433 protein-coding genes, 1 tRNA gene and 2 pseudogenes (2 of these 436 cut by a window edge) are annotated in these 448236 nt (G+C 71.7%); 263 read left to right on the top strand and 173 right to left on the bottom strand.

Features of this window, described 5'->3' with window-relative positions:
• Positions 1–745, bottom strand: the 5' portion of a protein-coding gene (locus ACJ5H2_RS12265; RefSeq protein WP_408895675.1) for an ArdC-like ssDNA-binding domain-containing protein. The gene continues 338 nt to the left of window position 1, outside the view; only the first 745 of its 1083 coding nucleotides appear in the window; it begins with the start codon at positions 743–745; the stop codon falls past the left edge of the window.
• 176 nt (positions 746–921) lie between these two features.
• On the opposite strand from ACJ5H2_RS12265, the gene ACJ5H2_RS12260 reads away from it, so the two are divergent.
• The 3 genes from ACJ5H2_RS12260 to ACJ5H2_RS12250 all read left to right on the top strand — a co-directional run bounded on the left by ACJ5H2_RS12260 (position 922) and on the right by ACJ5H2_RS12250 (position 4182).
• A complete protein-coding gene (locus ACJ5H2_RS12260; RefSeq protein WP_408895674.1) occupies positions 922–2019 on the top strand; it encodes a tyrosine-type recombinase/integrase in 1098 nt (365 codons plus the stop codon).
• Between the two features lie 4 nt (positions 2020–2023).
• Entirely contained in the window at positions 2024–2389 is a 366-nt protein-coding gene (locus tag ACJ5H2_RS12255) for a helix-turn-helix domain-containing protein (RefSeq protein ID WP_408895673.1), read from the top strand.
• A 458-nt stretch (positions 2390–2847) separates the two neighbouring features.
• Entirely contained in the window at positions 2848–4182 is a 1335-nt protein-coding gene (locus ACJ5H2_RS12250) for a hypothetical protein (protein ID WP_408895672.1), read from the top strand.
• Positions 4183–4570: 388 nt separating this feature from the next.
• Here ACJ5H2_RS12250 and ACJ5H2_RS12245 read toward each other — a convergent pair whose 3' ends face one another.
• Positions 4571–4939 (bottom strand): MerR family transcriptional regulator, encoded by a 369-nt coding sequence (locus ACJ5H2_RS12245; RefSeq protein ID WP_408895671.1) that lies wholly within the window; start codon positions 4937–4939, stop codon positions 4571–4573.
• Positions 4940–5196: 257 nt separating this feature from the next.
• Here ACJ5H2_RS12245 and ACJ5H2_RS12240 point away from each other — a divergent pair, with 257 nt between their 5' ends.
• Complete coding sequence (locus ACJ5H2_RS12240; RefSeq protein ID WP_408899633.1) at positions 5197–6726, top strand: SulP family inorganic anion transporter; 1530 nt, start codon at positions 5197–5199, stop codon at positions 6724–6726.
• A 150-nt stretch (positions 6727–6876) separates the two neighbouring features.
• On the opposite strand, the gene ACJ5H2_RS12235 is transcribed toward ACJ5H2_RS12240, so the two are convergent.
• Together ACJ5H2_RS12235 and ACJ5H2_RS12230 are read right to left on the bottom strand one after the other, a co-directional pair.
• Positions 6877–8196, bottom strand: coding sequence for an ATP-binding protein (locus ACJ5H2_RS12235; protein WP_408899632.1), 1320 nt, complete (start codon positions 8194–8196; stop codon positions 6877–6879).
• Positions 8197–8363: 167 nt separating this feature from the next.
• The gene (locus tag ACJ5H2_RS12230) at positions 8364–8771 is read right to left on the bottom strand and encodes a hypothetical protein (RefSeq protein WP_408895670.1); all 408 of its coding nucleotides are present in this window, start codon (positions 8769–8771) and stop codon (positions 8364–8366) included.
• 374 nt (positions 8772–9145) lie between these two features.
• Here ACJ5H2_RS12230 and ACJ5H2_RS12225 point away from each other — a divergent pair, with 374 nt between their 5' ends.
• The 5 genes from ACJ5H2_RS12225 (at position 9146) to ACJ5H2_RS12205 (ending at position 11131) form a co-directional block, all read left to right on the top strand.
• Positions 9146–9616, top strand: coding sequence for a DUF5994 family protein (locus tag ACJ5H2_RS12225; protein WP_408895669.1), 471 nt, complete (start codon positions 9146–9148; stop codon positions 9614–9616).
• Positions 9613–9867, top strand: a complete 255-nt coding sequence (locus tag ACJ5H2_RS12220; RefSeq protein ID WP_408895668.1) for a hypothetical protein — start codon at positions 9613–9615, stop codon at positions 9865–9867. Before ACJ5H2_RS12225 ends, ACJ5H2_RS12220 begins: the two co-directional genes overlap by 4 nt.
• 36 nt (positions 9868–9903) lie before the next feature.
• Positions 9904–10224 (top strand): hypothetical protein, encoded by a 321-nt coding sequence (locus ACJ5H2_RS12215; RefSeq protein ID WP_408895667.1) that lies wholly within the window; start codon positions 9904–9906, stop codon positions 10222–10224.
• Positions 10221–10451, top strand: coding sequence for a hypothetical protein (locus ACJ5H2_RS12210; RefSeq protein ID WP_408895666.1), 231 nt, complete (start codon positions 10221–10223; stop codon positions 10449–10451). Before ACJ5H2_RS12215 ends, ACJ5H2_RS12210 begins: the two co-directional genes overlap by 4 nt.
• 164 nt (positions 10452–10615) lie before the next feature.
• Positions 10616–11131, top strand: coding sequence for a DUF5994 family protein (locus tag ACJ5H2_RS12205; protein ID WP_408895665.1), 516 nt, complete (start codon positions 10616–10618; stop codon positions 11129–11131).
• A 66-nt stretch (positions 11132–11197) separates the two neighbouring features.
• On the opposite strand, the gene ACJ5H2_RS12200 is transcribed toward ACJ5H2_RS12205, so the two are convergent.
• Together ACJ5H2_RS12200 and ACJ5H2_RS12195 are read right to left on the bottom strand one after the other, a co-directional pair.
• The gene (locus ACJ5H2_RS12200) at positions 11198–11920 is read right to left on the bottom strand and encodes a GAF and ANTAR domain-containing protein (protein ID WP_305026434.1); all 723 of its coding nucleotides are present in this window, start codon (positions 11918–11920) and stop codon (positions 11198–11200) included.
• Positions 11921–11965: 45 nt separating this feature from the next.
• Complete coding sequence (locus tag ACJ5H2_RS12195; protein WP_408895664.1) at positions 11966–12685, bottom strand: GAF domain-containing protein; 720 nt, start codon at positions 12683–12685, stop codon at positions 11966–11968.
• Positions 12686–12775: 90 nt separating this feature from the next.
• Here ACJ5H2_RS12195 and ACJ5H2_RS12190 point away from each other — a divergent pair, with 90 nt between their 5' ends.
• Positions 12776–13816, top strand: a complete 1041-nt coding sequence (locus ACJ5H2_RS12190; RefSeq protein WP_408895663.1) for a fatty acid desaturase family protein — start codon at positions 12776–12778, stop codon at positions 13814–13816.
• A gap of 95 nt (positions 13817–13911) precedes the next feature.
• On the opposite strand, the gene ACJ5H2_RS12185 is transcribed toward ACJ5H2_RS12190, so the two are convergent.
• From ACJ5H2_RS12185 to ACJ5H2_RS12170, 4 genes are read right to left on the bottom strand one after another with little or no spacing between them, the layout of a single operon-like run.
• Positions 13912–15360, bottom strand: coding sequence for an SCO6880 family protein (locus ACJ5H2_RS12185; protein WP_408895662.1), 1449 nt, complete (start codon positions 15358–15360; stop codon positions 13912–13914).
• Positions 15361–15366: 6 nt separating this feature from the next.
• Entirely contained in the window at positions 15367–16659 is a 1293-nt protein-coding gene (locus tag ACJ5H2_RS12180; protein ID WP_408895661.1) for a conjugal transfer protein TrbL, read from the bottom strand.
• A 10-nt stretch (positions 16660–16669) separates the two neighbouring features.
• Positions 16670–16975, bottom strand: a complete 306-nt coding sequence (locus ACJ5H2_RS12175) for a DUF6112 family protein (protein ID WP_139624216.1) — start codon at positions 16973–16975, stop codon at positions 16670–16672.
• A 34-nt stretch (positions 16976–17009) separates the two neighbouring features.
• Positions 17010–17303 (bottom strand): DUF6112 family protein, encoded by a 294-nt coding sequence (locus tag ACJ5H2_RS12170; protein WP_408895660.1) that lies wholly within the window; start codon positions 17301–17303, stop codon positions 17010–17012.
• A gap of 109 nt (positions 17304–17412) precedes the next feature.
• Between ACJ5H2_RS12170 and ACJ5H2_RS12165 the strand changes: the two genes are divergently transcribed.
• On the top strand, positions 17413–17664 hold the full coding sequence (locus ACJ5H2_RS12165; protein ID WP_408895659.1) for a hypothetical protein: 252 nt from the start codon (positions 17413–17415) through the stop codon (positions 17662–17664).
• Between the two features lie 37 nt (positions 17665–17701).
• Here the strand turns inward: ACJ5H2_RS12165 and ACJ5H2_RS12160 are convergent, their stop codons facing one another.
• From ACJ5H2_RS12160 to ACJ5H2_RS12065, 20 genes are all read right to left on the bottom strand, one after another.
• Positions 17702–18820 carry a C40 family peptidase gene (locus ACJ5H2_RS12160; protein ID WP_408895658.1) on the bottom strand — a complete coding sequence of 373 codons (1119 nt, stop codon included), beginning with the start codon at positions 18818–18820 and terminating at the stop codon, positions 17702–17704.
• 7 nt (positions 18821–18827) lie between these two features.
• Entirely contained in the window at positions 18828–19493 is a 666-nt protein-coding gene (locus ACJ5H2_RS12155) for a hypothetical protein (RefSeq protein ID WP_408895657.1), read from the bottom strand.
• A gap of 45 nt (positions 19494–19538) precedes the next feature.
• Positions 19539–20513 carry a ParB N-terminal domain-containing protein gene (locus tag ACJ5H2_RS12150; RefSeq protein ID WP_408895656.1) on the bottom strand — a complete coding sequence of 325 codons (975 nt, stop codon included), beginning with the start codon at positions 20511–20513 and terminating at the stop codon, positions 19539–19541.
• Positions 20506–21354, bottom strand: coding sequence for a serine/arginine repetitive matrix protein 2 (locus tag ACJ5H2_RS12145; protein WP_408895655.1), 849 nt, complete (start codon positions 21352–21354; stop codon positions 20506–20508). Before ACJ5H2_RS12145 ends, ACJ5H2_RS12150 begins: the two co-directional genes overlap by 8 nt.
• A gap of 334 nt (positions 21355–21688) precedes the next feature.
• Entirely contained in the window at positions 21689–22510 is an 822-nt protein-coding gene (locus tag ACJ5H2_RS12140) for a bifunctional DNA primase/polymerase (RefSeq protein WP_408895654.1), read from the bottom strand.
• Between the two features lie 222 nt (positions 22511–22732).
• Positions 22733–22921 (bottom strand): hypothetical protein, encoded by a 189-nt coding sequence (locus ACJ5H2_RS12135; protein ID WP_408895653.1) that lies wholly within the window; start codon positions 22919–22921, stop codon positions 22733–22735.
• Positions 22922–23418: 497 nt separating this feature from the next.
• The gene (locus ACJ5H2_RS12130) at positions 23419–23925 is read right to left on the bottom strand and encodes a hypothetical protein (protein WP_408895652.1); all 507 of its coding nucleotides are present in this window, start codon (positions 23923–23925) and stop codon (positions 23419–23421) included.
• Between the two features lie 82 nt (positions 23926–24007).
• Positions 24008–24868, bottom strand: coding sequence for an abortive infection family protein (locus ACJ5H2_RS12125; protein WP_408895651.1), 861 nt, complete (start codon positions 24866–24868; stop codon positions 24008–24010).
• Positions 24869–24921: 53 nt separating this feature from the next.
• Positions 24922–27930, bottom strand: coding sequence for a LysM peptidoglycan-binding domain-containing protein (locus ACJ5H2_RS12120; protein WP_408895650.1), 3009 nt, complete (start codon positions 27928–27930; stop codon positions 24922–24924).
• Positions 27927–28346: a TadE/TadG family type IV pilus assembly protein gene (locus ACJ5H2_RS12115; RefSeq protein WP_408895649.1), complete on the bottom strand. Its 420-nt coding sequence runs from the start codon at positions 28344–28346 to the stop codon at positions 27927–27929. The genes ACJ5H2_RS12120 and ACJ5H2_RS12115 overlap by 4 nt, the downstream gene beginning before the upstream one ends.
• Positions 28343–28765, bottom strand: a complete 423-nt coding sequence (locus tag ACJ5H2_RS12110; protein WP_408895648.1) for a TadE/TadG family type IV pilus assembly protein — start codon at positions 28763–28765, stop codon at positions 28343–28345. Before ACJ5H2_RS12110 ends, ACJ5H2_RS12115 begins: the two co-directional genes overlap by 4 nt.
• On the bottom strand, positions 28762–29178 hold the full coding sequence (locus tag ACJ5H2_RS12105) for a TadE/TadG family type IV pilus assembly protein (protein WP_408895647.1): 417 nt from the start codon (positions 29176–29178) through the stop codon (positions 28762–28764). Before ACJ5H2_RS12105 ends, ACJ5H2_RS12110 begins: the two co-directional genes overlap by 4 nt.
• On the bottom strand, positions 29147–29341 hold the full coding sequence (locus ACJ5H2_RS12100) for a hypothetical protein (protein ID WP_408895646.1): 195 nt from the start codon (positions 29339–29341) through the stop codon (positions 29147–29149). Before ACJ5H2_RS12100 ends, ACJ5H2_RS12105 begins: the two co-directional genes overlap by 32 nt.
• Positions 29342–29373: 32 nt before the next feature.
• Positions 29374–30273, bottom strand: coding sequence for a type II secretion system F family protein (locus ACJ5H2_RS12095; RefSeq protein ID WP_408895645.1), 900 nt, complete (start codon positions 30271–30273; stop codon positions 29374–29376).
• Complete coding sequence (locus ACJ5H2_RS12090) at positions 30270–31070, bottom strand: type II secretion system F family protein (protein WP_408895644.1); 801 nt, start codon at positions 31068–31070, stop codon at positions 30270–30272. Before ACJ5H2_RS12090 ends, ACJ5H2_RS12095 begins: the two co-directional genes overlap by 4 nt.
• A 53-nt stretch (positions 31071–31123) precedes the next feature.
• A complete protein-coding gene (locus ACJ5H2_RS12085; RefSeq protein ID WP_408895643.1) occupies positions 31124–32599 on the bottom strand; it encodes a CpaF family protein in 1476 nt (491 codons plus the stop codon).
• Positions 32596–33297 carry a hypothetical protein gene (locus ACJ5H2_RS12080; protein WP_408895642.1) on the bottom strand — a complete coding sequence of 234 codons (702 nt, stop codon included), beginning with the start codon at positions 33295–33297 and terminating at the stop codon, positions 32596–32598. The genes ACJ5H2_RS12085 and ACJ5H2_RS12080 overlap by 4 nt, the downstream gene beginning before the upstream one ends.
• Before the next feature lie 62 nt (positions 33298–33359).
• Entirely contained in the window at positions 33360–33794 is a 435-nt protein-coding gene (locus ACJ5H2_RS12075; RefSeq protein ID WP_408899631.1) for a hypothetical protein, read from the bottom strand.
• Between the two features lie 268 nt (positions 33795–34062).
• Entirely contained in the window at positions 34063–35025 is a 963-nt protein-coding gene (locus ACJ5H2_RS12070) for a hypothetical protein (RefSeq protein WP_408895641.1), read from the bottom strand.
• Positions 35010–35438 (bottom strand): hypothetical protein, encoded by a 429-nt coding sequence (locus ACJ5H2_RS12065; RefSeq protein ID WP_408895640.1) that lies wholly within the window; start codon positions 35436–35438, stop codon positions 35010–35012. Before ACJ5H2_RS12065 ends, ACJ5H2_RS12070 begins: the two co-directional genes overlap by 16 nt.
• Before the next feature lie 576 nt (positions 35439–36014).
• Here ACJ5H2_RS12065 and mobF point away from each other — a divergent pair.
• The 5 genes from mobF (at position 36015) to ACJ5H2_RS12040 (ending at position 44070) form a co-directional block, all read left to right on the top strand.
• Positions 36015–39521: a MobF family relaxase gene (gene mobF / locus ACJ5H2_RS12060; RefSeq protein WP_408895639.1), complete on the top strand. Its 3507-nt coding sequence runs from the start codon at positions 36015–36017 to the stop codon at positions 39519–39521.
• Positions 39522–39619: 98 nt separating this feature from the next.
• Positions 39620–40009 (top strand): hypothetical protein, encoded by a 390-nt coding sequence (locus ACJ5H2_RS12055; protein WP_408895638.1) that lies wholly within the window; start codon positions 39620–39622, stop codon positions 40007–40009.
• Positions 40010–40159: 150 nt separating this feature from the next.
• Positions 40160–40543 carry a hypothetical protein gene (locus tag ACJ5H2_RS12050; protein WP_408895637.1) on the top strand — a complete coding sequence of 128 codons (384 nt, stop codon included), beginning with the start codon at positions 40160–40162 and terminating at the stop codon, positions 40541–40543.
• 141 nt (positions 40544–40684) lie between these two features.
• A complete protein-coding gene (locus ACJ5H2_RS12045) occupies positions 40685–42100 on the top strand; it encodes an ATP-binding protein (protein ID WP_408895636.1) in 1416 nt (471 codons plus the stop codon).
• The gene (locus ACJ5H2_RS12040) at positions 42097–44070 is read left to right on the top strand and encodes a Druantia anti-phage system protein DruA (protein ID WP_408895635.1); all 1974 of its coding nucleotides are present in this window, start codon (positions 42097–42099) and stop codon (positions 44068–44070) included. Before ACJ5H2_RS12045 ends, ACJ5H2_RS12040 begins: the two co-directional genes overlap by 4 nt.
• On the opposite strand, the gene ACJ5H2_RS12035 is transcribed toward ACJ5H2_RS12040, so the two are convergent.
• From ACJ5H2_RS12035 to glnA, 5 genes are all read right to left on the bottom strand, one after another.
• On the bottom strand, positions 44071–45309 hold the full coding sequence (locus ACJ5H2_RS12035; RefSeq protein ID WP_408895634.1) for a RecB family exonuclease: 1239 nt from the start codon (positions 45307–45309) through the stop codon (positions 44071–44073).
• On the bottom strand, positions 45306–50918 hold the full coding sequence (locus ACJ5H2_RS12030; RefSeq protein WP_408895633.1) for a DEAD/DEAH box helicase: 5613 nt from the start codon (positions 50916–50918) through the stop codon (positions 45306–45308). Before ACJ5H2_RS12030 ends, ACJ5H2_RS12035 begins: the two co-directional genes overlap by 4 nt.
• Positions 50915–52003, bottom strand: a complete 1089-nt coding sequence (locus ACJ5H2_RS12025; protein WP_408895632.1) for a hypothetical protein — start codon at positions 52001–52003, stop codon at positions 50915–50917. The genes ACJ5H2_RS12030 and ACJ5H2_RS12025 overlap by 4 nt, the downstream gene beginning before the upstream one ends.
• Positions 52000–54852: a hypothetical protein gene (locus ACJ5H2_RS12020; protein WP_408895631.1), complete on the bottom strand. Its 2853-nt coding sequence runs from the start codon at positions 54850–54852 to the stop codon at positions 52000–52002. Before ACJ5H2_RS12020 ends, ACJ5H2_RS12025 begins: the two co-directional genes overlap by 4 nt.
• Positions 54853–55202: 350 nt before the next feature.
• Positions 55203–56624, bottom strand: a complete 1422-nt coding sequence (gene glnA / locus ACJ5H2_RS12015; RefSeq protein WP_408895630.1) for a type I glutamate--ammonia ligase — start codon at positions 56622–56624, stop codon at positions 55203–55205.
• Between the two features lie 206 nt (positions 56625–56830).
• Between glnA and ACJ5H2_RS12010 the strand changes: the two genes are divergently transcribed.
• Both ACJ5H2_RS12010 and ACJ5H2_RS12005 read left to right on the top strand, forming a co-directional pair.
• A complete protein-coding gene (locus ACJ5H2_RS12010) occupies positions 56831–57220 on the top strand; it encodes a hypothetical protein (RefSeq protein ID WP_408895629.1) in 390 nt (129 codons plus the stop codon).
• The gene (locus tag ACJ5H2_RS12005) at positions 57217–57642 is read left to right on the top strand and encodes a DUF3592 domain-containing protein (protein WP_408895627.1); all 426 of its coding nucleotides are present in this window, start codon (positions 57217–57219) and stop codon (positions 57640–57642) included. Before ACJ5H2_RS12010 ends, ACJ5H2_RS12005 begins: the two co-directional genes overlap by 4 nt.
• A 2-nt stretch (positions 57643–57644) precedes the next feature.
• Here ACJ5H2_RS12005 and ACJ5H2_RS12000 read toward each other — a convergent pair whose 3' ends face one another.
• Positions 57645–59822 carry a glutamine synthetase III gene (locus ACJ5H2_RS12000; protein ID WP_408895626.1) on the bottom strand — a complete coding sequence of 726 codons (2178 nt, stop codon included), beginning with the start codon at positions 59820–59822 and terminating at the stop codon, positions 57645–57647.
• A 145-nt stretch (positions 59823–59967) separates the two neighbouring features.
• Here ACJ5H2_RS12000 and ACJ5H2_RS11995 point away from each other — a divergent pair, with 145 nt between their 5' ends.
• The 3 genes from ACJ5H2_RS11995 to ACJ5H2_RS11985 are packed head-to-tail and all read left to right on the top strand — an operon-like array spanning position 59968 to position 61944.
• Positions 59968–60360: an RDD family protein gene (locus ACJ5H2_RS11995; protein ID WP_408899630.1), complete on the top strand. Its 393-nt coding sequence runs from the start codon at positions 59968–59970 to the stop codon at positions 60358–60360.
• Between the two features lie 58 nt (positions 60361–60418).
• On the top strand, positions 60419–60565 hold the full coding sequence (locus ACJ5H2_RS11990; protein WP_408895625.1) for a hypothetical protein: 147 nt from the start codon (positions 60419–60421) through the stop codon (positions 60563–60565).
• Between the two features lie 47 nt (positions 60566–60612).
• Positions 60613–61944, top strand: a complete 1332-nt coding sequence (locus ACJ5H2_RS11985) for a DUF222 domain-containing protein (RefSeq protein WP_408895624.1) — start codon at positions 60613–60615, stop codon at positions 61942–61944.
• 13 nt (positions 61945–61957) lie between these two features.
• Here ACJ5H2_RS11985 and ACJ5H2_RS11980 read toward each other — a convergent pair whose 3' ends face one another.
• On the bottom strand, positions 61958–62659 hold the full coding sequence (locus ACJ5H2_RS11980) for a PKD domain-containing protein (RefSeq protein WP_408895623.1): 702 nt from the start codon (positions 62657–62659) through the stop codon (positions 61958–61960).
• Entirely contained in the window at positions 62656–63237 is a 582-nt protein-coding gene (locus ACJ5H2_RS11975) for a DUF6318 family protein (RefSeq protein WP_408895622.1), read from the bottom strand. The genes ACJ5H2_RS11980 and ACJ5H2_RS11975 overlap by 4 nt, the downstream gene beginning before the upstream one ends.
• Positions 63238–63475: 238 nt before the next feature.
• Between ACJ5H2_RS11975 and ACJ5H2_RS11970 the strand changes: the two genes are divergently transcribed.
• Positions 63476–65914, top strand: a complete 2439-nt coding sequence (locus ACJ5H2_RS11970) for a collagen binding domain-containing protein (RefSeq protein WP_408895621.1) — start codon at positions 63476–63478, stop codon at positions 65912–65914.
• Between the two features lie 57 nt (positions 65915–65971).
• Here ACJ5H2_RS11970 and serA read toward each other — a convergent pair whose 3' ends face one another.
• Together serA and ACJ5H2_RS11960 are read right to left on the bottom strand one after the other, a co-directional pair.
• Complete coding sequence (serA, locus tag ACJ5H2_RS11965; RefSeq protein ID WP_408895619.1) at positions 65972–67165, bottom strand: phosphoglycerate dehydrogenase; 1194 nt, start codon at positions 67163–67165, stop codon at positions 65972–65974.
• Between the two features lie 26 nt (positions 67166–67191).
• Positions 67192–67677, bottom strand: coding sequence for a DUF6326 family protein (locus ACJ5H2_RS11960; protein WP_408895618.1), 486 nt, complete (start codon positions 67675–67677; stop codon positions 67192–67194).
• Positions 67678–67839: 162 nt separating this feature from the next.
• Between ACJ5H2_RS11960 and ACJ5H2_RS11955 the strand changes: the two genes are divergently transcribed.
• Positions 67840–68976 (top strand): sensor histidine kinase, encoded by a 1137-nt coding sequence (locus ACJ5H2_RS11955; RefSeq protein WP_408895617.1) that lies wholly within the window; start codon positions 67840–67842, stop codon positions 68974–68976.
• Entirely contained in the window at positions 68973–69629 is a 657-nt protein-coding gene (locus ACJ5H2_RS11950; RefSeq protein ID WP_408895616.1) for a response regulator, read from the top strand. The genes ACJ5H2_RS11955 and ACJ5H2_RS11950 overlap by 4 nt, the downstream gene beginning before the upstream one ends.
• Before the next feature lie 5 nt (positions 69630–69634).
• Here the strand turns inward: ACJ5H2_RS11950 and ACJ5H2_RS11945 are convergent, their stop codons facing one another.
• The 4 genes from ACJ5H2_RS11945 to gabT all read right to left on the bottom strand — a co-directional run bounded on the left by ACJ5H2_RS11945 (position 69635) and on the right by gabT (position 74265).
• Positions 69635–70084 carry an SRPBCC family protein gene (locus tag ACJ5H2_RS11945; RefSeq protein WP_408895615.1) on the bottom strand — a complete coding sequence of 150 codons (450 nt, stop codon included), beginning with the start codon at positions 70082–70084 and terminating at the stop codon, positions 69635–69637.
• 139 nt (positions 70085–70223) lie between these two features.
• On the bottom strand, positions 70224–71609 hold the full coding sequence (locus ACJ5H2_RS11940) for an NAD-dependent succinate-semialdehyde dehydrogenase (protein WP_408895614.1): 1386 nt from the start codon (positions 71607–71609) through the stop codon (positions 70224–70226).
• Positions 71610–71635: 26 nt separating this feature from the next.
• On the bottom strand, positions 71636–72910 hold the full coding sequence (locus ACJ5H2_RS11935; RefSeq protein ID WP_408895613.1) for a Glu/Leu/Phe/Val family dehydrogenase: 1275 nt from the start codon (positions 72908–72910) through the stop codon (positions 71636–71638).
• Entirely contained in the window at positions 72910–74265 is a 1356-nt protein-coding gene (gabT, locus tag ACJ5H2_RS11930) for a 4-aminobutyrate--2-oxoglutarate transaminase (protein WP_408895612.1), read from the bottom strand. Before gabT ends, ACJ5H2_RS11935 begins: the two co-directional genes overlap by 1 nt.
• A gap of 126 nt (positions 74266–74391) precedes the next feature.
• Between gabT and ACJ5H2_RS11925 the strand changes: the two genes are divergently transcribed.
• Positions 74392–75876, top strand: a complete 1485-nt coding sequence (locus ACJ5H2_RS11925) for a PucR family transcriptional regulator (RefSeq protein WP_408895610.1) — start codon at positions 74392–74394, stop codon at positions 75874–75876.
• Positions 75877–75880: 4 nt separating this feature from the next.
• Here ACJ5H2_RS11925 and ACJ5H2_RS11920 read toward each other — a convergent pair whose 3' ends face one another.
• Positions 75881–77125 carry a class I adenylate-forming enzyme family protein gene (locus tag ACJ5H2_RS11920; RefSeq protein WP_408895609.1) on the bottom strand — a complete coding sequence of 415 codons (1245 nt, stop codon included), beginning with the start codon at positions 77123–77125 and terminating at the stop codon, positions 75881–75883.
• 22 nt (positions 77126–77147) lie between these two features.
• On the opposite strand from ACJ5H2_RS11920, the gene coaE reads away from it, so the two are divergent.
• A complete protein-coding gene (gene coaE / locus ACJ5H2_RS11915) occupies positions 77148–77735 on the top strand; it encodes a dephospho-CoA kinase (protein WP_408895608.1) in 588 nt (195 codons plus the stop codon).
• A 1-nt stretch (position 77736) separates the two neighbouring features.
• Here coaE and ACJ5H2_RS11910 read toward each other — a convergent pair whose 3' ends face one another.
• From ACJ5H2_RS11910 to ACJ5H2_RS11900, 3 genes are all read right to left on the bottom strand, one after another.
• The gene (locus ACJ5H2_RS11910) at positions 77737–78699 is read right to left on the bottom strand and encodes an RNA polymerase sigma factor RpoD/SigA (protein WP_408895607.1); all 963 of its coding nucleotides are present in this window, start codon (positions 78697–78699) and stop codon (positions 77737–77739) included.
• A gap of 163 nt (positions 78700–78862) precedes the next feature.
• Positions 78863–81049, bottom strand: a complete 2187-nt coding sequence (locus ACJ5H2_RS11905; RefSeq protein ID WP_408895606.1) for a S9 family peptidase — start codon at positions 81047–81049, stop codon at positions 78863–78865.
• Between the two features lie 10 nt (positions 81050–81059).
• Positions 81060–82403: a DNA polymerase IV gene (locus ACJ5H2_RS11900; RefSeq protein WP_408899629.1), complete on the bottom strand. Its 1344-nt coding sequence runs from the start codon at positions 82401–82403 to the stop codon at positions 81060–81062.
• A gap of 133 nt (positions 82404–82536) precedes the next feature.
• On the opposite strand from ACJ5H2_RS11900, the gene ACJ5H2_RS11895 reads away from it, so the two are divergent.
• A complete protein-coding gene (locus ACJ5H2_RS11895; protein WP_408895605.1) occupies positions 82537–83568 on the top strand; it encodes a DUF4192 domain-containing protein in 1032 nt (343 codons plus the stop codon).
• A gap of 9 nt (positions 83569–83577) precedes the next feature.
• Positions 83578–85041 carry a glutamate-cysteine ligase family protein gene (locus ACJ5H2_RS11890; protein WP_408895604.1) on the top strand — a complete coding sequence of 488 codons (1464 nt, stop codon included), beginning with the start codon at positions 83578–83580 and terminating at the stop codon, positions 85039–85041.
• Positions 85042–85062: 21 nt separating this feature from the next.
• On the opposite strand, the gene ACJ5H2_RS11885 is transcribed toward ACJ5H2_RS11890, so the two are convergent.
• Positions 85063–85476, bottom strand: coding sequence for a hypothetical protein (locus ACJ5H2_RS11885; protein WP_408895603.1), 414 nt, complete (start codon positions 85474–85476; stop codon positions 85063–85065).
• A 71-nt stretch (positions 85477–85547) separates the two neighbouring features.
• Between ACJ5H2_RS11885 and ACJ5H2_RS11880 the strand changes: the two genes are divergently transcribed.
• Complete coding sequence (locus ACJ5H2_RS11880; protein ID WP_408895602.1) at positions 85548–86360, top strand: sulfurtransferase; 813 nt, start codon at positions 85548–85550, stop codon at positions 86358–86360.
• A 3-nt stretch (positions 86361–86363) separates the two neighbouring features.
• On the opposite strand, the gene ACJ5H2_RS11875 is transcribed toward ACJ5H2_RS11880, so the two are convergent.
• The 5 genes from ACJ5H2_RS11875 to ACJ5H2_RS11855 form a co-directional block, all read right to left on the bottom strand.
• On the bottom strand, positions 86364–88409 hold the full coding sequence (locus ACJ5H2_RS11875; RefSeq protein WP_408895601.1) for an SDR family oxidoreductase: 2046 nt from the start codon (positions 88407–88409) through the stop codon (positions 86364–86366).
• Positions 88410–88435: 26 nt separating this feature from the next.
• Positions 88436–89428 carry a septation protein SepH gene (gene sepH, locus ACJ5H2_RS11870; RefSeq protein ID WP_408895599.1) on the bottom strand — a complete coding sequence of 331 codons (993 nt, stop codon included), beginning with the start codon at positions 89426–89428 and terminating at the stop codon, positions 88436–88438.
• 83 nt (positions 89429–89511) lie between these two features.
• On the bottom strand, positions 89512–89907 hold the full coding sequence (locus ACJ5H2_RS11865) for a YchJ family protein (protein WP_408895598.1): 396 nt from the start codon (positions 89905–89907) through the stop codon (positions 89512–89514).
• Entirely contained in the window at positions 89900–91219 is a 1320-nt protein-coding gene (locus tag ACJ5H2_RS11860) for a D-arabinono-1,4-lactone oxidase (RefSeq protein WP_408895597.1), read from the bottom strand. Before ACJ5H2_RS11860 ends, ACJ5H2_RS11865 begins: the two co-directional genes overlap by 8 nt.
• Positions 91188–92423: an MFS transporter gene (locus tag ACJ5H2_RS11855; RefSeq protein WP_408895595.1), complete on the bottom strand. Its 1236-nt coding sequence runs from the start codon at positions 92421–92423 to the stop codon at positions 91188–91190. Before ACJ5H2_RS11855 ends, ACJ5H2_RS11860 begins: the two co-directional genes overlap by 32 nt.
• A gap of 32 nt (positions 92424–92455) precedes the next feature.
• Between ACJ5H2_RS11855 and ACJ5H2_RS11850 the strand changes: the two genes are divergently transcribed.
• The 3 genes from ACJ5H2_RS11850 (at position 92456) to ACJ5H2_RS11840 (ending at position 94795) form a co-directional block, all read left to right on the top strand.
• Positions 92456–93568, top strand: coding sequence for a ferrochelatase (locus ACJ5H2_RS11850; RefSeq protein ID WP_408895594.1), 1113 nt, complete (start codon positions 92456–92458; stop codon positions 93566–93568).
• Positions 93565–94365, top strand: a complete 801-nt coding sequence (locus ACJ5H2_RS11845; RefSeq protein ID WP_408895593.1) for an inositol monophosphatase family protein — start codon at positions 93565–93567, stop codon at positions 94363–94365. Before ACJ5H2_RS11850 ends, ACJ5H2_RS11845 begins: the two co-directional genes overlap by 4 nt.
• A 139-nt stretch (positions 94366–94504) precedes the next feature.
• Positions 94505–94795, top strand: coding sequence for a DUF4193 domain-containing protein (locus tag ACJ5H2_RS11840; protein WP_408895592.1), 291 nt, complete (start codon positions 94505–94507; stop codon positions 94793–94795).
• 80 nt (positions 94796–94875) lie between these two features.
• Here the strand turns inward: ACJ5H2_RS11840 and ACJ5H2_RS11835 are convergent, their stop codons facing one another.
• Both ACJ5H2_RS11835 and ACJ5H2_RS11830 read right to left on the bottom strand, forming a co-directional pair.
• Positions 94876–95166, bottom strand: coding sequence for a DUF4235 domain-containing protein (locus ACJ5H2_RS11835; RefSeq protein ID WP_408895591.1), 291 nt, complete (start codon positions 95164–95166; stop codon positions 94876–94878).
• A gap of 20 nt (positions 95167–95186) precedes the next feature.
• A complete protein-coding gene (locus ACJ5H2_RS11830; protein ID WP_408895590.1) occupies positions 95187–95669 on the bottom strand; it encodes a DUF3093 domain-containing protein in 483 nt (160 codons plus the stop codon).
• A gap of 51 nt (positions 95670–95720) precedes the next feature.
• Between ACJ5H2_RS11830 and dut the strand changes: the two genes are divergently transcribed.
• From dut to ACJ5H2_RS11810, 4 genes are read left to right on the top strand one after another with little or no spacing between them, the layout of a single operon-like run.
• Positions 95721–96197, top strand: coding sequence for a dUTP diphosphatase (gene dut, locus ACJ5H2_RS11825; RefSeq protein ID WP_408895589.1), 477 nt, complete (start codon positions 95721–95723; stop codon positions 96195–96197).
• A gap of 22 nt (positions 96198–96219) precedes the next feature.
• Positions 96220–96876 (top strand): DUF3710 domain-containing protein, encoded by a 657-nt coding sequence (locus ACJ5H2_RS11820; RefSeq protein WP_408895588.1) that lies wholly within the window; start codon positions 96220–96222, stop codon positions 96874–96876.
• Between the two features lie 8 nt (positions 96877–96884).
• On the top strand, positions 96885–97244 hold the full coding sequence (locus ACJ5H2_RS11815; RefSeq protein ID WP_408895587.1) for an OB-fold nucleic acid binding domain-containing protein: 360 nt from the start codon (positions 96885–96887) through the stop codon (positions 97242–97244).
• Complete coding sequence (locus tag ACJ5H2_RS11810; RefSeq protein ID WP_408895586.1) at positions 97241–97987, top strand: DUF3159 domain-containing protein; 747 nt, start codon at positions 97241–97243, stop codon at positions 97985–97987. The genes ACJ5H2_RS11815 and ACJ5H2_RS11810 overlap by 4 nt, the downstream gene beginning before the upstream one ends.
• Before the next feature lie 21 nt (positions 97988–98008).
• On the opposite strand, the gene ACJ5H2_RS11805 is transcribed toward ACJ5H2_RS11810, so the two are convergent.
• A complete protein-coding gene (locus tag ACJ5H2_RS11805; RefSeq protein ID WP_408895585.1) occupies positions 98009–98677 on the bottom strand; it encodes a potassium channel family protein in 669 nt (222 codons plus the stop codon).
• A 13-nt stretch (positions 98678–98690) separates the two neighbouring features.
• A complete protein-coding gene (locus tag ACJ5H2_RS11800) occupies positions 98691–99356 on the bottom strand; it encodes a potassium channel family protein (protein WP_408895584.1) in 666 nt (221 codons plus the stop codon).
• Positions 99357–99400: 44 nt separating this feature from the next.
• Between ACJ5H2_RS11800 and ACJ5H2_RS11795 the strand changes: the two genes are divergently transcribed.
• Together ACJ5H2_RS11795 and ACJ5H2_RS11790 are read left to right on the top strand one after the other, a co-directional pair.
• A complete protein-coding gene (locus ACJ5H2_RS11795; RefSeq protein ID WP_408895583.1) occupies positions 99401–101440 on the top strand; it encodes an APC family permease in 2040 nt (679 codons plus the stop codon).
• Complete coding sequence (locus tag ACJ5H2_RS11790; RefSeq protein ID WP_408895582.1) at positions 101437–102576, top strand: class I SAM-dependent RNA methyltransferase; 1140 nt, start codon at positions 101437–101439, stop codon at positions 102574–102576. The genes ACJ5H2_RS11795 and ACJ5H2_RS11790 overlap by 4 nt, the downstream gene beginning before the upstream one ends.
• A gap of 163 nt (positions 102577–102739) precedes the next feature.
• Here ACJ5H2_RS11790 and ACJ5H2_RS11785 read toward each other — a convergent pair whose 3' ends face one another.
• From ACJ5H2_RS11785 to ACJ5H2_RS11770, 4 genes are all read right to left on the bottom strand, one after another.
• The gene (locus tag ACJ5H2_RS11785; protein ID WP_408895581.1) at positions 102740–104257 is read right to left on the bottom strand and encodes a potassium/proton antiporter; all 1518 of its coding nucleotides are present in this window, start codon (positions 104255–104257) and stop codon (positions 102740–102742) included.
• A complete protein-coding gene (locus ACJ5H2_RS11780; RefSeq protein ID WP_408895580.1) occupies positions 104244–104657 on the bottom strand; it encodes a hypothetical protein in 414 nt (137 codons plus the stop codon). Before ACJ5H2_RS11780 ends, ACJ5H2_RS11785 begins: the two co-directional genes overlap by 14 nt.
• Positions 104658–104741: 84 nt before the next feature.
• Positions 104742–105389 carry a response regulator gene (locus tag ACJ5H2_RS11775; protein WP_408895579.1) on the bottom strand — a complete coding sequence of 216 codons (648 nt, stop codon included), beginning with the start codon at positions 105387–105389 and terminating at the stop codon, positions 104742–104744.
• Positions 105386–106357: a sensor histidine kinase gene (locus ACJ5H2_RS11770; RefSeq protein ID WP_408895578.1), complete on the bottom strand. Its 972-nt coding sequence runs from the start codon at positions 106355–106357 to the stop codon at positions 105386–105388. Before ACJ5H2_RS11770 ends, ACJ5H2_RS11775 begins: the two co-directional genes overlap by 4 nt.
• Before the next feature lie 104 nt (positions 106358–106461).
• Here ACJ5H2_RS11770 and ACJ5H2_RS11765 point away from each other — a divergent pair, with 104 nt between their 5' ends.
• The 3 genes from ACJ5H2_RS11765 (at position 106462) to ACJ5H2_RS11755 (ending at position 108949) form a co-directional block, all read left to right on the top strand.
• The gene (locus tag ACJ5H2_RS11765) at positions 106462–107181 is read left to right on the top strand and encodes a helix-turn-helix domain-containing protein (protein WP_408895577.1); all 720 of its coding nucleotides are present in this window, start codon (positions 106462–106464) and stop codon (positions 107179–107181) included.
• A complete protein-coding gene (locus tag ACJ5H2_RS11760; protein ID WP_408895576.1) occupies positions 107178–107906 on the top strand; it encodes a hypothetical protein in 729 nt (242 codons plus the stop codon). The genes ACJ5H2_RS11765 and ACJ5H2_RS11760 overlap by 4 nt, the downstream gene beginning before the upstream one ends.
• 329 nt (positions 107907–108235) lie before the next feature.
• Positions 108236–108949, top strand: coding sequence for a helix-turn-helix domain-containing protein (locus ACJ5H2_RS11755; RefSeq protein WP_408895575.1), 714 nt, complete (start codon positions 108236–108238; stop codon positions 108947–108949).
• A 225-nt stretch (positions 108950–109174) separates the two neighbouring features.
• Here ACJ5H2_RS11755 and ACJ5H2_RS11750 read toward each other — a convergent pair whose 3' ends face one another.
• Positions 109175–110359 carry a hypothetical protein gene (locus ACJ5H2_RS11750; RefSeq protein WP_408895574.1) on the bottom strand — a complete coding sequence of 395 codons (1185 nt, stop codon included), beginning with the start codon at positions 110357–110359 and terminating at the stop codon, positions 109175–109177.
• Positions 110360–110381: 22 nt separating this feature from the next.
• Positions 110382–110957 (bottom strand): dihydrofolate reductase family protein, encoded by a 576-nt coding sequence (locus tag ACJ5H2_RS11745; RefSeq protein WP_408895573.1) that lies wholly within the window; start codon positions 110955–110957, stop codon positions 110382–110384.
• Positions 110958–111127: 170 nt separating this feature from the next.
• Between ACJ5H2_RS11745 and ACJ5H2_RS11740 the strand changes: the two genes are divergently transcribed.
• The 14 genes from ACJ5H2_RS11740 (at position 111128) to ACJ5H2_RS11675 (ending at position 131076) form a co-directional block, all read left to right on the top strand.
• Complete coding sequence (locus ACJ5H2_RS11740) at positions 111128–113053, top strand: ABC transporter ATP-binding protein (RefSeq protein ID WP_408895572.1); 1926 nt, start codon at positions 111128–111130, stop codon at positions 113051–113053.
• Between the two features lie 132 nt (positions 113054–113185).
• The gene (locus tag ACJ5H2_RS11735) at positions 113186–116014 is read left to right on the top strand and encodes an aconitate hydratase (protein ID WP_408895571.1); all 2829 of its coding nucleotides are present in this window, start codon (positions 113186–113188) and stop codon (positions 116012–116014) included.
• Positions 116015–116106: 92 nt separating this feature from the next.
• Positions 116107–116406 (top strand): MTH1187 family thiamine-binding protein, encoded by a 300-nt coding sequence (locus ACJ5H2_RS11730; protein ID WP_408895570.1) that lies wholly within the window; start codon positions 116107–116109, stop codon positions 116404–116406.
• Between the two features lie 155 nt (positions 116407–116561).
• Positions 116562–117143: a DUF3105 domain-containing protein gene (locus ACJ5H2_RS11725; RefSeq protein ID WP_408895569.1), complete on the top strand. Its 582-nt coding sequence runs from the start codon at positions 116562–116564 to the stop codon at positions 117141–117143.
• A 143-nt stretch (positions 117144–117286) separates the two neighbouring features.
• Positions 117287–118741, top strand: a complete 1455-nt coding sequence (locus ACJ5H2_RS11720) for a dicarboxylate/amino acid:cation symporter (protein ID WP_408895568.1) — start codon at positions 117287–117289, stop codon at positions 118739–118741.
• The gene (locus ACJ5H2_RS11715; protein ID WP_408895567.1) at positions 118738–119934 is read left to right on the top strand and encodes a fibronectin type III domain-containing protein; all 1197 of its coding nucleotides are present in this window, start codon (positions 118738–118740) and stop codon (positions 119932–119934) included. Before ACJ5H2_RS11720 ends, ACJ5H2_RS11715 begins: the two co-directional genes overlap by 4 nt.
• A 68-nt stretch (positions 119935–120002) precedes the next feature.
• Positions 120003–122324 carry an Ig-like domain-containing protein gene (locus ACJ5H2_RS11710; RefSeq protein ID WP_408895566.1) on the top strand — a complete coding sequence of 774 codons (2322 nt, stop codon included), beginning with the start codon at positions 120003–120005 and terminating at the stop codon, positions 122322–122324.
• 7 nt (positions 122325–122331) lie between these two features.
• A complete protein-coding gene (locus ACJ5H2_RS11705; RefSeq protein WP_408895565.1) occupies positions 122332–123627 on the top strand; it encodes an aminotransferase class V-fold PLP-dependent enzyme in 1296 nt (431 codons plus the stop codon).
• Positions 123624–124562, top strand: coding sequence for an SMP-30/gluconolactonase/LRE family protein (locus tag ACJ5H2_RS11700; RefSeq protein ID WP_408895564.1), 939 nt, complete (start codon positions 123624–123626; stop codon positions 124560–124562). Before ACJ5H2_RS11705 ends, ACJ5H2_RS11700 begins: the two co-directional genes overlap by 4 nt.
• A gap of 18 nt (positions 124563–124580) precedes the next feature.
• Positions 124581–126518, top strand: coding sequence for a 1-deoxy-D-xylulose-5-phosphate synthase (gene dxs, locus ACJ5H2_RS11695; protein WP_408895563.1), 1938 nt, complete (start codon positions 124581–124583; stop codon positions 126516–126518).
• A complete protein-coding gene (locus ACJ5H2_RS11690) occupies positions 126499–127770 on the top strand; it encodes a hypothetical protein (protein WP_408895562.1) in 1272 nt (423 codons plus the stop codon). Before dxs ends, ACJ5H2_RS11690 begins: the two co-directional genes overlap by 20 nt.
• On the top strand, positions 127767–129266 hold the full coding sequence (locus tag ACJ5H2_RS11685; RefSeq protein WP_408895561.1) for an amino acid permease: 1500 nt from the start codon (positions 127767–127769) through the stop codon (positions 129264–129266). The genes ACJ5H2_RS11690 and ACJ5H2_RS11685 overlap by 4 nt, the downstream gene beginning before the upstream one ends.
• On the top strand, positions 129263–130213 hold the full coding sequence (locus ACJ5H2_RS11680; RefSeq protein ID WP_408895560.1) for a PAC2 family protein: 951 nt from the start codon (positions 129263–129265) through the stop codon (positions 130211–130213). Before ACJ5H2_RS11685 ends, ACJ5H2_RS11680 begins: the two co-directional genes overlap by 4 nt.
• The gene (locus ACJ5H2_RS11675; protein WP_408895559.1) at positions 130210–131076 is read left to right on the top strand and encodes an acyl-CoA thioesterase; all 867 of its coding nucleotides are present in this window, start codon (positions 130210–130212) and stop codon (positions 131074–131076) included. Before ACJ5H2_RS11680 ends, ACJ5H2_RS11675 begins: the two co-directional genes overlap by 4 nt.
• A gap of 9 nt (positions 131077–131085) precedes the next feature.
• Here the strand turns inward: ACJ5H2_RS11675 and ACJ5H2_RS11670 are convergent, their stop codons facing one another.
• A complete protein-coding gene (locus ACJ5H2_RS11670; protein WP_408895558.1) occupies positions 131086–131931 on the bottom strand; it encodes a MaoC family dehydratase in 846 nt (281 codons plus the stop codon).
• An 11-nt stretch (positions 131932–131942) separates the two neighbouring features.
• A complete protein-coding gene (locus tag ACJ5H2_RS11665; protein WP_408895557.1) occupies positions 131943–133277 on the bottom strand; it encodes a 3-oxoacyl-ACP reductase in 1335 nt (444 codons plus the stop codon).
• Positions 133278–133373: 96 nt separating this feature from the next.
• On the opposite strand from ACJ5H2_RS11665, the gene ACJ5H2_RS11660 reads away from it, so the two are divergent.
• The gene (locus ACJ5H2_RS11660; RefSeq protein ID WP_408895556.1) at positions 133374–134654 is read left to right on the top strand and encodes an acetyl-CoA C-acetyltransferase; all 1281 of its coding nucleotides are present in this window, start codon (positions 133374–133376) and stop codon (positions 134652–134654) included.
• A 67-nt stretch (positions 134655–134721) separates the two neighbouring features.
• Here ACJ5H2_RS11660 and ACJ5H2_RS11655 read toward each other — a convergent pair whose 3' ends face one another.
• The 3 genes from ACJ5H2_RS11655 to ACJ5H2_RS11645 form a co-directional block, all read right to left on the bottom strand.
• The gene (locus ACJ5H2_RS11655) at positions 134722–135408 is read right to left on the bottom strand and encodes a TetR/AcrR family transcriptional regulator (protein WP_408895555.1); all 687 of its coding nucleotides are present in this window, start codon (positions 135406–135408) and stop codon (positions 134722–134724) included.
• Positions 135409–135475: 67 nt separating this feature from the next.
• Entirely contained in the window at positions 135476–137002 is a 1527-nt protein-coding gene (locus tag ACJ5H2_RS11650) for an ATP-dependent DNA ligase (protein WP_408895554.1), read from the bottom strand.
• A 4-nt stretch (positions 137003–137006) separates the two neighbouring features.
• Positions 137007–137615, bottom strand: a complete 609-nt coding sequence (locus tag ACJ5H2_RS11645; RefSeq protein WP_408895553.1) for a TetR/AcrR family transcriptional regulator — start codon at positions 137613–137615, stop codon at positions 137007–137009.
• A gap of 119 nt (positions 137616–137734) precedes the next feature.
• Between ACJ5H2_RS11645 and ACJ5H2_RS11640 the strand changes: the two genes are divergently transcribed.
• The 14 genes from ACJ5H2_RS11640 (at position 137735) to uvrB (ending at position 152392) form a co-directional block, all read left to right on the top strand.
• Entirely contained in the window at positions 137735–138688 is a 954-nt protein-coding gene (locus tag ACJ5H2_RS11640; RefSeq protein WP_408895552.1) for a DNA-3-methyladenine glycosylase family protein, read from the top strand.
• A gap of 124 nt (positions 138689–138812) precedes the next feature.
• Positions 138813–139637 carry an MlaE family ABC transporter permease gene (locus ACJ5H2_RS11635; RefSeq protein ID WP_408895551.1) on the top strand — a complete coding sequence of 275 codons (825 nt, stop codon included), beginning with the start codon at positions 138813–138815 and terminating at the stop codon, positions 139635–139637.
• Positions 139637–140506: an MlaE family ABC transporter permease gene (locus tag ACJ5H2_RS11630; RefSeq protein WP_408895550.1), complete on the top strand. Its 870-nt coding sequence runs from the start codon at positions 139637–139639 to the stop codon at positions 140504–140506. Before ACJ5H2_RS11635 ends, ACJ5H2_RS11630 begins: the two co-directional genes overlap by 1 nt.
• A gap of 9 nt (positions 140507–140515) precedes the next feature.
• Positions 140516–141574, top strand: a complete 1059-nt coding sequence (locus tag ACJ5H2_RS11625; protein ID WP_408895549.1) for an MCE family protein — start codon at positions 140516–140518, stop codon at positions 141572–141574.
• Positions 141571–142587, top strand: a complete 1017-nt coding sequence (locus ACJ5H2_RS11620; RefSeq protein WP_408895548.1) for an MCE family protein — start codon at positions 141571–141573, stop codon at positions 142585–142587. Before ACJ5H2_RS11625 ends, ACJ5H2_RS11620 begins: the two co-directional genes overlap by 4 nt.
• Positions 142584–143567, top strand: coding sequence for an MCE family protein (locus ACJ5H2_RS11615; RefSeq protein ID WP_408895547.1), 984 nt, complete (start codon positions 142584–142586; stop codon positions 143565–143567). The genes ACJ5H2_RS11620 and ACJ5H2_RS11615 overlap by 4 nt, the downstream gene beginning before the upstream one ends.
• Complete coding sequence (locus ACJ5H2_RS11610) at positions 143564–144601, top strand: MCE family protein (protein WP_408895546.1); 1038 nt, start codon at positions 143564–143566, stop codon at positions 144599–144601. Before ACJ5H2_RS11615 ends, ACJ5H2_RS11610 begins: the two co-directional genes overlap by 4 nt.
• Positions 144602–144608: 7 nt before the next feature.
• On the top strand, positions 144609–145820 hold the full coding sequence (locus ACJ5H2_RS11605) for an MCE family protein (RefSeq protein ID WP_408895545.1): 1212 nt from the start codon (positions 144609–144611) through the stop codon (positions 145818–145820).
• Between the two features lies 1 nt (position 145821).
• Positions 145822–146907, top strand: coding sequence for an MCE family protein (locus ACJ5H2_RS11600; RefSeq protein WP_408895544.1), 1086 nt, complete (start codon positions 145822–145824; stop codon positions 146905–146907).
• Positions 146904–147497 carry a hypothetical protein gene (locus tag ACJ5H2_RS11595; protein ID WP_408895543.1) on the top strand — a complete coding sequence of 198 codons (594 nt, stop codon included), beginning with the start codon at positions 146904–146906 and terminating at the stop codon, positions 147495–147497. Before ACJ5H2_RS11600 ends, ACJ5H2_RS11595 begins: the two co-directional genes overlap by 4 nt.
• 30 nt (positions 147498–147527) lie before the next feature.
• The gene (locus ACJ5H2_RS11590) at positions 147528–148790 is read left to right on the top strand and encodes a phospholipase D-like domain-containing protein (RefSeq protein WP_408895542.1); all 1263 of its coding nucleotides are present in this window, start codon (positions 147528–147530) and stop codon (positions 148788–148790) included.
• A 13-nt stretch (positions 148791–148803) separates the two neighbouring features.
• The gene (locus tag ACJ5H2_RS11585) at positions 148804–149685 is read left to right on the top strand and encodes an SDR family oxidoreductase (RefSeq protein ID WP_408895541.1); all 882 of its coding nucleotides are present in this window, start codon (positions 148804–148806) and stop codon (positions 149683–149685) included.
• Entirely contained in the window at positions 149682–150233 is a 552-nt protein-coding gene (locus ACJ5H2_RS11580) for a carboxymuconolactone decarboxylase family protein (protein ID WP_408895540.1), read from the top strand. The genes ACJ5H2_RS11585 and ACJ5H2_RS11580 overlap by 4 nt, the downstream gene beginning before the upstream one ends.
• A gap of 29 nt (positions 150234–150262) precedes the next feature.
• Complete coding sequence (gene uvrB, locus ACJ5H2_RS11575) at positions 150263–152392, top strand: excinuclease ABC subunit UvrB (RefSeq protein WP_408895539.1); 2130 nt, start codon at positions 150263–150265, stop codon at positions 152390–152392.
• Positions 152393–152428: 36 nt separating this feature from the next.
• Here uvrB and ACJ5H2_RS11570 read toward each other — a convergent pair whose 3' ends face one another.
• Positions 152429–153115, bottom strand: coding sequence for an ion channel (locus ACJ5H2_RS11570; protein ID WP_408895538.1), 687 nt, complete (start codon positions 153113–153115; stop codon positions 152429–152431).
• Positions 153116–153310: 195 nt separating this feature from the next.
• Between ACJ5H2_RS11570 and ACJ5H2_RS11565 the strand changes: the two genes are divergently transcribed.
• Genes ACJ5H2_RS11565 through ACJ5H2_RS11495 form a run of 15 tightly spaced genes read left to right on the top strand, consistent with a single transcriptional unit; the run spans position 153311 to position 167022 of the window.
• Positions 153311–154069: an MlaE family ABC transporter permease gene (locus ACJ5H2_RS11565; protein ID WP_408899628.1), complete on the top strand. Its 759-nt coding sequence runs from the start codon at positions 153311–153313 to the stop codon at positions 154067–154069.
• Positions 154069–154908 (top strand): MlaE family ABC transporter permease, encoded by an 840-nt coding sequence (locus tag ACJ5H2_RS11560; RefSeq protein WP_408895537.1) that lies wholly within the window; start codon positions 154069–154071, stop codon positions 154906–154908. Before ACJ5H2_RS11565 ends, ACJ5H2_RS11560 begins: the two co-directional genes overlap by 1 nt.
• Positions 154909–154915: 7 nt before the next feature.
• Complete coding sequence (locus tag ACJ5H2_RS11555) at positions 154916–156232, top strand: MCE family protein (protein ID WP_408895535.1); 1317 nt, start codon at positions 154916–154918, stop codon at positions 156230–156232.
• Positions 156229–157317 (top strand): MCE family protein, encoded by a 1089-nt coding sequence (locus tag ACJ5H2_RS11550; RefSeq protein ID WP_408895534.1) that lies wholly within the window; start codon positions 156229–156231, stop codon positions 157315–157317. The genes ACJ5H2_RS11555 and ACJ5H2_RS11550 overlap by 4 nt, the downstream gene beginning before the upstream one ends.
• The gene (locus tag ACJ5H2_RS11545) at positions 157314–158306 is read left to right on the top strand and encodes an MCE family protein (RefSeq protein WP_408895533.1); all 993 of its coding nucleotides are present in this window, start codon (positions 157314–157316) and stop codon (positions 158304–158306) included. Before ACJ5H2_RS11550 ends, ACJ5H2_RS11545 begins: the two co-directional genes overlap by 4 nt.
• A 5-nt stretch (positions 158307–158311) precedes the next feature.
• Positions 158312–159541 (top strand): MCE family protein, encoded by a 1230-nt coding sequence (locus ACJ5H2_RS11540; RefSeq protein WP_408895532.1) that lies wholly within the window; start codon positions 158312–158314, stop codon positions 159539–159541.
• The gene (locus tag ACJ5H2_RS11535) at positions 159538–160905 is read left to right on the top strand and encodes an MCE family protein (RefSeq protein WP_408895531.1); all 1368 of its coding nucleotides are present in this window, start codon (positions 159538–159540) and stop codon (positions 160903–160905) included. The genes ACJ5H2_RS11540 and ACJ5H2_RS11535 overlap by 4 nt, the downstream gene beginning before the upstream one ends.
• Positions 160902–162173, top strand: a complete 1272-nt coding sequence (locus ACJ5H2_RS11530) for an MCE family protein (RefSeq protein WP_408895530.1) — start codon at positions 160902–160904, stop codon at positions 162171–162173. Before ACJ5H2_RS11535 ends, ACJ5H2_RS11530 begins: the two co-directional genes overlap by 4 nt.
• Positions 162170–162778 (top strand): hypothetical protein, encoded by a 609-nt coding sequence (locus ACJ5H2_RS11525; RefSeq protein ID WP_408895529.1) that lies wholly within the window; start codon positions 162170–162172, stop codon positions 162776–162778. The genes ACJ5H2_RS11530 and ACJ5H2_RS11525 overlap by 4 nt, the downstream gene beginning before the upstream one ends.
• A gap of 22 nt (positions 162779–162800) precedes the next feature.
• Entirely contained in the window at positions 162801–163613 is an 813-nt protein-coding gene (locus ACJ5H2_RS11520) for a hypothetical protein (RefSeq protein ID WP_408895528.1), read from the top strand.
• A gap of 19 nt (positions 163614–163632) precedes the next feature.
• Positions 163633–164634: an NAD(P)/FAD-dependent oxidoreductase gene (locus ACJ5H2_RS11515; RefSeq protein WP_408895527.1), complete on the top strand. Its 1002-nt coding sequence runs from the start codon at positions 163633–163635 to the stop codon at positions 164632–164634.
• Between the two features lie 6 nt (positions 164635–164640).
• Entirely contained in the window at positions 164641–165108 is a 468-nt protein-coding gene (locus ACJ5H2_RS11510) for a pyridoxamine 5'-phosphate oxidase family protein (protein ID WP_408895526.1), read from the top strand.
• Positions 165109–165134: 26 nt separating this feature from the next.
• Entirely contained in the window at positions 165135–165335 is a 201-nt protein-coding gene (locus tag ACJ5H2_RS11505; protein ID WP_408895525.1) for a ferredoxin, read from the top strand.
• Positions 165332–166237: a 3-oxoacyl-ACP reductase gene (locus tag ACJ5H2_RS11500; RefSeq protein ID WP_408895524.1), complete on the top strand. Its 906-nt coding sequence runs from the start codon at positions 165332–165334 to the stop codon at positions 166235–166237. The genes ACJ5H2_RS11505 and ACJ5H2_RS11500 overlap by 4 nt, the downstream gene beginning before the upstream one ends.
• Before the next feature lie 2 nt (positions 166238–166239).
• On the top strand, positions 166240–167022 hold the full coding sequence (locus ACJ5H2_RS11495) for an SDR family NAD(P)-dependent oxidoreductase (protein ID WP_408895523.1): 783 nt from the start codon (positions 166240–166242) through the stop codon (positions 167020–167022).
• A gap of 1 nt (position 167023) precedes the next feature.
• Here ACJ5H2_RS11495 and ACJ5H2_RS11490 read toward each other — a convergent pair whose 3' ends face one another.
• On the bottom strand, positions 167024–167635 hold the full coding sequence (locus ACJ5H2_RS11490; protein WP_408895522.1) for a TetR family transcriptional regulator: 612 nt from the start codon (positions 167633–167635) through the stop codon (positions 167024–167026).
• Between the two features lie 150 nt (positions 167636–167785).
• Here ACJ5H2_RS11490 and ACJ5H2_RS11485 point away from each other — a divergent pair, with 150 nt between their 5' ends.
• From ACJ5H2_RS11485 to ACJ5H2_RS11475, 3 genes are read left to right on the top strand one after another with little or no spacing between them, the layout of a single operon-like run.
• Positions 167786–169069 carry a glycosyltransferase family 4 protein gene (locus tag ACJ5H2_RS11485; protein ID WP_408895521.1) on the top strand — a complete coding sequence of 428 codons (1284 nt, stop codon included), beginning with the start codon at positions 167786–167788 and terminating at the stop codon, positions 169067–169069.
• Position 169070: 1 nt separating this feature from the next.
• Complete coding sequence (locus tag ACJ5H2_RS11480; protein ID WP_408895520.1) at positions 169071–169820, top strand: class I SAM-dependent methyltransferase; 750 nt, start codon at positions 169071–169073, stop codon at positions 169818–169820.
• The gene (locus tag ACJ5H2_RS11475; RefSeq protein WP_408895518.1) at positions 169817–170956 is read left to right on the top strand and encodes a prenyltransferase; all 1140 of its coding nucleotides are present in this window, start codon (positions 169817–169819) and stop codon (positions 170954–170956) included. The genes ACJ5H2_RS11480 and ACJ5H2_RS11475 overlap by 4 nt, the downstream gene beginning before the upstream one ends.
• On the opposite strand, the gene ACJ5H2_RS11470 is transcribed toward ACJ5H2_RS11475, so the two are convergent.
• On the bottom strand, positions 170927–171604 hold the full coding sequence (locus ACJ5H2_RS11470) for a class I SAM-dependent methyltransferase (RefSeq protein WP_408895517.1): 678 nt from the start codon (positions 171602–171604) through the stop codon (positions 170927–170929). The genes ACJ5H2_RS11475 and ACJ5H2_RS11470 overlap by 30 nt on opposite strands.
• Positions 171605–171651: 47 nt before the next feature.
• Here ACJ5H2_RS11470 and ACJ5H2_RS11465 point away from each other — a divergent pair, with 47 nt between their 5' ends.
• Positions 171652–173682, top strand: a complete 2031-nt coding sequence (locus ACJ5H2_RS11465) for an acyl-CoA dehydrogenase family protein (protein ID WP_408895516.1) — start codon at positions 171652–171654, stop codon at positions 173680–173682.
• Between the two features lie 14 nt (positions 173683–173696).
• Here ACJ5H2_RS11465 and ACJ5H2_RS11460 read toward each other — a convergent pair whose 3' ends face one another.
• The gene (locus ACJ5H2_RS11460; RefSeq protein ID WP_408895515.1) at positions 173697–174935 is read right to left on the bottom strand and encodes a DUF349 domain-containing protein; all 1239 of its coding nucleotides are present in this window, start codon (positions 174933–174935) and stop codon (positions 173697–173699) included.
• A 46-nt stretch (positions 174936–174981) separates the two neighbouring features.
• Here ACJ5H2_RS11460 and ACJ5H2_RS11455 point away from each other — a divergent pair, with 46 nt between their 5' ends.
• The 23 genes from ACJ5H2_RS11455 (at position 174982) to ACJ5H2_RS11345 (ending at position 199407) form a co-directional block, all read left to right on the top strand.
• Entirely contained in the window at positions 174982–175713 is a 732-nt protein-coding gene (locus ACJ5H2_RS11455; RefSeq protein WP_408895514.1) for an MBL fold metallo-hydrolase, read from the top strand.
• An 8-nt stretch (positions 175714–175721) separates the two neighbouring features.
• Positions 175722–177098, top strand: coding sequence for a histidine--tRNA ligase (gene hisS / locus ACJ5H2_RS11450; protein ID WP_408895513.1), 1377 nt, complete (start codon positions 175722–175724; stop codon positions 177096–177098).
• Between the two features lie 14 nt (positions 177099–177112).
• Positions 177113–178876: an aspartate--tRNA ligase gene (aspS, locus tag ACJ5H2_RS11445; RefSeq protein ID WP_408899627.1), complete on the top strand. Its 1764-nt coding sequence runs from the start codon at positions 177113–177115 to the stop codon at positions 178874–178876.
• Between the two features lie 126 nt (positions 178877–179002).
• A complete protein-coding gene (locus ACJ5H2_RS11440; RefSeq protein ID WP_408895512.1) occupies positions 179003–180052 on the top strand; it encodes an ABC transporter permease in 1050 nt (349 codons plus the stop codon).
• 95 nt (positions 180053–180147) lie between these two features.
• Positions 180148–181884, top strand: a complete 1737-nt coding sequence (locus tag ACJ5H2_RS11435; protein WP_408895511.1) for an ABC transporter substrate-binding protein — start codon at positions 180148–180150, stop codon at positions 181882–181884.
• Positions 181885–181979: 95 nt separating this feature from the next.
• Complete coding sequence (locus tag ACJ5H2_RS11430) at positions 181980–182996, top strand: ABC transporter permease (protein ID WP_408895510.1); 1017 nt, start codon at positions 181980–181982, stop codon at positions 182994–182996.
• Between the two features lie 25 nt (positions 182997–183021).
• The gene (locus tag ACJ5H2_RS11425; protein WP_408895509.1) at positions 183022–184137 is read left to right on the top strand and encodes an ABC transporter ATP-binding protein; all 1116 of its coding nucleotides are present in this window, start codon (positions 183022–183024) and stop codon (positions 184135–184137) included.
• Positions 184138–184196: 59 nt separating this feature from the next.
• A complete protein-coding gene (locus ACJ5H2_RS11420; protein ID WP_408899626.1) occupies positions 184197–185390 on the top strand; it encodes an ABC transporter ATP-binding protein in 1194 nt (397 codons plus the stop codon).
• A gap of 24 nt (positions 185391–185414) precedes the next feature.
• Positions 185415–186809, top strand: coding sequence for a replication-associated recombination protein A (locus ACJ5H2_RS11415; RefSeq protein WP_408895508.1), 1395 nt, complete (start codon positions 185415–185417; stop codon positions 186807–186809).
• Between the two features lie 11 nt (positions 186810–186820).
• The gene (locus tag ACJ5H2_RS11410) at positions 186821–187369 is read left to right on the top strand and encodes a hypothetical protein (RefSeq protein WP_408895507.1); all 549 of its coding nucleotides are present in this window, start codon (positions 186821–186823) and stop codon (positions 187367–187369) included.
• Entirely contained in the window at positions 187366–187623 is a 258-nt protein-coding gene (locus ACJ5H2_RS11405) for a DUF6167 family protein (protein ID WP_408895506.1), read from the top strand. Before ACJ5H2_RS11410 ends, ACJ5H2_RS11405 begins: the two co-directional genes overlap by 4 nt.
• The gene (alaS, locus tag ACJ5H2_RS11400; protein ID WP_408895505.1) at positions 187620–190316 is read left to right on the top strand and encodes an alanine--tRNA ligase; all 2697 of its coding nucleotides are present in this window, start codon (positions 187620–187622) and stop codon (positions 190314–190316) included. Before ACJ5H2_RS11405 ends, alaS begins: the two co-directional genes overlap by 4 nt.
• A gap of 19 nt (positions 190317–190335) precedes the next feature.
• Positions 190336–190809: a Holliday junction resolvase RuvX gene (gene ruvX, locus ACJ5H2_RS11395; RefSeq protein WP_408895504.1), complete on the top strand. Its 474-nt coding sequence runs from the start codon at positions 190336–190338 to the stop codon at positions 190807–190809.
• A complete protein-coding gene (gene mltG, locus ACJ5H2_RS11390; protein ID WP_408895503.1) occupies positions 190802–191992 on the top strand; it encodes an endolytic transglycosylase MltG in 1191 nt (396 codons plus the stop codon). The genes ruvX and mltG overlap by 8 nt, the downstream gene beginning before the upstream one ends.
• The gene (locus tag ACJ5H2_RS11385) at positions 191992–192816 is read left to right on the top strand and encodes a shikimate dehydrogenase (protein ID WP_408895502.1); all 825 of its coding nucleotides are present in this window, start codon (positions 191992–191994) and stop codon (positions 192814–192816) included. The genes mltG and ACJ5H2_RS11385 overlap by 1 nt, the downstream gene beginning before the upstream one ends.
• Positions 192817–192825: 9 nt before the next feature.
• On the top strand, positions 192826–193524 hold the full coding sequence (locus ACJ5H2_RS11380) for a hypothetical protein (protein WP_408895501.1): 699 nt from the start codon (positions 192826–192828) through the stop codon (positions 193522–193524).
• A 24-nt stretch (positions 193525–193548) separates the two neighbouring features.
• Positions 193549–194727 carry a chorismate synthase gene (gene aroC, locus ACJ5H2_RS11375; RefSeq protein WP_408895500.1) on the top strand — a complete coding sequence of 393 codons (1179 nt, stop codon included), beginning with the start codon at positions 193549–193551 and terminating at the stop codon, positions 194725–194727.
• Positions 194724–195245, top strand: coding sequence for a shikimate kinase (locus ACJ5H2_RS11370; protein ID WP_408895499.1), 522 nt, complete (start codon positions 194724–194726; stop codon positions 195243–195245). Before aroC ends, ACJ5H2_RS11370 begins: the two co-directional genes overlap by 4 nt.
• Positions 195242–196351 carry a 3-dehydroquinate synthase gene (aroB, locus tag ACJ5H2_RS11365; protein WP_408895497.1) on the top strand — a complete coding sequence of 370 codons (1110 nt, stop codon included), beginning with the start codon at positions 195242–195244 and terminating at the stop codon, positions 196349–196351. Before ACJ5H2_RS11370 ends, aroB begins: the two co-directional genes overlap by 4 nt.
• Positions 196348–196797: a type II 3-dehydroquinate dehydratase gene (locus ACJ5H2_RS11360; RefSeq protein ID WP_408895496.1), complete on the top strand. Its 450-nt coding sequence runs from the start codon at positions 196348–196350 to the stop codon at positions 196795–196797. The genes aroB and ACJ5H2_RS11360 overlap by 4 nt, the downstream gene beginning before the upstream one ends.
• 82 nt (positions 196798–196879) lie before the next feature.
• Entirely contained in the window at positions 196880–197446 is a 567-nt protein-coding gene (gene efp / locus ACJ5H2_RS11355; protein WP_408895495.1) for an elongation factor P, read from the top strand.
• Positions 197447–197454: 8 nt separating this feature from the next.
• Positions 197455–197892 carry a transcription antitermination factor NusB gene (gene nusB / locus ACJ5H2_RS11350; protein WP_408895494.1) on the top strand — a complete coding sequence of 146 codons (438 nt, stop codon included), beginning with the start codon at positions 197455–197457 and terminating at the stop codon, positions 197890–197892.
• 135 nt (positions 197893–198027) lie between these two features.
• The gene (locus tag ACJ5H2_RS11345; RefSeq protein ID WP_408895493.1) at positions 198028–199407 is read left to right on the top strand and encodes a dihydrolipoyl dehydrogenase family protein; all 1380 of its coding nucleotides are present in this window, start codon (positions 198028–198030) and stop codon (positions 199405–199407) included.
• Between the two features lie 17 nt (positions 199408–199424).
• Here ACJ5H2_RS11345 and ACJ5H2_RS11340 read toward each other — a convergent pair whose 3' ends face one another.
• Positions 199425–200270, bottom strand: coding sequence for an ERCC4 domain-containing protein (locus ACJ5H2_RS11340; protein WP_408895492.1), 846 nt, complete (start codon positions 200268–200270; stop codon positions 199425–199427).
• Positions 200271–200391: 121 nt separating this feature from the next.
• On the opposite strand from ACJ5H2_RS11340, the gene ACJ5H2_RS11335 reads away from it, so the two are divergent.
• The 20 genes from ACJ5H2_RS11335 (at position 200392) to ACJ5H2_RS11240 (ending at position 221651) form a co-directional block, all read left to right on the top strand.
• Positions 200392–200562, top strand: coding sequence for a CsbD family protein (locus tag ACJ5H2_RS11335; protein ID WP_408895491.1), 171 nt, complete (start codon positions 200392–200394; stop codon positions 200560–200562).
• A gap of 166 nt (positions 200563–200728) precedes the next feature.
• Positions 200729–201292 (top strand): bifunctional pyr operon transcriptional regulator/uracil phosphoribosyltransferase PyrR, encoded by a 564-nt coding sequence (pyrR, locus tag ACJ5H2_RS11330; RefSeq protein ID WP_408895490.1) that lies wholly within the window; start codon positions 200729–200731, stop codon positions 201290–201292.
• The gene (locus tag ACJ5H2_RS11325) at positions 201289–202224 is read left to right on the top strand and encodes an aspartate carbamoyltransferase catalytic subunit (RefSeq protein WP_408895489.1); all 936 of its coding nucleotides are present in this window, start codon (positions 201289–201291) and stop codon (positions 202222–202224) included. Before pyrR ends, ACJ5H2_RS11325 begins: the two co-directional genes overlap by 4 nt.
• A complete protein-coding gene (locus ACJ5H2_RS11320) occupies positions 202221–203504 on the top strand; it encodes a dihydroorotase (protein WP_408895488.1) in 1284 nt (427 codons plus the stop codon). Before ACJ5H2_RS11325 ends, ACJ5H2_RS11320 begins: the two co-directional genes overlap by 4 nt.
• Positions 203501–204664, top strand: a complete 1164-nt coding sequence (gene carA, locus ACJ5H2_RS11315) for a glutamine-hydrolyzing carbamoyl-phosphate synthase small subunit (RefSeq protein WP_408895487.1) — start codon at positions 203501–203503, stop codon at positions 204662–204664. The genes ACJ5H2_RS11320 and carA overlap by 4 nt, the downstream gene beginning before the upstream one ends.
• On the top strand, positions 204664–207963 hold the full coding sequence (carB, locus tag ACJ5H2_RS11310) for a carbamoyl-phosphate synthase large subunit (RefSeq protein WP_408895486.1): 3300 nt from the start codon (positions 204664–204666) through the stop codon (positions 207961–207963). The genes carA and carB overlap by 1 nt, the downstream gene beginning before the upstream one ends.
• Entirely contained in the window at positions 207951–208985 is a 1035-nt protein-coding gene (locus ACJ5H2_RS11305; protein WP_408895485.1) for a quinone-dependent dihydroorotate dehydrogenase, read from the top strand. The genes carB and ACJ5H2_RS11305 overlap by 13 nt, the downstream gene beginning before the upstream one ends.
• 13 nt (positions 208986–208998) lie before the next feature.
• Positions 208999–210159 (top strand): alpha-hydroxy-acid oxidizing protein, encoded by a 1161-nt coding sequence (locus ACJ5H2_RS11300; protein WP_408895483.1) that lies wholly within the window; start codon positions 208999–209001, stop codon positions 210157–210159.
• A complete protein-coding gene (pyrF, locus tag ACJ5H2_RS11295) occupies positions 210156–210980 on the top strand; it encodes an orotidine-5'-phosphate decarboxylase (protein WP_408895482.1) in 825 nt (274 codons plus the stop codon). Before ACJ5H2_RS11300 ends, pyrF begins: the two co-directional genes overlap by 4 nt.
• 2 nt (positions 210981–210982) lie before the next feature.
• Complete coding sequence (locus tag ACJ5H2_RS11290; protein ID WP_408895481.1) at positions 210983–211450, top strand: hypothetical protein; 468 nt, start codon at positions 210983–210985, stop codon at positions 211448–211450.
• A 92-nt stretch (positions 211451–211542) separates the two neighbouring features.
• On the top strand, positions 211543–211863 hold the full coding sequence (gene mihF / locus ACJ5H2_RS11285; RefSeq protein ID WP_139623021.1) for an integration host factor, actinobacterial type: 321 nt from the start codon (positions 211543–211545) through the stop codon (positions 211861–211863).
• Positions 211864–211870: 7 nt separating this feature from the next.
• Positions 211871–212428, top strand: coding sequence for a guanylate kinase (gene gmk / locus ACJ5H2_RS11280; RefSeq protein ID WP_408895480.1), 558 nt, complete (start codon positions 211871–211873; stop codon positions 212426–212428).
• A gap of 54 nt (positions 212429–212482) precedes the next feature.
• Positions 212483–212812, top strand: a complete 330-nt coding sequence (gene rpoZ / locus ACJ5H2_RS11275; RefSeq protein WP_408895479.1) for a DNA-directed RNA polymerase subunit omega — start codon at positions 212483–212485, stop codon at positions 212810–212812.
• A 13-nt stretch (positions 212813–212825) separates the two neighbouring features.
• Positions 212826–214076, top strand: a complete 1251-nt coding sequence (gene coaBC / locus ACJ5H2_RS11270) for a bifunctional phosphopantothenoylcysteine decarboxylase/phosphopantothenate--cysteine ligase CoaBC (protein WP_408895478.1) — start codon at positions 212826–212828, stop codon at positions 214074–214076.
• 160 nt (positions 214077–214236) lie between these two features.
• Positions 214237–215436 carry a methionine adenosyltransferase gene (gene metK / locus ACJ5H2_RS11265; RefSeq protein ID WP_408895476.1) on the top strand — a complete coding sequence of 400 codons (1200 nt, stop codon included), beginning with the start codon at positions 214237–214239 and terminating at the stop codon, positions 215434–215436.
• 266 nt (positions 215437–215702) lie between these two features.
• Positions 215703–217748, top strand: coding sequence for a primosomal protein N' (locus ACJ5H2_RS11260; RefSeq protein WP_408895474.1), 2046 nt, complete (start codon positions 215703–215705; stop codon positions 217746–217748).
• 31 nt (positions 217749–217779) lie between these two features.
• Positions 217780–218325 (top strand): peptide deformylase, encoded by a 546-nt coding sequence (def, locus tag ACJ5H2_RS11255; protein WP_408895473.1) that lies wholly within the window; start codon positions 217780–217782, stop codon positions 218323–218325.
• A 5-nt stretch (positions 218326–218330) separates the two neighbouring features.
• Entirely contained in the window at positions 218331–219257 is a 927-nt protein-coding gene (fmt, locus tag ACJ5H2_RS11250; protein WP_408899625.1) for a methionyl-tRNA formyltransferase, read from the top strand.
• Positions 219254–220606, top strand: a complete 1353-nt coding sequence (locus ACJ5H2_RS11245) for an RsmB/NOP family class I SAM-dependent RNA methyltransferase (protein WP_408895472.1) — start codon at positions 219254–219256, stop codon at positions 220604–220606. The genes fmt and ACJ5H2_RS11245 overlap by 4 nt, the downstream gene beginning before the upstream one ends.
• 28 nt (positions 220607–220634) lie before the next feature.
• Complete coding sequence (locus ACJ5H2_RS11240) at positions 220635–221651, top strand: LLM class flavin-dependent oxidoreductase (protein WP_408895471.1); 1017 nt, start codon at positions 220635–220637, stop codon at positions 221649–221651.
• Here the strand turns inward: ACJ5H2_RS11240 and ACJ5H2_RS11235 are convergent.
• The gene (locus tag ACJ5H2_RS11235; RefSeq protein ID WP_408895470.1) at positions 221617–222003 is read right to left on the bottom strand and encodes a MerR family transcriptional regulator; all 387 of its coding nucleotides are present in this window, start codon (positions 222001–222003) and stop codon (positions 221617–221619) included. The genes ACJ5H2_RS11240 and ACJ5H2_RS11235 overlap by 35 nt on opposite strands.
• 95 nt (positions 222004–222098) lie before the next feature.
• On the opposite strand from ACJ5H2_RS11235, the gene ACJ5H2_RS11230 reads away from it, so the two are divergent.
• From ACJ5H2_RS11230 to rpe, 4 genes are read left to right on the top strand one after another with little or no spacing between them, the layout of a single operon-like run.
• Positions 222099–223268, top strand: a complete 1170-nt coding sequence (locus tag ACJ5H2_RS11230) for an MFS transporter (RefSeq protein ID WP_408895469.1) — start codon at positions 222099–222101, stop codon at positions 223266–223268.
• Between the two features lie 18 nt (positions 223269–223286).
• Entirely contained in the window at positions 223287–223832 is a 546-nt protein-coding gene (locus ACJ5H2_RS11225) for an NUDIX domain-containing protein (protein WP_408895468.1), read from the top strand.
• A 35-nt stretch (positions 223833–223867) separates the two neighbouring features.
• Positions 223868–224821 (top strand): non-homologous end-joining DNA ligase, encoded by a 954-nt coding sequence (ligD, locus tag ACJ5H2_RS11220; protein ID WP_408895467.1) that lies wholly within the window; start codon positions 223868–223870, stop codon positions 224819–224821.
• Between the two features lie 25 nt (positions 224822–224846).
• Positions 224847–225512, top strand: coding sequence for a ribulose-phosphate 3-epimerase (gene rpe / locus ACJ5H2_RS11215; protein ID WP_408895466.1), 666 nt, complete (start codon positions 224847–224849; stop codon positions 225510–225512).
• A 25-nt stretch (positions 225513–225537) separates the two neighbouring features.
• Here rpe and ACJ5H2_RS11210 read toward each other — a convergent pair whose 3' ends face one another.
• Genes ACJ5H2_RS11210 through kstD form a run of 3 tightly spaced genes read right to left on the bottom strand, consistent with a single transcriptional unit; the run spans position 225538 to position 228575 of the window.
• A complete protein-coding gene (locus ACJ5H2_RS11210; protein WP_408895465.1) occupies positions 225538–225978 on the bottom strand; it encodes an OsmC family peroxiredoxin in 441 nt (146 codons plus the stop codon).
• A gap of 45 nt (positions 225979–226023) precedes the next feature.
• Positions 226024–226911 carry a MaoC/PaaZ C-terminal domain-containing protein gene (locus ACJ5H2_RS11205; RefSeq protein ID WP_408895464.1) on the bottom strand — a complete coding sequence of 296 codons (888 nt, stop codon included), beginning with the start codon at positions 226909–226911 and terminating at the stop codon, positions 226024–226026.
• Positions 226911–228575, bottom strand: coding sequence for a 3-oxosteroid 1-dehydrogenase (gene kstD, locus ACJ5H2_RS11200; RefSeq protein WP_408895463.1), 1665 nt, complete (start codon positions 228573–228575; stop codon positions 226911–226913). The genes ACJ5H2_RS11205 and kstD overlap by 1 nt, the downstream gene beginning before the upstream one ends.
• Positions 228576–228733: 158 nt before the next feature.
• Between kstD and ACJ5H2_RS11195 the strand changes: the two genes are divergently transcribed.
• The 6 genes from ACJ5H2_RS11195 (at position 228734) to ACJ5H2_RS11170 (ending at position 234994) form a co-directional block, all read left to right on the top strand.
• Positions 228734–229723, top strand: a complete 990-nt coding sequence (locus tag ACJ5H2_RS11195) for a calcium-binding protein (RefSeq protein ID WP_408895462.1) — start codon at positions 228734–228736, stop codon at positions 229721–229723.
• 149 nt (positions 229724–229872) lie between these two features.
• On the top strand, positions 229873–231060 hold the full coding sequence (gene hsaA, locus ACJ5H2_RS11190; RefSeq protein WP_408895461.1) for a 3-hydroxy-9,10-secoandrosta-1,3,5(10)-triene-9,17-dione monooxygenase oxygenase subunit: 1188 nt from the start codon (positions 229873–229875) through the stop codon (positions 231058–231060).
• Positions 231060–231956: a 4,5:9,10-diseco-3-hydroxy-5,9,17-trioxoandrosta-1(10),2-diene-4-oate hydrolase gene (gene hsaD / locus ACJ5H2_RS11185; RefSeq protein WP_408895460.1), complete on the top strand. Its 897-nt coding sequence runs from the start codon at positions 231060–231062 to the stop codon at positions 231954–231956. The genes hsaA and hsaD overlap by 1 nt, the downstream gene beginning before the upstream one ends.
• Positions 231953–232852: an iron-dependent extradiol dioxygenase HsaC gene (hsaC, locus tag ACJ5H2_RS11180; RefSeq protein ID WP_408895459.1), complete on the top strand. Its 900-nt coding sequence runs from the start codon at positions 231953–231955 to the stop codon at positions 232850–232852. Before hsaD ends, hsaC begins: the two co-directional genes overlap by 4 nt.
• A 52-nt stretch (positions 232853–232904) precedes the next feature.
• The gene (locus tag ACJ5H2_RS11175) at positions 232905–233567 is read left to right on the top strand and encodes a flavin reductase family protein (protein ID WP_408895458.1); all 663 of its coding nucleotides are present in this window, start codon (positions 232905–232907) and stop codon (positions 233565–233567) included.
• A 59-nt stretch (positions 233568–233626) separates the two neighbouring features.
• Positions 233627–234994, top strand: a complete 1368-nt coding sequence (locus tag ACJ5H2_RS11170; RefSeq protein WP_408895457.1) for a trypsin-like serine peptidase — start codon at positions 233627–233629, stop codon at positions 234992–234994.
• Between the two features lie 22 nt (positions 234995–235016).
• Here the strand turns inward: ACJ5H2_RS11170 and ACJ5H2_RS11165 are convergent, their stop codons facing one another.
• From ACJ5H2_RS11165 to ACJ5H2_RS11155, 3 genes are read right to left on the bottom strand one after another with little or no spacing between them, the layout of a single operon-like run.
• The gene (locus ACJ5H2_RS11165) at positions 235017–236009 is read right to left on the bottom strand and encodes an acyl-CoA dehydrogenase family protein (protein ID WP_408895456.1); all 993 of its coding nucleotides are present in this window, start codon (positions 236007–236009) and stop codon (positions 235017–235019) included.
• On the bottom strand, positions 236009–236908 hold the full coding sequence (locus ACJ5H2_RS11160; protein ID WP_408895455.1) for an acyl-CoA dehydrogenase family protein: 900 nt from the start codon (positions 236906–236908) through the stop codon (positions 236009–236011). The genes ACJ5H2_RS11165 and ACJ5H2_RS11160 overlap by 1 nt, the downstream gene beginning before the upstream one ends.
• Positions 236905–238053 (bottom strand): acyl-CoA dehydrogenase family protein, encoded by a 1149-nt coding sequence (locus tag ACJ5H2_RS11155; protein WP_408895454.1) that lies wholly within the window; start codon positions 238051–238053, stop codon positions 236905–236907. Before ACJ5H2_RS11155 ends, ACJ5H2_RS11160 begins: the two co-directional genes overlap by 4 nt.
• Positions 238054–238150: 97 nt before the next feature.
• On the opposite strand from ACJ5H2_RS11155, the gene ACJ5H2_RS11150 reads away from it, so the two are divergent.
• Genes ACJ5H2_RS11150 through ACJ5H2_RS11140 form a run of 3 tightly spaced genes read left to right on the top strand, consistent with a single transcriptional unit; the run spans position 238151 to position 241384 of the window.
• A complete protein-coding gene (locus ACJ5H2_RS11150) occupies positions 238151–239368 on the top strand; it encodes an acyl-CoA dehydrogenase family protein (protein WP_408895453.1) in 1218 nt (405 codons plus the stop codon).
• A gap of 5 nt (positions 239369–239373) precedes the next feature.
• Positions 239374–240177, top strand: coding sequence for an SDR family oxidoreductase (locus tag ACJ5H2_RS11145; RefSeq protein ID WP_408895452.1), 804 nt, complete (start codon positions 239374–239376; stop codon positions 240175–240177).
• Positions 240178–240217: 40 nt separating this feature from the next.
• On the top strand, positions 240218–241384 hold the full coding sequence (locus ACJ5H2_RS11140; RefSeq protein ID WP_408895451.1) for an acetyl-CoA C-acetyltransferase: 1167 nt from the start codon (positions 240218–240220) through the stop codon (positions 241382–241384).
• A gap of 25 nt (positions 241385–241409) precedes the next feature.
• Here ACJ5H2_RS11140 and ACJ5H2_RS11135 read toward each other — a convergent pair whose 3' ends face one another.
• The 8 genes from ACJ5H2_RS11135 to ACJ5H2_RS11100 form a co-directional block, all read right to left on the bottom strand.
• The gene (locus ACJ5H2_RS11135) at positions 241410–241784 is read right to left on the bottom strand and encodes a hypothetical protein (RefSeq protein ID WP_408895450.1); all 375 of its coding nucleotides are present in this window, start codon (positions 241782–241784) and stop codon (positions 241410–241412) included.
• A 78-nt stretch (positions 241785–241862) separates the two neighbouring features.
• Positions 241863–242240 (bottom strand): GntR family transcriptional regulator, encoded by a 378-nt coding sequence (locus tag ACJ5H2_RS11130; protein WP_408895449.1) that lies wholly within the window; start codon positions 242238–242240, stop codon positions 241863–241865.
• Positions 242237–243139, bottom strand: coding sequence for a hypothetical protein (locus tag ACJ5H2_RS11125; protein WP_408895448.1), 903 nt, complete (start codon positions 243137–243139; stop codon positions 242237–242239). Before ACJ5H2_RS11125 ends, ACJ5H2_RS11130 begins: the two co-directional genes overlap by 4 nt.
• 56 nt (positions 243140–243195) lie before the next feature.
• Positions 243196–243414: a hypothetical protein gene (locus tag ACJ5H2_RS11120; protein ID WP_408895447.1), complete on the bottom strand. Its 219-nt coding sequence runs from the start codon at positions 243412–243414 to the stop codon at positions 243196–243198.
• An 86-nt stretch (positions 243415–243500) separates the two neighbouring features.
• Positions 243501–244568: an NAD(P)H-dependent flavin oxidoreductase gene (locus tag ACJ5H2_RS11115; protein ID WP_408895446.1), complete on the bottom strand. Its 1068-nt coding sequence runs from the start codon at positions 244566–244568 to the stop codon at positions 243501–243503.
• Positions 244561–245343: a CoA-transferase subunit beta gene (locus ACJ5H2_RS11110; RefSeq protein WP_408895445.1), complete on the bottom strand. Its 783-nt coding sequence runs from the start codon at positions 245341–245343 to the stop codon at positions 244561–244563. Before ACJ5H2_RS11110 ends, ACJ5H2_RS11115 begins: the two co-directional genes overlap by 8 nt.
• Entirely contained in the window at positions 245340–246239 is a 900-nt protein-coding gene (locus ACJ5H2_RS11105) for a CoA transferase subunit A (protein WP_408895444.1), read from the bottom strand. The genes ACJ5H2_RS11110 and ACJ5H2_RS11105 overlap by 4 nt, the downstream gene beginning before the upstream one ends.
• Positions 246236–247009 carry an enoyl-CoA hydratase family protein gene (locus tag ACJ5H2_RS11100; protein WP_408895443.1) on the bottom strand — a complete coding sequence of 258 codons (774 nt, stop codon included), beginning with the start codon at positions 247007–247009 and terminating at the stop codon, positions 246236–246238. The genes ACJ5H2_RS11105 and ACJ5H2_RS11100 overlap by 4 nt, the downstream gene beginning before the upstream one ends.
• Positions 247010–247096: 87 nt before the next feature.
• Between ACJ5H2_RS11100 and ACJ5H2_RS11095 the strand changes: the two genes are divergently transcribed.
• Entirely contained in the window at positions 247097–247978 is an 882-nt protein-coding gene (locus ACJ5H2_RS11095; protein ID WP_408895442.1) for an SDR family oxidoreductase, read from the top strand.
• A gap of 112 nt (positions 247979–248090) precedes the next feature.
• On the opposite strand, the gene ACJ5H2_RS11090 is transcribed toward ACJ5H2_RS11095, so the two are convergent.
• Positions 248091–249026, bottom strand: coding sequence for a type IV toxin-antitoxin system AbiEi family antitoxin domain-containing protein (locus ACJ5H2_RS11090; protein ID WP_408895441.1), 936 nt, complete (start codon positions 249024–249026; stop codon positions 248091–248093).
• Between the two features lie 190 nt (positions 249027–249216).
• A complete protein-coding gene (locus ACJ5H2_RS11085) occupies positions 249217–250380 on the bottom strand; it encodes a steroid 3-ketoacyl-CoA thiolase (RefSeq protein WP_408895440.1) in 1164 nt (387 codons plus the stop codon).
• Between the two features lie 169 nt (positions 250381–250549).
• Here ACJ5H2_RS11085 and ACJ5H2_RS11080 point away from each other — a divergent pair, with 169 nt between their 5' ends.
• From ACJ5H2_RS11080 to ACJ5H2_RS11060, 5 genes are all read left to right on the top strand, one after another.
• Entirely contained in the window at positions 250550–251785 is a 1236-nt protein-coding gene (locus ACJ5H2_RS11080) for a cytochrome P450 (RefSeq protein WP_408895439.1), read from the top strand.
• 82 nt (positions 251786–251867) lie between these two features.
• On the top strand, positions 251868–252545 hold the full coding sequence (locus ACJ5H2_RS11075; protein WP_408895438.1) for a response regulator transcription factor: 678 nt from the start codon (positions 251868–251870) through the stop codon (positions 252543–252545).
• Between the two features lies 1 nt (position 252546).
• Positions 252547–253878, top strand: a complete 1332-nt coding sequence (locus ACJ5H2_RS11070) for a sensor histidine kinase (protein WP_408895437.1) — start codon at positions 252547–252549, stop codon at positions 253876–253878.
• Between the two features lie 93 nt (positions 253879–253971).
• On the top strand, positions 253972–254538 hold the full coding sequence (locus tag ACJ5H2_RS11065) for a PepSY domain-containing protein (RefSeq protein WP_408895436.1): 567 nt from the start codon (positions 253972–253974) through the stop codon (positions 254536–254538).
• Positions 254539–254603: 65 nt separating this feature from the next.
• Positions 254604–254756, top strand: a complete 153-nt coding sequence (locus ACJ5H2_RS11060) for a hypothetical protein (RefSeq protein ID WP_408895435.1) — start codon at positions 254604–254606, stop codon at positions 254754–254756.
• Positions 254757–254765: 9 nt separating this feature from the next.
• Here the strand turns inward: ACJ5H2_RS11060 and ACJ5H2_RS11055 are convergent, their stop codons facing one another.
• From ACJ5H2_RS11055 to ACJ5H2_RS11030, 6 genes are read right to left on the bottom strand one after another with little or no spacing between them, the layout of a single operon-like run.
• Positions 254766–255863, bottom strand: coding sequence for a glutamate--cysteine ligase (locus ACJ5H2_RS11055; protein ID WP_408895433.1), 1098 nt, complete (start codon positions 255861–255863; stop codon positions 254766–254768).
• Positions 255864–255916: 53 nt separating this feature from the next.
• Positions 255917–256684 (bottom strand): type I methionyl aminopeptidase, encoded by a 768-nt coding sequence (map, locus tag ACJ5H2_RS11050; protein WP_408895432.1) that lies wholly within the window; start codon positions 256682–256684, stop codon positions 255917–255919.
• 19 nt (positions 256685–256703) lie between these two features.
• The gene (locus ACJ5H2_RS11045) at positions 256704–257453 is read right to left on the bottom strand and encodes a DUF4190 domain-containing protein (RefSeq protein ID WP_408895431.1); all 750 of its coding nucleotides are present in this window, start codon (positions 257451–257453) and stop codon (positions 256704–256706) included.
• Positions 257454–257502: 49 nt separating this feature from the next.
• On the bottom strand, positions 257503–258666 hold the full coding sequence (locus tag ACJ5H2_RS11040; protein ID WP_408895430.1) for a thiolase domain-containing protein: 1164 nt from the start codon (positions 258664–258666) through the stop codon (positions 257503–257505).
• A complete protein-coding gene (locus ACJ5H2_RS11035) occupies positions 258666–259733 on the bottom strand; it encodes a thiolase domain-containing protein (RefSeq protein WP_408895429.1) in 1068 nt (355 codons plus the stop codon). Before ACJ5H2_RS11035 ends, ACJ5H2_RS11040 begins: the two co-directional genes overlap by 1 nt.
• Positions 259734–259769: 36 nt before the next feature.
• Positions 259770–260729 (bottom strand): Zn-ribbon domain-containing OB-fold protein, encoded by a 960-nt coding sequence (locus tag ACJ5H2_RS11030; RefSeq protein ID WP_408895428.1) that lies wholly within the window; start codon positions 260727–260729, stop codon positions 259770–259772.
• A gap of 55 nt (positions 260730–260784) precedes the next feature.
• Here ACJ5H2_RS11030 and ACJ5H2_RS11025 point away from each other — a divergent pair, with 55 nt between their 5' ends.
• The 4 genes from ACJ5H2_RS11025 to ACJ5H2_RS11010 all read left to right on the top strand — a co-directional run bounded on the left by ACJ5H2_RS11025 (position 260785) and on the right by ACJ5H2_RS11010 (position 264576).
• A complete protein-coding gene (locus ACJ5H2_RS11025) occupies positions 260785–261828 on the top strand; it encodes an LLM class F420-dependent oxidoreductase (protein ID WP_408895427.1) in 1044 nt (347 codons plus the stop codon).
• 65 nt (positions 261829–261893) lie between these two features.
• Positions 261894–262280, top strand: a complete 387-nt coding sequence (locus ACJ5H2_RS11020) for a hypothetical protein (RefSeq protein ID WP_408895426.1) — start codon at positions 261894–261896, stop codon at positions 262278–262280.
• Between the two features lie 50 nt (positions 262281–262330).
• Positions 262331–263929: a fatty-acid--CoA ligase FadD8 gene (gene fadD8, locus ACJ5H2_RS11015; protein ID WP_408895425.1), complete on the top strand. Its 1599-nt coding sequence runs from the start codon at positions 262331–262333 to the stop codon at positions 263927–263929.
• 38 nt (positions 263930–263967) lie between these two features.
• On the top strand, positions 263968–264576 hold the full coding sequence (locus ACJ5H2_RS11010; RefSeq protein WP_408895424.1) for a cytochrome b/b6 domain-containing protein: 609 nt from the start codon (positions 263968–263970) through the stop codon (positions 264574–264576).
• Here ACJ5H2_RS11010 and ACJ5H2_RS11005 read toward each other — a convergent pair.
• The 4 genes from ACJ5H2_RS11005 to ACJ5H2_RS10990 form a co-directional block, all read right to left on the bottom strand.
• The gene (locus ACJ5H2_RS11005) at positions 264542–265000 is read right to left on the bottom strand and encodes a hypothetical protein (protein WP_408895423.1); all 459 of its coding nucleotides are present in this window, start codon (positions 264998–265000) and stop codon (positions 264542–264544) included. The two genes, ACJ5H2_RS11010 and ACJ5H2_RS11005, sit on opposite strands and share 35 nt — an antisense overlap.
• Positions 264997–268761 (bottom strand): hypothetical protein, encoded by a 3765-nt coding sequence (locus ACJ5H2_RS11000; protein ID WP_408895422.1) that lies wholly within the window; start codon positions 268759–268761, stop codon positions 264997–264999. The genes ACJ5H2_RS11005 and ACJ5H2_RS11000 overlap by 4 nt, the downstream gene beginning before the upstream one ends.
• A 115-nt stretch (positions 268762–268876) precedes the next feature.
• Positions 268877–269575, bottom strand: a complete 699-nt coding sequence (locus tag ACJ5H2_RS10995) for a hypothetical protein (protein ID WP_408895421.1) — start codon at positions 269573–269575, stop codon at positions 268877–268879.
• A 19-nt stretch (positions 269576–269594) separates the two neighbouring features.
• Positions 269595–270377 carry a crotonase/enoyl-CoA hydratase family protein gene (locus ACJ5H2_RS10990; RefSeq protein WP_408895420.1) on the bottom strand — a complete coding sequence of 261 codons (783 nt, stop codon included), beginning with the start codon at positions 270375–270377 and terminating at the stop codon, positions 269595–269597.
• 46 nt (positions 270378–270423) lie between these two features.
• Between ACJ5H2_RS10990 and ACJ5H2_RS10985 the strand changes: the two genes are divergently transcribed.
• The 4 genes from ACJ5H2_RS10985 (at position 270424) to ACJ5H2_RS10970 (ending at position 275451) form a co-directional block, all read left to right on the top strand.
• Positions 270424–272049 carry an acyl-CoA synthetase gene (locus tag ACJ5H2_RS10985; RefSeq protein ID WP_408895419.1) on the top strand — a complete coding sequence of 542 codons (1626 nt, stop codon included), beginning with the start codon at positions 270424–270426 and terminating at the stop codon, positions 272047–272049.
• 18 nt (positions 272050–272067) lie between these two features.
• Entirely contained in the window at positions 272068–273174 is a 1107-nt protein-coding gene (locus tag ACJ5H2_RS10980; protein WP_408895418.1) for an NAD(P)H-dependent flavin oxidoreductase, read from the top strand.
• Between the two features lie 25 nt (positions 273175–273199).
• Positions 273200–273853 carry an SDR family oxidoreductase gene (locus ACJ5H2_RS10975; protein ID WP_408895417.1) on the top strand — a complete coding sequence of 218 codons (654 nt, stop codon included), beginning with the start codon at positions 273200–273202 and terminating at the stop codon, positions 273851–273853.
• Positions 273854–273951: 98 nt separating this feature from the next.
• A complete protein-coding gene (locus ACJ5H2_RS10970; RefSeq protein WP_408895416.1) occupies positions 273952–275451 on the top strand; it encodes an LVIVD repeat-containing protein in 1500 nt (499 codons plus the stop codon).
• A 6-nt stretch (positions 275452–275457) separates the two neighbouring features.
• On the opposite strand, the gene ACJ5H2_RS10965 is transcribed toward ACJ5H2_RS10970, so the two are convergent.
• The 3 genes from ACJ5H2_RS10965 to ACJ5H2_RS10955 are packed head-to-tail and all read right to left on the bottom strand — an operon-like array spanning position 275458 to position 279241.
• Positions 275458–276963: an AMP-binding protein gene (locus ACJ5H2_RS10965; RefSeq protein WP_408895415.1), complete on the bottom strand. Its 1506-nt coding sequence runs from the start codon at positions 276961–276963 to the stop codon at positions 275458–275460.
• Positions 276960–277997: an acyl-CoA dehydrogenase family protein gene (locus ACJ5H2_RS10960; protein WP_408895414.1), complete on the bottom strand. Its 1038-nt coding sequence runs from the start codon at positions 277995–277997 to the stop codon at positions 276960–276962. Before ACJ5H2_RS10960 ends, ACJ5H2_RS10965 begins: the two co-directional genes overlap by 4 nt.
• 56 nt (positions 277998–278053) lie before the next feature.
• The gene (locus ACJ5H2_RS10955; protein WP_408895413.1) at positions 278054–279241 is read right to left on the bottom strand and encodes an acyl-CoA dehydrogenase family protein; all 1188 of its coding nucleotides are present in this window, start codon (positions 279239–279241) and stop codon (positions 278054–278056) included.
• Positions 279242–279302: 61 nt separating this feature from the next.
• On the opposite strand from ACJ5H2_RS10955, the gene ACJ5H2_RS10950 reads away from it, so the two are divergent.
• From ACJ5H2_RS10950 to ACJ5H2_RS10940, 3 genes are read left to right on the top strand one after another with little or no spacing between them, the layout of a single operon-like run.
• On the top strand, positions 279303–280460 hold the full coding sequence (locus tag ACJ5H2_RS10950; protein ID WP_408895412.1) for a Rieske 2Fe-2S domain-containing protein: 1158 nt from the start codon (positions 279303–279305) through the stop codon (positions 280458–280460).
• Between the two features lie 16 nt (positions 280461–280476).
• Positions 280477–280779 carry a hypothetical protein gene (locus tag ACJ5H2_RS10945; RefSeq protein ID WP_408895411.1) on the top strand — a complete coding sequence of 101 codons (303 nt, stop codon included), beginning with the start codon at positions 280477–280479 and terminating at the stop codon, positions 280777–280779.
• 26 nt (positions 280780–280805) lie between these two features.
• On the top strand, positions 280806–281903 hold the full coding sequence (locus ACJ5H2_RS10940) for a 2Fe-2S iron-sulfur cluster-binding protein (protein WP_408895410.1): 1098 nt from the start codon (positions 280806–280808) through the stop codon (positions 281901–281903).
• An 84-nt stretch (positions 281904–281987) separates the two neighbouring features.
• Here ACJ5H2_RS10940 and ACJ5H2_RS10935 read toward each other — a convergent pair whose 3' ends face one another.
• Positions 281988–282386 carry a hypothetical protein gene (locus ACJ5H2_RS10935; RefSeq protein ID WP_408895409.1) on the bottom strand — a complete coding sequence of 133 codons (399 nt, stop codon included), beginning with the start codon at positions 282384–282386 and terminating at the stop codon, positions 281988–281990.
• An 88-nt stretch (positions 282387–282474) separates the two neighbouring features.
• Positions 282475–284415, bottom strand: a complete 1941-nt coding sequence (locus ACJ5H2_RS10930) for a GMC family oxidoreductase N-terminal domain-containing protein (protein ID WP_408895408.1) — start codon at positions 284413–284415, stop codon at positions 282475–282477.
• 45 nt (positions 284416–284460) lie between these two features.
• On the opposite strand from ACJ5H2_RS10930, the gene ACJ5H2_RS10925 reads away from it, so the two are divergent.
• Positions 284461–285069, top strand: coding sequence for a DNA-3-methyladenine glycosylase I (locus ACJ5H2_RS10925; protein ID WP_408895407.1), 609 nt, complete (start codon positions 284461–284463; stop codon positions 285067–285069).
• Here the strand turns inward: ACJ5H2_RS10925 and ACJ5H2_RS10920 are convergent.
• Positions 285053–285592 carry an NUDIX hydrolase gene (locus ACJ5H2_RS10920; protein WP_408895406.1) on the bottom strand — a complete coding sequence of 180 codons (540 nt, stop codon included), beginning with the start codon at positions 285590–285592 and terminating at the stop codon, positions 285053–285055. The genes ACJ5H2_RS10925 and ACJ5H2_RS10920 overlap by 17 nt on opposite strands.
• Positions 285593–286008: 416 nt before the next feature.
• On the opposite strand from ACJ5H2_RS10920, the gene ACJ5H2_RS10915 reads away from it, so the two are divergent.
• Entirely contained in the window at positions 286009–287334 is a 1326-nt protein-coding gene (locus ACJ5H2_RS10915; RefSeq protein ID WP_408895405.1) for a hypothetical protein, read from the top strand.
• Here the strand turns inward: ACJ5H2_RS10915 and ACJ5H2_RS10910 are convergent, their stop codons facing one another.
• Together ACJ5H2_RS10910 and ACJ5H2_RS10905 are read right to left on the bottom strand one after the other, a co-directional pair.
• Entirely contained in the window at positions 287335–288006 is a 672-nt protein-coding gene (locus ACJ5H2_RS10910) for an MBL fold metallo-hydrolase (protein ID WP_408895404.1), read from the bottom strand. It abuts the gene before it with no gap.
• Positions 288003–288698 carry a maleylpyruvate isomerase family mycothiol-dependent enzyme gene (locus ACJ5H2_RS10905; RefSeq protein ID WP_408895403.1) on the bottom strand — a complete coding sequence of 232 codons (696 nt, stop codon included), beginning with the start codon at positions 288696–288698 and terminating at the stop codon, positions 288003–288005. The genes ACJ5H2_RS10910 and ACJ5H2_RS10905 overlap by 4 nt, the downstream gene beginning before the upstream one ends.
• A gap of 190 nt (positions 288699–288888) precedes the next feature.
• Here ACJ5H2_RS10905 and uvrA point away from each other — a divergent pair, with 190 nt between their 5' ends.
• Genes uvrA through ACJ5H2_RS10890 form a run of 3 tightly spaced genes read left to right on the top strand, consistent with a single transcriptional unit; the run spans position 288889 to position 292806 of the window.
• Complete coding sequence (uvrA, locus tag ACJ5H2_RS10900) at positions 288889–291876, top strand: excinuclease ABC subunit UvrA (protein ID WP_408895402.1); 2988 nt, start codon at positions 288889–288891, stop codon at positions 291874–291876.
• A 34-nt stretch (positions 291877–291910) separates the two neighbouring features.
• Complete coding sequence (locus ACJ5H2_RS10895; RefSeq protein ID WP_408895401.1) at positions 291911–292387, top strand: Rieske (2Fe-2S) protein; 477 nt, start codon at positions 291911–291913, stop codon at positions 292385–292387.
• The gene (locus ACJ5H2_RS10890; protein WP_408895400.1) at positions 292384–292806 is read left to right on the top strand and encodes a Rieske (2Fe-2S) protein; all 423 of its coding nucleotides are present in this window, start codon (positions 292384–292386) and stop codon (positions 292804–292806) included. Before ACJ5H2_RS10895 ends, ACJ5H2_RS10890 begins: the two co-directional genes overlap by 4 nt.
• Here the strand turns inward: ACJ5H2_RS10890 and ACJ5H2_RS10885 are convergent.
• On the bottom strand, positions 292707–294068 hold the full coding sequence (locus ACJ5H2_RS10885) for a pyridine nucleotide-disulfide oxidoreductase (RefSeq protein ID WP_408899576.1): 1362 nt from the start codon (positions 294066–294068) through the stop codon (positions 292707–292709). The two genes, ACJ5H2_RS10890 and ACJ5H2_RS10885, sit on opposite strands and share 100 nt — an antisense overlap.
• Positions 294069–294105: 37 nt before the next feature.
• Between ACJ5H2_RS10885 and uvrC the strand changes: the two genes are divergently transcribed.
• From uvrC to ACJ5H2_RS10840, 9 genes are all read left to right on the top strand, one after another.
• Positions 294106–296079: an excinuclease ABC subunit UvrC gene (gene uvrC, locus ACJ5H2_RS10880; protein WP_408899575.1), complete on the top strand. Its 1974-nt coding sequence runs from the start codon at positions 294106–294108 to the stop codon at positions 296077–296079.
• Entirely contained in the window at positions 296072–296941 is an 870-nt protein-coding gene (gene rapZ, locus ACJ5H2_RS10875; RefSeq protein WP_408899574.1) for an RNase adapter RapZ, read from the top strand. The genes uvrC and rapZ overlap by 8 nt, the downstream gene beginning before the upstream one ends.
• A complete protein-coding gene (gene yvcK, locus ACJ5H2_RS10870) occupies positions 296938–297948 on the top strand; it encodes a uridine diphosphate-N-acetylglucosamine-binding protein YvcK (protein WP_408899573.1) in 1011 nt (336 codons plus the stop codon). The genes rapZ and yvcK overlap by 4 nt, the downstream gene beginning before the upstream one ends.
• 22 nt (positions 297949–297970) lie before the next feature.
• On the top strand, positions 297971–298957 hold the full coding sequence (whiA, locus tag ACJ5H2_RS10865; RefSeq protein ID WP_408899572.1) for a DNA-binding protein WhiA: 987 nt from the start codon (positions 297971–297973) through the stop codon (positions 298955–298957).
• 186 nt (positions 298958–299143) lie between these two features.
• Positions 299144–300142 (top strand): type I glyceraldehyde-3-phosphate dehydrogenase, encoded by a 999-nt coding sequence (gene gap / locus ACJ5H2_RS10860; RefSeq protein ID WP_408899571.1) that lies wholly within the window; start codon positions 299144–299146, stop codon positions 300140–300142.
• Positions 300143–300176: 34 nt separating this feature from the next.
• Positions 300177–301373 carry a phosphoglycerate kinase gene (locus ACJ5H2_RS10855; protein ID WP_408899624.1) on the top strand — a complete coding sequence of 399 codons (1197 nt, stop codon included), beginning with the start codon at positions 300177–300179 and terminating at the stop codon, positions 301371–301373.
• Positions 301373–302188, top strand: a complete 816-nt coding sequence (gene tpiA / locus ACJ5H2_RS10850; protein ID WP_408899570.1) for a triose-phosphate isomerase — start codon at positions 301373–301375, stop codon at positions 302186–302188. The genes ACJ5H2_RS10855 and tpiA overlap by 1 nt, the downstream gene beginning before the upstream one ends.
• Before the next feature lie 27 nt (positions 302189–302215).
• Positions 302216–302452, top strand: a complete 237-nt coding sequence (secG, locus tag ACJ5H2_RS10845; RefSeq protein ID WP_408899569.1) for a preprotein translocase subunit SecG — start codon at positions 302216–302218, stop codon at positions 302450–302452.
• An 82-nt stretch (positions 302453–302534) separates the two neighbouring features.
• Positions 302535–302894, top strand: a complete 360-nt coding sequence (locus ACJ5H2_RS10840) for an RNA polymerase-binding protein RbpA (RefSeq protein WP_141007576.1) — start codon at positions 302535–302537, stop codon at positions 302892–302894.
• 35 nt (positions 302895–302929) lie between these two features.
• On the opposite strand, the gene pgl is transcribed toward ACJ5H2_RS10840, so the two are convergent.
• From pgl to tkt, 4 genes are read right to left on the bottom strand one after another with little or no spacing between them, the layout of a single operon-like run.
• Positions 302930–303688: a 6-phosphogluconolactonase gene (pgl, locus tag ACJ5H2_RS10835; RefSeq protein ID WP_408899568.1), complete on the bottom strand. Its 759-nt coding sequence runs from the start codon at positions 303686–303688 to the stop codon at positions 302930–302932.
• Complete coding sequence (pgi, locus tag ACJ5H2_RS10830; protein ID WP_408899567.1) at positions 303685–305331, bottom strand: glucose-6-phosphate isomerase; 1647 nt, start codon at positions 305329–305331, stop codon at positions 303685–303687. Before pgi ends, pgl begins: the two co-directional genes overlap by 4 nt.
• A gap of 6 nt (positions 305332–305337) precedes the next feature.
• Positions 305338–306444, bottom strand: coding sequence for a transaldolase (gene tal, locus ACJ5H2_RS10825; protein WP_408899566.1), 1107 nt, complete (start codon positions 306442–306444; stop codon positions 305338–305340).
• A gap of 34 nt (positions 306445–306478) precedes the next feature.
• A complete protein-coding gene (tkt, locus tag ACJ5H2_RS10820; protein ID WP_408899565.1) occupies positions 306479–308590 on the bottom strand; it encodes a transketolase in 2112 nt (703 codons plus the stop codon).
• A 158-nt stretch (positions 308591–308748) separates the two neighbouring features.
• Here tkt and ACJ5H2_RS10815 point away from each other — a divergent pair, with 158 nt between their 5' ends.
• Complete coding sequence (locus tag ACJ5H2_RS10815) at positions 308749–309666, top strand: heme o synthase (protein ID WP_408899623.1); 918 nt, start codon at positions 308749–308751, stop codon at positions 309664–309666.
• A 13-nt stretch (positions 309667–309679) separates the two neighbouring features.
• Here ACJ5H2_RS10815 and ACJ5H2_RS10810 read toward each other — a convergent pair whose 3' ends face one another.
• From ACJ5H2_RS10810 to ACJ5H2_RS10780, 7 genes are all read right to left on the bottom strand, one after another.
• Positions 309680–310561, bottom strand: a complete 882-nt coding sequence (locus ACJ5H2_RS10810; RefSeq protein ID WP_408899564.1) for a COX15/CtaA family protein — start codon at positions 310559–310561, stop codon at positions 309680–309682.
• A 2-nt stretch (positions 310562–310563) separates the two neighbouring features.
• Positions 310564–311337, bottom strand: coding sequence for an ABC transporter permease (locus ACJ5H2_RS10805; RefSeq protein WP_408899563.1), 774 nt, complete (start codon positions 311335–311337; stop codon positions 310564–310566).
• Positions 311334–312230 (bottom strand): ABC transporter ATP-binding protein, encoded by an 897-nt coding sequence (locus tag ACJ5H2_RS10800; RefSeq protein WP_408899622.1) that lies wholly within the window; start codon positions 312228–312230, stop codon positions 311334–311336. The genes ACJ5H2_RS10805 and ACJ5H2_RS10800 overlap by 4 nt, the downstream gene beginning before the upstream one ends.
• Positions 312231–312298: 68 nt before the next feature.
• Positions 312299–313987 (bottom strand): flavin monoamine oxidase family protein, encoded by a 1689-nt coding sequence (locus tag ACJ5H2_RS10795; RefSeq protein WP_408899562.1) that lies wholly within the window; start codon positions 313985–313987, stop codon positions 312299–312301.
• The gene (locus ACJ5H2_RS10790; RefSeq protein WP_408899561.1) at positions 313984–314811 is read right to left on the bottom strand and encodes a carbon-nitrogen hydrolase family protein; all 828 of its coding nucleotides are present in this window, start codon (positions 314809–314811) and stop codon (positions 313984–313986) included. The genes ACJ5H2_RS10795 and ACJ5H2_RS10790 overlap by 4 nt, the downstream gene beginning before the upstream one ends.
• Before the next feature lie 116 nt (positions 314812–314927).
• Positions 314928–315395: an Lrp/AsnC family transcriptional regulator gene (locus ACJ5H2_RS10785; protein WP_408899560.1), complete on the bottom strand. Its 468-nt coding sequence runs from the start codon at positions 315393–315395 to the stop codon at positions 314928–314930.
• 4 nt (positions 315396–315399) lie between these two features.
• Complete coding sequence (locus ACJ5H2_RS10780) at positions 315400–316872, bottom strand: amino acid permease (protein WP_408899559.1); 1473 nt, start codon at positions 316870–316872, stop codon at positions 315400–315402.
• Between the two features lie 134 nt (positions 316873–317006).
• On the opposite strand from ACJ5H2_RS10780, the gene ACJ5H2_RS10775 reads away from it, so the two are divergent.
• From ACJ5H2_RS10775 to ACJ5H2_RS10725, 11 genes are all read left to right on the top strand, one after another.
• A complete protein-coding gene (locus tag ACJ5H2_RS10775; protein WP_408899558.1) occupies positions 317007–317372 on the top strand; it encodes a hypothetical protein in 366 nt (121 codons plus the stop codon).
• A complete protein-coding gene (locus ACJ5H2_RS10770; RefSeq protein ID WP_408899557.1) occupies positions 317365–317799 on the top strand; it encodes a hypothetical protein in 435 nt (144 codons plus the stop codon). The genes ACJ5H2_RS10775 and ACJ5H2_RS10770 overlap by 8 nt, the downstream gene beginning before the upstream one ends.
• A gap of 92 nt (positions 317800–317891) precedes the next feature.
• Complete coding sequence (locus tag ACJ5H2_RS10765; RefSeq protein ID WP_408899556.1) at positions 317892–318572, top strand: helix-turn-helix transcriptional regulator; 681 nt, start codon at positions 317892–317894, stop codon at positions 318570–318572.
• A complete protein-coding gene (gene sufB, locus ACJ5H2_RS10760) occupies positions 318569–319987 on the top strand; it encodes a Fe-S cluster assembly protein SufB (protein ID WP_408899555.1) in 1419 nt (472 codons plus the stop codon). The genes ACJ5H2_RS10765 and sufB overlap by 4 nt, the downstream gene beginning before the upstream one ends.
• Positions 319984–321168, top strand: coding sequence for a Fe-S cluster assembly protein SufD (gene sufD, locus ACJ5H2_RS10755; RefSeq protein ID WP_408899554.1), 1185 nt, complete (start codon positions 319984–319986; stop codon positions 321166–321168). The genes sufB and sufD overlap by 4 nt, the downstream gene beginning before the upstream one ends.
• On the top strand, positions 321165–321515 hold the full coding sequence (locus ACJ5H2_RS10750; RefSeq protein WP_408899553.1) for a non-heme iron oxygenase ferredoxin subunit: 351 nt from the start codon (positions 321165–321167) through the stop codon (positions 321513–321515). The genes sufD and ACJ5H2_RS10750 overlap by 4 nt, the downstream gene beginning before the upstream one ends.
• Positions 321512–322279 carry a Fe-S cluster assembly ATPase SufC gene (gene sufC, locus ACJ5H2_RS10745; RefSeq protein ID WP_408899552.1) on the top strand — a complete coding sequence of 256 codons (768 nt, stop codon included), beginning with the start codon at positions 321512–321514 and terminating at the stop codon, positions 322277–322279. Before ACJ5H2_RS10750 ends, sufC begins: the two co-directional genes overlap by 4 nt.
• Before the next feature lie 2 nt (positions 322280–322281).
• A complete protein-coding gene (locus tag ACJ5H2_RS10740; protein ID WP_408899551.1) occupies positions 322282–323553 on the top strand; it encodes a cysteine desulfurase in 1272 nt (423 codons plus the stop codon).
• A gap of 3 nt (positions 323554–323556) precedes the next feature.
• A complete protein-coding gene (sufU, locus tag ACJ5H2_RS10735) occupies positions 323557–324036 on the top strand; it encodes a Fe-S cluster assembly sulfur transfer protein SufU (RefSeq protein WP_408899550.1) in 480 nt (159 codons plus the stop codon).
• Between the two features lie 56 nt (positions 324037–324092).
• Positions 324093–324425 (top strand): metal-sulfur cluster assembly factor, encoded by a 333-nt coding sequence (locus ACJ5H2_RS10730; protein WP_408899621.1) that lies wholly within the window; start codon positions 324093–324095, stop codon positions 324423–324425.
• Between the two features lie 137 nt (positions 324426–324562).
• On the top strand, positions 324563–326575 hold the full coding sequence (locus ACJ5H2_RS10725; protein ID WP_408899549.1) for an Ig-like domain repeat protein: 2013 nt from the start codon (positions 324563–324565) through the stop codon (positions 326573–326575).
• A 55-nt stretch (positions 326576–326630) separates the two neighbouring features.
• Here the strand turns inward: ACJ5H2_RS10725 and ACJ5H2_RS10720 are convergent, their stop codons facing one another.
• Both ACJ5H2_RS10720 and ACJ5H2_RS10715 read right to left on the bottom strand, forming a co-directional pair.
• Positions 326631–327749, bottom strand: coding sequence for a helix-turn-helix domain-containing protein (locus ACJ5H2_RS10720; RefSeq protein ID WP_408899548.1), 1119 nt, complete (start codon positions 327747–327749; stop codon positions 326631–326633).
• A gap of 219 nt (positions 327750–327968) precedes the next feature.
• Positions 327969–328334: an SRPBCC family protein gene (locus ACJ5H2_RS10715; RefSeq protein WP_408899547.1), complete on the bottom strand. Its 366-nt coding sequence runs from the start codon at positions 328332–328334 to the stop codon at positions 327969–327971.
• On the opposite strand from ACJ5H2_RS10715, the gene ACJ5H2_RS10710 reads away from it, so the two are divergent.
• Entirely contained in the window at positions 328269–328901 is a 633-nt protein-coding gene (locus tag ACJ5H2_RS10710) for an acVLRF1 family peptidyl-tRNA hydrolase (RefSeq protein WP_408899546.1), read from the top strand. The genes ACJ5H2_RS10715 and ACJ5H2_RS10710 overlap by 66 nt on opposite strands.
• Here the strand turns inward: ACJ5H2_RS10710 and ACJ5H2_RS10705 are convergent.
• Entirely contained in the window at positions 328891–329346 is a 456-nt protein-coding gene (locus ACJ5H2_RS10705; protein ID WP_408899545.1) for a GNAT family N-acetyltransferase, read from the bottom strand. The genes ACJ5H2_RS10710 and ACJ5H2_RS10705 overlap by 11 nt on opposite strands.
• Before the next feature lie 19 nt (positions 329347–329365).
• On the opposite strand from ACJ5H2_RS10705, the gene ACJ5H2_RS10700 reads away from it, so the two are divergent.
• A complete protein-coding gene (locus ACJ5H2_RS10700) occupies positions 329366–330271 on the top strand; it encodes a phosphotransferase (RefSeq protein WP_408899544.1) in 906 nt (301 codons plus the stop codon).
• A 13-nt stretch (positions 330272–330284) separates the two neighbouring features.
• Here the strand turns inward: ACJ5H2_RS10700 and ACJ5H2_RS10695 are convergent, their stop codons facing one another.
• The gene (locus ACJ5H2_RS10695; RefSeq protein ID WP_408899543.1) at positions 330285–331253 is read right to left on the bottom strand and encodes a neutral zinc metallopeptidase; all 969 of its coding nucleotides are present in this window, start codon (positions 331251–331253) and stop codon (positions 330285–330287) included.
• A 72-nt stretch (positions 331254–331325) separates the two neighbouring features.
• On the opposite strand from ACJ5H2_RS10695, the gene abc-f reads away from it, so the two are divergent.
• Complete coding sequence (abc-f, locus tag ACJ5H2_RS10690; RefSeq protein ID WP_408899542.1) at positions 331326–332924, top strand: ribosomal protection-like ABC-F family protein; 1599 nt, start codon at positions 331326–331328, stop codon at positions 332922–332924.
• Between the two features lie 10 nt (positions 332925–332934).
• Here abc-f and ACJ5H2_RS10685 read toward each other — a convergent pair whose 3' ends face one another.
• Together ACJ5H2_RS10685 and ACJ5H2_RS10680 are read right to left on the bottom strand one after the other, a co-directional pair.
• Positions 332935–335493: an ABC transporter permease gene (locus tag ACJ5H2_RS10685; RefSeq protein WP_408899541.1), complete on the bottom strand. Its 2559-nt coding sequence runs from the start codon at positions 335491–335493 to the stop codon at positions 332935–332937.
• Between the two features lies 1 nt (position 335494).
• Positions 335495–336253 (bottom strand): ABC transporter ATP-binding protein, encoded by a 759-nt coding sequence (locus ACJ5H2_RS10680; protein ID WP_408899540.1) that lies wholly within the window; start codon positions 336251–336253, stop codon positions 335495–335497.
• A gap of 23 nt (positions 336254–336276) precedes the next feature.
• Here ACJ5H2_RS10680 and glpK point away from each other — a divergent pair, with 23 nt between their 5' ends.
• Genes glpK through ACJ5H2_RS10665 form a run of 3 tightly spaced genes read left to right on the top strand, consistent with a single transcriptional unit; the run spans position 336277 to position 340351 of the window.
• The gene (gene glpK, locus ACJ5H2_RS10675) at positions 336277–337806 is read left to right on the top strand and encodes a glycerol kinase GlpK (protein WP_408899539.1); all 1530 of its coding nucleotides are present in this window, start codon (positions 336277–336279) and stop codon (positions 337804–337806) included.
• Positions 337803–339584 carry a glycerol-3-phosphate dehydrogenase/oxidase gene (locus ACJ5H2_RS10670; protein ID WP_408899538.1) on the top strand — a complete coding sequence of 594 codons (1782 nt, stop codon included), beginning with the start codon at positions 337803–337805 and terminating at the stop codon, positions 339582–339584. Before glpK ends, ACJ5H2_RS10670 begins: the two co-directional genes overlap by 4 nt.
• Entirely contained in the window at positions 339584–340351 is a 768-nt protein-coding gene (locus ACJ5H2_RS10665) for an SDR family oxidoreductase (RefSeq protein WP_408899537.1), read from the top strand. The genes ACJ5H2_RS10670 and ACJ5H2_RS10665 overlap by 1 nt, the downstream gene beginning before the upstream one ends.
• Here ACJ5H2_RS10665 and ACJ5H2_RS10660 read toward each other — a convergent pair.
• Positions 340237–341163 (bottom strand): SURF1 family protein, encoded by a 927-nt coding sequence (locus ACJ5H2_RS10660; protein ID WP_408899536.1) that lies wholly within the window; start codon positions 341161–341163, stop codon positions 340237–340239. The two genes, ACJ5H2_RS10665 and ACJ5H2_RS10660, sit on opposite strands and share 115 nt — an antisense overlap.
• A gap of 40 nt (positions 341164–341203) precedes the next feature.
• On the opposite strand from ACJ5H2_RS10660, the gene moaA reads away from it, so the two are divergent.
• Positions 341204–342196: a GTP 3',8-cyclase MoaA gene (gene moaA, locus ACJ5H2_RS10655; protein ID WP_408899535.1), complete on the top strand. Its 993-nt coding sequence runs from the start codon at positions 341204–341206 to the stop codon at positions 342194–342196.
• A gap of 67 nt (positions 342197–342263) precedes the next feature.
• On the opposite strand, the gene ACJ5H2_RS10650 is transcribed toward moaA, so the two are convergent.
• The 3 genes from ACJ5H2_RS10650 to ACJ5H2_RS10640 all read right to left on the bottom strand — a co-directional run bounded on the left by ACJ5H2_RS10650 (position 342264) and on the right by ACJ5H2_RS10640 (position 343859).
• Complete coding sequence (locus tag ACJ5H2_RS10650) at positions 342264–343193, bottom strand: DUF559 domain-containing protein (protein WP_408899534.1); 930 nt, start codon at positions 343191–343193, stop codon at positions 342264–342266.
• Between the two features lie 164 nt (positions 343194–343357).
• Entirely contained in the window at positions 343358–343558 is a 201-nt protein-coding gene (locus ACJ5H2_RS10645; protein WP_408899533.1) for an acetone carboxylase, read from the bottom strand.
• A complete protein-coding gene (locus ACJ5H2_RS10640) occupies positions 343548–343859 on the bottom strand; it encodes a DUF3099 domain-containing protein (RefSeq protein WP_408899532.1) in 312 nt (103 codons plus the stop codon). Before ACJ5H2_RS10640 ends, ACJ5H2_RS10645 begins: the two co-directional genes overlap by 11 nt.
• A 42-nt stretch (positions 343860–343901) precedes the next feature.
• Here ACJ5H2_RS10640 and ACJ5H2_RS10635 point away from each other — a divergent pair, with 42 nt between their 5' ends.
• From ACJ5H2_RS10635 to fabI, 3 genes are all read left to right on the top strand, one after another.
• Positions 343902–344117: a dodecin gene (locus ACJ5H2_RS10635; RefSeq protein ID WP_408899531.1), complete on the top strand. Its 216-nt coding sequence runs from the start codon at positions 343902–343904 to the stop codon at positions 344115–344117.
• A gap of 93 nt (positions 344118–344210) precedes the next feature.
• Positions 344211–344921: a beta-ketoacyl-ACP reductase gene (locus tag ACJ5H2_RS10630; RefSeq protein ID WP_408899530.1), complete on the top strand. Its 711-nt coding sequence runs from the start codon at positions 344211–344213 to the stop codon at positions 344919–344921.
• A gap of 1 nt (position 344922) precedes the next feature.
• Complete coding sequence (fabI, locus tag ACJ5H2_RS10625) at positions 344923–345705, top strand: enoyl-ACP reductase FabI (protein ID WP_408899529.1); 783 nt, start codon at positions 344923–344925, stop codon at positions 345703–345705.
• Positions 345706–345725: 20 nt separating this feature from the next.
• Here fabI and ACJ5H2_RS10620 read toward each other — a convergent pair whose 3' ends face one another.
• A complete protein-coding gene (locus ACJ5H2_RS10620) occupies positions 345726–346400 on the bottom strand; it encodes a TIGR02206 family membrane protein (protein WP_408899528.1) in 675 nt (224 codons plus the stop codon).
• A gap of 28 nt (positions 346401–346428) precedes the next feature.
• Here ACJ5H2_RS10620 and ACJ5H2_RS10615 point away from each other — a divergent pair, with 28 nt between their 5' ends.
• Positions 346429–346938 carry a SixA phosphatase family protein gene (locus ACJ5H2_RS10615; protein WP_408899527.1) on the top strand — a complete coding sequence of 170 codons (510 nt, stop codon included), beginning with the start codon at positions 346429–346431 and terminating at the stop codon, positions 346936–346938.
• On the opposite strand, the gene serB is transcribed toward ACJ5H2_RS10615, so the two are convergent.
• Together serB and ACJ5H2_RS10605 are read right to left on the bottom strand one after the other, a co-directional pair.
• Positions 346939–348162, bottom strand: coding sequence for a phosphoserine phosphatase SerB (gene serB / locus ACJ5H2_RS10610; protein ID WP_408899526.1), 1224 nt, complete (start codon positions 348160–348162; stop codon positions 346939–346941). It lies immediately after the preceding gene.
• A 13-nt stretch (positions 348163–348175) separates the two neighbouring features.
• Positions 348176–348913 carry a hypothetical protein gene (locus ACJ5H2_RS10605; RefSeq protein WP_408899525.1) on the bottom strand — a complete coding sequence of 246 codons (738 nt, stop codon included), beginning with the start codon at positions 348911–348913 and terminating at the stop codon, positions 348176–348178.
• A 31-nt stretch (positions 348914–348944) separates the two neighbouring features.
• On the opposite strand from ACJ5H2_RS10605, the gene ACJ5H2_RS10600 reads away from it, so the two are divergent.
• From ACJ5H2_RS10600 to ACJ5H2_RS10585, 4 genes are read left to right on the top strand one after another with little or no spacing between them, the layout of a single operon-like run.
• A complete protein-coding gene (locus ACJ5H2_RS10600) occupies positions 348945–349742 on the top strand; it encodes an ABC transporter ATP-binding protein (RefSeq protein WP_408899524.1) in 798 nt (265 codons plus the stop codon).
• Positions 349743–349771: 29 nt separating this feature from the next.
• The gene (locus tag ACJ5H2_RS10595; protein ID WP_408899523.1) at positions 349772–350245 is read left to right on the top strand and encodes an NfeD family protein; all 474 of its coding nucleotides are present in this window, start codon (positions 349772–349774) and stop codon (positions 350243–350245) included.
• Positions 350242–351312 carry an SPFH domain-containing protein gene (locus ACJ5H2_RS10590; RefSeq protein ID WP_408899522.1) on the top strand — a complete coding sequence of 357 codons (1071 nt, stop codon included), beginning with the start codon at positions 350242–350244 and terminating at the stop codon, positions 351310–351312. The genes ACJ5H2_RS10595 and ACJ5H2_RS10590 overlap by 4 nt, the downstream gene beginning before the upstream one ends.
• Complete coding sequence (locus ACJ5H2_RS10585) at positions 351309–352118, top strand: sulfite exporter TauE/SafE family protein (protein WP_408899521.1); 810 nt, start codon at positions 351309–351311, stop codon at positions 352116–352118. The genes ACJ5H2_RS10590 and ACJ5H2_RS10585 overlap by 4 nt, the downstream gene beginning before the upstream one ends.
• 16 nt (positions 352119–352134) lie before the next feature.
• Here the strand turns inward: ACJ5H2_RS10585 and ACJ5H2_RS10580 are convergent, their stop codons facing one another.
• Together ACJ5H2_RS10580 and ACJ5H2_RS10575 are read right to left on the bottom strand one after the other, a co-directional pair.
• Positions 352135–352506 carry a DUF4267 domain-containing protein gene (locus ACJ5H2_RS10580; protein WP_408899520.1) on the bottom strand — a complete coding sequence of 124 codons (372 nt, stop codon included), beginning with the start codon at positions 352504–352506 and terminating at the stop codon, positions 352135–352137.
• Between the two features lie 10 nt (positions 352507–352516).
• Entirely contained in the window at positions 352517–353476 is a 960-nt protein-coding gene (locus ACJ5H2_RS10575; protein ID WP_408899519.1) for an alpha/beta hydrolase, read from the bottom strand.
• Positions 353477–353584: 108 nt separating this feature from the next.
• On the opposite strand from ACJ5H2_RS10575, the gene ACJ5H2_RS10570 reads away from it, so the two are divergent.
• Genes ACJ5H2_RS10570 through ACJ5H2_RS10560 form a run of 3 tightly spaced genes read left to right on the top strand, consistent with a single transcriptional unit; the run spans position 353585 to position 356578 of the window.
• The gene (locus ACJ5H2_RS10570; RefSeq protein WP_408899518.1) at positions 353585–354742 is read left to right on the top strand and encodes an LLM class flavin-dependent oxidoreductase; all 1158 of its coding nucleotides are present in this window, start codon (positions 353585–353587) and stop codon (positions 354740–354742) included.
• The gene (locus tag ACJ5H2_RS10565) at positions 354739–355392 is read left to right on the top strand and encodes an FMN reductase (protein ID WP_408899517.1); all 654 of its coding nucleotides are present in this window, start codon (positions 354739–354741) and stop codon (positions 355390–355392) included. The genes ACJ5H2_RS10570 and ACJ5H2_RS10565 overlap by 4 nt, the downstream gene beginning before the upstream one ends.
• 34 nt (positions 355393–355426) lie before the next feature.
• Positions 355427–356578 carry an acyl-CoA dehydrogenase family protein gene (locus ACJ5H2_RS10560; RefSeq protein ID WP_408899516.1) on the top strand — a complete coding sequence of 384 codons (1152 nt, stop codon included), beginning with the start codon at positions 355427–355429 and terminating at the stop codon, positions 356576–356578.
• Positions 356579–356590: 12 nt separating this feature from the next.
• Here ACJ5H2_RS10560 and ACJ5H2_RS10555 read toward each other — a convergent pair whose 3' ends face one another.
• Positions 356591–357118 (bottom strand): YbhB/YbcL family Raf kinase inhibitor-like protein, encoded by a 528-nt coding sequence (locus ACJ5H2_RS10555; protein WP_408899515.1) that lies wholly within the window; start codon positions 357116–357118, stop codon positions 356591–356593.
• Between the two features lie 70 nt (positions 357119–357188).
• Here ACJ5H2_RS10555 and cobA point away from each other — a divergent pair, with 70 nt between their 5' ends.
• From cobA to ACJ5H2_RS10535, 4 genes are all read left to right on the top strand, one after another.
• Positions 357189–358427, top strand: a complete 1239-nt coding sequence (cobA, locus tag ACJ5H2_RS10550; protein WP_408899514.1) for a uroporphyrinogen-III C-methyltransferase — start codon at positions 357189–357191, stop codon at positions 358425–358427.
• Between the two features lie 7 nt (positions 358428–358434).
• On the top strand, positions 358435–359250 hold the full coding sequence (locus ACJ5H2_RS10545) for a TrmH family RNA methyltransferase (RefSeq protein ID WP_408899513.1): 816 nt from the start codon (positions 358435–358437) through the stop codon (positions 359248–359250).
• Between the two features lie 65 nt (positions 359251–359315).
• A complete protein-coding gene (locus ACJ5H2_RS10540) occupies positions 359316–360425 on the top strand; it encodes a dihydrodipicolinate reductase (protein WP_408899512.1) in 1110 nt (369 codons plus the stop codon).
• Entirely contained in the window at positions 360425–360916 is a 492-nt protein-coding gene (locus ACJ5H2_RS10535; RefSeq protein ID WP_408899511.1) for a carboxymuconolactone decarboxylase family protein, read from the top strand. Before ACJ5H2_RS10540 ends, ACJ5H2_RS10535 begins: the two co-directional genes overlap by 1 nt.
• Here the strand turns inward: ACJ5H2_RS10535 and ACJ5H2_RS10530 are convergent.
• Together ACJ5H2_RS10530 and def (ACJ5H2_RS10525) are read right to left on the bottom strand one after the other, a co-directional pair.
• A complete protein-coding gene (locus tag ACJ5H2_RS10530; RefSeq protein WP_408899510.1) occupies positions 360894–361820 on the bottom strand; it encodes an alpha/beta hydrolase in 927 nt (308 codons plus the stop codon). The genes ACJ5H2_RS10535 and ACJ5H2_RS10530 overlap by 23 nt on opposite strands.
• Positions 361821–361854: 34 nt before the next feature.
• A complete protein-coding gene (gene def, locus ACJ5H2_RS10525; RefSeq protein WP_408899509.1) occupies positions 361855–362478 on the bottom strand; it encodes a peptide deformylase in 624 nt (207 codons plus the stop codon).
• 100 nt (positions 362479–362578) lie between these two features.
• Between def (ACJ5H2_RS10525) and ACJ5H2_RS10520 the strand changes: the two genes are divergently transcribed.
• A complete protein-coding gene (locus ACJ5H2_RS10520; protein ID WP_408899508.1) occupies positions 362579–363949 on the top strand; it encodes an acyl-CoA dehydrogenase family protein in 1371 nt (456 codons plus the stop codon).
• Positions 363949–365166, top strand: a complete 1218-nt coding sequence (locus ACJ5H2_RS10515; protein ID WP_408899507.1) for an acyl-CoA dehydrogenase family protein — start codon at positions 363949–363951, stop codon at positions 365164–365166. Before ACJ5H2_RS10520 ends, ACJ5H2_RS10515 begins: the two co-directional genes overlap by 1 nt.
• Positions 365167–365331: 165 nt before the next feature.
• Here ACJ5H2_RS10515 and ACJ5H2_RS10510 read toward each other — a convergent pair whose 3' ends face one another.
• Complete coding sequence (locus tag ACJ5H2_RS10510) at positions 365332–366375, bottom strand: galactokinase (RefSeq protein WP_408899506.1); 1044 nt, start codon at positions 366373–366375, stop codon at positions 365332–365334.
• A 43-nt stretch (positions 366376–366418) separates the two neighbouring features.
• Here ACJ5H2_RS10510 and ACJ5H2_RS10505 point away from each other — a divergent pair, with 43 nt between their 5' ends.
• Positions 366419–366976, top strand: coding sequence for a nucleosidase (locus ACJ5H2_RS10505; RefSeq protein WP_408899505.1), 558 nt, complete (start codon positions 366419–366421; stop codon positions 366974–366976).
• Positions 366977–367103: 127 nt separating this feature from the next.
• On the opposite strand, the gene ACJ5H2_RS10500 is transcribed toward ACJ5H2_RS10505, so the two are convergent.
• From ACJ5H2_RS10500 to ACJ5H2_RS10485, 4 genes are read right to left on the bottom strand one after another with little or no spacing between them, the layout of a single operon-like run.
• On the bottom strand, positions 367104–367697 hold the full coding sequence (locus ACJ5H2_RS10500) for a LysR family transcriptional regulator substrate-binding protein (protein ID WP_408899504.1): 594 nt from the start codon (positions 367695–367697) through the stop codon (positions 367104–367106).
• 43 nt (positions 367698–367740) lie between these two features.
• Entirely contained in the window at positions 367741–368016 is a 276-nt protein-coding gene (locus ACJ5H2_RS10495; RefSeq protein ID WP_408899503.1) for a Fe-S cluster assembly protein HesB, read from the bottom strand.
• A gap of 22 nt (positions 368017–368038) precedes the next feature.
• A complete protein-coding gene (locus ACJ5H2_RS10490; protein ID WP_408899502.1) occupies positions 368039–368299 on the bottom strand; it encodes a hypothetical protein in 261 nt (86 codons plus the stop codon).
• A 27-nt stretch (positions 368300–368326) separates the two neighbouring features.
• Positions 368327–368449: a hypothetical protein gene (locus ACJ5H2_RS10485; RefSeq protein ID WP_408899501.1), complete on the bottom strand. Its 123-nt coding sequence runs from the start codon at positions 368447–368449 to the stop codon at positions 368327–368329.
• A gap of 120 nt (positions 368450–368569) precedes the next feature.
• On the opposite strand from ACJ5H2_RS10485, the gene ACJ5H2_RS10480 reads away from it, so the two are divergent.
• A tRNA-Leu gene (locus tag ACJ5H2_RS10480) sits at positions 368570–368655 on the top strand.
• A gap of 43 nt (positions 368656–368698) precedes the next feature.
• On the opposite strand, the gene ACJ5H2_RS10475 is transcribed toward ACJ5H2_RS10480, so the two are convergent.
• On the bottom strand, positions 368699–370003 hold the full coding sequence (locus tag ACJ5H2_RS10475) for a hemolysin family protein (RefSeq protein WP_408899500.1): 1305 nt from the start codon (positions 370001–370003) through the stop codon (positions 368699–368701).
• Between the two features lie 116 nt (positions 370004–370119).
• Here ACJ5H2_RS10475 and ACJ5H2_RS10470 point away from each other — a divergent pair, with 116 nt between their 5' ends.
• The 6 genes and pseudogenes from ACJ5H2_RS10470 (at position 370120) to ACJ5H2_RS10445 (ending at position 375327) form a co-directional block, all read left to right on the top strand.
• Positions 370120–371184, top strand: coding sequence for a FecCD family ABC transporter permease (locus ACJ5H2_RS10470; protein ID WP_408899499.1), 1065 nt, complete (start codon positions 370120–370122; stop codon positions 371182–371184).
• The gene (locus tag ACJ5H2_RS10465; RefSeq protein ID WP_408899498.1) at positions 371181–371975 is read left to right on the top strand and encodes an ABC transporter ATP-binding protein; all 795 of its coding nucleotides are present in this window, start codon (positions 371181–371183) and stop codon (positions 371973–371975) included. The genes ACJ5H2_RS10470 and ACJ5H2_RS10465 overlap by 4 nt, the downstream gene beginning before the upstream one ends.
• 53 nt (positions 371976–372028) lie before the next feature.
• A complete protein-coding gene (locus ACJ5H2_RS10460; protein ID WP_408899497.1) occupies positions 372029–373045 on the top strand; it encodes an ABC transporter substrate-binding protein in 1017 nt (338 codons plus the stop codon).
• Positions 373042–374286 carry an MFS transporter gene (locus ACJ5H2_RS10455; protein ID WP_408899496.1) on the top strand — a complete coding sequence of 415 codons (1245 nt, stop codon included), beginning with the start codon at positions 373042–373044 and terminating at the stop codon, positions 374284–374286. The genes ACJ5H2_RS10460 and ACJ5H2_RS10455 overlap by 4 nt, the downstream gene beginning before the upstream one ends.
• Before the next feature lie 269 nt (positions 374287–374555).
• A pseudogene (locus ACJ5H2_RS10450) lies at positions 374556–374759 on the top strand (ATP-binding cassette domain-containing protein); the annotation flags it as partial.
• A 43-nt stretch (positions 374760–374802) separates the two neighbouring features.
• On the top strand, positions 374803–375327 hold the full coding sequence (locus tag ACJ5H2_RS10445; protein WP_408899620.1) for an ABC transporter ATP-binding protein: 525 nt from the start codon (positions 374803–374805) through the stop codon (positions 375325–375327).
• Between the two features lie 65 nt (positions 375328–375392).
• Here the strand turns inward: ACJ5H2_RS10445 and ACJ5H2_RS10440 are convergent, their stop codons facing one another.
• Positions 375393–376376, bottom strand: a complete 984-nt coding sequence (locus ACJ5H2_RS10440; RefSeq protein WP_408899495.1) for an AraC family transcriptional regulator ligand-binding domain-containing protein — start codon at positions 376374–376376, stop codon at positions 375393–375395.
• Between the two features lie 82 nt (positions 376377–376458).
• Here ACJ5H2_RS10440 and ACJ5H2_RS10435 point away from each other — a divergent pair, with 82 nt between their 5' ends.
• Both ACJ5H2_RS10435 and ACJ5H2_RS10430 read left to right on the top strand, forming a co-directional pair.
• Entirely contained in the window at positions 376459–377931 is a 1473-nt protein-coding gene (locus ACJ5H2_RS10435; RefSeq protein ID WP_408899494.1) for a flavin-containing monooxygenase, read from the top strand.
• Positions 377928–379622: a GMC oxidoreductase gene (locus ACJ5H2_RS10430; protein WP_408899493.1), complete on the top strand. Its 1695-nt coding sequence runs from the start codon at positions 377928–377930 to the stop codon at positions 379620–379622. The genes ACJ5H2_RS10435 and ACJ5H2_RS10430 overlap by 4 nt, the downstream gene beginning before the upstream one ends.
• 3 nt (positions 379623–379625) lie before the next feature.
• Here the strand turns inward: ACJ5H2_RS10430 and ACJ5H2_RS10425 are convergent, their stop codons facing one another.
• Positions 379626–380315 (bottom strand): hypothetical protein, encoded by a 690-nt coding sequence (locus ACJ5H2_RS10425; RefSeq protein ID WP_408899492.1) that lies wholly within the window; start codon positions 380313–380315, stop codon positions 379626–379628.
• Positions 380316–380356: 41 nt separating this feature from the next.
• On the opposite strand from ACJ5H2_RS10425, the gene ACJ5H2_RS10420 reads away from it, so the two are divergent.
• A complete protein-coding gene (locus ACJ5H2_RS10420; protein ID WP_408899491.1) occupies positions 380357–381694 on the top strand; it encodes a M20/M25/M40 family metallo-hydrolase in 1338 nt (445 codons plus the stop codon).
• Between the two features lie 82 nt (positions 381695–381776).
• On the opposite strand, the gene ACJ5H2_RS10415 is transcribed toward ACJ5H2_RS10420, so the two are convergent.
• Positions 381777–382022 (bottom strand): DUF5703 family protein, encoded by a 246-nt coding sequence (locus tag ACJ5H2_RS10415; protein WP_408899490.1) that lies wholly within the window; start codon positions 382020–382022, stop codon positions 381777–381779.
• The gene (locus tag ACJ5H2_RS10410; protein WP_408899489.1) at positions 382019–382972 is read right to left on the bottom strand and encodes an aldo/keto reductase; all 954 of its coding nucleotides are present in this window, start codon (positions 382970–382972) and stop codon (positions 382019–382021) included. Before ACJ5H2_RS10410 ends, ACJ5H2_RS10415 begins: the two co-directional genes overlap by 4 nt.
• Positions 382973–383069: 97 nt before the next feature.
• Here ACJ5H2_RS10410 and ACJ5H2_RS10405 point away from each other — a divergent pair, with 97 nt between their 5' ends.
• Positions 383070–383912 carry an undecaprenyl-diphosphate phosphatase gene (locus ACJ5H2_RS10405; protein ID WP_408899488.1) on the top strand — a complete coding sequence of 281 codons (843 nt, stop codon included), beginning with the start codon at positions 383070–383072 and terminating at the stop codon, positions 383910–383912.
• 93 nt (positions 383913–384005) lie between these two features.
• Here the strand turns inward: ACJ5H2_RS10405 and corA are convergent, their stop codons facing one another.
• On the bottom strand, positions 384006–384986 hold the full coding sequence (gene corA, locus ACJ5H2_RS10400) for a magnesium/cobalt transporter CorA (protein WP_408899487.1): 981 nt from the start codon (positions 384984–384986) through the stop codon (positions 384006–384008).
• A 50-nt stretch (positions 384987–385036) separates the two neighbouring features.
• On the opposite strand from corA, the gene ACJ5H2_RS10395 reads away from it, so the two are divergent.
• The 4 genes from ACJ5H2_RS10395 (at position 385037) to mshC (ending at position 388411) form a co-directional block, all read left to right on the top strand.
• Positions 385037–385765 carry a histidine phosphatase family protein gene (locus ACJ5H2_RS10395; RefSeq protein WP_408899486.1) on the top strand — a complete coding sequence of 243 codons (729 nt, stop codon included), beginning with the start codon at positions 385037–385039 and terminating at the stop codon, positions 385763–385765.
• A 9-nt stretch (positions 385766–385774) separates the two neighbouring features.
• The gene (locus tag ACJ5H2_RS10390) at positions 385775–386338 is read left to right on the top strand and encodes a DUF3090 domain-containing protein (RefSeq protein ID WP_408899485.1); all 564 of its coding nucleotides are present in this window, start codon (positions 385775–385777) and stop codon (positions 386336–386338) included.
• 74 nt (positions 386339–386412) lie between these two features.
• Positions 386413–387153: an SCO1664 family protein gene (locus ACJ5H2_RS10385; RefSeq protein ID WP_408899484.1), complete on the top strand. Its 741-nt coding sequence runs from the start codon at positions 386413–386415 to the stop codon at positions 387151–387153.
• A gap of 22 nt (positions 387154–387175) precedes the next feature.
• Entirely contained in the window at positions 387176–388411 is a 1236-nt protein-coding gene (gene mshC / locus ACJ5H2_RS10380; protein ID WP_408899483.1) for a cysteine--1-D-myo-inosityl 2-amino-2-deoxy-alpha-D-glucopyranoside ligase, read from the top strand.
• Positions 388412–388493: 82 nt separating this feature from the next.
• Here the strand turns inward: mshC and ACJ5H2_RS10375 are convergent, their stop codons facing one another.
• Positions 388494–389339, bottom strand: a complete 846-nt coding sequence (locus ACJ5H2_RS10375; RefSeq protein WP_408899482.1) for a PAC2 family protein — start codon at positions 389337–389339, stop codon at positions 388494–388496.
• 138 nt (positions 389340–389477) lie between these two features.
• Between ACJ5H2_RS10375 and metH the strand changes: the two genes are divergently transcribed.
• Positions 389478–393257: a methionine synthase gene (gene metH / locus ACJ5H2_RS10370; RefSeq protein ID WP_408899481.1), complete on the top strand. Its 3780-nt coding sequence runs from the start codon at positions 389478–389480 to the stop codon at positions 393255–393257.
• 61 nt (positions 393258–393318) lie between these two features.
• Here the strand turns inward: metH and ACJ5H2_RS10365 are convergent, their stop codons facing one another.
• On the bottom strand, positions 393319–393984 hold the full coding sequence (locus ACJ5H2_RS10365; RefSeq protein WP_408899480.1) for a LysE family translocator: 666 nt from the start codon (positions 393982–393984) through the stop codon (positions 393319–393321).
• An 85-nt stretch (positions 393985–394069) separates the two neighbouring features.
• Here ACJ5H2_RS10365 and ACJ5H2_RS10360 point away from each other — a divergent pair, with 85 nt between their 5' ends.
• Both ACJ5H2_RS10360 and ACJ5H2_RS10355 read left to right on the top strand, forming a co-directional pair.
• Positions 394070–395551: a PLP-dependent aminotransferase family protein gene (locus ACJ5H2_RS10360; RefSeq protein ID WP_408899479.1), complete on the top strand. Its 1482-nt coding sequence runs from the start codon at positions 394070–394072 to the stop codon at positions 395549–395551.
• 9 nt (positions 395552–395560) lie between these two features.
• Complete coding sequence (locus tag ACJ5H2_RS10355; protein ID WP_408899478.1) at positions 395561–396208, top strand: HAD family hydrolase; 648 nt, start codon at positions 395561–395563, stop codon at positions 396206–396208.
• On the opposite strand, the gene ACJ5H2_RS10350 is transcribed toward ACJ5H2_RS10355, so the two are convergent.
• A complete protein-coding gene (locus tag ACJ5H2_RS10350; protein WP_408899477.1) occupies positions 396177–397076 on the bottom strand; it encodes a RecB family exonuclease in 900 nt (299 codons plus the stop codon). The genes ACJ5H2_RS10355 and ACJ5H2_RS10350 overlap by 32 nt on opposite strands.
• 62 nt (positions 397077–397138) lie before the next feature.
• On the opposite strand from ACJ5H2_RS10350, the gene ACJ5H2_RS10345 reads away from it, so the two are divergent.
• The 3 genes from ACJ5H2_RS10345 (at position 397139) to arc (ending at position 401136) form a co-directional block, all read left to right on the top strand.
• A complete protein-coding gene (locus tag ACJ5H2_RS10345) occupies positions 397139–398251 on the top strand; it encodes a site-2 protease family protein (RefSeq protein ID WP_408899476.1) in 1113 nt (370 codons plus the stop codon).
• A gap of 27 nt (positions 398252–398278) precedes the next feature.
• Positions 398279–399244 carry a tRNA (adenine-N1)-methyltransferase gene (locus tag ACJ5H2_RS10340; protein WP_408899475.1) on the top strand — a complete coding sequence of 322 codons (966 nt, stop codon included), beginning with the start codon at positions 398279–398281 and terminating at the stop codon, positions 399242–399244.
• A gap of 128 nt (positions 399245–399372) precedes the next feature.
• Positions 399373–401136 (top strand): proteasome ATPase, encoded by a 1764-nt coding sequence (gene arc / locus ACJ5H2_RS10335; protein WP_408899474.1) that lies wholly within the window; start codon positions 399373–399375, stop codon positions 401134–401136.
• Positions 401137–401332: 196 nt separating this feature from the next.
• Here the strand turns inward: arc and ACJ5H2_RS10330 are convergent, their stop codons facing one another.
• Positions 401333–402151: a DUF1206 domain-containing protein gene (locus ACJ5H2_RS10330; protein WP_408899473.1), complete on the bottom strand. Its 819-nt coding sequence runs from the start codon at positions 402149–402151 to the stop codon at positions 401333–401335.
• An 83-nt stretch (positions 402152–402234) separates the two neighbouring features.
• On the opposite strand from ACJ5H2_RS10330, the gene dop reads away from it, so the two are divergent.
• From dop to ACJ5H2_RS10305, 5 genes are read left to right on the top strand one after another with little or no spacing between them, the layout of a single operon-like run.
• Positions 402235–403743: a depupylase/deamidase Dop gene (gene dop / locus ACJ5H2_RS10325; RefSeq protein ID WP_408899472.1), complete on the top strand. Its 1509-nt coding sequence runs from the start codon at positions 402235–402237 to the stop codon at positions 403741–403743.
• A 17-nt stretch (positions 403744–403760) separates the two neighbouring features.
• Positions 403761–403958, top strand: a complete 198-nt coding sequence (locus ACJ5H2_RS10320) for a ubiquitin-like protein Pup (protein ID WP_408899471.1) — start codon at positions 403761–403763, stop codon at positions 403956–403958.
• Between the two features lie 6 nt (positions 403959–403964).
• Positions 403965–404813 (top strand): proteasome subunit beta, encoded by an 849-nt coding sequence (prcB, locus tag ACJ5H2_RS10315; RefSeq protein WP_408899470.1) that lies wholly within the window; start codon positions 403965–403967, stop codon positions 404811–404813.
• A gap of 1 nt (position 404814) precedes the next feature.
• Complete coding sequence (prcA, locus tag ACJ5H2_RS10310; RefSeq protein WP_408899469.1) at positions 404815–405693, top strand: proteasome subunit alpha; 879 nt, start codon at positions 404815–404817, stop codon at positions 405691–405693.
• A 48-nt stretch (positions 405694–405741) separates the two neighbouring features.
• The gene (locus ACJ5H2_RS10305) at positions 405742–406827 is read left to right on the top strand and encodes a hypothetical protein (protein ID WP_408899468.1); all 1086 of its coding nucleotides are present in this window, start codon (positions 405742–405744) and stop codon (positions 406825–406827) included.
• A 45-nt stretch (positions 406828–406872) separates the two neighbouring features.
• Here ACJ5H2_RS10305 and ACJ5H2_RS10300 read toward each other — a convergent pair whose 3' ends face one another.
• A complete protein-coding gene (locus ACJ5H2_RS10300) occupies positions 406873–408303 on the bottom strand; it encodes an FAD-dependent oxidoreductase (protein ID WP_408899467.1) in 1431 nt (476 codons plus the stop codon).
• 44 nt (positions 408304–408347) lie between these two features.
• Here ACJ5H2_RS10300 and pafA point away from each other — a divergent pair, with 44 nt between their 5' ends.
• The 8 genes from pafA (at position 408348) to ACJ5H2_RS10260 (ending at position 417704) form a co-directional block, all read left to right on the top strand.
• A complete protein-coding gene (gene pafA / locus ACJ5H2_RS10295) occupies positions 408348–409709 on the top strand; it encodes a Pup--protein ligase (protein ID WP_408899466.1) in 1362 nt (453 codons plus the stop codon).
• Positions 409710–409742: 33 nt separating this feature from the next.
• Positions 409743–410828 carry an FKBP-type peptidyl-prolyl cis-trans isomerase gene (locus tag ACJ5H2_RS10290; RefSeq protein ID WP_408899465.1) on the top strand — a complete coding sequence of 362 codons (1086 nt, stop codon included), beginning with the start codon at positions 409743–409745 and terminating at the stop codon, positions 410826–410828.
• On the top strand, positions 410809–411771 hold the full coding sequence (locus ACJ5H2_RS10285) for a helix-turn-helix transcriptional regulator (RefSeq protein WP_408899464.1): 963 nt from the start codon (positions 410809–410811) through the stop codon (positions 411769–411771). Before ACJ5H2_RS10290 ends, ACJ5H2_RS10285 begins: the two co-directional genes overlap by 20 nt.
• A 94-nt stretch (positions 411772–411865) precedes the next feature.
• Complete coding sequence (locus ACJ5H2_RS10280; RefSeq protein WP_408899463.1) at positions 411866–412876, top strand: helix-turn-helix transcriptional regulator; 1011 nt, start codon at positions 411866–411868, stop codon at positions 412874–412876.
• 58 nt (positions 412877–412934) lie between these two features.
• Positions 412935–413213: a Sec-independent protein translocase subunit TatA gene (locus ACJ5H2_RS10275; protein WP_408899462.1), complete on the top strand. Its 279-nt coding sequence runs from the start codon at positions 412935–412937 to the stop codon at positions 413211–413213.
• Between the two features lie 2 nt (positions 413214–413215).
• A complete protein-coding gene (tatC, locus tag ACJ5H2_RS10270) occupies positions 413216–414052 on the top strand; it encodes a twin-arginine translocase subunit TatC (RefSeq protein ID WP_408899461.1) in 837 nt (278 codons plus the stop codon).
• Complete coding sequence (locus ACJ5H2_RS10265; RefSeq protein WP_408899460.1) at positions 414052–414921, top strand: diacylglycerol kinase; 870 nt, start codon at positions 414052–414054, stop codon at positions 414919–414921. The genes tatC and ACJ5H2_RS10265 overlap by 1 nt, the downstream gene beginning before the upstream one ends.
• Positions 414918–417704 carry a DEAD/DEAH box helicase gene (locus ACJ5H2_RS10260; protein ID WP_408899459.1) on the top strand — a complete coding sequence of 929 codons (2787 nt, stop codon included), beginning with the start codon at positions 414918–414920 and terminating at the stop codon, positions 417702–417704. The genes ACJ5H2_RS10265 and ACJ5H2_RS10260 overlap by 4 nt, the downstream gene beginning before the upstream one ends.
• 93 nt (positions 417705–417797) lie before the next feature.
• Here the strand turns inward: ACJ5H2_RS10260 and ACJ5H2_RS10255 are convergent, their stop codons facing one another.
• Complete coding sequence (locus tag ACJ5H2_RS10255; protein WP_408899458.1) at positions 417798–418727, bottom strand: 5'-3' exonuclease H3TH domain-containing protein; 930 nt, start codon at positions 418725–418727, stop codon at positions 417798–417800.
• A gap of 27 nt (positions 418728–418754) precedes the next feature.
• Here ACJ5H2_RS10255 and ACJ5H2_RS10250 point away from each other — a divergent pair, with 27 nt between their 5' ends.
• From ACJ5H2_RS10250 to ACJ5H2_RS10235, 4 genes are all read left to right on the top strand, one after another.
• Positions 418755–419219: an Lrp/AsnC family transcriptional regulator gene (locus tag ACJ5H2_RS10250; RefSeq protein WP_408899457.1), complete on the top strand. Its 465-nt coding sequence runs from the start codon at positions 418755–418757 to the stop codon at positions 419217–419219.
• Positions 419220–419637: 418 nt separating this feature from the next.
• Complete coding sequence (gene lnt / locus ACJ5H2_RS10245) at positions 419638–421221, top strand: apolipoprotein N-acyltransferase (protein ID WP_408899456.1); 1584 nt, start codon at positions 419638–419640, stop codon at positions 421219–421221.
• Between the two features lie 28 nt (positions 421222–421249).
• On the top strand, positions 421250–421996 hold the full coding sequence (locus tag ACJ5H2_RS10240; protein WP_408899619.1) for a polyprenol monophosphomannose synthase: 747 nt from the start codon (positions 421250–421252) through the stop codon (positions 421994–421996).
• Between the two features lie 13 nt (positions 421997–422009).
• Positions 422010–422477, top strand: a complete 468-nt coding sequence (locus tag ACJ5H2_RS10235) for an FxsA family protein (RefSeq protein WP_408899455.1) — start codon at positions 422010–422012, stop codon at positions 422475–422477.
• Here the strand turns inward: ACJ5H2_RS10235 and ACJ5H2_RS10230 are convergent, their stop codons facing one another.
• The 4 genes from ACJ5H2_RS10230 to ACJ5H2_RS10215 form a co-directional block, all read right to left on the bottom strand.
• Positions 422478–422867: an RNA polymerase-binding protein RbpA gene (locus ACJ5H2_RS10230; protein WP_141007454.1), complete on the bottom strand. Its 390-nt coding sequence runs from the start codon at positions 422865–422867 to the stop codon at positions 422478–422480.
• An 85-nt stretch (positions 422868–422952) separates the two neighbouring features.
• The gene (locus ACJ5H2_RS10225) at positions 422953–424308 is read right to left on the bottom strand and encodes an MFS transporter (RefSeq protein ID WP_408899454.1); all 1356 of its coding nucleotides are present in this window, start codon (positions 424306–424308) and stop codon (positions 422953–422955) included.
• Positions 424305–425096, bottom strand: coding sequence for a glycerophosphodiester phosphodiesterase (locus ACJ5H2_RS10220; protein WP_408899453.1), 792 nt, complete (start codon positions 425094–425096; stop codon positions 424305–424307). Before ACJ5H2_RS10220 ends, ACJ5H2_RS10225 begins: the two co-directional genes overlap by 4 nt.
• A 12-nt stretch (positions 425097–425108) precedes the next feature.
• Complete coding sequence (locus ACJ5H2_RS10215) at positions 425109–426650, bottom strand: UDP-N-acetylglucosamine 1-carboxyvinyltransferase (RefSeq protein ID WP_408899452.1); 1542 nt, start codon at positions 426648–426650, stop codon at positions 425109–425111.
• 83 nt (positions 426651–426733) lie between these two features.
• Here ACJ5H2_RS10215 and ACJ5H2_RS10210 point away from each other — a divergent pair, with 83 nt between their 5' ends.
• The 5 genes and pseudogenes from ACJ5H2_RS10210 to ACJ5H2_RS10190 all read left to right on the top strand — a co-directional run bounded on the left by ACJ5H2_RS10210 (position 426734) and on the right by ACJ5H2_RS10190 (position 430147).
• Positions 426734–427750, top strand: a complete 1017-nt coding sequence (locus tag ACJ5H2_RS10210; protein ID WP_408899451.1) for a zinc-dependent alcohol dehydrogenase family protein — start codon at positions 426734–426736, stop codon at positions 427748–427750.
• Positions 427747–428547 carry a maleylpyruvate isomerase N-terminal domain-containing protein gene (locus ACJ5H2_RS10205; protein ID WP_408899450.1) on the top strand — a complete coding sequence of 267 codons (801 nt, stop codon included), beginning with the start codon at positions 427747–427749 and terminating at the stop codon, positions 428545–428547. Before ACJ5H2_RS10210 ends, ACJ5H2_RS10205 begins: the two co-directional genes overlap by 4 nt.
• 30 nt (positions 428548–428577) lie before the next feature.
• A pseudogene (locus ACJ5H2_RS10200) lies at positions 428578–429048 on the top strand (helix-turn-helix transcriptional regulator); the annotation flags it as partial.
• Between the two features lie 95 nt (positions 429049–429143).
• Complete coding sequence (locus ACJ5H2_RS10195) at positions 429144–429554, top strand: VOC family protein (RefSeq protein ID WP_408899449.1); 411 nt, start codon at positions 429144–429146, stop codon at positions 429552–429554.
• 116 nt (positions 429555–429670) lie between these two features.
• Positions 429671–430147 (top strand): nuclear transport factor 2 family protein, encoded by a 477-nt coding sequence (locus ACJ5H2_RS10190; RefSeq protein WP_408899448.1) that lies wholly within the window; start codon positions 429671–429673, stop codon positions 430145–430147.
• On the opposite strand, the gene ACJ5H2_RS10185 is transcribed toward ACJ5H2_RS10190, so the two are convergent.
• The 4 genes from ACJ5H2_RS10185 to helR are packed head-to-tail and all read right to left on the bottom strand — an operon-like array spanning position 430140 to position 435492.
• Positions 430140–431303, bottom strand: a complete 1164-nt coding sequence (locus ACJ5H2_RS10185) for a sulfotransferase family protein (RefSeq protein ID WP_408899447.1) — start codon at positions 431301–431303, stop codon at positions 430140–430142. The two genes, ACJ5H2_RS10190 and ACJ5H2_RS10185, sit on opposite strands and share 8 nt — an antisense overlap.
• Positions 431303–432094, bottom strand: a complete 792-nt coding sequence (locus tag ACJ5H2_RS10180) for an SDR family oxidoreductase (protein ID WP_408899446.1) — start codon at positions 432092–432094, stop codon at positions 431303–431305. Before ACJ5H2_RS10180 ends, ACJ5H2_RS10185 begins: the two co-directional genes overlap by 1 nt.
• Entirely contained in the window at positions 432091–433290 is a 1200-nt protein-coding gene (locus tag ACJ5H2_RS10175; RefSeq protein ID WP_408899445.1) for a hypothetical protein, read from the bottom strand. Before ACJ5H2_RS10175 ends, ACJ5H2_RS10180 begins: the two co-directional genes overlap by 4 nt.
• A gap of 48 nt (positions 433291–433338) precedes the next feature.
• Positions 433339–435492 (bottom strand): RNA polymerase recycling motor ATPase HelR, encoded by a 2154-nt coding sequence (helR, locus tag ACJ5H2_RS10170; RefSeq protein ID WP_408899444.1) that lies wholly within the window; start codon positions 435490–435492, stop codon positions 433339–433341.
• A 161-nt stretch (positions 435493–435653) separates the two neighbouring features.
• On the opposite strand from helR, the gene ACJ5H2_RS10165 reads away from it, so the two are divergent.
• Positions 435654–436115 (top strand): VOC family protein, encoded by a 462-nt coding sequence (locus ACJ5H2_RS10165; RefSeq protein ID WP_408899443.1) that lies wholly within the window; start codon positions 435654–435656, stop codon positions 436113–436115.
• A gap of 58 nt (positions 436116–436173) precedes the next feature.
• Here the strand turns inward: ACJ5H2_RS10165 and ACJ5H2_RS10160 are convergent, their stop codons facing one another.
• The gene (locus tag ACJ5H2_RS10160; protein WP_408899442.1) at positions 436174–436929 is read right to left on the bottom strand and encodes a hypothetical protein; all 756 of its coding nucleotides are present in this window, start codon (positions 436927–436929) and stop codon (positions 436174–436176) included.
• Positions 436926–437480, bottom strand: a complete 555-nt coding sequence (locus ACJ5H2_RS10155) for an RNA polymerase sigma factor (RefSeq protein WP_408899441.1) — start codon at positions 437478–437480, stop codon at positions 436926–436928. The genes ACJ5H2_RS10160 and ACJ5H2_RS10155 overlap by 4 nt, the downstream gene beginning before the upstream one ends.
• A 50-nt stretch (positions 437481–437530) precedes the next feature.
• On the opposite strand from ACJ5H2_RS10155, the gene ACJ5H2_RS10150 reads away from it, so the two are divergent.
• A complete protein-coding gene (locus ACJ5H2_RS10150; RefSeq protein ID WP_408899440.1) occupies positions 437531–438010 on the top strand; it encodes a hypothetical protein in 480 nt (159 codons plus the stop codon).
• A 9-nt stretch (positions 438011–438019) separates the two neighbouring features.
• Complete coding sequence (locus ACJ5H2_RS10145) at positions 438020–438601, top strand: 1-acyl-sn-glycerol-3-phosphate acyltransferase (RefSeq protein WP_408899439.1); 582 nt, start codon at positions 438020–438022, stop codon at positions 438599–438601.
• Here ACJ5H2_RS10145 and ACJ5H2_RS10140 read toward each other — a convergent pair.
• The 3 genes from ACJ5H2_RS10140 to ACJ5H2_RS10130 are packed head-to-tail and all read right to left on the bottom strand — an operon-like array spanning position 438598 to position 440851.
• Positions 438598–439101 carry an N-acetyltransferase family protein gene (locus ACJ5H2_RS10140; protein ID WP_408899438.1) on the bottom strand — a complete coding sequence of 168 codons (504 nt, stop codon included), beginning with the start codon at positions 439099–439101 and terminating at the stop codon, positions 438598–438600. The genes ACJ5H2_RS10145 and ACJ5H2_RS10140 overlap by 4 nt on opposite strands.
• Before the next feature lie 26 nt (positions 439102–439127).
• Positions 439128–440336, bottom strand: coding sequence for an MFS transporter (locus ACJ5H2_RS10135; RefSeq protein ID WP_408899437.1), 1209 nt, complete (start codon positions 440334–440336; stop codon positions 439128–439130).
• Positions 440333–440851 carry a MarR family winged helix-turn-helix transcriptional regulator gene (locus tag ACJ5H2_RS10130; RefSeq protein ID WP_408899436.1) on the bottom strand — a complete coding sequence of 173 codons (519 nt, stop codon included), beginning with the start codon at positions 440849–440851 and terminating at the stop codon, positions 440333–440335. Before ACJ5H2_RS10130 ends, ACJ5H2_RS10135 begins: the two co-directional genes overlap by 4 nt.
• 73 nt (positions 440852–440924) lie before the next feature.
• Between ACJ5H2_RS10130 and ACJ5H2_RS10125 the strand changes: the two genes are divergently transcribed.
• Together ACJ5H2_RS10125 and ACJ5H2_RS10120 are read left to right on the top strand one after the other, a co-directional pair.
• The gene (locus ACJ5H2_RS10125) at positions 440925–441338 is read left to right on the top strand and encodes a VOC family protein (RefSeq protein ID WP_408899435.1); all 414 of its coding nucleotides are present in this window, start codon (positions 440925–440927) and stop codon (positions 441336–441338) included.
• 65 nt (positions 441339–441403) lie between these two features.
• The gene (locus tag ACJ5H2_RS10120; protein WP_408899434.1) at positions 441404–442159 is read left to right on the top strand and encodes an alpha/beta fold hydrolase; all 756 of its coding nucleotides are present in this window, start codon (positions 441404–441406) and stop codon (positions 442157–442159) included.
• An 80-nt stretch (positions 442160–442239) separates the two neighbouring features.
• Here the strand turns inward: ACJ5H2_RS10120 and ACJ5H2_RS10115 are convergent, their stop codons facing one another.
• From ACJ5H2_RS10115 to ACJ5H2_RS10100, 4 genes are all read right to left on the bottom strand, one after another.
• On the bottom strand, positions 442240–442938 hold the full coding sequence (locus ACJ5H2_RS10115) for a metallophosphoesterase family protein (protein ID WP_408899433.1): 699 nt from the start codon (positions 442936–442938) through the stop codon (positions 442240–442242).
• A 750-nt stretch (positions 442939–443688) separates the two neighbouring features.
• Positions 443689–444324: an HD domain-containing protein gene (locus ACJ5H2_RS10110; RefSeq protein ID WP_408899432.1), complete on the bottom strand. Its 636-nt coding sequence runs from the start codon at positions 444322–444324 to the stop codon at positions 443689–443691.
• A gap of 24 nt (positions 444325–444348) precedes the next feature.
• Positions 444349–445776: a carboxyl transferase domain-containing protein gene (locus ACJ5H2_RS10105; RefSeq protein WP_408899431.1), complete on the bottom strand. Its 1428-nt coding sequence runs from the start codon at positions 445774–445776 to the stop codon at positions 444349–444351.
• Positions 445773–446960 (bottom strand): CaiB/BaiF CoA transferase family protein, encoded by a 1188-nt coding sequence (locus tag ACJ5H2_RS10100; protein ID WP_408899430.1) that lies wholly within the window; start codon positions 446958–446960, stop codon positions 445773–445775. The genes ACJ5H2_RS10105 and ACJ5H2_RS10100 overlap by 4 nt, the downstream gene beginning before the upstream one ends.
• A 223-nt stretch (positions 446961–447183) precedes the next feature.
• Between ACJ5H2_RS10100 and ACJ5H2_RS10095 the strand changes: the two genes are divergently transcribed.
• Both ACJ5H2_RS10095 and ACJ5H2_RS10090 read left to right on the top strand, forming a co-directional pair.
• Positions 447184–447891 carry a FadR/GntR family transcriptional regulator gene (locus ACJ5H2_RS10095; protein ID WP_408899429.1) on the top strand — a complete coding sequence of 236 codons (708 nt, stop codon included), beginning with the start codon at positions 447184–447186 and terminating at the stop codon, positions 447889–447891.
• Positions 447888–448236: the 5' end (the start) of a sulfite exporter TauE/SafE family protein gene (locus tag ACJ5H2_RS10090; RefSeq protein WP_408899428.1), read on the top strand. Its footprint extends 413 nt past the window's final position; 349 of the gene's 762 nt are visible here — the first part of the coding sequence; its start codon is at positions 447888–447890; its stop codon lies off the right edge, out of view. The genes ACJ5H2_RS10095 and ACJ5H2_RS10090 overlap by 4 nt, the downstream gene beginning before the upstream one ends.

Raw genomic sequence — 448236 nt, 5'->3', positions numbered from 1 at the left:
CGGCGACCTCGGTCGACAGGGCGCTCTCCGGTGGCGCGTGGAGGAGAACATGGCCGAGCTCGTGGGCGAGCGTCTTCACCTGGGCCGCCTCGTCCATGTCCATGCGGACCGAGACCTCGCGGGAGAGGAAGTCGGTCAGCCCATTGGCGCCACCAATCGCCGCAGCCGAGGAGACCAGACGCAGCTCGAAGCCGGCGGCCGTGATCTGGTCGGCGAGCCCGTCCCACAGCCCGGCCGGTGCTTGGCCTTGGAGCAGGTTTGGTCGTGGGAGTTCGGGCACAGGGTCACCTGTGGTCTGGGAGATGTCCCACACGTACGTGGGCTTGACGCCGATCATGCGGGTGCGCGCGTACTCGCCAGCCATCGGCCTCTCGTTGCGCGCCAAGCGTCGCCAGGAGTTCGGGTCCTCGGGCGTGGACGAGGCGAACCGGCCGGTGACGGGGGCGAGGATGCCGTAGCCGTGCTGGCCTTTCGCGACGCTGCGTCCGAGCGCGAGCCACTGGTGGAAGCCGGCGACGTACGTCGGCGTCGGCTCGGGCACCCTGCCCTCCTTGTACGCGGCGAAGTGCTGCGCCGCGATCAGCATCGAGTTCCCGAAGCTGCGCCCGCGGAACTGGGCGGCGAAGGTCAGGGCGCGCTTCCAGTCCTCACCGGTCACCAGCGCAGCGACGGACTCGGACAACTGCTCCTGGAGCGCTTCGAGCTTCGCTTCGCGGGCCGCTCGTCCTCGTACCTGATTGGTCATGACGACGCAATCTCCATCCGCTCAGGTTCGTTGACCTGATTCGCGGACAGAGAGGCCGTTTGGGCAGGTGACGACAGGTCGACTCGCGCCATTGTCGGATCTGACCAACTATCGCTCCTAATGACGGTTTTGCCGTACTGTCGATGCATGGCCACTCCCAATGAAGGTCGTAGGTAATGGGTCTCGTTGCGCTGCCAGGTAGCAGCGAGCCGGATCTGGTACTGACAGGTGCGCACGCTGGCCCAGATTTCGAGCAGGAGATCGTCGACCAATACGCGCTCGCGATGGCTGCGGCGGGGTTGAGCGATGGCCATATCCGGCGGACCCGGGCGATCGTGATCGAATTCGCTCGAAGCTTGCCGGGACCGCTCTGGGCCGTGACGTGCGTCGACGCGGATGCGTTTCTCGCCGAGCAACGCCGTCTTGGACACAGTGTTTCGACCCGCGCCGGCAAGGCAGGGACGCTGGCGGGGTTCTACGACTTCGTCATCGCCCGCTACGAGGGCGCTATCCGTCGAGCGACGGGCGTCCTGGTCGAGCAACCGATCGACGAGTTCAACCGTCAGTCCGGAGCCTCGCTGGGCAAGGTTCGCGTGCCGCCCGCCGACGAAGAGGTCGACGCACTCTTCGCGGCTTGGCGTGAGTCGGTCACCCAGGCGCGCAAGTACCTGCCCGCTGCCCGGGACTACTTCGCTGCCTCGCTGTGGCGCCGCGTTGGCCTGCGGATCAACGAGTCCGTGAAGCTCGACCTCCGCGACTGGCGTCCCGACCTGGGCAGCTTCGGCAAGATCCACGTCCGGTTCGGCAAGGGATCGCAGGGCCGCGGTCCGAAGCCGCGACTGGTACCTGCGATCAACGGCGTCGACCAGTTGATGGACTGGTGGCTGGCCGAGGTACGCCCACAGTACGGGCCCGATTGGGCGGACCCTGATGCGCCGCTGCTGCCCTCCGAGAGGTTCGACCGCGACGTCAGCAGGTGTGGTCGAGTGGGCGACAACGCCTTGCGTCGTGGCCTCGCGATCCAGGTCGACCAGTCGCTGCCCACGTGGTCGGGACGGATGACGCCGCACGTCCTGCGGCACTATTGCGCGTCCTCGCTGTACGCCGCCGGCATGGACATCAAGGCGCTCCAAGAGCTCCTCGGCCATCAGTGGTTGGCAACCACATCGGGCTACATCCACGTGCGGACCGAACACATCGAGCAGGCATGGAACCAGGCGAGCGAGCGACTCGAAGTTCGGTTCGCCCCAAGATTCGACGGAAGAAGGGGATGAGCTGATGCAGTGGAACCTGCGACTGCGCGCCGCCGAGCGAGGAATCTGGAAGTCGGCAGAGCTGCGACGGATGCTGGCAGATGCCGGGCTCGAGATCTCTGCCGGAAAGATGTCGTCCTGGTGGGCCGGGAACCCGCCCACGATGCGGCTCGAGGAACTCGACGTGCTGTGCACCGTTCTCGACTGCACTCCGAACGACCTGATGACGCCCGAACCGGACAAAGTGGCCGCTCGCCGAGCCCGCACATCTGAAGCGGCCAACGGCAACGGCAACGGCAACGATCCTGCCGGCGACGGCAATGGTGGTGGGGCCGCCGGCCCCGCGGTCACACCCCGGCTCGGGAAGCCTCGGTCCCGTCCGCCGCTGTAGAAGCCCCACCCTGCAAGGACGTTGGTCAGATCGTGCCCGCGCCCGGACCCAAGGCAGCCCTTCGGCTGCCGCCCAAGTGCAACCGCTGCCAACACAACCGAGTCGCCTGGACCAGTCCACGCGTCGACCTCTGCTACACGTGCCTGCCCGGCGGACCCTTCGACCCGCCTCCGTGCCACACCTGCGGAACCCAGAGTGACTACTTCAGCCAGGGATTCTGCAGCCGTTGCCACCCCCGCAGCCCGGAGCACATTGACTCCTGCAAGGGCTGCCTGAGCTGGGGCGTCTACCCACGACACAACTGGACCTGCTGGTCGTGTCGGTGGTGGCACAGCCACAACCCCAAGGGCACCTGCGCCTTCTGCGGCCGGGAGGGCCACGTCAGCGAGCAACGAGCATGCCGACTGTGCCTGGAGAACGCGCGACTCGAACAAGAGCCCGGCCGGGCACCCGACCTGATGGCCGCCAACCAGCACAGCCAGCAGCTGTTCTTGGCCAACATGGCTTTCAAGCGGCGTGTGACACCGCTGCCCACGTATGTCACCTGGACGGGCAGATGGTCGCAGAAGAACAAGAACCAGCTGCCGCCCTCGCCTGCGACCCGGTTCGACGAGAACGCATGGGAACAGCTGACACTGTTCGACCTGGACCCCGACCCCGAGATCCTGCGACAACGCATTCTGATGGAGGACAGCGAGCTCACCCGCTACTGCGCGACGATCGTCGCTGACCACGCGCGGCGGTACGGCTGGAGCGTGCGGCAACGCAACGCCGTGATCCAGTCGCTCCGGATGCTGCAGACCCTTCGGCCCACGCCCACGGCCAAGATCCGAGCCAGTGACGTCGTCACGATCCGCCGCTACGACGGCACGATCACCTCGACCATTGACGTTCTGGCCGAAGCAGGCCTGCTGATCGAAGACATCCCGACCAGGGTCGAGAAGTACTTCGCGACCAAGTTCATCGACTCCGGGGCGCTCTCGCCCAAGATGCGCCAGCACCTCGAACTGTGGTTGCAGATCATGCTGGGCGGCTCGCGCCAGGCACCTCGCCAGTTCCCTCGCGACCCCGCAACCGTCGAACTCCAGATCCGTGGTCTGGCGCCCGTGATCCAGACGTGGGCCGAAGCAGGCCGCCAATCCTTCGCTGAGATCACCCAATCTGACATCGTCGAGGCGCTGGAGCCGCTCCCCGCCACAGGGCGGCACTTCGCCGAGAACGGCCTGAAGTCGCTGTTCAAGATCCTCAAGGGCCGGCGGCTCGTCTTCACCAACCCGATGAGTGGACTCCCTGTGCGGCCGGTCGCCACCACGATCCCGCTGCCACTGGACACCGCCGTGATCCGCGAAGGCCTGGACTCGCCAAACCCCGCGGTCGCACTCGCCGTGGCACTGGTCGCTTTCCACGCGCTGAGCCGCAAACAGGTCCGAGAACTGCAACTGACCGACATCATCGACGGCCGTCTGCTCCTCGGCGCACGCGAGATCCCACTCGCAGCACCGGTCCGGACCCGCCTCGCCGTCTGGCTCGACTACCGATCGAGCACGTGGCCGAACACTGCAAACCCGCACCTGCTCATCAACCGGCGCACCGCACCGCGCCTCGTCGCCGCCGGGCACTCCTACCCCTGGACGAACACCGCGTTCCGGCCCCAAGCATTGCGCGAAGACCGCATCCTCCACGAGATCCGAGCCACCGGCGGCGACGTACGCCGCCTCTACGACCTCTTCGGACTCAGCGTTGACAGCGCCAGCCGCTATCTCAGGACCATCGAGCATCGCGACCTCACGTAGGAGGGCGGGCCGTGCTCCGCGAGAACGTCGCACACTCATCACGTCACGGATAAGCAACCTGGGCGCGCGCATTTCGGTCGCACTGGAGGTCTCGGTTTTGATCACTGGCGAAGCATTGGGGGTCAGCGTCCCCGCATCCGTCCCCCCTTCGTCCTCAAACCGAGGGGGACGCGGTTCTACGTGGAGCGTTTGCGCAGGTCAAACGGCGTCCCCCCGAAAGTTCGCGACGAGTTCCTAGGCCAGTTGGCCCGGGGGCCAACTGGCGGGATCCAGCGACCCGTGACACTCGCCGTCAATCGGGTGCCATGGCCCAGCCGCGGGAAGGGCACGAGGTGGTCCGCTCCGAGCCGTTGCGGGATGCTGGCCCGCGTGGGCGGGCCTGAGCCTGTCAGGAGATTTGGCGGCTGAGCTGGAGAATGAACTCGTCCGCCATGGCGAGCTGCTGCTCGAGCTTCTCGCGTCGTCCGACGGCGTCAGCGAGGAGACTGTCCAGACGCTCCCGCGCCACCGCATGTTGGTCGACGGCGATCGGGTCTCGGAGGGTCTCGATGTCCCGCATCGCAGCGCTCATCTGCTCGAGGGTGAAGCCCAACGGCTTCATCCGCCGGATCACGAGGATCTTCTCGACATCGGCCTCGGCGTAGAGCCGAAAGCCGCCCTCGGTCCGCCCAGACGGACGAAGCAGGCCGACGTCCTCCCAGTGCCGCAGGCTGCGCAGTGATAGCTCGGTGCGGGCGGCGACCTCCCCGATCTGCATCACTGTCGCTTCGGCACCGGGGTCGGTGCGGGGGGTCGGCTCGTCGGTCACTGATTCGGGCTCCCTGGACTCGGTCGGATTTCAACTCTCACGTTACGTGAGGTTAGAGTGGCGTCAGACTTCCGCCGGCCACGCCGGCACGCGTACCCCGCGGTGCGCATCATTCAACCCCAGCGCCAAGTCGATCGTCCTGTCTCCCGCAGTGAGGCCGCACGTCGGCCTGCCACGAACGGAGAACTCCCTTGGCCAACACCGCCATGCCGCAACAAGCCCACATCGATGACGCAAGCGTCCGCGCCGTGCTGCAATCCCCCCGGCTGCTCCGACGCGAGGTCCTCGCCGGCCTCGTGGTCGCCCTGGCGCTGATCCCGGAGGCGATCTCGTTCTCGATCCTCGCCGGCGTCGACCCGCGAGTGGGCCTCTTCGCCTCATTCACGATGGCAGTCTCGATCGCTTTCCTCGGCGGCCGCCCCGCGATGATCTCCGCCGCCACCGGAGCGATCGCGCTGGTGATCGCTCCGGTCGCCGCGAAGCACGGCCTGGACTACCTGCTAGCCACTGTCATCCTCGGCGGCCTGATGCAGGTCGCCTTCGGCCTGGCCGGCACCGCTCAGCTGATGCGACTGCTGCCGCGTTCGGTGATGGTCGGGTTCGTCAACGCGCTAGCAATCCTGATCTTCCTCGCCCAATTGCCGCACCTGGGAGTGGACCTGCATGACGGCATCCACCTCGGTGGCGTTCCGTGGATCGTCTACCCGATGGTCGCTGCCGGGATCGCGATCATGGTGCTGCTGCCGAAGATCACCACAGCCGTACCCGCGCCGCTGGTCGCGATCGTCTTGCTCACCGTGCTGGTCCTAGCCGGCGGTATGTCGGTCCCGAACGTGTCCGACGAAGGTGAGCTACCCAGCAGCCTGCCGTCGCTGCTGATCCCCGATGTGCCGTTCACCTTCGAGACCCTGCAGATCATCGCGCCGTACGCCTTCGCCATGGCGATGGTCGGACTGCTCGAGTCGCTGATGACCGCCAAGCTCGTCGACGACGTCACCGACTCCCACTCCAACAAGCACCGCGAGTCGTGGGGCCAGGGCGCCTCCAACGTGATCACCGGTTTCTTCGGCGGCATGGGCGGTTGCGCGATGATCGGCCAGACCATGATCAACGTGAAGGCCTCCGGTGCCCGGAGCCGCGTCTCCACGTTCCTTGCCGGCGTCTTCCTGCTGGTTCTCGTGGTCGGTGTCGGCGACATCGTCGGAAAGATCCCGATGGCCGCCCTGGTCGCTGTGATGATCATCGTGGCGGTCGGCACCTTCGACTGGCACAGCCTCGCCCCCGCCACCCTCCGTCGACTGCCCAAGAGCGAGAACCTGGTCATGCTCACCACCGTCATCTTCGTCGTGGCCACGCACAACCTGGCCATCGGCGTCTCGGCCGGTGTCGTGCTCGCGTTCATGCTGTTCGCGCGCCGCGTCTACCACCTGGTCGGCGTCGAACGGGAACTGATCGAGGAGGCCGACGGCTCGGCCTACGTGCGCTACACCGTCACCGGCGAGCTGTTCTTCGCGTCCAGCAACGACCTCGTCTACCAGTTCGAGTACCTTGACGACCCCGAGCGCGTCGTCATCGACCTGACCGAAGCCCACCTCTGGGACGCCTCCACGATCGCTGCCCTCGACGGAATCGAGACCAAGTACGAGCGCAAGGGCAAGAAGGTCGAGATCGTCGGACTCAACGAGGCCAGCAGCCACATGCACGAGCGGCTCACTGGACAGCTCGCCACCCACTGAGCAAACCGCACCAGTCGCGATCTCGGGGAGACTGCTCGCGAGCGATTGCGCGACGTTCCACGCTTCATCGAACGTGAGCATTCGTAGCGGCCAGAATCCACCGACGCATGCTCAAGTTCAGCGCCGAACCGTCAATATTCACGGGAACTTCTAAAGAGCCCCTGTCATGCGTCCGGTGGTGTCGAAGAGTTCGAGCTCGGCGGGGTGCATCTGGTGCTGGACGACGAAGGAGCGGTTCTTGATCCGCCACAGTCCCTGGCCGGTGCCGAGCGTGGGGATCAGTGACTGCTCGGTGCCAGTGAGCCCCAGCGCCGCCGAAGTTGCGCCGAGCTGGTCGGCTTCCTGGCGGTAGACGATGCGAGTCTCGGCGTTCGCGAGGAGCGACGAGGCGAGCGCGCGCATGGCGGAGCCGGAGTCGCCGACGTTGTCGAGGTCGGTCAGCTTGTGGAAGATCAGCATGTTCGCGATGCCGTAGTGCCGCGCGAGGCGCCAGTGGGCGTCCATCCGGCGCAGTAGTGCGGGGTGGGACATGAGGCGCCAGGCCTCGTCGTAAATGACCCAGCGCTGGCCGCCGTTCGGGTCGAGCAGTGCCGATTCCATCCAGGCCGAGGCGCAGGTCATCAGGACGGAGATGAGGGTGGCGTTCTCGGTGACGCGGGATAGGTCGAGGGAGATCATCGGGAGGCTCGGGTCGAAGGCCACCGTGGAGGGGCCGTCGAAGAGCCCGGCGAGGTCGCCCGCGACGAGGCGCCGGAGTGCGTGACCGACCAGTCGTCCGTCCTCCGTGAGTCGTCCGTCGGGATCGTCGACCGGATCCGGGGCGAGGAGCCGGTCGACGACCGTCGGGAGGACGGGTATGTCGGCGCCGCGCACGGTGCGGTCGATGGCGAGGTCGACGGCCGTGTGCTCGAGCGGGCTGAGCCGGCGTTCGAGAACGGTCTCCGCCAGGGCGCCGACGAGGTCGCGGCGACGGGCTGCGACCTGGCTGGCCCACTGGGTGTCGTCGTACCCGGACGGACGGTGGCCCTCGTCGAGCGGGTTCAGGCGGTTGGCCATGCCATGTCCCAGCGCGATGGCGCGCCCGCCGACGGCCTTTGCCACCGCCGTGTGCTCGCCCTTGGGGTCGCCGGGGACGTAGACGCGGCGACCGAAGGGGATCGACCTTGTGTAGAGGCTCTTGGTGAGACAGGACTTGCCCGAGCCCACGATCCCGGCGAGCACGAGGTTCGGTGCGGTGATGAGCCCGCGTGCGTAGAGGATCCAGGGGTCGTAGACGAAAGAGCTTCCGGAGTAGAGGTCCTGGCCGACGAACACGCCCTCGCTGCCGAGGCCGCCCTCGGCGAGGAAGGGATACGCGCCCGCCAGGGTCGCCGAGGTGTCCTGGTGGCGTGGCACGCGGAATCGTCCGGGGGTCCGCAGTGTGGCGGGACCGTGTTCGCCGGCGCGGGGGAGCGTCACGGTCGCCCGCATCTCGGCCGACAGTTCGTCGGCCTTGCGCTTGGCTTCGGCGCGCCGGGCTTCGCGGTCGGCGGACAGCAGCTCTCGCGCCGCGGCCTTGCGGAGCTTGCGATCATGCCGCCGTTCTCGTCCCGGCGAGACGAGCACGGCGGAGTGGAGGCGCCCGTCCTGCCACCCGGTCACAGCGACATCCCTGGCTGGTGGGTGGAGCCCCGAACTGGCGCGAATGACGGGTTGTCACGGATGTCGTAGGCGATCGTCGCCTCGATCTCGTGCGCCCGGTCGACACATTCGGCGACCTGGTGGATCATCTCGGCGGCGCGATGAAGCTCCCAGGACTCCCGGTACGACGCGGCGCGTCCGGCACTGGCATCGCCGTTCATCCAGGCCTGCTTGCGAGTCGGCCCGTCGTGGAACTCGCCCAGCTGGTGCAGTGTCTGGCTCAGCGATGCGAGAGCGGACCTGATGGAACCCAGGACCGCGTAGATCGCGGTCGGGTCCCCGATCGTGCGCGTCGCGTGAGCAAGGCCGCGGACTGCTTCCCGGAGTTCGTCGGCGTCGGCGGCCGGGTCGTTGAAGGTAGGCATCGGTGGCTCCTCGGTCGATGGCTTCTCATCGAAGAGGTGCGCGGGGGAGTCCGCCGTGTCGCCGTGGTGTCGGTCGGTGGCCGATCTACCCGTCTGCGCATGGCGGATGTGACAGAGCCATACCCGAACTCCCACAGCCCTATGGGCTGAGAGACCCGTGAAGTCGCGTTCGTTGTCGCCACTTGATCGGAGATCCCACCGTTGGCGGAACTCGCCTTGGTGACCCGGCGTAGGCTTGGGTTGACTGACCGGAGATGAGGCCTCCATACGGACACCGCTGTGCCGGTCGAGAGGCGGACGTCATGTCGACGTCGAACGGTCCTATTCTCGTTTCATGGGTTCCTACGCCGAGCCGTCTTCCGCTACGGCTTCGCATGGCCGAGCACCCGGGTAAAGACCATCTGGACGGGGGTTGGTGGCCCCAGACCCGTGAGCTGGCCGTGGAACTGGCGGATCTGGTCGACCACTTCCCGGCGCAGTCCGGACGGGTTGTCCGCGCATTGGTTTCGCCGCCCGACTGGGATTCCACGCCGCGCATCGTTCCGGTCACGGGTCGCTACGTGAAGGTCGGGGCATTCCCTCGCGACGATACCCACCTCGTCCTGCTCAAGACGTCGGACCGGCGCACGCTCTACGTCCTGGTTGTTCCGCCCGGGTTCACTCCTGCCCAGGGCGACGAAGCGCTCCGGGCGTCGGCCGAGACGGGGAATGACCACACGGCCACCGAAGTCCTCCACGAGGTGGCCGGCCACCCGGACCTCGACCCCGGCGGACACTGGAGCGACGACGGCGGTTCATGGTGGGGACCAGAGCCGGGTACGCCCTCGTCGCGAACGGGTGCGTGACCGTGGCCTACCTGATGCTCTATGGGAATGGTTGGACCCAACGCTGGGCGATCGCCCCCGGGACAGAGGATCACATCCGAACCCAGATAGCCCAGATCGGTACCCCCGCCACAGGGCAACTGACCGTTGTCGACCCCGGTTCTGATTCCGAAGTCGCCCTGTGGGTGGCCTGGGCGCTGGTCGCCGCCGCCGTCGTGCTCGACGGAGCGCCTCGATCGGTCGACGACGGCTCCTCGGGGCAATACGCCTGACGAGACTCCGCCACCGTGAACCCGAAGGGGGCAACAATGAAGTTCGTCATCGAGACGAATCTGGCAAGCAAGCCCGCCTGGTGGCTGCTCGATGACGACAATCGAGTCGTTGCCTGGGCCGGGCAGACCTACCCCAGCCTCGCCTATGCCGATCAGGCGGCCCATGACTTCCGGGTGAGCGCGGACGACCCGGACTACCGGGTCCGGTCCAAGACCGGTGCTCGTTGGCAGTGGACCGCCTGGCGACCGGAGGGGGTCCGAGTCGCGGTTTCGGGAGACTGGTTCACCAGCGAAGCGGCTGCCCGCGCCGCGGCCCGGCGGGTGCAGCAGCAGGCCTGCACCGCCATAGGCCCATGACCATGGGCGGCATTGTGCTTCGTGTACGGCTCGTCGGCGGTGACAGCATGGACGTCACCTATGAACACCCGGATGCGGCAAGCGGCGCCGAGGTGATCGACCACGTCCTCACCACGCTGTCGAACGACTCGGGCGTCCTGCGCTGCAGGCACGGCGATCGGCTACTGGTGCTGTACGCGCGAGGCGTTTCTGCCGTGGAGGTAGCGCCACGGGGCGCCGTCCTGTGAACCACTCATCCTCCGGCGAGCTGACGACGCTGCTCTCGCGTAACCCCATTCGGACAGGTTCCAAGGGAACCGGGAGCACATTAGGACAGCAGGGTAGACTGGAGTTAATCACCTGCCAGGCCGGACTCGCCGAGTCCGCGAGGGCAGATCGGAAGGTGGACGTCATGACGACGTCACCGACAGTTTCCCTCTCATCGCAGGCGCCGACCGAGCGCGTTGCGCTGCGGCTCCGCCTCGACGCCAGCTTCCAGTCCGGTCCGCTTGACGGGGCCTGGTGGCCCCAGTCCCGTGATCTTCAAGTCGAGGCCGCAGACCTCGTGGATCACTTCCCCGATTTGATCGGCCGGATCGCGCGTCTGCTGTTCTCCCGACCCGACTGGGACGCGGTCAGCGGCGCCCCGAGCCTTCGCCGGATCCAGGCTGCCCGCGGCGCGGTCAAGGTGGGCTCCTTCCCGAGCGACGACACTCACGTGATGATCGTGAAGATGATTTCAGGGCAACGGATACGGCTGTTGGTGGTCCCCAGCGACACCGAGACCGGCCTCGCATCGAGGGTCATGCAGCAGGCAGCTGACGATCGCAACACCGAGTCGCCCAGCACGCTCCTCGGGTTGTCCGGACCGGACCAGAGCCACATCGCGGACACCGTCTGGGACGACCACGCGGGCAGCCACGCATAAGGGCCGCATTCGTCAGCGACTGGCGAGATCCCCTCTCTGCCGGCCCCTCCCGCCTAATGCGGGGAGTCAAGGGCGGCGGAGTTGGTCGACGGTCAGGACCCGATTGATCACGCTCTGGGCAACGGTCTTGACCGGCTGGTTGTTGCGGCGGCTGTAGTCACGCATCAACTGGAAGGCCCGGTCCACGTCGATGCCGGCGCTTGCCAACAGGACGCCCTTGGCCTGCTCGACCAGGATGCGACTGTTGAGTGCGGTCTGAAGCTGCTCGGCGATCAGCCCTGACTGGCGAACGGCACGCTCCTGCAGCAGGCCGATCGTGGCGATGTCGGCCAACGCCTGGCCGAGCGCGACATCCTCCTCGCTGAGGCGAGAAGCGCTCACGCAGAACAGGTTCATGGCTCCGACCACGGAGTCCCGCAGGCGCAGGGGGATCGCGTGCGCGGACGAGTAGCCCACCTCAGTCGCAGCGGCGGTGAACCGTGGCCACCGGGAGCGGGCTTCGGCAATCGCCACGTTGACGACCGCGCGACCGCTGTTGAAGCAGTCAAGGCACGGCCCTTCGTCGTTCTGGAGCTCGAAGAGTTCGAGAATCTGAGCCTGGTCGCTCGTCGAGGCGACCACGTGCAGGCTGCCACGCAGATCACTGAGGATCACACCCGCCGCGTCCGCATGGAGAAGCTCGACACTTCGTTCGGTGAGCGTGGACAAGAAGTCCAGTGCGTCGAACTCGTCGACGAGCGTGTCGGCGAGCTCGACGAACACCTCGGTCAACCGTTGTTCAGCGCTCATGAGAGTGGCCTCTTATTGGTCTGACGAATGTCGCGGGCGGGTATGTCAGTCATCTTCGTCTTCTTCCAGAGGAATGCGAAGACGCCCCGCCAGCACGTCACGCGCGACTTCCAGGAGGGAACGCTCGCCGGCGAACGCATGGGCCCGAAGTAGCAGCAGGGCGTCCGCGAGACCGACCGACGCCTGAACCGAGAGAAACCCCGTCGCCTGGTGGACCTCGGCGCGGTATTCCAACGGCTCGCCCAGGTCGGGATGGAGCACTGATCCCGGCTGCATCTCGGCCTGCAGACGCAGAAGCACCACCAGCGCGGCATCGGCGTAGGCGAGGGCGCTCGCCATCTCCTCGCGATCAAATTGAGCAGCGGTCGAGCGATACAGGCAGAGCGTGCCCAGACGCACGCCGCCCACCTGGAGTGGAAACGCGAACACCGCCCGCACTCCAGCGCCCACCGCCTCGGGTCCGAACCCCGGCCATGCCGACATCTCGCCGGCCGTCACCAGGTCGGAATGGAAGACGGGGCGCGCGAAGTGAGACGCGTTGACGCTCGGCCCCTCGCCCAACTCGAACTGGAGGTCCTCCAACTGGGCGGCGACCCCGCCCGAGGCTCCGACCACCCCCTGATGACCGGCATCGTTCATGAGCGCCATCACGCAACCGCTCAGGCCGAGTGCCGTGGTGCAGTCGACGCACAGCAACTCCGGGAGCGACCGCCCCGACCCGGCCGCGGCGTCGATCGCCGCGAGGATCTGGGCCGTGGTCTTCACGCTTCCACCTACCTCAGGGTCGGGGGAGTAGCCTCGAATCGAGGCCACCTCGGACCCCGGCGGCGCCATCTGCGAACAGTCGGGATCCTCATGTCCACCACCACTGGGTCAGCGCTTCCGCCCCTCCAGAGCGACTACAGCGAGCTGGTTCGCGATATCCGGAGTCGAGGACTCCTCCAGCCTAGACCTGCGTTCTACGCCGTCCTGGGAACCCTCAACCTCGCCGGACTGGCTCTGGTCGTGGCGGGTCTCTTCCTTCTGCGCGACTCGTGGTGGGCGCTCCTGCTGGCCCCGGGGTTCGCGATCGTGTCCACCCAGATCGCGTTCTTCTCCCACGACGCCGCCCATCGCCAGATCGCTCATCGTGGCCGGACCATCGCCCTGCTCTGCCTGGTACACGGCAACCTGCTGAACGGGCTCAGCTACGGCTGGTGGATCGCCAAGCACAACGCCCACCACGCCCACCCGAACGACCTGGAGGCCGACCCCGATGTCGCTGTCGGTGCGTTCGTGTTCGACTCTGACCAGGCCAGCGCGCGCAGAGGAGCGGCCGCCTGGCTGACGCGGCATCAGGCCGGTCTGTTCTTCCCGATGCTGACGCTTGAGGCGTTCAATCTTCGGGTCTGGAGCATGCGTTCGGTTCTCAGGCCCGGACTCCGCTACCGGAAAGTCGAGAGCCTCTTGCTGCTCGGTCACCTCACCCTGTACCTCACGTTGCTCTTGAGCACCCTCACTTGGATCCAGGCGCTGGTGTTCCTCGTGATCCACCAGGCCTTGTTCGGTGTCTACCTCGGCTGCTCGTTCGCCCCGTCGCACAAGGGGATGCCAGCGCTGACGCCGCAGCAAGCCGCGGACCCGCTGCTCCGTCAGGTACTGTCCGCCCGCAACATCCGAGGAGGACGATTCGTCGACTTGGCCCTTGGCGGCCTCAACCTTCAGATCGAGCACCACCTCTTCCCGAGCATGCCCCGTCCCAACCTCAGACGAGCCCAACCCATCATCGAGCGCCACTGCCGGGCCCGCGGGATCTCGTACTCGGAAACGACGCTGCATGAGTCGTACGGGCTGGCACTCCGACACCTGCACCAGGTGGGCGCCCCGCTACGCGGTGGGGTGTCGAGTTCAAGGTGACGCGGACGTCTCCCGCTCCCGCGCTCGGGGTCGGCCTGCCGCAGGAAGCTGATCCATTCCGGAGCCGACCGTCCCGGATCAGGCCTTGCAGTGCCTCAGAGCCGACGGCACAGCGGCAGCGCGGCCACCGCAAAGCCCTGAGCCTGTTGTCCCCAGACCCGCCGGGTCTCGCAGGATGCTTGAATCGCCGCCTGCTCGATCGCCGCGACAGCGCGCTCGAGTTCGTCGGCGTCACTGGCGCTGACGGCGACGACCCCGGTCGCCCGCAGCACCCCGTGCCCGGCGGTCAGGTCGGCCTCTTGCTGGAGGACGTCCTGGTACTCGGCGGCCTGCTGGGCGTCCTCGATCTGACCGAGCTTCTGGCGCTGGGCGGCGTCGGAGATGTACTCGGTCTTCTTCTTGCGGATGTCGCGGGCAGCGCGGTCGGTGCGCATCGGCGTGTAGAGCAGCGTGAAGGTGCGCCGGATCCCCGAGGACAGCAGCAGCGGCGCGAGGAAGCCGGGGTACACGAGCGACCGCGGCCACTCACTGATCCAGAGCACGCAGTGGTGCGCGGAGTCGCTGCGCAACGAGCCCCACGATTCGGTGACTGCGACGGGTCCCGCGGTGGCGAGGTCCCGGCCGATGTCGCCCTGGCGCTCAAGTGCGCCCGCAACGGCGGGGTCGTACGCAGACCGCAGGATCAGCGCAAGGTCGCCGGCCGTGAGCCATTCGCCGGGGGAGAGGTCCGCCGACCGGAGAGCGGCCAGCATCGTCGCCATCTCCTGCCGGAGTACGGCGGTCGCCCCTCGCATGCCTCCGCCGGCAGCCCGGATCGCTCGCCCGGCCACCTTCATGTCGAGTGAGATCGAGACGGTCGAGGCATGGCGCTCGCCCGCAGGGCCTGCGCGGTCGACCAGCTCGCCGTACGTCGTCGACGCCCACGAGCCTGATTGGTTGCCGTGCTGCTCCCACCAGTCCGCCAGGCCCTTGCCGGAGTCGGGCAGCGTCCGCTCCATCACCTGGACGGAGGCGATTCGCCCGGACCGGCATGCCGTCGCGAGGACGCGGCCCCACGAGACGACGCGGCGCTCCTGCTCAGCTGGGTCGAGGAGCACGAACGCGGGGTGGGAGACACCGATGATCGCGGTCAGTGTCGCCGCGTGCGGGTCGTGAACCATGACGGCGTCGGTCTCGGGGTCGATCCACTGACGCAGCCGAGCCGCGTCGCCGGGCAGCGCCAGCGTTCCGGCCGGCCGGGGCTTCAGGACTCGACGGCGGTACAGCAGTTGCCCGCCCGCTGATCGCCAGAGCCATCGCGCGCCGATCGGCGCCCACTCGATGAGCTTGCGCCCGCCGACGCCGACGAATGCCAGCGTGACGAAGAACAGGATGATCGGGAAGGTCATGACCACGGCGCCGACGTACAGACCGATGATCAGCGTGCCCGACGCGAGGCTGGCCATCACGAGTTGGGGGCCGGAGAGCCCGAGCAGGACGCCGCGTCGGGTCAGTCGCGAGAACTTGATCGGGGTCAGCTCCGGTTCCCGGGTCGTCGTGGCCACGGCCGATCACTTCTTCCCGGCGCTGTCGACCAGCGTCGAGTCCGCGACTGAGGGTGGGACGGTCGAAGGAGCGGCGGACTCATGTGCCTGTGCCTGGCCGGTCGCCTGGGCGGCGACGAAGTTGCCGAGCCGAGGACCGGCTGCTGCCGCCTCTTTCGCGACCACGACTCCGGCGGCAACCGCACCGCCCGCCGCGGCAGCACCTCCGGAGGCGCCACCTGCTGCAGCGCCTCCGCCGCCGGCTCCACCAGACGGTCCGCCCGTGGATGGTCCCGTGGCCGCAGGCGAGGCCCCGGACGTCGTACCGCCGCCACTGTCTGCGCCGCCCCCGCCCAGGACCTTCGCCGGCTCGCTGCCGGTGCGGCGAGACATCGGGATCGGCATCGGCCGGTTGAGCGACGACTTGGCCTCCTGCTCGGCCGACATCGCGTGGTACATGTCGAAGCCCATGAAGGCGATGGCCTTGTAGGTCAGGTACGGCGCGAACCCGGCCATGAGCATAAGAACGACGCCCGCCATCGGCTGGCTGACGGACTCCAGGTCGCCATCGATCGGCGCCGAGACCTGGGCGGTGGCGAGCAGGAAGGTCACCACGAGGACGACCTTCGACAGGATCATCGCGATCACGAACGTCGCCCAACGACTCAGCCACGTCCTGGTGTGGTCCCAGCTGGCACCCGCGAGCGCAATCGGTGCGAAGACGATCGCGATCAGCAGCAGGGCCTTGCGGATCAGCAGGCTGATCCACACCACCATCGCTCCGATGATCGCGAGGCTGGCGAGGAAGATCGTGAGGATCGCTCCGGCGCCGGGGGCACTGAGGTTGATGGCGCCGAGTCCTGCGGCGAGTACGGCGACCTTGTCGCCCATCTCGTTCATGTTGGTGCCGGCGGCGTTGACGATGCCGATGCAGAGCTGGTCGGTGATCTCGAGCGCGGTTGCGAGCAGGGCGAGGGCAATGAAGGATCCGAGAATCGACTTGGCGAGCCCGAGTGCGGCTCTGGAGAGCGCCGCTGGTTCGCGGCGGATCATGCCGCCGATGACCTGGAGCATGAAGAAGCCGAGCATCACGAAGACGCCGACGCCGAACATGATGTTGTAGACCTTCGTGTACTCGCCGCTGGTCACGTCGACATACGTCGTGGTGTCGATGACCTTCCAGACGGAGGTGAACATCCACTCGGCGGCACCGCCCATGCCCTGAGCGAGCCAGTCGAACGGGGCGGTGATGACCGCGCCGGCCGCGTCGCCCGCGGCGTTGCAGACCTCGTGGATCACCGGTACGTCGCAGACACCCATGATCGATTCCTCAGACCTGCTGGCCGACGTTCCAGAAGAAGTTCACGAGAGTCACCGACGCGCCGCAGACGATGGCGGCTCCGAGGGCGACAAGTACGCCGAGCTTGCCGCGCCCGGCCAGGTGCGGGTTCGATGAGTTGGCTCCCAGCGCCCACACGATCGCCGAGATGATCAACGCGAGGACGGCGAGCACGAGCCCAACCGTCATCGAGGCGCCGACGATCTTCTTGAGCTGGCCGATCCCGGGCAGGCCGTTGGAGTTGGGATCGATCGAGATGTCGAGAGGGAGCAGGAGTGCTGCTGTGAGTAGGTCCATCGGAGGGACTCCTGACGTCGTACGGGCGGACGTCTTAGAGGTGCGGGCCGATGTCCAGCAGCCAGTTGGCCCACGTGAGCGCGGCCCCCGTCAGGGCCGCTCCGCCAATCGCGACGAAGCAGCCGAGCTTCGCCTTCTGAGCGGTGTGCCAACTTCCTGAACTGGAAGCGATCGCCCAGGTCGTTGCCGAGATGACGAGCATGAGTACGGCGATGATCAGGCCGTATGTCAGGAGGGCTCCGACGATGGACCTGAGGTCGCCGGAGCCACCGACGGCCCCAAAGTCTGGGCTGACGTCACTCGCCGCGAGACGGAGTGGAGATGCCATGCCCCAAGGTGCGAATCCAACTCCGCCCATCGCGGCATGAGTTGCCTCGCTACGGTTGTGGCGTGACTGGGCGTCCTGAAATCGTCTGCATCTGTGGGTCCGCGAGTTTATGGCCGAGATGCGCGTAGCGAACTGTGAGCTCACTTTTTCAGGAGCGATCGTCGTCGCCCCGAGTGAGGCGGACGTGTCGCCCACCCCGGAGCAGAAGGCCGTCCTGGACGCACTTCACCTATCCAAGATCGACCTGGCAGACCGGGTCCTGGTCGTCAACCCAGGCGGGTACATCGGAGAGTCGACGCGTAAGGAGATCGCCTACGCCCAGGCCGCCGGCAAGCCGATCACCTTCACCGATCCCGTCTGACAACACGTCGAGCACAGATCGGCCATGTTCGTGCGTCCTACCCGAGTCGGCGGACCGTCATGACCTCGCCCGAGAACTCGCCGATCGTCCCGTAGCGAACGACGTCACCGGTCCGCGGCGCATGGAGGATTCGGTCTCCGCCAACGTAGATCGCGACGTGGTGCGGGCCGCCGGCGCCGGGGTAGCTGAAGAAGATGAGGTCGCCGGGCTGCTTGTCGGACCAGGCGATGCCGTGGCCGGCGTGGATCTGGTCGCCCGAGTAGTGCGGCAGGCGGATGCGCCCGCCAGATGCCTGGTAGGCGGCGTAGAGGACGAGGCCGGAGCAGTCGAAGCCGCCGCCCGTCGGCCCCTCGAAGTTGCCGCCACCCCAGACGTAGGGCTTGCCGAGCTGGGATGCGGCGGTCTTGATGAAGTCCCCAGCGAACCCCGGCGGAAGGTTCAGCGGCACATCGCCCGCTGGCTGAGCACACGCGAGCTCGCTCGAGAGCGATACGCCGCTCAGCGTCGCCAGGATCTTCTCCGCGATCGGCTGGTTGACGGCGTACCGGTCGGGATAGGCCGAGACCTGCACGGCCTGGGCTGCTGCACCGGGGTCCATCGATGCCCATCCGTCGATGTCGAGAAGGCCCCGTGGCGAGCCGTGGTTCGGGCCGCTGGGTCCGCCGTAGAAGGCACGGGATGACCAGACGGGGTCCATCAGGTTCTCGACGCTGCCCCAGCCGGCGGCGGGGCGTTGCTGGAAGAGGCCCACGGAGTCGTGGTCGCTGCCGTCACCGTCGTTCGGGATGTTGCCGTAGTTCGGGTAGGCACCGATGTTCGACAGGACCCGCAGCGACGACTCGGTCAGCGCGGTCATGATCGCGATCATCTGGCCGCGGGCCGGGATCTTCTCGCTCTGGCCGGTGGCGATGATCGCCGCGGCCCGGGTGAGCTGCTGTTTGTTGAGAGTGACGGTCTCACCGTTGGTGTTCGTCGCGCTGAGGCTGTCCGGCACCGGGCCGCTGACGCCGAGGCTCTCGGTCGCCTGACCCTCCCACATGCAGCTGCCCGATCCGGCCACGGCGGGGCTGATCAGCGTCGCGACGCCCAGGGCGGCTGCTCCGGGGGCGAGCAGTACGGCGGCCGCCGCGCCAACCACGAGCAGCTTGATGCCCATGGCGTCGTCACTTGAGCGGGTTGTCGAGCTGCGATAGCCGCAGGACGTGACAGCGATCGAACGAGGGCTCGCAAGCTAGGAAGACGGTGAACGCGACGGGGTGCGACGACTCGGCGGCCTCGCCGTTCCACACGCCGCTTCGGTACCGCGTGCCGGTGATAGTGACGGCCGTCGTGCCTGGTCGGAGGTGGCCATGGGCTTGCTGGACCGCCGAGGTCCAGGACTCGGGGATGTACGCGTCGGCGATCTCAATCGTCTGCCGTACCTCCATGGCGCCGAGGTCGAGCCATTGGTCGACGGTCGGGAGGTAGGTGGCCACGTCGGCGATCAGGCCGGGCGTCTCCTCGCCGGAGGGATCGGCGTCGGCCAGGACGGCGGCGGTGTAGTCGGTCGGTAGGAAGCCGAGGCTGGTGTCCCAGTCGAACAGTGACGACGCGACGGCGCGTGAGTACGCGATCGGATCGCTCGTGTGGGGGAGCGCGCGATCCTTGAGTGTGACCACCGGGGTCGCCTCCTCTGGGATCGCTCCGAACTCTCCGGGCGGTGGATGGGCCGGGGTGGACTCGGAGGACTGGGGTCCACGCACGAGTCCGTAGACGCCGACGGCGAGGGTCGCGAGGGTGAGGACGCAGCCGAGGATGACGGCGATCTGGCGCCAGGTGAGGTTGCGCATCGAGGCTCCGAGGTCGAGGTGGCGGGCACTCGGGAGGTACGTCGATCAGGCCGACGCGGCCGCCGTACGTGCCTCACGGAGCTGGTCGCGCAGTTCGATCGTCTCGGCGACGACGCGCTCGAAGCGCGCCCAGTCGTCATCCTTGAGGGCTGCCGCGAGCTCCGCGACGTCGTACAGCCCGGTCCATCCTTCGAGCTCGGACCACATCAGTACGAACGAGCGCGGGCTGTGGTGCTTCGGCGCGCGCTTGGCCTTACTTCGCAGAGCGCGAAGACGCTTGGCGTTCTCCTCATCCTGGACCCGCTTCAGCGCTTCGGCGGCGAGTCGCTCGACCTCGTCCTGCTCGTCCTGGGATGGGGGAGCAGGCTTGCTGGCGAGCTCGACGGCAGCCTTCACCCGGTTGTACGCCGGAGCGACGGGCGCTCCGTCCTCGATCTCACTGAGCATGTTGGAGGCGAACTCGCGCACTGAATCGCTGAAGGTCTCGTCCTTGGAGATCGACTCGATCCAGCTGATCCGCTCCAGACGCTGCCAGCCGTTCTTGCCGGTCAGCTTCTGCGCCGCACGAGTTCGGGAGTTCCACGGCTCTGTTGATTCAACAAAGCCGGAGGCTTCGCCATCGCTCCCGGCCCCACCGAACTGCGTGGCGGCCATCCGGCGCTGCCCCTCCTCCTGCTCGAGCATCTTGATCTCGGCGTACAGCCGCGCGGTCTCCACCGGGGAGAGAGGCTTGCGCTGCTCGTTCTCGTCCTGCTGGGCGAGCAGGTGCGAGAGCTGATCGGAGATCCCGGAGCGGACCCACACGTTCAAGGTGCGCCGGCCGAGCCGGCGCAGCGCTTCGAGCCGGCGCCAACCGCAGATCAGGACGCCGTCCGGGGTGATGGTGACTGGCTGGAGCAGGCCGACCTCCTCGATCGACTTCATCAGCGCGTTCAGGTCTCCCGGGTCCTTGCGGTGGCGTACGCCGACGGTGATCGAATCGATCCGCCGCTCGAGCTCGATGTGGCCCTTGTCAGGCATCGATCCTCCTGGCGACCTTCGGGGCGGAGTCGCGGATCTCCACGACGAGCCCGTCGTCGGTGAGCAGGTCGACGAGTTTCCAGTCGCAGACCAGCATGGCGAGTACGCCGACGCCGGCCCGAGTCGCCGCGGCGGCCTTGTCCGGGTTACCGAGCACGATCCGCAGCACCGTGGCCCAGGAGTCGCGGTCCAGGTCGAGGGCCACGCGGCCGGCCAGGTCACGCCGAAGGTAGGCGTGGGCGACGTGGCGGTCGCCGGCCTCCATCAGCCGTGTGGCGATGTAGTCGAGCGTGCAGGTCGCGCTGCTGCTCGGCCAGCCGAGGGCGACGAACATGCTGATCACGAGGTTGAGCGCCTCGAACGCTGTCGTCGGCGCTGCCTCCCCGGGCTTCAAGCGCGGCGCCGACGGCGCCGGGTCCGCCGGCGACGGACCCCTGCTCTCAGCCAGGAGTTCCAGGAACCCCGTCTCGTCTTCGCCGAAGCGGCGCGCGTCGTGGTGACGCATAACCTCCCGCCTGCGCGCCTGGGCCGTCGAGCAGAGCAACCCGGCCGCGCGCTCCTCGGCGATCAGGCTGACTTGGACCGCACGGGTGATGACGGCCCACGGGTCGTCCGCGCACCTGACCGAGCGCGTGCGCATTGCCTCGAAGGCGGCGTAGGCCGAGTCTTCCGGCTCGCAATTGTGTGCGCGCGCGAGCGATCGGTACTTGCGGATCGTGAACTGCATCAGGCGCTCCGCCTCGGGGTCCTGCCGCCAGGCCCAGTAGCCGACGCTCTCCCGGTCGTGAAGCCGCTGTAGGAGCGCGCGGAGTCCTTCAGGGGTGGCGAACGAGGCGCTCACAGTCCCAGTCCTTCCTGGCTCACGGCGGGCGCTGATCGGTCTGGGCCGGGGTGGCGGAGCGTTCGGGTCGTCGTGGCCGGCGTACGGCGCGCTCGTCGTACGAGCTCGGCCTGGAGATCGATCCCGCGGCCGACCATCGGGCCGAGGTAGGAACCCAACTCGGTGGGGCGCACCCACGCGATCCGCTTCTGCGACTGATCGCGTGTCGGTTGTTCGGGCCCGAGTGACGGATCACGGTGCCGTGCGAGCTCGCTGGCGTTGGGCTCGGCGCCCTCAGCAGGGCTCGGCTGCTCCGGCGGGCGATAGCTGTGGCGGCGGTACTCGGCGTGCGTGTTCACAGGTGGATCCCTTCACTCGCTGGGGTAGGGCCCGGGCGGCTCCCCGGGCCGAGCCGGGTGACAATGCGGAACGCGGAGTCGACCGTGGTCTCGATCTCGCGGTCCAGGAGCCCGGCGTACTGTGCTGCTGGCCCGAGCCAGCCCATGACGTCCGCGTGGCTCAGCCCGTTCTCGACCATCCGGCACGACGCCCAGAAGAGGGCGCGGTTGCGACCACCTTCCGGGGTGAGCGCGACGGTTCGCGCCAGGGCGTCGGGGCGGCATCCCTTGGCGGTCATGCCGGGCGGCGGGGGAGTCCGCCCCGGTCGCGGTGGCTCCAGGAACCGGCGGAGCGCGACCGCATCGACGGGCCTCGGAGGGTGCGTGGCGACGGCGATGACATCGTACGACCGCTGGGCGCCGTCGATCGTGACTCGCGAAGGGGGAGCGATGACGTAGCCGCCGTCGCCGCGGAAGTCGATGTGTGCCGCGGGGACCTGCCAACTGCGCTGCTCGTTGCCGTGGACGTTCGGGTAGTAGGCGTGGAGCCCGCCGGAGGGAGTGCGAACCAGCCACGCCCAGTCGCTTCCGAACCCCTGACTGCGCGCTCGTTCGAAGGCGTCGAATCCGCTCGCGCCAGGGTGGACGTCAATATCGACGACGAGGACGCCGGTCGATGCACCCGTGGGCAGTCCGATGTTCGCGTCAGGGGTGCGCTGCCACCAGGCGTGAACTACGCGGGCGACGGAGGTCGCGTCGTGGAAGCCGTTAGGCGTGAGCGGCTGCTTGCCGCCGGGGACGCACGGGAAGACGGGGATGCCGAGGTTCGCGTAACGCATTGCCGCGGCCTCGAGCGTGGGCTCAGCGGCGACTCGCTGCATCGTCAAGACCGACCAAGTCGGGACCGGGTTGCTGGGGTCGTACATGCCTCTGACGATGCGCCGCCAGGTATCCACGATTTCGGGATACCTGCCCGAATTCGAGAGGGGGATACCTGCGTTTGCGCAGGTCAGGAGGTATCCCTAAGTCGTTGCATCAACCCGTTGACACGGTCCTCACGGTCACCCCATCGCCGTGTTGGAACTCCATTCGTGGCCCAATCCGTTGGCATCTTCGTAGTCCCAAAGTGCCCACTCAAACCCGGCGACGTACGCGCTGTCGGCTCCGGGGTGCTTTGCCAGCCAGTGTCGGCCGGCGTCGACCGAGCCGGTCGTCAGTGCGATTGTCCGGCCGGCGTTGTAGCCCGCCATGTACTGCTGTTCCCCAGTGGTCGCCACACCGTTTAGTCGAACATATGTACGAACATGGGTCAAGAGTGAGCCGTGTCCGCGAATCCGCCGAAGAACGATGCCTGGCCGCAGCCCAGGCGTTGGCGGCACTGCTGGGTTCGCTTCGATCGTCGGAACTACCCGCCGCCCGCCCCTGGGGTGATCCTCGACTGGCGCTGCGAGCGCGGCCAATGGTTCGCCTGGGTGATCTGGATCGACAACGGGAGTCTGCGGGAGGCGTTCGGCAGGCGTGGCTGCCGCGGTCCGTGTTGCGGCCCGCACGGAGCGACATCAACATCTGGAACGACGGGCCGTGGCGCTGAACCGGACACGTGGCCTGCGCCCCAGTCATTCGATCTCAACGACGTACGCGTCGTGATCCGACAGCTCCACCCCGTCGACGATCGCGCTCACACGCTCGACCGATGCGACAGCCCAGAAGGCGGGAACGGCGACGTGGTTGATGCTGTGGGCGTCGGCTACGCGGTGGGGCGAGGCGTCTGTCGGAGCGCTGAGGCCCAGCCGGTCGAGTGCCCCGAGGATCGACGTCCGAAGTCCCGGCTTCCCGCGTACAGGCGACCGGTCAGCTCGTGATTCCAGTCGCCACCCCAGACGATGGGCGCCGCCGTCTCGATGGCCGCGACGGCGGCAGCCGTTCGCGAGCCTTGGTCCTCGCCGGTCCACGGCGGAGCGCCACCGCTGTTTCGCCAGGGCAGGATCGATGAGGCAATCCGAAGGCCGTCAACCTCCGCGAGAGCCGTGACGCCGTGCGGATCAGGCAGTGGCCGAAGCCGCGCGTTCGCGGCGACGGCAGCCCAGCGACGCCCTGGCTGCATTTCGGCTTCGGTGAAGTGAATACTGAGCCCAGAGACGTTGACCGACTCGACAACCTCCGTCAGCAGGAGCAGGTCCGCTTGCAACGACCTGACCAGCCAGTGGTGCCGTGGCGTCCACTTGCCTTCGAGGTTCCACGTTGCGATCCGCACGTGCGAAGTCTCGCGTAGCAGGGCACATCGGAAGGCCGGATCAGTCCGTTCAGACGCCGAACAACTGTGGCTGGCGCGTCAACTACTCGGTCGCGATCGAGTCGTCGATCGAGCGCCAAGGTGCGGTTGGATCGGCGAGTGTCTCGAGCATGAGTTGGCACCAGACCTGAGCCGCCCCGACCACGAGCCGGGCATGCCGGGGTCGGACCCATGTCGGCACGCTCTCGGCTCCGTGATCGACGCCGACTTGATTGCGAATCTCAGTGACGCCCTGGGCGAGGGTCACCAGCGATTGAAGAACCTGGCGAAGTGATGAGTTTTCGTCGCTGACTGCCTTCGCCGCGAGCCCGAGCGACTCCTGGGCTGCCGTCACGAGCGCAGGTACCTTCGCGGCCTTCGAGTACGTCCTCCCGCGCTTGGTGAGAACCAACTTGGCCGTCGACTCGATGAGCGCCTTGGCGGTGCTCACGGCAAGCCGTGGATCGGTATCGACAGCATCACCGAGCCGGGCGAGGTGGTCGTGGATCACTCCAGCGTCCGTGAGCGCTGCGAGCGCTTCGTCGGTGAAGGCAACTGTCGGCCCGTTCGGGTCGGTGACGGCGAACGTGGTCTCGTCCACTTCGAAGCCTTCCGCACGGAGCGTGCGCACCCACCTGTCGAGGTACGCGGGCTCGAAGTCGGGGTCGCTCCGTCTCGTGGCGATGCGTTGCAACGTGTCGCTGTAGACGCCGGTCAACCTCGCCGTGTGCGACGGGTTCCCGAGGTCGAGCGATGCGAGGTAGCGGCGTGTGCGCTCTCGACGCTCGCTCGAGTCGTTGTCGAGCGGCTGTGGTGGGCCAAGGGGAATGCCGTTGTCCTCGAAGAGTGCGTCAATGTCGCGGAGGATCGTATTAGTCAGTTCCTCCGGCAAGAGCCGGAGCACCTTCTTGCTGAACGTGGCCACGTGAGCACGCTAGTTGGCGACTGCGACAGGGCCTCCCGTGCCACGAGTCGTTCCTAGCCAGTACGACGGCTCGCAGACGACTGCTTCTGCTTCATGATCCCGGACGTGCGGGGCGGAATCTCGATCGGCCCGTAGTCGTCGTCACTTCGGTTGGAGATGCCGCTCCGCAGCCGTGCTTCGGCTCCATCAAGGTCACCCAGGGCTCGGTCGACTGCAACGCGGTCCAGCGTGGCGACCTCGTCGTAGGGCGATGCTGCGAGTGTGACGCTGGACGCGAAGTCGGCCAGATCGAGATCGCCGACGGTCAGCGCGTGGGTGATCACGATGTGCCCGACGTCGACGATCGCGGCGGTCATGATGTGGTCGAGTCGGTCGCCCTCAAGAAGCCATCCCCAACCGTCTTTGCGGAGGTCGGTGAACGGCTCGCCGCTGACGAGGTGCAGCGCGGCGATGAGGTCTGCCATCCTCTCGGCGCCGCGGCTCTGACCTCGGGCACGGAGGCGCCTGAACAGGTCGAGATCGCAGAGAACCCCGTCGAGGGCGTAGGTCGCCGGGACGCCGTCCCGGTGGGTCTGCTGCGCGCGGGGGAGGAACGGCTTGCCGGCCCGGCTCTGCCCGAGCCACTTCCGGATGATGCTCAGGTCGGACCTCGCCTTCTGAGGACGGATGCAGAGATCTTCGGCGAGCTTCTCGGCGGTGACCCCGCTCGGGTGGAGCGCGAGGTAGGCAAGGAACTCGACGTAGTACGGCCGGCGGTGGGCCGTGGCTGTCGCGTCGCCAAGAGTCCTGACCGTGACCGGACCCAGCAAGGTCACCTTCGGGGCGACGGGAACCGGGGAATCCCATCGGGCGATGTCCTCGTCCAGGTCCGGATCGGAGGCATGAACGGCCGCTGCTGCTTCCGGAGAAGCGTTAGGGGCGAGAGTCTCGACGTCATCGACGGTCGTCGCTGCCCGGTCGGCGTACACGTGGGCGTCGAGCGGCAGGAGTGACGAGGCGCCGGCCGGTTGCTCCTCTGGGCGCGGCTCGGTCAGTTCGTCGACGAGCGCACCAGCGCAATCCGTCACGGTCCGTCCGTCGGTGGCACGGGGGACCGGCACCACCTCGGCTTCCGTGGTGAGATCGATCAGCGCGGCACACGCCTCGGCTTCGGTGACCGTCAGCCCCGCGGATGCGAGATCCAGGTCAAGGGAAGAAAGTCGCACGCGGCCGTCGGTACTCAGGTGGAGGTCGGCGTACGGCTGGGACGCTTCGCATCCGACGGTCACCATCGCGATGCCGGAGCGTCCGGGGAAGCCGACGACTGCTCCGGCCAGCCGCGTCAGATCCGGACTCACGTCGCCGCTCGCGATGATCACTGCGTGGAACTCGTCCGGCTCCCCGGTCGGGCTGGCGGTCGCGAGGTCGTCGACAAGCGCGTCAAGGAACGCGTCGTCTCCGGGCTCGTGGACGTGGAAGAAGTCGCGGTTGATCGCCGCCAGCTCCGCGCCAATTCCGAGTGCTTCGACGTGTACCGGCGAGGCCCAAGGGTTGACGACCAACTCCGCCGCGAGATGGCGAGCCAGGGCGGCGCTACGGTCGGCGTCCCCTGACAAGGCCAGCGCGCGAAGCTCCTCGAGGTTGAGCAGTACGAGCGCGCCATCGTCTGCCTGGCCGATGCTGACCAGCATCGGGTACGGCGGCAGGGCGTCGGGGGGCGGAGTCGGGACCGCCTCGACAGGAAGGTGCCACGCAGGGCCTTCTCCGGTCCATGGCTCAGGGAGTTCGGCCGGCTCCGCGAGCGTCAGCGCGATCCGGCTGGAGGAGAGCCGGACGGAGAGCAGGCGAGGTGCAGGAGCCAGGCCCCGGAGCGCCGCATCAAGCTCCTCGATCGGATGGGCGGTGACGGATCCCGACACCTGCACGGACTTCTCGACAGCGAGCAGCTCGTCAGGCGGTGGGGCGATGATCCTTCCGGGCCGGCGATAGCGGAGCTGGGTTCGCCGGTGCTGTCGCAGCACCAGCCAGAGCGACCCGGCCAGGAGTGCTCCACCGCCGGCGAGTCCCGGAAGCAGCCAGGTCGGGGTGGTCTCATCCTCGTCGGAGTCGGCGAAAGCATGCTCGGGTTCGGCGTTGGATGCTTCGGGGGCGGGCGGAGTAGCTCCGTCGGTAGGTGGAGTCGCGTCCTGCCGAGGCGGCTCCTGGACGTGCTTCGGCTCCTTAGGCTCGACCGGTTCCGACTGTCCCGGGAGCGTGAGCTTCCAGCCGGGGAGGATGAGATCCGGGTCGGAGAGGTGGGCGCCGTTCGGCTGAACTGTGTCGCGGGATGCTCGGAAGATCGACGGGTAGGCGTCGGCGTCGCCCAGTTGGTCCTCGGCGATCTCGGAGAGGGTGTCACCCGGCTGGACGACGTACGAGCCGTCCGAAGAGTCGTCAGCGATGGGGACCTTGAGCACGGTCCCGGGCAGGAGGAAGTCGGGACGCCCGTCGAGGACGGCCTGATTGAGGGCAACGAGCTCGACGTACCGCGTGCCGTCGCCGAGTCGCTCTTCGGCGATCTTCCAGAGGCTGTCGCCGCGCTTCACCGTGTAGTGCTCGGTCTCCGTCTGCACTGCCTGCACGTGGTCTTCCGCTCGGGGCGCTGCCGACACTTCTGCGACGGCTGCAACGTCGGGCTCGTCCGGCAACGGTGCCGCGACTGCAGCATGCGCGCGAGGCTGGGGCAACACGGCGCTGACGGTTGGGACTGCGACGAACAACAGGGCCGCGGCCGCGACCAGTCGGTCCGCAGCGAGCTGAGAAACCGCGAGACCGGGGAGTCGCGGTGTATGGATGCCGCGAGCCTGCGACACGATCGACGCGAGGAGCTGGCACGTGAAGACGGCCCACGCGATCCAGCAGACCGCGGTGATGACCTGCAGGGCGAGCGTGCCGTCGTCCTGAGCCGTCAGCCTCGACAACGTGAACGCGCTCGGGTCGGGGAGCGCGTCGATGGAGATGAGTACGACGGGCACCCCGACCACGAAGGCGACGAGCGTGAGGGTGGCCAGGAGGCCACGCAGCCTGGAGTCGGTCTTGTTCATTGCTCGCTACCTCCGAGGGTGCGGACGAGTCGGGCGGTCGCGGTGCCGGTGACGTCGAGGCGGTTGATGCCGATGAGACCGAGGAACTGGGGGTCGTAGGAGTCCGCGACGGTCACGGTGATGGTGGTGCCGTCGTTGATCGCGACTGTTCCGGTGACTCCGGCTGCGTCGAGATAGCGCTGGGCAGCGGCACGTGCCGCGGCGGGGGAGATCGCGAGGTCGTGCCCCTGGATGGCGGAGCTTCCCTCGACCTCCTCGCCACCTGCCCGTGCGGCCTGCGCCGCGACGTCGTGGGCTCGCTCGTGGGCGTGAACCTGGCCTCCGAGGTCGACCGCCAGACCGACGAGGAAGATCATCACGAAGCTGGACAGGGCCAGCCACACGGTGATGGAGCCGCGCTCGTTCCGGCGGCTCATCGTTCCCGCCAGGTGTCGATCGGGCTCGACATCGTCGCCCGCAAGACCCGAGACCCGGGGACGCCCGGAACAGCGAGATCGGACAGGTCGAGTCGGCAGGTAACAGTCACGTTCACCGAGCCGGGAACTCCCGGCTGCTTGTCGAAGTCGCTTGTGTCGACCGCGACGTCGATGTCCGAGCAGCCGATCTTCTGATTGGTGACGCTCGAGGTCGCCGCCTCGCGTGCATCGGCTCGGGCGGCGTCCGGGTTGCGCGCGAGTGACGCTGACCGGGCGGCATCAGCCGCAGCGGACTGGAGCGCCTGATGAGTGGTCGCCGTACGGCCCCCGAAGATGACCAGGCCGACGAAGAGCGCGAAGGCGGGTACGCCGATCGCCGCCTCGATCGCTGCTGAACCGCGTTCGTCCCGGCGGATCACGGCGCCGTCACCTGCTCGACCGGCACGCTCGCGCTCTGGGTGATGCGGACCTTCCACCCGGGAATGACGCTCAGGGAGAAGCCGCTGACCGTCACCGTGGCGGTGGTGGCGGTCCGGTTCGCACTCGTCGAGGTCGCGGTGATGACGTCATCGCCACCGGCCTCGGCGAGGAAGGCGTTGGCGGCGCCGACACCATCGGACTCCCTGCCCTGCTCGGCTCCAGCGGCTCTGGCGCCCTGCTGCGCAGCCGCGATGGCGACGGTCTTCGCGTGGTAGTAGAGCGCTGCCTGCATCCCGAGGAACATGACCGCGAAGAGTGCGGGCAGCAGGACGACGAGCTCGATCGAGACCGAGCCCCGTTCGCCGCGTCGCCGGCGGCGGCTACTTGATCTTGCCCGCTTCTGAGGTGACATAGTTCGTGACCGCGAGGACCACGATCCCGACGATGCCGATGACTGCGACGGCCCAGAGGACGTGCTCCATCGTCACCGACCCGCGTTCACTGCGGCGGGAATCTCGCAGGTCGTCGTACTTGCTGAGTGCTGCGATCTGCAGCAGGACCAGAACCTTCAACATGGGTTTCCTCCTGTGGATGTGTCCTTCCGTGGTCACGAGTTCGTGAACATGCGAAGCAATGAGGGCGCGACGAGCAGTGCCATGAAGATCACGCCCAGCAGTGAGCCGGGCATCGACATGCGCTCTCCGATGGCGTTGGCCTGGGCGAGTTCGTCGTTGAGCATGGCCGTGCGCATGGCGGCGGATCGGGCGCGCAGGGTGGCGTACACGCCGGCTCCTTCCTCGCCGGAGAGGCGCATGATGTCGGCGAAGTCGTCGAGCTCGGGCAGTCCGAGCTCCTCTGCCAAGGTGTGCAGCGCGTCCCAGGGCGGCAGTCCCGACCAGCGCGACCTGGTGAGCTCCTCGGAAAGCCGCGTGAACACCCACGAGTCGCCGACCTCAGCCGCAGCCTCCATCGCCTGCCGGTGGCCGATGCCGTTGTTCCGCTCCAAAGCCACGAGGTCGATGTAGGCGCCGAGCGCGCGGGCGAACTCGGTCCGTGCCTTCTTGGCGTCGTCGACGGCGTTGTAGTTCGGGATGAAGAACATGACCGCGGCCAGCGCGAGCGATGCGACGGCTGGGAGCTGGAATGGGATGCTCAACCCAAATGCGTTGAAGAGCGTGACGAGGGCCGGCGGGATGACGAGGCCGAGCCCGGCGAACATGAGCTTCTCGCCGTAGAACTGCGCGACGGGGATCCGCAGCAGGGCGAGTTCGCGTGTCGGTGTGCGAACCCAGAGGCCGGGCGGCAGGACGCGCAGGCCCCACAGTCCGAGCCGTTCCTTGCTCGACCGCGCGGCGTCGGTGGCGGTCGAACGCGGGCGCGACGAGGAGACTCTCTCGAGTGCGTCGGCGAGGTCGGGCTCCGCCGGCAGGAGGCGAGCGACGAGAAGCACGAGGCCGAGACCGACGAGGCCCCCGGCAAGGATCGCCAGTTGCAGCCCGGCGATCATCGCGGCGCCTCCGCGATTACCCGGGTCGACAGGAACCGGGGGAGCGGCTTGCCTGCGGCCATGCGTCGCATCCAGATCAGGGTGGCGACGTACGCGGACAGGAGGAGCACAAGGAGCACCTGGCCGACCGGGGTGCGGTACGGCTCGACGTACGTCCCCGACAGTGCCAGTACGACGAGCACGCTGGCGCTGATCAACGTGACCCAGCGGGCTGTGGCTCGCGGCTTGGCCCGGTCTGCCTCGACCTGGCGGCGCGCGCGTACGTCAGCACCGACCGACTCGGCGAGTCCTTCGAGGACACTCGCCAGCCCGGCTCCGCGTCGGCGGGCGCCCAGGATCAGGTTCGCTGCGATCAGGTCGCCGGTCGCATCGTCGAGTTCGTCGGCGAACGCTCGCAGAGCCTTCTCAGTGTCCCACCGTGCCCGCAGCCGGGTTACCAGTCGGTGAACCTCATCGGCGATCGGAGCAGGTGTCGACCGCAGAGTCGCGACCAGCGCCTGCTCCAGGCCGATGCCGACGGTGAGGACTCCGGAGAGCGATCGCGTCCATTCCTCCATCGCTTCGAGGCGGGCGATCTGCGTTGCGGCCGGCGGCGCGCTGAGCAGGATGGGCAGCCCGATGACAGCGACCGGTGCGATGACGAGCGACAGGATCCAGCCGGTGATGAGCCATCCGACGAGGCCGAGCGCGCCACCGGCAAGAAGCAGGACTCGGGTCCGCCGGTTGAGGGCGCGGCGTCGACTCGCTGCCGTGGGCTCCCGCGCCGGAATCGCGGTCGGGCGCAGGCCGATGACCACCCCGAGGAGCCCCAAGGCGACGAGGCCACCGGCGATCGCGGGAAGGATCGCGGTCACGTCCGGGCTCCGAACTGCTGACTGCCGAGGTAGGCCGCCAGGTCGAATCCGTGCTGGGCGAGTCGGCGATACTCGTCGGGCAGGACATCGGGGACTGCGACGCCGGTGGCATCCGCGCGGAACACGTGCGTCGTCGCGTAGCCGGGCTCCTTCTCACCTGGCGCGAGCGCAATGACCTCCGCGACCCGCCTGGTCCGCTGAGCCCCGCCCGGCACGACCTTGGTCTCCAGACTCAACTGGACGATCAGGTCGACGGTCGCTGCGAGCTTGCTGGTGGCGAGACCCTGCGTGACGTGCGGACCCGCCTCCATCGCACAGGTCACGAGCTTGCGTACGGCGGCCACGGCGTCCGCCGCGTGCGTGGTGGAGATAGATCCGGTGCCGGACTCCATCGCCTTGATCATCGCCCAGATCTCCTTGCCACGGACCTCGCCGACGATCTGACGTGAGAGGTTGAAGCGGAAGGAGTCAACGAGTGCCTCGTCGAGCGTGAACTCACCCGACTGGCGCCCGTCAGGACCCCGTTCACCCGAACCGGGCCGGGCCTCCCAAGGGATGACCACCTTGTGCCGGCCGAGCTCGTGGAGGTGCAGTTCGTATTCGGTCTCGAAGGTGCCGATCGCCTCGAGCTCGTCGATCTCGGCGCAGAGCGCTCGAACCAGCGTGGTCTTGCCGGCACCCTGCGCCCCGGCGACCACGATGGAGCACCGGGCGCGCACTGCAGCCCTCAGGAACGAGGCGACGACGGGCGTCATCATGTCGCGCTTGACGAGGTCGTCCAGCGTCACCCGCATCAGCCGGTGCCGACGGATCACGACTGACGGTCGGGTAGTCACCCACGCCACGGCCGCCAGCCGCGAGCCGCCGTCCAGCCTCAGGTGGAGGCTCGGCTGTGCCTCGGAGAACGAGCGCGCATTCACCTCGCTGCGCGAGGCAAGGAAGACGAGAAAGTCGATCAACTCCTGATCGGAGTCGGCCACCGACGGTCCGGGAACGAGCGTCCCGTCGATCAGTTCGAGCTGCACGTTGTCGTGGCCGACGATGACGATGTTCTCGATCCGATCGTCATCCACCAATGGCTGGAGGCGGCCGAGGCGGAAGAGGGAGTCGAACACGGCCTGAGCGGTCGCCTGCTGCTTCGAGGGACTCCACGACCCGTGACCGGCGTCGACAGCCTCTGCCATCGCAGACTCGATGAGGTCGAGCACGATCGATCGGCCGAGCTCCTGCTGTGCCTCCTTGTCGAGTCGGGCGCGGCCGGACTGCACAGCCTGGCTGAGTTGCTCGGAGGCCTGGGCACGCAGTGTCGAAACGAGCGCCCAGTCGACATCGGTGGTGGCCGGGGGCGGCGACCCGACCGTCGTGTCGAGACCGCTCGGCACCTCGTGGGGGACGCCGTTGGTCGTCTGGCTGAAGAGCGGCAGGCGCGTCAGGTCGCCGTACTCGTTCGCGAATCGGTAGGTCTCGGTCATGGCCGCGCCTCCTCGACGAGCGCGAACCGACCACGGGCGATGTGCGCCTGGACGGACTGGGCCGCGGCCTGGAGCGCGCGGATGTAGGGGCCGGTCTCGAAGTGTTTCGGCGGGGCCGCGCCACGGTGGTACACGGCCGCGGCTGCCGGATCGTCGGGCAGATCGGCGACGACCGGGATGCCGAGAACCTTGGCGACCTCGGAGGCCCGGTAGGGCTGGCCCTCGGCGACTAGAAGCAAGCCGGGGTGACGCCATCCGGTAGCGGGTTGCCGGACGCTCTCCGCCCACGAACGAGCCGCCGAGATCGCCGGCAGAGTGGCTCTGGTGACCAGGAGAGCCGCGTCGGCGGCGTCCAGCAACGGGGTCGGCGAGCCCGTGAGGCCGAGCCTCCCGGCGTCGACGATGACGTCCTGGCCGTTGTCATCCAGATCGCGGAGTGCGGCAGCCAACGGCTCCCAGACGTCGCGCAAGGCCATTGCCTGCGCGTGCGACCGGATGCCGGCGACCAGCGAGACGTTCGGGCTCAACGGTCGTACGACGTCCCGCAGCGCGTCCGCCGTGCCGAGGGGCGAGAGGGCGAGCTCGATCAACCCGGCGTCGTACGGCGTCGTGCCGCGGAGGAACCCGGCGAGGACGCCGGATCCGCCGGTCGGGTCGGCCTCGACCAGGAGCACGGGGCGCGGCCAACTGAACGCCATGCCCACAGCGGTGGTGGTGACGCCGGGCGAACCGGAGGCCGATGTCAGGCACACGATCGCCATCACTGGGCTCCCGAGTCGAGGATCAGCGCGACGTTGCCGGTCGCAGCGCGCGCCGCGAGGACGCTCGCGTCGGCGTACGGCACCAGGACGTTGACGACGGTGTTGCTGGTGGTCTCGTCGATCGCCGTGTCGACGACCTCGGCAGCAGTGAACTGCGGCGCGCCGGTCGGGGCGTCGCCGTTGGCGGCCGGGGTGACGATGATGCGGACCTTGTCGCCGCCGTGCATGGGGAGGGCTGGGACCTGGGCCGGGGTCAGCGAGATGCCGACGATCGACTGGCCCTCCGGCGGCATCGGCGCATCGGTCGTCGACTCGGTCGTGATCAGGCCGCCGGCAGAGATGTCGAGCGCCGCGCGCTGGCCGACGATCTCGTCGTACGCCGACGCAGGGAGTGGCTCCAAAGCCGGGTCGCCGCTGATCCGGATGCGCCGGATGTCGTCGGCGGTGATGACCTCGCCTCGATGGATCGTCTTCGTCGCAGCGAGGACCTCCTCGGTGCTGGTCGTCGCGTTCCATGCCCAGGCACCGAGCAGCAGCCGAGGGCGGTGACGACGACGGCGGCGACCACGAGTCCGGGCCGCCTCCGGAGCTTGGGTGGGGGAGTGACAGGCGGACCGGCGTCGGGCGCGGTGCGGTGGGGGCCGGGCTTCCGGTCCTCTCGGGCAGTCGTGGTCACTTCGTCCCTCCCCGCGCAGATGCTCGTCAGTTCACGAGCACCTGCGCTTCGCCGATCCGGATCTGGGTCGAGCGGTTGAGGCCGTCGAGGCGGATCGTCCCGGTCTGGCCCGCGCCCGACCAGGTGATGACCCAACTCGAGGTCGCGGTGACGGTGTACGCATCTTCTGCCTGACCCACGCTCGACTTCTTGTAGGTGTGGCCGCAGTCCGGGGAGTCCTTCCTCCCGAACTCCGGCTTGTACGGCGTGCCCGCCGTGTCGCAGACGACCTCGGTTCCGTCGCCCATCTCCCAAGTGATGTGCAGGACCTTCGCCGTCGCGGTGATCGTGATGCCGCCTGCCGACGCACTCTCGGTGATCGGGCCGAAGGTCTGGCTGCTCGGCGCCTTCGCCCACATCCACACGGGCATGCCTACGAGGCCGATGCTGTCGGGACCGGGCTCGGGAGCGATGCCGATGTCGATCGCTCTGAGGTGCATGTTCTCGATGGCGATCTGGGCGACCTCTCTCGGTGTCGGTCCCGTGCCGGAGTTCGGCGGCGGATCCTGCGTCCAGATCGTGATGAGCAGCCCGGTCTGCGGCTGGTCGCAGTAGTAGACGGCACCGTCCCCGGGCTCGTGGCCCTGCCACGACGGGTCGCCCGCGGGCGGCTGGGGTTGCACGAGCGAGATGTAGCAGTGGTAGGCGTTCGACCAGTAGGCGCCGTTCTTCGTGCAGGGGACCGGCCCAGGCGGTGGCTTCGTGATGCCCTGGCTCGTGCCGTCCCAGTAGCAGGCTGCGCCGCTGCCCGTGTCCTCTGGCCCGTCGTCGCCCGGCGTCCCCGGTGTGCCGGGATTGCCCGGGACATGGATCCAGATCAGGCACTCGCCCGTCGCCGGGTCGGTCTGACCGCAGACCGTGCCGTCGGCGTACGACGGTGCGGACGCGAGGGCAGTGAGGCTGGCGGTGGCGAGGGCAGTCAGCAGGAGGCGAATCAGGAGGCCGCGCATGGCGTCTGCTTGAGGTCCTGGCCAGTCGCTACGCGCCAGCCGCCGGTGGGGTCGGCGGCGTACTCGTAGTTCGCGACGGTGTAACGCGTCCACCCGGTGTCCGGGCGGTCGGGGGAGACGATCGACTTGCCGCTCTTGTCGAGCACGTCGACCTTGGTGACGTCCCAGCAGACGTCGATGACGACCGTGGGCACCTTGCCGGCGTCCGGGTCGGAGTTGTCGAGGGTGACCGACTGGACCTTCAGTTCGCTGATGGCCGTGGTGCCGGTCTGGCGCTGGCCCTGATCGCGCTGCCGTTGCACGAGGGTCTGCACCGCGTTGAGCTGCGCGCCGATCGCGACGGTCTCGAGCTCCTTGAGATCGCTGGAGGGATCGGCCCGGAGCCCGTCGAGGACGGCGTAGTAGTCGGTCATCGCAGCCGATGCATTAGCGGTCGCGGCGTCGTTCGGAGACGTCGGCGACGGGCTGGTCGTCGGTTCCGTCGACCCTGTCGAGGACGACGTGGCTGGCGTCGTCGGCGGAGGATCCGCATCGGTGTCGGCGCACGCCGACATCGCGGCCAACAGAAGTGTGCCGGTCGCCAGGAAGGTCAACCCGAGTCGATTCTTCATGGGGGTTCTTGCTTCCTCTCGCCTACGGCGATGAGGCGCGACGACGTCCCGCGGGCGGTGCGTGCATCGTCTGTGCCTCATCGTAAGCCTGATTCGCGGATCCGGACCCGACGTCTTTACCCGGGTCGCTTCAGGGGTCAGGTGCACGTCTCTGCCCAAGCCCCTCGTCCCGCTTCCGCTCTCTGTCTTCTCCCTTTCCCGTCACCCCTTCAGCCCTCTCGCTCACCTCGTCCCCACACCTGCCACTCACCTCTCCGCGCCTCATCCCGTCCTGCTTCCGTCCCTCCTCGACTACCGCTCCTCGCCTTCACACGGTGTGCAGATCGAGGGGGCTGTGGAGAACGACGCGCACCTGAGCGCTGTGGGATGGAAACGGCCGTGACGGTCTCGATGCGCCGGATGTCCGCGGGCAGCGGTTACCACTACCTGCTGCGCAGCGTCGCGGCCGGCGATGGCAACCGCGTCGTGTCGACGCCGCTGACCCGCTACTACTCCGAGATCGGTACGCCGCCCGGCCGCTGGCTCGGAGTCGGTGTCGGTGCCTTCGGCGCCGGCCAGCTCCGCCCAGGCATGCAGGTGAGCGAGGAGCAGCTCGCGCTGCTTGTCGGCATGGGCCGAGACCCGATCACGGGAGAGCAACTCGGGCGCGCGTATCCGTCGTACAAGAAGCTCGCGGAACGCATCGACGAGCGCGTCGCCGCTCTCGATCCGGAAATGACCCAGGAGGACTGCGCCGCCGAGACGACTCGGATCGAGGCCGAGGAGACTGCGGCCGGCATGCGGGGCGCGGTGGCAGGGTTCGACCTCACCTTCAGCGTCCCGAAGTCCGTCTCCGTGCTCTGGGGAGTCGCCGACGCCGCCACGCAGGAGCGGATCGTGGCGGCGCATCATGCAGCGGTCGCAGACGTGATCGCGCTGTTCGAGCGAGAGGTCGCCGCTACCCGTGCGGGTATCTCCGACGCTGACGGCGCCGTCGCCCAGGTAGACGTGGCGGGCGTCGCGGCCGTCGCCTACGACCACTTCGACTCGCGGGCTGGGGACCCGCAGCTCCACACGCATGTCGTCGTCGCCAACAAGGTCCTCACTGTCATGGACGGCCGCTGGCGCAGCCTCGACGGTCGCCCGGTCTTCGCCTCGCGCACCGGTTTGTCTGCGCACTACGACGCACTCCTGGCGGACCGGCTGTCGCGCGACCTCGGCATCGAGTGGGAGCTGCGGCAGCGTGGACCCGACCGGAATCCCCGATGGGAGATCGCCGGCGTCACTGACGATCTGATCACAGAGTTCTCCAGCCGCACCCGCGAGATCGAGCTTAAGAAGGACGAACTCATCGCGGAGTACGTGGCTCGCCACGGGCGGATGCCATCGGCGAGGACGATCGTCGAGCTCCGGGCACAGGCCACGCTCGCCACGCGCCCGCCGAAGGAGGTCCGGTCGCTCGCCGACCTCACCGCGGGTTGGCGGCACCGGGCTGCCAAGCGGTTGGGCACCGAGCCGACGGGCTGGTCGCAGTCGGTGATCGGCCGAGACGGTGACCACCTGACCGCGGAGGACGTGCCGCTGGCTGTCATCGAGGCGATCGGCGCCGAGGTGGTCGCGGCGGTGGCCGTGAAGCGGGCTGTGTGGACGCACTGGAACCTGATGGCCGAGGCGGCGAAGCAGACGATGGATCTGAGGTTCGCGACGACTGAGGACCGCGAGGCCGTCGTCGGCCTCGTCGTGGACGCGGCGCAGGCGCGCTCCGTCGTCCTGACGCCGCCGGAGCTCGCAGTCAGCCCGGTCCGGTTCCAGCGTGAGGACGGCACGAGCCGGTTCCGCCCGCGGCATGGTGAGAAGTACTCCTCCGTCGCAGTGCTTGAGGCCGAGGGGCGGCTGTTGGCGCGCGCCGAGAAGGTGACCGCGCCAATGGTGTCCGTCGGCGTCGCTGGGCGAGCGGGCGGCCGTGGCAAGGTCTCGCTGTCCGATCAGCAGCGCCGCGCGGTGGCGAGCATCTGTCGCTCCGGGCGCCAGGTCGACCTCCTGGTCGGACCCGCTGGGGCCGGCAAGACCACGACCATGAGAGCGCTCCGCGCGGCCTGGATCAGTGAGCACGGGCGGGGGAGTGTCGTCGGGCTGGCGCCGTCCGCCGCGGCCGCCCAGGCGCTGGCCGACGACCTCGGTGTCGCCTGCGAGAACACGTCGAAGTGGCTCCACGAGTACGACCGCGGCCGCGCCGAACTGCGGCGCGGTCAACTGGTGATCGTCGACGAGGCGACTCTCGCCAGCACGGTGACGCTCGACCGGCTCACGGGGATCGCCGCAGGCGCGGGCGCCAAGATGCTGCTGGTCGGCGACCCCCACCAACTCCAGTCCGTCGACGCCGGCGGAGCCTTCGCACTCCTCGTCGATCGGCGTGCGGACGTGCCGGAACTGAGGGAGATCCACCGGTTCGCCAACGAGTGGGAGAAGGAGGCCTCGCTGGCGCTCAGCCGCGGTGACGTCCAAGTCATCTCGACCTACGGTCGCCACAAGCGGATCCGGGAAGGTCTCACCGCGGAGATGGTCGACGCCGCGTACGTCGCCTGGCGCGCCGACTGTGCTGCTGGACGCGCAAGCATCCTCGTGACGGAGTCGGCGCGGGACGTCCGCGCGCTCAACGAACGCGCCCGGGCCGAGCGGCTGCTCCTGGACGGTGCGGTCGACCACCGCGAGGTCGACCTGGGCGACGGCTGTCGAGCCCCGGTCGGCGACGTCGTGATCACGCGCCAGAACGACCGCCGGATCCGGACGATGCGCGGCGGGTGGGTGAAGAACGGCGACCGCTGGCTGATCACCGACATCCGGCGGGATGGCTCTGTCCTGGTCAAGCGCCTCGACGACCGCGGAGGGCGAACGGTGCTCCCGCCGGGTTACGTCGCCGAGCACGTCGACCTCGGCTACGCAGTCACCGCGCATCGCGCTCAGGGCGTCACCGTCGACACGGCGCACGTCGTCGTGACCGCATCCACGACCCGGGAGAACCTCTACGTCTCGATGACCCGCGGCCGCGAGTCCAACATCGCCTACGTCGCCCTCGACCAGCCCGACGACAGCCACTCCACGCCCGAGGCGGATGACGTCACGGCCCGAACTGTTCTGTACGGGGTCCTCCAGCACAGCGGCGCCGACCTCTCCGCCACGCAGACGATCGCAGCCGAGTACGAACTGCACGGAGGCATCGACCGCCTCGCGGCCGAACTCGAGACGATCGCCGCGGAAGCTCAGCACAAGCGCTTCCTCGACCTGCTCAGCCGCTCCGGGCTGACAGCCGAGCAACATGCCGCAGTCGTCGAGTCGACAGCCTTCGGCCCCCTCGCTGCGGCACTTCGTCGCGCCGAGGCATACCACCACGACCTTGAGCGTCTTCTGCCTCGAGTCGTCGGGCGGCACGGTCTCGACGACGCCGATGACATTGCAGCGGTCCTCCGCTACCGAGTCGACAAGCTCGCAGCGACTCCGCCGCACGGTTGTCGTCTCCGTCCCCGGCTCATCGCCGGCCTGATCCCCGAGCCGCTCGGCCAGATGTCAGCCGAGGACCGGCAGGCTATCGACCAACGCAAGGAACTGATCGAGTCCCGCGCTCGTGCCCTTGCCGAGGAGGCCGTGATCAGCGGCGAAGTATGGACTCGGCGACTCGTCGGGGACCATGGCGAAGCCTGGGTTGAGTCGGCAACGACAGTCGCGGCGTACCGCGACCGCTACAGGGTCATCTCAGACCTGCCGGTTGGGGGCGGGGCGACGAGCGACACTCAGCGCGCGGACCGCCAGCGCGCACTTTCTGCTCTACGCGCCCCGATATCGCCACGCTCTACCGAGCACTTGCTCACCACGCGTCCGGTCGCTGTAGGGGCCGCCTCGGCTCTATAGGTCGACGGGTGGCGCGGCTATCCACAAGGGCTACTCGCGCCTGGATTGTCCACCGTCGACCTGGCGTATCGAGGAGATATCAACCATCGGAGGAAGTCATGCTGATCCTGCTGGCCCTGCCGGTCATCGTCACCGTCGCGGCGGTGCACCGTTACCTCGCGCTCTACGCGCCGACGAACGTCCTGGTCTGCCGAGTTCGCGGCTCGCATCCGACCCGCAGTGCAGCGGCCGCACTCGCCGTCCTCGCGTGTGTCTGCGCCGGCGGTGTCCGCCTACTCAATATGGCCATCGAGGCCGGGGCACCCGGTTGGCTGAACCTCGTCGTTCTCGTCCTGGCTTGGGACGCGATCAAGTTCGGGCTCCTTGCACTATCGGTCCTTCTGCGCACAACCCTGCGTGGGCTCCGCGCGAAGACGGATGGTTCCTCACCTACCAATGCGTCGGTGCCCTCGGAGTGCTTGGTGAGCCGTCGTGGGTGCGTCGCGTGAGTTCCGCGACTCGTCACGAATCTGGCGCCGAAGGTCAGTTCAATGAGCTGCCGTCGACGGGCCGTCGGCTCACGGTCTCGTCGCGTCCGCTGACGCGAGCGATGAAGACCGCCGTCGGGCACCGCGGAGGACCTTGTCATGATGCTCCCCATGGCCGCCCCACAGACATCAAGCGAGATCCAGGAGATCCTCGCCCGCACCCACGGTCAATCAGTTGTCGCACTACAGGTCCTCGGAATCAACTCCTTGAAGTCGATCGACCCTCCACCGGACTCGCTGGTTGGGGTCACGATCAGTACATCGACTGTGTCCGGGCGAACGCTGTCCCTGGTAGTCGGCGCCTTCGAGGTCCGCATCGACCTCCAGCGGACCGGCAAAGTTGTGTGGCTGGACTCGGTCGAGCCGTACCAGCAAAAGGTCGGTGTGGCGCGCCCGACCGCCCGTCTCGTTCTGCAAGGCGGGACCGGCATCGATTTCACGGAGCCATCCAAGACAAAGCGGATCACGGTCAGCCTCTTGCGCCGGAACGGATGAGCGGTTCGGAGTCGATCTGGCCGCTGTTCAACGGGCTTCCGAGCAGCTACTCTGACACCACCGGTATGGCAGGTGGGCGGCGGGGCCGCCACGAGCACGGGAGGAACTATGGGGCGCCCACCGCAACGCGTCAGTGACCTCTTGGTTCCCTCGAACTTTGTCCGAGCGGTCCGGGAATCTGGGTATCTGAGCATCTCTACAGCGATTGCCGAACTTCTCGACAACGCCCTCCAGGCATCGGCATCAGAGATCGTCATCACGATCACTCGAACCGACGCCAACTCCCTCCCAGAGATCACTGTCGAGGACGACGGCGTGGGGATGTCCAAGAAGGAACTTGAAACCTGTCTGCGCTTCGGCGGCTCATCGCGGTTCGACGCTCGCCACTCGTTCGGGAGGTTCGGGATGGGGCTGCCAGCGGCCAGCCTCAGCCAGGCCAAGCGCGTTGAAGTGACGTCGTGGCAGGGTCACGGCGATGAACTCAGCGTGGCTCTCGACGTGGACCTAGTTTCGAACGGCACGCCGCCGGCGCTTGCGGCGACAAAGGTCGGCCGCAGCCGATCCGAATCGGGTACACGCGTGAGGTGGATGCAGTGCGATCGGATCGAGTACCGCCGGCTCGCTTGGCTCGAGCGCGCGTTGCACCGTGACCTCGGACGGATGTACCGGCACTTCATCAGCAACGGGTCCCGCATATCGATCAATGGCAAGCCTGTCGAGCCGATCGACCCTCTTCTCCTGTCGGCGAAGGTTCAGGGTGCGAGTGCATCGCTCGCCTTCGACCCACTGTGTTACGAGTTGGAGACCTCAGGCGGCGACACTTCGATGGTCAACGTGCGCTTCAGCATGTTGCCCGTTCACCGCTGGCATCACCTGGACAACGTCACGAAGCGGCGTATCGGCATCGTCGGCCACGGAGGCGTCTCGATCCTGCGAGCGGGTCGAGAGATCGCGAATGGCTGGCACCTCATGGGTGGTAAGCGGAAAGAGAACTACGACGACTGGTGGCGCTGCGAGATCACGTTCGAGCCTCCCCTGGATGAGCACTTCGGCATCACGATCAACAAGCAGGGCATTCGCCCGTCTGCCGAACTACGCGAGGCACTCGAGCCCGAACTTGAGTCGATCGCGCGGCTGCTCAACTCCCGCGTGCGGCAGGCCTTCGAGGACGTCAAGTTCCAATCAGGTGCCGAGGCGTCTTGCCACATCGCGGCTGCTGCGGATCGCGACCTACCGGTGCTCCCCAAGCGCCACGGTAGACGCGCGATCGGTCCCCTGAACTATCGGATCAGTACGACCCAACTTGCCCCAGACGAACTGTTCGCGACCACGCTGCAGTCGAACGTCCTCGATGTACAACTCAACGTCGACCACCCTGCGTTCAACGCCCTCTACAAACCGTTGCAGACACTTGCTGATGGTGGTGCAGAATTTCGGACGGCGCTCGAACTGCTCATCTTGTCGTTTGCGCGCAGTGCGATGACCACCCCCGATTCGACCGACCGGCTCCTTGCCGAGTGGGGGACCACCTACGGACGAATGCTGCAGAAGGCATGAGCGAACCCAAGTACATCCCCCTCAACCTGCCGAGCGGGTCGCCCCGAGCCGAGCGCCAAGGCTTTATGCGCCTGTGCAAGCTTCTGTCCACCCAGACTCCGCGCAACCGGTCCGGCTTTACCCACGAGGAGTGGACGGCGGCCGCGGAGCTTGGAGACCTGTACACGCAGCCGACGCTGGCCGCGGCAGCCCACACCGCAATCGACCTCGTCGACCAAGGCTGGACGGTCCAGGTCGACCGACTTGGCCCCCTATTCTCACCGCCCGAGACGCACGGAGACCGCGAAGCCGAGAAGGAGCGCATCCGCTACCAAGAGCACCTGCGCCGGGACGAACAACTCCGCAAGCCGAGCGTCCGGCGCTTCGTCCAACGCATGGAGGGGGCCCATCAGCATGGCGGTCAGTTGATCTCCGTCTTCAACCTGATGCGCGATGGCCGCGACTTGGCTCGAGCACTGGACGCCGACCCGACTGGGCGAAGCGCGATACAGCCGTATGTTCAGGTCGTCGACGACTCCGTCTGTGAACTAACGGGCTTCCGACTTCACGACATCTGGCGCTACTTCCGGCATACCTGGTCCAATGCGTATGCCACAGTCCCCGGTCGGTCGATGCCCATTCTGGTCAGGGACGCGGCGACGCCTTATCACGCGGTGATTGGCTTGGCGGCCATCTCCAGTCCCGTAGTGCAGATCGCTGAGCGTGACACTTGGATGGGTTGGGAGACCGACGTCTTCCTGCGCGAGCTCAGGGCGAAACCTACGGCCAAGCTTGCCCGCTGGATTGCCAGGCGGATCCAGACCCAGCAAGACGAGATCTACATCAGGGACCTACTCCGGGACGGTGTCATTCAACCGGCCGATCTGACGATGCCAACGGAGGAGGTTGTCGCCCGACTCAAGGCAGACGCCGAGCGCCACCGGCAGCGGCACCATCGGTCGGCGACGATCCGGGAGGTTCGCAACATCGATCGCGATGCCTGGGTTGCGCGCGCGGAGACCGATCTCTTCCGAAGCAAGCGGGCGGCCGGACTAGCCGAGGCCCTCGATATCCGGATGGGTCTCGGCTCCTACCTGCTCCCGAAGCCGTCGGTCGAAGGTCTGCGCCAGGCCCTGGACGACAGTCGCACCCGATCTCAACTTCGCCGGCTGGTGCGTCGCGCCAGGGGAGAGCGAGTAGGAACGGTTATCGCAGACCTGACCGTCTGTGGAGCGGTCGCGCCGTACAACACGCTGGCGGCGGGAAAGCTGGTCGGGGCACTGGCGGTCTCACCGACAGTGTTGGCGGCCTATCGCAAGAAGTACGACCGGCCCAGCGAAATCGCATCGGCTATCGCCGGCCGGGCTATCACGCGCGAGGCGCGGCTTTCGCTCATCGCGACCACCTCGCTCTACGGCACTGGTTCCAGCCAGTACAACCGACTCTTCTGGCCAGCGGAGGTCCTTGGGGGCACCGAGCAGGGCCGCATTGGCTTCCATGAACTTGGTCGCTCGCGGTCCTTTGGCACCTCGCACTTCACGGATGAGTCGGTCGAGGCCCTCTTGCGGCTTTCTGCGCTGAAGAACTCCTCGGTTCGGGTCAACAGCCTGTTTGGCGAGGGCGTCAGCCCTCGTCTGCGGAAGGTGCGGCTCGGGTTGGCGGCGCTTGGCTGGCCGTCGAATGAGTTGCTTAAGCACGGGCGCGAGCGGATCCTCTATGGCGTCCCCCTGGTCAGCAATCTGCGTGACTATTCGCTCGGGGTCGACAGCACGCCGACCTACCTTATGGATACGTCGCTTGTGGACGGCGACGACCGCATCGCGGCCTGGTGGCTCGAGCGCTGGGCCCTGCGTCGAGCCCAGCAGCCGCACGTCCGGAAAAGCATGGAATCGCACCGCCTCACCAGGCCGATCCGACACGGGGCGCGGGTTCCGCTTCCTGACGGTGAGGTTAAGGGCGCCGCGCTTCCTTCGGCGGCCGAGGGGCCCTAGCTACACGACGACGGGATACCACTCCGACGTGGCAACCATGGAGATGACAAGCCTGCCCGGCTTATCGGGATCCTGACTTCGGCGGACACCGAGCAGCCGCACTCTCTGGCCGATGGGAAACGGCACGTCCGTCTCGACCGTCCGTACGAGCACCTCAGCCGCGGGATCAGTGGGCGTCGCGACGAACCAACTGCGGGAGCCATTGGGTCGTAGAACCGTGCCTTCGAAGTCGAACCACTGCGCCGGCGAGGCTGCGGAGACCGAGGGAGGAATCGCTGCCCAGTAGGCGTCGCAGAGGTGTTTGACACGGCAGTAGTGGCAGGTCTCCTCGCTGGGGGCGGCCGGCGGTGGTGGAGCGGCGGTGAGTTGGTCAGCGCCCGCCACCCGCGCCGCGGTCGCTACCTCAAGTGCATGCATCTGAGCCGCGTCCGGGACTGCCACTGATCGCTCGTGCGAGGGATAGACCACACGGAGGTGGGTCACCGGCTGGCCGCCCGGGTTTGTCTGCTTGTCGAGCTGCCAGAGCAGCGCGTACAGGCGCACCTGTTCATCATGGGCGTCGTCCTCCGAGCCCGTCTTGAAGTCCGTGACCGTCACGCCTGTGTCATCGAGGACGAGTTGGTCGATGGTGCCCGTGACACGAAGCGCTTCCGCCGTGACGGTCCGTTCGGCGTGCACCCCCGGACCTGCTGGCATTCGACGCCGCGGTGCCTCGGTGGCAGCCCCTTCGCCGCTCGGCTCGGACGCTGCGCCTGTTGGGAGGATCCCGCGCCCCAGGAAGGCCTTGACTTGATCGGCTGCCTCCGGAGCGCGCCGGACGAGCTCGCTCCTAACTCGCTCCACCCGCTCCGTGCTGACGCGCGGGTTGTCATCAAATCGAGCGAGTTCTCTCTCGACGGCATCCAGCACAATGCCCCGCCACCCGCCAAGCGAGCCCAACACGCCGACGACGTCTCCAGCGGCCGGCGACCTGACCCCCGCTGTAGTGAGTGCCCGCGTCAGGCGCTCGATCACGCCGTGCACGACGTTGCCGAAGATCGCTGGTGTGACAGGCAGAGATGGATACCCGCGGCGCGCCCAAATGTCGGGGTAGTCCGCACGTGACAGCATCCATCGTCGAGGGCATGCCTCCATCTCTTTGAGGGAGGAGTAACTCCAGAGCGTGGGCGTGGCGGGCCAGTAGCCCCAGATGCCCGGTACGTCGGTCTCGAACCGGAGGCGCTCGTGCTCGTCGGTCACCGAACGAACTCCAGCACCTCGCGCGATGCATTGGGCAGGCTACGCGCGACGATGAGGTCGTCGATGAGCTTGACGCGCTCGAACGTCTCTTGGGCAACGCGATGCAGTTCAAGTGTCGGCGCCACGTCGGGCGTCAGCGGTCCGTGCACCCCAATGAGCGCCCGGGCGCCGCTGTCGTTGGTGGCGAGGATGGGCACATGCACCTGCCCGATGCCGTCGACGGAGATGGCCACGTTACGCTCGAAGGTGACGCCCTCGGCACCGGAGCGCTCCAAGTCCTCGAACAGCCGCTGAGCGGAGCGTTCCAGCCGCTCCGGTGCCAGTGTCGGGAGCGTCCCGTCCAACAGGTACCGGAGCAGGCTGGCGCCGACGTGTCGGTCCAAGTGTGTGTGCTCGAACCGGTTTCGGAAGCTACGCAGGCACCGGTAACAGGATTCGTCGCAATCCTCCGGGCAGGTCTCCAAGCGCGCGAGGGCGAGTTCGAAGATCTCACGGCCGAGCAAGCTGACCTGCTGCGTGAATCCGGCCCCACCGGCGAGGGTGTCGTACAGATAGATCTCGGCCTCGCGGCCGTGACCGCCGAGCGGCGTCAGCGCCGGACGGAACTCGGCCTGAAGTTCGTTGGCCTCGATCTCCAGGCGAGCCGTTGCCGCAATCGTCAGCGCTTCTGCCACCGTACGCAGCGCCACCTGGGAGGAAAGGAACGACGGGCGCAGCGTCACCGGGTCGGACACGGCCAGGCGAATGAGCAGGACGTCCGAGATGAAATCGGTGCCGAGCACGAGACCACGAGACGCCCGACCGCCCGGACACATGGCGTCCTTGGGGTCGGTCGGGAACGGCTTGCGGTGGGTCCCAGCCAGTAGCGGCGTGGGCATGGCGGTCGGCTCAATAAGACCGCACCAAGTACAGAAGGTGTAGCCCTCATTACGAGGCCCCGTGTTAGAAACGAGCAGGGTCTGACGGTCGAAGTTCTGTTGGATCCGGGGCGTCACGGACTGCCAGAGGCTGTCGTCGCCAGGGCCGTCGGCGATGAGCTTGGCGCGAGTCGCATACGACACGGCTGGTTGGTCGTCCGGGCTGGTGCCGGGCGGCTCGTTGATTGGGTGCGCGAAGCCCGGCGGACGCAGCCAGTTCATCCCCGGTCCGAACCGCTCGCCCTTGCAGGCTGGGCAGAAGTCCGTGCGGCCACGGTCGGACTGTTCCCACGGGATGTGGGTGGCGTAGTGGCAATCCTGGCACTCGAAGTACATGAGGCGATCACGCCAGGCCTCCGTGAGCTCGCGGCGCATAGGCGAGTAGAGCGCAGCGGAGGTCCACTCACGCTTGTCCACCCAGACCACCTTGCCTGGCGCGTACTGGCTGAGCGCAACGGTGAGGCCCTGGCTCGGCGCATACTGGAAGACCGGCCGGAACGGTGTCGAGCGATCCTCGTCGAAGATGTGGAAGCTGACGACGTCCGTCGGGAATGCGTAGCGCGGTAGTACACCCTTGTAGAGCAGTCGGTCGAGCAGCTTCGTGCGCGCTCGCTGCGAGCTGACGTCCTCACCACTGTCCTCGCTTGGCTCTCCGGCGCTCGTGGCGTCGTCGTCATCATCGGTGGACGGCTCTGCCTCGCTTGCGTCGCCCTCAGGCGGAGGCGGCACCTCGTCGTCCGACGTTTCGGTTGCCGACGCCTTGCCCGACTCGATGTCGAGCGCGTGGTCGATGCCCGCCAAGGTCGTCTTGATCAGGCCGTCAAGGACTTCGTCGCGCTCCTGGCCAGCAATCTCACTCGGCAACCAGTCGTCGATCTCAGCCCGCAGTGTCGGCTCATTGGTTCCGAGCCACTTCTCGAAGTCGGTTCGGTTCAGCGTGGCGCTGCCCGACAGGAAGTCAGCAACAGAGCCAAGCACCTCGAACAGGTTGGCGGGCATGGTGTCGGGATCGAAGACCTGCACGCGGTCCTGGTGGTAGCGCTGGAGCAGGAACGCGGTGACGTGGCGCTTGGCGATCTCGATGTTGTTCATGGTGAGGATCGGATCCGCCACGTCGCCGCTGATCATGTCCTTGGGCTTGCGGAAATAGTGATCGTCGTGAGTGTCGGCGCTGCCGAAGGCGATCACAGTCGCCACAGCGTTCCCACGCCGGCCAGCTCGACCGGCACGCTGCTGGTAGTTGGCCCGGGAGGGGGGCATGTTGCGTAGGGCGACGCCACTGAGCGAGCCGATGTCGATACCAACCTCCATCGTGGTGGTACATGACAGTAGGTCGATCGCGACGTCGCGCTGCTGACCGGGAGCAGGTACGGCGAGGTCAACGTCCTGGAATAGCAGCTCGTACATCTCCGCCTTGGAGAAGACGTCGTCGGACTGCGACGTGTTGAGCTGGGCGGTGTGTTCGGCCGCCACGATGCTCATGACCTCACCTGGCGGCGTCGCGAGAGCTCGCTTCGAACTGGCTCGGTAGTAGCCCTTGCGGGCCTTAAAGACCTCGTCGGTGTCAGGATGCAGGTCACGCACCTTGTCGGCGCGGCAGGAGATGCAGATCCTGCGCCCAGGAAATGGGCGCTGGGTGAAGCGGCAGCGCTCGCAGTAGCCCCAGTCGTCACTCAGTTCCAGTGCGACTGTTCGTGCAGCGAGTTGGTACTTGTCGCCGACCTTCTGACAGAACTCGTTCTGCAGCACCGGCAGCCACTCCTGCTCGAAGACGCGACGCGCCTCTCGGCTCGGCAACCAAGACTTGAGCTTGCCGAAGTTGCCGGAAACGGCTTGGACCTTGGTGCCCTTCCACTCCGCGCTCATTGCGGAGAACCAGATACCGGGACGACGCCAGAGTGATAGCCACAACCGCACCAGGGCGATCTTCTCGTCGTCTGTGCTGGCGACCCCTGGGATCTCGACCAGCTCCGCCAGGATGTCCGCCCTGAGATTGTCCCGCTCGCGGAGCGAGGCGAGCCCGAGGGCCTGAAAGCTGTAATACTTGCTGGTCAAGACCGGTACGAGGCTGCGGAGCAGCGACTGTGGCGGCGGGTCCTGGATCGAGTAGAGCTGCAGGAACTCGTTTGGATCTGTCAGGGCACCGCGGTCGATCGACCGCGAGACCTGCGTGAATGCGTTGAAGTTCTCAGCACCGGTCAACTCGGGTCGCAGACGCACGCCGAGCAACTTGGCACCGACCATAGCGGCCAAGTAGAGGTTCTCCAGGCTCAGCGAGGGCGCAATGGCTTGCTTCGCCAATTCACTCCACCCTCGCAGCACAATGGGGCGGACGGCGTCGCGCAGCGAGTAGTCCTGCACATTGGGCGCCAGACGAGCCGCAACCTGTCGCGAATCCGAGAACGCGAGCACCTTTCTACCGCGCAGCGGGGCGAACTCATCCGCTTGTTGCGGACCAGGTGGCTGCACCTCGATCTGGCGTGTGACCAGTGCCTGGAATGGTTGGTCGCCCTTGGTCTGGTGGTCTTGGACGCTGGTGCGACCGAAGGTTGCCGACTCGCCGCACACGCCGCACGGAATGAACTCGCCCGTGATCGCGGTCGTCGGCGAGGTGCCGTCGCCGTCCTCGTCGTCGCCGTGCTGCTCACCCTGTCGGGGATAGCGCAACCAAACCGGGCGCCAACGCTCGCCGAGGTCGTACGGGTTGAGTCGACCGGTGACGAGATCGAGTTCCTTGAGCTCAGCGTTGCCGACATCGTCGGACGGTTCCTCGAGCAACAAATCGATGGGTTGCAACTCCGTAACGGGGCCGGAAGCAGCGTTAAACGCCCGACCCGGCTCCTGCCAAAGGAACGACGGGTTCTCGACGTTGTCGGTGTACGCACGCGCGTAGGCAGTGCCGCACTGGCGGCAGGTGAACAACTCGAAGACCCGCGAGCCACAACCACAGGTGTTCTGGGGCTGGCCATACATGGCGCCTATCGGACCCGGCGGGATTCCATCGCGGTCGACGTCACACTCGGGGTCAAGACACGCCCAGAGTCCGGGCAGACCCCGAAAGAAGGCGTGGACGCGGCACGGCAGCAGACCAGCTTGGTCGGCCTTGAGCCGGGCGGCGCTGCCGAGCGAGATAAGCGTTGAGACGGCCCGGTCCGCCAACTCAGCATCCGCGTCTGGAAAGACCAGCTCGCCCAACTCGCTGACCGGCAGCGCCTTCTTCATGGTCTCGTTGACCAGCATGCCCAGTGGCGGGAAGGCATGCAGCGCCTGATGCAACACCACGCTCGACTCGGCACCCTCGGTCGGGACGATCTCGCGGTGCGACAGCAGCGGTGCGGCAGCAGCGAGGCGGTCAGCATCGGTCTCGGCGGCGTAGTACTCCTCCATGGGGACGGCGGCCAGCGCCTTGGCGTCAGCCACCGAACCCGTAGCCGCGGGCTTGCGAAGATCGAGCGTGCCCGTGACGGCGTCGAAGTCATCCACGGCTTTGCCGGTCAACTGAGCGGCAAACGCACGGGCGTAATCGGTGTCCGAGAAGCTCGCGCTGGTCGCGATGACCTGCAAGCGGTCGTCAGAAATGCCAAGTCGGGCGCGCAGACGCCGCATCAGCAGAGCCACCTCGGCTCCAGCTGCACCGCGATAGAGGTGGGCTTCGTCAATGATGAGGAAGAACTTCTCGCGGGGGTTGTCCTCCAGCCACTGCTTGGTGGCATCGAAGATCGGCCGCTCCAACGGCCGCATCAGCATGTACTCCAGCATCGAGTAGTTGGTGATGAGGACGTCCGGCGGCCAGCTGAGCACCTCGTGCCGGGTCAGCAGTTCCGGGTCGTCGGGCAGCATCACGGCCCGCTGGAACTCGCCGGTCTGCGGGTTCTGCCACCGCTGCCCGCTCGACCCGTACCACGTCTTAAGGTCTGGCTTGGCGGGCCACTTGCCGCGGGCCTTGAGTTCCTTGATGAGCGCTTGGGCACGCTTCTGGCGTGGGGAGCCGTCCTTCGCCGCTTCGTCGAGCAGTGCGATGTAGTACTTCTCCAGCGACTTGAGCTTGACCTGGTCCTTCTTGGCCGTGCGGACACCTGGGTACAGGGTGCGGCTGGTGTAGCGCGCGAACCGCGCCGGCCGTCCGGCCCAGGTGTCGAACTGCTTCGTTACGCGATCATCGCCAAGGAGCAATCGCAGACGTCCCAGCTGATCGTTGACCAGGGCGTTCATCGGATAGAGCACGAGGGCGCGGACCGCTGGCGTGGCGAACGACTCCGGACGGTTCGCGGCCTCCTCGGCAAGCTTGGCCAGCATGGGTAGAAGGAAGGTCTCGGTCTTGCCTGAGCCCGTACCGGTGGTCACGACCAAACTCCGGGCGTCGCGCGCGGTCGCCTCCAGTGCCGTCGCCTGGTGGGTATAGGGCGGGTCGAAGAGCAGCGGCTTTACATCGCCATCTGCTGTCGTGAGTGAGGCAAACAAGTCGTGCACTGCGGCGTCGAGGTCCAGATCGGCGAACCGCTTGCCTGGCGTATAGCGGGGCGTACTTTCCAGAAAGGGCGCTTGGTAGGTGTTGCCCTGCATGTCGAGCAGTCGTTGCCGTTGCTGAATGAGCGACGGGTGCCCGATGTGATACGTCGCCTCGATGTACTCGCGAAGGGCAGTCCGGATCTCGCTAATCGTCTCCGCGATTGTGAGTGCACGCGCCGTCATTTTTCCTGGTCTTCCTCTGTGGGTTGCATCCACAACGCATTGGCTAGAAACATCCGAGTCGTGCTCTCGGCACCGTCAGGCACACGGTAGGAGAAGAGTGCCTCCCGTGACTTGCTGACTGGCAGGCCGGCCAGATCGAGATACCGTTCCGCCCACGTCGGCAGCGGACCGAAGAAGTCGAAAATCCAGTCGTCGTTTCCGGATTGGCCGGTCGGTCGTGCGCGGAGGACTTGCGGATTGCCCCGGTGAGCGTCCAGTGCTGCCTGCAGGCGACGTGCGTCGTCCCAACCGGGAGCGATCGACGCATCCAGCGGCAGGTCGAGGACGGCCTGCGGGACGCCGCCCGCGAGCTCGACGACGCACCAGATCGGCGCGCCGTAGGTCTGCGGCCGTCGGCCTACGAACATCCCCTCGTCGCTCGGGAGGGGCTCGCGCCACCGGCCCTTGTAGTACCGAACCGAGGCGGTTGGGTCGATGACGGTGAGGCCGCTGACTTGGCCCGGGGCACGCACGCTGCGCAGCCGCTCGCGGGCCGCCTCCACCGCCGCTCGCGCAGGCTCCTGGCGGGGCGCCCTGGTCCATTGCTCCCGTGTCACGCGGTGTAGCCCAGCAGCTGCTAGCGCCTCGGTCGCCCCCGCCGGATCCAGGATCACCGCCCGGGTGTGCGCCTCGTATGCGACATTCGCGCCGAGTGATTGCTCGTCAACGAGCGCGCCCGCGTGGGGACGGATGCCGGTCAGGAGGTAGTGACCGGGCTGCTTCTCGACGTAGGACGGCGGGCCGAGAAAGAGCAGCCGCGTACGTGAGCCGGTTGCGCGCAGTTCAAGCAGGTCGCCGGCGCCGACGAGCGTGTCGAGCGCGTCGGCCACCTCGCCGCGCGCGATGCCGGGTTCGAGCGGCGTCAGTGTGTCGAGCACGGCATCGACGAGTTGCCGAGGCGAAGCCGGACACAAGAATGACGCGGCCCGGCGGAGCGCCGCGCAGATGCCTTCGCGCGAGTACAGGCCCACTTCGTCCGGGTCGAGACCGAGCGCGGTGACAGCACGTGTCGCGGCTTCCTCCGGCTGGATTCGCTTGATGCTCACCCGACACCCCCAGCTACCTCTTCGACCGTGCCGAGCACCGCAAACCGGGCTGCCCGAACCAGGACAGGGTCGGTGAGGACGCAGCGCAGGTACTGCGCGCGCTCATCTTCATCCCAGTCGAGCAGTTCCCCCGGCGAACTGGCCAACTGCAGCAGGAAACGCGCACCTTTCGTGGTGTCGGGCATCCCGGCGGTCGCGGCCAGCACGGCTATCGCCTGGCTGAAGCCCTCGATGAGGGAGGCGGGCGAGTTCCACTGCCACAGGTTGTTTGCGATGGCATCAGCCGCAGCACGCTGGGCGGGTGCGTCGCCGATGAGTGCCCGGGCGCGGTTCAGGTCCACATCGGCCGGGCTTAGGCCGACGATGCGCTGCTCGAAGGAGGCCCATTGGCCGGGGGCGAGGGTTTGCGCGAGCGCGGTCGTCAAGGCGTCGAGCACCCGCTGGCGCTCCCGCATCCCGAAGGGGTGGGCCGGCAACTCGGCGTCTTTCCACTGCCGGTGGTGGCGCATGAGCTTGTGCGCCTCGGCGAGCGACTTCTGGCCGATCGGCACCGACGGCTGGGCGATGCCAATGCGCAACAACTCGTTGGGATCCGGCGGAATGATCTGTGCCGCGGACTGCTCGCCGTTTGTGGCTCGGAGCAGGCCTCCGCGGGCCGGTCCAACGAACTCCTGTCCTGCCTCGCAGACGGTCGCAATGAGAGGACGCTCGACCGAGAAGAACTCGACCGTGACGGGGGCACCATCAGTGCGGTCGACGAGGCGTGCGGCATACCCGCCCTCGCGGTGCCGGGCCGAGACAACCCAGCGCAATCCGCGGAAGCCGCGTTCGCAGCTCAGTGACGCGAAGCCCATGCCGGCGCGGCTGACGGCCACGTCGGCGACATCGGCAGCGTCGTAGTGCCTGGCGAGTTCCGGTTGCTGACGCAGCCGACCAAATAGGCGGCGCCAATCGTCGCCGGTGACCGGGAGCTCGAGCGCCCGGCGATACGAGCCGAGTTCGCCGCCGTTGCCGTCGCGCAGCGTGATCTTGAGTTCGGCCGAGGTGCCCTGCGGCCCGTCGACCTCGACCACCGCATGGCCGTCCCACAACTCGGGAAGACTGGGCTGGGCGGGAACGGTCCGCAGCCGGATGCCTTCACCGGATGAGGCGCCCTGCGGCAGGATCTGTCGGTCCCGGATGGTTGCGACGAGGGTGCCGCCCGCCGTCCGCCCGTCTCCATCTGGGTCGCCCAGCGACACCACAATCTCGTGCGTCCCGACCGCAAGTCCGTCAAGTGACAGAAACAGCTCTGTTTCGCCGGCCGGCCACTCGATGTAGTACGGCGTGCCGTTGATGGTCAGTCGAGCCTTTGCCGGTGAGTGTTCGGCGTGGATCGCGATGAGGCCGGGTTCGCCGGCAAGCCACTCAACTGCGCCCTCACCGTCCCAACTGCTCGCAACGAGTCCAACCGGGCGGATGCTCACGTCAGAGATTACGGAGATGCCGGCGGCCACCAGTGCCCGAGCATCGGTCTCGCTCAGCATGGAAGGGACGTCGAGGTCGTACGCCGTGACGCCCTCGACGGCGATCTCGGCGCGGTTACACCAGACGGCGTCGGGGGGCGCGAGTTCACATGCGCCCACAAGGGCGTACCTAGCGTTCGGGCGAACGAACTTTCCCTTGACCTCAGCCGCGGGCTGGCCGGGCTTGCGCCGGAACACCCACCAGGGGCCCCTCGTGATACGGCACTGGTCGGCGATAAGCAGGTTCACCTCGCGTGGAGCCCGCTGGAGTTGGAGGAACGGCTCGACCGGCGACGGCCATGTGCTGAACTCAACGGGCGCGGTCGCAAACAGCAGACCGCCGGTTGGAATCGCCTGCCGAGCTCCGGCGATGATGGCGCGAGACTTGCGCAGTTCGTCATAAACGCTCGGAAGTGTGTACTGCAATGGCTTTAGGTCGGGTAGCACGGCGTACGCCTTCCAGATGCCTCGCTCCCGGCGCAGCTGAAGCTTGGGATCCGTGGCAGCCGGAAGTCGCTTCGTCGGTGTTCCTTCCTCGCCGCCCTCGCCTGGGGGCCGGAAGTGCCGAGTGCGGACCGTTGTGGCGGAGCGCCGCGCATCCTGGAGCCAGCGGCGCGACTGGCGCTCGCTGTTGATGCTCTCGACGAGCCGCTCCAGTATCCGGCGCTCGATATACGGCGACTCCTCATCTTCGCCAGACAGTAGGAGTGCGACTGCCACGTGGCCGACGAGCGCGGTGTTCTGGCAGAACTTCTCCAGCCGGTCCGTGTAGTGCCGCGACCACGAGTGCAGCCGTACCCCCAGCGCTTCGGGGTCGTCGAGCAAGCTCGGCCAGGCAGTGCGGTAGTCGGAGAGCATCTTCGCGAGCTGGACCTGGAGGTAGCGAGGCAGTACAGCGTGCGTGATTGGCCAGGCGATCTTCCGGAAGGTTTTTGCCCAGGCACCCTTGGGCACGGCCCCGCCGTACTCCCGGGAGAATTTGCGCAGCCAGTCACGAACGCGGTCGCGCTCATATTCGCTGTCGATCCAGGACGGCGTGGCCTTGGCGTAGATGGGCCAGTACTCGACGCCGTCGTAGATGTAACCGACCTCAGCAGCGTGGACCGCGAACGGCAGCCACAATGTGTTGCTTGTCCGAGCGAAGCGCCCCTCGCGGTGAGCCGTGGCGACTGCTCCTTGCAGGAGAGCCAGGTCCTCCGCCGCAAGGCCATGCTCCAGGGCAAAGACGGGGGCCGGCGGCTCGAGTTTCGCACGGCGCTCGTGGAGGGCGCGGAAGTGGGAATCGAGCACTTCGTGGAAGTACGACAAGGTGTCGGTCGTGCTGCCAGGGGAGACGGTATCCATCTGCGTGGCCCCCTCCTCTCGCGTCGACCCGGGGCGCCTCTACTTGCGCGGACGACAGTCTCTCCGAGACTTCCGACAGAAGTCGGGTAGTCAGCGAAATCGGCTGGGGAGACGGCGACGGCGTCCTGGCGGGCCAGCGCCATGCCTCTCGAGCCCAGGACGTTGCACTACGTCGGTCGAGGTCGGGCTCAGAGGTTCCTCCGCCACAGCGCGTCCGTGGTCGGCGTGGGCCGCACTGGGGCCGCAGACCAACGAAAAACGACCCCTGACGATGGAAGACGTTGGAAGGTGTCTTCGCAGGTCAGGGGCCGTTTTCAGGCACCTAGCCGGTGGGCATCGCCCACGCGGGATCAGATGTCGTAATACAGCTCGAACTCGTGCGGGTGCGGCCGCAGTTGCACGGGCGCGATCTCGTTCTCACGCTTGAAGTCCACCCAGGTCTCGATGAGGTCGGGGGTGAACACGTTGCCCACGGTGAGGAAGTCGTGGTCGGCCTCGAGGGCGTCGAGCACGGCGCCGAGGGAGGTGGGCACCTGGGCGATCTCGGCCATCTCGTCCGGCGGGAGCTCGTAGATGTCCTTGTCGATCGGCGCGGCCGGCTCGGTCTTGTTCTGGATGCCGTCGAGGCCGGCGAGCATCAGGGCCGAGAAGGCGAGATAGGGGTTCGCCGACGGGTCGGGGAAGCGGGTCTCGATGCGCTTGGCCTTCGGGTTGCTGCCCGTGATCGGGATCCGGACCGAGGCGGAGCGGTTGCGCGAGGAGTAGACCAGGGAGATCGGGGCCTCGTAGCCGGGGACCAGGCGGTGGTAGGAGTTCACCGTCGGGTTGGTGAACGCGAGCAGCGCCGGCGCGTGCTGCAGGATGCCGCCGATGTACCAGCGGGCGATGTCGGAGAGGCCGCCGTACCCGGTCTCGTCGTAGAACAGCGGCGAGCCGTCCTTCCACAGCGACTGGTGGACGTGCATGCCCGAGCCGTTGTCGCCGAAGATCGGCTTCGGCATGAAGGTGACCGACTTGCCCTGCTCCCAGGCGGTGTTCTTGATGAGGTACTTGAACTTCATCACGTCGTCGGCCGCGCGCAGCAGCGTGTCGAAGCGGTAGTTGATCTCCGCCTGGCCGGCCGTGCCGACCTCGTGGTGGGCACGCTCGACCTGGAGGCCGCAGGCCTCGAGGTTCTTGACCATGTCGGCGCGCAGGTCGCTGTAGTGGTCGTAGGGCTCGACCGGGAAGTAGCCGCCCTTGAGCCGGGTCTTGTAGCCCTTGTTCTCCTCGCCCTCCTTGCCGGAGTTCCACCAGCCCTCGACGGAGTCGATGTGGTAGTAGCCCTCGTTGACGCCGGTGGAGTAGCGGACGTTGTCGAAGATGTAGAACTCCGCCTCGGGCGCGAAGAACGCGGTGTCCGCGATGCCGGTGCTGGCGAGATAGGCCAGCGCCTTCTTGGCGATGTTGCGCGGGTCGCGGGAGTACGCCTCGCCCGTGATCGGGTCGTGGATGAAGAAGTTGACGTTGAGGGTCTTCGACTTGCGGAAGGGGTCGATGTACGCCGTGGTCGGGTCGGGGAACAGCGACATGTCCGACTCGTTGATCGCCTGGAAGCCGCGGATCGAGGAGCCGTCGAAGCCCAGTCCGTCGTCGAACACGGACTGGTCGAAGGACGACACCGGGACGGTGAAGTGCTGCATCACACCGGGCAGGTCGCAGAAGCGGACGTCGACCATCTCGACGCCCTCGTCCTTGATGTACTTGAGCAGCTCTTCGCTGTTGTTGAACATTCGGTCCTCCTCGGCCGCGCCACGGGCGCAGCCATCGGTCAGCCAGTCACGATCAGGCGGTCGCCGGTCCCGTCGGCGCCAGAACCGCCCCCGGCAACCTATCGAATGGCCCGGCACACGAACAGCGCGGCGTGTTTCGGGCGTGTAAACAACTGCGCGCCCGGCGAGTGGGCCCACGCGGTGCTGTGATGGGCGAGGATCCTCCGGTGGCATCCTCGGAACTGGCCAGCTTTCTCAGGTTCGCGGTGGCGCTCGTCGTCCTGTTCGTCCTCGGGGTCGCGGCCATGCTGTGGCTCACGCGGGAGCGTCCCCAGGACCACTTGAGCGCGAGGGTCCAGGCGGACGTCCTCGAGGTCAGCAGGTCGACGGGTCGGGACCGCTACCTGATCCGGTACGAGTACCGCTACGACCGGCACACGTACTACGCGACCACGCGGTTCACCACCGGCGTCGACGACTGGCGCTCCGCCGACGAGCTGTGGCTGTGCATCGACCCGGACGAGCCGACGGCGAACGCCCCGCTGCTCGACGACGGGGTCGCCTGCGGCGACGAGGACCTCGACAACGGGACCGAGACGGCGGTGAGACTGCGATGACCACTCCCCATCAGCCCGCCCGGTCCAGGCGCCGGGGCTGTGGCTGTGGCTGCCTGGGGGCCGCCGTCGCCTTCGCGCTGGTGGGTGCGGTCGTGGTCATGGGCATCGTCGACACGGCGAACGGGCCCGACCTTCCCTACCAGCGCGACACGCACACCGCCGTTCGCGCCACGGTCACCTCGACACAGCCGCGCGAGGGCCGCCCCGACGAGGGCTGGGTCGAGTACACCTATGCCTACGGTGGCGTCACCTACGAGGGCGCGACCGGCTACTTCACCTTCGACTGGCAGCCCGGCGACGGCCTCACGGTGTGTGTCGACCCCGACGACGCCGAGGAGCACGTCCCGCTGGTCGTGCCGGGCCCCCGGTGCGGCGACGAGAGCCTCGAGGTCAGCGACCACGTCGGCGAGCCCGCCGACTGACGTCACCGGATGAAGAGCATCTCCTGGTAGGTCGGCAGCGACCACAGGTCGTCGGCCACGACGGCCTCGAGCGCGTCGGCCGCCTCGCGGACCTGGAGCATCGCGGGCAGGATGACGTCGCGGCAGTACGCCGCCTCCTCGATCCCGTCGTGCTCGTGGGCGCCGGCCTGGGCGGCCACGAGACCCGCGAGCCCGGTACGCAGGGCGCTGACGAGCTCCGAGACGGCCACCAGGTCGGTGGTGTCGGCCTCGACCCCGGCCGCCTTGAGGGAGGAGACATTGGTCGCGAGCTCGGTCTGGTAGCGGACCGCGGCCGGGAGGATCGTCGTACGGGCGATCTCCTCGGTGAGGTTGGCCTCGACGTTGACCGTCATGACGTACTGCTCGACGCCGACCTCGAAGCGCGACTCGAGCTCGGCCTCGCTGAAGACGCCGTAGGTCGAGAACAGCTTCTTGGCCTCGGGAGTCTGGTACTCCGGAAGTGCGTCCACGGTGGTCCGGAGGTTCTTCAGGCCTCGCTGCTCGGCCTCGGCGTGCCACTCCTCGGAGTAGCCGTTGCCGTTGAAGACGACCGCACCATGCTGCTCCATGACCTTCGCGAGCACCGACTGGACGGCGTCGTTGAACTCGGCGCCGCCGGCGACGGCCGCCTCCAGCTCGGTGGCCAGGTAGTCGAGTGCCTCCGCCATGATCGTGTTGATCACGACCATCGGCGCGGCGACCGTCTGGTTGGAGCCGGCCGCGCGGAACTCGAAGCGGTTGCCGGTGAACGCCATCGGGGACGTGCGGTTGCGGTCGCCGGCGTCCTTGGTCAGGTCGGGCAGGGTGTCGACGCCCACGGAGAGGACGCCCTTCTGCTTCGACGAGGTGGCGCCGCCCTTCGCGATCTGCTCGAAGACGTCCTGCAGCTGGTCGCCGAGGAAGATCGAGATGATCGCCGGGGGCGCCTCGTTGGCACCGAGGCGGTGGTCGTTGCCGGCGGAGGCGATCGAGAGCCGCAGCAGTCCGCCGTACAGGTGCACGGCGCGGATGACCGCGGCGCAGAAGACGAGGAACTGCGCGTTGTCGTGGGGGTTGTCGCCCGGGTTGAGGAAGTTGCCCTGGTTGCCGTTGCCGAACGAGAAGTTCACGTGCTTGCCGGAGCCGTTGACGCCGGCGAACGGCTTCTCGTGGAAGAGGCACTCGAAGCCGTGCGTCTTCGCGATCGACTTGAACGTCGACATGATCAGCTGCTGGTGGTCCGAGGCGAGGTTGGCGCGCTCGAAGACCGGCGCGATCTCGAACTGCCCCGGGGCGACCTCGTTGTGCCGGGTCTTGGCCGGGACGCCGAGCTTGAACAGCGCGCGCTCGGTGTCGTGCATGAAGCCGAGCACGCGCTCGGGGATCGCGCCGAAGTAGTGGTCGTCGAACTCCTGGCCCTTCGGCGGCTTGGCGCCGAAGAGGGTGCGGCCCGCGTTGAGCAGGTCGGGGCGGGCGTTCACGAACGAGCTGTCGACCAGGAAGTACTCCTGCTCGGGGCCGCAGTAGGACACGACGTTGTCGATGTCCTTGTGGCCGAAGAGGGTGAGCACGCGCTCGGCCTGCTCCGACATCGCGTGCTGCGAGCGCAGCAGCGGGGTCTTGTGGTCGAGGGCCTCGCCGGTCATCGAGACGAAGATCGTCGGGATGCACAGGGTGTTGCCGTTGGGGTTCTCCAGGATGTACGCCGGCGACTGCACGTCCCAGCCGGTGTACCCGCGCGCCTCGAAGGTGGCGCGGATGCCGCCGTTGGGGAACGACGACGCGTCGGGCTCGCCCTGGACGAGCGTCTTGCCCGAGAACTCCCACACCGCGGTGCCATCGCCCACCGGCTCCATGAAGGAGTCGTGCTTCTCGGCGGTCAGGCCGGTCAGCGGGTAGAAGACGTGCGCGTAGTGCGTCACGCCCCGCTCCATCGCCCAGTCCTTCATCGCCGAGGCGACGATGTCCGCGACCGCCGGGTCGAGCTTCTCGCCCTTCTGGATCGTCGCCGCGACCGACTTGAACACCGACTTCGGCAGCCGCTTCTGCATCACCGAGAGGGAGAAGACGTTCTCGCCGTAGATGGCGCCGGTCTTCTCGCCGGCGTCGAAGAACGCCGCCGGTGCCTGGTTGGCCTCGATCTCGCGGATTGCGCCCAGGCGGGTCGGGTTCGCAGTCATGGTCGTGAAACTCCTGTCATCTGCAGATGCGGCCGCTCGCGCGACTCTCACCGGCGACGGTAGGACGTCCAGATTTCGCAGGGTTGCCCGAATGTTTCCGGCATGTAACAGGTTCACCGGGCGTTTCGCTAGCGTTGGCCGCGTGATGGAGACCGCCTCGTGGGGACGCCGCATCCTGGCGCTCGTCGTCGACTGGACCCTGTGCACGCTGGCGGTGATCGTGATCTTCGGGCTCGACGAGTACACCAAGACCGGCTCGACCGCGTCGCTGATGGTGCTGCCCGTGTACGTCGTCGAGTCCGCGCTGCTCACCTGGCTCGCGGGCGGCTCCGCGGGCAAGCTGCTGACCGGGCTGTGCGTCGTACCGGAGGACGGGCGGCTGCGCCGGCTCAACCCGCTCAAGATGCTGGTCCGGCAGGTCATGGTGGCGCTGGTCATCCCGCCGCTGGTCTTTCGCGCCGACGGCCGGGGCCTGCACGACATCGTCGCGGGGACGTCGACGATCACCTTCGCCACGCTGCGGAGGCTCACGAAGTAGTCCGCCGGGCGCACGATGCGTGGCCGATCGCCCGATTCGCGCCACCCTGCAGAGCGACGTGCGCACCGATGTGTCCAGGATGGCGGCGGTCGCCTCCGCCGTGGAGTTCGTGGGGGAGGAGGAGCTGCGGGGGATGCTGACGCGGCACTACCGGGTCGTGCTCGATCTCGCCCCGGCACGCCAGCCCAATCCGGCGCGACCGTGACCGGCCCGTCCGGGGGTTTGTGTCGGACCCCTGGGTTGTGATGGGTCATGGTCACCGATCGGGCGGTGGTGGATCTGGAGGGTCTGCCGGCAGCGGGGGTTCTCGACTTCGTCGAGGCCCAGCATGTGGCGCGCCTGGAGGCGGAGCGGGCGATCTTGCGGGCGGCGTATCAGTGGGCGGTGCTGCACCACCCGGACCGGCTGCCTGTGAGCGATCGTCGTGGCCGGGAGCGGGCACGCCGGGCGGGCGGGAGCGGGACGCCGCTGGTCACCGAGCACGCCGCAGCGGTGTTCGGGGCGCGGGTGCAGACCAGTCCGTATGGGGCGCGGCGGTTGATCGCGGACGCGGTGGACCTGCAGCTGCGGCTCCCGAAGCTGTGGGCGGGGGTGGAGGCCGGCACGGTCCGCGTGAGCCATGCGCGTCATGTCGCGGACGCCACCCGCGAGCTGTCCGAGGCCGAAGCGGCATGGGTGGATGGTGAGGTCGTCGAGATCGCGGACGGCCGGTTGGCGTGGGCGCGGTTCGAGGCGGTGGTGGAGGGCAAGGTCGCCGCCGCGGCTCCTGAGCTCGCGGCGGCGCGGGAGGAGGCGGCTGCGAAGGAGCGGTGTGCCCGGATGGGCAGGGTGAACAAGCACGGTATGGCCACCCTGGTGATCAGGGCCGACGCGGTCACGGTGGCGGGGATGGATGCCGCCATCGGCGCGGTCGCGGACCGGTTGACCGAGACGATGCCCGAGTCGATGCCGGAGTCGATGCCGGATGCGTTGGTCAACGACCGGCGGGTCGCCGCCGCGGCGGTGTTGTTGAACCCCGCCGCGCACCCGGATCTGAGTGTCGGTCCGGTGAAGGTCCGCGCCAAGGCGTATCTGCATCTGCATGCAGAGTCACCGGTGGCGCGGGTCGAGGGTCACGGGCCCGTCACCATCGGCCGGATCGTGCAGATGCTGGGTGCCGCCGGCGCGCGGGTGCAGGTGACCCCGGTGGTGGACCTGCCCGGCATGGTGCCGGTCGATGCCTACGAGATCCCCGCCCGGCTGCGTGAGGCGGTCCATCTGGTCCACGGCGGGGACGTGTTCCCGTTCGCGGCGAACACCGGCCGGCGGGTGGATCTCGACCACGCACAGCCCTACAGCGAGGGCGGTGAGACGAGCATCGAGAACCTGGGTCCGTTGACCCGGACCCATCACCGGATCAAGACCCACGCCGGTTGGACCGCACGACATCCGTTCCCCGGGATCGTGGTGTGGCGCGATCCCTACGGGGCCCACTTTCTGGTCGATGCGACCGGTACGCGACGGATCACCGGCGGTAGTGCTGGTGAGGGTGCTGGGGTGCGGGTGGATGTGATGGGTCGCGTCGAGCTGGCCTGGGCGGGCTAGCACCCCGGTCGGTTCAATAGCCGACGAGCTTGGGTTGGGCCTCGATGACGCGCAGGGCCTGGGTGGGGCCGGGGATGGTGACGGTGTCGGGGATGGTCTGCCAGGGTCCGTCGGCGATGCGGTAGCGGCCGGTGTAGGTGGTGGCCAGGCTGGGTTGGTAGTCGCCGGTGTGCTGGTAGTCGTGGGTGATGGTCAGGTCGGGGTACGGCGCGCCGGGTTCGTCGGTGGTCACGGTGTGGCCGTCGCCGAAGTCCCAGGTGTAGGAGGTCGGGGTGGCTTCGAGGGTGACGGCTTGCTCGAGCAGGGTGATGGTGGTGGCGATCGGGGTCGTGGCGGTGGTGTAGAAGTTGGTCTCGAAGTTGACCAGGGTCAACCCGTCGGGCGGCTGGATCACCAGCGTCCCGGGTGGCAGCTTCAGCTCACCGAACGCCCGACGAACATCATCGATGGTCACGACAGGCTCTGACTCGTCACAAAAGCTCGCCGTCACCAACATTCCAGCGACCTGGTCGGCCGCGTCGCACGCTCCCTGGCCTATGAGCACTGGTGTGGTGTCGCGCTGTGGCTCGCCATGCTTGGTAGGGGCGGACCCTTGGACCTTGCCAAGTTGCTGTAACCAGAAACCGGTTCCGGACGTGCCAGCGTCGGGATCGTCTGCGTTGAGGGTCCAGGGCCAAATGGCGCCGATCAACAGCACGGCGGCGCGGGCCATCATGAGAGCTGCATCGCTTCCAGACGCCAGCCGGACCCGAGCCAGGCTGCGACGACGACGACGTCGGAGCTACCCGCGGGGATCCTCGTCGTCCGGCCGTCTCCGTCAACCTTTGTCTGCTCGCCCGTCGACGCTGTGAGCTTCGCTTCAAAGGCGTAACCGGAGCCGTCGGCGTCCTTCAGTTCGTTCATCACCTTGAACTCGATGTCGTAGTCCCCGCCCTCGAGCCGGCCGCCGTCGCGATAGAGCGTGCGGATTCCCTCAATTCCTGCAGCGCATCCCTTGCAGTTGGTTCCCGACACCGCCTTCAGCGCCTTCACGTCCCCGGTCACCTGGGCGTAGTTGACCAGCTCCCAGTAGTACGCGATGAACGCCCGCGCGCCCGCCTCACTCGCCTCCCGTGCGGCGTCGGGCAGCCTCGGCTCGATCGGGACGGCAGCGGCGGTCGAGGACGGCGCCTCCATCGTCCCGGTCGGGCTCCAGGTCGACGACGGGTCGTGCGGGGCGGGCTCGTCGTCCGAGCACGCGGTCACGCCCACGATGAGCAGCACGAGCGCCACCAGGGCGCGCAGTCGACGCATGGGTCCTCCCGAGAAAGCACCGCGCCCGGACCGGGGACGCGTCCGACGACGCTAACCCGACCCGGGCGAGCGGCGCCACCAGGAGGCGGCGGGCTGTGGACGAGCGCCGTGGAGTCGAACGTAAGGTCAAATTTTCCGCCCGTCCGCGAGACGTCCCGGTGATCGGCGAACGGCGCGCCGCACCAGGCCCTAGATTCGCAACTGCCTCTCGGGATCCATCGTCACCTGGGGGTTTCTCATGATCGTGCGCGTCCTCATGGCCCGGCTCCTGGCCGTCGTCGTCGCCGTCGCCGGCGTCTCGTTGGGGTGGTCGACCACGACTGCCCACGCTGCTGTACCACCCGGCGAGATCCAGGTCGAGGTCTCGATGTCCGACGGGGGAGAGCTGGAGGGGACGGCCTATCTCTACCGTTGGGACTCCGAGCTGGGCGACTTCGACTTCGAGGCCGACAGCGTCGTCCTCGGGACGGGCACCGCCAGCGTCTCCTTCACCGAGCTCACGGCCGGTGACTACTACGTGCAGGTCGAGGACGACTTCGGCAGCTACGAGCCGGCGTACTCCGGGGGCGCGTCGTCGCCGCCGACGAACCCGGGGGATCCCGGTGTCGTCACGATCACGGCGTCGGCCGGCGCCACCACCACCGTCACGCTGACGCCCACGCCACCGGGGACGGCGGTCAGTGGGACCGTCGTCGACGCGGTGACCGACGCGGGCATCGTCGGCGCCTGGGTGGAGGCATCCGGCGACGAAGGCTATGACGAGACGGACACCGGGGCCGGCGGCGCGTACGCCCTCGAGCTCCAGCCGGGCAGCTATGAGGTCACGGCCGGCGCCGAGGGCTACGTCTCGTCCAGCGTCGACGTCGAGGTGACGACCGAGGCGATGACCGTTCCGCCCATCGAGCTGGCCCCCTTGGCCCCTGGTCTGTACGTCGAGGTCTACAACAGCACCTTCGGCAGCGCCGTGGCGAACGCCCAGGTGAGCCTCCAGCTCGTCGGCGGCGGCGCGCCCACCGTCCAGACCACCGACGAGGACGGGGCCGTCGTCTTCGCCGGAATCGCCCCGGGGACGTACATGCTCTCCGTGGCGGCGGGGCCGGGCTACGTGGCGGACGCCCCCGTCGAGGTCGTGTACGACGGTGGCTACGAGAGCGCCGAGCTCGCCGTCAGCGTCGACTTCTCCTGCGAGCCCGCCGCGGCGAGCACGGGACTGACCAACATGGGCTTCGAGGACGAGATGGCCGGATGGACGCTCGGCTTCCAGACCGAGGGCATCTCTGCAGTCGGGGCCGACACGTTCACCTCCCCCTGGGAGGGCAGCAAGATGGCTCGCATCGGCAGCACGCAGCCGAGCGACGAGGAGGACCAGCCCGAGGGCCCCAACATCATGTGCCAGGACTTCGTGGTCGACCAGGCCGAGGAGACCTTCGCCTTCAACGTCTTCACCTACGACTACACCGGATTCGACGAGCTCACGTTCGACGTCGTGGTGAGCAGCCCCGACACGGGGGAGACCTTGGCTGCCTATCAGCAGGGTGCGTGGGGTGAGGGCACCGACCTCAAGACGTCGGGCTGGCGCGGCGTCCAGCTGGACCTCTCCGGTCATCTCGGAGAGACGGTCCGCCTGACCTTCCGCGCTGGGGGGACCCGGGACAACCTCTATGCGTTCTGGGCGTACCTCGACTCCGCCGCCACCCTGCCGCCCACGATCCAGACGTCGACGGCCGACGTGGTGACCACGACGGGAAGCGTGACGACGGACCCGGTCACCGGCCAGGTCACCGTGGCGATGCCGAGCGGCTCGCCCTCCGACCTGACCTTGACGGTGCCGGCGGACTGCGTCGACACCACCGCCACGCCGAGCGCCGTGCAGCTCGTCCTCGGAGGCGCGACGTTCCCCGCCACGGCCAACCCGAACGGGACCTACACCGCGACCATTCCCGAGGCCGACATCGAGACCGGGCCGCTCAGCGTGCAGGTCGACTGCCCGGAGGAGACCACGTTGGTCGTCCCGATCGGTCGGATCGTCCTCTACGACCCGAGCGGCATCGTGACCAACAAGCTCACGGGACAGCCGGTGGTCGGCGCCGAGGTGCGTCTGTACAAGGTGCCGGGCTGGGAGCCCCAGGACGCGGACGGACCGCACCCGGCCGACTCGTGCCAGACCAACCTCTCGAAGGCATCCGGGGCGCCGTGGAGCCAGCCCGCGCCGACCGGTCTCGGGCAGCTCGTGCAGGCAGCGAGCCCGGAGATCTCGCCGAACGTGAACCCGTTCGTCACCAACGCTGTCGGCTACTACGGCTGGGACGTCGCCGAGGGCTGCTGGTACGTCGTGGTGAGCAAGCCGGGCTACAAGACGCTCACCAGCCCGGTCGTCGGCGTACCGACTGCCGTCACCGACCTGAACCTCCAGCTCGAGCCGAACGCCGTCGTCCCGCCAGGCCCGTCCGCAGGATGCACGGCGGCCAAGGCCGGTCTCGCCACGGCCCAGGCGGCGTTGGCCGACGCCCAGGCGAAGGTCACGAAGGCGAAGGCCAAGCTCAAGAAGGCCAAGAAGTCCGGCTCGGCGGCCAAGGTGAAGAAGGCCAAGAAGGGCCTGAAGAAGGCCAAGGGCCAGCTCGCGGGGGCCTCGACCGGTCTCGCGAACGCGCAGGCCAACGTCGGCAAGCACTGCTGAGAGACGACGGGCTCCCCACCGACCGTGGGGAGCCCGTCGCGGCGGTGTCTCAGCCGTTCACCAGGTGCGCGCCCACACGCAGTACTCGGCGGCCCGCAGCCGCTCCAGCGCCGCTGCGGAGAGCGGCTCGGCGGCGTCGATGACGACGTAGCCCAACCCGTCCTTGGTGGAGAGCACCTGGTCCACGACGTTGTCGCCGGCCTCGGCGAAGGTGACGTTCAGGTCGGCGAGCACGCCGGGGACGTTGTGGTGGAGTAGGCCCAGGCGCCGGCCGTGCGGCAGCTCGGGCGGCTGGACGGCGGGCAGGTTGACGGACAGCGCCGTGCTGCCCTCGAGCGCGAACTTGGCGAGCTTCTCGGCCACGAACCAGCCGATCTCCTCCTGGGCCTCCTGCGTGGAGCCGCCGATGTGGGGAGTGAGGATGACGTTGTCGAGCCCGCGCAGCACGGAGTCGAAGGGGTCGCCCTGCGCCTTCGGCTCGGCCGGGAACACGTCGACGGCGGCGCCGGCGATGTGGCCGGACTCCAGGTGGTCGCGCAGGGCCTCGTAGTCGACGACCATGCCCCGCGAGGCGTTGATGAACAGCGCCCGCGGCTTCATGGCGGCGAACTCCGCCGCACCGAAGAAGCCGGCGTTGCCGGGCCGCCCGTCCACGTGGAGGCTGACCACGTCGGAGACGGTGAGCAGCTCCTTGAGGGAGCGCACGCGCCGCGCCGTACCGTGCGCCGGGCGGTCCGCGGTGTCGAAGAAGACGACCTTGAAGCCCAGGGCCTCGGCGACCGTCGAGAGCTGGGTGCCGATGTTGCCGTAGCCGACGATGCCGAGGGTGCGTCCGCGCACCTCGTGGCTGCCCTTCGCGGACTTGTCCCACACGCCCTCGTGCATGCGCTGGGTCTTCTCGGGCAGGCGGCGCGCGAGCGCGATGATCTCGGCGATCACCAGCTCCACGACGCTGCGCGTGTTGGAGTACGGCGCGTTGAAGACCCCGATGCCCTTCGCCGCGGCCGTCTTCAGGTCCACCTGGTTGGTGCCGATGCAGAAGCAGCCCACGGCGACGAGGTCGGTGGCGGCGTCGAGCACGTTGGCGGTCACGTTCGTGTTGGAGCGCACCCCGAGGAGGTGGACACCGGGCAGCGCGGCGATCAGCTCGTCCTCGGACAGGGAGCCCGGGCGGAGCTCGACCTCGTAGCCGCGCCCCTCGAGGGTCTCGACAGCGGCGGGATGGATGTTCTCGAGCAGCAGAGCCTTCACGGGAAGACTCTAGTTGTCCGCCGACCTCATCCCTGCAACGGGCGGCGACCGTGGACAGCGGGCGCGGGAGCCGATCCCGCCGTGGGGGCGGCGACGGGCCAGGTCCATGCGCACCGCACGACGAAGGCGAGGAGCACCAGCTCAAGCACGATGCCGAGGCCGTAGAAGTAGAACCAGGACTCGCCCAGCGCGTTGAACGCCGTGACGGGGACGTAGAGCGAGGCCACGACCAGGTTCGCGAGGCGGCTCGCCCCGGCTGGCAGCGCCATCGACAGGACGACCATGAGGATCGGCACGGCCATGAGGGCCAGTGCCGTGGTGGAGAAGGTCTGCGAGAGCTCGAACTCGAAGACCCTGCCGTCGAGGATGTCGTCGACGACGCCGGGCGTGAAGAAGTTGAGGATGTCGACGTACGCGTAGAGGAACATGAAGCTCGTCCACGCGGCGGCGAGCTTGGCTCGCACGGGCATCGGCTGGTCCTGCAGGGCTGCGGTGGGCTGGCGCGTGCTCATGAGGGGCTCCGTTCGGCGTGGTGGTGTCGGTGGGTCCACGATCGTGGGCTCGCCCGGGAGCGGCATCGGTCGCGAGGCCGCGCTTCTCCCCGCCGAACGCACGATCCCCCTCTCGTACTTTCGGCCGGTACGCCGAGGCGCGCCGCTCCCTAGGCTGGAGCCGTGGTCACTGCCCGGCGCTCCGTCCTCGACGAGCCGCGGCCTGCCGACGCCCCGCCTCCGGGCCGTCCGGACTGGCTGCTGGTGGCGGTGTTCGCGGTCGCCGTCGCGGCCGAGGCGGTCGCTCGGCCGGGCGTCGCCTGGCGGCCGCTGGTGACGATCCTGGCCCTGGCGCTCGTGCCCGCCGTGCTGTGGCGGCGGAGCCGGCCGCTGGCGTCGGCCCTGGTCGGGTGGGGCGTCGCCGGGTTGCTCTCGATCCTCCAGCTGGCCTTCCACGACGGGGAGCTCGGCCTCCACACCATGCTGGTCGTCCTGGTCCTGCTCTACTCGCTGGTGCGGTGGGGGTCGGGACGGGAGACCGTAGTGGGGCTGGCCGCCGTCGCCGCCGTCGCCGCGCTGGGGATGTACGCCGCCTCCGCGGACCGAGGCGAGATCTTCGGCGGGAGCGTCCTCCTCCTGCTCTGCGTCGCGCTCGCCGCGGCGGTTCGCTATCGCGCCGACGTCTGGCACCGCCAGCAGCGCGAGATCCGCAACCAGGAGAGGGTCGCCCTGGCGCGGGAGCTGCACGACATCGTGGCCCACCACGTCTCGGCGATCGCGGTGCAGGCCCAGGCGGGGGGCGTGGTCGCCGACGCGCAGCCCGAGAGGGCTGCCGAGATCCTCGCCGCCATCGAGTCCGAGGCGTCGCGAACCCTGGCGGAGATGAGGTCGATGGTGCGGGTGCTGCGTGAGCCGGAGTCGGTCGCGTACTCACCCCAGCGAGGCGTCGCGGACCTTCCTGCTCTGGCGCGGGCTGACGCGAGGCCGGCCGTCGAGGTCTCGCTCGAGGGTCCACTGAGCCTGGCGCGGCCGGTGGACGTCGCGCTCTACCGCCTGGCGCAGGAGTCGCTGACCAATGCCGTGCGGCACGCCCGGAGCGCGACCCGGGTCGGGATCGACGTACGTCGGGAGGGAGACGCGGTCCGGTTGCGTGTCAGCGACGACGGCCAGACCGCGCCGGGGCCCGTTCCGGCGCCCGGGTTCGGGCTGCAGGGCATGGCCGAGCGCGCCCACCTCCTCGGCGGTTCGCTCTCCGCGGGGCCGGGCCCCGCCGGCGGCTGGGTGGTCGAGGCAGTGCTGCCCGCGGAGGTGCTGCCATGAGCATCAGGGTCGTGGTGGCCGACGACCACGACCTGGTCCGGACCGGGCTCGTGATGATCCTGGACGCGCAGCCCGGCATCGAGGTCGTGGGGGAGGCCGCGGACGGGCTCGCGGCGCTCGACCTCGCGACCCGGCTGAGGCCCGACGTCCTCCTCGTCGACATCCGGATGCCCGGGATCGACGGTGTCGAGGTGACGCGACGCCTGGCCGGGCCCGACGTGCCCGACCCGATGGCGGTCGTCGTGATCACGACCTTCGACCTCGACGAGTACGTCGCCGGCTCGCTGCGCGCGGGGGCTCGCGGCTTCCTGCTCAAGGACGCCGGCCCGGAGCTCCTGGTCCAAGCCGTCCACGCGGCGGCCGACGGGGACGCGCTGATCGCCCCCAACGTCACGCGGCGACTGCTGGCGACCTTCGCCGACCAGGCGCCGGCGGCTCCGACCCAACCCCTCGGCGCGCTCACCGAGCGCGAGGAGGAGGTGCTCGCGCTGGTCGCTCGCGGCCGCACCAACGCCGAGATCGCCACCGAGCTCTTCGTCGGCCTGAGCACCGTCAAGACCCACGTGGCGTCGCTGATGACCAAGCTCGGCGCCCGCAACCGCGTCGAGATCGCCATGTGGGCCTACGACACCAGGCGGGTCAGAGCCGACTAGCGCACTCACCTGGCCTCGGCCGCGGCGTAGCGGTCCAGCGCAGCGGTCCACATCCGCGCGATCATGCGGTGCATCGGCCCGTGATGCAGGAGGAACAGCAGGACCCGGTCGCGGCGGCGGGCGGGGTCGTGGGAGCTCCACTCGACGTCGAGATGGCTGCCGCCCCCGGGCGTGGGGGTGATCCGGACCGAGCCGGAGCCGTGACCGCCGTAGCTGTTCTCGACCTCGGTCCAGCGGACGAGGGTGGGGTCGGACCAGTCGTAGCGGGCGACCACCCAGAAGGGGGAGCGGGGCGTGCTCTCGCGGGCGACGGCCCAGGTGTCGCCCTGCTCCCGGACCTCATAGGTGCTCGGGTCGAGGGTCGTGCTCCAGGTCTCGAGGCGCCGGTCGGTGAAGTCGGTGAGGGCGCGCAGGACCTGGTCGGGGGTGGCGCGCGTGGTCAGCTCGAAGCGCACCTCACCAGTGGAGCACCTGCGCTGCAGGACGTCCAGCGACAGAGCCGCCCCTCGCCGACGTGCGGCGAGGGGCGGCTCCGGTGAGCTGACTCTCGTGACTGACCCAGCTCGGCTCGACCGGCGGCTCGACCGGCGGTGCTCAGCTCCAGTCGACGCTGTAGTAGCGCGTCTCCTGGTACTCGCGGATGCCCTCGTGGGCTCCCTCGCGGCCGATGCCGCTCTGCTTGACGCCGCCGAACGGCGCGGCCGGGTCGGAGACGATGCCGCGGTTGATGCCGACCATGCCGGCGTCGATCGCCTCGCCGAGGCGCAGCGCGTCCTGAAGCCGGCCCGCGTACACGTACGCCGCGAGGCCGAACTCCGTGTCGTTGACCGAGGCGAGCATCTCCGCCTCGTCGGTCCAGGCCACGATCGGCGCGACCGGGCCGAAGATCTCCTCGGACAGGATCGGGGCACCCACCGGTACGTCGACCAGGATGGTCGGCGGGAAGAACCAACCGGTCGCGGGGACCTCGCCCTGCACGGCCACCCGCGCACCGTCGGCGACGGCGGCGTCGACCAGCTTGGTGATGCCGGTGAGGGCCTTCTCGCTGATGACCGGGCCGATCTGGTTGGTCTCGTTGGAGGACGGGCCGACCTTCAGCGCGGCGACCGCGGCGCCGAACTTCTCGACGAACTCCTCGACCACGTCGGCGTGGACGTAGAACCGGTTCGCGGCGGTGCAGGCCTGGCCGCCCCCGCGGAACTTGGCGATCATGGCGCCCGCGACGGCGGCGTCGAGGTCGGCGTCGGCGGTGACGACGAAGGGCGCGTTGCCGCCGAGCTCCATGCTGGCGTTGAGCACCCGGTCCGCAGCCTGGCGCAGCAGCGTGCGGCCGACACCCGTGGAGCCGGTGAAGCTGACCTTGCGGACCCGGGGGTCCTCGAGCCAGGCGGTGACGACGGCGGCGGCGTCGGTGGTCGGGACGACGTTGACCACGCCCTCGGGCACACCCGCCTCGAGCAGGATCTCGGCGACGGCGAGCGCCGTGAGCGGCGTCTCCGCTGCGGGCTTGAGCACGACGGTGCAGCCCGCGGCGAGGGCGGGCGCGATCTTGCGGGTCGCCATCGCCGCGGGGAAGTTCCACGGCGTGATGAGCGCGGCGACACCGACGGGCGCGTGGGTCACCAGGGTCTTGGCGTTGCCGGCCGGCGCGTCGGCGTAGGTCCCCTCGCCGCGCACGGCCTCCTCGCTGAACCAGCGGAAGAACTCGGCGGCGTAGGTGACCTCGGCGCGCGCGTCGGCCACGGACTTGCCGTTCTCCGAGGCGATCAGCCCGGTCAGCAGGTCCGCGTCGCGCACCATCAGCTCGTAGCAGCGGCGCAGGATCTCCGCACGCGCCCGGGTGGACGTGGCGGCCCAGCCCGGGAAGGCGGCGGCCGCCGCGTCGACGGCGCGGGTCGCGTCCTCGACCGTCCCGTCGGCGACGGTGTCGATCACCGCGCCGGTGGCGGGGTCGATCACCTCGAAGGTGGTGTCACTCATGGTCGTCTCCTGGTCGGGTCGTCGGGTCACGGGTAGAGGCCGCGCAGCTGGTGCGCCTGGGCGACGCGCTCGACGGCGAGGCAGGTCGCGGCCGTGCGCAGGGGGACGTCGAGGCGGGCGGCAGCGGCGTTGACCGAGTCCCAGGCGGCGAGCATCCGCTCGGCCAGCCGGGCCTCGACCTCGTTCTCGCTCCACCAGTAGGCCTGGTTGGCCTGCACCCACTCGAAGTAGGACACGATGACGCCGCCGGCGTTCGCCAGGATGTCCGGTACGACGAGCCGGTCGGCCTCCTGCAGGATGCGGTCGGCCTCGGGGGTGGTGGGGCCGTTGGCGCCCTCCACGACCACCTTGGCCTGCACGCGACCGGCGTTGTCGGCGCGGAGCACGCCCTCGACGGCGGCGGGGACGAGCAGGTCGACCTCGGCCTCGAGCACGGTCTCGGCGGGCACGGCCTCGCCGCCGGCGAAGCCGACCACCGAGCCGGTCGCGTCGACGTGCTTCTCGAGGGCGACGATGTCGAGACCGGTCGACGCGAACACGGCGCCGTACTGGTCGGACACGGCGAGCACCCGGGTGCCGGCCTCGGCGAGGAAGCGGGCGGCGTACCGGCCCACCTTGCCGAAGCCCTGGACCGACGCGGTCGCGCCGGCCGGGTCGATGCCGCGCGAGCGCAGCGCCGCGAGCGCCACGTGGACGACGCCCCGCGAGGTGGCGGTGGCGCGGCCCCGCGAGCCGCCGAGGCTGATCGGCTTGCCGGTGGTGACGCCGAGGACGGTGTGGCCCTGCTGGACGGAGTAGGTGTCCATCAGCCACGCCATGGTCTTCTCGTCGGTGCCGATGTCGGGCGCGGGGATGTCGCGCTCCGGACCGATCAGCGGGCTGATCTCGCTGGTGTAGCGCCGGGTCACGCGCTCCAGCTCGGCGGCCGAGTAGTGGCGCGGGTCGATCCGGACCCCGCCCTTCGCGCCGCCGTAGGGCACGTCGAGGAGCGCGCACTTCCAGGTCATCCACATCGCCAGCGCGCGGACCTCGTCGAGGTCGACGTCGGGGGAGTAGCGCAGCCCGCCCTTGGCCGGACCGCGGGAGAAGTTGTGCTGCACCCGGTGACCGACGAACAGCTCGGTCGTGCCGTTGTCGCGACGCAGCGGGATGCTGACCGTCACCTCGCGGCGCGGCGTGGCGAGCATCTGGTGCAGGCCCTCGTCGTACCCGAGCAGCGTGGTCGCCTCCCGCAGCTGGGTGCGGGCGTCGGCCAGCGGCCCGGTACCGGCGGCGGTGTCGGGCTCGTGGAGCGCGGTCATCAGTTCTCCTGGCTGAGCTCTGCGAGGATCCCGGCGAGCAGGTCGAGCGCCTCGTCGAGCAGGTGGTCGGGCATCGACAGCGGAGGCAGGAAGCGCAGCACGTTGCCGTAGGTGCCGCAGGTCAGGACGACCATGCCCTGCGCGTTCGCGGCGGCCGCGATCCGCTTGGTGAGGTCGGCGTCGGGCTCGGTGGTGCCCGGCTTCACGAGCTCGACGGCGATCATCGCGCCGCGGCCGCGGACCTCGCCGATGCGCGGGTCCTGCTCCTGCAGGGCGCGCAGCCGCTCGGTCATCGTCTTGCCGATGGTGCGCGCGCGGTCGACCAGGCCCTCGGCCTCGATCGTCTCGATGACGGCGAGCGCGGCGGCGCACGCGAGCGGGTTGCCGCCGTACGTGCCGCCCAGGCCGCCGGCGTGCGCGGCGTCCATGATCTCCGCGCGGCCGGTCACGGCGGCCAGCGGGAGACCGCCGGCGATGCCCTTCGCGGTCACGATCAGGTCCGGGACGACGCCCTCGTGGTCACAGGCGAACAGCTCGCCGGTGCGGGCGAAGCCGGTCTGCACCTCGTCGGCGACGAAGACGACGCCGTTCTCGCGACACCAGGCGACCAGGGTCGGCAGGAAGCCCTCGGCCGGGACGATGAAGCCGCCCTCGCCCTGGATGGGCTCGATGACGACGGCGGCGAGGTTCTCGGCGCCGACCTGCTTCTCGATCACGTCGATCGCCTTGCGCGCCGCCTCGACACCGTCGAGACCGCCGTCGCGGAAGGGATAGGACAGGGGCGCGCGGTAGACCTCGGAGGCGAACGGGCCGAAGCCCTTCTTGTACGGCATGTTCTTCGCCGTCATCGCCATCGTGAGGTTGGTGCGTCCGTGGTAGGCGTGGTCGAAGACGACGACGCCCTGCTTGCCCGTCGCGGCGCGCGCGATCTTGACGGCGTTCTCGACGGCCTCGGCGCCGGCGTTGAAGAGCGCGGAGCGCTTCTCGTGGGTGCCGGGGGTGAGCTCGTTGAGCTTCTCCGCGACGGCGACGTAGCCCTCGTAGGGGGTGACCATGAAGCAGGTGTGGGTGAACTCGGCGACCTGTCGGGTCACCGCCTCGACAACGCGCGGGGCGCTGTTGCCGACGGTGGTCACGGCGATGCCGGAGCCGAGGTCGATGAGCTGGTTGCCGTCGGCGTCGACGAGGATGCCGCCGCCGGCGGCGACGACCTGGACCGGCAGGCCGACCGCGACACCGGACGCGACGGCCTTGGCCTTGCGTGCCGCGAGCTCCTGCGAGCGGGGGCCGGGGATCTCGGTGACGAGACGGCGCTCCTGCGTGATGCTGGGGCCGCCGGTGGGCTGCTGGCTCATGGACGTCCTATCGTCGAAGGGCTGCCGGGAGGACCGGCCGATGCCGTCGACGGTAGGCCCGGCAGAGGAGCACGGCCATATCCGTCCTGCACAATCTGCCGCCCTTGGTTGTGCAATGATGCCCCCATGGTGTCGGTGGCGGACCTGGTCGCGCGGCGGGCTCTCGGTCTGCGGGCGGTCCACGCCGTGGAGGGACCGTCGTTGCGCTGGGTCGCGACCAGCGAGCTGCCCGACCCGACGCCCTTCCTCGAGGGTGGTGAGCTCCTCCTCACCACCGGGCTGGGCACGCGCGGTTGGAGCGACCAGTGGGACGCCTACGTCGGCCGGCTGGTCGCCGCGGGCGCCGCGGCGGTCGGGGTCGGCGTCGGGCTGACCTACGACGAGCTGCCCGCGAGGCTCGTCGAAGCCTGCCGGGCCCACGGTCTGACGCTGCTGGAGGTCCCCCGGGAGACCACCTTCGTGGCGGTGTCGCGGGCCGCCGCCGAGCTGCTGCAGGACCAGGAGGCGGCGTCGACCCGCCTCGCCCTCGACCTGCAGCGCAGGCTGACCCGGGCCGCGCTGGGACTCGACCTGCGCCCGCTGCTCGAGCGCCTGGCCCAGCTCCTCGACGCCGCCGTCGCCCTCGTGCACCGCGACGGCGAGCCCGCGGAGGGCCCCCTCGGCGCGCGCCGGGAGCGGCTCGACCTCGACCTGGTGCGCGCCGAGGTCGCCGGCATCAAGGGGCAGGGCCTCGGCGCCGTTTCCACCAGGACCGATGGCAGCGCCACGACGCTGGTGCGCCCGATCGGCCTCGCGGGCCGCCCCGAGCTCTACCTCGCGGTGTGCCTCCCGGGGCCGCTCGGTGACCCGCAGCGCTCCGCGGTCAGCACGGCCGCGGTGCTGCTCAGCCTGGCGGTCGAGCGGCGGGCGGAGCGCCGGGCCGCCGAGCGGCGGCTCCGGGGCCGGGCGCTGGAGCTCCTGTGCGCGGGCGACCTGCGCTCCGCGGAAGTGCTGCTCGACGCCGCGGAGGGTGGCCGCACCGTGCCCGAGCGGCTCCGCGTGCTCCGGATGACCGGCGCCCGGGACGCGCTCGACGACGCGCTCGACCGGCTGGAGGACGACCTCGCCGTCGAGGGCGCCCTGGCCGGAGTCGTCGACGGCGAGCTGGTGGCGGTGCTCGCGCCCGCCCGGCTCCCCGGGGTGCTGGACATCGTCTCCGGCAGCGGGCTGCGGGTGGGCGTCGGGCGGGCCGTCCCCGCCACCGAGGCCCGCCGCAGCGCCGAGTCGGCGGGCCACGCCCTGGACCGGACGAGCGCCGCCAGCCCCGTCCGCCGCTGGGAGGAGGTGGCCGACGCCGGACCGCTGGCCCTGGTCCCCGAGGCGCTCGGCAGGGAGTACGCCGCCGGCCTGCTCGCGCCGCTCGACGCCGAGCACCGTGCCACCCTGGCGGCCTTCCTGCGCCACCACGGTGCGCGCGGCGCCGTCGCCGACGACCTCGGTGTGCACCGCAACACGGTCCGGAACCGGATCGCCGAGATCGAGGGGCTGACCGGCCTCGACCTCGACGACCCGGCTGCGCGGGTCGGCGCCTGGCTGGCGCTGGAGCTGGCCGCGGACCAGCCTCCGGCCTAGGCGCTCAGGGCCGGGGCAGCTCGCTGCGCCGTACCTTGCCGGTGAGGGTGCGGGGGAGCGCGGCGAGAAGGACGTAGTCCTTGGGCCGCTTGGGCGGGGCGAGGTGGGTGCGGGCGAAGGCGTGCAGGGCGTCCTCGGTGACACCGCCGGGGCCGGGCACCACCGCGGCGCGCACGCGCTGGCCCCACTGAGGATCGTCGACGCCGTACACCGCGACGTCGGCGACGCCGGGGCAGCCGCCGAGCACCTGCTCCACCTCGGTGGGGTAGACGTTGACGCCCCCGCTGATCACGAGGTCCTCGCGCCGGCCGTCGAGGTAGAGATAGCCGTCCTCGTCCAACCGGCCCAGGTCGCCGACCGTGAACGCCGGACCGGCGGGGGTCTCGCGCCAGGCGGCGGCCGTCTTCTCCGGGGCACCGAAGTACGAGAAGCGGGCGTAGGAGGGCACCGTGCACCAGATCGTGCCGTCCGGGTCGGTGGTCAGCGTGCGTCCCGGCCGCGCCCGGCCGACGGTGCCGGGCCGCTCCAGCCACTCCTCGCTGCGACAGGCGGTGAACTGGCCCTCGGTCGAGCCGTAGAACTCCCAGGTCGAGCCGGGTGGGAAGGACTCCAGGAGGCGGTGCTTGAGCTCGACCGGGCAGGGCGCCCCGGCGTGGGCCACCAGCCGGAAGCAGGACAGGTCGGGCGCGCCGTGCTCGTCCCAGTGCGCGAAGAGCCGCTGCAGGTGGGTCGGGACGCAGAACATCGTGGTGGGTCGCTCGCGCTCGATCGCGGCGGTCACCGCGGCCGGGTCGAAGGGGCCGGGGATCACGATCCGCCCGCCCGCGAGCAGCGTGCCCATCGCGAAGCGCAGCGGTGCGGAGTGGTAGAGCGGGCTGAGGACGAGGTTGACGTCCTCGGCGCAGAAGCCCCACAGCGCGCGCTCCTCCGCGACCAGCGCCTCCGCGTCGTCGGGAGAGAGCAGGCCGGAGTACACCCCCTTCGGCACCCCGGTCGTGCCACTGGTGCAGTGCATCGGGCGACCGAGCGGCAGACCCGCCTCGGGAAGACCGTCGACGAGCGCCGCGAGCTCGTCGGGCGACCGGACGACGTCGGTCGGCGCCAGGCCGGCGAGGATCCGCTCCTGCTCGGAGGGCGTCAGCCGGGGGTCGAGCGGGATCGGGAAGACGCCGGCGGTGAGTATCCGCAGCACCGCGTCGACGTACGCGTGCGAGCCGGGCAGCAGCAGGGCGACGCGCGCGTTCTCCACGCCCTCACAGTAGGGTCCGCGTGTGCGCGTCGGACTGACCGGGGGGATCGCCTCGGGGAAGAGCACCGTGTCGTCGATCCTGCGGGAGCTGGGGGCGGTCGTCATCGACGCCGACCAGATCGCCCGCGAGGTCGTGGCGAAGGGGACCCCGGGCCTGGCGGCCGTCGTCGAGGCCTTCGGCGCCGAGATGCTGACGCCGGACGGCGAGCTGGACCGGCCCCGGATGGGCGCGCTCGTGTTCGCCGACGAGGCGCGGCGCAAGGTGCTGGAGGGGATCGTGCACCCGCTCGTCTTCGAGCGGTACGCCGAGCTCGAGGCCTCCGCGCCCACGGACGCGGTCGTGGTCCACGACATCCCACTGCTCGTCGAGTCCGGCCGCGCGGCCGAGTTCGACGCGGTCATCGTGGTGGACGCCCCCGAGGAGACCCAGGTGGAGCGGATGGTGCGCGACCGCGGCTGGACCGAGGACGAGGCCCGCGCCCGGATCGCCGCCCAGGCCACCCGCGAGCAGCGGCGAGCCGTGGCGACCTACCTGATCGAGAACACCGGGACGCGCGAAGACCTCCGCCGCAAGGTGACGGAGGTCTTCGCGGAGCTGGCTGCGGCCTGAGTCAGGCCGCCATGTCCGGGTCGCCGAGGCGACGCAGCTTCTGCAGCGCCTCGCGCTCGAGCTGACGGACCCGCTCGGCGGAGATGCCGTGCTTGACGCCGATGTCGGCGAGCTTGTGCTGGCGTCCGTCGGTCAGGCCGTAGCGGGAGCGAATGATGTCGGCGGCCCGCTCGTCGAGCTGGTCGACCAGGCTGTTGAGGCGGTCGCGCGCCTCGGTGTCGAGGAAGGTGAGGTCCGGGCCGGGCGCGGTCTCCTGGGCCATCAGGTCGCCGAGCGAGGTGTCGCCGTCCTCGTCGACCGGGGTGTCGAGGCTGACGTGCTCGCGCCCCCAGGCCATCAGGTCGAGCACCCGCTCGACCTCCAGGCCGAGCTCGGCGGCGATCTCCGCCGGCTCCGGGTCGCGACCCAGTTGGCGCTCGAGGGTACGGCGCGCGCCGCCGACCTGGTTGAGCTCCTCGACCACGTGGACGGGCAGCCGGACCACGCGGGCCTGCTGGGCGATGCCGCGGGTGATCGCCTGGCGCACCCACCAGGTGGCGTAGGTGGAGAACTTGTAGCCCTTGGCGTAGTCGAACTTCTCGACCGCTCGGATCAGGCCGGTGTTGCCCTCCTGGATCAGGTCGAGCATCGGCATCTGGGCCCGTCCGTACTTGCGGGCGATGGACACCACCAGGCGCAGGTTGGCGTTGATGAACTCCGTGACGGCCTTGCGGCCCTCCTCGGCGATCCACTCCAGCTCGGCCTCGGTGGCCTGCTTCGGAGCGCCGCCCTTCCGGCGGCCGACGCGGCCCTCGGCGAGCAGGTGCTCGGCGTACAGCCCCGCCTCGATGGTCTTCGCGAGCTCCACCTCCCGGGCAGCGTCGAGCAGGGGAGTCCGGGCGATCTCGTCGAGGTACAGCCCGACGCTGTCGCGTCCCTCGATCTCGCGTCCGGTGTTGCGCGTCCTCGTCATCGTCGCTGCCATGGCGTCCCTCCTTGCCCGTGCGGCTGGAGCCCAAATCCGCACCTGTGGTTCCCAACACCGGGGAGGTACCCCGGATTCCCGAGGACCACCGGTGTTGCTCTCACCCGCATTGACGTCCGGGCCCGCGCAGAAGTTGCGGCCGAGGGCGAATCTCAGGGAGTTCTCAACTTGCGGGCTCCGCGTCGGCCAGCCCGAGCCGGTCGAGGATCCAGGCGAGGGTGAACGCCCGGTCCTCCCAGGCGCGGTAGCGACCGGAGACGCCGCCGTGGCCGGCGGCCATCTCGGTGCGCAGCAGCACCTCGGCCTCCGGGGCGCGCTCGCGCAGGCGCGCCACCCACTTCGCGGGCTCGACGTAGAGCACGCGGGTGTCGTTGAGGGAGGTCTCCGCCAGGATCGGCGGGTAGGGGAGGTCGGCGACGTTCTCGTACGGCGCGTAGCCGGCGATCCGCTCGTAGGCCGCCGGGTCGTCGGTGGGGTTGCCCCACTCGTCGTACTCGGGGACGGTGAGCGGCAGGCTCGGGTCGAGCATCGTCGTGAGCGTGTCCACGAAGGGGACGCCCGCCACGAAGCCGCCGAACGCCTCGGGCGCCTGGTTGGCGACCGCCCCGATCAGCAGGCCGCCGGCACTGGCGCCCTCCGCGACGATCCGCTCGGGGGTGGTCCAGCCGGACGCGACGAGGTGACGGGCGGCGGCGACGAAGTCGTCGAAGGTGTGCTGCTTGTGCTCGAGCTTGCCGTCGTCGTACCAGTGACGGCCCATCTCGCCGCCACCCCGGACGTGCGCGATCGCGAAGGCCGCGCCGCGGTCGAGCAGGGAGAGCCGGCTGACGGCGAAGTAGGGGTCGATGGAGGCCTCGTAGGCGCCGTAGCCGTACAGGTGCACGGGAACCGGGTCCGCGCCCGCCGGCCCGCGGGCGCCCTTGCGCACGACCAGCGAGATCGGCACCCGCACGCCGCCGACGGAGTCAGCCCAGAGGCGGTGCTCCTCGTAGTCGTCGGCGTCGTAGCCGCCGAGCACCGGCGCCTGCTTGCGCAGCACCAGCTCGCCGGTGCGCAGGTCGTGGTCGTAGACCGCCGACGGTCGGGCAAGGCTGGTCATCCCCACCCGGATCGTCGGCTGCTCGAAGGCGGGGTTGCTGCCCGCCCCGACGGTGGCGAGCTCGCCGGGGAACTCCACGAGTCGGTCGCCGACGACCGGGTGCTCCGGGTCGGTGCCGAGGTCGAGGACCCGGACCTGGGTGCTGCCGCCGCTGCGCTGCTGCACCACGAGATGGCCGGCGAAGGCGTCGACGTCCTCGAGCCGGACCTCGGGGTCGTGGGGGAGCAGCGGGCGCCAGTCCGCGGGCGCCGTGGGTACGGCGGGGGCGTGGCCGAGCTCGAACTCCGGGCCGGTGGCGTTGTGCAGCACCAGGAAGCGGTCCTGGCCGCCGACCACCGCGTGCTCGAGGGAGTACTCGACGCCGTCGGTGCGCTCGGCGAAGCAGACGGGCTTCGCCTGCGCGTCGTCCGCGGGGAGCACGTGGAACTCCGAGGTGGTCTTAGAGCTCGCCGCGATCATCACGTAGCGACGGCTGCGGGTGCGTCCGACGCCGACGAAGTAGCGGCCGTCGGGCTCGTGGAAGACCAGCTCGTCGTCGGCCTGCGCGGTGCCGAGCCGGTGGCGCCAGACCTTGTCGGGCCGCCAGGCGTCGTCGACGGTGGTGTAGTAGAAGTGGTCGGCCTGTCCGGTCGCGGAGAGCCCGCCCCAGGTCACCCCGCCGAGGACGTCGGTGAGCACGTCCTCGCGCAGCTCCCGGGTCTCCAGGTCCAGGACCCGGACCGTGTAGCGCTCGTCGCCGACCACGTCCACGGCGTAGGCGAGGAGCCGGTCGTCGGGGCTGACCGAGGAGCCACCGAGCGAGAAGAACTCGTGGCCCTCCGCGAGGGCGTCCAGGTCGAGCAGCACCTCCTCGCCGGGCAGCGCGGGCTGGTCGGGGCTCGCGTCGGCAGCGGGCACGGGCGGGGTCCAGTCGTCGGGGTCCGCCACCGGGACGCGGCAGCTCGCGCCGTACTGGCGGCCCTCGAAGGAGCGGCCGTAGTACCAGTAGCCCCGGACGCGGGTCGGCACCGACAGGTCCGTCTCCAGGGTGCGGGCCTTGATCTCGTCGAAGATCCGGCCGCGCAGGTCCGCGAGGTGCGCCGTGCGCGCCTGGGTGTAGGCGTTCTCGGCCTCGAGATGGGCGATGACCGCCGGGTCCTCCTTGGCGCGCAGCCACTCGTACTCGTCGGTGCGGGTGTGGCCGTGGTGCGTCGTGGTGACGGGGTGGCGCGGTGCAGTCGGGGCGGTCGGTGCTGTCGGGGCGACGGACATGCCCGGAACGCTACTGCTCCTCCGGTTGCTCCGCCGACGGCGGCCGCCAGCGCTGGAGAGCCGGGTCGTCGGATCGGAACGAGCGCACCGGCCCGGGCGGCGTCTCCGCGGTCTCGAAGCGCACCGTCACCACGCCCTTGCCGGAGCCCCACACCCAGCCCCGACCGTGCTCGGCGTGGACCACGTCCATCCCGGGAGCCCAGGTCTCGCCGCGCCAGCGGGCCCCCGCCTGGTCCGGCTCCGGCTCGGGCTCCGTCCCGACCCCGTCGTCGGGCTCCTCGCCGGTGCCGAACAGGTCCTCCTGGATCCAGTCAGCCAGCCCGGAGACGCCGACGCCGAGCAGTCGGACGCCACCGGACGTGTCGAGGTCCTCGAGCAGGGTGCGCGCCAGGCGGGCGATCGTCGCCGGCTCGTCGGTCGGCGCCGGCAGGGTCGAGGAGCGGCTGAGCGTGGTGAAGTCGTAGAGGCGCACCTTGATGGTGACCGTGCGGCCCGACAGGCCGCTCGTGCGAAGGCGCTTGGCGACCTCGCCGGCCTGGCGGGTCACGATCGCGGCCATCTGCTGCCGGTCGGTCAGGTCGTGCTCGTAGGTGCCCTCGACGCTGACCGACTTGGTCTCCCGGTCCGCGACGACCGGGCGGTCGTCCTGGGCGCGCGCGAGCTGGAAGAGGCTGTGTCCCTGCGCCTTGCCGACCAGCCGGACCAGCTCGTCCTGGCTGACCCGCTCCAGTTCCTCGACGGTGTGCACCCCGGCCCTGCGCAGTCGCTCGACGGTCGCCGGGCCGACCCCCGGGATCACCGAGACGTGCAGGGGACGCAGCACGGCGAGCTCGGTGCCGGGCGCCACCACGACCAGGCCGTCGGGCTTGCGCAGGTCGCTGGCGATCTTGGCGAGGAACTTCGAGGACGCGATGCCGACCGAGGCGGTCAGCCCGCCGGTGACCTCCCGCACCCGCGTGCGCAGCTCCTCGCCGAGGGCCGTCACGGTCGGGACCTCGAGGTCCGGCAGGCCGGCCTGGGCGAGGTCGACGAACGCCTCGTCGAGGGACAGGGGCTCGACGAGGGGGGAGCAGTCGCGCAGCACCGCCATCACCGCAGCGCTCGTGGCCCGATAGGCCTCGAAGCGGCCCGAGAGGTACGCCGCGTGCGGGCACCGCGCGCGAGCCTCGCGCGTGGACATCGCCGAGCGGACGCCGTACACGCGGGCCTCGTAGGACGCCGTCGAGACCACCCCGCGTCCGCCGACGCCCCCGACGACCACCGGCTTGCCCCGCAGGGACGGCTTGTCGCGCTGCTCCACGGCGGCGTAGAACGCGTCGAGGTCCAGATGGAGGACCGAGGCGTGGGCGCGCACCGACGTCACGTTAGTCGTCACCGGTGACAGCAGGATCCCTCGGCTCTCCCCAGGCAGCGTCTCCGTGCGGCTCCTCCCCAGGCCGCCGGCCGGCCCCGTGCGGCTGTCGCCCGTCCGGGCGAGCGTGCTCGTCATGACCACGAGCTCCGCAATGCCCCGTCCGCCCGCGCGCCTGACCCTGCGCCGGCCCGAGGACCTGTTCGCCGCGGCACCGGTGCTGCTCGGGTTCTGGCCCGAGCAGTCGGTCGTGCTGATGACCTTCGGCGCCCGCCATCCCTTCCACGCGCGCATCGACCTCCCGCCGACCGTCGCCGGCTCCGCTGTCGTCCGGCGCCAGCTGGCCGCCGCGCTCCTCGGCCCTGCGCTGCGGCACGGCGCCGACCAGGTCGTGCTCCTCTACTACGCCGAGGACTCCGCTCCGGCGGAGGCCGCGCACCGCACGCTGCGGCGGGCCTGCCGGCGCTCGGGGCTGGAGGTGCTGGCCGCGCTGGCGACGGACGGCACGCACTACCGCGACCTCGAGCACCGGGTCCCCGCCGCTCGATCCCGCCGCCATCCCGTGGACGTGTCCGCCCACCCCTTCGTGGTGGAGGCCATCGTCGACGGGCGCCTCGCCCATCGCACCCGGGCCGACCTGGTCTCCTCGGTCGACCAAAACCCTGCCGCCGCGGAGGCGGTCGCGTCGGCGCTCCGGTCGGGACGGCACGCCGAGGACGGCGTCCCCGCGAGCGACAGCGCGGTGCGCGAGGCGGGGGCGTGGGTGGCACACGCCGTCCGAGACCTCGTCGCCGACGAGACGCCGCCCGGTGACGACGACCTCGCCCACCTTCTCTGGGTGATGCAGGCCCCGCGGGTCCGGGACGCCGCGTGGTCCACGATCACCCGCGCGTCCGCGCAGGAGCACGTCCGGCTGTGGTCGGGCGTGGTCCGACGCGCTCCGGAGTCGCTGGTCGCCGCCCCGGCCGCGCTGCTGGGCTGGGCGGCGTGGCAGGCCGGCGACGGCGCACTGGCCTGGATCGCCGTCGACCGCTGCACCCGGGCGAGTCCGGGCTACCGCATGGCAGCCCTGCTCGCCTCGCTCCTCCAGGACGCGGTGCCGCCCGCGGCGTGGCAGGGAGGCCCGGCATGGGACAGGGGGCTGCCCGAGCGGTGGGCGACCTTCTAAGGTCGATGCATGGGAGACGACGTCGCGGCCCAGGAGTTCAGCCCCGCCGACCGCACCCGCTACCGGGAGAAGGTCCGGCGCTGCCTCGACGTGTTCGAGCGGATGCTGCGCGAGTCCGCCTTCGACACCGACGACCCCTGGACGGGGGTCGAGGTGGAGCTCAACCTCGTCGACGACGCGGGCGACCCCGCGCTGCGCAACGCCGAGGTGCTCGACGCGATCGAGGACCCCGACTTCCAGACCGAGCTCGGCCAGTTCAATATCGAGCTCAACCTCGCGCCCGGCCCGCTGGCCGACGGGGGCCTCGACGGCTACGAGGCCCAGCTGCGGGCCAGCCTCAACCATGCCGAGGAGCGCGCGGCCGCGCTGGGCGCCCACCTCGTGATGATCGGGATCCTCCCGACGCTGGCGCCCGAGCACCTGCGCGCCGAGGTCATCAGCGCCAACCCGCGCTACCGGCTGCTCAGCGAGCAGATCCTGCGGGCCCGTGGCGAGGACATCAGCATCGACATCCGCGGCGTCGAGCGACTGCACGCCACGGTCGACACGATCATGCCCGAGGCCGCGTGCACGAGCACCCAGTTCCACGTCCAGGTCAGCCCGGACCAGTTCGCGTCGTACTGGAACGCCTCCCAGGCGATCGCGGGCGTGCAGCTCGCGGTCGCCGCGAACTCGCCGTACCTGCTCGGGAAGCAGCTGTGGTCGGAGACCCGGATCCCGCTCTTCGAGCAGGCGACCGACACCCGCGGGGAGGAGCTCAAGGCGCAGGGGGTGCGCCCGCGCGTGTGGTTCGGGGAGCGGTGGATCACCTCGGTGTTCGACCTGTTCGAGGAGAACGTGCGCTACTTCCCGCCGCTGCTGCCGGTGATCGACGAGGAGGACCCGCTCACCGTCCTGGAGGCCGGCGGCACGCCGAACCTGTCCGAGCTGCGGCTGCACAACGGCACCATCTACCGCTGGAACCGGCCGGTCTACGACATCACCGGCGGCCTGCCGCACCTGCGTGTGGAGAATCGGATCCTCGCCGCGGGCCCGACGGTCGTCGACACCATCGCCAACGCGGCCTTCTACTTCGGGCTGGTGCGCGCCCTGGCCGACAACGACCGCCCGCTGTGGTCCCAGATGTCCTTCAGCGCGGCCGAGGAGAACTTCCACAGCGCCGCGCGCCACGGGATCGACGCCGAGGTGTACTGGCCCCAGCTGGGTCGGGTGCGGGCCACCGAGCTCGTCGTGCGACGGCTGCTCCCGCTGGCCCACGAGGGGCTCGCCGCGTGGGGCGTCGACGCCGACGAGGCGCACCGCTATCTCGACATCATCGAGCAGCGCTGCCTGCAGGGCACCAACGCGTCCGACTGGTTCACCCGTCGCGTGCACGAGCGCGACGACGCCGACCGGTACGACGCCCTGCGCGCGGTGCTCGCCGAGTACCGCAAGCGGATGCACGACAACCAGCCGGTCCACACCTGGGTCTAGCCGGCGCCCGGCAGCGCGGGCTCACGGCTGGCGCAGCCGGGTCCAGCTCCGGCCCACCCCGGAGCGCGGGTCGCGCCACGAGCGGCGCGTGACGACGACCAGGTCGAGGCGGACGCCGAGCTCGGCGCCGGCCTGGCCCGCGGCCGCGGCCCACGCGAGGTCCTCCAGATCGGGACCCTCCGGGTGCCGGGTCAGCCAGACCAGCGGCACGACGCTCTGGGCGAGGTGCGCGCGGGTCATCGCCTCCAGCATCTCCGTGCGCAGCGCCAGGTCGAGCCCCTCCCCGGTGTCGAGCTCCAGCGAGCGCACGTCGGCGCCCGGGATCCCGACATGCAGCGACGGCGGAAGGTGACAGCGCCCCTCGAGGGCCGCGTGGGCTCGCACCGCGCGCAGCAGGACCCGGCCGAGCAGCATCGGCACCGGCTCCTGGATCATGGCGGCGAGCCTGCCGGATCCGCGACGGTGGCGCGTCGCTCCTCCACAGGCGGCCGGACTAGGGTCGGCGCATGAGGTCCGGGCTGATCGGCGTCGACGAGCTGCGCAGCGTCCGCGGGCAGGCGAGCGTCCTCGACGTGCGCTACCGCATGGGCGCCCCCGCCGGGCCGGCGGAGTACGCCGCCGGCCACATCCCCGGCGCCGGGTACGTCGACCTCGACACGGACCTCGCCGGTGCCCCGGGGGAGCGGGGACGCCACCCGCTGCCCGACGTGGCCGACTTCGAGGCGGCGATGCGGAGGGTGGGAGTGCGCCGCGACCGCCCCGTCGTCGTGTACGACGACTGGGCCGGTCATGCCGCGGCCCGCTGCTGGTGGCTGCTGCGCTTCCACGGCCACCCCGACGTGCGGGTCCTGGACGGCGGCTGGTCCGCGTGGCGCGACGGCGGCGGCGAGGTCGAGACGGGGGACGGGGCCCCGGTGCGGCCCGGTGACTTCAGCGCGGTGCCCGGCGGCCTGCCGGTCGTCGGCGCGGACCGTGCCCGCGACGCCGGCGTCCTGGTCGACGCGCGAGCCGCCGAGCGCTATCGAGGCGAGGTCGAGCCGATCGACCCGGTCGCCGGCCACATCCCGGGCGCGGTCAACGTGCCCACGAGCCGCAACCTCGACGCGTCCGGGCGCTTCCGTGCGCCCGCGGAGCTCGCCGCGACCTACGCCGAGGTCGGGGCCGTGCCCGGCGCCGACGTCGCGGTCTACTGCGGCTCCGGGGTGACCGCGGCCCACGACGTGCTCGCCCTCGAGCTCGCCGGCGTCACGGCCGCGCTCTACCCCGGCAGCTGGAGCGAGTGGGTCGTCGATCCCGCGCGCCCCGTCGCTCGGGCCTGACCGCTACCAGTGCACGCCCCGGAACAGCTGGGCGAGCAGCATCTGCTCGGTCTCGCGGTGGTTGGAGGCGGGAGCCTCCTCCGCCGCGGCCGCCGCCTGGGACGCCGGCTTCTGCCCCTTGGCCGCCGCCGAGTCGGGGAACACCTGGTAGGCCAGGTTGAGCACCCGGAACGCCGTCCGCGGCGCGATGGTGTGCGCCAGCTCCCCGGCGGTGCCGAGGGCCGTGTTGATCTCGTGCGGCTTGTCGACCATCGCCTTGACGACCACGTCCGCGGCCTGGGCCGGGGAGATCGTGGGGAACTTGTCGTAGATCTTGGTGGGCGCGATCATCGGCGTCCGCACCAGCGGCATGTGCACGTTGGTGAAGGTGATCCCGTGCCCGACGACCTCCGAGGACACCACGTTGCTCCACGCGTCGAGCGCGGCCTTCGAGGCGACATAGGCCGAGAACCGCGGCGGGTTGGTCTGCACGCCGATCGAGGAGATGTTGACGATGTGGCCCGAGCGCTGGCTGTGCAGCTGCGGCATGAGCCCCATCACGAGGCGGATCGCGCCGAAGTAGTTGAGCTGCATGGTGCGCTCGAAGTCGTGGAAGCGGTCTTGCGACAGCTTGAGGGAGCGCCGGATCGAGCGGCCGGCGTTGTTGACGACGTAGTCGACGCTCGGGAGGTCCGCGACGAGCTGCTCGCACAGCCGGTCGATCGCCTCGAGGTCGGAGAGGTCGCACGGGAACACCTCGGCCCGACCGCCGCGCAGCTCGATCGTCGCCTTGGTGGCCTCGAGCTTCTCCTTGCCGCGTGCGACGAGGACCGGGATGCCGCCGGCCTGGGCGACCTTGAGCGCGACGACCTGGCCGATCCCGGAGGAGGCGCCGGTGATCACGACGTACTTGTCCTTCAGCGCGGCCACCGCCTTGGGGTCCCGCCCCGTCGCGTCGTCGAGGTTCTCCTCCCAGTAGCCCCAGAGCGCGCGGGCGTAGGTCTCGAGTGGCGGCACGCTGAGGCCGGAGCCCGCCAGCGCCCGCTCGGTCGCGCGGGAGTCGAACACCGAGGGGAAGGACGTGTGCGCCAGGACCTCGGCAGGGATGCCGAGCCGGCCCACGGTCTGGTCGAGCGCCAGCTGTGCGGGAGCGGAGCGGAGCACGGCGTTCATCAGGTTGATCGGCCGCAGCGCCCGCGGGATCAGGCCGAGCGGACCTGCCGTGGTGAGGGACCGGTCCACCGGTGTCGCGAAGCGCGGGGCGCCGGCGGCCTCGCAGAACGCGTTGATCATGTCGATCACCGGCTGCGGCTCCGGGTTGACCAGGTGGAAGGCCTCCCCGTCCCGGCCGGGCAGGTGGGCGAGATGGTCCATCGCCTTGGCCACGTAGTCGACCGGCACCAGGTTGGTGTCGCCGAGGTCCACCCCGACGAGCGGCAGCCATGCGGGCAGCACGTCGCGCAGCCGCTTGATGAGCGGGAAGAAGTAGTAGGGGCCGTCGACCTTGTCCATCGCGCCGGTCTCGGAGTGGCCCACCACGATCGCCGGGCGGTACACCCGCCACGGGACCCGCGCGTCGTCCCGGACGATCTTCTCCGACTCGTACTTGGTGCGGTGGTACGGCGAGGGCAGCGGCTGGCCCTCCTCGAACATCGTCTCGTCGAAGCGTCCGTGGTAGTCGCCCGCGGCGGCCACCGACGACACCTGGTGGAAGCAGCCCGCCTGGAGCGCCTCGCCGAGCGCCAGGGCGTTGCGGGTGCCGTCGATGTTCATCGCGTCGTTGGTCGCGTCGTCGGCGGTGATGTCGTAGATCGCCGCGAGATGGAAGAAGTGGTCGACGGTCCCGGCGTGCTGGGCCACCCACTGCGGGTCGACTCCGAGGGCGGGCTCGGTGAGGTCGCCGACGACGGGGTGGACCCGGTCCGACCCCCACTGGCGGATCAGCGCCTCCATGCGCGGCAGCGAGGAGGCACGGACGAGCACGAAGACCGGACCCTGCCGGTGGTCGACGAGCTCGGCGACGAGGTGACGCCCGATGAACCCTGTGGCGCCGGTCACGAAGTAGGCCATGCGCGCACGCTACGCGCTTTTACGGCCTACTGGTCACCGCCGCCGAACATGATCTCATCCCAGCTCGGGACGGAGGCCCGGCCGCGCTTCTTCTGCACGGGGCGCCGGTGCCGGGCGCGCTCCGCCTCGGCGGCGGCCTTCTCCTCGGCGGTCTCCTCGGGTCCCTCCTCGGCGGGCTCCTCGGGAGTGCCGGCCGCCTGGGCGGGAGCGTCCAGGGGCAGGTCGAGCGGGACGTCGAGACGCGGGTCCGCGCCCGCGGTCACCTCGGCGCCCGTGGTCTCCGCGGCGGGCGCGGAGCCACCCAGCGGGAGCTCCTCGGGGACGGCGGAGAGCCGGCGCTCGCGCACCTGCTGCAGGTCGTCGCGGGCCGGCGCGGCCGGCGGGAGCGCCTCGCCGACCAGCCACCGTGCGTCGTCGTTGTCGGAGAGCACGTAGTTGCCGGGGGCGTCGTAGGTGAAGCGGGCGACCCCGCTCCGCTCGGCGGTCTCGAAGGTGCCGGTGAGCACCCAGCGCCCGGTCTCGCGGCGGTAGGCGTCCCAGGTCACCGAGGCCGGGTCGGCGCCGCGTCCGCGCAGGTGGGCCGCGACGGCGTCGCCGAGCACCCGCGCCTGGGCCGAGCCCGCGGCCGCCGGCTGGCCCTCGCCGGGGGTGCGGCGCACCGACGCCCGCTGGGCGCGGGTGGCGACATGCTCGCGCTCGGCGAGCACGGGGGCGACATAGGACATGATCGCCTCGACTGAGGTGCCTGCCGCCTCGGCCACGGCCTCCGCGGACTCGCCGGCACGGATCCGGGTCTGGATCTCGCGGGGCCGGATGCTGCTGCTCATCGAGGTCTCCAATCGACGCGGCGTCTCACCGCGCACCGCCGCCCGCAGGTCGGGTGTGATGTCGAGCGTGAACTCAGCACCCTCGTCGTCCACCAGCAGCAGGCGCCGACGGTCGGCTCCGGGGGACTGGTCGGGCGAGAGGGTCAGGCGCACGGGGCGGGTGGTGCCGCCCTGGTCCGCCGTGTCCGTCATGGTGCCCTCGGGTCGTGTGCCTGCGTGCGAAAGGGGATGCGTCGGGGTGCTGGTGTGGTGCTGGTTCAGGTTATCGGCCGAGCCTACGCCCTCCACCGCGCCCGGCCGCGGACGTAGAGCCAGGTGTCGCCCTGCCGTCGGAACCGGCTGATCTCGTGCAGGGAGCCGGGCACCCCGTCGCGGGTGTAGCGGGCGACGAACTCCACCATGCCGCGGCGGTCGGTGGGCCCGCCGTCCTGCGCCGCGAGCACCTCCAGGCCGGTCCACGTGATCCGCTCGTCGAGGTGGAGCGACGGGGGGCGGGTCGCGGGATGCCAGGTGTGGAGCAGGTAGGACGCCAGGCCCTTGACGAACGCCGTGTAGCGCGAGCGCATCAGCGCCTCCGCGGTCGGCGCCGAGCCCGGGTCGCGGTGGTGGGGGCGGCAGCACTCGTCGTAGGTCCGCCCGGAGGAGCAGGGGCAGGCCGGGCGCTCAGCCATGGAGGACCCGGTCGAGGTAGTCGTTGGTGAACACGCGGTCCGGGTCGAGGCGCTCGCGCAGGGCCCGGAAGTCGGCCATCCGCGGGTAGAGCCCGGCGAGGTCGCCGGCGCCCAGCGTGTGCAGCTTCCCCCAGTGCGGCCGACCCTCGTGGGCGCGCAGGATCGGCTCCATGAGCGCGAAGTAGGCCCGGTGGTCGGCGCGGCGGTGGGTGTGGAAGGCCAGGTAGAAGGAGTCGCGGTCGTACGACGTCGACAGCGGCACGTCGTCGGCCGGGGCGACCCTGATCTCGACCGGGAAGGAGACCGTGAGTCCGGAGCGCTCGAACGCGGCCCGGCACTCCCGCAACACGTCGAGGCCGGCCGCGCGAGGGACGGCGTACTCCATCTCGCGGAAGACCACCCGCCGCTCCGTCGTGAAGACCCGGTGCGCGATGTCGGTGTAGGTGCGTGGCCCGAGCAGGCGGGAGGCGACGCGGTTGGCCGCCGGGATCGCCCGCGGGACGAGGTTGAGCGCGGCGGTCTGCGCCCCGAAGACGGTGTTGGAGAGCAGGTCGTCGTCGAGGCGCGCCCGCCACCGCGGCAGCGGGTCGGCGGCGGACAGGTCGGTGCCGCTGCGCGTGTTGCGCTTGGTCAGCATCCGGTCGGAGTGGGGGAACCAGTACATGTCGACGTGGTCGTGCTCGGCGGTGAGGTCGTCGAAGGCAGCGAGGGCGTCCGACCACGACATCGGCCGCTCCTCGGCACGCAGGAGGAACAGCGGCTCCACCGCGAAGGTCAGCCTCGTCAGGACGCCCAGCGCGCCCAGCCCCACGCGGGCGAGGTCGAGCACGTCGGGGTTCTCGGTCGCGGAGGCGCGCAGGACCTCCCCGGTGCCGGTGACCAGCTCGAGGCCCACGACCTGCGCCGCGAGCCCGGCAGCGCGCCCGCCGGTGCCGTGGGTGCCGGTCGAGATCGCGCCGGCCAGTGTCTGCTCGGCGATGTCGCCCATGTTGTGCAGGCTCAGCCCGAGCCGTGCGAGCTCGGCGTTGAGGACCTTCAGCTGGGTCCCGGCGAGCGCCGTGACGGTCATCGCCTCCCGGTCCACCGCGACGATGCCGCGCATCCCCTCCGGCCGCAGCTGCACGTGGCGGGGGGTGGCGATGCCGGTGAAGCTGTGCCCCGTGCCGGCGCTCTTGACCGTCCGGCCCGCCGCTCGCGCCCGTCGTACGACCTCGGCGACATCGCTGGCGTCGGCGGGCTGGACCACCTCGAGTCCGGCGGCCGACTCGAGCCCGGACCAGCTACGCCAGGTGGTCGGCTGCGGTGTGCTCATGGGGACGCACGCTATCCGGCGCCTCGCCGCGCGGCGCGACCCGGATCAGCAACGCGCCGAGGAGGGTCAGGACGCCGCCCACCACGCAGACGAGGTACGCCGGCGAGGCGCCCGCCTCGTCGATCACCACGCCGGCGACGGCGGCGCCCGGGGCCAGGCCGACCGCCAGGCCGGTCTGGATGAACGCCATGCCCTCGGTCAGCCGGGCGGGCGGCAGCACCTGCTCGGCCAGCGACATGGCCGCGATGAGGGTGGGGGAGATGGCGACGCCGCCGAGCAGCAGCACGAGCGCCATCACGGGCAGGTTGGGCACGAAGGTCAGAGGCACGGCGGCGACGACCATGCCGGCCGCGCCGATCCGGAGCCGGGCGAGCGGCCCGCGCCGCCACGTGATCGCACCGGACACCACGCCCGCGACGAGACTGCCGAACGCCCAGATGCCGAGAAGCACCCCCGACAGGGCCTTGTGCCCCTGCTCGTCGGCGAAGGCCACGGTGACGACCTCGGCCGCACCGAAGACCACGCCCAGGGCGGCGCCCACGAGCGTCAGCGGCACGATCACGCTCCACGGCATCGGCGGCCGCACCGCGTGCGCGTCCGAGCGGGGGTGGGCCGGGGGCTCGGTCCCTCGCTGGACGGCGAACGCATAGGTTCCCACGAGTCCGACCACGAGCGCCGTGCCGAGACCCGCCGCGGGGTGCACGCCGGTCGCCAGCATCGTCACGGCGATCGGACCGACGAGGAAGACCGCCTCGTCGCCGACCGCCTCGAAGGAGAACGCCGTGTGCAACAGGGCCGGACGGTCGGCCAGCGTGTGCGACCACCGGGCGCGCACGCAGGTGCCGACGGAGGGGAGCGAGGCGCCGGCGAGCGCCGCGAAGGCGAAGGTGGACCAGGTCGGCCAGTCCCACTCCAGGGAGCCCATCGCGAGGGCCAGGCCCAGCCCCCAGAGGGTGATGACGACGGGGAGGACCCGGCCCTGGCCGAGCCGGTCGATCAGGCGACCCTGGACGATCGCGAAGCACGCGTTGGCGACCAGGGCGACGGCGGACAGCGCCCCCGCGAAGCCGTACGAGCCGGTCTCGTGCTCGGCGAGCAGGACGATGCCGAGTCCCACCATGGAGATGGGCAGGCGGGCCACCAGGCCGGTCAGGCTGAAGAGCGCCGTGGCGGGCGTGAAGATCTGGCGATAGGTCTGCAACATTGCCCTGCCATCGTCCTCCCTACGATGGGCCCGTGCCGAATCCGGACCCCACCTCCTCTCGCCGCGACCCGCGGACCGATCCCTACGACGCGCTCCTGCTGCTCTCCTTCGGGGGCCCGGAGCGGCCCGAGGACGTCGTCCCCTTCCTGGAGAACGTCACCCGCGGCCGCGGCATCCCGCGTGAGCGGCTCGAGGAGGTCGGCCAGCACTACTACCTCTTCGGGGGACGCTCGCCGATCAACGACCAGAACAAGGCGTTGATCGCGGCCGTCGAGCGCGACCTCGCCGAGCACGGCATCGACCTGCCGGTGTACTGGGGCAACCGCAACTGGGAGCCCTATCTCGCCGACACGGTGACCCGGATGGCACGGGACGGGGTCCGCCGAGCGCTGTGCCTGGCCACGTCGGCGTACTCGTCCTGGTCGAGCTGCCGGCAGTACCGCGACAACCTCGCCGACGCGCTCGCGGCGGTGCCCCCGGAGCTCACCGCTCCGCGCGTCGACAAGGTCCGGGCGTTCTACAACCACCCGGGCTTCGTGTCGGCCAACGTCGACGGCGTGCTCGCCGCGCTGGCGGAGCTGCCCGAGGACGTTCGCGACGCGGCCCGGCTGGTCTTCGTCACCCACTCCATCCCGGTCTCGATGAGCGACAGCAGCGGCCCCGAGGGAGGCGCGTACGTCGCCCAGCACCTCGACGTCGCGGCCGTGGTCGCCGCCCAGGTCGCCGAGGCGACCGGCGTCGAGCGGCTCCACGAGCTGGTCTACTGCTCCCGCTCGGGCTCGCCGCGCACGCCGTGGCTCGAGCCGGACGTCAACGACCGCCTGGAGGAGCTTGCCCGCGAGGGGGTGGCCGGCGTGGTGCTGATCCCGGTCGGCTTCGTCTCCGACCACATGGAGGTCGTCTACGACCTCGACACCGAGGCTCTCGCGACCGCGGAGCGGCTCGGCCTGCCCGCCCGCCGCGCCGCGTCCGCCGGGACCCACCCGGCGTTCGTCGCGGCGATCCGTGAGCTCGTCCTCGAGCGCGCCGCCGTCGAGCGCGGCGAGGACGCCCGTCGCTCGGCCGTCGGCGTCCGGGGGCCGTCCCACGACTGCTGCCCGGCCGGCTGCTGCCTCGGCGAGCGCGAGCCGGTGGGGCGCCGGTGAGTCGGGGCGCCGACCCCGCCGAGCTCTGCGCGCTGGCGGCGGAGGTCGCCCGCGCCGCCGCCGCGCTGGTGCGCCGGTACGCCGCGGAGGGCGTCTCGGTGGCGGCGACCAAGTCCAGCGACATCGACGTGGTGACGGCGGCCGACCGGGCGAGCGAGGAGCTGGTCCGTCGCCTGGTCCTGGAGGCGCGTCCCGACGACGCCTTCCTGGGCGAGGAGGGCGACGACGTCGCCGGCAGCTCCGGGGTCCGGTGGGTCGTCGACCCCATCGACGGCACCGTCAACTTCCTCTACGGCATCCCGGAGTACGCCGTCTCGGTCGCCGCCGAGGTCGACGGCGAGGTCGTCGCCGGCGTGGTGGTCGACGTCGCCAAGGACGTCCTCTACGCGGGCCACGTCGGCGGTGTCCCGACCCGCGACGGCACGCCGGTCGCCGTCCGCGCCGCGGCGCCGCTGGCCCATCGGCTGGTCGCCACCGGCTTCAACTACACCCGCCCGGTCCGCGAGGTCCAGGCCGCGGCCGCGGCGCGGCTGCTCCCGCACATCCGCGACATCCGGCGGACCGGGTCGTGCGCCCTCGACCTGTGCCGGGTGGCCGAGGGCGCCCTCGACGGGTACGTCGAGGAGGGCGTCCATCTGTGGGACCACGCCGCCGGCGGCCTGATCGCCCGGCTCGCCGGAGCCCGGATGCTGGTCACCGTCGGCGCGGCGGGACAGGAGGCCGTCGTGTGTGCTCCGGATCACGGGTTCGACGAGCTCCTGGCCGCCGTACGGACCGCCGGATTCCTCCGGGAATAGGACCGCGCGCGGCGCTGTTCTGCCGACTCGCATCGACCCGGGTGTCGCGAAGCGGTCCCGATGGTGCACAATCTGCCGCGCCCACCCGCACGACGCCCGTGCGGCTGGCGGCCAGCTGAGGGGAGAGAGCACACACGTCATGGCGACTGACTACGACGCACCACGCAAGAACGAGGACGAGCAGTCCGAGGAGAGCATCGAAGAGCTCAAGGCGCGCCGCCACGACAAGAACTCCGGCAAGGTCGACGAGGACGAGGCGGAGGCCGCCGAGGCCTTCGAGCTCCCCGGCGCGGACCTGTCCCACGAGGAGCTCGCCGTCGAGGTGAAGCCCAAGCAGGACGACGAGTTCACCTGCATGAGCTGCTTCCTGGTCCACCACCGCAGCCAGCTGGCGGACCCGAAGAAGATGATCTGCAAGGACTGCGTGTAGCGCTCAGCGCGCGCTGAGAGAGCCGAGCGCCACGCGGACCGCGTGGCGCTCGGCTCTTTCGTCTCGCGGGCCCGTCCGCCTCAGGAGCTGCCCGGGCGCAGGCCCGGCGGCAGGTGTCCGGTCGACCGCAGGTAGTAGCGGGCAGCACGTCGCTGGGCCAGCATCTTGGCGAGCGCCACGAAGGTGCCGCTGACGGCCGCCCACGCCACCGCCTCCCAGACGTCGACGTCGGGATCCGCCGGGTTCTCCGGCGGCTGCTTGCCCGTCGCGGCCTTCCAGCTCGTGTCGAGCCCCTTCTTCGCGACCGCCGCGGCGCCGAGCGCCGCGGCGAGGGAGAACGCCGTCCAGACCTTGGAGCTGTCCTTTGCCATGCGCCGAGCCTACTGGGCGGCTAGACCTCGGGAGTCTCGCCCGACCGTACGGCGTTGAGCGCGCCCGCCAGCGCCCGCGGGTGCCGCGAGCTCACCAGCCAGTAGGGCACGGGGTCGGCGGGGTCGGTGATCTCGACCTTGACCGACTGGCGCAGATAGGGGCGCAGCAGGAGATAGGCGCGGGCGTCGGCCTCGGGCCCGGCGACCCGGCGGGTCCGCTCGGCGTCGAGCGCCTCGGCGGTGCCGACATACGCCAGCTCGATCCGCGCGCGACCGGCGCGGAACCAGCCGTCGGCGACCTCGACGCGCGCCGCGCCGTACGACCGCAGGCCGGCGGCCATGCCCAGCATCACCAGCCCCGTCACGGCCCAGGCGAGCCAGGCGGCGTGGCCGATCAGCGCCACGATCAGGGTGAGCCAGAGGGTGGCGACCAGCATCGTGCCCTGGGCCCACCAGCGCAGCGGGACCCGCAGGCGCTCCTGGTACCTCGCACTCTCGCTCACGGGGAGGATGATCCCACCTGACGCCCGGGCGGCTGTCGCTAGGGTCTCCCCGTGCCCGACTCCGCCGCCCCCGCCGACGCCGCCGACCTGGTGATCGCCGTCCAACGCCTCGACCCCGACCTGCCGCTGCCCGCCTACGCCCACCCGGGCGACGCGGGCGCGGACCTGGTGACGGGAGTCGACGTCGAGCTCGCGCCGGGGGAGCGGGCACTGGTGCCGACCGGGATCGCGATCGCGCTGCCCGAGGGCTACGTCGCGCTCATCCATCCCCGCTCGGGACTGGCCGCTCGCCACGGTCTCTCCATCGTGAACACCCCCGGGACCGTGGACGCGGGCTACCGTGGGGAGATCAAGGTGCTGCTGATCAACCACGACCCGGTGGAGGCGATCACGCTGCGCCGGGGAGACCGCATCGCCCAGCTGGTGGTCCAGCGGGTCGAGCGGGCCCGGTTCGAGGCGGTGGCCGCCCTGTCGGACACGGTGCGTGGACGCGGCGGCTACGGTTCGACCGGAGGATTCCAGGCGTGACGTGCGTGACGAGGAGGACACAGTGAGGCTGCGGCGCAAGGCGGGCGACCCGGCGGTCGACGAGGCGGTGGAGTCCACCGAGGCCTCCGCCACCGCGGACGGCGACGAGCCGACCGGCCCCGCGACCGGCCCCTTCGACGTCGACGACCTTCCCGAGGACGGCGTCGCGCGGCTCGACCTGGGCTCGATCCTGGTCGCCCCGTCGGAGGGTCGCGAGCTGCGGGTGCAGGTCGACGAGAAGTCCGGCGCCGTGCGCGCGGTGCTGCTGGCCTCCGAGGCCGGTGCCCTGGAGCTGCGCGCGTTCGCCGCCCCTCGCAACGGGGACCTGTGGAGCGAGATCCGGCCGCAGATCGCCGCCGACGCCGCGCGCCGCGGCGGGACGGCGACCGAGCGCGAGGGCCGGTTCGGCACCGAGCTGGTGTGCGAGGTCCGGATGACCCGTCCGGACGGCCAGACCGGCACCCAGACCTCTCGCGTGATCGGCATCAACGGCCCCCGCTGGCTGCTGCGCGCGACCCTCCTCGGCGACCCCGCCCGCGAGCCCGACGAGGCGACGTCGTGGGAGGACGCGATCGCGCAGGTCGCCGTACGTCGAGGTGGTCACGCCATGCCGGTCGGCGAGCAGCTGCCGCTCAGCCTGCCCGAGGGCGCGACGCCGCGGGCCGTCCCCGCGGGCTAGCCGGACCCATGGGCACCCCGAGCCGGCTGCGGCGCACGATCAGCAGGTGGGCCAACCCCGACGAGGCCGAGGCACGCGACCTCCGCCGCACCTTCAGCGGCGAGGGCGTCGTCTGCATCGACAACGCCCCGGACCGCGAGCCGGTCCGCCTGCGGGGCACCCTGCGCACGGTGACCCTGCGCCCGCGCGGCGGCGTGCCCGCCCTCGAGGCCGAGCTGTACGACGGCACCGGCACGGTCACCGTCATCTGGCTGGGCCGGCGGCGGATCGCCGGCATCGGCCCGGGCCGCGCCATCGAGGTGCGCGGGCGGGTCGGCACGCAGGAGGGCACCCGGATGCTCTACAACCCCCGCTACGAGCTGTTGTGAGCACCCACGACGACGCGGGCCACACGCTCTCCGCCGGGGCCGGCAAGGCGATCGGCGTCGACACCGTCGAGGCGCTCGTGCGCCGGCAGCTCGCCGCCGCGCTCGGCGGGCGCCGCGGGCTGCTGGAGGCGGCCGTCCCCGGCGTCGTCTTCACCGTGCTGTGGCTGACCACCGACAACCTGCGCTGGGCGATGATCGGCAGCCTCGGGGTCGCCGGCGTGGCCCTGGCCGTCCGGCTGGTGCAGCGCAGCTCGGTGCAGTACGTCTTCAACGCCGTCTTCGGCATCGGCATCGGCTGGGTCTTCGTGCGCTGGGCCGAGAGCTCGGGCGCCACGCCCGACGAGCAGAAGCTGGCGTTCTTCCTGCCGGGGATCCTGATCAGCCTCGGCTACACGGTGGTGCTGGGCGGGTCCTGTCTCGCCGGGTGGCCGGCGCTGGGCTTCATGCTGGGCGCCGTCGCGGACGACCCGGTCGGCTGGCATGCGGACAAGCAGGTCGTGAAGCTCTGCAACCGGCTCACCTGGGTGATGCTGCTGCCGGGAGCGGTCGGGGTCCTGCTCCAGGGGCCGGTCTGGCTGCTCGGTCGCAACGGCGCCATCGACACCGACCTCGCGGTGGTGCTGATCCTCGCGCTGCGCACCGGCCTGGGCTGGGTGCTGCGGATCGCGTCCTGGATGGTGATGATCTGGCTGCTCGCCCGCGACGCGACGCCCCTGGAGGCGCCCGCCGAGGACGGCGAGTGACCCGCTGATCGCGGGGGTCGGCTACGGGTGCGCGCCCGGAGCCAGCAGGCGCTCGAGCTCGTCCTCCGCCTCGGCCGGCACGACGAAGAGCAGCTCGTCGCCCGACTCCACCGGCTGCTCCGGCGTCGGCACGTAGATCTGTCCGTCGCGCAGGATCGACACCAGGGCGCAGTTCTCGGGCAGCGGGATCAGCCCGGACTCCTTGCCGACGTACGGCGAGTCCGCGGGCAGCACCATCTCGACGAGGTTGGCGTTCCCCTTGCGGAAGGTGAACAGGCGCACCAGGTCGCCGACGCTGACCGCCTCCTCGACGAGGGCCGACATGATCCGCGGCGTCGACACGTTGACGTCGACCCCCCAGGCCTCGGTGAAGAGCCACTCGTTGTTGGGGTGGTTGACCCGGCCGACGGTGCGCGGGACGCCGAACTCGGTCTTCGCCAGCAGCGAGGTGACCAGGTTGGCCTTGTCGTCGCCGGTCGCGGCGATGACGACGTCGCAGCGGTCGAGGCGCGCCTCCTCCAGCGAGGACAGCTCGCAGGAGTCGGCGAGCAGCCACTCCGCGTCGGGGACGCGCTCGGGACGGATGGAGGTGGGCGACTTGTCGATGAGGAGGACCTCGTGGCCGTTCTCGATCAGCTCACGGGCGATCGAGCGGCCGACGGCACCCGCTCCGGCGATGGCGACGCGCATGTCCCGTTCCCTCTCAGCCCTCGTGCTCGGGCCCGCGGCCGAGCACCTCGTAGGCCTGGTCCGCGGTCTGCTCGCGGGTGACCAGGTGCAGCATGTCGCCCTCCTGGATGACGCTGTCGCGGTCCGGCAGGAAGCCCTCGCCGAGCCGGTCGATCCACGCGACCCGGCAGCGGGCCTGCTCCTGGAGCTGGCCCACCCGGGCGCCCACCCACACCTCGGGCGTGGGGATGTGGTCGACCCGGATGGTCCCGGAGGGGTCACGGAAGTCGGGCTCGGCGCCGGCCGGGAGGATCCGGCGCAGCACCTGGTCCGCGGTCCACTTGACCGTGGCGACCGTGGTGATGCCGAGGCGCTGGTAGACCTCGGCCCGGCCCGGGTCGTAGATCCGAGCGACGACCTGCTGGATGCCGAAGGTCTCGCGCGCGACCCGCGCCGCGATGATGTTGGAGTTGTCGCCACTGGACACGGCCGCGAAGGCGTCCGCGCGCCGGATGCCGGCCTTCTCCAGGACCTCCTGGTCGAAGCCGATGCCCGGGATCTTGTCGCCGTTGAAGCCGGGACCGAGGCGCCGGAAGGCGTCGGGCTCGCTGTCGATGATCGACACGGTGTGGTTGCGGTCCTCGAGGCTGCGCGCCAGGGTCGAGCCGACCCGGCCGCATCCCATGATCACGACGTGCACGGTGAGCACGCTATCCCACGGCGCATGCCCTACCGTTGTCGCTCGTGGGTGTCGGAGACGTATCGAAGCGCATCCTCCTCGGACGCAAGCTTCGGAGCGCTCAGCTGGGGGAGACACTGCTTCCCAAGCGCATCGCGCTGCCGGTGTTCGCCAGCGACGCCCTGTCGTCGGTCGCCTACGCACCGGACGAGGTCTTCATCATGCTGGCCATCGCCGGCGCCTCGCAGTACATCTGGTCGTGGAAGGTCGGCGTCGCCGTCGTCCTGGTGATGGCGGCCGTGATCGCCTCCTACCGGCAGACCGTGCACGCCTACCCCTCCGGCGGCGGCGACTACGAGGTCGCCACGGTCAACCTCGGGCGTACGGCGGGCATGACGGTGGCGAGCGCGCTGCTGGTCGACTACGTGCTCACGGTCGCCGTGTCGATCTCGTCGGGCGCGAACTATGCGGCGTCCGCGATCCCGTCCCTCCAGCACCACGAGGCGACCGTCGCGGTCGGGCTGGTGCTGCTGCTCACGGCGATGAACCTCCGGGGCATCCGCGAGTCCGGCACCTTCTTCGCGATCCCCACCTACCTGTTCATGTTCGCCGTCCTCGGCATGTGCGCCTACGGCCTGTTGCAGGCGCTGGGCGGCTCGCTGCCGATGGCCGAGAGCGCGGAGCTGGAGATCGTGCCGAAGGAGGGCTGGGAGGACCCGCTCACGACCTTCGGCCTGGTGATCCTCCTGGCTCGCGCCTTCTCCTCCGGCTGTGCTGCGCTGACCGGGGTCGAGGCGATCTCCAACGGGGTCCCCGCCTTCCAGCGGCCGAAGAGCCGCAACGCGGCCACCACGCTGCTTCTGCTGGGCCTGATCGCGGCCACCATGATGATCAGCGTCATCCTGCTCGCCAAGCAGATCGGCCTGCGCTACGTCGACCCCCACGAGCTGGACCGGCTCACCCTGGACGGCCAGCCCGTCCCCGACGGCTACGACCAGCATGCCGTGATCGCCCAGATCGCCGACGCCGTCTTCCGCGACTTCAGCCCCGGCTTCTACTTCGTCGTCACGGTCACCGGCATCATCCTGGTCCTCGCCGCCAACACGGCGTTCAACGGATTCCCGGTGCTGGGCTCGATCCTCGCGAAGGACGGGCTGGCTCCTCGGGCGCTGGGTGCGCGCGGAGACCGGCTGGCCTACAGCAACGGCATCGTCTTCCTGGCCGCCATGGCGATCGTGCTGATCGTCGTGTTCGACGCCGAGACCACGAAGCTGATCCAGCTCTACATCGTGGGCGTCTTCGTGTCCTTCAACCTCAGCCAGCTCGGCATGATCCGGCACTGGACCCGGGCGCTCGCCACCGAGCGCGACCCGGCGGAGCGTCGGCGGATCAACCGCTCGCGGGCGATCAACGCCGTCGGCCTGTCCTTCACCGCAGTGGTCCTGGTCGTGGTGCTGCTGACGAAGTTCCTGGCGGGTGCCTGGATCACGATCCTCGCGATGGGGTTCTTCTTCGCCGTGATGAAGTCGATCAAGAAGCACTACGACAACGTCGAGCGCGAGCTGGCCGCCGACGAGACCGACAAGACGCTGCCCACGCGCGTGCACGCGATCGTCCTCGTCTCCAAGCTGCACAAGCCGACCCTGCGCGCCCTCGCGTTCGCCAAGGCGACCCGGCCCAATGCGCTGGAGGGCGTCTACGTGTCGGTCGACGAGAAGGAGACCGCCCGGCTCCTGCAGGAGTGGGACGAGCGCAACACCGGCGTCCCGCTCAAGGTCCTGCACTCGCCGTACCGCGAGGTCGTCAAGCCGATCGTCGAGTACGCCACGGCGATCCGGCGCGCCAACCCGCGCGGAGTCGTCGCGGTCTACATCCCCGAGTACGTCGTGGGCCGCTGGTGGGAGCAGTTCCTGCACAACCAGACGGCGCTGCGGCTCAAGGGCAGGCTGCTCTTCACCCCCGGTGTCATGGTCACCTCAGTGCCCTACCAGCTGCGGTCCTCCGAGGTCGCCCTCGAGCGCGAGGCGCGCGACGAGCAGCGCGTGCGGGCCGGCGACCTGCGCCGCGGCCGGGTCAGCGGCGACGATCGGCAGATCCGGCGGTGAGCCGCCCGGCCGGTCGGCGACCGCGGCCGCGGGCCGCGCGGGGCGCCTCGGCCGTCGGGCGCCGCTTCGAGGTCGAGGTGGGCCCCGTCGCCCACGGCGGCCACTTCGTGGCACGCCTGTCCGATTCCGACGGCGGGCGGGTCGTCTTCGTCCGGCACGCCCTGCCCGGTGAGCGGGTGCTCCTCGAGATCACCGAGGGCACCGAGGGCGACCGGTTCTGGCGCGGCGACGCCGTCGAGGTGCTGAGCGCGTCGGCCGACCGGGTCGCCGCCCCCTGCCCGTACGCCGGCCCTGGCCGCTGCGGCGGATGCGACTTCCAGCACGTGGATCTCTCCGCGCAGCGCGCGCTCAAGGCCGCGGTCGTCAGCGAGCAGCTGCGCCGGCTGGCGCAGCTCGACGTCGACGTCACCGTCGAGGCGGTGCCCGGCGACGAGGACGGCCTGCGGTGGCGGACCCGGCAGCGCTACGTGGAGCTGCCCGGCGGCGGCCGGGCGATGCGCAAGCACCGCTCCCATGACACGGTCCCCGTCGAGGAGTGCCTGCTCGAGGCGCCGGCCGGGCCGTCGTACGAGGTCCGCGGACGGCGCTTCCAGGTCGCCGACGGCGGGTTCTGGCAGGTCCACCCGGGCGCGCCGGAGGCGCTGGTGGGCGCCGTCCTCTCCGCCCTCGACCCGCGTCCGGGGGAGCGCGCCCTCGACCTGTACGCCGGCGTCGGGCTGTTCAGCCGCTTCCTGTCCGACGCCGTCGGACCGAGCGGCCGGGTCGCCGCGGTCGAGGGGGACCGGGCCGCCTCCGCCCTGTCCGAGGCCAACTGCCCGGGCGTCCTCGCCCGCGCGGGCGACGTGGCCTCCGTGCTGGCCGGCGGACTGCCGCCCGAATGGGACCAGGCCGACGTGGTCGTCCTCGACCCGCCCCGCGCCGGCGCGAAGCGCGCCGTCGTCGAGCAGGTCGTCGCCCGCGGGCCGCGTGCGGTGGCCTATGTCGCCTGCGACCCCGCGGCGCTCGCCCGCGACGTCGCCATCTTCGGGGAGCACGGCTACCGCCTGGCGTCGCTGCGCGCATTCGACGTGTTCCCGATGACTTCCCATGTTGAGGTTGTTGCCGAATTGGTCCGGGCTGACGCTGACCTGCAGTGATGCGCGCGTGCCCCTGAGCTGCGATCCACGAATGGCGGCCCAAGGGCTCGAAATGGGCTCACATTGCGCTGAGCCTGCGGGGTGGGCCCCGAACGAAGGGTTGATGCGTTCGAGGGCGATGAAAACGTAGGTGACCAGGAAGGTCACGACGCTGAGGACACGATCATGAGGCGAGCTGCCTCCTTTCCGGGGAGCTGATGGCGGCGTACCAGCGGGCGAGGCGGCCGTTCACGCTGATCTCGGCGAGGCGGCGCTCGATGTCCTCGCGTTGGGAGCGCGGGGCCGCGATGAGGACGTGGTCCCCGTGCCGGAGCATGGTGGTGGGCGTCGGTGCCGAGATCTCCTTCTCGCGCAGGAGAAGCGCGACACTCGCACCCTCGGGCAGGCGCAGCTCGGAGATCTCCACGCCTGCGAGCCGTGACCCGGCAGGGACGGACAACTGCAGGAGCGTCCCGCCGAGCTGGTCCAGGGGTGCCGACTCGATGACGAGCTCGCGCGGGCTCTCGCCGTGTGCAGCTCCGAGTCGCCGAGCGACCAACGGGAGCGTCGGCCCCTGGATGAGGGTGAACAGGACGACGAGAAGGAACACGACGTCGAACACTCGAGTGGCCCCTGGCAGCCCGACACTCATCGGGATCGTGGCCAGCACGATGGGCACGGCTCCCCGGAGCCCGGCCCAGCTGATGAACGCCTGATCCCTCCAGGGCACCCTGAACGGTGTGGCGCACAGGACAACTGAGACAGGGCGGGCAATCAGGGTGAGTGCGCCGCCCACGACCAGAGCGGTGGGAAGGGCGTCCCAGAGCCGGGAGGGGCTGGCCAGAAGTCCGAGCATGATGAAGAGCCCGATCTGGGCCAGCCAAGCCAGGCCCTCGGCAAAGCTTGCCGTGGTGGCGCGGTGGGGCAGGGAGGCGTTTCCGAGGGTCAAGCCGGCCACGTAGATCGCCATGATGGCGCTCGCGCCGGCAACCCCGGCGACGGCGAAAGCGAGGAAGGCGATGGAGAGTGTGGCGATCGGATAGAGGCCGGATGCGGGCAATGCGCTGCGGGTGAGTAGCCACAGTCCTGCCCGGGCAACCATGAAGCCGACTGCGATGCCCATCAGCAACTGGTACGCGACCTGGCCAATGATCCCGCCTGCTCCGGCGTCTGCCCAGGCGGAGGAGGTCACGACGGTGACGAGGATGATCACCGGTGGATCGTTGAAGCCGGACTCCGCCTCAACGGTGGCGCGGAGCCGGCCGCGGATCGGTAGGCGCCGCAGGACGGCAAAAACCGCTGCGGCATCCGTCGAGGAGGCCACCGCACCGAGCAGGATCGCCGTGCGAACGTCCACGTCCAGCAGGAAGTAGGCCAGGGACGATGTCACCACGACCGAGATCCCGACGCCTACCGTGGCGAGGACGCCAGCGAGCGGTGCGATCGGACGGATAACCCTCCAGTCCGTCGTGAAGCCGCCCTCCGCGAGGATCACGGCCAGGGCGACGGTACCGAGCACCTGCACGAGGTCGGCATCCTCGAAGTGCAGTCCCAGACCCGACTCGCCCAAGGCGACGCCGATGGCGAGGTAGATGAGAAGGGTCGGCAGACCTGCGCGGCTCGCCAGCCGCACGGCGCCCACTGCTGCGATCAGGACGCCGGTACCGACCAGCAGGACCAGGTTGAGGTCACTCGGATCCATCGACCGGGTCCGCCCATGGCGAGGTCAACACGTGCTCGGCTGCGACCAGCACAACGTCGAGAAGCGTGAGGCCGAGCTCCGCGAGCGGATCGTGGATCGTTCGACCTACTTCGCAGAGCGCTGGCGTCAACTGCGCCTGCAGGCCGGCGAGGTCATGGCGCTCGATCCAGCGGCGCGTCGCCGGGACCGCTACTGCATGCACGAAGCGCTCGACGTCGTGGCCCTCGAGCGCCCCGCCCTCCACGCGCACTTCCAGCAGCAGTCGCATGTCCGCCGCGTCCGAGGTCAGTGCACGCACTGTGACCGGGACGGCCTGATAGCTCGAGCCACCGTCCGCGGGTGCCGCCCCTTCGAACAGGCGCGCGGCAGTCAGGCGGAGGCGGGCGAACAGGGGCGGCATGCTTCAAGCCAACCGGCCGGGCCGTCCGTGGAGTATGGGGTCCTCACCCCATATGTGCGCTCGGCGCCTCTCACCAGCACGTGATCAGGGCTCGATCAGGCCCGCCCGGATGGCATATCTGGTGAGTTCGGTTCGGTCACGCATCCCCAGCTTCGCGAGAACGTTGGCCCTGTGGCGCTCGACGGTCTTGACGCTGATCACGAGCTTCTGGGCGATCTCCTTCGAGGAGTGACCTTCTGCGATCAGCTTGACGATCTGGTCCTCACGCTCCGTGAGCACCGCGCGCGGGATCCGCTCGCCACGGCGCATCCGGTCCAGGAAGTCGCGGACGAGTGTCCCGGCGACGCCGGCATACAGGAAGGGCTCGTCGCGCATCGCACTCCGACATGCAGCCACGAGATCTTCATCCGCGGCGGACTTCAGCACATAGCCGCAAGCACCGGCCTGCAACGCAGAGAAGAAGTACTGCTCGTTGTCATGCATCGAGAGCATCAGCGTGCGCACCGAGGACGCACGCCTGCTGATCTCGAGCGCGGCCTGAAGTCCGGTCATGGTCGGCATGGAGACGTCCAGGACGGCCAGGTCCGGCTGGTGGGTACGGGCCAGCTGCACCGCCTCGGCCCCGTCAGCGGCCTCGGCCATCACGGTCAGGCCTGGTTCGGATTCGAGGATGCGGCGGATCCCGGTGCGGACGAGCGCGTGGTCGTCGGCCAGCAGGATGCGGATGGTCACGCGATCACCGCCGTCATTAGGAGTTCGAGTTCCACGACGGTCCCGCCGCCTTCGCGATGGTGCAGATGCAACTCGCCAGCGGCCATCTGCGCCCGTTCGCGCATGCCCTGGATTCCGGCGCCCTCGGGGAGCACGCCATGGCCGATCCCGTTGTCGGCAACTCGCAGCACGATCCGGTCACCCCGGCGCGTCAGGCCGAGCTCGACCTCGCTGGCCTTCGCATGGCGCGCCACGTTGGTCAGCGCCTCCTGGGCGACGCGGTAGATCACGAGTTCCGCCTCCGCGGAGAGCTGCGGCAGACCGGGCGCGAATCCCCGCTGGACACGGACGCCGGCCCGGGCGGTCAACTCGCTCGCCAGGCTCGACAGGGAGTTCAGGAGGCCCAGATCCGCCAGCACGCCGGGCCGGAGGCGCTGCGAGATTCGCCGTACCTCCTCCAGGCTCGTGCGCGTCGTCTCGCGGGCCATCTCGAGCTCCGCGGCCACGTCCTCGGGCGCGATCAGCAGCGCCTGCTTCAAGCTCAGCAGGACCGCCGTGAGGCTCTGCCCGATCTCGTCATGCAGTTCCCGCGCGATCCGCTCACGTTCGGCCTCCTGGGCCTGCAGAGCCCGAACCGTGCTCGCGGCACGCTCCTCCTCGAGCCGCTCCAGCATCTCGTTGAACCGAGCGACCAGCTCGCCAGCGGGCCCCCCGCGAGGTGCCTCCAGGCGACGTCCCGGGTGGCGCATGTCGATGCTCGACATGACGGCCGTGAACCGGTCCAGCGGCCGTAGCACGGACCGGAGCAGGAGGCCGTTCAGCAGGCAGATCACCACAAGACCGCCGGCGAGGACGCCGATCTCAGACCACAAGGGTCGAGCGGACACGGTCGCCGGAGAGAAGGCGAGCACGACGACTGCGAGCCCGAACACGACGCCGTTGATCAGGCAGACGCGCCAGAAGAGCGGCAGCGACAGGTCACCGGACATGGCATCCAGCCTCTCAGAGTGATTGCCGGTGCCAGCGGACAGCGCGACAGCGACATCGGCGGCGGCTGTTTCACAATCCTTGAATGTCTTCTAGGATTGTGTGCATGGGATCCCTGAGTGTCGCGCAGGCCGCGGAGCGGCTGGGCGTCAGCGTGCCCCGCATCCATCAGCGGATCGCGGACGGCTCGCTGGCCGCCGAGCGGATCGGATCCCAGTGGGTCGTCGACGAACGTTCGCTCCTTCGGATCCAGGAGCGGAGCAAGGCGGGTCGCCCCCTTTCGGCCCGGTCCGCGTGGGCCGTGATCGCGGCATCGGAGGGGGACCGCGATCGGCTGCGTGCGAGGGGGCCTGCAGCGTCAGCCCGCGCCCGGATGCAGCTGACGCGTCTACTCGAACCTGCCGGTGAGCCCTCTGTTGGCGAGGAGGCGGTGCGTGAGCTGGCGGTGTCGCTACGGTCGATGCTCCGAAATCGCGCTGAGCGACGTCTGTTTCGTGCAGCGCCTGCGGACCTCGCCGATCTCAGGTCCGACGAGCGCTGGGCGGCCCTGGTCGACTTTGCCGCGAGTGGCATCGCCTCCGGCGACGTCGAGGCATATGTGGCTGAGTCGGATGTCGACCGCCTGGTGAAGGACTACCTCTTGGTCGATGTCGACCGTGAGGCCAACGTCGTACTCCATGTCATTCCCGATGGGCAGTATCCGTTCCCGAACTCACGGCTCCGGCTCGCTGCCGATCTCGCCGAGCATCGCGGGCCGCGCGAGGAGGCGCGAGCGGCGCAACTGCTGCACGAGCTCGCGCTGGAGCGGAAGGCGGAGGAGCGGTGATCGTCCTGCCCGCCATGCCGCCCGAGCAGACCGCCTCCTGGCTGGGGCTGCTCGACCTGCATGAGCGGCTCTCCGACGGCTGGACGCTGATCGGTGGGCAACTCGTCCATCTCCACTGTGCCGAGCGGGGCCAGTTCCCGGTGCGGCCGACGAACGACGCGGACACGGTGATCGACGTGCGCGCCGACCCGACGATGTTGGCGACCTTCACCGGTGTCTTGACCGAGCTCGGGTTCACCTCGGCTGGCATCTCGGCCGAGGGCCTTCAGCATCGCTGGGTCCGGGGCGATGCCTCGATCGACGTACTTCTTCCTGATGGGGTCGGTGAGCGCGCCAGCCTCCGCCGCGGAGTCACCGGCAGTCCGACCCTCCCGACCGCCGGCGGCACACAGGCACTGCAGCGCAGCGAGACCGTGGCCGTGACTGTCTCTGGACGCGCAGGGTTCGTGCGCCGTCCCAACCTGGTCGGTGCCCTCGTCGGGAAGGCGGCGGCACTCAGCAATGCGGGCGACTCCGGCCTCGGCCGCCATCGACGGGACTTCGCCATCCTGGCTGGGCTGTCCACGGCTCGCGACTTCCGCAATGAAGCTCTTACGAAGAAGGACCGCCAGCGGCTGCGCGCGATGGTCGCGGCGGTTCGGAAGGATCGCGCAACCCTGCTTGAGATCCCGAACGCCGAGGCCTCACTCGGTCGGCTCGTCACCGCGGGGGAGTTGGATCCATGAAGCTCCGGCGCCTGCGATCGTCACGACCCGGAAGCTCGAGGGCTCGGATTGGGCTCACTTTGAATCGCAAACGCCCGCAACGGCGTGCTGGCGCTCGCAGATCTTCCAAGCGGCATCACCGCAGGTCAGGGGCCACTTACCGCCCAGCGGCACAGTCGACCGCAAGCGATCACGCTCACGCTCAGCCCCATTGACCTGTTCCCGATGACGCACCACGTGGAATGCGTCGCCCAGTTGCTGAGGGCGGACTGACCCGATTCTCGCGTACCTCGCCCTCTGTCGAGAACCCTACCGTTTTCGGTATGGTTGTCGAAAGAAGGAGGTGGACGGTGGAGATCGACGTCAAGGAAGCGTCGCGCCGGCTGGGCGTCAACGACTCCAGGGTCCGTCAGCTGCTGCGTGCCGGTGAGCTGCGCGGGCGCCGGGTAGGCAACTCCTGGGCCATCCCGGCCGAAGACGTGGCGCGACTGCAGCGCAGGGGGCGGAGGCCCGGTCGACCGCTCGCGGCCAAGCGCGCCTGGGCGGTCCTCGACCTCCTCGAGGGCGGCCCCGCAGCCTGGCTGTCGGACTCGGCGCGTTCCCAGGTACGCCGCTATCTCGCTGACCTGGTCGATCCGGGCGCCGACGGCTGGCTGGCCGCCCTGCGAGGACGCAGCCGTGTGCTCGAGGTGGTGGCCCATCCGGCAGCCATCGAGCGCCTTCGACGAGTCGACGGCGTGTGGCCCACCGGGCCGAGCGCCGCGGCCGTTCGGGGGTTCGATCTCGTCGCTCTCGCCGAGCCCATTCCTCAGTTCTACCTGGCCGAGGAACAGTGGCCCGCACTGTCACACTCGCTCGCGCTGCGCGAGGGCGCGGAGCCGCGTCTCGTCGTCCGTCTCCCGAGGGAGGTCTGGCCGTTCGCTGAAGGGAGGCTTCGCGGGGTGGGCGATGCCGTGCTGGCGGCGGACCTTCTCGAAGCCGCAGAGCCTCGTGCCGTCGCTGCGGGCGCCGCGTGCTTGAGCGAGCTGTTGGACGACTGGCGGCGGGCACGGTCTCGGGCATGAACGTCGTCGTCGAGCTGCCACGGCTCGCGGCGCCGGTTGACGAGCTGTGGCACACGCTTCTCGACCTCGGTGACCGGTTGGCCGTGCCGTGGGCCCTCATCGGTGGACAGATGGTTCTGCTGCACGCGCTCGAGCGCGGCCAGCTGCCGCCGCAGATCAGCCAGGACGGTGACGTGATCGCAGACCTTCGCGCGGTCCCCGGCGCTCTGACCCAGGTCGTGGTCGTCACCTGCCGTCCGGACGCCGGGTCCAGAGGGCTGGCCGCTCGCCGTCGTCGGTCAGCACGACCAGCCGGGTCGGTGAGGTCGCCACACCGAGCGTCCGGTCGCCGGACGCGTTCAGCGACACGGGCGCGCGCAGCCGTCGCCACGTGGATCCCTCGCCGGACCGCCACAGCTGCAGGCTCTCGCCGTCGCTGACGGCCGCGTAGAGGATGCCGTCGCCGTCGGCGGCGAGGTCGAGGACCTCGCGCGGAGTCGTGACGCCGGCGGGGCGCGCGCCGAACCGGCCCTCGCGCTCCCAGAACACCGTGGGCAGGCGGCGCCAGACGCCGAAGCCGTCGTCGGTCACTCCTGCGGCGACCAGTGTCCCGCCGGGCGACCCGTCCAGCACTGCCACCCGGTGGAGCTCGCCGTGGTCGTCGCCGCCCGAGATGCTCTCCGGCGTCCACGACCGCGCGTCGGCCGCCGCGGTCCAGACCGCCGGCCGTCGGGCGTCGCCGACTCCGCGGCTGCCGACCACGACCCACCGGTCGTCGTGGCGAACGCCGTGACGAGCCCAGGCGGAGCGGTCGGTCCGGCTGCTCGGCAGGTGAGCCAGCTCGACGAGGTCGAACCGGTCCGGGCGCTCACCGCGCCAGACGGCCGGGCCACTCACCCGGTTGCCGACGATCAGCCAGCCGTCGGGCCCCGCCGCCACGGGCCCCACGTTGACCGCGCTCGGCCCTCCGTAGAGCTCCGAGGGCGCCTCGACGTCGACCCATGCCTCACCGGTCGCGTGGAAGGTCGTGACCCGGGGATTGCCGTGGGCGCCACCGGACATCGACCCCACCGCGACCGGACGGTCCCCGGAGCACGCGACCGCGTTGACGATCGCGCGGCGACCCCAGTAGCTGCGCGCGTCGATCGGGATCTCCCGCCAGGCGGAGCCGTCCGGGGAGGACCACGCCGCGGGCGCCGTACTGCCGTCCGCGTGGCGCAGCCCGCCGACCACGACCCATCCTTCACCGCAGCGGACCACGTCGCGTGCGACGACTCGCGTCCCGGGAGCGACGGGCGGCAGGTCGTGGCGCACCCACACCGGCGGGTCCCGCGGCACGGGCGCGGTCTCCGCGGTGCAGCCGGCCGCGCTGGCGAGTGCGACGACCAGGACGGCCGCCGTCATCCGGAGCGGGGGCCTCGGCTCGACCATGGCGCCAGTATCGGCCGGCCGGTCAGTGCACGACCTGGTAGCAGAGCTTCTGCACGCCGTTGGCGTACGACGCGCTCTCGACCAGCTCGAGCCGTTGCCGCTCCTTGTCGGTCTCGCTCCACATCCGCTTGCCCGCGCCGAGGACCCACGGGAAGACCAGCAGGTGGTAGCGGTCCAGCAGCCCCGCGTCCCCGAGACCGCGGGCCAGGCTCGCCGAGCCGTGGATCGAGATGGGCCCGCCATCGGTCTCCTTGAGCCGCGCCACGTCGTCGAAGGAGCGCAGGATGGTCGTCTCGCCCCAGTTGTCGACGAGGTCGGCGTCGGTGAGGGTCGTGGACACGACGTACTTCGGCATCGCGTTGTACTTCGGGAACTCCTCGGTCATCGAGGGCCACACGGGTGCGAAGGCCTGGTAGCTGGCCCGGCCGAGCATGAGGGCGCTCGCCTCCTCCTGCTCGCGGGCCTTCAGCTCGTAGACCTCCTCGAGGAAGTCGATGCCCTGGAAGGTCCAGCCGCCGTTGGGGTAGTCGGGCTCGGGGCCCGGAGCCTGGACGACGCCGTCGACGGAGACGAAGGCGGTGTAGATCAGGGTGCGCACGGGTGACCTCCTGGTCGGTTCGGGGGTGCTGACATCCTCTCTACGAACGGACGTCGTCCGCTACGACAGTCGCGGCGGAGAGCTTCTCGCCGATGCTCGTGCTTTCGCGCCGCGCGCCCGTCGGCGCCTCGTCTTGTCCTCATGTCGGCTTGAGGTTCTACGGTCACGACATGAGCATGGAGTCGATCGCCTGGAACCAGGTCTACCGCGGGATGCACGGTCCGGACGAGCAGCGGGCGTTCAGCGGCGCCACCGCGCGCCGGATCCTCCGCTTCGCCCGGCCGCACCGGCGGATGCTGGTCGGCTTCGTCGTGCTCAGCGTCGTGACCTCCGGGCTGGCGGTCGCCACGCCCGTCCTGGCCGGACGTGTCGTGAACGCGATCGTCGCGGGCGACGAGCAGGCCGTCGTGGTCCGGCTCGCGCTGGCGATCGCGGGCCTGGCCGTCCTCGACGCCGCGTTCGGGCTGCTCGGCCGCTGGCTGTCCTCGAAGATCGGGGAGGGGCTCATCCTCCACCTGCGCACGGCCGTGTTCGACCACGTGCAGCGGATGCCGATCGCCTTCTTCAGCCGCACCCGGACGGGTGCGCTCGTCAGCCGCCTCAACAACGACGTGATCGGCGCGCAGCGCGCCTTCAGCCAGACCCTGTCCGGTGTCGTCGGCAACCTGGTGACCCTGGTCCTCACCCTCGTCGTGATGCTCGGCATCTCGTGGGAGGTCACCCTGCTCGCGCTCGTACTCCTGCCCGTGTTCGTGGTGCCGGCGCGCCGCATGGGCCGGCGGCTCGCCGGCATCCAGCGCGAGGCGGCCGACCACAACGCCGCGATGGGCAACCAGATGACCGAGCGCTTCTCCGCTCCGGGGGCGACCCTGGTCAAGCTGTTCGGCCGCCCCGACCAGGAGTCGGCGGAGTTCGCCGCCCGCGCCGAGCGGGTGGCGCAGATCGGGGTCCGGACTGCGATGGTCCAGACCACCTTCGTGACCGCGTTGACCCTGGTGTCGGCGCTCGCCGTCGCCGTGGTCTACGGCCTCGGTGGCGTCCTGGCACTGGAGGGCACCCTCGACGCCGGCGACGTGGTGGCGCTGTCACTGCTCCTCACCCGCCTCTACGCGCCGCTGACCGCGCTCGCCAGCGCCCGGGTCGAGGTGATGAGCGCGCTGGTGAGCTTCGAGCGCGTCTTCGAGGTGCTCGACCTCGAGCCGCTCATCAAGGACCGTCCGGGCGCCGGCAGCGTGCCGGCGGGCCCGGTCGCCGTCGAGCTCGACGACGTCCGCTTCGCCTACCCGTCGGCGGACAAGGTCTCGCTCGCCTCCCTCGAGGCGGTGGCGACGCTCGACACCCGCGGCGGCGAGGAGGTGCTGCACGGCGTCTCGCTGCGCGCCGAGCCCGGCCAGGTCGTCGCCCTCGTCGGCTCCTCGGGCGCGGGCAAGTCGACCATCGCCCAGCTCGTCTCCCGCCTGTACGACGTGGACGCGGGCGCCGTACGCCTGGGCGGGGTCGACGTGCGCGACCTGACGGCGGACTCGATCCGCGCGACGGTCGGCATGGTGACCCAGGACGGCCACCTCTTCCACGACACCATCCGCGGCAACCTGCTGCTGGCGCGGCCCGAGGCCACGGAGCAGGAGCTGTGGGACGCCCTGGGCCGCGCCCGGCTCGCGCACCTGGTCGGCGCGCTGCCCGACGGCCTGGACACGGTCGTGGGGGAGCGCGGGTACCGCCTCTCGGGTGGCGAGCGGCAGCGGCTCACCATCGCGCGGCTGCTGCTGAAGCGGCCGCAGGTGGTGATCCTCGACGAGGCCACCGCCTCGCTCGACTCGACCTCCGAGGCGGCGGTGCAGGCGGCGCTGTCGGAGGCCCTCGCGGGGCGGACCGCCCTGGTCATCGCGCACCGGCTCTCGACCATCCGGGCGGCCGACCTGATCGCCGTCGTCGAGGACGGCCGGATCGTGGAGCGGGGCACGCACGCGGCGCTGCTCGCGGCGGGCGGCCGGTACGAGGAGCTCTACCGCACGCAGTTCGCCGAGGACGCCGCGCCCGCCGGCGCGCCGGAGCGACGGCTGCATGGTGATCTGCCTTCGGATCGTGTATCTTGATATCAAGAGATATCGGTCGTCCGGTGTCCCTGCGAACTTAGGTCCGCCTCACTATCCCTGTCGTCGCTCGCGGCGGCAGGATGCACGAGGAGACCTACCGACAACGATGAAGTCGATGAGGACGGAGACGCGATGGCCAGCAAGAACAGCTTCGGCGCCAAGAGCACCCTGGACGTGGACGGCAGGTCCTACGAGATCTTCCGCCTCGACGCGGTCAAGGGCGAGGGCATCCCCGAGGGATCGGTCGAGAGCCTGCCCTTCTCGCTGAAGGTGCTGCTCGAGAACCTGCTCCGCACCGAGGACGGCGCGGACATCACGGCCGAGGACATCAAGGCCCTCGCGGGGTGGGACGAGACCGCCCAGCCCGACAAGGAGATCCAGTTCACGCCGGCCCGCGTGATCATGCAGGACTTCACCGGCGTGCCCTGCGTCGTCGACCTCGCCACGATGCGCGAGGCGATGGCCGACCTCGGCGGCGACGCGACCAAGATCAACCCGCTCGCGCCGGCCGAGATGGTCATCGACCACTCCGTCATCGCCGACGTCTTCGGCACGCCCGAGGCCTTCGCTCGCAACGTCGAGATCGAGTACGAGCGCAACCGCGAGCGCTACCAGTTCCTGCGCTGGGGCCAGACCGCCTTCTCCGACTTCAAGGTCGTCCCGCCGGGCACCGGCATCGTCCACCAGGTCAACATCGAGCACCTGGCCCGCACCGTCTTCACCCGCGAGGTGGACGGTGAGCTGCTGGCCTACCCCGACACCTGCGTGGGCACCGACTCCCACACCACCATGGTCAACGGCATCGGCGTCGTCGGCTGGGGCGTCGGCGGCATCGAGGCGGAGGCGGCCATGCTGGGCCAGCCGGTCTCGATGCTCATCCCGCGCGTGGTCGGCTTCAAGCTGACCGGCTCGCTGCCCGAGGGCTCGACCGCGACCGACCTGGTCCTCACCATCACCGAGATGCTCCGCCAGCACGGCGTGGTCGGCAAGTTCGTCGAGTTCTACGGCGAGGGCGTCTCCGCCCTCCCGCTCGCCAACCGCGCGACCATCGGCAACATGTCGCCGGAGTTCGGCTCCACGATCGCGGTGTTCCCGATCGACGCCGAGACCGTCAACTACCTGCGCCTGACCGGCCGCTCCGAGGAGCAGCTCGCCCTGGTCGAGGCCTACGCCAAGGAGCAGGGCCTCTGGCTCGACCCCGCCGCCGAGCCGCGCTACTCCGAGAAGCTCGAGCTCGACCTCGCCTCGGTCGTGCCGTCCATCGCCGGCCCGAAGCGCCCGCAGGACCGGGTCCTGGTCTCCCAGGCCAAGGAGTCCTTCCGGGGAGCGCTCGTGGACTACGCCGGTGACGGCGACACGACCCGCGGCTACGACGAGGCCGTCGCCGAGACCTTCCCGGGCTCCGACGCGCCCTCGCACGACCCGGCCCAGTCCAACGGCGAGGCCGCGCCGCGCGACCACCTCTCGGCCGCGCCGAAGGACGGCGGCCGCGCGTCGAACCCGGTCGAGGTGACGCTCGCCGACGGGACCACCTTCACGCTCGACCACGGTGCCGTCACGATCGCCTCGATCACGTCGTGCACCAACACGTCGAACCCGTCGGTGATGATCGGTGCGGCGCTGCTGGCCAAGAAGGCCGTCGAGAAGGGCCTGTCGCGCAAGCCTTGGGTCAAGTCGACGCTGGCGCCCGGCTCCAAGGTCGTGTCCGACTACTACGACAAGGCCGGCCTGACGCCGTACCTCGACAAGCTCGGCTTCAACCTGGTCGGCTACGGCTGCGTGACCTGCATCGGCAACTCGGGCCCGCTCATCCCCGAGGTCTCCGCCGCCGTGCAGGAGAACGACCTGGCGGTCGTCTCGGTCCTCTCCGGCAACCGGAACTTCGAGGGCCGGATCAACCCGGACATCAAGATGAACTACCTGGCCTCCCCGCCGCTGGTCGTCGCGTACGCGCTGGCCGGCTCGATGGACGTCGACCTGTTCAACGACCCGCTGGGCACCGACGCCGAGGGCAACGAGGTCTTCCTCAAGGACATCTGGCCCTCGCCGGCCGAGGTGGAGGAGACCATCGCCCAGGCGATCACCTCGGAGATGTTCACCGACTCCTACGCCGACGTCTTCGCCGGCGACGAGCGGTGGCAGTCGCTGCCGACGCCCGAGGGCAACACCTTCGAGTGGGACGCGGACTCGACCTACGTCCGCAAGCCTCCCTACTTCGACGGGATGCCCCACGAGCCGGTGCCGGTCACCGACATCGAGGGTGCGCGGGTGCTGCTCAAGCTCGGCGACTCGGTCACCACCGACCACATCTCGCCCGCCGGCTCGATCAAGGCCGACTCGCCCGCCGGCAGGTACCTCGCGGAGAACGGCGTCGCCCCGCGCGACTTCAACTCCTACGGCTCGCGCCGAGGCAACCACGAGGTGATGATCCGCGGCACCTTCGCCAACATCCGCCTGCGCAACCAGATCGCGCCGGGCACCGAGGGCGGCTTCACCCGCGACTTCACCGTCGAGGACGGCCCCGTCACCACCGTGTACGACGCCTCCGTCAACTACCAGGCCGCCGGGATCCCGCTGGTCGTCCTGGCCGGCAAGGAGTACGGCTCCGGCTCGTCGCGCGACTGGGCGGCCAAGGGCACCTCGCTGCTGGGCGTCAAGGCGGTCATCGCCGAGAGCTACGAGCGCATCCACCGCTCCAACCTGATCGGCATGGGCGTGATCCCGCTGCAGTTCCCCGAGGGCCAGAACGCCGAGTCGCTCGGCCTGACCGGCGAGGAGACCTTCTCCTTCTCGGGGATCACCCAGCTCAACGAGGGCACCACCCCGCGCACGGTGAAGGTCACCACCGACACCGGCGTGGAGTTCGACGCGGTCGTCCGCATCGACACCCCCGGTGAGGCGAACTACTACCGCAACGGCGGCATCATGCAGTACGTCCTGCGCAACCTGCTCCGCGGCTGACCACCCGGTCGACACAGCCCCGAGCCACCCGGCGGCCCGTCCCTCCTCGAGGGGCGGGCCGTCGGTTCTCCCACCCGGCTACGGTGGGCGGCATGCTCGTCGCCTTCAGCATCAGCCCCTCCGCCTCCGACGACACCGGCGGTGTCGCGGAGGCGGTGGCGGCCGCGGTCCGGGTCGTCCGAGAGTCGGGGCTGCCCAACGAGACCAACGCGATGTTCACCAACATCGAGGGGGAGTGGGACGAGGTGATGGCGGTCGTGAAGCGGGCCGTCGACGCCGTCGCGGCGGTGTCCCCGCGGGTCGGGCTGGTGCTCAAGGCCGACATCCGGCCGGGCTTCGCCGGAGAGCTCACCGCCAAGGTGGAGCGGGTCGAGCGGGCGCTCGAGCAGTGAGCCAGCCGCCGTTCCCGCCACCGCCGCCGTCCTACCCACCGCCCTCCCACCCGTCCACCTCGTACCCACCCCCCGCGTACCCACCCCCCGCGTACCCGCCCCCGCCGTCCCTTCCGCCGCAGCGCCGGCGCACGGCGCTGCCGGTCGTCCTCGCTGTGCTCGCCGCCGTGGTCCTGGTCGCGATCGCGGTCGCGGTGCCGGTCCTGCTCGCGGGGAGGGACGACGAGTCGACCCGAGGAGAGCGCGGCCCAGAGCAGAAGGTCGACACGAGCAACCTCGACGCCGTCGAGGAGTACGCCGGACTGACCAACCAGCACCTCGACCCCGGCGAGGAGCTCGCCTACCCGCAGTCGCCGCCCGCCGGAGGCGACCACGCGCCGTACTGGCTCGAGTGCGGCGTGTACGACGAGCCACTGCCCGAGGAGCCCCTCGTACACGACCTCGAGCACGGCACGGTCGTGCTCACCTACCGCCCGGAGGACGTCGGCGCCGCGGGTGTCGAGCGGCTGGCGGCGCAGCTCCCGGACAACGGAATCCTGGCGCCCCATCCCGACCAGCCGGCGCCCGTCGTCATCACCGTCTGGGGGCGCCAGCTCGCACTGACCGGCCCCGACGACCCGCGCATCGCCCTGTTCGTCGCCGCGTACGGCGCCGGCGAGACCGCGCCCGAGCCGTTCGCGTCGTGCCACGGCGGCCTCGACCCCGCGGACGTGCCCTCCGGAGGCTCCGTCGTCTGACGAGCCCCCGATAGGCCCCACCGATCAGCCATCCCGGATTACGGGATGGCTGATCGCATTTCGGCCGATTCGGCGGCGACCACCCGCACCGACCCCATAGTCTTTAACTCGATCGAAATAGTCGACTAAGGAAGAGGGGCCCCATGGGCGGGTATGCCGTCGCCGCGCTGCTGGTGACGCTGGGACTGTTCGCGGGCATCTTCGTGCTGGGCCGGCTGCGGGTGAACTTCAGCGTGCTGACCATCGCCGCCCTGGCGCTGGGGGTCGGGGTCGGCGTGGTCTTCGAGGGCCATCTCGACTACGTCGAGCCGGTCGGCAAGGTCTACCTCAACCTGCTGCTGGCCATCGTCGCGCCGCTGATCATCGTCTCCATCCTCTCCAGCATCACCTCGCTCGGCACCACGGCCCAGCTGCGCACGATCGGCGCTCGCTCCGTCGCCTGGCTGCTGGGGCTCAACGCGCTCGCGGTGCTGCTGACGCTCGGGCTCTCGCTCCAGCTCGGGATCGGCGAGGGCGCGGACCTGGAGCTCGGGGACACCAACACCTCGGCGCTGGAGAACATCAAGAAGCCCTTCACCGAGGTCTTCATCGACTTCTTCCCGACCAACATCGTCACCGACATCGCGGAGACGAACGTCATCCCGATCATCCTGTTCAGCCTGCTGGTCGCGGTGTCGTACTCGCTCGTCGCCGACCGGGCGCCGGCGACGGTGGCGCCGTTCAAGGGCGTGGTCGACGCGCTGCGCGAGATCATCTACCGCGCCGTCGGCTTCGTGATCGCCCTGACGCCGTACGCCGTCCTCTCGCTGACCGCGGTCGCCACCGCCCGAGCCGCCGGCCAGTGGTCGCAGATGGTCTCGCTGCTCGGAGTGCTCGGCCTGGCGTGGGCGGCCTGCCTGATCCACGCCTTCGTCGTCAACGGGGTGCTGCTCCGGGTCTTCGCCGACGTCGACCCGCTCCGCTTCTTCCGCAAGATCCTGCCCGCCCAGGTCACCGCGTTCACGACGCAGAGCAGCGCGGGCACGCTGCCGGTGACCACGCGTCTCCTGCGCGAGCGGGTGGGCGTTCCGTCCGACATCGCCGGGTTCACCGCACCCCTCGGCACGACGATCGGCATGCCCGGCTGCGCCGGCGTGTGGCCGGTGCTGCTCGCCGTGTTCGGCGTCAACGCGCTGGGCATCTCCTGGGGCGTCCAGGACTATCTCGTCCTCGTCCTGCTCGGGGTCGTCGTCTCCGTCGGCACGGCGGGCGTGCCCGGCACGGCCACGATCACCGCGACCACGGTGCTGACGGCCGCCGGGCTCCCGCTGGAGCTCGTGGCGATCACCCTGCCGGTCAGCATGGTGGCCGACATGGCGCGGACCCTCGACAACGTCACGTCCGCCGCGGTCGCGGCGACGATCGTGGCCCGTCAGGAGGGCCGCCTCGACGACGCGGTCTTCGAGGGGGGCGACGCTCCCGACGACCTCGCCGACCTCGCCGACCTCCCCGACCTGGCCGACCACCCCGACCTCGACTCCGGGGTCCCCATCGGCGCCTGCGCGCTGCCCGCACCGAACGCGCCATCCACCCCCACCCCCCAAGGAGTGCACGCATGACCCGATCCCACCGGATCCTCGCCCTGCTGCCCGGCGCCGCCCTGGCGGCGAGCCTGGCCCTCGCGCTCGGCCCGGCGCCCGCCGCGCACGCGGACGGCTGGGTCGACGGGGGAGACGAGTTCCCCTGCCTCGACGACGTGACCTGCCTGTGGATCCAGGACTGCGAGCTCGACGAGAACCAGCATCCGGTGTACCCGAACCGCAACGGCACCACGTCGTACCCGCCCGGCAGCTACAGCTACAAGGGGGACCAGCCCACGCCCACGCCCACCCCGACGCCCACGCCCACGCCGAACCCCGGCGGCTCGGGCGGTGGGGGCGCCGGCGGCGGCGTCACCGCGGGCTCCGGCAGCAAGAGCACCGGGAAGAACGCCGGCGGCACGGGCAAGTCCGCCACCCCCGGCACGACGACGGGCGCCGTCGTCGACCCGGCTGCGACGACCGGGGCCGCGCCGGTCGCCCCGGGGGCGCCGAGCGCTCTCGCCGCGCCCACGCTCACCGTCGACGGCGACACGGTGACCGTCTCGTGGGCGGCCTCACCGAACGCCGAGATCGAGCAGGTCACCGGCTACCTGGTCCGGTTCACCGGGCAGGAGGCCGTCGAGACCGACGCGGCGACCTTCCAGCAGGTCTTCGAGAACGTCGAGCCCGGCAGCTACCGGGCCGCCGTCTGGGCGCGCAACGCCGCCGGCGAGTCGCCCGGCTCCCCGCCCTCGGCCCCGGTCGTGGTCGGCGTCGACCCCACCACCGTGGCCGGCACGGTCACGGTGACCGGGGAGCTCACGCCCGGCGCCACGGTCACCGTCACCGGCACCGGCTTCGCGCCCCGCATCGAGGGCTACGCCCTGGAGCTGCACTCCGACCCGGTGCCGCTGGGCTCCGTGACGACGGACGACAACGGCGGCTTCACCGCGGACGTCGTCGTTCCGGCCGGCGTCACCGAGGGCGAGCACGACCTCGTCGTCCTCTTCGAGGGCACCCAGGTCGCCAGCAGTCCCGTCACCGTCGCAGCGGCCGCGGGGACCTCGACCCCGAAGGCGGACGACGCCGCGGCCGAGGAGGCGACCCCCGTGCCGGACAACGCGGGACTCGCGATCCTCGGTGCCCTCGGCGCGGCGGGCACCCTCGCCCTGGCCTGGCACACCCTGCGCGGACGCCGCCGCCGCCCCCACCGCGCGCTCGCGCCCGCCTGACCCCCGCACACCCCCGACGGCCCAGCCGTCACCGTTCGACCCACCTCAGAGCAGAGAGCGAAGCACCCATGACCCACCGCACCCGTCTGCGGCACGCCGCTGCGGCCCTCACGGCCGCCGCGCTCGCGGCCTCACCCCTCCTCGGCGTCGGGTCCCCCGCGCACGCCGCGGACCCGGACCCGGCTCCGGTGACCTACCCTGCCCCGACCCACGGCGCGACCCTCGACTGGTTCGACGACGCCTTCCCCGGTGTCGACAGCGGCGCCGTGTTCGAGACGGTGACCTTCGAGCGCTTCGAGTACCTGCTCAAGAAGAGCACGGGGAAGTGGGCCTTCGTCATCGGCGGACCCGAGGACGACCATCTCCAGCGGACGATCGGCGCGATCGAGCAGGTCGCCGCGGCGGAGGGCATCGAGCGGATCTACAACTTCGACCCCAAGCTCGACGGCGACGCGCTCAGCGTCTTCGACCTGACCGGCTCGCCGCTCGCCACCGCGGAGAACGCCGGGAAGGACCAGTTCCTCGACCTCGGCGAGCGGCTGGTGACGCAGTACCTCGGCAAGGACGCCGAGACGCCCTTCCGGCTGGCGAACGACCCGGCAGCGCCGGACCGGCGGGTGGCGCCCGACCACCCCTACCTGTTCGTGTACGACGCCGCGGGCGGTGAGTCCGCGCGCATCGTCGACGCACTGGTCACGCCGCCGGCCGACCTCTCGTCGCCGGACGCGCTCACGGCGTACCGCAGCGAGGTGAAGCGGGTGCTGACCTCGGCCCCGCTCGACGTCGACACCCAGTGGGACTTCCTGAGCACCGAGCACAACCGGCGCCACTACGAGCGCTATGTCAAGAACGCGGACCCCGCCACCGAGCAGCTCAACCGCACGCGCTTCGGCGGCGACATCTTCGACGCCGACGAGGACCTCGCGGGCGGCGACGAGGACGACTTCCGGATCCAGAGCGTGACCTATCCCGAGCTGATCGACATCCTGGACAGCGAGGGCGAGTTCCTCATCCTGTTCGGCGGCACGTGGTGCCACAACACCGCGGCGATCATCAAGCAGACCGCCGAGTACGCCCGTCGGCACGGCATCCGCAGGATCTACAACTTCGACTTCTCGCTCGACTCGACCGGCAACTCCGGAACCCTCGACAAGCACATCCGTGACAACGCCTTCCGCACCGTCAACGGGACCTCGCTCCAGACCCGGCCCTCGCACCTGTACGGGCGGATCCTCGAGCGCCTCTCGAACGCCCGGACCCAGTACCGGATCACCGCCGACGAGCCGGGCACGCAGAGCAGCAGCCCGGTGCGCTACTACGCCGGCGGCGTCGTCCCCGACCCGGCGAACCCGGCCACCGGGGAGAAGCTGGCGCGCAAGATCCAGGTCGGCCACCTGCTGTCCTACGACAAGGACGCCACCGAGGGCGGCCAGCCCGCGCCCGTGCGCGACCAGGCCATCCGCGCGGACTGGACCAACCCCGCGGCGGGCGACCCGCCGGCCCCGCAGTTCGCCGGCAACGTCGAGTACATGACCGAGGTCTGGTTCACCCAGGGCAAGGACGAGGCCTACGACCCGGCCAACCCGGACCGGCTTCGCGGCAACGTCAACGTCAGCGCGGAGGCCGGACAGAACGCGCTGCGGAACCAGCGCAACTTCGCCCGCGAGGCGATCGACGAGATCCACGACGTGATCGCCGGCGTCGCCGACGGCCACGCGAGCAGCCTCGGCGTGACCGGCGCGCCCGCCACCGTCCCCGCGGCGAGCCCGGCGACGCTCAGCGCCCAAGTCGCGGTGAGCACCCCGCACACCGGCTTCTTCTCCGACCGCACGGCCGGCGCCACCCTCGCCCCGCTCACCGGTCAGCGACCGCTCGGTGGGTCGGTGCAGGTCTACCTCGACGACGCGAAGATCGGCGCGGTCGACGTGAACGCCGACCGCGTCGCCGCGGTCAGCCTTCCGCTGCCGCCGCTGGCGGCCGGCCAGCACACCCTGCGCTACGTGTACGGCGGCAGTGCGGACGGCCTCGTGCGGGGCTCCGAGCGCGTCCAGCAGGTGACGGCCCAGGCCGCGACCACCACGTCGACAAGCCCGGTCGCCGTGTCCGGGGTGAGCTTCAAGGTCACGAAGAGGCCGACGTCGACGAAGCCCGGCTCCGCGACCGTGACGCTCGCCGTTCCCGCGGGGAGCGCCGGCGCCTCCGGCACCGTCAAGGTCGTGCTCAAGAAGGGGAGCGCCAAGCGGACGGTGAAGCGGACCGTCGCCAACGGTGTCGCCAAGGTCAAGCTGCCCACGCTGGCCCGCGGCCGGTGGAAGGTCACCATCAGGTACTCGGGCGACGCGACCTACCTCCCGACCTCGACCGTCGCGTCGGTCAAGGTGGCGAGGTAGCGCTGCGGTGACCTCCTTCCTCCTGCCCGTCGTCGGCGGTGACCTGCGCGTGCCGCTCGTCACCGGCGGCACCGTCCCCTACGCGAACCTCGACATCGCGGCGAGCGCCCCGGCCCTCGGCAGCGTCGCCGAGCGAGTGACCCAGTTCCTGCCGTACTACTCCAGCGTGCACCGCGGCGCCGGGCACGCCTCCGCCGTCAGCACCGCCGCGCTCGCGGCGGCCCGGCGTACGGTGGCGGAGTTCGTGGGCGCCCGGCACGACGACGTCGTCCAGCTGGTCCGGAACACGACCGACGGGTTCAACCTGCTCGCGGCCGCCGTGCCGGGGGAGGTCGTCACCCTCGACGTCGAGCACCACGCGAACCTGCTGCCGTGGCACCGCGCGGCGGGGGTACGCCGGACGGTGACGGGCCGGGCGACGCTGGCGGCGACGCTCGAGGCGGTGGAGGCCGAGCTCGCTCGCCGGCCGGCCGCCCTGCTGGCCGTCACCGGCGCCTCGAACGTGACGGGGGAGGTGCTGCCGCTCGACGCCCTGGTCGGGCTCGCGCACCGGCATGGTGCGCGGATCGCGGTCGACGGCGCCCAGCTCGTGCCGCACCGGCGGGTCGACATCGCAGCGCTCGGCGTCGACTACCTCGCGTTCTCGGGGCACAAGCTCTACGCCCCGTACGGCGCCGGCGTGCTCGTCGGCCGGCCGGACTGGCTGGCCGACGCGGCGCCGTACCTCGCCGGCGGGGGAGCGGTCCGCTCGGTGAGCCTCGACGACGTCGCGTGGGCGGAGCCGCCCGCGCGGCACGAGGCCGGGACGCCGAACGTCGTGGGCGCCGTCGCGCTGGCGGCGGCCTGCGAGGCGCTCGGCTCCCTCGCCGAGACGACGCAGCTGCGCCACGAGGCGGCCCTGCGCGACCGGCTGCGCGACGGCCTGGCGTGCCTGCCAGGAGTGCGGGTGCTCGGGCTGTGGCCGGGCGAGACCGACCTGCTCGGGCTGGCCACCTTCACGGTCGAGGACCGTCCCGCCCCGCTCGTGGCCCAGTACCTCTCCGCCGAGCACGGCGTGGGCGTGCGGCACGGCAGGTTCTGCGCGCATCCGCTGCTCGACCGCCTGACCGGCGGGGCGATGGCCGTGCGGGCCAGCGTCGGCCTCGGCACGAGCAGCGGCGACGTGGACCGCCTGCTGGACGGGCTCGCGCAGCTGGTCTCCACCGGCCCGCGGTGGACCTACGACGACGAGCACCTCCCCGCTCCCGACCCGCGGCCGCTGCCGACCTGGGCGGGGGGTGAGCGGGCTAGGGTCGGCGGGTGACCTCCTTCACCGTGATCCCCGTCCCCGGTCACGGGGCCGAGGACGTCGTCGTCGCGACGTCCGGGCCCGACCGGGGCAGTGTCTTCACCGGCACCGAGGACGGCGCCATCCTCCGGGTCAGCGCCGACGGCAGCCGGGTCGAGCGGGTGGCCCACACCGGCGGACGCCCGCTCGGCCTCGAGCTGGCCCCCGACGGCCGGCTCCTGGTGTGCGACGCGCGACGCGGCCTGCTCTGGGTGGACCCGGCCACCGGGGGCGTGGAGCCGATCACCGCCGAGGTCCACGGCGTCCCGATGGTCTTCTGCAACAACGCGGCGATCGCCGACGACGGCACCCTGTGGTGGTCCGACTCCTCGACCCACTTCGGCATCGATCGGTGGAAGGACGACTTCGTCCGCAACACCCGGACCGGGCGGCTGCTGCGGCGTGACCCCGACGGGACCGTCACGGTGGTCCTGGACGGGCTGGCCTTCGCCAACGGGGTGGCGCTCTCGGCGGCCGGCGACTTCGTGTGCGTGGCCGAGACGGGCGCGCGCACCGTGGTCCGGCAGTGGCTCAGCGGCCCGCGCCAGGGGCAGCGCGACCATCTGTGCCGTGACCTGCCGGGCTATCCCGACAACATCGCGCGCGGTTCGGACGGCCTGATCTGGGTCACGATCGCCAGCCCCACCGACCCGCTCGTCGAGCGCCTCCAGCGCGGGCCGATGGCGCTGCGCAAGCTGGCCACGAGGCTGCCCGAGGCCCTGCAGCCCCGGCCGCAGCAGACCGTCCGCGTCGTCGCGTACGACGACGGCGGCCGCCTCGTGCACGACATCGACATCACCCCGGCCGAGCACGGCGCGTCGTACCACATGGTCACCGGCGTGCGGGAGCACGAGGGCCGGGTCTGGCTGGGCAGCCTCCACGAGCCGGCGATCGCGGTCGTCGACCTGTGAGGACCTAGACTGGCGTCCATGCCTGTCCTCGACGACATCACCGGACCGCGGGACCTGCGGACGCTGTCCGAGGACGAGCTGACCCAGCTGGCGGCCGAGATCCGCGACCTGCTGATCCGCACGGTCGCGACCAACACCGGCCACCTCGGGCCCAACCTCGGCGTGGTCGAGCTGACCCTGGCGATCCACCGCGTGTTCGACTCCCCGCGCGACAAGATCGTCTTCGACACCGGTCACCAGTCCTACGTCCACAAGCTCGTCACCGGACGCGCCCGGGACTTCGGCACGCTGCGCCGCGAGGGGGGCCTCAGCGGCTATCCCAGCCAGGCCGAGTCCGAGCACGACCTGGTCGAGAACTCCCACGCCTCGACCGCGCTCAGCTACGCCGACGGGATCGCCAAGGCGTTCCGGATCCGCGGCGAGGACCGGCACACCGTCGCGGTCATCGGCGACGGCGCGCTGACGGGCGGCATGGCGTGGGAGGCGCTGAACAACATCGCGATCCAGCACGACTCCAAGCTGGTGATCGTGGTCAACGACAACGGCCGCTCCTACACGCCGACCATCGGCGGGCTCGCCACGGCGCTCACCAGCCTGCGCACGAACCCGCGCTACGAGCACGTCCTCGACGTGGTGCGCCGCCGGCTCACGGCGGTCCCCGGCGTCGGTGCCCCGGCCTACGACGCGCTGCACGCGATGAAGAAGGGGCTCAAGGACGCGCTGGCCCCCCAGGGCCTGTTCGAGGACCTCGGACTCAAGTACGTCGGGCCGGTCGACGGCCACGACCGCGCGGCCATGGAGCAGGCGCTGACGCAGGCCAAGAGGTTCGGCGGCCCCGTGATCGTGCACGCCATCACGCGCAAGGGCTTCGGCTACGACCCGGCCGAGCGGCACGAGGCCGACCAGTTCCACGCGCCCGGCCCCTTCGACGTGCAGACCGGGGCGGAGAAGCCCAAGGGCCCGATCTGGACCGACCACTTCGCCGACCACGTCGTGCGGATCGGCGAGCGCCGCCCGGACGTCGTCGCGATCACCGCTGCGATGATGCACCCGGTCGGACTGGACAAGTTCCAGGCCCGCTTCCCGGAGCGCACCTTCGACGTCGGCATCGCCGAGCAGCACGCCGCGACCTCCGCGGCAGGACTGGCGATGGGCGGCCTCCACCCCGTCTTCGCCGTCTACGCGACCTTCCTCAACCGCGCCTTCGACCAGGTCCTCATGGACGTGGCCCTGCACCGGTGCGGCGTCACCTTCGTCCTCGACCGCTCCGGCGTGACCGGCGACGACGGCGCCAGCCACAACGGCATGTGGGACATGTCGATCCTTCAGGTCGTGCCCGGACTGCGCCTGGCGGCGCCGCGCGACGTGACCCGGATGCGCGAGCTGCTCGACGAGGCGGTCGAGGTCTCCGACGCACCCACCGTCGTGCGCTTCCCGAAGGGTCCGCCGCCGGAGGACATCGCGGCGGTCGGCAAGGCCGGCGGCTGCGACGTGCTGGTCCGTGAGGGCGACCGCGACGTCCTGGTCGTGTCCGTCGGGTCGATGGCCTCCGTCGCCGTCGACGTCGCCCAGCGCCTGGTCGACCAGGGCATCGGCGTCACCGTGGTGGACCCCCGTTGGGTCAAGCCGGTCGATCCCGCCCTGGTCGAGCTCGCCCGCACCCACCGCCGCGTCGTCACCCTCGAGGACAACGGCGTCGTCGGCGGCGTGGGCGCCGTCCTCCTGCAGACCCTGGCTGCCGAGGGGGTGCGCACGCCGGTGCGCATCCACGGGATCCCGCAGGAGTTCCTCGACCACGCCAAGCGCGCGGCGATCCTCGGGAGGATCGGGCTGACCGCCTCGGCGGTCGCCCTCGAGGTGCTCCGCGACATCGCCCACGACAGCCTCGCCGACGACAGCGCGGCCCGGCCCGCTCCGGACGGACGGGCCCTCCTCGATGTCGACGGCCCCCGCTAGGGCCCGCAGGTTCGTCCCCGCGCTGGCGCTGCTCCTGCTGCCGCTCGTCGCCTGCTCCGAGGAGCAGCCGCCGCCGACCTACTCGGGCAGCGGCTACGAGGACGTGGCGGCGCTGATGCAGAAGACGCTCGACCGCCGCGCGCGCGGGCTGCGCACCCACGACGTCCGCCGCTTCCGGCGCACCCTGGACCGCGCGGACGCCGGCCTGGTCGCGGAGCAGCAGACCTACTTCGACAACCTCACCGCCCTCCCGGTCGGTGAGCTGCGCTACGAGCTCGCCGCCGACACGATCACCCCGGTCGAGGGGAGCGAGGACTACTGGGTGGAGGTGGCCCTCGTCCTCGGCCTGGACGGGTACGACGCCGCCCCCGCCCGCACGCGCGACCGCTTCCTGTTCACCCCCTCCGCCGACGGGCGACGGCTGGTGGTCACCTCCACCACCGACCACGCATGGGAGACCGCGCATCCCGGCAACGTCCAGCCCTGGGACCTCGGCCCGATCCGGGTGGCGCAGACCGTCGGCGTCCTGGGCATCTTCGACGACGCCACCGTCCGCCATGCCCCGGCCGTGCTCGCCGCCGCGAGCAGTGGCCGCTCCGACGTGCGCGCCGTGGTCGGCGGCGGGCCGGACGGCGCCGTGACCGGCGTGGTCGTCTACTCCGTGCGCGATCCCGCCTTCCTGCGCGGTCTCGCCGACCAGACCGTGGGCGACCCGGACCGCGCGGACGGGCTCACCGTCGCCGTGCCGGTCGACGGGACGGACGCCCGGCTGGGCGTCTCGTCGTACCGGATCTATCTCAGCCCCCGCGTCCTCGACCAGCAGGCCGGTGTCCTCGGCCGCCTGGTCCGCCACGAGCTGACCCACGCCGTCCTCGGCGCGCGCGGCCGTGGCGCGCCGCTGTGGCTCAGCGAGGGGATCGCGGAGTACGTCTCGGTCCGCCCGATGGCGCCCGCGCGGCGGCGCCTCCCCGCCCGCGCGCTGGACCTCGCCGGCACCGTGCGCGACGTGCCCGGCCCGGCCCAGTTCGGCGGGCCGGACGCGGAGGCCTGGTACGCCGTGTCGTGGTGGGTGTGCGAGCACATCGCCGCCGTCTACGGCGCGCCGACGCTCTTCTCGCTGCTCGACCGGCTCGCGGACGGCGCGGACCAGAACCAGGTCGTCCCCGACGTCCTCGGTGTCACTCCCGCCGAGCTGGCCCAGCGGGGTGTAGGACTGATGCAACGCACGTACTCGGGTCAGGAGCATCCATGAGCCTCTTCCGCACCAAGTCCGTCGAGCAGTCGATCGCCGACACCGACGAGCCGGACCATCGGCTCCGCAAGGACCTGTCGGCGCTCGACCTCACCGTGTTCGGCGTCGGCGTCATCATCGGCGCGGGGATCTTCGTGCTCACGGGCACCGTCGCCGCGTCCAACGCCGGCCCCGCGCTGGCCCTGAGCTTCGTGATCGCCGCCGTGGCCTGCGGGCTCGCGGCGCTGTGCTACGCCGAGCTGGCCTCGACCGTCCCGGTGGCGGGCAGCGCCTACACCTTCAGCTACGCCACGCTCGGCGAGCTGGTCGCGTGGACGATCGGCTGGGACCTCGTGCTCGAGTTCACCGTCGGCGCCGCGGCGCTGTCGACCGGCTTCTCCGCCTACCTGCAGGAGGTCCTCGACATCGTCGGGGTGAGCCTGCCCGAGCAGGTCAGCTCCGCGGCCACCGGGTTCGTGGACCTGCCCGCCGTCGTGATCGCCCTGCTCGTGACCTACCTGCTCATCCGTGGCACGAAGTTCTCCAGTCGCTTCAACCAGCTCGTCGTCGCGCTCAAGCTCGTCGTCGTGGCCGCGGTGATCGTCGTCGGCATCGCGCACATCGACGTCAGCAACTGGGTCCCCTTCATCCCGGACGCACAGCCGGCGCCGGAGTCGAGCGGCGGGTTCGCGGACGTCCCGCTGATCACGAGCCTGCTCGGGCTGGAGCCGGCGGTGTTCGGTCTCGCCGGGGTGATCTCGGGCGCCGCCATCGTGTTCTTCGCCTTCATCGGCTTCGACATCGTCGCCACGACCGCCGAGGAGACGAAGAACCCCCAGCGCGACGTGCCGATCGGCATCCTCGGCTCGCTCGCGATCGTCACCGTCCTCTACGCGGCCGTCAGCCTGGTCGTGACCGGCCTGCGCAGCTACAAGGACATCGACCCCGACAGCGCGGCCCCGCTCGCCGACGCGTTCGAGGCGTCGGGCGTGGGCTGGATGCCGAACCTGATCTCGATCGGCGCCTGCATCGGTCTCGTGGTGGTCGCCATGATCCTCATGCTCGGCCAGTCCCGCGTCGGCTTCGCCATGGCGCGCGACGGTCTGCTGCCGCGCGCGCTCGCCAAGGTGCACCCCACGTACGGGACGCCGTACCGGATCACGATCGTCACCGGCATCGCCGTCGCCGCGCTCGCGGGGTTCGTCGACCTGAGCACCCTGGCCCACCTGGTCAACATCGGCACCCTGTTCGCGTTCATGCTGGTGAGCATCGGCGTCGTGGTGCTGCGCCGCACGCGCCCCGACCTGCCGCGCGGCTTCCGGACCCCGGTGGCCCCGGTCGTCGCCGCGGTGTCCACTCTGATGTGCCTGTACCTCATGCTCAACCTGACCGGCGACACGTGGATCCGGTTCCTGGTCTGGATGGCGCTCGGGTTCGTCGTGTACTTCGTCTACGGCCGACGTCACAGCCGCCTCGGGCGCGAGCCGCAACGACAGGGGAATAGTCTTTCCGGGTGACCTCATCACCCCGTCTCGTCCACATCGTCGACGAGGTGCCCGAGCTCGAGGACGTGGAGAGCCCCGTGCTGGTGGTCGCGCTCGACGGCTTCCTCGACGCCGGCAACGCCGGCGCGCTCGCCTGCCGGCACCTGGTGCGCGCCGGCGCGCTCACGCCCGACGGCGGGGGAGCGGTGGTCGCGACCTTCGACGTCGACCAGCTCCACGACTACCGCGCCCGGCGGCCACCGCTGACCTTCGCGCGCGACCACTACGAGGGCTACGAGGCGCCCCGCCTCGTCGTCCGGCTGCTGCGCGACGCCGGCGGTACGCCGTACCTGCTGTTGCACGGACCCGAGCCCGACATCCGGTGGGAGGCGTTCTGCCGCGGCGTGCGAGAGGTCGTGGCGCGCTTCGACGTCGGCCTGGTGGTGTCGATGGGCTCGGTCCCGATGGCGGTGCCGCACACGCGCCCGATCGCGATCACCCACCACGCCAACAACCCCGACCTGCTCACCGGCACCAGCCCGTGGCGCGGCGAGCTGCGGGTGCCCAGCAGCGCCCAGGCGCTCCTCGAGCTGCGGCTGGGCGAGTGGGGCCACGACGCCCAGGGCTTCGTGGCGCACGTGCCGCACTACCTGGCCCAGCTCGACTATCCCCGCGCCTCGGTGTCCCTGCTCGAGCACGTCGAGCTCGCGGGCCGCCTCGCGATCGACCTCGGCGAGCTGCGCGAGGCGGCCGAGGAGCGGGAGGAGGAGATCAGCCGCTATCTCGCCGCCAACGACGAGGTGCGCGACGTCGTGACCGCGCTGGAGCAGCAGTACGACACCTTCGCCCGCGCCGAGGAGGAGGGTAGCAGCCTGCTCGCCGAGGACGAGCCGCTGCCGACCGGCGAGGAGATCGGCCGCCAGTTCGAGCAGTTCCTGGCCGGCCTCGAGGGACCCGACGAGACCGGAGGCCAGTCATGACCGAGCGGGTGATGGGCGAGGCCACGCGCCGGCTGGTGGACCTGCTCGACCTCGAGGAGCTCGACACCGACCTCTTCCGCGGCCAGCAGCCGGAGACCATCCGGCAGCGGGTGTACGGCGGGCAGGTCGCCGCGCAGGCCCTGATCGCGGCGTCGCGGACCGTGGACGAGGGCATGCACGTGCACTCGCTGCACTCCTACTTCCTGCTGCCCGGCGACTACACGGTGCCGATCATCTACGACGTCGAGCGCATCCGCGACGGCAGGTCCTTCGCGACGCGGCGGGTGCTCGCGCGCCAGCACGGCCGGCCGATCTACTACCAGTCGCTCAACTTCCAGCGCGCGGAGGAGGGGCTCGAGCACCAGGACGCGATGCCGTCGGTCAAGGCGCCCGAGGAGGGCCTCGACCTGATGGCGCTCATGGCCGAGCGCGGCTCCGACGACGGGCTGAGCAAGGAGTGGGCGGCGCTCGACGTGCGCTGGCTGGGCAGCTCGGCGCACGGCCTCGAGCCGGACCCGATGCACCCCGCGCAGACCCAGGTGTGGATCCGCGTCGACGGCCGGCTCAGCGACGACCCGATGGAGCATCTGGCGACCTTCACCTACGCCAGCGACGTCTCGCTGCTGGGCGCCACCCTCGCCGCCCACCCCGGCACCGGCCCCCACAGCGTCCAGATGGCCTCCCTCGACCACACGATCTGGTTCCACCGGCCCTTCCGCGCCGACGAGTGGTGGCTCTACGACCAGTGGTCGCCCTCGGCCAGCGGCGGACGGGGCCTCGCCCTGGGGCGGATCTTCACCCAGGACGGGACCCTCGTCGCCACGGTGGCCCAGGAGGGCCTGATCCGGCCACGGACGCCGTAGGCCGCGCCGTCAGGGCGCGCTCGTGCGGCCCAGCAGGTGTGGCGCGCCGGACTTCGGGTTGACCAGCGTGAAGTCGTAGCCGCTCGCCGTCCGCTCGGCGCCGAACTGCGCCTTCCCGGGCAGGAAGATAGGCTTCTTGAACGCGACCTCGACCTTGACCGCGTCGGGCAGCCGGTTCTCCAGCGCGGCGATGCAGCGGGCCTTGCTCCACATGCCGTGGGCGATGTGGCGCGGGAAGCCCAGTGCCTTCGCGGTCAGCGGGTAGAGGTGGATCGGGTTCCGGTCGCCGGACACGGCACCGTAGGTGCGGCCCAGGTTGTCGGGCAGCGACCAGACCGGGCCCTTGGCCTCGATCGCCGTCAGCGACATCCCGGGGTCACCCTGCTCCCTGTCGCCCTTGCCGACCCGCAGGTACGTCGACACCGACTCCCACACGACCTCGTCGCCCACGGTGCCGGTGACGTTCATGTCCCAGGCGCGGCCCTTGGTGCTGGCCCGCAGGTTGTCGGCCCTCAGCGACAGCGAGACCCGCTCGCCGATGGCCACCGGGCGGTGCTGGACGATCGTGTTCTCGAGGTGCACCGAGCCGATCGCCGGGAAGGGGAACGCGGCGTCGGTCATCAGCTGCATGTGCAGCGGGAACGCCAGCATGTGCAGGTAGGGGACCGGCGCCACGTCGCGGACGGGGAAGCCGCACACGGCGGCGTACCGGTCGACCGCGGCCCGCTCGACGACGACGTCGTTGCGCTCGAGGACCAGGTCCGGAAGCGCGCCGCCGGTCTTCTTGATCCCGGGCAGCTGGTTGACGCCGGGGACGGCGGGCAGCGCGGCCTTGAGCATCACGGGGAGCGCCATGCCACCCATGATCAGGCCCCCAGCATCATCTGGCCGCACACGCGGACCACGTTGCCGTTGACGGCGGTGGAGGCGGGCGAGGCGTACCAGGCGATGGTCTCGGCGACGTCGACCGGAAGGCCGCCCTGGGCCATCGCGTTGAGACGCTGGCCGACCTCGCGGGTCGCGAACGGCACGGCCGCGGTCATCTGCGTGATGATGAAGCCGGGAGCCACGGCGTTGACGGTGATGCCGTCCTTCAGCTTCTCGGCCAGCGAGTCGACGAGGCCGATGACGCCGGCCTTGGAGGCGGCGTACGACGTCTGGCCCAGGTTGCCCGCGATGCCGGCGATCGACGCGACGCCGACGATCCGGCCGTTGGCGTTGACGACGCCCTGCTCGAGCAGCTCGGCGGTGATCCGCTCCGGTGCCTCGAGGTTGATCTGCAGCACCTTGCCGAAGCGCTCCGGCGTCTGGTTGGCCAGCTTCTTGTCCATCGTGACGCCGGCGTTGTGCACGACGATGTCGACACCGCCGTGCTTCTCCTGGAGGTGGTGCGCGATGCGCTGCGGCGCGTCGGGCGCGGTGATGTCGAGGGTGAGCCAGTCGCCGTCCAGCTCGTTCATGACCTTGACCAGGTCGTCGGCGGCCTGGGGGACGTCGAGGCCGACGACCTTCGCGCCGTCGCGGTGCAGGACGCGGGCGATCTCCTCGCCGATGCCGCGGCTGGCGCCGGTCACGAAGGCGACCTTGCCCGCCAGGGGGGCGTGCCAGTCGGTGAGGGCCGCGCCGTGCTGCTCGTCGTGGGTGCCGATGCGGACCACCTGGCCCGAGACGTACGCCGACTTGGGGCTGAGCAGGAAGCCGAGGGTGGAGAGGACGGAGTCCTCGTAGCCCTCGGCGACGTAGACCAGCTGGACGGTGCCGCCCTTGCCGATCTCCTTGCCGAGGCTGCGCGTGAAGCCCTCCAGCGCGCGCTGCGCGATCTGCTCGCTGCCCTCGACCAGGGCCGGCGGCGTGCCGATGACGACGACCCGGGCGCAGCTCTCGAGGCTGCGCAGGACGGGGGTGAAGAACGCCTGGAGCTCGACGAGCTGCTCGACGGTGGCGATGCCGGTCGCGTCGAAGACCAGGCCCTTGTAGCGCTCGCCGTCGGCCTGGGCGCCGGCCGAGGCGACGCCGAGCACGTCGAGCAGGCCGGGCAGGGACTCGGCGAGGCGACCGCGGCCACCGACGAGGACCGTCCCCTTGACCAGCGGGTCGCCGGCGCGGTAGCGCTCCAGCTTGGTCGGGTTGGGCAGTCCGAGGTTCTTGACGAGGAGCTTGCCGATCGGGGAGCTCACGAAGCCCTGGTACTTGTCAGTCATGGCACCATGTAACTAGATGTGTAACTCTGCGTCCACATTTCGTGATCTCGCCCTCAAAGGGTTCTGCCGGGGGCGCACCTGAGTGAGGATTGGCCCATGACTGAGACTGTTCGCCGCGCTGCCGTACTCGGCGGTAACCGTATCCCGTTCGCGCGCTCCAACGGCGCCTACGCCACCGCGTCCAACCAGGAGATGCTCACCGCTGCGCTCGACGGCCTGGTGGCCCGCTTCGGCCTGGAGGGCGAGCGCCTCGGCGAGGTCGCCGGCGGTGCGGTGCTCAAGCACAGCCGCGACTTCAACCTGGTCCGCGAGGCGGTGCTCAGCACCCGCCTGGCGCCGGAGACCCCGGCCGTCGACCTGCAGCAGGCCTGCGGCACCGGCCTGCAGGCGATCAACTACATCGCCAACAAGATCAAGCTGGGCCAGATCGACTCGGGCATCGGCGGCGGCGTGGACACCACCTCCGACGCCCCGATCGCGATCTCCGAGAAGCTGCGCAAGAAGCTGATCCAGCTCAACAACGCGCGCTCGACCAAGGACCGCCTCGCGATCCTCGCCAGCATCCGCCCGGGCGACATCGGCCTCGCGATCCCGTCGAACGGCGAGCCTCGCACCAAGCTCTCGATGGGCGAGCACCAGGCCCTGACCGCGCTCGAGTGGCAGATCACCCGCGAGGCCCAGGACGAGCTGGCCGTCTCCTCCCACCACAAGCTCGCCGCGTCGTACGACGAGGGCTGGCAGGACGACCTGATCACCCCGTTCCGCGGGCTGGAGCGCGACAACAACCTGCGCGCCGACTCCTCGCTGGAGAAGCTCGCCAAGCTCAAGCCGGTCTTCGGCAAGGGCGAGGCGGCCACGATGACCGCCGCCAACTCGACCCCGCTGACCGACGGCGCCTCCGCCGTCCTGCTCGGCTCCGAGGAGTGGGCCGAGGCGCACGGCCTCGAGGTGCTCGCCTACTTCGTCGACTCCGAGGTCGCCGCGGTCGACTTCGTCAACGGTGCCGAGGGCCTGCTCATGGCGCCGGCGTACGCCGTGCCGCGGATGCTCGAGCGCAACGGGCTCACCCTGCAGGACTTCGACTTCTACGAGATCCACGAGGCGTTCGCCTCGCAGGTGCTCTCCACGCTCGCCGCGTGGGAGAGCCCGGTGTTCTGCAAGGAGCGCCTCGGTCTCGACGCGCCGCTCGGCTCGATCGACCGCGCCAAGCTCAACGTGAAGGGCTCCTCGCTCGCCGCGGGCCACCCCTTCGCCGCGACCGGCGGCCGGATCGTCGCCAACACCGCCAAGCTCCTCAAGGCCAACGGCGGCGGCCGGGCGCTCATCTCCGTCTGCGCGGCCGGCGGCCAGGGCGTCGTCGCGATCATGGAGCGCTGAGCCTCCCGGCAGCTCGCAGCGAACGGCCCGTCCCGGTGGGGGCGGGCCGTTCGTCGTACGGGGAGGCTCAGGCGGTCACCAGGGCCAGGGCCGAGCGCACCAGGTAGGAGCGGACCTGCGCGGCGGAGATCTGGCCGACGGTGGGGATGCCGGGAGCCGCCTCGCTGACCAGGATGCCGAGCCGAGCGAGCTGGAGCGCGCCCAGGCCGCTGGCGTAGAGGGCGTTGGCGAGCAGGACGGCGTCGTCGCTGAGCTCGAAGGCACCCTGGGCCACGCCGTCCACGAGGGTGTCGGACAGCACGGTCAGGCAGGACGTGATGCCGCGGCCGAGACGGAACAGCGGGCCCTCGGCGATCTCGTCGAGCAGCTCGTCGCCCGGGCGCACCATCAGCGCCTGCGCGCAGTCGACGAACGCAGGGTGCGCCACGCCATAGTCGACGAAGGCCCCGACGATGCGCTCCAGTCGCTCGGAGGGCCGCTCACTGCTCGCGGCGGCTGCGGCCATCGCGTCGTGCAGCTCCTCCAGGTAGCCGACGAGGGTGAGCGCGAAGAGCTCCTCCTTGCCGGTGAAGTGGCGGTAGACGATCGCCCGGTTGATGCCGACCGCGCTCGCGATCTCCTCGATCTGGACGTCGCGCACGCCCTTGGAGTCGAAGATCTGGCGGGTCGCCGCGATGATCTCCGCCTGGCGCGCGCGGCGCCGCGCTGCTGCCGCCTTGCGACGGCCGTCGGTTGCGGGTGCGTTGGTCGCCATGGCCGCAGTGTACGAGACGTGCAACTCGGTGTTGCAACATCCGTGACGAGTCGTGGGCGGAAGGCGGTCAGGAGCCTGCCAGGGAGCGGACCGTCTCGATCGTGTCGGCCTCGTCGGCGGTCTTGTCGTCGCGGTAGCGCACCACGCGGGCGAACCGCAGGGCCAGGCCGCCGGGATAGCGGGTCGAGCGCTGCAGACCGTCGAAGGCGATCTCGACGACCTGCTCCGGCCGCACGGTCACCACCCAGCCGTCGTCGGCGACCTCCAGCTCGCGGAAGCGCTCGGTCTGCCAGGCGAGCATCGCGTCGGTCATGCCCTTGAACGTCTTGCCGAGCATCACGAAGCCCGTCGGCGAGGACGGGTCGCGCGCCCCGAGGTGGATGTTGGAGAGCCACCCGCGGCGTCGGCCGGAGCCGTGCTCGACCGCCAGGACGACCAGGTCGAGGGTGTGGACCGGCTTGACCTTGACCCAGGCGGAGCCGCGTCGACCGGCGTCGTAGGGCGCGTCGACGGACTTCACGACGACGCCCTCGTGGCCCGAGGCGAGGACCGAGGAGGTGAACGCCGCCGCGGCCTCCACGTCGTCGCCGACCCAGCGCTGGACCCGGTGCTCGGCCGGGACCAGGTCCTCGAGCACCTGCCAGCGCTCGCGCGCCGGCCGGTCGATGAGGTCGGCGCCGTCGAGGTGCAGCACGTCGAAGAAGTACGGCGTCACCACGGCGTCGGTCGGCGCGCCGGCACTGGCGGTGCGGGAGGCGGTCTCCTGGAACGGCCGCGGCCGTCCGTCCGCGGCGAGCCACAGCGCCTCGCCGTCGAGCACCAGCCTCTCGGCGGGCAGCGCGCGGGCGACCGCCACCACCTCGGGGAGGCGGTGGGTGATGTCGTCGAGGCTGCGCGTGGCGACCACGACGTCGCCGCCGGAGCGGTGCACCTGGATCCGGATGCCGTCGAGCTTCGCGTCGACGCCCACGATGCCGGAGCCGGCTCCCGCCGCCTTCGCGACGGCCGCGGCCACGTCCGGGGCGGAGGACGCGAGCATCGGCAGCACCGGACGCCCGACGGTCAGGCCGACCTCGGCGAGCGCGTCGGGGCCGGCGAACGCCGCGTCGACGACGTACGTCGCCCCGCCGGCGAGCATGGCGGCCCTGCGTACGGCGGCCAACGGGACGCCCGCCGCGCTGGCGAGCGCCTCGGTCACCAGGGCCTCGAGCGCGCCCTGGCGGACCTCGCCCACCGTCACCGCGCGCAGCCACTCCTGCTCCGGTGCCGTGGCGCGCCCGAAGAGCTCCGCGACCGCGGCGCTGCGCAGCCCGGCGGACCCGGCGCCGGCGAGCCGGGAGATCGCCTCGAACGCCGCGTCCACCTCGACCACCTCGAGGGTCGAGGCCGGCGCGGGCTCGGGGAGGGACCGCAGACCGCGCCAGCCCAGGCCGGTCCGTCGCTGGCGCAGCCGCCCGCTCAGGTAGTGCGCCACGAGCGCGCGCTCGCGCGGCTCGGCCGCGGCCAGGAGGGCGCTGATCAGGCCGGTCTTCTCCTTGCGCGAGCGCGTCGCGGCCACCTGTCGGGAGACGTCGACCAGCTCGCGCAGCAGCATCGGCTCAGCGGGTGCCCTCGAGGGAGGCGGCGCTCACCGCGCCGTCGATGACCTGCTCGTAGACGAGATCGAGGTCCAGGCTCTCCGCGCTCGTCCCGGACAGGTCGCCGAAGTAGCCGGCGACCTCCAGGGACACGAACCCGTGCAGGGAGGCGAACAGCGCCATCGCGCTCTGCAGCAGGCGGTCGTCGGGGAGCCCGGCGGAGCGGACCATCACGGCGAGCGCCTCGATCGCCTCCAGTGCGGCGGCGAAGAACTCCTCGCGGTCGATCGGCGGCCGGGTGAGGGCGGCGTAGCGCTGCGGGTGGGTGCGGGCGAAGTCGCGCAGGGCGTGGCTCAGGGCGCGCAGGCCCCCGATCCCCGCGTGGCCCATGGCGGCGGCCCGGACGTGCTCGCCGAGCAGGCGCATCGCCCGGACCTGGATCAGCGCGCGCAGGTCCTCGAGGTTCGCGACGTGGTTGTAGAGCGAGGAGACCCGGGCCTCGAGCTCCGCGGCGAGGGAGGTCATGGTGAGGGCGTCGTACCCGTCGCGGTCGACCAGCGCCTCGGCGGCCTGGAGGACCGCCTCCTGGTCGAGGCGGGCGCGCCGGCCGCGGGTGGTGTCGATGCTCAACTGCCCTCCGGAGCCTGAGGAAGTGGGGAGATCAACGAAGGGGATTCGTCGTTGCGCGAGAGAGTCTAGTGTCTCCCGGCACGGAGCGCAGCGACCCGCCGCCGCCGTACAGTGCTGCGGTGACCTCCCCGGACGCGGCCGCCCCCGACGGCGTGCGCACCTGGCGCCCGGGCCGTCCGGTCCCGGTCGGGTCGCTGCTGCGCCAGCAGCGGCGCGGAGCGGGCGACCCCACCCATCGGCTGGCGACCGGCGGGCGCCACTGGCGCGCGAGCCGGACTCCGGAGGGGCCCGTCGCGCTCGCCGTGTCCGAGCAGGACGCCGCGGGCGCCGTCACGGCCCACGCCTGGGGGCCCGGCGCCGCGTGGGCCCTCGACCAGCTGCCCGCCCTGCTGGGCGAGCTCGACGACTGGACCGGCTTCGAGCCGCGCCACCCGGTGCTGGTCGAGGCCTGGCGCCGCCACCCGCACCTGCGCCTCGGGCGCACCGGGCTGGTCATGGAGGCCCTGGTGCCCGCGATCATCGAGCAGAAGGTCACCGGCCAGGAGGCGTTCGCCGGCTTCCGCGCCCTGGTACGACGCCACGGCGAGCCCGCGCCGGGCCCCGGGGCTGCGCACGGACTGATGGTTCCCCCCGACGCCGCGACACTCCGGACGGTGCCGTCCTGGGAGTGGCTGCGGCTCCACATCGACCCGGCGCGCAGCCGCGCGGTCGTGACCGCCGCGCGCCATGCCGAGGCGCTGGAGCGGGCGGCCGGCCTGCCCGGCGCGGAGGCGGAGGCGCGGCTCCGCGCGCTGCCGGGGATCGGGGTGTGGACCGCGGCCGAGGTCCGGCAGCGGGCGCTGGGCGACCCGGACGCGGTGTCCTACGGCGACTACCACGTGGCCAAGGACGTCGGCTGGGCGCTGGAGGGCCGGCTGTTCGACGACGCCGAGCTCGCGCGCTACCTGCGTCCCTGGTCCGGCCACCGCGGGCGGGTGCCCTTCCTGATCCTGGCCGCCGGCCTCCACCGGCCGCGGCGCGGTCCGCGGATGTCGCCGCGTGGTCATCTGCGGACGCGTGACCAATTCGCGTGATAAGTGTTACACCGAGCAACAGGCAGTCGCCGGGGGGCGGAGGCACCGGGTTCACCGGGTGGCAGGCAGGGGTTGGTATGGCACGGCCGAGCACTGAGCTGGGCGGCGGCGGGCGGGTCCCGCGGTGAGCGCCGTCGTCGCCGGGGGGCGCTCCGTCCTCGACAACCTGACCGGCCGGTTCAAGGCCGGCGTGGTGACGACCGGCGAGCTGGTCAAGCTCGCGGTCGAGTCGATCCAGTGGGGCTTCTCCGACATCGTCGCGCGGCGCTTCTCGTGGTCGGAGTTCCTGCTGCAGTGCTGGTTCATGACCCGGGTCTCGCTGCTGCCGACGATCCTGGTCGCGATCCCGTTCGGCGTGATCACCTCCGTCCAGATCGGCGCGGCCGCCAACCAGATCGGCGCGCAGTCGTTCATCGGCGCCGTCAACGGCATCGGCGTGCTCCGCCAGGGTGCACCGCTGGTCACCTCGCTGATGATCGCCGGCGCCGTGGGCTCGGCGGTCTGTGCCGACCTCGGCGCGCGGACCGTGCGCGAGGAGATCGACGCCCTCAAGGTCATGGGCATCTCGCCGATCCAGCGCCTGGTCGCCCCGCGCATCCTCGCCGCGCTGCTCGTGTCGGTGCTGCTGACGGTGATCGTGGCGATGACCGCGATGACGACGGCGTTCGTGATCGTCGTGGGCGGCGGCCAGATCTCCTCCGGCACCTATCTCGACTCCTTCGTCGGCCTGGCCCAGCCCGGTGACCTCGCGCTCGCCGAGTTCAAGGGCCTGCTGTTCGGGTTCGTGGCGATCATCGTGTGCGCCCACAAGGGTCTCAGCGCCCGCGGCGGACCGAAGGCGGTCGCTGACGCGGTCAACCAGGCCGTGGTCCTCAGCGTGATCCTGCTGGCCGTCATCAACGTCGGCCTGACCCAGGCCTACGTCATGCTCTTCCCCGGAGGTGCGTGATGTCCGAGGTCCAGCTCGGCCGCGGCGTCGGAGACCGCCTCTCCGACGCCCTCGTCGCGGTCGCCGACGCCGTCATGAGCACGCTCGCGATGCTCGGCTCCTTCGTCAGCTTCTCCGGCAAGGTCTTCCGCGAGATCCCGACGACGGTCGCGCTGTACCCCAAGGAGGTGCTGCGCCAGATCAAGGACATCGCCTGGGGCAGCGGCGCGCTCCTCGTCGGCGGCGGCACGGTCGGCGTGATGATCCTGCTCTCCGTGGCCGCCGGCACCTCGATCGGGATCGAGGGCTTCAACGGTCTGGAGATCGTGGGCCTCGCGCCGCTGACCGGGTTCATCTCGGCCAGCGTCAACACCCGGGAGCTCGCACCGCTCATCGCCGCCCTCGCGCTCGGTGCCCAGGTGGGCTGCCGGTTCACGGCCCAGATCGGCTCGATGAAGATCCACGAGGAGATCGACGCCCTGGAGGTGATGGCCGTGAGCGCGATGCGCTACGTCGTCGCCACGCGGGTGATCGCCTGCATGGTCGCCATCCTGCCGCTCTACCTGATCGGCCTGATCGGGAGCTACATCGCCTCGCAGGCCTCCGTCGTGATCCTGTTCGGGCAGTCACCCGGCCAGTACGACCACTACTTCTCCACCTTCATCCAGGGCCGCGACATCGTGTTCTCGATCGTGAAGATCCTCGTCTTCGCGCTGACGGTGGCACTGATCCACTGCTGGTACGGCATGCGGGTCGGCGGTGGCCCGCAGGCGGTCGGCGAGGCGACGGGCACCGGCATCCGCGCCAGCATCGTGTCGATCGTGCTCCTCGACATGGTCCTCACCCTGGTGTTCTGGGGTGGCGACCCGGGCTTCCGGATCTCGGGGTGAGGTGAGGACATGGCACGCGAAGTCTCCCGCAACCAGATGGCCCGCCGCGGCCTGATCGCGCTCGTCGCGCTCGCCGTCATCGGCGCGTTCATCACCCTGCGCAGCAATGGCACGTTCGGCTCCAAGCCCCACGTCAGCGCCGAGGTCGCGAACGCCGGTGGCGCGCTCCGCTCGGGCTCCGACGTGAAGATGAACGGCGTCATCGTCGGCAAGGTCAGCGAGATCAGCCGGGCCGCCTCCGGCGGAGTGACCGTCGACATGGAGATGTCGCGCGACGACATGGACGTCGTCCCGGGCAACGTCGTCGCCCGGATCCTCCCGGCGACCGTCTTCGGCACCACCTTTGTCGACCTGGTCGTGCACGGCGCCCCGGCGGGCGAGCTGAAGACGGGCGCCAAGATCCCCGCCGACGACTCGCAGGAGACCCTCGAGCTCCAGCAGGCCCTCGACGACATCGACCGCCTGGTCAAGGCGCTCGGACCGGCCGAGCTCGCCTCGGCGATCGGCTCGGCAGCGGAGGCGCTCGACGGACGCGGGGGCCAGATCGGCGCCACCGTGCGGACCCTGAACGGCTATCTCGACCGGATCAACCCGCGGATGCCCCAGGTGCGGGCCGACCTCGAGGCGCTCGCGTCGACGACCCGGCTCGTCGACGAGATCGCGCCCGACCTGCTGGACGCGACCGACGACGTCCTCGTCACCCTCCACACCATCGTCACCCAGGAGGCCGCCATCACCGCGCTCATCAGCGGCGGCACCAACCTGGCACGGACGTCGAACGCCTTCCTGCGGAAGAACCAGCAGCGGCTGGTGGACTTCATCGACGGGTCGGCCGTGCTGCTGGACGCCGTCCACGACAACCGCAAGGCCGGCATCACCGACGCACTTGCGGTCAACATCGCGCTCGGGACGACCCTGCCGCAGGCGGTCCGCGGGGGCTTCGTCAACACCGACGGGACGCTGCGCCTCTCCCCGCCGCCGTACTACGGGAGCGGGCAGCGGCCGGTGTACCGCACGGGCAGCAGCGACCCGGCCGGAGTCGGCCGGCTGTGGGGGGAGGACCGATGACCGGGCTGCGCTCGATCGCGATCAAGTTCGCCGCCTTCGCCGTGGCGAGTGGACTCATGCTGGTCCTGCTGGTCAACACCATGCAGAACGGCGTCAGCGGCGACACCCGGGAGCTCACGGCCGACTTCGCCGACGTCAGCGGCCTGCGGATCGGCGACGACGTCAAGGCCGCCGGCGTCCGGGTCGGGCAGGTCACCAGCATCGAGGCGACGGAGGAGGGGGCCCAGATCGGCCTGGAGCTGGTCGAGGACCAGCAGGTGCTCGACACGACCAAGCTGGTCATGCGCTACCAGAACCTGCTCGGACAGCGCTACATCTCCCTGGTCCAGGGCGCCGAGCGCGGCGCTCCCCTGAAGGACGGGGCGACCGTGCCCATCACCCGGACGGACCCGGGCTTCGACCTCACCGGCCTGCTCAACGGCTTCCGACCGCTGTTCAAGGTCCTCCAGCCGGGTGACGTCAACCAGCTCGCGACCTCGCTGGTGAAGGTGCTCCAGGGCGAGGGTGGCACGGTAGAGCAGCTCCTCGAGCAGACCGGGCGGCTCTCCAGCTTCCTCGCCGACCGCGACGCCGTGATCGGCGAGGTGATGACGAACCTGAAGCCGGTGCTCGACAACATCGCCGGACGTGGCGACGAGCTCTCGCAGACCGTCGCGGAGCTGCGCGCGCTGATGACGGGCCTGGCCGAGGACCGCAAGTCCATCGGCGCCTCGATCGACGGGGTCAGCCGCCTCGTCGGCGCGACCAGCTCGCTGCTCAAGGAGGTCAAGGTGCCCCTGACCAGGACCACCGACCGTCTCGTGACCGTGGCCGACATGTTCGAGAGGTCCCGCGCCAGCCTCGTCGAGGCGGTGCCCGCCTTCACCACCGTGTTCGAGTCACTGGGGCGGGCGACGTCGTACGAGAACGCACTCAACGTCTACGTCTGCTCGTTCTCGGTGGCGCTCACCGCGAACGGCACGGGCATCAACCCGGTCGGCAACAACGGACCGTGGTCGGAGGCGTGCCGATGAAGCCCATGAACGAGCGCAACCCGCTCCGCGTCGGCATCGTGACCCTGGTGGTCCTCGGCCTGATCGGCGCCGCCGTCGTCTACCTCAGCGTCGCCACCTTCGGCACGAAGACGTACACCGCCGTCCTCGAGCACACCGCCGGGCTCCGCACCGGCGAGGACGTCCAGGTCCACGGCGTGATCTCCGGCAAGGTCACCGGGATCGAGATCGAGAAGGACCACGTGCTGGTCACCTTCGCGCTCGACTCCGACACCGAGCTCGGCGACCGCTCGACCGCGACGGTGAAGGTGGCCACGCTGCTGGGCACCCACTATCTCGAGGTCGACCCGAACGGCTCCGGCACCCTGGCCAACGACCAGATCCCGCTGGAGCGCACCTCGGTGCCCTACAACCTCCAGGACGTCATCGAGAAGGGCACCGAGGCGCTCGGCGAGCTCGACCCCGAGCTGCTCGCCAAGGCCCTCACGGCCATGGCCGGGACCCTCGGGGCGAGCCAGGACGAGATCGGGCCGGCGCTCGAGGGCGTCGCCCGTCTCTCGGAGGTCGTCTCGAAGCGCTCCGACCAGGTCGGCGACCTGCTCGAGTCGACCCGCAAGGTCACCGACCAGCTCTCGGCCAGCAGCCAGGACATCGTCGGCCTGATGGAGCAGACCAACCTGGTCGTCGGCGAGATCACCGCGCGCCGCGAGGCGATCCACCGGCTGCTCGTCGAGACCACCGAGCTCTCGAAGGCGCTGACCGCGATCGTGCGGTCGACCAACGGCAAGCTCGAGCCGGCGCTCGAGGACGTGAACGCGGTGCTCGACACGCTGAACAGCCAGGACAAGCAGCTGACCCGCCTGCTGGAGCAGATGGCGCCCGCGGTCCGCTACGTGGCGAACGCGACCGGCAGCGGACCGTACCTGCCGCTCTACGTCCAGCCGCCCGCGCTCCCGGCCGACGATGCCTCCTGCAAGCTGGAAGGGACGTGCCAGCGATGACCGGACCTCTCGCTCTCACCCGGCGTGCGGCCGTCGCCGTCGTGACCGCTCTCGTCGTCCTGCTCCCCTCGGGCTGCGGCGTCGTGGGTGGCTCGGAGACGATGACCGTGAAGGCCTACTTCGCCGACTCAGCGGGGCTCTTCGTCGGCAACGACGTGGGCGTCCTCGGCGTCTCGGTCGGCTCGATCACCTCGATCGAGCCCGACGGGGACCGGGTGCTCGTCACCATGGAGATCGACGCCGACCAGCCGGTGCCGGCCGACGCCGGCGCGGTCGTGGTGGCGCGCTCCGTCGCCACCGACCGGTACGTCGAGCTGACGCCGGTCTACCGCGAGGGCCCGAAGCTGCAGGACGACGCCACGATCGCGCTGGAGAGGACCCAGACGCCGGTCGACTTCGACCAGGTGCTGGAGTCCCTCAACGACTTCGCCACCGGCATCGGCGGCAACGCCGAGACGACCAAGGCCGTGCAGCAGTTCATCGACGCGGGGACCCAGGCCCTCCAGGGCCGGGGACCGCTGCTCAACCAGACGATCCACTCGCTCGCCGACGGCGTCGACGGCATCGCGGCCCACCGGGAGGACATCGCGGCGACGCTGAAGTCGCTCGACGTCCTGCTGACCGCGGTCGCCGCCAACGAGGACACCGCGCGCACCTTCATCCAGCAGGTGTCGCAGGCCTCGCAGCTCCTCGCGGAGGAGCGCGGGAACTTCCAGCAGGCGCTGCGCTCGCTCGACAAGGCGGTCACCACGGTCGCGAAGTTCGCGGTCGACAACCGGCAGTCGATCGTGGACAGCCTGGACGGATCCACGACGCTGATGCGCACGCTGCTCACCAAGCAGGACCAGCTCGCCGAGATCCTCCGCGTGATGCCGCTCGCGCTGCAGAACCTCCAGCTGATCGAGGGGGACCGACTCCCGGTGCGCATCGACCCGCTGATCCTGGACCCCTTGGGCGGGATCCTGCAGACGCTCTGCAAGGGCCTGCTCGGTCCGCTGTGCAATGTCATCAACGGCACCCAGCCGGGATCGTGAGGACGCGATGACTGCCCTGAGGACTCCCGCCGCCGTCCGCACCGGACTGGCCGCCCTGCTGGCGCTGGTGCTGGGCGTGCTGTCCGCCTGCAGTACGACGATGCGCGACCTGCCGATCCCCGGGACCGGCGTGTCGGGCGACACCATCGAGATCACGGCCCAGTTCGACGACGCGCTCAACCTGGCGGTCGGCGCACCGGTCAAGGTCAACGGCGTCGACATGGGAAAGGTCAAGTCGATCGAGGCCGACGACTTCACCGCCGTCGCGACCCTGACCGTGAAGAAGGACGCCCAGGTCCGCGACGGCGCCCAGGCCCGGCTGCGCTACACGACCCCGCTCGGCGAGCTCTTCGTGGACGTGACCAACCCGGCCACCGGTGCCGTGCTCGCGGACCGGGCGGCGCTGCCACGGGAGAGCACCCGGACGGCTCCATCGGTCGAGGACGCCCTGGCGCAGGCCTCGCTGCTGATCAACGGCGGTGGTCTCGACCAGCTGCAAACGGTCACCGAGGAGCTCAACACCGCGCTCAACGGGAACGAGGGCGACTACCGCGCACTCCTCGACAAGGCGTCGGTGTTCCTGACCCAGGCGAGCTCGACCACCGAGGCCATCGACAGCGTCCTGACCTCCATGAACTCCCTGGCCAAGACGCTCAACGGCCGCAAGAAGACCATCAACCGCGCGCTGCGCGAGATCCGTCCGGCGGCCAAGGTGCTGCGCGAGAAGACGCCGGCGTTCACCGAGCTGCTCGCCGAGGTCGAGAAGTTCACCGGCGCGGCCAACGACACGGTGGCCAAGACCCGCACCCAGCTGCTCACCATGCTCAGCGAGCTCGAGCCCGTGCTGGCGGAGTTCGCCGCCAACAACGGGACCTTCGAGCAGTCGCTGCGCGCGGTCATCAAGGCGTCGGCCTCGGCCGACGAGGTGATCGGCACCGACTACCTCAACATCGCCCTCGAGCTGCACCTCGACAACCTCAACGTCAGCGGGCTGCTCTCGGGCACCGTGAACGGGCTGGTGACCGACCTGCTCGACCTGATCGGGCTCGGCAACCTGCTGCCGGGGCTCGGCGGGGCCAAGTCCGGCGCCACGAGCAAGAGCGGCTCGGGCGGCTCGGGCGGCGGGGGAGCGGGAGGCACCGGGAGCGGGTCCGGTACGACGAGCGACCCGCTCGGGATCGGCAACCTCCTCGGCGGACTGTTCGGACGGGGGGCCTGAGATGAAGCTGCTGGGCAACCGGCTCTACCTGAGCCTCGCGGGCATCATCGTGGTGCTGGTCGTGACGACCGCCTACATCTTCGCCGCCGTCCTCGACCAGCCGCTGACCTCGCGTCCGGTCGAGGTGAAGGTCCAGCTCGCGCAGACCGGCGGCCTGTTCGAGGGGTCGGTGGTCACCTACCGGGGCATCAAGGTCGGCAAGGTGCGCTCCATCGTCCCCGCGAAGGACGGGGTGGAGGCGACGATCGCGATCACGACGGGCACCGACATCCCGAAGGCGTCCCTCGCCCGGGTGCGCAGCCTGTCGCCGGTCGGCGAGCAGTACCTGGACTTCCAGCCGCAGCAGGCGAAGGGGCCCTACCTCGCGAGCGGCGACGTCGTCCCCGCGGAGTCGACCGACCTGCCGAAGAGCCTCAGCTCGACGGTGGTCGCCGTCAACAACGTGCTGCGCCAGATCGACGACGAGAAGCTGCGGATCGTCCTCGGCGAGCTCAGCACCGGCCTCAAGGGCACCGGCGAGGACCTCGGCCAGATCCTCGACCAGGGCACCGCGATCCTGCAGACCCTGGACCAGGTGTGGCCCGAGACCGACCGCGTGATCGACAACGCGGGCGGCGTCCTGTCCATCGCGACCGACAACGCCGACTCCCTGCGGCGGCTGGCGACCTCCTCGAAGCAGTTCGCCCGGTTCCTGCGCGACTACGACCCCGAGCTGCGCGACCTGCTCGGCCGGGGGCCCGGGCAGCTCGCCGAGCTGGTGCGCCTGGTCGAGGACGCCAACGCGGTCCTTCCCGGGTTCCTGTCGACGGGCGTCAGCTTCACCGACGTGTTCCGCTCCTACGAGCCCCACCTGCGCGAGCTGCTGCAGAACTACGCGCCCGGCCTGCGCTCGGTGCTCGCCAAGGTCCGCGACGGCGAGCTGCGCATCGCGCTGATCCCGGACATGGACCCGCGCTGCAGCTACGGCACCGCGCGCCTCAACCCGAAGCGGACCGAGCGCCGGCCGCTGCAGAAGGACGGCCGCTGTGCCGCGTCCTTCGCCACCCTCCAGCGCGGTGCCGCCCACGCCCCCGGGCCGGTGCGATGAGCGGGTCGAGCACGTCGCCGCGGTCCGGGAACCTCGTCATCGCCCTGGTCGCCGCCCTGGTGGCGAGCCTCGCCGTGATCGGCTGGCTGGTCGCCCAGGAGCGGGGCGCCACGGACGACCTGCGCGACGCCCGCTCGCGCACGCAGACGCTGGCCGCCGAGGCCGACGCGGAGAAGGCCGCTCTCGAGGCGGCCAAGGGGGTGCTCGCCGAGATCACGACGTACTCCTGGAAGGAGGGCGAGCACGACTTCGCCTGGCTGGAGAGGATCGCCAACGCCGACCTGCGGGAGAAGCTGGCGCCCAACGTCGGCGACCTGCAGAAGGCGATCGTCGACGGCAAGGTGTCGGCCCAGGGCGAGGTCGTCGACGCGGCCGCACGGGCCGTCGACGACACCCAGGTCGAGGTCGTCGCCTTCGTCGACCAGGCGATCACCGACGAGGAGAGCGCCGACGTGAAGATCGAGGAGCAGCGGGTCAGCATGACCATGACGCTGGTCGGCGGCGAGTGGCTGGTCGACCGCCTCGAGCTGCTCAGCGGCACCAACACCGGCGTCGGATCCGGCGAGGGCACCGGCGAGGGCGCGCAGTAGCCCCGGGCGGCGGGCGCTAGATTGACGCGCGTGGCGCACGAGGACGACGACCTGCTGGCCGGCCTGCGGACCGCGCTGCGGCGCATCCTGCTGGCGTTGCTCGGCGTGCCCTTCGTGGTCGCGATCGCGATGTCGCTGGTCGACTCCTACCGGCGCCGGGGCAAGCGTCCCAAGCCGTTCCCCACGACGCCGCCGCGGACGGTGGCGGTCGGCGGCGGCGACGTCACGACGTACACCTTCGGGCGCGACCTGTACGACGACATGCTGGCCGCCATCGCCGGGGCCCAGCGCCAGATCCTCTTCGAGACCTACATCTGGAAGGGCGACGCGACCGGCGAGCGCTTCAAGCGGGCGCTCATCGAGGCCGCCGAGCGCGGCGTGGACGTGTACTGCATCTACGACGGCTTCGCGAACCTCGTCGTCCCGCCGACCTTCCAGCGCTTCCCCCCGAGCGTCAAGGTGCTGCGCTACCCGGTCTACGCCGCCGGCTGGCGCTTCTTCGACCTGCGCCGCTACGGCCGCGACCACCGCAAGATCCTGGTCGTCGACGACAACGTCGGCTTCGTGGGCGGCTACAACATCGGCTCCGCCTACGAGTCGGAGTGGCGCGACACGCACGTGCGGATCACGGGCCCGGCCGTGTGGGACCTCAAGCGGGCGTTCGCGGACTTCTGGAACCTCAACCGGCGGCGCCGGCTCCGCGGGTCGGAGCGTCCACTGCTCCTGGAGACTGCCTCGACCTGGGAGCCGCGGGTGCGCGTGCAGCGCAACGTCCCGCGGCTGTGGATGTTCCCCATCCGCGCGATGTACATCGAGGCGATCAACCGGGCCAGCCGCAACGTGTGGATGACGCAGGCCTACTTCCTGCCCGACGAGGACTTCATCGACGCGGTCAAGGCGGCCGCGCGCCGCGGCGTCGACGTACGCCTGCTGCTGCCGCTGAAGTCCAACCACATCGTGGCCGACTGGATCTCGCGCGGCCACTTCACCCAGCTCCTCGACGCCGGTGTGCGGATCCTGCGCTACCGCGACGCCATGGTGCACGCGAAGACCGCGACGGTCGACGGCACGTGGGCCACGGTCGGCACCGCCAACATCGACCGCCTGAGCCTGTCGGGCAACTTCGAGATCAACGTCGAGATCATCGACGAGGGCTTCGCCCGGGTGCTGGAGGAGATCTTCGAGGTCGACCAGTCGCACTGCCTCGAGCTCACCAGCGGCGAGTGGGAGGCCCGCGACGTGCACCGCAAGTTCACCGAGGCAGTGCTCGCCCCGCTCCGCCCCCTGCTGTGAGGAGATCCGCCCCATGTGGTTCCGCGCTCCCGTCCGTGAGCTGACCGGCAAACAGGTCCTGGTCACCGGCGCCGCCAGCGGCATCGGCCGCGCCGTCGCCGAGCAGGCCGCCGACCGCGGTGCCGTGCTCCACCTGACCGACGTCCAGCCCGAGGCGCTCGCCGCCGTCGCCGACGCGATCCGGGCGCGTGGCGGAACGGTCGCCACGGCCGAGGTGGCCGACGTGTCCGACCACGCACAGGTTCGCCGGCTCGCCGCCCTGGTCACCGAGCGGTCCGGGGCGATGGACGTGGTCCTCAACGTCGCCGGCATCGCGATCTGGGGCACGGTGCGCAGCCTCGAGCCCGAGCACTGGCAGCGCCTGGTCGACGTCAACCTGATGGGGCCGATCCACGTCATCGAGGAGTTCCTGCCCCCGATGATCGACGCCGGGCGCGGCGGCCAGCTGGTCAACGTCTCCTCGGCGGCGGGGATCATCGCGATGCCGTGGCATGCCGCCTACAGCGCGACCAAGTTCGGCCTGCGCGGGGTGTCGGAGGTGCTGCGCTACGACCTGCGCAAGCACCGCATCGGCGTCAGCCTGGTCTGCCCCGGCGGCGTCGACACGGGCCTGGTCGAGACCATCCGGATCGCGGGCATCGACCAGCAGAGCCGGGCGTTCGTCCGCGCTCGCCGGCACTTCCAGAGGCGGGCGGTCTCCCCGGAGCGCGCCGCGGAGGCCATCTGGGCGGGGGCGCTGCGCAACCGCTACTGGGTCTACACCTCGGCCGACATCCGGCTCGCGCACTGGCTGCAGCGGTACTTCCCACCCGGCTACGCCCTCGCGATGCGGGCCTTCAACTACGGCGCCAACCGGGTCCTCCCGGCCGTCGAGCAGGCACGGCGGACCTCATGAGCGGTCCCGCGGCGCGGATCGCCCCCGGCGGGTGGCGTGAGGTCGGCCCGCTCGTCGCGCTGTTCGCACGGGCCGCCGGCCGCGTCCAGGGAACCGAGCCCCCGGCGGTCTTCCTCACCCTCGGCCGGCACCGCCGGCTGTTCTGGGGCTGGCTGCACTTCGCCGGCCGTCTGATGCCCGGCGGACGGCTCTCGCGACGCGAGTCGGAGCTGGTCATCGTCCGGGTCGCGGGCCGCCGGGGGTCGGCCTACGAGCTGGCCCAGCACCGGCGGCTGGCCCGGCGTGCCGGCCTCTCGGCCGCCGAGCTCGCAGCGGTCGAGGACGGCGGCACCGCCGACACCCTCACCGTCCGCGAGCGTCTGCTGTTGCGTGCCACGGACGCGCTGCTCGCCGAGCAGGACATCGCGGACCCGCTGTGGGCCGAGCTGGGCGAGCGCTTCGACGACCGCGAGCGGATCGAGATCCTCATGCTCGTCGGGCACTACGCCATGCTCGCCACCGCCCTCCACGTCCTGCGCGTGCCGCCCGACCGGCCCTCGCGGACCTGACTGTCCGTGGCCGCCCGTACGCTGGCAGCATGCGTCCGGTCACCGATCTCGAGCGTCGCGTCGCGCCCTTCCACGTCCAGTCCGACTACACCCCGTCCGGGGACCAGCCGGCGGCGATCGCGGAGATCACCAAGCGGCTCAACGACGGCGTCCAGGACGTCGTGCTGCTCGGTGCCACCGGCACGGGCAAGACCGCGACCGTGGCCTGGGTCGCCGAGCAGGTGCAGCGCCCCATGCTCGTCCTGCAGCCCAACAAGACGCTCGCCGCGCAGTTCGCCAACGAGCTGAGGCAGCTCTTCCCCGACAACGCGGTCGAGTACTTCGTCTCCTACTACGACTACTACCAGCCCGAGGCGTACGTCCCCCAGACCGACACCTACATCGAGAAGGACTCCTCGATCAACGAGGAGGTGGAGCGGCTGCGGCACTCCGCGACCAACAGCCTGCTCACCCGCCGCGACGTCATCGTGGTGTCGACGGTGTCCTGCATCTACGGTCTCGGCACCCCGCAGGAGTACGTCGACCGGATGGTCCGCCTGCGCGTCGGCGAGGAGCACGACCGCGACTCGGTGCTGCGCCGGCTGGTCGAGATCCAGTACACCCGCAACGACCTCGCCTTCACCCGCGGCACCTTCCGCGTGCGCGGCGACACCCTCGAGATCTTCCCGGTCTACGAGGAGCTCGCGGTGCGGATCGAGTTCTTCGGCGACGAGATCGAGCGGCTGATGACCCTCCACCCCGTCACCGGCGAGGTGCTCACCGAGGACGAGGAGCTCTACGTCTTCCCGGCCAGCCACTACATCGCGGGGCCGGAGCGGATGGAGCGCGCCATCCGCGGCATCGAGGCCGAGCTGGCCGAGCAGCTGGCTCTCTTCGAGCGGCAGGGCAAGATGCTCGAGGCCCAGCGGCTGCGGATGCGCACGACGTACGACATCGAGATGATGCGCCAGGTCGGCTCGTGCTCCGGCATCGAGAACTACTCGATGCACATGGACGGCCGCAGCCGTGGCAGCGCGCCGAACACCCTGCTCGACTACTTCCCCGAGGACTTCGTGCTCGTCGTCGACGAGTCGCACGTCGCGGTCCCTCAGATCGGCGGCATGTACGAGGGCGACATGTCGCGCAAGCGCAACCTCGTCGAGCACGGCTTCCGCCTGCCGAGCGCGATGGACAACCGCCCGCTGCGCTGGGAGGAGTTCCTCGAGCGGATCGGGCAGACCGTCTACCTCTCGGCGACCCCGGGGGACTACGAGCTCGACAAGGTGCAGGGAGACGTGGTCGAGCAGATCATCCGCCCGACCGGGCTCGTCGACCCGCAGGTCGTCGTCAAGCCGACGAAGGGCCAGATCGACGACCTGATCCACGAGATCCGCCTGCGCGCCGAGAAGGAGGAGCGCGTCCTGGTCACCACGCTGACCAAGAAGATGTCCGAGGACCTCACCGACTACCTCCTCGACGCCGGCATCCGCACCCGCTACCTCCACTCGGAGGTCGACACGCTCAAGCGGATCGAGCTGCTGCGCGACCTGCGCCTGGGCCTGTACGACGTCCTCGTCGGCATCAACCTGCTTCGCGAGGGCCTCGACCTCCCCGAGGTGTCGCTGGTCGCGATCCTCGACGCCGACAAGGAGGGCTTCCTGCGCTCGGACAAGTCGCTGATCCAGACGATCGGCCGCGCGGCCCGCAACGTCTCCGGCGAGGTGCACATGTACGCCGACCGCATCACCCCCTCGATGGAGTCGGCCATCGAGGAGACCAACCGTCGTCGGGCCCGGCAGGTGGCCTACAACGAGGCACACGGCATCGACCCGCAGCCGCTGCGCAAGAAGATCGCCGACATCACCGAGATGCTCGCGCGCGAGGACGAGACGACCCAGGAGCTGCTCCAGACCTGGGCCGACGTCGGGCAGAAGGGCCGCGCCGGGGGAGTCAAGCCGAAGAAGTCGCCGACGCCGCAGCTGCGCACCACCGACATCGGTGGCCACGCCGCCGAGCTGGCCGGCCTGCCGAGCTCCGACCTCGCCCAGCTGATCCAGGACCTCACCGACCAGATGAAGGCGGCGGCCGCGGAGCTGCAGTTCGAGCTGGCGGCCCGGCTGCGCGACGAGATCGGTGAGCTGAAGAAGGAGCTGCGCCAGATGATGGAAGCGACGAAGTGAGGACGAGCGCGGGAGCGCCGGCGACGACGCGCGGGCTCAGCCGCGGCGGGCGCTGAGCCCGACGAGGCGGGCGACCACCAGCGCGACGTAGAAGACCCCGGCGATCTGCTCGACCATGACCAGCGAGCGGGCGTGGTTGACCACCGGGTAGACGTCCGAGAGGCCCACGCTCGTGAGCGTGGTGAAGGACAGGTAGAGCAGCTCGAACCAGTCCAGCGGGACCTCGCCGTCGGGGCTGTTGAAGCCGACGAACGACCCGGGCCAGAGCACCTGCGCGCCGGCGTACAGGTAGGCGAAGCCCCACGCCACGACCGTGAAGGCGGCGCCGGTCGCGAACAGCTCGTCGACGGTGACCTGGTCGTCGTGGAACAGGTACCGGATCATCGCGTAGGAGACGAAGAAGTAGAACGGGACGTGGAACGCCGCGGATGCGAGCACGATCCAGTCCACGTCCGGCTGCACGGCCTCGAGCACGGCGAGGACCAGTGCGGGGGCGCCGAGCAGGAGGACCACCCAGCGCAGGGTGGTGGTCCGGCGCACCGCCCACACGGCGGTCAGCACCACGACCATCTGGAAGACACCGACGACCGCGCGTCCGGCGGCGGAGCCGGCGAGGGCCGGATGGGCCAGGACGACCACGAGCTGAGCGGCCAGCAGCACCGCGGAGGGGTGGCGGCCGAGGATCTCGAGGGGCCGGGACGGCCGCGACGCGGTGGGCTGCACGGGCCGATCCTAGGATCCGCCGGCGTGACCTCGGCCACGGCGGGTCCGTTGAGCAGGCGAGGGAGAGAAAAAGACCACCGTGCGGACCTGTCGCCTTGGTCACAACGAGAACGTGTTCTACTATCGCCGGGGTCCCGGGTTCCGAGCCCGGTGACGAACCGTGGGGAGAGGAGTCGGGGCGTGGCGTTCAATGCCATGGCGGCCGTACGCGGCCCCGGCGAGATCGCGCTGATGGTGGTCGAGGTGACCAAGCGCATCTTCACCCGGCCCTTCCAGCTCCGGGAGTTCCTGGAGCAGGCCTGGTTCGTCACCAGCGTGACGCTGATGCCGACGATCATGGTGTCGATCCCGTTCGGCGCGGTCATCTCGCTCCAGGTCGGCAACCTGACCGGCCAGCTCGGCGCCCAGTCGTTCGCCGGCGCCACCGCGGTGCTGGCCACGGTGCGGGAGGCCGCTCCGATGGCCGCGGCGATGATCATCGCCGGCGCCGCGGGGTCCGCGATCTGCTCCGACCTCGGGGCGCGGAAGATCCGCGAGGAGATCGACGCCATGGAGGTCCTCGGCATCGACCCCCTCGAGCGCCTGGTGGCGCCCCGCGTGGTCGCCACCATGTTCGTCGCGTTCATGATCAACGGCATCGTGATCGGCACCGGCATCGGCGGCGGCTACTTCTTCACCGTCATCGTCCAGGGGGGATCCGCGGGCGCCTTCCTGTCGTCCTTCACGGCCCTGGCCTCGCTGCCCGACCTCTACATCGCGATGGTGAAGGCGATCGTCTTCGGCTGGCTGGCCGCGATCATCGGCGCCTACAAGGGGCTGAACGCGGGAGGCGGGCCGAGCGGCGTGGGGCGCGCGGTCAACGAGTCGGTGATCATCGCCTTCATGGCGCTGTTCTTCCTCAACGCCGTGATCACCGCCATCTACTTCCAGGTCGCTCCGCCGGTGGGGTTGTGATGGCGGCGGCAGGGGAGTTCTTCGGCGATGCGGTCAAGAGCGGCCGCTCCGGCCTCGAGGGGTACGGCGACCAGCTGCTGTTCTACGCCAAGGCGCTCGCCTGGGTGCCGCGCGCGATCAAGCGCTACCCGCGAGAGATCACCAACACGCTCGCCGAGGTGGCCTTCGGCGCCGGTGGCCTGAGCCTCATCGCCGGCTCGGTGGGCGTCATCGCCTTCATGGCCTTCTTCGCCGGCACGGAGGTCGGCATCCAGGGCTACGCCTCCCTCAGCCAGATCGGCGTGGCGAAGTTCAGCGCCTTCATCTCGGCGTACTTCAACACGCGTGAGGTGGCCCCGCTGGTGTCGTCGATCGCGCTCGCGGCGACGGTGGGCTGCGGCTACACCGCACGCCTGGGCGCGATGCGGATCTCCGAGGAGATCGACGCCCTCGAGGTGATGGGCATCCCGTCGCTGCCGTTCCTCGTGACCACCCGCATGGTCGCGGCCTTCGTCGCGGTCATCCCGCTCTACATCGTCGCCCTGTTCGCGTCGTACCTGTCCCCGCGGCTGATCGTCACCCTGATCTACGGCCAGTCCGCCGGCACCTACGACCACTACTTCCTGCAGTTCCTGCCGCCCATCGACATGGTCTGGTCCTTCTTCAAGCTCCTCTTCCTCGCGGTCGCGGTCATCCTGATCCACTGCTACTACGGCTACACGGCGTCGGGCGGCCCCGCCGGCGTGGGTCGAGCGGTCGGCAAGGCGATCCGGACCAGCATCGTGACGATCGTCGTGGCCGACTTCTTCCTGAGCTTCGCGATCTGGGGATCGACGACCACCGTCAGGATCACGGGGTGAGCCGCCGATGCTGGTGAACATCCATCACGACAGCGCCCGCGAGCACAACCGGCTCCTCGTCGCGGGCGTGGGCTTCCTGACCGCGATCGCGCTGCTGATCTGGCTGTCCATCGCGATCTACAACAAGACCTTCGACGACTCGACGACGGTCACCGTGAAGGCGGACCGCGCCGGCCTCCAGCTGGCGAAGTTCGGCGACGTGCGGGTCAACGGCGTCCTCGTCGGGCGGGTCGACAAGATCGACCAGGACGGCGAGCAGGCCGAGATCACCCTCGCCCTCGACCCGGAGGCGGCCGAGCGGATCCCCGCGAACGTCGGCGTCCGGATCCTCCCCACCACGCTCTTCGGGCAGAAGTTCGTCGCCCTCGTGCGCCCCGAGAGCGCCGCGGGGACCTTGAAGGACGGCGACGTGATCCCGTCGGACCGGGTCGAGACGAACGTCGAGCTGAGCCAGGTCCTCGCCGACCTGTTCCCGCTGCTGCGAGCGGTCCGGCCCGCGGACCTCAACGCGACCCTGCACGCCCTGGCGACCGCGCTCGACGGACGGGGCGAGCAGCTCGGCGCCACGATGGACCAGCTCGGCGACTACCTCGGCGCCATCGACGACCACCTGCCCACCCTGCGCAAGGACCTGGTCGCTCTCGCCGACGTCGCCGACGCCTACGACGTCGCCGCGCCCGACCTGCTCGACGTCCTCGACAACGTCACGGTCACGAGCAAGACCGTCACCGAGAAGGCCGCCGAGCTCGACGTCTTCTTCTCCGACCTCACGGGCCTGGCCGACACCGCGACGCGGTTCCTGGCCGACAACGAGCAGAACCTGATCCGGATGGGCCAGGTCACGGCGCCGGTCCTCGACCTGCTGGCCGAGTACTCGCCGGAGTTCCCCTGCCTGATCCGGGGCGCCGCCAACTACGCGCCGATCCTGTCCAAGACCTTCGAGGGCAACGTGGTCAAGCAGTACATCGAGTTCTTCCAGCCCCAGTTCCGTCCCTACGACGAGCGCGACCTGCCGACGTACGGCGAGGTCGGCCACGGGCCCTGGTGCGCGGGACTCCCGGAGTTCACCGTGCCCGCGCCCAAGCGGCCCCTGGACCAGGGGTCCGACATCGACGAGAAGGGCGGCTTCTCCCCGCTGCCGCTGCAGGGACTGCTCGGCCGGCCCGCGTCGATCGACAGCGGGTACGCCGGCAGCGCGGCCGAGCAGCGCGTCGTCAACGCGATGCTCGCCGGCGAGAGCGGCGTCGAGGACCCGGACCGCTACGGCGCCCTCGGCTCCCTGCTCTACGGCCCGGTCGTGCGCGAGGGGAGGGCGCGCGGATGAGCCGGCGGAACCAGCGCAACGCGGTCACCCGGGCCGCGGCGTTCAAGTTGGGCGTGTTCACCCTCGTCTCGGTCTTCGTCACCGGGCTGCTCGCCGTGATCATGGGCAACATCGGCTTCGGGGACCGCAACGAGTTCCAGGCGGTCTTCACCAACGCCACCATGCTCGGCAAGGGCGACGACGTCCGGGTCGCAGGCGTCAACGTCGGCGAGGTGAAGAAGGTCGAGCACTACCGGCGCTCGCAGGCGCTGGTGACCTTCAAGGTGGACGCGGGCGTGAAGCTGACGACGGCGTCGCGTGCGGAGATCCGCTTCCTCAACCTGGTCGGTGACCGCTACATGACCCTGCTCGAGGGCACCGGCGCCGAGGACGCGAAGGTCCTCGCCGACGGGGCACGGATCCCCGTCGAGCGCACCAAGCCCGCACTCGACCTGACCGTGCTCTTCGACGGCTTCAAGCCGCTGTTCGCGGCACTGACCCCCGACCAGGTCAACGAGCTGAGCATGAACCTCGTGCAGGTGCTCCAGGGCGAGGGCGGCACGGTGCGCAGCCTGCTCGACCACACCGCCTCGCTGACCACGACGCTGGCCGACCGCGACCAGCTGATCGGCGACGTCGTCACCAACCTCACCCAGACCCTCAAGACGGTCGACGACCGCCACGCACAGCTCAGCAGCCTGATCGTCGAGCTCAAGGACTGGATGACCGACCTGGCGAAGGACCGCGACACGATCGGCTCCTCCCTGGACAACATCTCCGAGCTCACCATCGCCGTCGCCGACCTGCTGCGCCGCGGACGCCCCCTGCTCAAGGAGGACATCGCGGCGCTGCGTGAGCTGTCCAAGCTGCTGAACAAGAAGGAGAACCGCGCCAACCTGGCCGAGCTCCTCGACCGGATGCCCGAGACGATGACCGACCAGGTCCGCACCGGCACCTACGGCTCCTGGTACCAGTACTACGTCTGCGGGGTCGCCGCCCGGATCCGGCTGCCGCTCATCGCCGACCTGCCCATCCTCAAGGAGATCCAGGACTACATCGGGAAGTTCTCCTTCAAGTCCAAGGCGCCGAGGTGTCAGGACAGATGAATCACCCCGCAACCAAGGCTCGCGACGCCCGTGTCCTCCGTCTCGGCGTCATCACCCTCGTGATGATGGCCGTGGTCTCCGCGGCCACCTTCAATCTCGGCAAGTTCCCCGGCTTCCGCGGGACGACCTACTACGCCGAGTTCAGCGACGCCAGCGGCATCCACAAGGGCAACATCGTCCAGGTCGGCGGCATCCGCGCCGGCCGGGTCACCGCGGTCACGCTCGACGGCGACCGGGTCAAGGTGAGGTTCGAGATCGACGGCGACGTCGAGTTCGGCAAGGAGAGCAGCGCCTCGATCGAGGTGCTCAACCTGCTGGGCGAGAAGTTCCTCGACCTCCAGCCCAGCGGCAAGGGCCAGCTGGCCGAAGGCGGCACGATCCCCGTCGAGCGCACCGAGTCGGCCTACGACATCGTCGGCGTCTTCGGCGACCTCACCACGACGACCGAGGAGATCGACACCGACCAGCTCGCCCTCGCGCTCGACACGGTCGCCGACACCCTCGACGCGTCCGCACCGGAGATCCAGGCGTCGTTCGACGGGATCGCGCGGCTCTCGCAGAGCATCGCCTCGCGCGACGCGGAGATCCAGACCCTCTTCGAGAGCTCGAAGGAGGTCAGCAAGGTCCTCGCCGACCGCAGCGACGACATCGTCAAGCTGATGGAGAGCAGCGACCTGGTCTTCCAGGAGCTGACCAAGCGCAAGGAGGCGGTCCACGCGCTCCTCGTCAACGCACGGACGCTGGCCAAGGAGCTGCGCGGCGTGGTGGCGGACAACGAGGCCCAGATCGGGCCGGCGCTGCGGGAGGTCGACGGCCTGGTGTCCTTCCTCGTCTCCAAGAAGGACAAGCTCAAGGCGACCCTCGCCGCGCTCGGTCCCTATGTGTCCATCCTCAGCAACATCATCGGTACCGGCCCCTGGTTCGACGCGTACGCCGCCAACCTGCTGGCCCTGCCCACCGGTGAGTTCGTTCCCGGGTTCGACGGGTGATCGCGATGGTGTCCACCGTGCTCAAGCGCATCGACCGCCGGGTGCTGGTCGTCGTCGGCGTCGTGCTGCTGCTCGCCGTCGTGCTCAACCTGGTCCGCTCACCCGCAGAGACCAAGACGGTCACCGCCCACTTCCCGCGCGCGGTCAGCGTCTACGAGGGCACCGACGTGCGGATCCTCGGCGTCAACGTCGGCAAGGTGACGGCCGTCATCCCGGAGGGCAACTCGGTGCGCGTCGAGATGGAGTACGACGCGTCGTACAAGGTCCCGGCGAAGGCGCAGGCGGTCATCGTGACCCCGACCCTCGTGGCCGACCGGTTCGTCCAGCTCACGCCGGTGTTCCGCGGCGGCGACGTGCTGGCCGACGGCGCGGACATCGCGCTGCCGGAGACCGCCGTGCCGGTGGAGCTGGACCGGATCTACGGCAGCCTCCAGGCGCTGACCCGCGCGCTCGGACCCAACGGCGTCAACGCCGACGGGACGCTCGACAACCTGCTCCAGGCCGGCACCAAGGCGTTCGGCGGCCAGGGTGCCCGGGGCAACCAGATGATCCGCGACCTCGCGAAGGCCGCCGAGACCTTCGGCGACGGGGCGGGGCCGCTCTTCGAGACGGTCACCCAGCTCGCGAAGTTCACCTCCACCCTCGCCGAGAACGACACGCTGGTGCGCGCGTTCATGCAGGACCTCACCGGGGTCTCGGCGATGCTGGCGGAGGAGAGCGACGAGCTGCAGCGGGCCGTGGCCGCCGTCGCGAAGGCCGTCGGCAGCGTGAAGGGCTTCGTCCGCGACAACCGCGACGCCCTCGTCGCCGACGTCCGCAAGCTCACCGAGGTGATGACCACCATCGCCTCGGAGCGGGAGAACATCGAGACGGCCGTGCGGGTCGCCCCGGTCGCGATGGGCAACCTGGCCATGGGCTTCGACCACGTCAGCGGGAGCCAGAACTCCCGGATGGCGATCGGCGGTCTGGTCTGGGACGTCGACGGAGTCGTGTGCGCGTTCATCCAGCAGCACCCGTCGATGCCGCCCGCGCTCAAGGACACCGCCTGCTCCCTGGTCGAGAAGCTGATCGAGCCGATCCTCACCAAGCTCCCGTGGCTCCCGCCGGAGTACAAGAGCTACCTGCCGCGCCAGGCGGCCGCCAAGGACGGCGTCCGGGTGCCCGACGTGGCGGAGGTGTCGTACTCGACCGGCGCGGACGCCTCGGTCCAGACCCTGCTCGGAGGTGGCTCGTGACCAGCGCCGCTCGTTCCCGCCCGCGGACCTCTCCCTGGCGCAAGGCGCTCGCGCTCCTGCTCGGCACGGCGCTGCTCACCGGCTGCAGCAGCTTCGACGGCGCCTACGACCTGCCCCTGCCGGGGCACCCGGTCGACGCGGACGAGGCGTTCGAGGTGACGGCGTACTTCAGGGACGTCCTCAACGTGGTGCCGCGCTCGCCGGTGATGGTCGACGACGTCGTCGTGGGCGAGGTCACCGAGGTCGAGCGGGCGGGGTGGAACGCGAAGGTGACGCTGCGGCTGCGCGACGACGTCGCGCTGCCCGACAACGCGATCGCCGACATCCGGCAGGTGTCGCTGCTGGGCGAGAAGTACGTCGCGCTCGAGGCCCCGCAGCAGGAGGCGCCGTCCGGTCGGCTGGGCCAGGGCGACGAGATCGCCCTCCCGATGACCGGGCGCAACCCGGAGGTCGAGGAGGTCCTCGGGGCCCTGTCCTTCCTGCTCAGCGGGGGAGGCGTCGCCCAGCTGGGCACCATCACCCGGGAGGCCAACCTGGTGATGGCCGGTCGCGAGGACCGGCTGCGCAGCCTGCTGTCCTCGCTCGACGCGGTCGTGGGAACCATCGACCAGCAGAAGCTCGACATCATCTCCGCGCTGGAGTCGCTCAACAACCTCACCTCCACGCTGAACGCCGAGAGGAAGACCATCGGCGACGCCCTCGACGCGGTCGGGCCCGCCATCGACGTGCTCGCCGCCCAGCACGACGAGCTGATAGCGATGCTGGGCTCGCTCGACCGCCTCGGCGAGGTCGGCACCCGGGTCATCAACGCGAGCAAGGAGGACGTGCTGAGCATGCTGGAGGACCTCAGCCCGATCCTGCGCCGGCTCACCGAGGCCGACGAGCAGCTGGCGCCCGGCCTGAACCTCCTGGTGAGCTTCCCGTTCCCGCAGGCGGCCAACAACATCGTGCAGGGCGACTACGCCGACACGATCATCCGCGCCGACCTCGACTTCGCCAACCTCTACAAGACCCTGGGGCTGCCGGAGATCCAGCTGCCCGACCTCGGCGAGGTGCTCAACCAGGTGAGCCAGTGTCTCAAGAGCGGCAGCCTCACCAGCGCGGCCTGCCTCAAGGTGCTCAGCGACGTCAACCTGCTCGCGGACCTGCAGGCCAAGTGCCAGGACCCGCAGATCAAGAACAGCCCCGTGTGCAAGCTGCTCACCTCGCTGCCGAACCTCGACCTCGGCGGGCTCCTCGGCGGCGCCAACGGGCTGCTTGGTCCCGACGGCCCGCTCGGCGGCCTGCTCAAGGGACTCACCGGCGCCCAGCCCTCGGCGCATCGCACGTCCACCGAGGGCCTTCTGGGCGGGGGCGCGGCATGAGCAGGGGTGTGCGGATCCGCCTGATGGCGTTCGTCGCGCTCAGCGCCGTCGGCATCACCTACATCGCCGCGAGCTACCTGGGCGTCGTCGACCGCGTCACCGGGCGCAACATCACCGTGACGGCGAGCCTGCCCGGCTCCGGGGGCCTCTTCGAGGGCAGCGAGGTCACCTACCGCGGCGTCAAGATCGGCCGGGTCGCGAAGATGGACACCACCGAGGACGGCGTCGACCTGACCTTGGACCTCGAGGAGGACACCCGGCTGCCGCTCGACTCGCAGATGTTCGTGCACAACCTCTCGGCGGTGGGCGAGCAGTACCTGGACTTCCAGCCCGCCGACGTCGACGGGCCCTACGCCGAGGACGGCGCCCGGTTCACCGCCGGCGCGGACGCGCTTCCGGTCGACGAGGGGGACCTGCTCGTCGACCTCAACCGCTTCGTCGGCTCCGTCGACAAGGAGAACCTCGAGCAGGTCGTCGAGGAGCTCGGGCTGATGTTCACCGACACCGGCGCCGACCTGCAGAAGCTCCTCGACGGCGGCTCGGCCTTCATCGCCGAGGCCAGCGCGCACACCGACGAGACGATCCAGCTGCTCGACAGCGGGCTCGCGGTGCTGCAGACCCAGCAGGGACAGAAGGAGAACATCCGGCGCTTCGCCGCGGACCTCAACACCCTCACCACGGCCCTGCGGGGCAGCGACGGCGACCTGCGCGCCGTGCTGACCGCCACGCCCGGGGCGGCGCGCGCGCTGACCCGGCTGCTCGAGGAGCTCGAGCCGACGATCCCCGTCCTGCTGGGCGACCTGATCACCGTCGACCAGGTCCTGGTCAGCGAGCTCGACGGCATCGAGCAGCTGCTGGTCACCTACCCGGCGCTCATCGCGGGCGGCCCGACCGGCAGCACCGCGGACGGCTGGGGTCACGTGAACCTGCAGTTCGACTACAGCGTGCCGCCGTGCACCCAGGGCTACGTCCCGCCCTCGGAGTGGCGCTCGACCCAGGATCTCACCGACGCGCCGGCCGCCGACGTGAGCTGCACGGCGGGACCGCCGTACGTCATGAGGGGCAGCAAGTACGCGCCGGGCAACCGGAAGAACCGCGCCTCGCCCGGACGCGTCTACAGTGGCACCTACGACCCGTCCACCGGCCAGGTGCCGGGGCTGGTCGACACCGAGGGGAGTCCGGTCCAGCTGCGGCAGCCGGAGGACCTGTCCGTCCTGGGAGGGGATGCGTGGAAGTGGCTCTTGGTCGGTCCGGTGGCGAGCAAGTGACCCCGAGCCAGCCGGCGGCGCAGGACAGGAGCCGCGTCCGCCTCAACATCGCCCTCTACGCGGCCACGGTCGTGTGCGGGTGCGTGGCGCTGCTGCTGCTCTACCTCCACGTCAGCACCTCGGACAACGAGGTCAACGGCACCGACGTGGTCCCGGGCGCCGGCCAGGACGTCGGCCGCGGCCTGGTCGAGGCCGTCCCGCTCGCGAGCGACGCGGAGCAGAAGCGAACGGCCGAGCAGCTCGAGGCCGCGACCAAGATGGTCACGGCCTTCGTGAACTTCGACTTCGAGGAGCCCGCGCGCACGATCGAGGCGGTCAAGTCGATGTCCACGGGGACCTTCCTCGAGCAGTACAGCAAGGGCGCGAAGGACCTGGAGAAGCTCGCCACCGAGGCACAGTCGGACATGGACGCCGAGGTGGTCTGGGCAGGTCTGGTCGCCGGTGACGAGGACACGGCGACGGCCATCGTCGCCACCAGCGGCACCGTGCGGAACAAGACCACCGACTTCCAGCCGGAGGCCCGCAACTACCGCATCCAGCTCGAGCTGGTGCTGGAGGACGGTCGCTGGCTGACCAAGGACCTCCAGTACGTCGCGCTCGGCTGACGACGCGCAGAACGAGGACGAGATGAGCCGCCCCACCCCCCGCAAGCCCGCCAGCTCCCGTGGGCAGACCCCGCGGCCGCGCCGGATCGCCGGCCAGGCCGCCCGCCCGGCCGGCGACGAGCGGCCCGACGAGCAGCCCGACGAGCCGTTCGACGAGCCGGTGGACGACCCGCTGGACGAGCCGGTACAGGACGACGCCGCGGAGGAGGACCGTCCCGGCCTGCTGGCCCGGCCGCGGACCACCCGGGTGCTGATCGCCGTGCTCGCCCTGGTCACGATCGCGCTCGTGGCCGAGTTCGTCCTCCTCGCGGTCGACCGCTTCGGCGACGACGAGGACCCGGTTCCGCCGGCCGAGGGGAGCAGCAGCCTGACCGTGCCCCGGGGGCGACCGGTCGTGGCGCCCGCGCTCCAGTGGCGCGACGGCGTCGAGGCCGCGGCCAAGGCGGCGCAGGAGCTCGTCTCCGTCGACTACGCGAAGTACGACGAGGAGGTGGCCCGCGCCGTCGAGCTGACCACCGAGCGCTACGAGAAGGACTATCTCAAGACGATCGGCGACGTGAAGGAGCAGGGCGTCGCCCAGAAGCTCGTCGTCAAGGCGAGCGTCGTGGCCCAGGGCGTGGTGCGGGCGAACCGCACCCGGCTGGAGGCGCTGGTCTTCCTCAACCAGGTCGTCGAGCGGGAGCGCGACGGCGAGAAGGAGACCGTCGTGACGCCGTACCGGGTGCTGGTCACGATGGTCCACACCGACCACGGCTGGCTCGTCGACCGGCTCGACACCGACGACCCGTCGGCCTCCGTCCAGAAGGACGAGGCAGAGCAAGACAAGACGAACTAGAACACGTTACAGTTCTGTCGTGGCCACCCCGGAGGAGAGCATCGTGGACTGCGACCTCGCCGTGGTCGGTGCCGGACCGACCGGTCTGTTCGCCACCTACTACGCCGGCTTCCGGGGGATGCGCGTGGCGCTGGTCGACTCCCTGCCGGAGCTCGGCGGCCAGATCACCGCGATGTACCCGGAGAAGGCCATCCTGGATGTCGCCGGCTTCCCGAGCGTCAAGGGCCGCGAGCTCGTCGAGGGGCTGGTCGCCCAGGCGATGAGCGCCAAGCCGGAGCTGCTGCTCGGTCGCACGGCGACCGACCTGGCGACCGACGACGACGGCCTGACCCTCCGCCTGGACGACGGCAGCGAGGTCCGCGCCAAGGCGCTGGTCGTCACGGCCGGGATCGGCACCTTCAGCCCGCGCCCGCTGCCGGCCGCCGAGGGTTGGATCGGCCGCGGCGTGGAGTTCTTCGTCCCTGCGTTCGAGCCCTATCGCGACCGGGACGTGGTCATCGTCGGCGGGGGCGACAGCGCCTTCGACTGGGCGATCCATCTCGAGCCGATCGCGCGCTCGGTCACGCTGGTGCACCGCCGCGACGCCTTCCGCGCGCACCAGCGCACGGTCGAGCAGGTGCGCTCCTCCTCGGCGCGGATCGTGACGCGTGCGGAGGTAGCCGCGCTGCGCGACGCCGACGGCGGCACGGCCGGCCCGCTCGCCGAGGTCGAGCTGAGCGTCGACGGCGTGACCCAGGTGCTGCCCGCACAGGCCGTGGTGGCGGCGCTGGGCTTCATCGCCGACCTCGGCCCGCTCCAGCGGTGGGGACTGGAGACGCACCGTCGCCATGTCGTCGTCGACGCGTCGATGCGCACCTCGCTGCCGCGGGTCTTCGCCGCGGGCGACATCACCGAGTACGCCGGGAAGGTGCGCCTGATCGCTGTCGGCTTCGGCGAGGCCGCGACGGCCGTCAACAACGCGGCCGTGGTCATCGACCCGTCCGCCCACGTGTTCCCCGGTCACTCCTCGGAAGGAAGCTGAGCACAGATGAGCACGGGACGAGACCAGGTCAAGCTGACTCCCGCGGAGGTGCAGGGCCTGCTCGAGGAGAACCTCAAGGTGCAGGTCGCGGCCAACGGGCGCGACGGCTTCCCGCACCTCACCACCCTCTTCTACGTGGTGCAGGAGGCGAAGATCGCCTTCTGGACCTACGGCCGCAGCCAGAAGGTCCTCAACCTCGAGCGCGACGACCGGGTGACCGCGCTCGTCGAGGACGGCACCGACTACTTCGAGCTGCGGGGCGTCTCGATCGAGGGGCGCGCCGAGATCGTCCGCGACCCCGACCGGATCTTCGAGATCGGCTCGGCCGTCGCGACCCGCATGGTCGGCGCCGACTCGTTCGAGTCGCTCGGGGAGATCGGCATGCAGGCCGTGCAGAAGCAGGCGACCAAGCGGGTGGGCGTCATCATCCATCCCGACCGCGTCGCGTCCTGGGACCACCGGAAGATGACCTGACCAGATTCGATAGGGGCAATGCAGCGATGAAGATCAAGGTCGACTTCGACCTGTGCGAGTCCAACGGCCTGTGCGAGGCCATGGCTCCGGAGGTGTTCGAGCTGGACGACGACGACTTCCTCCAGCTCGCCACCGAGCACACCACCGACGAGAACATCGACGACGTCAAGCGCGCCGTCGCGGCCTGCCCGCGCGCTGCCATCACCCTCGTGGAGGACGACGCATGAGCAGCGGCACCAGCCTCGACGGCAAGGTCGCCGTCGTCACCGGGGCGGGCGCCGGGCTCGGCCGCGCCGAGGCACTCGCCCTGGCCCGCGCGGGGGCCCGGGTCGTGGTCAACGACCTTCCCGGCGCCGGCGACGAGGCCGCGGAGGAGATCCGCGCCCTCGGCGGGGAGGCGGTCGTCGTCCCGGGCGACGTCAGCGAGCGCGCCACGGCCGACGCCATGGTGGCCGCGGCCGTCGACCGGCTCGGCGGCCTCGACATCGTCGTGAACAACGCCGGCATGACCCGCGACCGGATGCTCTTCAACCTCGCGGACGAGGAGTGGGACGCGGTCATCGCGGTCCACCTACGCGGGCACTTCCTGCTCTCGCGCAACGCTGCGGCGTACTGGCGCGGCAAGGCGAAGGAGAGCGAGAGCGGCACGGTCTACGGCAGCATCGTCAACACCGCGTCCGAGGCGTTCCTCGGCGGCTCGCCGGGCCAGGCCAACTACGCGGCGGCCAAGGCCGGGATCGCCGCGCTGACCCTGTCCACCGCCCGCGGGCTGGCGAAGATCGGGGTGCGCGCCAACGCGATCTGCCCGCGCGCCCGCACCGCGATGACGGCCCAGGTGTTCGGGGAGGACCAGTCCGGCAAGGCGGTCGACCCCTACTCGCCCGAGCACGTCGCACCGCTGGTGGCCTATCTCGCCTCGCCCGCCGCGGAGCGGATCACCGGGCAGGTCATGGTCGTGTACGGCGGCATGGTCGCCGTCGTGGCCGCGCCGGTCGTCGCGGAGCGCTTCGACGCCTCCGGCGACCTGTGGACCGCCGAGGACCTCGACAAGCAGCTCGGCGGCTTCTTCGCCGGACGCGACCCCCACGACGGCTTCGCGGCCGACTCGATCATGAAGCTGACGGTGTGACCATGAGTGGAGCCGAGGGACGCCTCACGGGCAAGATCGCGATCGTCACCGGCGGTGCGATGGGCCAAGGCGCCGAGATCGCCCGCGCCTACGTGGCCGAGGGGGCGAGCGTCGTCATCGCCGACGTCGCCAAGGAGCAGGGGCAGGCGCTGGCCGACGAGCTCGGCCGGGGCAGCGGTGCCGGCCGGGTCCACTTCGCGCACCACGACGTGAGCGACGCCGCCTCGTGGGCGTCGCTGGTCGAGGACACCGCCGGCCGGTTCGGCCCGGTGAGCGTGCTGGCCAACAACGCCGGCATCCTGCGCTTCGGCGACATCGAGCGGATGCCCGCCGACGAGGTCGAGCTGCTCTGGCGCGTCAACCAGCTGGGCTGCTTCCTCGGCATGCAGGCGGTCAGCCGCACCATGCGCAAGGCGGGTGGTGGCTCGATCATCAACGCCTCGTCCGTCGAGGGTCTGGCCGGCATGCCGTCCTGCACCGCCTATGCCGCCACGAAGTGGGCGATCCGGGGCATGACGAAGTGCGCCGCGATGGAGCTCGGCCCGCGGGGGATCCGAGTGAACTCGGTGCACCCCGGCATGATCGACACCCCCATGACACGGGTGCACGGCGGCGACGCCGCGATGGAGTACGGCGCCAGCAAGGTGCCGCTGCGTCGTGTCGGCACCCCCGAGGACATCGCGCCGGTCTACGTCTTCCTCGCCAGCGACGAGTCGTCGTACATCAACGGCGCCGAGATCGCCGTCGACGGCGGCGTGACCAGCACGCACGCCTTCGGTGCCTGAGTCAGTCGCGGAGGATCAGGTGGACGGCCGTCTCCATGTGCGCCGCGGTCTCCGCGGCCGTGGAGCGGCCGGTCACCCACGACACGAGGGCGGAGAGCCACACGTCGCCGATGACGCGCGCGATGGCGACGTCCTCCTCGGTGAGCGTGCCCTCGTCGGGGACGCCGCCGTGCATCGCATGGGTTACGATCGAGGTCATCGCCATGCCGACGACGTGGATCTCGTTGGTCACGCTGCTGTCGGCGAACATGAACGCCCGGGTCAGGGCCTCGGTGAGCTTGGGGTCGCCCTGCATGCCGCGGGCCATCCGCTTGAGGACGTACAGCACGCGCTCGGCCTGGGTGTCGCCCGGGATCTCGCGCTCGTTCAGCCGGGCGGCCGCCTCGTCGAACTGGCGGCCGAGCGCCGAGACGAGCAGGTGGATCTTGGAGGGGAAGTAGCGGTACAGGGTCCCCAGCGCGACGTCGGCCTGCTCGGCCACCGCACGCATCTGCACCGCGTCGAAGCCTCCCGAGCGGGCCAGCTCGTAGGTCGCGTCGAGGATTCGCTTGCGGCGCTCCCGCTGTGCGGCCGATCCGAGATCGTCGGACGTGGACGGGTTCGCGATGGTCACGGATTGTCCCCCTGGATTGCTGTGACGAGGCGGGCTGTTGTGGACCCAGTCGATAGGCTACCGGCAGGTAGCGCATAATTTGGAACACGTTCCACTACGTTTTTGTTTCGGTCATGCTCCCCGGGAGCTCGAAATGGGGAGAGGTACCTGATGCGAATCGCGATGCTGTCCTATCGCAGCAAGCCGCACGTCGGTGGGCAGGGGATCTACATCCGCCGGCTCACCCGCGAGCTGGTGGCGCTCGGCCACTCGGTCGAGGTGTTCTCCGGCCAGCCCTATCCCGACCTCGACGAGGGCGTGGGGCTCACCAAGGTGCCGAGCCTGGACCTCTACCGACCCGGTGACGAGTTCCGCAACCCGCGACCGAGCGAGTTCCGGGACCTGGTCGACGTCGAGGAGTGGCTGACCATGCGCAGCGGGGCGTTCCCCGAGCCGCTCACCTTCAGCAAGCGCGTCGTGAAGCAGCTCCGGGCGCGTCGCGACGAGTTCGACGTCGTCCTCGACAACCAGACGCTGGCCACCCCGCTGCTCGCCGTCGAGGACCGCGCGGGCATCGGCCTGCCGCTGGTGGCGACGATCCACCATCCGATCACGATGGACCGTCGCATCGAGCTGGCCTCCGCCGTGTGGGCCAAGCGCAAGCACGGCGCCCGCTGGCGGCTCGAGCTGCCGAAGATCGGCGTCTGGCGCTGGTACTCCTTCCTCGGCCAGCAGAAGCGCACGGCGCCTCGGCTGCGCCGGGTGATCGTGCCGTCGGAGTCGTCGAAGCGCGACGTCGTACGCGAGTTCAAGGTCGACCCGGCGCGCATCGAGACGATCCTGCTGGGCGTCGACGACCGGTTCGCGCCGCCCACCGAGCCGCGCGTTCCCGGCCGCATCCTCGCCATGGCCAGCGCCGACGCGCCCCTCAAGGGCATCTCGGTGCTCCTCGAGGCCTTCGCCAAGCTGGTCACCGAGCGCGAGCTGGAGCTCGTCCTGGTCACCAAGCCCAAGGAGGGCGGGGTCACCGAGAAGCTGATCGAGAGGCTGGGCATCGCCGAGCACGTCTCGTTCGCCAACGGGCTCACCGACGACGAGCTGGTCGCACTGATGGGCTCCGCGGAGGTCGCCTGCGTGCCCTCGCTCTACGAGGGGTTCTCCCTGCCGACCGCGGAGCTGATGGCGTGCGAGACGCCGCTGGTGGTCTCGCGGGCCGGAGCCATCCCGGAGGTCGTCGGTCCCGACGGTCTGTGCGCCGACGTGGTGGAGCCGGGCGACGTGGGAGCCCTGACGACCGCCCTCGCGGGCCTGCTCGACGACCCCGGTCGTCGCGCCACGATGGGGGCCGCGGGCCGCCGCAGGGTCAAGGAGCTGTTCAGCTGGAGCGCTGTCGCGGCGAGCACCGCGGCCGTGCTCGAGAACGTGATCGCCGAGTACGAGGCCGAGGAGAACTGAGATGCTGACCGTTGACTTCGACCGACTGGGCCTGAAGCCCGGAGACCGCGTCCTCGACATGGGCGCCGGGGCGGGGCGCCACAGCTTCGAGATGTACCGCCGCGGGGCGGACGTGATCGCCTTCGACCTCGATGCCGAGGAACTGGAGAACGTCCGCAACCTCTTCGTCGCGATGAAGGAGGCCGGCGAGGTCCCCGCGGGCGCCGAGGCCGACGTCAAGCAGGGCGACGCGCTCGCGCTGCCGTTCGCCGACGGCGAGTTCGACCGCATCGTGTGCTCGGAGGTGCTCGAGCACATCCACGACGACGTCGCGGCGATCCGCGAGCTGATCCGCGTGCTGCGCCCCGGTGGGACCCTCGCGGTGACCGTGCCGCGCTGGCTCCCCGAGGTGGTCAACTGGCGGCTCTCCGCCGACTACCACAACGCCGAGGGTGGCCACATCCGCATCTACACCGACCTGGAGCTCATCGACAAGGTCACCAAGGGCGGACGGTTCAACGACGGCACGCCGGGCGCGGCGATGGTTTTCGAGGGCAAGAGCCACACCCACGGCCTGCACACCCCCTACTGGTGGATCAAGTGCGCCGTCGGCGTCGAGAACGACGGCCACCCGCTCGCGAAGGCCTATCACCGGCTGCTGGTCTGGGAGATCATGAAGCAGCCCGCGGCGCTGCGGCTCGCGGGCAAGGTGCTGGACCCGCTCATCGGCAAGAGCATGGTGCTCTACTTCCGGAAGCCGGAGGCGGCGTGAGCGAGGTGCCGCTGAGCCGGCTGCCGTACGTCGACGGGGTGCTGAGCGCGCAGCAGGTCGCGGACACCGCGGCGGCCATCGCGGCCATGCAGGAGCCGTGCGGCGCCGTACCGTGGACCACCGGCGAGCACGTCGACATCTGGAACCACGTCGAGGCGGCCATGGCGATGCTCGTCGGCGGCCAGGTCGAGGCTGCCGAGCGCGCCTATGCCTGGATCCCCACGATGCAGCGCTCCGATGGCTCGTGGCCGATGAAGATCGTCGACGGCGCCGTCGAGGACGAGCGCGGCGAGGTCAACATGTCGGCGTACTTCGCCGTGGGCCTGTGGCACCACTGGCTGGTGCGTCGCGACATCCGGTTCGTCGAGCGCTACTGGCCCTCGGTGCGCGCCGGCCTGGACTTCGTGGTCTCCCTGCAGGAGCCCTTCGGCGGCATCCGCTGGACTCCGGAGGACGACTTCTGCCTGCTCACCGGCAACTCGAGCATCTACCACTCGCTCCGGGCGGGGGTGGCCCTCGCGGACCTGATGGACGACCCGCAGCCCGAGTGGGAGCTCGTGGGCGGGCGCCTCGGCCACGCGGTGCGGGCACACGCCGACCGCTTCGCGGACAAGTCGACCTACTCCATGGACTGGTACTACCCGGTGCTGGGCGGCCCGGTGCGCGGCGACGCCGCACGCCGGCTGCTGGACCGGCGCTGGGAGGACTTCGTGGTCCCGGGCCTCGGGATCCGCTGCGTCGACACCAACCCCTGGGTGACCGGGGCCGAGACCTGCGAGCTGGTCATGGCGCTCGACGTGCTGGGCGACCCGGCGTCGAGCAAGCAGGCGCTGGCGCTGCTGAGCGACGTGCAGCACCTGCGGGAGGACGACGGGCGCTACTGGACCGGCTGGGTCTACGCCGACCCGGCCCATCCTGCGCCCCCCGACGAGCCCCGCGACGTGCACTGGCCGCACGAGCACACGACGTACACCGCCGCCGCGGTGGTGCTCGCCGTCGACGCGCTGGGGGAGACCTACGGACACGCGACACCGGGCTCCGGGATCATGCGGGGCACCTCGCTGGCGCCCCACTTCGACGAGATCGCGCTGGAGTGCGCGTGCCCCTCAGGCGACCGGGTCGCCGGCCGCGCCTGAGGTCCGGCGCAGCACCCGCAGCGAGCCGACCGCGGTCACCTCGGTGAAGGCGCCGCCGGCGAGGGCGGGCAGGTAGATCTGCTCGTAGGGCGGCCGGCCGCCGTCGGCGGGATCGGGGAAGACGTCGTGGATGGCGAGATAGCCGTCGGCCTCGACCCAGTGCGCCCAGCCTCGGAAGTCGGCCCGCGCCGGCTCCTCGCCGTGCCCGCCGTCGATGAACAGCAGCGAGAGCGGCGTGCGCCAGTGCGCAGCGACGGTCGTCGACTGGCCGACGACCGCGACCACGTGGTCCTCCAGGCCCGCGCGCGCGATGTTCCTGCGGAACTGGCCCAGGGTGTCCATCAGGCCGAGCTCGGGGTCGACGACGCTGGCGTCGTGGTGCTCCCAGCCGGCCTGGTTCTCCTCGGACCCGCGGTGGTGGTCGACGGTGAAGACCACCGCCGTGGTCCCCGAGGCCCGGGTGACCTGCTGCGCCGCCGCGCCGAGATAGATCCCGGACTTGCCGCAGTAGGTGCCGACCTCCAGCGCCGGGCCGTGCGGAAGCCGCTCGAGTGCGATCCGGTGGAGCAGGGCTCCCTCGTCCTCGGGCATGAAGCCCTTGGCGCGACGGGCGTGGTCCAGGAGCTCGGACGGCATGGTGTCGGGCATCCGGACACTCTAGTAGAGTTAGAACACGTTCTAGTTGGAGGAGCATCATGTCGATCGGGATCACCGACGAGCAGGTCGAGCTCGCCGACAGCCTGCGCAAGTGGGCGGCCAGCCTGTCGCCGCTGGCGGCCGTCCGCGCGGCGGAGGGGGACCCGGTCGCCTCCTTCGCGGACGTGCGCGCCGCCGCGGAGGAGATGGGCGTCGCGGCGATCGCCGTACCGGAGTCGGCCGGCGGCGGGGGAGGGACGGTCCTCGACCAGGCGGTCGCCCTCGAGGCCTGCGCCCACGAGCTCGTGCCCGGCGGGCTCCTGGGCGCCGCGATCGGTGGCGCCCTGACCGGCAGGCCCGGCTGGTACGGCGTGCAGGTGCGACCCGGCGGCGTGGTCTGGGACGGCGGCGCGGCCACCGAGCACCTGCTGCTGGCGGGTGGCACGGTGACGCCCGAGGTCGGGGTCGACCTCAGCGCCCGGCACGGGCGCGTCACGGACGACGACGCCAGGGACGCGGCGACGGGGGAGCCGGGTCGGCGCCTGCTGGCGCTCACGCTCGCCGCGGCCGAGGCGGCCGGCGTCACGCGCTGGTGCCTGGAGACGGCCGTCGACTACGCGAAGGTGCGCGAGCAGTTCGGGCAGCGGATCGGCTCCTTCCAGGCGGTCAAGCACCTGTGCGCCGAGATGTTGGAGACGGCGGAGGCGGTCACGGCCGCGGCCTGGGACGCGGCCGCCGCGGCGGACGCGGACGACACCGAGCAGTGGGCCTTCTCCGCAGAGGTCGCCCATGTCGTCTGCTTCGACGGAGCGGTCGAGGTCGCCAAGGCCTGCATCCAGGTGCTCGGCGGGATCGGCTTCACCTATGAGCACGACGCCCACCTCTACCTGCGCCGGGCCCTGGCCCTGCGCGCGCTGGCAGGACCGGCGTCCGCCGCGGCCGAGCGGGTCACCGCCGCCGCAGTGAGCGGCGTACGACGCCGGGTCGAGGTGGACCTGGAGGGTCGCGACGAGGCGATCCGCCCCGAGGCGCGGACGATCGCCGAACGGATCGCGGCCCTGCCGCCGGGCGAGCAGCGCGCGGCGCTGGTCGACGCCGGCTACCTGACGCCGCACTGGCCCGCCCCGTACGGCCTCGGGGCCGACCCCACGACGCAGATCGTCATCGACCAGGAGCTCGCCAGGGCAGGGGTGGCCCGGCCCGATCTGGTCATCGCCGGCTGGGCGGTGCCGACGATCCTGGCCCACGGCACCGACGCGCAGCGGGAGCGCTTCGTGCGTCCGTCACTGCTCGGCGAGCTCACCTGGTGCCAGCTGTTCTCCGAGCCCGGATCCGGCTCCGACCTCGCCTCGCTGCGCACCCGCGCCGAGCGCGTCGACGGCGGCTGGTCGCTGTCCGGGCAGAAGGTGTGGACGTCGGTCGCCGAGCGTGCCGACTGGGGGATCTGCCTGGCGCGCACCGACCCCGACGCCCCCCAGCACAAGGGGATCACCTACTTCCTCGTCGACATGCGCTCGGCAGGCATCGAGGTCCGGCCGCTGCGGGAGATCACCGGCGAGGCGCTGTTCAACGAGGTCTTCCTCGACGAGGTCTTCGTCCCGGACGACTGCGTCGTCGCCGAGCCGGGCGACGGCTGGCGGCTGGCGCGGACCACCCTGGCCAACGAGCGCGTCGCCATGGCGAGCGCCCGGCTGACCAAGAGCGTCGAGCGTGCCGTCGAGCTGGCCGCGACCGGGGAGCTCGGGCCGGTCGAGCGGGTCGAGGTGGGCCGCCAGGTCGCGCTGGCCACCGTGTGCGCCCTGCTGGGCGTCCGGACGACCCTGCGCGCGCTCGGCGGGCACGGTCCCGGGGCGGAGTCGAGCGTCGCGAAGCTGCTGGGGGTCCGCAGCCGGCAGGACTCCTCCGAGCTGGTGGTCCGGCTGCAGGGCGACGCCCTCGCCGTGGTCGGCCCGATCGGCAAGGAGTCCGGTGCGCCCCTGGCCGCCGACCTCTGGGAGCAGCTCAACACGCGCTGCCTCTCGATCGCCGGCGGCACCACGCAGATCCTGCGCAATGTCGCCGGCGAGCGGATCCTCGGCCTGCCGAGGTAGCCCTCAGCCGCGGCTCACCGGTAGTCGGCCGACGCCTTCTTCGCCATCTCCAGGAAGGACCGGCGCCCCTCGAGGTTCTCCTCGAGCTCGCGGACCTTCTTCGCGTCGCCGCGGGCGCGGGCCGCCTCGAGCTTGGCCTCGGCCTCGGCGATGGCGGCCTCCAGCTTGGAGACCATGTCCTCGGCGCGAGCGGACTTCTCGGGGTCGCTGCGCCGCCACTGGTCGTCCTCGGCCTTGCGGATGGCCTGCTCGACGGCCCGCATGCGGCCCTCGAGGTCCTTGATCCGGTCGCGGGGCACCTTGCCGGCCTCGTCCCACTTGTCGGCGACGACGCGGAAGGCGGCCTTGGCGGCGGCGACGTCCCCGGTGCGCTCCAGCTCCGGGAGGATCGCCTCGGCCTCGACGAGCAGGCCCTCCTTCACCTCGGCGTTCGCGGCGAACTCGGTGTCCATCGCCGCGTTGGCCGCGTCGCGGGCGCCGAAGAAGGTGTCCTGGGCGCCACGGAAGCGACGCCACAGCTCGTCGTCGACCGCCTTGGGGGCCGGCCCGGCGGCCTTCCAGTCGCGCATCAGGTCGCGATAGCGGCCCGAGGTGGGGCCCCAGTCGGTCGAGGAGGCCAGCGCCTCGGCCTCCTGGACCAGGCGCTCCTTGATCACGCGGGCACCCTCGCGCTTCTCGTCCTGCTCGGCGAAGTGCGCCTTGCGCGCCTTGGTGTACGCCGAGCGCGCCGAGGAGAACCGGCGCCAGAGCTCGTCGTCGGCCGCCTTGTCGATGCGGGGGAGCTTCTTCCACTCCTCGAGCAGCTCGCGCAGCCGGTTGGCGCCGTTGCGCCAGTCCCGGCCGCTGGCGATCTTCTCGGCCTCCCCGGCCAGGCGCTCCTTCTCCGCGCGCGCGTCGGCGACCCGCTGCGCCTTGGCCGCGCGGCGGGCCTCACGCTGGCTGGCGATGACCGGGCCGAGCTCGTCGAGCTTGCGGACCAGGGCCGCGATGTCTCCGACCGCGTGGACGTCGACGAGCTGCTCGCGCACGAGCTTGACCGAGGCGGTCGCCTCCTCGGGCGAGAGCACGCCGGTCAGCACCCGTTGGTGGAGCAGGTCCACCTCGAGAGCGAGGTTGTCGTACCGCTTGGTGTAGAAGGCCAGAGCCTCCTCGGGCGTGGCGTCGGGCATCTGCCCGACCGCTCGCTCGCCGTCGGTCGTCTTCACGTAGACGGTGCCGTCGTCACCGACGCGGCCCCAGTCGGAGGTAGTCACAGTGGCCCATGCTAATCACAGCCGACGCCCTCGATAGGCTGGGTCGGTGCTGATCGCCGCTTTCCCCGCCGGACCATGGGGCACCAACTGCTATGTCGCGGCCACGGCACCCGGCGCCGAGTGCGTCGTGATCGACCCGGGCAAGGACGCCGCGGACGGTGTCGCCGAGGTCGTCCGGGAGCACCGGCTCAAGCCGGTGGCCGTCCTGCTCACCCACGGCCACATCGACCACATGTGGTCGGTGACCCCCGTCGCCGGTGCCTACGACGCCACGGCGTGGATCCACCCGGACGACCGGCACCTGCTGTCCGACCCGATGGCCGGGATCTCACGCGAGTCGGCGGGCATGCTGCTCGGCGGCGACTACACCTTCACCGAGCCCGACGACGTCGCCGAGCTCTCCGACGGCACGACGCTCGAGCTGGCCGGCCTCCGCTTCGTCGTCGACCACACGCCGGGCCACACCGAGGGCTCGGTGACCTTCCGGACGCCGTGGGAGCACGTGTCCGACGGGCCCGACATCTCCGAGGTGATGTTCTCGGGCGACCTGCTCTTCCAGGGCTCGATCGGCCGCACCGACCTGCCCGGCGGCGACCATGCGAAGATGCTGCGCTCGCTGGCCACGAAGGTGCTGCCGCTCGCCGACGACGTCGTCGTACTGCCCGGCCACGGCGAGCAGACCTCCATCGGCCGCGAGCGCGCGACCAACCCCTTCCTGCTCGACCTGCTCGACTCCGGCTCCCACGGCGCTGCCGGCCGGGTCACCCGAGGACTGTGACACGACACATGGCCAAGCCCACGCCGCTCAGCGGATTCCCCGAGCTCCTGCCCGCCCAGCGCTTCGTCGAGCAGGAGGTGATCGCCACCCTGGCCCGGACGTTCGAGCTGCACGGGTTCGCCAACGTCGAGACCCGCGCCGTCGAGCCTCTCGACCAGCTGCTGCGCAAGGGCGACACGTCCAAGGAGGTCTACGTGCTGCGCCGGCTCCAGGAGGAGGAGTCCGGGAAGGACGCCGGCATCGGCCTCCACTTCGACCTCACGGTGCCCTTCGCCCGCTACGTGCTGGAGAACGCCGGCAAGCTGGAGTTCCCGTTCCGCCGCTACCAGGTGCAGAAGGTGTGGCGCGGCGAGCGGCCGCAGGAGGGCCGCTTCCGCGAGTTCACCCAGGCCGACATCGACATCGTCGGACGCGACGTACTGCCCTTCCACCACGACGTCGAGGTGGCCCGGGTGATGCTCGAGGCGCTGAGCCGGCTCGCCCACCCTGACTCGATCGGCCTGCCCGGCTTCCGCCTCCAGGTCAACAACCGCAAGCTGATCCAGGGCTTCTACACCGGTCTCGGCCTCGACGGGGACGCCATCGACGAGGTGATGCGCCTGGTCGACAAGCTCGACAAGCTCGACACCGCCCAGGTGCGCGCCCTCCTCCTCGCCGAGGCCGGCGTCACCGAGGAGCAGGCCGACAAGGCCCTGACGCTCGCGACCATCCGCGCCACCGACGACTCCTTCGTCGCGCAGGTGCGCGCGCTCGGCGTCGAGAGCCAGCTCCTCGACGAGGGCCTCGACGAGCTGGCCACCCTCGTGCGCGCCTGCGCGCCCCTGGTCACCGAGCGCACCCGGATCGTCGCCGACCTGTCCATCGCGCGCGGCCTCGACTACTACACCGGCACCGTGTTCGAGACCCGTCTCGACGGCTACGAGTCGCTGGGCTCGATCTGCTCCGGCGGCCGGTACGACGCGCTCGCCTCCGACGGCCGGACGACCTACCCGGGCGTCGGCATCTCCCTCGGGCTGAGCCGGCTCCTCGTGACCCTCATCCAGCGGGGCGAGCTGACCAGCAGCCGCTCGGTGCCCAGCGTCGTCCTCGTGGCGGTCACCAGCGAGGAGGCGCGGTCCGAGGCCGACGCCGTGGCGACCGCGCTGCGGGCCAACGGCGTCCCGTGCGAGGTCGCCCCCAACGCGGCGAAGTTCGGCAAGCAGATCCGGCACGCCGAGCGCCGCGGCATCCCCTACGTCTGGTTCCCGGACCAGGGGGAGGTCAAGGACATCCGCTCCGGACACCAGGTCGCCGCCGATCCGGCGACCTGGAAGGCTCCGACCGAGGACCTGCGCCCGCAGGTCGTCACCGCCACCCACACCACCTCTGAAGGGGAAACTCCGTGATCCGCAACCTCCCAATGAGGACGCACAGTGCCGGCGACCTCCGCGCCGAGCACGTCGGCCAGGTCGTCACCCTCGCCGGGTGGGTGGCCAACCGGCGCGATCACGGCGGTGTGGCCTTCATCGACCTGCGCGAGGCCAGCGGTGTCGTCCAGGTGGTCGTCCGCGACGAGGACGTCGCCCACAGCCTGCGCTCCGAGTTCTGCATCAAGGTCACCGGCGAGGTCGTCGCGCGCGGCGAGGGGCGCGAGAACCCGAACCTCCCCACCGGCGCGATCGAGGTCGTCGCCAGCGACGTCGAGGTGCTCAGTGCCGCGGCCCCGCTGCCCTTCCCGATCAGCGACCACGTGGACGTGGGGGAGGAGGTCCGCCTCAAGCACCGCTATCTCGACCTGCGCCGCAGCGCTCCGGGCAACGCGATCCGCCTGCGCAGCCAGGTCAACAAGGCGGCGCGCGACGTGCTCGCGGCGCACGACTTCGTCGAGATCGAGACGCCCACGCTGACCCGGAGCACCCCGGAGGGCGCGCGCGACTTCCTGGTGCCCGCCCGCCTCCAGCCCGGCAGCTGGTACGCCCTGCCGCAGAGCCCGCAGCTGTTCAAGCAGCTGCTGATGGTCGCCGGCATGGAGCGCTACTACCAGATCGCGCGCTGCTACCGCGACGAGGACTTCCGGGCCGACCGTCAGCCGGAGTTCACCCAGCTCGACATCGAGATGAGCTTCGTGACCCAGGACGACGTGATCGCCCTGGGCGAGCAGATCGTCGCGGCGCTGTGGAAGCTCGTCGGCTACGACGTCCCGCTCCCGCTGCCGCGGATGACCTACGCCGAGGCTATGGCCCGCTACGGCTCCGACAAGCCCGACCTGCGGATGGGGCTGGAGCTCGTCGAGTGCACCGAGTACTTCAAGGACACCCCGTTCCGCGTCTTCCAGGCGCCGTACGTCGGCGCCGTGGTGATGCCGGGCGGTGCGAGCCAGCCGCGCAAGCAGCTGGACGCCTGGCAGGAATGGGCCAAGCAGCGCGGTGCGAAGGGGCTGGCCTATGTCCTGGTCCAGGAGGACGGCGAGCTCACCGGTCCGGTGGCGAAGAACATCTCCGAGGAGGAGAAGGCCGGCCTGGCCGCCCACGTGGGCGCGCAGCCGGGCGACTGCGTCTTCTTCGCGGCCGGCCTGCCGAAGCCCCAGCGGGCGCTGCTCGGCGCCGCCCGCCTGGAGATCGGCCGCCGCACCGGCCTGATCGACGAGGACGCGTGGAGCTTCCTGTGGGTCGTCGACGCGCCGCTCTTCGAGCCCGCCGACGACGCCACTGCGGCGGGCGACGTGGCGGTCGGCGGGGGAGCGTGGACCGCGGTGCACCACGCGTTCACCAGCCCGCAGGACCTCGACGCCTTCGACGCCGACCCCGGCAACGCGCTGGCCTGGGCCTACGACATCGTCTGCAACGGCAACGAGATCGGCGGCGGGTCGATCCGTATCCACCGCGAGGACGTCCAGAAGCGGGTCTTCGAGGTGATGGGCATCGGCGAGGCGGAGGCGGAGGAGAAGTTCGGCTTCCTCCTGGAGGCCTTCAAGTACGGCGCCCCGCCGCACGGCGGCATCGCCTTCGGCTGGGACCGCGTGGTGGCACTGCTCGCCGGCACCGAGTCGATCCGCGACGTGATCGCCTTCCCGAAGACCGGCGGCGGCTACGACCCGCTCACGGCCGCGCCCGCGCCGATCACGGCGCAACAGCGGAAGGAAGCCGGTGTGGACGCCCGTCCGGCGGAGGAAACCGAGGCCTGAGGCGCCCTGGCCGGACGCTTTGCCGGGCGTCGAGACCAAACCGTTACCGCGTCGCTATCGCCTTGACGCACCAGGTGCGCCTAGTGTCACGGACGGCGCGCGGCCCCTGTGGCCCGCGTCGCATCCGTGACGCAGGGCGACGAGGTGAAGATGACGATCCCGGGCTCCGAGCTGGAGATCCACGAGACTGACGACCCGGTCGAGGACGACTCCGTCGTCAAGGTGGCCGGCCGGTCACCGACGCAGCTGGCCATCGCGCGCTTCCGCAGCGACCGGCTCTCGATGGTCTCCTTCGTCTTCTCGGTCCTGATCGTGCTCTGCGCGATCCTGGCGCCGATCCTGGTCGCCCTCGACGTGCTCCACCCCAACGACCTGAACCAGGACCTGCTCGCCGACACCGGCGTGGCGCCGCAGGGCCGGTTCGGCGGCGTCAGCTGGGACCACCCGTTCGGCGTCGAGCCGTCGACCGGCCGCGACCTGCTGTCGCGGCTGATGCTGGCGATCACGTTCTCGCTCGGCATCGCGCTGACGGCGACCCTGCTGACGATCCTGATCGGGGTCGTGCTCGGCATCATCTCCGGCTTCTCGGGCGGCTTCGTCGACGCGACGGTGGGCCGGATCATCGACCTCACGCTGTCGTTCCCCCAGACGATGATGCTGCTGGCGCTGTCGGCGCCCGCGGTGCTCTTCATCCGCAGCAACGTCGCAGAGATCCCCGGCCTGGGCTTCCTCGAGGACCGTGACCTCGCCGGCGGCGCCTACGTCATCGCCATCCTGGCCGCCTTCGGCTGGCCTCCGGTCGCCCGCGTGGTGCGCGGCCAGGTGCTCTCGATCCGCGAGCGCGAGTTCATCGAGGCCGCCCGCCTGCTCGGCGCGTCGCGGCGCCGGCTGTACTTCCGGGAGGTGCTCCCCAACGTCTGGGCGCCGGTCCTGGTCTACGTGACCCTCCTCGTGCCGGCGTACATCTCGGCCGAGGCGGCGTTCAACTTCCTCGGTGTCGGCATCCGGCCGCCGACGCCGACCCTCGGCAACATCCTCGCGGACTCGGTGACCTTCACCAGCGCCGACCCGACCTACTTCTTCCTGCCGGGCATCCTGCTGGCTCTCATCGTCGTGGTGTTCAACCTCGTCGGCGACGGCGCCCGCGACGCCCTCGACCCGAAGGCTCACCGATAGGAACCCCCAGACCCAGCTCTCTGCCGACATTCGGGACGCGGAGCGCTGCGGCGCCGGCCGGGGCCGGCGTCACTCACCGAAAAGGAGATAGTTGAATGGCCTTCAAGAAGCCATTGGCCGCCCTAGCGGCCACGGCGCTCGCGGCCACGCTCGCCGCGTGCGGCGGCGGCAGCGGCGACGACAACAACGGCAGCAGCAACGCCAAGGCGGAGAAGGGCGGCGAGGCCGTCTTCCTCGTCGGTCCGCGCACCGTCGAGCACTGGGACCCCCAGCGCATGTACATCGGTCGTGACCTGAACAACTCGGGCCGGCTCTTCTACCGCAGCCTCGTCGCGCTGCCCGCGTCGAACGACCCGGTGGAGGGCACGACCCCGGTGGCCGACCTGGCGACCGACACCGGCACCACCGAGGACGGCGGCAAGACCTGGCAGTTCACGGTCCGCGACGACGTCAAGTGGGAGGACGGCCAGCCGATCACCTGCGAGGACTTCAAGTACGGCGCCTCGCGCAACTTCGCCACCGACGTGATCATCGGCGGCCCGGCGAACTACCTGTTCACCTACCTCGACATCCCGACCGGCAAGGACGACCTGCCGGCCTACAAGGGCCCCTACACCGGCGAGGGCCAGGACCTGTTCGACAAGGCCGTCACCTGCGAGGGCCAGACGATCACGTACCGCTTCAAGAAGGCGTGGCCGGACTTCCCGCTGTCGATCGCCCAGCTGCGCTACCTCGACCCGTACCGCAAGGACCTCGACAAGGGTGACGCGAACAACTTCGTGATCATCTCCAACGGCCCCTACAAGCTGGAGGGTGAGTGGAAGGAGGGCACCGGCGGCAAGTTCGTGCGCAACGAGAACTGGGACGAGTCGACCGACCCCATCCGCAAGGCCTACCCGGACACCTGGGACTTCCGCGAGGGTGACACCGACGAGGCGATCTACGAGCAGCTGCTCTCCGACTCCGGTGACGCGCAGTACGCCGTGACCGAGCGTCGTCTCCCGCCGGCCCTGTTCGACCGCAAGGACGAGGCGGGCGACCGCTACACCCAGGTGGAGTCGCCGTACGTCGACTACGTGCTGCCGAACTTCAACTCCCCGGTCTTCAAGGACGCCAACTGCCGCGAGGCGCTCAAGCTGGCGACCGACCGGGCCGCCTGGATCAAGGCCGGTGGTGGCGAGGAGTACTTCACGCTCGCCGACTCGGTCATCAACCCCAGCGTCCCCGGCTACAAGCCCAACCCGGCCTTCGCCGACCTCCCGCCCGAGGGCGACCCGGAGGCCGCCAAGGCCGCGCTGGACAAGTGCTCGGCCCCGAAGCCGGTGAAGATCAAGTTCACCTACTCGGGTGGCACCCCCACCTCCGACAAGCAGGCCTCCGCTCTGAAGGCCGGCTGGGACGCGGCCGGGTTCGAGGTCGAGCTCGACCCGCTGGAGGACACCTACTACGCCGTGATCCAGAAGCCGGACGCCGACTTCGACGTCACCTGGGGCGGCTGGGGTGCTGACTGGGCCTCCGCCGGCACCGTCATCCCGCCGCTCTTCGACAGCCGGATCAACCTGACCGGGGACTCGAACGGCAACGACTACGGCAACTACCGCGGTGGGCCGGAGCTCAACCAGCTGATCGACGACGCGTACGCCGAGCCCGACCTCGACGCCGCGGCGGAGAAGTGGGCCGCTGCCGACGCCAAGCTGGGTGAGGACGTCGCCTACATCCCGCTGGAGATCACGATCTTCAACTTCCTGCACGGAAGCAAGGTCACCGGCTACGCCAACAACGTCTCGGTGAACGGCTACGCCGACCTCGCCGTGATCGGCGTGGAGAACTGATCCTCCGCTCAACCAAGTGACGGTCGGGGGCCGCCCACCACGGCGGCCCCCGACTGTCGGTGCCCACCGGCCCCCATCGTCCTCAGAGGTCTCCTGTGCTTGCCTACGCCATCCGCCGGATCGTGACCGGCGTGATCATGCTGATCGTGATGAGCATCGTCACGTTCGCGCTCTTCTTCGCCTCACCGATCGACCCGGCCGACTTCTCGTGCGGCAAGAACTGCTCCGAGGCGCAGAAGAAGGAGACCTCGGCGGCCCTCGGGTACGACGACCCCTTCTACGACCAGTGGAAGGACTTCGCGGTCGGCGTCGTCGCCGGCCGTGACTTCCCGGACGACCCCGCTCTGCGGGAGACCGCTCCGCAGACCATCGCGCACTGCCCGGCCCCGTGCCTGGGCTACTCGACCGAGCGCAGCTCGACGGTCACCGACCTGATCAAGGAGACCTTCCCGGTCTCGCTGTCCCTCGCGGTGTCCGCCTTCATCCTCTGGATGCTCGGCGGCGTGCTCTTCGGCGTCCTCGCCGCCCTCAAGAAGGGCACCGTCATCGACCGCGGCGTCGTCGGCCTCTCGCTGGTGGCGTACGCCTTCCCGACCTTCTTCGTCGGCCTGCTGCTCTACAAGTTCGTCGCGATCCAGTGGGAGCTGGTGCCGCTGCCCCGCTACACCTCGATCGCGGACGGCGGCGTCGGCGCCTGGCTGGCCAGCCTGATCCTGCCCGCGATCACCCTCGCCGCGTTCTTCATGGCCGCCTACGTGCGCATGACGCGCTCCTATGTCATCGAGTCCTTCCAGGAGGACTACGTCCGCACCGCGCGGGCCAAGGGGCTGGCCGAGCGCACGGTCACCTTCAAGCACGCGCTGCGCGCCGCGCTCACGCCGATCGTGACCATGGCCGGCCTCGACTTCGCGGGCCTCCTCGGCGGAGCGATCATCACCGAGTCGGTGTTCAACTACCCCGGCCTCGGCAAGCTCGCCGTGCTCGCCAACAGCGACTTCGACCTGCCCACCCTGGTCGGCCTCGTGCTGCTGCTGGCCACCTTCGTCATCCTGGCCAACATCGTCGTGGACCTGCTGTACGCCGTGATCGACCCGCGCGTGCGGCTCGGGTGACGGCAGGCTGAGAGGAAGCTCGGAAATGTCCACCACCTCCCTGTCCCCGTCCGCGCCCGACAGCGCCGCCGCCGCGCCGCTGCTGTCCGTGCGCGAGCTCGAGGTCCACTTCCCGACCCAGGACGGCCTGGTCAAGGCCGTCAACGGCCTGACCTTCGACCTCGAGCGCGGCAAGACGCTCGGCATCGTCGGCGAGTCCGGCTCGGGCAAGTCCGTCTCGAGCATGGCGATCATGGGTCTGCACCGCGGCACCAACGCCAAGATCAACGGCGAGATCGTGCTCGAGGGCGTCAACCTGCTCGACATCACCGCCGACGAGATGCGCCGCAAGCGTGGTCGCGAGGTCTCGATGATCTTCCAGGACCCGCTCTCGGCGATGCACCCGTACTACACCGTGGGCAACCAGATCGCCGAGGCGTACAAGGTCCACCACGACGTCTCGCGCAAGATCGCCAAGCAGCGCGCCGTGGAGATGCTCGACCGCGTCGGCATCCCCAACCCGGACAAGCGGGTCAACGACTACCCGCACCAGTTCTCCGGCGGCATGCGCCAGCGCGCCATGATCGCGATGGGCCTGATCAACGACCCGAACCTGCTGATCGCCGACGAGCCGACCACGGCCCTCGACGTGACCGTGCAGGCACAGATCCTCGACCTGCTCCAGGACCTGCAGCGCGAGTTCAACTCGGCGATCATCATCATCACCCATGACCTGGGCGTCGTCGCCGAGATGGCCGACGACGTGCTGGTGATGTACGCCGGCCGTGCGGTCGAGCACGGTCCCTGCCGGGAGATCCTGACGCACCCGGAGATGCCCTACACGTGGGGCCTGCTCTCCAGCGTGCCGGACCTGACCGGCGACACCAACGCCCGCCTGGTGCCGATCCCGGGCAACCCGCCGAGCCTGCTGAACCCGCCGAGCGGATGCCCCTTCCACCCGCGGTGCCCGCACCGCGACAAGGTGCCCGGCGACCTGTGCCGCACGGACCTGCCGCTGCTGGCCCCGGGCCAGCGCGGGCCGCACCACACCAAGCGCTGCCACCTGCCGAACCCCGACGCGATCTACGCCGCCGAGGTGCTGCCGGAGATCGCGCCGGACCTGGCCGACGAGCGAGTCGAGCAGCGGGCCGAGGAGCGGTGATGACGAACCAGACGACGAACGAGCGCAACGACGGGGAGCCGCAGGACATGGGCCGGGACATGGCGGTCGCGCCGAAGGTCGAAGGACACGCTGCCGCGGTCGCCCGCGAGGACGCCAAGCCGATCCTCGAGGTCGACAAGCTGCGGATGTACTTCCCGGTGAAGTCGCCGGGCCTGCTGCGCCGTACGGTCGGCCAGGTGCAGGCCGTCGACGGGGTCTCCTTCCAGGTCGCCGAGGCGACCTCGCTGGGCCTGGTCGGCGAGTCCGGCTGCGGCAAGTCGACCACCGGCCGGCTGATCACCCGGCTCTACGAGCCGACCGCGGGCGAGATCCGCTTCGAGGGCCAGGACATCGCCCACGCGAAGGCCTCCGAGCTGAAGCCGCTGCGCCGCGAGATCCAGATGATCTTCCAGGACCCCTACACCTCGCTGAACCCACGCCAGACGGTCGGCTCGATCGTGGGGGCCCCGCTGGCGATCCACAAGGTGTTGCCCAAGGACAAGATCCTGCCGCGGGTCCAGGAGCTGCTGGAGATCGTCGGCCTCAACCCGGAGCACTACAACCGCTACCCGCACGAGTTCTCCGGCGGCCAGCGCCAGCGCATCGGCATCGCCCGTGCGCTGACCCTGCAGCCCAAGCTCCTCGTCGCGGACGAGCCCGTCTCGGCGCTCGACGTGTCGATCCAGGCGCAGGTCATCAACCTGCTCCAGGACATCCAGAACGAGTTCGGCGTCGCCTTCCTCTTCATCGCCCACGACCTGGCGATCGTGCGGCACTTCTGTCCCGAGATCGCGGTGATGTACCTCGGCAAGATCGTCGAGATCGGTGACCGCGACTCGATCTACACCAACGCGCACCACCCCTACACCCAGGCGCTGCTGTCGGCGGTCCCGGACGTCAAGCAGGCGCAGACCGGCGGCCGGATCGAGCGGATCCGGCTGCAGGGCGACGTGCCCAGCCCGATCGACCCGCCGTCGGGCTGCCGGTTCCGCACGCGCTGCCCCATCGCCCAGGAGATCTGCGCCCGGCACGAGCCACCGCTGCTCCAGATCGGCCGCAAGCACAAGGTGGCCTGCCACTTCCCGGGCCGGCTGGGCCAGGCGCCGCGCGAGCCGCTCACCGCGGGCCTGCTCGGCGTCGACTCCGAGGGCCGTCCCGACCCCGGCGCCAGCCCGAGCACGGACCTCGTCGAGCAGCCCGGGTACGCCGACACCTGGTTCGACCTCGACAACAAGTCGATCGGCCGCGCCTGACGGGGCCGACTAGGGTGGCTCCTCGTGGATGACGAGCCCCAGCTGTTCGACACCCCCGGCTCCCGGGCGGCGGGCTCGGGAGGCTCCCTGGCCGACGCGACCCATGCGTCGGCTCCGCTCGCGGTGCGGATGCGCCCGCGCACGCTGGACGAGCTCGTCGGGCAGGAGCAGCTGCGGGCGCCGGGCTCCCCGCTGCGCCAGCTCGTCGAGGGCGACCAGTCGCTCTCGCTGCTGCTGTGGGGCCCGCCCGGCACCGGCAAGACGACGATCGCCTCGATCATCAGCCAGCAGACCGGGCGCCGGTTCGTCGAGGTCTCCGCGGTCTCGGCGGGCGTGAAGGAGGTGCGGGCGGCGATCGACGGAGCCCGGCGCCAGCTCGTGGCGACCGGGGAGGAGACCGTCCTCTTCGTCGACGAGGTGCACCGGTTCAGCAAGGCCCAGCAAGACGCCCTGCTGCCGGGCGTGGAGAACCGCTGGGTGACGCTCGTCGCCGCCACCACCGAGAACCCGTCGTTCAGCGTGATCTCGCCGCTGCTGTCGCGGAGCCTGCTGCTGAGGCTGCAGCCGCTGACCGACGACGACATCGCCACGGTGCTCGACCACGCGGTCGCCGACGAGCGTGGGCTCGCGGGCGCGATGGTGCTCGAGGACGCCGCCCGCGACCACATCGTGCGGCTGGCCGGCGGCGATGCGCGCCGCTCCCTGACCTACCTCGAGGCGGCCGCGGGCGCGGCCCGCTCGAAGGGCAGCACGACCATCGACGTGGGCACCGCGGAGACGGCCGCCGACCAGGCGGCAGTGCGCTACGACCGCGACGGGGACCAGCACTACGACGTCGTCAGCGCCTTCATCAAGTCGGTGCGGGGCTCCGACGCCGACGCCGCGCTGCACTACCTCGCGCGGATGATCGAGGCGGGGGAGGACCCCCGCTTCATCGCCCGGCGACTGATGATCCTGGCCAGCGAGGACATCGGCCTGGCGGACCCCACGGCGCTGTCGACCGCGGTCGCTGCCGCCCAGACGGTCCAGCTGATCGGGATGCCGGAGGCACAGCTCACCCTCGCCCACGCCACCATCGCGCTGGCGGTGGCGCCGAAGTCCAACGCCGTGACCACGGCCGTCTTCGAGGCGATCGCCGACGTCCGGGCGGGCAAGATCGGGCAGGTGCCGCCGCACCTGCGCGATGCGCACTACGCCGGCGCGCAGGCACTCGGGCACGGGAAGGGCTATGTCTACAGCCACGACGCGCCGTTCGGCGTCGCCGAGCAGCAGTACGCCCCCGACGTCGTCCTCGACCGGCAGTACTACCGCCCCACGGAGCTCGGCGCCGAGGCTGCGGTCAAGCAGCGCTGGGAGCGGGTCCGGCGGATCATCCGCGGTCGCGGCGGCCGCCCGCCGTCCGCGCCGGACGCCCAGTAGGCTTGTCCGTCGTGACCTCCGACCTCGCCGTCCCGACCTGGCTGGTCGTCCTGACCGCGGTCGCCGTGCTGGTGCTCGCGGTCGCGGCGTACCGGCTGTCCCGCTCGGTGCGCCAGGCCCGCAGCCACACCGAGGCGCTGCTGGCGGCCGCGGCCCAGGACGCGGAGGCCCTCCGGGAGCAGCTCGCCGGGATCGAGGCGGAGCTGCGAGCCAAGCAAGAGCTCGCTCCCCGGCAGCGACCGGTCGCGGTGGTCGACGACCGCGAGTACGTCATCACCGACCTGGGGCAGGAGAACGGGCCGCGGGTGCCCGCGCGGGTCGTCCCGGCGCCCCTGTTCGCCGACATCCTCCTGCGGGAGAGCGTCATCAAGACCGCCGCGCTCGCCGCAGGGCTGCGCCGCGCGCTCTCCCCGGAGGTCCGCAACCGGATCCGGTTCGAGATGAGGCGCGAGGTCAAGCGGTCCCGCAAGGAGCGCAAGCTCATGCTAAAGGCCGCCCGCCGCGACTGGGAGTCACGGCAGCGCACAGCCGTCCGCGCCGACCTCGAGGTGTCCTCGTGAGGGCCGGCGTCTGGTTCGCCGCCGGTGCCGCCGCGGGGGTCTACGGCATGGTCCGGGTCCGCCGGATCGCCGAGGCGCTCACTCCCGACGGGATGCGCGACCGGGTCGGGGCGGCCGTGCTCGGCGCCCGGATCTTCGGCGAGGAGGTCGCCCGCGGGCAGGCCCAGGCCGAAATCCACTTGCGACAGCGCTTCGACGGCGCGGACGCTAGTCCGCCGCAGCTGATGAGATCCACCCAGGAAGGCATTCGATGACCGAGCGGTACCTGAGCAGCGCGGAGATCCGCACGCGGTTCCTCGCCCACTTCGAGCAGCGGGGGCACACGGTGGTCCCGTCGGCCTCGTTGCTGCTCGACGACCCCAACCTGCTCTTCGTCAACGCCGGCATGGTGCCGTTCAAGCCCTACTTCCTGGGCCAGGAGACGGCCCCCTTCGCGCGCGCCACCAGCGTGCAGAAGTGCGTGCGGACCCTCGACATCGAGGAGGTCGGCAAGACCACCCGGCACGGCACCTTCTTCCAGATGAACGGCAACTTCTCCTTCGGCGACTACTTCAAGGAGGGGGCGATCCAGTTCGCCTGGGAGCTGGTGACCGGCGACCAGGCCTCCGGCGGGCTCGGCTTCGACCCCGCCGACATCTGGGTCACGGTGCTGCCCGAGGACGACGAGGCGCGGCACTTCTGGAAGACCGTCGCGGGCCTGCCGGACGAGCGGATCCAGCCCCGCGGGCTCAAGGACAACTACTGGAACATGGGCGTGCCCGGCCCGGGCGGCCCGTGCAGCGAGATCTACGTCGACCGCGGCGCGCAGTACGGCCCCGACGGCGGTCCGGACGCCGACGAGGACCGGTTCCTGGAGATCTGGAACCTGGTCTTCATGCAGGAGGAGCTCAGCGCCGTCCGCGCGAAGGACGACTTCGACGTGGCCGGTCCGCTGCCGAGCAAGAACATCGACACCGGCATGGGCCTCGAGCGGGTCGCCTACCTGCTGCAGGGCAAGCAGAACCTCTACGAGATCGACACGGTCTTCCCCGTGATCGAGAAGGCGATGGAGCTCTCGGGCAAGAAGTACGGCGTCTCCGGGGCCGAGGGCCACGTCGACGACGTGCGCTTCCGGGTCGTCGCCGACCACGTCCGCAGCTCGCTGATGCTCATCGGCGACGGCGTGACGCCGGGCAACGAGGGCCGCGGCTACGTGCTGCGCCGCCTGCTGCGTCGCGCGGTGCGCAACATGCGCCTGCTGGGCTACCAGGACCCGGCGCTGCCGGAGCTGCTGCCGGTCTCCCGGGACCGGATGGGGGAGAGCTACCCGGAGCTCGTCAGCGGCTTCGACCGGATCGCCCAGGTCGCGTACGCCGAGGAGGAGGCCTTCCGCAAGACCCTGCAGGCGGGCACCCAGATCTTCGACCTCGCCGCGGGCGAGGTGCGCCAGTCCGGTGCCCGGACGATCCCCGGCGAGAAGGCCTTCGCCCTCCACGACACCTACGGCTTCCCGATCGACCTCACGCTCGAGATGGCCGCGGAGGCCGGACTCACCGTCGACGAGCCGGGCTTCCGGCAGCTGATGGCCGAGCAGCGCGAGCGGGCCAAGGCCGACGCTCGCGCCAAGAAGGGCCAGCACGCCGACACCGCGGTCTACCGCGGCATCCTCGACGCGAACGGCCCGACCGAGTGGCTGGCCTACGAGACGCTCGAGACCGAGTCACGTCCCCTGGCCCTGCTGCGGGAGGGCGCCGCGGTCGGCGCGCTCGCGTCCGGCGAGGTGGGCGAGCTCGTGCTCGACCGGACCCCGTTCTACGCCGAGTCCGGCGGTCAGGTCGCGGACGCCGGCGTCATCGAGTTCGAGGGCGGCGCGCTCGAGGTGCTCGACGTCCAGCGTCCGGTCCGGGGCCTGGTCGTCCACCAGGTCCGCGTCGTCGACGGCGAGCTGCCCGCCGACGCCCGGCTGGTCCACGCGAAGGTGGATCCGCAGTGGCGCATCGGCGCCCGTCAGGCGCACTCGGGCACCCACATCGTGCACGCGGCCCTGCGCGAGGTGCTCGGCCCCACCGCGCTGCAGTCGGGCTCCTACAACCGCCCCGGCTACCTGCGCCTCGACTTCGGGTGGCTCAACGCGCTCTCGCCCGACCAGGTCCGCGAGATCGAGCAGGTCGCCAACAACGCCCTGCGCGCCGATCTGCCCGTGGGCTGGCAGTACATGACGCTCAGCGAGGCCAAGGACTGGGGCGCGATCGCCCTCTTCGGCGAGACCTACGACGACCAGAAGGTGCGTGTCGTCGAGATCGGCGGCCCGTGGTCGCGCGAGCTGTGCGGTGGCACCCACGTCGACCACTCCAGCCAGGTCGGCACCATCGTCGTCACCGGTGAGGCCTCCGTCGGGTCCGGCAACCGCCGGATCGAGGCGCTGACCGGGGTCGAGGGCTTCTCGTATCTCGCACGCGAGCGCGACGTCGTCGGCCAGCTCTCCACGCTGCTCAAGACCCAGCCGGACGACCTCGTCGGCCGGGTGGGCGACCTCGTCGAGCGGCTGAAGCAGACCGAGAAGGAGATGGAGAGGATCCGTCTCGCGCAGCTGCTCGCGGGCGGCGCCGCCCTCGCGGAGGGCGCCACCGACGTGAACGGCGTACGGCTCGTGGCGCAGCGACTCGAGGGCGCCGGCGCGGGCGACGTGCGCACCCTCGCGACCGACGTACGGGCGCGGCTCGGCGGCGAGGCTCCGGCCGTCGTGGTTCTCGTCGGCGCCGCCGAGGGGAAGGCGTCGATCGTCGCCGCGCTCAACGACGCGGCCCAGGCCCGAGGGCTGGCGGCCGGCGACCTGGTCCGGGCCGCGGCCCCGTTCCTCGACGGCAAGGGCGGTGGCAAGGCGGACCTGGCGCAGGGCGGCGGCACCGACGTCACCCGGATCGACGAGGCGCTCGCCGCCGTGTCGGCCGCGGTCGCGTCCGCCTGAGGCCGGAGCGGAGACCCGCGTGAGGCAGGGCGTCCGGCTGGGGGTCGACCCCGGCGACGCCCGGATCGGCGTCGCCCGCAGCGACCCCTCCGGGATGCTGGCCACGCCGGTGGAGACCGTCCGGCGGGGCAAGGGCGACCTGCGCCGGATCCACCAGATCCTCGCCGCCGAAGGGGCGGTCGAGGTGGTCGTCGGCCTACCGCGGTCCCTCTCGGGCAGCGAGGGTCCCGCGGCGGCGAAGACGCGCGAGTTCGCGCTCCGGCTCGCCCGCCGGGTCACGCCGGTCCCCGTGCGGCTCGTCGACGAGCGGCTCACCACCGTGACCGCGGAGGCTATGCTGCGCGACCAGCGCAAGGGAGCGAAGCGGCGCGCGGTCGTCGACCAGGTCGCCGCCGTCGTCATCCTGCAGCAGGCACTGGATTCCGAACGCGCCACCGGCGCCCCTCCGGGGGAGCTCGTGGCGGAACCCCCCGACGAGGAGACGCATGACTGAGCGGCCGCCGGAGCACGTCGACCCCGAGGCGAGCGCGGGCCACGACCTCCTCCCGGGCACGCCGGCGGGCGGACGCCGCCGAGCGGACAGGCGTCGCCGCAGGGGCGGCGGCTGCCTGCCGATCCTGCTGGTGGTGCTGCTCTTCTGCGCCCTGGTCGCCTGGTTCGCCCGTGGGGCGATCTCCGACGTCAAGGACATGTTCGCCGGGCCGGAGGACTTCGCGGGTCCCGGCAGCGGCGAGGTCACCTTCGTGATCGACCCCGGCCAGACCGTCGGCTCCATGGGTGCGGAGCTGGAGGAGCTCGGCGTGGTCGCCTCCTCCGAGGCGTTCGTCGACGCCGCGGCCCAGAACGACCGGTCCACGCGGATCCAGGCCGGCACCTACCTGCTCAAGAGCGAGATGAAGGCCGCCGACGTCGTCGCGATCCTCGTCGACCCGGCGAACGTCTCCACCTCGACCGTGACCATCCCCGAGGGCCTGCGGGTGGTGGACATCGTGGACCTGCTGGCGAAGAAGACCGACTTCACCAAGAAGGACCTCGACGCCGCGCTGCGGAGCCCGGACCTCGGCCTACCCGACTACGCCGGCGGCAACCCGGAGGGCTACCTCTTCCCGGCGACGTACACGATCAGCCCGGACGAGACCGCCGCGGCCTTCCTGAAGTCGATGGTCGACCGGTGGAAGCAGGCGGCCGGCGACGCCGGACTCGACGCCGCCGCGCAGCGGCTCGGCTACTCGCCCCACGAGCTGATGACGATCGCTTCCCTGGTCCAGGTCGAGGGCAAGACGGCCGACGACATGGCGAAGATCGCGCGGGTCATCCTCAACCGCGTCGAGAACCCGGGCACCGCCGGCCAGACCGGCCGCCTGCAGATCGACGCGACCGTGGACTACGCCCTCGACCGCAAGCTGACCGTGGGCCTCACCCAGGACGAGCGCGAGCAGACCGACTCGCCCTACAACACCTTCCGGGTGACCGGCCTGCCGCCCGGACCGATCAGCGCCCCCGGCGACGACGCCATCACGGCGGCCCTGAACCCGCCGGCCGGCGACTGGTACTACTACGTGACCGTCAACCTGCGCACGGGCGAGACCAAGTTCGCCTCGAGCTACGACGAGTTCCTCGGCTACCGCGACGAGCTGCGCGACTACTGCGCGAACGAGTCGCAGGGCGCCTGCTGATGGCGCCGGCCGCCCGCCTCCGCTTCGGCGTGGTCGGCGACCCGGTGGAGCACTCGCTGTCGCCCGCCCTGCACCGCGCCGGCTACGCGGAGCTCGGCATCGACGCGGCGTACGACGCGGCCCGGGTGCCGGCGGGCGGCCTCGCCGCCTTCGTCGCGGGCCTGGACGAGGCGTGGGGCGGGCTGTCGGTCACCGCCCCGCTCAAGCGCGAGGCGCTGGCGCTGGCCGACGAGGTGTCGGCGCTGGCACGGCTCGCGGGAGGCGCCAACACCCTGGTCCGCAGGACCGGGGGCTGGTTCGCGGACAACACCGACGTGCCGGGGGCAGCCGCCGCGGTCCGGGAGCGCTTCCCGGGCGACCTGCCCGTGGCGACGATCCTCGGCGGCGGGGCGACCGCGGCGAGCATCGGCCTGGCGCTCGCCGGCCTCGGCACCGGCGTCCTGACGGTGGCCGCCCGCCGCCCGGAGAACGCGACCGAGGCCGTCGAGGCGATCCGCCGCCATCCGAGCGCCCCCGAGGTGGACGTCGTCGGGCTCGACGCGGTGCGGCCGGCCGGCGGGATCGTGGTCTCGACCGTCCCGGCGCTCGCGCAGACCGCGGACCTGCTGGCCCGGGTCCTGCCGGCCGAGGTCGTCTTCGAGGCGACCTACAACCAGTGGCCGACGCCGCTGGTCGAGGCCGCGGAGCGCGGGGGAGCGCGGGTGGTCTCCGGGCTCGACCTGCTGGTCCACCAGGCGGTGCTCCAGTTCGCGCGGTTCACCGGCCAGGACGGACCGCTCGACGCGATGCGCGCGGCCGGCGAGGCCGCCCTCGCCGCCCGGTAGCCTCCGGTCATGCACGTCGTCCCCGCCCTGGTCTGCGCCGTCGTCGGCGCCCTGGGCGGGCTGCTCGTGCCATGGCTGGTCGCGCAGTGCCCCGAGCCCGAGCACGACCCGGACGAGAACCCCGAGGACTATCCCGACCACGTCCCGTTCGCCGAGCTCGCAGCGCGGCCGGGCCTCCGCCCGAAGGCCGCCGTCGCCTGCGCGGTGGCGGCCGGCGTCCTCGGCCTGACGCTCGGCTGGAGCTGGGGACTGGTGTGGCTGCTCGCGCTGGTGCCGCTGTGCTGCGCGCTCACGGTGATCGACTACGTCACCTGGTATCTCCCCTCCCGGCTGGTCCGGACGGGATGGGTGGTCGCGGGCGTGCTCGTCGCGGTCGTCGCCGTGGTCGTGCGTGACGCGGGGGTGGCGGTGTGGGGGCTCGTGGGGTTCCTGGCGCTCGGGGGCTACTACGGGCTGATGCGCCTGCTCAGCCCGCGGGCGATGGCCGGCGGCGACGTGCGGCTGGGGGCGCTGCTCGGCAGCGCGCTCGGGCCGTTCGGCCCGATGGTCCTGCTGGTGTCCGTGCTGGCGGCCGCCGTGCTCGGCGTCCTCGCCATGGTCCCGATGCGCCGCAGCGGCACGATGATCCGGCGCCGGGTCCCCTACGGTCCCTTCCTCGTGCTCGGCGCCCTCGTCGCGATCGTGGTGGGACAGGTCCTCGGCGGCTGATCGCAGCGTGGGAGACTGGTGCCCATGTTGCGCTGGCTGACCGCGGGGGAGTCCCACGGCCCCTCCCTGGTCGCGATCCTCGAGGGCCTGCCGGCCCACGTCGAGGTCACGACCGACGACATCTCCGACTCGCTGGCCCGTCGGCGCCTCGGCTACGGCCGCGGCGCGCGGATGAAGTTCGAGGCCGACGAGGTCACGATCACCGGCGGCATCCGCCACGGCCGCACCCAGGGCGGCCCGGTCGCCGTCCAGGTCGGCAACACGGAGTGGCCCAAGTGGGAGACCGTGATGGCCGCGGACCCCGTCGACCCGGCCGTCCTCGAGGCCCAGGCGCGCAACGCCCCGCTCACCCGGCCGCGGCCCGGTCACGCCGACCTCGCCGGCATGCAGAAGTACGACTTCCCCGACGCACGGCCGATCCTGGAGCGGGCCTCGGCCCGGGAGACCGCGGCCCGCGTGGCGCTGGGCCGGGTGGCGAGCAACTTCCTCGAGCAGGCGACGGGCGCGCGGATCGTCAGCCACGTGCTCGAGATCGGCGGCGTCCGCACGCCCTCGCGCGAGCTGCCGAGCCCCGACGACGTGTCCCGGCTCGACGCCGACCCCGTGCGCTGCCTGGACCCCGACGGCTCCAAGCAGATGGTCGAGCGGATCGACCAGGCCCACAAGGACGGCGACACCCTCGGTGGCGTCGTCGAGGTCGTCGTGCACGGACTGCCCCCGGGCCTGGGCTCCCACGTCCACTGGGACCGGCGCCTCGACGCGCGGCTCGCGGGCGCGCTCATGGGGATCCAGGCGATCAAGGGGGTCGAGGTCGGCGACGGCTTCGAGCTGGCCGCCACCCCCGGCTCGCTGGCCCACGACGAGATCGTCCCCACCGAGGAGGGCCTGCGGCGCGTCTCCGGTCGCTCCGGCGGCACCGAGGGCGGCATGACGACGGGGGAGATCCTGCGTGTGCGGGCCGCGATGAAGCCGATCGCCACCGTCCCCCGAGCGCTGCGCACGGTCGACCTCGCCACGGGCGAGGAGGCGGTCGCGCACCACCAGCGCTCCGACGTGTGCGCGGTGCCGGCCGCGGGCATCGTCGCCGAGGCGATGGTGGCGCTGGTCCTGGCCGAGGCCGTCCTGGAGAAGTTCGGCGGCGACTCGGTCCAGGAGACCCGCCGCAACGTGCAGTCCTATCTCGACACCCTGCGGTTCCGGTGACCGGTGCCGGAGGGCCGCGCGCGGTCCTGATCGGCACCATGGGTGCCGGGAAGACCACCGTCGGCCGCCTGGTCGCCGAGCGGCTCGGCGTCGGCTTCGCCGACAGCGACCAGCTCGTGGAGGAGCAGCGCGGGAAGTCCGTGCAGGACATCTTCGTGGAGGACGGCGAGGACGCCTTCCGGGCCCTCGAGCGCGCCACCGTCGCGCGCGCGCTCGAGCAGCACGACGGCGTACTGTCCCTCGGCGGTGGAGCCGTCCTCGACCCCGGCACCCGCGCGCTGCTCGCGGGGCGACCGGTCGTCTTCTTGCGGGTCGGCCTCGCCGACGCCGTGAAGCGGGTCGGGCTCGGCACGGGTCGTCCCCTGCTGCTGGGCAACGTCCGCGCTCGGGTCAAGCAGCTGCTCGACGAGCGCACTCCGGTCTACGAGGGCCTGGCTCGGGTCACCGTCGAGACCGACGGCCGTGAGCCGTCCGAGATCGCCGCCGAGATCGTCACCGCCCTGGAGGAGCAGCCATGAGCACCCCCGCCGCCCCCACCGTCATCCCCGTCAGCACCGCGTCGCCGTACGACGTGGTGGTCGGGCACGGCGTCCTCGACCGCCTGCGGGGCCTGCTTCCCGCCGGCGTGCAGCGGGTCGCGATCATCACGCCCGAGTCCCTCGAGGACCTGCTGGAGCCGTTCGCCGAGCTCCTCGACGGTCTCGACGTCATCGTGCTCCAGGTCCCCGACGGCGAGGAGGCGAAGAGCTGGGAGGTCGCCGCGGCCTGCTGGGAGTCGCTCGGCGAGGAGGGCTTCACGCGATCGGACGCCGTCGTCACGCTGGGTGGGGGTGCGACGACCGACCTCGGTGGCTTCGTGGCGGCCACCTGGCTGCGCGGAGTCGCGGTCGTGCACGTCCCGACCACCGTGCTCGCCATGGTCGACGCGGCGGTCGGCGGCAAGACCGGGATCAACACGCCCGCCGGCAAGAACCTGGTCGGGTCCTTCCACGAGCCGGCCGGTGTGCTCTGCGATCTCGAGCTGCTGTCCTCGCTCCCGCGCGCGGAGGTGGTCGCGGGCCTCGGCGAGGTCGTGAAGTGCGGCTTCATCGCCGACCCGCGCATCCTCGAGCTCGTCGAGGAGACCGACCCCGAGACCCTCGTCGCCGCCGACTCGCCGGTGCTGCGCGAGCTCGTCGAGCGCGCGATCGCCGTCAAGGCCGACGTCGTCGCCGGCGACCTCAAGGAGACCGGAGGCGTCGACGGGCATCCGGGCCGCGAGGTGCTCAACTACGGCCACACCCTGGCCCACGCCATCGAGAGGGCGACCGACTACTCCATCCGCCACGGCGAGGCCGTCGCCATCGGATGCGTGTACGTCGCCGAGCTGGCCGCCCGCGCCGGAGGACTCGCCCCGGAGCTGGTCGCGCGGCACCGGGCCGCGCTCGGCAGGGTGGGGCTGCCCACCTCGTGGAGCGGTGCGTCGTTCGACGACCTGCTCGCCACGATGCGGGTCGACAAGAAGGCGCGGGGCAGCCAGCTCCGGTTCGTCGTACTCGAGGACCTGGCGAAGCCCGTCGTGCTCGCCGGACCCTCCGAGGAGGACCTGAGGGCGGCGTACGCGGCCCTAGGATCCGGGGCATGAGCAAGCGCGAGGTCTACGTCCTCAACGGGCCGAACCTGGGTCGGCTCGGCAGGCGGCAGCCGGAGATCTACGGCACCACGACACACCTTGACCTGCAGAACGTGCTGATGCCGCGGTGGGGCAAGGAGCTGGGCCTGAAGGTCCGCTTCATGCAGACCAACCACGAGGGCAACCTGCTCGACTGGCTCAACCAAGCCGCCGACCGCTCCTGGCCGGTGGTCCTGAACGCCGGGGCGTGGACCCACTACTCGTGGGCGCTCTACGACGCCTGCGCGCAGCTCACCGCCCCGCTGGTGGAGGTCCACATCAGTGCCCCGTCGCAGCGCGCGGAGGAGTTCCGCCACACCTCCGTGGTCACCCCCCACGCGGCGAAGGTGATCGAGGGCCAGGGCATCGACGGCTACCGACAGGCGCTCGAATTCATCGCAGCGCAGGGCGAGCACTAGACTCGTCCGCTGGCCCGGTGCGCCCCGTGCGCGGTGCGCCGCGACCACCCGATCTTGGACAACTGCAACAGAAGGCTGACGCATGGCAACCACGAACGACCTCAAGAACGGCATGGTTCTCAACCTGGAGGGCCAGCTCTGGCAGGTGGTGGAGTTCCAGCACGTGAAGCCGGGCAAGGGCCCCGCGTTCGTCCGCACCAAGCTCAAGCACGTCGAGACCGGCAAGAACGTCGACAAGACCTTCAACGCCGGCACGAAGGTGGAGACGGCGACGGTCGACCGCCGCTCGTTCCAGTACCTCTACAACGACGGCAACAACTTCGTCTTCATGGACGTCCAGGACTACGACCAGGTCGAGGTCGACCCGGCGATCGTGGGCAGCGCCGCGGGCTTCCTGCTGGAGAACCAGGAGGTCATCCTGGCCACGAACGAGGGCCGCGTGCTGTTCATCGAGATGCCCGCGTCCGTCGAGCTCGTCGTCTCCTACACCGAGCCCGGTGTCGTCGGCGACTCGGCCACCGGCCGCACCAAGCCGGCCACCCTCGAGACCGGCGCCGAGATCCAGGTCCCGCTGTTCATCGAGCAGGGCGAGAAGATCAAGGTCGACACCCGCGACGGTGGCTCGTACCTGTCGCGCGTGAAGGGCTGATCGCGCGCGTGGGAGCCCGGACCAAGGCCCGCAAGCGGGCGCTCGACGTCCTCTACGCCGCGGACCTGCGCGGCGAGACGGGCGCCGAGGCGCTCGAGCGGGTCACCGCCGAGGGCGAGCCCCTGGCGAACCCGTACACCGCCGTCCTCGTGCGCGGGGTCAGCGAGCACCGCGAGCGCATCGACGCCGTGCTGGAGGAGTTCTCCACCGACTGGAGCCTGGCCCGGATGCCCGCGGTCGACCGCAACGTCCTGCGCATCGGCGTGTGGGAGATGCTGTGGGCCGACGACGTGCCGGACACGGTCGCGGTCACCGAGGCGATGAGCCTCGTCCGCGAGCTGTCCACCGACGAGTCGCCGGCGTTCGTGAACGGCGTGCTCGGCGCGATCCAGCGCAAGGCCGCCGCGGGTCAGCTGGCGCATCTGCGGGACCCCGCGGCCGGCTGAGGTCGGTGAAAGTGATGCGGTTTGGGACCAAACCGCGTCATTTCCGGGGTCTGACCTGCGGTTTGTGACCAACGGAGGGGTGCGGGGCGGCGGCCGTCGTGGTGGCCGGGCCGGGCGATGTGCCACGCTGGCGCCATGTCGGAGGCTGAAGAGGTCGATGTCGTCGTCGTCGGGTTGGGTCCGGGGGGCGAGCACCTCGCGGCGTCGCTCGCGCGGGCCGGGCTGTCCGTGGTCGGGGTCGACCGCCGCCTGGTGGGCGGCGAGTGTCCCTACTTCGGGTGCATCCCGTCCAAGATGATGATCCGCGCCGCGGACGCGCTGGCCGAGGCCCGGCGGGTGCCCGTCCTCGGCGGGGACGTCGACGTCCGGCCGGACTGGACGACGGTGGCGGACCGGATCCGCGACGAGGCGACCGACGACTGGGACGACCGGGTCGCCGTCGAGCGGCTGGAGAAGGCCGGCGCGCGCTTCGTCCGCGGCGAGGCGCGGCTCGACGGGCCCCGCCGGGTCGTGGTCGCCACGGCCGACGGGGACGTCGCGCTCAGCGCGCGACGCGGGGTCGTCCTGAACACCGGCACCGAGCCCGCCGTGCCGCCGATCGACGGGCTGGCCGGGACGCCGTACTGGACCAACCGCGACGCGGTCCGGCTCCGCGAGCTCCCGTCCAGCCTGGTCGTGCTGGGGGGCGGTGCCATCGGCTGCGAGCTCGCCCAGGCGTTCTCGCGGTACGGCGTCGAGGTGAGCGTCGTCGAGGCGGGGGAGCGCATCCTCGGCCCCGAGGAGCCCGAGGCCAGCGCGGTGGTCGCCGCCGCGCTGGAGGCCGAGGGCATCGCCGTGCGCACGGGGGTGGGCGTGCGTGAGGTCGCCCACGACGGCGCGTTCCGGGTCGGGCTGGCGGACGGGACCTCGCTCGCGGCCCAGGCGCTCCTGGTCGCGGCCGGCCGGCGGACGAACCTGGCCGACGTCGGCCTCGACACCGTGGGGCTGGACGCCGGCGTCCGCGCGCTGGACGTGGACGAGCGGATGAGGGTGCGGGGCGCGGAGGGCCTGTGGGCCGTCGGCGACATCACCGGCAAGGGCGCCTTCACCCACATGTCGATGTACCAGGCGAACGTCGCGCTGCGCGACCTCACCGGCGAGGACGGCCCGTGGGCCGACTACCGCGCGGTCTCGCGGGCCACCTTCACCGACCCCGAGGTCGGCTCGGTCGGCCTGACCGAGAAGCAGGCACGCGACGCCGGTCTGCACGTCGGGGTCGGCGTGACCAAGCTCCAGGAGTCCAGCCGCGGCTGGCTGCACAAGGCCGGCAACGAGGGCGTCATCAAGGTGGTCGCCGACCTCGACCGGGGCGTCCTGGTGGGTGCCACGGCGGTCGGGCCGTCGGGCGGGGAGATCGTCGGCATGCTCGTCACCGCGATCCACGCCGAGGTCCCGCTGTCCACCCTGCGCGGGATGCACTTCGCCTATCCCACCTTCCACCGGGCGATCGAGACGGCGCTCTCGGACGTCTCCTGACGGGGACGGCGACGGGCTCAGTCCCGCGGGTCGGCGACGGCCGACACCTCGCCGGTGAGGCCGTCGACCAGCTGGGTGCCGACGGGCGCCGAGCGCAGCACCCGCAGGGCGACGGCGCGACGGTCGAACGAGTCGAGCTCGACGTCGCGACCGGGCGGCACCAGGAGCCAGCGCCTGGCCGGCCGAGGGCCACGGGCGGGGCGCGCAGGCTCGGGCTCACGGTCGACCGGGGCGACGTACCCGCCGTGCAGGGCCTCGGCCAGCCGCGCGGCGAGCACCGGGCCGATGCCGGGGTGGCCGCGCAGTCCCTCGGGCGCGGCGGCGGCGACCGCGGCGAGGCTGCCGTACGAGGCGAGCAGGCTGCGGGCCATGGTGGTGCTGATCCCCGGGACGACGGACAGCATCGCCTCCGCCTGCGCGGACGGGTGCCGGGGGGACCGGCGCGGCCCGAAGGTGGGGCTGGTCGGCCCGGCTCGGCGGGCGCGCTTGGCGAGCCGGACGACCCAGGCGGCGCTGTCCTCGGCGTCGAGGCTGTGCAGCACGGTGAAGCCGTCCTCGACCAGGCGGCAGACGGCGCCGCGCCAGGCGTCCTCGGCGATCCCGCGCGGCTCGCCCTCCACCAGCAGCACCGCCTGCGGGAACGCGGCCTGGAGGCGCACCGCCTGGTCGAAGATGCGGCCGTCCCGGATCGACGCCCCGAGATCGCTCGGGCCCTTGCGCTCGACGGCCAGGCCGGCGCCGAGCACGTAGTCGCCCACCGGCAGGTCCGCCAGGACCACGTCGAGGCCGGCCGCCCTCAGGGCGGCGGGGATCGTGCTTCCCCGCTCGCGGTGGTCCACCAGCACCGGTCCCGTCTCGAGCACGTCCTGACGCTACCCAGGTTCTCGTCGATGACCGGATCGGTCCGCCTCCGCGGGGTAACGGGGGAGTACGGCAGCGCGGGCCACCAGGGCCCGCCGCGCGAGACTGAAGGAGGTCCCTCAGATGGGTCTCGACGACAAGATCAGCAACGCCGCCGAGGAGAAGACCGGCAAGGCCAAGGAGGCCCTCGGCAAGGCGACCGACAACGAGGACATGGAGGCCGAGGGCAAGGGCGACCAGCTCAAGGGCAACCTCAAGCAGGCCGGCGAGAAGGTGAAGGACGCCTTCAAGTGACCGTCTGACGACCAGCGCGCGCGAAGGGGCTCCGGCGACACGGGGCCCCTTCGCCGTGTCGCGGCCCCGGTTCGTCGCCGCGCTCTCCGAGCCGGTAGGGTGGGCCCCGTTCAGACATCCTTTAAGGAGCCGTCCCGTGAGGCGGAGAAGGAGGTCAGGCGCACTGATGCCTACCCACGTACAGGGCACGATCCCCGCTGAGGGCCAGGGCCGCGTCGTTCTCGACGCCGGCGACATCAGCCGGGCCCTCATCCGCATCTCCCACGAGATCCTCGAGCGCAACAAGGGCGCCGAGGATCTCCTGCTGCTCGGGCTGCACACCCGGGGGGTCCCCCTCGCGCGACGGCTGGCGGGCCACATCGCCGACGTGGAGGGTACGACGGTCGCGACCGGTGAGCTCGACGTCACGATGTACCGCGACGACCTGCGCTCGAACCCGACCCGTGCCCCGCACCGGACCCAGGTGCCGGCCGGCGGCATCGACGGCAAGACGGTGGTCCTGGTCGACGACGTGCTCTACTCCGGGCGCACCATCCGCGCCGCGCTCGACGCGCTCTCCGACCTCGGCCGTCCCGCGGTGGTCCGGCTGGCCGTGCTCGTGGACCGCGGCCACCGGGAGCTGCCCATCCGCGCCGACCACGTGGGCAAGAACCTGCCGACCGCCCGCAGCGAGCGCGTCAGCCTGCGGCTGGTCGAGACCGACGGCGAGGACGAGGTGCGCATCGCATGAACCGCCACCTGCTCAGCATCGACGACCTGGACGCGGGCGACATCCACCAGATCTTCACGACGGCCGCCGAGATGCACGACGTGCAGCGGCGCCAGGTCAAGAAGCTCCCCGCGCTGCGCGGCCGCACCGTCATCAACCTCTTCTTCGAGGACTCCACCCGCACCCGCTCGAGCTTCGAGATCGCCGGCAAGTGGCTCTCGGCCGACGTGATCAACCTGTCCGCCAAGGGCAGCAGCGCCAGCAAGGGCGAGTCCCTGCGCGACACGGTGCTCACCGTGACGGCGATGGGCGTGGACGGCCTGGTCGTGCGGCACATGGCGAGCGGCGCGGCCGAGCAGATCAGCCACTGGGTCGACGTGCCGGTGATCAACGCCGGCGACGGCACCCACGAGCACCCCACCCAGGCGCTGCTGGACGGCTACACGCTGACCCGCCGCCTGGGCTCGCTCGAGGGCCGGCACGTGGCGATCGTCGGGGACCTCACCCACAGCCGGGTCTTCCGCAGCAACGTCAAGTGCCTGACCCAGCTCGGCGCGACAGTCACCGCGGTGGCGCCGCCCACCCTGATGCCCGCGGGCGTCGGCGACTGGTCCAAGGCGGCCGGCTTCGCCACGTCGTACGACCTCGACGCCGTGCTCCCCGAGGCGGACGCGGTGATGATGCTGCGCGTCCAGCGCGAGCGGATGAGCGGGGGCTTCTTCCCGACGGCGCGCGAGTACACCGTGGGCTACGGACTGACCCGCGACCGGCTCGCCGTGCTGCGGCCCGGCACGCCGATCCTCCACCCGGGTCCGATGAACCGCGGCCTGGAGATCTCCGCGGACGCGGCCGACGCGCTGGACTCGGTCGTGCTCGACCAGGTGTCCGCCGGCGTCGCCGTCCGCATGTCCGTGCTCTACCACCTGCTCGCCGGCGAGGAGTCCCCTGCATGAGCATCCTGATCAAGGGCGCCACCCTGCCCGACGGTACGACGAGCGACGTCCTGGTCCAGGACGGCACGGTCGCCGAGCTCGGTGCGCTCGCCGCGAAGGCGGACCAGACGATCGACGCCGACGGGCTGCGCCTGCTGCCGGGCCTGGTCGACCTGCACACCCACCTGCGCGAGCCCGGCCGGGAGGACGCCGAGACCGTGCTCACCGGGTCCCGGGCCGCGGCGGTCGGCGGCTACACCGCGGTGCTCGCGATGGCCAACACCAACCCCGTCACCGACACCGCCGAGGCGGCCGAGCGGGTCTACGACCTGGGCCGCGCCGCGGGTCTCGTCGACGTGCAGCCCGTCGGCGCGGTCACCAAGGGCCTAGCGGGCGAGGAGCTCGCCGAGCTCGGCCTGATGGCCCGCAGCCGCGCGCGCGTCCGGGTCTTCTCCGACGACGGCAGGTGCGTCCACGACGCGCGGGTCATGCGCCGCGCCCTCGAGTACGTGAAGGCGTTCGGCGGCGTGGTCAGCCAGCACAGCCAGGACCCCGCCCTCGCGGGGCCGACGGCCTGCTGCCACGAGGGCGAGCTCTCCGGCCGCCTCGGCCTGCCGGGCTGGCCCGGCGTCGCCGAGGAGGTCATCGTCGCCCGCGACGTGATGCTCGCCCGTCACACGGGCAGCCGCGTGCACGTCGCCCACGTGTCGACGGCCGGCAGCGTCGAGGTCGTCCGCTGGGCCAAGGCGCAGGGGATCGACGTGACCGCGGAGGTCACCCCCCACCACCTGCTGCTCACCACCGACCTGCTCGCCGGCTACGACCCGACGTACAAGGTCAACCCGCCCCTGCGCCCCGACGAGGACGTGCAGGCGCTGCGGGAGGCGCTCGCCGACGGGACGATCGACGCCGTCGCCACCGACCACGCCCCCCACGCCCGGCACGACAAGGAGCACGCCTTCGTCGACGCCGCCTTCGGCATGCTCGGCCTCGAGACCGCGCTGGCCGTGGTCACGACCGTGATGGTCGACAGCGGGCTCCTGGACTGGGCGGGCGTCGCCCGCGTCATGAGCACGCGCCCCGCCCAGATCGCGGGGCTCGCCGGCCACGGGCGCCCGATCGCCGTCGGCGAGCCTGCGAACCTGACCCTCGTCGACCCCGCCGCGCAGGTCGTCGTCGACCGCGACGCCAGCGTCTCGCTGAGCCGCAACAACCCCTGGCACGACCGCAAGCTGACCGGTCGCGTCGTCGCCACGCTGCTGCGCGGCACGCCGACCGTCCTGGAAGGAGAACTGGCATGAGCGGTTTCGAGGCTCGCTTCGCTCGCACCTCAACCACCGGGGCGCTGCTCGTCCTCGAGGACGGCCGCACGTTCCACGGTGAGGCCTACGGAGCCGAGGGCGAGACCTTCGGCGAGGCGGTGTTCAACACCGGCATGACCGGCTACCAGGAGACCCTCACCGACCCGTCGTACCACCGCCAGGTCGTGGTCATGACGGCTCCGCACATCGGCAACACCGGCGTCAACGACGAGGACCCCGAGTCGAAGCGGATCTGGGTCGCGGGGTACGTCGTCCGCGAGCCCGCGCGGGTCCCGAGCAGCTGGCGTTCGCGCCGCTCCCTGGACGAGGAGCTCAGGGCCCAGGGCGTGGTCGGCATCTCCGGCATCGACACCCGCGCACTGACCCGCCACCTGCGCGAGCGCGGTGCCATGCGGGTCGGCATCTCCACCGTCGAGACCGACCCCGAGCGCCTGCTCGCGAAGGTCAAGGCCTCGGCCGAGATGACCGGCGCCAACCTGTCCGAGGCCGTCTCCACCAGCGAGGCCTATGTCGTGCCGGCCCAGGGGGAGAGGCGGTTCACCGTGGCCGCCCTCGACCTCGGCATCAAGGACATGACCCCCTACCGGATGGCCGAGCGGGGGATCGAGGTGCACGTGCTGCCCGCCACCGCGTCCATCGAGGACGTGCTGGCGGCGGGAGACGACGGGCCGGACGGCCTGTTCTTCTCCAACGGTCCCGGCGACCCCGCCGCCACGACCGGCCAGGTCGAGCTGCTGCGCGAGGCGCTGGGCCGCGACCTGCCCTACTTCGGCATCTGCTTCGGCAACCAGCTGTTCGGCCGTGCCCTCGGCTTCGGCACCTACAAGCTGAAGTACGGCCACCGCGGCATCAACCAGCCGGTGATGGACCTGACCACCCGCAAGGTCGAGGTCACCGCGCACAACCACGGCTTCGCCGTCGACGCCCCCGTCGAGACGCCCACCGAGACGCCCTTCGGCGTCGCGAGCGTCAGCCACGTCTGCCTCAACGACGACGTCGTCGAGGGCCTCGAGCTCCGCGACGACGAGGGCCGGCTGAAGTCCTTCTCGGTCCAGTACCACCCGGAGGCCGCCGCGGGCCCGCACGACGCGGCGTACCTGTTCGACCGCTTCGTCACCCTGCTCGAGGAGACCGCCTGATGCCCAAGCGCGACGACATCAAGTCGGTCCTGGTGATCGGCTCCGGCCCGATCGTGATCGGCCAGGCCTGCGAGTTCGACTACTCCGGCACCCAGGCGTGCCGGGTGCTGAAGGAGGAGGGCCTGCGCGTCATCCTGATCAACTCGAACCCGGCGACGATCATGACCGACCCCGAGTTCGCGGACGCCACCTACGTCGAGCCGATCACACCCGAGTTCGTCGAGAAGGTCATCGCCAAGGAGCGCCCCGACGCGATCCTGCCGACCCTCGGCGGCCAGACCGCCCTCAACGCGGCCATCGCCGCCCACGAGAGCGGCGTGCTGGAGAAGTACGACGTCGAGATGATCGGCGCGAGCTTCGAGGCGATCCACCGCGGTGAGAACCGCGAGCTGTTCAACGCGATCGTCGAGAAGGTCGGCGGCGAGGTCGCCCGCTCGTTCGTGTGCCACTCGATGGACGAGGTCGAGAGCGCCGTGGGCGAGCTCGGCTACCCGGTCGTGGTCCGACCGTCGTTCACGATGGGCGGCCTCGGCTCCGGCATCGCCTACGACGAGGCCGACCTGCGCCGCATCGCCGGCGCCGGCCTGTCCGCCAGCCCCACCACCGAGGTCCTCATCGAGGAGTCGATCATCGGCTGGAAGGAGTACGAGCTGGAGGTGATGCGCGACAAGGCCGACAACGTCGTCATCATCTGCTCGATCGAGAACTTCGACCCGATGGGCGTGCACACCGGCGACTCGATCACCGTCGCCCCCGCGATGACGCTGACCGACCGCGAGTACCAGCACCTGCGGGACCTGGCCATCGGCATCATCCGCGAGGTCGGCGTCGACACCGGCGGCTGCAACATCCAGTACGCCGTCAACCCCGCCGACGGCCGCGTGATCGTGATCGAGATGAACCCCCGGGTGTCCCGGTCCTCGGCGCTCGCGTCGAAGGCGACCGGCTTCCCGATCGCGAAGATCGCCGCCAAGGTGGCGGTCGGCTACACCCTCGACGAGATCCCCAACGACATCACGCAGGAGACGCCGGCCTCCTTCGAGCCCTCGCTGGACTACGTCGTGGTGAAGGTGCCGCGGTTCGCGTTCGAGAAGTTCCCGACCGCCGACCCGACACTGACCACCCACATGAAGTCCGTCGGCGAGGCGATGGCCATCGGGCGCAGCTTCTCCGAGGCGCTCAACAAGGCGCTGCGCTCGCTGGAGAACAAGAACGCCCCCTTCGACTGGGCCGCGCCCGTCGGAGACAAGGCCGCGCTGCTGGAGCAGGTCGCGGTGCCGCACGACGGCCGGCTGCAGAAGGTGATGCAGGCGATCCGGGCCGGCGCCACTCCCGAGGAGGTGCACGACGCCACGAGGATCGACCCGTGGTTCGTGGACCAGCTGTTCTTGATCCACGAGGTCGCCGAGCAGGTCGCCGCCACCGACCTCCTCGACGCCGGCGCGCTGCGCCGCGCCAAGCGGCACGGCTTCTCCGACGCGCAGATCGCAGCGATCCGGGGTCTGCAGGAGTCCGAGGTCCGCATCGCACGGCAGACCGCGGGGGTGCGGCCGGTGTACAAGACCGTCGACACCTGCGCGGCCGAGTTCGCCGCGCGGACGCCGTACTACTACTCGTCCTACGACGAGGAGACCGAGGTGGAGCCGCGGGCGGAGGGCAAGGAGGCCGTGATCATCCTCGGCTCCGGCCCGAACCGGATCGGCCAGGGCATCGAGTTCGACTACTCGTGCGTCCACGCCTCGCTCGCGCTCGCCGAGGCGGGCTACGAGACGATCATGGTCAACTGCAACCCCGAGACCGTCTCGACCGACTACGACACCTCCGACCGGCTCTACTTCGAGCCGCTCACCCTGGAGGACGTGCTCGAGATCTACGAGGCCGAGCGCGCCGCCGGCCCCATCGCCGGCGTCATCGCCACCCTGGGCGGACAGACGCCGCTGGGCCTCGCCCAGGGCCTGCAGGACGCCGGCGTGCCGATCGTGGGCACGACGCCGGAGGCGATCGACCTCGCCGAGGAGCGGGGTGCCTTCGGGCGGGTGCTCGCCGACGCCGGCCTGGTCGCGCCCAAGCACGGCACCGCCGTCTCGTACGACGACGCGCAGGCGATCGCGCACTCGATCGGCTACCCGGTGCTGGTGCGCCCGTCGTACGTGCTGGGCGGGCGAGGGATGCAGATCGTCTACAGCGACGACGCCCTGAAGGCCTACATCGAGGCGGCCACCGAGATCAGCCCGGACCGCCCGGTCCTGGTGGACCGGTTCATCGACGACGCGGTCGAGATCGACGTCGACGCGCTCTACGACGGCACCGAGCTCTTCCTCGGCGGCGTGATGGAGCACATCGAGGAGGCCGGCATCCACTCCGGCGACTCCTCGTGCGCGCTGCCGCCGATCACCCTCGGCGCCGCGGAGATCGCGCGCATCCGCGCAGCCACCGAGGCCATCGCGAAGGGGGTCGGAGTCCGGGGGTTGATCAACATCCAGTTCGCGCTGGGCTCCGACGTGCTCTACGTCCTGGAGGCCAACCCGCGCGCGTCCCGGACCGTCCCGTTCGTCTCCAAGGCGACCGGCACGCAGCTGGCCAAGGCGGCCGCGCGGCTGATGCTGGGCGAGTCGATCGCCCGGCTGCGCGCGGCCGGCGTGCTGCCCACGGAGGGCGACGGCGGCAGCCTGCCCACCGACGCGCCCATCGCGGTCAAGGAGGCGGTCCTGCCGTTCAACCGGTTCCGCACCAAGGACGGCCAGTTCGTCGACACGGTGCTCGGCCCGGAGATGAAGTCGACCGGCGAGGTGATGGGCTTCGACGCGGACTTCGGCACGGCGTTCAGCAAGTCCCAGGCCGCGGCGTACGGGCCCCTGCCCACCTCGGGCAAGGTGTTCATCTCCATCGCCAACCGGGACAAGCGGACTATGGTCTTCCCCGCGCGCGTGCTCGCCGACTACGGCTTCGAGATCCTCGCGACCCAGGGAACGGCCGAGGTGCTGCGGCGCAACGGGATCCAGGCGACCATCGTGCGCAAGCACTTCGAGGGTCCGGGCCCCGACGGGGAGCCGACGGTCGTCCAGATGATCCTCGACGGCGAGATCGACCTGATCGTCAACACCCCCCACGGCAACACCGTCGCCGAGGGCGGTGGCGGCGACGCCCGCATCGACGGCTACGAGATCCGCTCGTCGGCCGTGCTGACCGGTACGCCGTGCATCACCACCGTCCAGGGCCTCGCGGCCGCGGTCCAGGGGATCGCGGCGGTGCGCGCGGGCTCGATCGACGTGCGATCGCTGCAGGAATGGCACCGGTGAGCCTCTACGGCAGGCTGTTCGACCACGTCCTGGTGAGGATGGACGCCGAGCGGGCGCACCATCTCACCTACGACGCGCTGCGGGCCGGTGGGCCCGTGCTCACCCGGGCCCCGATCCCGGGCGGCCCGCCGGTCCGGGCGATGGGCCTGACCTTCCCGAACCGGCTCGGCCTGGCGCCGGGGTTCGACAAGAACGCCCAGGTCTACGACCGGATGGGTGCGTTCGGGTTCGGGCATGTCGAGATCGGCACCGTCACCGCGCTGGCCCAGCCCGGCAACCCCCGGCCGCGGCTGTTCCGCCTGCCCCAGGACCGGGCGATCGTGAACCGGATGGGCTTCAACAACGACGGCGCCACGGCGGTCGCCGCACGGCTGGCCCGGCGCAGGCGCACGGCCGGCGGTCTCGTCCTCGGCGTCAACATCGGCAAGTCCAAGGTCGTCCCGGACGACGACCAGGCGGCAGTCGAGGCCGACTACGAGACGTCGACCCGGCTGCTCGCGCCGCACGCGGACTACCTGGTGGTCAACGTCAGCTCGCCGAACACCCCGGGCCTGCGCAACCTGCAGGCCGTCGAGAAGCTCGCTCCGCTGTTGGCCCGCGTGCGCCGTACCGCCGACGAGGTCACCGCCGGCCCGCTGCCGCTGCTGGTCAAGATCGCGCCCGACCTCTCCGACGAGGACGTCCTCGCCGTGGCCGACATGGCGCTCGACCTCGGCCTCGCCGGCATCATCGCCACCAACACCACGATCTCGCGCGAGGGCCTGCGGACCCCTGCGGCGGAGGTCGAGGCGGTCGGCGCGGGCGGGCTGTCGGGCGCCCCCCTGACCCGGCGCTCGACCGAGGTGCTGCGGCTCCTGCGTGGCCGGGTGGGCCCCGAGCTGACCCTGGTCGGCGTCGGAGGCATCGGCACCCCCGAGCAGGCGCGCGAGCGGCTCGCCGCCGGCGCGGACCTCGTGCAGGCCTACAGCGCCCTGATCTACGGTGGCCCGATGTGGCCCCGGCGGATCCTCGCGGGCCTGTGAGAGAGGACGGCCGATGAGCTTCGGGGACTACCAGATCGAGCTCTACCTCGGTGCGCTCGGCGGCGTGCTTCCCGCCCACCCCTTCGACTACGCGGACCTGGAGGCCCGCGCCCTCGCCGCGCTGCCCCCGGAGCTGCGGACCTATGTCGCCGGGGGAGCGGGGGACGAGGCCACCCAGCGCGCCAACGTCGCCGCCTTCCAGCGCTATGCGCTCATCCCGCGGATGCTGCGCGCCCGCACCGAGCGCGACCTGTCCGTCGAGCTCTTCGGCCGCACCCTCGCCAGTCCGCTCCTGCTCGCCCCGGTGGGCGTCGTCGGCCTGTGCACCCCCGACCAGCACGGTGACGTCCACGCGGCCGAGGTCGCGGCCGCGACCGGGGTCCCGTTGATCGGCTCCACGCTGATGAGCGACCCGCTCGAGGACGTCGCCGCGGCGGCGGGCGACGCCGGCACGTGGTTCCAGCTCTACACGCCGAAGAGCCGCGAGCTGGCGGCCAGCCTGGTGCGGCGCGCGGAGCGAGCCGGGTACGAGGCGATCGTGGTCACCCTCGACACCTGGGTGCCCGGCTGGCGTCCCCGCGACCTCGCGAGCGGCAACTTCCCGCAGCTGCGCGGGAAGTCGCTCGCCAACTACACGTCCGACCCGGTGTTCCAGGAGATGACGGGGCCCGATCCCGACCCCGGCACCGTGGTGATGACCTGGGTCGGCACGTTCGGGCACCCGCTGACCTGGGAGGACCTGCCCTGGCTGCGCTCGTTGACCGACCTGCCGATCGTGCTCAAGGGCATCTGCCACCCCGATGACGCGCGGCGCGCCCTGGACGAGGGCGCCGACGGCATCTACTGCTCCAACCACGGCGGCCGGCAGGCCAACGGCGGGGGAGCGGCGCTCGACTGGCTTCCGGACATCGTGACGGCGGTGGACGGGCGCGCCCCGGTGGTCTTCGACTCCGGGGTCCGCACCGGCGCCGACGTCGTCAAGGCGCTCGCGCTGGGGGCGGACGCCGTCGCGATCGGACGGCCCTATGTGTACGCCCTCGCCCTCGGCGGCGTGCCCGGCGCCGTGCACCAGGTGCGCGCCCTGCAGGCCGAGGCCGATCTCGTCATGGCCGTCGACGGCTACCCGACCCGAGCCGACCTCGGCCCGGACGCACTGAGGAGGGTCCAGCCATGAGCTTCGGCTCCCGGTTGCACACGGCGATGGCCGAGCGCGGCCCGTTCTGCGTGGGGATCGACCCCCACGCCGGCCTGCTCCGGGCCTGGGGCTACGACGACGACCTCGACGGGCTCGAGCGGTTCGCGCTGGGCGCGGTCGAGGCCGTGGCGCCGTACTGCAGCGTCGTGAAGCCTCAGTCGGCGTTCTACGAGCGCTTCGGCAGCCGCGGCGTCGCCGTGCTGGAGCGGGTCATCGCCGCGTCGCGGGACGCGGGCGCGCTGGTCCTCCTCGACGTCAAGCGCGGCGACATCGGCTCGACCTCGCAGGCCTACGCCGACGCCTATCTCGACCCGGCCTCGCCGCTCGCCTGCGACGCGGTGACCGTCAGCCCGTATCTCGGCTTCGGCTCCCTGGCTCCGTTCGTCGACACCGCGCGTCGGCACGACGCGGGTCTGTTCGTCCTCGTCGCGACCTCCAACGAGGAGGGCCCCGAGGTGCAGGAGGCCGTCACCGACGGGCGCACCGTCTCCGCGACGATGCTCGACCACCTGCGCCGGCTGAACGACGACGCGAGCCCGCTCGGCTCCTTCGGCGCCGTCGTGGGCGCCACCCTCGCCGACGACCGCGGCCTGGACCTCGCGTTCAACGGCCCCATCCTCGCCCCCGGGTACGGCGAGCAGGGCGGCACCACCGACGACATCCGCCGCATCTTCGGGTCCGGCGTCGCCACGGTCCTGCCCACCTCCTCCCGGGGCGTGCTGCGCCTGGGACCGGACGCCGGCGCGCTCCGCGACGCCGTACGCCGGGCGAACGACGAGCTGCGCGGGCTGCGAGCCTGAGCGTGCGCCGTCGTCTGCTGCTCGCCGCGCTGGGCCTGGTCGCCGTCGCTGCCCTGGTCGCCGTCGTGATGGTGCGCACGGTCGGGGAGGACGACCCCTTCGCCGACTACTGCGCGGAGGTCGCCGACCACCGCGAGGACGTGGGCGCCGCGCTCTCGGCCGGCCCCACCACCGGCCTGCTGCGGGCACTCCCCAGCTTCGAGGACCTCGCCGCGAAGTCGCCCGAGGACATCGAGGCCGACTGGACGCTCGTGGTCGAGCGGGTCACCGCGCTGAGGGATGCGTTGGACGACGCCGGCGTCGACCCGGCGTCGTACCGCGTGGAGAGCCCGCCGACCGGCCTGGCCGAGGAGGACCGCGCGGCCATCGAGTCCGCCGCGGTCCGGCTGGGCTCGCCGGACACGGCGACCGCGTTGGCGCGAGTCGAGCAGCAGGCGCGGGACGTCTGCAAGACGCCGCTGAGCATGTGACCGCCCCGCATTGCCCGTGCCTGCGGGCAATGGCTAGATTGGCTGGCGCGGTTCCGCCGCCTGCTGACCCTTGACCGAAGGACTTCTCACCCGTGGCTCTGCCTCCCCTCACCCCCGAACAGCGCCAGGCTGCCCTCGAGAAGGCAGCGGCCGCCCGCCGGGAGCGGGCCGAGGTCAAGAACCGGCTCAAGAACTCCGGCGCGTCCATCAGCGAGGTGCTGCAGCAGGGCCAGGTCAACGAGGTCATCGGGAAGATGAAGGTGCTCGACCTCCTCCAGTCGGTGCCCGGCCTCGGCAAGGTGCGCGCCCGCCAGGTCATGGAGCGGCTCGGGATCGCCGAGTCGCGCCGGGTCCGCGGGCTCGGCGCCAAGCAGGTGGCCGCGCTCGAGCGCGAGTTCGCGCCCGAGGCATGAGCACCCGGTGACGGCGAAGCTGTTCGTCCTCGCCGGCCCCACCGCGGTCGGCAAGGGCACGGTCGCTGCCGCGATGCGCGAGCAGCACCCGGAGATCTACCTGTCCGTCTCGGCCACGACCCGTCCGCCGCGCCCCGGCGAGGTCGACGGCGTGCACTACCACTTCGTGTCCGCGGAGGAGTTCGACCGCCTCGTCGCCGACGGCCAGATGCTGGAGTGGGCCGTCGTGCACGGCGTCCACCGCTACGGCACCCCGCGCGGACCTGTCGACGCCGCGCTGGCGGCCGACCGCCCGGCGCTCCTCGAGATCGACCTGCAGGGCGCCCGGCAGGTCCGCGAGACCATGCCCGAGGCGGTCTTCGTGTTCCTGAAGCCCCCGTCGTGGGAGGAGCTGGTCCGGCGGCTCGTCGGCCGGGGCACCGAGGACGAGGAGGAGCGGGAGCGCCGGCTCGCGACCGCGCGCCAGGAGCTGGCGGCCGAGGCGGAGTTCGACGTGACGATCGTCAACCGCGAAGTTCACGCTGCCGTCGAGGAGTTGGTAGCCTTGATGGTTGGTCCCCGCTGATCGTCCGATCGGCCTGCCGTCTCTGCCCGCCCATCTTCTGTGAGGCCTCTTCACGTGTCTGCCCCGAACATCGCCGCCGAGGGTGTCACCAACCCTCCCATCGACGACCTGCTGACCAAGACGGACAGCAAGTACAAGCTCGTCCTCTACAGCGCCAAGCGCGCGCGGCAGATCAACGCCTACTACTCCCAGCTCGGCGAGGGCCTGCTCGAGTACGTCGGCCCGCTGGTGGAGACCCACGTCCAGGAGAAGCCGCTCTCGATCGCCCTGCGCGAGATCAACGAGGACCTGCTGACCTGCGAAGACATCGACCCGGCCGAGCTGGCTGCCGAGCAGGCCGCCGCGGCTGCGGCCGCCGAGACGCCGGCCGCCGACGCCGAGTGATCTGACGCCCCGGATGTCCCGGCCTCGGGTCGTGCTCGGCGTCTCGGGCGGCATCGCCGCCTACAAGTCGTGCGAGCTGCTGCGCCGGCTCACCGAGTCGGGCCACGACGTGACCGTCGTACCGACGGCGGCGGCGCTGGAGTTCGTCGGCGCGCCCACCTGGGCCGCGCTCTCGGGCAAGCCGGTCTCGGCCGAGGTCTGGGACGGCGTGCACGAGGTGCCGCACGTGCGCCTGGGCCAGAGCGCCGACCTCGTCGTCGTCGCCCCCGCGACGGCCGACCTGCTGGCCAAGGCCGCCCACGGGCTGGCGGACGACCTGCTCAGCAACACGCTGCTGACCGCGCGCTGCCCCGTCGTCCTCGCCCCCGCCATGCACACCGAGATGTGGGAGCACCCCGCCACGGCGGCGAACGTCGCCACCCTGCGCGCGCGGGGGGTGCTCGTGATCGAGCCCGCCGAGGGCCGGCTGACCGGGGCGGACACCGGCAAGGGCCGGCTGCCCGACCCGGAGGAGATCTTCGAGGTCGCGCGCGACGTGCTCGCCCGGTCGCAGGCCGGCGCCTCGGCCGCCGGCGTCCTGGACCTCGCCGGTCGGCACGTGGTCGTCTCGGCCGGCGGCACCCGCGAGCGCCTCGACCCGGTCCGCTTCCTCGGCAACCGATCGTCGGGTCGGCAGGGCTACGCCCTGGCCCGCGCCGCGGCCGCGCGCGGAGCGGAGGTCACCCTGATCGCCGCGAACGTCGACCTGCCGGACCCGGCGGGCGTCAAGGTCGTGCGGGTCGAGTCGACCGCCGAGCTGCGCGACGCCGTCCTGTCCGCGACCGCGGTCGCCGACGCCGTCGTGATGGCCGCCGCGCCCGCCGACTTCCGGCCCACCTCCGCCTCGGAGGTGAAGATCAAGAAGGCCGACGACGGCTCGGCACCGTCGATCACGCTGCAACAGAATCCCGACATCCTCAAGGAGATCTCGACCCACCGGTCCCGCCCGGAAGCCGTGATCGTCGGGTTCGCGGCGGAGACGGGCGACGCCACGGGCAGCGTCCTCGACCTCGCCCGCGCCAAGCTCGCGCGCAAGGGCTGCGACCTGCTCGTCGTCAACGACGTGAGCGGGGGAGCGGTCTTCGGGAGCACCGACAACGAGGCGGTGGTGCTGGGCGCGGACGGATCCGCCGTCGACGTACCGCACGGCTCGAAGTCGGCCCTGGCGCATCTCATCTGGGACCAGGTCGCCCTCCGCCTGGCCCCGCACCCGACCACCGGGTGACCGACTGGGTGACCGACTGGGTGATGAGACATGCGGGCATGACCCCTGCCCGCCGTATCGTTGGAACGGCACCGCAACCGCAACACGACACCAGACCGCGCCGGCGGGGTCCCGGCACCGGTCTTCTCGATGTTTACGAAGAAACAGGAGCTTCCACCACATGACCGGACGTCTGTTCACGTCGGAGTCGGTGACCGAGGGTCACCCGGACAAGATCGCCGACCAGATCAGCGACACCGTGCTCGACTACCTGCTCGAGCACGACCCCAAGAGCCGTGTCGCCGTCGAGACCCTGCTCACCACGGGCCTGGTCGTCGTTGCCGGTGAGGTGACCACGGAGGCCTACGCCCCGGTCGCCCAGCTGGTGCGCGAGAAGGTGCTCGAGATCGGCTACGACTCGTCCGACAAGGGCTTCGACGGCAACTCCTGCGGCGTGCAGGTGGCCATCGGCGCGCAGTCGGCCGACATCGCGCAGGGCGTCGACGACGCCTTCGAGGAGCGGGTCGACGGCTCGGGCGACGAGCTCGACCGCCAGGGCGCCGGCGACCAGGGCCTGATGTTCGGCTACGCCTGCGACGACACCCCGGAGCTCTTCCCGCTGCCGATCAAGATCGCGCAGACGCTGGCCGAGCGACTCACCGCGGTGCGCAAGGACGGCACGCTGCCGTACCTGCGTCCCGACGGCAAGACCCAGGTCACCATCGAGTACGACGAGGACGACCGCCCGGTGCGGATCGACACCGTGGTCCTGTCGACCCAGCACGCCGAGGACGTCGACCAGGAGACCCTGGCCAAGGACATCACGGTCAACGTGATCGAGCCGGTCCTCGAGCAGTTCCAGTCGTCGGTGCCCTCCGAGGGCTACCAGCTCTTCATCAACCCCACCGGGCGCTTCGTCGTCGGTGGGCCGATGGGCGACGCGGGCCTGACCGGCCGCAAGATCATCGTCGACACCTACGGCGGCATGGCCCGCCACGGCGGTGGCGCCTTCTCCGGCAAGGACCCGTCCAAGGTGGACCGCTCGGCCGCCTACGCGATGCGCTGGGTCGCCAAGAACATCGTCGCCGCGGGCCTGGCCCGCCGCGCCGAGGTCCAGGTGGCCTACGCGATCGGCGTCGCCAAGCCGGTCGGCGTCTTCGTGGAGACCTTCGGCACGGGCGTCGTCCCGGACGAGAAGATCCAGGAGGCCGTGCTCGAGGTCTTCGACCTGCGCCCGGCCGCCATCCTGCGCGATCTCGACCTGCGCCGTCCGATCTACGCCAAGACGGCCGCCTACGGCCACTTCGGCCGCGAGCTGCCCGAGTTCACCTGGGAGCGGACCGACCGCGCCGACGCGCTCAAGGCCGCCGCCGGCATCTGACCCACCCGCCTCAGCGCAGCACCCTCCCGACCGGTCCGGCCGCTCCCGCGGCTGGGCCGGTCGGTCATTGCGCACGAGGTGTGAGGTCTGGCGGCGCGAGGTGTGAGGCATGCGCGCGTGAGGTGTGAGGATTGCGCGCCCGGGCGCGCCCAAGCTGACACCTCGCACCGCCAAGGCTCACACCTCGCGCCACCAAACCTCACACTTCGCGCCACCAAACCTCACACCTCGCGGATGGGTCGGGGTGCGCTGGTAGAACAGCGGGCATGACCCCTACCCCCGACGAGCCGGCGCTCGAGCTGCCGGGCCTGGTCCGGGACCGGGTGGCGGAGGGGCGCGCCAAGGCGGCCGCGACGCGGGCGAGGAGGCTCGCGGATGCGGAGATCTCCGAGGTGGACCCGGTGGCCCGGGTGGTCCTGGACCTGCCGCTGGCCCATCTCGACCGCGCCTTCGACTACGCCGTGCCGGCGGCCATGGCGGCGGGCGCCGTGCCGGGAGCCCGGGTCAAGGTCCGCTTCGGCGGTCAGGACGTCGACGGCTTCGTCGTCGCGCGGACCGCGGCGTCCGAGCACGACGGCCGTCTCGCCCCGCTGCGGCGCCTGGTCAGCCCGGAGCCCGTCCTCAGCCCGGCCGTCGCCGCGCTGTGCGAGCGGGTCGCGGAGCGCTATGCCGGCGTCAGCGCCGACGTGCGCCGCCTGGCCGTCCCGCCCCGCCACGCGACCACCGAGCGGGGGAGCGCGAGCCCCGCCCCGCCGCTGGAGTACGACGACGCCGCCGCGCACCGCGCCTGGGCGCCCTATCCCGCGGCGGCACCCTTCCTGGGCCACCTGCGCGAGGGACATCCGCCGCGCGCCGTGTGGTCGGCCGGGCCCGGCGAGGACTGGCCGGCCCTGCTCGCCCATCTCGCCGCCGCGGCCCTCGCCTCGGGGCGCGGCAGCATCCTGTGCCTGCCCGACCACCGCGACGTCGCCCGCCTCGACGCCGCGCTCACGCGGCTTCTCGGCGAGGGCCACCACGTCACCCTGCACGCCGATCCCGGCCCGGCCGCCCGCTACCGCGACTTCCTCGCGGTGAGCCGGGGACAGCGCCGCATCGTCGTCGGCACCCGCTCCGCGGCGTTCGCGCCGGTGCACGACCTCGGGCTGGTCGTGGTGTGGGACGACGGCGACGACCTGCACGCGGAGCCGCGGGCGCCGTACCCGCACGTGCGGGAGGTGCTGCTGCTGCGCGCCGAGCACGAGCGCACGGCCGCGTTGGTCGGCGGCTTCGCCCGGACCGTCGAGGCGCAGCACCTTCTCCACGCGGGCTGGGCCCGCGAGATCGCGCTGCCGCGCGCCACGGTGCGCGACCGGGCGCTGATCGCGGTCAGCGGTGCCTCGGACACGGCGCTCGACCGTGACCCGGCCGCCGGCGGCGCCCGGGTGCCGCGCGAGGCGTACGACGCGCTGCGCTGGGGCCTCGAGCGAGGCCCGGTGCTCGTGCAGACGCCCCGCGCCGGCTACGTCCTGCGCCTGGCCTGCGAGCGCTGCCGCACGCCCGCGCGCTGCGCGGCCTGCTCCGGCCCGCTGGAGCTCACCGGCCCCACGACGCCCCCGCGCTGCCGGTGGTGCGCGACGGAGGCGGCCGGCTGGTCCTGTGCCGAGTGCGGAGGCACAGGCCTGCGCGCGCCGGTCGTCGGCGACGCACGGACGGCCGACGAGCTGGGCCGGGCCTTCCCCAAGGTTCCCGTGCTCTCGTCCTCCGGCGAGCACGTGCGTCCCGCGGTGGGTGCCGAGCCCAGGATCGTCGTGGCGACGCCGGGAGCCGAGCCGGTCGCCGCGACCGGGTACGCCGTCGTCGTGCTCCTCGACACCTGGTGGGTCCTGGGGCGCGACAGCATGCGTGCCCCCGAGGAGGCGCTGCGACGGTGGTGCAACGCCGTCGGCCTGCTGGGTCCGGGCGGCCGGGCGCTGGCGGTGGGGGACCCCGCGGTGCCTGCCCTCCAGGCGCTGGTGCGCTGGGACCCGGCCGGCTTCGCGGTCCGCGAGGCCGAGGACCGGCGGGAGGCCCGCCTGCCGCCCGCCGCGCGGCTGGCAACCGTCACCGGTCCGCCGGGGGCTCTCGACGACCTGCGGGCGCTGCTCTCCCTGCCCGGCTCCGCCGAGGTCCTCGGTCCGGTGCCGACGCGCGACCCCGACGTGGAGCGGATCGTGCTGCGTGTGCCCCGCGCCGAGGGGGTGGCCCTGGCCCGGGCGCTGGGCGAGGCGCAGCGGCTGCGCTCGGCCCGCAAGCTCGACCCGGTCCGGATCCAGGTGGACCCCTGGGAAATCTGAGTCCGCCGCGAGCGCCCACTAGGCTGATCCGGTGGCGATCCGACCCATCCGACTCTTCGGCGACCCCGTCCTCCGCAAGCCGGCGATCGAGGTCGTCCACTTCGACGCCGAGCTGCGCCAGCTGGTCACCGACCTGACCGACACGATGCTCGACGCGCCCGGGGCCGGCCTGGCGGCACCGCAGATCGGCGTCGGCCTGCGGGTGTTCACCTGGAACGTCGACGGCCAGGTCGGCCACCTGGTCAACCCCCGCCTCCGGCTCTCCGAGGAGACCCAGGACGGTCCCGAGGGCTGCCTGTCCCTTCCCGAGCTCACCTACGACTGCCTGCGCGCGCTCTCGGTGGTCGCCACGGGCTTCGACATGCACGGTGAGCCGGTGACGGTCGAGGGGTCCGACCTGCTCGCCCGCGCGATCCAGCACGAGACCGACCACCTCGACGGCATCTTGTTCATCGACCGTCTCGACGAGGCGGCCCGCAAGGCCGCGATGCGCGAGATCCGCGAGTCGGAGTGGTTCGGCCTCGAGAAGCCGACGATCAAGGTGTCGCCGCACGCGACGGGCGGCTTCGGCCGGTGACGCCGCTGCGCCTGGTGTTCGCGGGAACCCCCGAGGTCGCCGTCCCCGCACTCGACGCGGTCGCCGCCTCCGGTCACGAGCTGGTCGGCGTGGTCACCCGGCCCGACGCGCCCGCCGGGCGCGGGCGCCGGCTGACGCCGAGCCCCGTGGCGCAGCGCGCGGAGCAGCTCGGCGTACCGGTGCTCAAGCCGGCGCACCCCCGCGACCCCGAGTTCCAGGAGGCGCTGCGCGCCCTGGAGCCGGACTGCTGCCCGGTGGTCGCGTACGGCGCCCTCCTGCCGCGCAGCGCCCTGGACATCCCGCGCCACGGCTGGGTCAACCTGCACTTCTCGGTGCTGCCGGCCTGGCGCGGCGCGGCGCCGGTGCAGCACGCGATCTGGGGCGGCGACGAGTACACCGGGGCCACCACCTTCCGCATCGTCGAGGCGCTCGACGCCGGCCCGACCTTCGGCGTGATGACCGAGCGGATCCGGCCCACCGACACCGCGGGCGACCTGCTGGGCCGCCTGGCCGAGGGCGGCGCCAGCCTGCTGGTCGCGACCCTCGACGGCATCGCCGACGGTTCCCTGGAAGCCCGCGAGCAGCCGGCCGAGGGGGTCAGCCTCGCCCCGAAGATCACCGTCGAGGACGCCCGCGTCGACTGGACCGAGCCGGCCGTCGGCGTGGACCGCCGGATCCGGGCCTGCACCCCCGGCCCGGGCGCCTGGACCACCCTCGACGGCGAGCGGGTCAAGCTCGGGCGCGTCGAGATCGCCGCCGAGGGCCCGCAGCTGGCACCCGGGGCGATCGAGGCCGGCAAGTCCGAGGTCCTCGTCGGCACGGCCACCGCGCCGGTCCGGCTCACCGAGGTGAAGGCGTTCGGCAAGAGGCAGATGGGCGCGGCGGACTGGGCCCGCGGCGTCCGGCTGCCTGCGGGCGCGAGCTTCCGGTGAGCCGGCCGCGCCGCCCGCGGACCGACCCGGCGCGCGCGGCCGCCCTGGAGGTGCTGCGCGCGGTCCGTGTCGAGGACGGCTACACCAACCTCGTGCTGCCCGCCGTGCTCGCCGAGCGCGGCCTGACCGGGCGCGACGCCGCGTTCGTCACCGAGCTCGCGGCGGGAACGGTCCGTCGGCAGGGCACGTACGACGCCGTTCTGGCCGCGTGCATCGACCGGCCGTTGCGCAAGGTCGAGGCGAAGGTCCTGGACGCGTTGCGCCTCGGGGCGCACCAGCTGCTCGGCATGCGCGTGCCCGCCCATGCCGCGATCAGCACCACCGTCGACCTGGTCCGGGCGCGGGTCAGCCCCGGCGCTGCCGGCTTCGCGAACGCGGTCCTGCGCAGGGTGGCCGCGCGCGACCTCGGCGGCTGGCTCGCCGAGGTCGCCCCGCCCGCAAGCAGCGACCCCCACGGCCACCTCGCGATCGCCCACAGCCATCCGCGCTGGGTGGTCGAGGAGCTCGCCGCGGCCGTCGGCGAGGCCGAGATCGGGCCGCTCCTGGAGGCCGACAACGTCCCGCCGCGGGTCACTCTCGTCGCCCGCCCCGGACGGGTGACCCGCGACGAGCTCCCGGGTACGCCGACGCCATACTCGCCCTACGGCGTCGTGCTGGACGGCGGCGACCCGGCCGCGGTCCCGGCCGTCGCCGACGGGCGGGCCGGGGTGCAGGACGAGGGATCGCAGCTCGTCGCCCTGGCCCTCGCGTCTGCTCCCGTGGAGGGACGCGACGAGCGGTGGGTGGACCTGTGCGCCGGTCCCGGCGGCAAGGCGTCCCTGCTGGCCGCACTCGCGGCCGAGCGCGGCGCCGCGGTCACCGGAGTCGAGCTCCACCATCACCGCGCCCGCCTGGTCGCCCGCGCCGCCGCCGGTCGGGGGCTGGCCGGCGTCGTCCAGGCCGACGCCACCCGGGCGCCCTTCGTCGACTCCAGCGCCGACCGGATCCTGCTCGACGCCCCGTGCACCGGGCTGGGCGCGTTGCGGCGGCGGCCCGAGGCGCGCTGGCGTCGCACGCCCGCGGACCTCGACGAGCTCGTCGCCCTGCAGCGCCGGCTGCTGGCGGAGGCGGTGCGGGTGCTGCGTCCCGGGGGAGCGCTGCTCTACGCGACCTGCTCACCGGTGCGTGCCGAGACCGCGGAGGTCGTCGCCGCCACGCTGGCCGCGCACGACGGCGTGCGCCTCGACGACGTCCGGCCGCACCTGCCCGCCGTACCCGAGGCCGCGGGGCCGCTCGACGGCACCGTGCAGCTGTGGCCGCACCGGCACGGCACCGACGCGATGTTCCTCGCGCTGCTACGCCGGGAATGAGCGGAACTGGTTGACCGTTCAACCAGTCATGAAGAAGATCGGCTTCCTCTCCTTCGGGCACTGGACGCCCAGCCCGCAGTCCCAGACCCGGTCCGCGGCCGACACCCTGCTCCAGTCGATCGACCTCGCGGTGGCCGCGGAGGAGCTCGGCGCGGACGGTGCGTACTTCCGGGTGCACCACTTCGCCCGGCAGCTCGCCAGCCCGTTCCCGCTGCTGGCGGCCATCGGCGCGCGGACCAGCCGGATCGAGATCGGCACGGGCGTCATCGACATGCGCTACGAGAACCCCCTGTACATGGTCGAGGACGCCGGCGCGGCCGACCTGATCGCGGGCGGCCGCCTGCAGCTCGGCATCTCCCGCGGCTCACCGGAGCAGGTGGTCGACGGCTGGCGCCACTTCGGCTATGCCCCCGCCGAGGGCGAGACCGAGGCCGACATGGCCCGCCGGCACACCGAGGTTCTCCTCGAGCTGCTCCGCGGCGAGGGGTTCGCGCAGCCGAACCCCCGGCCCATGTTCCCCAACCCGCCGGGGCTGCTCCGTCTCGAGCCGCACTCCGAGGGTCTGAGGGAGCGGATCTGGTGGGGCGCCGCCTCGAACGGCACCGCGCGGTGGGCGGCCGGGCTCGGCATGAACCTGATGAGCTCCACGCTCAAGGAGGACGAGAGCGGGCAGCCCTTCCACGTCCAGCAGGCCGAGCAGATCCGCGCGTTCCGCGCGGCGTGGGCCGAGGCGGGCCACCGACGCGAGCCCCGCGTCTCGGTCAGCCGGTCGATCTTCCCGCTCGTCTCCGACGAGGACCGCGCCTACTTCGGTGGCCGTCCCGACGACGACCAGATCGGGGTGATCGACGACATGCGCGCGATCTTCGGTCGGTCGTACGCCGCCGAGCCCGACCGGCTCGTCGAGCAGCTGCGTGGCGACGAGGGGATCGCCGAGGCCGACACCCTCCTGCTGACCGTTCCCAACCAGCTGGGTGTGGACTACAACGCCCACGTCCTCGAGGCGATCCTCACCCAGGTGGCGCCGGCGCTGGGGTGGCGCTGACTGGCCTGACCTGCGCGAGGAACTGCCGGATCGTGTCGCGGCTGCGGGTCAGGCACGAGATCCGGCTCTCCAGGCCGACCAGCTCCTCGGCGAGGAGCGCGGCGACCTCGGCGGAGCAGGTGGCCTGCTCGCGAGCACACGCGGCCTCGGCCTCGAGGAGCACCTTGACCAACCGCGTGGGGATCCCGGCCTGGACCAGGCCGGCGATCCGCTCGACCCGCTCGACGTGGGCCTCGCCGTAGGTGCGATAGCCGTTGGGCAGCCGGTCCGCGCTCAGCAGCCCCTGCTGCTCGTAGTAGCGGATCAGCCGGGCCGCGACGCCGGTCCGCTCGGCCAGCTCGCCGATCCTCACCGGGGCCTCCTCGCACAGTCCCTCATGTGTCCTGCCTCACCTTCGCGCCTCCAGTGCTTGACATTGACATCAGTGTCAGACTCTAGCGTCGAAGCATGGCTTTGACGACCCCCACCACCCGGCCCGGCCCGGCTGGTCCCAGCACCGACGCGCGGCTGCCCTGGCCCGTCCTCCTCGTCCTCGGCGGCGCGACGCTGGTCATGGTGACCGGTGAGATGCTGCCCACCGCGGTGCTCGGCCCGATGAGCCGCGGGCTCGGGGTCTCCGAGGCCGCGGCCGGGCTGCTCGTCAGCATCTGGGCGGGCGTCGTGGTGGTCGCGAGCATCCCTCTGGTCCGGCTCACCCGGCGCCTGCCGCGCCGCGCCGTGATCGCCGGCAGCCTGGTGGTCTTCGCCGTCGCTGCGGCGGCGAGCGGCCTCGCCCCCTCGTACGCCGTCGTTCTGGTCGCGCGCACGCTGGGTGCGGCGGCCGTCGGGCTGCTCTGGTCCACGGTGAACGCGCACGTCGCCGACCTCGTCCCGGACCGGCTGCTCGGGCGTGCGACGTCGGTCGTCCTCGGCGGCGCCACGCTCGGGATGGTGCTCGGCACCCCGCTGGCACGCCTGGTCGCCGACCTCGTCGGCTGGCGCGCGTCGTTCGGCATGCTCGCGGTCGCCAGCGTGCTGGCCGCGGTCCTGGTGCTGCGGGTCGTCCCGCCCGCCGCGGCCGGCGGCGTCGAGGAGGCCGGTGGGTCCGGCGCCAGCGGCTCCCTGCGCGCGATGGTCGTCGTGACCGGTCTGGTGGCGCTGGTGCTGGTCGGCCACTACGGCGCCTACACCTTCATCACCCGGCTCGCCGGGCCGCCGGCGCTCGCGCTGCTCGTGTTCGGTCTCGCCTCCGCGGTCGGCGTGCTCCTGGCCGGCCGGGTGGACCGCACCGCGCTCGGCCTGGTGGTCACCGCCGCGGGGACCGCCGCCGCGATCCTGGCCGTCGGCAGCAACGGCCACCTGGCGCTGGTCGTCCTCTGGGGCGTCACGTCGGGTGCCCTCCCGCCGCTCGCCCAGACCCTCATCCTGCGCCTGGCCGGCCCGGCGCACCGCAGCCTGGCCGGCGCGCTGATCCCCGTGCTCTTCAACGGCGGCATAGCGGTCGGCGCCGCGGCCGCCTCCGGCATCGTCGCGGCGTACGGCGTCGGCGGGCTCGGAGTGCCTGCCGCGGTCCTGGTGCTGCTGGCCGCTGCCGGACTGGTCGCCGCCACCGGCGTGACAGGCCGGCCGAGAACGTGACGCCGGTAGGTTGGCCCGGTGGAGACCTGGCAGCGCCGCTCGACCCGGATCGCCTACGAGAACCCGTGGATCCGGGTCCGTGAGGACGAGGTGACCCGGCCTGACGGCACGGACGGCATCTACGGCGTCGTCGAGGTGCGCCAGCCGGCGGTGTTCGTCGTACCGGTCACCGAGGACGACGAGGTCGTGCTGGTCGAGGTCGACCGGTACACGACCGGCGACCGCGCGTCCCTCGAGGTGCCGGCCGGGGGCGCCGACGGGGAGGATCCGCTCGTCGCCGCGCAGCGCGAGCTGCGGGAGGAGACGGGCCTGGCCGCCGCGGACTGGCAGGAGATCGGCCGGATGAGCGCACTGATCGGCGTCGCGGACGCCCCCGAGGTCGTCTTCCTCGCCCGCGGGCTGACCCATGTCGGGGACGACGCCATGCTCGAGGACGGGATCGCCGCCGTCCACCGCATCCCCTTCGACGACCTGCTCGCTCGCGTCGGGCGGGGGGAGATCGCCGACGGCGAGACCCTGGCCTGCCTGCTCCTCGCGCTCGTCGCGCTGGGCCGCGTCGGCTGAGGCCCGGGCTCGGCGCGGTTGGGTACTGTCGCGCCATGGCGTCGCCGGCGGTGGAGATCGAGGTCGAGGGCCGGGTCGTCCGGGTGAGCAACCCCGAGCGCGTGTACTTCCCGGAGATCGGGGCGACCAAGCTCGACCTGGTGGAGTACTACCTCGCGGTCGGCGACGGGATCGTGAACGCACTGTGGGAGCGCCCGTGCATGCTGCACCGCTTCCCGAAGGGCCTCGCGGGCGACAAGGTGCACCAGAAGCGGCTGCCCGCCGGTGCGCCGCCCTGGGTGGAGACGGTGCAGCTGTACTTCCCGCGCTGGCAGCGCACCGCGGACGAGCTGTGCGTGACCGAGCTGGCGTCGGTGATCTGGGCGGTGCAGATGTCGACGGTCGAGTTCCACCCCTGGAACAGCCGGCGGGGCGCCACCGAGCAGCCCGACGAGTGGCGCATCGACCTGGACCCCGGCCCGGCCGCGTCCTACGACGACATCCGCAGGGTCGCCCACGTCGCCCACGAGGTGCTCGACGAGCTCGGCGCGGTGGGCTATCCCAAGACCAGCGGCAGCAAGGGCCTGCACGTCTACGTCCGGATCCGCCCGGAGCACGACCACAAGGGGGTGCGCCGGGGCGCGCTCGCGTTCGCGCGCGAGGTCGAGCGGCGCGCCCCCGAGCTCGTCACCACCGCGTGGTGGAAGAAGGACCGCGATCCCGCGGCCGTGTTCGTGGACTACAACCAGAACGCCCGCGACCACACCATCGCCGCGGCCTACTCGGTGCGCGGCCTGCCCGACGCCCGGGTCTCGACACCGGTGCGCTGGGACGAGATCGACGACGCCGACCCGCGCGATCTCACCATCCGCACCGTGCCCGCCCGCTTCGCCGAGCTCGGGGACCTGCACCACGACATCGACGACCACGTCTTCGACCTCGCGCCGCTGCTGGAGTGGGCGGAGCGCGACGAGGCCGAGGGCTCGTCCGAGCCGCCGGAGCCGGAGTAGCCGCCCGCCCCTAGACTGGCGCCCCGTGGGCCACATCCAGATCACCCCGTCGATCCTCAACTCCGACTTCGCCCGGCTCGGTGAGGAGGTGGCCCGGATCCCCGGCGCGGACTGGGTCCACGTCGACGTGATGGACAACCACTTCGTTCCCAACCTGACCTTCGGCCCGGGCATGGTGGAGGCACTGGCCCGGGTCAGCCCGGTGCCCCTGGACGCCCATCTCATGATCGAGGACGCCGACCGCAACGCACCGGCGTACGTCGAGGCGGGCTGCGGCTCGGTCACCTTCCACGTCGAGGCGGCCAAGGCGCCCGTCCGCCTCGCGCGCGAGATCCGCGCCGCGGGCGCTCGGGCCTCGATGGCGCTCAAGCCGGCCACGCCGATCGAGCCCTACGAGGACCTGCTGCCCGAGCTCGACATGGTGCTGGTCATGACGGTCGAGCCCGGCTTCGGGGGGCAGCGCTTCCTGGAACTGTGCCTGCCCAAGATCCGACGGGCGCGGGCGCTGATGGACAAGCACGGCGTCGAGACCTGGCTCCAGGTCGACGGCGGGGTCTCCTTGGAGACCATCGAGCGCTGCGCCGAGGCCGGCGCCGACGTCTTCGTGGCGGGCTCGGCGGTGTACTCGGCCGAGGACCCCGACCAGATGGTGGCCGCGCTGCGGGCGAGGGCCGAGGGCGCCCGGGGCTGACCCCCGGCCCCGCGCCGCCGCGCGGTCAGCCCTCGAGCGCGGCGTCCAGCGTGATCGGAACCGCCGAGAGGGCCTTGCTCACCGGGCAGCCCACCTTCGCGGCGCCCGCGACGGTGTCGAACGCGGCGGCGTCGAGCCCCTCGACCTCGGCGCGCACGGTGAGCACGATGCCCGTGATCTGGAAGCCGCCGGCCGGGTCGGGGCCGAGCGTGACGTCGGCGGACACGTCGAGCGCGACCGGCGTGCCACCGGCCTTGGCGATCTCGTTCGACAGCGACATGGCATAGCAGGCCGAGTGCGCGGCGCCGATCAGCTCCTCCGGGCTGGTGGTGCCGTCGGCGTCGTCGGCGGCGCGCTTGGGGAAGGACACGTCGAAGGTGCCGGCGCCCGAGGACGTCAGCTCGACCTGTCCGGAGCCGTCCTGGAGGCCGCCGTTCCAGGCGGTGCGACCGGTGCGAGTGGGCATGGGTGGTCCTTTCGTCGGGGGACGCGCCCAACCTAGTCGGGGCGCCTAGGGGAGCGACAGCACGCAGTCCGCGAGGACGGGGGAGCCGTCCCGGTCGCCGCCGGCGACCGTCGCCGACGCGACCACCGAGCTCCCCTCCCGCCAGCCCGCCACCCGGATCGTCTCGCCGGGGAAGACCACCCCGGCGAACCGCGCGGTGAACCCGGCGACAGCGCGAGCGTCGCCGCCGAGCAGGCCGTCGGTGAGCTCGCGCAGCACGATCCCGTAGGAGCACAGCCCGTGCAGGATCGGGGCCGGGAAGCCGGCGGCCTTGGCGAAGCCCGGGTCGGCGTGCAGCGGGTTGCGGTCGCCGCACAGGCGGTAGAGCAGCGCCTGCTGCGGGGTGACGGCGTACGTCGACACGTGGTCCGGCTCGCGGTCGGGCACCTCGACAGCCGTGGCCGAGCCGCGCTCGCCGCCCCAGCCGCCCTCGCCGCGGACGAAGATCGACGAGCGCACCCGCCACAGCTCCTCGCCCGTGCCGTCGTCCCCGGCGGTCGCGACGCCCTCCTGCCAGATCACGGCCGCCTTGCCCTTGTCCCACACGTCGGTGAGTGTGGTCCGCACCGTCGCCGTACCGGACGTCGGCAGCGGTCCGGAGACCGTGATCGACTGCGAGCCGTGGACCACCTGGGCGAGGTTGATGTCGCAGCCGGGCAGGTCGAGCGGAGGCGGGTCGGTCTCGTGGAAGGTCGGGGCGACGACGCCGAACGAGGGCAGCACCTGCAGCGCCGCGTCGTCGAGGGTGTAGCGCAGCGCCTCCGGTGCGACGTTGTCGCCCGGCCGGGAGCCCGCGCCGATCCCGAGGTGGTAGAGCAGGACGTCGGACTCGGTCCAGGAGAAGGTGCGCGCGCCGAGGTCGGCCCCGATCGCGACGGTGGGGTCGATGGGCATCAGGCGGCTCCGTCCTGGGCGATGTCCTCAGCGGCCAGGTAGCCGAACACCAGGGCCGGCCCGATGGTGCCGCCCGGTCCCGGGTAGGTGTGTCCCATCACGGCGGAGGAGACGTTGCCCGCGGCGTACAGGCCCGCGATGACCGAGCCGTCCTCGCGCAGGACCCGGGCGCGCTCGTCGGTGACCAGGCCCCCCTTGGTGCCCAGGTCGCCCGGCACGATCTTCACGGCGTAGAACGGTCCCTTGGCGATCGGGGCGAGCGACGGGTTCGGCTTCACCGTCGGGTCGGAGTAGTACTTGTCGTAGGCCGACTCGCCGCGGTGGAAGTCCTCGTCGACGCCGGAGCGAGCGAAGGCGTTGAACCGCTCGACGGTCGCGTCGAGGGAGCCCGCCGGGAGCCCCACCTTCTCGGCGAGCTCGCTGAGCGTGTCGGCGCGCGTGACCACGCCCTCCTTGTACCAGCGACCGGGGAAGGGCTGCCGCCCCGCCACGCCCGCGAAGAGGTAGCGGTTGCGGTAGGTCTGGTCGAAGACCATGTACGACGGCACATGGCTCACGCCGGTGGCCTCCCCGGCGTAGATGGCGTGGGTCGCCTCGACGTAGGGCAGCGCCTCGTTCATGAACCTCCGCCCGGCGGAGTTGACGATGATCGAGCCCGGCAGGTTGCGCTCGGCGAGGCAGAACCAGGCTCGGCCGGGCAGGGGGATGGTCGGACCCCACCAGGCGTCGTCGAGGAGGTCGGTCGCGGCCCCCGCGGCCGTGCCCGCGAGGAGGCCCGCCCCGGTGTTCGACGCCGCACCCGTGGACCAGGCGGCCGACGTCGGCTGCGGGAGGAACTTCTCCCGGAGCTCCTGGCTGTGCTCGAAGCCGCCCGAGCCGAGGATCACGCCGCGACGCGCGCGGATCTCACGGCGCGCGCCGTCCTGCTCGACGACCACGCCGACGACGCGTCCGTCCTCGACGAGCAGGTCGAGGAGCGCGGTGTCGTAGGCGACGGGGACGCCGGCGTCGACGAGGCCCTTGCGCAGGCCGATCGCGATCGCGTTGCCCATCGCGAACATCCGCTTGCCGGTGACGACGGCGAGCAGCCGCTTCAGCATCACCTTGAGCATGGTGAGGGGGCCCCGGAGCGTGCGCAGCCCGAGGCTGAGCTTGCGGAAGTCGGCCTGGGTCACGATCAGGTTGGCCGGCGCCTTCGTGTACGGCGGGTGCAGCCGCGCCAGCTCGTCGCCGAGGAAGCGGGCATCCAGGGGGACCGGCTCGACGCTGCGCCCGCGAGGCCGCCCGCCCGGCTGCTCGGGCAGGTAGTCGGCGTACTCGGGGACCCAGGTGAAGCGCAGCGGCGTGGTCTCCCGCAGGAAGTCCAGCACCTCGGGACCGCGGTCGAGATAGGTGTCGCGGCGTACCTTCGGCACGACATCGCCCACGATGGCGTCGAGATAGGTCTTGGCCGCCTCGCGGTCCCCGGGCTCCACCTGACCGGCCGCGGCCAGCGCATAGTTGCCGGGGATCCACACCCCGCCGCCCGAGCGGGCGGTGGAGCCGCCGAAGTGCCCGCTCTTCTCGACCAGGACGGTGTCGAGCCCCCGATGGGCGGCGGCGAGCGCGGCGGACATGCCGGCACCGCCGGCGCCGACCACGACGACGTCGTAGGAGTCCTTCATGGGCAAAACTGTAACAGGTTCTAGTGCCGGCTCGGGTGCCCCGGCCGGGCGCGGGCCGACCGATGGGTGGACGCCTGGCCCCGTGCGGGTTTGACAGGGGCCGTCCCGGGGCAGTTCGGTTGCGGAACCATCCGTCTCACTCCATCTTGGGGGAATACATGAAGAAGATGAACGCGGTCGGCATCGCCCTGGCGGCGACCCTGACCGTCGGCGTCTCCGCGCCGGCCTTCGCCGCCGACTTCGTCGGCACCGCGAAGAAGAACAAGATCGTCGGCACCGCCGACGCCGACCAGATCCTGGGTCTGGGCGGGAAGGACAAGCTCTGGGGCGCCGACGGAGACGACCGCATCGAGGGCGGGGCGGGCAACGACCGCCTCTACGGCGGCAACGGCAACGACGAGCTGGTCGGCGGCGAGGGCAAGGACAAGGTCTTCGGCGAGGCCGGCGGCGACCGCATCTACACCGGTCCCGGCAACGACAAGATCAACACCGGCGACGGTGTCGACTACGTCGACGCCGCCGACGGCAACGACAAGGTGCGCGCCGGCAACGGCGACCCGGCTCAGACCGACTCCTACCGGGGTGGCTACTACGGTGCCGACCTCAACGGCGGCGCCGGCAACGACAAGCTCACCGGTGGTACCGGCAACGACTACCTCTTCGGTGGCGACGGCAACGACAAGCTCAAGGGCGGCCTCGGCCACGACACCCTCTACGGGACGACCGGCAAGGACAAGGCCAAGGGCGGCGACGGCGACGACCGCTTCTACGAGTCCAACGGCGAGGGCGACGTCCTCAAGGGCGGCCTCGGCAACGACTCCTTCGGCTACTCCGGCTCGGACGGCCTGCTGAAGGGCCTGCTCAAGGCCATCGGCGGCGCCGGCGACGACACCTTCTACCTCGACCGCAGCGAGCTGGACGAGAAGTCGAAGATCAAGCCGGGTGCCGGCAACGACACCGTGTACGTGAAGAACCCCGTCAAGGGCACCAAGATCGTCTGCGGCTCCGGGGTGGACACGGTCTACTTCAACATCGCCGCGAAGAAGATCAAGGCCAAGGGCTGCGAGAACGTGGTCTACGGTCCGGACGCCTTCCACTGGGGCCCCGAGGGCTCGGTGGAGGTCGGCTGGCGGCCCACCGCCGGCTGACGTCTCGGCACGTCTGAGCGGGGCGTCGGACCTTCGGGTCCGGCGCCCCGTTCGCGTCTCTCGGCCCTCTCGGCCCGGCGGCTTGCCGGAAAAGTAGAACCTGTTCTAATCTTGGGGGAGCACACACTGTCGCAGACACAGGAGCTCCCATGAACACCGACTTCGCCCCCGAGGTGAGCGCCGTCCTCGACGGCGTGCGCGACCTCCTCCCGACCCTTCGCGAGCGGGCCGAGGAGGGCGAGCGGCTCCGGGTGATCCCGGACGCCTCGATCAAGGAGCTCGAGGAGACCGGCTTCTTCCGCCTGCTCCAGCCGAAGCGGTACGGCGGCCTCGAGGCCGACCCCGTCGCGTTCTACACCGCCGTGCGTGACATCGCCTCGGCCGACGGCTCCACCGGCTGGGTGTCCAGCGTCGTGGGCGTGCACCCGTGGCAGGTCGCCCTGTTCGCCGACGAGGCGCAGCAGGCGGTGTGGGGGGACGACCAGAGCGTGCGCCTGTCGTCGTCGTACGCCCCGACCGGCAAGGCCGTCATCACGGAGGGTGGCTTCACGCTGTCCGGCAAGTGGAGCTTCTCGTCCGGCTCCGACCACTGCGCGTGGGTGCTGCTGGGCGGTCTGGTGTTCAACGAGGACGGCCAGGTCGTCGACTTCCGCACCTTCCTGGTCCCCCGGGAGAAGTACCAGGTCGTCGACGTCTGGAACGTCGTCGGACTGCGCGGCACGGGCTCCAACGACATCGTGGTGGAGGAGACCTTCATCCCGGAGGAGTTCACCCTCTCCATGGGGGAGACCGGGCAGTGCAAGGGACCCGGACAGGCGGTCAACACCAGCGAGCTCTACCGGCTGCCGTTCCACTCGATCTTCACCTCGACCATCGCCACCCCCATCATCGGCATGGCCCGCGGTGCCTACGCCGAGCACGTCGAGATGCAGCAGAAGCGGGTCCGCGCGGCCTATCTCGGGGAGAAGGCGTCCCTCGACCCCTTCGCGGCGGTGCGGATCGCGCGCGCCTCCTCGGAGATCGACGCCGCCTGGGCGCTGCTGGTCAACAACATCCGCGAGGAGCAGGCGCACGTCGCCCGGGGGGAGCAGATCCCGCTCGAGCTGCGCCTGCGGGTCCGGCGCGACCAGGTGCTCGGCACGGCCCGCGCCATCGAGGCGATCGACACCCTCTTCGAGGCCTCGGGCGGCCGCGCCCTCGCCGAGGGCACCTACCTCCAGCGGGCCTGGCGCGACGCCCACGCCGGCCGGGTGCACGCCGCGAACGACCCGGAGCGGGCGCTGCAGATGTACGGCGGCCAGCAGTTCGGCCACAAGGTCGACCCGGGGATGTACTGATGGCCGGCGACGCGCGTCTCGGCCGGGAGGAGACCCGTCGCTCGGCCAAGGCCGGCGACATCACCCTGAACTACTACGAGGCCGGCCCCGAGGGCGGGTCCTCGGTCGGCGGCGGCCTGCCGTTCGTGCTCCTGCACGGCGGCGGTCCCGGCGCCTCGGCGTGGAGCAACTTCGGCTCGGCGCTGCCGCGCTTCGCCGCGACCTTCCGGACCCTGCTGGTCGACCAGCCCGGCTTCGGCGCCTCGGACAAGCCCGAGGTGAGGGCGAACTACTTCCGCCACTCCGCGTCGTACCTCGTCAAGCTGCTCGACGAGCTGCAGATCGAGCGGGTGCACCTGCTCGGCAACTCGCTGGGCGGCGGGACGGCCATGCGGTTCGCGCTGGAGTACCCGGACCGGGTCGGCCGCCTGGTGCTGATGGGCCCCGGCGGCCTGTCGGTGAACCTCTTCCACGCGGACCCGACCGAGGGCGTCCAGCGGCTGATGGACTTCAGCATGAGTCCCAGTCGCGAGGCGCTGCGCGCCTTCATCTCCACGATGGTCGTCGACCAGTCCCTGGTCACCGACGAGCTGGTCGAGGAGCGCTTCGCCGACGCCACGGCGCCCGGGTCGCTCGAGGCGATGCGGTCGATGGGTGCGTCGTTCTGGAATCCCGAGTGGGCCGAGGACGGCATGCTCTGGCGCGAGGCGCACCGGCTGCGCAAGCACACGCTGCTGACCTGGGGCCGCGAGGACCGGGTGAACCCGCTCGACGGCGCGCTGGTCGCCCTCAAGCAGATCCCCAGGGCGCAGCTCCACGTCTTCCCCAACTGCGGGCACTGGGCCCAGATCGAGGCGGCTGAGGAGTTCGCCGAGATCTGCACCGCCTTCCTGGCCCGCCACAAGGAGCGTTCATGACGATCGACATCAAGTCCATGGGCTACATCCGGGTCGCGAGCACCGACCTGGACGCCTGGAAGACCTTCGCGGGCAAGGTGCTCGGCCTCGCCGAGGGGCGGGGGCCGAACCCCGCCCACCAGTACTGGCGCATCGACGAGGTCTCGGCCCGCATCGTGGTGTTCCCGGCCGAGGTCGACCAGCTCGACTGCACCGGCTGGGAGGTCGCCGACCACCAGGCCCTGCAGGCGGCCCGCGAGCACCTGCAGAAGGCGGGCGTGGAGTTCGAGGAGGGGGTGCGGGAGGAGCTCGACGAGCGCCGCGTGCAGGAGCTGATCCGCTTCCGCGACCCCTGGGACAACGTCTTCGAGCTCTTCCACGGCATCACCTACGAGGCGCGCCCGGTCGTGACGCCGTACGCCGCGACGTTCGTCACCGGCGAGCAGGGGATGGGCCACATCGTGGTCCCGGTCCTCGACGACGTCGAGGCGCTGCGCTTCTACACCGAGGTGCTCGGCTTCCGGCTGCGCGACTCGATGAGCATGCCGGGCGAGTTCGTCGGCAAGGAGCCGGGCAGCAAGGTCTGGCTGCGCTTCCTCGGCGTCAACCCCCGCCACCACTCCCTGGCGTTCCTGCCGATGCCCAACCCGGCCAAGTGCGTCCACGTGATGCTGGAGGTCGACAAGCTCGACCACGTCGGCCGCGCCCTCGAACGGGTCCGCAAGCACGGCGCTCCGCTCTCGGCGACGCTGGGCCGGCACATGAACGACGAGATGATCTCCTTCTACGTGCGCTCGCCGGGCGGCTTCGACGTGGAGTTCGGCACCGAGGGCATGACCGTCGACGACGCCCGCTGGGTGGCGCGGGAGTCCACGGCCGTCTCGTACTGGGGTCACGACTTCGGCGGCGGACGCTGACGGGGACGAGACGATGGCGACCTCGTCCGAGACGACCACTAGCGTGGGGGGCGTGTCGGCAGACAACCAGGACCCGCGCCGCGGCGACATCCCCGAGGGCATCAGCGCGGACGCGCGTGAGACCTGGCCGCATCCGGAGCTGATCCAGTCCTGGCTCGGCGACGCCGAGGTGGACTTCGAGCTGCGCCCCGGCGAGGAGGTCGCGGTCCACGACGACCCGCAGGCCCAGGCCGCGGCCCGCCGCTTCCGCGACGTGCTCGGCTGCTTCGCCTCCGGGATCACCGTGGTCACCACGATGAGCGGCGACGAGCCGGTCGGCATGACCTGCCAGTCCTTCGCGAGCGTCTCGCTGGACCCGCCGCTGGTCACCTTCATCCCCGCGCGCTCGTCGCGTGCCTGGCCGCTGATCCAGCGCTCCGGCCGCTTCTGCGTCAACATCCTCGCCGCCGACCAGGAGCACGTCTCGGCACAGATGGCGACCAAGGGGGCCGACAAGTTCGCGGGCATCGGGTGGTCGCCCGCGCGTGCGACCGGGTCGCCCGTCATCGACGGCACCCTGGCCCACCTCGACTGCACCATCCACGCCGTCTACGAGGGGGGCGACCACTACATCGTGGTCGGCCGGGTCGAGCATCTCGAGCAGCACGCCGCGGACGCGCGCGTCGTCGAGCCGCTGCTCTACTTCCAGGGGCGCTACCGCACCACCGACTCGTGACCTGGGCCGAGCCCGGACGTTGAGACCGTCGAGACAGGTCGACCGGTTCGGGGGGATCGATGAGGATGCTCAGGGCGTGGGGCGGTGTCGTCCTCGTCGCCGCCCTGCTCGGCTGGCCGGCCGACGCGGCGACGGCGACCACCGCGGACCCGCCGCGCCCCGGCCCCGATCTCGGCGCGGTCGTCGAGACGCTGAGCAACCCCGGCGGGAGCGGCTACTGGACCCGACGACGGATGCGCGCCGCCGTGCCCCTCGAGCTCGACGCGTCCGGCCGCAAGATCGCGGCGGACGACCTCGCCGGGCGCGGCGCATCGGCAGCGAGCGCCCAGGCCTCGCCCGGCCTGCGCAGCACCGGCAAGCTGTTCTTCCGCGACCCTGCAGACGGCAAGGGCTACGTGTGCTCCGCCGCCTCGGTCAACACGCCGGAGCGCAATCTCATCGTCACCGCCGGGCACTGCGTGTTCAGCACCCACGACGGCTGCGTGCTGTTCTGCCGGCCACGGCACTACTTCACCGACTTCGCCTTCGTGCCGGCCTACGACCGCGGGCTCGCGCCGTACGGGCGCTGGTCGGGCGTGCGAGCGATCACGCAGCAGGCCTGGATCCAGGACGAGGCGGACGGACACGACCAGGCCTTCGTGGCGCTCGCCCCCCAGGGCGGCGCGAACCTGGTCGACGTCGTGGGCGGCAACGGGCTCGCCTGGAACTACCCGCTCCGCGAGGACGGCGTGCGGGTGGTGGGCTGGCCCGCCCAGGCGCCGTACGACGGTGAGACCCGCCAGGAGTGCGTCGGCTCCACGACCCCGGCCCAGCAGAGCGGCGACGCGCAGATCGCCTGCCCGATGACCGGCGGCGCGAGCGGCGGGCCGTGGTTCCTCCGGATGGCGAGCGCCGACACCGGGTTCGTGTTCGCGGTGACCTCGCGGCGCACCCTGTCGGGGCCGCCGCTGCTGCTGGCAATGCCCTTCGACGCGAGCATCGAGCCGCTCCTGGCCGCGGCCCGGACCGCTGCGCGTCCGGTGAGCGCCCGCCCGGACGGCGCCCGGCCCGTCGCGTCCGGCTCCGTCGACAGTCGGCGCGCGAAGCCGCGCAGGCAGCGCCTCCGGCTGTCCGCCACCGCAGCCTCGGTGGGCTTCGGCGAGTCCTACCAGCTCGTCGCCCGGACCCGGCGGGTGCGCCGGGTCGTGCTGCAGGTGCGGGACTCCCCGGGCGCTGGCTGGCAGCGGGTCGCCCGGGCGCGGGTCCGGGGTGGCTCGGCGGTCTTCGCCCAGGCCCCGCCGCCCGGCACGCGCTGGTACCGCGTCAAGGTCCGGAAGGGCCGCGCGCACAGCAGGCCCGTCGCGGTGACCGTCGGCCCCTGCCCGCTGCCGCTGGACCGCTCGCCGAGCGTGGTGAGCGCGACGCGCTGCACCAGTCCGCTGGGCTGACCCGCGCCGAGCGCGGCCCCGCTCACAGGTCGATCGCCGCCCGGTGCCGGTGCGGCGCGCCGAACAGCTGCCCGAGGGCGTGGGCCCGCTTGAAGACCAGGTGGGCGTCGTGCTCCCAGGTGATCGCGATGCCGCCGTGCAGCTGGACGCACTCGCTGGCGGCCAGGGCGGCCGTCTCCACGGCGTACGACGTCGCGGCATGGGTCAGGAAGCCCGCCTCGGCCGGCTCGGTCGCCGGGTCGGCGAGGGCGTAGGACGCCGCCCAGCTCGCCGAGCGGGACATCTCGACCCGGGCCAGCAGGTCGGCCATCCGGTGCTTGAGCGCCTGGAAGGAGCCGATCGGCCGACCGAACTGCACGCGCTCCTTCAGGTAGGCGAGCGTCATCTGGAGCGCCCGCTCGGACAGGCCGACGGCGAGCGCGGCGACGGCGGCGGCGCCGACGAGCTCGGCGCGCGCGCGGGCGGCAGAGCCGTCCCCGACGACGGTGAGCTCGGCGCCGGCCAGGTCGAGCCGGGCCAGCCGGATGCTCTGGTCCATCGACTCCGTCCAGGCCGCGCCCGCCCCGGTGACCTGGACCAGGTCGTCTCCCCGGACCGCGAGCACCACGGCGGCCCGGTCGCCGTCGAGCACCGGACCGTCGTCGAGGGCGATCGTGCCGATCTCACCGGCCGCGAGGCGCGGGAGCAGGTGCGCCTTGGCCTCGGCGGTGCCGCCGGCCAGCAGCGCCTCGATGGCGACCGTCGTTGCCAGCAACGGGGTGGGTGCGAGCGAGCGGCCCAGCTCCTCGAGGACGATCGCCGTCTCGAGGAAGCTCGCCCCGACGCCGTCGTACTCCTCCGGAACGGCGAGTGCGGCGACGCCGATCTGCTCGCACAGGGTCGCCCACAGCGCCTCGTCGTGGCCGGTCTCCGAGGTGGAGGCGGCCCGCACGGCGGCGGAGTCGGCCCGCCGGTCGAGCAGCGCGCGGACGGTTGTCGCGAGCTCGGCCTGCTCCTCGCTGAGCGCGAACCTCATCATGCGCTCCGCAGCGTGTCGAGGATCCGCGCGCGGTGGTACGCCGGCGTTCCCCAGGCCGTCACCAGCGCCCGGATCCGGGTGAGCCAGACGCTGAGGTCGAACTCCTGGGTGTAGCCGATCGCGCCATGCACCTGCAGGCCCGTGCGCGAGGCGAGGTAGGCCGCGTCGGCGCAGGCGACCTTGGCGGCCGAGACCGCCCGGGGCGTCGGGTCGAGCGCCGCGCCGAACAGGAGCGGGCGGGCGAAGTCGAGGGCGATCCGCACGTCGGCCAGCTTGTGCTTGATCGCCTGGTAGGAGCCGATCTCGCGTCCGAACTGCCGGCGCTGCTTCACGTAGGTGACCGCGTCGGCCAGCACCCGCTCACCGGCCCCGAGGAGCTCGGCCGCCGTGGCGAGCACGGCCAGGTCGAACGCGGCGTCGAGGTCCGCGGCGGTGGCGGGTCCCCCCACGCTCACCTCGAAGAGCCGGCGCGAGCGGTCGACGGAGAGCAGCCGGTCGCCGACCACGGCCTCGTGGAGCCCGTCCGGCCCGGCGACGTACACGCGGTCGGCGACGTCCGCGTCGAGGGCGTGGGGGACGTGCGGCGGCACGGCTACCGTGGCGATGCCCTCCACCTCGCCGCCGAGCGCGACGGGCAGGTACGCCGCGGCCTCGACCCAGGGCCCGGGGACGGCGTGCCGGCCGAGCGCCTCGAAGGCGACGCACAGCTCGACGGGGGTGGCCTCGGTGGCGAGCATGCTCAGGCCCTGTTCGCCCAGGCGCTCCCACAGCCGCCGCCCCGCGGCGTGCTCGCCCGCGGCCCACGCGCGGGCCGCGGCGACGGTGTCGGATGCCGCGAGCTGGGCGTCGAGCGCCGTCGCGAAGTCCTGCTGGTCGGTGGTGAGCTCGAACCTCACTTGGAAGCTCCCTTGGGCTCGCGGGGCAGGCCGAGGATCCGCTCGGCGACGATATTGCGCTGGATCTCGTTGGTGCCGGCGTAGATGGGGCCGGACAGCGAGAACGTGTAGCCGTCGAGCCAGCTCGACTCGAGCTCGGCGTCCGGGCCGAGGAGGTCGAGCGCGGTCTCGTGCAGGGCCACGTCGAGCTCGCTCCACCAGACCTTGTTGACCGAGCCGGCGGCTCCCACGTCGCCGCCGTCGCGCAGCCGGGTGACGGTGCCCCAGGTGTAGAGCCGGTAGGCCTCGGCGCGCAGCCAGGCGTCGACGACGCGGTCGGCGAGCCGTGGGTCGGGGTGCTCGTCGTACAGGGCGAGCAGGCGGTCGGCGGCGGCCGTGAACCGCCCGGGCGAGCGCAGGGACAGGCCGCGCTCGTTGCCGGCCGTGCTCATCGCGACGCGCCACCCGTCGCCGGGCGCGCCGAGCACGTCGCTGTCCGGGACGAAGACGTCGTCGAAGAACACCTCGGCGAAGCCCTCCTCGCCGTCGAGCTGGGCGATCGGGCGGACGGTGACGCCCGCGGCGTCGAGCGGGAAGAGGAAGTAGGTCAGGCCGGCGTGCTTCTGCGCCTCGGGGTCGCTGCGGAAGAGACCGAAGCCCCAGTGGGCGAGCGCCGCGCGCGAGCACCAGATCTTCTGGCCGTTGAGCACCCAGCCGCCGCGCTCGTCGTCGCGACGGGCGGTGGACTTCAAGGACGCCAGGTCGGAGCCGGCCTCCGGCTCGCTCCAGCACTGGGCCCAGATCCGCTCGCCGGTCGCCATCGTGGGGAGGAAGCGGTCCTGCTGCTCCCGGGTCCCGTGCTCGAAGATGATCGGGGCGAGCAGGAAGATCCCGTTCTGCGAGACGCGCAGCGGGGCGCCGGCGCGGTAGTACTCCTCCTCGAAGACGACCCACTCCACGAGCGAAGCCTCGCGCCCGTGGTACTCCCGCGGCCACGACACGACCGACCAGCGGTCGGCGGAGAGCTTCGCCTCCCAGGCCTGGTGCAGGACGAAGCCCTCGGGGGTGTCCAGCGAGGGGAGCGGCTCGGCCGGCACGTTCGCCGCCAGCCAGGCCCGGGCCTCGGCCTGGAAGGCCAGCTCGGACTCGCTCAGTTCGAGATCCATGTCAGTTCGTGCTTCCTCGTCGGCGCTGCGTCGTCGTGACTGAAATGTAGGCGCGGGCGCTGCCCGAACCAAGCATTTGCTTGGTAGAGTACCAGCCATGAACCTCACCGAGGGGCCGGAGGACCGCGCGTTCCGTGCCGAGATCCGGCAGTGGCTGGGCGACCACCTGGTCGGCGAGTGGGCGCAGCTGCGGGGCCTCGGCGGTCCGGGCCGCGAGCACGAGGCGCACGACGAGCGCCTGGCGTGGAACCGCCACCTGGCCGAGCACGGCTGGACCGCGGTCGGCTGGCCGACCGAGCACGGCGGCCGCGGGCTCTCGCTGTGGCAGCAGGTGATCTTCCACGAGGAGTACGCCCGGTCGAACGCGCCCGCGGGCGTGAACCATCTGGGCGAGCAGCTGCTCGGTCCCACCCTCATCGCGTTCGGGACGCCGGAGCAGCAGCGCCGGTTCCTGCCCGAGATCGTCGGCGTGCGGGAGCTGTGGGCGCAGGGCTACTCCGAGCCCGGCGCCGGCTCCGACCTGGCGAACGTGCAGACCCGGGCCCGGCTCGAGGCGGGGCCGAGCGGGGAGCCGGAGTGGGTGATCGACGGCCAGAAGGTCTGGACCTCACTGGCGCACCTGTCCGACTGGTGCTTCGTCGTGGCGCGCACCGAGGCCGGGTCCTCACGCCACCACGGACTGTCCTTCCTCCTCGTGCCCCTGCGCCAGGACGGCGTCGAGGTCCGCCCCATCGAGCAGCTCACCGGAGGCTCGGAGTTCAACGAGGTCTTCTTCACCGGAGCGCGCACCGCCGCCGACCTCGTCGTCGGCGAGCCGGGACGTGGCTGGGGTGTCGCGATGGGCCTGCTCGGCTTCGAGCGCGGCGTGTCGACCCTGGGCCAGACGGTCGGCTTCGCGCGCGAGCTGGAGAGCGTCGTCGCGCGGGCCAAGGAGAACGGATCCATCGACGACCCGGTGGTCCGGGACCGGCTGGCGGCCCTGAAGGCCGAGCTCGCCGTCATCCGCAGCTTCGCGCTGCGCGCGCTGGCGCTCGTCGAGGGCGGTCAGGACTCGGCGGCCGGCGGGGGAGCGGGCTCGATCTTCAAGCTGGCGTGGGCCACCTGGCACCGCACCCTCGGCGAGGTCGCGATGGACGTGGCCGGGCGTGACGGCCTGCTCACGCGCGGCGGCGATGCGCCGTACGACCTCGACGAGCACCAGCGCCTCTTCCTCTTCTCGCGAGCCGACACCATCTACGGCGGCAGCGACGAGATCCAGCGAAATATCCTGGCCGAGAAGGTCCTCGGCCTTCCGCGCGAACCCAAGGGAGCCTGAACCCGATGACTGCGATGCGACCCGAGCAGCCCACCCCCGACTACGTCCCGGGCCACGACCTCCTCGCCGGGAAGGTGGTCGTCGTGACCGCCGCGGCCGGCGCGGGCATCGGCGCCGCCGTCGTACGCCGGGCGCTCGAGGAGGGCGCGAAGGCAGTGGTCTTCAGCGACACCCACGAGCGCCGGCTGAAGGAGGCCGAGGACGCCTTGGCCGCGGAGTTCGGGGCGGAGCGGGTCCGCCAGCTGGTCTGCGACGTGACGAAGGAGGAGGACGTCCACGCCCTCCTTGACGCGGCCGAGGAGTTCGGCGGCGTGGACGTGATGATCAACAACGCCGGCCTCGGGGGCACGGACTCGATCCTCGAGGTGACCGACGAGACCTGGAACCGGGTCATCGACATCACCCTGACCGGCACCATGCGCGCCACCCGCGCGGTCGGCCGGCGCTTCGTCGCCGCGGGCAAGCGGGGCGTGATCGTCAACAATGCCTCCGTCATCGGCTGGCGTGCCCAGGAGGGCCAGGCCCACTACGCCGCCGCGAAGGCCGGGGTGATGGCGCTGACCCGGTGCTCGGCCCTCGACCTGGCCCCCCACGGCATCCGCGTCAACGCGGTCTCGCCCAGCCTGGCCATGCACCCCTTCCTGGAGAAGGTGACCTCGCCCGAGCTGCTGGTCGAGCTCAAGCAGCGCGAGGCCTTCGGCCGTGCCGCCGCCCCCTGGGAGGTGGCCAACGTGATGGTCTTCCTCGCCAGCGACTACGCGTCGTACCTGACCGGCGAGGTCGTCTCGGTGAGCAGCCAGCACGCCTGACCCGTCTCTTCCTCCGATCCCTCTGAGCAAGGAGTTCCCCATGGCCGAGGCCTACATCGTCGACGCGGTGCGCACCCCCGTGGGCAAGCGCGGCGGCGCGCTCGCCGGCGTCCACTCCGCCGACCTCGCCGCGCACACGCTCGCGTCGCTGGTCGAGCGGACCGGCATCGACCCCGGCGCCGTCGACGACGTCATCCTCGGCTGCTGCGACACGATCGGCTCCCAGGCCGGCGACATCGCGCGCACTGCCTGGCTGGTCGCCGGCCTGCCCGACCACGTCCCGGGGGTGACGATCGACCGGCAGTGCGGATCCTCCCAGCAGGCCGTCCACTTCGCGGCCCAGGGCGTGCTCTCGGGCACCCAGGACCTCGTCGTCGCGGGCGGGGTCCAGAACATGAGCGCGATCCCGATCTCGGCCGCCATGCTGGTCGGACAGCAGTACGGCTTCACCACACCGTTCGCGGAGTCGCCGGGCTGGCTCAAGCGGTACGGCGACCAGGAGGTCAGCCAGTTCCGCTCCGCCGAGATGATCGCGGAGAAGTGGGACATCTCCCGCGAGGACATGGAGCGCTTCGCGCTGGCCTCGCACGAGCGGGCCCGCGCGGCGATCGCCGAGGGTCGCTTCGCGGCGGAGATCGCGCCGTACCCGATGGAGGACGGCTCGGTCTTCGACACCGACCAGTGCCCGCGCGACACCTCGCTGGAGAAGATGGCGGGCCTCGAGCCGCTGGCGCCGGGCGGCCGGATCACCGCCGGCGTCGCGTCGCAGATCTGTGACGGCTCGGCCGCGATCCTCGTCGCCTCCGAGCAGGCCGTGAAGGACCACGGCCTGACCCCGCGCGCCCGGGTCGTGCACCTCTCGGTGCGCGGCGACGACCCGGTGTGGATGCTCACCGGCCCCATCCCCGCGACGAAGCACGCGCTGGCGAAGGCGGGCATGACGGTCGACGACATCGACCTCTTCGAGTGCAACGAGGCGTTCGCCTCCGTGGCCCTGGCCTGGATGAAGGAGACCGGCGCCCCGCACGAGAAGGTGAACGTCAACGGCGGCGGCATCGCGCTCGGCCACCCGATCGGCGCCACGGGCGCGCGCCTGATGACCACCCTGCTCAACGAGCTCGAGCGCACGGGCGGCCGCTACGGGCTGCAGACCATGTGCGAGGGCGGTGGCCAGGCCAACGTGACCATCATCGAGCGCCTGGGCTGAGCGTCCCCGGCGCGCAGGTGCGCGCTCAGAGCACCGTCCACCAGATCCCGACGATGCCGGGGACCAGGCCGAGCAGCAGCCACGGCGAGCGCCACGTGCGGCCGTTGATCGCCAGGGTCGCCGCGATGCCGCCGACCATGAAGGCCGCCGCGATCACGTTGAGCCCGATCCTGGCGTCCAGCCGGTCCTCGGCGACGTGGTCGGCCGCGATCACGAAGCCCACGGACAGGTGCAGGATCGTGGTGACCACCAGGACCGAGACCACCCGGCGCTGGACGCGCTGGAGGCGCTCGATGTCCCTCGGGTCCGGCTCCTTGCGAGGGGCGCTCGGGTCCATCAGGTGACGCCGGCGGGCCGCTCCGGCGCGTGGTCCGGGGCCGGGCTGCGACGGCTGGTTCACGCGATCAGGATATCCAGTGGCGCCGGTCCCCTCGACACCGGATCCGTCGGCGCGCGAACCCGATCCCCGGGCTCCGGGTCAGGTCCCGGCAGCCGGCGTGCCGGAGCCCGCCGGGCCGGCGACCCGCTGCACAAGGCGCACGGCGTCGGCAGCGCTGACACCGAGAGCCCGCATCCGGTGGAGATAGGCCGTCGCCGCCTGCTGCGCCTCCTGTTCGAGGCTCGGGCCGGAGACGAAGCTGCCGGCGCGTCCCCGAGTCTCGATCAAGGCCGCCTGCTCGAGCTCGCGGTAGGCCCTTGCCACGGTGTTGGTGGCCACGCCCAGGTCCGCAGCAAGGCGGCGGACCGTGGGCAGCCGGGTGCCGGGGGTGAGCTCGCCCTGTCCGATGAGTCCGGCGAGCTGGGAGCGGATCTGCTCGTAGGGCGGCGTCGGCTCGGACGGGTCGAGGGTGATCATGCCGCCCCGCGCCCCGCGATCGACTGTCCGGGCACCAACACCTCGCCGGGCGCCAGTGTGGGCCACAGGCGCTTGCGGAAGCGGGGCGTCTCAGGGTCGAGGTCGATGAGCAGGCACGTGGCTGAGGCGGCCAGGAGGACAAGCTGAACAGCGGCGAGGGCCAGCGAGGACGATGAAGACGGGTCCTGCAGCCGTAGGGCGGTCAGGGTGCCCGGTCCGGCCAGGAGTGACGCGGACCTCATCGCGTCGGCGCGCCACGCGTCCTGCAGGTAGAGGTGGGCGGCGTCAGTCGCGCGCTGGGGACGTCCGACTTCGAGGTGCCAGACCACGGGGCCGACCACTGCGACGACCGCGATCAGCAGGCCGGTCACCGCTGCGCCCGCGGCGTCCGGAGCCCATCCGGTCCGACTCGCCGTGACGAGCGCGCTGCCGATGGCGGTGAGGCCGATGCCCGCCTGCGCTGCATGGGCCACGACGACGCGGCGGTCCAGGTAGTCGAGCACTCCGGGCGTCCGCGTTCGAGCGAGGCCCGGGCGGCCGGGCGCGGCCGTGAACTCACTGCCCGCCCGCGCGACGCGCCGGATCATCTCGGCCAACACGGGGAGCGCCAGCAGTCCAGGCGCAGCCATGGCGAGGAAGGAATGCTCTCCCATGGTCACGAGAAAGAGCAGCAGTCCGGGAAGGCTGATGATCATGGTGAGCCGAGCCCGTCGGACCTGCTCGCGCTCGAACTCGCCGAGGAACTCCGGGGAGATCTGGACCCCGTACTGACGGGCGAAGTCACGGCCGGCCGAGCGTGTCCACCGCGGTGCGAGCAGCCACGCCACCCCGACTAGGCAGACCAGGCCGCCGGCTCCCATAGCCTCGATGCGGCTGAGCTCTACGCCGGCTGTGTCCACCTCTGCATGCTACATAGATCGGTCTTGAAGCAACACAAGATCTGATACAAAACCTCTCAGGAGTAACGGTGGGTCTTCGCGGCATGGCCGCGCTCCCGGGTGCAGGTGCGACCGCTCATGTTGCGGTGCCCGCACAGGCCAGCGTCGGTCTCATCCTGCGCCGGCGCCGCGGCCGGCCGGGCGGCCCTCTTGCGCGGCATCGCGCCACCGGCGCGGGCCTGGGCTTCCGCGTAGCGGGCCTCGCGCATCGCGCGCACTGCATCCATCTTGCTCATCGGCGACTCACCTGGCGGACTCTAGGCGAGCGGTCCGACAGTTCCCGGGACGGCTCGCTGTCCCCGTCCCGATGGCCGCACCGGGGTCACACGACGTACGAGGAGGCCCTCTTCAGCGCGGCGGCGGCCTCGAGGACGATCCGCTCGACCAGCTCCTCGCACGAGGGCAGGTCGTCGATGACGCCGACGACCTGGCCGCTGGCGAGGACGCCGGCGGAGGTGTCGCCCTCGACGAGGCCGGCGCGGAGCATCGTCGGCGTGTTCGCGGCGAGCGCCATCTGCCCCAGGGTGCGTCCCTGCGCCTTGCGCATCGCGCGGCCGTCCTTGAGCAGCTGCGTCCACGACATGCCGGAGGACCGCTTGAACTCGAGGGTGCGCCGGGCCGTGGGACCGAGGCGTCGGACCGCGGAGGTCTCCTCCAGCGAGGCGACGAGATCGGTGCGGAGCATCCGGTGGGGCATGCCGTCGACCTTCGTGGTGACGACCGTGTCGGCGAGGCCCTTCGACAGGTAGAGCTCCTTGACCGCGTCGGGGACCGCGGAGTCGCGGGTGAGCAGGAAGCGGGTGCCCATCCCGACCCCGGCGGCGCCGTAGGACAGCGCCGCTGCGAGTCCGCGCCCGTCGAAGAAGCCGCCGGCCGCGATCACGGGGATGTCGACGGCGTCGAGGACGGTCGGCAGCAGCAGGGTGGTCGGGATCGCGCCGGTGTGCCCGCCGCCCTCGCCACCTTGGACCATGACGGCGTCGGCACCCCAGCCGGCGACCTTCTTGGCGTGCTTGGCCGCGCCGATCGAGGGCATCACGACGATGCCGTGCTCCTTGAGCGTCGCGATCAGCTCCGGCTTGGGCGCGAGCGCGAAGGACGCCACCTTGACACCGTGCTCGATGAGCAGCCGGCATCGGTCGGCCGCGTCGCCGGCATCGGCGCGCAGGTTGACGCCGAAGGGCCTGTCGGTGCGGCCCTTGACCTCGATGATCGCCTGCTCCAGCTCGGCGAAGGTCATCGTCGCGGAGGCGAGGATGCCGAGGCCGCCGGCGTTGGCGGTGCCGGACACGAGCCGTGGGCCGGAGACCCAGCCCATCCCGGTCTGCACGACCGGGTGCGGGACGCCGACCAGGTCGGTGAACGGCGTGCGGATCTGCTGGTCAATCATTCGGCACCTCCTTGAAGCGGAGCCCCTTCGGGTCGAGCATCTCGCGGATGATCAGCAGCTCCTCGTACGACGGCTCGCGGGTCTGCGGCACCTCGGCGGGCAGCTCGAGGGTGAAGCCCGTCGCGGCGACGACCTCGTCGACGCTGACGCCCGGGTGCACCGAGACGAGGCGGACGGTGTCGCCGGCTCCGCCCAGGTCGAACACCCCGAGGTTGCTGACGATGCGGTGGATGTCGTTGAACCGCGCGGCACCCGGGCCGGCGGCCTTGGCGCGGGCGGGCCCGACGCCGGAGACGATGTCGACCTGCTCCACGAAGACGCGGGGGGAGTGCTTCGGGACCCAGTACGAGGTGCGGTTGTTGACGGTGTTGCCGGGTGCGCCCCGGGAGCCGAGCAGCTGGCGCTTGGGCTGTGCGAAGGACCCGATCGCGGAGATGTTCTGGTTGCCGTGCCGGTCGACCTGGGTCGCGCCCATCATCACGTGACGCTTTCCGTAGGCGACGACGTCGAAGACGCGGCGGAAGGGGATCCAGCCCTCGACGACGTCCTTGCCGCCGAGCGGCGGCGTGCCGCCGAGGAAGAGGGACTCGCCGTCGCTGATCACCAGGTCGGGATTGGACGTCAGCCGCGCGAGCCGGACGCCGAGCGTGGGCAGCAGCCCCATCGGGCTGGCGAAGATCTCGCCGTCCACGCTGAAGGCGTCGGCGATGGCGGCGGCGCACACGTCGGCGCGGGTGCTCTGCGGCGCGGTGGGCTCGGTGGTGGGGGCGCTCACTTCGCGGTCTCCTCGGTGAAGGCCTGGACGGCGGCCTGGTAGGACGCCTCGTCGCCGGCGAGGAAGCGGTCGTGGAAGGCCTGCCATTCCTCGTCCGAGCCGGAGGCCGCGGCGGCGTACGCGCGTTGGAACCGCTCGTCGCGCTCGTAGTCGGGGGTGCAGGTGGTGAAGTGGGCGCCGTTCGGGGTCTCGACGACGCCGGAGACCATCATCCGGCTGAGCAGCAGCCGTTGGACGGGCGTGTCGACCGTCAGGCCAGCGGTGTCGACGACCTGCTCGACGCTGACATAGGTCCGCTCGGCCGCCATCGCGAAGAGGTCGTCGAAGTACGGGTCCGGGCCCAGGTAGGTCGCGTTGCCGTGCTGGTCGGCGCGGTTGAGGTGGATCAGCGCCGCGTCGAGCCGGAGGGCCGGGACCGCGACGAGCTCCTCGTGGCCGTGACCCTCGTCGTACGGGCTGGTGACGGTGCGGATCCACGGGTTGTTGACCAGGACGTCGGAGCCGAGGCCCGCGCGCATCGGCAGGAACGGCAGCCGCTCGGCGGCCGCCTTCAGCCCGGTCTGGAACATCCCCTCGTCGAGCTCGACGATCTCCGGGATGGATGCGCTCTGGCGGGCGCGCTGGAAGTTGGGCTCCAGCGGGACCGTGTCGAGCGAGACGAAGGCGTAGACCAGCTTGCGGATCTTGCCCGCGCGTGCGAGCAGACCCACGTCGGCGCCGCCCCAGCTGACGACCGTCAGGTCGGTCAGGTCGGAGTTGTACAGCGCGCGGACCAGCGCCATCGGCTTGCGGCGCGGGCCCCAGCCGCCGATGCCGATCGTCATCCCGCTCTCGAGACTGCCGATGACATCGTCGATCGACATCCGCTTGTCACGCGGCCTGCGGCTGGCGCTCATCGGGCACCCTCCGCGCTGTTCGCCGCCTTGCTCGTGCCGGCGAAGTCGTCGCGCAGCTCGTCGCTGACGCCCATCAGGTTGAGCTCGAAGGTGAAGCCCTGCTCCCAGCGGTAGGACTTGTTCACGTCGACCGGGTCGATGCCGTTGAGGGCCTCCTTCGCCGCGCGGATCACCTTGGTGTTCTTCGCGGCGATCTCGCCCGCGACGGCGTACGCCGCCTCGTCGAGGCGCTCGCGCGGCACCACCTCGAGGACCGACCCGAAGGCGACCAGGTCCGTGGCCGGGATGGTGCGCGCGGTGAAGTAGAGGGTGCGCATCAGGTGCTGCGGGACCAGGCGCGCCATGTGGGTGGCGGCGCCCAGCGCGCCCTGGTTCACCTCCGGCACGCCGAAGTAGGCGTCTTCGCTGGCGACCACGATGTCGGCGTTCCCGACCAGGCCGACACCGCCACCGACGCAGAAGCCGTTGACGGCCGCGACGACCGGCACGGCGCACTCGTAGACAGCCTTGAACGCGGCGAAGCAGCCCTTGTTGGCGCCCAGCAGGGCGTCGAAGCCGGTGGTGTTCTGCATCTCCTTGATGTCGACGCCCGCGTTGAAGCCCTTGCCCTCGGCGCGCAGGACCACGACCTTCGTCGCCAGGTCGGCGCTGGCCTCGTCGAGAGCCGCGGCGACGTCGAACCAGCCCTGGACGGTGAGGGCGTTGACCGGGGGAGCGTTCATCGTGACGACGCGGATGCCGTCCGGCCGCAACTCGCTGGTGACTGTCATGGCCGTCATGCTACCAAGCATTTGCTTGGTATCGTGTCCCGTGTCCCGAGTCGGGACCCAGGACGAGACGTCGCAGAGGAGACCGAAGTGAGCAGGTTGCTGGAAGGTCGGGTCGCCATCGTGACCGGCGCGGGACGAGGCATCGGACGCGCGCACGCACTGGAGCTGGCGCGGCACGGCGCCAAGGTCGTCGTGAACGACTTCGGCGTGTCGCTCGCCGGCGAGGGCACCCAGGAGACGCCCGCTCACGAGGTCGTCGCCGAGATCGAGGCGAGCGGGGGAGAGGCCGTGGTCAACGGAGCCGACGTGGCGGACTTCGCCGCGGCGGAGGCCATGGTGCGCCAGGCGATCGACACCTTCGGCGGCCTGGACATCCTCGTCAACAACGCAGGCTTCGTCCGCGACCGGATGCTCGTCAACACCAGCGAGGAGGAGTGGGACGCCGTCGTCCGCGTGCACCTCAAGGGCCACTTCGCGCCGCTTCGGCACGCCGGAGCCTACTGGCGCGCCGAGGCCAAGGAGGGGCGCCCGCGGACCGCCCGGGTGATCAACACCTCCTCGGGCGCCGGGCTCCAGGGCTCGATCGGCCAGGCGACGTACTCCGCAGCCAAGGCCGGCATCGCCGGCCTGACCCTGGTCGCGGCCGCCGAGATGGGCAGGTACGGCGTCACCGTCAACGCGATCGCACCCGTCGCCAAGACCCGGATGACCGAGGGCGCCTTCGACACCTCCGCGATGGCGCTCCCCGAGGACAACTCCCCGGTCGTCGCCTGGCTCGCCTCCGAGGAGGCCGGCGACGTCACCGGCCGCGTGATCGAGATCGACGGCTCCGTCATCACCGTCGAGAACGGATGGGTGCACGGCCCGTCCCGCGACAACGGCAGCCGCTGGGAGGCGGAGAAGGTGGGTCCCGCCCTGCGGGAGCTGCTGGCCGAGGCGCCGGTGCCGGAGCCGGTGTACGGGAGCTGAGCCGGAGACAGTTTCACCGGCCGGCCGGTGAAACTCACGCTTGGACGATGAAACTTCATCGTCCAGGGGACAGTTTCGTCGTCCAGGCCGTGACGGGAGTGACGGACGGGACTCAGGCCGCCAGGCGCATCGCCCGCAGGATGCGGGCCGCGGTCTCGGTCGGCCGGGCAAGATCTGCCCAGGTGATCCGGACCATCGTCCAGCCGGTGAGCTCGCGCAGTAGGTCCTCGCGCTGCTTCTCGCGGATCACCATGTCCTCGATCGTCTCGCCGGGCCGGCGGTAGCGGTGGTACTTCACCGCCCCGTCGAACTCCACCATCGCCCTGTACGCCGGCCATGCGAAGTCGACCCGCCCGGCCACGCGCCCACTCGGATGCCTGATCTCGAACTGCGCGATCGGAGCGGGCACGGACTGGGCGCGCATGAGCAGGCGGGCGCGGGTCTCGCCGACAGACTCCGCCTTGCCGTCGACCAACACGAGGACCCGGTGAAGCCCCAGGGTGTCCGGCCAGGTCCGCATCCGCGAGAAGAGGGCGTAGAGCTGGTCGATGGACGTGTGGCCGGCTTGGACGTACCAGTCCAGCACGGCAACGCCTGCCTCTTGGGAGATGAGCGTCGCGGTGTCGAGCGCGGTTCGCGTCGGAGCTGTGATCCAGCCGCGCTCGTCGCGCGAGATGTCGTCGACCAGGACCTCGCCACGGTGGTGGATCACACGCGCACCAGACCGCTCGCCCTTCGCGCGCAGGCTCGTGAGATGCACGGCTGACAGGTCCAGTCCCCAGTTCGGACCGCCTTGCTCGATGCACGCGCTGATGTGGGAGGCCGCGACGGTGTCGTCGTACAGCTGGCGTACGGCGTCGAGGAGCAGCCGGTGGCGCTCCACGCGGTCCGCCTGCTCCCAGCGCTCGCGCAGCACGTAGCAGCCTTGCCGGATGCGGACCAGCATGCCCGCGCGGACGGCCCGTCGCAGGGCGTTGTCGTCGAAGCCGACGGCCAGGGCGTCACGGCGCAGCAGGATGCCCTGGGCGTCCACGAGGTACTCGAGCATGAGCGACAGGGTGCCCCGTTCGCGCTTCTCCCGCCCGGTGCGTACCGACGGCCTGTGGACAGCGAGGTACGGCGGCCGAGCGCGCTGTGGACAGAGGGCGAGCCTGGACGACGAAACTCACGCTTGGACGATGATCCTTCTTCGTCCAAGCGTGAGTTTCACCGGCCGGCCGGTGAAACTGTCTCCGCCCTCAGATCCGCTCGATGATCGTCCCCGTCGCCATCGCCCCGCCGGCGCACATCGAGATCAGCGCGGTGGACTGGTCGCGGCGCTCGAGCTCGTGGAGGGCGGTGGTGATGAGGCGGACGCCGGTGGCGCCGACGGGGTGGCCGAGGGCGATGGCGCCTCCGTTGACGTTGACCTTGTCCAGGTCGACGCCGTGGACGCCGGCCCACGACAGGACGACGGACGCGAAGGCCTCGTTGACCTCGAAGAGGTCGAGGTCGCCGATCGTCATGCCCGTGCGGTCGAGCAGGCGCTGGGTGGCGTCGATGGGGCCGTCGAGGTGGTAGTAGGGGTCGGAGCCGACCAGGCACTGGGAGACGATCCGGGCGCGCGGCGTGAGGCCGAGGGAGCGGGCCCTGTCCTCGTCCATGATCAGTACGGCGGCCGCGCCGTCGGAGATCTGCGAGGAGGTGCCCGCGGTGTGCAGGCCGTCCTCGAGCACGGGGCGGAGCCCGGCGAGGCCCTCGGCGGTGGTGTCGCGCAGGCCCTGGTCGGCGTCGACGATGCGGGTCTCGCCGGTCGGCTGGCCGGACTCGTCGAGCACCGGCGCCTCGATCGGCGCGATCTCGCGCTTGAACCGGCCCTCGTCGACGGCGACCCGGGCCTTGGCCTGCGAGGCGAGGCCCAGGGCCTCCAGGTCGGCGCGGCTGAGGCCGCGGTTCCTGGCGATCCGGTCGGCCGCCTCGAACTGGTTCGGCATGTCGATCGACCAGTCGGCCGGCCGCGGGTCACCCAGGCCCGGCGGGACGTTCGCGCCGAGCGGGATGCGCGACATCATCTCGACGCCGCAGGCGATGCCGACGTCGATGGTGCCCGCGGCGACCATGTCGTTGACCAGGTGGGCGGCCTGCTGTCCGGAGCCGCACTGCGCGTCGAGCGCCGTTCCCGCGGTCGCCTGGGGGAGACCGGCGTACAGCCAGGCCCGTCGTACGGCGTCGTTGGACTGCTCGCCCGCCTGGGTGACGCAGCCGCCGACGACCTGCTCGACCAGCGCCGGGTCGAGGCCCGCGCGGCGGAGCACCTCGGCCTGGACGAAGCCCAGGGTCTGTGCCGGGTGGAGGCCGGCGAGCCAGCCCTTGCGCTTGCCGAGGGGAGTGCGGACCGCTTCGACGATGACGGGGGTGCCCATGGGTGCACGGTAGCACCACAAGTAGAACACGTTCTACCCTCGGTCGCGGGCCGTCCCGGACCGCGAAAGTACTTTCACGAAAGGCTTTCGTATTGGTGCGATGCTTTGTACGGTGGCCCTAGAACGTGTTCCACCCCTCATGGCTGTCCAGCAGTGAAAGGTTCAGGGCGTGACCGAGCTCATCATTCCGGCGGGATGGGATCCCACCGATCCCGACATCAACGAAGTGGCCCTGCCCCACGACCAGTTCCGGGCCCTGCGGGCCAACGAGCCGATCCGCTGGGTCGAGCAGGTCCCCGAGGCCCGCGCGGGCTTCCTCGACACCGGCTACTGGGCGTGCACCCGCCACGAGGAGGTGCGCCAGGTCTCCAAGGACAACGAGAACTGGTCCACCGCCGAGAACGGCGTGATCATCCGGTTCGCCCCCGACATGACCCGCGACCAGGTCGAGGTCCAGCGCGCGATGCTGATCCACCACGACCCGCCGAGCCACACCAAGATGCGCGGCATCGTGTCGCGCGGCTTCACCCCGCGCGTCATCGCCTCGCTCAAGGACGCGCTGAAGGAGCGCGCGTACGAGATCGTCGAGCAGGCGGTCGCCAAGGGCAGCGGCGACTTCGTCGAGGACCTCGCGGCCGAGCTCCCGCTGCAGGCGATCGCCGACTTCCTCGGCGTGCCCCAGGAGGACCGGAAGAAGCTCTTCGAGTGGTCCAACCAGATGATGGGCTACGACGACCCGGAGATCGACGCGGACCCGGCCATCGCGTCCATGGAGATCCTGGGCTACTTCGACCAGCTCGCCAACGAGCGTCGCGCCAACCCCCAGGACGACATCGTCACCAAGCTGATCAGCGTGGGCCAGGACGACGACCACGGGGCGCTGACCAACGACGAGTTCGGCTTCTTCGTGATCCTGCTGACGGTCGCCGGGAACGAGACCACCCGGAACGCCACCACGCACGGCATGCACGCCTTCTTCGAGCACCCCGACCAGTGGGAGCTGTGGAAGAAGGAGCGGCCCGACACCGCGATCGACGAGATCGTCCGCTGGGCGACACCGGTCACCGTCTTCCAGCGCACCGCGAGGCAGGACACCGAGCTCGCGGGGCAGGCGATCAAGAAGGGCGACCGCGTCGGCCTGTTCTACGCCTCGGCGAACTTCGACGAGTCCGTCTTCGAGGACCCCTTCCGGTTCGACATCAAGCGCGAGCACAACCCGCACGTCGCCTTCGGCGGCCACGGTGCGCACTACTGCCTGGGCGCCAACCTGGCCCGCCTGCAGATCAACCTGATCTTCAACGCGATCGCGGACCTGGCCCCGAACATCTCGCTGGCCGGCGAGCCGCGGCGGCTGCGCTCGGGCTGGCTCAACGCCATCAAGGAGATGCAGGTCAACTACGCCTGACCGACTCTTCAGCGCAGGTTCAGGGTGGCTCCGTGACAATGGGGCCACCCTGACCGTCTTTTCGTCCTGCCCGGGAGGTCGCATGCGCGTGCTGGTCGTCGACGACGAGCGGCGCCTCGCGCGCACCCTGGAGATCGGGCTCGGCGCCGAGGGCTTCGCCGTGGACGTCGCCCACGACGGGACCGACGGGCTGTGGCTGGCCCGGGAGAACCCGTACGACGCGATCGTGCTCGACCTGATGCTCCCCGGCATCAACGGCTACAAGGTCTGCGAGACCCTCCGCGCCGAGGGCAACTGGACGCCGATCCTGATGCTGACCGCCAAGGACGGCGAGTGGGACCAGGTCGAGGGCCTCGACACCGGCGCCGACGACTACCTCACCAAGCCCTTCTCCTTCCCCGTGCTGGTCGCCCGGCTCCGGGCCGTCGTCCGCCGGGGCGCGCGGGAGCGGCCCACGGCGCTCGAGGTGGGCGACCTGGTCGTCGACCCCGCCGCCCGGCGGGTCCACCGCGGGGACGAGGAGATCGCGCTGACCGCCCGCGAGTTCGCGGTCCTGGCCTTCCTCGCCCGGCACAAGGGCGATGTCGTCTCGAAGCGGCAGATCCTCGACGCGGTGTGGGACGGCGACTTCGAGGGGGACCCGAACATCGTCGAGGTCTACGTCCGGCACCTGCGCAACAAGGTCGACCGGCCGTTCGGGCGCGAGGCGATCGAGACCATCCGCGGCGCCGGGTACCGGCTCGCGAGCGACGGGGGCTGAGATGGGACGCGTCGGGTCGGTCCGGCTCCGTACGACGGCCGCGGCCCTGCTCGTCGTCGCGCTCGCCCTGCTGCTGGGTGCGACGGTGCTCGTGCTGGCCGTCCGTACCTCGCTGCGCGACGGGGTGGAGAGCTCCGCCGAGCAGCGGGCGGCCGACCTCGTGGCGCAGGTCGAAGCGGGCACGCTGCCGACGAGTGCCGGGCCCGAGCGGGACGAGGAGCCCGAGGACGAGCCCGAGGACGAGCCCGAGGAGGTGGTGTGGCAGGTGCGCGCCCCCGACGGAGGGCGGGCCGCGGGATCGCCCCTCCTGGACCGGGTCGACCCCGACGAGGAGGTCGTCGACCTGCCCGGAGGGGAGCACCCGTACACCGTGGCGGAGGAGGACGCCGACGACGGCTCCCGGGTCGTGGTCGCGGTCTCGCTCGAGGACGTCGGGGAGACGACTCGGGCCCTCGCGGTGCCCCTGGTCCTCGGCCTCCCGCTGCTGCTGCTCGTGGTCGGGACGACCACCTGGGCCGTGGTCGGCAGGGCGCTGCGACCGGTCGAGCGGATCCGGGCGGAGGTCGAGCAGATCAGCGGGTCCAGCCTGGAGCGGAGGGTGCCGGAGCCGCCGGCCCGGGACGAGGTGGGGCGCCTGGCGCGCACGATGAACCAGATGCTGGCCCGGCTCCAGTCGGCTCGCGACCGCCAGGAGCAGTTCGTCGCCGATGCGTCCCACGAGCTCCGCTCGCCGCTCGCCAGCGTCCGGCAGGCCGCGGAGGTCGCGCGCAGCCACCCGGGGGCGCTCCCCGAGGGTGAGCTCGCGGACACCGTGCTGGAGGAGGCGGTGCGGATGCAGGGCCTCGTCGAGCAGCTGCTGGTGCTGGCCCGGGCCGGCGAGGGACGTGCCGCCCTCCGGCACGCCGACGTGGACCTCGACGACCTGGTGCTGGCCGACGGACGACGGATCGGGCGGGCGGGGCTCGACGTCGACACCCGCGGCGTCGGGGCCGGCCGGGTGCGGGGCGACGCCGTCGCGCTGGGGCAGATGATCCGCAACCTGGCGGACAACGCTGCTCGGCACGCCCGCGAGCGGGTGGCGCTGACGGTCCGCACCGAGGGCGGAGAGGTCTGCGTCATGGTGGAGGACGACGGCCCCGGCGTACTCCCGGGCGACCGGGAGCGGGTCTTCGACCGCTTCGTCCGGCTGGACGACGCGCGCGCCCGCGAGGCCGGCGGCAGTGGACTCGGCCTGGCCATCGTGCGCGCGGTCGTGGAGGCGCACGGCGGCTCGGTGACGCTCGACGCCTCCCCGCTCGGCGGCGCCCGGTTCGTGGTGCGGCTGCCCGCCTGAAGAGCCCTTCAGGAACGTTCAGCACCCCTTCAGCGAGCGCCCGGCAGGCTCGGTTCCGTCAGCAAGGAGCTGTCCCTACCGAAGGAGAACGCCATGAAGACCACCGCCCTGCGCCGCAAGCGCGTCGTCATCCCCGCCGTCGCCGCCGTCGCCGTCCTCGCCGTCGGCGGGACCGTCTGGGCCGCCTCAGCCGACGACGTGTCCGGCGACGAGCGCACCCGGGTCGCCGCCGCGGCCGAGAAGGCCGCCGGGGGTGGCAAGGCGGTCGACGTCGAGAAGAGCGACGACCCGGGTGAGGCGTACGAGGTGGAGGTGCGCCGCGCCGACGGCACCGAGGTCGACCTCACCCTCGACGGGGACCTGGCGGTCGTCACGCGGGAGGACGACGGTGACGACGACCGCGACGACCGCGACGAGCGCGATGACCGCGATGACCGCGATGACGTGGACGCCGACGACCGGGCCCTGAGCGCCGAGGAGCGCAGCTCGGTGGAGCGCGCCGCCCTGGAGGCCGTGGGCGGCGGCACCGTTCTGGAGACCAGCGCGAGCGACGACCCCGGCGTGGCCTACGAGGCCGAGGTCCGCGACGCCGCCGGCCTGGAGTGGAACGTCGACCTCGACGCCTCCTTCGCCGTGGTCGCGAAGAGCGAGGACCGCTGAGCGGTCCCACCCGCCGCGCATGCAGTAGCGTTGAGGGAGCAAGCAGTCACACGCAGGAGGTTGCGATGAGCGACGTCAACGCCGAGCAGTTCCGCGGGTTCTCCGAGAACCACTACCAGCACGGGATGCACTCCCTTGCGTGGATCTCGCTGTGGCTGATCGTGGGCCTGGGCGTCGCCGCCGGCGTCTTCGGGTTCTTCTGGGGCCTCAGCAGCTGACCCGCCCGGTCAGCCGGCGTTGGTCCGGCTGACCAGGTCGTCGACCACGGCGGGCATGCTGCCGCCGCTGCGCTCGTACGCCGCGCGCTGGCGCGCGGCACCGCCGTCGGCCAGCACCCGCGGCACGGCGCTTCGCACCAGATCCGCGTCGCCGTGCGCGGCGAGCTGGTCGCCGACCACCGCGACGAGACGCTCGACGACGTCGCGCGCCGGGACGAGGTCGCCGGAGACCGGGTCGAGCAGGCGGTCGCTCAGCCCGTACCGCGCCGCGCGCCACCGAGCCGCGCGGAGCAGCTCGGCCCGCCAGCGGCCCCCGGGCAGGCCGCCGCCGTCGAGCTCGCGGCAGACCAGGCCGCGGACGAGGACGGCCACCAGGGTGGCGTCGTCCGGATCGGTGCACACGTCGCTGATCCGCACCTCGACGGTCGGCTGGTTCACCGAGAGCCGGGCGTCGAAGTAGAGCATGCCCTGGTCCATCGCCGCCCCGGACGCGATGAGCTGGCGGCTGAGCGCGTGGTAGGCCTCTGCGGAGCCGAACGTCTCCGTCGGAGAGGCGCTCGGCCACTGCGACCAGGCCTGGGACCGCCAGGACGCGTACCGCGTGTCGCGGCAGTGGTAGAACGGCGAGTTCGCGCTGATGGCGAGGAGCACCGGCAGCCACGGAGTGATGGCGTCGATCGCCCGCACCCCCTCGTCGTCGGACTCGACGCGCACGTGGACGTGCTGGCCGCAGGTCCCGCCGGGCCGCGCGACCTCTCCGAACGTCTCGACCATGGCCAGGTAGCGCTCGTCGCGGGTGGTGCGCGGGGGGCCGCCCTGGAGCGGTACGGCGCCCGTGGCCGCGGTGAGGACTCCGGCCCGCTCGGCAGCGTCGGCCGCCCGCCGGCGCAGCCGGACGAGATGACGGCGCAGCTCGCCGGCGTCCGTGACCGGGGGCGTGCGGGTCTCGAGCTGGTGGGCGAACAGCTCGTGGTCGAGCTCGTCGGCGGGCTCGCCCACCTGCTCGCCGGCGTACCGCAGGGCCTGCTCGGCACGGGGCGCCGCGGTGCGCGTGTCGGGGTCGACGAGCAGCAGCTCCTCCTCGACCCCCAGGGTTCGCCGGTCCATCGCCGTCACCGCCTCGGGTCGTCCGAGGAGGCGGTACCCGGACCGCGGTGGGGTCAGTCGCGGGCGGTGAGGACCAGCGGGTCGCCGGAGGTGATCGCCACCGTGTGCTCGGCGTGGGCCCCGCGGGAGCCGTCGGCGCTGCGGATGGTCCAGCCGTCGGGGTCGAACACGATCTCGTCGGTGGTGTGCAGGAACCAGGGCTCGATGGCGATGACCAGGCCGGGGCGCAGCTTGAGGCCACGACCGGGGCGCCCGTCGTTGGCGACGTGCGGCTCTCCGTGCATCGTCCGGCCGACGCCGTGTCCGCCGAACTGGAGGTTCACCGACAGGCCGGCCTCGTGCGCGACGCTGCCGATGGCGTGGGAGATGTCGCCGAGGCGGTTGCCGGCCCGTGCGGCCGCGATTCCCGCGGCGAGCGCGCGCTCGGTCACCTCGATGAGGCGCAGGTCCTCCTCGCGCGGCGTGCCCACGACGACGGACAGCGCGGAGTCGGAGACCCAGCCGTCCACGGACGCGGCGAAGTCGACCGAGAGCAGGTCGCCGTCCTGCAGCGTGTAGTCGTGGGGGAGCCCGTGCAGCACGGCGTCGTTGACCGAGGTGCACAGCACCTTGCCGAAGGGGCTCGCGCCGAACGACGGGTGGTAGTCGATGTAGCAGGACTCGGCGCCGGCGTCCTTGATCATCTGGTGCGCCAGCTCGTCGAGCTCGAGCAGGTTGACCCCGACGTCGGCCTTCTCGGAGAGGGCCTGGATCACCGAGGCGACGAAGCGTCCCGCCGGGCGCATCTGCTCGATCTGGGTGGGGGTGCGCAGCTCGATCACGGGGGAGAGCCTAATGACCTCACGAGACCGAGCCTGCATCGACGACGACGGCGCTGTGGCTCGACGCGTCGTTGGCGTCGAAGACGAGCCCGTCCAGCCGCCGGGAGCCGCGCCACACGTCCCCGTCGACCGTCTTCTCGTCGCCGGGCTGCAGGACGATCGAGCTGTAGGAGACCGCGCCGTCGGCCGGGTCCCTCAGGTCGACGCTGCCCCAGTCCCCGTCGAGGACCGACTTCACGGTGACGTCGTTGAGGCTGATCGGGTCGTCGCTCTCGTTGCGTGCCTCGAAGGTGAACACGCACTCGTCGGCACGCCCGCCCGGGTCGGCCTCGGCCGGGGCGCAGCTGAGCGAGGTGACCCGCACCGCCAGGTCGCCACCGTCGGTCGTGAACCACTCGCCGACCTCGGCGGTGGGCTCGGGCGGGTCCACGATGTCCAGCAGGTCGCCGAGATAGCGCAGGGTCCAGAAGGCGACCACCGCGGACACGGCGATCGCCAGGACGGACAGTCCGATCCCGCAGCCGGCCATCGCCGTGCCGCGACCGGTCCGGCGCCCGCGCACCATCCCGGCGACCCCGAGTCCGACGCCGACGAGGGCCAGGACGATGCCGAGCAGGTTGACGAGCGGGACGACCGCCACCGCCAGCGCCACGATGCCGAGCACCAAGGCCGCGATGGCCACGCCGTTGCCGGGCGGGCGCGCGAAGGGCGGCCCGGCCCCGGGACCGGGGCCGGACGGCGGGGGAGGCGGGTACGACGTGTCGCTCACGCCCTGAACCTAGCCACCTGCCCCGTCGCCGAAACGCCTCGGGCTCGCGTCAGCCGGTCGGCCTGTCCGCCCCGACGACCCACATCGCGAAGAACTGCGACCCGCCGCCGTACGCGTGGCCGAGCGCCCTCCGCGCGCCGTCGACCTGGTGCTCGCCCGCCGCGCCGCGGACCTGGAGGGCCGCCTCGCCGAAGCGGAGCATCCCGGACGCGCCGATCGGGTTGGACGAGAGCACGCCTCCGGAGCAGTTGACGGGGATCCGTCCCGTCATCGCCGTCTCCCCGGCCTCGGTGAGCTTCCAGCCCTCGCCCTCGGCCGCGAAGCCGAGGTTCTCCAGCCACATGGGCTCGAACCAGGAGAAGGGAACATAGATCTCGGCCGCGTCGATCTCGTCGATCGGCGAGGTGATGCCGGCCTGCTTCCACAGCGCGGCCGCGGCGTCGCGGCCGGCCTGCGGGTTGACCTGGTCGCGCTCGGCGGCGGTCGTGGCCTCCGAGCGCATCACGGTGCCATGGATCCACGCCGGGTTCGGCGACGACTTCGCGGTGTCCTCGTCGACGATGACCAGCGCGCACGCGCCGTCGCTCGACGGGCAGGTCTCGTCGTAGCGGATCGGGTCCCACAGCATCTGCGAGGCGAGCACCGACTCGACGGTCGTGCCCTCGTTGTGCAGGTGCGCGTAGGGGTTCTTCAGGGCGTTGTTGCGGTCCTTGGCCGCCACGATCGCGCCCACGTGGGTGGGCGCCTGCGAGCGACGGATGTAGGAGCGCACGTGGGGCGCGAAGTAGCCGCCCGCACCCGCGTGGACGGGCATGTTGAACGGCAGCGGCACCGAGAGCGCCCACATCGCGTTGGACTCCGACTGCTTCTCGTACGCGACGGTCAGCACCCGCTTGTGCACCCCGGCCTGCACCAGTGACGACGCCACGATCGCGGTGGAGCCGCCGACCGAGCCGGCCGTGTGGACCCGCAGGAGCGGCTTGCCGGCGGCGCCGAGGGCCTCCGCCAGGAACAGCTCGGGCATCATCACGCCCTCGAACAGGTCCGGCGCCTTGCCCACGACGATCGCGTCGATGTCGTCGAGGGTCAGGTTGGCGTCGAGGAGCGCCCGGTCGATGGCCTCGCGGCACAGACCCGCCATGGAGACGTCCTCGCGCTTCGCGCGGTGGTGGGTCTGGCCGACGCCGATCACCGCTGCAGGCTGCTTGCCCATCAGTTGCTCTTCCCTTCGATCGATGCAGCCAGGGTGCAGACGAGGTTCTGCTGCAGGGCGGGTCCGCTGGTGGCGTGCGCGAGCGCCTTGTCGGCCTCGCCGGACCAGATCCTCGACGCCGCCTCGCCGACGCGGATGCCGCCTCCGGAGAACATCGGGTTGCTCGCGAGCGCACCGCCCGACGGGTTGACCACCACGTCGTCGGCGAGTCCGAGCTCCTTGCGCAGGATCAGCTCCTGATGGCTGAACGGCGCGTGCAGCTCCGCGACCTCGACGCCGCCGAGGTCGAGGGCAGCGCCGGCCCGCTGGGCCGAGGGGGACCGCGTCAGGTCGCGGACCCCCATGCCCATCGGGTCGATGGAGTGGGCGATGCCCGTGAGCCACGCCGGGCGCTCGCGGACGTCGCGGGCCCGGTCGCCGGCGGCCAGCACGAGGGCGGCCACGCCGTCGGTGACCGGGGCGCAGTCGTGCTTGCGCAGCGGGTCGGCGTACAGGGGACGCGCGAGCAGCTCCTCGACCGACGAGCCGCCCTTGCGGACGGCGTACTCGTTCTTCTCGGCGTCGGTCAGCGAGCGGTTGGCGACCTCGGCCATGGCGCGCTCGTCCCAGGCGCCCGCGTCGATGCCGGCCCGGGCCTGGAGCCCGGCCAGGGAGACGGTGTCGGGCCACAGGGGCGTCATCGTGTACGGCTCGAGCTGGAGGGCGAGGGTACGGCGCAGCACGCCGGCCGAGCTCTTCCCGAAGGCGTAGACGAGGGCGGTGTCGACCTCCCCCGTCTGGATCTTGATCCACGCCTCGTACATCGCCCAGGCGAGGTCCATCTCCACGTGGGACTCGTTGACCGGCGGGATGACGCCGATGGCATCCACCGCCTGGACGAACGAGAACGAGCGGCCGGCGAGGTAGTCGGAGGAGCCGGAGCACCAGAACCCGACGTCCTTGCGGGTCCACCCGGTCTGCTCGTAGAGCTCCTTGAAGACCGGCACGAGGAGCTCGACGCAGGTCGGCGACCCGTCGAACCCGAGCATCTGTCGCTGGGCGAACCCGACGACGGCGACGTCACGCATGAGCAGAGGACCTTTCTGAGGGAACGTCGTGGGTGTTCACAGGTGCTGCTTGTAGGTGTCGAAGTCGGCGTCCGGCTCGCCGGTCGGCGCGAAGTGGTCGATGTTCTCCAGCGAGTAGGCCCACTCGTCCCGCGGCTTCCACACGGCCTTGACCCGCATGCCCATCCGGACCTCCTCGGCCGGGACCCCGAGGATCAGGTGCAGCAGCGCGATGTCGGCGCCGTCGAGGAGCACGTAGGCGGAGACGTACGGCGGGGTGATCTTCTGGCCGAGGAAGGGGACGTTGACGATGCAGAACGTCGTGATGGTGCCGGTCTGCGAGAGCTCGACCTCCTCCTCCGTCGGCGTGCCGTCGGCGGGGCAGGCGCTGCGGGGCGGGACGTAGACCTTGCGACAGGTGGGGCAGCGCTGGCCCATGATCCGGCCCTCGTTGAGGCCGCGGTAGAACATCGACTCCTCGGGGGAGGCGGCGTAGTCGTAGTCGAGCGAGACCTTGGTGACGACGCCGGTGACCGCGTCGCCGGAGTCGGCCTCCGGGGCGGGGGCCTCGGCCTCGCCGGGAGCGAGCGGCTCGAAGCACGCGATGTCGTTGATGTGGCCGACCCGCTCCGCCGCCCAGCGCACGCGCACCCGCATGCCGGTGCCGACCTGGTCGGGCGAGGTCACGTCCAGGGCGTGCAGGAGCGGCGTGTCCGCCCCGTCGAGGGTCACCAGCGCGAAGGCGAACGGCCGGTCGAACGGCTGGTCCTTCACCGGCTCGGGAACCCAGGTCCAGGACGTGACCGTGCCGACGGAGGAGACCTCCACGAACTCGGTCGTCGCCTCGTGGGTGACGGGGTCGAACTCGAGTGGCGGGACGACGACCTGGCCGGCCGACGTCCGGCCGCCCACGACCACGCCGTCGCGGAGTCCGGAGAGGAAGCGCCCGATGACGGGGCCCGTCGATCGCGTGTAGTCGAAGGCCACCGTCACGGGGGCCTGCAAGGTGCGGCTCATGGGCGAAAGTGAAACATGTTCTAGTTTCGGCATCAAGTAGGGCATGCTGGGTGTCATGAAGCTTGGGCTGCAGCTGGGGTACTGGGGCGCACAGCCCCCACAGGGCGTCGGTGAGCTGGTCGCGGCCGCCGAGGAGGCGGGTTTCGACGCGATCTTCACCGCGGAGGCGTGGGGGAGCGACGCGTTCACCCCGCTCGCCTGGTGGGGGCGCGAGACCTCCCGGGTGCGGCTCGGCACCTCGATCGTCCAGATGTCCGGTCGTACGCCGACGTCGATCGCCATGCACGCCCTGACCCTCGACCACCTGACCGGCGGCCGGGTGATCCTCGGGATGGGCGTCAGCGGTCCGCAGGTCGTCGAGGGCTGGTACGGCCAGCCGTTCGAGAAGCCGCTCGCGCGGACCCGCGAGGTGGTCTCGATCATCCGCAAGGTGCTGGCGCGCGAGGCGCCGGTGACCAACGAGGGACCCCACCACCCGCTGCCCTACCGCGGACCCGGCTCGGTCGGCCTGGGCAAGCCGCTGAAGCCGATCGTGCACCCGCTGCGCCCGGACCTGCCGATCTGGCTCGGCGCGGAGGGGCCGAAGAACGTCGCCCAGACCGCGGAGATCGCCGACGGCTGGATCCCGATCTTCTACACCCCGAGGAGCGCGGGCATGTACCAGCCGTGGCTGGACGAGGGCTTCGCCCGGCCGGGCGCGCGTCGTACCCGCGCGGACTTCGAGATCTCCGCGACCTGCCACCTGCAGGTCGTGGACGGCGCCGAGCAGAAGCAGGCGGTCATCGACGCCATGAAGCCCTTCGTCTCCCTCTACATGGGCGGGATGGGCGCCAAGGAGCAGAACTTCCACACCCAGGTCTTCACGCGCATGGGGTACGGCGAGCTGGCCGGCCAGGTGCAGGACCTCTACCTGTCCGGGGAGAAGGACAAGGCGACCGCGCTCATCCCCGACGAGCTGGTCGACGACATGCACATCATCGGCACCGCCGGCGAGGTGCGCGAGCGGGTCGCCCAGTGGGAGGAGACCGGCGTGACCACGCTGCTGCTCTCCTGCCGGAGCGCGACCGAGGTCCGACAGATCGCGGAGCTGCTCGCCTGATCGTCACCGGCCCGTCATCGCCGTGCCCCTGGCCGCTGTCGGCGGCGCGGGCTAGCGTTCCGGGCATGAGGCGCGAGCCGCACGAGAACGTCGCCACGGTCCTGGTGGACCCGGCGCTGCTGCCGGACCTGGAGCTGGAGCTGGTCGAGCTCGACCTCTGGGTCTGGCCGGTGCGCACCGCGCCGGTGTGCGTCGACGGCCCGCGTACGGCGTTCCAGGTGCGCCGACGGCTCGTCGAGGCGCAGCGCGGGGCGTGGGACTGCGCCGCCGAGTGGACGCCGGTGTGGATCAGCTTCGGCGACCGGTGGCGCTCGGGGGACGACCCGCTGCCGTGGGCGGCCCACCGCGCCCTGTGGGACGTCCTGGACGGCCATGCCGCGCAGGTGCGCTTCCATCGCCGCCTGGGCGGGGTGCGGCCGCTCGTCGCGCCGGTGGAGCGTGCGGCCGGCTGAGGCGCCCGCCCTCCTTGCCGACCAATAGAACACGTTCTAGTCTGCGGGATGTGACCGACACGCTCCGCACCCCTGCCCACAACGGCCACCTCATGGTCGCCGCCCTCAAGCGGCATGCGCGCCGCCCGATCGTGCACCTCGGCGACGTCACGCTGACCGGCCAGGAGACCGCGGACCGGATCTCGCAGTACATCCAGGCCTTCGAGTCGCTGGGCGCCGGCCGCGGCACCCCGGGCGCCCTGCTGGCCCTCAACCGTCCCGAGGTGCTCTTCATCCTCGGGGCCGGACAGACCCAGGGCTTCCAGCGCACCTCGCTGCACCCGCTGGGCTCGGCCGACGACCACGCCTACGTCATCAACGACGCCGGCATCACCACCCTCGTCATCGACCCCTACTTCGCCGCCCGAGCGGTCGAGCTCCTCGGGAAGTGCCCCGGGCTGAAGCAGGTCCTCACGATCGGGCCGGTGCCGCCGGAGCTCGCCGAGGTGGGCACGGACCTCACCGAGGTCGCCGCGTCGTTCTCGCCGCAGCCGGTCCAGGCCGCGCTCCTCGAGCCCGAGCACATCACCTCGATCACCTACACGGGCGGCACCACGGGCAAGCCCAAGGGCGTGATCGGCACGGCCCGCGCGTTCGCGACGATGGCGCAGATCCAGATGGCCGAGTGGGAGTGGCCGGAGGAGCCGCGCTTCCTCATGTGCACGCCGCTCTCGCACGCCGGCGCCGCGTTCTTCGTCCCGGTGGTGCTCAGGGGCGGCACCCTGTTCGTGTCCTCCCGCTTCGACCCCGCCGAGGTGCTCCGCACGATCGAGGAGCAGCGGATCAACTCGCTCATGCTCGTGCCGACCATGCTCTACGCACTGCTGGACCACCCCGACTCCCACACCCGCGACCTGTCGTCGCTGGAGACCGTCTACTACGGCGCGTCGGCGATCAACCCGGTCCGGCTCAAGGAGGCGATCGAGCGGTTCGGCCCGATCTTCGCCCAGTACTACGGCCAGTCCGAGGCGCCGATGGTGATCAGCTACTTCCCCAAGGGCGACCACGTCGACGCCGAGGGCAAGCCGGTCGAGGGTCGGCTGACCTCCTGCGGCCGTCCGTCGGCGTACCTGCGGACCGCGCTGCTCGGCGAGGACGGCAACCCGGTCCCGCGGGGCGAGCCGGGCGAGATCTGCGTCGCCGGACCGCTGCTCTCCGCCGGCTACTGGCAGCTGCCGGACGCCACCGCCGAGACCTTCCGCGACGGCTGGATGCACACCGGCGACGTGGCGCGCGAGGACGAGGACGGCTTCTGGTACATCGTCGACCGGACCAAGGACATGATCGTCACCGGCGGCTTCAACGTCTTCCCGCGCGAGGTGGAGGACGTCGTCGCCGAGCACCCGGCCATCGCCCAGGTCGGCGTCATCGGCACGCCCCACGAGAAGTTCGGCGAAGCCGTGACCGCGGTCGTCGTGCTGCGCGAGGGGCACGAGCTGACCGACCAGGTCGTCGCGGAGATCAAGGAAGCGGTGAAGGAGCGCAAGGGCTCGGTGCAGGCGCCGAAGGACGTGATCGCGGTCGACGCGCTCCCGCTGACCGCGCTCGGCAAGCCGGACAAGAAGGCGCTGCGTGCGCGCTTCTGGACGGGCGAGCGCTCCATCGGCTGACGTCGCGCCGGCGCCGCGGTCTCGGGTAGGAAGGAGCCATGCGGTGGCGCAACGGTGAGCACGGGTACGGCGCGCTCACCCGCATCCTGCACTGGGGGACGGTGCTCCTCCTCGCCGCACAGCTCGTCGTGGGCTACACGATGGACGACCGCGCGCCCCGGGTGGACTGCGACCCGGCGGGGGAGCGCCGGAGCGGGGGCGACACCTCGGACGCCGAGGAGGAGCGCCTCGACCGCCTCGAGGAGGGGTGCGAGAAGCGCCAGGAGCGGCGCGAGGACGAGGCGGAGGGACGGCCCACCGCGCTGCACGTCGTGCTCGGCCTGCTCCTGCTCGCGGTCGCGCTCGCGCGTGTGGCCTGGCGCCGGCTGACCCCGCTTCCGCCGTGGGACCCACGACTGGGACCGGTGGGGCGCCGCCTCCTCCACGCGAGCGAGGTCGCGCTGCTGGGCGCCCTGTTCGCGATGCCGCTCTCCGGGCTGCTGCTGGTGCGCGGCGACGACCTCGTCGGCGTCCACGTCGCCGCCCACGTCGCGTTCTACGTGGCCCTCGCTGCCCACCTGGCCGTCGTGCTGGGGAACGGCCTGCTCGGCAGGATGCTGCCGGGTGTCCCGGTCAGCGCCCGCACTCCTCGACGATCCAGGTCGTGACCGCCTGGCTGTCCTCGGCCAGTGCCGGTGCGAGCTCGACCAGCTCGGCGCTGGCCTCTGCCGACGGCCTCTCGAGGGCCTCCTGGACCGAGCGGAAGCCCGCCCCGAGATCGCTGAGCGCGGTGCGCACGTCGGCGGGCGCATCCTCCTCGAGCGCCTCCAGCTCCGCTACCAGCGCGTCGACCGCGGCGGCGTCGTCGGACGAGGCCTTGCCGTCGTAGAGCGCCACCTGTGCGTCGCTGATCCGCTGCGCGGTGTCGGCGAACTGGTCGCATTCGACCGTGATCTCGGTGAGCGGCGCCGAGGGGTCCGGCGTCGCGCCTCCTCCCGTCCCGCCTCCGTCGCCGCCGCTGCACGCCCCGCACGCGACCCCGAGGAGCGTCAGCAGGCCGGCCAGGTGGATCCGGCCGGCCCGCGTCGTCACACCAGCCACTGGCACTTCGGGTACGCCTCGATGTCGTTCCCGTACGGCGACAGGAAGTAGGCGATGATGTCGAGCCCGAAGTCGGGCAGCGAGAGCCCGAGCAGGTTGACGTCGGGCGTGATCAGCCAGGCCGGGGTGTGCCCGCCCTCGCTCGCCGGCTGGCCGAGGGTGAAGGTGTTGCCCGGCGTCGTGTACCCGGGCGCCGGGCGGACGTCGAAGCTGACACCGCAGTCCGCGATCCCGAAGTGGAAGACGGGGATGTGGAACGCCTCGCCCGTCACGTTCTCGTTGATGTGCCAGCGTGGTGCGACGTTCCCGAACGGGACGGTCGCGTGCGGGATGCTCACGAGGGGGATCGTGTCGGAGCCGAGCGGGTCCGGCCAGTCGATGAAGACGGAGAACTGGTCCTCGATGTCGATGGTCAGGTCGCTGTCCTGGCCGAACGTGAAGGTGCCATAGCTGCCGTCCAGCCCGGTCGTGAAGCCGAGCCGGAGGTTGACGTCGGAGAAGTCGGTCAGGCCGAGCGTGACCCGCTTGATCTTCAGGTCCGCGCTCAGGCTGCCGGTGTTCTGGAAGATCCCACCGTCCCAGTCGAGCGAGATGGTCTTCTGCACCCGTCCCGCGGCCTCGAGGGCGAACGCCTGCGTGGCCGGAGCCGACGTGATGTGGAGGCGGGTGCCGACGAGGTCCGCGGTGACGTTCTTCCCGAGGTTGGTGACGCTCAGCTGGACGGCGGCGCTCGCGTCGACCGGGTCGGCGATCTCTGCCGAGGCGAAGGCCTCGATGTCCATCCCGGCGGCGTCGGTCACCATCGTGAACACCGGGGCGTCGACGTTGGTGCCGCCCCCGGACGAGGACTCCTTGCCGATCGTCAGGTCGACGGTCTTGCGCACGTCGTGCAGGTGCACCGAGGCCGCGAGGTCCGCGTCCCCGACATGCTTGTAGGAGGCCGTGATGTCGCTGATGCTCTGGCTCATCTGGATGTCGACGGTCTTGGTGTCCGTGCCGAAGGCCGCGTCCACGCTGATCGAGGCGGGGATGGCGCTGATGGTCAGCTGCGCCTCGTCGGTGTCGTCGTACGTCGCGGTGGCGCTCAGCTGGCCGAGCGGCTGGCTGGACGTGTAGTCCAGCCCGATCGTGTGGTCGCCGTTCGGGAGGGTCGTCGTGGTGACCGGGCCGAAGGTGAAGTCGAGCGGGGCGCCGGTCGGGAGGCCCTGCTGCAGCTGGAGGCTGATGGGCTTCGGTGCGAGCTCGCGCAGGATCGCGTCCACGACGAGGGTGTCCTCGGTCGGGCGGAAGCCCGTGACGGTGTAGACCCCGTTCACCGTGTCGAGGTCCAGGCCCGTGGGCAGGCCGGTGAGGTGGACCTTCGCGCGGACCGCCTTGTCGGCGCCCGCCGCGCCGTCGCGGACGGCGACGCCGTGCACCTGCGGCGGCTCGGGGGTCGCCGCGACGGCCTCGGCCTTGCCTGCCGCCACCGAGAGGGTCAGGTCGGGGTTCGAGTCACCGGTGTAGGTGATCTTGCCGCCGTCGCTGCGCAGGGTCACCGACGAGGGCAGGTTGGTCAGGCTGCCGGACGCCTCGAGGTCGCCCGCGGCGGCGTGCACCTCGCCGGCGAAGGCGAAGGCTCCGTGGTCGCCCATGTCCAGGCCGGCCTCGAACCCGCCGCCGTTGCCGGTGTCGGGCAGCTTGGTGAAGGCCGCCCGGCGCAGGTCGCTGATCCGCAGGCTGGCGTCGAGGTCGCCCGACGCCTCGTCGTAGTAGGCGGTGAGGTGGTCGCCCGGGAGGGTCTGGTACTCCTCGTGGTTGGTGACATGCGCCGTGATCGCCCCGATGCCCGCCTCGGGCGCCTCGAGGAGGACGTTGCCGTCGGCCCAGCTCGCGTTCCACTTCGCCGGGATCGACTCCACGACCAGGCCCGCGTCGAAGTCGCGGTCCATGTCGAGGGTGTCCCCGGTCAGGTGGGCCGAGGCGGTGAGGCTGGTCGTCGGAGCGGACGCGTCCCAGTCGAGGACGGAGCTCTTCCCGTCGAAGACGACCGTCGCCTGGTCCGGGATGTCGCGGACCTCAGCGGTCACGGCGTCGCCGTTCATCCGCTCGACGCCGGCGTAGACCTTGTCGATCGTGTCGCTGGCCTCGTACTGGATCAGCTTGCCGTCGAGGTCGACCTGCATGTGCGCCGGGACTCCATGGGCCTGGTAGACCGCGTGGTCGACCTCGGTCGGCTTCGCCACGTCCGGGGTCGTGGTGTCCGTCGCCTGCACGAACCCGATCTCGCCGTCGGCGGTGTACTCGAGGTTCTGGTGCTTGTCCTGCCGGGCGAGGTCGATGCGCACGTTGCTCGGGAGCTTGTCGACGGTCGCGGTGAAGCGACGGCTGCTGTCCGTGGGCCCGGACGTCACCGCCTGGTCGATGACGGCGTCGACCCGGGTCGGGGTCGGCGTCGCGACCGTGACCGTGTCCTTGCTGCGCGTGCTGCTGTGGGTCAGCCGCGCGCCGACGTCGAGCGTCGTCGGGAACGGGCTCAGCTGCACCGAGCCGGTCAGCGGGTCCTGCTCGGTCGCCGGCACTCCGGCGCTGCCACCGCTCAGCGACTTCACGCCGAAGGTGAGGGCCTGGGTCGCGCCCGGGTGGTTGGTCGTGACGTTCGCCGCGACCTGGACGTCGCCGGTGATCGCGTTGACCACGTTCTTGAGGACGAAGCGCGCCGAGCTGCTCCACCCCAGGGTGGAGCCGCGGCCGTCGATGCCCACGGTGACCCGCTTCTTGACGATGGGGGTGTCGTAGACCGCGAACACGTGCGCGGGCAGGTCGATGTTGCCGTTGAGGCGACCCACCGAGAACTTGGCGCCCACGTCGATCAGGTTGGTCAGGGGGCTCAGCTGCGCCAGGACGTCGGGCAGGTGGTCGCCGGTGACGTCCGCCGGGACCGGGATGCCCACCGGGACGGAGACGCTGCAGGACAGCTCCATGGTCGGCGACTCGGCGCAGATGCGGTAGAAGAGCGGCGAGAGCAGGTTGAGAACCGGCAGGGTGAACAGCTTGCCCTGGACCTTGCTGACCTCCTGGAGCAGCGCGTCGAGCGCGTCGAGGACCAGAGGCACCGGCGGCAGGGCGGTCGGCGTGGCGTTGAACGAGGCCGACGCGCCCGCGGTGACGTTCGCCGAGACCTTCGGGCGCGGTGCGGCGACCGTCGTACGGGGCTGCTGCTCCGACGTCAGGGACGGTGCGCTGGCGAGGTCTGCCGACATCGCGTCGAGCCGCTGGCCGGTGAGGTCGCGGTTGACCGGCGGCAGGTCCGCGGGCGGCGGGGGAGCCGGCTCGTTGAGCTCCTCGCGCAGCTCCTCGGTGCTCTTCTTGCCGAAGACGACCAGGGCGATGCCGGTCAGGTAGGTCTCGCGCTCCCGGGCCGTGGGCTGCTCAGTGGCGCCGGCGAGGATCTCGGCCAGCAGGCAGGCGCTCAGCCAGAGCTGGGTCGGCTCGGGGAGTCCGTGGAAGCCCTCGGCCAGGATGTCGTCGGGCACCTTCTCGAGCGCGACGAAGCGCTTGCGCCACCCGTTGTCGGCGAACCGGGTGGACCAGAGCTCCACGAAGCGGTCACGGTTCTCCGCGGTGGCGCCCTCGGTGGCCGGTGGCTGGTCGCACCGGACGGGCGCGGGCGCGCCGGGCGGGTCGGGCTCCGCGCTGGCGGCCTGCGGATGGAGGAGCGCGGCCAGCATCGCGGTCGCGGCGAGGAGGGCGCAGAGGAACCGAGAGCGCACGGGGCACCTGCCAATACGGGGGGAGCGGGAGCAGAGCAGGATGTGACCTGGCTCACTATGTCCTCGCGGCGGGGACCCGTCCGGCGAATCCGAAAGATTTGACCTTCGCCCTTGGTCAGCGCGGCTGCTCCCCGCGCAACCGGTCCCACACGTGTCCCGGGACGCGGTCGAGCAAAGCGTCCATCAGGTGCAGCTTCGCATCGATCTCAGCGGGCGAGTGCTGGCCGGAGCGGATGACCAGGAGCGAGTCTCCGGTGATCCGCCAGGCCACGCCGGGGTGGTGTCGCAGCACCTCCCGCACGTCCGAGAGCAGGAGGTCGACCGCGAACTCCGGGGCCGGTGAGTGCACCGTGAAGGCGGCGTCGAACGCCGGGTCGCCGATCACGATGTCGCGACCCGTCAGGGAGTCGACCCAGCGCCGCAGCATCGTGGTCGGTCCCACCGCGAGATCGGGGGCGTGCACGCCGAGGTTGAGGGCGAGCACGGAGTGGACGTGACTGCTCGAGCTGTCGCCGCTGCCGGTGGTGTGGTGATAGTCGAAGGCGGTGAAGGGTCGGCCGTCGTGGTGTCCGAGGAGGACGTTGACGGCGCGCCGCGAGCGGCCGGAGCCGAAGGGCGCGCCCCGGAACCTGTCGACCAGGGCGGGATCGCTGGGCCGGTACTCCCACTCCCGGGCGTGGGCCAAGGCCGCGAGACTCTGGCGTCGCTCGGCCGCGCGCCGCGAGCTCGCCACCACGGCGGCCACGAGCAGGGCGAGGACCGCGACGAAGCACAGGCCGATGAGACCGAAGAGGGCGAGGGGGACGAGCTCCATGCTCTGTCCCCTTCCCCGCTCAGCGGCCCTTGAACTCCGGTGCCCGCTTCTCGAGGAAGGCGCGCGGCCCCTCCTTGGCGTCCTCGGAGGAGAACACGGCGGCGCCGATCTTGGCGTCGTCGGCCCAGCAGTCCTCCTCGTGCTTGCCCTCGGAGTCGCGCATCGTCTTGAGGATCGCCTGGACGGCGAGCGGGCCGTTGGCCGCGATCCGGTCGGCGATCTCGTGGGCCTTCGCGAGCGCCTCCCCGTCGGGCACGACGTGGCCGATGAGGCCGAGCTCCTTGGCCTCGGCGGCACCCAGGGTGCGCCCGGTCAGCAGCAGCTCGGCGGCGACGGTGTAGGGGATCTGTCGGGGGAGCCGTACGGCGGAGCCGCCGAGCGGGTACAGGGACCACCGCGCCTCGGCGACGCCGAACTTCGCGGACTCGCCCGCGACGCGGATGTCGGTGCCCTGCAGGATCTCCGTCCCGCCCGCGATGGCCGGTCCCTCGACCGCCGCGATGAGGGGCTTGGTCAGCCGGAAGCCCTTGAGCAGGCCCTTGATGGTCGTCGGGTCGTAGGCGCCGGACTCGAAGCTCTCCGACGGCGGCTTGTCGTCGGCGGCCTTGAGGTCCATGCCGGCGCAGAAGAACCCGCCGGCTCCGGTGAGGATGCAGACGCGGATCTCCGGGTCGTCGTTCACCTGGTCCCAGGCGGCCTCCATGATCCGCAGCATCTCGCTGGAGAGCGCGTTGCGGCGCTCGGGCCGGTTCATGGTGACGACCAGCTTGTGGCCGTCCTGCTCGACGAGGCAATCACTCATGTGAACCACGCTAGCGAAAAAGTGAAACGTGTTCTACTGTCGCCTCGTGGCCCTGAACATCGCCGATCTCTTCGAGCACGCCGTCGACGCCGTTCCCGACAAGCCCGCCGTCCAGGTGGCGGACCGGGTGATCACCTTCGCCGAGCTGGAGGCCGAGTCGAACCGGCTCGCCCACTACCTGCAGGCCCAGGGCATCGGGCCGGGGGACCACGTCGGCCTGTACGCCAAGAACAGCATCGAGCACGTGATCGCCCTCATCGCGGTCCTCAAGGTCCGCGCCGTCGCGATCAACGTGAACTACCGCTACGTCGCGGGCGAGCTGGAGTACCTCTTCGACAACGCCGACCTGGTCGGCCTGGTCCACGACCGCGTCTACGCCCCGCTCGTCGCCGAGGTGGCGCCGAAGTTCCCCGACCTGCGGACGATCGTCGCGGTGCCGAACCCGCTCGAGCCCGACGACGCCAGCGACCTGTCCTCCTTCGGCGGGGTCACCCTGGAGGAGGCCGTCGCCGGCCAGTCCGCCGACCGGGACTTCGGCGAGCGCAGCCCGGACGACATCCACATCATCTACACCGGCGGCACCACCGGATTCCCGAAGGGCGTCATGTGGCGCCACGAGGACTTCTGGCGAGTGCTCGGCGGCGGCATCGACTTCATGACCGGCGAGCCGCTCGAGGAGTACGACCAGTCCAAGAAGGCGGCCGAGGACAGCCTGGTCACCCTGCCGCTGAGCCCGCTCATGCACGGCGGGGCGCAGGCGTCGCTGCTCATGCACCTCTTCGCCGGCCAGGTGACCATCCTCGAGCCCAAGTTCGACCCGGTCCGCACCTGGGAGCTGGTCGACAAGCACGGCGTGCAGATGATGTTCATGACCGGCGACGCCATGGCGGTCCCGCTCATCGACGCCTACGAGGCCGGCGGCTTCGACGGCCAGACCCTCTTCGCCATCGCCTCCAGCGCCGCGATCTTCTCCAAGTCGGTGAAGGAGCGGTGGATGAAGCACTTCCCCAACGCCGTCTTCACCGACTCCATCGGCTCGTCGGAGACAGGCTTCCAGGGCACCGGCCTGCAGGACGCGAGCGCGCTCTCGACCGACGGCCCGGTGGTCTCGATCCCGCCGACGACGGTCATCCTCGGCGACGACAACCGGCCGCTGGACCCGGTCAAGGACGTCGGCAAGGTCGGGCGGACCGCCCGCTCGGGCAATGTCCCGGTCGGCTACTACAAGGACCCCGAGAAGTCCGCGAAGACCTTCATCGAGATCGACGGCGTGCGCTACTCCATCCCGGGCGACAACGCCCGGATCGAGGAGGGCAACCGGATCACCCTGCTCGGCCGCGGCTCCAACTGCATCAACACCGGCGGGGAGAAGGTCTACCCCGAGGAGGTCGAGCAGGCGATCAAGGCCCACCCCGGCGTGTACGACGTGCTGGTCGTCGGCCTGCCCGACGAGAAGTACGGCCAGACGGTGGCCGCCGTCGTGGAGCCGCGCCCGGGCCACACCCTCGAGCTCGAGGAGCTGCGCACCTTCCTGCGCTCGCACCTGTCCGGCTACAAGCTGCCGCGCGCGCTGACCATCGTCGACCAGATCCCGCGCAACGCCACCGGCAAGGCCCAGTACCCGCGGGCCAAGGAGCTCGCCCTGGCCGCCCGCGACATCCCCACCCGCTGACTCGAAAGTGACCCGCTGATGCACACCGCGCTCTGCGATGCCTTCGGCATCGAGTACCCGATCTTCGCCTTCACCCCCTCCGAGCACGTCGCCGCCGCGGTCTCCCGCGCGGGCGGCCTGGGTGTGCTGGGCTGCGTCCGCTTCAACGACCCCGACGAGCTGGACCGGGTGCTGACCTGGATGGACGAGAACACCGACGGCAAGCCGTACGGCGTCGACGTGGTCATGCCGATGAAGGTCCCCACGGAGGGCACCTCGGCCGACCTGTCGTCGTACATCCCCGACGAGCACAGGAGGTTCGTCGACGAGACCCTGCTCAAGCTCGGCGTCCCGCCGCTGCCGGAGGGCGAGGGTCGCGAGGGGGTGCTCGGCTGGCTGCACTCGATGGCCCGCTCGCACGTCGACGTCGCCCTGCAGCACCGGCCGGTGCTCATCGCCAACGCGCTGGGGACCCCGCCCAACGACGTGATCGCCGAGTGTCAGGCCGCGGGTCTCAAGGTCGCCGCGCTCGCCGGTGCGCCGAAGCACGCGCAGAGCCACGTCGCCAACGGCGTGGACATCATCATCGCCCAGGGCTACGAGGCAGGCGGCCACACCGGCGAGATCGCCAGCATGGTGCTCACCCCGGACATCGTCGACGCGGTCGGGCCGGACGTGCCCGTGCTCGGCGCCGGCGGGATCGGCTCCGGACGCCAGATCGCCGCGTCCCTCGGTCTCGGCGCGCAGGGCGTGTGGACCGGCTCGATCTGGCTCGGCACCGAGGAGTACCGCAACCTCGCCTCCAACCAGGGCTGGGAGACCGCCTTCCTGCGCGCGACCTCGTCCGACACCGTGCGGACGCGGATCTACACCGGCAAGCCGGCCCGCCTGCTCAAGACCAAGTGGACCGAGGCATGGGCCGAGGAGGGGGCGCCCGCGCCGCTGCCGATGCCCCTGCAGAACCTGCTGGTGGCCGACGCCCACAACCGGATCAACGCCTCCGGCGACCCCGATGTCATCTCGATGCCCGTCGGCCAGATCGTCGGCCGGATGAACGCTGTGCGGCCGGTCGCCGAGGTGATGGCCGACCTGGTGGCCGAGTTCGAGGACACGGTCAAGAAGCTGAGTGGCATCGCGGGTCTCTGAGCCGGGGCAGCACTAGGTTGGGCCCATGACCCGCAACGTGCTGATCGCCGGAGCCGGCCCAGGGGTGAGCGGCTCGCTCGCCCGTCTGTACGCCGCGGAGGGCGGCAGCATCGGCCTCCTCGGCGCCGAGGAGGACGTGCTGAGGGGCCTGCGCGCCGACATCGAGGCGGCCGGGGCGACGGCCCGGTCGAGCGTGGTGGACCTGACCGACGACGGCGCGACCCGCGCGGCCGTCACCCGGATGGCCGAGCACCTGGGCCACCTCGACGTGGTCCACTTCAACCCCTCGGCGTACCGGGAGAAGGACCCGCTCAGCCTGACGCCCGACGAGCTGGTCGAGGACGTGCGCCTCGGCGTCGGTGCGCTCCTCACCGTCGTGCAGGCGGCCCGTCCGTTCATGCGGTCGGGCGGCCGGATCACGGTGACCGGCAGCATGGCCGCGGACTCGCCGTGGTTCGGCGCCGCGTCGCTCGGCGTGCAGAAGGCGGGGGTGCAGAACCTCGTGCGCAGCATCGACGCGACGCTCAAGGGCGACGGCATCCGTGCCGTGTCGGTGACCGTGCGCGGGCTGCTCAAGAAGGAGGGCCCGTTCGCGCCCGATAACGTCGCACGCGCGCTGCGCAAGGCCATCGACCAGGACGAGGGCTCCTGGCGCGCCGAGATCCCGTACGCCGGCTGAGATCGGCTGAGACAGGCCGAGACCGGATGAGCCCTCGACGGCCGCGCGGCCCCATGCCAGGGTGTGACCCGGACAACACGCGCTGACAGGGGAGTGGCATGGCGGACGAGCAGGCGACGAGCACCCGACGACGCCCGCGGGCGGCCTTGCGCCGGCTCACCCTGGCCTGCCTCGCGGCGGCGCTGGTGCTGGCTGGCGCGGTCGTCACGGCAGGTTCGTCCCAGGCCGACCTCTCCCTCGGCGGCGTGCCGGAGGCGTCCTGCGCGCCGGGCGACCTCACCGAGGGCGCGACCCAGGGACGCGTTCCCGCGGCGGACTACGCCTCGGGCCGGGCACTGCAGGGCTACACCTGCAACACCGCGCAGGTCGGCCACCACGGCAAGCGCTCCCAGCTCGGCTCCGGCGGCTACAAGGTGCAGCGCTACACCGACGTCACCGGGCGCACCTGTGCCTACTACGACTCCGCCCTCATGGTGGGCCTCAACCTCCCGGGCCTGCTCACCGGCGGCGCCGGGCTGGGCGTCGTGGTCCTGGACATGACCGACCCGGCGCACCCGGTGAAGACGGCGAACCTGATCACGCCGGCCATGCTGCAGCCGCACGAGTCCCTGCTCGTCAACGAGGAGCGCGGGCTCCTCGCGGCGGTCATGGGCACCCTCGCAACGGCGCCGGGTGTGCTCGACGTCTACGACATCAGCCAGGACTGCCGTCGGCCGCGGCTGATGTCGACCACCCTGTCGGGAGTGATGGGCCACGAGAGCGGGTTCTCGCCCGACGGGCGCACCTTCTGGACCGCGGGCGCCGCCGGGTTCACGCTGACCGCCGTCGACCTCGCCGACCCGCGCCGGCCGCGGGTCCTGCACACCAAGACCGGCGTGGTCTACCACGGCCTGCGCCTGTCCGACGACGGCCGCACGATGTACGTCGCCAACATCGGCAGCCCGAGCATCCTCACCGGTGGCCTGCTGCAGGGCGCTGGGCTCGACATCCTCGACGTCTCCGACATCCAGGACCGGCGCGCCGACCCGGCGATCCGGACGCTCTCCCGGCTGACCTGGGAGGAGTCGTCCATCCCGCAGGTGGCCGAGCCGTTCACCCGCGGAGGGCGCCAGTACGTCTTCGAGGTGGACGAGTTCAGCGACCTGTTCGGCGACTTCTCGCGGATCAACTCCCCGCGCAGCCCGGTCGGCGCCGCCCGGATCATCGACGTCACGGACCCGCGCGCGCCCGTCGTCGTGTCGAACGTGCGCCTGGAGGTCCACGACCCGCTCGTGCGCGGGGAGGTCCTCGACGACCCCGGTGCCCGCGCCATCGTCCGCAGCTACACCGGGCACTACTGCTCGCTGCCGACGCGGGACGACCCGCGGATCGCCGGCTGCTCGATGATCGGGTCCGGCCTGCGCCTGTTCGACATCTCCGACGTCACCCGGCCGCGCGAGGTCGGCTACTTCAACCAGCCCGGTCCCAACGGCGCGTCGGCGCTGTCCCAGCCCGCCTGGGACATCGCGCGCGGCCAGGTCTGGTACACCGACATGGACGAGGGCTTCTTCGCGGTCGGCCTCCGCGGTCCCGCGGCGGCGCTGCTGCCGGGGCGCTGAGCCAGGTCAGGAGTACGACGTCCCGCGCTCGGCCCGCACCCAGGCCGTGCCGGGGGCGGGCACGCCCTCGGCCGCCAGCGCCCGCTTGAGGACCTTGTTGGTCGCGGTGCGCGGCAGGTCGTCGACGACCCGCACGAACCGGGGCCAGGCCTTCGCCGAGAGATCCTCCTGGGCTGCCAGGAACTCCTCCAGACCGCCCGGCGTGAGCGCTCCGCGTAGCACCACGGCGCAGGCCACCTGGTCGCCGACCCGCTCGTCCGGGACCGCGTAGACCGCCGCCTCGGCGACCGCCGGGTGCCGCAGGAGAACGCGCTCGATCGGCGCCGTGGCGAGGTTCTCGCCGTCGACGCGCAGCCACTCGCCCGTGCGGCCGGCGAAGTACACCCAGCCCTGCGCGTCGCGGTAGGCCAGGTCGCCCGACCAGTACATGCCGCCGCGCATCCGCTCCGCCTCGGCGGCGTCGTCGTTGTAGTAGCCGGCGAAGGCCCCCGCCCCTGTGGTGTTGACGAGCTCGCCGACGGCCTGGTCGGGGTTGGCGAGCCGCCCGGTGGCGTCGAACACGGCGTCCTCGGTCACCCGCCCGGTCGCCGGGTCCCGGACCTCGACGCCGGGCAGCGGCATCCCCAGGCTGCCGGCCGGCATGCCGGGGCGCCGCTGCACGATCACCGCGTTCTCGGTCGACGAGTACGAGTCGACGACCTCGCAGCCGAAGCGCTCCGCGAACGCCGCGATGTCGGCCTCGTTCGCCTCGTTGCCGAACACCAGCCGTAGCGGGTTGTCCGCGTCGTTCGGCCGCTCGGGGGTCGCAAGCACGTACGTGAGCGGCTTGCCGACGTAGTTGGCGTAGGTCGCCCCGAAGTCCCGTACGTCGGCCAGGAACCCGCGAGCGGAGAAGCCGGCCACCGCGAAGGTGGCGCCGGTGGTGAGGGCGGGTGCCCACCCGGCCATCACGGCGTTGGAGTGGAACAGCGGCATCGCGATGTAGTGCACGTCGTCGGCACTCAACCCGAGGCGCGCCACGAGATGGGTGCCCGGACCGGTGACCTTCTCGTGGGTGACGCGCACCGCCTTCGGCGAGCCGCTCGTGCCGCTGGTGAAGATCAGCATGAACAGTGTCCCGGGCGTGGGCTCCGCGTCGGGAGGCCGCACCGCGTCGGTGCCGTCGAGCGCTGCCAGGGCCAGGTCCGGCGCATCGACGACGACCTGGCAGTCCGCCTTCGCGATGTCCGCGTCCAGCGCGGCGCCGCGGCGGGTGGTGTTCAGGCCCACCAGGACGTGCCCGCCCAGGCCGGCGGCGGCGAGATGCAACGCGAAGGCCGGGCCGTTGGGCAGCAGCACGCCCACGTGGGGCGGACGACGCGGGTCGAGGCCGCGCTCGATCCCCACCGCCAGCCGGCTCGCCGCGGCGACGTACTGACGCCACGAGATCTCGCGGACCGCGCCCTCCTCCCGCCACCGCAGCGCCGGACGCTCGTCCTGCGCGCGGGCGAGGAGCAGAGCGCGGACCGTCATGCGAAGCTGCGGCCGATCGCCAGCGCCTGCTCCGTCGCGCCGCCGAAGAGGAACTCGAAGCGCTTCCCGCTGGTGAAGTAGCGGTGGGCCTCCCCGTCGAGGTCGATGCCGACGCCGCCGTGGACGTGCACCGTGGTGTGCGCGATCCGGTGGCCCGCGTCGGCGGCCCAGAGCTTGGCGGTGGCCACCTCGGTCGCGGCCGGGAGCCGCTCCTGGAGACGCCAGACCGCCTGCCAGAGCGTGAGCCGCTGGCCGAGGACGTCGATGAAGCCGTCCGCGAGGCGCTGCGACACCGCCTGGAAGGTGCCGATCGGACGGCCGAACTGCTCGCGCGTCTTCGCGTAGTCCGCCGTCAGGCGCAGCGCGCCCTCGGTGACCCCGAGCTGCTCGGCGGCGGCGAGGGCGACCAGCAGCTGGCCGAGCCGCTCGGCGGCGTCGGCTCCGCCGACCCGCGTCGAGGGCGTGGCGTCGAAGGTGACGAGGGCGGCGACGTCGCCGTCGCTGGTGTGCTGGGCCTGACGCTCCGGCGCCGTGGCGTCGGCGAGGTAGACGCCGACCCCGTCGGGCCCGCTCGCGGTGACGAGCAGCGCGTCGGCCGCCATCCCGGCGCGCACGAGGGTCTTGGTCCCGGTGAGGGCGCCGGAGGCGTCGGCCGTCACGACCGGTACGGCGGGCAGGTGCGCGCGCTCCTCCGCCACCGCGGCGGCGTACAGTCCGCCGTCCACGGCCACGCCGTGCTCCGCGAGCAGCGCGGTGCAGGCGCCGTGCACGGCGAGCGGGACGGGGGCGACCCGCCTGCCCACCTCGACGAGGACGCGGGCCAGCTCGACGAGCCCGAGCCCGGCTCCGCCCTGGTCCTCGGGCAGGTGCAGGCTCAGCAGGCCGGCGTCGTCGAGGTCGCCCCACAGCGCCCGGTCGAAGCGGTCACCGCCCGCCTCGACCTCCTTGAGCCGCGCGGTGGTCGTCTTGTCGGCCAGGATCCGCGCCGCCAGCTCGGCGGCCTCGTCCTGCTCGGGGGTGAAGAGGAAGTCCATGCTTTGTCCTAGAACTCGGTGATTGAGGTGTGAGCGCAGCGAGCCTCGAAATCGGGCTAGCGCTTGGCGGCGGGCAGCCCGAGGCCGACGTAGCCGATGATGTCGCGCTGGATCTCGTTGGTGCCGCCGCCGAAGGTCATCACGAGCGACGAGCGGTGGAAGCGCTCCAACCGGCCGGCGAGCACGGCGCCGGGGGAGTCGCCGGTGATGCCGGCATGGGGGCCGACGACCTCCATCAGCGAGCGGTAGACCTCGGTGGCGAGCTCGGAGCCGTAGATCTTGGTGGCCGACGCCTCCGCTGGCGACAGCGGGACGCCGTGGTCGGCGTCCGCGGCCAGCTTCCAGTTGATGAGCGTGAGCGCCTCGATCCGGGCGTGCGCACGGCCCAGCGCGATCTGCACCCACTCGGTGTCGATGACCCGGGAGCCGTCCGGGTTGCGCGTCTGCGCCGCCCAGTCCTTGACCAGGGTCAGCGAGTGCTGCAGGGGCGCGGCCGAGGTCAGCGCCACCCGCTCGTGGTTGAGCTGGTTGGTCATCAGCGCCCACCCGCCGCCACGCTCGCTCACCAGGTTGGAGGCGGGGACCCGGACGTCGGAGTAGTACGTCGCCGACGTGCCGACCCCCGCGACCGTGTGCACGGGCGTGTAGGACACGCCGGGCGCGTCGGCCGGCACCAGGATCATCGAGAGCCCCTTGTGCCGGGGCGCGTCGGGCTCGGTGCGGCACGCCAGCCACAGCCAGTCGGCGTACTGGATCAGCGAGGTCCACATCTTCTGGCCGTTGATGACCCACTCGTCTCCCTCGAGCGTCGCCTTCGTCTGGAGCGAGGCGAGGTCGGTCCCGGAGCCGGGCTCGGAGTAGCCGATCGAGAAGTGCAGCTCACCGGCCAGGATCCGCGGCAGGAAGTAGTCCTTCTGCTCCTGGCTGCCGAAGCGCATGATCGTCGGGCCCACGGTGTTGAGCGTGAGATAGGGGATCGGCACGCCCGCGATCGCGGCGGCGTCGGTGAAGATCAGCTGCTCGACCATCGAGCGCGCCTGCCCGCCGTACTCCTTGGGCCAGCCGATCCCGAGCCAGCCGTCGCGGCCGATCTGGCGGATGACGTCCTTGTAGACGCCCGCCTCGCCGAACTCGCCGGTGGCCGAAGCCAGGCCGGCGCGGATCTCGGGGGTGACGAGCTCGGCGAAGTACGCGCGGAGCTCCTCGCGCAGCGCCACCTGCTGCGGCTCCAGGTCGATGTGCATCGGGTCTCCTCGGAGGGCTGGGTTGTTGTCAGCCTAGCGGCAAAACTGTAACGTGTTCTACATGACCGCCACCCCGACCTCCGTAGCGCGCACTCTCGACCAGGGCACGCTGCCGATCCGCTACGCGCGGGGCTGGCACTGCCTGGGCCTGGCCTCGGACTTCGCCGACGGCAAGCCCCACGCCGTGCACGGGTTCGGCACCAAGCTGGTCGTGTGGCAGGGAGCGGACGGCGAGCTCAACGTGCTCGACGGCTACTGCCGCCACATGGGGGGCGACCTGACCCAGGGCGAGGTGAAGGGCGACCACATCGCGTGCCCCTTCCACGACTGGCGCTGGGGCGGCGACGGCAAGTGCAAGGAGATCCCCTACGCGCGCCGGGTGCCGCTGCGCGCGCGGACCCAGCGCTACGAGACGGTCGTGCGCAACGGCCAGCTGCTGATCTGGCACGACCCCGAGGGCTCCGCGGCCGACCACGACATCCTGCCGCCCGAGCTGCCGGACGTGATGACGGACGCCTACACGCCCTGGTCGTGGCACACCCGCGAGATCAACGGCTCGCACTGCCGCGAGCTGATCGACAACGTCGCGGACATGGCGCACTTCTACTACGTGCACTTCGCGTTCCCGACCAGCTTCCGCAACATCTTCGACGGTCACACCGCGACCCAGTTCATGGAGTCGAAGGGCCGTCCGGACACCTCCGGCGGCGGGTACGGCGACGAGAACTCCACCCTCAAGTCGGTCGCGACCTACTACGGGCCGGCGTACATGATCAACTGGCTCGAGGTCGACTACAAGGGCTTCATCACCGAGGTCATCCTCATCAACTGCCACATCCCGACCGGGCCGGAGTCGTTCACGCTGCAGTACGGCATCAGCGTGCGCAAGCCCGAGGGCCTGGACGAGAAGACCTGCGCCTACATCGCCGAGCGCTACACCGAGTCCTTCGGCGACGGCTTCCTCCAGGACGTCGCCATCTGGGAGAACAAGGTGGCCGTGCAGAACCCGCTGCTGTGCGAGGAGGACGGCCCGGTCTACCAGCTGCGCCGGTGGTACGAGCAGTTCTACGTCGACGTCGCCGACATCAAGCCGGAGATGACCGACCGCTTCGAGTTCGAGGTCGACACCACCAAGGCCAACGAGTACTGGCACGCCGAGGTCGCCGAGAACCTCGCCAAGCGCGCTTCGGCCGAGGCCGCCGCGTCCGCGGACGCCTGAGGACGGACGACCGGCGATGGCATCCTTCGTGCCGACCAGCGAGGAGACCCTCGCGGACCTGCGGCGCTACACCGAGGAGCGGCTGGTCGACGTCGCCTGCCTGGACTGCCTGGCCCGGGTCCGCGTCAAGAAGAACAGCGACCACCAGACCTCCGTGCAATGGAGCGCGGAGGCCCGCGCAGCCTGCCAGGAGTTCGTGCGCCGCGACCAGCGTCCCGGCGGACGGGACGTGCACGAGCCGTGCACGCGGCTGATGGCTAGCATCGACGACGCCGTCCGGGCCGGAGCCGTCCCGGTCGGCGCGTACGACGGCTACTGAGCCATCTTCATTCGTAGGGGAGTCCCGTGGACATCGAGTCCTTCGTGCTGGACGTCGTCGGTGTGGTCGAGGAGACCGCCGACGCCAAGTCGATCAGCTTCGCCGTGCCCGCGGGCGCGGAGGAGAAGTTCGACTACAAGCCCGGCCAGTTCCTGACCGTCGCCGTGCCGAGCGACCGGACCGGGATCGCCGCCCGCTGCTACTCACTCTCCAGCAGCCCGCACGACGGGGGGCCGCTGACCGTGACCGTCAAGCGCACCGCCGACGGCTACGCGTCCAACTGGATCTGCGACAACCTGTCCGTCGGCGACACCCTCCGGGTCCTGCCGCCGTCGGGCATCTTCACGCCGGCCTCGCTCGACGCCGACCTGCTGCTCTTCGCCGGCGGCTCCGGAGTGACCCCGATCATGTCGATCACCCGCACCGCCCTCGCCCACGGCAAGGGGCGGATCGTCGTGTTCTACGCCAACCGCGACGAACGGTCCGTCATCTTCGCCGACGAGCTGAGCCGGCTGGCCGCCGAGCATCCCGAGCGACTCCAGGTGATCCACTGGCTGGAGTCCGTCCAGGGCCTGCCGACCGAGGCGCAGCTGAAGGCGTTCGCCGGCCAGTACGGCGGCTTCGACTCCTTCGTGTGCGGGCCCGCCCCGTTCATGAAGATGGTCACCACGGTGCTCAAGGAGCTCGAGGTCCCCCGCAGCCTGCGCCACCAGGAGAAGTTCGTCTCCCTCGGCGGCAACCCCTTCGGTGACGTCGAGGAGCTCCAGGCGGCCGAGGCGGAGATCGCCCTCGCCGAGTCCGACGACGACGGGCCGGGGGCGGACGTCTTCGCCGACGCGCCCGCGGGGCCGGTCAAGGTGGAGGTCGAGCTCGACGGTGAGGAGTTCACCTTCGACGACTGGGACCCCCGGACCAAGCTCCTCGACTTCCTGGAGTCCAAGGGCGTCAAGGCGCCCTACTCGTGCCGCGAGGGCGAGTGCTCCGCGTGCGCCATCCGGCTCATCGAGGGCGACGTGAAGATGCTCTACAACGACGTCCTCGACAAGGACGACCTCGAGGACGGCATTCGGCTCGGCTGCCAGTCGGTGCCGATCACCGACACGGTCAAGGTCAGCTACTCCTAGCGCGCCGGCCGGGGAAACGACAACGGCCCCCGGCTGCACCCCCCTAGGATGCAGCCGGCGGCCGTTGGTCTCGGTGGCCTCGGCTCAGGCGGCCGGGGCGGGCGCCGGCGCCGGGTTGGCGGCCAGGCACTTGTCGAGACGCTCCTGAGCGTGGGCGACACGCTGGAGCTGGAACTTCTTGGCCTTCTTGACCTTGGCCTTCTTCTCCTTGGCCGTGGCGAGCGCGGCGGTGGCCGAGCGCTTCTCCTGCGCGGTGTCGGCAGCCTTGACCTCGGCCTTCGCCTCGGCGATCGCCTCCTTCTTGGCGGCGAGCTTGGCGGTCAGGGACTCGAGCTTGGCCTCGGCCTTGTCGAGCTGGGCCTGCTGCGTGGCGCACGGACCGTCGGTCGTGGGAGCCTCGTCGGCCACGGCGCTGGTCAGCGGCGCGGCGGTCAGGCCCAGGGCGAGGACGGCCGCCGCGGCGGCGGTGCGGGCGATGGTCATGGGGATGACGCTCCTTCGTTGGTCGAATCGTTCGTCACCCGATACATGTCGGCAGGCCGCCCGCGCGTTACACGAGTTCGGCGGATTTTCAGGTCAGGCGCGCAGCCAACCGGGTCGCGGTCATGTGCGCGATGGACTCGATCGAGATCATCGGGTTGACCCCCGAGGCGGTGGGGAAGCACGAGCCGTCGGCGACGTACAGCCCCTCGACCTCCCAGGTCCGCCCGTCCGGGTCGACCGCGGAGCTGCCGGCCGAGCCGCCCATCCGGGCCGTGCCCATGATGTGGAGCGCGGCGAGGGCGAGCGTGGCGGGAGCGGCGCCCGCCGTGCGCAGGTCCTGCTCGAAGGTCGCGACCGACCCGCGGACGCCGGGCTCGTAGCTGACCGTGCGGTGGTGGGTCGAGGCGATCCAGCGGGCGCCGGCGGCCTCGGCGATCCGGGCCCCGCCGACCAGGCCCTGCACGAGATGGTCGGTGTCGCGGGGCGAGAGCCGGTAGCGCACGACCGGCTCGCCGCGCCGGTCGACCAGGACCGTCCCGCCGGGGTCGCGGTCGCGGACGATCACGGCGACGCCCAGGGTGTGGCGCAGCTCCACCATGCGGCGACGGAAGTCGGCGGCGCCGCGCCAGTTGACGAAGCCGGTGCCGAAGGCGGGGGTGAGGGGCGCGGTCTCGAAGAGCACGCCGTAGCCGTTACCGTCGAGATCGGTCATGGCGTCGACGTACCGGCTCTGCATCGCGCCCACCCAGCCGTCGACCGGCTCGTCCATCCGTCCCCACACGGCGGTGGCGGGATGGAGGCGGAGGTGACGGCCGATGTTGGGGTTCGTGAGGCCGCTGCGCTGCAGCAGGGCCGGGGTCTGGATGGCGCCGGCGGCGACCACGACCGAGCGGGCGCGCACGCGCACCCGGTGACCCTCGGCGGTGAGCCCCTCGACGCCCGTCGCGCGGCGGAAGCTCGTGGTGACGGTGCGCACGGTGACGCCGGTGCAGATCCGGGCACCCGCGCGTGCGGCGTCCTCGAGCCAGGTCTTGGCGGTCGACTGCTTGGCTCCGAGCCGGCAGCCCATGCCGCACCGGCCGCACTCGACGTCCTGGTCGCAGCCGACGACGTTGCGCGGCATCGCGGCGACCTCCCAGCCCAGCGCGCGGGCGCCGCGCTCGAGGATCGCATCCCGGGGGGCGGCCTTGTCATGGTCGGTGTTGACGCCGAGCCGGGCGCACACGGCGTCCATGGAGGCTGCGTACTCCTCGGTGGCGAACTGCGGCGCGCCGTGCCCGGCCCACTCCTCGCGCACGTGGTCGGGCGTGCGGAAGGAGGTCGTGTAGTTGACGACCGTCCCGCCGCCCAGACCCCGTCCGGCCAGCAGGGCCAGCTGGCCCTCCGCCGTCGTCTGCGGGCTGAGCGCGTAGAGCTCGAGGAAGCCGGTCTCCTCGCCGCCGTCGAAGTGGCGCTCGTCGTGCATCCCGCCCGCCTCCAGGACGACGACGTCGAGGCCCGCCGCGGCCAGCACGCCCGCCGCCGTCCCGCCGCCCGCGCCGGACCCCACCACGACGACGTCGCAGCTCAGCGCGGTGTCGCGGGTGACCCGCAGCGGCTCGATCACCGGCGCGGGCGGGTCGGTACGGCGTCCGAGCGGCCCCGGGTAGCCGAGCCCGTCCCACAGCGCCCGGCCCCCGGTCATGTAGTAGGGGAGCAGGGAGGCGGTCTTCAGCCCCTGGAACAGCAGCCGCTTGGCGCCGACCCGGGAGTCCGAGAGGGACAGGAGGACCCGCTCGCGCTCGGCCTGCTCCAGCTCGGAGAACCGCCGGGGCCGGCCGGTCAGCGTGAGTCCCAGGGCGCGGCTGTCCCAGGCGTCGAGGAGGGCGCGGAGCTGGCGGAGCTCGGCGGGGCGGGGACTGGCCTCGGCGATCCGCAGGGCCAGCTCGTGCGCGCCGACCTCCGTGGGGGCGGGGACGCCGTCGCCTCCGGTCGCGAAGGTGTCGGCGATGAGGCCCATGGCCCGCACCTGCCGTGGAGTGAACGACATGACCTGACCCTAGGGTCTGTCGGCGGCCCGTGGGAGGGTCTCGCCATGAGTGCTGCCGTGCCCGGCCCCGACGGCCTGCCGCGCTGCCCGTGGGCGGTCTCCGCGCCGGAGTTCCCGGCCTACCACGACACGGAGTGGGGCTTCCCGGTCGTCGACGACCGGCGACTCTTCGAGAAGGTCAGCCTCGAAGGCTTCCAGTCCGGACTCAGCTGGCGCACGATCCTGGTCAAGCGGCCCGCCTTCCGCGAGGTCTTCGCCGGCTTCGACCCGCAGGTCGTCGCCGGCTACGACGAGCGCGATGTCGCGCGGCTGCTGCAGGACGCGCGGATCGTGCGACACCGCGGCAAGATCGACGCGGTCGTCAACAACGCGGGCCGGGCCCTGGACCTGCTCGCGGAGCGCGGCTCGCTGGCGGCGTACTTCTGGTCCTTCGAGCCGCCGCTGTCCGAGCTGGGCGATCCGCAGTCGCTGACGACCTCGCCCACGGCGGTCGCGATGTCGAAGGACCTGAAGCGGCGCGGCTGGCGCTTCGTCGGCCCGACGACCGCGTTCGCCTTCATGCAGGCGATGGGCCTGGTCAACGACCACGTCCACGGCTGCGTGACCCGCGACGAGGTGGCGCGGGCGCGGGCGGCCTTCACCCCTCCGACATGACCCGATCGCCGAGCACCGCCACGGTGTCCGGGACGAACGGCAGGCTCGCGACCATCTCCCTCAGCCGCGCGATGCTCACCCAGGCGCCCCACGCGACCTCCTCGGGCTGCCAGGCGATCGGGCCGTCGTAGACGCAGGTGAAGGCGAAGGCGTGGTACGCCGTGTGCTCGTCGGCGTAGTCCGCCTCGCCGAGCGGCTCCATCCTGACCCCCGTGACCCCCAGCTCCTCGGCGGCCTCGCGGACCGCGGCGTCGTACGGGTCCTCGCCGGCCTGGAGCACCCCGCCGGCGGCGAAGTCGTAGCGGCCGGGGAAGACGTCCTTGGTGTCGGTGCGGCGATGGACGTAGACCTCGCCGGCGCTGTTGCGCACGACCACGAGCGTCGCCGCGTGCCGCAGGTTGCGCGCCCGCATCACCGAGCGGGGGACCACCTCGCCGGTCGGGCGTCCGTCGTCGCCGTACAGTGCGACCTGCTCCTCCCCGGGATCGGTCCCGGTGTCGTCCGCCGCTCCCGCTCCTGCCATGCCTCCCATCCTGTCAGGGGCGGCCCCGGCTCAGGGGCAGCTCGGGGTCGGGACGGGGTCACGCCCACTGGTGGGCGCCGATTGCCGCGGGACAGGGACCGCTGGCCGGCTGGGTGTTCTTCGTCGTCTACGGCTCGTTCGTCGGGTACGCGCTCGCCCTGGGGGTCACGGCACAGCTCACTCGGATGGGAAGGCCATGAGGGCCAGCAGCTCTACCTTCGCCGAAGTCAGGCCCCTCGCCTGCCGGGTCGGGCGTCGCCGTGGGTCGATCTTCGCCTTCCACCAACGCGATGGCCATCCACAGGGATGTGTGCGGGAGAGGCGTTCGAACGTGTATTCGGGGAATGTGCCCATGATCTCGGACCTCTCGGATGCCTCGCCGCAGCAGCTGCTGCGCGCCTCCGAGGAGGGGGTGCGTGCGGGAGGGCCGGCTGCTCGACGTACGGCGCCTGGAGCTGTTGTTGGCGTGGGCCGATCTGCACTCCGGTGACCCGCAGGACGAGCCCGGCGCGGTTCCGGTGCGCCACGGCGGGCCGCGGCTGGTCAGCCTGGGCGGGGAGGGCACCCCGCGGGTGGTCGACCTGGCGTTGGTGGAGATGGCCGTCGCGCGCCACGAGAGCGTGGCCGCGACCCGCAGCGCCCTCGCGGACGCCTTCGACCTGCGCCACCGGCTGCCGACGGTGTGGGCCGGGGTGAGGGACGCCCGGTGCGAGCCGTGGGTGGTGCGCAAGGTCGCCCGGATGTCGCGGCGGCTCGGTGTCGAGCAGGTCCGGATCGTCGACGCCGCGGTCGGCGCCGCGCTCGACGAGGCGCCGTCGCGGATCCTCGCGATCGCCGAGGCCAAGGTCGTCGAGGCCGACCAGGCCGCGCACGCGGAGCGGATCGCGGCCAACCGCGAGCGCAGGGGCGTGTGGTACCCCGCACCGCGGCCCGGCTCCCAGGTCGACGACGACCCGCAGGCCAACACCGCCGGCATCGCCACCGTGTTCGCCCGCATCGACGAGGCCGACGACCAGCCGCCGCCGTCGATGGACCACTGGCGTGCCGAGGCCTTCGCCATGCTCGCCGACCCCGCCGCCGTCCTCACCTTCCTCGGCTCGCTCGACGACACCGACGCCCACAAGACAGACGCCGACAAGATGGACGCCGACGACCCGAGCGAGCACGACAGCCCGCGCCGTCCCGACGGCGCGAGCGCTGAGCTCGTCGTCCACCTCTCCCTCGGCGAGGCCGGAGCCTTCGGACCCGTCGCTCGGGTCGAGGGCCTGGGCCCGCGACTGCTGTCCCAGGTCCGCGAGCTCCTCGCCCGCCACACCGCCGTCACGCTCATCCCGGTCGTCGACCTCCACGCCGGCCGCTGCGTCAACGGCTACGAGCACCCCACCGACGTCCGGCACCGGGTCGAGCTCCGCACCCTCGGCGACGTCTTCCCCCACGCCACCAGCCTCTTCACCACCCACGGCCGCGCCCCCGACCACGACCACACCGTGCCCTACGACCGGCACGGCCCACCCGGCCAGACCGGGGACCACAACGACACCCCCCTCACCCGCCACCACCACCGCGCCAAGACCCACCTCGGCTACACCGTCCTGCAGCTCGGCCCCGACCGATGGGTCTGGGGAACACCCCACGGCCTCTACCGCCTCGTCACCACGACCGGCACCACCACCCTCACCCAGGCCGAGTACCACCTCCTCACCGAGCACGCCGTCGAGCTGGCCGGCCAGTACGCCGCCTGATCACCAGCCCCGCGCGCGCCACTCCGCGAGATGGGGGCGCTCGGCGCCCAGCTGTGAGTCGTTCCCATGCCCCGGGTAGAACCACGTGTCGTCCGGCAGCGTGCCGAACAGCTTGGTCTCGACGTCGTCGATCAGCGTCGCGAACGCGTCCGCGTCGCCGAAGGTGTTGCCGACACCCCCGGGGAAGAGCGAGTCGCCGGTGAACAGGTGCGGGTGCCCGCTGGGGTCACGGTAGAGCAGGCAGATCGAGCCCGGCGTGTGGCCGGTGACCCGGATGACCTCGAGCGAGCAGTGGCCGACGCGGACCTCGTCGCCGTCGCCCACCCGCTGGTCGACGGTCACGCCGGTCTGCTCGGTGATGGCGTCCGCGTCCGGCTCGCCGGCGACCACCACGGCCTTGGTCCGCGCGACGACGTCGGCCAGCGCGCGGTGGTGGTCCCAGTGCTGGTGGGTCGTGACGATGCGCTCGAGCCCGGCGTCGCCGACCAGGGGGAGCAGGGTCTCGGCCGACGCGGCGGCGTCGATGAGCAGCTGCGCGCCGGACTCCTTGCAGCGCAGGAGATAGCAGTTGTTCGACATCTTCTCGTCGACCGCGACCTTCGTGATCGTCAGCCGCTCCAGCTCGCGGACATCGGCCGGGCCACCGACGCTGACCTCTCCGGTGTAGCTCATCGTCCCTCCAGGCTCGGCAGCGTTCCGGTCGAGCTTGCCACGTCGGCCGACGGCTGCCGTCCGCTCGCCCACCAGGCGAGGGCGCCGACGGGACCGCTCACGGTGGGGGCGTCGGCAGCGGGGGAGCCGAACGCCCACCGTGCGGGCTCGTCGGTCGCAGTCACGTGGAAGCCCGGGCCTTCGTACCGGCGCGCGTCGTCGCCGAGGAACGCGACGGCGGTCGGGCGCGGCCAGTCGGCAGGCCCGTAGCCGGCATCGAGGTCGGCGTGGTGGATCTCGACCTCCCGCAGCCGCAGCGACGGTACGGCGTCCGCGGGCATCGACCGGCCGCCCGGGGTGCGCTCGAAGGTGGTGCCCGGCGCGAGCCCGTCGGCGACCGCGGCCACGTCGGCGAGCGCCGCGCACCCGGCCACGAGCCGGTCGAGCACGACGGCCGGCGCCTCGGCGGCCAGGGCGTCGATGTCGCCGTCGCGCGCCTCGTCGGACGCATACATGGTGGTCGGCCGGCCGTCACGGATGCCGCGCAGCACGCCGGCCAGGCCCTCGGCGTTGAGGGCGAGGTGGGCCAGGACGTGCGAGCGGGACCACCCGGCACACAGGGACGGGGCGGCCCAATCCGCCTCGGACAGGGAGCGGGCGGTCGCGAGGAGCCGATCGGTCGCGGCGGGGAGAGCGGCGGTGAGAGAGGTCACGGCCCCATCATGCCGGGAGCGGGTACCGCTCGGTCGCCGGCGGTCGGCTCCGGGAGGTGACTGTCGGCGGCGGGTGAGAGGCTGTTGCCTGCGCGCCGCGACTTGCCTGCGCGCGTACGATAGCGAACACTTGTTCGAAGGTCTCGACGAGGCTCGACCGAGGCTCGACCACCGACGCAAGAGGAATGTAGTGACCGATCAGCTGATCATCCGTGGGGCGCGCGAGCACAACCTCAAGGACGTCTCGATCGACCTTCCCCGCGACTCCCTGATCGTCTTCACCGGCCTCTCGGGCTCGGGCAAGTCGAGCCTGGCGTTCGACACGATCTTCGCGGAGGGCCAGCGTCGGTACGTCGAGTCGCTCTCGGCGTACGCCCGCCAGTTCCTCGGCCAGATGGACAAGCCCGACGTCGACTTCATCGAGGGCCTCTCGCCGGCGGTGTCGATCGACCAGAAGTCGACCTCCAAGAACCCCCGGTCCACGGTCGGCACCATCACCGAGGTCTACGACTACCTGCGTCTGCTCTATGCCCGCGCCGGCCGGGCCCACTGCCCGACCTGCGGCGCGCCGATCGAGCGGCAGACGCCGCAGCAGATCGTCGACCGCATGATGGCGCTCGAGGAGGGCACCCGCTTCCAGGTCCTCGCGCCGGTGGTGCGCGGTCGCAAGGGTGAGTTCGTCGAGCTCTTCCGCCAGCTGCAGTCGCAGGGCTTCTCCCGGGCCCGGGTCGACGGCGAGACCCATAACCTCGACGACCCGCCGACCCTCGACAAGAAGTACAAGCACACCATCGACGTCGTCGTCGACCGCCTCGCGGTGAAGGAGTCGGCCAAGCGACGGCTGACCGACTCCGTGGAGACCGCGCTCGGCCTGGCCGGCGGCCTGGTGGTGTTCGACCTGGTCGACTCCGGCCAGGAGCTGAAGTTCTCGGAGAAGATGGCGTGCCCCAACGAGCACCCGATCGAGACCGACGACCTCGAGCCGCGCTCCTTCTCGTTCAACTCGCCCTTCGGCGCCTGCCCGGCCTGCGCCGGCCTCGGCACCCGGATGGAGGTCGACCCCGAGCTCGTCGTGCCCGACCCGACCGCGACCCTCGCCGAGGGGGCCCTGCAGCCGTGGAGCCACGCGCACGTCGCCGACTACTTCGGCCGGCTCCTCATCGCGCTCGGCGAGGAGCTCGGGTTCGACGTCGACACCCCCTGGGAGCAGCTCTCCGCGAAGGCCCGCCGGGCCATCCTGGAGGGCCACCCGACGAAGGTCCACGTCGTCACGCGCAACCGCTACGGCCGCCAGCGCTCCTACTACGCCGACTTCGAGGGCGTGCGGACCTATGTCGAGCGCCGCCACCGCGAAGCCGAGAGCGACACCAGCCGCGAGCGTTTCGAGGGCTTCATGCGCGAGGTGCCGTGCCCGGTCTGCGAGGGCAGCCGCCTGAAGCCGGTCTCGATGTCGGTCACCCTCGGGCCGCGGGAGCGCGGTGGCAAGAACATCGCCGAGGTCTGCGCGCTGCCGATCAACGAGGCGGCCGCCTATCTCGCCGACCTCGACCTGTCCGCGCGCGAGCGGCAGATCGGCGAGCGGGTGCTCAAGGAGATCCAGGAGCGGCTCAACTTCCTGCTCGACGTCGGCCTCGACTACCTCTCGCTCGACCGGCCCTCGGGGTCACTGTCGGGCGGTGAGGCGCAGCGGATCCGGCTCGCCACCCAGATCGGCGCCGGCCTCGTCGGCGTCCTCTACGTCCTCGACGAGCCGTCGATCGGCCTCCACCAGCGCGACAACCAGAAGCTGATCGAGACCCTGGTCCGGCTCAAGGACCTCGGCAACACGCTCATCGTCGTCGAGCACGACGAGGACACCATCCGGGTCGCGGACTGGATCGTCGACATCGGCCCCGGCGCCGGCGAGCACGGCGGCCAGGTGGTCCACTCCGGCACGGTCAAGGAGCTCCTCGAGCACCCGGACTCCATGACGGGCCAGTACCTCTCCGGCCGTCGCGAGATCCCGGTTCCCGCCGTACGCCGCCCGCGCACGAAGGGCCGCGAGCTCAAGGTCATCGGGGCGCGCGAGCACAACCTCAAGAACGTCGACGTGAGCTTCCCTCTCGGCGTCTTCACCGCGGTCACCGGGGTGTCGGGCTCGGGCAAGTCGACCCTGGTCAACGACATCCTCTACACCTCGCTGGCCAAGCAGATCTACAACGCCCGCGCCATCCCCGGCCGGCACCAGAAGATCACCGGCCTCGAGCACGTCGACAAGGTGATCCACGTCGACCAGTCGCCGATCGGCCGCACGCCGCGGTCCAACCCGGCGACGTACACCGGGGTCTTCGACCACGTGCGCAAGCTCTTCGCGCAGACGCCCGAGGCGAAGATGCGCGGCTACCAGCAGGGCCGGTTCTCGTTCAACGTCAAGGGCGGGCGCTGCGAGGCCTGCGCCGGCGACGGCACGATCAAGATCGAGATGAACTTCCTGCCGGACGTCTACGTCCCCTGCGAGGTGTGCCACGGGGCGCGCTACAACCGCGAGACGCTCGAGGTCCACTACAAGGGCAAGACCATCGCCGAGGTCCTCGACATGCCGATCGAGGAGGCGCTGGAGTTCTTCGCCGCCGTGCCGCCGATCGCGCGACACATGAAGACCCTGACCGAGGTCGGGCTCGGCTATGTCCGGCTCGGGCAGCCGGCGACCACGCTGTCCGGCGGAGAGGCGCAGCGGGTCAAGCTGGCCGCCGAGCTGCAGAAGCGGTCCACCGGGCGCACGGTGTACGTGCTCGACGAGCCCACGACCGGGCTCCACTTCGAGGACATCCGCAAGCTGCTGGGCGTGCTTTCCGGGCTGGTCGACAAGGGCAACACGGTGCTGGTGATCGAGCACAACCTCGACGTCATCAAGACCGCGGACTGGCTCATCGACATGGGACCCGAGGGCGGCTCCCGCGGAGGCACCGTCGTCGCGGAGGGCACGCCGGAGGACATCGCGGCCACCCCGGGCAGCCACACCGGCACCTTCCTCAAGCCGCTGCTCGAGGGCCGCGCGGCCCAGCAGCCGTCGGCCCCGAGGCGGGCGCCCGCCGCGCCGGCGAAGAAGACGACGGCCAAGAAGGCCCCCGCCAAGAAGGCCCCCGCCAAGAAGGCCGCCAAGAAGCCGGCGGCCAAGAAGACGTCGGCGCGCTCATAGGCGACTCTCAGCCCGGACCCGTAGCCTCGCTCCCATGACTTCCTCGGTGAGCAGGCGACGTGCCCTGACCGGAGCCGCGACCGTCGGCCTCGGCGTGCCCCTCCTGGCCGCATGCGGGGACGACGGCGCGAGCGCGTCCGACCCGTCCTCGACCCCGTCCACCCCCTCCACCCCGTCGGCGCCGGCGTCATCCGGGTCGGCGGCGCCCCCGAGCAGCGCAGCGGCGAACGGCCTGGTCGCGGCCGACGACGTGCCCGTCGGCGGCGGCGTGGTGCTCAAGGGCGAGGAGCTGGTCGTCACCCAGCCCGCCGCCGGCGAGTTCAAGGCGTTCTCCGCGGTCTGCACTCACCAGGGCTGCCTGGTCGGCTCGGTGTCGGACGGGACCATCCACTGCCCGTGCCATGACAGCACCTTCTCGGCGACCGACGGGGCCGTCGAGGGTGGCCCGGCGAGCAGCCCGCTCCCCGAGGTCGCGGTGACGGTGGTCGACGGTCAGGTGCGGCGCTCGTGACCCTCGGCGAGGCGCGCACCAGCCGGCGGATCGTGTTCACCGGCCTCGGAGCGCTCGGCGTGGCCGCGGCACTCGCCGGGTGCGCCGGCGGCGAGGACGGCGAGGGCTCCTCGACCCCGACGGTCGCGACCGGCTCCGCGCTGGCCTCCACCGGGGAGGTGCCGGTGGGCGGCGGCATCATCCTGGCCGACGAGAAGATCGTGCTCACCCAGCCGACGGAGGGGACCTTCGAGGCGTTCTCGGCGGTCTGCACGCACCAGGGGCTGCTGGTGACCTCCGTCGAGGACGGCACGATCCACTGCTCCAACCACGGCTCGGCCTACTCGGCGAGCACCGGCGCCATCGAGGGCGGCCCGGCGGCCTCGCCGCTCCCGAAGGTCGAGATCAGGGTCGAGGGCGACCAGATCCTCGCTGCCTGATCGCGCCACCTGCGGTCGCGCGGCGACTCCCGGCGGTCCAGCCGGGCGTCGAGCACCTGGCGCGCCTCGTCGTACCGCTCCGCGCGCAGGAGGGCCGCGATGCGGGCCTCCTCGACGATCTCGCGCTGGGCGTCGGAGCCGCCGAGCCGCCAGGTGGACGAGCTCAGCGCGGCGAGACGGTCGGCCGCCGCGGAGCAGCGGCCCGCGGCCAGCAGCCCCAGTGCGGTCGCGAGCGGAGCGACCACCTCGCGGTGGGTCGCGCCCGGGTGGTCGGCGCACCACCTGGCCAGGCTGCGCAGGCCGGCCTGGTCACCGGTGGCGAGGAGGGCCACCGCGGCGTGGAGGCCGAGGAAGGCGGTCCCGGGACGCTCGAGCACGTCGCGCCCGGTGAGCGCGACGACCTCGTCGATGGAGGGCACGTCGACCGCGTCGGGGGTGATCGCCCACCGGAACAGCAGCGAGCCGCTGTCCACCAGGGCACGGCAGCCCACCGCGTGGCGGGGCTGCAGCTGGGCGTCGTAGCGCGCCCGCACCGCGTCGAGGTCGCCGATCGAGAGCTCGTGGAGCGCGGCGTGCCACGAGAAGTGGGTGAGGCTGTCCGTGGCGGCGCCGTCGCCGACGATCCAGGCGTCCATCCAGGCCAGCCCGGCCGCGTGGTCGCCGGTCTCGTAGTGGGCGTGCGCCCGCGCGTGGGCGGCATGCCCGCCAGAGGGCTCCCCGGCGAGCGAGCGGCAGGACAGCTCCATCGCCTCGTCGAAGCGGCGCTGCTCCTGGCGGACGAAGGCCATCAGGCCGGTGATCCACGGGTCGTCGCCGTACGCCGGCGCGGCCGCCTCCACGATCCGCCAGGCCTGCTCCGGCACGTCGGTCACACCGGCGAAGGCGATGGTCGGCATCGCCACCGACAGGAGCAGCGCGTCCCGTGGGTACGACGCCAGGTGGGCGACGAGGGGAGCGGCGTCGCCCTGGAGGTGCCGCTCGACGGCGTGGACGTGGCTGCGCTCGCGCTCGGTCCCGCGGGCGGCGTGGAGACGCGCGTCCGCGAGCCGGGCGGCGATGTCGACCTGGACGCACATCTCGTGGCCGAGGAGGGCGAGGGCCGCGTGCCCGAGGGCGAAGGTCGGGTCGAGGGCGACGGCCGTCGCGATCCGGTCGGCCGCGCCGACGCGCAGGCGCAGCAGGTCCCGCACGCCGTCGACGTACGCGGCGGCGGCGAGGGGTCCGGTGGTGAGCTCGTATCCGTAGGCGTCCCGACATCGCATATCTGTAGTAAAGCACGCGACTAACACGAATAAGGACATGTCGGAGCACCTCCGTAGGGTTGGTGTCGTGTCACCCGCGCTGAGCTACCGCCCGAAGCCCGGCTCGATCCCGACCCAGCCGGGCGTCTACCGGTTCCGCGACCGCACCAGCCGGGTCATCTACGTCGGCAAGGCCAAGAACCTGCGGGCGAGGCTGTCGTCGTACTTCCAGGACATCGGGAACCTCCACCCGCGCACCGCGAGCATGGTCACCACCGCCGCCTCCGTGGAGTGGACCGTGGTGGGCACCGAGGTCGAGGCCCTGCAGCTGGAGTACTCCTGGATCAAGGAGTACGACCCGCGCTTCAACGTGAAGTACCGCGACGACAAGTCCTATCCCTGGCTCGCGGTCACCGTGTCCGAGGAGTTCCCGCGGGTGATGGTCGGGCGCGGGGCCAAGCGCAAGGGCACCCGCTACTTCGGTCCCTACAGCCACGCCTGGGCGATCCGCGAGACCGTCGACATCCTGCTGCGCGTGTTCCCGATGCGCTCGTGCAGCGCGGGCGTCTTCAAGCGGTCCAGCCAGATCGGCCGGCCCTGCCTGCTGGGGTACATCGACAAGTGCTCCGCCCCCTGCGTGGGCACCATCTCGCCGGAGGACCACCGGGCGATCGTCGACGACTTCTGCGAGTTCATGGCGGGCCGGACCCGGCCGTTCATGAAGCGCATCGAGCAGGAGATGTACGCCGCCTCCGAGGCGCTCGACTTCGAGAAGGCCGCCCGTCTGCGCGACGACCTCGGCGCCATGAACAAGGCGCTCGAGAAGCAGGCCGTCGTCTTCGGCGACGGCTCCGACGCCGACGTCATCGCGCTCGCCGAGGACCCGCTCGAGGTCGCCGTGCAGGTGTTCTACGTCCGCGGCGGGCGGATCCGCGGCCAGCGCGGCTGGGTCGCCGACCGCACCGACGACGGCGACACGGCCGCGCTGGTCGAGGACTTCCTGCTGCAGCTGTACGCCGGGGTGGCGCCCGAGGATGCCCGCGACGCGGTCCCGCGCGAGATCCTCGTCCCCGCCCTGCCCGCGGAGCACGCCACCTTCGAGCAGCTGCTCTCCGACCTGCGCGGCTCGCGGGTCGAGATCCGGGTGCCGCAGCGCGGCGACAAGCGGACCCTGCAGGAGACCGTCGCGCGCAACGCCAGCGAGTCCCTCGCGCTGCACAAGACCAAGCGGGCGAGCGATCTCACCACGCGCAACCGCGCCCTGGCCGAGATCGCAGAGGCCCTCGAGCTCGACGAGGCGCCCCTGCGCATCGAGTGCTACGACGTCTCCCACATCCAAGGCACCGAGATCGTGGCCTCGATGGTGGTCTTCGAGGACGGGCTCTCCCGCAAGGGGGAGTACCGCCGGTTCGTCATCAAGGACCAGGACGGGTCCGACGACGTCAAAGCGATGCACGAGGTGATCACCCGCCGCTTCCGCCGGCTGCTCGACGAGCAGGCGCGGTCCGAGCTGCGACCGGGCGACCCCGACGCCGGCACCGGGCCGATGCTCGTCGACCCCGACACCGGCCGCCCGCGCAAGTTCGCCTACGCGCCGGGCCTCGTCGTGGTCGACGGCGGCGCGCCCCAGGTCGCCGCGGCCCAGCGGGCGCTCGACGAGCTCGGCATCGACGACATCCCGGTCTGCGGCCTCGCCAAGCGGCTTGAGGAGGTCTGGGTGCCGGACCAGGAGGACCCGGTGATCCTGCCGCGCACCTCCGAGGGCCTCTACCTGCTCCAGCGGATCCGCGACGAGGCGCACCGGTTCGCGATCGCCCACCACCGCAACCGACGCTCGAAGTCGATGGTGGAGAGCGTCCTCGACGACGTGCCGGGACTCGGCGAGGTGCGCCGCAGGACCCTGCTGCGCCACTTCGGGTCGCTGCGCAAGCTCCGCGCGGCCACGGTGGAGGAGATCGCCGCGGTCCCCGGCGTGGGGCCCCGGACCGCGGAGGCCATCAAGGCCGCCCTGCACAATGACGCCCATGGATGACCGCACCCACGGGCAGCTCGTCGTCGTCACCGGGATGACCGGCGCCGGGCGCAGCACCGCGGCGAAGGAGCTGGAGGACCTCGGCTTCTTCGTCGTCGACAACCTGCCGCCCAGCCTGCTCCCCGAGGTCGTGCGCCTCGTCGACGAGAGCCATGGGCCCGCCCAGCCGGTCGCGGTCGTCGTGGACGTGCGCTCGGGCTCCTTCTTCCAGGGACTGCGCAGCGCGCTGGCCCACGGCGTCGCCGGCCGGGTGACCACGCTGGTCTTCCTCGACGCCACCGACGAGGTGCTCGTACGACGCCAGGAGGCCGCGCGCCGCCCCCACCCCCTCCAGCAGGGCGGCCGGCTGCTCGACGGTCTGCAGCGCGAGCGCGTGGTGCTCGCCGACCTGCGCTCGGAGGCCGACCTGGTCATCGACACCACCAGCCTCAACGTGCACCAGCTGACCGACCGCATCGCCGAGTCGTTCGGCACGACCGACACGACCCGGCTGCGGGTCACCGTCATCAGCTTCGGCTTCAAGTACGGCATCCCGGTGGACGCCGACTACGTCGCCGACATGCGCTTCCTCCCCAACCCGCACTGGGTCCCCGAGCTGCGGCCGCGGACCGGTCAGGACGCCGAGGTGTCGGCGTACGTCCTCGGCCGGCCGGGCGCGGAGGAGTTCGTCGACGCCTACGTGCCGCTGCTGTCCGGCGTGGCCGAGGGCTACCTGCGCGAGGGCAAGCGCTTCATGCGCGTCGCGATCGGGTGCACCGGCGGCAAGCACCGCAGTGTGGCGATGACGGAGGAGATCGCGCGCCGCATGGGCGAGCAGGGGTACATCGCGCGGGCGATCCACCGGGACCTGGGGCGCGAGTGAGCTCCGACTTCCTCGCGGCCGACCAGCGCGCCCAGGCCGTCGTCGCCCTGGGCGGCGGCCACGGCCTGCACGCCTCGCTGAGCGCACTGCGCCATCTCGTCGACGACCTCACGGTGGACGAGCTCACGGCGGTCGTCACCGTCGCCGACAACGGCGGCTCCTCCGGCCGGCTGCGCGGCGAGTTCGGGGTGCTCCCGCCGGGCGACCTGCGGATGGCCCTGGCGGCCCTGTGCGGCGACGACGAGTGGGGGGACACCTGGGCACGGGTGCTCCAGCACCGCTTCGCGGGCGACGGCGAGATGCGCGGCCACGTGGTCGGCAACCTGCTCATCGTCGGGCTGTGGGAGCTCCTCGGCGACCACGTGGACGCCCTCGACTGGGTGGGGCGGCTGCTCGGCGCGAAGGGCCGGGTGCTGCCGATGGCGATGACGCCGATGGACATCACCGCGGAGGTCCGCGGCCTCGTCCCCGACCAGCCCGACCTGCTCACGTCGGTGCGCGGGCAGGTGGAGGTCGCCACGACCGACGGGGTGATCACCGAGATCGCGCTCGACCCGGCGGACCCGGAGGTGAGCCCGGCCGTCGTGAGCGCCATCGCCGAGGCCGACTGGACGATCCTCGGGCCGGGCTCGTGGTTCACCAGCGTGCTGCCGCACCTCTTGGTGCCGCGGCTGCGCGAGGCGCTGGTCGCCACCGAGGCCCGGCTGGTCGTGGTGCTCAACCTCGAGGAGCAGGCGGGGGAGACGGGCGGCTTCGGTCCCGCCGACCACCTCGCGGTCCTCGCCGAGCACGCCCCGGACCTCGCCATCGACGTCGTGCTCGCCGATCGGACGTCGGTCGCCGACGACCTGGCCGAGCTGCAGGAGTGCGTGCTGGCGCTCGGCGCACGCCTCGTCGTGGACGACCTGGCGGCCGACGACGGCAGCCCCCGGCACGACCCGCTCAAGCTCGCGGCGGCCTATGGCCGCATCTTCGGCGGAGGGCCGGCTGGCGCTGCGGGTTGTTGACCCGCGTGGGAGGATCGAGCCCATGGCGATGACGGCACAGGTCAAGGCGGAGCTCGCCAACATCCCGGTGACGAAGGTCTGCTGTCGCAAGGCCGAGGTCGCCTCGATGCTGCGGTTCGCCGGGGGGCTCCACATCGTCGGCGGCCGGATCGTGGTCGAGGCCGAGCTGGACACCGGCGCCGCGGCGCGCCGTCTCCGCAAGGACATCTCCGAGATCTACGGCCAGGGCTCCGAGGTCGTCATGGTGCAGGGCAACGGGCTGCGCAAGGGCAGCCGCTACATCGTGCGCGTCGTCAAGGACGGCGAGGCGCTGGCCCGGCAGACGGGACTGCTCGACCAGCGGGGCCGGCCGGTGCGCGGGCTGCCGCCTGCGGTCGTCTCCGGCGGCGCCTGCGACGCCGTCGCGGCCTGGCGGGGTGCCTTCCTGGCCCACGGCTCGCTCACCGAGCCGGGCCGCTCGTCGTCCCTCGAGGTCACCTGCCCGGGCTCGGAGGCCGCGCTCGCCCTCGTCGGCGTCGCCCGCCGTCTCGGCATCCAGGCCAAGGCCCGGGAGGTCCGGGGCGTCGACCGCGTCGTCATCCGCGACGGCGACGCCATCGGCCAGCTCCTGGCCCGGCTCGGCGCGCACGAGACGCTGATGGCCTGGGAGGAGCGCCGGATGCGGCGCGAGGTCCGCGCCACCGCCAACCGGCTCGCCAACTTCGACGACGCCAACCTGCGTCGCTCGGCGCGGGCCGCGGTCACCGCCGGCGCCCGGGTGCACCGGGCGATGGAGATCCTCGGCGACGAGGTGCCCGACCACCTGCGGATGGCGGGCGAGCTGCGCCTCGAGCACAAGCAGGCCTCGCTCGAGGAGCTCGGCCAGCTGCACGAGCCGGTGCTCACGAAGGACGCCATCGCCGGGCGGATCCGGCGGCTCCTCGCGATGGCCGACAAGCGGGCCGAGGAGCTCGGCATACCGGACACCGAGGCGTCGCTGACCCCGGAGATGCTGGCCGGCGACGCCTGAGCTGCCCACCGCACGATGTTGTTTCGTGTGGTTTCTTGTTGTTACCAGCCCGTATTGCGGGATGCCGGGCGCGCCCGCACACACCCCGGCGTTAGGGTCGAGCCGGATGCATGATCTGCATCACACGAGCATCACCCCGAGCATCGCCCGGCTGACGACACCCCGCTGACAACAAGGAGCAACAAGGTGACTGTGCGCGTAGGCATCAACGGATTCGGCCGGATCGGGCGGAACTTCTTCCGCGCCGTCCGAGCCAGCGGAGCCGACATCGAGATCGTCGGGGTCAACGACCTCACCGACAACGCCACGCTCGCGCACCTGCTGAAGTACGACTCGATCCTCGGCCCGCTCGACACCGAGGTCGAGTCGACCGAGGGCGCGATCATCGTCGGCGGACGGGAGATCAAGGCCTTCGCCGAGCGCGACCCCGCGGCGCTCGGATGGGGCGACCTAGGCGTCGACGTCGTCGTCGAGTCGACGGGCTTCTTCACCGACGCCACCAAGGCCCGGGCCCACGTCGACGGCGGCGGGGCGAAGAAGGTGATCATCTCCGCGCCCGCCTCGAACGAGGACGTCACCATCGTGATGGGGGTCAACCACGACAGCTACGACCCTGCGGCCCACACGATCATCTCCAATGCCTCGTGCACGACGAACTGCCTCGGCCCGATGGCCAAGGCGCTCCACGACGGTCTCGGGATCGTGAAGGGCCTGATGACCACCGTGCACGCCTACACCGCCGACCAGAACCTGCAGGACAACATCCACAAGGACCTGCGCCGCGCCCGCGCGGCCGCGATCAACATCGTGCCGACGTCGACCGGTGCCGCCAAGGCGATCGGGCTGGTGCTGCCGGAGCTCAAGGGCCGCCTCGACGGCTACGCGCTGCGGGTGCCCACGCCGACCGGGTCGCTGACCGACCTCTCCTTCGAGGCCTCCCGGGAGACGAGCGTGGAGGAGGTCAACGCCATCGTGAAGGCCGCCGCCGACGGCCGCTTCCTCGTGTACTCGACCGACCCGATCGTCTCCTCGGACATCGTGACCAACCCGGCGTCCTGCATCTTCGACGCGCCGCTGACCAAGGTGATCGGCAACCAGGTCAAGGTCGCCGGCTGGTACGACAACGAATGGGGCTACTCCAACCGGCTGGCGGACCTCATCACCCACGTCGGCGCGAGCCTCTGAGCGCCGGCGCTAGGCTCTGACGCTTGTGACCGACATCAAGGGCCTCGCCCCGGACTTCCTGCGCGAGGTGCGCGGCAAGCGCGTCCTCGTCCGCTCCGACCTCAACGTGCCGCTGGACGGCGATCGGATCACCGACGACGGCCGGATCCGAGCCAGCGTCCCGACGATCCGCACGCTCGCCGAGGCGGGCGCTCGGGTGGTCGTCACCGCCCACCTCGGGCGCCCCCAGGGTGAGCCGGACCCGGCGTACTCGCTCGCACCGGTCGCCGCCCGCCTGGGCGAGCTGCTCGGGGCGAGCGTCGCGTTCGCCACCGACACGGTCGGCGCCTCGGCGCAGGAGACCGTCGCCGCCCTCCAGGACGGCCAGGTCGCGCTGCTGGAGAACGTCCGCTTCAACGCGGGCGAGACCAGCAAGGACGACGCCGAGCGCGGTGCCTTCGCCGACCAGCTGGCGGGCCTCGCGGACGCCTTCGTCTCCGACGGCTTCGGCGTCGTGCACCGCAAGCAGGCGAGCGTGTACGACGTGGCGCAGCGCCTGCCGCACGCCATGGGCGGCCTGGTGGCGGCCGAGGTCGAGGTGCTGCGTCGCCTGACGGTCGACCCCGAGCGGCCCTACGTCGTGGTGCTCGGCGGCTCCAAGGTCTCCGACAAGCTGGGGGTCATCGACAACCTGCTCGACAAGGCGGACAAGCTCCTCATCGGTGGGGGCATGGTCTTCACCTTCCTGCGCGCCGACGGCCTGGAGGTCGGCACCAGCCTGCTCGAGGAGGACCAGCTCGACACGGTGCGCGCCTATCGGGCCCGTGCCGAGGAGCTCGGCGTCGAGATCGTGCTGCCCACCGACATCGTGGTGGCCGACAGCTTCGGCGACGAGGCGTCCGCGCGCGTCGTACCGGCGACGGAGATCCCGGCCGACACCCTGGGCCTGGACATCGGTCCCGCCTCGGGAGCGGCCTTCGCGGCCGCGCTCGCGGACGCGCGGACCGTGTTCTGGAACGGCCCCATGGGCGTCTTCGAGCAGCCCGCCTTCGCGGAGGGCACCCGCGCCGTCGCGGAGGCGCTGACGAAGGTGAACGGCCTGTCGGTCGTCGGCGGCGGCGACTCGGCGGCCGCGGTGCGCACCCTCGGCTTCGACGAGGCGGCCTTCGGCCACATCTCGACCGGCGGCGGCGCCAGCCTCGAGTACCTCGAGGGCAAGGAACTTCCCGGCATCACGGTTCTGGAGGACTGATGGGCTCGACGAGCGCCACCCCCGGCGGACGCACCCCGCTCATGGCGGGCAACTGGAAGATGAACCTCAACCACGCCGAGGCCGTGGTCCTCGTGCAGAAGCTGGCCTGGACCCTGGCCGACAAGAAGCACGACTACGGCAAGGTCGAGGTCGCGGTGATCCCGCCGTTCACCGACATCCGCTCCGTGCAGACGCTCGTCGACGGCGACCGGCTCTCGATCCGGTACGGCGCGCAGGACGTCTCGCAGCACGCCTCCGGCGCCTACACGGGCGAGATCTCCGCGGGCATGCTCGCCAAGCTCGGCTGCTCCTACGTCGTGGTCGGCCACTCCGAGCGGCGGCAGTACCACGGGGAGACCGACGCGCTGGTCAACGCCAAGGCGAAGGCCGCGCTGGGGGAGAAGATCACCCCGATCGTGTGCGTCGGCGAGGGCCTCGAGGTCCGCCAGGCCGGCGAGCAGGTGCCGTTCACGACCGCCCAGGTCGACGGCTCCCTCGCCGGGCTGTCGAAGAAGCAGGTCGCCGGCCTGGTCATCGCCTACGAACCGGTCTGGGCGATCGGCACCGGCGAGGTGGCGACGCCCGAGGACGCCCAGGAGGTGTGCGCCGCCATCCGCGATCAGGTCCGGACGTCCTTCGGCGACGAGGCCGCGGACAGCGTACGGATCCTCTACGGGGGCTCGGTGAAGGCCGCCAACGTCGCCGGGATCATGGCGAAGCCGGACGTCGACGGCGCGCTCGTCGGCGGCGCGAGCCTGGAGGCGGACGAGTTCGGCGGGATCTGCCGGTTCTACGACATGCCGGTGCTGTCCTAGCTCCGGGCCTGACGTAGGATTCCTCGCGTGTCGACGCTTCTGACTGTGCTGCTCGTGATCACGAGCCTGATCCTGATCCTGCTCGTGCTGCTGCACAAGGGTCGGGGCGGCGGCCTCTCGGACATGTTCGGTGGCGGCGTGTCGAGCTCGCTCGGCGGCTCCTCGATCGCCGAGCGCAATCTCGACCGGTTCACGGTCGGCATCGGCGTCATCTGGTTCGCCTGCGTCATCGCGCTGGGCCTGCTGCTCGCCTATCAGAACTGACAGCACGGCACGGACAGCACAGACCGACTTGCAACCGGCGCGGCGACCGCCGCGCCGTCCGAGGGCTTGAGGAGAGAATCCGTTGGCTGGTGGTGGGAACGCGATCCGCGGTAGTCGCGTCGGTGCGGGTCCGATGGGCGAGGCCGAGCGCGGCGAGGCCGCTCCCCGGCAGGCCGTCACGTACTTCTGTGCGAACGACCACCGCTCGGTGATCACCTTCTCGGTCGAGGCGTCGGTCCCGGACTCGTGGGACTGCCCCAAGTGCGGCCTGCCGGCCGGCCTCGACTCCGAGAACGCGCCCCCGGCGCCCAAGATCGAGCCGTACAAGACGCACCTGGCCTACGTGAAGGAGCGCCGCTCCGACAAGGAGGCCGAGGTCATCCTCGACGAGGCGATCCAGCTCCTGCGCTCGCGCCGCAAGTCCGGCGAGATCATCTTCTGAGCCGACCCGGCGCGCTCAGCTAGCGCAGGGTCGGGTCAGAGGAGCGTCGCTGCGGCGGAGTCGAGGAACCACACGGTCTCGGTCCGGCCCGCGACGCCGCGGGCGGGGGTCGCGCGCAGCGCGGCCTCCTCGTCGGCGGGCGCGACCTCCGCGAGCGCACGGCGCACGGCGTCCGCCTTGCCCTCACCGCTGACGACGAACCAGACGGACTGGGCGCGGTTCAGCGCCTCGAAGGTCAGGCTGACCCGGTCCGGCGGCGGCTTGGGGGAGTCGTGGACCGCCACGGTCGGCGCCCCTGCGGCGTCGAGTCCCGCATGCCCGGGGAAGAGCGATGCGACGTGGCCGTCGGGCCCCAGGCCGAGCATGAGGACGTCGAAGGAGTCGAGACCCTCCGCGCGGATCGTGTCGGCGTACGACGCCGCGGACTCCTCGGCCGTCGCCACCTCGTCGGAGGAGGGTGCGGTGTGCACCCGGTGCGCACCCACCTCGTCGAGGAAGGCGGCGCGGGCCTGGTTGACGTTGCGGTCGGCGGAGTCGGCCGGGACGAAGCGCTCGTCGCCGAACCACAGGACCACCGCGCCCCAGTCGACCCCGGACGCGGGCGCGAGCCGGACGAGCTCGCGGTGGACGGCGTCGGCGATGCCGCCCCCCGTCAGCCCGACGTGCGGGACGCTCCCGGCGGCCTGGGCGTCGGCGAGCCGGTTGAGCAGCTCGCCCGCGACGGCCGTGGCGAGGGCGTCGGCGTCGTCGTGGACCTCGATGAGCGGCTGGGGGCTCTCGGTCGGCGTGGTCATCGTGAGCGCTGCTCCCGGTAGTAGGCGATCATCGCGCGGGTGGAGGGATCCTGGTCGGCCAGCACGGCGGCGTCGCCGGCGAGCGCGGGCGCGATCTGCACGGCCAGCTGCTTGCCGAGCTCGACGCCCCACTGGTCGAAGCTGTCGATGCCCCACACCACGCCCTGGGTGAAGGTGATGTGCTCGTAGAGCGCGATCAGCTGGCCGAGCACGGCCGGCGTCAGCGCCGGGGCCATGATCGAGGTGGTGGGCCGGTTGCCGGAGAAGACCCGCGCCGGGACGATCTCCTCGGGCGTGCCCTCCGCGCGCACCTCCTCGGCGGTCTTGCCGAACGCGAGCGCCTTGGTCTGCGCGAGGAAGTTCGCGAGCAGCAGCTCGTGGACGTCGGTGTCACCGTCGGTGAGCGGATGGGTCGGCGCGGCGAAGGCGATGAAGTCGCACGGGACGACGCGGGTGCCCTGATGCAGCAGCTGGTAGAAGGCGTGCTGCCCGTTGGTGCCCGGCTCGCCCCAGAACACCTCGCCGGTGTCGGTCGTGACCGGGCTGCCGTCCCAGCGCACGCTCTTGCCGTTGGACTCCATGGTGAGCTGCTGCAGATACGCCGGGAAGCGGTGCAGCGCCTGCGCGTAGGGGAGCACGGCATGGGACTGCGCCCCGAGGAAGTCGGTGTACCAGACGTTCAGCAGGCCCATGAGGACCGGGACGTTCTGGTGCAGCGGCGCGGACACGAAGTGGTCGTCCACGGCCCGGAAGCCGGCGAGGAACTCCTCGAAGCGCTCCGGTCCGATCGCGACCGCCAGCGAGGTGCCGATGGCCGAGTCCACCGAGTAGCGGCCGCCGACCCAGTCCCAGAAGCCGAACGCGTTGGCGGGGTCGATGCCGAACTCGGCGACCTTGTCCAGGGCCGTCGAGACGGCAACGAAGTGGCGGGACACCGCCTCCTCGCCCGCGCCGAGCCCGTCGAGCAGCCAGGACCGGCACAGCCGGGCGTTGGTCAGCGTCTCGAGGGTGCCGAAGGTCTTGCTGGAGACGATGAACAGAGTCGTCGCCGGGTCGAGCCCGGCGAGCGTCTGCGCCGCGTCCGTCGGGTCGATGTTGCTGATGAACCGGCACTCGAGGTCCTCGTGGACATAGGCCCGCAGCGCCTCGTAGGCCATCACGGGCCCGAGGTCCGAGCCGCCGATCCCGATGTTCACCACGGTGCGGATCCGCTCGCCGGTGGAGCCGCGCCACGCTCCGGAGCGCACGTCCTCGGCGAAGGAGTACACCCGCCGCAGCACCGCGCGCACCTCCTCGACGACGTTCGCGCCGCCGACCTCCAGGCCGGAGCCCGCCGCACGGCGCAGCGCCGTGTGCAGCACCGCGCGGTCCTCGGTGACGTTGATGTGCTCGCCGCGGAACATGGCGTCGCGACGCGCGGGCAGCTCGACGGCCTCGGCGAGCGCCACCAGCGCCGTCCAGACCTCCGGCGTCACCAGGTTCTTCGACAGGTCGACCCGCAGGTCGGCCGCCTGGAGCGTCGAGCGGGCGACCCACTCGGCGTCGGCGAGCGCGACGCGCAGGTCGGGGCGGCCCTGGGCCGCGAGCTCGGTCAGTCGCCCCCAGGCCTCGGTGGTCGTGGGGTCGATGGGAGAGGCACCCACGGGCGCTCAGCCCCTGGCCTTGGCCATCTGCCCTTCGACCGTGGCGACCAGCTCGGTCCAGGAGGCCTTGAACTTGTCGACCCCCTCGGTCTCGAGGGTGAGGAAGACGTCGTCGAGGTCGACGCCGACGGCCTCGAGCCGGTCGAACACGCCCTGGGCCTCCGCGGCCTTGCCGGTGACCTGGTCCCCGGTCACCTCGCCGTGGTCGGCGAACGCCAGCAGCGTCTTCTCGGGCATCGTGTTGACCGTGTCGGCGACCACGAGGTCGGTGACGTAGAGGGTGTCGGAGTACGCCGGGTTCTTCACGCCGGTGGACGCCCACAGCGGCCGCTGCGGGTTCGCGCCCGCAGCGGCGAGCTCCTGCCAGCGCGCGGACGCGATGACCTCCTCGAAGGCGGCATAGGCGAGGCGGGCGTTCGCGACGGCCGCCTGGCCGCGCAGGGCCAGCGCCTCGTCGGTGCCGGCCTTGTCGAGGCGCGCATCGATCTCGGTGTCGACGCGCGAGACGAAGAACGACGCCACGGACTGGATCGTGGCGAGGTCGATGCCCGCGTCGCGGGCCTGCTCGAGGCCCGCGAGATAGGCGTCCATCACCGCGCGGTAGCGCTCGACGGAGAAGATCAGCGTCACGTTCACGCTGATGCCCGCCGCGATCGTGGCGGTGATCGCCGGCAGGCCCTCGAGCGTCGCGGGGATCTTGATCAGGGCGTTGGGACGGTCGACGGCCTCCCACAGGGCCTTCGCCGAGGCGACCGTGGCGTCGGTGTCGTTGGCCAGCGTCGGCTCGACCTCGATCGAGACCCGGCCGTCGGCGGGACGTGCGGACGCCACCGGCGCCAGGATGTCGCAGGCGTTGCGCACGTCGTCGGTGGTGAGCGCGAAGATCACCTCGTCGACGCCCGCACCGCCCTCGACGAGCTGGCGCACCTGGGCGTCGTACCGCTCACCGTCGGCGATGGCGCCGGCGAAGATCGTGGGGTTCGTGGTCACGCCCACGACCGAGCGGTCCCGGACGAGCTCGGCGAGGTTGCCGGTCTCGATCCGCTCCCGGGACAGGTCGTCGAGCCAGATGGACACCCCCGCGTCAGCGAGGGCCTTCAGTCGATCAGTCATGAGTTCCTCCTTCTGCGGGTGGGTGGTGCCGGGTTCAGCCGCGAGCGGCCGCTGCGAGACTCTCCCGCGCCGCCTGTGCCACGGCCTCGGGGGTGAACCCGAACTCGCGGAACAGGGTGGCGGCGTCGGCGCTCGCGCCGTAGTGGTCGATGCTGACGATGCGGCCGGCGTCCCCGACGTACTCGCGCCAGCCCTGCTTCACCCCTGCCTCGACGGAGACCCGAGCCTTGACGGTCGGTGGGATCACGGTGTCGCGGTAGGCCTGGGTCTGCGCGTCGAACCACTCCAGGCACGGCAGCGACACGACCCGGGCGCGGATGCCCTCGCCGGCGAGCAGCTCGCGGGCGGCGACGGCGTGCTGGACCTCCGAGCCCGTCGCCATGAGGACGACGTCGGGCTGGCCGCCCTCGGCGTCGAGCAGGACGTAGCCGCCCTTCGCCACGTCGTCGGTGGTGGCGAAGCCGTCGGTGCCGCGCGGGAAGGTCGGGACGTTCTGGCGGCTGAGGATCAGGCCGGCCGGGCGGTCGCTGTTGCGCAGGACCTGCAGCCAGGCCGCCGCCGTCTCGTTCGCGTCGGCGGGCCGGACGACGTCGAGACCGGGGATCGCCCGCAGGGCCGCGAGGTGCTCGATCGGCTGGTGGGTCGGGCCGTCCTCCCCGAGTCCGATCGAGTCGTGCGTCCAGACGTGGACCACGGGAGCCTGCATGAGCGCGCCCACGCGCACCGCGCCGCGCATGTAGTCGGAGAAGGTGAGGAAGGTGCCGCCGAAGACGCGGGTGCCGCCGTGGACGGCGATGCCGTTCATGATCGAGCCCATGGCGTGCTCGCGGATGCCGAAGTGGAGCACCCGGCCCTGGTAGGGGTCGGCCGGCCACTCCTCGACGCCGCGGTCCAGCGGCAGGAAGGAGGGCGCGTCCTTGATGGTGGTGTTGTTCGACCCGGCGAGGTCGGCCGAGCCGCCCCACAGCTCGGGCATGACGGGGGCGATCGCGTTGATGACCTTGCCGGAGGCGGCGCGGGTGGCGACGCCCTTGGGGTCGGCCTCGAAGACCGGCAGCGCCTCCTCGATGCCGTCCGGCAGGCGGCGGTCCTTGATCCGGTGCAGCAGCGCCGCCCGCTCGGGGTTCGCGGCGGCCCAGGTGTCGTACTCCTCGTCCCAGGCGGCACCCCACGCCTTGCCCCGCTCGACGAGGGAGCGCGTGTGCGCGAGCACGTCGGGCGGGACCTCGAAGGTCCTCTCCGGGTCGAAGCCGAGGATCCGCTTCGTGGCGGCGACCTCGTCCTCCCCGAGCGCCGACCCGTGCGCGGCCTCGGTGTTCTGCGCGCTCGGGGCGGGCCACGCGATGACCGTCTTCAAGACGATGAGGGACGGCTGGTCGGTCACCTCGTCGGCGGCCTTGATGGCCTCGTAGAGCGCCGGGACGTCCTCGGTGTAGTTGGCGAGGTCGTTGTGGTCGGTGCCCGTCCAGTCGACGGTCTGGACGTGCCAGCCGTAGGCCTCGTAGCGCTTCGCCACGTCCTCGTTGAACGCGATGTGGGTGTCGCCCTCGATGGAGATCCGGTTGGCGTCGTAGATCACGGTGAGGTTGCCGAGCTCCTGGGTGCCCGCGATCGAGGATGCCTCGCTGCTCACGCCCTCCTCGAGGTCGCCGTCGGAGGCCAGCACGTAGACGTGGTGGTCGAAGAGCGAGGGGCCGTCGCCGGCCTCGGGGTCGAGCAGGCCCTTCTCGCGGCGGGCGGCCATCGCCATGCCGACCGCGTTGGCCACGCCCTGGCCCAGCGGGCCGGTGGTGACCTCGACGCCGGCTGTGTGGCCGAACTCGGGGTGGCCCGGGGTCTTGCTGCCCCAGGTCCGCAGCGCCTGCAGGTCGGCGAGCTCGAGGCCGAAGCCGCCCAGGAAGAGCTGGGTGTAGAGCGTGATGGAGGAGTGCCCGCAGGACAGCACGAAGCGGTCGCGCCCCATCCAGGCGGGGTCGGACGGGTCGTGCCTCATCACCTTCTGGAACAGCAGGTACGCCGCCGGGGCGAGGCTCATCGCCGTACCGGGGTGGCCGTTGCCGACCTTCTGGACGGCGTCCATGGCGAGCACGCGCGCGGTGTCGACGGCCAAGCGATCGAGGTCGGTCCAGTCCAGCTCCGGGATCATGGTGTCGAGCCTACCGAGCCACGTGGCGCGACCGACACCGGCTCGGTGCCGGGCACGAGGAGGACTCGGGCTACACTCGGACCGCTTCCACCGCGCCTGCGAGGCCCGTCCTTCGAGGAAATCCTGCCGTGACCTACGTCGACCCCACCAGCCCCGAGCTGCTGGCTGTGGACGAGGGACCGCAGAAGGCGACCTTCCGCGACGTGGTCATGGCCTATGTCGGCCTCACCAAGCCGCGCGTCATCGAGCTGCTGCTCCTGACGACGGTGCCGGTCATGTTCTTCGCCGCCCGCGGCGTGCCCGGGCTCGGCCTGGTGGTCGCCACCGTCATCGGCGGCACGCTGTCGGCCGGCTCCGCCTCGGTGTTCAACTGCGTCTACGACCGCGACATCGACGAGCAGATGCGGCGTACCCGGCGCCGCGCGCTGCCGCGCCACATCGTGACGCCCGCGGCGGCCCTCGTCTTCGGCACCGTGCTCGGCGTGCTGTCGACGGTGATCCTGTGGGCCTGGGTCAACCCGCTCTCGGCGATCCTCTCGGTCAGCGCCAACGCGTTCTACGTGTTCGTCTACACGATGCTGCTGAAGCGCCGCACCACGCAGAACATCGTCTGGGGCGGCATCGCCGGCTGCTTCCCCGCACTCATCGGCTGGACCGCGGTCACCGGCGAGCTGTCGTGGGTGCCGGTCGTCCTCTTCGCGGTGGTCTTCTTCTGGACTCCGCCGCACACCTGGGCGCTCGCGCTGCGCTACCGGGAGGACTACGCCCAGGTCGACGTCCCGATGCTGCCGGTCGTGAAGCCGGCACGGGTCGTCGCGCTGCAGATCGTCGTCTACTCGTGGGTGATGGTCGCGACGTCGCTGCTGCTGTGGCCGGTCGCCTCCACCGGTCCCGTATACCCGGTCGCGGCCGCGCTGCTCGGCGCCGTCTTCCTGGCGCAGGCCCACGGCCTGCACCGCCGCGCCCGGACCTCCGAGGAGCTGAGCGTGCTCCAGCCGATGCGGCTGTTCCACTCCTCGAACCTGTACCTCTCGCTGCTGTTCGTCGCCGTCGCGATCGACCCGCTGCTGCACTGAGGCAGGCGCGCGGTCAGCCCCGCGGGGCCGTGGTGACGACGACCCGTGCCAGGCCCGCTGCGACGAGCGCGGCGCCGAGCATGTGCAGCCCGACGAGCACCTCCGGCAGGTCGGTGAAGAACTGCACGTAGCCGAGGAGGCCCTGGGCGAGCTCGACGGCCAGGAGCGTGCCCGTGAAGGTGGCCACCCATCGGTCTCCCCGGCGACGGGCGACCAGCAGCAGCGCGAGGGTGAGTGCGACGAGCAGGCCGACCGAGATCCCGTGGACGTGGGAGACGACCTCCGGGTCGAGTCCGGTACGGCGCGACTCCAGGTCGCCGGAGTGCGGGCCGGAACCGGTGACCACGGTGCCGAGCCAGAGCACGACCCAGCCGGCGGCGAAGGTGGCCCAGGCCAGCCGACGCGAGGACCCCGAGGCGCTGGTCCGCGTGGGGCCGGTGAGGTCGTCGAGGACCCAGACGCAGATGCCGACCATCGCCATGGAGACCAGGAGGTGCCCGGCGACGACCCAGGGGTTGAGGTCGGTCAGCACGGTGATGCCGCCGACCACCGCCTGCGCCGGGATGCCGGCGAGCACCACGAGGCCGAGGGCCCGCACCCGCCCGCCTCGCCGCCAGGCCGCCACCACGAACGCGACCGCGATGGCGAGCAGGACATAGGTGAGCAGCCGGTTGCCGAACTCGATCACGCCGTGCACGCCGAGGGCACCGTGGGTCGTGTAGGACTCCTCGGTGCACTTGGGCCAGGTCGGGCAGCCGAGCCCCGAGCCGGTGAGCCGCACGGCCCCGCCGGTCACGACGATCCCGATGTTGGCCACCAGGTTGGCCCAGGCGAGAGGCACGGTGCGGGCAGCCAAGCCCCGCTGGAGCTCGGACAGGCGGGTCGGGGCGGTCACGGTCACTCCCACTTGAAGGTCCGGGCGGTCAGGACGGATCCGAGGGCGGTCCACGCGAGCAGGACCACGAGGTCGCGGACGGCGAGCACACCGTCGCTCGCCGCGCGGACCGCCTCGCCGAGTGCGCCCGAGGGCAGCCAGCGCACGACGTCGCCGAGGCCGCCGTACATGGTGGCGGGCAGGACCACGGCGCCGCCGGCGAGCAGCAGCAGGTACACCAGGTTGGCGGCCGCCAGGGTGGCCTCGGCGCGCAGCGAGCCGGCGAGCAGCATGCCGAGCGAGGCGAAGGCGGCGGTGCCGCACAGCGCGGCGAGGAGCAGCGCGAGCACGCCGGCGGCCCCGGACGGCCCGGACCATCCGAGGGCGAGGCCGACGCCACCGATCACGGCGAACTGGAGGACCTCGACGAGCAGGAGGGCGAGCACCTTGCCGCCGAGGAGCGTGGCGCGCGACAGGGGAGCGGTGCCGAGCCGCTTGAGGACGCCGTAGCGACGCTCGAACCCGGTGGCGATCGCGAGCGAGGTGAACGCCGTCGACATCACGGCGAGCGCGAGCACGCCGGGCGTGAGGACGTCGACCGGGCGGCCCGCCAGGTCGATCCCGACCCGCTCCGCGCCGCGCACGGCACCCACCAGGACGATCACCGGGATGACGACGGCGAGCAGCAGCTGCTCGCCGTTGCGCACCATCAGCCGCGCCTCCATGCCCGCCTGGGTCAGCAGCTGCCGGGCGACCGGGGCGGCGCCGGGCGCGGGGGCGAAGGTGGGGGCACTCATGCGAACTCCTCGCGACCGGTGAGCTCGAGGAAGACGTCCTCCAGGTTGCGCTGGCCCAGCGACAGCGACTCCGGGAGCACGCCGTGCGCGGCGCACCACGCGGCGACGGTGGCCAGGGTCGTGCTGTCGGCGGGGCCGGACAGCTGCAGGCTGAGCGGGTCGAGCACGGTCAGCTCGGTCCCGTCGCCGAGCTCGCGCACCAGCTCCTCGGGGGCGCCCTCCGGGAAGGGCTGGGTGACCACGATCCGGATGGTGGCGACGGTGCCGCCGCGGGTCAGCTCGAGCGGCGTTCCGCTGGCGACCAGGCGGCCCCGGTCGAGGATGTGCACCCGGTCGGCGAGCCGCTCTGCCTCTTCGAGGTAGTGGGTGGTGAGGACCACGGTGACGCCGTCGCTCCGCAGCTCCTCGAGCAGCTCCCACACCGCCCGGCGGATCTGCGGGTCCATCCCGGCCGTGGGCTCGTCGACGAACACCAGCTCCGGGCGGCCGACGAGGGCCAGGGCCAGGCCGAGCCGCTGCTGTTGGCCCCCCGACAGCCGCCGGTACGGCGTGCGCCCGCACTCGTGCAGCGCGAGCCGCTCCATGAGCAGGCCGACGTCCTGCGGCCGTGCGTGGAGCCGGGCGAAGTGGCGCAGCATCTCCTCGGCCCGGGCCCCGCTCCAGGCGCCGCCGGACTGCAGCATCACCCCGATGCGGGGGAGCAGCTCGCGTCGCTGGCGCACGGGGTCGAGCCCGAGCACGCGGACCGTGCCGCCCTGCGCGCGCCGGTAGCCCTCGCAGGTCTCCAGGGTCGTGGTCTTGCCGGCGCCGTTGGGGCCGAGGACCGCCGTGATCGAGCCGCGCTCCACCGTCAGGGACAGCCCGTCGACGGCGACCGTGTCGCCGTACCTCATCACCAGGCCGTCGACCTCGACAGCATGGTCATGAGCGAGAGACACGGCGACAGTCTAGGAACGCGCCGTCACGCACCGTCCGGCAGGGCCAGCGGGGCCAGCTCGGCGAAGCGGTCGCCCGGGCCGGGGTTGCCGGGGGCGCTCGACCCGCCGAAGTGCCGCACGACGCCCCACACCGCGTTGAGCGCGGTGGTGACCGCGCCCTCGGCCCAGCCGGCGGTCCACGAGATGTCGTCGCCGGCCAGGAAGATCCCGCGCCGGTGGGCGGGCAGCTCGTCCTGCACGAAGTGGGTGAACAGCCGGCGCTGGTAGCGGTAGTGGCCGGGCAGGTTGGCCTTGAAGGCGCCCATGAAGTTGGGGTCGGACTCCCACGAGACGGTGATGGGGTCGCCCACGATGTGGGAGGCGAGGTCGACGCCCGGGTAGATCTTGCGCAGGGAGTGCAGCTGCAGCCGGACCCGCTCCTCGACCGGCAGGGCGAGCCACTTCAGCGCGTCGTCGTTCCAGGTGTAGGACAGGCAGATCGAGGCGGTGCCGTCGTCCTCGAGGAGGTACGTCGCGCGGTTGAGCCGGTCGGTGAGCGTCATGCTCATGACGTCGCGCCCCGTGTGCGGGTCGACGTCCTTCCAGAACGGCCGGTCCACGCGCACGAAGGTCTTCGACGACTGCATGTAGTGCGTGCGCTCCATCGCCATCCACAGATCGGGGGAGAAGAGCGACTCGTCGACGTCGATGCGCGCGGAGAGCAGCCAGACCTGGCAGGTCACCACCACGGCGTCGTACGTGCGGGCGGTGCCCCACCGGTCGGTGATCTCGAAGCGCTCGCCCTCGGCGCGCCCGATCCGGGCGACTCCGGGCATCGGCGCGCCACCGTGCAGGCTCTCCAGCGAGGTGCCGGCGGGCCAGTGCACGCACTCCGGTGCGTCCGTCCAGAGCCCGACGGGCAGCTGCTGAGCGCCGCCGTGGATCATCTGGTGGTCCTCGTCGGCGTTGGTGAAGATGACCCGGAGGATCTCGAGCATCGAGTTGGGGAAGTCGGTGTCCCAGCCGCCGGTCCCGAAGCCGACCTGGCCGAACACCTCGCGGTGACGGAAGCTGCGCGAGCCGAACGCCTTGGTGTTGGCGAGGAACCCGGAGAAGGTCTCCTCGTCCAGGGTGAGGACGAGCTCGTTCCACAGCTCCTTGAGCCGGGGCACGTCGCGCGCGGCGATCGCCCGCTGCATCTCCGCGAAGCCGACCTCGCCGAGCGCCTCGTGCCAGGCGTCGGCGACGTCCTTGAGGAAGTCGGGCAGGTCGTCGTAGCCGCGAGCGTAGAACGACTCCCCGCCCAGCTCGACGACGGTGCTCGGCGTCGCCTCGGACAGCGGGTTCGGGAACGGAGAGGTGCGCAGTCCGAGGCGGTCGATGTAGTGGAAGAGCGCGCGCGAGGAGAGGGGGAAGCGCATGCCGCCGAGCTCGGCGATCCCCTGGTTGTGCGTCCCGCCGAAGGGCTGCGAGCGGAGCCGGCCTCCGATCTGGTCGGCCTCGTAGACGACCGGCTTGAGGCCCATCCGCATCAGCTCGTAGGCGGTCACCATGCCGGAGAGCCCGCCGCCGACGATCGCGACCTCCCGGCCGTGGTGCTCCGCGGGGACCGAGCCGAGACCGGCCGGATGGGCGAGATGCTCGTCGTAGCCGAAGGGGAAGTCCGGGCCGAGCATCGTCACGGCGGCCGGGCGGGTGATCCCCTCGTCCGGCGTGGTCTGGGCGGTGGTCATCGGGTCAGGCCTCCGTAGACCTCGGGCCGGCGGTCGGCCAGGTGGGTGTTGGCGCGGCGCGCGGCGTCGAGCGCGGCCGCGGTGAGCGTGCCCACGACCAGGCCCGCGTGCTCGCCGGCGCGGGCGAGGTCCGCGCCGTCGGGGCCGACGACGCAGCTGAGGCCGGTGTAGGTGAGCTCGTGCTCGGTGCCGGCCCGGTTGGCGTACGCGACGGCCATCTGGTTCTCGAAGGCCCGGGCCGGGACGAGCAGGGTGCTGACGGCGTCGTACGGCGCCATGAGGGCGGTCGGGCAGGCGAGCAGGTCGGCTCCGGCGAGGGCGACCATCCGCACCTGCTCGGGGAACTCGATGTCGTAGCAGACCAGCAGCCCCACCTTGTAGCCGTCGACCTCGCCGACGGCCGGCGTGCCGTCGCCGGGGACGTAGGCGCCCGCCTCGTCGGGACCGTAGAGGTGCGCCTTGCGGTGCCGGGCGAGCACGGCGCCGTCGCGGTCGACCAGCTCGGCGGAGATGTGCACGGCCGCGCCGTCGCGCTCCGGCCAGCTCCACGCCACGGCCAGGCGGTGCCGCCGGGCGATGGCGGCCACGGCCTCGGCCATCGGCCCGCCCGCGGGCTCGGCGAGCTCGGCGGCGGCCGGAGCGATGTCGTAGCCGGTGAGGGTCAGCTCGGGGCACACCAGCAGACGGGCGCCACGGGCGGCCGCGTCGCGCGCGGCGGCGTCGAGTGCGGCCAGGGCGGCGGGTACGTCGAGCAGCGGGCCGTCCGGCTGCCAGGCGGCCACCACGAGCTCGGCGGCGCGCCGCGGGTCGGGAGTCTCGGTCACGAGGTCCAACCTAGGACCGCAGGCGCACAAGATCGAGGTGTCTGTGTTGCCGGGCAGCGACGATCTGTTGCGCCGATCGGCCCGGGTCGAGCGATCCGTTGCTCGGCGGCCGTCCCTCAGTCCGGCAAGCTGCCCTGCTCGCGCCGGACCAGCGGGGAGAGCACCAGCTCGCTCTTGGTCCGGACCAGGAAGGGCTCGCTCGCGATCCGTTCGACGACCTGCTCGAAGTGCCGGATGTCGGAGGCGAGGATGTGCAGGATCGCGTCCGCCTCGCCGGTGACGGTCGAGGCGGAGACGACCTCCGGGTGCTTGTCGACGGCCTTGAGGATCTCGGCCGGCGACGTGGACCCGCGACAGTAGATCTCGACGTAGCCCTCCGTCGACCACCCGACGACGGACGGGTCGACCCGAACCGTGAAGCCGGTGATGGCACCGGACGACACGAGCCGGTCGACCCGTCGCTTGACCGCGGGTGCCGACAGCCCGACCCGGTCGCCGATCTGCGCGAAGGTGGCGCGTCCGTCCTCGAGGAGGACGCCCACGATCAGGCGGTCGAGCTGGTCGAGCTGCAGGGCGGCGGACATGGGCTCATTGTGGCGGATGCGGCGCCGAGGCGGCGTGGGCCTGGAGCCGCGAGTGGCGCCGGCCGTAGCCGGCGTACACGGCGAGCCCGAGAGCCATCCAGCCGACGAAGACGACCCAGGTCGACGTGCCGAGGCTGAGCATCGCGTAGCCGCAGAGCAGGGCCCCGAGGACCGGTACGACGGGCGCCAGCGGCACCCGGAAGGCCCGGGGCAGGTCGGGGCGCGTGCGCCGCAGCACCAGCACCGCGACGTTGACGAGCGCGAACGCGAACAGGGTGCCGATCGAGGTCGCGTTCGCCAGCTCGCCGAGTGGGACCGACGCCGCCAGGAGGCTGACGAAGAGGCCCACGACGAGCGTGTTCGCGCGCGGCACGCCGGTGCGCCGGTCGACGCGGGCGAACAGCGGCGGGACGAGGCCGTCGCGCGACATCGCGAAGAGGATCCGGATCTGGCCGTAGAGCACCGTCAGCACGACGCTGGCGATGGCCACGACCGCGCCGAGCGAGAGCAGGCCGACCACGAGCGAGCCGCCGCCCGCCCCGTCGACGATCCGTGCGAGGGCCGCCTCGGTGCCCTCGAACTGGCGCCAGGGCAGCGCACCGACCGCGGCGAGCGCGACCAGGCAGTAGAGGACCGTGACGACGGCGAGCGACAGCAGGATCGCCCGGGGCAGGTCCCGCTGCGGGTCGCGTGCCTCCTCTCCGGCGGTGGACGCGGCGTCGAAGCCGATGTAGGAGAAGAAGAGCGTCGCCGCACCCGAGCTCATCCCGGCCAGGCCCAGCGGGAACAGCGGCGTGAGATTGCCCGCCCGGAAGGCGGTGAACGCGACCGCGCAGAACAGCAGCAGCGCCAGCACCTTGACCACGACCATCGCGGCGTTGACCCGCGCGCTCTCGGTGACGCCGCGCAGCAGGACGAGGGTGGCGAGGACGACGACCACCAGGGCGGGGACGTTGAAGTGGCCGCCACCACCGGGCGGCTGGCTCCAGGCGTCGGGGATGGTGACGCCCACGACGGCGTCGAGGAGCTCGTTGACGTACTGGCCCCATCCGACGGCGACCGCGGCGACCGAGACGCCGTACTCGAGGATCAGGCACCACCCACAGACCCATGCGGCGAGCTCGCCCAGCGTCGCGTACGAGTAGGAGTACGACGAGCCGGCCGCCGGGATCATGCCGGCCAGCTCGGCGTACGACAGCGCGGAGAACAGCGCGATGACCCCGGCGAGCACGAAGGACACGACGACCGCCGGACCGGCGACGGGCACGGCCTCACCGAGGACGACGAAGATGCCGGTGCCGAGCGTCGCACCGACGCTGAGCAGGGTGAGGTGCCCGACGCCGAGCGTGCGGCGCAGGCGGCCGCCCTCGCCCTCGCCGGCGTCGGCGACCAGCCGCTCGACGGGCTTGCGGCGGGTGAGCTGCGTACGCAGGGAGACGGGCGGCGCCGCGGGCGCCACCGGGGGAGTCGAAGTCACGACGGGAAACGGTACGGAGGGTGATCGCCGTCACGGAACCGACGTGGCTTGCGCCGATGCACAAGAATCTTGCGTCCGAGGGCCCGTGGGTGGTGCTTTGTTTCACGGTGGCGGCCCGCCCTACGCTGGCGGCCGTGAATCCCTGGCTGTACGGCGCCGCGCTGGTCGTCGCCGGTGCGCTCGCCGTCGTGCTGGTCGTCGACCTGGTGCGCGACCGCGCCGCGCAGGACCCGCACTTCGTCGGCCTGGGGGTGCTCGAGGCCCTCATGCTGGTGCAGCTGGTCGTGGGGGCCGTCGCCCTCGCGCGCACCGACCGGGAGGTGGAGGGCGCGGTCTTCGTCAGCTATCTGGTCACCAACCTGCTCGTGCCGGTGGTCGCGGCGTTCTTCGCCCTCGCCGAGCGCTCGCGGGTCGGTACGACGATCCTGCTGCTCGGCGTGGCGACCGTCGCCGGGCTGGAGATCCGGCTCTGGGACGTGTGGGGCGCGGGCCGTGCCTGAGCGCGTCGGGCGCGAGCAGGCTCTCTCCGAGGGATGGGGCCGGGCCCTGGTGTTCGTCTACGGGCTCTTCGCCGTGGCCGCCACCGGACGCTCGGCGGTGCAGCTCGGCATGGACCCGGACAAGGCGCCGTTGGCCTACGCGCTCTCCCTCGTCGCGGCGGTGCTCTACCTCGTGGCCACGACCTGCCTGCTCCTCGGTGGCCGGGCGGGCTGGCGGGTCGCCGCCGTGGCCGTGACCGTCGAGCTGCTCGGCGTGCTCTCGGTCGGTGCGCTCAGCTACCTGGCAACCGACCTCTTCCCCGACCGCACGGTCTGGTCGCACTTCGGCCAGGGCTACGGCTTCCTGCCGCTGGTGCTGCCCTTCGCGGGACTGGCCTGGCTGCGCCACACCCGCCCCGGAGCGGCGGGGTCCGGGCCGGCGGCATGACCCGATGTGACACAGATCGCCAAGGCTGCCCTCAGTAAGGGCGACCTTCCTTGAACGGCCTCGATCAATAACGGCACACTGATGTTGTGGAAATGGCGACCGAGACCGACCAGCCGACGCGCCAGCGCGTCGCGCGGGCGATCCTGGTCAACGGGCCGTCCACCGCCGCGGCGCTGGCCGAGCGCCTCGAGCTGACGCCCGCCGCGGTGCGCCGGCACCTCGACCAGCTGCTCGCCGAGGGCTCCGTGGTCGCGCGCGACCCCCGTCCCGTCGGCTCGCGCGGCCGGGGACGCCCGGCGAAGGTCTTCGCGCTCACCGAGCGCGGCCGCGACGCCTTCGACCAGCAGTACGACGACCTCGCCACCGAGGCGCTGCGGTTCCTCGCCGAGACCGGTGGGGACGACGCCGTCCGCGCCTTCGCCGAGCGGCGTGCGTCGTTCATCGAGCGTCGCTTCCCCGAGGTCCGCGCGGCCCACCCCGAGGCGTCGCCCGCCCAGGTGCTCGCGCTGGTCTTCTCCGACGAGGGCTACGCCGCCGCCGTCCGCGAGCTGCCGGTCGTGGGGGAGCAGCTGTGCCAGCAGCACTGCCCGGTCTCCCACGTCGCCCACGAGTTCCCCCAGCTGTGCGAGGCCGAGACCGAGGCCATCGGCCGCGTGCTCGGCACGCACGTGCAGCGTCTGGCCACCATCGCCCACGGAGACGGGGTCTGCACGACGTGCATCCCCGCCTCGTCAGGCTCGACCACCGAGAAGAAGGAGCAGGTCACCTCATGACCTCCATCGAGGAGCTGAACCCCGAGCTGAAGGGGATCGGTCGCTACGAGTTCGGCTGGTCCGACAAGAACGACGTCGGCGCCGACGCCAAGCGCGGCCTGAACGAGGACGTCGTCCGCGACATCTCCGCGAAGAAGAGCGAGCCGCAGTGGATGCTCGACCTGCGGCTCAAGGGCCTCAAGCTCTTCCACCGCAAGCCGATGCCCACCTGGGGCTCGGACCTGTCGGCGATCGACTTCGACAACATCAAGTACTTCGTCCGCTCCAGCGAGAAGCAGGCGACCTCGTGGGAGGACCTCCCCGAGGACATCAAGAACACCTACGACAAGCTCGGCATCCCGGAGGCGGAGAAGCAGCGCCTGGTCGCGGGCGTCGCCGCCCAGTACGAGTCCGAGGTCGTCTACCACTCGATCCGCGAGGACCTCGAGGCGCAGGGCGTGCTGTTCCTGGACACCGACACCGCGCTGAAGGAGCACGAGGAGCTCTTCAAGGAGTACTTCGGCACCGTCATCCCGGTCGGTGACAACAAGTTCGCCGCGCTCAACACGTCGGTGTGGTCGGGCGGCTCGTTCATCTACGTGCCCAAGGGCGTCCACGTGGACATCCCGCTCCAGGCCTACTTCCGGATCAACACCGAGAACATGGGCCAGTTCGAGCGCACGCTGATCATCGTCGACGAGGACGCCTACGTGCACTACGTCGAGGGCTGCACCGCGCCGATCTACTCCTCGGACTCGCTGCACTCCGCGGTCGTCGAGATCATCGTCAAGAAGGGCGGCCGCTGCCGCTACACGACCATCCAGAACTGGTCGAACAACGTCTACAACCTCGTGACGAAGCGCGCGGTCTGCGAGGCCGGCGCGACGATGGAGTGGGTCGACGGCAACATCGGCTCCAAGGTGACGATGAAGTACCCCGCCGTCTACCTCATGGGCGAGCACGCCAAGGGCGAGACCCTGTCCATCGCCTTCGCGGGCGAGGGCCAGCACCAGGACGCCGGCGCCAAGATGGTCCACGCGGCCCCGCACACCTCGAGCTCGATCCTGAGCAAGTCGGTGGCGCGCGGCGGTGGGCGCACGTCGTACCGGGGCCTGATCCAGGTCAACGAGGGCGCCCACGGCTCGAAGTCCAACGTGCTGTGCGACGCGCTGCTGGTCGACCAGATCAGCCGCTCCGACACCTACCCGTACGTCGACATCCGCGAGGACGACGTCTCGATGGGCCACGAGGCCTCGGTGTCGAAGGTCTCCGACGACCAGCTCTTCTACCTCATGTCGCGCGGCATGGAGGAGGACGAGGCGATGGCGATGATCGTGCGCGGCTTCGTCGAGCCGATCGCCAAGGAGCTCCCCATGGAGTACGCGCTCGAGCTGAACCGACTGATCGAACTGCAGATGGAGGGTGCTGTCGGATGACGGCCGTTGCCGAGGCTCTCGAGATGGACAAGCAGGCCCAGATCGAGAGCCACCTGAACCCGCCCGCGTCCTACGACCTCGCCGACCACCCGGTGCCGACCGGGCGCGAGGAGGTCTGGCGGTTCACGCCGCTCAAGCGGCTGCGCGGGATCCTCGACGGCGAGGCCTCCTCGGCCGAGCTCGTCCGCGAGAGCACACTGCCCGACGGGGTCAGCCTGACCAAGATCACCGCCGAGGAGGCGGTCGCGCTGGGCGAGCTGGGACCCAACGAGCGGCCGGCGGCCCTCGCGGCGGCCCACGCCGACGGCGCGCTCCTGCTCGACGTGCCCGCCGAGGCCGTGGTCGCCGAGCCGGTCGTCATCCGGCTCACCGGCCGCTCGGTCGACGACCTGGTCTGGTCGCGCCTGCTCTACCGGGTCGGCGCCCATGCCGAGGTCACCATCGTGCTCGTCCACGAGGGCTCCGCGCGCTACTCCGCGCTCTCCACCTTCCTGGTCGGCGACGGTGCCAAGGTCAACGTGCTCAGCCTGCAGGACTGGGCCGACGACGCCGTCCACCTGGGCCGCGACGCCATCCGGGTCGGCCGCGACGCCTCGGTCAAGCACACCTCGATCAGCTTCGGCGGCGACCTGGTGCGGATGCACGCCAACGTCGAGTACGCCGGTCCCGGCGGCGAGGCCGAGCTCCTCGGCCTCTACTTCGCCGACGAGGGCCAGCACCTCGAGCACCGCCTCTTCGCCGACCACAACGCCCCGAAGACCAAGAGCCACGTGGTCTACAAGGGCGCGCTGCAGGGCAAGGGCGCGCACACCGTGTGGATCGGCAACGTGCTGATCCGCAAGGTGGCCGAGGGCATCGAGACCTACGAGGAGAACCGCAACCTCGTGCTCACCGACGGCTGCCAGGCCGACTCCGTCCCCAACCTGGAGATCGAGACGGGCGAGATCGAGGGCGCCGGCCACGCGTCCGCGACCGCGCGCTTCGACGACGAGCAGCTGTTCTACCTCCGCTCGCGCGGCGTCTCCGAGAAGGAGGCCCAGCGCCTGGTCGTGCACGGCTTCTTCAACGACCTGATCCGCAAGGTCGACATCCCCATGGTCGAGGAGAAGCTCCTCGAGACGGTCGAGGCCGAGCTCGCCAAGAACGTGCTGAAGGACGTGCCGAAGGGCGTGCTGGCATGACCTTCGAGCGGGCCTGCGCGCTGGCCGACGTACCCGATGACGAGGCGCTCGCCGTCACCGTCGACCGGTACGACGTCGCGGTCGCCCGGCACGGCAACGAGGTCTTCGCGCTGCAGGACCTCTGCTCGCACGCCGCCGTCGCCCTGAGCGAGGGGGAGGTCGAGGACTGCACCGTCGAGTGCTGGCTCCACGGCTCCCGCTTCGACCTGCGCACCGGCAAGCCGACCGGGCTCCCCGCCACGGAGCCGGTCGCCACCTTCCCCGTAGAGCTGCGTCCCACCGATTCGGGCGACGTCGACGTCTACATCGACATCACCACCACGCTGAACGGAGTCACCCCATCATGAGCACCCTCGAGATCAAGGACCTTCAGGTCCAGGTCCAGACCGAGGACGGCCCCAAGGAGATCCTCAAGGGCGTCACGCTGACGATCAACGACGGCGAGACCCACGCGATCATGGGCCCCAACGGGTCGGGCAAGTCCACCCTGGCGTACTCCGTCGCCGGCCACCCGCGCTACGAGGTCACCGGCGGCTCGGTGACGCTCGACGGCGAGGACGTGCTGGAGATGTCCGTCGACGAGCGCGCCCGCGCCGGCCTCTTCCTCGCGATGCAGTACCCCGTCGAGGTGCCCGGCGTCTCGGTCGCGAACTTCCTGCGCACCGCCAAGACGGCGATCGACGGCGAGGCGCCCAAGCTGCGCACGTGGGTCAAGGACGTCAACGGCGCCCTCGACCGGATGAACCTCGACGCCACCTTCTCGCAGCGCTCGGTCAACGAGGGCTTCTCCGGCGGCGAGAAGAAGCGTCACGAGATCGCCCAGCTCGACCTGCTCGACCCGAAGGTCGCCATCCTCGACGAGACCGACTCCGGTCTCGACATCGACGCCCTGAAGGTCGTCTCGGAGGGCGTCAACCGCTTCCGGGAGCGCGAGGGCAAGGGCGTCCTGCTCATCACGCACTACACGCGCATCCTGCGCTACATCAAGCCCGACCACGTCCACGTCTTCGTGGCCGGCAGGGTCGCCGAGTCCGGCGGTCCCGAGCTGGCCGAGGAGCTGGAGGCCAACGGCTACGAGCGCTTCCTGACCGCTGTGCCGTCCGGAGCCTGACCATGACCCCGGAGGGCCTGCTCCCCGAGCTGGCGGTCATCCGCAAGGACTTCCCGATCCTCGAGCGCACGCTCGCGGGCGGGATGCCGCTGGTCTACCTCGACAGTGCCAACACCTCGCAGAAGCCGCAGGTCGTCATCGACACGATGGTCGACCACCTCGAGCGCCACAACGCCAACATCGCCCGGGCCATGCACCAGCTCGGGGCGGAGTCGACGGAGGCCTTCGAGGCGGCGCGCGACAAGGTGGCGGCGTTCCTGGGCGCGCCCGAGCGCGACGAGGTGATCTTCACCAAGAACGCCTCCGAGGCGCTCAACCTCGTCGCCAACACCCTCGCGTGGGCCGGCGAGCACCAGGTGAAGGCCGGAGACGAGGTCGTGATCACCGAGCTCGAGCACCACTCCAACATCGTCCCGTGGCAGCTCCTCACCGAGCGCACCGGCGCGAGCCTGCGCTGGTTCGGCCTCACCGAGGACGGCCGGCTCGACCTGTCGAACATCGACGAGCTCATCAACGAGCGCACGAAGGTCGTCTCGCTGGCGTGGGTGTCCAACATGCTCGGCACGGTCAACCCGATCGGGGAGATCGCCCGCCGGGCGCACGCCGTCGGCGCCATCGTCGTGGTCGACGCCGCGCAGGCGGCGCCGCAGCTGCCCATCGACCTCGCGGCGATGGCGCCGGAGGAGCGTCCCGACCTGTTGGCGTTCACCGGCCACAAGGTGGTCGGCCCGACCGGCATCGGCGTGCTGTGGGGCTCGCGCCGGGTCCTCGAGGCCCTGCCGCCGTTCCTCGGTGGCGGCGAGATGATCGAGACCGTCCGCATGGACCGCTCGACGTACGCCGGGATCCCTCACAAGTTCGAGGCCGGCACGCCCCCCATCGTGGAGGCCGTCGGGCTCGGCGCGGCGGTGGAGTACCTGGGCCACATCGGACTGGACGCGATCCACGCGCACGAGAAGGCGATCACCGGCTACGCGCTGGAGGGCCTGCAGTCGGTCCCGGGGCTGACGGTGCTCGGGCCCCTCGACGCCGCCGCACGCGGCGGTGCGATCTCCTTCGAGCTCGAGGGCGTGCACCCGCACGACATCGCGCAGGTGCTCGACAGCCGCGGCGTCGCCGTCCGCGCGGGACACCACTGCGCCAAGCCGGCGCACGCGCGCTTCGGCGTGCAGAGCTCGACCCGGATGTCGTCGTACCTCTACACGGAGCCGCGCGAGATCGACGCGCTCGTCGAGGCGCTGGAATACACCCGCAGCTACTTCAAGTTGGGCTGAGCGATGGCTGCACAGGAGCTCGATGCTCTCTACCAGGAGATCATCCTCGACCACTACAAGAACCCCCACGGCAAGGGCCTGCGCGAGCACGGCGACCACACCGCGGAGGTGCACCACGTCAACCCGACCTGCGGCGACGAGGTGACCCTGCGGGTGCACCTGGACGACGGCGCCCAGGGCCCGGTCGTCGCCGACGTGTCGTACGACGCCCTCGGCTGCTCGATCTCGCAGGCGTCGGCGTCGGTGCTGCACGACCTCGTCGTCGGCAAGCCCGTCGACGAGGCGATGGCCATCCACCAGGAATTCCTGACCCTCATGCAGGGCAAGGGCACGGTGGAGCCCGACGAGGACGTCCTCGAGGACGGCATCGCCTTCGCCGGGGTGGCGAAGTTCCCCGCGCGCGTGAAGTGCGCGCTGCTGTCGTGGATGGCGTGGAAGGACGCGACGGCGCAGGTCGTCGCAGGAGAGGGAGACCAGGCATGACCGAGCACACCCACGACCACGGCGACCTCCCCGAGGTCCCGGAGGCGACCGGCGAGATGGCCGGCACCAACCTGTCCTCGAGCGTCGCGCTCGCCGACATCGAGGAGGCCATGAAGGACGTCGTCGACCCCGAGCTCGGCATCAACGTCGTCGACCTCGGCCTCGTCTACGGCATCCACGTCGACGAGGGCACCAATGTCGTGCTCGACATGACGCTCACGTCGGCGGCATGTCCGTTGACCGACGTCATCACCGACCAGACCAACTCCGCCCTCGAGGGCCTCGTCAACGACGTCGCGATCAACTGGGTCTGGATGCCGCCGTGGGGCCCCGACAAGATCACCCCCGACGGCCGCGAGCAGCTGCGCGCCCTGGGCTTCAACGTCTGACCCGCTCCGGCACTTTTCGGATGCCCGTCCGAGTTGTCGAGCAGTTCCTCCTGATCTGAGCCGCCTCCGCTCCGCCCGGCCTAGCGTCGCCTCGCCGCCGCGTGGGTGTCGGCGGTCACACACTCAGGAGGCAACGAATGATCGACTGGCGACCCAAGATCGGCGCGCTCGGCGCGCTGGCCCTGGTGGTGGGCACCGCGAACGCCCTCGCGGCACCGGCTCACGCGGAGACGGCCGAGGTGCCCGGCACCGGAGACGTGATCGGCTGGGCGGACGGCCTCGAGACGGCGTCGTACCCGGGGCCCTTCGCGCAGCTCGGTGACAACGGCCTCGGCGCCAACGCGGTGGGCGCCATCCGAGCGGACGGCGGCGTCGACATCGTGGCGGCCGCGCAGGCCAGCGCGCAGGCCGTGCCGGCGCACGTGAGCGGGCAGCGGACGGTGTCCCTCAGCATCGGCGGGCCACGGTCGATCTGGGCCGCCTCGGAGGACGGGACCCTCACCAAGTGGGGCGGCTCCCGCGGCTCGTTCCCCGACCAGACCTGGACGCCCGAGCAGCTCGGCGGCAAGGCCGTCGCGGTGTCGGGCAACGTCTACAGCGCCTACGTCGTCGTCGAGACGCCGGAAGGCTCGCGGCACGTCACGCTCGTCGCGTACGGCACGGACGCCATCGGCGGGGTCGAGGGCGTGCACCCGGTCGTGCAGGGCGGTACGGGCACGCCGCTGACCGATGTCGTCGCACTGGGTGTCTACAACCGCGACCCCGGGAGCGCCTACAACGCGAACGTGATCGCACTGCGTGGCGACGGGTCGCTGGTCGCCCTCTCGGTCGGCCAGGGCTGGTACGAGCTGCGTCCCGCGGGTGACGACCCCGTGGTCGCGTTCGGCAACCAGCCCGGGGCTCCTGGTACCCCCGTGGGTGCCACCGGCAGCCTCGTCACGGAAAGCGGCGTGGTCCATGGCTTCCGCCTGGTGCAGCCGGGTACGACGGTCCCGTGGGTCCTCGAGACCTGGCAGGACGACCAGTTCCCGGGCGTGCCGGACGGCCAGACGGTCAAGGAGGTCAACAGCACGGGCGACACCAGCGTCGGCAGCCCGCAGTTCCTGCTGACCGACCAGGGCGACGTGGTCGCCTGGACGTCCGAGGCGCAGGCCGGCGGCGGCTCCACCGCCCCGGTTCCGCTGCCCGCGTCGATGGCGAGCGGTGGTGTGCTGGACATCGCGGACGGCGCCTATGCGCTGGTGGCCGCGGACGCCGCGCCGCCGCTCGCGGTGAGCGCCGCTCCCACGGTCAGCGGCACGCCGCAGGTGGGCCAGACGCTGACCGGGACCCCCGCGACGTTCAACGACGCGACCGCGACGGTGACGAACCAGTGGAAGGCGAACGACGTCCCGATCGACGGCGCCACCGGCACCACGCTGTCCCTGACCGCCGCCCAGCTCGGCCAGACGATCACCTTCGAGTCCACGGCCACCCGCGGGTCCGAGACCCTGGCGTCGTCCTCGACCCCGGTCGGTCCCGTCACTGCCGCGCCTGCGCCGCTGGCGGTCGCCAGCGTCCCCACGGTCAGCGGCACGCCTCAGGTCGGCCAGACGCTGACGGGGAACCCGGCGGTCTTCAACGACGCCTCGGCGACCGTGACGAACCAGTGGAAGGCGAACGGGGTCGCGATCGGCGGAGCCACCGGGTCCACCCTCGCGCTCACGGCAGCCCAGCAGGGCCAGACGATCACCTTCGAGTCCACGGCCACCCGTGGTTCCGAGACGCTGTCGTCGTCCTCGACCCCTGTCGGCCCCGTCGCCGCGGCTCCGGTGACCCCGCCCGTGACCCCGCCCGCCCCGGCCGGCAAGGTCGACCCGCAGCGGCCGACGTTCACGGTGACCAAGAGGCCGACCTCGAAGAAGGCGGGCCGGGCGACGGTCGTCGTCGCGGGGCCGTCTGCCGCGAGCCCCGTCCCGACCGGGGCGGTGAAGATCACCCTCAAGCGCCCGGGCACCAAGCGGGTCGTGACGGTGACCCTCAGCGCGGGTCAGCAGGTGGTCAAGCTGAAGCGTCTCGCGAAGGGCACCTGGAAGGTCAAGGTGAGCTATCTGGGCGACGGCAGCTACAACCCGCTCACGTCGACCGCGACGTTGAAGGTCAAGAAGTAGGCGAGGCGGTGGTCACGGTGGTCCCCGGGCGGTGCTCGGGGGCCACCGTGCTCTCTCAGACGGCGACGTCCCAGGTCGGGAGGACCGAGCGCAGCGCGACGATGAGCTCGAGGCGCGTGGGCGGGTCCTCCAGCTTGGGTCCGAACAGCTCCCGCAGCTTGGTCAGCCTGCTGTGCAGCGTCTGCGGCGGCACCCCCATCTCGCGGGCCAGCTGGTTGGCCGGGACCCCCGTCTCCAGCCAGCGCAGCAACGTGAGCGCGAGGTCGTTGCGGCGCATCGGCCGCAGGCCGTCGAAGACGGCGAGGTGCTTGCCGACCAGCAGGCCGGTCAGCAGCGGGTTGCCCGCCACGAGGAGGTGCCCGAGCATCTCCGTGCACGGCACCAGGAGCCGGTCGTCCGCCACGAGGCCGTCGCTGAGGAGACGGCTGGCGCGCCAGGCCAGCTGCAGTCCCTCGCCCAGGTCCGCCCACGGCGTCACCGGGCCGACGACGACCTGGCTCGTCAGCCACGGCGCCAGGCTGTGCGGCGCGACGGCCTCGGGCACGACGAGCTCGAAGGGCGAGGGCCGCGCGACCAGGCGGGGGTCGGTCCGCAGCGACGGGGGCAGCTCCTCGTGGACCGCCACCAGGACCCGGACCGGCCGGTCCGGACCGGGCGGTCGCCAGGACTGGCCGCCGAGCTCCGCGCGTCGGTAGGCGCTGCGATGGGCCCGGCGCGAGCTGTCGCGGCGGAGCTCGACCGTCATGGAGGAGCACACCAGGTGGAGATAGCGCTGGACCGCGACGCGCAGCTCGAGCACCGCGTCCCCGCGCAGCGAGTCCCCGACGATCAGGCCGAGCGCGTCGACGACCACGGGGCGCGCGAGGCGGAACAGGCGGTGGACGTCACCGGCCTCGACGCCCGCGCGGCCCAGCTCCCGCACCAGGTCGTGGACCAGCGGCTCGGCGTCGTGCGCCGCGTCGTCGGCCCGCCCACCGGCGCCGATGAAGCAGCGCGCGATCTCGCTCACCGCGACCCGGATCCGAGGGTCGTCGGGCACGTCCAGCGCGACGCGCACCGCGCGCACGATCCGGTGGTAGAGCAGCTCCAGCCGGTCCGGCCGCAGGCGGACGGTGGACGTGCGGCCCGACGACTCGATCGACAAGAACGCGACCGGCAGCGTCGAGACGGTCATCGGCGTCCTCCCTCGTCTCCGGGCGACCACCTCGATTGAGCCACAGCACGCCGACGCGTCCAACGGCTTGCGCCGCCTCGCGCTTCCGCGGGCCGGATCTTGTGATGCAGATGACAAGAACGCCGTGCCGGACCCCGCGCCCCCGGGACGGCAGGGGCCTCAGGCCGTGCTCGGGACGGAGGAGCCGGCCCGACCTGCTCACCGCGATGACAACAGGTGTCAGGGAGGCAACGGCCGGAACCGCTGGTCGGTGTAGCGGCGCAGCCTGGTCAGGAACCGCCGGAAGGCCAGGTTGCAGAGCACTCCGCTGACCGGCATGAGGTGACGGCCGGGACCGGCGACGTCGAGGGCGAGGGTCCAGGTGAGGCGGCAGCCCTCGGCGGTCGGCTCCACGTCGTAGCGCTCGGCGAACGCGCGGATCGATCGCTGCGATGCGGCGTTGAACCGGAACCCCATCTGTCGGCCGGGCTCCCACACCAGGAACTCCTCGGCGCCCGTTCTCGTCGCTAGGGTCGGGCTGTGCCCGAGGTCCTCGTCCCGCCCGCCCGCTGGCCCCGGTGGGTCGCGAACTTCGCGGCCTCCCACGGCGAGCCGGCGCTGCGGGTCGAGGCGGGCGCGCTCCACGGGAGGGCGCCGGACGGCTCGACCTTCGCGGCGCGCCTGCCCTTCTCCGTCCCGTACGACGGTCCGCCGGAGGCCGCCGCGCTGGCCGCGGCGCTCGACGGGGGAGCGGTGCCGCCGCCGACCTGGGGGGTCCTGCTGGTCCGCAAGGGCGGGTTCGCCCTCGCCCGCGTCCAGGATCGCGCGGTGGTGGCGAGCAAGGTCGGCCAGCGCCACGTGCAGGGGCGGACCAAGGCCGGTGGCCAGTCGCAGCAGCGGTTCGCCCGGCGCCGCGCCAATCAGGCACGGGTGGCCTACGAGGCGGCCGCCGACCACGCCCACCGGGTGCTGGCCGGCGTCGGCCCGGTCGTCGTCGGCGGCGACCGGGTGGCGGTGGAGGAGGTCCTGGCCGACCCGCGGCTGCACGGACTGTCCGTGGTCGGCCCGTGGCTCGCCGTCCCGGACCCGCGGCGGGCCGTGCTCGACGAGGCGGTCGTGAGCGCGCAGGCCCTGGTCGTGAGCGTCGAGAACGCCGGGCCGGTCAGAGGGTGAGGGTCAGGAAGACGCTGTTCGGGTCGAGGGAGTAGCCCTCGAACGGCCCGCACTCGACGAACCCGCGGGACAGGTAGAGCGCCCGGGCCGGGGCGAAGTAGTCCTCCGTGCCGGTCTCGAGGCTGACCCGTGAGTGGCCGCGCTCGCGCGCCTCGGCCAGCACGTGGTCGAGGAGCCGACCCGCGACCCCGCGCCGACGCGCCGCCGTCGCCGTGCGCATCGACTTGATCTCCGCGTGCTCAGCGGAGATCCGCCTGAGGGCCGCACAGCCGAGCAGGGTCGCACCGTCGCGGGCGCTCCAGAACGCGATCTCGGGACGGGTGAGCGCGTCGGGGTCGAGCGCGTGGACGCTCTCCGCCGGGGAGGTGGCGTACATGTCCGCCAGGTGCTCCTCGAGCAGGGCGAGCACGTCGGGGCGGCGCGGGTCGTCGATCGAGATCAGCACATCGGCTAGTTTGCCGACCATGTGGCAGCCCGAGCCCGACTGGGTGGCGCTTCCCGGCGGGACCGGGACGTCCACCGTGGGCGTGTGGCGGACCGCGCTCGGGGGGCGGCCCGTGGTCGTGAAGCGCCTCGGCGCGCCCGGGGCCGGCGACCCGCCCGTGCTCACGGACCGGAGCCACGCGGGCTACTGGCGCCGGGAGGCGGACGTGCTGCTCACCGGGCTGGTGCACACCACCCCGGGCCTGCGCGCCGCCGGAGCCGCGGTCGAGGAGGACGACGAGGGCGTCACCATCGTGCGCGACTGGGTGGAGGACGCCGCCTGCAGCGGGCTCTTCCTCGCCCTCTCGCTCGGCCGCTTCGCCGGCGCCGAGCTCGGACACCCGGCCTTCCTGGCCACCGACCTGCTTCGCGACCGGCTCGGCCGCGTGGCCCGTCGCGGAGGATGGCCAACCCTGGCCCGGACCACGGTGGCCGACGTCGCCGAGCACCTGTGGGCCCATCGGGAGCGGATGCTCACCCTCCTCGAGGGGCTGCCGCGCGTGCCGCAGCATGGCGACCCGACGCCGCACAACCTGCCGGGGCGGGAGGGCGACGACGCGGTCGCCATCGACTGGGGCACCCTCGGCCACGGACCGGTCGGCGGCGACCTCGGCTATCTCTCGCTGTCCGCACGGGAGGAGTTCGAGCCGCTGCTCGACGCCTACCTGCTCGGGCTGCCCGACGGCGTCGCCGACCGCGACGCCGTCGTGCTGGGCGCCCAGGTGGTCGCGGTCTACACCGCGCTCAGCCGCGCCGAGTGGGCGCTGGCGCGCGTCGCCGGGGGCGAGGGCGCACTGGCCGGCAAGTACCGGCACCCCGCGGTCGCCCCCCACCTGCGTGCGCTGCAGCGCACGTTCGGGCACATGGAGGCCCTGCTGGCGATCTAGGACGGGCCGGGCGTCACACCCGGTCGGCGGCGAAGGTGTCGCAGGCGTCGAGGCTGCCCTGCTGGTAGCCGACCATGAACCACTTCTTGCGCTGCTCGGAGGAGCCGTGGGTCCACGCCTCCTCGTTCACCCGCCCGCCGCTGCGCTTTTGGATGTAGTCGTCGCCGACCGCCTTCGCCGCCTCGATCGCCTCGTTGATGTCGTCCTGGGTCAGGTCCAGGATGAGCACCTCGCCGGAGGCGTCCTTGGTGGTCGTGGCGTGGTGTGCCCACAGACCGGCGTAGCAGTCGGCCTGGAGCTCCAGCCGCACGGCGTCGCTCTGCGGGCCCGTCTGCTGGCTGCGCACCTGGCCCATGTAGCCGAGGACGTTGGAGATGTGGTGGCCGTACTCGTGGGCGAGCACATAGAACTCGACGAAGCTGCCGTCGGGCCCGCCGAGCTGGCCCTCGAGCACGTCGTCGAAGAAGGTGGTGTCGAGGTAGATGGACTCGTCGCTGGGGCAGTAGAAGGGACCGACGGCTGAGGAGGCGGCGCCGCACGCCGTGTCGACGGACCCGCTGAAGGTCACCATCGCCTGCTCGGGGCGGAACTTCCCGCCGAGCTCGGACTCCCAGTAGTCGGTGAGCGAGTTCTCGATCGCGACCCGGGCGCAGTCCTGGCTGTTGTTGGCGTCCTCGCCGGTCGTGCAGCCCGCGTAGCGGTCGCTGCCCTGCTGCTCGTCGCTGAGACGGGCGGGGGAGTAGGCCTGCGCTCCGAGACCGCCGCCACCACCGCCGCCGAGACGGAGGTCGACGCCCGCGCACTGCGCCACCAGGAACAGGACGACCAGGAGGATGACGCCTCCGATGCCGCCCCTGCCGCCGCCAGGGATCGGGATGCGCATCCCACCGCCGCCGAGACCGCCACCGAGACCGCCGCCCCCGCCGCTGCCGGCGTCGCGCACGCGGGACCGGTCCAGACGGGCCTTCGGATTGAATCGCACCACAGCGCCACCCTAGAGGACGGGTCCGTCGTTTAGGGGGTGCCGAACCGCCGTGGGAGACTGGCACACGTCATGATCACGGTGCACCAGCTCGAGGTACGCGTCGGTGCGCGGCTCCTCATGGAGAACGTCAGCTTCCGCGTCGGTCCCGGCGACAAGGTCGGACTCGTGGGCCGCAACGGCGCCGGCAAGACCACCCTGACCAAGGTGCTCGCCGGCGACGCATTGCCCGCCGGCGGCTCGGTCACCAACAGCGGCGAGCTCGGCTACCTGCCGCAGGACCCGCGGGTCGGCGACCCCGAGGTGATCGTGCGCGACCGGATCCTGTCCGCGCGCGGGTTGGACGACGCCGTACGACGGATGCGCGCGGCCGAGGTGGCGATGGCCTCCGACGACGCCACCGAGCGCGACCGGGCCTTCCGCAAGTTCCAGCGTGCCCAGGACGAGCTCGACGCGGGGGGCGGCTACGCCGCCGAGTCCGAGGCGCTGCAGATCGCGCAGAGCCTCGGCATCCCGGACCGGCTCATGGAGCAGCCTCTCGGCACCCTGTCGGGCGGGCAGCGCCGGAGGGTGGAGCTGGCCCGGATCCTGTTCTCCAGCGCCGAGGTGCTCGTGCTCGACGAGCCCACCAACCACCTCGACGCCGACTCGATCATGTGGCTGCGCGACTGGATGAAGTCCTACAAGGGAGGCTTCATCGTGATCAGCCACGACAACGAGCTGCTCGAGGAGACCGTCAACAAGGTCTTCCACCTCGACGCCAACCGCGCCGTCATCGACGTCTACAACATGGGCTGGCGCAACTACCTCACCCAGCGCGAGACCGACGAGGCGCGTCGCAAGCGCGAGCTGATGAACGCGCAGAACAAGGCCAAGACGCTCACCGACCAGGCCAACAAGATGCGCGCCAAGGCCACCAAGGCCAGCGCGGCGCAGCAGATGCTCAAGCGAGCCGAGCGGCTCCTGGAGGGCGTCGAGGGCGAGCGCCAGGCCGACAAGGTCGCCGCGATCAAGTTCCCGACCCCCGCCGCCTGCGGCAAGACCCCGCTGACCGCGCGTGACCTGTCGAAGTCCTATGGCGCCCTGGAGGTCTTCACGGCCGTCGACCTCGCGATCGACAAGGGCTCGCGCGTGGTGATCCTGGGCCTCAACGGCGCCGGCAAGACCACGATGCTGCGCATCCTGGCGGGCGTCGACCAGCCCGACACCGGCATGGTCGTGCCCGGTCACGGACTCAAGATCGGCTACTACGCCCAGGAGCACGAGACACTGGACGTCGGCCGGACGGTGCTGGAGAACATGCAGTCGGCGGCCCCGGAGCTCACGGACACCGAGGCGCGCTCGGTGCTGGGCTCCTTCCTGTTCTCGGGCGACGACGTGCACAAGCCGGCCGGGGTGCTCTCCGGCGGGGAGAAGACCCGCCTGGCACTGGCCTCGCTCGTCGTCTCGGCGGCCAACGTGCTGCTGCTCGACGAGCCCACCAACAACCTCGACCCGGCCTCCCGCGAGGAGGTGCTGAGCGCGATCCGCCGCTACGAGGGGGCGATCGTCCTGGTCACCCACGACGAGGGCGCGGTGCACGCGCTCGAACCGGACCGCGTGCTCATCCTCCCCGACGGCGTCGAGGACCTGTGGAGTCCCGACTACGCCGACCTGGTCGCGCTCGCCTGAGCTCCTGGCGTCATTCGGTCGCGATCGCGTCCAGCACGTCCAGCCGGCTCGCCCGCACCGCGGGGACGACGGCGGCGAGGACGCCGACCACGACCGCGACGACCAGGAACGCGGCCAGCTGGCCCAGCGGGAGTCCCAGGCTGCTCAGGTCGTCGGAGAGCGAGCGCTGGAGCAGCACGCCGATGAGCACGCCGAGGCCCATGCCGAGGACCGCGCCGAGAACGGCGATGGCCACCGACTCGAGGGTCACCATGCGGCGCACCTTCGCCCGGCTCATGCCGACCGCGCGCAGCAGGCCGATCTCGCGGGTCCGCTCGATCACGCTCAGACCGAGGGTGTTGACGATCCCGATGACCGCGATCACGATCGCCAGGGTCAACAGCCCGTAGATGATGAACAGCAGCTGGTTGACCTGGTCCCGGATCTGGTCGGCGAAGCCCTCCTTGTCGAACACGCCGACGATCGGCGCCGAGGCCGCAGCCGCGTCGACGGCGTCGCGCACCTCGGCCGGGTCGGCGGAGGGGTCGATGAGCACGCTCAGGGTGGAGTCCTGGCGCAGCACGCCCGCCGCCGTGAGCTGGTCGAGCGGCACGCTGACCTCGGAGGTCGTCTCCACGGCCTCGACGATGCCGGCGACCGTGAGGCGCAGCGTCGTACCGCCCTGGAAGCCGAGGTCGAGGGTGTCGCCGACCGTGAGGCCGAGCTCGCGGGCCAGCCCGCGGAAGAGGACCGCCTCGGCGCCGGTCGGGGCGTCCTCGCCCGCCACCACGTCGAGGTCGTAGATCCGGGCGAACTCCGCGTCGTTGCCGGACACGCTCACCGACCTCCCGGACAGCGGACCCGAGGCCACGCGGGCCGAGGTCCACTGCTGCCGGCTGACCACGTCGACACCGGGGACCGCGGCCACCTGGTCGCCGATCTCGGTCGAGAACGGCAGGAAGTTCGAGTTCTGCACCAGTAGGTCGGCGGTGAACTGCTCGTCGACCACGTCGTCGACGGATGCGTTGAGCGAGGCAGCGAGCACGCCGATGGTCGAGACGAGGGCCAGGCCGATCATCAGCGCCGAGGCGGTGGCTCCGGTCCGGCGCGGGTCGCGCAGCGCGTTCTCCCCGGCGAGCCTGCCGGTGGTGCCGAAGAGCGCCCCGAACGCGGAGCGGCACATCGCGAGCACGGGCCGGCCCACCACCGGGCTGATCGCGGCGGTCGTGAGGATCCAGATGACGGCGCCCACGCCGATCCATGCAGTGTCCGAGCCCGGTGCCCCCACGAGGCCGAAAGCCGCGAGGCCCGCGCCCGCGACCAGGAGCGCGGCTCCGACGAGGGTACGACGACGCAGCGAGCCCCGCTCGGGCACGACGTCGGTGCGCATCGCGGCCACGGGCGCCACCCTCGCCCCGCGGCGTGCCGGGAGGTAGGCGGCCGCCAGGGTCACGCCGTTGCCGACGACATAGCCGGTGACGACCGCCCGTGGCGTCAGGTCGAGCGCGTCGCTCGCGATGTCGAGGCCAAGGGAGCGGAACATCGCGGCCAGTCCGCGCGCGAGGAGCAGGCCGAGGCCGATGCCCAGGGTGGTGGCGACCACCGCGAGGACCAGCGCCTCCAGCAGGACCGATCGGGTGACCTGGCCACGGCCGGCGCCGAGCGCCCGCAGCAGCGCGAGCTCCCGGGTGCGCTGGGCGACGAGGATCGAGAAGGTGTTGACGATGATGAAGCCGCCGACGATGACGGCGATGATCGCGAACACCAACAAGAAGGTGCTGATGATCCCGAGGAAGGACCCGACCGCGTCCTGCGACTCCTCGGCCACCTGGTCGCCGGTGACGGCCTCGAAGCCGTCCGGCAGCGCCGTGCCGGCGGCGTCGACGAGGCGTTCCTGGCTCACGCCCTCGGCGGCGGTGAGGCTGATCTGGTTGTAGACGTCCCGGCCGCCGAGGAACAGCTCCTGGGCCTGCCCGGTGGAGAAGACCAGCAGCGTCGCGCCGGCCGTGCCACCGCCGTTGAACTCGGCGGTGCCGACCAGCTCCGCGGTGCGCTCCAGGGTGCCGAACGGCGCGAGCAGCCGCACCTCGTCACCGAGACGGTAGCCGCCCGCCTCGGCCGCCGCGTCGTCGAGGACGATCTGGCCCGGGCCGGAGGGCCAGTGCCCGGAGGTCAGGAGCAGCGCGCGCTCGCCGTCCATGTTCGGGCCGCCGGTGTGGTTGAAGGCGAGGGTCGGCGCTCCCGTCCCACCCACCAGGGTCCCGTCGCTGGCCAGCAGGCTCATGCCGAAGCCGGCGACGTCGCCGTCCGCGCGGGCCACCTCGGGCAGCGCGGCCAGTCGGTCCACGTCGTCCGGGGTGAGCGCGTGGGCGGACTGGCCCGAGAGCCCGCCGTCGAAGGACTCCGTGTGCTCCGCCCGCACCACGCCGTCGGGCGTCGACCCGTGGATGATCCCGTCGAAGGTGGTGGCCAGCCCGTTGCTGAAGACGAGTACGCCCGAGAGGAAGGCAACGCCGAGGAGCACCGAGAGCCCGCTCATCACGAGCCGCACCTTCCGCGCGAACAGGTTGCGCAGGGTCAGCCGCAGCACGTCAGTCCGTCCGGCCGCGCCGGAGCGCCGGGGCGGTCTGCAGTGCGGTCATGTGCTCGAGGATCTGGTCGCGGCCGGGCTCCCGGATCTCGTCGACGATCCGACCGTCGGCGAGGAAGACCACCCGGTCGCAGTACGACGCCGCGACGGGGTCGTGCGTGACCATGACGATGGTCTGGCCGAACTCGTCGACGCTGCGTCGCAGGAAGCCCAGGACCTCGGCCCCGGAGGTGCTGTCGAGGTTCCCGGTCGGCTCGTCGGCGAAGACGATCGACGGCTTGCCGACGAGGGCGCGCGCGCAGGCGACCCGCTGCTGCTGGCCGCCGGACATCTGGGAGGGCCGGTGGCCGAGCCGGTCCCGGAGGCCGACGGTGTCGACGACCGTGTCGAACCAGGCCGGGTCCGGCCGGCGGCCGGCCAGGCTCAACGGAAGCAGGATGTTCTCCCGGGCGGTCAGCGTCGGCACCAGGTTGAACGCCTGGAAGACGAACCCGACCTGCTCGCGACGCAGCGCGGTCAGCGCCTTGTCACGGAGCCGGGAGAGTGTGACCTCCCCGATCTGCACCTCGCCCGCGGTGGGCGTGTCCAGGGCGGCCAGGCAGTGCATCAGCGTCGACTTGCCGGAGCCGGAGGGCCCCATGATCGCGGTGAACTCACGGGCGCCGACGTCGAGCGAGACGCCGTCGAGCGCGCGGACCTCCGAGTCGCCGCTGCCGTAGCGCTTGTGCAGGTCGAGGGCGCGGGCGGCGACGGTCGGCATGCGCTCACCCTAGGCTGGGGGCCATGGCTGAGGCACGCTTCGTGGGGGCGATCGACCAGGGCACGACGAGCACCCGCTTCATGGTGTTCGACCACAGCGGCGCCGAGATCGCCCGGCACCAGCTCGAGCACACTCAGGTGCTGCCCCGGGCGGGCTGGGTCGAGCACAACCCGGTCGAGATCTGGGAGCGGACCTCCGCGGTCGTGCAGACCGCGCTGGGCAAGGCGCGGCTGGGCGTCGAGGACCTCGCGGCGATCGGCATCACCAACCAGCGGGAGACCACGATCGTGTGGGACCGCAGGACCGGCCGGCCCCTGGCGAACGCGATCGTCTGGCAGGACACCCGCACCGACGCGATCGCCGCGGCGCTCGACCGCGACGGTCGCGGCGACGTGATCCGCCACCGCGCCGGGCTGCCGCCGGCGACGTACTTCTCCGGCGGCAAGCTGCAGTGGCTGCTCCAGGAGGTCGACGGCCTGCGGGCCGCGGCCGAGCGGGGGGACGCACTCTTCGGGACGCCCGACACCTGGGTGCTGTGGAACCTGACCGGCGGGCCCGACGGGGGAGTCCACGTCACCGACGTCACGAACGCCGGCCGGACCATGCTGATGGACCTGGAGACGCTCGACTGGGACGACGAGCTGCTCGGCTTCTTCGGTGTCCCGCGGGCGATGCTGCCGCAGATCCGGGAGTCCTCGGCCACCACCCCGTACGGCGTGACCCGCCCCCGCGGCCCCTTCGCCGGAGAGGTGCCGATCACCGGCATCCTCGGCGACCAGCAGGCGGCCACGGTCGGACAGGTCTGCTTCGCGCCCGGCGAGGCCAAGAACACCTACGGCACCGGCAACTTCATGCTCCTCAACACCGGCACCGAGATCGTCCGGTCGAAGGCCGGGCTGCTCACCACCCCTGCCTACCAGCTCGGCGACCAGCCCTGCGTCTACGCCCTGGAGGGGTCGATCGCGGTGACCGGCTCCGCCGTGCAGTGGCTGCGCGACCAGCTGGGCATCATCAGCGGGGCCGCCGAGTCCGAGTCGCTGGCGGGACAGGTCGAGGACAACGGCGGGGTCTACTTCGTGCCCGCCTTCTCCGGGCTCTTCGCCCCGTACTGGCGCTCCGATGCTCGCGGCGCGATCGTCGGGCTGTCCCGGTACAACACCAATGCCCACGTCGCGCGGGCGACGCTGGAGGCGATCTGCTACCAGTCGCGCGACGTCGTCGAGGCCATGTGCGCCGACTCCGGCGTGGAGCTCGAGGTGCTCCGCGTCGACGGCGGCGTCACGATGAACAGCCTGTGCATGCAGATCCAGGCGGACGTGCTCGGCGTACCGGTGTCGCGGCCCGTGGTGCCGGAGACGACGGCGCTCGGCGCGGCGTACGCCGCCGGCCTCGCGGTCGGCTACTGGCGCGACACCGACGAGCTGCGGGAGAACTGGCGCGAGGACACCCGCTGGGAGCCGCACTGGGACGAGGAGCGCCGCGAGGCGGGCTACGCGCAGTGGAAGAAGGCCGTCGCGCGGACCCTGGACTGGGTCGAGGTGGGGGCCCGATGAGGGCCGCGCCGCTGTCCCCCCGCGCGCGCAGCGCCGCGCTCAGGCGGCTCGCCACGCAGCAGCTCGACGTCCTGGTCATCGGCGGCGGCGTCGTCGGCGCCGGCGCGGCCCTCGACGCCGCCACCCGCGGGCTGTCCGTCGGCCTGGTCGAGGCGCGCGACTTCGCCTCCGGCACGTCCAGCCGCAGCTCGAAGCTCGTCCACGGCGGGCTCCGCTACCTGGAGATGCTCGACTTCCGGCTCGTCGCCGAGGCGCTCAAGGAGCGCGGCCTGCTGATGCAGCGCCTGGCCCCCCACCTGGTCCGGCCGGTGCCCTTCCTCTACCCGCTCACCGGGCTGGCCTGGGAGCGCTGGTACGCCGGCACCGGGGTCGCGATGTACGACGCGCTGTCCAAGGCGAGCGGGTACGGCGACGGCGTACCGGTCCACCGGCACCTGACCCGCCGGGGCGCTCGCAAGGCGTTCCCGTCGCTGCGCAAGGACGCTCTCGTCGGCGCCATCCGCTACTACGACGCGCAGGTCGACGACGCGCGGCACACCCTGTTCCTGGCGCGCACCGCAGCGACGTACGGCGCCGCGGTCGCATCCCGCACCCGCGTCGTCGGACTGGTCAAGGAGAGCGAGCGCGTCGTGGGCGCGGAGGTGGTCGACCTCGAGACCGGCCACCGCTTCGAGATCCGCGCCTCGCAGGTCATCAACGCCACCGGCGTCTGGACCGACGAGACCCAGGCGATGGCGCGCGAGCGCGGCCAGTTCAAGGTCCGCGCGAGCAAGGGCATCCACCTGGTGGTGCCGCGCGACCGGATCCGCGGCGAGACCGGCCTGATCCTGCGCACCGAGAAGTCGGTGCTCTTCGTGATCCCGTGGAAGCGGCACTGGATCATCGGGACCACCGATACCGACTGGGCGCTCTCCAAGGACCACCCGGCCGCCAGCAGCAGCGACATCGACTACCTGCTCGAGCACGTCAACCGGGTGCTGGAGGTGCCGCTGACCCGCGACGACGTCGAGGGGGTGTACGCCGGTCTGCGACCGCTGCTCGCCGGCGAGTCGGAGGCGACGTCCCAGCTCTCCCGCGAGCACGCCGTCGCCCACAGCGTCCCCGGCCTCGTGGTGGTGGCCGGCGGGAAGTACACGACCTACCGGGTGATGGCCGCCGACGCCGTCGACGAGGCCGTCCACGGGCTCGAGACCGTGCTGGGTCGCACGGCGGGCGCGTGCGTGACCGAGCACGTGCCGCTCGTCGGCGCCGACGGCTACCAGGCGCTGTGGAACCAGCGCCGCGCGCTGGCCGCCCAGTCGGGGCTCGCCATCAACCGGGTGGAGCATCTGCTGGAGCGCTACGGCTCGCTGGTGCTGGAGGTGCTCGATCTGATCGCCGCCGAGCCGGCCCTCGGCGAGCCGCTGCCCGGCGCCGAGGACTACCTGATGGCGGAGGCCGTCTACGCCGTCACGCACGAGGGTGCGCGCCATCTCGACGACATCCTGACCCGGCGGCTGCGGGTGTCCTTCGAGACCTTCGACCGGGGCGTCGCCGCAGCACCGTACGTCGCCGACCTGGTCCGCGGGCACCTCCACTGGGACTCCGACCAGCACACCCGGGAGCTGCAGCACTACCTCAAGCGCGTGGAGGCCGAGCGCGAGAGCCAGCGCCAGCCCGACGACCACACGGCCGACGCGGCGCGCAAGGGCGCGCCGGACGTCGTACCGGTCTCCCGGACGGCGGAGAACGGGACGGCCGACACCGAGACCGAGACCGACACGATGGAGGCGACCTGATGGACCTGCAGCTCGAGGACCGCGTCTACCTGCTCACCGGGGCCACCCGGGGGCTCGGGCGGGCGAGCGCCGAGGCGCTGGTGAGCGACGGCGCCCGGGTCGTGGTGTCGGGCCGCTCGGAGGAGTCGGTGCGCGCCACGGTCGACGCGCTCGACGCGCTTCGACCCGACCGGGCGCGCGGGGTCGTCGCCGACAACGCCGACCCCGGCACGCCCGCCGCTCTCGTCGCCGCGGCGCAGGAGGCGTGGGGTCGCGTGGACGGCGTCCTGGTCAGCGTCGGCGGTCCGCCGGCGGGACGGATCACCGAGATGACCGACGACCAGTGGACCGCGGCGTTCGGGTCGGTCTTCCTGGGCGCGGTCCGCCTCGCGCGCGAGGTCGCAACGGTCCTGGGGGAGGGCAGTGCGATCGCGTTCGTCCTGTCCAGCAGCGTGCGCCAGCCCATCCTCGACCTGGCGATCTCCAACGGCCTGCGGCCGGGCCTGGCGATGGCGGCCAAGACCCTCGCCGACGAGCTCGGCCCGCGGGGGATCCGGGTCAACGGCCTGCTGCCGGGCCGGATCGCGACGGAGCGGGTCGCCGAGCTCGACGCGGCCGGCGGCGACCCGGAGGCGGCGCGGGCCGCGGCGTCGGCGCAGATCCCGCTGCGGCGCTACGGCCGCCCGGAGGAGTTCGGGCGGGTGGCGGCGTTCGTGCTCTCGCCCGCGGCGTCGTACCTCTCGGGCGCGATGCTGCCGGTCGACGGCGGCCTGCTCCGTGCGCTCTGACGGGAGCTCTGACGGGAGCTCTGACGGGAGAACGGCCCGCCCGAGCGGCGCGGGCGGGCCGGGCGCTCGCCGCGCGGCCCGAGCCGGCGCTCGTCCCAGGCGAGATAGGCGAAGCCGCCGAGCGCGAGGACACCGAAGAACCACCACTGCAGGCCGTAGAAGAAGTGCGGGCCCTCGTCGAGCTCCGGCAGCTCGACGGGCGCGAGCTCCTCGGCCGGCTTCGGCGACTCGCTCTTGAGCGCCACGAAGCCGGTGTAGACCTCTCGGCCGATGGCCTCGCCGATCGGCCCGCTCGCGATGGCACGGGTGGAGTGGTCGTCCACGTCCGTGCTCCCGCCGGTGCCGTCGGCACGGACCCACCCGGTCACGGTCACCTCGCCGGCCGGTGGCGCGGGAAGCTCGTCGGCGCCGATCCTCGGGTCGTCGGTGCCGAACCAGCCGCGGTCCACCAGGAGCGTCGTACCGCTGGTGGTGACGAGCGGCACGACGACCTCGACGCCCGGGTAGCCGTTGCGGGTGCGGTAGCGGACCACCACGGTGTCGTCGCGGTCGTACTCGCCCGTCGCGGTGACCAGGCGCCACTCGTCGTCCTCGCGCACGGCGCGGCCGGGGGAGAGGACCTCGCCCACGTCGGCGGGGGTGCGGCTCTCGTTGGCACGGACCACGGCGTTGCGCTCCTTGCGGTCCTCGAGCCGGCCGAACTGCCACTCGCCCAGCCACCAGGTCGCCCAGCCGACGATGATGACGGCGAGGAAGAAGAGCAGCCAGCGGCGGCTGAGCAGGAATCGCCAGGAGGACAGCCAGGAGCGCACGGGACAACGGTAGCCACGGCCCCCGGCCTATGCTGGTCGGGTGCAGCCTCTCCTCGACCAGCACGGACGGACCGCGACGGACCTGCGGGTCTCGCTCACCGACCGCTGCAACCTGCGCTGCACCTACTGCATGCCGCCGGAGGGGCTCGACTGGCTGCCGGCCGACGACCAGCTGACCGACGCCGAGGTGGTCCGGCTGATCGGCGTCGCGGTCCAGCGGCTCGGCGTACGCGAGGTCCGGTTCACGGGCGGTGAGCCGCTCGTGCGCCGCGGCCTGGTCGACATCGTGCGCCAGGTGCGCGCCCTGGACGCCGACGTCGAGATGTCGATCACGACCAACGCGCTCGGCCTGGCCCGCACCGCCCACGCACTCGCCGAGGCCGGGCTCGACCGCGCCAACGTCAGCCTCGACACCGTGCGCAGCGACACCTTCCACGCCATCACCCGGCGCGACCGGTTCGCCGACGTCGTCGAGGGGCTGGCCGCCGCGGAGGCCGCGGGCCTGGGCCCGGTCAAGGTCAACGCCGTGCTGCTGCGCGGCGTCAACGACGACCAGGCGCCCGAGCTCCTGGCGTGGTGCCTGGAGCGGGGCTACCAGCTGCGCTTCATCGAGCAGATGCCACTCGACGCCCAGCACGGCTGGGACCGCGACGCGATGGTGACCGCCGACGACATCCTCGCCTCGCTCTCCGCGGCGTACCGCCTCGAGCCGGCCGCCGAGCCGCGCGGCAGCGCCCCCGCCGAGCTCTTCCTCGTCGACGGCGGACCCGCCACCGTCGGCATCATCGCCTCGGTCACCCGCCCCTTCTGCGGCGACTGCGACCGGGTGCGCCTCACCGCCGACGGCCAGGTCCGCAACTGCCTCTTCGCACGCGACGAGTCCGACCTGCGCACCGCCCTACGCGCCGGCGCGACCGACGACGAGCTCGCGGAGCGCTGGCGCGCCGCCATGTGGGGCAAGCTCCCCGGCCACGGCATCGACGACCCCACCTTCCTCCAGCCCGACCGCCCCATGTCCGCCATCGGGGGTTGAGTCGTCGGTTCTGACCCGTCGAGTCGTCGGTTCTGACCCGTCGAGTCGTCGGTTCTGACCGATGGCCTCACCACTTCGCCCACCGACGATTCGTGTACGACGACCCGAGGGCCCGCTCCAGCCGCCCGACCCAGCGGTCCAGCGCCCGGCCCGTGAAGTCACCGCGCCGTACGACGATCACCGTCCACCCGTTCTCCCGCAGCCAGCGACGGCGCTCGGCGTCATGCTGGCGCTGGGACTCGGTCAGCGTGTGGAACTCCGCGCCGTCGTACTCGACACAGACGCGGACGGACGGATAGGCGAAGTCGAGCCGGTAGGTCGGCACGCCGTCGATCTCGACCCACCACTGCGGCTCGGGCCGGGGGAGACCCTGGTCGTGGATCTCGAGCAGGACCCACGCCTCGCGGTGGGACTCGACGCGCGGCTCGACGAGGGAGGCGAGCTCGCGGCACTGGATGACGGCGCGCCGCCGCCGGAAGCGGCGCAGCTCGCGCACCAGGTCGGAGGCAGTGAGGCCGTGGAGCCCGGCGAGCAGACACATCGCGGCGAAGGCCTCGCGACGGCGCAGGTGGCAGCCGAGGTCGAGTGCGGTGCGCAGCGGGGTCGTCACGCGCAGACCGTCGAGGTCGGCGACCTCCTCCGGCAGGAGGTCGCGCTCGCGGGAGTCCAGCTCGCGGCGCCGGGTCGCCCGGTGGCCGCGCAGCGAGCAGGTCTCGATCGGCGGTGGTACGCCGTCATCGCGGAGCGCGTAGGCATCCACGCCGTGCAGCCAGGCCGCCGTACGGTCGACGACCACCTGGTCGGCCGCGACCGAGCAGCGCAGGGCGAGGACGCGCAGCTCGACGGAGTCGGGGGCGTCGACCCGGCGGTAGACCCCGCTGCCCACCGCAACGAGCAGGCCGGCGGCGACCCCGTGCCTGACCCGCGAGCGGGTGAGGCCGTGTGTCTCGGCGTCCCGGATGTGGAAGGGGACACTCGGGAAGTCGGCGATATCCATGGGTCGACGTTCGCCGGAACGGGTGGTGCCCGCCCCTCGCGCCGCGGGATCTGTGGACGAGGGCCGCGGTTCGTCGTACTGGGGACAACGAGGGGACGCTCGGACGACCAAAGTGACGGCTCGAGGGGTCAGAACCGACGAGTCAAGGGGTCAGAACCGACGACTCAACGGTGCGGGACGGTCTCCTTGAGGAACCCGCGGGCGCCGAGGAAGGACTCGAGGGAGTCGCGGTGGGCGGGGCAGGCCAGCCAGGTCTTGCGGCGCTCGGGGGTGTGGAGCTTGGGGTTGTTCCACAGCAGCTGCCAGGTCGCGGGCTCGCGGCAGCCGCGCGCGGAGCAGATCGCCGCGTCGACCTCAGCCTCCATGCTGGTCCCGCCCGTCCGGACCACCCTGGCCGAGCTGGCGCTGGGCGTCGCCGCCGCCGGTGAGGGGGAGGGCGGTGGCGCGGCTGTCCTCGGCGTTCGCCATCACCACGGCGACGTACGGGAGCACGATCGCGCCCGCGATGAGGATCGGCCACAGCCAGTGGATCCCGGCCGCGCCGCTGATCGCCGCACCGACGAAGCACAGGGTCCGGATCGACATCGCGACGACGTACTTGCGCTGGCGCCGAGCGAGATCGTCCTGGGGGCTGGAGCCGGCCGTGGTGATCCGGATGGCGTCCATGCCCTCAGCGTACGCCGGTCCCCGCGCGAGTAGGCTGCGGGCATGTCGAACCGCACCTACCGCGTCTCCGAGATCGTCGGCACCTCCCCGGAGGGCATCGACCAGGCGATCCACAACGGCGTCCAGCGCGCCGGGCAGACCCTGCGCCATCTCGACTGGTTCGAGGTCACCCAGGTCCGCGGCCAGATCAAGGACGGCGCGGTCGAGCACTTCCAGGTCACCATGAAGATCGGCTTCCGCCTGGAGGACGACGAGTAGGTCTCCTTTGTCGGGGTCCTACAACGAGGGCCCGCGATCTTGGTGACCGGCGCCCACGAGCGCACCCGCCCGGCGGCACTAGCGTCACAGAGCGTGAGCCAACCACGTTCCGTCCTCGTCACCGGCGGCAACCGCGGCATCGGCCGCGCCATCGCCGAGGCCTTCCTCGCCGCGGGCGACCAGGTCGCCGTCACGACCCGCAGCGGAGGTGCGCCCGAGGGCGCCCTCGAGCTCAAGGCCGACATCACCGACCCCGCGGCCGTCGAGGCCGCGTTCGCGGCCGCGGAGGAGGCGCACGGGCCCGTCGAGGTGCTCGTCGCCAACGCCGGCATCACCAAGGACACCCTGCTGCTGCGGATGTCCGAGGACGACTGGTCCTCGGTCATCGACACCAACCTCACCGCCTCCTTCCGGCTGGCCAAGCGAGCCGCGAAGGGCATGCTGCGCCAGCGCTCGGGCCGGATCATCCTCATCTCCAGCGTCGTGGGCCTCCTCGGCTCGCCCGGCCAGGTCAACTACGCCGCCTCCAAGGCCGGCCTCGTCGGCATGGCGCGCTCGCTGGCCCGCGAGCTCGGACCGCGCTCGATCACGGCCAACGTCGTGGCTCCCGGGTACGTCGACACCGACATGACCGCGGTGCTCAGCGACGAGCAGAAGGAGGGGATCCGCAACCAGGTCCCCCTGGGCCGGTACGCCGAGCCGCACGAGATCGCAGGCGCGGTGCTGTGGCTGGCGAGCCCGCAGGCGGCGTACGTGACCGGCGCGGTGATCCCCGTCGACGGCGGACTCGGAATGGGGCACTGACATGACCGGAATCCTCGCTGGCAAGAACGTCCTCGTCGCAGGCGTCACGCTCGACACCTCGATCGGCTTCGCGGTGGCGAAGTTCGCGCAGGAGCAAGGCGCCACCGTGCTCGTCTCCAACTTCGGCCAGGCGCTGCGGATCACCCGCCGCATCGTCAAGCGGCTGCCCGAGCTGCCCGAGGTCATCGAGCTCGACGTGACCGACGCCGAGCACCTGGCCGCCCTGCCGGACGCGGTCCGCGCCGCCCTCGGCCCGGACGCGGTCCTCGACGGGGTCGTGCACTCGATCGCCTACGGCAACCCCGAGACCCTCCTGGGCGGGAAGTTCCTCGACGGCCCGTGGGAGGACGTCGCCCAGGCCGTCCAGGTCTCGGCGTACTCCCTCAAGTCGCTCGCGGTCGCCTGCCGGCCGCTGATGGGCCGGGGCGGATCCGTGGTCGGCCTCACCTTCGACGCGAGCGTCGCCTGGCCGGTCTACGACTGGATGGGTGTCGCGAAGGCCGGCCTCGAGTCCTGCGCCCGCTATCTCGCCCGCGACCTCGGTGGCGACGGGATCCGCGTCAACCTGGTCTCGGCCGGCCCGCTGCGCACCCTCGCGGCCAAGGCCATCCCGGGCTTCGAGGACCTCGAGTCGATGTGGTCCACCAAGTCGCCGCTCGGCTGGGACAACACCGACCAGGAGCCCACGGCGAAGGCCGTCTGCGCGCTGCTCTCGGACCTGTTCCCCGCCACCACCGGTGAGATCGTCCACGTCGACGGCGGCTTCCACGCGATGGGCGCCTGACCTCCCGCCAGCGGACCGGCTCAGCCGCCGCGGCGCAGCCAGCGCTGCGCCGCGGCGGTCATCAGCGCCCACGCCGCCAGCACGATCGCGATCTCCTGGACGACGTACCAGGGCCATGGTCCGAGGAGGTCGAGGATCGAGCGTCCCGGCTTGCGCATCAGGTAGCCGTAGTTGGTGTCGGCGACCAGGTTGAAGGCGTACGTCGCCGCGGCCCACGCGAGCGTGGTCAGCACCGCCGCCCCGTAGTCGCGCCAGCGCGGGACCAGGCGCAGCCCGGCCACGAGGTAGACCGCCGCCAGCACGATCAGCAGGTGCAGCGCCCAGAACGCGAAGTAGCGCGGGTGGGGCAGGTCCTCGTTCAGTGAGGGCGTCAGCACCCCCTGGACGGTGAGGGTCAGCCCCCAGAAGAAGGTGAGCGCGACCGGGAACGGACGGTGCGTCCACAGCGCCCAGGTGGCCGCGACCCACGCGAGATCGCACAGGTGCAGGGGCAGCGTCACCCCGAGCTCGAAGTTGAACATGAGGTCCACGACCTGGAAGGGCACCGTCGCGACGGGGATGAGGACCGCCCAGGTCCGGCTGAGCGCGGTGGGGCCGTCGTACGCCGCGTGCCGGCGGCCGAGGACCACGGCGAGGACCAGGCCGCCGACGAACAGCGCCAGCGGCACCAGGTGGGTCGTGCCGTACTGCTCCACGCCTCCCAGCCTCCCCTACGATGGCGTCGTGGAGAAGCAACGGCTGCTGGTCGTGGTGCGTCATGCCCAGGCCGAGCAGCTCGCCCCCTCCGACGTCGAGCGCGTGCTCAGCGCCCGCGGACGGGCCGACGCGGACGCGCTGGGCCGGTGGTTGGGCGAGCAGGGCATCGTCCCGGACGTCGCCTACGTCTCGTACGCCGCGCGCACCCGCGAGACCTGGACCACCCTCGCCGAGGGCGCCGGGTGGGAGCTCGCGCCGCAGGTCGACGGCGGCCTCTACGGCACCGACGAGGAGGGCGTGCTCGAGCTCGTTCGCACCACGCCGCAGGACGCGACCACGGTCCTGGTCGTCGGTCACAACCCGACGATGGCCATGCTCGTGCAGCTCCTCGACGACGGGGAGGGACCGGCGTCGGGCTCCGTCGCGCTCGGGACCTTCCCGACCGCCGCCGCCGCGGTCTTCACGGTGGAGGGCGGCTGGCCGGACACCGCGGCGATGGGCTGCCGGCTGCAGGCCTACCACGTCGGCCGGGCCTGATCAGCCCAGCGGCGGAGCCGGCGTCACGATGCCGGCTGCGGCGTCGGCCGCCTCGACCTCCTCGCGGGTGATGCCGAGCAGGTACATGATCGCGTCGAGATAGGGGACGTTGAGGGCCGTGTCCGCGGCCTCCCGTACGACGGCCCGCGCGTTGTAGGCGATCCCGAGGCCGGCCGCGTCGAGCATGTCGAGGTCGTTGGCGCCGTCGCCGATCGCGATCGTGGCGTCCTCGGGGATGCCGAGGTCGGCGGCGAACTCCCGCAGCGCCTGTGCCTTCCCGGCACGGTCCACGACCGGGCCCACGAGCTCCCCGGTCAGCCGGCCGTCGACGATCTCCAGGGTGTTGGCCCGCGCCCGGTGGATGCCGAGGTCGGCGGCGAGCCGGTCGGTGATCTGGCTGAAGCCACCCGAGACGATCGCGAACCGGTAGCCGAGCCGGCGCAGCGTGCGGACGAGGGTCCGGGCGCCGGGGTTGACCACGATGGCGTCGTACACCTCGTCCAGCACGGACGCGTCCAGCCCGGCCAGCAGCTTGACCCGGGCCCGCAGCGACTCCTCGAAGTCCAGCTCGCCCCGCATCGCCCTCTCGGTGACGTCGGCGACCTCCGGCCCGAAGCCGGCGTGCTCGGCGAGCATCTCGATCACCTCGCCCTGGATGAGCGTGGAGTCCACGTCCATCACGATCAGGCGGACGCCGTGGCGCAGCAGGTTCGCCGGCTGCACGGCGACGTCGATCCCGTGCGCGGCCGCGTCGGCCGCGAGCAGCTGGCGGAGCCGGTCGGGGCGGGCGCCGGAGACGTCGAGCTCGATCGCGGTGACGGGATAGCGCGCCATCCGCTCGATCCGGTCGATGTTGCCGCCGCAGTCGGCGATCCGGCCGGCGATCGCCGCCATCGCCGAGGCCTTCAGCGGCGCGCCGAGGACGGTGACGTGGGCGCGGTCGCGGTGCCGGGAGCGGTTGTCACCCGAGCCCTTCTCGACCTCGACGCTCATGCCGAGCGCCTCGACGCTGGCCTCCAGGCGACGCTGGAGCTTCTTGCGGTCCCGCGGCGCCGTCACCAGTACGCCGAGCACGAGCCGCCCGCGCATCAGGATCTGCTCGAGGTCCACCACGCTCACCCCGGACCCCGCGAGGCTCTCCAGCACCGCGGAGGTGACGCCGGGCCGGTCGGTGCCGGTGACGGTGATCAGGAGGGTGTCGTCCGCTGGAAACTGTGTGCTCATCGCGGGGTGCAGGCTACCGGTGCCCGGCCGCCGCGGCGGGCGGTGGCCAGCCGTCGGGCGAGCACGCCGCCGTCAGCGCGTGCCGCGCCGCCCGCTCGAGCGGCTCCAGCAGGGCTCTGCGGGCGGCGGCCTCGCTCGCGGAGACCGCGCCACCGTCGTCGCCGAGGGCGAGCTCCACGACGGCCTCCAGGTGCAGGGCCCGGCCCGCGAGGTCCAGGCAGCGCGCGGGCGTGCCCGGCGGAGCATGGAGGGGCACGCCCGTGCGCAGGTCGTGGAGCTCGTCGGCGACGAGCGGCTGCCACCGCGCCGCGTCGAGGTCCGCGAGGGCGTTCGCCGCGTGCAGCACGGCGGCCCGCAGCTGGCGGTCGGCGTCGCCGAGGTCCGGGGGAGGGCGTCGCTCGGCGGGCAGCACCGTCCACTCCACGGCCCGCCCGACCCGGCGGGGGACCAGGCCGGCCCCCGGGAGGAGCACCACCTCACCGGCCTCGATCGCGGCGCTGGTGAGCTCCCGCGGGCCGCGCAGCCCCGCCGGGTCGCCGGGCGCGGGGAAGGCCGCGGCAGCGCCGTCGGCTCCCCGGTTGCGCGCGGCGGCGAGCTCGAGAAGCAGCGAGGACGGGCCGTCCGCGGAGGTCACCACATGGGCGACGTCGTCGCCGTGGACGGCGTCGAGCACGTCGTCGGGACCGACCCCGCCCCGCAGCCAGGCAGTGCCCCACCACGCCAGCCGGGCGGATACGGGGAGTGCGCTCACCGGTCGCAGACTACTGGTTAGGGTGGAGCGCATGTCCGCCGTGCTGGAGCTCGCCGAGGTGACCGTACGACGTGGCCAGGCGACCCTGCTCGACGGCATCAGCTGGGTCGTCCGGGAGGGAGAGCGCTGGGTCCTGCTGGGCGCCAACGGCGCCGGGAAGACCACGCTGATGCAGATCGCGGCCGCCCAGCTGCACCCGACGTCCGGCGCGGTCGGCCTGCTCGGGGAGCTGCTCGGCACGGTCGACGTCTTCGAGCTGCGGCCGCGCATCGGCGTCTCGAGCGCCGCGGTCGCCGAGCAGATCCCGCGCAACGAGACGGTGCGCGACCTCGTCCTCACGGCGTCGTACGCCGTCCTCGGGCGCTGGCGCGAGGAGTACGACACGGTCGACCACGACCGCGCCGACGCCCTGCTGCGCGAGGTCGGCGTCGCCGCGCTCGCGGACCGCACCTACGGCACCCTCAGCGAGGGCGAGCGCAAGCGGGTGCAGATCGCCCGCGCCCTGATGACCGACCCCGAGCTGCTCCTGCTCGACGAGCCCGCCGCGGGACTGGACCTCGGCGGCCGGGAGGACCTGGTCTCCACCCTGTCGGTGCTGGCCTACGACCCGCTCTCGCCGGCGACGGTGCTGGTCTCGCACCACGTGGAGGAGATCCCGCCGGGCTTCACCCACGTGCTGATGCTGCGCGGCGGCAAGGTGGTCGCCCAGGGCCCGCTCGCGGAGACGCTCACGCCCGAGGCACTGTCGGCGACCTTCGGGATGCCGCTCGTGCTCGAGCACCACGACGGGCGCTACGCCGCCCGGCGCAAGCAGCACCACCGCGGCTAGCAGCGAGGGCTCTCAACTAGAGTTCGGCCATGGACTGGCTCCGGGACCATCTCTGGGAGGCCTGGCTGGGCACGGCGATCGTGCTGGCTCTGGCCGAGCTGCTGAGCCTCGACCTCTTCCTGCTCATGCTCGCCGGCGGCGCGGTGGCGGGCGTGCTGACCGCGCTGGTGACCGACAGCGTCGTCGTCCAGGTCCTCGTCGCCTCCGCGACCGCTGTGCTGCTCCTCGGCGCCGTCCGCCCGCCGCTCGTACGCCGGATCCACGGCGGCCCGGACCTCGTCCTGGGACCGGCAAGCCTGGTCGGCAGCCGCGGCATCGTCACCGAGCCCGTCTCCGAGCACCGGCCCGGTCGGGTCAAGATCGGCGGGGAGTCCTGGCTCGCCGTCGCCGAGCCGCCGGAGTCCGTCATCGCCGTCGGCGTGACGGTCGAGGTCGTCTCGATCACCGGTGCCACCGCCCACGTCCGTCCCGTGTCCGAACCCCGACCCGAGGAGCTCCGATGACCGTCCTGGTCCTGCTCGTCCTGCTGCTCCTGCTGGTGATCACCGTCGTCGCGAAGTCGATCCGGGTGATCCCGCAGGCCTACACCGGCATCGTCGAGCGCTTCGGGAAGTACAAGGAGACGCTCCCGGCCGGCCTCAACTTCGTGGTGCCGTTCATCGACAAGGTGCGCTACATCATCGACCTGCGCGAGCAGGTCGTGAGCTTCCCGCCGCAGGCCGCGATCACCGAGGACAACCTCACCGTCGACATCGACACGGTCATCTACTTCCAGGTGACCGACCCGATCGCGGCGACCTACGAGATCTCCAACTACATCCAGGCCATCGAGCAGCTGACGATGACCACGCTGCGCAACGTCGTCGGCGGCATGGACCTCGAGCAGACCCTGACCAGCCGCGAGTCGATCAACAGCGGCCTCTCCGCCGTCCTGGACGAGACGACCGGCCGCTGGGGCATCAAGGTCAAGCGCGTGGAGATCAAGGGCATCGACCCGCCTCCCTCCATCAAGGACGCCATGGAGAAGCAGATGCGCGCCGAGCGCGACAAGCGCGCGCTCGTCCTGTCGGCGGAGGGCCAGCGGCAGTCGGCGATCCTCACCGCGGAGGGCAACAAGCAGTCCGCGATCCTCAACGCCGAGGGTGAGCGCGAGTCGCAGATCCTGCGCGCCCAGGCCGAGCGGGAGGCGCAGATCCTGCGCGCCCAGGGTGAGGGCCAGGCGATCCAGACCGTCTTCCAGGCGATCCACGACGGCCGGCCCGACCAGTCGCTGCTGGCCTACCAGTACCTGCAGATGATGCCGCGCATCGCCGAGGGCGACGCCAACAAGGTGTGGGTGATCCCCTCGGAGATCACCAAGGCCCTGGAGGGACTCGGCTCGGCCATCCACGAGGTGGCCGGCATCCCGAAGACCAGCCCGGGTCCGGCGAAGCGCGTCGACATGGGTCCCAGCGAGCCGGTCGCCCCGGCGACCAGCACGAGCGCGGCCGTCCAGGAGGCGATCGCCGAGGCCGAGAGCGCCGCCCGTCCCGGCCCGCCCGCGCCTCCGGCGGACCCCGCCGCGGAGTGACCCTCCTCGAGGCCGTCGCCGTCCTGCTGGCCGGCGTCGGGGCCGGCACGATCAACGCGGTCGTCGGCTCGGGCACCCTGATCACGTTCCCCACGCTGCTCGCCATCGGCGTGCCGCCCGTGACCGCGAACATGTCCAACAGCCTGGGCCTGGTGCCGGGCTCGGTCGCCGGTGCCGTCGGCTATCGGCGCGAGCTCGCCGGCCAGCGTGCCCGGGTGCTGCGACTGCTGGCGTTCTCGTCGACCGGCGGCGTGCTCGGCGCGGTGCTGCTGCTGGTCCTGCCTCCCGGCGCGTTCGAGGCCGTGGTGCCGGTCCTCATCCTGCTCGGAGTCGCCCTGGTGATCCTCCAGCCGCGCCTGTCCCGCGCCGTCGCGGCCCGTGCCGAGCGCCAGGCCGCCGGCCGGGCGGAGGCCGGGACGCCGAACCGCGAGCGGTCCCGGTGGGTGCCCCTCGCGGTCTTCGCCACGGGCGTGTACGGCGGCTACTTCGGCGCCGCCCAGGGCGTGCTCCTCATGGGCGTGCTGGGCATCGGCGTCGCCGAGGGCCTCCAGCGCCTCAACGGCGTGAAGAACGTGCTGGTGGCGTTCGTCAACGCCCTGGCGGGGCTCGTCTTCGTCCTCGTCGCCGAGCTCGGCCTGCTCGGCGCCGAGGCGGAGGTCGACTGGCTGCTGGTGCTCCTCATCGCCGTCGGCGCCGTGGTCGGCGGCATGCTCGGGGCGTCGGTGGGCCGCCGGCTCCCGCCGCTCGCCCTGCGCTCGGCGATCGTCGTGGTCGGCCTGGTCGCCGTGGTGGCGCTGGTCGTCTGAGGCGCCGGCCTGGCTGCTAGCGGCCCTGACCGCGCCCGCGCGCGAGGGCCAGGACGCCCGAGCCCACGGCGCCGGCGGCGGCGCCGACCAGCAGCCCGCTCGCGACCTTGGTGACATTGCTCCGGGTCAGCTCGATCAGGCCGTTGGCGAGGTCGGCTCCGTCGACCGCCACGCCGACCGCGGTCAGGTTGCGGCGCAGCGGGCCGCGGGAGGCGAGCGTCAGCGCACCGAGGGCGACCTCGCGGGCGCCGAACATCCGGCCCATGTAGGCGAGCTGGGGGTTGGCCTCGGGGTCGAGCCCGAACACGCGCGCGGTGGTCGAGGGAGCGGCCAGGGCGCCCACACCGATGACGATGCGGCCCAGGGAGAGTCCGGTCACGGGGTCCATGGCGCCGACCCTAGTGCCGCACGTAGGCCCGCAGCCAGCGGTCGATCTCGTCGTACGCGCGGGCTCGCGGTCCGCCGCGGGACAGGACGACGTCGTGCACGGCACCCGGTACGGCGGCGTAGGTGACGTGCCGGCCGAGCGCGACCGACCAGCGGCGGATCTGCTCGACGTCGAGGACGATGTCGGTGGAGAAGACCTCCTCGTCCATGCCGGTCGGGCGCCCGGAGCGGTCGGAGGAGAGCACGAGCACCGGCGCCGGCACGTCGAGCCCGGCCTGGACCCGGGCGTGCCCCTGCCGCACGGCACGCAGCCAGCCGAGGCGGACGGGGAAGGAGTCGACGGGCTTCCAGGTGAGGTCGAAGTCCCACTCGCCATCGTGGTCGCGGTGCAGGCTCCGGCCGTAGTAGCCGTTGACCTCGCGCCTCAGCTCGCGCAGCGGCCGGCGCCGGCCGGCCCGGTCGATCACCAGGTTCGCGACGGGGGAGCGCATCCAGGGCCTGCCCTGGAGGTCGAGCCAGGGGGAGTTCAGGAGCAGCCCGACGAGCTCCGGGGGCCGGCGCGCGTCGGCCCACAGGGCGACCACCAGGCCGCCGGTCGAGTGGCCCGACAGGACCACCTCCCGGTGGCCGTCGCGCACGGTGATCCGCTCCCAGGCGGCGTCGAGCTCGGCGAAGTACTCCGCGAGGTCGGCGACATAGGTCGCGGACTGGTGGGGGCGCAGCGAGCGGCCGTACTTGCGCAGGTCGAGGCCGTACATGCTGTGTCCGCGCTCGAGCCACCACTCGCCGTACGCCGCGTGGAAGAAGTAGTCGGAGAAGCCGTGGACGTGCAAGGTGGCGTACGCCGTCGGCTCGGCGGTGCGTCGGCGGACCAGCGTCGCCACGCACTCGCCCTCGAAGTCGTCCTCGAGCGGGATCGTCTCCGCCTCCCAGGGAGCGCCCAGGATGTCCTCGGTCGTCGCGTCGCCCACGGCCAGATTCTAGGGAGACCCCGGCTGCGCGCGGACGGCGGAAGGGAATATGGTTGACATGTCATCTGTTGCAGCGGGTGACACACCCGGACCCACCAGGAGCGGACCATGCAGATCGGGATCTTCACCGTCGGCGACGTCACCACCGACCCGACCACCGGCCACACCCCCTCGGAGCACGAGCGGATCAAGGCCACCGTCGCCATCGCGAAGAAGGCCGAGGAGATCGGCCTCGACGTCTTCGCGACGGGGGAGCACCACAACCCGCCCTTCATCGCGTCCAACCCCACCGCCACCTTGGCCTACATCGGCGCACAGACCGAGCGGATCATCCTCTCCACCGCCACGACGCTGATCACGACCACCGACCCCGTGCTCATCGCGGAGGACTACGCCAAGCTGCAGCACCTCACGGACGGTCGCAACGACCTGATGATGGGCCGCGGCAACACCGGACCGGTCTATCCCTGGTTCGGCAAGGACATCCGCCAGGGCATCAACCTCGCGATCGAGAACTACGCGCTGCTGCGCCGGCTCTGGAGCGAGGACGTGGTCGACTGGGAGGGGCGCTTCCGCACGCCGCTGCAGGGCTACACCTCCACCCCGCGCCCGCTCGACGGCGTCGCGCCCTTCGTATGGCACGGCTCGATCCGCAGCCCCGAGATCGCCGAGCAGGCGGCGTACTACGGCGACGGCTTCTTCCACAACCACATCTTCTGGCCGAAGTCGCACACCGAGCAGATGGTGCGCCTGTACCGCGAGCGCTTCGAGCACTACGGCCACGGCACGGCCGAGCAGGCCATCGTCGGGCTGGGCGGGCAGTTCTTCATAAGGCCCAACAGCCAGGACGCCGTGCGGGAGTTCCGCCCGTACTTCGACAACGCCCCGGTCTACGGCCACGGCCCGTCGCTGGAGGACTTCAGCGAGCACACCCCGCTCACCGTCGGCTCCCCCCAGCAGGTGCTGGAGCGCACCCTCTCGTTCCGCGAGTACGCCGGGCACTACCAGCGCCAGCTCTTCCTGGTCGACCACGCCGGGCTTCCGCTCAAGACCGTGCTCGAGCAGCTCGACCTGCTCGGCGAGATCCTGCCGGAGATGCGCAAGGGCTTCGCGGAGGGCCGTCCGGCGTCGGTCCCGGATGCCCCCACCCACGCCTCCCTCGTGGCCGCCGCCGGCGGGGCGAAGGACGCGACCGTGCACGCGGCGGACACCATGACCGGCACGACCGACCGCGCCGGGGACATCGAGGAGGAGGTCCAGTCATGACCAGCCGACGGATCGTCGTCATCTCGGCGGGGCTCTCGGTCCCGTCCTCGACCCGGCTGCTCGCCGACAAGCTCGGCGACGCCGTCGAGCGGGCGGTCGGCGCCCGGGGGCAGGCCGTCGACGTCCAGCACGTCGAGCTGCGCCCGCTCGCCCACGCGCTCGCCGACCACCTGCTGACGGGCTTCGCGACCGGCGAGCTGGCGCAGGCGATCGCCGCGGTCCGGCACGCCGACGCGCTCGCGGTCGTCACGCCGGTCTTCTCGGCGTCGTACTCGGGCCTGTTCAAGACCTTCTTCGACGTCCTCGAGAACGGCATGCTCGACGGCAAGCCGGTCGTCATCGCGGCGACCGCCGGGACCGCCCGGCACAGCCTGGTCCTCGACCACGCGCTGCGTCCGCTGTTCGCCTACCTGCACGCGGTCGTCGTGCCGACGGGCGTCTTCGCGGCGAGCGAGGACTTCGGCGCGACGGACGACGGCTCCCTGGACAAGCGGGTCGAGCGGGCGGCCGGCGAGCTGGCCGCCCTCCTCGGAGCCGCCCCGGCCGCGGCGGACGGCGCCCCCCGGCGTCGTACCGTCGACGACGAGCTCGCCGCCCCGACCCCGTTCGAGCAGCTGCTGCGCGAGGCGGGCGGCAGGTCGGTCCGCTGAGGACGGTCGTTGACGCCGGTGGCAGCATGAGCCCATGCGCCGCACAGTGTTCAACGAGGACCACGAGGACTACCGCCGGACCATCCGCGCCTTCCTGGAGACGGAGGTCGTGCCGAACTACCAGGAGTGGTACGACGCGGGCCAGGTCTCGCGCGAGCTCTACACCAAGCTCGGCGAGCTGGGCGTGTTCGGGATCGAGGTGCCGGAGGAGTACGGCGGCGCGGGGATCCACTCGTTCAAGTTCTCCGCGATCCTCACCGAGGAGTGCGCCCGCGCCGGGGTGAACCTGGGCGGGTCCGGGGTGCACGTGGAGCTCTGCCTGCCGTACCTGCTCAAGCTCGGCACGCCCGAGCAGCTCAAGCGCTGGATGCCGGGCTTCGTCGCCGGCACCGAGATGTGGGCGATCGCGATGACCGAGCCCGGCACCGGCTCCGACCTGGCCGGCATGCAGACCACGGCGAAGCGCGACGGCGACCACTACGTCCTCAACGGTGCCAAGACCTTCATCACCGGCGGCGTCCTCGCCGACCGCGTCATCGTGTGCGCCCGCACCTCGCCGCCCCTGGAGAGCAACCGGCGCTTCGGCATCTCGCTGCTCTGCGTCGACACGACGTCGGAGGGCTGGGCCGTCGGCCGCAAGCTCGACAAGCTCGGCCTGCGCACCTCCGACACGGCCGAGCTGTCGTTCACCGACGTCAGGGTCCCCGTGAGCGACCTGCTCGGCGAGGAGAACGAGGGCTTCTCCTATCTGGGCCAGAACCTCCCGCAGGAGCGTCTCGGCATCGCGTACGGCGCCTACGCGCAGGCCGCCGCGGCGGTCCGGTTCACCCAGGCCTATGTCGAGGAGCGCAAGGTCTTCGGCGCGCCGGTGGCGTCGTTCCAGAACACCAAGTTCGAGCTGGCCGCCTGCCAGGCCGAGGTCGACGCCGCGCAGGCCGTCTGCGACCGGGCGCTCGAGGCGCACGACGCCGGTGAGCTGTCCGCCGTGGACGCCGCCTCGGCCAAGCTGTTCTGCACCGAGGTCGCGGGCCGGGTCATCGACCGGTGCCTGCAGCTGCACGGCGGCTACGGGTACATGAATGAGTACCCGATCGCCCGGCTGTACGCCGACACCCGGGTCACCCGGATCTACGGCGGCACGTCCGAGGTGATGAAGCTGATCATCGCCAAGAGCATGGGGCTGTAGCCCCCGAAGGGCTCAATGCCGGTAGGTGCCGGTGAGGATCGCGCGGCCGAGGGTCTTGAAGGCCAGGTTGAAGCCGACGACGGCGGGCGTGGCGGAGGAGTCGACGCCGAGCGTCGGCTCCTTCACCGCGTGCACCACGAAGAAGTAGCGGTGCACCTGGTCGCCCTCGGGCGGCGCGGCGCCGGCGAAGTCCGGCGTACCGAAGTCGTTGCGGACGTGGAAGGCGCCCGCGGGCAGGCTGGCGTCGGACGACCCGGCACCGGTGTCGAGGCTCGTCACGTCTGCCGGGATGTCGACGACGACCCAGTGCCAGAACCCGCTGGGGATCGGCGCGTCGGGGTCGAAGCAGGTGACCACGTAGCTCTGGGTGCCCTCCGGGCCCGGCTCCCACGTCAGCTGTGGCGAGGTGTTGCCGAGCGCGTGGACCTGGTCGTCCTTGAGCGGCTGGCCGTCGGTGACGTCGGCGCTGGTCACCGCGAAGGACGCGGCGGCGGGCAGGAGCGGGTACGGGTCCGGGCTGACCGGGCGATCGAGACTCATGTCACCCGAAGGTAGTCCGGTGGTTGGCCCGGGCCAACGACCTCGGGCGGACTGTCGGGAGAATGGGGCCGTGAGCGACTTCCCGCCGTACCCGTCCGGTCTGCGCCTCGCCGGGCGCCGCGTGCTCGTCGTCGGCGGCGGCCACGTGGCCCAGCGCCGGGTGCCGCAGCTGATCGCCGTCGGGGCCGACGTCCACGTCGTCTCGCCGCAGGTCACCCCGGCGATCGAGGGGCTCGTCGGGTCCGGCGAGATCACCTGGCACCAGCGGGCCTTCGCCGACGCCGACCTCGACGGCGCCTGGTACGTGATCGCGGTGACCGACGACCGCGCCGTCAACGACCGCGTGTCGCGACTGTGCGAGGAGCAGCGGGTGTTCTGCGTCCGCTCCGACGACGCGACCCTCGCCACGGCGTGGACGCCCGCGATCGGCCGCGAGGCCGGGATCACCGTGGCGGTGGTCGGCAACCGCGACCCGCGGCGCTCCGCCTCGGTCCGGGACGAGATCGTCGCCGGGCTGCGGGACGGCACCATCGCGGCGCCGCACCACCGCGCGTCCACGCCGGAGCGGACCCCCGGCGTCACCCTCGTGGGCGGCGGTCCGGGCGACCCCGAGCTGATCTCGATCGCCGGGCGCAAGGCACTGATGGCGGCCGACGTGGTCGTGGCGGACCGGCTGGCTCCCCGCGAGCTGCTCGGCGACCTGCCCAGCGACGTCGAGCTCGTCGACGTCGCGAAGCTCCCGCGCGGGCGCTCGGCCCAGCAGGAGGAGATCAACCGGATCATCGTGGAGCGCGCGCTCTCCGGGAAGCGGGTCGTGCGCTTCAAGGGCGGCGACAACTTCGTGTTCGGGCGCGGCTTCGAGGAGATCATCGCCTGCCGCGCCGCCGGCGTGCCCGTCACCGTGATCCCCGGCCTGACCTCGCCCGTCTCCGTGCCGGGCATCGCGGGCATCCCGGTCACGCACCGCGGGGTCACCCACGAGTTCACGGTCGTCTCCGGCCACCTGCCGCCGGGCCATCCGGAGTCCCTGGTCAACTACGACGCGCTGGGCCGGATGCAGGGGACGGTCGTGGTGATGATGGGCGTGGAGAACGCCCCGCACATCGCGAAGGCGCTCGTCGCAGGCGGACGGCCGGAGTCCACGCCCGTCGCCGTCGTGTGCGACGGCACGATGCCCACGCAGCGAACGGTCCTCGCCACCCTCGGGACCCTCGAGGAGCGCCTGGTCGCGGAGGGCGTGAAGCCCCCGGCGATCATCGTCGTCGGCGACGTCGTCGCCGTGGCGCACCCGGACGCCTTCCCGGGCTGAGCGGGCGATGGCCGAGCTCGTCGACATCACCGACGCCGCCGACCCGCGGCTCGGCGACTACCGCGACCTGCGCGACGTCGAGCTGCGCAAGCATCTCGAGGCCGAGCACGGGCTCTTCCTGGCCGAGGGCGAGAAGGTCGTGCGTCGAGCGGTGGAGGCCGGCTTCGCCCCGCGCTCCTTCCTGATGGCGCCGCGCTGGCTGGACGGGCTCGCCGACGTGCTGGACCGCTCGGACGCCCCCTGCTACGTCCTCTCCGAGGCGCTCGCCGAGAAGGTGACCGGCTTCCACGTCCACCGTGGCGCGCTGGCCTCGCTCCAACGGCGGCCGCTGCCCGCCCTGGACGACGTCCTCGCCGGCGCCCGGTCGGTGCTCGTGCTGGAGGACATCGTCGACCACACCAACGTCGGCGCCATCCTGCGCTCGGGCGCGGCGCTCGGCTTCGACGCCGTGCTGCTCGCCCCGCGGTGCGCGGACCCGCTCTACCGGCGCGCGATCAAGGTCGCGATGGGCGCCGTCTTCGCCCTGCCGTGGACCCGGCTGCCGGACTGGCACGACGCCCTGACGGACCTGAGCCGGCGGGGCTTCACCACCGTCGCGCTGACGCTCGCGCCGGACGCCGTACCCATCGAGGATGCCGTCGCGGGCGAGGAGAAGGTCGCGCTCGTGCTCGGCTCGGAGGGACACGGGCTGTCGGCGCGCTGGGAGCAGGCCGCCGACCGGCGGGCGATCATCCCGATGGCGCGCACGATCGAGCACGGCGTCGACTCACTCAACGTGGCGGCGGCGACGGCCGTGGCCTGCTACGTCACCGCCCGTCGCTGAGCCCTCACCAGATCGGACACGCTGTCGCACTACCGCGACGGGCCCGGGGCGCCTACCCTCCCCCCATGGTGGATGAGAACACGTTCTACCCGTCGGTCCCCGTGCTCGTCTGGGGGACGGGCAACATGGGGCGCGCGTCGCTGCGCGCGGTCGCGGCGCACCCCGGGCTGAGTCTGGCGGCCGTCGTGGTGAGCGACCCCGCGAAGGTCGGTCGCGACGCCGGCGACCTGGCGGGCCTGGACCGGACGCTGGGCGTCGCCGCGACCGACGACGCCGCGGCGGCCCTGGCGACGCTCGACGGCGGGGGAGCGGTCGTGTACGCCGCCTCCGGCGAGCTGCGCCCCGACGAAGCGGTCGCCGACATCACCCGCGCCCTGAGCGTGGGGGCCGTGGTGGTCACGCCGTCGGTGTACGCGCTCTACGACCACCGCAGCGCGCCGGCGGAGCTGCGCGAACCGATCGAGAAGGCGTGCGCCGACGGGGGCGCCGCGCTCTTCGTCAGCGGCATCGACCCCGGCTGGGGCAACGACCTGCTGCCCGCCCTGGTCAGCGGTCTCGCGTCGGAGGTCGACCAGATCCGCTGCCAGGAGATCTTCGACTACTCGACCTACGACGCCGAGGACTCGGTGCGCGCAATCGTCGGCATGGGGGAGCCGATGGACTACGAGCCGCCGATGGTGGCGCCGGGCATCCCGTCGATGGTCTGGGGCGGCCAGGTCCGCCTGATCGCCCGCGCGCTCGGCGTCGAGGTCGACGAGCTGCGGGAGACCGTCGAGCGGCGGGCTCTCGACAGCGACGTGACGACCGCGCTCGGCGACTTCCGCGCCGGCACCCAGGGCGCGCTGCGCTTCGAGGTGCAGGGCATCGTCGGGGGAGAGCCGCGGATCGTGATCGAGCACGTCACCCGGATCAGCGCGTCCTGCGCCTACGACTGGCCGATGCCGCCCGACGGCGGGGACGGCGCCCACCGGGTCATCGTGGAGGGGCGACCGCGGATCGAGGTCAACGTCGAGGCCACCGACGAGGGCGGCAACCGCGCCGCCGGCGGCAACGCGACCGCCGCCAACCGCCTGGTCAACGCCATCCCCTGGCTGCGCGCGGCTCCGCCCGGCCTGTACGACGGCCTCGACGTGCCCCTCGCCCCCAGCACCTACCTCAGCCGCCGGGAGGCGTGATGTTCCTGGAGATCCCCGACGGCAAGGACCCGATCGGCTACGTCTGGGGGGAGTTGGTGCCCGGCATCGGCCCCGCTGCCGCCACGCTGGCCATGAGCGTCTACGAGCACAGCACGCTCGGGCTGCGCGAGTTCGAGGCGGCCCGGCTCCGGGTCGCCCAGATCAACGGCTGCCTGTTCTGCCAGGACTGGCGCACCGAGCGGGACGGCACGAAGGTCGAGGAGACCTTCGACCAGGCGGTCCAGGACTGGCGGACCACTCCCGACCTCGACGAGCGCGCCCGTCTCGCGGCGGAGTACGCCGACCGGTACGCGCTCGACCACCACGGCATCGACGACGGCTTCTGGCAGCGCATGCGCGTGCACTACACCGACCGGGAGATCGTCGAGCTGTCGATGTGCCTGGGCTCGTGGCTCGCCTTCGGCCGGCTCAACCGGGTGCTCGGCCTGGACGCCGCCTGCGTGCTGCCTAGCCACGCCCAGCGGAGCTGAGCAGGGCCGCGAACCGGCCGACCGTGTCGTCGATCGCGGCCTGGCAGGCCGGCGACCAGGGGCCCATGTCGAAGAAGCCGTGGATCAGCCCCGGATAGGTCGTCTGCTCGACGTGGACGCCCGCGGCGGCGAGGGCATCGGCGTACGCGACGCCCTCGTCGCGCAGCGGGTCGAACTCCGCGGTGACCACCACGGCGGGCGGGAGTCCCGCGAGCTCACCGCGCAGCGGGGAGAGGCGCGGGTCGAGGAGGTCGGTCTCCGGAGTGGCGTAGCTCCCGATGAACCATCCCATGGTCGCCTCGTCGAGGAAGTAGCCGTGGGCGTTCTCGGTCCGCGAGGCGTAGTCGCCGAGCACGTCGGTGGCCGGGTAGACGAGCAGCTGGGCCGCGAGCCCCGGCACGTGCTGCGTGGCGACGGCGCACAGGTTGCCGCCCGCGGAGTCGCCGGCGACCGCGACGACGTCGGTGCCGCCGTACTCCTCACGGCGGGCCCGCACGTCGCGGACCGCGGCGATGGCGTCCTCGGCTGCCGCAGGGAAGCGCGACTCGGGAGCCAGCCGGTAGTCCACCGCGACGACGACCGCCTCCGCGCCCGCGCAGATCGTGCGTGCCATGGCGGCGTGGGTGTCGAGGTCTCCGATGACCCATCCGCCGCCGTGCAGCAGGACCACGGTGGGGAACGGGCCGGCGCCCTCCGGACGGTAGACCCGTGCGGCCAGGGGCCCCTCGGCACCCGCGACCTTGTCGTCCTCCACCGTGCCGACGGCGGGCAGCGTGCCGGGCGGGCGTCCGTCCACCGTCATCATGCGGAACACCGCACGGGCATCGGCGGGGGAGAGCGCGGACATCGGGGTGCCGGCTGCGATGGCCTCGAGGAGGCCGGACAGGGAGGGGTCGACGGGCATGGCCAGACGCTAGCCCACCGCGGACCCCGCCAGATCAGGTCGGCCACTCCGGCGGGTAGTCCTCGGCGGCCGCGTCGTGCTGCTTGCGCAGCTTCTTCATGGCCTTCGCCGAGATCCGATCGCCGAACACGATGCCGCGGGTGTGGTCGGTCTCGTGCTGCAGGCACTTGGCGAGCAGGCCGTCGCCCTCGAAGCGGACCGGGCTGCCGTCGAGCCCGGTGCCCTCCACCACCGCGTAGTCCGGTCGGGCGCAGTCGACGAAGGCGCCGGGATAGGACAGGCACCCCTCCCCGCTGTCGTCGAGCCGCCGGGCGACCCCCTCCGGCTCCACCAGGACCGGGTTGCACACGACGCCCACGACGCGGCGGCCCTCCTCGTCGGGACAGTCGAAGACGAACATCGCGACGTCCTCGCCGATCTGGCAGGCCGCGAGCCCCACGCCGTCGGCGGCGTACATCGTGGCGACCATGTCCGCGGCGAGGGCGCGCAGCGCGTCGTCGTACACCTCGACGGGGGCCTGCGGGCGGTGCATGACCGGCGTCCCCCAGCGCGTCATCGGGCGGACCCGGCCGCCGCGGGGGAGGGGGCCGTACGGCGCCAGCGCCGGCTCCGCGCCGTCGCGCCGCACGTCCGAGCTGTCGTCTGCACCCTGCGCCATGGCTCCGATCCTAGGAGGCCGGCTGTGACCTGCCGCACCCGGGGCGAGGAAATGGCCGGCACCTGTAGCGCAATGTGTAACTCGCAGTTACATTTGGCCCATGTCCCTGATCAGCAACCTCAAGCCGGGCGGCAAGCACGGGGTTCCGAGCAGCGAGAGCCGCGATCCGATCGGCTATCTCGTCGCCGGGCTCAACCGGCTCGCCCAGACCGACCTCCTCGACAAGGTCCGCCTCCGCAAGCCGGCCGAGCAGGCCGTCTTCTCGGTCACCCGGACCGGGTTCAAGACGATGACCAACGCCAACCGGACCTTCGCCAAGGCCGGCAAGGGCGGACAGCCGGGCACCCGCCCGACCAACGCCCCGGCGCCCGGGATCTTCGACCTCACGCCCGGCGAGGACGAGCAGATGCTCGTCGACGTCGTCACCGAGTTCGCCGAGGAGATCGTGCGCCCGGCGGCCGCCGCGGCCGACAAGGCGTGCGCGGCTCCCGACGACGTGCTCAAGGCCAGCCTCGAGATCGGCCTGCCGATCCTGGGCGTGCCCGAGGCGCTCGGCGGCGTCTCCGAGGAGCGCTCCGCGATGGCCGGGACGCTGGTCGCCGAGGCCCTGGCCAAGGGCGACATGGGCCTCGCCGTCGCTACGCTCGCGCCGGGCTCGGTCGCCACCGCGATCGGCCTGTGGGGCACCGACGCGCAGCAGCAGACCTACCTCCCGCCGTTCAGCGCGGAGGACGGCACCGTCCCCGCCGCGGCGCTGGCGCTCAACGAGCCCACCGTGCTCTTCGACGTGCTCAGCCCGTCGACGACCGCCCGCAGGACCGCCGACGGCTACGTCCTCAACGGCACCAAGAGCCTGGTCGCCCGCGGTGACAGCGCCGAGCTCTTCATCGTCGGAGCCAGCCTCGACGGCACGCCGGTGCTCTTCCTGGTCGAGTCGTCGACCGACGGCCTCTCCATCGAGGGCGACCCCGCCATGGGCGTGCGGGCGGCTTCCCTCACGAAGCTGGTCCTCGACGACGTCACGGTGCCCGCCGACGCGGTGCTCGGGGAGACGGACGGGTCGACCTACACCGAGTGCGTGCGCCTCTCGCGCCTGGCGTGGTGCGCCCTCGCGGTCGGCACCGCCCAGGCCGTGCTCGACTACGTCACGCCGTACGTCAAGGAGCGGGAGGCCTTCGGCGAGCCGATCGCCCACCGCCAGTCGGTGGCCTTCATGGTCGCCAACATCGCGATCGAGCTGCAGGGCATGCGCCTGCTGACCTACCGGGCGGCCTCCCGCGCCGCTGCCGGCAAGGACTTCGCGCGCGAGGTCGCCCTCGCTCGCAAGGCATGCACCGACAAGGGCATGCAGATCGGCCTCGACGGCGTCCAGCTGCTCGGAGGCCACGGGTTCGTCAAGGAGCACCCGGTCGAGCGGTGGTACCGCGACCTGCGTGCCATCGGCATCATGGAAGGGACGGTGCTCGTCTGATGGCCATCAATCTCGAGGTTCCGAAGAAGCACCGGGCGCTGGTGGACCAGGCCCACCAGGTCGCGATGAACATGCTGCGACCGATCTCCCGCAAGTACGACATCGCCGAGCACGAGTATCCCAAGGAGCTCGACATGCTCGCCGCGATGATCGACGGGCTCTCCGAGTCCGGCGCGAGCGAGGGCGCCGGCGCGACCGGCGTACGCCGTGACGGCGGCGACGAGGACAAGGGCAAGGTCAAGAACGGCGCCAACCTCGCCTCGGTCACCTCGGTCGCGGAGATGTGCTGGGGCGACACCGGCCTCCTGCTCTCCATGCCGCGCCAGGGCCTCGGCAACTCCGCGATCGCGTCGGTCGCCAACGACGAGCAGCTCGAGCGCTTCAAGGGCCGCTGGGCCTCGATGGCGATCACCGAGCCGCACTTCGGCTCGGACTCGGCCGCCATCTCCACCACCGCGGTGCTCGACGGCGACGAGTACGTGATCAACGGCGAGAAGATCTTCGTCACCTCCGGCGAGCGCTCCGACTGCATCGTCGTGTGGGCGACCCTCGACAAGTCCCTCGGCCGTGCGGCGATCAAGTCGTTCGTCGTGGAGAAGGGCACGCCGGGGGTGAAGGTCGAGCGGCTGGAGGAGAAGCTCGGCATCCGTGCCTCCGACACCGCCGTCATCACCTTCACCGACGCGCGGGTGCCGAAGGAGAACCTCCTCGGCTCGCCGGAGATCAACGTCGAGCAGGGCTTCGCCGGCGCGATGGCGACCTTCGACAACACCCGCCCGCTGGTGGCCGCGATGGCCGTGGGGTGCGCTCGCGCCTCCCTCGACCTGACCCGCGACCTGCTCAAGGAGGCCGGGATCGAGGTCGACTACGACCGCCCGGCGATCCTGCAGCACGCGGCGGCCGCGCGGTTCCTGCAGCTGGAGGCCGACTGGGAGGCCGGGCGCCTGCTCACCCTCCAGGCGGCCTGGATGGCCGACAACCGCAAGCCCAACTCGCTCGAGGCCTCGATGGCGAAGGCGAAGGCCGGCCGCGTCGGCTCCGACGTGACCTTGTCCTGCGTCGAGCTGTGCGCCTCGGTCGGCTACAGCGAGGAGGAGCTCCTCGAGAAGTGGGCGCGCGACTCCAAGATCCTCGACATCTTCGAGGGCACCCAGCAGATCCAGCAGCTCATCGTCGCCCGGCGGGTCCTCGGGCTGTCGAGCGCCGAGCTCAAGTGAGCTGACCAGGTCCGCGACCGGGCCCGTCCTCGCCGTCGCGCGGGGGCGGGCCCGGTCCGTCGTACGGGGGTGGAACGCGTTGCCTTTGGGCACAAACCGCACGTGACCCGCCGAAATCGTTGCGGTTTGGTCCCAAACCGCAACGACCACCGAGGTGAACCCGCCCTACTCGACCGCGCTGAGCACCTCCGCACCGCGCCCCGGCTGAACGACATGGTGGCCCGGCGCGGCCCAGTCCCGGGCGCGGTACGCCGCGTCGACCGCGTCGCGGACGACACCGAGCCGCTTCTCCGCGACCAGCGTGATCGTGCAGCCACCGAAGCCGCCGCCGGTCATCCGCGATCCCAGCGCGCCCGCGCCGATCGCGGCGTCGACGACGACGTCGAGGCGGTCCACCGAGACCTCGTAGTCGTCGCGCAGCGAGCCGTGCGAGGCGGTCATCAGGTCGCCCAGACGCGGCCACGCGCGGGCGTCGATCGCCTCGACGGCGGCGCGGACCCGCTCGTTCTCGCGCGTCACGTGGCGCAGGCGCCGGGGATGGCCGGCCGCGCACTCCCGGCGCCGCTGGGCGTAGCCGCCGTCGCCGTCGGCGAGGACGTGGCGCACACCGGTGTCGGTGACGAGGAGGGCGAGACCGTCCCGGGACACCGGCAGGGGGACGGGAGTGACCTGCGGCCGGTCGCGGTCGGCGAAGTCGACGAGGAGGGCGTGGCCGTCCGCCCCGAGCATCGCGGCCAGCTGGTCCATGCCGCCGGTCGGGGCACCGACGTGCTCGGTCTCCGCGCGACGACAGGCCTCGGCGACCTCGCGCCGGGTGGCACCATCGAGCGCCTGCCCCAGCAGCCCCGCGACCGCGGTCGCGACCGCGCACTCCAGCGCCGCCGAGCTGGAGAGCCCGCCTCCGAGGGGCACCGTGGACGTCACATCGACGTCGAGGCCGGGCACGTCCCAGCCGAGGCGCCGCAGCTCGGCCACCACCCCGACGACGTACGCCGTCCACTGCTCGTCTCCCGCGGGGGCCTCGCGGCTCCTCATCACCAGGCGGTCGTCGTCGCGGCGGCGTACCGTCGCGGTCGTCGCGAGGTCGACCGCGAACGGCAGGCAGAGGCCGCCGTTGTAGTCGGTGTGCTCGCCGATGAGGTTCACGCGGCCGGGTGCGCGCCCGACGGCGACGGTGGACGGCGAGGGGGAGGGCGAGGGGGAGGGCACGGCGCCATCCTGCCGGGTCCACCGGCGCACTAGGGTGAGCGCCGTGCCTCGTCCTCTCGTCGTCGCCGCCACCCGCGCCGAGGCGGCCCACGTGCCCGCCGGGATCGAGGTCCTGGTCACCGGCATCGGCAAGACCGCCGCGGCGACGGCGCTCGCCCGGCATCTCGCGGGCCGCGGGGACCTGGCCGACCTCGAGGTGGTCAACCTCGGCACGGCCGGCGGCCTCCACGACGGCCTCGGCGCCGAGCACGGCCTCTACGAGGTCGGCACGGTCGTCAACCACGACATCAACGCCGACGCCATCCGTGCGCTCGGCTACGACCCGCGCGAGCGGATCGTCGTCGGCACGGGGGAGACCGTCCTCGCAAGCGGCGACGTGTTCGTGACCGACCCAGCCGTCCGGACCCGCCTCGCCGCGCAGGCACAGCTGGTCGACATGGAGGGCTACGCCGTCGCGTACGTCGCCCGGGAGTTCGGCCTTCCGGTCCGCCTGGTCAAGCACGTCTCCGACAACGCCGACGAGGGCGCGCTGGAGTGGGTCGCGCTGGTGGACCGGAGCGCACGGATCCTGGGGGAGTGGGCGGCGACTCGGCTCGGGTGACTCAGGCAGCGTCGCGGATGATGCGGCGGCTTCCGGCGGCGTCGACCAGGCAGTGGGCCCCGTGGGGATCGCGCCACACCCATCACAGCTCAGGGGTCCGACACAACCGCCAGCCGGCAGTCGCTGGCTAGCGACTGCTGCTGGACCGTCGTCCGCGGACGACGCCCACGAAGTCCTGATGCACCGGGCTGTCGGCGTCCCGCAGCCAGACGAGAGCGACGGTCGTCGGGTCGAGCTCCACCGGGCGCTGGACGACGTCCTTGCGGTGGTGCAGCCGGGCGACGGACATGGGGACGATCACGATGCCGGTGCCGGAGGCGGTCACCTCGATGGCGTCCTTGACCGTCATCTCGGGGAACGGGAGCTGCTCGGCGGTCGGGGTCCAGCCGGACGGGTGGGGGAGCACCAGCTGCTCGTCGGCGAGGTCCGCCACGGGGATCGGCACCTCCGGGTCGGAGGCCGCCACGAAGTGGTCACGGCTCGCGACCACGACCGGCACCTCGTCGTACAGGCGCACGCAGTGCAGCGGCGCCGGCGCGTCCAGGTCGACGGGCAGCCGCACCAGGGCCATGTCGGCGAGGCCGTCGTCGAGCGCCGTCCGGCCGAGGCCCTCGTCGACCGGCACCAGGTGGAGCCGGACCCGCGGGTTCCGCTCGCGCCAGACACGGGCCCACTTGTCGGGGGTCACTCCGGGAGCGAAGGCGATGCGCAGGTCCTGCATGCGCCCACGATCCCAGAGTGCCGCCGTCGGTCCTAGATCGCGGCTAGGCCTGGGCCATGAGGCCGAACTGGAGCGTGCCCGTGTCGTCGATGCCGGCGTCGAGCACCATCGCGTCGAGCTGGTCGGCGGCGCCCTGGTCGAGGTACACGGTCGCGCCGTCCTGCTCGACGACCTGGTCGCCCGGCTGGGCCTGCTCGGCCGCGGACACGGCGAAGCCGGCCTCGGCCTGGGTGATGCGCAGTCCCGCGGAGTCGGGTACGTCGGGGGCGTCGGTCATCTGCTTGACGATCGTGCAGGCGTTCTCGGTGAGGGTGAGCATGGCTTGCCTTCTCGGTTCGAGGTCAGAGACCTTTCCCACCGTTGCAGGTGCGTCCCGACGGTTCAAGGCGCCGGGCGTGTCGGCGTACCGCACGCCCCGCGCCCACCGCCGCGTAGCCACCGGTCAGCGCGGTCACCAGCGCCATCGCCCGCGGCCTGCCGTCGCGGCGCACGAGGTGCCCCAAGCCGGTCGCCGTGTCGGAGAGGTCCACGCCCAGAGACAGCAGGTGGAGACGGTCGCGCTCGCCGGGATCCGCCAGCAGGTACGCCGCGCCGAGCGCCACCGCCCGGGCGCCGTAGATGCGGGTCAGCTAGCCCGTCTCCGGGGTCGGGGCGATGCCGAAGAGCCGGCCGGTCGCCGTCGGCGCCGCCAGGGACGCGATCCCCAGGCCGATCCGACCCCAGGCGAGAACGTCGAGGCTGTTCGCAGTCATGGCCTCATCGTCCGCGGGAGCTCGGCACCGGACCATGACCCGGGAGGTCATGAGCGGACGGGAAAAGAGGGTGCCGATGCGGTGTCTGGGCCCGGCCTTTGCTACGGTTTCTCCGCACTCGTCCGGGTGGCGGAATTGGCAGACGCGCTAGCTTGAGGTGCTAGTGCCCGTATTAGGGCGTGGGGGTTCAAGTCCCCCCTCGGACACAGATGAGAGAGGCCCCGGGAGCCCCCGGGGCCTCTCTCGTTCTCAGCTCGCTCCGGTCGCCGGCGGGGAAGTGACCTCGACCTGCGTGATCCGCCGGCCGTCGACGGCGACGACCCGCAGGACCGCCTCGCCGAGCGTGACCTCGTCGCCCGCGTCGGCCACCCGGCCGAGCCGGGTGAGCACGTAGCCGGCCACCGTCTCGTAGTCCCCGTCCGGGATGACCACCCCGGTCCGCTCGGCCACGTCCTCGATGGTCAGGCCGCCGGCGACGACGGTGGGCCCGCTCGGGCCGCCCATCCGGGTGGCGGGAGGCGAGGCCGGCTCCTCGTCGTACTCGTCGCGGATGTCCCCGACGATCTCCTCGACCAGGTCCTCGAGCGTGACGATGCCGTCGGTGCCGCCGAACTCGTCCACGACGATCGCCAGGTGGGTGCCCTCCTTGCGCAGGAGGACGACGGTGGGGAGCACCTTGTTGGTGCCCGGAAGGTGCAGCACGTCGCGCTGGACGTCGGCCACGGTGCCGTCCGGCGCGTTCGGGGCGAGCAGGTCGCGGACGTGCACGAAGCCGGTGATGTCGTCGAAGTCCTCACCGATCACCGGATAGCGGGAGTAGGGCTGGTCGGCGACCCAGGCACCGGCGTCGGCCAGCGGCATGGTCCCGCGGATGAACGAGACGTCACCGCGGGGGCGCATGACCTCCTTGAGGTTGCTGCGGGTCGCGCCGAACACGTCGCCGAGGATCCTGCGCTCCTCCGCGCCGAGGCCCTCGTTGCTGGCCACGATCTCCCGCAGCTCCTCCCGCGTGACCTCCTCCGATGTCGCCTGCGGGTCGCCGCCGAGCAGCCGGACGAGCCCGTTGGTCGACACGGACAGCAGCCAGATCACCGGCCGCATCAGGGTCGCGAACCGGTCGAGGACCGGGCCGGTCAGCATGGCCACCCCGGCAGCGCGCTGCAGCGCGAGACGCTTGGGGGCCAGCTCGCCGAGGACGAGCGAGAGGTACGCGATGAGCAGCGTCATGACGACGAGGGCGACGGTGTCGGCAGCGTCGTCGCCGAGCCCGAGGTCGACCAGGTACGGCGCGACGTCCGGCGCCAGCGTCGAGCCCCCGTAGGCCGCAGAGAAGAACCCGGCGACGGTCACGCCGATCTGCACAGCGGACAGGAAGCGGTTCGGGTCGCGCGCGATGGCGGCCACGCGCTCGCCCCTGCTGCCCCGTTGCGCGAGCTGGCTGACCTGGGTCTCGCGCAGCGAGACCAGCGCGAGCTCCGTGGCCGCGAAGACCCCGCCGACCACGACGAAGGCGACCACGAGTCCGAGGTTGACGAAGGTCTGGGTGTCGATCATGCCCGTTCACCTCGCCGGCGCCGCGATGGTGAACGGAAACGACTTCGGGACTCGTCCATGGCCGGAATCCTAGGGTGCGGCACACAGCAGGAATGCGAATGGTTATCATTCCCGCCATGTCCGCCACGCTGCCGCGCACCCTGCGTCCATCGCGCACGGGCCCACCCTTCTGGCTCGTGCTGGCCGCCCTGACCGCAGCCCTCGCGCTCGCCGTCGTGGTGAGCATCGGGCTCGGCTCGGCCGGGGTGCGCCCGGGCACCACGCTGCGAATCCTCGGCGCCCACCTCCTTCCCGGGGACCACGCGGCGACCTGGAGCCTGGTCGAGGACCGCATCGTGTGGGTGTTCCGGACGCCGCGGGTGCTGCTGGCAGCGGCCGTCGGCGCGGCACTCGCGCTGGTCGGCGCGATCCTGCAGGCAGTGATCCGCAACCCCCTGGCGGACCCCTACGTGCTGGGCGCCTCCTCGGGCGCGGCGCTCGGCGCGGTGATCGGGCTGGTCCTGGGCGCCAGCGTGCCGGGGCTCTTCGTGACCGGCTCGGCGTTCGCCGGGGCGGCGCTCGCCGGGGTGCTCGTCTACGCCCTGGCGTCGCGCGGCGGCCGGATCGAGTCGTTGCGGCTGGTCCTGGCCGGGGTCGCGCTGTCCTATCTGTTCAGCGCACTCACCAGCTGGCTGACCGTCACCGCCGAGCACGGGAAGCTGCCCAGCATCCTGTTCTTCCTCCTCGGCAGCATCTCCTCGGCCGACTGGGCCACGCTTCCGCTTCCCGCGCTCGCGCTCGCCGGCGGTGCCGCCTACGCGCTGTGGCGCGTCGACCAGCTCAACGCGGTCATGACCGGCGACGAGACGGCGACCTCGCTCGGGGTCGATGTCTCCCGGCTGCGGGTCGAGACCCTCCTCGTGACGTCGGTCCTCGTCGGCAGCGTGGTGGCCGTCGCCGGCGGGATCGGCTTCGTCGGCATGGTCGTGCCCCACGTGTGTCGGCTCCTCGTCGGCGCCGACCATCGCAGGCTGCTGCCGGTCGCGATGCTCGCCGGCGCGCTCCTCCTGGTCGTGGTGGACACGGTCGCCCGCACGGCGGCCGCGCCGCGAGAGCTCCCCGTCGGCGTCGTGACCGCGCTCGTGGGAGCGCCCTTCTTCCTCTGGCTCCTGCGCCGCCGCCCGGTCGGGGGCGTCGCATGAGCCACGGACCCGCTGTCGAGCTCCGCGACATCGACGTCGACCTCGGCGGTACACCGGTCCTGCGCGGAGTCACGCTGCAGGCCGGCCACGGCGAGACGGTGGGACTGCTCGGCCCGAACGGGAGCGGCAAGTCGACCGTGCTCCGCACGGCGTACGGCGTGGTGCGCTCGCACGCCGGCACCGTCCGCACGGCGGGGCTCGACGTCGCGACCACACGACCGCGGCGGCTGGCACAGCGCTGCGCCGTGCTCACGCAGGACCACGCCGTCGACCTCGAGCTGTCCGTCCTCGAGGTCGTGCTCCTCGGACGCATCCCTCACCGGCGACCGGCCGGGGGGCGGCGCGGCGAGACGGACCTGGCCCTCTCCTGCCTGGCCCGCGTGGACGCCCTCGAACTGGCGGAGCGCTCCTTCCCCACGCTGTCGGGAGGAGAACGTCAGCGGGTGCTGCTCGCCCGTGCTCTGTGCCAGGAGCCGGAGGTGCTGCTGCTGGACGAGCCCACGAACCACCTCGACGTCAGCCACCAGCTCGACCTCCTCGAGCTGGTCACCTCCCTCGGGCTCACCTGCGTCGTCGCCCTCCACGACCTGACTCTCGCGGCCACCTACTGCGACCGCATCGCGCTCCTGGCCGCGGGGCGGGTCGTCGCCCAGGGCCGGCCGGAGGAGGTGCTCACCCCCGCCCGGGTCGAGGACGTGTACGGCGTCGCCTGCGACGTGCTGACCCATCCCCGCACCCGCCGCCCCCTCGTCGCGGTCTCGCGCCGTGCGCACCCACCCACCGCGCCCTAACGACCCACCCCACCCACGACGCCTGAGAAGACCGACAGCAAGGAGCCCCACCCATGTCCCGTACCGTCCGCCGATCCCGGCATTTCACCGTCCCCTCGCTCGCCGCGCTGGCCCTGGCCCTGACCGCCTGCGGCAACGTGAGCCAGGGAGATGAGCGCGGCGACACCTCCGGCTCGTCCGCCGGCGCCTATCCCGTGGAGGTCACCAACTGCGGGCGGGAGGTCCGCGTCGCGGCGCCGCCCGAGCGAGTCGTCAGCCTCCACCCCAGCATCACCGAGCTACTCATCCAGCTGGGTGTCGGCGACCGCGTGGTCGCGCAGGCGCAGCACACGCTGGGCGAGCCGAGCCCCGAGCTGGCCGCCGAGGTCGACGCCATCCCCTCGATCAGCGCCGACAGCCCCCCGGACAAGGAGACGCTGATCTCCCAGGCTCCGGACCTCGTCCTCTCCGGCACGGAGTACGAGTTCAACACCGAGATGGGCTTCGCGGGGTACGACGACCTCGATGCTCTCGGGACGGCGAGCTATGTGGCCGCCGGCGGCTGCGTGGAGCGCCGCTCGGAGGGCAGCGTGGAGGACGTCTTCACCGATCTCGAGTTCCTGGGCCGGGTGTTCGGCGTCGAGGAGCGCGCCGCCGAGCTCGAGTCCACCGCGCGCGCGGAACTCGCCGACAGTGCCGCGACGGTGGCCGGCACTCCACCGGTGCGGGCCGCCCAGGTGTACGTCGAAGGCGGCAAGCTCTACGCCATCGGCGGCGCCATCGAGATCGACCTGCTGCGGCGCGCGGGCGGCGTGAGCGTCTTCGACGACGACGACGGCCTGTTCTCCGACTTCTTCTCGGCCGAGGTGAGCCCGGAGGCGGTGCTCGCGGAAGACCCCGAGGCGTTCGTCTTCTCCGTCAACAGCCCGGAGCACGAGAAGGAGACGGTCGACTACCTCACCTCGACCTTCGCCGAGACCGCCGCGGTCCGCGAGGGCCGGCTCGTCGCCGTGGACGACACCTTCGTCCAGCCGGGCACGCTGTCGTCGGTGGAGGGCGTACGGGTGGTGGCCGAGGGCCTGCACGGGTGAGCGCGGTGGCCCCGGTCGACGAGACGGTCCGGCCCCATCAGGACCGCGCCCTGCTGCTGTTCCTGGTGGCACGCGTGGTCGCGGTGGCCGGCTCGGCGGTGACCGGGGTCGCCCTGCCTCTGCTGGTCCTGCAGCTGTCGGGGTCGGCGTTCCTCACCGCGCTGGTCGCTGCCGGCCAGGTGGCGCCCTATCTGGTGTTCGGACTGCTCGCGGGCGCCGTCGCGGACCGCGTGTCGCGGCGCAGGCTGATGGTCGCCGCCCAGCTGGTCTCGGCACTCGCGCTCGCCAGCGTCCCGGTCGCCCACGCGACCGGGCTGCTGACGGTCGGGCACCTCCTCGCCGTGGCCGTCGTGGTCGCGAGCTCGTTCGTGTGGTTCGACGCCGCCGCGTTCGGGGCGCTGCCCGCGATCGCCGGACGCGAGCGCATCGTCGCGGCCAACAGCCTGGTCTGGACCACGACGACGCTGGTCGCCATCGCCGCTCCCGCGCTGGGCGGCGTGCTCGTGGCCTGGCTGGGCGCCGCACCGGCGGTCGGCCTCGACGCGCTGGCCTATCTGCTCGCGACCGCCACGCTGATGCTCATCGCCGTTCCGTTCGGCCCGCTGACGCCTCGGGAGCGGTCGGCTCCGCTGCGGACCGACATCGTCGACGGCCTGCGGTTCGTCCTGCGCCACCCCACCGTGCGCGACCTCACGCTGGTCGGCGTCGGCAACTCCGTCGCCGGGGGTGCCGTCACCGCGCTGCTGGCCGTGCTCGCCGACGCCGGGCTCGCTGTCGACCGCGACGGCCGGGGGTACGGCGTCATGCTCGCCGTGGTCGCGGCCGGCGGGTTCCTCGCCGCGAGCGCACTCCCGTGGCTCTCGCGGCGGGTGCCCATCGGCTGGCTGACGCTCGGCGGCCTGGGGCTCGGCGTGCCGACGACCGCGGGCCTGGCCGCCGTCCCGGCGTTCCCCGTCGCGCTGGTCCTCCTCGTGGGCTGGGCCTTCGCGAACACCCTCGTCGTCCTCAACGGCATCGCGACGCGCCAACGGGTCACCCCCGACCATCTCCAGGCCCGGGTCAACACCACAGCCCGCATGATCGCCTGGGGAGGTGCCCCGGTCGGAGCGGTGGCCGCCGGTCTCGTCGCGGAGCTGCGGGACGTCCCCACGGCCCTCGCCGGTGCCGCCGCGGTGCTCGCCGCGACCGTCCTCCTCGCGACGACGACCGGGCTGCGGCGCCGCGACTTCGGCGCGTGCTGACAGTCCACGACAGATTTGGAATGGCTGATCTTGACGGTACGCGGGGGTCCACTGACGATCATGGAGGCCGACGACCGCGGCGACGCGCGCGATGCACGGGGTGCTCAGGAGAGTGAGTCGGACGGTGGGGATGCCGGCTGCGACCAGCAGTGGAACCCCCGGACATCGGTACCATCGACACCCTCCAGACGTGCGAGATCATCAACAACTGGCCGGACGCCTGCACGGGCTTCCACGGATCCAACTACCCCTGAGAAAGGGGCGCTGAGATGACGACACCCACGGCGGGTCTCGACGTGACCGGCCTCGGGCTCGCCGTGGGTGGTCGTCGCCTCTTCGAGGACACCTCGATCAGTGTCCAGCCGGGGCGAACCGCTGCCATCATGGGCCCCTCGGGGTCGGGAAAGACGAGCTTTCTCAACGCCGTGGCAGGGTTGGTGGCCTGCACCGGCGTGATCCGCCTCCACGACGAGACCGTCAGCTCCCTGCGGCCCCGGGAGTGGGACGACTTCTGCTCTGCGCAGGATCGGGATGGTGTTCCAGGACAGCGACCTCCTGCCCGAGCTGACCGTCGTCGAGAACGCGGAGCTGCCCGGAAGGCTCCTGGGACGAGAGGCGCGCGAGTACCGTGCGCGTGCGCGTGAGACGTTGAGCGAGGTGGGTCTGGAGTCCCGCCGAGACTCCTGGCCCAGCGACCTGTCAGGCGGAGAGCGGCAGCGGGTGGCCGTGGCCAGGGCGCTGCATCACCGCCCCGGCCTGCTGCTCGCCGACGAGCCCACGGGAGCGCTCGACCAGGACAACCGGGACCGCGTCGTCGCACTGATCGTCGACATCGCGCGGTCGACGGGAGCGGTGGCCCTCATCGCCACCCACGACCCACGCGACGAGTTCGCCGGGCTGTTCCCGTGGGAGGCGCTCGCGTCGTCGGTCATCGGCGTCGTGGCGCTGGCGCTGATCGGGGCGGCGGCGGTCGCGGTCGGCACCAACAAGGTGACCGCCGTGACGGACCGATCCGACGGGGGGCCTCCGGCTCGAGGATGAGGCGCTGCCGACCCTGCGGCGGACTGCGAGCCGCTCCGCACGGCGGCGTGCGGTCGCGGCGGGCCTCAAGCCTGCCGCGGGGTCCGCCCGGTCCAACGCCGGTGCGCCACGACCAGGCTCGAGGCCTCGGCGTAGCCCAGCCGTCGCGCGACGTCGTCCAGCAGGAGCCCCTCCGCGAGCAGCTGGTCGGCAATCCCCGACCGGACGTCGTCGAGGACGACTCGGTAGCTCGTCTGGGCCTCGGCGAGGCGGCGACGAAGGGAGCGCTCGCTCAGCCCGAGGCCCGCGGCGACGTCCGCCATGGGCGCGCCGCGCTCGAGATGCTGGGCGACGAGGATCCGTACCTGCTCGGTGATGCCGTGGCGACCGCGGCGCGGCGAGACCAGGTCGCGGCACAGCGCCTCGGCGAGGGCACACGCGTGGGTATTGGCCTGGGGGAGCGGATGGTCGAGCCAGCGGCTGGCGAAGCGGAAGGACGTCCCCGAGCCGCCCCAGCCGTCGGCCGGACCTGCGCCGCTCCCGCAGATCTCGCGCAGCACCGTCCAGATCGCGGTCAGGTCGCGCTCCACCAGGAACTGCCGGACGTCCTCGGGCACGCCGCGGTCGTCGACCGCGACGACGACCTCGTCCTGCTCGCGGCGGGCCGACGGGATGGTGAAGGTGAAGCTGAGGTCGATGAAGCGGAGCGCCAGGTTGGCGGCCTCGCCCAAGGTGGGACTGCTCAGCAAGGCGAAGCCCAGCGGTCCGAACGTCGAGGCGTGGTACGCCGCACCGACCCGGGCCCCGGTGACCTCCGGGGCCGCGGCCAGGAGGTTGCGCACCACCCGCAGCTCCTGCTCGGCGGTCACCTCGCGCTGCGGGTCGGCGAGATCGCGCGGCCCCAGCCCGGTTCCCCCCAGCAGCGCGGGCACAGCGACGCCGTGCTCGCTGCCGACCGCGACGAGCAGCGCGGTCCCGGCCACATGCCGGGAGAAGCGCCAGGACCGGGCGGCCGGAGGCTCGAAGGCAGCAGGCGCCCCCGGCTCGACCGAGGGCGACGTGGGCTCCATGGCCGCCATTATGGCCGGAATTGTGGATCGGCTGGCCGGAGGTCCCTGGCACCCCACCGCCGTCGGCTCCTAGCGTGCGGTCATGACCCCGCGAGCACCTGCCCGACCATCGGTCATCGTCGTCGGCGCCGGCTTCGGCGGACTCTCCGCCGCCCACCACCTCCGCGAGGCGGGCTACCGCGACATCACCGTCCTCGAGCGCGCGGACGACATCGGCGGCGTGTGGCGCGACAACACCTATCCCGGCGCCGCCTGTGACGTCCCCTCGGTGCTGTACTCGTGGTCGTTCGCGCGCAAGCACGACTGGTCCCACCGCTACGCCCGGCAGCCCGAGATCCTCGACTACATCCGCGAGCACGCCCGGCGCAGTGGGCTGCGCGACCTGGTGCGTCCGAGCGCCGAGGTCACCGGCGCCCGGTGGGACGACAGCGAGCGACGCTGGACGGTGGAGCTGCGCGACGGCGCGCGGCTGACGGCCGATGTGCTCGTCTCCGCCGTCGGCCAGCTCTCCCGGCCCGCGATCCCCGACCTCCCCGGTCTCGAGCGCTTCGACGGCCCGGTCTTCCACTCGGCCGCCTGGGACCACGACGTCGCCCTGGAGGGCAGGCGGGTCGCCGTCGTGGGCACCGGTGCGAGCGCGATCCAGTTCGTGCCCGCGATCGTGGACCGGGTCGCGGCGATGACGGTGTTCCAGCGCTCCGCTCCGTACGTCGTCCCGAAGCCCGACGGCACCTACTCCGCGCGCCAGCAGCACCGCTTCGCACGGCACGCCCGCCTGCATCAGCTCACCCGCAGCGGCGTCTTCCACCTCTCCGAGCAGCTCAACCGCACGCTCGACTCGGATGGCCGGCTCGCCGGCGCGCTGCGGAGGGCCTGGCAGCTGCACCTGCACCACCAGGTGCGCGACCCCGAGCTGCGCGCGCAGCTGGTCCCCGACTACCCGCTCGGCTGCAAGCGCCTGCTCTTCTCCAACGACTGGTATCCCGCGCTCACTCGGCGCCACGTCGACGTCGTGACCGACCGGATCGCGTCGGTCGAGTCGACCGGCGTGCGGACGGCAGACGGCGTGCTGCACCCGGCCGACGTGGTCATCCTGGGCACCGGGTTCGCGGCCACCGAGTTCCTCGCGCCGATGGAGATCCGCGGACGCGGCGGCCGCCTCCTCGCCGACGCCTGGGACGGAGGGGCCCGGGCGCACCTGGGCATCACCGTCCCGGGGTTCCCGAGCTTCTTCGTGCTCTACGGACCCAACACGAACCTCGGCGGCAGCTCGATCATCGGCATGCTCGAGGCTCAGGCCCGGTATGTCGCCCAGGCCGTCGGTGCCATCGCCGAGCGCGGTCCCCTCGAGGTGCGCGAGGAGCGCGCCGCGACGTACGACGAGGAGATGCAGCGCCGGCTCGCGCACAGCGTGTGGAGCTCGTGCGCGAGCTGGTACCGCGAGCCCGGCGGCCGGGTCACCACCAACTGGCCCGGCACGGTCCGCGAGTACCAGCGCCGCACCGCGCGCCTCGACGTCACGGACTTCCGCGTGCTGGCGGAGGCGGCGCGGTGACCCACTACGACGTCCTCGTGGTCGGATCGGGCTTCGGCGGCAGCGTCACTGCCCTCCGGCTCGCGGAGAAGGGCTATCGGGTCGGCGTGCTCGAGGCGGGCCGCCGCTTCGCCGACCACGAGCTCCCCACCACGTCGTGGAAGGTGCGCGACTACCTCTTCAACCCGACGCTCGGCTGCTACGGGCTGCTCCGGATGACCCTGCTCAAGGACGTTCTCGTGCTCACCGGCGCGGGGGTGGGCGGTGGCTCGCTGGTCTACGCCAACACCCTCTACGAGCCGCCCCAGGCGTTCTTCGACGACCCACACTGGGCGGGCATCACCGACTGGGCCGAGGAGCTCGCGCCGCACTACGACCAGGCGCGCCGCATGCTCGGCGTCACGCCCTATCCGCGGACGTCGCCGTCCGACGTCGTGATCCGGGCGGTCGCCGACGACCTCGGCGTCGGTCATACCGTCGGGCCGACCCCGGTCGGCGTGCTCTTCGGAGAGCGTCCCGGGCAGCGCGTCGCGGACCCCTTCTTCGGCGGGGTGGGACCGGCGCGCACCACCTGCACCGACTGCGGCGCCTGCATGACCGGCTGCCGGGTGGGCGCGAAGAACACGACGGTCAAGAACTACCTCCACCTCGCCGAGACCGCCGGCGCCGTGGTGCACCCGATGACCACCGTCACCGACGTCCGACCCCGGCCGGGCGGCGGGTACGCCGTCACGACGCGCCGCACCGAGGGCAAGGTCCGGCGGGGCCGGCGCACCTTCACCGCCGACCAGGTCGTCTTCGCTGCCGCCTCCCTGGGCACCCAGCGGCTGCTGCACCGGCTGCGCGACGGCGGCAGCCTGCCCCGCGTGTCGCCCCGCCTCGGGGAGCTGACCCGCACCAACTCGGAGGCGATCCTCGGGGTGCGGGCCCGGGGCGACGCGGTCGACTACTCGCGCGGCGTCGCGATCACCTCCTCCATGCACGTGGACGACCACACCCACGTGGAGCCGGTGCGCTACGGCCGTGGCAGCAACCTGCTGGGCCTGCTGATGGCGGGCCTGACCGACGTGCCGGCCGACGGCCGCAGCCGGGCGCTCGCCGGGCTGCGGCAGATGTGGCGGCAGCGCCGGGACCTGCCGCGGCTGCACGACCCGCGGGGCTGGTCCGAGCAGACCATCGTGCTGCTGGTGATGCAGAGCCTCGACAACTCCCTGACGACGTACCTGCGACGCCGGCCGTGGGGACGGACGATGACGACCCGTCAGGGCACCGGCGCCGCGAACCCGGTGTGGATCCCGCAGGGCCACGAGGTGGCGCGCAGGGTGGCGGCGGAGGTCGACGGAATCCCGGGCGGCACCTGGGCGGACCTGGTCAACGTCCCGGCGACCGGGCACCTGATCGGCGGCTGCCCGATCGGGCAGACCGCCGACGAGGGCGTCGTCGACCCCTACCACCGGCTGCACGGGTACGACGGCCTCCACGTCATCGACGGCTCGACCGTGGCGGCCAACCTCGGCGTCAACCCCTCGCTCACCATCACGGCCATGGCGGAGCGCGCCGTGGCCATGTGGCCGAACCGCGGCGAGCCGGACCCACGCCCGGCGGCGGGCTCGGCGTACCGCCGCGTCGCGCCGGTGGCGCCGCGGCGACCGGTCGTGCCGGCCGATGCCCCGGGGGCCTACCGGGTCGGGGCGCCGGTGGCGGGGGAGTGAGGCCTACGACGGCGGGTGCTCCTCGACCACGGCGCCGTCGAGGCCGAACTCGACGTACGCCGTCTGGTTGAACTCGTTGCTGGCGTAGGCAGAGATCCAGGCGGGCGTCTCGTCTCCGGCGGGCGGGCTGTCGATGATCAGGTAGCACGTCTCGGGGTCCTCCACGAGCCGCTCGACCTGCGGGCACAGCCCGGCGAGGACCGCGCTGTCGACGTCCGCCAGGTCGAACGACTCGTCGTCGCTGGTGCCCTTGGTCGGCTCGTCCAGGTCACCGTCCCAGTAGTAGCTGAGCTCGCGCTCGTCGGCGGGGTCGTCGGGCCGGTACGGCGCGGTGACGCTGGCGTACTCCGGGTAGACGACCGCGCGGCGGACGAGCGTCGACCCGCGCTCCTCCCGCAGCGCCGCCACCAGCGCGTCGAAGCCCCGGTCGGTCTGCGGCTCGCCCGCGCCGGGCGGGTCCTCACCGCCGCCGACGGCGAGGAGGACCGGCAGGCCCACCGCAGCCAGTACGCCGACGCCGGCGATGAGCGCGCCGGCGGGGTGCACGCCGCGCCGCCGGACCGTGCGCTCCTCGAGCGAGCGCACCTTCCGCGGCGGCTGCGGCGGCCGGTAGGGCGCCGGCGCGGCCCCCGCGGGGCCATCCGGGTCCGGGGTCTCGTCGGGGGTGTACCGCTTCCAGTCGGGAGGAGCCACGGTCCGCACGCTAGCCGCGGACGGCGTGCGACGATGGCGACATGGCCGAATCCGCGACCCCCGCCTCGAGCCCCGACGTCGCCGCCGAGGTCGTCGAGCTGTGCCGCGACCTGATCCGGATCGACACCTCCAACTACGGCGGCGGCGAGAGTGCCGGCGAGCGGAAGGCCGCCGAGCACGTGGCCGCACTGCTCGACGAGGTAGGGATCGCCGCCGAGGTCATCGAGACCAGGCCCGGCCGCGCGAACGTCGTCGCCCGTTGGGGCGGCGACGGCTCCCCGGCCAGCGCCGAGCGCGGCGCACTCCTGCTGCACGGCCACCTCGACGTCGTACCGGCGGCGGCGGAGGACTGGGCGGTCCACCCGTTCAGCGGCGAGGTCCAGGACGGCTACGTCTGGGGGCGGGGTGCCGTGGACATGAAGGACTTCGACGCGATGCTGCTCTCGGTGGTCCGCGCGCGGCAGCGCGCCGGCCGCGCGCCCGAGCGGGAGGTCGTGCTCTGCTTCACCGCCGACGAGGAGGCCGGCGGCCACGAGGGGGCACAGCTGCTGGTCGAGCACCACCGCGAGTGGTTCGAGGGCTGCACCGAGGCGGTCGGCGAGGTGGGCGGCTTCAGCACGACCGTCCGTGGCCGGCGTCTCTACCTCATCGAGGCGGCCGAGAAGGGCATGGCCTGGATGCGCCTGAGCGCCCGCGGGCGCGCGGGGCACGGCTCGATGCTCAACGACGACAACGCCGTGACCCGGCTGGCCGCCGCCGTCGCTCGGATCGGCGCCCACGACTGGCCCGTCCGGCTGACGCCGACCATGCGCACCCTGCTGGCGACGGTCGGCGAGCTCGCCGGTGTCGAGGCGACTCCCGAGAACGCCCCCCGGCTGGTCGAGGAGTTCGGCGACGCGGCGCGCATGCTCGGCGCGGTCCTGCGCAACTCGACCAACCCGACGATGCTGGAGGCCGGCTACAAGGTCAACGTCATCCCCACCGACGCGACCGCCCATGTGGACGGTCGGTTCCTGCCCGGCTACGAGGACGAGTTCTTCGCCACGCTCGCGCAGCTCGCCGGCGACGGCGTCGACATCGACTTCGTCTCCAACCAGCCGCCCTGGGAGACGTCGTACGACGGTGCCCTGGTCGACGCGATGACCCGCAGCCTGCTCGCCGAGGACCCCGAAGCCCTCGTCGCGCCGTACCTCATGAGCGGCGGGACCGACGCCAAGCACTTCACCAAGCTCGGCATGCGCTCGTTCGGGTTCGCGCCGCTGCGCCTGCCCGCCGACCTCGACTTCACCGCGCTCTTCCACGGCGTCGACGAGCGGGTCCCCGTCGAGGCGCTGGAGTTCGGGGCGCGGGTGATGGACCGCTTCCTCGACCAGGCCTAGTCCGGGCCGGAGGTCCGCGTTTGGGCACGAACCGCATCTCCGAAGCCCGAAATGGTGCGGTTTGGTCCCAAACCGCATGCCCTCAGGCGGTCCGCACCGCCCGGATGATCTTGCGCCGCAGCACCACACGCCGCCGTCCATCGGGGCCGATCTGCACCCGGTCGAGCTCCCAGCCGCCGTGCTCGGCCCGCTCGACGAGCAGCCGGGCGACCATGTTGCGCGAGAACTCCCGGTCGAAGGTCACTCGGTCGAACTCCCACTCGACGCCACGGCCGAGTCCGCGCATGACGCCCGGACGGATCAGGGAGACGTTGGCGGGCTCGCTCATGTCGCACCTCCGGACACATCGTCGAGAGCTGCCCGGATCTCCGGGGGCAGCACCTTCTCCTCCGAGCCCAGGGCGACCGTCAGCTGCGCGGCGGTCCGGGCGCCGACGATCGGCGCCGTGACCCCGGGGGCGTCGCGGACCCAGACCAGGGCCACCTCGAGCGGTGACCAGCCCAGGCCGTCGGCCGCGCGCGCGACCGCCTCGACGATGCCGCGGCTGTGGTCGTCGAGATAGGCGTCGACGAAGCCTGCGAACACCGGCGACGCCGCGCGGGAGTCGGAGGGCGTGCCACTGCGGTACTTGCCCGTGAGCACGCCGCGCCCCAGCGGCGACCAGGGGAGCAGGCCGAGTCCGAGCGCCTCGACCGCCGGCAGCACCTCCCGCTCGATGCGGCGGTTGACCAGGGAGTACTCCATCTGGGTCGCGGCGATCCGCGCCCGGCCCGCGGCCGCCTCCTGGAGGGTGACCGCTCGGGCGGTCTGCCAGCCGTTGAAGTTGGAGATGCCGACGTACGTCGCCCGGCCGCTCGACACCGCGAGGTCGAGGGCGCCCAGGGTCTCCTCGAGCGGGACCTCGTCGTTCCAGATGTGGACCTGCCACAGGTCGACGTGGTCGGTGCCGAGCCGCTTCAACGAGGTGTCCAGGCCGCGCAGCATCGCGCTGCGGGAGGTGTCGGTGCGGCGCTCGGACCCCCGGCGCCAGATCCCGGCCTTCGTGGCCAGCACGAGCTCGTCGCGGCGGACGACATCGCCCAGGAGGGAGCCGAGCAGCGCCTCCGAGCGACCGTCGGTGTACCCGGCCGCGGTGTCGACCGTCGTCCCGCCGGCCTCGACGAACGCCGCGAGCTGGTCGCGCGCCTCGTGCTCGTCGGTGTCCTTGCCCCACGTCATCGTGCCGAGGGCGAGGCGCGACACCTGGAGGCCGCTGGCGCCGACGTACCGCTGCTGCATGGGGCACAAGGTATCCGTCCCACCGAGCCGCAGGTGCCGGGCACGCCGATGCGGGCAGATGTGGAGGGTCACCGGCGACTCCCTAGGATGGCGCGTCGTGGCGGACTTCCTGCAGGCAGTGTTCCTCGGCGTGCTCCAGGGACTGACCGAGTTCCTCCCGATCTCCAGCAGCGCGCACCTGCGGATCTTCCCGGAGCTGTTCGGCTGGGGCGACCCGGGCGCGGCGTTCACGGCGGTCATCCAGATCGGCACCGAGCTGGCGGTCCTGGTCTACTTCCGCAAGGACATCTGGCGGATCGCCCGGGCGTGGGTGCTGTCGCTCTTCAAGCCGGAGTACCGCGGCGCCCTCGACGCGCGGATGGGCTGGTACATCATCGTCGGCTCGCTGCCCATCGTGGTCCTCGGCGTGCTCCTCAAGGACGTCATCGAGCGCGACTTCCGCAACCTGTGGATCATCGGGTGCACCCTGATCGCGCTCGGCCTGGTCCTCGGCCTCGCCGACCGGATCGGCAGGAACGAGCGGGTCATCAAGCAGATGACCCTCCGCGACGCCCTGCTGATGGGCGGCGCCCAGGCGATGGCGCTGATCCCCGGGGTCTCCCGCTCCGGCGCGACCCTGTCCATGGGCCGCTTCCTCGGCTACGAGCGCGAGGCCGCCACCCGCTTCGCCTTCCTGCTCGCCATCCCCGCCGTCGTCGGTGCCGGGCTCTTCGAGCTCAAGGAGATCGGCGACGTCGGCGTCGCCCACCCCGGCGAGGCCGACTACGGCTGGGGGCCCACGATCACCGCCACGGTCATCTCCTTCGTGGTCGGGTACGCCGCCATCGCCTGGCTGCTGCGCTACGTCAGCACCCGTTCGTACACGCCGTTCGTCGTCTACCGGGTGGTGCTCGGCGCGGCCGTGCTGGCGCTCCTCGGCGCCGGGGTGCTGAGCGCCTGATCCTGGACCGGACTGTGCCGATTGGTCACAAACCGCAGGTCTGCGGCCCGGATTTGTGCGGTTTGGGACCAAACCGCACCCCTGTAAGGGGTCTCAGAACCACCCGGCACGCTTGAAGAACACCCACAGCCCCATCACGGTGGCCACCATCAGCACGATCGCGAACGGGTACCCGTAGGTCCAGTCCAGCTCCGGCATGTGGGTGAAGTTCATGCCGTAGATCCCGGCGATCAACGTCGGCACCACGACGAGGGCGGCGCCGGCGGAGATCTTCCGCATGTCGTCGTTCTGCTGCATGGCGATCCGGGACACGTGGGCGTCGAAGGCCGACGAGAGCAGCTGGTCGAGGGCGTCGATCTCCTCAGCCGCCTGAGAGAGGTGGTCGCTGACGTCGCGGAAGAACGGCGCGGCCTCGGCCTCGACGAGGTCGACGGCGCCGGTGGCGAAGCGGCGCATCGGCTCGCGCAGGGGAAGCACGGCGCGTCGTACCTCGGAGAGCTCCCGCTTGAGCACGTAGATCCGGTCGCCGTCCTGGCTGCGCCGGTCGGAGAACACCGACGCCTCGACCTCGTCCACGTCGATCTGCAGCTCGGCGACCACCGCCGTGTAGCCGTCGACGACGGCGTCGCACACGGCGTAGATGACCGCCGACGGGCCGTGGTCCAGCACGGCCTGCTTCCTCTCCAGGTCGTGGCGGGCGTCGCTGAGCGCGGAGCCACGGCCGTGGCGGACCGTGATCACGAAGTCCTGGCCGATGAACACGTTGATCTCGCCGGTCTCGACGGCGTCGTCCTCGTCGACGTACCAGAGGGTCTTGAGCACCAGGAAGAGGCTGTTCTCGTAGCGCTCCAGCTTGGGCCGCTGGTGGGCGACCACGGCGTCCTCGACCGCGAGCGGATGCAGGTCGAAGGCCTGGGCGATCTCGCCCAGCTCGATGTGGCTCGGCTCGTAGAGCCCGACCCAGACGAAGTCGTGGGCCTCGCTCGCGGCCGCGCGCAGAGCGGCGTAGTCGTGCAGGTGGCAGTCCACCGGGAGCCGGACGCCCTGCCGGTAGACGGCGCTGTCGACGATCACGTTCCCACGCTAGTGCGTCCGGGCGTGCCCGGCTGGCTAGGCTCCCCGCCATGGCCACCTTGCTGCTGGTCCGGCACGGCCGGACCACCGCGAACGCCGCCGGGCTGCTCGCCGGACGGACACCGGGCGTCCGGCTGGACGAGCTCGGCACACAGCAGGCCGCCCGCGCCGGGGCGCGGATCGCGTCGGTTCCCGTCGCCGCGCTCGTCACCAGCCCGCAGGAGCGGTGCCGGCAGACCGCCAAGGCCGTCGCCGGCGCCCAGCGCGACGCGGGACGCCCCGCGCCCCGCGCCGTGACGGAGAGAGGGCTGGCGGAGTGCGACTACGGCGAGTGGCAGGGCCGCCCGATCAAGGAGCTCGCCCGCGAGCCGCTGTGGAAGACGGTGCAGCGCCAGCCGTCGGCGGCGATCTTCCCGGGCGGGGAGTCGATGGTCGCCATGCAGCACCGCGCCGTGGCCGCCGTACGCCGCATCGACGCCGCGATCACCCGCGAGCACGGCCCCGACGCGGTGTGGGTGGCCGTCAGCCACGGGGACATCATCAAGTCCCTCCTGGCGGACGCGCTCGGGATGCACCTCGACCTGTTCCAGCGGATCAGCGTGGACCCGGCGTCGGTCTCGATCGTGCGCTACGCCCCGGACCGGCCCTACGTGCTGGCGAGCAACACGCACGACGGCGACCTGGCGTGGCTGGCGCCGCGCGCGGGGCGTCGCAAGCGGTCGCGCGGCCCGGGCGCGGTCGTCGGTGGGGGCGCTGGACCGGGCGGGACGGCCCACTAGGCTCGCAGCATGCCGATCGTCCACGGATTCGACCCGCCTGAGCGCTTCGTCGCCGGTACCGTCGGCGAGCCCGGCAGCCGGACCTTCTTCCTGCAGGCCCGGGCCGGCGCGAACCTCGTCTCGGTGTCCTTGGAGAAGCAGCAGGTCGCCGCCCTGGCCGAGCGCATCGACGAGCTCCTCGACGAGGTGATCGCCGACGGCCGGGCCCGCGGCGTCGTCCCCGCCATGGCTCCCTTCGGGCTCGCCGACGACGCGCCGCTGGAGCTGCCGATCGAGGAGGAGTTCCGCGCCGGCACCATGACCCTCTCCTGGGATCCCGACGACGAGCGCGTGGTGGTCGAGGTCTTCCCGGTCGGCGAGGAGCCGGTCGAGCTGTCCGACGGCGAGGACCCGGCCGAGATGCTGCTGGTCCGCCTCGAGCCCGGCCAGGCGCGCGCGTTCGTGCGCCGCGCCGAGCACGTCGTGGGCGCGGGGCGGCCCAGCTGTCCGTTCTGCGGCCAGCCGATCGACCCCGACGGCCACCTGTGCGTGCGGGCCAACGGCTTCAAGCGTCGCGAGCCGACCGACTCGTGACCCACCGACCCGCGACCCACCGACTCGTGACCCACCGACCCGCGACCCACCCGTGACCCGCCCGTGAGCCGCCCGTGAGTCTGGACATCCGCGGCCGGATCATGCCGGCGTCCAACGCGACCTTCCTCGCCGAGCTCGACGGGCGCGAGGTCGTGTACAAGCCGGTGGCGGGGGAGCGGCCGCTGTGGGACTTCCCGGACGGCACGCTCGCCGACCGGGAGGTCAGTGCCTATCTCGTCTCCGAGGCGACCGGCTGGGGCATCGTGCCGCGCACCTGGTGGGGCGAGGGGCCGCACGGCCCCGGCATGGTGCAGGAATGGCAGGAGGTGGACCCCGACGACGCCGCCGTCACGCTCGTCGGCTCGGGGAGCGTGCCGGACGGCTGGCTGGAGGTCGTGGAGGGCCTCGACGAGCGCGACCGCCCGGTCACCCTCGTGCACGAGGACACGTCGGCGCTGCGCCGGATCGCGGTCTACGACGTCCTCGTCAACAACGCCGACCGCAAGGGCGGTCACGTGCTGGCGATGCCCGGCGGCCACCGGTACGGCGTGGACCACGGCGTCGCCTTCCACCACGAGACCAAGCTGCGGACCGTGCTGTGGGGATGGGCCGGCAGCCCGCTCACCGACGAGGAGGTCGAGGTGGTCTCCCGGGTGCTCGCCGCCGTCCGCGGCGACCTCGGCGAGCGGCTCGCCGGGCATCTCGGCGAGCACGAGATCCGCGCCCTCGAACGTCGTACCGAACGCCTGCTCGCCGCCGGAGTCCTCCCCGGACCGTCCGGCGACTGGCCGGCCATCCCGTGGCCGCCCTTCTAGAGCGAACCCCTACGATCAAGGCATGCGCGCATGGAACGCACCGGGCCTCCCGGTGCTCCCGGTCACCGGCCCCGAGGTCGCCCTGCACGACACCGCCCGCGGCGCGAAGGTCGTGAGCAGGCCCGACGGTGCGGCGCGCCTGTACGTCTGCGGCATCACCCCGTACGACGCCACGCACATCGGCCACGCCAACACCTATGTCGCCTTCGACCTGCTCAACCGCGCCTGGCGCAACGCCGGCCACGAGGTCCGCTACGTCCAGAACGTCACCGACGTCGACGACCCCCTGCTGGAGCGCGCGGCCAAGGTGGGGGTGGACTGGGTCGAGCTCGCCGAGCGCGAGACCGAGCTGTTCCGCAAGGACATGGAGGCGCTGCGCGTCCTGCCGCCCGCCGAGTACGTCGGCGCCGTGGAGTCGATCCCGCTGGTGGTCGAGCTCATCGAGCGCCTCGAGGCCGCCGGATCCGTCTACCGGGTCGAGCAGGACCTGTACTTCTCCGTCGCCGCGGACCCGGCGTTCGGCGAGGAGTCCCACTACGACCGCGAGACCATGCTGCGCCTGTTCGGCGAGCGCGGCGGCGACCCCGACCGCCCCGGCAAGAAGGACCCGCTCGACTGCGTCGTGTGGCGCGGCGAGCGCGACGGCGAGCCCTCCTGGGACAGCCCCTTCGGCCCGGGGCGTCCGGGCTGGCACATCGAGTGCGCCGCGATCGCGCTGACCCACCTCGGCGGAGCGTTCGAGGTGCAGGGCGGCGGCAGCGACCTCGTCTTCCCGCACCACGAGATGTGCGCCGGCCACGCCCAGGTCGCCACCGGGGACCCCTTCGCGCAGGTCTACTCCCACGCCGGGATGGTCGCCTACGACGGCGAGAAGATGTCGAAGTCCCGCGGCAACCTGGTCTTCGTCTCGGCGCTGCGCAACAGCGACATCGACCCGATGGCGATCCGCCTCGCGCTCCTGCGCCACCACTACCGGTCGGACTGGGAGTGGACCGACGCGCACCTGTGGCAGGCGGTGGACGACATCTCCGACTGGCGACGCGCCCTGGCGCTGGGCGCCGGCGCGCCCGCCGCCCCCGTGGTGGCGGAGATCCTCGCCGCCCTCGCCGACGACCTGGACGCGCCGCGCGCGACCGCCGCGATCGACGCCTGGGTCCGGGCCACCCTCGGCACCGACGGACTCGCCGACACCAGCGACCCCGACGCGGCGATCACGCTGCTGCCGGTGCTCGACGCCGCACTGGGCGTGGCGTTGTAGCTCGTTGCGGTTTGGTCCCAAACCGCAACGTGCGGGGCCCAAATGACGCGGTTTGGTCCCAAACCGCATCAATTTCAGGCCCTCAGGAGTCCTCACCCCGCCGCTTCAGGTACCGCTCGAACTCCCGCGCGATGGCCTCACCCGAGGCCTCGGGCAGGTCGGCGGTGTCGCGCGACTCCTCCAGCGAGCGGACGTAGTCGGCGATGTCCTCGTCCTCCTCGGCCAGCTCGTCGACGCCTCGCTCCCAGGCGCGGGCCTCGTCGGGCAGGTCGCCGAGCGGGATGGGGGTCTCCAGCAGGTCCTCGAGCCGGGTGAGCAGGGCGAGGGTCGCCTTGGGGCACGGCGGCTGAGCGACGTAGTGCGGGACCGCCGCCCAGTAGGACACCGCCGGGATGTCCACCCGGGCGCAGGCGTCCTGGAGAACTCCGACGATGCCGGTCGGTCCCTCGTAGGTCGACTGCTCGAGCACCAGGCGCTCCATCAGGTCGGCCTCGGTGGTGGACCCGGAGACGGGGATGGGGCGGGTGTGGGGGCTGTCGGAGAGGAGGGCGCCGAGGGTGACGAAGAGCTCGCCACCCAGGTCGTCGATGGTCGCCAGCAGCTCGGCGGTGAACTGCCGCCAGCGCATGTTGGGCTCGATGCCGCGCACCAGGATCACGTCGCGGTCGAGGTCCGGGGGAGAGGCGACCGCGACGTGGGTGCTGGGCCAGGTGAGCTTGCGGAAGCCGTTCTCGTCGATCCCGACGGTCGGCCGGTTGACCTGGAAGTCGTAGTACTCCTCGGGGTCGATCGCGGCGACCACCTTGGCGTCCCAGACCTTCATCAGGTGGTCGACGACCGCGGTGGCGGACTCGGCGGCGTCGTTCCAGCCCTCGAACGCAGCGATCACCACGGGCCGGACCAGCTCGGGGACCGTCTCGATCTCCATCACTGTGCCAGCCTAGTCACGAGATCATGGGTAACATCGGCACCAGCCGAGAGGCGTTGCAACGGACCGTCACCCAGGACGGGTCCGCCACGCTCGGCCGATGAGAAAAGGACGCCTTCCGTACTGGAAGGATGGGACATGTCTGAGACCGCGGGTCACGACGCCGCCACCGTCGCGTGGCGGCCCGACGCGACCGACGAGCTCACGCAGCTGCTTCGCGAGCGCATCGTCATCCTCGACGGTGCCATGGGGACGGCGATCCAACGGGACCGGCCGGACGAGGACGGCTACCGCGGCGAGCGCTTCGCCAGCCGGGAGGAGTGGCCGAGCGACCTGGTCGGCAACAACGACCTGCTCTCGATCACGCAGCCCGACATCATCGGCGGCATCCACCGGGAGTACCTCGACGCCGGCGCCGACATCGTCGAGACCAACACGTTCAACTCCAACGCCATCTCGCTCGCCGACTACGGCATGGAGTCGCTGGCCTACGAGCTCAACCTCGAGTCGGCGCGCCTTGCCCGGCGCATCGCCGACGAGGTGGCCGCCGCCAGCGGTCGCACGCGGTACGTCGCCGGCGCGCTCGGGCCCACGACGCGCACCGCGTCGATCAGCCCGGACGTCAACGACCCCGGCGCCCGCAACGTCTCCTACGAGCAGCTGGTCGAGGCCTATCTCGAGGCCGCCCGCGGCCTCGTCGACGGCGGCGCGGACCTGCTGTTCATCGAGACGATCTTCGACACGCTCAACGCGAAGGCCGCGATCTTCGCGGTGGAGACGCTCTTCGAGCAGGCTGGCCGGCGCTGGCCGGTCGTCATCTCCGGCACCATCACCGACGCGTCCGGCCGGACCCTGTCCGGCCAGGTGACGGAGGCCTTCTGGGACTCGGTGCGCCACGCCCAGCCACTGGCCGTCGGACTGAACTGCGCCCTGGGCGCCAAGGAGATGCGGCCCTATGTCGCCGAGCTGTCGCGGCTGGCCGACTCGTTCGTCTCGGCGTACCCGAACGCCGGCCTGCCCAACGCCTTCGGCGAGTACGACGAGGCGCCGGAGGACACGGCCGCGGTCCTCGTGGAGTTCGCGGAGGCCGGCTTCCTGAACATCGTCGGCGGCTGCTGCGGCACCACGCCCGACCACATCGCCGAGATCGCCCGCCGGATGGAGGGCCGCTCGGTCCGCCAGCCGGTGGCCGTCGAGCCCGCCATGCGGCTGTCCGGCCTCGAGCCGTTCACGATCACCGACGACAGCCTGTTCGTGAACGTCGGCGAGCGCACCAACATCACCGGGTCCGCCCGCTTCCGCAACCTGATCAAGGACGGCGACTACGACACCGCCCTCTCGGTCGCCGCGCAGCAGGTGGAGGCCGGCGCCCAGGTCATCGACGTCAACATGGACGAGGGCATGATCGACGGCGTCGCCGCGATGGACCGCTTCGTCAAGCTGATCGCGAGCGAGCCGGACATCAGCCGGGTCCCGCTCATGATCGACTCCTCCAAGTGGGAGGTCATCGAAGCCGGCCTGCGCTGCGTGCAGGGCAAGCCGATCGTGAACTCGATCTCCATGAAGGAGGGCGAGGAGAAGTTCGTCGAGCAGGCCCGGCTGTGCAAGAAGTACGGCGCGGCGGCGGTCGTGATGGCCTTCGACGAGGACGGCCAGGCCGACAACCTCGAGCGGCGCAAGGCGATCTGCGAGCGCGCCTACCGGATCCTGGTCGACCAGGTGGGCTTCCCGGCCGAGGACATCATCTTCGACCCCAACGTCTTCGCGGTCGCGACCGGCATCGAGGAGCACGCGACGTACGGCGTCGACTTCATCGAGGCGACGCGCTGGATCAAGCAGAACCTGCCCGGCGCCAAGGTCTCCGGCGGCATCTCGAACGTCTCGTTCAGCTTCCGCGGCAACAACGCGGTGCGCGAGGCGATCCACGCCGTCTTCCTGTTCCACGCCATCGAGGCCGGCCTCGACATGGGCATCGTGAACGCCGGCGCGCTGGTGCCCTACGACACCATCGACCCCGAGCTGCGCGACGCCATCGAGGACGTGGTGCTCAACCGCACCGACGACTCGGTCGCCGCGACCGAGCGGCTGCTCGAGCTCGCCGAGCGCCACCGCGGGAGCGGCGAGGTCGTCGAGGCGGCCGCCGAGGAGTGGCGCTCGCTTCCCGTCGGCGAGCGGATCACGCACGCCCTGGTGAAGGGCATCGACGGCTTCGTCGAGGCCGACACCGAGGAGCTGCGCCAGGAGATCGCGGCCCGCGGCGGTCGGCCGATCGAGGTCATCGAGGGCCCGCTGATGGACGGCATGAACGTCGTCGGCGACCTCTTCGGCGCCGGCAAGATGTTCCTCCCCCAGGTCGTGAAGTCGGCCCGGGTGATGAAGAAGGCCGTCGCCTATCTCATCCCGTTCATCGAGCAGGAGAAGCTCGACAACCCCGAGCTGGCCACCGCGAAGGACACCAACGGCACGATCGTCCTCGCCACCGTCAAGGGCGACGTTCACGACATCGGCAAGAACATCGTCGGCGTCGTGCTGTCGTGCAACAACTACGAGGTCATCGACCTCGGCGTGATGGTGCCGGCACAGAAGATCCTCGACACGGCCAAGGAGGTCGGCGCCGACATCATCGGCCTGTCCGGGCTCATCACGCCGAGCCTGGACGAGATGGTGGGCTTCGCGACCGAGATGCAGCGTCTCGGGCTCGACATCCCGCTCCTCATCGGCGGTGCGACGACCTCGCGCGCCCACACGGCCGTCAAGATCGACCGGAAGTACGACGGCCCGGTGGTCTGGGTCAAGGACGCGTCGCGCTCCGTGCCCACCGCCGCGGCGCTGCTCGACGAGCGCCAGCGCCCGGCGCTGCTGGAGGCGACGAAGGCCGACTACGACTCACTGCGCGAGCGGCACTCGCAGAAGTCCGAGCGTCCGCAGCTGTCCTTCGCCGACGCGCAGGACAACAGCTCGCCGATCGACTGGAGCGGCTACACGCCGCCGCAGCCGCGGACGCCGGGGGTCCACGTCCTCGCCGACTACGACCTCACCGAGCTGCGCGACTACATCGACTGGCAGCCGTTCTTCAACGCCTGGGAGATGAAGGGCAAGTTCCCCGACATCCTCAACAGCCCCACGCACGGCGAGGCGGCCCGCAAGCTGTACGACGACGCGCAGGCGATGCTCGACCGGCTGGTGGCCGAGAAGTGGCTGACGGCCAACGGCGTCTACGGCCTGTTCCCCGCGGCGAGCACCGGCGAGGACGTCGTCGTCTACGAGGACGACTCCCGGGCCGCCGTACGCACCACGCTGCACCAGCTGCGCCAGCAGGGCAAGCACCGCGAGGGCGTCCCGAACCGCTCCCTGGCCGACTACGTCGCACCGATCGGCAGCGACGTGACCGCCGGCGACTGGATCGGCGCCTTCGCCGTCACGGCCGGCATCGGCACGACCGAGCGGATCATGGCGTTCAAGGAGGAGCTCGACGACTACTCGGCGATCCTCCTCGAGGCCCTGGCCGACCGGCTCGCCGAGGCGTTCGCCGAGCGCCTCCACCAGCGCGTGCGCACCGAGTTCTGGGCCCACGTCCCGGAGGAGCAGCTGACCAACGAGGACCTGATCGCCGAGAAGTACACCGGCATCCGGCCAGCACCCGGCTATCCCGCGTGCCCCGACCACACCGAGAAGCAGACCATCTGGGAGCTCCTCGACGTCCAGGCCACCACCGGCATCGAGCTCACCGAGTCGATGGCGATGTGGCCGGGTGCGTCGGTGTCCGGCCTGTACTACAGCCACCCCGAGGCGCAGTACTTCGTCGTCGGTCGCCTTGGCCGCGACCAGGTCGAGGACTACGCGGCGCGGAAGGGCTGGAGCGTCGCCGAGGCCGAGAAGTGGCTCTCCCCGAACCTCGGCTACGACCCGGACGACTGAGCCGCCGGGCCCGACCGCCGGGCCAGACCGCCGGGCCAGAACGCCGGGCCAGACCGTCGGGTCACGCCGCGGACCCGGTCGTGACGGCGGCTGCCGCGATCGCCAGGTAGACCCCGGCGACCGGCAGCCGCCGCAGGACGGGGTGCCGGGGCGCGCCCGCGCGCCGACGGCGGCGCAGCCGCCTGCCGACGAGGCCGGCGGCCACGGCGTACGCGAGGTCGACGGCCAGGGCGACGAGGACGGTGACGATGCCGAGCGCCAGCACCTCCACCTGCGCCGTCGCGCCGCTCGCGTCCGGGCTGAGGAACTGCGGCAGGAAGGCCAGGAAGAACAGCGCGACCTTGGGGTTGAGCAGGTTCATGAGCAGGCCGTCCAGGTAGACGCGCCGCAGGGGAGTCCGCGACGTCTCCGTCCCGTCGCCCGGGTCGTGCCCGCGGCGGGCGAGCTCACGGCCGGCGAGGTAGACGAGATAGGCCGCACCCAGATAGCGAAGAGCGTCGAAGGCGGTGGGACTGGTGGCGATCAGCGCCGACAGGCCGAGCGCGGTGGCTGCCGCGTACACCGCCGTCCCGGTCTCGACTCCGAGGACGGAGACCACCCCGGCACGCAGGCCGTGCGCCAGGCTGCGGGTCGTGATGTAGACGATGTTCGGCCCCGGCATGCCGACCAGCACCACGGACGCGGCGGCGAAGGCGAGCAGCTGGGTGGGCTCGAGGACGAGGTTCACGGGGGACTCCGTTCGGGAGGTTCGGGGGCAGGCCTCTAGCGTGGTCGGCAGGCCGCGGTGGCCACCCGGGCCAAAGGAGGCGCAAGTGGACCGTTCTCGCGACCCCGCGGAGCTCGCGCGCGTGCTCGGGGACTGGATGTCGGCACCCGGCGCGATCTACCGCCAGCTCGCGGCGGCGCTCGCCGCCGCGGTGAGCGCCGGCGAGCTGCTCGCAGGCGACCGGCTGCCGTCGGAACGCGACCTGGCCCGGGCGCTGCACGTGAGCCGGGCGACGGTGGTCGCGGCGTACGACGAGCTCCGCGGCCGCGGCCTGGTCGAGAGCCGGCAGGGGAGTGGCAGCCGCGTGGCCCGGCCTGTCGACCGCGAGCCCGCGGCCGTCGCCAAGCGCCTGCGGCGCGGGCTCTCGGCGGAGGCGGTCCGGCGTCTCGACGGCGGCGGCAGCGATCCGGGGCCCTCGGTCGGCGCCGGCCTGATCTCCATGCGACACGCGTCGGAGCCGGGAGACCCGCGGATCGCCTCCGCCCTCGCGGAGGTCGTCGAGCAGGACCTGCCCCGCCTGCTCGACGAGATCGGCTACGCGCCGCGCGGCCTGCCCGCCCTGCGCCGGGCGCTCGCGGACCACCTGACCCGCGGCGGCCTCCCGACGACGCCGGAGGAGGTCCTCGTCACGACGGGGACGCAGCAGGCGCTGACCCTCGTCTCCCAGCTGTTGCTGGAGCGCGGCGCGACGGTCGCGGTCGAGTCGCCGAGCTGGCCGGGCTGCTTCGACACGTTCAGCGCGGTCGGGGCCCGGATGGTCGGCGTCGAGATCGACGAGGACGGGCCCCGGATCGAGCGTCTGGAAGCGGTCCTGGACGCGGAGCGGGTGTCCGCCGTGTTCCTGATGCCGACCTTCCACAACCCGACCGGCGTGCTCACCTCCGCGGGTCGGCGGCGGCAGCTGGCCCGGGTGAGCGCGGAGCGCGAGGTCCCGCTCGTCGAGGACCTCGCCTACTCCACGTCACTGGCCGACGACGACGGCGCGCTGCCGCCGCCGGTCGCGGCGTACGCCCCGCCCGGCGCCCGGGTGTTCACCCTCGGCTCCCTGTCGAAGTCGCTGTGGGCAGGGCTGCGGATCGGCTGGGTCCGGGCGCACCGGGCAGACATCGATCGCCTCGGCTACCTCAAGGCGAACGCCGACATGGGGACCCCGCTGCTGGAGCAGGCCGTCGCGGCGCGGCTGGTGCCCGCCCTGCCGGAGCTGGCGCGGGACCGCACCGCGGCCGCCCGGGAGCGCCTCGAGCATGCCCGAGCGCTGCTGCAGGCCGATCTGCCCGACTGGCGGTGGCGCGAGCCCGCCGGCGGCACGGCCCTGTGGATCCGAGTTCCCGGTGACGACGCGACGGCGCTCGCCCAGGTCGCACTGCGACACGGCGTCGAGGTGACCCCCGGCCGCGAGACCGACCCCACCGGCGCCTGGGACGACCACCTCCGGCTGCCCTTCACCTTCGAGCCCGACGTGATGGCCGAGGCAGTGCGCCGACTGGCGGCCGCCGCCGATGAGCTCCGCGGCCGGTCGGCCTCCTAGGGTGGAGGGGTGACCCTGCCTGCGGCCGTCCTGTGGGACATGGACGGCACCCTCGTCGACACCGAGCCCTACTGGATGGCCACCGAGGAGGCCATCGCCGCGGAGCACGGCGGCACCTGGACCCACGCCGACGCGATGCAGCTCGTGGGCAACGAGCTGATCGCGTCGGGGGAGTACATCAAGGCCAAGCTCGGTCTGGCGCAGTCGGCCGAGGAGGTCGTCGAGATGCTGCTCGACGGCGTGGTCGACCAGGTGCGGCACGCCGTGCCGTGGTGCCCCGGCGCACGAGAGCTGCTCCTGGCCCTGCACGACGCCGGCGTCCCGTGTGCGCTGGTCACGATGTCCTACCAGCGCTTCGTGGCGCCGATCCTCGAGCACCTGCCGCCGGAGACCTTCCGGGTGATCGTCACCGGCGACATGGTGGGCAACGGCAAGCCGCACCCCGAGCCCTATCTCACCGCGGCGGCCGCGCTGGGCGTCGACGCCGCGGACTGCGTCGCCATCGAGGACTCGCCGACCGGCGCGACCAGTGCCGCTGCCGCGGGCTGCCGGGTCCTGGTCGTGCCCAACCACGTCCCGGTCCCGCCCGGTCCGGGGCGGGTCTTCCGGGAGACGCTCGAGGGCATCACTCCTGCGGAGCTGGGCTCGCTGCTCTGAGAGCCGGCTCCGGGTACGGCGGCGGCGTGCCGCCGTACGCGGGACAGATGGCCTGGTGGACGCACCAGCGACAGCCCGCTCCGCGGCGCGCCTCGAAGACCCTCCGCTCGGTCGCGGCCCGGATCGCGTCCCAGACCGCCAGCACCTTGCGCTCGGTGGCGAGCAGGTCCTGCTCGTCGGGCTCGTAGCGCAGCACCTCGCTGTTGCCGAGGTAGACCAGCTGGAGCATCCTCGGCACCACGCCGCGCATCCGCCACAGCACGAGTGCGTAGAACTTGAGCTGGAAGAGGGCCTTGCCCTCGAACATCTCCAGCGGCGACGGGCCAGTCTTGTAGTCGACCACGCGGATCGAGCCGTCGGGCGCGACGTCCACGCGGTCGATCACGCCGCGGAGCAGGAGCTTGGCGTCGGTGAGCGTCTCGACGTACAGCTCGCGCTCGGCGGGCTCCAGCCGGGTCGGGTCCTCCAGGTCGAAGTACTTCGCCAGCGTGTCGTGGCACGAGGCGAGCCACTCCGCGATCTCCGGGCCGTCGGCGGGGAGCATCTCGGCGACCGCCGGCTCGACCGCCTGCAGCTCCTCCCACGCCGGCGCCACCATCCGGTCGGCACGCTCCGGCGTGCGCTCGGCGGCGGGCAGGTCGAAGAGCTGCTCGAGGACCCGATGCAGGACGGTGCCCCGGACGGCGGCGGGGGAGGGGGGCTCCGGCAGCCGGTCGATGCTGCGGAAGCGGTAGAGCAGCGGACAGTTCAGGAAGTCGCCCACCCGCGACGGCGACAGCGCACCCACGACGTCGACCCCGTCGACACGGGTGCCCCCGCGCTCGGAGGGGTCGGCCGGCTCGATGCCGACGGCGGGTGTGGTCGTCATGTCACCGACCCTAGGCGAGGCCTCCGACAGTGCGCGACGGCCGGTCCGGCTAGCCTCGGGTCATGCCCGCCGACCGCCCACCCGTGCCCCGGGGCATGTTCCGCATCGGCCGGATCGCGGGCAGCGACGTCCTCGTGTCCAGCACCTGGTTCCTCATCGCCGGCCTGATCGCGGTGGTGATGGCTCCCCGGGTGGATCAGGTCCAGCCGAACCTGGGCGGCTGGAAGTACGTCGTCGGGATCGCCTTCGCGATCGCCCTCTACCTCGCGGTGCTGCTCCACGAGGCCTCGCACGCCCTCATGGCGCGCCGCTTCGGGTTCACCGTGCAGTCGATCACCCTGCACTTCCTCGGCGGCGCGACCGCGATCGAGGGCGAGTCCCGCCGGCCGCGCCAGGAGTTCTGGATCGCCGTGGTCGGGCCGGTCACCTCGATCCTCGTCGGCGCCGCCGCCCTCGCGCTGTGGTTCGTGACGCCGGACGGCCTGCTCCTCCTCGTCATCGAGGGCCTGGCGGGCGCCAACCTGATGATCGGCGTGCTCAACCTCGTGCCCGGCCTGCCCCTCGACGGTGGCCGGGTGCTCAAGGCCGCCGTGTGGGCCGCCACGGGGCGCGTCCACACCGGGACCGCCGTCGCGGCCTGGAGCGGGAGGGGCGTCGCGGTGCTGGTGGCGCTCTGGGCGCTGTGGGCCTCGCGTGACGGCTCCTTCCTCAACCCCCTCGTGCTCCTGGTGGTGGCGCTCTTCCTGTGGACGGGGGCCAGCCAGGCGCTGGCCGTCGCCGGCATCTCCCGCCAGTTCGACCGGGTCGTGGCCCGCGACCTGGCGCGCCGCGCGCTGACGGTGCCCGACGACCTGCCGCTCGCGGAGGCGATGCGCCAGGCCCGTGAGGCGGGTGCGGGGAGCATCGTCACGACCACCGCCGCCGGGGCGCCCGTCGGCGTGGTCGACGAGACGGCCGCCCGCGCCGTACCGGGGGACCGGGCTCCGTGGGTCGCCGTCTCGACCGTGGCCCGCACCCTGGAGCCCGGCCTGACCCTGCCCGTGTCGATCGCCGGGTCGGAGCTGCTGGAGACCGTGCGCTCCACGCCCGCCTCCGAGTACGTGCTGCTCGACGACGCCGGCCGGGTCTACGGCGTCCTCGCGGCCGCCGACCTGATCAGGGCCGTTCGACGCTGACCCGGCGCCGGCCGGTAGATTGCGCCGGTGACCGATGCGCCTCTGCCCCCCACCGGCGACGTACCTCCCGAAGCCTGGTCGGGCGTCCACCGCGGCCCCCTCCGGGCCGGCGAGTGGGTCCGGCTGGTCGACGGGAAGGGTCGCAAGCACAACTTCGAGCTCGTCCCCGGCAAGCGGTTCTTCTCCAACAAGGGCCACCTCGAGCACGACGAGCTGATCGGGCGCGACGAGGGCTTCACCGTCACCTCCTCGGCCGGCGGCGAGTACCTCGTGTTCCGTCCCCTCCTCTCGGAGTTCGTGGTGTCGATGCCGCGCGGCGCCGCCGTGGTCTATCCCAAGGACTCCGCCCAGATCATCGCGATGGCCGACATCTTCCCCGGAGCCCACGTCGTCGAGGCCGGCGTCGGCTCCGGGGCGCTCACCTGCTCCCTGCTGCGCGCCGTCGGGCCCTACGGCCGGGTGTCGTCGTACGAGCGGCGCGAGGAGTTCGCCGAGGTCGCCCGCCGCAATGTCACCCAGTTCTTCGGCGCCCCCGACGGCCAGACGCACCCCGCCTGGCGGCTCACCCTCGGCGACCTCGCCGAGGAGCTCCCCGCGTCCGGCGAGCGGTGTGACCGGATCATCCTCGACATGCTCGCCCCGTGGGACTGCCTCGACGCCGCCGCCGACGCGCTGCTCCCCGGGGGCATCGTGTGCGCCTACGTCGCCACCACGACCCAGCTGTCGAAGTTCGTCGAGGCGGTCCGGGTCCACGGCGGCTTCACCGAGCCCACGCCCTGGGAGTCCCTCGTCCGCGACTGGCACGTCGAGGGCCTCGCCGTACGCCCCGGCCACAAGATGATCGGCCACACGGCGTTCCTCGTCACCGCCCGCCGGATGGCGCCCGGCCAGCGCGCCCCCCTCAAGAAGCGACGCCCCGCCCCCGGCGCCTACGGTCCCGACTACACCGGCCCCCGGCCGCCCGGCGTGCCGGACACCCCGGCTGAGGACTGACCGGGAAGGGTGCGGTTTGGTCCCAAACCGCAACGACTCGGGCCGGCGACATGCGGTTTGGTCCCAAACCGCATTAATCACTTCCCTGTAACACCGGCCCGAGTAGTGTCGGATCAAGGAGGTGTGCCATGACGAGCATGGGTGAAGGCACGACCGGCGGTCACCGCTCTCCGAGCCGCGAGGAGCTCGAGGACCAGGTGCGCTACCTCGAGGAGGAGGTCCACGACCTGCGCCGCCGCCTGGTCGACTCGCCGAGCGGGGCCGCCCGTTCCCTGGAGGCCCGGCTGGCTGACGCGCAGCGGTCCCTCGCGGCTGTGACCGCGCAGAACGAGCGGCTCGCGGGGACGCTGCGCGATGCCCGCGACCAGATCCTGAAGCTGAAGGAGGAGGTCGACCGGCTGGCCCAGCCGCCCGCCGGCTTCGGCACCTTCCTGCAGCGCAACGACGACGACACCGTCGACGTCTTCACGGGCGGACGCAAGCTGCGGGTGACCGCGAGCCCGGCCGTGGACCTCGACACCCTCCGGCGTGGCCAGGAGGTGATGCTCAACGAGGCGATGAACGTCGTCGCCGCCTTCGACTACGAGACGGTCGGCGAGGTCGTCATGCTCAAGGAGGTGCTCGCCGACGGTGAGCGGGTCCTGGTGATCGCGAACGCCGACGAGGAGCGCGTCGTGCGGATGGCCGAGCCGCTGCTCGGCGAGGCGCTGCGCGCGGGCGACTCTCTCCTGCTGGACTCGCGCGCGGGCTACGTCTACGAGCGGGTGCCGAAGTCCGAGGTCGAGGAGCTCGTCCTCGAGGAGGTCCCGGACATCACCTACGAGACGATCGGCGGTCTGGGCAACCAGATCGAGATGATCCAGGACGCCGTCGAGCTTCCGTACCTCTACCCGGAGCTCTTCGCCGAGCACGAGCTCAAGCCGCCGAAGGGCATCCTGCTCTACGGCCCGCCCGGCTGCGGCAAGACCCTCATCGCGAAGGCGGTGGCCAACTCGCTGGCGAAGAAGGTCGCGGCCAAGACCGGACAGGAGGGGAAGTCGTACTTCCTCAACATCAAGGGCCCCGAGCTGCTCAACAAGTACGTCGGCGAGACCGAGCGGCACATCCGGCTGGTGTTCCAGCGGGCGCGCGAGAAGGCCAGCACCGGTACGCCGGTCATCGTCTTCTTCGACGAGATGGACTCGCTCTTCCGCACCCGCGGGTCGGGGGTGTCCTCCGATGTGGAGAACACCATCGTCCCGCAGCTGCTCAGCGAGATCGACGGCGTCGAGCTGCTCGAGAACGTCCTGGTGATCGGGGCGTCGAACCGCGAGGACATGATCGACCCCGCGATCCTGCGGCCGGGCCGACTGGACGTGAAGATCAAGATCGAGCGTCCGGACGCCGAGTCCGCGCGCGACATCTTCAGCAAGTACCTCACCGCCAACCTGCCGCTGCACGCCGAGGACCTCCGGGAGTTCGGGGACGACCGGCAGGCGACGGTCAACGCGATGATCCGCGCGACGGTGGAGCGGATGTACTCCGAGACGGAGGAGAACCGCTTCCTCGAGGTGACCTACGCCAACGGCGACAAGGAGGTCCTGTACTTCAAGGACTTCAACTCCGGCGCGATGATCCAGAACATCGTCGACCGGGCGAAGAAGATGGCGATCAAGGACTTCCTCGAGCACGACCAGAAGGGGCTGCGGGTCTCGCACCTGCTCCAGGCGTGCGTCGACGAGTTCAAGGAGAACGAGGACCTGCCCAACACGACCAACCCGGACGACTGGGCCCGCATCTCCGGCAAGAAGGGCGAGCGGATCGTGTTCATCCGCACCCTCATCACCGGCAAGCAGGGCACGGAGCCGGGCCGGTCGATCGACACGGTCAGCGACACGGGCCAGTACCTGTAGGTCGGGGTTGGCGCGCTCGCCTAGGGTGGGCGCGTCCGCATCCCCCCTGCTGAGGAGCCAACCCATGAAGAAGCTCATCATCGTCGCGCTCGTCGCGCTCGGCGTCACCGCCGCCGTCAAGGTCGCGAAGAGCCGCTGACTCCCGCGTGCCGGGCCTTCGGCCCGGCACGTGCAGCACCGGCCCCGTACGACGGGGTCAGCTGCCGCGCAGGAACGCGCCGCGCAGCACGTGGAAGGCGCCGTAGCACCCCAGCCCGGCAGCCACCACCAGCATCAGCAAGGGGCCGTACGGCTCGTCCCGGAAGCGGACGATGGCCTGGTCCAGGCCGCCCGACTTGCCCGCGTCGTGGGTCACCGCGCTCCACACGAACATGCCGGCGATGACCAGGAAGGCCACGCCGCGCGCCACGTAGCCCACCCGGGCGAGCACCTTCACCACCCCGCCCAGCGTACCGACCTGGCCCTGCGCCTCCAGGCCGCGGCGCCACCGGTCCGAGACGCCGTGCACGATGCTGTAGCCGCCGAGGCCGGCGACACCGAGGGCGACCAGCACCAGCAGGGCCGGGCCGTACGGCTGGGCCATGATCCGACCGGTCAGCCCGCCGCCGCTGCCGCCCGCCTGGCCGCTCGCGACCCGGATCGACAGGAACGCCAAGACGCCGAAGACGGTGCCCCGGGCGAGTGAGGCCGCGCGTGCGCCCCAGCGTCGCAGGCCCTCCTCGTCGCGGTGACCCCCGACGGCCTGGCAGGCCTCCCAGACGACCAGTCCCAGCAGGCCGGCGGCTGCCAGCCACAGGACCACGGCGCCCATCGGCTGCTCGCGGACCTGGCGCAGCGCACCCTTCCCGGACGCGGAGCGCGCCGACTCGCCGAGGGCGAGCTGCGCGGCGAGCCAGGCGATGACCATGTAGACCCCGCCGTACGCCGCCATCCCGGCCCGCGCCGGGGCGCTGACCGCCGGATGGTCACGCGCCTCCCGGGCCATCCGCTCGGTCTTGCTCTGTGCCTCGGCCATGCCGTCACCCCCCGTGCCCGTCCACTACCCGAACCGGGTGCGCACATCCCGCCGCGGTCGGCGCCACGCCGTAGGCTGGCAGCATGAGCGTGCGCCGCGTGATGGGCACCGAGGTCGAGTACGGCATCTCGGTCCAGGGCCAGCCGACCGCCAACCCGATGGTGGCGTCGTCGCAGGTCGTCAACGCCTACGCGACGGCCACGGTGCGCGCGCGCCGGGCGCGGTGGGACTTCGAGGAGGAGTCGCCGCTGCGCGACGCCCGCGGCTTCGACATGTCCCGACAGATCGCGGACCCGACCCAGCTCACCGACGAGGACCTCGGCCTCGCCAACGTGATCCTGACCAACGGCGCCCGGCTCTACGTCGACCACGCCCACCCGGAGTACTCCACGCCCGAGGTCGTGAGCCCGCTCGACGTCGTGCGCTGGGACAAGGCGGGGGAGCAGGTCATGCTCGACGCCGCACGCCGAGCCCAGCAGCTGCCCGGGAACCCGTCGATCGTGCTCTACAAGAACAACACGGACAACAAGGGCGCCTCCTACGGTGCGCACGAGAACTACCTCATGCGCCGCTCGACGCCCTTCGCGGACATCGTCCGCCATCTCACCCCGTTCTTCGTGAGCCGGCAGGTCTTCTGCGGCGCGGGCCGGGTCGGCAAGGGCCAGGACGGGCGCGGCGAGGGCTTCCAGATCAGCCAGCGGGCCGACTTCTTCGAGGTGGAGGTGGGTCTGGAGACGACGCTGAAGCGGCCCATCATCAACACGCGCGACGAGCCCCATGCGGACCCCGAGCGCTACCGGCGGCTGCACGTGATCATCGGCGACGCGAACCTGGCCGAGGTGGCGACGTACCTCAAGGTCGGGACGACGTCGCTGGTGCTGGCGATGATCGAGGACCGGTTCATCAGCCGCGACCTCGCCGTCGACACGCCCGTCGCCGCGCTGCGTGCGGTCTCCCACGACCCGACGCTGCGGCAGACCGTCACCATGGCCGACGGCCGGCGGCTCACCGGGGTCCAGCTCCAGTTGGAGTTCCTCGACCTGGCCAAGAAGTACGTCGAGGACCGTTACGGCGCCGACGCGGACGCCCAGACCGTGGACGTGCTCGCCCGGTGGGAGGACGTCCTCGGGCGCCTCGAGTCCGACCCGATGTCCCTGGCCGACCAGCTGGACTGGGTCGCGAAGCTCAGGCTGATCGAGCAGTACCGCTCCCGCGACGGGCTCGCCTGGGACGACGCCAAGCTCCAGCTGATCGACTACCAGTACTCCGACATCCGCCCGGAGAAGGGGCTGTACCACCGCCTCGTCGGCGCCGGGCGGATCCAGCGGCTGCTCACCGACGAGCAGGTCGAGCAGGCGATGACCAACCCGCCCGAGGAGACCCGGGCGTACTTCCGCGGCCGCTGCCTGGAGAAGTACGCGCCCGACATCGCCGCCGCGTCGTGGGACTCGGTGATCTTCGACCTGCCGGGGCGCGAGTCGCTGCAGCGGGTGCCGACCATCGACCCGCTGCGGGGGAGCAAGGCACATGTCGGGGCGCTGATCGACCGCTGCGCCACCGCCGACGAGTTGGTCCGCGCGCTCAGCCGCTAGGTGGATAGGCTGTCGTCATGGCTCAGGAGCAGAAGCAGCCGCGCAAGTCGGACGAGGCCGAGGAGACGACCGAGGTCGCCCCCGAGGCCGAGGTCGCCGAGCGCAAGGAGGCCCTCGACGACGACGTGGACGCGATCCTCGACGAGATCGACGACGTCCTCGAGACCAACGCCGAGGACTTCGTGAAGTCGTTCATCCAGAAGGGCGGCGAGTAGCCGCCGATGAGTGACGCACGCATCCCGGGCGCCTTCCTGCGCCCCGGGACCTCCTCCTTCAGCGACTTCCTGGCCGAGAACGCGCCCGACCTGCTCCCTGCCCGCCGGTCTCTGCCGGCCGGGAGCGCCGCCGAGCTGGCTCCGCACGGCACCACGATCGTGGCCGCGACCTTCCCCGGCGGGCTGGTGATGGCCGGCGACCGCCGCGCCACGATGGGCAACGTGATCGCCCAGCGCGACATCCAGAAGGTCTTCCCGGCCGACGAGTACTCCGTCGTCGGTATCGCCGGTACTGCCGGCCTGGCGGTCGAGATGGTGCGCCTCTTCCAGGTGGAGCTCGAGCACTACGAGAAGATCGAGGGCTCGATCCTGTCCCTGGACGGCAAGGCCAACCGGCTCTCCGCCCTCATCCGCGCCAACCTCGGCATGGCGATGCAGGGCCTGGCCGTCGTCCCGATGTTCGCCGGCTTCGACCTCGACAGCGGCGTCGGCCGGATCTTCGGCTACGACGTCACCGGTGGCCGCCACGAGGAGGCCTCCTTCTTCACCGTGGGCTCCGGCTCGCTGTTCGCGCGGGGCGCGCTGAAGAAGCTGTGGCGCGAGGACCTCTCGGCCGACGACGCCGTCCGGGTCTGCCTACAGGCGCTGTACGACGCCGCCGACGACGACTCCGCCACCGGCGGCCCCGACCTGACCCGCCGGATCTTCCCGATCGTGTGGGTCGTGACCGCCGACGGCGCCGTGCAGCTCGACGAGGCGGCGATCGGCGGCCTCGCCGACCAGGTGGTGGGCGCACGGATGGCCCGGCCCGACGGACCGCTGGCGCCGCTGCCCGGCGCAGGCGAGGAGATCTGAGATGAGCACCCCCTTCTACGTCTCGCCCGAGCAGCTGATGAAGGACCGGGCGGACTTCGCGCGCAAGGGCATCGCCCGCGGTCGGTCTCTCGCAGCGGTCCAGTACGCCGACGGCGTACTGCTCGTCACCGAGAACCCCTCGCAGGCGCTGCACAAGGTCTCCGAGCTCTACGACCGGCTCGCGTTCGCCGCCGTCGGCCGCTACAACGAGTTCGAGAACCTTCGGATCGCAGGCGTCCGCCTCGCCGACATGCGCGGCTACGCCTACGACCGGCGCGACGTCACCGGCCGTGGCCTCGCGAACGCCTACGCCCAGACCCTCGGCACCATCTTCTCCTCCGGCGGCGAGAAGCCCTACGAGGTCGAGATCTTCGTCGCCGAGGTCGGCACCACCGCCGCTGACGACCAGATCTACCGCCTCACCTACGAGGGCCGCGTCGCCGACGAGCAGGGCTTTGCCGTCATGGGTGGCGACAGCGAGACCGTTGCGGCGTACCTCTCCGAGCACTACACGCCCGGTGCTCCGCTCGCCGAGGCGCTGAGCGTCGCCGTGGCCGCACTCGGCCACACCGGTGACGGCGACCGGGTCATCCCCGTGGAGGACCTCGAGGTCGCGGTGCTGGACCGGACCCGCACCCAGCCGCGGAAGTTCGCCCGCCTGCGCCCCGCCCGCGTCGCCGAGTTCCTCGGCCCCCGCGGCACCCCCGAGCACGCCGCGCCGCTCCCCGACGACGGCGCACCCGGCTCCGGCGCCGTCCCCTCACACTCCGACGACCCCGCCGACCCGACCGACCAGGTCTCCGGGCACGTCGCCCCCCTCGAGGACCCCGGCACCGGTGAGCCGCCCTCGGGTGAGCCTCCGGTCGCTCCGCCGCTGTAGCGGGCGGGTGGTCGGACGTGATGCGGTTTGGGACCAAACCGCATCAACTTGGGACTCATCCCTGCGGTTTGTGGCCAATCGGTGTCCACCGGGCGAGCCATGCTCCGCGTCTGTCCACAGGAGGCCAGTCGACGGTTGATCCCGGGGGCGGCTTGCGCCGACCCTTCGGACATGGAGATCGCTCCGGACGGCGCCATTCGTGGTGAGGTGCGCCTCGCCGGCCATCAACGCGTCTCCCACGGCCTGTACCGACCTCAGACGCCCGATCTCGAGGCGTGGGGCAACTTCCTGAAGGACCTGGCCGCCCTGCGGCTCGTGCTGCCTGCCGATGCGGCCTTCACCCATGTGACCGGGGCGCGTCTGCTCGGCTGGAACCTTCCCGCGATCCCCGAGCAGGTGCCCCACTTCGCCGCTGTGCGCTCGGCGAACCGTCCACGCCGACCGGGCCTGGTCTGCTCGCGCCTCACCCACGAATCCGAGGTGCGCATGGTTCACGGACTCCGGGTCGACGCGCCTGCCGAGATCCTCTTGCGTGCAGCCCGGGACCTCGGCGACCTCGACCTCGCCATCCTGGTGGACTCGGCCGTCCGTCGCGGCGACGTCAGTGACGCCGAGATCCAGGAGGTGCTCGCCTCGAGGCGTCCCGGGACGCGTCGCCTCAGGGAGGTGTGGGGCAGCCGGGACGCCAGGTCGGAGTCCGCTGGCGAGACCTTGCTGCGGTGCTTCCACCGAGTGATGGATGTGCCGACCAGGTCGCAGGTCGACATCCACGACGACCGCGGACGCTTCCTGTGTCGCGCCGACCTGCTCGTCGTCGGCACGACGAGCATCCATGAGTACGACGGCGCCATCCACCGTGACAAGAACGTCCACCGACGAGACCTGCGCCGCGAGCGCGCACTGGCCGACACGGCGTACGTCCGACGCGGATTCACACTCGACGACCTGGTCAACCATGCGGCGGTCCTCATGCATGAGCTCGACCGACTGCTCGACCGACCGCACCAGGCGCGCCGCCTGCGCGCATGGCGCGCGCTCATCGACGACTCGCTCTACTCGGAGATCGGGCGAGAGCGCGTGATGAACCGCTGGCATCGGTCGACCGACCCCGTGCATTGGGCACGAACTGCATGACCAGGCCCGGATTTCCTGCGGTTTGGTCCCAAACCGCAGGGACCCTCAGGCGAACGGCTTCGTCGCCGGCCCCTCCAACACCGACCCGTCCGGCGCAAACCGCGACCCGTGCAGTGGGCAGTCCCAGGATGCCTCGGCGTCGTTCCACCGCAGTACGCCGCCGAGGTGGGTGCACAGCGGAGCGTTCTCGCCGGGGAGGAGCCGGGCGGCGTGTCCGCAGGCCATCTGCCAGCCGACCTCGGCGTTGAACAGGGCAGTCCGGCCGGCGGCGAGTGCCTCGCGCGGTGTCCAGGCGCGCAGGGCGCGGCCCCAGGCCGGAGGGTGGCCGCCGAGGAGGTCGGCCGCGATGAGCAGGGCGGCGGCAGGGGCCGTGGACAGGCCCCACTTGTCCAGGCCGGTGACCACCTGGATGCGGTGGTCGCCGGGGACGGCGGGACCGACGTACGGCAGGCCGTCCGCGGGGGACTGGTCCTGGGCAGACCAGACGTGGCGCAGCTCGGACCCCGGGAAGGTCTCGCGCGCCCAGGAGAGCAGCCGGTCCAGGCGATCGGCGGCCGAGCCGCGCCCGGTGACGTGCCCGGACCCGCCGACCATCACGAGCGGCTCGCCGTCCGAGGACCGGACCGAGCGCAACGAGCGCACCTCGCGGTCCGACGACAGGTGCATGCCCGCGGGGGCCCAGTCGGCGGCCGCCAGGGTCGCGGCGTACGAGCGCTGCGGCTGGAGGCGGGCGAAGAAGCCACCGCGCAGCAGCGTCGGCTGGTTGGTGGCGACGACCACGGCGCCCGCCCGCACCTCCGCCCCGCCGTCGGTGGCCAGGGTCACGCGGTCGTCCGACCGGTCGATCGACACGACGCGGGTCGACTCGTGGATGGTGCCGACCTCGCTCGTCACCTCGCGCGCCAAGGCACGGAGCAGGTCCATGGCGTCGACCTGGAACTGGTCCTCGAGGCGGACCGCGCCGAGGACCGGGTACGGCAGCTCGGTCTCCTCGGTCCACTCCACGTCGAGGCCCGCCGTCCGAGCAGCCGCGAGCTCGCTCTCGGCTCGCACCAGCCCGAGCTTCGTGGTCGCGTACGTCGTCGCGTGTCGGGTCTCGGTCGTGACGCCGTGCTCGTCGCAGAAGCGCCGCAGCCACGCCTGGCCCTCGCGCCCCGCCTCCACATAGCGGCGGGCGGTCGACGGCGGGTTGGTGCGCATCACCCGACTCAGCTTGGTGCCCTGGAGCAGGCTCACCTTGCCGGTGGTGTGCCCGGTGGTGCCGTCGCCGATCCGCCGGGCCTCGAGGACGACGACGGACCGGCCGCCCCGCGCGAGGAGGAGCGCACACAGCAGGCCACCGACGCCGCCGCCGACCACCGCGACGTCGTACGACACCCGTCCGGTGAGCGGCGGGAACGGCCCGGGGCGTGGCCGGTCGAACCAGACCGGGGCGCTCGCGGAGGGGCGGAGGTTGAAGTCGTCCGGCGCGTTCATGGCGCTTCGGTACCCGATGAGGGCCGCGGCAGTAATGTGCGTACATGGACCGTCGGATCTTCGGGATCGAGAACGAGTACGGCGTCACGTGCACGTTCCGCGGACAGCGGCGGCTCAGCCCCGACGAGGTCGCGCGCTACCTGTTCCGCAAGGTCGTCAGCTGGGGGCGGTCGAGCAACGTCTTCCTGCGCAACGGCGCGCGGCTCTACCTCGACGTGGGGAGCCACCCGGAGTACGCGACACCGGAGTGCGACGACGTCACCGAGCTGGTCACGCACGACAAGGCGGGGGAGCGGGTGCTCGAGGGCCTCCTGCTCGATGCCGAGCAGCGCCTGCACGACGAGGGCATCGCCGGCGAGATCTACCTGTTCAAGAACAACACCGACTCGGCCGGCAACTCCTACGGCTGCCACGAGAACTACCTCGTCAGCCGCGCGGGGGAGTTCAGCCGGCTCGCCGACGTACTCATCCCGTTCCTGGTGACCCGGCAGATCATGGTCGGGGCCGGCAAGGTCACCCAGACCCCGCGCGGGACGAGCTTCTCGGTGAGCCAGCGCGCCGAGCACATCTGGGAGGGCGTGAGCAGCGCGACCACGCGGAGCCGCCCGATCATCAACACGCGCGACGAGCCGCACGCCGACGCCGAGAAGTACCGGCGGCTGCACGTGATCGTCGGGGACTCGAACATGAGCGAGACCACGACCATGCTCAAGGTCGCCTCGTGCGACCTGGTGCTGCGGATGATCGAGGAGGGCGTGGTGATGCGCGACCTCACGATGGAGAACCCGATCCGCGCGATCCGCGAGATCTCCCACGACGTCACCGGCCGGCGCAAGGTGCGCCTCGCCAACGGCCGCGAGGCCAGCGCGCTCGACATCCAGGGGGAGTACCTCTCCAAGGCCCGCGACTTCGTGGACCGCCGGGGCATCTCGACACCGGTGGTCGAGCGGGCCCTCGACCTGTGGGAGCGCAGCCTCAAGGCCGTCGAGTCCGACGACCTCGGCCTCATCGACCGCGAGATCGACTGGGTCATCAAGTGGAAGCTGATCGACCGGTACCGCGCCAAGCACGGCCTGCCGCTCAGCCACCCGCGGGTCGCGCAGCTCGACCTGGCCTACCACGACATCCACCGGGGCCGAGGGCTCTACTACCTGCTCGAGAAGCGCGGGGCGGTCGCCCGCGTGTCCAACGACCTGCGGATCTTCGAGGCCAAGTCGGTGCCTCCGCAGAACACCCGGGCGCGACTGCGCGGCGAGTTCATCCGGCGGGCCCAGGAACGGCGACGCGACTTCACCGTGGACTGGGTGCACCTGAAGCTGAACGACCAGGCGCAGCGCACGGTGCTGTGCAAGGACCCGTTCCGTGCGTACGACGAGCGGGTGCAACGCCTGATCGACGGCATGTGACACACGCCTTCGGGTAGTCGGTAGGGTTTGCGCGTGCTGAAGCGCCTGCGACGTCCCTCCGTGCTGGTCCTCTCGATCCTGCTGCCTGCCAGCCTGACCCTGGCGGCCTGCGGCGGATCCGACTCCGACGAAGTCAAGGGCCTCGACGCCGTCGACATCAGCGGCCCGGTCGGTGAGTCGCCGGAGCTGGACTGGAAGGCGACCATGACGGCCGGCAAGCCGGCGGCGAAGGTCCTCACCGAGGGTGAGGGCGAGACCCTGAAGAAGGGCGACGTCGTCCGCGTCGAGTTCACTCTCGCCGACGGCTGGACCCACAAGGTGGCCTACGACAGCTACGCCGCTACGTCGCTCAGCGCCCTGGTCAAGGTCGGCGCCGAGAAGGAGCCGCAGACCCTGACCGACCTGCTCTCCCTCGGGTTCGCCGACCAGATCGAGGCCGGCCAGAAGGTCGGCAGCCGGATCGCCGTGACCGTGGGCAGCGACGTCGCCTTCGGCGACTACCTCGGCAGCCAGGCGGCCACCCTCCTCGCGGGCATGGACATCGGCAACGAGGACGGCATGCTCTACGTCGCGGACATCGTCGGCATCGCCGGCCCCGAGGGCGCCGAGGAGCCCGCCCCGGCATGGGCCCCCGCGATCGTCGAGGAGGGAGGACTGCCGGCGAGCCTCGACTTCTCCGACGCCCCGAAGCCGAGCGGCAAGCTCGAGGTCGCCACCCTGACCAAGGGCACCGGCCCGGTCGTGACCAAGGGCCAGACCATCCTGGTCAGCTATCTCGGTCAGATCCCGGGCGGGGCGAAGCCGTTCGACACCAGCTACGCCGACGGCCGCGGACTCGAGGCAGTCGTCGGCGGCAAGGAGGCATCGGTCGTCAAGGGTTGGTCGAAGGGCCTGGTCGGCCTGCCCGTCGGCAGCCGGGTGCTCCTCCAGATCCCGCCGAAGCTGGGCTACGGCGACCAGGCGCAGGGCGAGGACATCCCAGCCAACTCCACGCTGTACTTCGTCGTCGACATCCTCGACGCCGCCGACCCGGAGCCGAAGCCGGAGCCGGCCCCCACCGCCAGCGACGAGGCGACCCCCAGCCCCGAGCAGAGCCCGGATGCCAGCACCGAAGAGTGAGCGCCTGCTCAACCTGCTGATCATGCTCCTGGTGCAGCGCAGGCCGATCGCCAAGGAGCGGATCCGGGAGCTGCTCTACCCCGACTCCCGACCGGACGCCTTCGAGAAGATGTTCGAGCGCGACAAGGAGGAGCTGCGCAGCCTCGGCGTACCCATCGAGGTCGCGACCATCGACCCCCTCTTCGAGGACGAGGTCGGCTACCGGATCCCGCCCGAGGCGTTCGCGCTCCCCGACGTCGAGCTGACCCCGGAGGAGGCCGCGGTCGTCGGCATCGCTTCGCGCGTGTGGCAGCACGCGACGATGGCGCAGGCCACCACCGACGCCGTCCGCAAGCTGACCGCCGCCGGGATCGACGTCGACCTCGACGCGCTGGAGATCGCGCGGCCACTGCTGACCGCGGAGGAGCCCGCCTTCGAGCGGTGCTGGGTCGCGGTGTGCGAGCGCAACGCCATCGAGTTCGACTACCAGCGGCCCGACAGCGATGCGCCCATGCGTCGGCGCGTCCAGCCCTGGGGCGTGGTTCGCTACTCCGGTCGCTGGTACCTCGTCGGATATGACGCCGACCGCGACGCCGAGCGCGTCTTCCGGCTGTCCCGGGTTCGCGGCGAGGTGCGCCTGGTCGGGCCGCCCGGTGCCTACGACGTGCAGCCCGAGACCGACGTGCGCGAGATCGCCCGACGGATGGCGCCGCCGGTGCCGACCACCACCGCGGTGGTCCTCGTCCGCGAGGGCGCCGGCCACGGCCTGCGCCGGTCCGCCGAGCGGATCGAGACCGGAGTGCCCGGCCCCGACGACCGCACCAGCTGGGACCGCCTCGTTCTCGCTCGCCCGACGCAGGGACTGGCCGACGAGGTGCTCTCGCACGGTCCCGACGTGGTGATCGTGGAGCCGGCCGCCATACGCGAGCAGGTCGTGGCGCGGTTGCGGGAGGCGGTCGCGTGAGCGCGGTGAATCGTGCGGTTTGGTCCCAAACCGCAACGACACGCCGTACGACGTTGCGGTTTGGGACCAAACCGCACCCTCACGGAGCCCCCCGATGAGCCGGGCCACCCCCGCCCCCGGCGCCCGCGACCAGGTCGCCCGGCTGCTGACCCTGGTCCCGTTCCTGCACCACCGCGACGGCGTCCGGCTCGAGGAGGCGGCGAACCTGCTCGGCACCACGCCGAAGCAGGTGGTGCAGGACCTCAAGGTGCTCTTCATGTGCGGTCTGCCCGGGGGGCTCCCGGACGATCTCATCGACGTCGACCTCGACGCCATCGTGACCGAGGAGGGGAGCCCGGTCAGCGAGGGCGTGATCCGGGTGGAGAACGCCGAGTACCTCGCCCGCCCGCTGCGGCTGAGCGCGACGGAGGCGTCGGCGATGATCGTCGCGCTGCGGATGCTGCGGGACTCCGGTGCGGCCGGGGCGACCCCGGAGCTCGTCGACCGGGTGCTGGCCAAGCTGGAGGCGGCCGCGGGCGCGCCGCACGTCGAGATCACGCCGTCGCCACGCGACGCCCAGCAGGTGGTCGTCGCCCAGCTGACGGCGCTCGTCGAGGAGGCGGTCGCCTCGCGATGTCAGCTGCGCCTGCTCTACTTCGTGCCCTCGCGCGACGAGGAGTCGGAGCGGGTGGTCGACCCGTACGGCGTCGTGTCGCACGGGGTCTTCTCCTATCTCGACGCCTTCTGCCACCGGGCGGGAGCGGACCGGCTGTTCCGGCTCGACCGGATCACCAAGGCCGAGCTCCTCCCGAGCGCCGCCGAGACGCCCGCCCGTGCGCCGCGCGACCTCAGCGACGGGCTGTTCACCGACGACGCCACCCCCGACGCCACCGTCGTGACCCTGCATCTCGACCCCGAGGCGCGCTGGGCGACCGACTACTACCCGATGCGCGACGTCCGGGTGGCGCAGGACGGGTCGGCGGAGGTCGACCTGGTCGTGGTGGACCGCCGGTGGCTGACCCGGCTGCTCCTGCGGCTCGCACCGCACGCCCGGGTGGTCCGTCCCGCAGAGTTCACCGAGACTTTCACCGCCCGGGCGCGGGAGACGCTCAGGCTCTACCAGTGACGAGGGCGTAGCATGGGCCCCGTCCGTACCGTCCGATGATCGAGAGTTGGTCCCGCCGATGTTTCCCCTGATCGGAATGCCCCAGGGAGCCGAGTGGCTCATCATCCTGGCGATCGTGATCCTGGTCTTCGGAGCAGCCAAGCTCCCCGACCTCGCGCGCGGCACGGGACAGGCGCTGCGGATCTTCAAGGCCGAGACCAAGGGCCTGCGCGACGACGACAAGAAGGCGCCGCCCGCGACCGGTACGACGGCGGAGCTCAACGCCGCCGGCGAGGCGCGGCTCGACGACGTCACCGAGGGCGAGATCGTCGACGACCGCCGCGAGAACAACGCCTGACCTTGGCCGTCTCCGGTCTCCTCAAGCTCTTCATCGGAAAGCCGGTCCATCCCGTTGGCGACGACGGGCGGATGGCGCTGTCCGACCACCTCCGGGAGCTGCGCGCGCGGATCCTGAAGGCGGGCTTCTCCGTGCTCGTCGCCTTCGGCGTCGCGCTGTTCTTCTTCGACCCGCTCTTCCAGCTCGTGCTCGACCCCTATCTCGCGGCGCAGGAGCGGCTGAAGGACGGCTCCACCGAGGCCACGACCTCGGGCGCGGCCGGTGGCTTCCTGCTCTACCTGAAGCTGTGCGGCCTCGCCGCGCTCATCGGCTCCAGCCCGGTGTGGCTCTACCAGATCTGGGCGTTCGTCCTCCCGGGGCTGCACCGCAACGAGAAGCGCTGGACGGGGATCTTCGCGGTCATCGCGGGGCCGCTCTTCGTCGGCGGCATCGTGCTCGGCTACGTCACCTTGCCCAAGGGGCTGGAGCTGCTCATCGGCCTCAACCCCGACGAGCTGCAGAACCTGGTCGAGTTCAACGACTATCTCACCTTCTTCAGCCGCACCCTGCTGGGCTTCGGCATCGCCTTCGAGATCCCCGTCTTCGTCGTCCTGCTCAACATGGCGGGCGTGCTCAAGGGCAGGACTCTCGGTGCGCACCGGCCGTGGATGATCGTGGGGACCTTCGTGTTCGCGGCCGTGATGACCCCCTCGGGTGACCCGTTCACGATGACGTTCATGGCCGTCCCGATGATCGTGCTCTTCCTGCTCTCCGAGGTCATCGCGCGGCTCAACGACCGTCGCCGGGAGCGGACGTCGATCAACGCGGGCCTCTCGCCCGACCAGGCAAGCCCTCTCTGATGCCCCGCGCGGTCATCCTCACCAATCCCACCGCGGGGAAGGGGCGAGGCGCCCGGATGCGCGACGAGGCGCTCCCGCGCTTCCACGGAGCCGGTTGGCGGACGACGGTGCTCACCGGTCGCGACGCCGACGAGTCGGCCCACCTCGCGCACGTCGCGGTCGCCGAGCGGCCGGACGTGCTGGTGGTGTGCGGCGGGGACGGCATGGTCAACATCGGTCTCCAGGCCGTCGCCGGTACGCCGGTCCCGATCGGCATCCTGCCGGCCGGCACGGGCAACGACTTCGCCCGCTACTTCGACCTGCCCCTGGGCGACGGTGCGGCCGCGGCCGCTCGGATCCTGGAGGGATCCCGGCGCACGGTCGACCTGGCCCGGATCGGGGAGCGCTACTTCGGCGGCGTCCTCGCCGCGGGCTTCGACGCCGTCGTGAACGAGCGCGCCAACCGGATGCGCTGGCCGCGGGGCCAGCTGCGCTACAGCCTCGCCACCCTCGCCGAGCTGCGGGTCTTCCGGCCGCTGCGCTATCTCCTGGAGCTCGACGGCGTCGAGCGGCAGGTGGAGGCGATGCTGGTGGCCGTCGGCAACGGGCCCTCCTTCGGCGGCGGCCTGCGGATCGCGCACGGCGCCGAGCTCGACGACGGACTGCTCGACGTCGTGCTCATCAAGCCGCTGAGCCGCCGCGAGCTGGTCCGGACCTATCCGCTCCTCTTCGACGGGAGACACGTGAGCCATCCGCAGTTCGAGCGCCACCGCGTGCGGCGGGTGAGCGTCGCGTGCCCGGGGATCGTCGGCTACGCCGACGGCGAGAGGTTCGGCCCCCTGCCCCTCACGGTCGAGAGCGTGCCCGCCGGGGTACAGGTGAGGGCATGAGCACGAGCGAGCACGACGACGGCCTGAGCCCGGCAGCGCGCTACGCGTCGTACCGCAAGGACAAGGGGCACCCCGTCTTCCGCGACTTCGCCGCCGGCTACGCCTTCCCGCTCGACCCCTTCCAGGTCGAGGGCTGCAAGGCCGTCGAGGACGGCGACGGCGTGCTCGTCGCCGCACCGACCGGCGCCGGGAAGACGGTCGTCGGCGAGTTCGCCGTCCACCTCGCCCTCGAGACCGACCGCAAGTGCTTCTACACGACGCCGATCAAGGCGCTGTCGAACCAGAAGTACCACGACCTGGTGGAGCGGTACGGCGCCGACCGCGTCGGCCTGCTGACCGGCGACACCACCATCAACGGCGAGGCGCCCGTGGTCGTGATGACCACCGAGGTGCTGCGCAACATGCTGTACGCCCGCTCCCGGACCCTGGTCGGGCTCGGGTTCGTGGTGATGGACGAGGTGCACTATCTCGCCGACCGCTCCCGCGGCGCGGTCTGGGAGGAGGTGATCATCCACCTGCCGGAGTCGGTCTCGGTGATCTCGCTGTCCGCGACGGTCTCCAACGCCGAGGAGTTCGGCGAGTGGCTGGAGACCGTACGCGGCTCCACCCGGACGATCGTCGCCGAGCGCCGACCGGTCCCACTGTTCCAGCACGTGATGGTCGGGCGCCGCCTGCTCGACCTGTTCGCCTCCTCCGACGTCGACGCCGCCGCGGGCTTCGTCCGGGAGGGCGCGCCGGTCAACGACGAGCTGATGAAGCTGGCCCGCGACGACTGGGCCTCGACGCGCCTCAAGGGCCACCGCACCGCCAAGGGCTCACGCCAGGGCGGTCCCGGCAGCCGCAACGTCGGCAACGGACGCCGGATCTGGATCCCGGGTCGGCTCGACGTCGTCGACCGCCTGCAGCGCGACAACCTGCTGCCCGCGATCGACTTCATCTTCAGCCGGGCGGGCTGCGACGCCGCGGTCCAGCAGTGCCTCGACGCCAACCTGCGGCTCACCACGCCGGAGGAGCGTGACGAGGTCATCGCGTACGTCGAGGAGGCGCTCGGCGCACTGCCCTCGGCCGACCTGCACGTCCTCGGCTACCACGACTTCCTCGAGGCCGCCTCGCGCGGCGTCGCCGCCCACCACGCCGGGATGCTGCCGGCGTTCAAGGAGTGCGTCGAGGAGCTCTACCTGCGCGGGCTGATCAAGATCGTCTTCGCCACCGAGACCCTCGCCCTCGGCATCAACATGCCCGCCCGCACGGTGGTCCTGGAGAAGCTGAGCAAGTGGAACGGCGAGACCCACGCCGACATCACGCCGGGGGAGTACACCCAGCTCACCGGCCGGGCCGGACGCCGCGGTCTCGACATCGAGGGCCACGCGGTCGTGCTCTGGCAGCCCGGCATGAACCCGCGCGACCTCGCGGGACTCGCCTCGACCCGGACCTACCCGCTGCGCTCGAGCTTCCGGCCGTCGTACAACATGGCGGTCAACCTCGTGCACTCCTACGGCCGCCACCAGGCGCGCGAGCTGCTCGAGCAGTCCTTCGCGCAGTTCCAGGCCGACCGGGCCGTCGTCGGGTTGGCGCGCCAGCTGCGCAAGGCCGAGGACGCTCTCGAGGGCTACGCGCAGGCCGCCCAGTGCCATCTCGGCGACTTCCTGGAGTACTCGGGCCTGCGCCGCCGGGTCTCGGAGCTGGAGAAGGCCGCGAGCAAGGTACGCCGCCAGGACCGGCGCGACGAGGCGCTGGCGTCCCTCGAGCGGCTCTCCCCGGGGGACGTGATCGTCGTACCGGTCGGGAAGTTCGCCGGGCCCGCCGTCGTGGTGGACCCGGGGCTGTCCGAGCACGGCCACCGACCGCTGGTCATCACCGCGGAGCGCCAGGGGCGGCGGCTGGCGATGATGGACTTCCCGACCCCTGTCGAGCCGGTGGCCCGGATCCGGCTGCCCAAGCGGGTCGACGCCCGCAACCCGCACCAGCGCAAGGACATCGCCCAGCAGGTGCGCGAGGCGGTCCGGGCGCTCCCGTTGTCGCTCACCCGGCCTCGGGCCGAGCGGGGCCCGGTCGACGAGGGCACCGCCCGTGAGATCCAGACGCTTCGGGCGCGGATCAAGGAGCACCCCTGCCACGGCTGCGCGGACCGCGAGGACCACGCCCGGTGGGCCGAGCGGCACGCGAAGCTCGAGAAGGACGCGCAGACGCTCGCCCATCGCATCGAGCGGCGCACCAACACCGTCGCCCGGACCTTCGACCGGGTCTGCGAGGTGCTCGAGGCGCTCGACTACCTGCACGACGACGAGGTCACCGACCGCGGCCGCGGGCTGATGCGGATCTACTCCGAGCTCGACCTGGTGGCCGCGGAGTCGCTGCGCCTGGGGCTGTGGGACGACCTGACCCCGTCCCAGCTCGGCGCGGTCCTGTCGGCGCTGGTCTACGAGGCGCGCCGTCCCGAGGAGGCCCCGCCGAGCGTGCCCGGCGGCGCCATCGCCACGACCATCGAGGCGATGACCCGGCTCTGGGGCGACCTCGAGCGCCTGGAGCGCGAGCACCGCCTGGACTTCCTGCGCCGACCCGACGCCGGCTTCGCCTGGACCGCGTGGCGCTGGGCGGAGGGCCAGGACCTCGACGAGATCATCACCCGCAACGACCAGACCGCCGGCGACTTCGTGCGCCAGATGAAGCAGCTCATCGACTTCGCGGGCCAGATCGCCGACGCCGCAGCCGGCACCCCCGTCCGTGACAGCGCCCGGCAGCTGGTCAAGCTGTTGCGCCGGGGGATCGTCGCGGCCGAGTAGCCGGGGGACGCACGGCGCCGTCCGGTGCGGGGTTTGGTCCCAAACCGCATGTCTCTCGGCGTGTCGCATGCGGTTTGGGACCAAACCGCAAGGTCAGCCCGCGGACAGCGAGGCCAGCACCCCCGTCAGCCGCTCGACGGGCGAGGAGAGCGACCACCGCTCCACCAGGCCGGCCAGCGTGTCGGGATCGGCAGGCGAGCGGGGAAGCTCCAGGCCCGTGCGGGGGAGGTCGATGTCGCGGGCCACGGCGACCACGCGTGGTGCCACGGCGAGGTAGCCGGCCGCCTCCCGGATCTTCGCGCGGGGGCCGGGGCCCAGGTCGCTGGCGGGGTCGTCCACGGCGGCGAGGACGCCGGCGAGGTCTCCGTACTTCTGGAGCAGTACCGCGGCCGTCTTGTCGCCGACGCCCTTCACCCCGGGGAGGCCGTCGGAGGCGTCGCCGCGCAGGGTCGCGAAGTCGGCGTACTGGTCGGCGCGCACGCCGTACTTCGCGACCACCCACGCCTCGTCGACCCGCTCGTGCCGCCCGACGCCGCGCCCGACGTAGAGCACCCGCACGCCCTGGGCGTCGTGGACGAGCTGGAAGAGGTCGCGGTCGCCGGTGACGATGTCGACGGGCATCCCGGCGTTCGTGGCGAGGGTCCCGATGACGTCGTCGGCCTCGTAGCCAGGAGCGCCGACGACGGCGATGCCGAAGGCGGCGAGGACCTCACGGATGACCGGCACCTGGGCCTCGAGCGGGTCGGGCACCTCCTCGACGTCGGGCGCCCCGGCGACCTCGGCGACCACCCGGTGCGCCTTGTACGTCGGGAGCAGGTCGACGCGCCACTGCGGGCGCCAGTCGTCGTCCCAGCAGCAGACCAGGTGGCTGGGCCGGTACTGCTCGGCCAGCTGGGCGATGTAGCCCAGCAGACCGCGCACGGCGTTCACGTTGGTCCCGTCCGGCGCGAGGATCTCCGGCGAGCCGAAGTAGGCCCGGAAGTAGAGGCTCGCCGTATCGAGGAGTAGAAGGCGCTCAGTCATCACGGCGCAGCCTATTAGGGTGAGCGCGTGAGTCAGAGCAGCAATCCAGCGGTCGAGGCCACCGACCGGCAGATCCTGGAGCTCCTGGCCAAGGACGGACGCATGTCCTACACCGACCTCGGCCGGGCCACCGGGCTGTCGACCTCCGCGGTCCACCAGCGTGTCAAGCGTCTCGAGCAGCGCGGCCTGATCCTCGGCTACGGCGCGACCGTCAACTACGCCGAGATCGGCGTCCCGCTCACGGCGCTGATCTCGATCCGGCCGATCGACCCGTCCCAGCCCGACGACTGCCCCGAGCGGTTGGAGGGCATCCCGGAGATCGAGTCGTGCTGGTCCGTGGCCGGCGAGGAGTCCTACGTCCTCAAGGTCCGGACGACGACCCCCGCCGAACTGGAGCTGCTGCTGGGCCGGATCCGCTCGGCGGCGAACGTGTCGACCCGGACCACCATCGTGCTCTCGACCTACTACGAGAACCGTCCGGTCGGGCACTGACAGCGCGCGATGCACGCCGCTCGGCGCGTCGTGCGGCGACACGCCGAGCGCAAGCGATTTTTTTACGGGAATCTCGCGTCCGAGGGCACCGCGCTGACCTGCGAGAACGCGTATCACCGCAGGTCAGCGGGCGGTTGACAGGATGGTTGAGGGTCACCAAAGTACGGAGACGTTCGCTCGTGCAGGTCGTGGCCGGCGGACCGACGTCCGAGTGGCCGTAAGTCGGCGGAGTAGCACCAGCTCCGCGCGGGGACGGTTCGCGGAGGTCGGTTCGCTCCTCGAGAGCGAGCCGGAAGGGCCCGGTTCCCCCTAGACAACGTCGCGTGCGTCGGCAGCCAGTCGGGAGCCGGGATGGTCCGAAGGTGAGCCGGGTCCTTCCGCCACCTGCACGCTGCCGGCCCCTGGGTAGGCTCTCGCCGTGGTGCAGCGCCCCCTCCTCCCGGCTGTCGGCCTCGCAGCCGTCGGCGGCGGCCTGCTGACCGCCTCGTTCGAGCCGCTCGCGCTGCCCTGGCTGCTGCCCCTCGGCGTCGCCTGCTACGCGCTCGCCACCCGCGACCTCTCGGTGAGGCGCTCCGGGCTGGTCGGCCTGGTCTTCGGGGTGGTCTTCTACTTCAGCCACATCTCCTGGATGCGCGCGTCGATCGGTCCCGACGCCTGGCTGGCGCTCTCGACCGTGGAGGCGCTCTTCTACGGCCTGCTCGGCCTCGCCGTACCGGTGCTGCGGCGGCTGCCGGCCTGGCCGCTCTGGCTCGCCGCGGCCTGGACGACGATGGAGACGGTCCGCAGTGGATGGCCGTTCAGCGGCATGCCGTGGGGTCGGCTCGCGTTCGCCGCGATCGACACCCCGGCGGCGCCGGCGGTCGCGTACGTCGGCATGACGGGGCTGTCCTTCCTGCTCGCCCTCGCCGGGTTCTGCCTGGCGCGGCTCGGGGAGGCGGCGCTGACCCGCACGGGCCGGCGTGGCTGGGCGGCCGCCACCGTCGGGGTCCTGGCCGTGCTGGTCACCCCCGCCGTGGCGCCGTACGGCGTCGAGGAGTCGGGGACGACGACGGTCGCCGTGGTGCAAGGAGACGTCCCGGGGCCGGGGAACGACATCCTGTGGGACCACGAGGGCGTGACCCGCAACCACGTCGACGCGACGATCCGGCTGGCCGCCGACGCCGCCGCGGGGAGGGTGCCGCGCCCCGACTTCGTGCTCTGGCCGGAGAACTCGACCGCGGTCGACCCCTTCGAGCGCGGCACCGTCAACGCCGGCATCCGCGAGGCCGTCGCCGCCGCCGGCGTGCCCGTCGTCGTCGGCGGTCTCGTCGACGACGGGCCCGACCACGTGCTCAACCAGGGCGTGGTGTGGGACCCCGTCAGCGGCCCGGGGGACAGGTACACCAAGCACCACCCGGTGCCCTACGGCGAGTACATCCCCTTCCGCGACCTCTGGAACCCGACGTTCGGCGCCCTGGCGCTGATCTCGCGGGACATGAAGAGCGGGACCCGCACCGAGCCGCTGCGGGTCGCCGGGGTCCGGCTCGGCGACGCGATCTGCTTCGACGTCGCGTACGACGACGTCATGCCGCCGCAGGTCCGCGACGGCGCCGAGCTGCTCACGGTGCAGACGAGCAACGCCAGCTTCATCTTCACCCACCAGATCGAGCAGCAGTTCGCCATCACCCGGCTGCGCGCGATCGAGGCCGGCCGCTGGCTCGCGGTGGCCTCGACGAACGGCCAGACCGGCGTGATCGCGCCCGACGGGGCGGTCGTCGCGTCCGCCGAGCCGCGGACGACCGCCGTGCTGGTGGAGGAGGTCGGCCTCAGCGCGGCGCTGACCCCGGCGATGCGGCTGGGACCGTGGCCCACCCGGTTGTTCACCCTCCTGACGCTCGGCGCTCTCGTGTCGGGTGCCGTGGCGTACCGTCGAAGGCGAGAGTTCGATGGCCCCGCGCAGGCCGGCCCCACCGAGGAGCGGCCCGCGCCGTCCCCGACCCCCAGTGAGGCACCTGTTGTCTGACCAGCTCACGACCCTGGGCCGCACGGTGATGGTGATCCCGACCTACAACGAGGCCGCCAACATCGCGTGGATCATCGAGCGCGTCCGCATCGCCCAGCCCCATGTCGACGTCCTCGTCGTCGACGACGGCTCGCCCGACGGCACCGGCGCGGTCGCCGACGGGCTCGCCGCGGCCGATCCGCAGGTCCATGTCCTGCACCGCACGGCCAAGGAGGGCCTCGGGGCGGCGTACCTCGCCGGCTTCGGCTGGGCCATGGACGCCGGCTACGACGTGATCGGGGAGATGGACGCCGACGGGTCCCACCAGCCCGAGCAGCTCCAGCGCCTGCTCAGGGGCCTGCTCGACGCCGACCTCGTGATCGGCTCGCGCTGGGTGCCCGGCGGTTCGGTGGTGAACTGGCCCTGGCAGCGCGAGGTCCTCTCGCGCGGGGGCAACCTCTACGTCCGCACGCTGCTCGGCATCGACGTGCGCGACGCCACCGCGGGCTTCCGGCTGTTCCGGCGCTCGACCCTGGAGAAGATCCGGCTCGACGAGGTCCGCTCGACGGGCTACGTCTTCCAGACCGACCTGGTCACCCGCACGCTGCGGGCCGGGCTCACCGTGCGAGAGGTGCCGATCGAGTTCGTCGAGCGGGTCCGCGGGGAGTCGAAGATGAGCGGCCAGGTCGCCCTGGAGTCCCTCAAGCGGATCACCTGGTGGGGTCTTCGCGAGCGCTGGTCCCAGATGAGGGGCGAGCGGCGGATCGCGACCGGACGGCAGCTGCAGACGCGATGACAAGGAGACCTGGATGAGCAGGCGGTCACGCCGCGCCGCGGTGCTGTTGTTCCTGGCGTTCGTGGTGATGCCGATCCTCGAGATCGTCGTCCTCATCCAAGTCGGCCAGGCGATCGGCCCCTGGTGGACGATCCTGCTCCTGGTCCTCGACAGCATCATCGGCGCCTGGCTGATCAAGCGCGAGGGCCGGCGCGCGTGGCAGGCGCTGCGCGAGCGCCTCGAGTCGGGCCGGATGCCGGCCCGCGAGCTCGCCGACGGCGTCCTCGTGGTCCTCGGCGGGGCGTTCATGCTCAGCCCGGGCTTCGTCACCGACGCCCTGGGCATCCTGCTGATCCTGCCGGTCACCCGTCCGCTGTTCCGCGGGCTGCTGATGTCGTACGCCGGCCGCCAGGTCGTGCGCCGAGCCGCTCCCGGAGACGGAGCTCGCCCCGGACCGACCGTGGTCCGGGGCGAGGTCGTCGACGATCAGAGCGACCGCTGATCAGGCCTTCGCGGGCTTCTTCTTCCGCGCGTTGGCGCGGTGCAGGTGGGCCGGGCCGATCTCCCCGCCGCGCAGCAGCTCCAGGCGCTCGGTGAGGATCTCCTCCAGCTCCTTCTCGGAGCGGCGCTCGAGCAGCATGTCCCAGTGCGTGCGCTGGGGCTTCTCGGCCTTCACCTCGCGCTCGATGCCGGCGGTGGACTCGGCCTCCAGTCCGCAGCGCGGGCACTCCCACACGGCGGGCACCTCGGCCTCGATGGACATGGTGATCTCGAACTCGTGTCCCTGGGGACACTTGTAGCCGACCTGCTGTCGCGCGGCGAACTCGATTCCCCGCTCGTCCTCGAACGACTGGCCCCCCAGTCGGGCACCGCGCAGTGTGCGCTCAGCCATCAGACTCCACCTCCCGTGTTTCGTCCTCGAACTCTTCAACGCTACCGGGCGGCCAAAGGTTCCCCCTCCGAGCGGCTCGGGCGGGCTAGATCACCGCCGGCCGGGCGTTGCCGGCGTCGCGGATGCCGCGCTCGGTGTCCACCCGCAGGAGCAGCAGGCCGCCGAGCACGAAGAACGCGATCAGCGCGAAGATCGCGGGCCGGTAGGAGTCGGTCAGCTGGTAGACCAGCCCGAAGGTGAGCGTGCCGAACCACGACGTGCCCCGGTCCATCGCGTGGTAGAGGCTGAAGTACTCCGCCTCCTTGCCACGGGGGATGAACAGCGAGAAGTACGAACGGGCCAGCGCCTGGGTGCCGCCGAGCACGAGCCCGATGGCGACGCCGAGCGCGAGGAAGGGCACGAGCTGCCCCTCGGGCACGACGAGCGCGACGGTGACGATCGCCATCCAGCCGACGATCCCGGCGAGGATCACCCGCTTGGCCCCGAAGCGGGCCGCGGCCCGGCCGAAGCCGACCGCGCCGAACATCGCCACGAACTGCACGAGCAGGTAGGTGCCGAGCACGGTGCCCTCGGCGAAGTCCAGCTCCTCGATGCCGAACGTCGACGCGGACGCGATCACCGTCTGGATGCCGTCGTTGAAGAACAAGTAGGCGAGCAGGAAGGTGAGCGCGACCGGGTAGTTGCGCAGCTCCCGGAGCGTGGCGGCGAGCTGGCCGAACGAGCGACCGAGCAGGCCGCCGTCGACCGTCTCGACAGCGGCCGGCTCGTGCCGCCGCACGCCGCGCCACGGGATCACCATGAAGGCGGCCCACCACAGCGCCGCGGACAGCAGGCAGAGGCGGACCGCGGTCTCCTTGTCGAGCCCGAGGGCGTCGTGGAAGGTCACGACGGCGAAGTTGACCGCGAGCAGGAGCCCGCCCCCGGCGTACCCGTAGGCCCAGCCGGTGGACGAGGTCCGGTCGCGCTCGGCCTCGGTCGAGATGAGAGGCAGGATCGAGTCGCTGACCACGATGGCCGCCCCGGCGGCGAGGTTCGCCACCATGAACGCGATGCTGCCGAACAGCCAGCTCTCGCCCTTCATGAAGAACAGCAGGCCGGCCGCCGTGGCGCCGAGCCACGAGAGCGCCACGAGCAGGTCGGGCTTGCGGGAGGTGCGGTCGGCGAGCGCCCCCACGAGCGGGAACAGCAGGGCGCTGATCAGGGTCGAGGCGGTGATGACGTACGACGGCAAGGCCCCCGGCGCGATCGCGAGCCCGAGCACGTGCAGCCGGCCGTGCTCGCCGACCGCGTTCTCCGCGACCGAGATGAGGTACGGCGCGAAGAGCACGCCCGCGACCGTCGTCTGGAACGCGGAGGCGGCCCAGTCGGTGAAGTACCACGCGCGCTGCTCCCGCGCGCGGTTCAGTGGTCCCAGGTCGGCGATGCCGGCCGGTGCGCTCATGGTGTCGTCCCTCCCTGCGCGGACCACCATTGGCCGCGTCCCTGGAGGACATCCTTGAGCAGGTCGGTGCGGTCCGTGAAGAGGCCGTCGACCCCGCGGTCCAGCAGCGCGACCATCTCGGCGGGGTCGTCGATCGTCCAGACGTGGACCTGGAGGCCCGCGGCGTGCGCACGCCGCACGAAGCCGGGAGTGACCACGCGGATGCGTCCGCGCCGATGGGGGACCTGGAAGGCAGCGAAGCCGCCGCCGGCGAGGAGCGTCGCGAGCCGGGTGGTGGGGGACAGGCGGAAGGCCACGATCTGCCACGGGTCGGCCGCCGTGGGGACCCTGCCCTCGGTCAGCTGCCGGAAGCGCCGGATCCGCCGACGCGAGAAGGACGCCACCAACAGGCGGTCCCACAGGTCCCGCTCCCGCACCAGGGTGACGAGCGCGTCCACCGCGTCGTCGGCCTTGATGTCGATGTTGAACCGGGCCTGCGGGAAGGCGTCGAGCAGCTCCACGAGCGTGGGTACCTGCTCGCGCCCGCCGATCCGCGCGCGGCGTACCTCCGCGAGGGTCAGCTCCCGCACCGCCCCCCGATGGTCGGTCACCCGGTCGAGCACGTCGTCGTGGAAGGCGAGCAGCACGCCGTCGGCGGTCAGGTGGACGTCGGTCTCGAGGTAGTCGTAGCCCAGCGCCGCGGCGTGCCGGAAGGCGGCGAGGGTGTTCTCGAGCCCTTCGATCTCGGGATGGTAGGCGCCTCCGCGGTGGGCGAAGGCGAGCACCTTGCCGGGCGGGAGGTAGCTCACGGCCGGCCCCCCCTAGATGTCGCGGAAGGTCTCGATGTCGGCGCCGAGCGAGCTGAGCCGTTCGGCGAGGTCCTCGTAGCCGCGGTGGATCACGTAGGTGCTGCGCAGCACGGAGGTGCCCTTGCTCGCGAGCATCGCGAGCAGGACGACGACGGCGGGGCGCAGAGCCGGCGGGCACACCAGCTCGGTGCCGGTCCACGACGTGGGCCCGTCGATCTGCACCCGGTGCGGGTCGAGGAGGGTCACCCGGCCGCCGAGCTTGTTGAGCTCGGTGAGGTAGATCGCGCGGTTGTCGTAGACCCAGTCGTTGAGGTACGTCGTGCCCTCGGCGACCGCGGCGATCACCGCGAAGAACGGCAGGTTGTCGATGTTGAGCCCGGGGAAGGGCATCGGGTGGATCTTGTCGCGCGGCGCCACCAGGTCGGAGGGGTGCGTGGTGATGTCGACCAGACGGGTGCGCCCATTGGCCGCGAGATACTCCTCGGAGCGGTCGTAGCGGAAGCCCATCTCCTCGAGCACCGCCAGCTCGATCTCCAGGAACTCGATCGGCGCGCGGCGGATGGTGATCTCGGAGCGGGTCACGATCGCGGCGGCCAGCAGGGACATCGCCTCGATCGGGTCCTCGCTGGGGGAGTAGTCGACGTCGACGTCGATGCTCTCCCGGCCGGTGACGGTGAGGGTCGTCGTACCGATGCCGTCGACCTCGACGCCCAGCGCCTGCAGGTAGAAGCAGAGGTCCTGGACCATGTAGTTCGACGACGCGTTGCGGATCACCGTCGTTCCCGGGTGCAGGGCGGCGGCCATGAGGGCGTTCTCCGTCACGGTGTCGCCGCGCTCGGTGAGCACGATCGGACGGCCCGGCACGATCGCCCGGTTGAGCTGGGCGTGGTACCAGCCGTCGGTGGCCTTGACCTCCAGCCCGAACGGGCGCAGCGCCGACATGTGCGGCTCGACCGTGCGGGTGCCCAGGTTGCAGCCGCCGGCGTAGGGCAGCTCGAAGGTGTCGGCGCGGTGCAGGAGCGGGCCGAGGAACATGATGACCGAGCGCGTACGCCGCGCGGCCTCCTCGTCGATCCGGGTCAGGTCGAGGTCCTTCGGCGGGATGATCTCGAGGTCGTTGTCGGCGTTGATCCACCGGGTCTGCACGCCGATGCTGTCGAGCACCTCCAGCAGCCGGTTGACCTCCTCGATGCGCGCCACCTTGCGCAGCGTCGTCCGGCCCCGGTTGAGCAGGGAGGCACACAGCAGCGCGACCCCGGCATTCTTCGACGTCTTGACGTCGATGCTGCCGGACAGCGTGGTCGGTCCCTTGACCCGCAGGTGCGTGGGGCCGGCGCCGAGAGCGACGATCTCGGAGTCGAGGGCGGCCCCGATCCGGGCGAGCATCTCGAGCGAGAGGTTCTGATGACCCTTCTCGATGCGGTTGATCGCGCTCTGGCTGGTTCCGAGCCGGTCGGCGAGCTGGGCCTGGGTGAGCCCGCGGTGCTTGCGAGCGTCCCGGATCAGGTTGCCGATCCGGCCCTTGTAGTCGTCGTGCGGCACGTCGGGCGTCATGACTCGACGGTAACTCACATATGAGATAACGCAAGTCGCCACGGCGCGCAGGGCCCCGCGCCGGTCTCTGGAAGGATCCTCCCATGCGCGCGACGACGATCCACGGGGCCCGGGCCATCCGGGTCGAGGAGGTCCCCGACCCGGTCCTGCGACGTCCCACGGACGCCATCGTCCGGGTGACGGCAGGCTGCATCTGCGGCTCCGACCTGTGGCCCTATCGCGGCGAGAACCCGATCAGGGCCGGCGCCACGATCGGCCACGAGTGCATCGGGGTCGTGGAGGAGGTCGGCAACGAAGTCCGTGACGTCCGGCCCGGTGACTTCGTGGTCGTCCCGTTCTGCCACTGTGACAACACCTGCGCCCACTGCCGCAACGGCGCCCAGTCGGTGTGCACCAACCTTGGGTTCACCGGCAGCGGCCAGGCCGAGCTCGCCCTCGTCAACCAGGCCGACGGCAGCCTGGTCCGCACCGGCGGAGTCCCCGATCCCGACCTCGTCCCGTCCGTGCTCACGCTCTCCGACGTCATGCCGACCGGCTGGCACGCCGCCGTCTCGGCGGGCGTGCAGCCCGGGCACACGGTCGTCGTGGTGGGTGACGGCGCGGTCGGCCTGTGCGGCGTGCTCGCCGCCTCCGTCCTCGGCGCCGAGCGGATCATCGCCCTGTCGCGGCACGCGCCGCGCCAGGCGGTGGCCCGCGCGTTCGGCGCCACGGACGTCGTCGCCGCGCGCGGCAAGGACGCCGAGCGGGAGGTGCGCGAGCTCACCGACGGCGTCGGGGCGGACGCGACGCTGGAGTGCGTCGGCACGAACGACGCGATGACGACCGCGATCTCGGTCACACGGCCCGGTGGGGGCGTCGGCTTCGTCGGCGCCCCGCACGGAGTGGAGCTCTCGGCGCGGTCCCTGTTCGACAAGAACGTCGGCGTCCGCGGCGGCATGGCGCCGGTGCGCCGCTACCTGCCCGAGCTGCTGCCGCTCGTGCTGGACCGCAGGATCGACCCCGGCCGGGTCTTCGACCTCACCCTCCCCCTCGAGGAGTCGCCGGAGGGCTACCGGGCGATGGACGAGCGCCGCGCGATCAAGGTCATGCTGCAGCCATGACCCTCCTGGACCCCGCCACCTACCTGGCGCACATCCGTGCCGAGTCCGCCCGCTTCCTCGAGGTCCTGCGGGAGTGCGCTCCCGACGCCCAGGTGCCGTCATGCCCGGACTGGGACGCCGACGACCTGCTGTGGCATCTCACCGGGGTGCAGCACTTCTGGCACCACGTCGTCGCGCACCGGCCGGCCGCCCCGGACGCCTACCTCGAGCCGGAGCGCCCGGCGACCCGCGACGAGCTGGTCGCCACGTTCCGCCAGGCGCACGACGCCTTCGTGAACGCCCTGGAGGAGGCAGACCCCGCCGACGCGGCCTGGTCGTGGTCGGCCCCCGAGCATCAGGACGTCGCCTTCACCTTCCGTCGCCAGGCCCACGAGGCGCTCATCCACCGCCTCGACGCCGAGCTGACGGCGCAGGCCGTCACGCCGCTCCCGGCCGCTCTCGCCGCCGACGGTGTCGCCGAGGTCCTCGACGTCATGTACGGCGGCCTCCCGCCATGGGGCCGCTTCGAGCCCCGCACGGAGTACGCCGAGTTCCGCGCCACCGACACCGGGACGTCGGTCTGGGTGCAGATCGGGACCTTCGCCGGCACCAGCCCCGACGGCACCGAGCGCAGCGACGAGCCCGACCAGCACGTCGTACCGGACCCGGGCGTGCCGGCCCAGCTCGTGGTCAGTGGGACCGCTGCCGACCTCGACGCGTGGCTGTGGCATCGCGCCGGGGACGACCGCGTGAGCATCACCGGTGACGCCGCGGTGCGCGCCCACGTGGAGGCCGTGCTCGGCCAGTCGATCGACTGACGCTGGTCTCGCCGGAGAGGCTTTGCCAGGATGGCCCCCGTGACCGTGTCCACCGGTGCGACCGGACCGCGCGGCGTCGACCCCGAGCGGCTGCGCACCCTCGCCCTGCTGCGCCGCGTCCGGGACCGGATCGACCGCGAGTACGCCCAGCCGCTCGACGTCGAGGCCCTGGCGCGCGACGTCCACATGTCGGCCGGGCATCTGAGCCGCGAGTTCAAGCGGGCCTACGGCGAGCCGCCGTACTCCTACCTGATGACCCGGCGCATCGAGCGGGCGATGGCCCTGCTGCGCCGAGGCGACCTGAGCGTCACCGACATCTGCTTCGCAGTGGGCTTCTCCTCGCTCGGCACGTTCAGCACCCGCTTCACCGAGCTCGTGGGCGTGCCACCGAGCGCCTACCGCGAGGACGTCCCCCCGCCCCAGGACGGGGCGGCCGAGCCGCCCTCGTGCGTGACGAAGAAGGTCACCCGGCCGGTGCGCCGCGGCGGCGCGCAGACGAGCCCGGACCGTCCGACCTCGGCATCGGTCTCGGCCGCCGCGTCATCGGTCAGGAATCGAGAAGCACCGCGGTTCGAGGCGCCACTAGCGTGAGCGACATGGACATCAGCATTCAGCACAGCTTCCTCCCGCAGACCGACCCCGAGGCCTCCTTGGCGTTCTACCGCGACGTCCTCGGCTTCGAGATCCTCAACGACGTCGGCTACGGCGACATGCGGTGGATCACCGTCGCCCCGAAGGGCCAGCCGGCCCCGTCGGTCGTGCTCTGCCCACCCGCCGCGGACCCGGGCATCACCGAGGACGAGAAGCAGGTCATCGCGGAGATGATGGCGAAGGGCACCTACGCCACCCTCGTCCTGAGCACCCCGGACCTCGACGCGACCTTCGAGCGCATCCAGGCCACCGGTGCGGAGGTCATCCAGGAGCCGATCGACCAGCCGTACGGCGTGCGCGACTGCGCCTTCCGCGATCCCGCGGGCAACCACATCCGCATCAACCAGGCCGCCTGAGCCGGCCCACGGGACCCGTCCGCCGGTCCAGGATCCCGCTGGCCGGGAGCCGCCGACGCCGCTGGCGCCGCGCGGGGCAGGCTCATAGCTCCACGCAGCCGAGCCGAGGAGCCCCGATGCACGACGCCCAGTCCGCCGACCGGTGGGCGATCCTGGAGCTGCGCCACCGGTACATGCGCAGCGTCGACCTCAAGGACTGGGCTGCGGTGGGGGAGACCCTGGCGCCGGAGATGGTCGCCCGCTACCGCCCGGACCTGGCCACCGAGGGCGCCGACGCCCTCCTCGCCGAGCTGCGGACCCGGCTCACCGACGACCGGATCACCGTCCACCAGGTTGGGAACCCGAGCATCGAGATCGACGGTGACCGAGCCGCGGGCACCTGGACGGTGTCGGACCGGACGGTGTGCACCGACGTGGGGTGCGTCGTCGAGGGCGCCTCGCTCTCGACCGACCGCTACCGTCGCGACCCCCGACGAGGCTGGCTGATCACGGAGATCTCCTACCGCCGGCTCTGCGAGACCTCCGTCTCGCTCGCCGACCTGCCCAGCTTCCGCGTGCTCGCCACGCCCGCCACTGGGCTCGCCCTCAGCTGACGGCGAGCTCCGGGAAGGCCGACAGGTAGCGGTCGAAGCGCTCGGTGACCTCGCCGGCGCTGAGCCCGAACTGCTCCAGGGAGTAGGCGTGGTCCGGGCGGCGCTCGCCACGCCGGCTGACGTCGTCCGCGGCGGTGACCGCCGTGCGGGCGTCGTCGTCGAACGGCAGCCGGAACGCGTCGTACACACGCTCGACGGTGCCGACCGGGTCCGCGACGAACTCGTCGTAGCGCACGTCGGCGAACTGCGCGGGGTCGTAGGTCGCCCGGGCGGCCAGGAAGCGGTCGGCCGCGGTGGCCCACAGCTCCAGGCTGTCGCGCCCCACGACGGAGCCCTCGAACACGGTCGACGTCCCGGCCGACGTCCTCGACGTCAGGCTGCTGACCGACGCGACGACGCTGCGCGGGTCCCGATGGGTCTGCACCACGAGCGCGTCGGGGTAGGCCGCCATCAGCGCGTCGAGCGAGAACAGGTGGCCGGGGTTCTTCAGGACCCAGCGCTGCTCCGGGCTGGTCATGCCGACCAGCTGGAGCACCCGCCGATGGCGCGCGTAGGTGGCCCGGAGGTCCTGCCGGCCCAGCCAGGCCCGGTACGACGGCAGATGGGCCACGCTCGGGAACGCCAGCGAGCGCATCGACTGGTGCTCCAGCCACCAGCACTCCTCGACCACGTCCGGCGCCATGAAGTGCATGCCCTTGAGGCCGGGCACGGCCGCGTTGCGCCGGTCGATCTGCGCCTGCATCGCCTGGAAGTCCGGGTGGGAGACCCAGTCCTCGCGCCGCGGCCGGGGCTGGGGCGCGGCGGCCAGCCACAGCTGGAGGCCCTGGTGGCGCGGGTCGGCGCAGAGCAGCCGGTGGAGGGCGGTCGTGCCGGAGCGGGGGAGACCCGTGACGAAGATCGGACGGGTCACGCTCGTGTCGGCGTGGGCCGGATGCTCGCGCCACGCGGCCTCGGTGCGCAGCCGGGCGGCGAGCGCGTTGGCGAGCGATCCCTCCACCTTGGCCCGGCCCTTCGCCGTCAGGCCGGCCTCCCGTGCGTACCCGTCGAGCAGCACGTGCAGCCCCTCGACGTACTCCTGGTCGCCGAAGTCGGTGAGTCCGGTGCGATCGGTCGCGCGCTCGTGCAGCTCGTCGGCGAGGTCCATGGTCTGCTCCATCAGTGGTGGGTGGCGCCCGAGGTGACGTCCAGGCACTGCCCGGTGACCGCCCGGGCAAGGTCTGAGGCGAGGAAGACCGCGGCGTCGGCGATCTCCTCCGGGCGCGGGAGCCTGCGCAGGTCGGTCTCGGCGGCGATCTCGTCGTGGATCGTCTGCGGGGTGACGCCGCGCTGCTCGGCCGCCTTGGCGAAGCTCGCCTCGACCGCGTCGCCCCAGATGTAGCCGGGCGCGATCGAGTTGACCCGCACGCCCTGTGGTCCCAGCTCGATCGAGAGCCCGCGGGCCAGCGCGAGCAGGCTGGCCTTGGCCATCCGGTAGGCCCCGAAGCGCGGCAGCCGGTTGCGGAGGATCATCGAGTTCACCACGACGACGGCACCGCCGCGCTCGGCGAGGGCAGGGGCGCTGCACCGGACCAGCTCCAGGGCCATGAGCGGGGAGGCGAGCTCCGCGGCGACCGCCTCCCGCTCGGCATCGAGCAGCGCCTCGCGGCCCGGCGGGTGGTAGGCGTTGTGCAGCACGGCGTCGAGGCGGCCGAGCTCGGTGACGGCGCGATCGACCAGCCCCGCGACCGCCGCGGCGTCCGACAGGTCGGTCGGTACGACGACCGCGCGCCCGCCGGTCGCCCGGACCTGGGCCGCGACCCCCTCCAGCCGCTCCGGGCTCCGCGACGCCAGGACGACGTCGGCGCCGGCGGCCGCACTGCGGACCGCGAGCGCCTGGCCCAGCCCCGGACCGACGCCCGCCACGAGCACGGCCTTGCCCGCGAGCACCCCGGAGACGGGATCGCTCACGACATCATCCGGTCGCCGACGGCCGCCTGACGGGCAGCGATGCGGCGTGCCCACTCCTGCGGGGTGACCCGCTGCTGGTGGTGGAACGGGAGCAGCTCGGCGAGGTCGTCGAAGGCGACCACCTCGGTCGTCGGGCCGTCCTCGGCGGTCAGCGGGCGGCTCACCCGCTGCCAGCGGATCTGGAGATAGCCCTCGGTCAGGCCGGTCGTCTCCAGCCAGTTCGCCAGCCCGGGATCCCTGCGGCTGACCACGAAGCGGATGCGGCCGTCCGGGTCCACGTGCGCCTGGTGGGCGGTGAGGCTGGTCTGGTGGTCGACGTAGTCCAGCGAGACGTACCACTTCGTGCCCAGCTGCATCCCCTGGTACGGCATCCCCGAGGCGGGCACGGTGACGACCAGGGCCTCGTCGTCGGCGAGGGCGAAGTGCCCGGCCGAGCTGTACTGGCTGGCCAGTCCGCCCGGGGTGATCTTCGGCGCGTACATCGTGTTGACCGGCTGGTCCAGGTAGAACCGCTCGACGAACTCGAGGAAGGTGCGCGCGTAGCCGAGCAGCGTGCGCGCCGCCCGGGCGTAGCGCTCCTCCACGGCGGCCAGGGTGAGCGGTCGTCCCGGGACGCCGATCCGGTCGGCGCGCTGGACCCGCAGCAGGCCGCCGCGCTCGCTCGACCAGTCGCTGAACGTCTGGCGCACCAGGAGCCGCTGGGCGTCGGGGGCGAGCGTGAAGTAGCCCGGGCCGGCATCGTCGCGCGGCGGGCCGAACCGCAGCTCGAAGGACCCGTCCGGTGCGACCGGGAACTCCCGGTCGTCGAAGGCCAGGTGGCTCGCCGGCGAGGTGTTGCCGGCGTGCGACCCGGCGAGCACCTGGAAGACGAGGTCCGCGCTCGTGCCGCGGGTCCCGGTCACGACGTACTCCGCGTCACCGGCGATCTGTGCCGCGAAGTAGAGGGTGTCCGGGTTGTCCAGGCCCATCTTGGTCCACTGCGTGGAGGGGCGGGCGAAGTGCGGGTCGGTCGGATCGCTCGCCCAGGCGCTGGCCAGGGCGACTCGCACGAGTCCCGCGAGATAGTCCAGCCCCTCCGCGAGGTCGCGCTCGTCCCGCACGTGCGGCGCCTGGCGCAGCACCTGCTCGGCCTCGCGGATCGCCTCGGTCAGCAGGGTGGTCCCCGCACGGGACGTGATCGCGGTCTCGAGCTCCATCCTGCGGAAACTAGGGAGGCCGCCTCATGGCTCGATCGGGGATCCCGCTCATCGGGACCCGGTGAGCACGACCAGGCGCTGGGTCGCGCGGGTCATGGCCACATAGCGGTCGACCGCTCCCTCGATGCCGTCGCCGAAGCGGTCCGGGTCGACCAGGACGACCAGGTCGAACTCCAGGCCCTTGGCGTGCTCGGGGCTCAACGACCGCACCCGCGCCGTGGCGGGCAGGGCTGGCGCGCCGATGACGCAGGCGATGCCCTCCGCGTGGCTCGCCAGCCACTCCTCGAGGATCGCCGCCAGCTCGGCACGGTCGCCGTACTGGACGGGTACGCCGGTGGCGCGCACCGAGGTGGGCACGTTGGCGTCGGGGAGCGCCTCGCGGATGACCGGCTCCGCGGCCTCCATCACCTCGGCGGGCGTGCGGTAGTTGATCGTGAGGGACGTCAGCGCGATGTCGCGCAGCCCGACCCGCTCCAGGCGCTCGGCCCACGACTCGGCGAAGCCGTGACGGGCCTGCGCACGGTCGCCCACCACGGTGAAGCTGCGCGACGGGCAGCGGCGCAGCAGCATCTGCCACTCGGCGTCGGTGAGCTCCTGCGCCTCGTCGACGACGACGTGCGCGAACGGGCCGGCGAACCGGCCCGGGTCGGCCGGCGCGCCGTCCCGGCCCTCGGCGAGCGCACCGCGCAGGTCGGCCCCGCGCAGCATCGACATGATCATCATGTCGGAGTCGTCGGTCGCGACGAGGTGGTCGACCACGCGGTCCATCTCCTCCTTCTCGGCGGCCGCCCGAGCCTCGGCCCGGCGCCGCCGGCGCGCCGCCTCCGGGTCGCCGAGCCGCGCCCGGGCGAGGTCGAGCAGCGGCAGGTCCGCGTCGGTCCACACCTGCGGACCGCCGCGCCGCAGGACGCGCACCTCGTCGGGCGTCAGCCAGGGCGCGCAGTGCCGCAGATAGGCGGGCACCTCCCACAGGTCGCCGACCAGGTCGGTCGGCTCGAGCATCGGCCAGGCCCGGGCGAGGGCGTCGGCGAGCTCGCCGTTGCGGGCCAGCGAGCGGCGGACCTGCTCGGCCGGGACGTCGACGTCCTCGTGCTTGTCGAGCAGGATGTCGAGGAGGGCGTCCCAGACCTGGTCGCGCGCCTCGTTGTGTGGCGTGCCCGGGTCCGGCGCCTCGAAGGCCTCGGCCCAGTCGCTCGCGCTGAGCCACACCTCGGACCACGCGGTCTCGACCACCATGCCGTCGGTGGGCGGCTCCTCGTAGAGCCGCACCGCGGGCTCGATCGCCGCCAGCATCGCGGCGTCCGTCTTGAGCCGCGCGACCTCCGGGTCGTCCTCGGCGACGGCCGCCGCGCCCTCGGCGACCAGGTCGCGCACGGTGCAGGTGCGCACCCCTTCCTCGCCGAGGCTGGGCAGGACGTCGGCGACATAGGCCAGATAGGGCTGGTGCGGGCCGACGAAGAGCACGCCGCCGCGGCCGTCCGAGAGCCGCGGGTCGGCGTACAGGAGATAGGCGGCGCGGTGCAGCGCCACCACGGTCTTGCCCGTGCCGGGCCCGCCGTCGACCACGAGCGTGCCGCGGGAGCCGGCGCGGACGATCGCGTCCTGGTCGGCCTGGATGGTGGCCAGCACGTCCCGCATGCGCTCGGAGCGGCTGCTGCCGAGGCTGGCCACGAACGCCGACTGGTCGTCCAGCGCCGCGTTCGGGGTCGCGTCGAGGGCGTCGGAGGCGAAGACCTCGTCCCAGTAGTCCGTGACCCGGCCGTCGGTCCAGCGGTAGCGGCGCCGGCTGGCCAGGCCCATCGGGTTGCCGTGGGTCGCGCCGAAGAAGGGCTCCGCGGCGGGGGAGCGCCAGTCGACGAGCAGGCGCCCACCCTCGGCGTCGGTGAGCCCGAAGCGGCCGACGTAGACGGTCTCGCCGCCGGTCGTCACCATCCGCCCCAGGCACAGGTCGAGCCGGTAGCGTCTCAGCGCCCGCAGGCGCGCGCTGAGGCGGTGTACCTCGAGGTCGCGGTCCATCGCCTCCTGGCCGGTGCCGCCCGGCTGGCGACGTACGTCGGCGAGCCTCTCCTCGAGCTCGCCGATGGTGCGCGCCAGGCTGGTCTCGATGGCGGCGAAGTGGGCCTCGTCGCTGGCGACGAGCGCGGGGTCGTCCTTGGCGGGGTGGTCGTGGAGGTCGAACGCGCGGGTGGTCGCGTGGGTCAACTCGTCAGCTCCCAGGGGGTCGTCGTGGTGGGTCCGCGGTGGCGGGAGCGGGGATTCTGCCGGGCTCAGGGGGCCTTGCGGCAAGACCCCCTGTGCGCTATACGTTGAGAGCGGCGGGGGGTTGTCGGCCGGGTGTCGGCGCGGGCCGGTAGGAACGGACCATGAGCCGAGTCCTCCAGGTCACCTTCGACTGTCACGATCCCCGCGCCCTCTCCACGTTCTGGCGCGACGCCCTCGGGTACGTCCACCCCGGACCTCCCGGCGTCGACCTCGCGGACGGCGACGACCCGCTCGCCGCCTGGGACGCCTTCCTCGAGCGGGTCGGCGTGCCGGAGGGCGAGCGCAACGCCCGCTCCGCGATCGAGGACCCGGACGGCACCGGCCCGCGGGTCTTCTTCCAGCAGGTGCCCGAGGACAAGGTCGCCAAGAACCGGGTGCATCTCGACGTCCGGGCCGCGCCCGGTCTCGCCGGCGAGGAGCGGATGGCCGCCCTGGAGGCCGAGTGCGAGCGCCTCGTCGCGCTCGGCGCGCGCCGGGTCGAGCGCCACGAGCCGGCTCCGCCGATGGCGGGCGGGCACATCGTGATGGCCGACCCGGAGGGCAACGAGTTCTGCCTGGACTAGCGTCGCGCCCAGGGGCCGACGTCTGGACGTCTCCGGCGGGCGCTGACGCCCGAGGTGGCTAGCCGACCGGTGCGACCTTGACCTGGCTGCCCAGGACCTGGCCCTCGGCGTCGAGGAAGGTGAGTGTGACCTGCGGGACGCCCGCCGCCTCGGGGAGGGCGGCGCCGTAGCCGTGGGAGTCGGCCCGGACCTCCAGGGTCCGGTCCACGCCGGCTGCCTGCACGCGGACCTGGCTGGCGGTCGGCCACGGCGAGATCCCGTACACGAGCGGCTCGCTGTCCGTGAAGTAGCCGCCCAGCTGGAGCGGTGAGGTGACCTCCTGCGGCGGCACGTCGTCGCCGGCCCAGACGACGCCACCGCAGCCGTACTCCAGCTCCTTCTTCGTCGGCGTCCCCGTGCCGTCCCAGGTGCCGTCGCTCATCGCGTAGCAGACCTTGCCGGTCGAGGACGTCGCCACCCAGAACGCGAAGACCCCGCGGTCGGTGTCGAACTGGGTGACCAGGGCCGGCTCGTCGAGCTCGCCCAGACCGTTGCCGGTCGTGTTGGGCTGGCGGGCGAAGTCCTCGATCACGCTGGACACCACCTCGGCCGGACCGCCGAGGGCGACCGCCGTCGTCGTGCCCACGACGGAGAGGGCCGCGCCGAGACCGAGGGCGGCCCTGCGCCGCGCACGTCGGCGGCGGCGCTGCTGGGCCTGGGCCACACGGTCCTCGCGGAGGATCCGCGCGAGTGTCACCTCAGCCCAGTCGGGGTCGAGCGGCGGGGGAGCGGGGGAGAGTGCGGCGATGCGGGCGGTCACGTGGTCCGTGGTCATCGAAGTCCACCTTCGGTGAGGGGTCGGCGGGTGGTGGCGGTGCGCTGCTCCGCCGGCGGGTCGAGGTCCCCGAGCGCGGCACGGGCCCGGTGGGCGCGGACCCGGAAGGCTCCGGGGCGGATGCCGAGGACCTCGGCCGCGGCGTCCGGGGCCAGGCCGTCCCAGGAGACGAGCAGCAGCGCCTCCCGGTGGCCGTCCGGCAGAGCCGCGAGCGCCTCCAGCGCACTCATCCGGTCGGTCGCCAGCAGGGCGGCGTCGGACTCGGGCCGGGCTGCCCGGTCGAGCAGCGCCAGCCGGTCGAGGAGCGCCGTACGACGCCGCACCGAGCGCCGGCTGTTGCCGATCACCTTGCGGGCGGTGGCGATCAGCCAGCCGATCGGCGGCTCGGGGACCTCCTCCCAGTGCCGCCAGGCCTGCACGAAGGTCTCGGCGACGACGTCCTGGACGTCGTCGGGCGCGACGTGGCGGCGGGCGTACGCCGCGACGCGCGGGCCGTCGCGGCGCCACGTCGCGCTGAACGCTGCCTCGTGGGCGTTCTCGGGGGTGCTCATGTCCTTGTAGTGTCCGGCTCCCTGCGGTTGTTACGGCTAGTCTCGGCGCGATGATCCGCGAACGCAGGGAGCAGGATCTCGACCGGCTCGCCGCCGTGCTCCTCGAGGTCCCCGGCGCCACCGCCATGTTGGCAGGACGCGCGCCGCGCGCGTGGCTGACCGAGGACGACGACGCCGCCGAGGCGTCGTGGGTGTTCGACCAGGCGCCCGTTCCCGTCGCCCCGACGAAGAACGTGGTCGGCCACGTGCAGGTCCGCCGGCCGCCGGCCGACGCCCCGTGGCTGAACGAGGTCGCCATCCGCGCCGGCGTCGACGCGGGCCGGCTGCTCGTGATCGGGCGACTCTTCGTGAGGCCGATGAAGCATGACCGCAATATCGCGCGCTATCTGCTCAAGCAGGCCGCGTCACTCGTCGCGGCGCGGGGGAGCGCGGCCGTCTTCGAGTCCCACGGGCTCGGGGTCGTGCCTCCCGAGCTGCCGCGGCGCCTGGGCCTGTACGCCGCCGCAGGACCACCGGGCTCCGGTCGCTAGGCTCGCGCCGTGAGGCTGCGACCGGTTCTCGCCCGAGCCGTGCTTCGGGCCACCCGCTGGAAGCTCGTCGGCGACATGCCGGAGCGAGGCATCCTCGTGGGCGCGCCCCACACCTCGAACTGGGACTGGGTAGCGATGCTGCTCATCGCGTGGAGCAACGGCGTCCAGCCGCAGGTGCTCATCAAGGAGTCCTTCTTCAAGGGGCCCGTGGGCCTCCTGCTCCGCGCGACGGGCGGCATCCCGCTGGACCGGGCCAATCCCGGCACGACGATCCGCGCCCTGCTGGCGGAGGCCGAGGGGCACGACGCCTTCCTGCTGGTCATCGCAGCCGAGGGGACGCGGAGCAAGGGGGAGTACTGGAAGCCGGGCTTCTACCGGATCTCCCAGCAGACCGGCCTGCCCATCGCGCTCGGCTTCGTCGACGGTCCCACGCGCACCCTGGGCATGGGACCCTCCTTCCACCCGACCGGCGACGTGGTGGCCGACATGGACCGGGTCCGCGCGTTCTACCACGACAAGCGGGGCATCCGGCCGGAGAACCGGACCGAGCCGAGGCTGCGCGACGAGCTCGAGTCGCCCGGGTCGAGCTAGCTGGACTGATCGCACAGGCTCCTGACCAGCACCCGCTCGCGAGTGACCCCGTCGGGCCGTAGATCGCCGAGCTCGCCCGTCTCGACGAACCCGTTGCGCTCGTAGAGCGCCGTCGCCCGCGCATTGGTCTCCACGACCGACAGCCGGAGTGTGCGCGCACCGCCCTCCGCAGCCCAGTGCGCGACGGCCTCGATCAGCCGGTCGCCGACGCCTCGCCCTCGCGCCGCGGGACTCACCCACATGGAGATCAGCTCGATGGTGTCCTCGTCCTCGCCCGGCACGCCACTCGCCATCCCCACCGGACGACCCTCCAGCAGCACGACGAAGTCTCGGCCGCCGGGGATCGACAGTCGGTCGCGCCAGCGTTCCTCCCGGTCACGCTCGCCCTGCCACCCGGCCAGCGTCTCACCGAAGGCGTCCGGCGCCTCCGCGAGCGCGGCGAGGCGCAGCTCCCGCCACAGCGGCCAGTCGTCGGGCGTCAGGACGCGAAGCTCGAGCATGGGCAGATCCTGCCGAACCGGGCGGCTCAACGGCGAACGGGGGCAGCCGTGCACCGATGCTCGGCGAGCGCGGCACGCCGGCGTTCGCTGGGCGGGCAGAAGGGCAGCGCCAGCCCGGTCGCCACCGTCGCGCCGACCAGGGCGACGCCGTGCCCCCCGTGGTCGATCACCACGCCTGCGAGGCTCGGACCGACCAGCGTCCCGACCGTCAGCGCCGTGCTCACGGCCGCCAGGCCCGCGGCGGGATGCTGCTCGAAGACCTCGGCGCTCCAGACGCCGTGGGCCGCGATGACGGCGGCATAGAACGCGCCGAACAGGACGGCGGCGACGAGGGCGGCGCCGAGGTCGGCCGCGGCGGCCCCGAGCAGGCCCAGGGAGAGCGCCAGCAGCGCCGTCGAGGCGAGATAGCCGCCGCGCAGGCCCACCCGGTCGAACGCGTACCCGCTGAGCGAGCCCAGCAGGCAGGCGGCGCCGCACACGGCGTACACGACCCGGGTGGCGGTCGTGTCCATCCCGGCCTGCTGCATGGCGTCGACGCTGAAGACCCACCACACGGCGCTGCCGGCGCCGACCAGGACGGCCGAGAGGAGCAGCGGCCGCGAGCGGGGACACAGGAACCAGCTCGGGCTGAGCTGGGCCCGGCGCAGCGCAGCGTGCTCGCGGGGCGGGGCCAGGCGGGTCGCGGCAATGCCGACGACGACGGCGATCACGACGAAGCTCGCCCAGGCCCACCGCCATTGGTCGCCGGCCAGGATCGCCACCGGGCCGGCGAGCGCGACCCCCCAGCCGGTGCCCGAGCTGATGGTCGACCACACCACGGCCCGGCGCGGGGGAGCGACGTGGCGGTCCACGATGTCGGCGTACGGCGGGAACGCCATGCCGGCCGCCGCTCCCGCGATCGTGACGCCCAGGGCCACGGCCCAGGCACTGCCCGCCAGCGCGACAACGGCCATCCCCGACGCGGCGGCCGACGCGGCGGCGGCGACCGCGACCCGCGCGCCCCGCCACGAGGTCAGCGGTACGACGCCCGCGTTCGCCAGCAGGTACGAGACGTAGCCGAGCGAGGAGATCAGGCCGGCGGCGCTCGGGCCGATGCCGAGCTCGGCCTTCATGTCCGGGAGGAGGAGCCCGTAGCCGTAGCGGGCCAGACCGAAGGTGATCGCGATCATGGCGGTGCCCGGCAGCAGCACGGCGGGCGTGCTGAGGGAGCGGGCCGTCGGGGGAGCGGCGATCACGGCAGCGGCTCCTCCACCTGCACGTGGTCCAGTGGGCACGCGTGACCGTCCGACCGGCACGCGGACCGGTCGCACAGCCGGCACGTGCGCAGTGCCGGGACGGGCTCGTGGGTCGAGGACCCGACCATCCGTTCCAGCGTCCGCTCGAGCTGACGACGCGCGCGATCGTCGAGGGAGGCGAGGCTCTCGGCGAGCACCGCGTCGCGGACCTGCGCGAGCCGGCGGGCGACGTCCTCGCCCTCCGGTGTGAGGCGGATCCGCCGCTGCCGGCTGTCGGCGCCGGGGGAGCGGACCACCCAGCCCGCCGCCACGACCCGGTCGACCAGCCGGGTCGCCCCGGACCCGGTCAGCGCCAGCACCTCGCCCAGCCACGAGACGGGTCGGTCGGGGTGGGCGAGCAGAGTCAGCAGTGCGGCCTGGGCGGACGCCGTCAGCCCCTCCTGCCGGCCCGCCTCAGTGATCCGGTCGGCGACCGTCAACGACCAGGCTCCGAGCAGGTTCTCCAGGCGACCCATCGCACCAGCATAGATACTTGCGTGACTCACTCAAATAGTTGGCACAGATCTGTCGGTCAGTACGGTGGGAGAGATGAGTGACTACCCGCGGCTGGTCCAGCCGGTTCTCGACACGACGGACGTGCGCGGCCTCGCCGAGTTCTACCGGGAGCTCTTCGGGCTGCGGTACCGCGAAGGCGACGAGCCACCCGCCGACCCGGCAACGGACGATGCCGACTGGCTCGTCCTGCGAGACGCGGACGGCGCCCGGCAGCTTGCCTTCCAGCAGGTCGAGCGGCTGCCGCGGTCGACCTGGCCGAGTGCCGAGGTGCCCATGCAGCTGCACCTCGACTTCACCGTCTCGAGCGTCGAGGAGCTGCACCGGCACCGCGCACGCGCAGAGGAGCTCGGGGCCGAGCTCCGGCTCGACCGCGTGGACGACCCCGACGAGCCGCTCTTCGTGTTCGCCGACCCCGCCGGCCACCCGTTCTGCATCTTCGTCGCCTGAGCAGGGGAGACCGCGGCCGCCGGGAACTGCTCCCGCCGCGGCCGCGACGGGTGTAGAACAGCCTCATGGCCGAACCCCTCGTGCTGATCCACGGTGTCACCGCCACCTGGCAGGCCTGGCACCGCGTCGAGGAGCTCCTCGCCGACGACTTCGAGGTGCTCTCGGTCGCGCTCCCGGGTCACATCGACGGCGAGCCGCTGTCGGGTGCCGCGACGATCGAGGTGCTCTGCGAGGGAGTCGAGCGGCTGATGGACCGGGCCGGGATGGAGACCGCGCACCTCGCCGGCAACTCGCTCGGCGGCTGGCTGGCCATGGAGCTCACGGCCCGCGGCCGCGCACGCAGCGCGACCCTGCTCGCTCCGGCCGGCGGCTGGACGGCGTACGACCCGCGCATGAAGAAGATCTTCTACGGCATGCGCCGACAGCTGCGCGCATCACGCCGGCTGCTGCCCGTGATGATGCGCATCGGCCCGGTGCGTCGCTTCGGGTTCCGCACCGTCGCCAAGTACGGCGACCGCCTGACCCGCGAGGAGGCGATCACCGCCGCGCAGGCCGCGCTCTTCGTCGAGCTCGACAACCTGCTGAGCCTGGCCGACGAGAAGGCCGGGCCGTACGACGACCCCGGCGTCCCCGTCCTCCTCGCCTGGTGCGAGCACGACCGGATCTTCCCCGAGCGACCCTACGGCGAGAACTGGCGCCGGATCGCGCCCTTCGCGCAATGGCGGATGCTCCCGGGGGTCGGGCACGTGCCGATGGTCGACGACCCGGCGCTGGTCGCCCAGACCATCCGCGACGGCATTGCCCGGGGGAGCGGCGGCTGAGGCGACGCCCGAGCCGCCGCGACGGCATTGCCCGGGGGAGCGGCGGCTGAGGCGACGCCCGAGCCGACCTCGCCAGGTCGTCAGCCCGCGATGATCTCCACCGAGCTCCGCCCCGTGGGTTCGATGTCGATCACGACTGCACCCGTGCTGTGCTCGGCCAGTGCCCAGCTGTCTCCGGAGTGGAGCAGTCCGTAGTACGTCGATGGTGCGCCGACGAAGCGGACGGCGCCTTCGGTGCGGTCGTAGGGCTCGTGCGTGTGTCCACTGAGCATCATCAGGGGGGAGCGACGTGCCTCGAGTGCGGCCATGACCCGTTGCCGATTCGTCAGGGTGAACCACCTGTGCGTGCTCCGCGAGTGCACGGGATGGTGGTGCGCCACGATGGCTGGCCGGTCGGGATCGATGGCGGAGATGGCATCCGCCAGGGGCCGGCCGTCCCCGTGCGGCTCACCCGCGATGTTCGTCGCCACCCCGACGATGTGCCACCCGTCCAACGGGCCGCCGGCCGTGCCGAACACCCGGTGGATCACGTCTGTCCTGTCATGGTTGCCCGGAACCACGACGAGCAACGGCGCGACGCCCGAGAGCGTCTGCTGGGCAGACATCGCGTCGTCCTCGGCCCCGGCATCACACACGTCCCCTGTCACGACCACAGCGTCGAAGGGCCCACGACCTGCCGCCGCCTCGAGGACCGCACTGAGCCGCGCGGCGGGCATTTCGGCTGTCCCTGACTCGTCGGCACCGAGGTGCAAATCGCTCAGATGCAGGAGCCGGGCCATGAGCGCGACATTAGCGGGCCGACGCCGAAGCGCCGTTCGCTTGTGGCGGCGGTCGGCCTCTCAACTGAGCAACGTGACCGGATGCAGCGGTACCCGCCACTGTGGGCAGCCTTCTGGTTGACGATGCTCCTCCCTGGCAACGGGGGCTTTCGACGCAACCCGCCTGGTACGACCGAGGAACAGGTTCACCACCTGGTTTCACTGATCTCGTGAACGACTTCGCCTTCACGGGTCACGAACGCGATCGACCAGAGACGGGAGTTCTCGCATCTTCTGCAACTCCCGATACGCAAGCCGATAAGTGACATTATGTCATTTAATCTGCGTCGTGCATTAGACGCACACGTCGGCGCAGGCTGAACCACTACCCCTCTGATCGTGCTGACAAGGCGCTCACCTGCGGGAAACACCTCACAGAAGTCCATCGAACGCGGCAGCCACACTCAGCTACGACGTGCAGCGCCTGTCAGCTGCTGTGCCGTGACGTTGCGCGATCCGGTGAGTTGTCGACATCGGCGTATGCGAAGAAGCCTTAGCCTTGAATCAACTGCTTGCTTGCGAACGCGTCATCGAGTGCCTTCTCGGCGCGCGCGTTGCGTTGGCCGAGTGTGGCCGGATCTGCCGGACGAGGTCTCAGCACCAAGCTTCCGCCTTGAGCCCGACATGCGATCACATCGTCTCACGCGCCGGTTGCGCTGTTCTGGCGACAGCGACCCGGTGTCGCCGCGCGAGGTCGAGGCAGAACGGCCCTCACGGCCGGATCCAGCCCCGCCGCAGTCCCTCCTCGACGAGCAGGCCGGTCGCCTCGCCGAGCGACGTGGAGGCGGCGACGACGCCCGACTCCCGGGCCCGGACGGTCGCCTCGGAGGCACCGGGCATCCCCCACGTCCCGCCGCCGGCCAGCCAGTTCAGCAGCATCGGCTCGAGGCGGTCCATTGCCTTGCAGAAGCGCGCCTCCGGCGTGGTGCCCGCCTCGAACTCGTCCCACAGGGCGCGCATCTGCTCGGCCTGGTCGAGCGGCAGCAGGCCGAAGAGGCGGTCGGCCGCGGCGGCCTCGCGCTCGGCCTGGTCGTCGGCGGCACCGGGGACGAAGACCGGGCTGTCCCCCGCGTAGATCTCGACCAGGTCGTGGATGACCACGAGCTTGATCGCGTGGCCGACGTCGATCGGCTCGTCGGCGTACTCGGCGAGCAGGATGACCATCAGCGCGAGATGCCAGGAGTGCTCGGCGTCGTTCTCCCGCCGCTCGGCCGCCGCGAGCGGCGAGGCGCGCAGGATCGTCTTGAGCTTGTCGGCCTCGGCGACGAAGCGGAGCTGGGCGGCGAGGCGCTCCGGGATCCCGTCGGGCAGCGGCTGGCGGTCGATGATCAGCGCGTCGTCGTCCATGGCCCTACCCTGCCAGGACGAGCGCTACGCCGGGGCCACGGCGCCGGCGAGCACCTGCCCGCAGGCGGCGACGACGGCGCGCGCGAGATCCTCGGCGGTGTCCGGGTCGCGCTCGGGCACCAGCAGGTGGACGGCGCCCAGGGCATGCAGGTCGATGGCGCGGACCCCCTGCGCCCGCGCCATGTCCGCGGCGTGGGAGACGTCGCCGTGGACGATGACGCTCGCGCCCTCGGGCGGGAGCGGCGAGAGCCAGGACCGCTCGGTGGCCACGGTGGTCCGCGCGGGCAGCAGGGCGAGCGCTCCTCCCCCGCAGCCCTGTCCGAGCAGGATAGAGACGGTCGGCACCGACAGGGTGGTCAGCGTGGCGATGCAGCGGGCGATCTCCCCCGCCAACGCGCCCTCCTCCGCCGCCTGCGACAGCTCGGCCCCCGGAGTGTCCACCACCGTCACCAACGGCAGCCGCAGCTCCTCGGCCAGCTCCATCGCCCGCCGCGCCTCCCGCAGCGCCGCCGGACCCATCGGCGTCGACGGCGTCTGCCGCGAGCGGTCCTGACCCACCAGCACGCACGGCTGCCCGTCGAGCCGGGTCAGCGCGATCAGCACCGAGTCGTCCCGCTCCCCCTCATCGGTCCCCTTGAGCCGCAGCGTGCTGCTCGCGCCGTACCGCAACAGGTCCCGTACGCCGACCCGCCCCTCCGCGCGCGTGCTGACGATGCACTCCCACGCGTCGCGGTCGCCGACGTCGCCGCCGCGACGCGACAGCGCCGGCGGTGAGGGCGGGTCGACCAGCACGCCGAGCGCGCGGTCGACGAGGGCCGGCAGGTCCTCGGTCGCCACGACGGCGTCGATCACACCGTGCGCGGCCAGGTTCTCGGCCGTCTGGACCCCTGCCGGGAACGGCTCGCCGTTCAGGGCCTCGTACACCTTGGGGCCCAGGAATCCGACCAGGGCGCCCGGCTCGGCGACGGTCACGTGCGCGAGCGAGCCCCAGGACGCGAAGACTCCCCCGGTGGTCGGGTGGCGCAGGTAGGCGAGATAGGGCAGGCCCGCCGCCCGGTGCTCCATCAGGGCGCGCGAGATCTCGGCCATCCGCAGGAAGGCGGGCGTGCCCTCCTGCATGCGGGTCCCGCCCGAGGCCGTGGCGGCCAGCAGGGGCAGACCCTCCGCCGTCGCCCGTCGTACGGCGGCCACGATGCGGTCCGCCGCGGCACGGCCGATCGAGCCGGCGAGGAAGCGGAACTCGTTGACGACCACCGCCACCGGGCGCCCGCGGACCGTCCCACGCCCGGTCAGCACCGACTCGTCCGTGCCCGCTCTGACGGCAGCGGCCTCCAGCTCGGCGCGATAGCCGGGCTCGATGCCGGTCAGGTCGACCGGCCGGTCCCACGACGCGAAGGTGCCGGCGTCCAGCACCAGGTCGAGCAGGTCCCGGGCGCCCAGCCGGGCGCTCATCGATCCTCTCCCACCCAGGCGCGCAGCGCGGGCCCGTGCTGGTCGAGGGTCGGCGGCGCGCGATGCCCGCGCGGCGTCCGCTCGGCGCCGTCGCGTGCGAAGAAGCGCAGCGGCGGGCCGGGCAGCGTCAGCGTGCCGAGCGTGGCGTGCTCGACGTCCACGAGGAGCCCCTGGCTGGCGGTCTGGTCCCAGGCGTACACCTCATCGAGACTGCGCACCTTGCCGGCCGGGATCCCCGCCTCGGCGAGCGCGGCCAGCAGGTCCTCGGCCAGCCAGGACGCGAACGCGGCCTCCACCAGCGCCACCGTCTCCTCGCGCCGCGCGACCCGCTCGGCATTGCTGGCGAAGCCGTCCGCGGCCGGGTCGAGCCCGAACGCTCCGCAGAAGCGGACCCACAGCGACTCCGAGCCGACCGCGATCTGCACGGCGCCGTCGGCGCAGCGGAACAGGCCGTACGGCGCGATCGACGGATGGTGGTTGCCCTGCGCCCGCCCGATCTCTCCGGCGACGGTCCACCGCGTGCCCTGGAAGGCGTGCACGCCGACGACCGCGGAGAGGAGCGAGGTGCGCACGACCTGGCCACGGCCCGTCCGCTCGCGCTCGTGGAGCGCGGCGAGCACGCCGTAGGCGCCGTACATGCCGGCGAGGACGTCCGCGATCGGGGTGCCGACCCGCTGCGGATCCTCGGGCCCGGACCCGGTGAGCGACATCAGCCCGGCCTCGCCCTGGGCGATCTGGTCGTAGCCCGCGCGACCGCCCTCGGGCCCGTCGTGCCCGAAGCCGGTGATCGAGAGCGCCACCAGCCGCGGGTTCCGCTCGAGCAGGACGTCCAGGCCCAGACCGAGCCGGTCGAGGACGCCGGTGCGGAAGTTCTCCACGAGCACGTCGGCCCGGTCGACGAGACCGAGCAGCACCGCACGGTCCGCCTCGTCCTTGAGGTCGAGCGCGATGGACTCCTTGTTGCGGTTGGCCGAGAGGAAGTACGTCGACTCCCGCTCCCCTCCCCCGGCGTCGGGCGGACTGACGAAGGGCGGACCCCACCCGCGGGTGTCGTCGCCGCGTCCCGGCGCCTCGACCTTCACCACGCGCGCACCGAGGTCACCGAGCATCATCGTGGCGTGCGGCCCGGCGAGGGCCCGGGACAGGTCGACTACCACGACATCGGCCAGCGGGCCGCGCGACATCCCTGTCACCACCCCGGCAGCACGAGGGCTGCCCAGACCAGCAGCGGGCCGACGAGGACCACGACGACGCTGGAGGTCAGGATTGCGACCCGTTCAGGTCCCATGGACGTTTTCCACCTATCTCCGACAACGGCCCGCGGGGAGCGATCGGCACCACATCCCCGCGTGGATCAGTGGCCTAGCCAATAGGACACCGCGCCGGTGTGTCAATAGAATGCGCCCCATGAGCGCCTCGACCGGACGCCCGCTGCCGTCCAAGGTGACCCGGACCCGCCTCTACGAGCAGGTGGCGGAGCAGATCACCGCCTGGGCGGCCGAGGCCGGACTGCGCGTCGGCGACCGACTGCCCCCGGAGCGCGAGCTCGCGGTCCAGCTCGGCGTCAGCCGGGCGACCCTGAGCCAGGCGCTGGTCGCCCTGGAGGTGGTGGGCGTGGTGGCGGTGCGCCACGGCGACGGCACCGTGCTGGTCCGACCGACCACGGCCAGCATCTCCCAGGCGATCCGGGAGCACGCCGACCGGCTGCCCGACATCCACGAGACCCGCGACGCGCTCGAGACGAAGCTCGCGGCGCTCGCCGCGCAGCGTCGTACCGACGAGGACCTGGCGGCGATCGAGGCCGCCCTCGACGCCATGGCCGCCGACATCGAGGCCGGCGGGCGCGGGGTCGAGGGAGACGAGCAGTTCCATGCGGCCGTGACGGCGGCGAGCCACTCGGCGCTGCTCGCCCGGCTGATGCTCGAGATCGGACCGTTGGTCCGCGAGTCGCGGCTGGAGTCGCTCGCGCAGCCCGAGCGTCCCCGCGCCTCGCTCGCCGGTCACCGTCGCATCGCGGAGGCCATCGCCGCGGGTGACCCCGTGGCCGCCGCGCGGGCCATGCACGACCACATCGACATGGTCAGCGACGTCGCGCTGATCCGCGACGACGCGTGACGGAGCTCGAGCAGCTCGCGGTCCTGGGGGCCGGCTTCGGCGCGGGGATCCTCACCTCGACCGTCGGGGTCGCCTCCCTGCTCAGCTTCCCGGTGCTCGTCGCCCTCGGGATCCCGCCGGTGGTCGCCAACGCCTCCAACACCGTGGGCCTGATCCCCGCCGGCCTGAGCGGCTCCTTCGGCTACCGCGAGGAGCTCCGGGAGCACCCGGGCGTGACCCGCGTGGTCCTCGTCTGCTGCGCCCTCGGCGCCGTCGGCGGCGCGATCCTGCTGCTGGCCCTGCCGGCCGCGGCGTTCGAGGCCGCGGTGCCCTGGTTGATCCTGCTGGCCTGCGGCCTGGTCGGGG

Source organism: Nocardioides pymetrozini, from assembly GCF_046058985.1.
Classification (GTDB): Bacteria; Actinomycetota; Actinomycetes; order Propionibacteriales; family Nocardioidaceae; genus Nocardioides.
This window is presented reverse-complemented; position numbering and strand designations above follow the sequence as displayed.

Excerpts from the sequence above, each read along its gene's own strand:
- ACJ5H2_RS10350 (WP_408899477.1), bottom strand. The coding sequence starts at position 397,076 with ATGACGACCACACCCGCCGTCGGCATCGAGCCGGCCGACCCCTCCGAG.
- ACJ5H2_RS11860 (WP_408895597.1), bottom strand. The coding sequence starts at position 91,219 with ATGAGCACACCGCAGCCGACCACCTGGCGTAGCTGGTCCGGGCTCGAG.
- ACJ5H2_RS12100 (WP_408895646.1), bottom strand. The coding sequence starts at position 29,341 with ATGTTGAAGGTTCTGGTCCTGCTGCAGATCGCAGCACTCAGCAAGTAC.
- hsaC (WP_408895459.1), top strand. The coding sequence starts at position 231,953 with ATGACGATCGACATCAAGTCCATGGGCTACATCCGGGTCGCGAGCACC.
- pyrR (WP_408895490.1), top strand. The coding sequence starts at position 200,729 with ATGCCTACCCACGTACAGGGCACGATCCCCGCTGAGGGCCAGGGCCGC.
- ACJ5H2_RS12135 (WP_408895653.1), bottom strand. The coding sequence starts at position 22,921 with ATGGCGGGCTACAACGCCGGCCGGACAATCGCACTGACGACCGGCTCG.
- ACJ5H2_RS11885 (WP_408895603.1), bottom strand. The coding sequence starts at position 85,476 with ATGATCCAGGAGCCGGTGCCGATGCTGCTCGGCCGGGTCCTGCTGCGC.
- ACJ5H2_RS10635 (WP_408899531.1), top strand. The coding sequence starts at position 343,902 with ATGTCGAACCGCACCTACCGCGTCTCCGAGATCGTCGGCACCTCCCCG.
- ACJ5H2_RS10265 (WP_408899460.1), top strand. The coding sequence starts at position 414,052 with ATGCCCCGCGCGGTCATCCTCACCAATCCCACCGCGGGGAAGGGGCGA.
- ACJ5H2_RS10665 (WP_408899537.1), top strand. The coding sequence starts at position 339,584 with ATGGACCTGCAGCTCGAGGACCGCGTCTACCTGCTCACCGGGGCCACC.
- ACJ5H2_RS11120 (WP_408895447.1), bottom strand. The coding sequence starts at position 243,414 with ATGAGCAAGATGGATGCAGTGCGCGCGATGCGCGAGGCCCGCTACGCG.
- ACJ5H2_RS12150 (WP_408895656.1), bottom strand. The coding sequence starts at position 20,513 with ATGCCTGACAAGGGCCACATCGAGCTCGAGCGGCGGATCGATTCGATC.
- ACJ5H2_RS12115 (WP_408895649.1), bottom strand. The coding sequence starts at position 28,346 with ATGAGCCGCCGGAACGAGCGCGGCTCCATCACCGTGTGGCTGGCCCTG.
- ACJ5H2_RS12180 (WP_408895661.1), bottom strand. The coding sequence starts at position 16,659 with ATGGGTGTCTGCGACGTACCGGTGATCCACGAGGTCTGCAACGCCGCG.
- ACJ5H2_RS11145 (WP_408895452.1), top strand. The coding sequence starts at position 239,374 with ATGACTGCGATGCGACCCGAGCAGCCCACCCCCGACTACGTCCCGGGC.
- ACJ5H2_RS11530 (WP_408895530.1), top strand. The coding sequence starts at position 160,902 with ATGAGCAGGGGTGTGCGGATCCGCCTGATGGCGTTCGTCGCGCTCAGC.
- ACJ5H2_RS11165 (WP_408895456.1), bottom strand. The coding sequence starts at position 236,009 with ATGAGGTTCGCGCTCAGCGAGGAGCAGGCCGAGCTCGCGACAACCGTC.
- ACJ5H2_RS10990 (WP_408895420.1), bottom strand. The coding sequence starts at position 270,377 with ATGAGTGATTGCCTCGTCGAGCAGGACGGCCACAAGCTGGTCGTCACC.
- ACJ5H2_RS10995 (WP_408895421.1), bottom strand. The coding sequence starts at position 269,575 with ATGGAGCTCGTCCCCCTCGCCCTCTTCGGTCTCATCGGCCTGTGCTTC.
- hisS (WP_408895513.1), top strand. The coding sequence starts at position 175,722 with ATGGCCAAGCCCACGCCGCTCAGCGGATTCCCCGAGCTCCTGCCCGCC.
- ACJ5H2_RS11550 (WP_408895534.1), top strand. The coding sequence starts at position 156,229 with ATGAGCCGGCGGAACCAGCGCAACGCGGTCACCCGGGCCGCGGCGTTC.
- aspS (WP_408899627.1), top strand. The coding sequence starts at position 177,113 with ATGAGGACGCACAGTGCCGGCGACCTCCGCGCCGAGCACGTCGGCCAG.
- pgl (WP_408899568.1), bottom strand. The coding sequence starts at position 303,688 with ATGACCACGCCGACCGAGAGCCCCCAGCCGCTCATCGAGGTCCACGAC.
- ACJ5H2_RS11540 (WP_408895532.1), top strand. The coding sequence starts at position 158,312 with ATGGTGTCCACCGTGCTCAAGCGCATCGACCGCCGGGTGCTGGTCGTC.
- ACJ5H2_RS10730 (WP_408899621.1), top strand. The coding sequence starts at position 324,093 with ATGGCCGGCACCAACCTGTCCTCGAGCGTCGCGCTCGCCGACATCGAG.
- ACJ5H2_RS11855 (WP_408895595.1), bottom strand. The coding sequence starts at position 92,423 with ATGTTGCAGACCTATCGCCAGATCTTCACGCCCGCCACGGCGCTCTTC.
- ACJ5H2_RS11150 (WP_408895453.1), top strand. The coding sequence starts at position 238,151 with ATGAACCTCACCGAGGGGCCGGAGGACCGCGCGTTCCGTGCCGAGATC.
- ACJ5H2_RS11780 (WP_408895580.1), bottom strand. The coding sequence starts at position 104,657 with ATGCCGCCCCTGTTCGCCCGCCTCCGCCTGACTGCCGCGCGCCTGTTC.
- ACJ5H2_RS10960 (WP_408895414.1), bottom strand. The coding sequence starts at position 277,997 with ATGGACTTCCTCTTCACCCCCGAGCAGGACGAGGCCGCCGAGCTGGCG.
- ACJ5H2_RS11560 (WP_408895537.1), top strand. The coding sequence starts at position 154,069 with ATGGCGGCGGCAGGGGAGTTCTTCGGCGATGCGGTCAAGAGCGGCCGC.
- ACJ5H2_RS10975 (WP_408895417.1), top strand. The coding sequence starts at position 273,200 with ATGACCCGCAACGTGCTGATCGCCGGAGCCGGCCCAGGGGTGAGCGGC.
- ACJ5H2_RS10260 (WP_408899459.1), top strand. The coding sequence starts at position 414,918 with ATGAGCACGAGCGAGCACGACGACGGCCTGAGCCCGGCAGCGCGCTAC.
- ACJ5H2_RS11975 (WP_408895622.1), bottom strand. The coding sequence starts at position 63,237 with ATGCGTCGACTGCGCGCCCTGGTGGCGCTCGTGCTGCTCATCGTGGGC.
- ACJ5H2_RS11735 (WP_408895571.1), top strand. The coding sequence starts at position 113,186 with ATGGCCAGCAAGAACAGCTTCGGCGCCAAGAGCACCCTGGACGTGGAC.
- ACJ5H2_RS12240 (WP_408899633.1), top strand. The coding sequence starts at position 5,197 with ATGCCGCAACAAGCCCACATCGATGACGCAAGCGTCCGCGCCGTGCTG.
- ACJ5H2_RS11425 (WP_408895509.1), top strand. The coding sequence starts at position 183,022 with ATGTCCACCACCTCCCTGTCCCCGTCCGCGCCCGACAGCGCCGCCGCC.
- ACJ5H2_RS12065 (WP_408895640.1), bottom strand. The coding sequence starts at position 35,438 with ATGACCGACTACTACGCCGTCCTCGACGGGCTCCGGGCCGATCCCTCC.
- ACJ5H2_RS11740 (WP_408895572.1), top strand. The coding sequence starts at position 111,128 with ATGAGCATGGAGTCGATCGCCTGGAACCAGGTCTACCGCGGGATGCAC.
- ACJ5H2_RS10895 (WP_408895401.1), top strand. The coding sequence starts at position 291,911 with ATGACTTCCTCGGTGAGCAGGCGACGTGCCCTGACCGGAGCCGCGACC.
- ACJ5H2_RS10545 (WP_408899513.1), top strand. The coding sequence starts at position 358,435 with ATGGCCGAGCTCGTCGACATCACCGACGCCGCCGACCCGCGGCTCGGC.
- ACJ5H2_RS10700 (WP_408899544.1), top strand. The coding sequence starts at position 329,366 with ATGTGGCAGCCCGAGCCCGACTGGGTGGCGCTTCCCGGCGGGACCGGG.
- metH (WP_408899481.1), top strand. The coding sequence starts at position 389,478 with ATGTCTGAGACCGCGGGTCACGACGCCGCCACCGTCGCGTGGCGGCCC.
- glpK (WP_408899539.1), top strand. The coding sequence starts at position 336,277 with ATGGCTGAGGCACGCTTCGTGGGGGCGATCGACCAGGGCACGACGAGC.
- ACJ5H2_RS11320 (WP_408895488.1), top strand. The coding sequence starts at position 202,221 with ATGAGCATCCTGATCAAGGGCGCCACCCTGCCCGACGGTACGACGAGC.
- ACJ5H2_RS11940 (WP_408895614.1), bottom strand. The coding sequence starts at position 71,609 with ATGAGTGACACCACCTTCGAGGTGATCGACCCCGCCACCGGCGCGGTG.
- ACJ5H2_RS11715 (WP_408895567.1), top strand. The coding sequence starts at position 118,738 with ATGACCCGATCCCACCGGATCCTCGCCCTGCTGCCCGGCGCCGCCCTG.
- ACJ5H2_RS10435 (WP_408899494.1), top strand. The coding sequence starts at position 376,459 with ATGACCCCGCGAGCACCTGCCCGACCATCGGTCATCGTCGTCGGCGCC.
- ACJ5H2_RS10640 (WP_408899532.1), bottom strand. The coding sequence starts at position 343,859 with ATGGACGCCATCCGGATCACCACGGCCGGCTCCAGCCCCCAGGACGAT.
- ACJ5H2_RS11300 (WP_408895483.1), top strand. The coding sequence starts at position 208,999 with ATGAGCTTCGGGGACTACCAGATCGAGCTCTACCTCGGTGCGCTCGGC.
- ACJ5H2_RS11140 (WP_408895451.1), top strand. The coding sequence starts at position 240,218 with ATGGCCGAGGCCTACATCGTCGACGCGGTGCGCACCCCCGTGGGCAAG.
- serB (WP_408899526.1), bottom strand. The coding sequence starts at position 348,162 with ATGAGCACACAGTTTCCAGCGGACGACACCCTCCTGATCACCGTCACC.
- ACJ5H2_RS11995 (WP_408899630.1), top strand. The coding sequence starts at position 59,968 with ATGGAGACCGCCTCGTGGGGACGCCGCATCCTGGCGCTCGTCGTCGAC.
- ACJ5H2_RS11335 (WP_408895491.1), top strand. The coding sequence starts at position 200,392 with ATGGGTCTCGACGACAAGATCAGCAACGCCGCCGAGGAGAAGACCGGC.
- hsaA (WP_408895461.1), top strand. The coding sequence starts at position 229,873 with ATGAACACCGACTTCGCCCCCGAGGTGAGCGCCGTCCTCGACGGCGTG.
- ACJ5H2_RS11595 (WP_408895543.1), top strand. The coding sequence starts at position 146,904 with ATGAGCGGGTCGAGCACGTCGCCGCGGTCCGGGAACCTCGTCATCGCC.
- ACJ5H2_RS11070 (WP_408895437.1), top strand. The coding sequence starts at position 252,547 with ATGGGACGCGTCGGGTCGGTCCGGCTCCGTACGACGGCCGCGGCCCTG.
- ACJ5H2_RS10805 (WP_408899563.1), bottom strand. The coding sequence starts at position 311,337 with ATGAGTGCCCCCACCTTCGCCCCCGCGCCCGGCGCCGCCCCGGTCGCC.
- ACJ5H2_RS10955 (WP_408895413.1), bottom strand. The coding sequence starts at position 279,241 with ATGCACATCGACCTGGAGCCGCAGCAGGTGGCGCTGCGCGAGGAGCTC.
- ACJ5H2_RS10590 (WP_408899522.1), top strand. The coding sequence starts at position 350,242 with ATGACCGTCCTGGTCCTGCTCGTCCTGCTGCTCCTGCTGGTGATCACC.
- alaS (WP_408895505.1), top strand. The coding sequence starts at position 187,620 with ATGACCGAGCGGTACCTGAGCAGCGCGGAGATCCGCACGCGGTTCCTC.
- ACJ5H2_RS11545 (WP_408895533.1), top strand. The coding sequence starts at position 157,314 with ATGAATCACCCCGCAACCAAGGCTCGCGACGCCCGTGTCCTCCGTCTC.
- ACJ5H2_RS11730 (WP_408895570.1), top strand. The coding sequence starts at position 116,107 with ATGCTCGTCGCCTTCAGCATCAGCCCCTCCGCCTCCGACGACACCGGC.
- ACJ5H2_RS11420 (WP_408899626.1), top strand. The coding sequence starts at position 184,197 with ATGGCGGTCGCGCCGAAGGTCGAAGGACACGCTGCCGCGGTCGCCCGC.
- ACJ5H2_RS11260 (WP_408895474.1), top strand. The coding sequence starts at position 215,703 with ATGACCCCTACCCCCGACGAGCCGGCGCTCGAGCTGCCGGGCCTGGTC.
- pafA (WP_408899466.1), top strand. The coding sequence starts at position 408,348 with ATGGACCGTCGGATCTTCGGGATCGAGAACGAGTACGGCGTCACGTGC.
- sufD (WP_408899554.1), top strand. The coding sequence starts at position 319,984 with ATGACGGCCGTTGCCGAGGCTCTCGAGATGGACAAGCAGGCCCAGATC.
- ACJ5H2_RS10680 (WP_408899540.1), bottom strand. The coding sequence starts at position 336,253 with ATGCCGACCGTCGCCGCCCGCGCCCTCGACCTGCACAAGCGCTACGGC.
- ACJ5H2_RS10595 (WP_408899523.1), top strand. The coding sequence starts at position 349,772 with ATGGACTGGCTCCGGGACCATCTCTGGGAGGCCTGGCTGGGCACGGCG.
- ACJ5H2_RS11675 (WP_408895559.1), top strand. The coding sequence starts at position 130,210 with ATGACCGAGCGGGTGATGGGCGAGGCCACGCGCCGGCTGGTGGACCTG.
- def (WP_408899509.1), bottom strand. The coding sequence starts at position 362,478 with ATGGCGCAGGGTGCAGACGACAGCTCGGACGTGCGGCGCGACGGCGCG.
- sepH (WP_408895599.1), bottom strand. The coding sequence starts at position 89,428 with ATGACGGACACGGCGGACCAGGGCGGCACCACCCGCCCCGTGCGCCTG.
- ACJ5H2_RS11505 (WP_408895525.1), top strand. The coding sequence starts at position 165,135 with ATGAAGATCAAGGTCGACTTCGACCTGTGCGAGTCCAACGGCCTGTGC.
- ACJ5H2_RS10465 (WP_408899498.1), top strand. The coding sequence starts at position 371,181 with ATGAGCCACGGACCCGCTGTCGAGCTCCGCGACATCGACGTCGACCTC.
- ACJ5H2_RS12020 (WP_408895631.1), bottom strand. The coding sequence starts at position 54,852 with ATGGATACCGTCTCCCCTGGCAGCACGACCGACACCTTGTCGTACTTC.
- ACJ5H2_RS12165 (WP_408895659.1), top strand. The coding sequence starts at position 17,413 with ATGGCCGAGATGCGCGTAGCGAACTGTGAGCTCACTTTTTCAGGAGCG.
- ACJ5H2_RS10500 (WP_408899504.1), bottom strand. The coding sequence starts at position 367,697 with ATGCAGGACCTGCGCATCGCCTTCGCTCCCGGAGTGACCCCCGACAAG.
- ACJ5H2_RS11485 (WP_408895521.1), top strand. The coding sequence starts at position 167,786 with ATGCGAATCGCGATGCTGTCCTATCGCAGCAAGCCGCACGTCGGTGGG.
- ACJ5H2_RS11470 (WP_408895517.1), bottom strand. The coding sequence starts at position 171,604 with ATGCCCGACACCATGCCGTCCGAGCTCCTGGACCACGCCCGTCGCGCC.
- ACJ5H2_RS11520 (WP_408895528.1), top strand. The coding sequence starts at position 162,801 with ATGAGCCGCCCCACCCCCCGCAAGCCCGCCAGCTCCCGTGGGCAGACC.
- ACJ5H2_RS10740 (WP_408899551.1), top strand. The coding sequence starts at position 322,282 with ATGACCCCGGAGGGCCTGCTCCCCGAGCTGGCGGTCATCCGCAAGGAC.
- ACJ5H2_RS10475 (WP_408899500.1), bottom strand. The coding sequence starts at position 370,003 with ATGATCGACACCCAGACCTTCGTCAACCTCGGACTCGTGGTCGCCTTC.
- ACJ5H2_RS12000 (WP_408895626.1), bottom strand. The coding sequence starts at position 59,822 with ATGACTGCGAACCCGACCCGCCTGGGCGCAATCCGCGAGATCGAGGCC.
- ACJ5H2_RS11925 (WP_408895610.1), top strand. The coding sequence starts at position 74,392 with ATGGTGTCGGTGGCGGACCTGGTCGCGCGGCGGGCTCTCGGTCTGCGG.
- ACJ5H2_RS10210 (WP_408899451.1), top strand. The coding sequence starts at position 426,734 with ATGCGCGCGACGACGATCCACGGGGCCCGGGCCATCCGGGTCGAGGAG.
- gabT (WP_408895612.1), bottom strand. The coding sequence starts at position 74,265 with ATGAGCCAGCAGCCCACCGGCGGCCCCAGCATCACGCAGGAGCGCCGT.
- ACJ5H2_RS11750 (WP_408895574.1), bottom strand. The coding sequence starts at position 110,359 with ATGGTCGAGCCGAGGCCCCCGCTCCGGATGACGGCGGCCGTCCTGGTC.
- ACJ5H2_RS10230 (WP_141007454.1), bottom strand. The coding sequence starts at position 422,867 with ATGGCTGAGCGCACACTGCGCGGTGCCCGACTGGGGGGCCAGTCGTTC.
- ACJ5H2_RS11980 (WP_408895623.1), bottom strand. The coding sequence starts at position 62,659 with ATGATGGCCCGCGCCGCCGTGCTGTTGATCGGCGCCATTTGGCCCTGG.
- ACJ5H2_RS11240 (WP_408895471.1), top strand. The coding sequence starts at position 220,635 with ATGAAGAAGATCGGCTTCCTCTCCTTCGGGCACTGGACGCCCAGCCCG.
- ACJ5H2_RS11835 (WP_408895591.1), bottom strand. The coding sequence starts at position 95,166 with ATGGCAAAGGACAGCTCCAAGGTCTGGACGGCGTTCTCCCTCGCCGCG.
- ACJ5H2_RS10120 (WP_408899434.1), top strand. The coding sequence starts at position 441,404 with ATGGCCGAACCCCTCGTGCTGATCCACGGTGTCACCGCCACCTGGCAG.
- ACJ5H2_RS11085 (WP_408895440.1), bottom strand. The coding sequence starts at position 250,380 with ATGGGCACCCCCGTCATCGTCGAAGCGGTCCGCACTCCCCTCGGCAAG.
- ACJ5H2_RS11170 (WP_408895457.1), top strand. The coding sequence starts at position 233,627 with ATGAGGATGCTCAGGGCGTGGGGCGGTGTCGTCCTCGTCGCCGCCCTG.
- aroC (WP_408895500.1), top strand. The coding sequence starts at position 193,549 with ATGTTGCGCTGGCTGACCGCGGGGGAGTCCCACGGCCCCTCCCTGGTC.
- ACJ5H2_RS12140 (WP_408895654.1), bottom strand. The coding sequence starts at position 22,510 with ATGCGTTACGCGAACCTCGGCATCCCCGTCTTCCCGTGCGTCCCCGGC.
- ACJ5H2_RS10190 (WP_408899448.1), top strand. The coding sequence starts at position 429,671 with ATGCACGACGCCCAGTCCGCCGACCGGTGGGCGATCCTGGAGCTGCGC.
- ACJ5H2_RS10225 (WP_408899454.1), bottom strand. The coding sequence starts at position 424,308 with ATGAGCGCACCGGCCGGCATCGCCGACCTGGGACCACTGAACCGCGCG.
- ACJ5H2_RS11610 (WP_408895546.1), top strand. The coding sequence starts at position 143,564 with ATGACCGGACCTCTCGCTCTCACCCGGCGTGCGGCCGTCGCCGTCGTG.
- ACJ5H2_RS10285 (WP_408899464.1), top strand. The coding sequence starts at position 410,809 with ATGCCAGCACCGAAGAGTGAGCGCCTGCTCAACCTGCTGATCATGCTC.
- tpiA (WP_408899570.1), top strand. The coding sequence starts at position 301,373 with ATGGGCTCGACGAGCGCCACCCCCGGCGGACGCACCCCGCTCATGGCG.
- ACJ5H2_RS11985 (WP_408895624.1), top strand. The coding sequence starts at position 60,613 with ATGGTCACCGATCGGGCGGTGGTGGATCTGGAGGGTCTGCCGGCAGCG.
- ACJ5H2_RS11935 (WP_408895613.1), bottom strand. The coding sequence starts at position 72,910 with ATGACCGCGCTCCACGAGCCCGACACCGCCGCCGGTACCGGGCCGCTG.
- ACJ5H2_RS12250 (WP_408895672.1), top strand. The coding sequence starts at position 2,848 with ATGGCCGCCAACCAGCACAGCCAGCAGCTGTTCTTGGCCAACATGGCT.
- ACJ5H2_RS11630 (WP_408895550.1), top strand. The coding sequence starts at position 139,637 with ATGTCCGAGGTCCAGCTCGGCCGCGGCGTCGGAGACCGCCTCTCCGAC.
- ACJ5H2_RS10160 (WP_408899442.1), bottom strand. The coding sequence starts at position 436,929 with ATGACCACGGACCACGTGACCGCCCGCATCGCCGCACTCTCCCCCGCT.
- ACJ5H2_RS10275 (WP_408899462.1), top strand. The coding sequence starts at position 412,935 with ATGTTTCCCCTGATCGGAATGCCCCAGGGAGCCGAGTGGCTCATCATC.
- ACJ5H2_RS11580 (WP_408895540.1), top strand. The coding sequence starts at position 149,682 with ATGAGCGGTCCCGCGGCGCGGATCGCCCCCGGCGGGTGGCGTGAGGTC.
- ACJ5H2_RS11230 (WP_408895469.1), top strand. The coding sequence starts at position 222,099 with ATGGCTTTGACGACCCCCACCACCCGGCCCGGCCCGGCTGGTCCCAGC.
- ACJ5H2_RS11040 (WP_408895430.1), bottom strand. The coding sequence starts at position 258,666 with ATGGGCAAGCAGCCTGCAGCGGTGATCGGCGTCGGCCAGACCCACCAC.
- ACJ5H2_RS11210 (WP_408895465.1), bottom strand. The coding sequence starts at position 225,978 with ATGCCCACTCGCACCGGTCGCACCGCCTGGAACGGCGGCCTCCAGGAC.
- ACJ5H2_RS10215 (WP_408899452.1), bottom strand. The coding sequence starts at position 426,650 with ATGACGCCCGACGTGCCGCACGACGACTACAAGGGCCGGATCGGCAAC.
- ACJ5H2_RS11055 (WP_408895433.1), bottom strand. The coding sequence starts at position 255,863 with ATGGACCGGCGAACCCTGGGGGTCGAGGAGGAGCTGCTGCTCGTCGAC.
- ACJ5H2_RS12070 (WP_408895641.1), bottom strand. The coding sequence starts at position 35,025 with ATGCGCGGCCTCCTGATTCGCCTCCTGCTGACTGCCCTCGCCACCGCC.
- prcA (WP_408899469.1), top strand. The coding sequence starts at position 404,815 with ATGAGCACCCCCTTCTACGTCTCGCCCGAGCAGCTGATGAAGGACCGG.
- ACJ5H2_RS10565 (WP_408899517.1), top strand. The coding sequence starts at position 354,739 with ATGACCAGCCGACGGATCGTCGTCATCTCGGCGGGGCTCTCGGTCCCG.
- ACJ5H2_RS11905 (WP_408895606.1), bottom strand. The coding sequence starts at position 81,049 with ATGTCCGTCGCCCCGACAGCACCGACCGCCCCGACTGCACCGCGCCAC.
- ACJ5H2_RS11865 (WP_408895598.1), bottom strand. The coding sequence starts at position 89,907 with ATGGCTGAGCGCCCGGCCTGCCCCTGCTCCTCCGGGCGGACCTACGAC.
- metK (WP_408895476.1), top strand. The coding sequence starts at position 214,237 with ATGACCGGACGTCTGTTCACGTCGGAGTCGGTGACCGAGGGTCACCCG.
- ACJ5H2_RS11895 (WP_408895605.1), top strand. The coding sequence starts at position 82,537 with ATGACCACGAGCTCCGCAATGCCCCGTCCGCCCGCGCGCCTGACCCTG.
- ACJ5H2_RS11030 (WP_408895428.1), bottom strand. The coding sequence starts at position 260,729 with ATGAGCCGCACCTTGCAGGCCCCCGTGACGGTGGCCTTCGACTACACG.
- ACJ5H2_RS11465 (WP_408895516.1), top strand. The coding sequence starts at position 171,652 with ATGTCGATCGGGATCACCGACGAGCAGGTCGAGCTCGCCGACAGCCTG.
- ACJ5H2_RS11205 (WP_408895464.1), bottom strand. The coding sequence starts at position 226,911 with ATGCCCATCGACCCCACCGTCGCGATCGGGGCCGACCTCGGCGCGCGC.
- ACJ5H2_RS11970 (WP_408895621.1), top strand. The coding sequence starts at position 63,476 with ATGATCGTGCGCGTCCTCATGGCCCGGCTCCTGGCCGTCGTCGTCGCC.
- ACJ5H2_RS11720 (WP_408895568.1), top strand. The coding sequence starts at position 117,287 with ATGGGCGGGTATGCCGTCGCCGCGCTGCTGGTGACGCTGGGACTGTTC.
- ACJ5H2_RS10920 (WP_408895406.1), bottom strand. The coding sequence starts at position 285,592 with ATGGCAGGAGCGGGAGCGGCGGACGACACCGGGACCGATCCCGGGGAG.
- ACJ5H2_RS11910 (WP_408895607.1), bottom strand. The coding sequence starts at position 78,699 with ATGGCAGCGACGATGACGAGGACGCGCAACACCGGACGCGAGATCGAG.
- ACJ5H2_RS10515 (WP_408899507.1), top strand. The coding sequence starts at position 363,949 with ATGGCCATCAATCTCGAGGTTCCGAAGAAGCACCGGGCGCTGGTGGAC.
- ACJ5H2_RS10130 (WP_408899436.1), bottom strand. The coding sequence starts at position 440,851 with ATGGGTCGCCTGGAGAACCTGCTCGGAGCCTGGTCGTTGACGGTCGCC.
- ACJ5H2_RS12120 (WP_408895650.1), bottom strand. The coding sequence starts at position 27,930 with ATGAACAAGACCGACTCCAGGCTGCGTGGCCTCCTGGCCACCCTCACG.
- ACJ5H2_RS10115 (WP_408899433.1), bottom strand. The coding sequence starts at position 442,938 with ATGGCCCGGCTCCTGCATCTGAGCGATTTGCACCTCGGTGCCGACGAG.
- ACJ5H2_RS12080 (WP_408895642.1), bottom strand. The coding sequence starts at position 33,297 with ATGGCGTTCAGTTGGCCGCGCCCCGTGCTCCTGGTCGAGGCCGACCCG.
- ACJ5H2_RS10580 (WP_408899520.1), bottom strand. The coding sequence starts at position 352,506 with ATGGACCCCGTGACCGGACTCTCCCTGGGCCGCATCGTCATCGGTGTG.
- ACJ5H2_RS10185 (WP_408899447.1), bottom strand. The coding sequence starts at position 431,303 with ATGGAGCAGACCATGGACCTCGCCGACGAGCTGCACGAGCGCGCGACC.
- ACJ5H2_RS11555 (WP_408895535.1), top strand. The coding sequence starts at position 154,916 with ATGCTGGTGAACATCCATCACGACAGCGCCCGCGAGCACAACCGGCTC.
- ACJ5H2_RS12255 (WP_408895673.1), top strand. The coding sequence starts at position 2,024 with ATGCAGTGGAACCTGCGACTGCGCGCCGCCGAGCGAGGAATCTGGAAG.
- ACJ5H2_RS10320 (WP_408899471.1), top strand. The coding sequence starts at position 403,761 with ATGGCTCAGGAGCAGAAGCAGCCGCGCAAGTCGGACGAGGCCGAGGAG.
- ACJ5H2_RS10485 (WP_408899501.1), bottom strand. The coding sequence starts at position 368,449 with ATGACTGCGAACAGCCTCGACGTTCTCGCCTGGGGTCGGATCGGCCTG.
- ACJ5H2_RS11510 (WP_408895526.1), top strand. The coding sequence starts at position 164,641 with ATGAGCACGGGACGAGACCAGGTCAAGCTGACTCCCGCGGAGGTGCAG.
- ACJ5H2_RS10235 (WP_408899455.1), top strand. The coding sequence starts at position 422,010 with ATGAGCAGGCGGTCACGCCGCGCCGCGGTGCTGTTGTTCCTGGCGTTC.
- carA (WP_408895487.1), top strand. The coding sequence starts at position 203,501 with ATGAGCGGTTTCGAGGCTCGCTTCGCTCGCACCTCAACCACCGGGGCG.
- ACJ5H2_RS11500 (WP_408895524.1), top strand. The coding sequence starts at position 165,332 with ATGAGCAGCGGCACCAGCCTCGACGGCAAGGTCGCCGTCGTCACCGGG.
- ACJ5H2_RS11435 (WP_408895511.1), top strand. The coding sequence starts at position 180,148 with ATGGCCTTCAAGAAGCCATTGGCCGCCCTAGCGGCCACGGCGCTCGCG.
- ACJ5H2_RS11785 (WP_408895581.1), bottom strand. The coding sequence starts at position 104,257 with ATGGATCCGAGTGACCTCAACCTGGTCCTGCTGGTCGGTACCGGCGTC.
- ACJ5H2_RS10650 (WP_408899534.1), bottom strand. The coding sequence starts at position 343,193 with ATGGATATCGCCGACTTCCCGAGTGTCCCCTTCCACATCCGGGACGCC.
- ACJ5H2_RS12235 (WP_408899632.1), bottom strand. The coding sequence starts at position 8,196 with ATGCGGGCGACCGTGACGCTCCCCCGCGCCGGCGAACACGGTCCCGCC.
- dop (WP_408899472.1), top strand. The coding sequence starts at position 402,235 with ATGAGCGTGCGCCGCGTGATGGGCACCGAGGTCGAGTACGGCATCTCG.
- ACJ5H2_RS10470 (WP_408899499.1), top strand. The coding sequence starts at position 370,120 with ATGTCCGCCACGCTGCCGCGCACCCTGCGTCCATCGCGCACGGGCCCA.
- ACJ5H2_RS10765 (WP_408899556.1), top strand. The coding sequence starts at position 317,892 with ATGGCGACCGAGACCGACCAGCCGACGCGCCAGCGCGTCGCGCGGGCG.
- ACJ5H2_RS10330 (WP_408899473.1), bottom strand. The coding sequence starts at position 402,151 with ATGGCCGAGGCACAGAGCAAGACCGAGCGGATGGCCCGGGAGGCGCGT.
- ACJ5H2_RS11670 (WP_408895558.1), bottom strand. The coding sequence starts at position 131,931 with ATGGCGCTCCCCGTGATGCTCAAGGCCGCGCTGCCCGCCGTCCCCGGC.
- ACJ5H2_RS11105 (WP_408895444.1), bottom strand. The coding sequence starts at position 246,239 with ATGAGCGCCAGCCGCAGGCCGCGTGACAAGCGGATGTCGATCGACGAT.
- uvrB (WP_408895539.1), top strand. The coding sequence starts at position 150,263 with ATGCGTCCGGTCACCGATCTCGAGCGTCGCGTCGCGCCCTTCCACGTC.
- ACJ5H2_RS10645 (WP_408899533.1), bottom strand. The coding sequence starts at position 343,558 with ATGGAGGCTGAGGTCGACGCGGCGATCTGCTCCGCGCGCGGCTGCCGC.
- efp (WP_408895495.1), top strand. The coding sequence starts at position 196,880 with ATGGCAACCACGAACGACCTCAAGAACGGCATGGTTCTCAACCTGGAG.
- ACJ5H2_RS11035 (WP_408895429.1), bottom strand. The coding sequence starts at position 259,733 with ATGCGTGACGTCGCCGTCGTCGGGTTCGCCCAGCGACAGATGCTCGGG.
- ACJ5H2_RS11840 (WP_408895592.1), top strand. The coding sequence starts at position 94,505 with ATGGCGACTGACTACGACGCACCACGCAAGAACGAGGACGAGCAGTCC.
- ACJ5H2_RS10240 (WP_408899619.1), top strand. The coding sequence starts at position 421,250 with ATGGTGATCCCGACCTACAACGAGGCCGCCAACATCGCGTGGATCATC.
- ACJ5H2_RS10555 (WP_408899515.1), bottom strand. The coding sequence starts at position 357,118 with ATGAGTCTCGATCGCCCGGTCAGCCCGGACCCGTACCCGCTCCTGCCC.
- uvrC (WP_408899575.1), top strand. The coding sequence starts at position 294,106 with ATGTCGGAGCACCTCCGTAGGGTTGGTGTCGTGTCACCCGCGCTGAGC.
- fabI (WP_408899529.1), top strand. The coding sequence starts at position 344,923 with ATGACCGGAATCCTCGCTGGCAAGAACGTCCTCGTCGCAGGCGTCACG.
- ACJ5H2_RS10670 (WP_408899538.1), top strand. The coding sequence starts at position 337,803 with ATGAGGGCCGCGCCGCTGTCCCCCCGCGCGCGCAGCGCCGCGCTCAGG.
- ACJ5H2_RS11880 (WP_408895602.1), top strand. The coding sequence starts at position 85,548 with ATGAGGTCCGGGCTGATCGGCGTCGACGAGCTGCGCAGCGTCCGCGGG.
- ACJ5H2_RS11875 (WP_408895601.1), bottom strand. The coding sequence starts at position 88,409 with ATGGCCTACTTCGTGACCGGCGCCACAGGGTTCATCGGGCGTCACCTC.
- ACJ5H2_RS11325 (WP_408895489.1), top strand. The coding sequence starts at position 201,289 with ATGAACCGCCACCTGCTCAGCATCGACGACCTGGACGCGGGCGACATC.
- sufU (WP_408899550.1), top strand. The coding sequence starts at position 323,557 with ATGGCTGCACAGGAGCTCGATGCTCTCTACCAGGAGATCATCCTCGAC.
- ACJ5H2_RS11090 (WP_408895441.1), bottom strand. The coding sequence starts at position 249,026 with ATGCTCGAGTACCTCGTGGACGCCCAGGGCATCCTGCTGCGCCGTGAC.
- kstD (WP_408895463.1), bottom strand. The coding sequence starts at position 228,575 with ATGAAGGACTCCTACGACGTCGTCGTGGTCGGCGCCGGCGGTGCCGGC.
- ACJ5H2_RS11600 (WP_408895544.1), top strand. The coding sequence starts at position 145,822 with ATGAAGCTGCTGGGCAACCGGCTCTACCTGAGCCTCGCGGGCATCATC.
- ACJ5H2_RS11665 (WP_408895557.1), bottom strand. The coding sequence starts at position 133,277 with ATGACTGACAAGTACCAGGGCTTCGTGAGCTCCCCGATCGGCAAGCTC.
- pyrF (WP_408895482.1), top strand. The coding sequence starts at position 210,156 with ATGAGCTTCGGCTCCCGGTTGCACACGGCGATGGCCGAGCGCGGCCCG.
- ACJ5H2_RS11815 (WP_408895587.1), top strand. The coding sequence starts at position 96,885 with ATGGGCACCCCGAGCCGGCTGCGGCGCACGATCAGCAGGTGGGCCAAC.
- ACJ5H2_RS10175 (WP_408899445.1), bottom strand. The coding sequence starts at position 433,290 with ATGGAGCTCGAGACCGCGATCACGTCCCGTGCGGGGACCACCCTGCTG.
- ACJ5H2_RS12050 (WP_408895637.1), top strand. The coding sequence starts at position 40,160 with ATGGCCGCCCCACAGACATCAAGCGAGATCCAGGAGATCCTCGCCCGC.
- ACJ5H2_RS11025 (WP_408895427.1), top strand. The coding sequence starts at position 260,785 with ATGAAGCTTGGGCTGCAGCTGGGGTACTGGGGCGCACAGCCCCCACAG.
- ACJ5H2_RS11380 (WP_408895501.1), top strand. The coding sequence starts at position 192,826 with ATGCACGTCGTCCCCGCCCTGGTCTGCGCCGTCGTCGGCGCCCTGGGC.
- ACJ5H2_RS10195 (WP_408899449.1), top strand. The coding sequence starts at position 429,144 with ATGGACATCAGCATTCAGCACAGCTTCCTCCCGCAGACCGACCCCGAG.
- ACJ5H2_RS10345 (WP_408899476.1), top strand. The coding sequence starts at position 397,139 with ATGCCCGCCGACCGCCCACCCGTGCCCCGGGGCATGTTCCGCATCGGC.
- carB (WP_408895486.1), top strand. The coding sequence starts at position 204,664 with ATGCCCAAGCGCGACGACATCAAGTCGGTCCTGGTGATCGGCTCCGGC.
- arc (WP_408899474.1), top strand. The coding sequence starts at position 399,373 with ATGACGAGCATGGGTGAAGGCACGACCGGCGGTCACCGCTCTCCGAGC.
- ACJ5H2_RS12215 (WP_408895667.1), top strand. The coding sequence starts at position 9,904 with ATGAAGTTCGTCATCGAGACGAATCTGGCAAGCAAGCCCGCCTGGTGG.
- ligD (WP_408895467.1), top strand. The coding sequence starts at position 223,868 with ATGGCGTCGCCGGCGGTGGAGATCGAGGTCGAGGGCCGGGTCGTCCGG.
- ACJ5H2_RS10600 (WP_408899524.1), top strand. The coding sequence starts at position 348,945 with ATGTCCGCCGTGCTGGAGCTCGCCGAGGTGACCGTACGACGTGGCCAG.
- ACJ5H2_RS10150 (WP_408899440.1), top strand. The coding sequence starts at position 437,531 with ATGATCCGCGAACGCAGGGAGCAGGATCTCGACCGGCTCGCCGCCGTG.
- ACJ5H2_RS11155 (WP_408895454.1), bottom strand. The coding sequence starts at position 238,053 with ATGGATCTCGAACTGAGCGAGTCCGAGCTGGCCTTCCAGGCCGAGGCC.
- ACJ5H2_RS10935 (WP_408895409.1), bottom strand. The coding sequence starts at position 282,386 with ATGACCATCGCCCGCACCGCCGCCGCGGCGGCCGTCCTCGCCCTGGGC.
- ACJ5H2_RS12085 (WP_408895643.1), bottom strand. The coding sequence starts at position 32,599 with ATGACCGAGACCTACCGATTCGCGAACGAGTACGGCGACCTGACGCGC.
- ACJ5H2_RS11765 (WP_408895577.1), top strand. The coding sequence starts at position 106,462 with ATGGGATCCCTGAGTGTCGCGCAGGCCGCGGAGCGGCTGGGCGTCAGC.
- ACJ5H2_RS11020 (WP_408895426.1), top strand. The coding sequence starts at position 261,894 with ATGAGGCGCGAGCCGCACGAGAACGTCGCCACGGTCCTGGTGGACCCG.
- ACJ5H2_RS10520 (WP_408899508.1), top strand. The coding sequence starts at position 362,579 with ATGTCCCTGATCAGCAACCTCAAGCCGGGCGGCAAGCACGGGGTTCCG.
- ACJ5H2_RS11960 (WP_408895618.1), bottom strand. The coding sequence starts at position 67,677 with ATGAGCACGCGCCAGCCCACCGCAGCCCTGCAGGACCAGCCGATGCCC.
- ACJ5H2_RS10125 (WP_408899435.1), top strand. The coding sequence starts at position 440,925 with ATGAGTGACTACCCGCGGCTGGTCCAGCCGGTTCTCGACACGACGGAC.
- ACJ5H2_RS12175 (WP_139624216.1), bottom strand. The coding sequence starts at position 16,975 with ATGGACCTACTCACAGCAGCACTCCTGCTCCCTCTCGACATCTCGATC.
- ACJ5H2_RS12225 (WP_408895669.1), top strand. The coding sequence starts at position 9,146 with ATGGCCGAGCACCCGGGTAAAGACCATCTGGACGGGGGTTGGTGGCCC.
- rapZ (WP_408899574.1), top strand. The coding sequence starts at position 296,072 with ATGGATGACCGCACCCACGGGCAGCTCGTCGTCGTCACCGGGATGACC.
- ACJ5H2_RS10945 (WP_408895411.1), top strand. The coding sequence starts at position 280,477 with ATGGCATCCTTCGTGCCGACCAGCGAGGAGACCCTCGCGGACCTGCGG.
- ACJ5H2_RS10395 (WP_408899486.1), top strand. The coding sequence starts at position 385,037 with ATGGCCACCTTGCTGCTGGTCCGGCACGGCCGGACCACCGCGAACGCC.
- ACJ5H2_RS10965 (WP_408895415.1), bottom strand. The coding sequence starts at position 276,963 with ATGACGGTCCGCGCTCTGCTCCTCGCCCGCGCGCAGGACGAGCGTCCG.
- ACJ5H2_RS11620 (WP_408895548.1), top strand. The coding sequence starts at position 141,571 with ATGACCGGGCTGCGCTCGATCGCGATCAAGTTCGCCGCCTTCGCCGTG.
- ACJ5H2_RS10980 (WP_408895418.1), top strand. The coding sequence starts at position 272,068 with ATGCACACCGCGCTCTGCGATGCCTTCGGCATCGAGTACCCGATCTTC.
- ACJ5H2_RS11950 (WP_408895616.1), top strand. The coding sequence starts at position 68,973 with ATGAGCATCAGGGTCGTGGTGGCCGACGACCACGACCTGGTCCGGACC.
- ACJ5H2_RS12170 (WP_408895660.1), bottom strand. The coding sequence starts at position 17,303 with ATGGCATCTCCACTCCGTCTCGCGGCGAGTGACGTCAGCCCAGACTTT.
- ACJ5H2_RS10785 (WP_408899560.1), bottom strand. The coding sequence starts at position 315,395 with ATGTCCGCCGCCCTGCAGCTCGACCAGCTCGACCGCCTGATCGTGGGC.
- whiA (WP_408899572.1), top strand. The coding sequence starts at position 297,971 with ATGGCGATGACGGCACAGGTCAAGGCGGAGCTCGCCAACATCCCGGTG.
- tkt (WP_408899565.1), bottom strand. The coding sequence starts at position 308,590 with ATGATCCCGGAGCTGGACTGGACCGACCTCGATCGCTTGGCCGTCGAC.
- coaBC (WP_408895478.1), top strand. The coding sequence starts at position 212,826 with ATGTCCCGGCCTCGGGTCGTGCTCGGCGTCTCGGGCGGCATCGCCGCC.
- ACJ5H2_RS11100 (WP_408895443.1), bottom strand. The coding sequence starts at position 247,009 with ATGACAGTCACCAGCGAGTTGCGGCCGGACGGCATCCGCGTCGTCACG.
- ACJ5H2_RS10105 (WP_408899431.1), bottom strand. The coding sequence starts at position 445,776 with ATGAGCGCCCGGCTGGGCGCCCGGGACCTGCTCGACCTGGTGCTGGAC.
- prcB (WP_408899470.1), top strand. The coding sequence starts at position 403,965 with ATGAGTGACGCACGCATCCCGGGCGCCTTCCTGCGCCCCGGGACCTCC.
- ACJ5H2_RS10110 (WP_408899432.1), bottom strand. The coding sequence starts at position 444,324 with ATGGACGACGACGCGCTGATCATCGACCGCCAGCCGCTGCCCGACGGG.
- ACJ5H2_RS10495 (WP_408899503.1), bottom strand. The coding sequence starts at position 368,016 with ATGCTCACCCTCACCGAGAACGCCTGCACGATCGTCAAGCAGATGACC.
- ACJ5H2_RS11690 (WP_408895562.1), top strand. The coding sequence starts at position 126,499 with ATGTCGACGGCCCCCGCTAGGGCCCGCAGGTTCGTCCCCGCGCTGGCG.
- ACJ5H2_RS10375 (WP_408899482.1), bottom strand. The coding sequence starts at position 389,339 with ATGGAGATCGAGACGGTCCCCGAGCTGGTCCGGCCCGTGGTGATCGCT.
- ACJ5H2_RS12210 (WP_408895666.1), top strand. The coding sequence starts at position 10,221 with ATGACCATGGGCGGCATTGTGCTTCGTGTACGGCTCGTCGGCGGTGAC.
- ACJ5H2_RS11495 (WP_408895523.1), top strand. The coding sequence starts at position 166,240 with ATGAGTGGAGCCGAGGGACGCCTCACGGGCAAGATCGCGATCGTCACC.
- ACJ5H2_RS11615 (WP_408895547.1), top strand. The coding sequence starts at position 142,584 with ATGAAGCCCATGAACGAGCGCAACCCGCTCCGCGTCGGCATCGTGACC.
- ACJ5H2_RS12030 (WP_408895633.1), bottom strand. The coding sequence starts at position 50,918 with ATGACGGCGCGTGCACTCACAATCGCGGAGACGATTAGCGAGATCCGG.
- ACJ5H2_RS12160 (WP_408895658.1), bottom strand. The coding sequence starts at position 18,820 with ATGGGCATCAAGCTGCTCGTGGTTGGCGCGGCGGCCGCCGTACTGCTC.
- ACJ5H2_RS10095 (WP_408899429.1), top strand. The coding sequence starts at position 447,184 with ATGAGCGCCTCGACCGGACGCCCGCTGCCGTCCAAGGTGACCCGGACC.
- ACJ5H2_RS10155 (WP_408899441.1), bottom strand. The coding sequence starts at position 437,480 with ATGAGCACCCCCGAGAACGCCCACGAGGCAGCGTTCAGCGCGACGTGG.
- ACJ5H2_RS11195 (WP_408895462.1), top strand. The coding sequence starts at position 228,734 with ATGAAGAAGATGAACGCGGTCGGCATCGCCCTGGCGGCGACCCTGACC.
- ACJ5H2_RS10535 (WP_408899511.1), top strand. The coding sequence starts at position 360,425 with ATGTTCCTGGAGATCCCCGACGGCAAGGACCCGATCGGCTACGTCTGG.
- ACJ5H2_RS11345 (WP_408895493.1), top strand. The coding sequence starts at position 198,028 with ATGTCGGAGGCTGAAGAGGTCGATGTCGTCGTCGTCGGGTTGGGTCCG.
- ACJ5H2_RS10930 (WP_408895408.1), bottom strand. The coding sequence starts at position 284,415 with ATGTCGTTCACTCCACGGCAGGTGCGGGCCATGGGCCTCATCGCCGAC.
- ACJ5H2_RS11890 (WP_408895604.1), top strand. The coding sequence starts at position 83,578 with ATGGGAGACGACGTCGCGGCCCAGGAGTTCAGCCCCGCCGACCGCACC.
- ACJ5H2_RS10165 (WP_408899443.1), top strand. The coding sequence starts at position 435,654 with ATGAGCCGAGTCCTCCAGGTCACCTTCGACTGTCACGATCCCCGCGCC.
- mltG (WP_408895503.1), top strand. The coding sequence starts at position 190,802 with ATGACTGAGCGGCCGCCGGAGCACGTCGACCCCGAGGCGAGCGCGGGC.
- ACJ5H2_RS11710 (WP_408895566.1), top strand. The coding sequence starts at position 120,003 with ATGACCCACCGCACCCGTCTGCGGCACGCCGCTGCGGCCCTCACGGCC.
- ACJ5H2_RS11060 (WP_408895435.1), top strand. The coding sequence starts at position 254,604 with ATGAGCGACGTCAACGCCGAGCAGTTCCGCGGGTTCTCCGAGAACCAC.
- ACJ5H2_RS11130 (WP_408895449.1), bottom strand. The coding sequence starts at position 242,240 with ATGATCACCCTCGACCCGTCCGAGCCGACGCCGCCCTACGAGCAGATC.
- ACJ5H2_RS12190 (WP_408895663.1), top strand. The coding sequence starts at position 12,776 with ATGTCCACCACCACTGGGTCAGCGCTTCCGCCCCTCCAGAGCGACTAC.
- aroB (WP_408895497.1), top strand. The coding sequence starts at position 195,242 with ATGAGCACCCCCGCCGCCCCCACCGTCATCCCCGTCAGCACCGCGTCG.
- ACJ5H2_RS12200 (WP_305026434.1), bottom strand. The coding sequence starts at position 11,920 with ATGAGCGCTGAACAACGGTTGACCGAGGTGTTCGTCGAGCTCGCCGAC.
- ACJ5H2_RS10720 (WP_408899548.1), bottom strand. The coding sequence starts at position 327,749 with ATGACCGTCTCGACGCTGCCGGTCGCGTTCTTGTCGATCGAGTCGTCG.
- ACJ5H2_RS10560 (WP_408899516.1), top strand. The coding sequence starts at position 355,427 with ATGCGCCGCACAGTGTTCAACGAGGACCACGAGGACTACCGCCGGACC.
- ACJ5H2_RS10750 (WP_408899553.1), top strand. The coding sequence starts at position 321,165 with ATGACCTTCGAGCGGGCCTGCGCGCTGGCCGACGTACCCGATGACGAG.
- ACJ5H2_RS11625 (WP_408895549.1), top strand. The coding sequence starts at position 140,516 with ATGGCACGCGAAGTCTCCCGCAACCAGATGGCCCGCCGCGGCCTGATC.
- ACJ5H2_RS12260 (WP_408895674.1), top strand. The coding sequence starts at position 922 with ATGGGTCTCGTTGCGCTGCCAGGTAGCAGCGAGCCGGATCTGGTACTG.
- ACJ5H2_RS12155 (WP_408895657.1), bottom strand. The coding sequence starts at position 19,493 with ATGCGCAACCTCACCTGGCGCCAGATCGCCGTCATCCTCGGCTGCGTC.
- ACJ5H2_RS10530 (WP_408899510.1), bottom strand. The coding sequence starts at position 361,820 with ATGCCCGTCGACCCCTCCCTGTCCGGCCTCCTCGAGGCCATCGCAGCC.
- ACJ5H2_RS12245 (WP_408895671.1), bottom strand. The coding sequence starts at position 4,939 with ATGCAGATCGGGGAGGTCGCCGCCCGCACCGAGCTATCACTGCGCAGC.
- ACJ5H2_RS10925 (WP_408895407.1), top strand. The coding sequence starts at position 284,461 with ATGAGTGCTGCCGTGCCCGGCCCCGACGGCCTGCCGCGCTGCCCGTGG.
- ACJ5H2_RS12230 (WP_408895670.1), bottom strand. The coding sequence starts at position 8,771 with ATGCCTACCTTCAACGACCCGGCCGCCGACGCCGACGAACTCCGGGAA.
- tal (WP_408899566.1), bottom strand. The coding sequence starts at position 306,444 with ATGACTGATCGACTGAAGGCCCTCGCTGACGCGGGGGTGTCCATCTGG.
- ACJ5H2_RS11385 (WP_408895502.1), top strand. The coding sequence starts at position 191,992 with ATGGCGCCGGCCGCCCGCCTCCGCTTCGGCGTGGTCGGCGACCCGGTG.
- ACJ5H2_RS10280 (WP_408899463.1), top strand. The coding sequence starts at position 411,866 with ATGAGCCGGGCCACCCCCGCCCCCGGCGCCCGCGACCAGGTCGCCCGG.
- ACJ5H2_RS11360 (WP_408895496.1), top strand. The coding sequence starts at position 196,348 with ATGAGCAAGCGCGAGGTCTACGTCCTCAACGGGCCGAACCTGGGTCGG.
- ACJ5H2_RS11115 (WP_408895446.1), bottom strand. The coding sequence starts at position 244,568 with ATGATTGACCAGCAGATCCGCACGCCGTTCACCGACCTGGTCGGCGTC.
- ACJ5H2_RS12055 (WP_408895638.1), top strand. The coding sequence starts at position 39,620 with ATGCTGATCCTGCTGGCCCTGCCGGTCATCGTCACCGTCGCGGCGGTG.
- ACJ5H2_RS11065 (WP_408895436.1), top strand. The coding sequence starts at position 253,972 with ATGAAGACCACCGCCCTGCGCCGCAAGCGCGTCGTCATCCCCGCCGTC.
- ACJ5H2_RS10300 (WP_408899467.1), bottom strand. The coding sequence starts at position 408,303 with ATGAACGCGCCGGACGACTTCAACCTCCGCCCCTCCGCGAGCGCCCCG.
- sufB (WP_408899555.1), top strand. The coding sequence starts at position 318,569 with ATGACCTCCATCGAGGAGCTGAACCCCGAGCTGAAGGGGATCGGTCGC.
- ACJ5H2_RS10140 (WP_408899438.1), bottom strand. The coding sequence starts at position 439,101 with ATGCTCGAGCTTCGCGTCCTGACGCCCGACGACTGGCCGCTGTGGCGG.
- ACJ5H2_RS11660 (WP_408895556.1), top strand. The coding sequence starts at position 133,374 with ATGACTGAGACTGTTCGCCGCGCTGCCGTACTCGGCGGTAACCGTATC.
- ACJ5H2_RS10885 (WP_408899576.1), bottom strand. The coding sequence starts at position 294,068 with ATGCGATGTCGGGACGCCTACGGATACGAGCTCACCACCGGACCCCTC.
- ACJ5H2_RS12040 (WP_408895635.1), top strand. The coding sequence starts at position 42,097 with ATGAGCGAACCCAAGTACATCCCCCTCAACCTGCCGAGCGGGTCGCCC.
- ACJ5H2_RS12005 (WP_408895627.1), top strand. The coding sequence starts at position 57,217 with ATGACCACTCCCCATCAGCCCGCCCGGTCCAGGCGCCGGGGCTGTGGC.
- ACJ5H2_RS12205 (WP_408895665.1), top strand. The coding sequence starts at position 10,616 with ATGACGACGTCACCGACAGTTTCCCTCTCATCGCAGGCGCCGACCGAG.
- ACJ5H2_RS10420 (WP_408899491.1), top strand. The coding sequence starts at position 380,357 with ATGGCCGAATCCGCGACCCCCGCCTCGAGCCCCGACGTCGCCGCCGAG.
- ACJ5H2_RS10800 (WP_408899622.1), bottom strand. The coding sequence starts at position 312,230 with ATGAGGTACGGCGACACGGTCGCCGTCGACGGGCTGTCCCTGACGGTG.
- abc-f (WP_408899542.1), top strand. The coding sequence starts at position 331,326 with ATGATCACGGTGCACCAGCTCGAGGTACGCGTCGGTGCGCGGCTCCTC.
- ACJ5H2_RS11770 (WP_408895578.1), bottom strand. The coding sequence starts at position 106,357 with ATGTCCGGTGACCTGTCGCTGCCGCTCTTCTGGCGCGTCTGCCTGATC.
- ACJ5H2_RS10540 (WP_408899512.1), top strand. The coding sequence starts at position 359,316 with ATGGTGGATGAGAACACGTTCTACCCGTCGGTCCCCGTGCTCGTCTGG.
- ACJ5H2_RS11480 (WP_408895520.1), top strand. The coding sequence starts at position 169,071 with ATGCTGACCGTTGACTTCGACCGACTGGGCCTGAAGCCCGGAGACCGC.
- ACJ5H2_RS11075 (WP_408895438.1), top strand. The coding sequence starts at position 251,868 with ATGCGCGTGCTGGTCGTCGACGACGAGCGGCGCCTCGCGCGCACCCTG.
- ACJ5H2_RS10970 (WP_408895416.1), top strand. The coding sequence starts at position 273,952 with ATGGCGGACGAGCAGGCGACGAGCACCCGACGACGCCCGCGGGCGGCC.
- dxs (WP_408895563.1), top strand. The coding sequence starts at position 124,581 with ATGCCTGTCCTCGACGACATCACCGGACCGCGGGACCTGCGGACGCTG.
- ACJ5H2_RS10950 (WP_408895412.1), top strand. The coding sequence starts at position 279,303 with ATGACCGCCACCCCGACCTCCGTAGCGCGCACTCTCGACCAGGGCACG.
- ACJ5H2_RS11805 (WP_408895585.1), bottom strand. The coding sequence starts at position 98,677 with ATGCGCGTCGCCATCGCCGGAGCGGGTGCCGTCGGCCGCTCGATCGCC.
- ACJ5H2_RS10415 (WP_408899490.1), bottom strand. The coding sequence starts at position 382,022 with ATGAGCGAGCCCGCCAACGTCTCCCTGATCCGTCCGGGCGTCATGCGC.
- ACJ5H2_RS11010 (WP_408895424.1), top strand. The coding sequence starts at position 263,968 with ATGCGGTGGCGCAACGGTGAGCACGGGTACGGCGCGCTCACCCGCATC.
- glnA (WP_408895630.1), bottom strand. The coding sequence starts at position 56,624 with ATGTTCAACAACAGCGAAGAGCTGCTCAAGTACATCAAGGACGAGGGC.
- mshC (WP_408899483.1), top strand. The coding sequence starts at position 387,176 with ATGCGCGCATGGAACGCACCGGGCCTCCCGGTGCTCCCGGTCACCGGC.
- ACJ5H2_RS11605 (WP_408895545.1), top strand. The coding sequence starts at position 144,609 with ATGACTGCCCTGAGGACTCCCGCCGCCGTCCGCACCGGACTGGCCGCC.
- ACJ5H2_RS10100 (WP_408899430.1), bottom strand. The coding sequence starts at position 446,960 with ATGTCGCGCGGCCCGCTGGCCGATGTCGTGGTAGTCGACCTGTCCCGG.
- ACJ5H2_RS10910 (WP_408895404.1), bottom strand. The coding sequence starts at position 288,006 with ATGAGCTACACCGGAGAGGTCAGCGTCGGTGGCCCGGCCGATGTCCGC.
- ACJ5H2_RS11655 (WP_408895555.1), bottom strand. The coding sequence starts at position 135,408 with ATGGCGACCAACGCACCCGCAACCGACGGCCGTCGCAAGGCGGCAGCA.
- ACJ5H2_RS10460 (WP_408899497.1), top strand. The coding sequence starts at position 372,029 with ATGTCCCGTACCGTCCGCCGATCCCGGCATTTCACCGTCCCCTCGCTC.
- ACJ5H2_RS10205 (WP_408899450.1), top strand. The coding sequence starts at position 427,747 with ATGACCCTCCTGGACCCCGCCACCTACCTGGCGCACATCCGTGCCGAG.
- ACJ5H2_RS10795 (WP_408899562.1), bottom strand. The coding sequence starts at position 313,987 with ATGACCACCGCCCAGACCACGCCGGACGAGGGGATCACCCGCCCGGCC.
- hsaD (WP_408895460.1), top strand. The coding sequence starts at position 231,060 with ATGGCCGGCGACGCGCGTCTCGGCCGGGAGGAGACCCGTCGCTCGGCC.
- ACJ5H2_RS11585 (WP_408895541.1), top strand. The coding sequence starts at position 148,804 with ATGTGGTTCCGCGCTCCCGTCCGTGAGCTGACCGGCAAACAGGTCCTG.
- sufC (WP_408899552.1), top strand. The coding sequence starts at position 321,512 with ATGAGCACCCTCGAGATCAAGGACCTTCAGGTCCAGGTCCAGACCGAG.
- ACJ5H2_RS12105 (WP_408895647.1), bottom strand. The coding sequence starts at position 29,178 with ATGTCACCTCAGAAGCGGGCAAGATCAAGTAGCCGCCGCCGGCGACGC.
- ACJ5H2_RS11650 (WP_408895554.1), bottom strand. The coding sequence starts at position 137,002 with ATGCTGCTGCGCGAGCTGGTCGACGTCTCCCGACAGGTGGCCGCGACG.
- ACJ5H2_RS10410 (WP_408899489.1), bottom strand. The coding sequence starts at position 382,972 with ATGCAGCAGCGGTACGTCGGCGCCAGCGGCCTCCAGGTGTCGCGCCTC.
- ACJ5H2_RS11565 (WP_408899628.1), top strand. The coding sequence starts at position 153,311 with ATGGCGGCCGTACGCGGCCCCGGCGAGATCGCGCTGATGGTGGTCGAG.
- ACJ5H2_RS10725 (WP_408899549.1), top strand. The coding sequence starts at position 324,563 with ATGATCGACTGGCGACCCAAGATCGGCGCGCTCGGCGCGCTGGCCCTG.
- ACJ5H2_RS10255 (WP_408899458.1), bottom strand. The coding sequence starts at position 418,727 with ATGACTGAGCGCCTTCTACTCCTCGATACGGCGAGCCTCTACTTCCGG.
- ACJ5H2_RS10440 (WP_408899495.1), bottom strand. The coding sequence starts at position 376,376 with ATGGAGCCCACGTCGCCCTCGGTCGAGCCGGGGGCGCCTGCTGCCTTC.
- ACJ5H2_RS11305 (WP_408895485.1), top strand. The coding sequence starts at position 207,951 with ATGGCACCGGTGAGCCTCTACGGCAGGCTGTTCGACCACGTCCTGGTG.
- ACJ5H2_RS12095 (WP_408895645.1), bottom strand. The coding sequence starts at position 30,273 with ATGATCGCCGGGCTGCAACTGGCGATCCTTGCCGGGGGCCTCGTCGGT.
- ACJ5H2_RS10570 (WP_408899518.1), top strand. The coding sequence starts at position 353,585 with ATGCAGATCGGGATCTTCACCGTCGGCGACGTCACCACCGACCCGACC.
- ACJ5H2_RS10390 (WP_408899485.1), top strand. The coding sequence starts at position 385,775 with ATGCCGATCGTCCACGGATTCGACCCGCCTGAGCGCTTCGTCGCCGGT.
- ACJ5H2_RS11685 (WP_408895561.1), top strand. The coding sequence starts at position 127,767 with ATGAGCCTCTTCCGCACCAAGTCCGTCGAGCAGTCGATCGCCGACACC.